Below are 461,373 nucleotides of genomic sequence, written 5' to 3'. Positions count from 1 at the left end.
AAACATCTAATGCAATTACCATTTTGCCATTTTTATGCCAGATCGTAACGTTTTTAACGGTAATTTTTTTGCTTCCTGAACCAAATTCCTGACCAGCAAAATTGTTTGTCATTATTTTTGATGCATCGGCATAAGTGGAAATGGCAGCAATATTAGCTGAAATTTGATTCGGAATTTTAGCTACAGGTTTTAAAACAATTTTGCTGGCATTGAATTTAGATTCAGGTTGTTTTCCAATAATAGTTTCCATATTGCACTTCATTCCCATGTCTAATAAAAATAAATCGTTTTTGAGCTTTGCATTGGTCGAATAAACTTCAACCGGAACAATGCGCAGCCAGCTTTCATAAGTATCATTCATTTTAAATGGAGTACAGATTTTTTCTAAAGCAGATAAAACATTAGGTTTAAAATCCATAGATTTTTCGATGGCATCGTCGATGCTTTTTTCAATTTTCGATTTGAAAATAGAAATTGCAGGATTTACCAAATAGGTAATAGGCATGTTTTTTCCAAAAACTGTCATGGTTGGGCTTTCACTCCAATCGAGAGATTTAAACTCTGTTTTTGTGTTTAGTTTCCAATTGGTTAAAGCCACTTCACTAGATAAAGTAATTACCCCATTTAAATTGAACTCGCGTGTGTCATAAAGTTCTACCCCTAGTTTTTTGGTGCCAATGCGATATTTGATTGTGGCTTTTAAGGGTAAAATAGTTTTTATTTTTTTATCTGGATTTGCTGCATCATTTTGAATTTTTATTGGAGCCTGTTTCCAGATTTTCATTTCAATATCATCATCTTCAATATTATTGTCTTCGAAAATTAATCCGTTTAAAAGAGTATTCGTCTGATTTTCGATATCATGAAGTTTTACGGTTATTGGTAAATTAATAAATGATGGGTTTGCATCGTATACTAAAGGACTTGCGTCGTCTGGTTCTGGTTTTAATGTTTCTAATTTTTGAGATGTTGAACAGCTAACAAGTGTTGTAAGTGCTATAAATATTGATAGTATTGAAGAAAACTTCATCGTTAAGATTTTTTTAGTAATGCAAAATTAAGAAAACAATTATATTATTATGAAAAAGTGTAACATTTGATAATAAATTGAGTCTTATTGAAATAGTATCGCACAATTATTAACTTTTTATTACCATAAAATACTTAATAAAAATATTATTATTGTCTTAAAATTTAACAATATCATGATCGAAATCAAAGATTTGCACAAGTCCTATAAAATGGGAAGTTCTACGCTGCATGTGTTAAAAGGAATAAATTTTAATATAGAAGAAGGCGAGTTGGTTGCGATTATGGGATCTTCGGGATCTGGAAAATCGACGCTTCTTAATATTTTAGGAATTTTGGATGAGGCCGATTCTGGTAGTTATATTTTAGACAAAACACCAATAAAAAAACTAAACGAAACGATAGCTTCAAAATATCGAAATAAGTTTTTAGGATTTGTTTTTCAGTCATTTAATCTGATTAATTATAAAACTGCTCTTGATAACGTAGCGATGCCTTTATATTATCAGGGAATAAAAAGAAAAGAACGCTACGAAATTGCCATGAAATATTTGGAGAAAGTAGGTTTAGGATCTCACTCACACCATTTACCAAACGAACTTTCCGGGGGCAAAAACAGCGTGTAGCGATTGCAAGGGCTCTGGCATCAAATCCAAAAGTTTTGCTGGCAGATGAACCAACAGGTGCTTTGGATACTAAGACTTCTTATGAAGTAATGGAACTTATTCAGGGAATTAATGACGAGGGTAAAACCATTTTGATCGTAACTCACGAACCTGATATTGCTGCAATGTGCAAAAGAAATGTGGTCCTGAAAGATGGATTAATTATCGATGATAAAAAGGTAGAACAAGTTAGAGCTTCATCTTATGTTTAATATAGAGCGTTGGCAGGAAATATTTGAGGCAATCTCTAAAAACCGGTTAAGAACATTTCTTACCGGGATTTCTGTGGCTTCGGGTATTTTTATTTTAGTGATTTTGTTGGGAGCCGGAAAAGGACTTCAAAACGGAATTGAAAAACAATTTGAGCGAGATGCAGCCGGAATCATTGAAGTTTGGTCTGGTACAACTACAAAAGAATATAAAGGTTTAAATCCCGGAAGACAAATTCAGTTTCGCAATAGCGATTACTCACAATCAGTTCAGAAATTTGATGACAAACTCGATTTGCGAGCGTCGACTTTTAATTTTTGGGGTGCCAATTTTACCTATGGTAAAGAATCAGGAAGTTATCAATATAGAGGTGTAGATCCTGATTATGGCGGAATTGAAAATCTTACAATTGTTCAGGGACGATTTGTAAATGCCAAAGATTTGGCTAATAATGAAAAAGTCGCGACTATTGGAATGAAGGTAAAAACAGATCTGTTTAAAGACAGTGATGCAATTGGAAAAGAAATTTTAATTAATAATATCAACTTTAAAGTAATAGGAGTTTTTACAGATCCGGGTGGAGAGAGAGAAGAAACAAGAGCGTATTTGCCTAAAACGACTGTGCAGAGAACTTTTGGCGGAGGGGATAAAATAAGCAATTTGTTTTTTACTTTAAAAAAGACAAATAATTATGATGAGGCTTTGGCGCAATCTGAAAAATTTACTCAGGATTTAAAAAATTTACTTAAGAGTAAAAATGTTGTTGCTCCGGAAGATGATGGTGGAATAAATGCCTATAATTCGGTTAAAGACGCTAAACAGTTTTATGATTTAAACTTATATATCAGATTGTTTTTTTGGTGGGTTGGTATTTTTACCATAATTGCAGGTGTTGTGGGTGTAAGTAATATCATGCTTATTGTTGTAAAAGAACGAACAAAGGAAATAGGTATTCGTAAGGCCTTAGGGGCATCTCCATTTTCGATAATTTCTATGATACTTCACGAATCAATTTTTATAACCACTATTGCTGGTTTTACAGGTTTATTGGCAAGTTTGTTATTGCTGGAGTTTGTAGGGCCGATGGTGCAGAGTGAATATTTTAGAAATCCCGAAGTAGACTTTAGTGTGGCTTTAACAACACTTGTTTTACTTGTATTTGCAGGAGCACTGGCAGGATTTTTTCCTGCATACAGAGCAGCCAAAATAAAACCTATTGTAGCACTTAGAGACGAATAACTATGTTTAATAAAGATAATTGGGACGAGATTTTACAGGCTTTAACAGCAAATGTTTTCAGAACGATTTTAACTGCGTTTGGTGTCTTTTGGGGAATATTTATCCTGGTAATTTTACTGGCTGCAAGTAAGGGGCTGGAAAACGGTGTAAAAAAAGGTTTTGACGGAATTGCCACAAACACCATGTTTATGTGGAGTCAGACAACATCAAAAGCATATAAAGGATTACCAAAAACACGTCGTTTTGACTTTAGAAATAGCGATGTTCCTGCTTTAAAAGCGGCGTTGCCAGATTTGCTGTATGTTTCTCCAAGAAATCAGCTGGGAGATTTTAACGGTACTAATAATGTGGTGCGAGGAACTAAAACTTCTTCTTTTACAATTTATGGTGATTATCCGGAGCTGATCAAACAGCAGCCTATGGATATCATTAAAGGACGTTTTATAAATCAGCAGGATATTAATGATAAAAGAAAAGTTGCCATTATTGGTAAAGGAGTTATTAGTGAACTTTATGGTAAAGAAGAAGAAACAATAGGCAGTTATGTAAAAATAAATGGAATCAATTTTATGGTTGTTGGAATTTACAATTCTAAACAGCAAGGCGGAAATGCAGAACAGGAACAAAAAAATATTTTTATTCCGTTTACAACTTTTCAGCAAGCATTTAATTATGGTGATAAAGTAGGCTGGATGGCCATTACAGCAAAAGATGAAACTTCGATTACAGACCTAAAACCCAAAATTTTAGAATTAATTAAAGCACTGCATTCTGTAAATCCTGCAGATGACAGAGCTGTTGGAAATTTTGATTTATACGAGCAGTTTAATAAAGTGCAAAGTTTGTTTAATATATTAAAAATCATTGCTTATTTTGTAGGAACTTTAGTGTTGATTTCAGGAGTGATTGGTATTTCGAATATCATGCTTATTGTAGTTAAAGAACGTACCAAAGAAATTGGAATTCGCAGGGCTCTGGGAGCAACGCCAGCAGCGATTCGCGGACAAATTTTATCAGAATCAATATTCCTGACTATTATTTCCGGTATGTTTGGAATTGCTTTTGCAACCGGGCTTATAGCACTTTTAAATATGGCTTTAGATTCGATGCCACCGGGCAGTGATACCATGTTTGCGAATCCAAGTGTTGATTTAGGAGTTGTATTTGTTGCTTTATTAATATTAGTGGGATCTGGTTTATTGGCAGGATTTATTCCGGCTCAAACCGCAATTAATGTAAAGCCCGTAGATGCTTTACGAACAGAATAAAATTATCAATCAAAAATAATCGAATTAAACCAAAACAAAATGAAAAAAGGAGTAACTGTAACCATTTTAATTTTTATTGCTATAGTTTTCTTTGGCGCTCTGTATTATTTATACGCTAAGAATCAAGAGTCTCCAATTGTATTTAAAACGGAGAAAGCAGAAATTAAAACGATCGTAAAAAGTACTATTGCGACGGGTAATATTCAGCCTGATGAAGAGGTTCTAATCAAACCAAACATTTCAGGAATTATCGAGCAGGTTTATATTAAAGCAGGCGAAAAAATCAAAGCCGGAGATATGATCGCAAAAATCAGGGTTGTTGCCAATGTATCCAATGTGAGTTCTACTCAAAATCAGGTGCAGACAGCGAAAATTGCTTTAGACAATCAGGAAAAAATTTATAAAAGACAAAAAACATTATTTGATAAAGATGTTATTTCTGCCAATGATTTTGATGCCGCACAATTGGCTTACACACAGGCAAAACAAAATTATCAGGCTGCTAGACAAAGTCTGGATATTGTAAAAACAGGGACAACAACATCTTTAGGAAGTTATGCAAATACCTTGATTCGCTCAACAGTAAACGGAATGGTTTTGGCCGTTCCGGTAAAAGTGGGTAATCAGGTTATTGAAAGTAATAACTTTAACGAAGGAACAACAATTGCCAGCGTTGCAGATGTGGGAAGAATGATTTTTATTGGAAAAATTGACGAATCTGAAGTTGGAAAAATAAAAGTTCAAATGCCAATTGAAATTACAGTTGGAGCTATTGAAAACAAAAAATTTACAGCTGTTCTTACTGATATTGCGCCAAAAGGAGTAGTAGAAAATGGTGCCATTCAGTTTGAAATTAAAGCTTCTTTAGAAAATAAAGATGCTACTTTTATCAGAGCCGGCTTAAGTGCAAATGCTTCTATTATTTTAGAAAAAGCAGATAAAGTTTTAGCCATCAAAGAATCATTGGTGCAATTTGACAAAAAAACACAAAAACCTTATGTTGAAATAGAAACTGCTCCACAAAAATTTCAAAAAAGAGATTTAGTTTTAGGAGTTAGTGATGGAATTTATGTTCAGATTAAAAGCGGAATTAAAGCTTCGGATAAAATTAAAATCTGGAATCAGGGTTTGATTACTGAAGGCGAAGGAGAAAAAAATAATCTGAAAGTGTAAAGGTTCTTTTGGTTTTTAAAAAATGTTAAATTTGCGTAGTGTCTTTGCTATGCTTCATCTTAAAAATATGAAAATAAATAAATATAATAGTCTGATTGTTGCTTTGTTATTTGGGTTAGGTTTATCTGCTCAGACACAACCAAAGCAATGGACACTTGAAGAATGCGTGAGATATGCATTAGACAATAATATCACAATTAAACTATCTGAGTTAGATGTAAAAAGTGCTGATATTGATAAAAAAGGTGCTTTAGGGAGCTATCTTCCATCAGTAAGCGGGAGTGCTTCACACTCTTGGAATATTGGTTTGAACGTTAACCCGGTTACCAATATTGCTACAACTCAAACCACACAGTATTCATCATTAGGCGTAAACGCTGGTGTTGATATTTACAAAGGTTTACAAAATCAAAATGCTTATAGAAGAGCTAAACTTTCCATAATTGCATCGCAATATCAATTGTTGAAAATGCAGGAAGATATTTCGTTGAATGTTGCTAATGCGTTTTTAGAAATTCTTTTCAACAAAGAAAATTTAAAAGTAAAAAAAGAACAATTGGCGATTGATGAAAAACGATTTGCAAGATCTGAAGAAATGGTCAACGCAGGAACAATTCCGCGTGGCGATTTGTTTGATTTGAAAGCGACAGTGGCAACAGATCAACAGGCAATTATCGTTGCCGAAAATAGTTTGTTAATTTCTAAATTAAGTTTAGCTCAGCTTTTACAACTTAAAGAATTTGCAGATTTTGATGTAATTGACGACACAAATGCTAAGGATGAGAATAATATCATGGCACAAACCCCAATTGATATTTACAATAAAGCCAAAGAAATAAGAACCGAGGTGAAATTAGCACAAACGAATCTTGAGATTGCAGAAAAAAGTGTTGCAATTGCAAGAGGCGCTTATCAGCCAACACTTAGAGGTTTTTATCAATTTAGTACCAGTGCCAGTTATAGTGACAGACTTACGGGAGTTGATGCCAATAATAACCCTATTTATGTAGCTCCGGATCCTGTTTTGGATCAGTTTAGTGATAATAAAGGACATAATTTTGGTTTTCAATTGAATGTTCCAATTTTTAACGGATTTTCTGTTAGAAATAATGTTGAAAGAAGTAAAGTAACTTTAGAGAAATCTAAAATAGATTTAGAGCAAAAAAGTTTAGATTTGCAACGTAACGTTTATACTGCTTTTACAGATGCTAAAGGAGCTTTGAATGCTTATGAATCTTCTACTGTAACTTTAGAAGCCAGACAGCAGGCATATAACTATGCAAAAGAAAAGTATGATGTAGGTTTGATGAATTCATTTGATTTTACACAAGCACAGACATTGTTAACAAACGCACAGTCAGATGTTATCAGAACGAAATACGATTACATGTTCAAAATAAAAATACTTGAATTTTACTTTGGAATTCCAATTGTTCCAATTATCGCAAAATAATTTATTATGTCAAAAAAAACAGTTTATTTCTTAGTCGGAGGCGCAATAGTTGTCATTGCAATATTAGTTGGTCTTTCGAAATCAGGAGTAATAGGAAATAAAGATGAAGGCAAAGAAGTAGAAATTACAAAAGTAATTGCCTCAACTATTGTCGAAACAGTTTCGGCAACAGGTAAAATTCAACCGGAAATCGAAGTTAAAATCTCACCTGAAGTTTCGGGTGAGATTATTTTATTAAATGTAAAAGAGGGTCAAGTTGTTAAAAAAGGCGATTTATTAGTCAAAATAAACCCGGATTTATATACCTCAAGTTACAATCGTTCAGTATCTAATTTATCTGGAAGTAAAGCTGGATTAAGCCAGTCTGAAGCATCTTTTAAAGAAGCAAAAGCAAGCTACGAACGTAATAAGGTATTATATGATAAAGGTGTTATTTCAAAATCTGACTGGGATAAAGCCATAGCCTCTTTTGAAGTTGCAAAAGCCACTAAACAGAATGCTTATTTTACGGTTCAAAGTGCTTCGGCATCTGTAAATGAAGCAAAAGACAATCTTGGGCGTACAACAATTTACGCTCCTGCAGATGGAACAATTTCAGTATTAAATGTAGAGTTAGGCGAACGTGTTTTAGGAACGCAGCAAATGGCGGGAACAGAACTTTTAAGAGTTGCCAACCTAAACAATATGGAAGTTGAAGTTGATGTAAATGAAAATGACATCGTAAAAATCAAAATTGGTGATGAAGCAAATGTTGAAGTAGATGCTTATTTAAAAAAGAAATTCAGAGGTGTTGTAACCAGTATTTCTAACTCTGCAAGTACAACTTTAACATCAGATCAGGTTACTAATTTTAAAGTAAAAGTTAGAATTTTAAAAGAATCATATCAGGATTTATTAGAAGGTAAGCCAAATACATATTCTCCTTTTAGACCAGGAATGACAGCTACAGTTGATATTATTACAAAAACAAAAACGAATGTTTTGGCAGTGCCAATTAGTTCTGTTGTAGTAAAATCTGATACAACGTCAGTTAAGGATTTTAAAGTAGAAGATCCAAACGAAGATAAAAAAGCAACTCCAAAAAGCGATAAAAAATTCGAATGTGTTTTTGTAAAAGTAGGCGATAAAGCTAAAATCAAAATCATAAAAACAGGTATTCAGGATGATACCAATATCGAAGTAATGTCTGGTTTAAAACCTGGAGATGTTGTTATTACAGGTCCTTATACAACTGTTTCTAAAGAATTAAATTCTGGAGATAAAGTAAAGCTTAAAAAAGCGGATGCACCAAAAAAATAAACACGAATTTCACAAATTGACACAAATTTTAATGTTTAGCTTCGTTTGTGAAATTAATTCCACAAACGAATTAGTGACAATTCGTGAAATTCGTGTTTGAAATTAATCTATATATTTGTTGCAGAGGAAAAAGCCTTGCATACATAATAATTAACTTTTAAAATATAAATACATTGTCTTTTATTCTCAATATCGAAACAGCTACAAAAAATTGCTCAGTATCCATTGCAAAAAATGGGGAAACTATTTTATGTAAAGAAATTGCAGAAGAAGGCTATTCGCATGCCGAAAAACTGCACGTTTTTATTGAAGAAATAATTGCAGAGGCCAAAATCTCAGTTCAGGATTTAGATGCAATTGCAGTAAGTCAGGGGCCGGGATCTTATACAGGTTTACGAATTGGAGTTTCGGCAGCAAAAGGATTGTGTTTTGCTTTAAATATTCCGTTAATTGCTGTTGATACTTTGCAAACTTTAGCATCTCAGGCCAAAGTTTCTGATGGAAAAATAATCCCGATGCTTGATGCCAGAAGAATGGAGGTTTACAGCGAGATTTTTAATGCTAATTTGGAAATTGAAAGAGAAATTCAGGCAGAAGTTATTGACGAAAATTCATTTGCAGCTTTTACTGAAACCATTTATTTTGTTGGTGATTGTGCCGAGAAATGTAAATCGGTTTTAACAAAAGAGAATTTTGTGTTTTTAGAAGATATCAAATATCCTTCGGCTTCGGCTATGAGTAAAATCAGTTTTGATAAATATCAAAAAAGCGACACTGTAGATGTCGCTTATTTTGAACCTTATTATTTAAAAGATTTTATGATGGCACCTCCATCAAAAAAATAATAAAACCTTTTTATTTTTGAAGTGTAAACGGCTGGATTGCAATTCCTGCTTCATCCAAAGCTGTTTTGCAATTTTCTAAAGTTTCAGAAAAAACAGCTCCGTAATTTGCATTTGTTGCCCAAGGACGTACGGCAAACTCTACAGAACTTGTAGTCAGGTTTTTAACAAAAACTTCTGGTACGGGCATTTTTAGCACTTTTGGGTTTTTACTTAAAACATCTAATAAAATATCTTTTGCTTTTTTTATGTCAGAATCATAAGAAACAGCAAAAGTCAAATCTGCTCTTCTTTCTCCCTGCATTGAATAGTTAATAATTGTTCCGTTAGATAAAGCGCCATTTGGCACAAAAACCGTTTGGTTATTCCCCGTAAGCATTTTTGTTACAAAAATCTGAATTTCGAGAACCGTCGCAATAACACCTTGTGCTTCAATAGTGTCTCCAACTTTAAAAGGCTTAAAGAGAATAATAAGCATTCCACCGGCAAAATTAGAAAGCGAACCTTGCAATGATAAACCCACCGCAAGACCCATTGCTCCTAAAATAGCAACAAATGAAGATGTTTCAATTCCGAGTTTTGAAATAAATGTTATAAATAATAAAACGCGTAATGCCCAAAGCAATATATCAGCAAGAAATTTGGTTAATGTAGGGTCCAGATTTCTCTTAATCATTACCTTTCTAATGATTCGATTAATCAATCGTATGGCGTACAAACCAACAAATAAGATTAAAATTGCTGAAATTAATTTAGGAGAATAATCGAGTAATACGTCGATAAATCTGGTGGCATAATTGCCAATCTGGTTCGAATTGATGTCCATTTTATAAGAATAAAAAAACCTTCCCAAAAGAGAAGGTGGTATTAGATTTTGCAAATATATAGATATTTCCTTTTATAAGAAATAAATGTCGATTGTTATTCTGTTGCAGGTGGCTTATTGATAATTTCTTCTGTTGTAGTTGTTGTTTCTTCGCTTAAATCGACAATAGTTTTTGTAGTCGTAGTTTTGGCTTCACCAGTAAATTCGCTTGCTTTTTCTTTTACAGAATCAATCACATCACTAATTGAATCAGAGGCTTTTTCAACAAATTCGCTTGCAATATCTTTAGCCTGACTAACATACTCTGTAGCGCTATCAATTATTGGTTCTGAAACTTCTTTTGCTTTTGCAAAAGTTTCTTCAGCAAAAGTCTCCGCTTTATTGATTAACGGGGCGGCTTCTTCTTTTGCCTGCTCAAAAGCGTCTTCTGCTTTATTGGCTAAATCAACACTTGTTTCTTTGGCTGAGCCAAATAAATTCTTAAAAAATGAAGTTAATCCCATAGTTTTTTGGTTTTGATTAGTTTAGAATACAATATTAACCAATTTTATTACACTATGACATTAGTTTAGAAAATAATTTACTGATAATTAGGTAGATACAAATAAAAAAGCATCCCAATTGGGATGCTTTTTTCTAACTATAATAGTTATAATTATGCGTTTATAGCTTCAACTTTAATAGCTTCATCATTTAGCATGCTTTTCAACATATTTTCGATTCCGCTTTTTAGAGTAAAAGTAGAGGATGGACATCCACTGCAAGCTCCCTGCAAAATTACTTTTACTGTTTTATCATCTTCATTATAAGAATCAAATGCAATATTTCCACCATCGGCAGCAACTGCAGGTTTTACGTATTCTTCTAAAATGTTGATGATTTGTTGTGAAGTAACATCCAGTTTATCAAAATTTTCATCTTTAGTCACATCATTTTTTGTAGCAACTTCAATTAAATTTTCATCCAAAACAGTTCCTCCATTTTCGATGAATTGTTTAATGAATGTTCTTACTTCTAGTGTAATTTCCTGCCAGTCGTTGATATCGTATTTTGTTACCGAAATGTAATTTTCATCAATAAAAACTTCTTTTACATAAGGAAATTTAAATAATTCTTTTGCTAAAGGAGAAGAAGCCGTCTGATCGATATTTTTATATTCAACCGGATTTTTAGTCAACATTCTGCTTACCACAAACTTTAATGCCGATGGGTTTGGAGTTGTTTCTCCATAAACCGTAATAGGCTGTTTTTTTGTTTTGGTTTCGTCGATATTGATAATAACGCCGCCTTTTTCTACAAAAGCTTCAATTTGCTCCGCTACAGCATCTTTTACGTCATCCCATTCTACTATGCTATATCTTTCTATAGCTATAAAGTTTCCGGATATGTAAACTGTTTTTACAAACGGCAAATAAAATAATTGCTGTGCCAATGGTGATGCCTGGGCTTCATCAATATTTTTAAATTCAAAATTTTGATTTTGGGTAATAAAATCCTCAAATTCAAATTTTAAAATAGTCGGATTTTGAGTCTCTTTTATAGTGATTTTCGTCATGATTTAAATTTTTACAAATTTAGTAAAGTTATTTTCTACTAATACCTATATTTGATTTTTTAATAAAATAATTAAGACTCTTTTCAAATTAATCGTACTAAAATTCCAGAGTCTCTAATTTATTTCGATACGACTACCTTTATTATGTTTAAAATCAGAGTTTTATATTTGGTCTTTTTAACTTCTTTTTTTGTTATTCTCAAGAAGGGCTGCCTGTTTATTCTGATTATTTGTCGGATAATTATTATTTAATTCACCCTTCGATGGCTGGTGCGGCGAATTGTGCCAAGATAAGATTGACCGCGAGAAAGCAATGGTTTGGTCAGGATGAAGCACCTTCACTTCAAACGTTAAGTTTTAATGGAAGAATTGGCGAAAGATCAGGAGCCGGAATTATTGTTTTTAATGATAAAAACGGATATCATTCTCAAAAAGGGCTGAAACTTACTTACGCACATCATATTATGTTTTCGAGAGATGAAATAGATTTAAATCAGCTTTCGTTTGGTATTAGTGGGGGAGTTATTCAAAATCAATTGGATGAAACACAATTCGGAACTACTTTTGATCCTATTGTTTTTGGTGCAATTCAAAAAGATTCTTATTTTAATGTTGATGTTGGGGCTTCCTATAACTATATGGATTTTTATGCTCATGCAACCGTTCAGGGTTTGCTTGAAACCAGAAGAGAAATCTATACAGATTATGAAAGCGATAATTTAAGAAAGTTTTTATTGAGCGTAGGATATGTTTTTGGTAAACACGAAAACATTACCTGGGAACCTTCTGTTTTGTTTCAGTTATTTGATCAGACAAAAGAGAAATCTCTTGATATGAATTTAAAAGCATACAAGAATATGGACTTTGGAAGTCTTTGGGCGGCATTGTCGTACAGAAGAAGTTTTGACGGCGCGCAATACAGTTTAGGAAACGGCGTACAATCTCAAAAACTGCAATATATAACACCAATTATAGGTGTAAATTATAAAAATTTCATGTTTGCTTATACCTATTCGCAAGTTACGGGAGATGTGAAATTTGATACAGGTGCTTATCACCAGATTACTTTAGGAATCAATTTATTTTGTACAAAGGAACGTTACGATTGTAACTGTCCGGCAATTAATTAAAACTTTTTTATTATGCTAATTAAATCTGTAAACGGAAAATCTCCGGTAATACCTGAAGATTGTTATGTTGCCGAAAATGCAACTATAGTAGGCGATGTTACTTTTGGTGATTCCTGCAGCGTTTGGTTTAATGCTGTAATTCGTGGTGATGTTCACTTCATTAAAATAGGAAATAAAGTAAATATCCAAGACGGCGCCATTATTCATTGTACTTATCAAAAACATCCAACCATTATTGGAAGTAATGTTTCAATTGGTCACAATGCAATAGTTCACGGCTGTACGGTTCATGACAATGTTTTAATAGGAATGGGCGCTATTGTAATGGATAATTGCGTGATAGAAAGTAATTCTATTGTTGCTGCCGGTGCTGTTTTAACTCAAAACACGGTTGTAACTTCAGGAAGTATTTGGGCAGGAGTTCCGGCCAAAAAGGTAAAAGATATAGATCAATCCGATTTTGCAGGCGAAATTGAGCGAATTTCTAATAATTACGTTATGTATTCGGGATGGTTCAAGAATGAATAAATTCCAAAAAATAAAAATTCCAAATTCCAATCAGAAAGTTCAAACTTCAATTGGAATTTGGAATTTATTTTTATTTTGGAATTTTAAACTTTATAAGTTGATCCTTTCAAAAAAACTATTTTTATAGCTTTCACTAATCGGAATTCGTTTGTCACTTATCAAAACTTTATTTTTCTGGATAGATTTGACGTGTTTTATATTGATGATATAAGACCTGTGAATTCTTGAGAAGCCTTTGCTGGAAAGCAGATTCTCTAATTTGATTAAACTAATTAAGGTTAAAGTAAATTTATTATCTGTAGTATATATTTTTACGTAATCTTTTAAACCTTCGATGAATAAAATATCAGCAAAATTCATTTTTACATTTTCGTATTCAGCCCTGACAAACATAAAATCCTGTTCTAATTCCGGAGCTGTAGTGTTTTCTGAAATGGCCTGAACTGTGGCTGTTGGATTAAAAATTTGCTGTGCTCTTACTACTGATTTTAAAAAGCGATGAAACGGAATTGGTTTTACCAAATAATCAACTGCGCCCAGATTAAATCCTTCAACAGCATAGTCTGAATAGGCAGTTGTAAAAATAATTAATGGCTTTTTTTCAATAGTATTTAAAAATTCAATTCCCGAAAAATGGGGCATCTGTATATCCAGAAAAATCAAATCTATATTGGTTTGATTGATGAAGGAAACGGCGTCAATTGCATTGTTAAAAGTACTTACCAATTCTAGTGAATCTACTTTTCGAACAAAATCTTCTAATAATTCAACCGCTAAAGGTTCATCGTCTATAATTACACATTTCATTTGCTCGGAATTAGATTTTTAAATTTGTTTTGGCAGTCAAAAGTAGTTTCAAACCAGTGAATTAAGTTTTAAAATTATCATAAATTACCCTTCTATTATCATAAAATTATGCTTTTACAGTAATAGTTTTGCTTAATGTGTAACCATCCGTCAAATTACCTGTTAAGGTAGCTAATTCGTCAGATAAGCTGTCTGAAAAAACATTGTCTGATGTGTTTGAAGTGTCAGCCTGACCATGAGAAGCATAATTTGTACTTGAATATACTTCACTGGCAACATTTTCAGGAAATGCGATTTGCGTTACCAATAATGAAGAACCTGAAGCACTTAAAACTTCAACATGTATATGTGGAGCACGACCTTGATACCAGCCTGGAAAAATTGAAATAAACGAAACTTCTCCATTTGCGTCTGAAGTTTGTCTTCCTCTTAAAAAATGCACAGAAGTATAATCTGTTTGCTGCATGGAAGTTCCTCCGTATTCAGAATAATTTCCGTCTTTATCACAATGCCAAACATCGACTAAAACGCCTTCTAAAGGTGCACAATCTTTGCTTTGGTTTTCAATAGTTAAATTGATCAGCAATGCAACTCCAATTCGGTCTGATTTTATATTTTCTAAAACTAGCTGACTTGGTGTTTTTATAGGGAATGGTCCTTTGGTTTCAGAAGGAGATACTGTACAGCTTCCATCAGCAGAAGTATTATCGTCATTGTCGCTTTTAGAACAAGATTCTAACATTTTTGTAGCTGTTGCTAATGAAGCAATTCCTAAAATACTATTTCGAATGAATTTTTTTCTATCCATAATCCTTATTATTAACTTATTGCTGTTTGAATTTTATCTAGTTTTAAATTTAAGTGCACGCGGTAATATTGATTGTCTTGTGTAATAGTAAGTTCGTGCGCATTTGGGTAAAGCAAATCCAGTCGGTTTTGAATATTTACTAAGCCAATTCCTGAATTATCAGGATCTTTAACGTAATTTTCAATGGTGTTTTCTATCCAGAAATCCAGATTATCATCTAATATAAAAACCTTAATTTTTACATGAGCCGCTCCTTTATAATCGGTTCCGTATTTAAAAGCATTTTCTACAAATGAAATTAGTAACAAAGGCTCAATAAATTTATTTTTGGTATTTCCGTGAACATTGATAACAATGTCTTCGATATTATTAAGGCGGAGCTTTTGTAATTCGATGTAGTTTTGAATGTAATTGATTTCTTTTTCTAAAGCCACCGTTTTATTATCAGTTTCATACAGCATGTAGCGCATTAATTCTGATAATGTCACGATGGCATCAGGGACCAAATCAGATTTCTTGTGTGCCAATGAATAAATACTGTTTAAAGAATTAAATAAAAAATGCGGATTGGTTTGTTTTCGCAAATAGATTAATTCAGTATTTGTTCTGTGCGTTTCGGCAATTAATTTGTTTTGTTGATTGTTGTAAAATTCAGTTAGTGTTTTAATAATAGCACTTATCGTAATAATTAAAATATAGAAAAGTGAAGGTGCAATTTTAAAAAACCAAGGCTGTCTTCTCATCATAACTACATGTCTGCCATTTCTAACAAAATCATGCGGATCACGGGGCATCATTTTAGGAGGCAGCATATTTGCAGGTCTTACATGGTTAAATTCAGGAATAAAGTAATTGATCCTGATAACCATGAAAATAAAAATGAGAGCAAAAACAAAGGCAAAATAAAGCCAGTATTTTTTTCTAAAAGAAGGGCAGGCACCAAATAAAAATAGTTGAGATAGAACAAAATAATTCCCGTGGCCCATTGTACATAAAAATCGTTATTGATCCTGAAAGGGCTTTCATAAAACTGAATCAATGATGTCAGGATAAAGAAAGTCCATATAATACTATGGAATAAAATTTTGTTTGAGCTGGTATTTTTGATGCTGCCTATGTTCATTTAGAATTTTATTTTTAATAAAATTAAATCATTTTTCGTTACTGTTGGCGAATTGTTCTCTTTGAGTTTTTGCGCCACCAGCTTTCCTACTTTTAATGCATCTTCTTCTGTCGAAAAACTTTTTGTATCGTTTATAACAGGAATAATAGATTGTTTGATTATTGTTTTGTTTTTGTAAGCAATTGAATATCCCCAGCCCGAAGTTGTTTTGAAAGATTCCGTTTTGAGTGTTTCGTTTCTTGTGCAGGCTATAATTTGCAAAAGCAGAAAAAGAAACAATAAATTCTTCTGGATTTTACTCCAGAAGAATTGTTTTTTCATATTAATTATCATCGTCATTTTGTTCGTCTAAAGGTTTGAACTCCCATGCATCATCAAAATAAGTAGTACCTATTCTACCTAACATGTAGAAACCTCTGTTGTTAATTGCAAAACCAACTGCGTCGGTTCTTGTAGCGCCTTCCATTGGAGTTCTTTCTACCCAAAGATCTGTTGTAGGATTGTATTCCCAAACTGTTTTTACACTTTCACCACCAACAATATAACCTAAATTGTTCATTGAAAAAGCGGAAGCATTTGAACGGACAATTGCATAATCATCATTGAATGAATCATCATCGTCATCATCCTGATCGATATCTCTTTTACGAGTCCAGACATCTGTAGCAGGATCAAATTGCCAAAAATCTTCCTGATAAACACCATTGTTGATTCCGGTTGCCAGATAAGCTTTATTATCAATTATAAAAACAGTAGCATTACGTCTTTTGTTTCCGCTAAAACCATTTACAAGAGTCCATGTATTTGCCTGATCATCGTATTGATAAAAATCTTTCAAATAATTTCCATCATAACCAGTTCCAATATAAGCTTTTCCGCCTACCTGAAAACCTACCGCTGCGTAACGCGCTGTACCTGCAAAATCAGTTTTTTGAGTCCATGCATTACTTGTTGGATCGTATTGGTAAAAATCTTTCAGTTTATTTGTTCCGTCATAACCAATTCCAACATAACCTTTATCGTTAAGGGTAAAACTAGAAGCCGAACTTCTTCCTATACCAATAAAGTCTGCTTTTTGTTCCCAATAGTCACCAGTTGAATTGTAAGCCCATAAATCTTTTAAATACTCATCTCCTGTATAGCCTGTCGCTATATAAGCATAATCACCAATAACAAAACTAGTGGCACTAGATCTTGCCGGTCCATCAAATGCTGATTTTTTAATCCAGTTTCCAATTAAATCATCATCGTCATCACTATTACTGCACCCTATAAAAAAGAGGCTCGAAAATAATGCGGCGAATAATATTCCATTTTTTAAATTATTCATCATAGTGTATTAAATTTATTTATTGTTTGTATTTGATGCCAATGCCTAAAATGTAACCGTTTCCGGTATTAAAATCATAAACCTTATGATTCTCGTTGTCGATAATGTTGTATTTTTTATTAAAATCGTAACCTGCCTTAAAATTTATAAACCAATTTTTATCGACATTTCTTTCATATTCAAAAGCAGATGTCATTTGCGATGTGCTAATTTTTGTTCCATTATTAGCAATAAGCGTATGATCCAGATTATAAAAAGTACCATTAAAACTATTCGTCAGGCTAAATGCATTTCGAATATTATTAGAATACGAAATCTTCGAATCCGGAAATCCAATCATCAAGGCACTTTTATCGTTTACTTTATATTGTACGGATAAAGTGGGCAGGAATTGCGGATAACCAAATATTGCTGTTCTTGCAACACCAACATTTATATTGGTCTTCAAATTTAACTGCTGACTTATTTCAAAACTTCCTAAGAGCGTTACATCAGAAAAATCAAGAGTCTTTTGAAAATTTGCCGTTGGTATCAAAGCAAGATTCAGTTTAGTATTTGAAATTTCGTGTGAAATTTCAAATTTATTCTTCAACTGACTAAATTGATCCGGATTTTCAAATGCTTCAAAACTTCCAGCGTCATAATTCACCTTCAAATTCGAATATTCTACTGTGTTCTTTATTTTGTTTTTCGAATTGATTGCTGTACTAAATGACACACTTATACCAGTTTCATTAAAATCTATTTTATCCGTTGGCTCAGTTTTCAAATTTGCATTTGCTGAAAATTTTTCCTGAGCTTCCATATTCAAAAACGAAATCAAAAAAAGAGAACCTATTATAAGCCTTATTTTCATTACTTAATTATTGGTTCAAAAGTAGGTGCCTAATGGTTTTAAAAAAAGAAGATATATGTATGGCTCTTTTTGATAGACTAAATACCCTTTTTTATGGCTGAACCAATTATTTGTTTGACGAAACCTATCGTAGATGATTTTTTGCTATTTATAGGCTAAAATGGCAAGACTGTATATGTTATAGTGTAGTGCAGAAGAGTGCATTTTATATTTGTTCAAAAAATAAGATTATGCATAAGTATATATTGATGTTGGTTTTTGCACTTACAATAATTTCATGCGGTACCGATACAGATGCGGGTGAGTTTGTTGTTGGGTCTGATTATTTGGCGGTAAGCAATAAAGTAATTTTAATTGATACCGTAACGGTCGAAATGTCTACCATAAACTTTGATTCACTTGTAACCTCAAGTCAAAGCCGAATTTTAATTGGTAATTATGAAGATCCTCTATTCGGGAAAATAAAATCAAACAGCTATTTTCAATTAGCAGGAAGTTCTTATACTCTTGAAAGTACAGGTTCTGATACTGAAGCTGTAAATTATGTTTTCGATTCTATTTCGATGATCTTAAAATATGATAATTACTATTATGGAGATACAACAAAAGTTCAAACGTTTGATATTCATAGAATTACCCAGACAGTAAAACCAAATACAGACGATGATAGTTTTTATAATAACTCGACTTTGAGTTATGGAACCGAAAGTCTTGGAACTATCGCCTATAAACCCAGACCAACAGAAAAAGATTCGATTAACATTAAAATGGATGCTACATTTGGAAGTGAGCTTTTTCAGAAAATTAAAAAAAGAGAGATTACGGGGCTAACAAACTTAACAGAATATTTAAAAGGACTTGTTTTGGTTCCTAATATTGATAATTCTTCGAGTGTAATTGGTTTTAATGCCACTACAAGTGTCGTCAGGATGTATTATTCCAAATATCAGAGCGACGATGAAACCTCGTATTATATAGACTTTACCATTGCAGATGTTTCAAAGCAGTTCAACTCTATTTCCTCAGATAAAACTGGAACGGTAATTCAAAATTTACCCATTTCGAGCAGTAAATTATCCAGTACATTAACAAACAGGCAAGGGTATATTCAATCAGGAGCAGGAGTGGCCTGCCGGATTGATTTTCCAAATATAAAACAGCTCAAATACATTTCAGAAAAAGGTGCAATTGTCGATGCCCAATTGATTTTAAAACCGGTTAATAATTCTTATTCAGAACAATATCCTTTAGAAGATTCATTACGTGTATATGTAGCCGATAATTTAAACCGAATTAGTGCAACTTTATTAAATTCTGCAGGAAGTTCAGTGTATGGAACATTAAACCAAAAAAGTGACGAGTTCAATGAAAATGTTGGTTATACAATTCCGATAGGAGGGTTTCTTCAAAAAGAAATGTGGAAAACATCTGATTCAAAATCTTCTCTTATTTTGACATTGCCCGGAATTTCTAAATCTGTAGACAGAATTGTGTTAGGAGACCAAAAGCACGCAAACAATAAAATTCAACTAAAAGTTTATTATATCTCATATTAGATGAAAAATAAAATAATTTTTTTAAGTTGCTTCATTCTAATGTCGCTAACTGCATTTTCTCAAAGTATTTCAAGTTCTCCTTATTCATTATATGGTTTAGGAAGTTTGTATGACTCTGATTTTGGTTCGATTCCATCTATTGGTTCATCAGGAATAGCCTTGCCTTCAAATCTCTTTATTAATAATTTAAATCCTGCTTCATTAGCTTACTTGCCTCTAAATCATTTTATGTTTGATATTGGAGGAAAAGCAATTGCGACAACTTATGAAAGCGGATCAAGATCTGAAAAAAGAAATAATTTTCAGTTTTCTCATATCGCTTTTGCTTTTCCGGTTACAAAAAAATCAGGATTTAGTGTGGCTTTGCGACCATATTCAAGTGCGACGTTTAAAATCTCAAATTTAAAATTGCCTATCTCAGATAGTCAGGAATATTATTACTTAACAGCGGCGGGTTCTGGCGGATTAAATAATTTTGATTTTTCTTATGGTTATAGAATTGGAACAAAAATATCCGTTGGAGCTTCAGCCACTGTTTTGTTTGGTAATACAACAGATGACAGGAGTTATCTGATCTCAAATTCTATTACAAGTATTAGTAAAAAAACAGATTATAGTGGTTTACGCGCAACTTTAGGTACTCAATATCAAATTGATTCAACTTTTACAATTGCATCGACTTTTAAATTGCCAACAAAGGTTAAAGCTACAAAAGTGCAAAGTGTCGAAACTTTAACCAATGAGGTTGTTTCTACGGTAGAATCGGATGTTGCTTCAGATGCAGATGATTATTATATGCCTTTAGAAATAGGAGTTGGAATTAGCAAACGTTTTAAGAATAATCTAAATATGACTGCAGATTATGAAAAAGCCTTTGGAAGAATACCAATCAATCTGAGTTATACGGAGATTTTGTTAATCAGGACCGATTTGCACTTGGATTTACATATAGCGCCAAAAAAATATCAGAAGATATTGGGATCGGGTTCAATATGCTGCAGGAGCCAATTTTGACACCGGTTACCTTGAAGTTGATGGAAAAAGAGTTAATAACGCATCAATTTCTATCGGGCTTACATTACCAATAGAAAATACTTTTTCTGCCTTAAATATTTCCTATTCTTATGGACAAAAAGGAAAAGTTTCAGAAAATCTGATAAAAGAAAATTATCATAAAATATCCCTTAATTTGTCTTTAGACGGAATTTGGTTCGTCAAGCGAAAAATAGAATAGTGACTTAAAAATCCTTTTGTATTACTTCATATTTGTCATTCAAAATTGATTTTAAAACAGAAGGATTTGCATTTGCATAAAATACAGGTTCGCTTTCTCCTTCATCAGAAAAACCAACTTTTTCGCGCAGCACATTTTGAGTTTGTCGAGCAACCGCTTCTCCGGAATCAATAATCTGAATATGCTCCGGAAGAATTTTTTTAATCTGAGGAATCAAATACGGATAATGACTGCAGCCTAAAACCAGGTAATCAATATTTGCATCAATCATAGGTCGCAAGTAAGTTTCTAACAGATCAGTCATTTCAGGAGAATTCAAATTTCCATCTTCAATAAGCTGTACCAATCCATGACCTACTTGTTCAATTATGGTTGTGTTTTGAAACATTTCGGCTGTTTTATTAAACAATTCGCTGTTCAAAGTTCCTTGTGTAGCTAAAATTCCGATAACCTGGGTTTTTGAATTATTAGCTGCCGGTTTTATTGCCGGTTCAATCCCAATAAAAGGAATATCATAATCAGCACGAAGTTCCCTAATAGCATTTGTGGTTGCAGTATTGCAGGCAACAACAATTAGTTTACAGTTATTTTCGATTAAAAAGTCAACATTTTTTTTACTTAAAGCAACAATCTCTTCTTTGGTTCTCTGGCCATAAGGAGCATTTTTATTGTCTGCTAAATAAATGGTTTTTTCGTTGGGAAGTAGTTCGTGAATGGCGCTCCAAATGGAAGTTCCTCCAATACCGGAATCAAAAACGCCTATAGGATTGTTGTTTGTCATAGAACAAAGTTACATATTTCTATGTTTTTCTACAATTTAGATGCTAAATAAAACGGTTAAGAAAATGTAAAAAAAGTACTATATTTACAATTAACCTTAAATAACTATAACTATGAAATTTATTAAAAATTGCGAAAAATTATCAAAAGAAGAACTTAAAAGTATTAATGGTGGAAGCGCTCCTTATTGTCCGGTTGGTAAAGTTTGTTATCGTGGGGAAGATAGTAACGGGAATCTACTTTGGGATTGTGTTCCAGTAACAACTCTATGCCCGGGAATTTAAGAAAATCATAATGTACAAAAGGAGTTTTATTACTCCTTTTTTTATTTGTTGAGAAATACTTGGATATCTTGTTGTTTTGTGACATGAAATTAATTTGGTTTTCAATTTCAAAAGCATCTTATACTTTTACTGATGCAAAAGCGAAGTATCTAACCAGCGATCAGGTTTTGCCTTTAATGCCTATAAATAAAGTTAATCTGGCCTTGATTTACGAGAAAGAGAATAATTTTAAAATGGGATTGGAAGGATATTTTACAGATGAGCAATTTTTATACAATGGTATGCAAAACTCCTGCTTACCGGGAATTTAGATTTATGGTTAAAAAAATATTATGGTAAAATTTTCTTTTTCAACTTTAAAAATTTTACAGATACTAAACAAAGTAACTATAAATGAGTTGTAAATGATCCGCACAGTGCACCAACTTTTGGTGATATATGGATGCATAGATATAGAAGGTTTTACTATAAACGGAGGAGTAAAAATAAAATTATAGTGGCAAAAAAAATGGCTCAACTTTTAAGTTGAGCCATTTTAATAATAAGATTATTTCTTAGAATCCTAAATCTTTTTTAACATCAGCAGTAATGTTTGGACCATCAGCTAATAAAAGAGTAGAACCATCTAATACATATTGGAAACCTTTAGCTTTTCCAACTTTTTGGATAGAAGCTCTTACTTTTTCCATTAATGGTTTTACGATGTCAGTTTCTTTTTGTTGTAGTTCTTTTTGTGCATTGTCTCTATAGTCAACAATTCTTTTTTGCATGTCTTGAACTTCTTTAGAACGCTCACCGTTTACAGCTTCAGTTACAGTAGCAGCTTCAGCCTCATACTTTTTGATTTTTACTTGATATTCATCAACCATTTTCTTGTATTCAGTATCGTATGTACCACTTAATTTTTGTAGTTGATTTTGAGCATCAAGCATTGCAGGCATTTTCGACATAATCTCGCTAACATCAACATGAGCTACTTTAGCTTGTGCATTCATTGTGTTACTTGCTCCTAAAACTAGTATCGCAGCAATTAGTAAAGTTTTGATTTGTTTCATCATTTTTAAAAAATATTAATTAATTATCGGTCGTATTTGTTTTCTGTGTTTCGGCTTCTTTTGCTTTTTTAGCTGCCTCTCGTTCTTCTAAAATTTTCTTCTTTCTGTCTTCTAACTCTTTTTTCTCTGTTCGTAAATCTTCTGTCTTTCTTCGGCCTTGGCTGCTGCTGCGTCAGCGGCAGTATTTGTTGGTGTCGTCGTTGTAGCTGCGGGCTCGGTTGTTGTTGAAGAAGGTTTTGCTGTAGCGTCAGTTTTTGTTTCTTCTGTTTTAGCTGGTTCAGAAACCGTGCCATTTTTTTGGCTTCTCTTTCTGCTAAGATCGCTTTTCTTCTGTCTTCATATTCTTTTTTCTTAGCTTCTTGTTCCAGCCTTCTGTCTTCGATCAATTTTTCTCTTACAGCCTTTCTTTCATCTAATACCTTTTGTCTTTCTGCCATTTCAGGATTTTCGTCAATGGCATTTTCCCGGCTCTCTTTAACTTCTTGCTCTTTCAATTGTTTTTTAGTCAATTGCTCTCGCTTATCAGTTCTGTTTAGTACACGTATAACCTGATCACTAATGTCAAATCTTTTATTACTAAAAAGCATTGTTAAATCAGATGACTTGTCAAAAACAAAATCATAGTTTTTGGCTTCTGCAATATCCTGAACAGCTGTAAAAACCTGATCTTGTATAGGTTTTGCTAACGCTGCTTTATGTCGAATTAAATTTCCATCAGCACCAAATTGCTTTTGCTGATAGTCCATCATTTCATCTTCCTGAAATTTAATTTCACTTTCTCTTTCATCAATAAGCTCCTTAGTAAGTAAAGCTTTTTCGGCTTTAAGATTTTCTTTGAGTTTATTGATTTCTAGTTTCTTGGCTTCTATTTCTTGTTTCCATTTTTGAGCTTTTAACTCTAATTGGGCTTTTGCTTCCTTATAATCGGAAACATTTTCTAAAATATATTCCATGTCGATGTAGCCAATCCTAGTCGTCCTTGTCTGCGCTTGACTTGTAGAAGCTACAACCAAGGCTAAAAATATAAATAAAAATTGTTTTCTCATAACATTACTTTATTTTGAAATTTTTAGCCAAATGTAATAAAATTTGTACTAAAAACTACACTAAAATTGTTGCCCAATGATAAAGTGTGTTTCCCATCCATTTGCTTTATTTGTAACAGATCCTGGCAGAGCGTCAAATCCATAACCAAAGTCAATACCTAATAATCCAAATGCAGGCATAAATACACGTAAACCAACACCGGCAGAACGATTTAAATCAAATGGGTTATAATCTTTAAAAGTTGGATATGATGATCCTGCTTCCAAGAAGGTCAAAGCATAAATAGATGCTGATGCTTTTAACGTAATTGGATAACGTAACTCCATTGAGAATTTATTATAAATAGTTGCTCCAATTTGATCTCCGGCTGAATTCACCGGCGTTAATGAGTTATTTGGGTAACCTCTTAACTGAATAGTTTCTCTACCATCCATAGAATAGTTGGCCATTCCATCTCCTCCTAAATAAAAACGTTCGAAAGGTACAACACCTCTTGACTGATCATATGCTCCTAAGAAACCAAATTCTGTTAATGTTCTTAAAACTAATTTGCCATATACTTTAGTATACCAGTCTGCTTTAAATTTAACTTTATAGTATTCTAACCAGTTGTATTTCTTTTGGTCAACTTTTCCAACATCAGTATCAGCGCTTCCATAATCAGATCCTACACCTACAGTACCGGATGTTCCGTTTACTGTTTCAGTTTTTGTGTAATCTCCAGGGCTAATTGGCTGCCCATCTGCACCTGAAATTACTTCTGTTCCTGTATATTTCGTTTTATATTCCTTTTGATTTTGTAAATCTGAATAGTTAATTCCATTAAACAATGAATATGGTGGTGTCACTTTTGCAGAGATACTAAATTCAGAACCATAAGTTGGGAATATTGGGTTAACCCCTTTATTACTTCTTGAAATTCCGATAGTATAAGCTAAGTTTCTTGACGCTCCGTTACCAAAGGTAAATAAACCTGTATTATAATTATTTAAATCATAATGCTGATAACTGATAGATTGTGATAACACAAAATAATCATCCGGCACTGTTAGTCTTTTAGCAAGCCCAACCTGGACTGTAAAAATATTAAAACTTTTGCTCTTATCAACATCTCGGGTTATATAATTATTAAGAAATTGCGTACTATAAGAAATTGATGAGCTAAATTGTACCGGTTTTTTACCTCCAAACCATGGTTCAGAGAATGATAAACTATACGTTTGGAAATATGTACTTCCTTGTAAACGAAGAGATACTTTTTGACCATCTCCCATTGGTAAAGGTCTATAGGCTTCTTTCTTAAATATATTTCTTACAGAGAAGTTATTAAACGAAAGTCCTAAAGTACCAATGAAACCACCTCCACCGTAACCACCCTGAAGTTCAACCTGGCTGGATCCTTTTTCTACTACGTGATATTCAATATCAACTGTTCCTGCAGCTGCATCAACATTTTTGAATTTTGGATCGATAGCTTCAGGATCAAAAAATCCTAATTGTCCAATTTCACGAATAGTTCTAACTAATTGTTCTTTACTATATTTTTCTCCCGGTTTAGTTCTTAATTCGCGGTAAATAACATGATCGTTTGTTTTGTCATTTCCTACAACTGATATTTTATTAAAGTAAGCGATAGGACCTTCGGTAACTCTAATTTCAAAATCGATAGTGTCATTAACTGTTCTTACCTCTACAGCATTGATATTAGAAAACAAATAACCATTGTTTTGGTATAAGTTTGTAATATCTTCTGCATCTGGTTTTGTTTTATCAGCAATTCTTTTTTCAAGTAAAACGCCGTTATATGTTTCACCTTTTTTAATTCCTAAATAACGGTTCAACAGTTGATCTGAATATACTGTATTTCCTAAAAATTTAATATTTCCGAAGTAGTATTTATTTCCTTCCTCCATATTGATTTTTATAGCTAGCATATTCTTCTCCTTATTATAGGTAACAGAATCATAAATAATACGAGCATCACGATATCCTTTTTCCTTGTAAGTAGCAACAACCTTTTCTAAATCGGCTTTGTATTTTTCAGGAATAAATTTTGACTTTTTTAGAATACGCAGAAAGTTTTTTTGTTTAGTGTCCTTCATTGCTGCTCTTAACTGATTATCAGTAAGCTTTTCATTGCCAATGAAGTCGATTTTACTAATTTTTACTTTATCGCCTTTGTCTACGCGAACAAGCATATTGACCTGATTTCCACCGGTAGTGTCAGCAGGTGTATTTGTAATAGTAACTTTTGTATTATAATAACCTTCTTTTTTATATTTATTTTCAATGTAATTTTTGGTCGTTGTAATTAAGTTTTCGTTTACAATTTTATTTTTGGTTAAATTGTTATCCTTAATTAATCCTTCGACTTTACTTTTCTTGATACCAACAAATTTTACCTCGTTTAGTTTAGGAAGTTCAACAATATTTAAGTCAAGATAAATACTATCATTATCAATTTTATTTACGTAGAAAGCAATTTCATCAAAAAGTCCAAGTTTGCCCAGTTTTTTAATTGCACCACTGATTTCTTCACCGGGAACGGCTATTTCCTGTCCTTTTTGAAGACCTGAAAAGGTAACAACGGTTTGTTCATTGAAGCTTATTTTACCAACAACAGAAACTTTAGCAAGAATGTATTTTTTTCCCTGATCAAAAGGAACTCTTTCTTGTGCTTTTATTTGTGAAAAACTACCCAAAAGAAGTAGGGTAAGGACTATTTGTATTCTTTTTTGTAACACTAAAAAATTATTTAATTTGTTCACTGGTTTTTCCAAATCTACGTTCTCTTTTTGATAACTAATAATAGCCTCATATAAATCTTGATCTTTAAAGTCTGGCCACAAGACATTAGTAAAATATAGTTCTGCGTAGGCAATCTGCCATAGCAAAAAATTACTTATTCTATGTTCTCCACTTGTTCGTATTAATAAATCTACGTCAGGTAAATTTTGCGTGTAAAGATGCTCATTTATAATTGAATCGTCAATAGTGTCTATTGAAATTATATTATTTTTAACTTTATCACTGATGATTCTAACGGCATTTACCAATTCTTCTCGTGATCCGTAACTTAAAGCCAATGTTAGCGTTAGGCGCGTATTATTTTTTGTTTTATCAATAACGTCCTGAAGTTCTTTTTGAGCGGTTTTTGGTAATTTATCAAGATTTCCAATAGCATTAAGCCTGATATTGTTTTCTTGTAAAGTGCCAAGTTCTTTTTTAATGAATTGATTAATATTTTCATTAAAGCTTCAACTTCTAATTTTGGGCGATTCCAGTTTTCTGTTGAAAAAGCATAGAGCGTTAGATACTCAATACCAAGTTTTGCACAAGTGGTAATTGTTTTTTTTACTGATTTTGTACCATTTTCGTGACCAAAAGCTCTTAAGAACCCTTGTTGTTTTGCCCAGCGACCATTACCGTCCATGATTATGGCCAGATGTTTAGGTAAGTTTGTTTTGTCTATAGAGTCTATTAGGTTCATTTTATTATTCTGCGCAATAGCAAGGTTTTAGTCCAAAGGTATAAGTTAAAGTAACACCTGTAAAGACATACCAATCGTTATTATTTAAATTTCCAAATCGTAAAGATGATAAGGCATCGTTACCAGGATTACTTCCGTCAATATCGTCTGTAAAGGTATAACGGGCTCCAACTTCAAGGCCCAGAACAAAATTAGGAGATACATTTGACTTGATTCCTAACGTTATAGGAATAGCAATTGAACTTGAATTTTTATCTTTTCTGGTTTGACCTCCCGAAATATATAATTCATCGTACATAAAGTAACTTAATCCTGAATATATATAAGGAGTAATTTTTGGATGATAGTCATGTAGATTAAAATCAAAAAAATTAAATTCTAAACCGGCAGAAAGTTCTTTAACATTGTTTTCAAATCTGTAACCTCGATTGCTTCGCCCTGTTTCTTCAGATTCACGATCGTTTCCTGTAACAGTAGATTGTGTATATGAAAAACGGTACGAATGTCTTGGACTTTTGTTCCATTTATATAAAATACCAAAAGCTAACTTTTCAGGAGCGATATAGTTTGTTTTACCAACATCACCTACAAAGTTGCTTCCACCAAGAAAAACACCAATCTCATTAATTTGAGCGTTTAGTGTAATTAGGGGGAATAAACATAACAATAAATTAAAAATTTTCTTCATTTAATTCGGAATTGCGTGCAAATATAATAATTATCGATACGAATCAACGTCGCTTTAGTTAAATGTGCTTTTTTTTCAATTTGCAATATGATTTTGAGACATTTAATGAGGATTCGATACATGCAGAACGAGAAAAAGTGGTATTATCGTATAGTGGCGTGTGAGAAAAAGGCTTAATTCCTCTTGTCTTCTCCCCAAAGCAGCTTATTTCTTAAGGTTTTTAAGAAAGTTTCGCCAGGAATTTCAACCATTTTTATTTTAAAATCTGTTTTTTTAATCGTTAAAACAGATTCGTTTTTTACAGAAGCAATTCTGGAATCTAATGAAACTAAATATTGATCTTCTCTTCCTGATACACGTAACTTAATTTCGGTATCATCGGGAATAACAAGTGGTCTGGCGGTTAAATTATGAGGTGCGATAGGCGTAATTACTAAACTTTTTACCTCTGGCGTAAGCAATGGTCCGCCACAACTTAAAGAATATCCGGTTGAACCCGTTGGCGTCGAAATAATCAAACCATCTGCCCAATATGAATTTAAATATTCATTGTTCAAATAAGTTTCAACGGTAATCATCGAAGTTGTGTCTTTTCTACTTACTGTAACTTCATTCATGGCAAAATTTAAATCTTCTTCAATAGCATCATTTTTTGGATCGCAGGTTATGCTTAATAAGGTTCTCTCAGAAATAGTGTAGTTTTTATCAATTACAAACTGCAAAAAACTGTCAATATTTTCTTTTTGTACCGTAGCCAAAAAACCAAGTCTTCCCGCATTGATTCCCAAAATTGGAACACCGGAATTACGGACTAAAGTTGCAGCTCTTAATATAGTTCCATCGCCACCAATACTTATTAACATTTCAAAACTATTATCTAATGAAGTACTTAATGAAAAAGTTTTATATTCTTTTTTTACGAGTTCCTTTTCATGAAGCATTTTTAAAAAGTTCTCCTCTATTACCATTTCAACATTATTGGTATTGAAAAACAAAAAAATATCTTTTATAATAGGTTCGGTACTGTTTTGGTAATACTGTCCGTAAATGGCTACTTTCATTTTTTTTAATTAGATAATTTGTCAATTAGAAAATTAGATAATGAGCCAGCTAGTTAAGAAATTATCTAATTGACATATTAACTTCATTATCTAATTATATATTAAGGTATTTGTCTAAATAATCAGAACGTTCTTTTAAGCTGTTTATATAAGCGTCTTCCTGATGTTCTGAAATGATTTCATAATTATATCGTCTAAATGTCTGAATGATTTCATTCATTGGTCCCACACCAATTTTTACTGTAATCTGAACATTTTCTAAATCAGCCTCAGAAACAAAACAACCTAAAATTTTTCCATTATTGCTTTCCACTATTTGTGCTACCTGGCCCATAGAATAATCCAAAAGTCCTTTTTGAACAATAATAATACCTCCTTGTTCTTTTAAAAATGGAGTTTCCTGAAAAAACTTCATGATGTCTTCCATTTCATAATAACCTACATAGATATTATTTTCATCAATAACGGGAACAGTATTAGTGTGATTTTTTGCAAATACTTCTAAAACATCGAGCCACATCATTGATTTTCTGGCAAAAAAACGTTCTAAAGTATATTTGTAATCAATTGCTTTTTTGTCAGTGTCAAAAGTTTCAACATCGTCAGAAGCAATACTTCCAATAAAAATACCGTTTTCCAAAATTGGAAAATGAGAAAAATTCAAGTCGGCAAAAAAGTCCTGAACCGATGCTATCGTTTCCTGGCTATCAATTGCTCGAAAATCGTTTGTGATATAGTTTGTAATTTCTGTCATAAATCAATTGAAGATATTTGATGCAAAATAATCAAAAAATAGCAAAAACTGCTACGTTTTACTTTGTATTTTTGTCGTAACAAATATAGTGTTACTAGAATTAATTATCTATTTTATATGACAAAGTTAAGTGTAAATATCAATAAAATTGCAACCTTACGTAATGCAAGAGGCGGAAATGTTCCTGATTTACTAAAAGTAGCTACCGATATTCAGAATTTTGGAGGTCAGGGAATTACCATTCATCCACGTCCGGATGAGCGTCATATTCGTTATCAGGATGCGAGGGATTTAAAACCAATTGTTTATACCGAATATAATATTGAAGGAAATCCACAGCATAATTTTATTGATTTGGTTTTAGAATGCAAACCAACCCAGGTTACCTTGGTACCCGATGCGATTGGAGCTATAACATCTTCCGCAGGTTGGGATACCGTAAAAAATCAGGCTTATTTAATAGAAGTTATTCAGGAATTTCAACGTAACGGAATCAGAACTTCGATTTTTGTTGATCCTATTAATGAAATGATTGAAGGAGCAAAAAAAACAGGAACAGACAGAATTGAATTATACACCGAAGCATTTGCGCATCAATATAGTTTAGGAAATAAAAACGGAATTGAGCCTTATGTAAAAGCTGCAGAATTGGCAAACGAATTAGGTTTGGGAATCAATGCAGGTCATGATTTAAGCTTAGATAACATTCAGTTTTTTAAACAAAACATTCCCGGTTTATTAGAGGTTTCTATTGGGCATGCTTTGATTTCTGAAGCACTTTATCTTGGATTGGATAATGTCGTAAATATGTATTTAAATAAACTGAAATAAGTTTAAAATTAAAACAATTATAACCTGATGTAATTGGGTTATAATTGTTTACTTTCGCACTTTTCATATAAAAAGCTAGTGTCGAAATCAATTATTATTTTTTGTTTATTCTGTTTTTCCGGTTTATTTGCGCAATCTCAAGCCAATATAACAGGAAATGTAAAATCTTCTGAAAATGAAAATTTAATTGGTGCGGGTATTTCTTTCAATATAAATAATCAAAAATATTCTGTACTAAGTGATACACTTGGTAATTTTTCAAAAGATATTTCTTTAGGCAAAATCACAATTACAATTAATCAATTGGGTTATCTCAATAAAACCCTCAATATTGATCTTGTAAAAGATACTGTAATCTCAATTGTTTTAGAAAAAGATATTTCACTTTTAAAAGAAGTGATTATAGATAATGATAAAAAAAATGGTATTTCAACTTTATCAGGAGGTAAATTATCTTTCAACTTAAAAGAATTGTCTTCGTTACCGACCGTTTTAGGAACAACCGATATTATAAAGATTTTGCAATTAACACCCGGAGTTCAAAATTCTGGAGATGCTAATGGATATTTATACGTAAGAGGTGGCGATCCGGGACATAATGCAATATTATATAATGGAACGCCGGTTTATGGAATGTCTCATTTATTAGGTATTTTTCCTTTTTATAATGCTGATCATATTAAGGAGGTAGAATTTGATAAGTCAAGTTCGAATGCAAAATACGGAGGACGATTAAGTTCGACGACACTTTTAATTCCGAACAAAAAAATACCTACTGAATTTACGATTCAGGGAAATGTTGGTATTTTGGCCTCACAATTGAATTTTGCCATTCCTGTAACAGAAAAAACAGGAGTTTATATTTCAGGAAGAAAAACGTATATCGATGAAATTATTGCGCCATTGATAAATTCTTCATCCCAAAATAATGATGTTCAGAATATGAAATATGGATTTTCAGATGGAAATTTCACTTTTGTATCTCAGATTTCTAAAAATAATCTATTTGCTGTAGATGCTTTTGTTAGTGGTGATAAATTAAAAATTAATGACGATAATTTGTCTTTAAAAACCAGTCTGAAATGGAGTAATTTTACGGTTTCTCCTTCTGTAACCACAGCACTTTCCTCAAAAACAAGCATGTCAAATGCTGTTTATTTCAGCCAATATTCTAATGATTTGAGTATGGAACAGGCAACAATTCAGTTTGGTGTTTCTTCGTATGTGAAAGATTTTGGTTTTACAAATTCATTTCGTTTTTGGATAAAAAATATTCCTGTCGAGTCTGGATTGCAATATGTTTATCATGATTTACAGCCTCAGAAAGTGAATGTTGAAAACTTCAGCAGTTCAAACAATACCTCTCAAAATAGTATGATTACTGCCAATGAAGCAGCTGTTTTTACTACCATCAAACCAAAACTGACAGATAAATTAAACGCAGAACTGGGTTTGAGGATAAATTATTATACATCAGGATCGCAAAGTTCTTATTTGCATTTTCAGCCTCGTGTTTTACTGAATTACGTTGCAAATGAAAAGTTTTCTTTTTACGGGTCTTATAACAAACAATACCAATATTTGAGTTTGATTACTACTTCAAGTGTTGGAATTCCGACAGATTTCTGGATTGCCAGTTCTGATGGAATTAAACCGCAATCGTCAGATGAGTTTGCAATTGGTTCAAATCAAAATATTTCAAAGAATTTGGTTTCCTCTTTAGGAGGATTTTATCGCTCTATGAAAGATTTACTGGAATATCCTTATGGTATAACTCAGTTTAACGAAACCACAACTCTAAAAAATGATTTATTGGTGGGTAAGGGAAAAGCGTATGGTCTTGAATTTATGCTCCGCAAAAATAACGGAAAATTTACCGGCTGGTTAAGTTATACTTTAAGCTGGTCTGATAGAAATTTTGACGAACTCAATAATGGAAAAACGTATTTTGCCAAATATGACAGACGTCATAATCTGTCGTTAGTTGGAATGTATGATTTAAATTCAAAATGGAATTTTGGTGTTACCCAAATATTTAGTTCCGGAAATCGATTTACAATGCCAACTTCCTGGTATTTTATCAATAACAATCCGGTCAAAGAATATTCAGAATACAATAATGCACAAATGCCCAATTATATTCGTACCGATCTTTCTGCAAATTATTTCTTCTTTAAAACAAATAAAAAAGAAAGCGCCCTGAACTTTTCAATCTATAATACTTTTAATATTGATAATCCAATTTATGTTGTTTTGGATGTTAAAGTTGCTGATGATAAAAGTAGTGTTGTTGTAAAACAGGACAAAAAAGTATTATATAGAATATTGCCTTCAATAAGCTGGAGATTTAAATTTTAAAAGATGAAAAAATATTTATTATTTCTTTTTGCTTTAATAATAATGAGTTGCTCTAAAGATGATTTTAGCGAACAAAGTATCGAATCTAAAATTGTTGTAGAAGGCTGGATAGAAGAAGGAGATTATGCTCAGGTTTTGCTTTCAAGCAGTATTCCGGTTACAGATGTAATTGACTCTACAAATGTTTTGAATCATGTCATTCGATCGGCAAAAATTACAATTTCTGATGGTCAGACTTCAGAAGTTTTAAGAGTGAAAAACGATAAAAACAGAGTTCCGCCCTTTGTATACTACGGAACAACTTTGAAAGGTGAAGCAGGAAAAGAGTATTCGCTAAAAATAGAATATTTAAATCGTGTTGTCGAAGCTGTAACCACTATACCAAAAACCGTAGCGCTTAAAAGTGCCGAGTATGTAAAAAAGAATGTTACAGATACAACAGGTTATGTTTTTGTAAAATTTGATGATCCTTTAGAAGATAAAAACTATTATCAGGTTGCTACAAAAATTGATGCCGAAGAACCTATTTTTGTTCTGGCATTCTATGGAAATTTAGATGATAAAAATTTCACGTCATCAAACGTTTCTATACAGGTAAACAGAGGAATTTTACTTTTTCCAAAAACAAAGTTTACGCCATATTTTGCTGATGGAGATTTAATTTATGTGAAATTACGAACGCAAAACAAAGAAGCTTTGGATTTTTGGAACAGTTGGCAAAATGAAATCGTTAATAGTAAAAATCCAATTTATCCATCAAATACAAGTTTAAAATCGAATATAAAAGGAGGTATTGGTGTTTGGGCAGGATATGGACAAAGTACTTTAATTGTTAGAACACCGCCTAAAAAATAAATCCGGTTTGAAATTGTTTCAAACCGGATTTACGTTATAATTTTAAAGAATAATTAGTTCTCAAAAGCTTTGATGAATTCTTCAAATTTAGCTTCGAAGCTGCTAAATCCTGTTGAGAAATAAGCTCCCATTTCTACTTCTGTATTATCTCCGAATTTTAAGTAATAAACTTCGTTGTAATAATTAACAGTTACAGTCGAGTTGTCGTCAGATGCCCAATAACCTCCATTGCTTGCAGTTGCATCAGCTACCCATTTTATATTATATGTATAAGTGTCTACTTTTTCAGAGTGCTGAACAATATCAGCTATTTTAGTTCCGTCTTTTTTAGATACTAAAATTAACTTTGAGTTTTTATTGAAGCTTGCAACAGTACCTTGAGAATATTTAAGGTTGTTTGAATTTTCATCTACATAATGGTTTTTAGTGTCGTAATTAGAATATACCATTGTTTTTTCTAAAGCAATTTCGTCAGCTGCTGCTGTAGCTAAGTCCATATCAGCAATAATTAGAAAATTGTCTAAAAGTTGCACTAATCCGTTTGCTTTACCTCTATATTGTACTAATTCGTCATTTGTCATTAAAGCGTCAATACTTGCAGTACTTCCTGAGTTAAATGAAAGTAAAGTTTTACCGTTATAAGTAAGAGCACCTTTTGAAGTGTTTTCTGTAGCTTTAACACCACTCATTTCCCATGTATAACCATCACTTAGAGTCATTTTGTAAGCAAACTCATTAGGAACTTCTTTTCCGTTAGAATATTTTGCAGTTTGTGTAAATGAAGCTACAGCAGTATTGTCGATTGTTAAAGTTGCATCTGCTGAAGTTGGTAAGAAAACATAATCGTTTGTTTTTACTCCAGATTGCCAATCATAAGTATCTTCAATTTCAACTTTAATATCTGAAGAAACACTTTTGCTAGTGAATGTAGCATTATTTGTAGTTTGAGTTTCTTTAGCAGGAAAAACAAATTTTAATTCTGAAGTCGAAGCTGTTTTTACCCAAACTTTACCGGTATTATCCCAAGTGTAAATTCCGTAAACTCCAGCAACATTGATAATATCTTCTACTTCATTATCGTTTTTTCCGTTAAAAATATCAACAGGACTAACGTCTAATAATCTGTTTAAGTTTTCAATTGTTTCAATTGCACTTAATTTTTTAGTTTTGTCTAGCTGAACCAACATCTCATTAGCTTCTGCCTCTAATTTTACTTTTTGCTCTGTAGGAGTCAATTTAGAATAAGGCTGTTTGATAATGTTAGCAATTTGTTCTGCCAAAGTTTGCTCAGGTACAACAGGGTCAATTACAACAGGGTCAGTTTCCGGACTGTCATCACTAGAACATGAAATCATAAGTTGAGAAGCAACTAACGATAATAAAAGGAATTTTTTAATCATAGGAGTGGTATTTAATTAAATGATTTGAATCAAATTTTGGGTTTGATTTCTGAGCGCGAATATACACTTTCAGATTGTTCTTTGTTTACGGGAAACCGTAAAACGATACGCTTTTTTTACAATAAAATGATTTCTTCAAAATTTTTCCACTTATATTGATAAATAAGTTTTTTACATTTGTAATAAGCTTAAAAATATATAAATGTTATACTCAAAAATAGAAGGCGAAGGAAAACCTTTCATCATCATGCACGGATTTCTAGGAATGTCTGATAACTGGAAAACACTTGCCGGGCAATATGTAGAAGCCGGATTTCAGGTTCATATTTTAGATTTAAGAAACCACGGACGCAGTTTTCATTCAGATGAATGGAGTTACGAAGCTATGGTTCAGGATGTTTTCGAATATTGCCAGGCCAATCAATTAAGTAAAATAGATATTTTAGGACATTCGATGGGAGGGAAAGTAGCGATGCTTTTTGCAACAACACATTCTGAAATTGTAGATAAATTGATTGTGGCAGATATTGGTCCGAAGTTTTATAAACAACATCATCAGGATATTTTAGCAGGATTAAATGCAGTTGATTTTTCCGTAAAACCAAGTCGAAACGATGTTGAGGAAATTGTAGCACAATATGTTTCTGATTTTGGAACACGTCAGTTTTTGTTGAAAAATTTATACTGGAAAGAACCTGGACAATTGGCGTTTAGATTCAATCTCGAAGTTTTCAATAATAATCTGGATGCAATCGGAAAAGCTCTGGCAGATGATTTGGTTTTCGAAAAGCCGACATTATTTATTCGCGGAGGAAATTCAGGTTATGTTCAGGATGCCGATCTTGATCAGATTCGTACACACTTCCCTGATTTAAAAGTAGAAACAATTCCAAATGCCGGTCATTGGCTTCATGCCGAAAACCCTAAAATGTTTTTTGAATTAACAACTGCCTTTTTAAAGGAATAGTCATTTTGGCAAATATTTTATTACTTTTATTAAAATTTTAAATTAAAATAAATATGAAATTATTACTTAGACTTCTAGTTACTGCAGCCTTGGTTTTATTACTTGCTAATCTTTTGACAGGCGTACATGTAGCAAGTTTTGGTACAGCTGTAATTGTTGCAGTGGTTTTAGGATTGCTTAATCTTTTTATAAAACCAATTTTAGTTATCCTGACTTTGCCGGTAACGGTGATTACTTTAGGTTTGTTTTTACTGGTTATAAATGCGATCATTATTTTATTGTGTACCAATATAGTTGGAGGTTTTGCGGTAGATTCTTTTTGGACAGCATTAATCTTTAGTGTCATATTGTCTATTCTTCAGTCTATTACTTACAAAATTCTGGGAGACGATAAAAAATAAAAATAGAAATGACGTTTAAAACGTCTTCAAATACAATAGATTAAAAACTTGGCTGGGTTGCAAAAATTTTATAATTTTGCAACCCAATTTTATTACGTAAATTAAAGAAGAAGATGGATATTAAAAGAGTAGCAACAGACGCTGTGAATGAAACAATTGTAATGACAGTTGTTCACATGGATTACAAAGGTCAAGTAGCAAAAAGAATAAACGAAAAAATGCCTTTGGCTACCGTTAAAGGTTTTAGAAAAGGACAAGTTCCTAAAGACCTTGTTGAAAAACAATACGGAAAAGCAATTAAGCAGGAAGAAGTTAAAAAAGTAGTTGATTTGGCTTTAGAGCGTTTTGTTCAATCTGAAAGATTAAATCTTTTAGGAACTCCTCTTGCTAAAGAAAACGAAAACTTTGATTGGGATGCTGAAGAACTAACTTTCGAATACGAAATTGGTTTAGTGCCAAACTTCGAAATTGACTTAGAAGCTAAAAACAATATCGTAAAATATATCGTTACAGCTGATGATAAATTAATCGACGGACAAGTTGAGCGTATCCAAAAACAATTCGGAAAAGCAATTCCACAAGATAAAGTTGATGCTGATTCTGATTTGACAGGAACTTTCTCTAATGAAGAAAAAGGTATCGACAATACAACTACAATTTCAGTTTCTACATTCAACAAAAAAGCAGGTGACAAATTCATCGGTAAAAAAGTTGGAGATGTTGTTACTGTAAGCACAAAAGGTTTATTTGAAGATGATCACCAATTAATGGATTACTTAAAAGTATCTCATGATGATGTTCACGGTTTAGATGTTGAAGTAAACTTTACTATCGAAGCTATCAACGGAGCAGAATTGGCAGAATTAAACCAAGAGTTATTTGATAAACTTTTTGGTGAAGGAAAAGTAGCTTCTCTTGAAGATTTAAAAGCTAAAATTAAAGAAGATGCTGAAGCTCAATTTGCACAACAGGCAGATCAAAAATTATTGTTAGACGTTCAGGATTTCCTGATCGAAAACACAAAATTTGATTTACCGGCTGAATTCCTTAAAAAATGGTTACAAACTGTTGGAGAGAAAAAACTTTCTGCAGAAGAAGCTGAAGTTGAATACGCAAGATCTGAAAAAGGATTACGTTTTCAATTAATTGAAGGAAAAGCAATGGCACAAAGCAATATCCAAATTACATTTGAAGACTTGAAAGCTTTTACAACAAAAGCAATCAGACAACAAATGGCTCAATTTGGACAAACAAACCCAACTGACGAAGAAGTACAAGGAATCGTGGCTAGAGTTTTATCTAACCAGGAAGAAGTGAAAAGACTTTCTGAGCAGGTTGTAGCTGAAAAATTGTTAGAAGTGTTTAAAGAAAAAGCAAATCCAACAACTAAAGAAGTAACTTACGAAGAATTTATTGCTGCGTCTTACGGCGAATAATTTCTAAATTAAATTATATTGGAGCGTCAGGAAGTTTTTTCCTGACGCTCTTTTGTTTTAATTTATTTTTTGATTACTTTTCAGGAGCTAATCCAGCTATCCGTTACAAGTTTTTTCATGCCTGCCTTTTTTTGTAAGGTAAAAAAAGAGCTTCCGCTGGTCGCTTTTTTTACCAACAAAAAATAGTTGTCATTTCAAAAAGCTTTTCACTGCTATCTGGGCTAGAAATAAGACATATTGACATTCTTTATAAAAGGGTATGACCTTTGTGGGAAATAAAAATATAATACCAAAAATTAAGTAAAACTTAGACACATAAAATATGAACTACGGTAAAGAATTTAAAAAATTTGCTACAAAGCACCAGGGAGTAAACGCAATGTACTACGATAAAATCGTAGCGGCAATGAACCCAACAAACATGACTCCATACATTATCGAAGAGCGCCAGTTGAACGTTTCTCAATTAGACGTGTTTTCAAGATTAATGATGGACAGAATTATCTTTTTAGGAACTGGTATCGACGATCAAATCGCAAATATCGTTCAGGCGCAATTATTATTTTTAGAAAGTGCTGATGCTTCAAAAGATATTCAAATTTATCTAAATTCTCCAGGAGGAAGCGTTTACGCAGGTTTGGGAATTTATGACACCATGCAATACATCAAACCAGACGTAGCTACAATTTGTACCGGTATGGCAGCTTCAATGGGAGCCGTTTTATTATGTGCAGGAGCTGAAGGAAAACGTTCAGCTTTACCACATTCAAGAGTTATGATTCACCAGCCATCTGGAGGAGCACAAGGTGTTGCAACAGATATGGAAATCAACTTACGCGAAATGTTGAAACTAAAAGATGAATTATATCATATTATCTCTCAACATTCAGGACAAACTTTTGATAAAGTGCACAAAGACAGTGAGCGCGATTACTGGATGAAAGCTGACGAAGCAAAAGAATACGGAATGATTGATGAAGTTTTAAGAAGAAGCTAAAAATTAGTTTATTATGTTTCAAGTTTCAGGTTTCAAGTTAACAATAGCAACTTGAAACCTGAAATTTGAAACCTTTTTAAGACTTGAAACAAAAATATAAGTTAATAAGTTACTAAGTTTTAAAGGTTTTATTGAAAACTCTCAGAAACTTAGTAACTTTGCAGCTTAGTAATAAAAAAAGAATGGCTAAAGTAGTATTAGAATGTTCGTTTTGTGGAAGAAAAAAGCCAGAAACCAATTTATTGATTGCAGGTATTAATGCACACATTTGTGATAAGTGTATTGAACAGGCACACGGAATTGTAATAGAAGAATTAAAATCAAGCGGAAGCGCTAAACTGGTTGGGGACTTAATTTTAAAGAAACCAAAAGAGATCAGAGCTTTCTTAGATCAATATGTTATTGGACAGGATCAGACTAAAAAAGTAATGTCAGTTGCGGTTTACAATCACTACAAACGTTTAATGCAACAGCAATTAGACGACGAAGTAGAGATTGAAAAAAGTAACATCATTATGGTTGGTCAAACCGGAACAGGAAAAACATTGGTAGCAAAAACTATCGCAAAAATGTTAGACGTTCCTTTGGCAATCGTAGATGCGACAGTGCTTACAGAAGCAGGTTATGTGGGTGAAGATGTTGAAAGTATTTTGACACGTTTACTTCAAGCTGCTGATTATGATGTAACCAAAGCAGAAAGAGGAATCGTATTTATTGATGAAATTGATAAAATCGCCCGCAAAAGCGATAATCCATCTATAACACGTGACGTTTCTGGAGAAGGAGTTCAACAGGCATTATTGAAATTATTAGAAGGAACAGTTGTAAACGTGCCGCCAAAAGGAGGACGTAAACATCCGGACCAGAAATTTGTTGAAGTAAATACCCAAAACATCCTGTTTATTGCAGGTGGAGCTTTTGATGGAGTAGAACGTATTATTTCGAAACGTTTAAACCGCCAGGCAGTTGGATATTCAACATCGAAAAATGTAGACAATATCGACAAAGACAATTTGTTGCAATATATAATTCCAAAAGACATTAAAGATTTTGGTTTGATTCCTGAAATTATTGGTCGTTTACCAGTTTTAACACACATGGATCCTTTAGACAGAGAAACATTGCGTGCCATTCTGACTCAGCCAAAAAATGCGTTAATCAAACAATATCAAAAATTGTTTATGATGGACGAAGTAGAATTCAGTATTTCTGATGAAGCTTTAGATTTTATTGTAGATAAAGCTTTAGAATACAAATTAGGTGCTCGTGGATTGCGTTCGTTATGCGAGGCAATTCTAACAGATGCTATGTACGAATTACCAAGTTCAGACGATAAAGTTTTGACAATTGATAAAGATTACGCAGAACATACTTTAAGTAAAAATTTATTGAAGAGAATGGAAATTGCTTCGTAAATTCTAAATACAGCTTTGTCAAGTTTTAAACTTAGACAAAGATTAACACAAAACCTGTTCATTTATGTGAGCAGGTTTTTTTTTGAAAATTATAAAAACAAACACGAATTTCACTAATTGTCACTGATTCGTTTGTGAAATTAATTTCACAAAGTTAATTAACGATTGAAATTTGTGCAAATTCGTGAAATTCGTGTTTAAAATTTTCTGCTTCTGAAAAAATTACTGAACCCTAAACTTCTCTCGATATTCAATTGGTTTCATGCCCACCATTTTAAAAAACACTTTTCTAAAAGCTTTTGGATCATTATAGCCCGTTTTTTCGATTATCTCAGAAATTGAAAGTTGCGTTTGTTCCAAATATTTCTTAGAACTTTCTACACGTATATTTTGCAAATATTCAATTGGCGGAATTCCGGTTACTTGTTTAAATCGGCGTGTCATGTTTCTGGCACTTGTGGGAATATCTTTTGTTATTTCTTCCAACTTTTCAATAGAATGATATTGGCTTTCTATTTTTTGCTGCAGCATGGCAACTAAAGAATCGTTGTGTAAATGATTGGGTCTGAAAGTGCTAAAATAGCTTTGTTTGTATCGGTTTAAATCAATAGAAAAGATCTTTGCGATTTGAACAGCAATTTCATTTCCGCAATATTTCTGAACCAAAAGAATCAATAGATGGAAAGATGAAGTCGAACCTCCGCTTGTGTATAAACTTCCATCAGCCGTTAAGGTTTCTTCAGATTTTAATTTAACCAACGGAAAAGCTTTCGTAAAAGCACTGCAGGCGTCGACATGTGTTGTTGCCAGTTTTTCGTTAAGTAAACCCGAAGCCGCAAACAAAAAAGCACCCGTACAAAAACTGGCTAATTCGGCTCCGGCCTGATGCTGTTTTTGCAGCCACGGAATAAAATTTTTATTTTTTGCGATCATCTCACTCATATCATCCGTAGTAAAAGCCGGAATTAAAATGAGGTCTAAAAGTTTATCAGAATCTTCGATTGAATTTACTTCATAACCAAATAAAAGTTTTTCTTTGATTTGTTCCGCTGATTGAAAAACCATAATTTCAAAAGGCTTTTCCGGACCATTACTTAATTTATTAGCAGTTTCAAAAACTTCTAAAATAGCTGCTATACTTAATAATTTATAGTAGTGAGGTACAATTAAAGCTGTTTTCTTAGTCATGGTATTTCATTTATGGTTATTACAAAAATAGAAAAATTGTCTTAAATGCCCCTAAAGATGACTTTTTTTGTAATGCAAGCCTTGTTATTTAACTTTAAATTTGTTTTGATAATTTGTAATTTTATATATCATGGCAACAAAAATTTTCATAAATCTTCCAGTAAAAGATTTAAATCGATCCATTTCATTTTTTACTGAGTTGGGTTTTTCATTCAATCCAAAGTTTACTAATGAAAAAGGAACTTGTTTAATTATTGGCGAAAATATAAATGCAATGCTTTTAGTTGAAGAGTTTTATGCAACATTTACCAATAAAGAAATTTGCAATGCAGAGACAACAAGCGAAGTTCTTATTGCTGTATCTTTTGAAACTCGTGAAAAAGTAGATGAAATAATGGAAAAAGCTATTCAATCAGGAGGAACAGAATATGTGGAAACGAAGGATTATGGGTGGATGTACCAGCGCACTTTCCTGGATATAGACGGGCATCATTGGGAAATTTTCTATATGGATGAAAGTAAAATACCGAGCGAAGTATAAATTAAAGCCTGTAATATGATACAAGTTCAAAATACAATAAATGCCCCAATAGAAAAAGTTTGAGATCTGTGGACATTGCCAGAACATATTATGAATTGGAATAATGCTTCTGCAGACTGGCATACACCTTATGCAGAAAATGATTTGAAAGCAGGCGGAAAATTCAAATTTACAATGGCTCTTAAAGATGGAAGCGATGGTTTTGATTTTGAAGGCATATATACTAAAATCGAAAAATTTTCATGGATAGAATATCAGCTTTTGGATAACAGAACGGCAATGTTCGTTTTGAAAATAGTGGTGATCATGTAAAACTTACCGAAACATTTGAGCCAACAACAAAAGATTCAGCAGATATGGAAGAACAATTTTGTACTGCAATTATTCAAAATTTTAAAAAGTACGTTGAAAATTTTAAAGAGTAAACCAATTAATAAATTATAAAATAATAAATAATGATAACAGTAAAAAGTACAATAAATGCATCAATAGACAAAGTTTGGGAATTCTGGACATTACCTGAACACATTACAAAATGGAGTTTTGCCTCACCTGATTGGCATACACCTTATGCAGAAAATGATTTGAGAGAAGGCGGAAAATTCAAATCGACGATGGCCGCAAAAGACGGCAGTATGAGTTTTGATTTTGAAGGCGAATATACTTTGGTAGAAAAAAATAAAGCCATTGAATATGTTATGGGTGATGGAAGAAAAGTTGAAATTAGTTTTGCAGCAACTTCAAACGGAGTAGAAGTAACGGAAAGCTTTGATCCCGAAACACAAAACCCCGAAGAAATGCAACGCGGCGGCTGGCAGGCAATTTTGGACAACTTTAAAAGTTACGCAGAAGTTGCCACAAAGTCGCAAAGTCACTAAGAAAACGAATAAAAAAATTTGTGTCTTAGTGCCTTCGTGGCAAAAACGTTTAACACAAAAACAAAAAAGATGACGAAACAAATTTGGCTGAATTTGCCGGTAAAAGAGGTGGTAAAATCGAAAGCTTTTTTCTCAAAAATAGGTTTCTCTTTTAATGAAAAACACGACACGCCAAGTTCAACCTGTATGATTGTTGGCGAAGGGAAATTTGCAGTAATGCTTTTTGAAGAATCTTTGTTTGCCAGTTTTTCTCAAAATAAGTTGACAGATACAAAATCAAGTTCGGAAATATTGATTTCGATTGATGCTGAAAGCAAAGAAGAAGTTGATCAGTTCACAGAAAAAGTAAAAGAAGCCGGCGGAACCGTTTTTAGTAAACCTGCAGAAAGCCAAGGCTGGATGTATGGCAGCGCTTTTGCAGATTTAGATGGTCATCGCTGGAATATCTTGTATATGGATTTTAGTAAAATGCCTAAATAAATTAGATATGGAAACATTAGAATTTAAAATCAGAATTAAAGCTCCGGTAGAAACCGTTTGGGCTGTTTTATGGAATGAAGAAACCTATAAAAAATGGACAGGAGCTTTTTGCGAAGGCTCGTATGCAGTAAGTGATTGGAACGAAGGTGATAAAATTCATTTTATGTCTCCAAACGGAGAAGGAATGAATAGTATTATCGAAAAGAAAATTCCAAATGAATATATGGCTTTCAAACATATAGGAGAAATAAAAGACTTTAAAGAACTGCCTATTGATGAAGAGACGAAAAAATGGACCGGCGCAATGGAAACATATCGTTTAACGCAAGATGACGAGTTTACAGATTTGACAGCTCAAGTTGACGTAGTAGAGAAATATATCGATTATTTTAAAGAAGCGTTTCCGAAAGGATTAGAAACAGTAAAAGAACTTTCTGAAAAATAGAGACAAGAAAATAGAAGAAAGAAATAGATTACAATAACAAACAAACAAACAAACAAAATAAAAATAAAAATATCATGGCAACATCAGTAAACCCTTATTTAATATTTAATGGAAATTGTGAAGAAGCATTTCTATTTTACAAATCAGTTTTTGGAGGTGAATTTCCGTATATCGGAAAATTTAAAGATATGCCGGCTGCCGAAGACGGAGGCTGTGCAGAATTTTCAGAAAAAGATGCTAACAGAATAATGCACGTGTCTTTGCCAATTGGAAACACCATTTTAATGGGAAGCGACAGTAACGAACAATCGGGAGATGTAACATTTGGCGGAAACTTTTCAGTTTCAATCAATGTAGAAAGCAAAGAAGAAGCAGACAGAATCTTCAACGGACTTTCAGCAGGCGGAAACGTTTTTATGGCTATGGACAATACTTTCTGGGGTTCTTATTTCGGAATGTTCACAGATAAATTTGGCGTAGGCTGGATGGTCAATTTCGATGTAAACGAACCAAATAAATAATTAGTTTATCCGCCACGAGTTCACTAAATTTTATTCAAATAAAATTCTAAAAATGATTCGTGAATTCGTGGCGGAAAAAACATTACAATTAACTTTTGTTAAATGTTAAATTACTTAAAACTTACATGTTGATTTGTGTTTTTTCTCTACAAAAAAACAAAGAATATACTTTTTTATCATAAATAGATTGCCGATTTTTGTCGCTTCGAAAATCAATAAGCATAAAATGGCAACAGAAGACAAAGAAATTATTTTACTTAAAGTTTCAGGGCATGACAAACCGGGTGTAACAGCCGGATTAACATCGGTATTAGCTGCTTACGATGCTATTATCCTTGATATAGGCCAGGCGGATATTCACGATACATTGTCTTTAGGGATTTTGTTCGAAATAGAAGCGGGCTCAAGTTCTGGTCCAGTGCTTAAGGATTTGCTTTTTAAAGCTTACGAATTAGAAGTTAAAGTAAAATTCATTCCTATTTCTATAGATGATTACGAAACCTGGGTTAAATCTCAATCCAGACAACGCTATATTATAAATGTTTTGGGCGAAAAACTAACTGCTGCTCAGCTTGCTGCTGTAACCAAAATATTATCAGATCAAAATTTAAATATTGATTCCATTATAAGATTGACCGGAAGAACTTCTGTTGTCGAAAAAGAAGAATATCCACGTTCCTGCATACAATTATCTGTAACCGGAGAAATAGTAAACAAGATTGAAATGACAGCCAATTTTATGGCAATTTCAAGAACTTTAAATGTCGATATTTCTTTTCAGGAAGACAATATTTACAGAAGAAACCGCCGTTTGGTTTGTTTCGATATGGATTCGACTTTAATCCAGGCCGAAGTTATAGACGAATTAGCAGAACTTAACGGAGTAGGCGCACAAGTAAAAGCCATCACAGAATCTGCCATGAATGGAGAAATCGATTTTAACGAAAGCTTCAAACAGCGAATGGCTTTGTTAGAAGGTTTAAGTGAAGAAGTTTTACAAAAAGTAGCCGAAAATCTGCCTATAACAAAAGGAGCACATCGTTTAATGAAGGCCTTAAAATATTACGGTTACAAAACCGCAATTTTATCCGGAGGATTCACTTATTTTGGAGAATACCTGCAAAAAGAATTAGGTATAGATTACGTTCACGCCAACCAATTAGAAATAAAAGACGGGAAATTAACCGGTAAATATATAGGTGATATTGTAGATGGTTTAAAGAAAGCCGAATACCTTACAGCTATTGCAGCCAAAGAAGGAATTCACATCAATCAAACCATAGCAGTTGGTGACGGAGCTAACGATTTACCAATGATCAATTTAGCTGGTCTGGGAATCGCTTTTCACGCCAAACCAAAAGTAAAAGAAAGTGCTTCAAATTCAATTTCAAGTTTAGGTCTTGATGGTGTTTTGTACCTTTTAGGATATCACGACCGTTATATCGATATGATGTAGTTTTTTTGTCATTTCGAGGAACGAGAAATCACATCCAGATAGCGACGTACTCTATGTTTTTACTTTATGTGATTTCTCGTTCCTCGAAATGGCAAAATAGTACTTAAAATATAAAACCTTAGTTCAAATCAGAATTAAGGTTTTTTTATGGGCATGTCCCTCCGGGTCGGGCTATCCGTTTCAATCTTTTTGTCCGCCGCGGCGGACAAAAAGGATTTCCACTTCTATCCCTCATGCAATTTAGTGGAATTAGCGTTTTTTAATTGCATTTTAGCAACAAATCAATTCGTGAAAATTCGTGAAATTAGTGTTTAAGCACACACATCTCCTTCAATTGCTCCAAATAATCTCTCTCATTCGAAAGTCTCGGGATTTTATGTTGTCCGCCAAGTTTATCTCTTTCTTTCAGCCAATCGTAGAATAAGTTTTCACGGGCTACATTAATCACCAAAGGATTCAGCGTCATATTATTGTAGCGTTTAGCTTCGTAATCAGAGTTTAAAGTCTGTAAAGTTTCATCAAGAACTTTCTGGAAAAGCCCAACATCAGCCGGTTTTTTCTTGAATTCGATCATCCATTCGTGTGCGCCTTTTTCTTTGTCCTGCATAAAAATAGGAGCAACCGTATAATCTATAACTTCAGTTTGGGTAATCTGACAAGCTTTGGCAATGGCCTGATCTGTATTTTCGACCATTAATTCTTCGCCAAAAACATTAATATGATGTTTTGTTCTTCCTGTAACTCTAATTCTGTACGGATTTAATGAAGTAAAACGAACTGTATCGCCAATTAAATAACGCCATAAACCTGAATTGGTCGTAATAACCAGCGCGTAATTTTTATTCAGTTCTACATCGGCCAAACAAATAACTTTTTGGTTTGAAGTCCCAAAAGTATCCATCGGAATAAATTCGTAGAAAATGCCGTAATCCAGCATCAGCAATAAATCACTGGAATTATTTAGATCCTGAATCGCAAAAAAGCCTTCAGAAGCATTGTATATTTCGTAATATTTAAAATCTTTGCTAGGCAAGATTTTTTTGTATTGTTCTTTGTATGGAGAAAAACTCACGCCGCCATGAAAATAAACCTCAAGATTTGGCCAGATTTCCAATAGACTTTCCTTACCGGTATTCTCTAAAACTTTATTCATTAAAACCAACATCCAGGACGGAACTCCGGCAAAACTGGTTACATTTTCTACTTTAGTTTCATTTATAATAGCAGCGATTTTAGATTCCCATTCGCTCATCAACGAAGTTTTATTACTTGGCGTACTGCTAAATTCAGCCCAAATGGGCATGTTTTCAATCAATATAGCCGATAAATCTCCAAAATAAGTATTGTTGTTTTCGTAAATCTGAGAACTTCCGCCTAAGCGAAGACTTTTTCCCAAAAACAATTCAGAATCTTCATTATTATTCAAATAAAGACAAAGCAAATCTTTACTTCCTTTATAATGACAATCTTCGAGAGCTTCGTTACTAACCGGAATAAATTTGCTTTTAGCATTGGTTGTTCCGCTCGATTTTGCAAACCATTTGATAGGAGTTTCCCAAAAAACGCCTTGTTCGCCCTGACGTGTGCGTTCAATCAAAGGTTGTAATTCTTCATAGCTCGCAATCGGAACTCTTTCCGCAAAAGTCTGATAAGAGTTGATTGAAGCAAAATCATACTGTTTTCCTACAACAGTATTTTCAGATGCCATTAATAAATTGTGCAACAGTTCTTCCTGAACTTCATTAGGGTATTTCAGAAAGAGTTCTATTTGGTGAATTCTTTGTTTCAGAACCCAGGAGGCGAACGAGTTGATAATTGATAAGGGCATGAGAAATTTTAGATTTTAGATTTTAGATTTCTGATTTTATACTTTTTGCAAAAAGTCAAAATATAAGATTTGAAATATCACCGGACAAACATTAACTTTGTCGTTGTATCAAAAATACTGTTTTTTTTGTAATAAAAACATTCTATTTTTTACTAAAAATGAATTTTAAAAATTAAAATTCTGCGCTAGAGAAGCAATCTAAAATCTAAAATCAACAATCTAAAATATAATGACATATCAAGGCGTACTTACAAAAATGCAAACAGAAATCGGAAATCCAATTCAGTATTATTTGGTTTTTGAAGATAGCTTTCTCAGTATGAATCAATTATTAGATAAAGAAATTGAAATTAATTTTGCAGGTTTTCAATGTTTGAATTGCTGTAAAAAGAAAAAGATATTTAGACAAGGTTTTTGTTATGATTGTTTTTACTCAAGCCCTGCTGTAGGAGATTGGATTATGAGGCCAGAATTGAGTACGGCGCATTTAGGAATTGCAGATCGTGATTTAGAATACGAACAAAAAGTACAATTGCAGCCTCATGTTGTGTATTTGGCTGTGGCAAGCGAAATAAAAGTGGGTGTAACACGAAAAACACAAGTCCCAACCAGATGGATTGATCAGGGAGCCAGCCAGGCAATTGCCGTAGTTGAGGTTCCTAACAGATATTTGGCCGGAATTACCGAAGTCGCTTTAAAAAGTCATTATACAGATAAAACCAATTGGAGAAAAATGCTTCAAAATCCAACTGCGGTTTTTGACTTGATTGCCGAAAAAGTAAAAATTGAAGAATTGATTCCCGCTGAAGCACGAGAATATTTTTACGCTCAAAAGAATGATTTATTCGAATTAAATTATCCCGTTTTAAATTATCCTGCAAAAGTCGCAAGCTTAAATTTAGACAAAACACCTTCTTTTCAAGGAAAACTTATTGGGATAAAAGGGCAATATTTAATTTTTGAAGACGGTACTGTTTTTAACGTTCGTGGTTCCGAAGGATACGTCGTGACAATCGACGTGTAGGTCGATGGTTTTTAGCTATTCGTCTGATTCATCTGTCTTTACATAAAAGTTTTGTAATTTTAAATTATATTTTAATAAGATACCATGTGTGAAAAATGATACATTTGGTTACAATTTTGTAATAATTGCTTATTGAAAGAAATTACTTTTAGAAAAAAAAGAAGCTAGATTTGAAGTAATTCAAGTTTACAGGTTCTTTTTAAAATTAAAGTAATTTTTATAATTTTTAAATTATTTAATAAATGGGTGTTTTAAACAAAATTAATGTTTTCAGAAGAGGTTTAATGCGTAATCTGACAAAGAACATTGGAAAACCAAAAAGCGAATCAGGAATAATTTTAGTGGATAAAACTGAAATTAAAAGAGTCTTAATTTGCAGACCAAATGCAAGATTAGGAAATCTTTTATTGATCTCACCACTCGTAAAAGAAGTTGCTGAAACATTTCCAAATTGTAAAATTGATTTATTTGTTAAAGGACCACTTGCGCCTATTATTTTTGAAAATTACGATGTTGTTTACAAAACAATTCATTTACCCAAAAAACCTTTTAAAAATTTATTAGAATATATAAAAGTTTGGATTTCGATAACAAAACAGCCTTACGATATGGCAATAAATGTCGATCAAAATTCTTCATCAGGCCGTTTGGCTGTACATTTTTCTAAAGCAAAATATAAATTCTACGGAGATTTAGAAAATGACCGTCAACAAACTAAATCTGATTACGAGCATATTGCAAAATACCCTGTTTATAATTTTAGACACTATTTAACAAAATTAGGATTAAAAGAAAGCAATAAAATAGTAGAGCCTATAGATCTTAAATTAACTCCTTTTGAGTTGTCAGAAGGTAAAAAGATATTAAGCACATTAAATAGCAATAATTCTAAAAAAACGATTTGCATATTTACATTTGCGACAGGAACAAAATGTTTGTCTGAAGATTGGTGGGAGAATTTTTATGCTTCACTAAAAAATCAATATACAGATTACAATATTATTGAAATATTACCTATAGAAAATGTATCTCAAATAGCTTTTAAAGCACCAACTTTTTATAGTAAGGATATTAGAGAAATTGGTTCGCTAATAGCCAATACAGAAATTTTTATAGGAGCCGATAGCGGAATGATGCATTTGGCAAGTTCAGTTCAAACACCAACTGTAGGGTTATTTTCAGTTTCAAACCTTAAAAAATATGAGCCTTACGATAATTGCAGCATTGGAGTTGAGGTTGAAAATTGTTCGAAAAATGATTATTTTAAAATAGTAAACGGTATCCTGAATAACGGAAGATTAAAAACATATTCAAGAGCTGTTTAAATTCTAAAATATAACATAAAAAAAGGCCAATCGTAATGATTGGCCTTCTTATTTTAAGTCCTTTTTTAAGTCCTTATTTTTTCTTTTTAAATAAACCATTTAGTAAGTCACTGGCTTTTTTAGTAGCTTCCTGAGTATTTTTTTCTTTCTCAGTTGCTGCGGCTTGCGTAGTGTCTTTTGCTTTTGTATTTTTATTAATCAAATCAGAAAGTGCTGATGCTCCTTTTTGAGTTAATTTCTCTTTTTGCTGATTAGCAACCTGAGAAGCTAAACTGCTAACAGCGCTTTTCATATCTGTTGATACTTTTGGATTTGAGAAATTACCTGTAACCAATGCATTGATCGGAATGTTATCCAGTTTTGCAGCATCTGCTGGAGATAATTTAGCCAGGAATGCATTTGCTTCAGTTCCTAAATATTTAGCCGGAACATCTAATTTTAAGTTGTAACTCATCGTTTGGTCAAAACCGTGTGTTCCTCCAACTGTCACTTTAATATCCTGATATTTAATGTCAAATGGTTTTACGTTAACTTTTCCATCATCAAAAGTCAAAGCCATTTTTACATCATTTAGGTTTAATTTACTCATATCAAGAAACTTAATATTTGATGTCAATGAGTTTAAAACTGTTGAATTTTTAGCATTTACCGTAGTTGAAAGCAATTGACCTATTAAATCTCCCGAAAGCGATTTTAAATCTGGCGTCAATTCATTTGCATCAAGATTTCCGTTTAATTTGATAGTCGAATTCAATTTTCCATTGATGATTCCTGCCAAAGGAGCAATTTTTTTCATCATGTCTAATTGTGTAAAAGTCTGCGCAATATCAACCTGATTGAAACCTAAATTCATATCAAATGTTGGTACTTTTGCTTTTGTCGAAACAGCTCCGGTTAAACCAATTGTTCCGCCAAAAATTGAGGTTTTAAAGTTCTCTAAAAGCGCTTTTTCGTCTTTGATAATCAACTTTCCTGAAACATCTTTTAATTTTAAATTGTCATACAAAACAGTATTTGCTTTTGCATTCAAAGTACAGTTTAAAAACGCAGGAATCTTCATTGCTTCAGCAGGTTTTGCCGATGTAGCTTTTGTTTCGGTTTCTGTTCCGCCTGTAGTGGCAGGTTTAGCAGGTTCTCCGGAAGTCATAAAATCATCAACAGCTAATTGATTTGAGCTCATGTTGAAATTTCCTTTTAGCTCTTGTTTTTTAAACATAAAACCATAGAAATTTTCTAAAACTCCATTAATGCTAATATCACTTTTTCCTGTAGTAGCATCAAATTTTTTCAGATTGATTGTACTCGTATTGAATTCAACCAAAGCCGTACTGATATTCATAGATTTATTGTTTTCATCAGTATATTTAAATCCTGACAAACTCATAGTTCCGGCATTTTTGATGTTTTGATACTGACTTTTTTCTACAGAAGCCATATCAAATTCTGTTGTAACATCGGCTTTTAAAATACCAGCCAAAGGTTTGTCTAATTTTACAGGATAGGCTTTTGAAAGGTTTGCCAGGTTGATTGTTCCTTTTAATGCCGCTTTTACCAACGGATTAACAGTTATGTTTCTCACATTTGCTTTAGCGCTAAAAACATCCTGATCAATTTTAAACGAAAGTTTATCAAGATTAACGTAAGTATCATTTAAAATACCCGTTTCGTTGATGATTTTAGTATCAATTACAATATTCTGAACTGATTTTGGCAGATTCGGATATTGAAAAGAAGAATTGTTAGAAGCAATGGCAATATTGAATTTTGGTACAGTTGTATCTGTTAATTCTCCTTTTGCAAAACCAACAACAGTAAAGTCTCCGGTTGTTTTAACACCTTCTAAGCTTGAAGAATAAGCCGAAGGAATTAAGCCCAGGAAGTTAGTAAACGACGAAGTTGGCGTTTTAAATTTCAAGTCATAAATCTGACCTTTTTCTACCATTTGGATAAATCCGTCAAATTCTAAAGGTAATTGATTAATTAAAGCTTTGTTTTCTTTAAATGTGTATTTGTTTTTTTCCAGATCGATCCCTAAAACAGCATCTAAAGTCAGTTTTACATTTTTCATGTAATTCATCTTATCCATATCCAAAGAAACATTGGCTGTAGATTTTGTTGTTAAATCAAGCTTAGAATTGGTAAAGTCTCCCGTTCCTTCGTGATTTAAACTGTCAATTACCATTTTTATTTTAGAACCCTGATCAATATATCTAAAAGTAAAATTCTCGATTTTGTAGTTCTGGATCTTTAAAGAAAGCGGTTTGCTTGCTTCGTCTGTTTTTGTTTCGTCTTTTTTATCTTTTAAAGCGATATCGAAGTTTCCAACACCATCTTTATTAAAAATGATATTGATTAAACCATTTGTAGAACTGATTCCCTCAATGCTCATAGGTTCATCTTTTCCTTTAAAAAGTTCTTTAATACTCATCTTTAAGTTCAATTCTCCTAACGAAACTAAAGTATCGCCTTCAAAAGGAGCTTTGTTGATGATGACCAATTTCTCGATTCCAACAGTAGCATTTGGGAAGTTTTTAAACAAACTTAAATCAGCGTCAGCAAAACTCACTTTTGCATCTACACTTTCATTAATTGCATCTGTAATTTTTGCTTTGATCTGATCTTTAAAAAGATAAGGAATAGCAAATAGTGCGGCAATGATGACCACAAAAACAATCGCGGTGATTTTTAAAATTTTCTTTAACATAATTAATTATAGATTTGAGGTTTTAGGGTTCTTAATTTATACATATTATTCTTGCAAAAATAAACTTTTAATGTAAAATATATTTCAAATTTATCATAAAAAACAATAGCCTGCCGTAATCGAATTTCGATTATGGGCAAGCTATCAAAAAAATAAATTATTCTTAAATATTTTTAAAACTTTATGATATGTATTCTGATTTATCTGATCCTGTAATTTTTTGCTAAAATAATCGGTACAGCCCGCAAAAGCTGTTAAGTAGAAATTAACTTTGAGTTAATTAAAACAGAATTTAGTGTTATGTATGCTAAGAAATTGTTTTGATAAAAAGAAAAAATCCGTTTGAAGTTATTCAAACGGATTTTTGTATGCAGATCGTTGATTTATTTTTGAATAAAAGAAACAATTTTATTCACCATTTCTTCTGAAATTGGCAAGGTTTCGTTGCTGTAGCTTGCAAAATTTTCCTGTTGATCGCCTTCGATAATTTTCATGATATGATTCATTTTGTCAATTATCAAAAGTTCTGAATTTTTGCTGGCCTGCGATAAATTTTCGGCATCTTTTACTGTTACTTGTAAATCCTTATTTCCCTGCAGAATTAAAATAGGAACATTTAATTTTTTAATTTCTACCGAAGGATCGTATTTAAACCACGAAATTATATAAGGCTGAATGCTTGGTCTGAAAAGTGAATTTAGCATTGGATCAACCTTTTTTACTTTATTTCCGTTTTTCAGACTATCAATAATTGGAAAGGTCATTTCTTCAATTTGCTTATTTGATTTAGATGCAATTTGTGTTTTGATAAGTTTGTCTGCAGATTCTCCAGAGCCTGCAATAGAAATGAATTTATCAGCTTTTGTACCCGCAATCATTCCAATTAACGAGCCTTCGCTATGCCCAATGACAGTTAATTTTGAGAAACGTTTGTCTTGTTTTAATAAATTAATCCAGCTTTTTGCATCTTCGGTATAATGTTCAAATACCAAACTTGACTCAGGACCGGCAGCTGCTTTGCTTTCGCCAATTCCGCGTTTATCAAATCGCAATGATGCAATTCCGTTTTTTGCCAGCGCTTCTGCCAGCATTTTTAAGGAATTGTTTTTCATCATCGGATTATTTCCGTTTCTGTCCGTTGGTCCCGAACCTGAAATAATTAAGGCGACAGGATATTTTTTAGTTAAATCCGGCGTGGTTAAAGTTCCGTAAATCTCATCTTTATTGATTTTTAAAACAAGATTGCTTTCCTTAAATTTTATTTCACTTTTGCTTTGGGCATTTATGAAATTTACAAAAACAACAAATAAAACGGCGACTATTTTTTTCATTGTTGAATTATTTAATATTTAATCCAAAAGGCATCATTGCCTGAACCCCTTTTTGTTTTTGAAGTCTTTTTACCTGTTCGATCAGCATATAGTTTTCGGCACCAATTTCTTCTTTTATAAAAGCTTCTTTAGATTTTGCAAAAGGCAAACCAGATAATACATCGTTGAATGTTTTTTCGTATTCAGGATAGTTTTGTGTGCTGTATGATTTTGTTTTGGAAATTCTTGCAGCTTCGGCAACAGCATCATCCAAACCACCGATTTTATCTACTAAACCAATTTTTATTGCCTGAGATCCAGACCATACTCTTCCTTGTGCAATAGAATCTACCTGAGCAAAAGTCATTTTTCGGCCTTGCGCCACATGAGTTACAAAAGTGTTATAAATTTTTTCTACTCCTTCTAATGTAAAAGCTTTAAACTTTTCATCAACAGGAACAAATGGACTGTAATTTGCTGAGTTTTCGTGTGTTTTTACTTGCTCAGTATTAATTCCGAGTTTATTGGCTAGCGGACTAAAGTTTGGCAGAATTCCGAAAACTCCAATAGAACCGGTAATAGTGTTTTTTTCTGCAAAAATTTTATTGGCATTACAAGCAATGTAATAACCACCGGAAGCCGCATAATTACCCATAGAAACAACAACGGGTTTTACTTTTTTGGTAATTTCAATTTCTCTCCAAATCAAATCAGAGGTCAAAGCGCTTCCGCCCGGACTGTCAATTCGAAGCACGATTGCTTTTACATCTTCATCTTTGCGCGCTTCCTGCAAAGAACGACGCATTGCGCCTTCGCCAATTACGGTTACATCGCCTTCACCACTTTCGATTTCTCCCTGAGCATAAATAATGGCAATTTGATCACTTGATGTGTTGGTTAAAGCAGTTGTGATATTATTTTGTGTATAATCTAAAATCGAAATTTTATTATAATCGTCGTCTCCCGTTACTTTCAATTGTTTTTTAATGGCATTATGATAAACATCTTCATAAGCTACAATATCTACTAGATTTTCTCTTTTTGCCATTTCAGGTGTTCTGGCCAATAAACCGTTTGCAATTTCATTTAATTTGGCAACGGGAATATTTCTACTTTTCGAAATATCTTCAGATACATTTGTCCAGATAGAATTTAAAAGCGCAGTTATTTGTTCTCTGTTGGCGTCACTCATTTTGTTTTCTAAAAACGGTTCAACAGCACTTTTGTATTTCCCGTGACGAATTACTTCCATATGAATGCCCGATTTGTCCTGAAAATCCTTAAAAAACATCACTTCAGATGAAAGACCTTTAAAATCAAGATCGCCTGCAGGATTTAGATAAATAGTATTGGCAACAGAATTTAAATAATACTCTTTTTGAGAAAATGAATTGGCATAAGCCCAAACAAATTTTCCTGATTTTTTAAAGCTTTCCAATGCATTTCGTAAATCTTTATATTGAGCCAATCCTAACGAAGATTCGTCATTTAAAATAGAAATTCCTTTAATGTGGTCGTCTGTTTTTGCAGCCTCAATAGCATTGATTACATCGCTTAAACCAACTTCCTTTTTATCAGAGAAAACCGTTACCCAGGGATCTTTATATTTTCCGGCATAGTCATTATTGATTTTTTTCAAATCTAATTCTATAACGGAATCAGCTTTGACCGAAACAGTGTCTTCTCCTCCAAAAATGGCACCAATAAGAATTACCCCAAAAAAGAATAACATGATAAAAACAAAAATACCAATTACAGTGGCAATTACATTTCCTAGAAATTTCATAAAATATATTTTTTAATATGTAGCAAAAAAGAGTAAGAAGTTACAAATTTTAATGCAAAATTCACAATTAAATTCAGAACTCGTTTCACAAATATATTGTTAATTCTAAAATAGATTTAGTTAATTTGCATTAATTATGAAATCACAGCATCAGGTCGTTTTATCTATAGGCAGTAATCAGGGAAACCGGTTGGCAAACATCGAAAGTTGTATTGCGTTAATACATCAGGAAGTGGGAACCGTAATCGAGGTTTCAAAACTATATGAAACACCCGCCTGGGGATTTGAAAGTGATGCTTTTTACAATTGTGCCTTGCTTTTACACAGTAACTTATCGGCACAAAAAATATTAAATCAGGTTTTAAAAGTCGAAAAACAATTAGGCAGAATCCGTTTAAATCAAGAAGGATATCAGTCAAGAATTATTGATATTGATTTGATTGTTTTTGATAATGAAATTATCGAATCTGAAAAACTTACCATTCCGCATCCTTTAATGCAAAACCGAAATTTTGTATTACTGCCCATGCGCGATTTAAAATTAGACTGGAAACATCCCGTTTTTCATAAAACCATAAATGAATTAATTGCCAGTACTCCAGACGACAGCTCTTGTACTGTGGTTCAGGATTTGAAAAGCCCTTTGCGGGAAATTCCCTTAGAGAACTATAATTATATCGCTTTTGAAGGAAATATCGGAGCGGGGAAAACAACTTTGGTACACAAAATTGCTGAAGATTTTAATGCTAAAACCGTTTTAGAACGTTTTGCAGATAATCCGTTTTTGCCTAAATTTTATAAAGATCAAAACAGGTACGCTTTTCCGCTCGAAATGTCTTTTTTAGCCGACAGATATCAGCAATTATCAGATGATTTGGCACAATTTGATTTATTCAAAGATTTTATTGTAGCCGATTATCATATTTTTAAATCATTGATTTTTGCTAAGATTACCTTGCAGGAAGATGAATATCGTTTATACCGAAATTTATTCGACATTATCTATAAGGAAATGCCAAAACCGGATTTATATATTTATTTGTACCAAAACACCGGACGTTTATTGGAAAACATCAAAAAACGCGGACGTGCTTACGAACAAAATATAGAAGGAGATTATCTGGATAAAATCAATAACGGATATCTGGAATACATCAAATCTCAAACGGATTTGAATGTTTTAATTATTGATGTCTCTAATCGTGATTTTGTAAAAAACCACGAAGATTACCTTTTTATTTTAAACGAAATTCAGAAGAAATTGAATTAATATGGTAATGTGTCAATTTGGGAATTATCTAATTATCTAATTAGATAATTAGATAATTAGATAATGAAGGTCTTATGCATAAATTATCTAATTTAATTTTTGAAACAAATCCCAAACAACAATTCCGGCACTTACAGAAATATTTAAGGAATGTTTGGTGCCTAACTGCGGAATTTCAATACAGCCATCACAAATAGCAACTGCTTCCTGAGAAACCCCATAAACTTCATTACCAAAAACTAGAGCATATTTTTGATTTTTTTCGACTTTAAAATCCTGAAGAAAAATAGCGCTTTCAACTTGTTCGATAGCAAGAGTCATAACGTTTTCTTTTTTTAGATTTTCAATTACTTCCAAAACATTTTCATGATGTTCCCAGGCAACGGTTTCGGTTGCGCCAAGAGCGGTTTTATGAATTTCTTTATTTGGAGGAGTTGCTGTAATACCGCACAAAATTATTTTTTCGATCAAAAAAGCATCGGCGGTTCTAAATACAGAACCAATATTGTGTAAGCTGCGAATATCATCCAAAACTAAAATTAAAGGGGTTTTGTCTGATTTTTTAAAATCTTCGATAGATTTACGGTCTAGCTCACTATTTTCAAGTTTTCTCATTGTGTTGAATTCTGGTCATAAAAAAAGCTTCCAAAGATAAGGAAGCTTTTTCGATTTATTTTATTTGTTTTTCAGATTAGCTTTTTACTGGATCTGGTAAAACAGTACCTTTAATAGTAAGCACTTTTGTTGGTTGTCCTTCTGCATTAGAAGTAACAGTTACAGTTTTTGTAAAAGCACCAACTCTGTCAGTAGCATATTTTACACCAATAATACCTTTAGCACCCGGAGCAATTGGCTCTTTTGGTGTAGTTGGTACAGTACAACCACAAGATCCTTGTGTATTTGTAATGATTAATGGTTTAGTTCCGTTGTTTACGAAAACAAACTCACGTTTTCCATCAGCATTGTGAGCGATAGTTCCGTAATCAATAGTTTCAGTTTCAAAAGCCATTCCGGCTCCTTCAATTTTAGCAACTTTTGCAGCTTTAGCTTTCTTAGTACTTTGAGCGTTAGAAGCAGTAATTCCAACTACAGCCAACATAGCGAATAAAATTATTTTTTTCATCTTTTAAGAGTCTTTTTAATTATGACAAATCTATATAAAATTCTTATATCTGAACTTAAAATATTCTTAAAATATTTTAATTTTTATAGCACTTCGATATTCCTTCAAAATATTATAAATTCGCTGTCTTAATTTTCATTTAAAAAAACAATAATTTGGCAACTAAAGAGAAAGTGGTGAAAGAAACACCTTTGATGAAACAGTACAACGAAATCAAGAGAAAATATCCTGATGCATGTCTGCTTTTCAGAGTAGGAGATTTTTATGAAACCTTTGGAGAAGACGCCATCAGAGCTTCTAAAATTCTTGGAATTACATTGACCAAAAGAGGGGCGGGATCTGAAACTGAAACAGCTTTGGCCGGTTTTCCGCATCATTCTATAAATACCTACTTGCCAAAATTGGTAAAAGCCGGGCTTCGTGTTGCAATCTGCGATCAGCTTGAAGATCCTAAAATGACGAAAACTATTGTGAAACGTGGTGTTACAGAACTTGTAACTCCCGGAGTTTCCTTAAATGATGAAGTTTTACAGTCTAAATCAAATAACTTTTTAGCATCTGTTTATTTTGCTAATAAAAGTATCGGAATTTCTTTTCTGGATGTTTCGACCGGAGAGTTTTTAACTGCTCAGGGAAATGCCGAATATATAGATAAATTATTGCAGAATTTTAACCCAAGTGAGGTTTTGGTTCCAAAGAATAATAAAGGTAACTTTAAAGATGCTTTTGGAGAGGATTTCCATAGTTTTTATCTGGAAGACTGGATCTATAAAGAAGATTATGCTTTAGAAACCCTTACAAAACATTTTCAAACCGTTTCTTTAAAAGGTTTTGGAATTGAAGAATTAACAGAAGGAATTATTGCTTCAGGAGCAATTTTATATTATTTGTCTGAAACACAGCATAATCGTGTGCAGCACATTACGGCAATCCAACGTATTGCAGAAGATGCTTATGTTTGGATGGACCGTTTTACAATTAGAAATTTAGAATTATACCATAGTTACAATCCAAATGCAGTAACGCTTTTAGATGTAATTGACAGAACACTTTCGCCAATGGGAGGGCGCTTGTTAAAACGCTGGCTGGCTCTTCCGTTAAAAGACAGTAATAAAATAAAAGGGCGTCATGATGTGGTTTCGTATCTGAAATCAAACAATGAAGTTTTACATAATATTCAATACCAAATCAAGCAAATTTCAGATTTAGAACGTTTGATTTCTAAAATTGCTGCGGGAAAAGTTTCTCCGCGTGAAATTGTTTATTTAAAAGAATCTCTGGATGCTATTATTCCAATAAAAACATTGGCACTTCAAAGTCCGCAAGAAGCAGTGAAAGTTATTGGAGATAGTTTACATGCCTGTGATTTATTAAGAGAAAAAATAAAAACAACCTTAAATCAGGATGCGCCGGTTGCGATTGCAAAGGGAAATGCAATTGCAAAAGGAATTAGCGAAGAACTGGATGATTTACGCGCCATTTCAACTTCTGGAAAAGAATATCTGGAAGGAATTGAAAAAGAGAATCAGAAAGAACCGGAATCTCCTCTTTAAAAATATCATTCAATAATGTTTTTGGTTATTATATAGAAGTTCGAAATACGCATAAAGATAAAGTTCCGGAAGAATGGATTCGTAAACAAACTTTGGTAAATGCAGAAAGATACATAACCGAAGAATTAAAAGAATACGAAACCAAGATTTTAGGTGCTGAAGAAAAAATCTATAAGATAGAATCTGATCTTTTCGAACAATTAGTGGTCTGGATTGCGACGTATATCAAACCGGTTCAAATGAATGCCAATTTAGTAGCACAATTAGACTGTTTATGTTCGTTTACACAATTGGCTGTCGAAAACCAATATGTGTGTCCGGAAATTGATGAAACTTTCGAACTTGAAATTAAAAACGGAAGACACCCTGTTATCGAAAAACAATTGCCTGTTGGAACTCCTTACATCGCTAATGATGTTTATTTAGACAGAGAAACACAGCAGATTATTATGATCACAGGTCCCAATATGTCTGGTAAATCGGCTATTTTGAGACAAACGGCACTAATTGTATTGTTGGCTCAAATGGGAAGTTTTGTTCCTGCGGATAGTGTAAGAATGGGAATTGTAGATAAAATATTTACCAGAGTAGGAGCGTCGGATAATATTTCGATGGGAGAATCTACTTTTATGGTCGAGATGAATGAAACAGCTTCGATTTTGAATAATATCTCAGACCGTAGTTTGGTTTTATTAGATGAAATTGGAAGAGGAACCAGTACCTATGACGGAATTTCGATTGCCTGGGCTATTGCCGAATTTCTGCACGAACATCCATCAAAAGCAAAAACTTTATTTGCAACGCATTATCATGAATTAAACGAAATGACAGAATCGTTGCCAAGAATCCAGAATTATAATGTTGCGGTAAAAGAGTTAAAAGATACGGTGCTGTTTATTCGTAAATTAGTAAAAGGCGGAAGTGCGCATAGTTTTGGAATTCACGTTGCAAAGATGGCCGGAATGCCTCAACTTGTAATTTTGAAAGCTCAGAAACTATTAAAAAAATTAGAAAAAAATCATTCCAGCGATGCTTTAAACGGAATTAAATCAGCAAATGATGAAATGCAAATGAGTTTCTTTAATTTGGATGATCCTTTATTGGAAGAGATAAAACAAGAGATCATGAGTCTTGATATAAATGCGATCACACCTGTTGAAGCATTAATGAAGCTTAATGAAATTAAAAGAATGCTGGTTGGGAAATAATTCAGATTTAAAGTTTAGGTTATCAGAAAGTTATAAAATAAGTGTAATTTTTTTTCAAAAAACGCTTGTGTAATTGAATAAATGTCCTAAATTTGCACTCGCAATACGAAACAAGTTGAGTATTGTAGTTCTTATAAAAATTTGAAACGCGAAAATAGCTCAGTTGGTAGAGCGCGACCTTGCCAAGGTCGAGGTCGCGGGTTCGAGCCCCGTTTTTCGCTCAAAATCATATAATGCTCGGATGGTGAAATTGGTAGACACGCTGGACTTAAAATCCAGTGAACAGCAATGTTCGTGCGGGTTCAAGTCCCGCTCTGAGTACTAAAGCCTCTTCTTTTTGAAGAGGCTTTTTTTATTGTGTAAAGTCAAAGTTTAAAATGATAAATTTACGCAGTAAGCTTATCAGGATTCTGGAGTTATTAGTCTAAGATCTAAATCATCAATCTAAATCAGTAAAATCTAAAATTTCTAAATGGGTGCATTCGTAATTAGTAGAAGATTTAACGATGAATATAAATTTGTATTTACTTCCCGAAAAGGGAAAGTAATATTTACAAGTTTGAGTTATGAGTTGAAATTTGAATGTGAAGAAGATATTGAAAAATTTAAACTAAATGTAGATCAGGCTAGATTTTTAAAATTTAAAGGTTCTGGAGGAAAGTATTTTTTTAAATTAATGTTAGGTGAGATTCATTTTGCAACAAGCCGAAAATACACTACAGAATTGCTTTTGCAGAAAGGAATAAAAGAAATTGTTACTTATTCTTCAAAATCGGAAATTTTAGATTTCTCGTCGAATGAGTCGATTTTTGAAGATGAGGAAGTTGTCGAGGAAGAGGAAGTGGAATAATGAGTAAAATTTCAATATTTTAAAAATTCCAAATTCTAATTGCTAGTATTTGGTTTGCAAATAAGTGTAATAATATAAAAATCCCAAATTTCATAAACAGAGTGTTTTGGAATTTGGGATTTTTGATATTGGGATTTTACGCTAAAAATTTAGCATAAAAAAACCATCACAATGGATGGTTTTAAAATCTTTAGAACTTAGGTTCTAATTATTTTTTTACTTCTTCAGCAGCTTTAGTAGCTTCAGTAGCAGCAGAGTCAACTTTTGCAGCAGCAGAATCAACAGTTGCAGCAGCAGAATCAACTACAGCAGCAGCAGAATCAACAGCAACAGCAGTAGAGTCAACAGACTCAGTTGCAGCAGCATCAGCTTTTTTACAAGAAACAACAGTTAAAACAGCAACAACAGCTAAACTTAAAAATACTTTTTTCATCTTACTTTATTATAAAAGGTTAATTATTAATTCGTGGCAAAGATATAAATTTTTTAATATGTAAAATATTTTTTTATTTTTTTAAAATATTTTCATTGCTCACGATTATCTTATTTATCAAAGATAGTGCCAAATTAGTAAAAAATTATTATATTATTGTATTTTTTGTATAAATTATTTTTCATTAAATATTCAATAATAGAATTGGCTATTTTGATTCACTTCATTGCAGTTTATTTTGCTTTTGACTAATTATTCTGCAAGCTCTAAAAGCCAAAAAGAACGCTTTTAAGCCTTCTTTTTCATGACAATGATACGAAACCAGCTTTAACTGTGTTAAAAAGCTTAAGAAACGATTTTCATAATGCTGTTTGTTGCTCCTGTGTTATCCTGGATATAAGACTTGCAAATTTGCCCTTTTTCTTTTAGAAAATTTTCATCATTAATCAATTGATCAAAACTGTTTTTTAATTCATCGCTATTCGATATTACAGTGCATCCTTTAAGTTTAACCAGTTCAACAGCTTCGGCAAAATTGGAGAAATTTGGTCCAATTATAATCGGAATTCCAAACGTTGCTGGTTCCAGAATATTGTGAATGCCCGGATTTCCGAAACCTCCGCCCACATAAGCGATTGTTCCGTAGCTATAGATTTTAGTTAACAAGCCAATTGTATCGATTATAAAAACGGAATAATTTGATAAATCAAAATTGTTTTTCTCTGAAAATAAAACACTTGATTTTGTTATCTGCGATTTAAGATTTGAAATTTGTTCTGTCTTAATATTGTGCGGGGCAATAATAAATTTCACATCATCCGAAGCCTGATTTATATATTCAGCTATCAGAGCTTCGTCCTTTGGCCACGAACTTCCAATAACAATTGAGGTTTGGTTGTTTTTGAATTTTTCGATATAATCAAGCGAATTGTCTCTTTCTAAAATAGCATTTACACGATCAAAACGAGTATCGCCCGAAACAATTACATTGTTAAATCCAATGGCTTCAATTTTTTGTTTCGAACTTTCATTCTGAACAAAAAAATAAGTAAAGGCTTTTAATGCTTTTCTGTAAAAACCGCCATACCATTTAAAAAACATTTGGCTGTCTCTAAAAATTCCCGAAATCAAATAGGTTGGGGTTTTGCTTGTTTCTAATTCTTTTAAATAGTTTAGCCAAAATTCATATTTGATAAAAAAAGCTTTTTCAGGATGTACTAGTTTTAAAAAACGTTTTGCATTTTTTTTGGTATCCAATGGCAGGTATATGGTAACATCTGCAACTGTGTTATTTTTACGCACTTCGTATCCGGAAGGGGAAAAAAGTAACAACAATTTTGTGCGAAGGATATTTTTCTTTTATTTTTTCGATTACAGGTAAGCCTTGTTCATATTCGCCAAGTGAGGCCGAATGGAACCAGATAGTTTTGTCTGTGGCTTTTATTTTTTCTTCTAAAATGGAAAAAACGTTTTTCCTTCCGTCAATAAAAAGTTTGATTTTAGGACTAAAAAGCGCCACAATTTTAAGAAAAAACCGGCAATGGAAATAACTAAATTGTATAGAAAAAGCATAGATATAATTTTGGCGCTAAATTACGCTTCTTTCGATTATTTTCATTGTTCAAAGGTATTAAATAACTATTTTTGTGCTTCGTTTAGAGATTTGGTTTCAAAATCAAATCTTAAGTTTTAAATAAATAAAAAGATAAATGAAAAAAATTCAAATGGTTGACTTAAAGAGTCAATATGAAAAAATAAAAGCCACTGTTGATGCTTCAATTCAAGAAGTTTTAGATACAAATACTTATATAAACGGGCCATTGGTTCATCAATTTCAAAAAATCTTGAAGACTATCTAGGGGCAAAACACGTAATACCATGTGCAAATGGTACAGATGCTTTGCAAATTGCGATGATGGGGTTGGATTTAAAACCTGGTGATGAGGTAATTACTGCCGATTTTACTTTTGCAGCTACTGTTGAGGTTATCGCTTTATTGCAGTTAACTCCGGTTTTGGTTGATGTTGATATCACAAATATGAATATTGATATCGACGCCATTAAAAAAGCAATTACTCCAAAAACAAAAGCAATTGTTCCGGTACATTTATTTGGCCGCGCTGCAAATATGGATGCTATTATGGAAATCGCTGCAGAACATAATTTATATGTAATAGAAGATAATGCACAAGCTATTGGAGCTGATTATGTTTCTAAATCTGGTGAAAAAACTAAGGTTGGTGTAATTGGTCATGTTGCTGCAACATCATTTTTTCCTTCAAAAAACTTAGGGTGTTATGGAGATGGTGGAGCAATTTTTACAAATGATGATAAATTAGCGCATGTTATTCGAGGAATCGTAAATCACGGAATGTATGAGCGTTATCATCATGATGTTGTAGGGGTTAATTCTCGTTTAGATAGTATTCAGGCAGGAGTTTTAAATGCAAAATTACCTTTGTTAGATGAATATAATAAAGCGCGCCGTCGTGCAGCTACAAAATATAATGCAGCTTTTGCAGGTCACAAAAACATTATCACGCCTGAGTTTGATGCAAACGAAAATGATCACGTTTTTCATCAATATGTATTGAGAATTATCGATGCAGATCGTAATGCCTTAATGCAGCATTTATTAGACAAAGGAATTCCGTGTGCAATTTATTACCCAATTCCGCTACATTCTCAAAAAGCTTATGTTGATGTTCGTTATAAAGAAGAGCAATTTCCAGTTACCAATCAATTAGTAAAAGAAGTGATTGCTTTGCCGATGCATACAGAATTAGATGATGAGCAGATTAAATTTATTACCGATAGCGTAATTGAATTTTTGAAATAAGAAAGAATATAGAGTAAAGAGAATAGGAAAAGAACATAAAAGACAATAGAAAAAGAGAATAGAAAAACTTATATAATCTATCTTCTTAATTCTATTTTCTGTAATCTAAAAAAATGAAAATATTAGTAACCGGAGGATTAGGATTTATAGGTTCGCATACCGTAGTTGAATTACAAAATGAAGGCTTTGAAGTTGTGATAATTGATGATCTTTCTAATGCTTCAGAAGATGTTATACAAGGAATCGTAAATATTACGGGGAAAAAACCTCTGTTTGAAAAAATAGATTTAAGAGAAAAAGCCGCAGTAAAGGATTTCTTTAAAAAATATAATGACGTTGCGGGCGTAATTCATTTTGCAGCTTCAAAAGCAGTTGGTGAAAGTGTTGAAAATCCGTTATTATACTACGAGAACAATATTAGTAGTTTAGTTTATTTGTTGCAGGAATTAAAAGAAAAACCTGAGGCAAGTTTTATTTTTAGTTCGTCTTGTACGGTTTACGGTCAAGCCGAAAAAATGCCAATTACAGAAGATGCGCCTGTTCAGGCAGCAATGTCTCCTTATGGAAATACCAAACAAATCGGAGAAGAAATCATCAATGATACTGCAAAAGTTACCAATATAAGTGCTATTTTGTTACGTTATTTCAACCCGGTTGGAGCGCACCCAAGTACAGAAATTGGAGAATTACCTTTAGGGGTTCCTCAAAATCTGGTTCCGTTTATTACGCAAACCGGAATGGGATTGCGTCAGGAATTATCTGTTTTTGGTAATGATTACCCAACGCCAGACGGAACAGCAGTTCGCGATTACATACACGTTGTAGATTTAGCAAAGGCACACGTAATTGCATTACAGCGTTTGTTAAATAAAAAGAATGTACAAAAAGTAGAAACTTTTAATTTGGGAACCGGAAAAGGAAGTTCAGTTCTTGAAGTCATTCATAGTTTTGAAAAAGTAAGCGATAAAAAACTGCCATACATAATTAAGCCACGTCGCGAGGGTGATATTACCGAAGCCTATGCAAATACAGATAAAGCAAACAATGTTTTAGGATGGAAAGCTCAACTAACATTAGATGAGGCAATGTCAAGTGCTTGGGAATGGGAACAAAAAGTAAGGAATAAATAATTTCTTAAATTAAAATTATAAAATCCCAAATTATACAATTATAATTTGGGATTTTTTTATTCAAAGGCATCTTAAATATTATGAGACAAAGTTTAAATTACAAATTACTATTTGCCTTAACTGCCGTAGGGATTATTTGGGGAACTACTTTTTTAGGAATTCGCGTTGCTGTAGAAACAATTCCGCCATGGTTTGTAACATCAATTCGTCAGGGATTAGCCGGTTTGATCGTTATGATCATTTTGCTGTTTAAAAAAGAATTGACATGGATTGGCTGGAAAAATTTAAAACATCAGTTGGTTCCGTCGGTATTAATGATTGTTATTGCGAATGGTTTTACCACAATCGCAGAACAAACTCTCCCTAGCGGACTGGCATCTGTAATGAGTGCTTTGTCGCCAGTGCTTATTTTTATTGGAGGCATCTTGTTTGGATTGCAAAAAGCAAGCTTGAGAGGATTTATAGGGGTTATAATCGGATTTTCAGGCGTTGTTTTTATTTTCAAAGACGGACTCGGATCGTTCTTGGATGATAATTATAAACACGGACTCATGTTTATAAGTTTGGCAATTTTGGCATGGGCAGCAGGCACAATTTGTATTAAAATGCAAGCTCATAAACCGAATAATATTGCGTTAAATTTATTTTATCAGTTTTCGATGGCTTCGTGTATTCAGCTTGTTTTGGCTTTTATTTTTTCACCAAATCCTGATTTAAGCTCATGGAGTTCAAGAAGTGTTTTTGCTGCTTTGTATTTGTCTGTATTTGGGTCAGTTATTGCTTTTTTCTGTTATAATTATGCTCTAAAACATGTAACGGCTGTACAGGTTTCTATTTTATCTTACGTGAATACAATTATTGCAGTTTTTTTAGGCTGGTTAATTTTAAATGAAAGAATTACAGTAGATTTTATTATAGCAACGATACTTATTATTTTGGGAGTTTTTATTATTAATTATAAAAAGAAAGAGAAGAGTGTTTAAAGCATAAAATCTAAATCGTTGAAGTGTATTCTTCTAAATAAGTAAAAGCAAAATCCTCATAACATTTCGTTATGAGGATTTTTTATAGGTATAGTTTTTAACTTAAAACTATTAAATTAAGCATTCGCCGTAACCGCTTCTTTATCAATTTTATTGATCAAACCTGCTAATACTTTTCCTGGACCAACTTCAGTAAACAAAGTAGCGCCGTCAGCGATCATTTGTTGTACAGATTGTGTCCATTTTACGGGAGCAGTCAATTGTATAATTAAATTCTTTTTTATTTCGCTGGCATCAGAAACTGCATTTGCCGTTACGTTTTGGTAAACCGGACAAATAGGAGTAGAGAAAGTAGTTGCTTCAATTGCAGCTGCCAGTTCTTCTCTTGCAGGTTCCATCATTGGTGAGTGAAATGCTCCTCCAACAGGTAAAATTAAGGCGCGTTTTGCTCCGGCAGCTTTCATGGCTTCACAAGCTTTTTCAACAGCAGAAGTTTCTCCTGAAATTACCAATTGTCCTGGGCAGTTGTAGTTTGCAGCAACCACAATTCCGTCGATAGAAGCACAAACTTCTTCAACAATATTATCAGCAAGACCTAAAACCGCAGCCATTGTAGATGGTGTAATTTCGCAAGCTTTTTGCATTGCCAAAGCACGTTGAGAAACTAATTTCAAACCATCTTCAAAAGATAAAGTTCCGTTGGCAACCAATGCTGAAAATTCTCCTAAAGAATGTCCTGCAACCATTTCAGGCTTAAAATCTTCGCCTAAAGTTTTGGCTAAAATAACAGAGTGTAAAAATACGGCCGGCTGTGTAACTTTAGTTTCTTTTAGTTCTTCGGCAGTACCTTCGAACATAATATCTGTAATTCTAAAACCTAAGATTTCATTAGCTTTTTCGAATAATTCTTTGGCTAAAGCCGATGATTCATATAAGTCTTTGCCCATTCCTGTAAACTGTGCGCCCTGACCTGGAAATACGTATGCTTTCATTTGTCTAATTTAATTTTTATTTTTTTTTAGAATTGAAAATTAGTTTCAATTGAAAGGCAAAAGTAGTATTTTTTTAGCTCGTATAATCCTTAAACATATAAATCCATGCTAATCTTGAAAATCGAAGATTGAAAGAAGTGAGTAAAGTAATTACAACAGCAATGATGGGAATGATTCTTAAATCAAATGTTTGATCAAAGAAAAACTGTGCAATACAATAAGTAGCAATGCCTTGCGCAACAGTTAATCCGTAATTTACATACATTGCGCCAAAAAAATAGCCAGGCTCTTTTTGGAATTTATAATTGCAGTGACTGCAGTATTCGTTCATTTTTGGAAGACCAAAAGTCAAAAAAATACTTTTATCTTTAAATACTTTTCCTTTATGACAAACAGGACATTCGTTACTTAAAATATGAGTTAATGCATGTGACATGATCTTGATGTTTTTTATTTATACAAAGGTAATTCAGAGTAGGATAAAAGTCTTTTTTATATCTTCGCTACTTATAGCACAATAAAGACATTTTGTTCTGGAAATTCCAAATTTTAAATTCCAAAATCTAAAATCTACAATCTAATCGCGTATGAAAAAGTATCCAATTTATAGTGTTCAGAATTTTAGTTGTAATGATGTTCATCGCGATTTTTACGTCAATACTTTTACAGAACATTTAAAAAGTCACAGTTTTGTCGAAGAACCACATCGTCACGATTCCTATTTGATGGTTTTTTTTACAAATGGTTCAGGATTGCACGAAGTCGATTTTGATCAGTTCGAAATAAAAAGAGGAAGTTTATTCGTTCTTCAGCCCGGTCAAATGCACCATTGGAGTTTATCCGAAGATATTCAAGGCTTTGTGGTTATTTTTTCGCAGGAACTTTATAATTTATATTTCGGTCAAAAAAAGATAAACGATTATAATTTTTATCATTCCATTCACAATCGGCCGGAAATGGTTTTTGAAGAAACAGAAATACCTAAAATACAGCTTTATTTTGATTTATTAATTCAGGAAAACAATCAAGAAAACAATCAAGAAAACAATCAGGAAAACAAATTCCAATTAGATAAATTGCTGAATTTATTAGATTGCATTCATATTGAAATTTCCAGAAAATATAGTGAAACTTATTCACATCAGGCACATTCATATAATATTAAAATTAATATGTTTGAAAGGCTTTTGGAACAATATTTCAGACAAGAAAAGCTGCCTTCTTTTTATGCAGAAAAATTAAATATCACCCTAAAACATTTAAACAGAATCTGTAATGAAATCCTTCAGAAAACAGCAACCGAAGTAATTACAGATCGCGTTATTCTCGAAATCAAACGAATGTTAATCGATAAACAATTGTCTATAAACGAAATTGCATTTGCTGTTGGCTACGAAGATTACTCGTATTTCTCGAGATTTTTCAAAAAACAAACAGGAATGTCTCCAACTGAATTTAGAAATACAGTGCGATAATTTTTTTCCGCCACGAATTCACGAATTTTTATAGCGCAAAGTTTGGAAAAATATAATTTGTGAATTCGTGGCGATTTTTCCTTTATTTCAAAAAGAAAAAACCCTGCACTTTCTAAAAAGTACAGGGTTTTTAACCAACCAAATTAAAACCTATTTATTACAAGATTAAGCTTGTTTTACAAATTGTAATTCAATGTTTAAACGAACTTCTTCTCCAACCAAAACCCCCCAGTTTCTAGAGCAGAGTTCCAGTTTAAACCCCAATCTTTACGATTAATTTTTCCTTCAATGCTTAAACCAACTTTAGTATTTCCCCAAGGATCAGTCATGATTCCGCTAAAATCTACAGGAAAAGTTACTGATTTAGAAACACCTTTAATGTTTAGGTCTCCAGTAATTTCATAATCTCCATCATCAATTTTTTTGAATGAAGAAGCTTTGAAAGTTAATTTTGGATTGTTTTCAGCATCAAAGAAATCAGCACTTCTTAAGTGACCGTCTCTGTCTGCATTTGCAGTATCGATAGACGCAATATCGCCTGAAAATTCGATTGCTGCGTTTTCAAAATCATTTCCTTCTGTAGTGATTGAAGCATCGTAAGTTCCAAATTTTCCTGAAACATTTGTAAACATCATGTGTTTAACTTTAAAACCAATTTCTGAGTGAGTTGGGTCAATTGACCATTTTGTAGTTGCCATAATTTTTATTTTTTTAAATATTAATTTCATTTTGATAGGACAAAGTTACTTCGGGTGTCTTCATTAAGCACTTAACCTAGATTAAGAAATAAATAACGAAGTGTTTTTGAATCCAATTTGTTTTGTTTATTGTTTGAAAGAAGTCCTGAATTAATAGTTCATCGGAATATCCATTAATAAAAATTCAGCATCAGTGTTTGCTTTTATATTCAAAACATCAGTTCCTGAAATACCAATGGCATCACGAGTGTTTAATTCCTGACCGTTAATAGTTACATTTCCTTTTAAGATGAAAGCGTAAACTCCGTTTCCTTCTTTTTTGATTGTGTATTCAGTAGATACACCTGAGTCAAAATTACCCATATTAAACCAGGCATCCTGGTGAATCCATACTCCTTCATCATCTGCATTTGGAGATAAAATCTGAGATAATTTATTGTGTCTGTCAGCAACATCCAAAGTTATTTGTTGGTAACGTGGTGTTACATTTCTTTTATTTGGGAACAACCAGATTTGCAACAATTTAGTTTGCTGATCTTCATTTGGGTTAAACTCACTGTGCTGCACACCAGTTCCCGCACTCATAACCTGAATATCGCCGTTTTTGATGATTTCAGTATTTCCCATACTGTCTTTGTGTGCTAAATCACCTTCAAGCGGTATTGTAATAATTTCCATATTATCGTGAGGATGCGTACCAAAACCCATTCCGCCCGCAATTGTATCATCGTTCAAAACACGAAGTGCACCAAACTGAATTCTATCTGGATTGTACCAGCTTGCGAAACTAAAACTGTGATAAGCGTTTAACCATCCGTGATTTGCATTTCCTCTTGTTTCTGCTTTATGTAATACTATATTTTCCATGATGTGTATGTTTTGTATTTTTATAGTACAAAGATACTATCAAGGTCAATGAAGAGCACTTAATGTAGATTAAGAAAGTTTTTTGAAGGTTCTGAGTTTCTAAGGCACTAAGATTCTAAGGTTTTTTATCTTGATCGAAAATATGATAGAAACAAGAGAAGTCCCAGAGGGACAGAATATTTATAGGAATTATTGAAACGAATCACCAAAGCTCCAGCGGGGCGATATATTTTATTTAGCACTAATATTTCGCTCCGCTGGAGCTTTGGTGTTGGATTGTATATTTAGCTATAAATATGATGCTCCGAAGGAGCTTTAGCGATGTTGCGTAAAAATCTAAAATCTAAAATCTAAATCTAAAATCTAAAATCTACAATCTAAAATCTAAAATCATAATTAGCTATACTGAGAAATAAACTGCTGAACAACCAAATCCGTATTTTCATGACGCTTTTTCTTTTCCAATGCAATTGGCGGCGCGGCGCGTTCAAGACAGTTTTTTACATCGCAGGTTTCGCAGGTAACACCAACAATTCGTTTTACAAGCGGTTTTCCTTCGATGAATTTGAATTTCTTTTTCATTGTCGGATTTATCAAAATTCCAACAGAAATACTGCGAATATTGTCTTTTATAAAAGGATCTTTTGTGGCCGATGAAAAAACCAGATATTCATTTCCGCTATGTACATAGCTTGAAATCTGTGCATCAAAAAAATGAGGTTTATTTTGTCTGATTGCTTCGTCTATGGTTTTTACCGAAACCCATCTTCTGCAATAATGTTCGTTGGTTTCGTTCGCGTGCGGTTCTTGCTGATTCGTTATGTGTAATTCTTTTTTGATTTGATAAAAATCAGAACCAATTTTATGCGACATTCTTAAAAAGAATAAGTTCTTCAGATGAAAATCTTTCGGCAATAAATTGGTTAATCTTTGATAAAAAGACTCTGGAGAAACTTCAAAACTTTCAATTAAAGCAACGAATTCTTCCGGATTTGGTTTTTCGTTTAAAAGAAAATCATTGATTGTATTAACTACCAATTGTCTAGGTAATAATAAAGCTCCGGCAAAATAAGAAGCATAAAAATTATGCAAAACCTGATCAAAATTATCAAATTTAATCCAGCTGAAAGTCAGTAGTCTATCTGATATTTTTAGGTAATTATAGGCTATTTCTTTGGCTAAAATAAAGGCTTTCTGTGGATGATCAATTTCTGTTGAAAGCAATAACGTTTTGCTTTTTGGAACATAAATAGAACGTAAATCCTCTAAAGCTTCCTGATCTGTAAAAGCAATTTCTTCTATAGTATATTCGTATTCTTCTTTAAGAATCGCTTCTAATTCTTCGATAGTAATTTTCGAATCTAAATTAATTTGAAAGGATTTCGAAAAAGCAATTACCTTTTCCTCTAAATCTTCAAAATAATTGCTGTGCGCTTCCTGATATGAACGTAACGCAGCCAGGAAAAAACTTTCTCTGCTTAAATTATAATGCTGTGCAATTTCGATAATTGTACTTATAAACGCATTGACTTTGGCCGGAGCATTGGCGATAATATCAATTAAATCAGCTTCCTGGATTCCAAAAAGCTCAAGCGGAATCTCTTTTAAAATTCCGGATTTTAAGATCTCGCCAATAGGAGCGAGGTTGTTATCGAGTTTTAAGGATATCATTTGATCGTATGAAACGTCAAGATGTTTACAAAGCAGTAAGATTTTATCTGTTTTTGGATATTTTTTCCCTTTTCAATTTCGTTTAAATACGATTTTGAAAGATTTGTCAATTTGGCTAAGCCAAAAAGGGAAAGATTTTTTTGAGTTCGAACCTGTTTCAGTTTGAGCCCAAATATCAGCTTTATATAGTCTTTTTCGATATCCATGATTCAAATATAGCTATTTAAAAAACAATCGCCAAAATATTATTTTTAATATTTAGAGAACGTTCGCTTGTTTTGTAAAAAACTTTTTTATAATATTGTGGTGTAGAAATTATTAGATATCAGATTGTTATAATTAAAATGTTTTTACAAGAGATACAAATTGAGTAACAATTTTGATTTTACTAATAAAAATAAAATCCACAGCTATGAAAAACCAATTAGAAATTACCGAGACGGCAATGGAATTTTTAGCCGAAAAAAGTTTTCTTATCCAACAATTTGGACAGAAGAAGCAATTGTTTTTATAACAGAATTGCATCGAAAATTTGAAGCGCAACGCAAATTGTTGTTATTACAACGTGACCAAAAACAGGTCGCTTTAAATCTGGGTATTATGCCTTCTTTTCCTTCAGATACCAAAACCGTCAGAGAAAGTAATTGGGTGGCTGGAGAAATTCCGAAGGATTTGTTGGACAGAAGAGTAGAAATTACCGGTCCGGTTGATCGTAAAATGATTATCAACGCGCTCAATTCGGGAGCAAAGACTTTTATGGCTGATTTTGAAGATAGTACTTCGCCAACCTGGCAAAATTTGATGGAAGGTCAAATGAATTTAATTGATGCTGTCAATAAAACGATTTCTTATACAGATTCGGTTAAAAATAAATCTTATCAGTTAAATGAAAAAATCGCAACGCTGATCGTTCGTCCAAGAGGATTGCATTTGCCTGAAAAACATCTTTTAATTGATGGAAAAGAAGTTTCGGGTTCTTTGGTAGATTTTGGGCTTTATGTTTTTCATAATCATAAAAAATTATTGGAGAACAATTCCGGACCGTATTTCTATATTCCAAAATTGGAGCATTATCTGGAAGCACGCTGGTGGAATAACGTAATTGATTTTACCGAAAATTATTTAAGACTGAAAAGAGGAACTATAAAAGTGACGGTTTTAATTGAAACGATAACAGCCAGTTTTCAATTAGATGAAATTATCTACGAATTGAAAGAACATATTGTTGGCTTGAATTGCGGTCGTTGGGATTATATTTTCTCTTACATAAAGAAATTCGGTAAGAACCCAAAATTCATTGTTCCGGATCGTGATCAGGTAAACATGACTTCGCCTTTTATGAATGCGTATTCAAATCTGGTAATCCAGAGATGTCACAAACGTGGAATTCACGCAATTGGCGGAATGGCAGCTCAAATTCCGATTAAAAATGATGAAGAAGCGAATGCCATCGCTTTCGCAAAAGTAAAAACAGATAAAGAACGCGAGGTAAAAAATGGTCACGACGGAACCTGGGTGGCGCATCCGGATTTAGTTTCTTTAGCAAAATCAGTTTTTGATGCCGGAATGCCAACTCCGAATCAAATTCATATTAAAAGAGAATATCGAAAAATTACGGAAGAAGATTTGCTGGAACCGCCAATCGGGATAATTACAGAAAACGGCGTTCGAAAAAATATCAATGTAGGTATTTTGTATTTGGCTTCATGGCTAAATGGTCAAGGTGCAGCGGCGTTGCATAACTTGATGGAAGATGCTGCAACGGCAGAAATTTCGAGATCGCAATTGTGGCAATGGCTTCAAAACAAAGTGACTTTAGATAATGGCAAAATTTTGAATCTGGCTTATTATCACGAATTGGCTTTAGATGAATATCAGAAAATTAAATCGGAATTAGGAGAAGAAAATTACGAAAAACGTCAATTTCCTTTAGCCGAAAAAGTTTTAGAAAGATTAGTTGTAAATACTGATTTTGTTGACTTTTTGACGATTCCGTGTTACAAATACCTTTAGATAATTAAAAATTTGGAATTAAAAATTAAAAATCTGCACTATCTGCTAAATCTGCGTGAAAAAAATATTTTTAATTTTTAATTCCAAATTTTTAATTTGAATGAAATGCTTTACTAACCAACTTAACTATATTATTTATGAAAACAACAGAAGACAGAATTCAGGAATTGATTAACGATTGGATCACGAACCCGAGATGGAAGGGAGTTGAGCGCCCGTACACGGCTACAGAAGTAGTGACGCTTCAGGGTTCTTATCAAATTGAGCATTCTATTGCCAAAATGGGAGCGCAAAAATTATGGAAAAAGTTAAAAAGTCAGGATTATGTAGCTGGGTTGGGCGCTTTAACAGGAAATCAGGCGATTCAGGAAGTCGATGCTGGTTTAGAAGCGATTTATTTAAGCGGCTGGCAAGTGGCTGCTGATGCGAATTTGGCGGGAGAAATGTACCCGGATCAATCGCTTTATCCGGTAAATAGTGTACCAATTGTAGTTAAAAAAATAAACAATGCCTTATTGCGCGCTGATCAGATTCAGGTTGTAAATGAGGTGAAAGATAAAAAAGACTATCTGGTTCCGATTGTGGCCGACGCCGAAGCTGGTTTTGGAGGAAATCTAAATGCTTTCGAATTAATGAAATCAATGATTGAAGCCGGAGCTTCGGGAGTTCATTTTGAAGATCAATTAAGTTCTGCTAAAAAATGCGGTCATTTAGGCGGAAAAGTTTTGGTACCAACACAAGAAGCCATTAATAAACTGATTGCGGCACGTTTAGCGTCAGATGTTATGGGAGTTTCTACGCTTATTGTAGCGCGAACAGACGCTGATGCGGCTAATTTATTAACCAGCGATGCCGACCCAAGAGATGCTAAATTTATTACGGGTGAAAAAACAAACGAAGGTTTCTTTTATGTAAAAAACGGAATAGATCAGGGAATTGCAAGAGGCTTAAGCTACGCTCCTTACGCTGATTTGATTTGGATGGAAACGAGTAATCCGGATTTGGTTTATGCGAAGAAATTTGCTGATGCAATGCGAAAAGAATTTCCAGATAAAATGTTGGCATATAATTGTTCGCCTTCATTTAATTGGGCTGCAAAATTATCTGTTGCAGAAATGGAAACTTTTAGAGAAGACTTGGCGGCAATGGGATATAAATTCCAGTTCATTACTTTGGCGGGATTCCATGCTTTGAATACAAGTATGTTTGAATTGTCTAAAGCCTACAAAGAACGCGGCATGGCAGGATATTCTGAATTGCAGGAAAGAGAATTTGCTTTGCAGAAAAACGGGTTCAGAGCTGTAAAACACCAGGCTTTTGTGGGAACTTCTTATTTTGATGCGGTTCAAAACACCGTAACAATTGGAAAATCAACAACAACAGCAATGAAACATTCTACAGAGGTTGAGCAATTTTAATTTTTTTCCGCCACGAATTCACGAATTTTTATTCTTAAAGATTGTAAAAAAATAATTCGTGAATTCGTGGCGGAAAATCTTATTTCTTCAAAAGCCTGGCTTTCATTTTACTGAAAAATTCGGGCGTTACACCAATGAAAGAAGCAATTTGTTTTTGCGGAACTTTGTGAACCAAAGATCCGTATTTGGTAGTAAATTTTTCAAATCTTTCTTCTGCTGGTAAACTTAAGTTGTCCATTAACCTTTGCTGATTGGCAACTAATGAGTTTTCAATTAAAATCCTGAAAAAGCGTTCGAGTTGTGGAATCTCCAGGTACAATTGTTCCTGATTTTCCTTGGATAAAGAAACAACTTCAGCTTCTTCTAAAACTTCAATAAAAAGCTGTCCCGGTTTTTGCGAAAAAAAGCTGTACATATCGCTCATCCACCAGCCTTCGCAGGCAAATGATAAAACATGTTCAACAATATTGTCATTAATATTGAAACTTCTTAAAATCCCGGAATTTACAAAATACGAATGTTTGCAGATTTCACCGGCATTCAATAAGATAGTTTTGGGTTTGTAAGTGTTTGTTTCTAATTTGGATAAAAAAAGCGCTTGTTCCTCTGCTGTTAGCAAAACATGCTTGGCAATGTTTTCAAGAATTAACTCCATTATTTTTCTTTTATCAAAGTGAATGAAGTTGCTTTAAAACGGTTTTTTTCGATTGTTCCCGTTACAGAAGCTTTTCTAATAGCATTACAAAATCCGTCTTCAGCATGTGCGTCGCCGTGATCGTGAATTGTTGTTCCGTCAACGAAATATGTTTTTCCGTCAATTCGAACAGCTAAATCACAGCTTTTGCCTTTCATTCCAAATTGGCATTCACCACAAGAGGCTTCAACAATTTGAGGTTTATCAATTACTTTTTTAGTCTGTGCCTGAATTGAAATTCCGATAAACAGGAAAATCATAAATAGTATTTTTTTCATTTTTTAAGAATTTACAGTGATTAATGTTGCTGTTTTTTTGGCTCTTTCTATGATTTCTTCGATTGGGGTTGCTAATGAATCGTTGCTTAAAACAACTCCCATTCTTCGGTATGGTCTTGAAGTTGGTTTACCAAAAATCCTGAAATCAGTTTTTGGCAATGCCGCTACTTTCTCAATTCCGGTAAACGTTGGATTTGCAGAATCTTCTGAAGCCAAAATTACAGCGCTTGCTCCGGCTTTTTCTAATGTAATCTCGAAAATAGGCAAACTTAAAATCGCACGTAAATGCAATTCAAATTCGTTGAAGTTTTGAGTTCCCGCCAAAGTTACCATTCCCGTATCGTGTGGGCGAGGGGAAAGTTCTGAGAAATAAACGCCTTCATTGGTCAGGAAAAATTCAACGCCAAAAAGCCCTGCTCCACCAAGTGCTTCGGTAATTTTTTCAGCCATATCCTGCGCTTCGTACAAGTCTTTTTCTGAAACTAAAGCAGGCTGCCAGCTTTCCTGATAATCGCCGCGTTCTTGTCTGTGACCAATTGGAGCGCAAAATAAGGTTGGGTTATTATTTTGAGTAATAGTTAAAAGGGTAATTTCCGAATGAAAATCAACAAAAGCTTCTACAATAACTTCAATAACATCTCCACGTGAACCTGCAACGGCATATTGCCATGCTTTTTTGATATCACTTTCGGTTTTTATAGTCGATTGCCCTTTTCCTGAAGAGGACATTAGGGGTTTTACCACACACGGGATTCCAACTTCCTGAACGGCTTTTTGCAATTCTTCTGCCGAAGTTGCGTATTGATATTTGGCTGTTTTTAGGCCTAATTCTTTTGCTGCCAAATCACGAATGGCTTTACGATTCATGGTAAAGTTGGCCGCTTTCGCTGAAGGAACAACAGTAATACCTTGTTTTTCGTAATCGTAAAAACGTTCTGTGCGAATGGCTTCTATCTCTGGAACTATAAAATCTGGTTTGTGTTTGGCTACAATTCGGTCAAGAGCTTCGCCGTCTAGCATGTTGATGACTTCGAAACCGTGTGCAACCTGCATTGCAGGAGCATTTTCGTAACTATCAACTGCAATTATGGTTTGACCGATTCGTTGTGCGGCAATGACAAATTCTTTGCCTAACTCACCTGAACCGAGGAGTAGTATTTTCATAGGGGGAAAGTTTGTATTTTGGAATAGTAAAAGTAGGGAAAAATGTTTTTAACCGCAAAGTTCGCAAAGGATTACGCAGAGAACGCGAAGTTTTTGTTTTTAAGATAAAAAAGTTCGCAAAGGATTTCTCACGCACATTTTGCAGATCTGGCGGATTTAGTTTTTTGAAAATAAGTAGTTTGAATTGCCTCCAGCTTTAGCTGGAGGAATAATGTTGAATAGTCAGGGCTTTAGCCAAATACTCGGTTTTGGTTAAAGCCAACCTGGAGCTTCATTTTTTTTGAAATGAATTTTCTTTTTTTACGATTTGCGTGAGGGATAGAAGTGGAAAGCCCACAGCCTGACGAAGGAAGTGCGAGGACTTGCAGCGGATAGCCCGACCCGGAGGGACACGCCCAAAATAAAAAACCGATACTTAATTAAGTATCGGTTTGTATTTTAATGAAAATGATCTTCTTCGATTTCAAATTCGGCGTCTTTTTCCCAGATTTCCATTTCACAAGGTTTGCAGTTGAATTTTAGTTTGTATTCAAGCTCGCCTTGTTTTAAAACTAATGGTTCTTTTACTTTAACACCCATGATGTCTTTTTGGTGTATTGGGCATTTTTTTAATTCGTATTTAATGCAATATTTAGTTGTCATAACACGAGATTTTCCCGGATCCCATTGTAATTCGAATGCTTTTTCGATTTCGGTTACGCCGTGACGTTCGTAGAATTTACGAGCCGTTTTGTTTGAAACGTTGTACATGAAATCTAGTTTGGTTTCAGGATATGGATGTGACGTTTTTACCAATTGGTGTTCTTCGCGTTTGTAATTTTTCAAACGAATTTCGGTTAACTGATCGTAAACGGTTCTTCTCATTTCGTTGATTTTAGAAATAGGAAGGAACCAGTTTTGAGAAAACATTACATTAATTTCATTAGCTGTATAAGGTGTAAAACCTGTTTTTGCCAATTGTGTTTTGATGTTTTCTTCTATTGATTCGCCCGTTTTAGTCTGCTCTTTTGAATGATCTAAATTTACGGTGCTTACGTTTCCATCTTCATCGGTTGCGATTAATTCAAAACCGGTTTCATTTTCTGTAAGCAATAAAGTCGTGCTGATTTTTCGAACCGCACTGTCTTCTCTTTCTACAATTTTGATGAAAGCAGCGTCGTTATTTCGGTAAATAAAAGTTCCGTCTTTAATTTCTTTTAAAACGTTTGGATATATTTTCCCGTTTTCGGCTTTGTTTACATAAATTCCGTCAGCTTCATTATTTTCATTGATGAAACAAAGTCCATCACCGTTGTTTAAAAATTCACCATTTTCGATTTCGTAGGCGTTACCAACGGTTCGGATTAATTTACCAATATATTGTCCTTTTGATTTTGGGCTTTCCCAAGATCCGATACTATGATTTCTATCGTTTACAAAATAGTCAGTATAACCGCGGTTGAAAGTTCTGCTTAGAGAAGAATCGAAAGTATAGGTACAAGTTCCAGATGAAGCTTTCATGTATTTATCGCTTCCTTCGCCTTCTAAGAAACTGTCTAATTTTTGACGTAAAAACGACACGTTGTTTTTTACATAAACAACATCTTTTAATCTTCCTTCAATTTTAAAAGAAACAATTCCGGCTTCAATTAAATTTGGAATCTGATCTGAAATATCTAAATCTTTAATAGAAAGTAAGTGACTGTTTTTGATTAAGGTTTCTCCGTTTCCGTCGATTAAGTTATAAGGCAAACGGCAGTTTTGAGCGCAAGAACCACGATTGGCGCTGCGTTCTCCGTTGGCCACACTCATATAACAGTTTCCACTGAAGGAAACACATAATGCTCCGGTTACGAAAAACTCTAGTTCAACATCTGCCTCGTCGTATATTGTTTTAATTTGATGCAGATTTAATTCGCGGGCCAAAACCACACGTTTGATTCCCGCATCTTTAAGGAATTTAATCTTATCAGCGTCACGATTGTTGGCTTGTGTACTGGCGTGAAGTACGATAGGAGGGAGCTCCATTTCCATAATCGCCATATCCTGAATAATCAGTGCATCAACACCAATTTCGTATAATTCCCAAATCATTTGGCGACACGTTTCTAGTTCGTTGTCGTACAAAATGGTGTTCATAACGACAAAAACCTGTGCATTAAATAAATGTGCATATTGTACTAAAGCTGCAACATCTTCGATAGAATTGTTGGCATTTGATCGGGCGCCAAATTGTGGGGCTCCAATATAGACTGCATCTGCGCCACTATTGATGGCGGCCATTCCACCAATTAAATCTTTAGCAGGAGCTAATATTTCAATTTTCTTCTTCATTTTTAGAACTTTAGGCTTTTGTGGTATTCACGCAAAAAAGTTTGCAAAGTTCTTATAAATATTTCGAGTTTACTAATACTGAAGTGACTTTTTTGAAATAGTTAACTAATATAGAATGATGATGGTTATGGTTTTTGTTTATTTGATTGGCTCATAGATAAGCTGTACAACTCCAGACTTGAAAATATTTGTTTCAAGCAGCTTTAGTTCTATTCGTTCTTTTAAGTCTTCAAACAATGGTTTGCCATTTCCTAAAACTGTTGGATGAACTGATATTCTGTAAATGTCAATAAGATTTTGTTGAATAAATGTTTTAATAAGACTTGCTCCGCCGTATAACCAAATATCTTTTCCGGACTGTTTTTTAATTTCATTTACCTTTTGTGAAATATCAGAATTTATGAAAATAGCATTATCATCTTTTTTATTTTGACTGGAAAAAACATATTTCTTTTTTGAATGTACTCCATTCCAAAGTGCTTTTTCGGCTGGGCTTGCATTTTCATCAGGTTGAAAATTGCCCCAGGCTTCATAACTCACACGACCGTAAAAAATAGTGTCTATGCCAGATAAGAAACCATCAAAATCCATATCGTCATCCATGATGCACCAATCAATTTCTCCGTTTGGTCCTTCAATAAAACCGTCTAATGTTACTGCTAAATCTAGAATTACTTTTTTCATTTGAGTATTTTTTTGATATAAAAATATGCTATTTCTGTTTTTTATAAAACAAAAAACCTTCTCAATTTTACAAAACTGAGAAGGTTTTCTTTTCGAACAAATATGTTTAAATATTAATTCGATTTCATTTTAATTCTATCCAATGTAGATTGAATACTGTTTAATTGTTTCGAAATGATTGCAATTTGGCTTCCGTCAAGTTCATTTTTTTCTAAAGCCATTTTGTATTTTTCAACAGCAGCTTCTTCTCCTGTTACGCAGGCATTTACAATCGCTTCTGTATCTCCGCTTGTAAAGGATGATTTAATGTCGATCCAGGCGCGGTGTAAAGCTCCTAATGGTCCACCTCCGGAAGTATCTGTTGATTTTCCTAGTTTGTTGATTTCGTCTTGTAATTCAACAATAAATAAGGCTCTTTCACGGGCATAATCCAAAAATTCGGCTTTGATTGCGTGATTTTCTACATGTTCTGCAGCGTTTGTATAACCCAGTTTTCCATCTTCCAAAATAGAAATTAATCCGTTTAATGTACTTACTGCTTCTGTCGTTGTTTCATCTGTATGTGTCATGACTTTAATTTTTAAATTAATGTATAATACAAAGTTGGGATTTTATAATGCCTTAATTCTTATAGAATTACAATGTGTGTTTATAAGATTGTGGAATGGGGATTTTGAAAGGAAAATTTATTTCTCACGCAGATTTAGCAGATTAGACAGATTTAATTTGATTTTTTAAAACAAAAAATTGGTTGTTACTGTTTGCGTGAGGGATAGCAGCGGAAAGCCCACAGCCTGACGAAGGAAGTGCGAGGACTTGTAGCGAATAGCCCGATTCGCCGCGGCGAAACACGCCCAAAATATTTAAGTGCTATTTGTTTTTGTAACCAAGCTGATCATGATGTCGTCAAAAGTAGATCAATCATTAATTAATAGTAAATATGAAATCAATTTTTAAAGTGTACATGGTGTTTTTTCTAATATTCTATTCGGCTGCTTTTAGTCAAAATTTAGAATCTAAAATAGATAAGCTGATAAATGAAAAATTTAAACCTGATGGCCCGGGAGCAGTTTTTTTAGTTGCTAAGAAAGGAAAAGTAATTTATAGGAAAGCATTTGGAATGGCGAATTTGGAAATGAATATTAAAATGCAGTCTGAGTTTGTTTTTGAAATTGGATCTATGACCAAACAATTCACGGCTGTTTCAATCCTAATGCTGGTAGAACAAGGCAAGATTAAGCTAGATGATGATATCACGAAATTTATTCCTGATTATCCAACAAACGGAAATGTTATTACGATACATCATTTATTGACACACACTTCTGGAATTAAAGATTTTACGAGTATGAAAGCTATAAAAGATATTGCCAGAGAGGATTTGTCTCCAAAAGAATTGGTTGATTTTTTTAAAAATGACCCCATTGATTTTAAACCCGGAGAACAGTTTAAGTATTGTAATTCAGGATATGTTGTTTTAGGATATATTCTTGAAATTGTGTCTGGTCAAACTTATGAAGATTTTATACGGAATCATATTTTCGAAAAAATCGGAATGAACAACAGTTACTATGCAAGTCATGATAAAATAATAAAAAACAGGGTTTCTGGTTATCGTAACAGGGACGGACTTGTGAATGCAAATTATATTAGTTTTTCAATACCATATGCTTCTGGTTCAATTATGTCTACTGTAGATGATATGCTAAAGTGGCAAAATGCAATTGATTCTAATAAATTAATTAGCTCAAAAATTGCCGACAAAGCGTTTACGAATTATACTTTAAAGGATGGAAGTAAAATTGATTATGGATATGGCTGGCATATAAAAGATTTAAACGGGAAATTGGTGCGTGAGCACGGAGGCAGTATTTTCGGTTTTAAATCAATGGGAGTTTATGAACCTAGTGAACAGGTTTATGTAATAGGATTGAGCAATTGCGATTGTAATTCGCCAACTGCGCTTACGAGAGATATTGCTGCTTTAGTATTGCAATAACGGTAATAAAAAAGGGTGCTGTGAAGCACCCTTTTTGTATAATTAATATAAGATTACACAGCCAAAGCTTCTTTTATTCTGCGTAATGCTTCTTTTAATATATCGTTGCTTGTTGCGTAAGAGAAACGGATACAATTTGGATTTCCAAAAGCGTCTCCAGTTACGGTTGCTACGTTTGCTTCGCCTAAAAGATACATTGATAAATCGTTTGCATCTTTAATTTCTGTTCCTTTTAATGTTTTTCCGAAGAAAGAAGAAACGTCTGGGAAAACATAAAATGCTCCTTCAGGAACGTTGATTTTTATTCCCGGAATTTCTTTTAATAAACCAACAACCAAATCTCTGCGTTCGTGAAAAGCCTTAACCATGTGGTTTAATACACTAGGATCTGCATCAACAGCAGTAATTGTAGCACGTTGCGCCACAGAGTTTGCTCCTGAAGTTACTTGTCCCTGAATTTTTGTACACGCTTTTGCAATGAATTCCGGCGCACCGATGTAACCAATTCTGTATCCTGTCATAGCAAATGCTTTTGCCACTCCGTTTACAGTAATTGTTCTTTCAAACATTCCTGGAATTGAACCGATACTGCAGAAAGTTCCTGAGAAATTAATGTGCTCATAAATTTCATCGGCAACCACATATATATTTGGGTGTTTTTCTAAAACTTTTGCAAGAGCTGTTAACTCTTCTCTGCTGTACACAGATCCAGATGGGTTACAAGGAGAACTGAACCACATCATTTTTGTTTTTGGTGTAATGGCAGCTTCTAATTGTGCTGGTGTAATTTTAAAATCAGTATCTACAGACGTTGGAACCTCAACAGGAACTCCGCCAGACAATTTTACAATTTCGAAATAAGAAACCCAGTAAGGTGCTGGTAAAATAACCTCGTCACCATCATTTAACATTACTTGTGCAATATTATATAAAGATTGTTTTGCTCCTGTCGAAACTACAATTTGAGTTGGTTTATAATCTAAATTATTGTCTCTTTTGAATTTTCTGCAAATAGCTTCTCTCAATTCTAAATAACCTTCTACCGGAGAATAGGTGCTGTAATTTTCGTCAACTGCTTTTTTAACAGCTTCTTTAATAAAATCTGGTGTATTAAAGTCTGGCTCACCTAAACTTAAACTGATAATGTCTTTTCCCTGCGATTTTAATTCACGTGCTAAAGCAGCCATTGCTAAGGTTTGTGATGTCGCTAAGTTGTTAATTCTGTCTGAAAGAATATGATTCATTATAAAAATTTTGAATGTCCTTAATTTCAACTTAATTAAGGAAGGTTAATTATTAATAGATTTTTGATTTTTATGCTAGTTCCGGTTTCATTCCAAGATCTTTTAAGTGCTTGTAATGTGCTATAACAGCTCCTCTCATAGTTCTGAATTCATGATAAGGCAAGTTGCATTCTTTTGCAGTTTGTTTTACAATTTCAGCAATTTTTCCGTAGTGAATGTGACTAATATTTGGAAAAATATGATGCTCTATCTGATGATTTAAACCACCGGTAAACCAGTTGATTATTTTGTTTTTTGGAGCAAAATTAGCCGTTGTATATAATTGGTGAATGGCCCATGTATTTTCCATTTCGCCGTTTTCATTTGGAACCGGATTTGAAGTTTCCTCAATTACGTGTGCTAATTGAAAAACGACACTTAAAATTAATCCCGCAACATAATGCATTACGAAAAAGCCAATAACAACTTTCCACCATGTTACACCTAAAACCATTGGTAAAACCATCCAGATTAAAACATAAATTATTTTAGTGATCACTAAAACGGTCCATAATTTAGCCGGACTTTGTGGTGTTCCGTATGATAATTTTCTCTTCAGATAGTTTTTCATTTGTTTAAAATCAGTCGTTAAAGCCCAATTAAAAGTCAAAAGTCCGTATAAGAAAAAAGAATAATAATGTTGAAATTTATGAAATTTGTGCCATTCAGCATTTTTTGTAAAACGAATAATTCTTCCGGCATCAAGATCTTCATCATGACCGTGAATATTAGTATACGTATGATGAAGTACATTGTGTTGTACTTGCCAGTTGTGTACATTTCCGGCCAAAACATAAATGCTTCCGCCCATAATTTTATTGATCCAGGATTTAGAAGAGTAAGACCCATGGTTTCCATCGTGCATTACGTTCATACCTATTCCAGCCATTCCAACTCCCATAAGAATGTTTAATAACAATTGTGCCCAAAAAGGCATGTCAAGAGTTAATATCAAAAAGTATGGCGTTAAAAAAACGGCAAACAGAATAATGGCTTTTAAGTGCAGCTTCCAGTTTCCGGTTTTCTGAATGTTGTTCTCTTTGAAGTAATTGTTTACTCGTGAGTTAAGTGTTCTGAAGAACTTCAGATTGTCTTGCTTAGCAAATGTAGGCGCAGTGTTATTCATAATTAATTTAAATAGTTTTCAAAGGTAATTATTATAAATTTTCAATTTGCAAAATTGAGTTAAATATTTCAATCGTAAAGTAGTACTTTTGTTAAAAAATTAGAGCAATGGATGAGATATTGAAATATTTTCCTGATTTGACCGACATTCAAATCGAACAATTTCAAAAATTAGACTTTTTATACCACGATTGGAATGAAAAAATCAATGTTATTTCGCGAAAAGACATTGATGCCTTATATACAAAACACATTTTGCACTCTCTTGGAATTGCAAAAATAATGAAGTTTGAACCTGGAGCAACTGTTCTTGATGTTGGAACCGGAGGAGGATTTCCCGGGATTCCGTTAGCGATTCTTTTTCCTGAAACCCGTTTTTATTTAATCGATGTTATAGCCAAGAAAATAAAAGTCGTTCAGGGCGTTGTTGATGCTTTAGAATTGAAAAATGTAAAAGCGGAACAAAAGCGTGCCGAATTGGTAAAAGGAGATTTTGATTTTATTGTAAGTCGTGCCGTTACCAATATGCCGGATTTTGTTTCGTGGATTAAGGATAAAATCAAAAAGCAACACAAGCATACATTGAAAAATGGAATTTTATATCTTAAAGGTGGAGATTTGGCAGAAGAATTAAAAGATTTTCCAAAAGCAACATTATATGATTTGGCAGATATTTTTGAAGATGAGTTTTTTGAGACTAAAAAAGTCGTGCATTTACCATTGAAGTTTCAACCTTAAAAATTTGTTTCAAAAGTTTCAGGTTTCAAGTTTGAAAACCTTCAAATAATAAAAAAACCGAATCTAAATTTTAGATTCGGTTTTTTTATTTGAAATTATTTAAACTAATAAGCCATTTCTTGTATTTGTAAAAATGAATTTCTTTTTTGATCTAAATGATCTATAAACTCATTAAGAGATTGTGTTGCTGCTTCAGGAGAATATTTGAATTTAGGATCGAAGAAAAACTCTCTGCAAATTACAGGTTCATTTGATGAATCATAAATTGCTTCGTCTGTTTCGTCAAGATTCTCATCACTATATTGGCAAGGAAACAAACGGGCTAATTCTATTATTCTACTACTAAACCATTTATCAAATACTTTCTTTTTTGGAGAAATATGACGTGCAAGTAAAACTAAACCAACAAGTTCGTTTTGAAGATAGTATGATCCTTTTCTATATCTTACATCTACCATTTTCACATTCATAAGAGCAACCCAAATTGGTCCGTTCACAGAATTTGTTGCAGGAATGTTTAAATCTGTATCAAAATCAAGAGGACTTGAATATTCAGGATTAGCAATTGAAGCCCAAAGTGCTTCGATACGTCTGTCGATATCATTTGCTGCTTTTGTATATCCTGTAAAGCGCCAATTTACCCATTCTAAAAGAGCTGCTGTTAAACCTATAGCAGCTTTATGGTTAATTTGGGTTAATGCAATTTCTAGTTCTTCATTTCCTTCCAAAGGATCTAAAATCGCATCTATTTTCTTTTTTGTCCATTTAAAATTAATTGGGTGACCAATACATTTTGATTTTACAATGATTTCAGGAACATTTTTTAAATTTTTCATAAGCTTTTTAATTTAGAATTAGTGTCATGTTTTATATCAGTAAAACTGTTTCTTCTATTTGTTTCTTTGTGATTTAAAACTTTGACAAAATTATATGTTAGCTTATTTTTAACCTGATACTATAAGTTTTTTGAATGATAAATTAGGATTTTTTAGAAGGTAAGTGACTGATTTCTAACAACATAAGAAAAGTACTACAAATTTTACAATTATTTAAAAATGAGTTGTTTAAAAAAGAAACCCACAATTATCAAAAGACAACTGTGGGTTATATAAATTAGATGATCTAATGTATTATCCTAAAAATGGGTATCTGTAATCTTCAGGAGTTACAAAAGTTTCTTTAATAGTTCTAGGAGAAGCCCAACGTAATAAGTTCAATGCAGAACCAGCTTTATCGTTAGTTCCGGAAGCTCTTGCTCCACCAAAAGGCTGCATTCCTACAACTGCTCCGGTTGGCTTATCATTAATGTAGAAGTTACCTGCAGCATTTTGCAATTTCGTAGTTGCTACTTCAATAGCATAACGATCCTGGCTAAATACAGCTCCTGTTAAAGCATATTCAGAAGTAGTATCAACTAATTCCAGAGTTTCTTCCCATTTTGCATCTTCGTAAACATATATAGTAATAACTGGTCCGAATAATTCGGTTTCCATTGTAGTATATTTTGGATTTGTAGTTACAATAACGGTTGGCTCAATAAAGTATCCTACAGATTTATCGTAGTTTCCACCGATGATGATTTCAGCGTCAGCATCTTTTTTAGCCTGATCGATGTAACTAGCTAATTTATCAAAAGAACCTTCGTGAATAACTGCTGTAATAAAGTTTCCAAAATCTTCCGGAGAACCCATTTTCATAGATTTTGCATCAGCAATTAATTGTTCCTTTACAGCTGGCCATAAACTTTGCGGAATATAAGCTCTTGAAGCTGCAGAACATTTTTGACCCTGAAATTCAAATGCTCCACGAGTAATTCCAGTTGCAACTTGTTTTACGTTAGCACTTGGGTGCGCAATGATAAAATCCTTCCCACCAGTTTCACCAACGATTCTTGGGTAAGTTTTATAGTTGTTAATATTTGCACCAATTTTTGCCCAGATATCTTTAAATACATGAGTAGATCCTGTAAAGTGAACTCCGGCGAAATCACGGCTTGCCAAAACAGTATCGGTAATCATTAAAGCATCTCCAAAAACAACGTTGATAACGCCATCAGGAACACCAGCTTCTTTGAAAACATCAATAATAACTTTTGCCGAAAATACCTGGCTGTCACTTGGTTTCCAGATTACAACGTTACCCATCATAGCAGCACTTGCAGGAAGATTTGCAGCAATAGCAGTAAAGTTAAAAGGAGTAATTGCGTAAACAAAACCTTCAAGAGGTCTGTATTCTAAACGGTTCCAAACTGTAGAATCAGATTTTGGCTGATCGTTGTAAATCTGCGTCATGAATTCTACGTTGTAACGTAAAAAGTCGATCAATTCGCAAGAAGCATCAATTTCTGCCTGGTGAATATTTTTAGATTGTCCAATCATAGTAGCAGCATTAATACGAGCTCTGTATGGACCTGCAATAAGTTCCGCAGCTTTTAAGAAAATAGCAGCACGTTGTTCCCATGCCATATTTGCCCATGCTTTTCTTGATTCAAGCGCATTTGCAATTGCTTTTTCGATATGTTGTTTTTCAGCTAAATGATAGGTTCCTACGATATGTTTGTGATCGTGAGGCGCTGAAATGGTTTTTGTATTTCCGGTTTTGATTTCTTCACTACCAATGTATAATGGAACATCGATTTTAGAGTTCCACATTGAAGTGTATGCTGCCTGAACAGCTGCTTTTTCTGGTGAGTTCGGTGCGTAACCTTTTACTGGTTCGTTTACCGCTTTTGGTACATGAAAGAATCCTTTTAACATGGGTTGTAAGTATTTAAAATTACGAATTATTTAAATTTTCACAAAAGTACAAAGGATATTTTGATTATATCATAACACAATATTAAAAGTTGTAATTAAATAAACAAATCGGGCTAAATTGTAAAGAGCATCAGCTGTTTAATAATTAAATTTGATACAAATACGCAAAATATTTTTTCAAATATTTAAAATAGTAACGAAATGAAAATTCCCCTTTTAGCTTTTAATGATAATGGAATTTATTGCCAGCAGGCCGATGTTTATCTCGACCCATGGCGACCGGTGAAAAACGCCATTATTACACACGGACATTCTGATCATGCGCGCTGGGGGCATGAAAATTATATTACACATCACACTAATATTCCTATAATTCGCCATCGCTTGGGCGAAATAAATGTTACAGGAAAAGACTGGAACGAAACCTTTGTAATCAATAATGTAAAATTTTCTTTTCATCCCGCCGGACATATTATTGGAAGCGCTCAAATTCGTGTAGAACATAAAGGCGAAGTCTGGGTTTTTACCGGAGATTATAAAACGGAAGATGACGGAATCTCTGTTCCGTATGAAGTGGTTAAATGCCATACTTTTATCACCGAATGCACTTTTGGATTACCCGCTTTTAACTGGACACCGCAAGCCGAAGTGATTACAGAAATCAATAATTGGTGGGCAGAAAATAAAGCAGAAGGAAAAACTTCGATTTTGTTCGGATATTCTTTAGGAAAAGCACAACGACTTTTAAAATACTTAGATACAGATCTCGGAACAATATATACGCACGGCGCCATTGAAAATATGACCAATGTGGTACGCCCTTTAATTGATCTTCCACCAACAAAACTGGTGACTTATGAAACTAAGAAAGAAGATTTATTAGGAAACATTGTCCTTGCACCGCCAAGTGCGCATGGAAGTACGTGGATCAGGAAAATGACGCCATTCGTTACAGGTTCTGCAAGTGGCTGGATGGCTTTTCGCGGAGCCAGACGTCGACGCGCGATTGATAAAGGTTTTGTTCTTAGTGATCACTGCGATTGGTATTCTCTTTTGGATAGCATAAAAGCAACAGGCGCAGAAAAAGTAATCTGTACGCACGGTTATACCGATATTTTTTCTAAATACTTAAGAGAAATAGGATACGACGCCAGAACCGAGAAAACCCAATACGAAGGTGAAACGGCAGAAATGGAAAAGGAAGTTGAAACTCTGAAAGAAATCCAGGAATGAAAAATTTCGCCCAACTCATAAAAGTCCTTGACAGTTCGAACAAAACGAATGTAAAAGTTGATGCGCTGACCATGTATTTTAAAAATGCATCGCCGGAAGATAAAGTGTGGACGATTGCGATTCTTTCACACCGTCGTCCGCCGAGACCTGTCAATACCACTTTATTGCGAAATTGGGCAAATGAACTGGCCAATATCCCGTTATGGCTTTTTGAAGAAAGTTACCATATTGTGGGAGATTTGGCCGAAACGATTGCTTTGATTATTCCCACTACAAAAGAACATTCTGATAAAAGTTTAACTGAATATCTTCAGGAAATCATCGCTTTAAAAAAGAAAACAGATCCGAAGAAAAAAGAATATTTACAGCAAAACTGGCTTGCGCTAAATTATTACGAACGGTTTGTTTTTACCAAATTAATTACCGGAAGTTTTAGAATCGGCGTAAGCCAAAAATTGATGACAAGGGCACTTTCTAAAGCAGAAGATGTTGATGAAGATGCTTTGGCGTATAAATTAATGGGAAACTGGGATCCGAATACAATTACTTTTCAGGAATTGATTTTGGATGAACAAAACAGCGATTATTTGTCAAAACCCTATCCGTTTTATCTTGCATATCCAATTGAAGGCGAAGTGGAAAATTTAGGAAATCCCGAAGATTGGTCGATAGAACATAAATGGGACGGAATCAGGTCTCAAACCATCATCCGCGAAGGCGAAATTTATGTTTGGTCAAGAGGCGAGGAGCTGGTAACGGATAAATATCCGGAATTCAAAAATTTCGTTGAAATAATCCCGAACGGAACCGTAATTGATGCCGAAATTTTAGCTTTTCCAGAACGCGAAATTGGAACTTTTAATGATTTGCAAACCAGAATTGGGCGTAAAGCCATATCAGCAAGTTTACTCGAAAAAGTTCCCGTAATTTTGAAAGCCTATGATATTTTAGAATGGGAAGGTAAGGATATTCGCCATTTGCCTTATGCAGAACGCAGATTATTATTAGAACAATTATATAATTCAATTAAAGATAAAACCGCTTCTTTTCAATTATCAGAAAGAGTTTTGCTCCATTCCTGGGATGATGTAACGGCCGAAAGAATGCGTGCCCGCGAAATGAAAAGTGAAGGTTTGATGATAAAACGCAACGATTCAACTTATCAGGTTGGAAGAAAAAAGGCGATTGGTGGAAATGGAAAATTGAGCCTTTGGTAATCGATGCTGTTTTAACGTACGCAATGCGAGGTCACGGGCGACGTTCGAATCTTTTTACAGATTATACTTTTGCGCTCTGGCAAACCAATGATAAAGGCGAAAAAGAACTGGTAACATTTGCAAAAGCCTATTCCGGTTTAACCGATGCTGAATTTAGAAGAGTAGATGATTTTATAAAGAAAAATACCTTAGAACGTTTTGGTCCGGTTCGAAGCGTTACGCCACAATTGGTTTTTGAAATTGGTTTTGAAGGAATTGCACTTTCAAAAAGACATAAAAGCGGTGTTGCAACACGTTTCCCACGAATTTTGAGATGGCGACACGATAAAAAAATTGACGAAGCAAATTCGATTGAAGATCTAAAAAGTATGATTTCGTAAAAGATTCAAAGGGAAACTCTGTCCCTCTGAGCCTTTGCAACTTTGAACCTTTATAAAAAAAATGAATAGAGAAGAATTATATGCTATTGCAGAAAATTGGTTTCAGAATCAGGGTTGGAAATCATTTCCGTTTCAAACCCAAACCTGGACCGCATTTTTGCAGGGAAAAAACGGTTTGCTGAACGCACCAACCGGAAGCGGAAAAACCTATGCTTTATGGTTTCCGATAGTTCTCGATTACATGAAGAAAAACCCGGATTATAAAACTAAACACAAACCCGGATTAAAAGCCATTTGGATTACGCCTTTGCGAGCACTTTCTGTTGAAATAAAACAAGCGGCAGAACGAATTGTTGAAGATTTAGAGTTGCCATTAACAGTCGGAATCCGCTCTGGAGATACTTCTCAAAGCGAAAGAGCGAAGCAAAGCAAGAAAATGCCGGATTTGCTGATAACAACGCCTGAAAGTTTACAATTGCTTCTTGCATCAAAAGAATTTGCGAAAATTTTTGCCAATTGCTCAGCCATTGTGGTTGACGAATGGCATGAATTATTAGGCACGAAACGCGGTGTTCAAATGGAATTGGCTTTATCCAGATTAAAAATAGTGGCACCCAAAATGCGTATTTGGGGAATTTCAGCTACAATAGGAAATCTTGAATTGGCACAACAGGTTTTATTAGGTTTAAATTCTGAAGCCTATCAAAATTCAGTTTTGATAAAGGCTAATATCAACAAAAAAATAAAAGTACTTTCGATTCTGCCTGAAAAAATGGACAGTTACCCGTGGCGCGGTCATATGGGTTTGCACTTAATTGATGAGGTGGCGAAAATCATCAGAAGAAGTAAAACGACCTTAATTTTTACCAATGTACGTTCTGCATGTGAAATGTGGTTTCAGGCGATATTAGAAAAATATCCTGAATTTGCCGGAGATATGGCAATGCACCACGGAAGCATAAGTAGAGAAACAAGATTGTGGGTTGAAAATGCGATTCGAAATGAAGACTTAAAAGTAGTTGTTTGTACTTCAAGTTTAGATTTAGGAGTAGATTTTGCGCCTGTTGAAACCATTATTCAGGTTGGCGGGCCAAAAGGAGTCGCGCGTTTTCTGCAGCGAGCCGGACGAAGTGGACATCAGCCCGGAAAAGAAAGTGTGATTTATTTTCTTGCCACGCACGCTATAGAATTAATTGAAGCATCGGCATTAAAAAAAGCAGCTGCGAGAACAATTGTCGAAGACCGAATTCCGTACTTGAACAGCTGGGATGTTTTGGTGCAATACCTTAATACATTAGCAGTTTCGGATGGATTTTATCCCGATGAAATTTTTGAAGAAGTCAAAAACACCTTTTGTTATCAAAACATGACAAAAGAAAACTGGAACTGGATTCTGAATTTTATTACCAACGGAAGTCAGAGTTTACAAGCGTATGACGAATTCAAAAAAGTTGAAATCGAAGAAGACGGACGCTTTAAAATCCACAGCCGAATGATTGCTATGCATCACAGAATGCAGATTGGAACTATTGTAGGCGATGCGTCGTTAAATGTTAAGTTTTTAAGCGGAGGCTATATAGGTTCTATTGAGGAATGGTTTGCCTCAAAACTACAGCCTGGAGATGTCTTTACGTTTGCGGGTAAAAGACTTGAATTATTTCGGGTAAAAAATATGCAGGTTTTAGTGCGAAAAGCAGATCCTAAAAAAGCTTCAAGAGTAGTAAGCTGGATGGGTGGCCGTATGGCTTTATCGGTACAAATGAGTGAATTATTGCGGGAAGAATTATATGCCGCAAATACTGATAAGTTAACGCCTGAATTAATTGCATTGCAGCCTCTCTTTGCAAGACAAAGAAAAGAAAGCATCGTTCCTAATACCAATCAATTTTTAATAGAAACGTTTAAAACCCGTGAAGGATTTCATGCTGTTTTTTATCCTTTTGAAGGCCGATTTGTACACGAAGCCTTGGCCAGTATTATTTCGTATCGAATTAGTCTACTCTCTCCAATTACTTTTTCGTTAGCTTATAATGATTATGGATTTGAATTACTTTCTGATCAGGAAATTGATATGGAAAGTGTTTTTGATAATAATTTATTTTCAACAGAATACGTACATCACGATTTGCAAAAAAGTTTGAATTCGACTGAAATGGCGCGACGAAAATTTAGGGATATTTCTGTAATTGCCGGTTTGGTATTTACCGGAATGCCTGGAAAACCAGTTAAAACCAAACATTTACAAAGCGGTTCGCAATTGCTTTTTGAAGTTTTCCGAGATTATGAACCCGACAATTTATTGCTTCAGCAAGCGTATATTGAAACATTCGAACATCAATTGGAAGAAGGACGTTTGATTCAGGCTTTAGAACGAATAAACAGGCAAACGATTGTCTGGAAGCAATGTAAAAAGCCAACACCTTTTAGTTTTCCAATTATTACAGATCGACTTCGGGAAAAATTATCAAGTGAAACATTGGCAGAAAGAATTAAAAAAATGACAGCCAGTTACATGAAATAATTTTGGACTGATTTTTGGATAAAACCTCTTGAATCACACTTTTTGGGCTGATTCTAAAAATCTAATTTAACACAGAAACATAGATTCTATTTAACTAAGAAATATTATTTAAGAAAACTCGTTTTTCACATAGCTATGCGTTTATATGAAAAGTGAAACGTCTTTTTTGAACATTCCAAAAGCTTTGTTTCTATAGGCTAAAAATAATTGCGACAACGTACATGAACATAATAATAAACAATCAGGATTTCATTCTGCATCAATCTGGTGCTGTTTTTTGGGAAAAAGAAAAAATACTTTTAATCTCAGATGTGCATTTAGGAAAAGTGGCGCATTTTAGAAAACACGGAATCGGAATTCCAAACAATGCCATTTTTGAAAATTTTACCCGATTAAAAACGGTTTTAGAATTATTTAATCCAAAAACAATCGTTTTCTTGGGCGATTTGTTTCATAGTAAAATCAATAATGAATGGGATCTTTTTGTGCAATGGACTAAAGAACATTCGCAGAAAATAATTTTGGTGGAAGGAAATCACGATATTATTTCTAAACAAAACTATTCAGATCTAAATATTGAAATTTTTAATGAATTAGAAATAGGCAATTTTCTATTAACCCATCATCCCACAGAAAAAGAAAACTTCTTTAATTTTTGCGGACACATTCATCCCGGAATACAATTACGAGGATTGGGACGCCAATTTTTAAGTTTATCTTGCTTTTTTCACAAACCAAATCAGTTGATTTTTCCGGCTTTTGGAGAATTTACAGGAAACTCATACCTAATTCCAACAGAAAAAGACAAAGTTTATGCGATTACAAAAGAGGGAATAATAGAAGTTGCAATAAATTAATTCAGTGCAAAAGGAGCGCACATTCTAAAAGTAGGAACAATTACTTTGAATGTTTTTGTTGTAGTAAAATTGATCATATTAAAATGACCTTTCATGGCTCCGTATGGAGATGAAAGCAAACAACCAGAGCTGTAAGTGTGATTTTCACCAGGTTTTAAAACAGGTTTTTTGCCGATAACGCCTTCACCGTCAACAACTTCTAGATCGTTAAGAGAGTCGAAAATTTCCCAGTGACGAGAAGTTAACTGAACCGAATCTTTACTATGATTTTCGATTGTAATTACATAACTAAAGGCAAAATGAATCTTGTAGTTCTTGAAGTAAGTACCTTCAAAACTAGTTAAAACAGATATTTTTATGCCTCTTGTAATCTGAGAAACCATACTAACGTCGTATATATGTGAGTGTTATAGTGGCAAACTTACGAAAAAAATTCGTTTACCCGAAATCCTTTAACAATGTTTTAATTGGTGATATTGATAGAGTTAGCATTCCCCTTTCCGATAACTCTTTCATATCGATCAGAACTTTGCTTATAATATACCAATATTGTGTATTCATTTTCGGTTTGATAGAAGTTGCCATCAATAGCATTTTCGTAATCAACAATGCCTTTTTTATCGGCGATTTTATATTGAAAATTGGTAAAACCCTGTTTGATCATAATTGCTTTTTCAAAAACACCCTTATCCTGGTTGTAATCCATTTTATTTTCTGCCGATAAGCTGTAATTATTAAACATTCCGGTAACATAAATGTCCTTATTATTTGATCTGAATGTTGGTGCCGAAAGGGTAAAATAAACCCAGGCATAATCGGCTTCAATTTCGTTGTTAGAACCGTTTAGATTCTTAACAACAAAATTACCGTTTACATCTTCATAATTGGTATAAATTTGATTGGCTCTTGCGGCATTGGTATACAAATAAGAGTTATAAATATCATTATTAGATCCTACTTTCCCCACATTATTATTAGCGGCCCGAATGTCTTTATTCTCAAAATATAAAAATTCATTTCCACCCCAAAACAAAGTTTCCTGTCCATATTTATAAACCAACTGATTGCCAATTGTATATTGAGGAGGAATGTTTTTAATTGCTGTGTTAAAATCCCCATTTTGCAGCAAAACCACTCTCACATTTTGCAAAGGCGTTTGAAAAGCAATATCATTAGAAAGTATCGTAAATTCAAGATTTTGCATATAGTTTATATTGCTGAGGTTTCGGCTTCTTTTACCTGGGCTGCAACAGTCGAATGCTCTTCGTATAAAATAAATTTTCTTGAGAAAACAACTTCCTTATCTTCATTCAGAATTTTTAAGATATAATTCCCTGAAAGTCGTAATTGCGTTGTAAACTGATTGGGAAAAGCAAGCCGGTAATGTGAATAAACCTGAAGCGTGTTAAAAGAATTTACATAATCTGTAATCCTTTGGTTATCAAAACCACGAATAAAATCTGTTTTAGGAATATCGGTTGGTTTCCAGTTGTAATCGCAATGCGTAATATCAAAATAATAATTGGCTTCGTTGCCAAATAAATCATCAAATTGCAATTCAAACGTGGAGCCTAATTCAAATATTGGCACAACATTATTTCCGTTTTGAACAAACGAAACTGTTTTTATATTATAAGGAGGAATTACTTCTGTTTGTACTTCCTGCGCTGTCGCGAAAGTAAAAATGAAAAACAAAAGAAAGTTCTGAAACAAAAATTTTGACATCTTATTGCGTTGTAAGATTGTAAATATAACAATTTATATAACGAAAAATAGTACGTTTTATTGGTTTTAAAAACAATTTATTAAGAACCCAAAATGTAATCCAGATTAACTTCGATTTCATCGTTAACAAAACTTTCTTCTAAAAGCGAATCAGATAACAGCTTTTTGTTTTCCTGTAATTTGATTATTTTTTCTTCTACCGTATTTTTTGAAATGAAGCGAATAACATTCACCTTATTTAATTGCCCAATTCGGTGTGCTCGTCCAACTCCTTGTTTTTCAGCAAAAGGGTTCCACCACGGATCCAGAAATAAAACATAAGAAGCTTTGGTGATATTCAAACCTACACCGCCTGCTTTAAGCGAAATAAAAAATAACAACGGCTCTTCTTTTTCCTGAAACAGCTTTACCTGCTGTTCTCTTTTACTTGCCGGAGTTTCACCTGTAATTTCACAGAATGTTATTTTATTTTCTTTACACCAGGTCGTGTAAAAACTCAAATTAGTAACAAACGAACTAAAAATGATCGTTTTTTGTTTCTCTTTTACTAAAGTTTCCAGATAATTAGTAACCGCAATATATTTTCCCGAATCAATTTCAGATTCCTGATCGACCATTTTTGGATGATTACTCAACTGTCTTAACTTCATCAACGTATTGATAATGCTAATTTTGTCAGGACTTGATCCGTCTGTTTTTAATAAAAAATTACGAGCTTTAGATTTTTCCTGCTCATATAATTTTTCCTGTTCAGGATCCATGTCACAGTAGTAAATCTGCTCTGTTAATTCTGGTAAATCTTTTAAAACCTGCTCTTTGGCTCGTCGCAAAATATAAGGCTGAATCAGATTTTTTAATTCAGACAAACTATTTTCGTCTTGCTTTTTCTCAATCGGAATTTTAAAATTTTCAGCAAAAAAATTATAAGTACCCAAAATTTCAGGGTTTATAAACTCCATTTGCGACCATAAATCGTCAAGCGAATTTTCGATTGGAGTACCACTCAATGCAATTTTATTATAAGTCTTTATTTTATTAATCGCTTTAAAAATTTTAGAATTCTTGTTTTTAATGTATTGACTTTCGTCTAAAATTAAATAGCGAAAATTATATTTTTCTAAAATTGAAATATCGCGATGCACAATGCTGTAACTCGTAAAAATTAAATCACAAGAATCTAATCTGCTTGCTAATAATTTCCTGTCATTACCCACATATTGCATTTTTGAAAAGTGCGGTGTAAATTTTGCTGCTTCATTATACCAGTTAAAAACCAATGAAGAAGGTAAAACAATCAGGGTTTTTAGTGGTTCTCTTTGTATAGTGGTTTCATTTTGAAATAAATCAAAATTCGTGGTTTTTGTTGTAAAACCTAATTGTTCCTGTACGGCCACGAGAACGGCCAAGGTCTGTAAAGTTTTACCAAGTCCCATATCATCAGCCAGACAAGCACCCAAATTGGAGTTAAAATGACCCAAAAGCCATTTTACACCATCAATTTGATAAGGTCTTAAAGTAGCTTTTAGCAAATCAGAAGCAACATATTCAGCTTCGTAAATGGTTTCTTCATCATTTTTGATTTCCGGTATCGCATCCAAAGCGGTAAAATTGCTTTTACGCAAAAGAAGACTTCCATCTTCTGTTTTCGCCAGTTTTGCCAGCGAACTATATTTACTGAACCATTCTAAGGGAATCAAAAAATAGTTTCCATCAGGCAATAAAAAGAGTCTTTCTTTACTTTTTATATTAGGAATTATTTCACTGAAGTTAATCGTATAACTTCCAACTGTAATGATTATTTTAATGTCAAACCAATCTCCGGTTGTTTCTTTTGAAGCTGAAACGGTATGGTTTCCTGTAATGATTTCTTTGCTTTCGAGTTTTAAATTCTGGATTGTAAATCCCAGATTTTCAAGTTCTTCCTTGCGATCAATAACAAATTGAATATTGGTGTAAGGATCGCTAATTTCTGTTTCAGAATTCAATCCCAATAATTCATTTTTGATTTTTGTTAAACCAATTTCAACTAATTTATTTGTATATAAAATCTCATCAGCACTTCGTTTAAACTGAATTATTTTAGGTTCATTTATAATGCTGAAATCAACAAACGAATGTGTTTTCTTCGTTTTGCCTGAATCAAATGAATAGCCATTATAATCGAAAAATAAATTGAGATAATAACAGTTTTTGAAGAAATCGTAAACAGGCTGAATCGTGCATGAAATAATGGTATCACGAAGTTCAATTTCAAAACCGGTTGCCTGAATATCAATTTTTTTAGCAATTTCTGGAATGAAATTTTTAAAGTAATTATCAACTAATTTTGAAGGTATTTCGATTGATTTTTTAGTTAAAAAAGGCGAAAGTTTTTTAGAATTGAGATCTTTTAACTGCCCTAATTTCTTATCTATAATTAACCAGCCCGGCTCGTCTAAAAGAACATCTACGCTACTATTCATGGGTAAAAAGGTAGTTTCATTTTCTTTTAAAGATAAACTATAAGTAATGCCGGCGTCGTGTTTGTCAAATTGAATTTGAGGTTCGAAAGATCGGGGTTCAATATTGACTCTTGAACGGAAAAAATCCTTTTCAGCGCTCATATTGATTGACAGCGGAAATTGCTCTTTTACAATTAAAGTATAAAAGCAGTCCAGATTTAATTGCAAATGCTGGCGAATCGCAAATTCAATTTTAGAGTCTTTCTGTAAATCTGCAATTGTTTTTGCTGATTTGATTTTTGCGCTGAACTTTTTGAAAATAAACTCAGGTTTTAATGATTCGCAAGCTGTCAGTATTTTTTTTGAATTAGAATCTAAATCATCAAATATAATTCCGAAGCTTTTAAGAATTCCCGAAGTTGCTTTTTTGTCTAAATATTTAATGTCATTCGTATCTTCAACGACATAAGACGTTGGAAGATAAGTGTTCAGGTTTTTGTCAAAACTGACGTCAAAACAAAATTGAAATGATTTTGAAGGTTTCAAAATTAGGGTTGGGTTGTATTAGGGTTTGAGCTAAAATTTAAAAAGTTTTCAAATATTGCTATTTTGAAAACTTTTTAAATGAACTATAAATCAATTATGTGGTGAAAAATCTATTGTTTAATTTCCTGTTTGAAACAAAGAGGAATAATTTCTCCTTTTGCCAAACAATATTTTTCTACCAATTCTGGTGCAATTTTATTCGTATAATCTTCTTCGATTACGATAAAACCGATACTTCTTAATTTGTCGAAATAATCGCGGCCGTAAATACGAACGTGATCGTATTGTCCAAATATTTTAGCGCGTTCTTTTTGATCGGTAATGGTATCATCAGCAAAGGTTTTTTCTCTCGATAAATCCTGAGGAATCTGTAAAACAGCCATTCCGCCTGGTTTTAATACGCGAAATAATTCCTGCATTGCTTTTGTATCATCCGGAATATGTTCTAAAACGTGATTGCACAAAATCACATCGTATTCGTTGTCTTTAAAAGGTAAATTACAGATATCTGCTTTTACATCTGCCAAAGGCGAAAATAAATCCGTTGTCGTATAGTCAAGATTTTTTTGCTTGCGGAATAATTTATAAAAAGCTTGTTCCGGAGCAAAATGCAATACTTTTTTGGAGCAGTAAAAAAATCAGTCTGATCGTTTAAATACAGCCAAAGCAAACGGTGTCTTTCTAAAGAAAGTGTACTTGGCGAAAGTACATTGTTACGTTGTTTTCCGTATCCGTAAGGTAAAAACGATTTAAAACTTTTCCCGTCAATAGGATCGGTAAATTTGTCTCCTTTTAATGATAAAGCCAAAATCGGACGCGCGACATAACTCAAACGAATTAATAATGGGCGTGGGATTGTATTAAGTATTAGTTTAAAAAGTTTTTTCATTGGGGGTTGTTTCGCAGAGTTTCACAAAGTTAGCACGAAGTTTCACAAAGTGTTTTTATTCTCTAATAATTATTTGAATCTATGGAATAACTTATAATACTAAAGGCACTTGTCTAAATTCGTCTTCTTCATTACTCTCAATTCCTAACGCTTTATAGATGTATTGAAAAGTCGATAATAATTCTGGTTTACCATCAATTAAGGCAACGTCGTGTTCGAAATGCGCACTTGGTTTTCCATCAGCCGTTAATATAGTCCAGCCGTCTTTAAGTTGTTTGATGTTTCTTGTTCCCATATTAATCATTGGCTCAATAGCAACGACCATTCCTTCAACAAAAAGTTTTCCGCGACCGCGTTTTCCGTAGTTTGGCATTTCCGGTTCTTCGTGCATTTTCTGTCCAACGCCGTGTCCAACTAATTCGCGAACAACACCGTAACCGTGAGCTTCAGTATATTTTTGAATAGCATTTCCAACATCTTCTACGCGATTTCCTGCTTTAAATTCACGAATCCCAACATATAGAGATTCCTTAGTGATTTTCAAAAGTTTTTTAACTTCCGGAGCAACTTCTCCAATTTCAAAACTGTAAGCGTGATCACCGTGATAACCGTTTTTGAAAGCGCCACAATCTACAGATATAACATCACCATTTTTCAAAGGTGTATTGTTCGGAATTCCGTGTACAACCTGTGCATTCGGACTCATGCAAAGCGAATTCGGAAAATCATACAATCCCAGAAAACTAGGAACCGCACCATGATCACGAATAAATTCTTCGGCTAACTTGTCAAGATATAATGTGGTGACTCCTTCTTTAATTTCAGAAGCAATCATTCCTAATGTTTTAGATACGATCAAAGCACTTTCGCGCATTAATTCAATTTCCTCTCTACTTTTTTGGATAATCATATTTTTCAGATTTTCAGTTCGCAAAAGTACAATTTTAATATAAATTTTTGGCTAAAATTTTTTGCCTCGAATTGGTTTTTTCGCCACGAATTCACGAATTTCCACGAATAACAGTTTAGTAGAATTTTTAAAACCAATATAATTAGTGCTAATTAGTGATCCCGATAGCTATCGGGAGTGGCAAATTTTCAATTTTAATCTCTTGTTCTTTTCAACTTAATATTTGACAGAAAAACCGTAAATTAGTAGTAAAAACGTTTAAATCATGAAAACTCCGATAGTCCAGGAAAATATATCCAAAGAAAAAGCTTTACGAAAAATGAAAGGAAACGCTTTGGCACTTTTAGGTTTTGCGGTGCTTTTATTTATAATTGCTATTTATTTTAAAATTCCGATGCTGCAGGCGTTTAGCGAAGCAGCAATGGTGGGTGGAATTGCAGATTGGTTTGCAGTTGTGGCTTTATTTCGTCATCCGATGGGAATCCCGATTTGGCATACGGCGATTATTCCAACAAAGAAAAATGAAATCGGCGAAAATCTGGGCAGTTTTGTTTCCGAAGAATTCCTGAATCGTGAAAAACTGGAAATTAAAATAGAAGAATTCAATTTTGCGACAAAAGCTTCAGATTGGCTTTCACAGGGAGAAAATGCCAATAAAATTGCCAATTTGGTTGTCGTTAATATTATTCCGGGTGTTTTAAAAACTATAAAAGATGAAGATGTAAAACGATTAATTCAGGTTCAGTTTAAGGAAAAATTGGAAGGAATTAATTTTGGAGATTGGGTCGCTTTGGCTTTGGAACCTTTGCAGAAAGGAAACGTAAAAGACCAATTGCTAACCAATTTGATGGAAGTTATGAGCACCGAATTGGCCAATAATAAAGATTTGATTCGGAAAAAAGTAAAAGAATCAACACCATTTTTGAGTTTTGGCTTAGCCGATAAAAGCATTTCAGAAGGAATTTTTAATGGTTTGGCCGAATTTTTAGATGAAGCCAAAAATCCCGACAGCGCCGTGAGAATTAAAATAGACGAATATGTTTATAATTTTCTGGATCAGGTAAAAAATTCAGAAGAAATGCGAGTAAAAATCAATAACCTAATTCTTGGTTTTGCCGGCAAAAAAGAAGTTCAGGATTATGTAAACGGGATCTGGGATGAGATAAAATTGTCTATTACTAATGATTTGGAAAAAGGGGATCAATCTTCCATCAAAAATAGTATCTCAAATTTAATTCAGGGTTTCGGAACCGGAATAAAAGATGATCCAATAATGATCGACAAAATCAATAATTTTATCAAAATTGATTTATTATCAGTGCTTTTAAATAATAAAAAAGTGATAGGCGATTTAATTTCCTCTACTGTAAAAAGCTGGGACGGAAAGGAAGTTTCTGAAAAATTAGAACTGGAAATCGGTAAAGATCTTCAATACATCAGAATCAACGGAACGCTGGTTGGCGGAATGATCGGACTTGTGATTTATGGTGTAGAACAGATTTATCACTTTTTTATAGTGTGATGCTTTTTAAACCATATAAGTTATATAAGTAAATATAAATCAGCGTGATTTGTTTTTTTTGGAAAAATAAAACCATATAAGTATAGTAAGTTTTTTAAATGAACTTATATAACTTATATGGTTTAAAAATTTAACCTAAGATGTTTTCTACAACAACGAATGACAAGTCATTGCTGCTGGTTGCTGAACGCCCATTAACTCTAAAATAGTAGGAGCGATGTCACCTAAAACACCATCGTTTATGTTCTTTAATTGTTTGTCAACCAAAATAATCGGCACCGGGTTTGTTGTGTGTGCAGTATTTGGACTTCCGTCAGGATTAATCATAGTTTCGCAATTTCCGTGATCTGCAATTACAATTGTAGTATAATCGTTTGCAAGTGCTGCTTCGATAACACCTTTTACGCAGGCATCTACAGCTTCACAAGCTAAAATTGCAGCGCTCATGATTCCGGTGTGGCCTACCATATCACCGTTTGCAAAATTTAAACAAACAAAATCAACTTCGCCTTTGTTTAATTCTGGAACAAGCGCGTCTTTCAATTCAAAAGCACTCATTTCTGGCTGTAAATCGTAAGTTGCTACTTTTGGAGAGTTTCTTAAAATTCTGCTTTCTCCTTCAAACGGAGTTTCTCTTCCGCCGGAAAAGAAGAAAGTTACGTGTGGATATTTCTCGGTTTCGGCAATACGAATTTGCTTTTTACCGGCTTTTTCTAAAACCTCACCAAGAGTTTCAGTAATATTATCTTTATTGTAAACTACTTTTACATTTTGGTATGTTTCGTCGTAGTTGGTAAGCGTAACATAGTACAAGTTTATTTTGTGCATGTTTTGCTCGTGAAAATCTTGTTGAGAAAGCGCTTCTGTAAGCTCACGACCTCTGTCTGTTCTAAAATTGAAGAAAATGACAACATCGCCTTCGATAATCGTAGCCAATGGATTTTCTTTCTCATCAACCATAACGATTGGTTCGATAAACTCATCGGTAACGTGATTTGCATAACTGTCAAGAACGCTGGCAACTGCATTTTGAGAATGAGTTCCTTTTGCATTTACCAATAAATCGTAAGCAAGTTTAACTCTTTCCCAGCGTTTGTCACGATCCATTGCATAATAGCGACCAATGATTGAAGCAATTTTTACAGGAGTTTCTTTAATATATTCTTCTAAATCATGAATGTATTTAGCTCCCGATTTTGGGTCAACATCACGGCCATCTGTAAAAGCATGGATAAAAACATTATCTAAACCATATTCCTGAGAAGCGTCAATTAATCCGCGTAAATGTGAAGTATGAGAGTGAACACCTCCATCAGAAACTAATCCTAAAAAGTGAACTTTTTTATTGTTTTCTTTGGCATATTTAAAAGCATCAACCAATACTTGCTCTTTTGCAAGCGTTTTGTGTGCTACTGCCAGATTTATTTTGGCTAAATCCTGATATACGATTCTTCCGGCACCAAGATTCATGTGACCTACTTCACTATTTCCCATTTGACCTTCTGGTAAACCTACGTTTAAGCCATCAGTTCTAAGTTGTGCACTTGGGTAATTTCGGTAAAGACTGTTTATAAAAGGAACGTTTGCATTGTCTATTGCAGATACTTTAGGGTCAGGAGATTTTCCCCAACCGTCTAAAATCATAAGTATTACTTTTTTGTTCATCATTTTTAGTTTTTTACAAAGATAAACCATTTATAAAATGAGCAAGAAAGCAATGTCATAATTTATGTTTAATAAAATGAATTGTTGTGAAAAATATTAAATTAATTATATAAGTCTTTATTTTTTAAAATTAATTCAGACTACGCTCGCTTTCTAATTTTATTTTTGACCGCATTATAGTCAATAAAGTATTTTACGCTTACAGAAAAAACATGTTTTAATGCCGTATTAGTTAATAAGTCGGCGACATTCGATTTGAATTCTTTGTCAATTGTACGTTCAAAATTTGCAGCGCTGTTTCGGTATAAAACCGAAACCTGACTACCAGGAGCAAACCACCAGGAATAGGAAAGATCAGCATTCCAGGAATAAAAACTCGAATTTTTGTTTTCAATATATTGCGGATGTGGAGATAAAGTCCCGTCTTGTTCCAGTTCAAGAATATCTTTGTTTTCGGCATACGACCAATATTGGCGAACGGCTAAATTAAGCGTCATCGCACTGTTTATTGCATATTTTCCACTTAAAGTGTTAGCGTAGGTAATTACATTTCGATTTGCAAAAACAATAGTTTCGGGTGTACTTTCATTATCATCTTCATCAACACTGTCGATATACCCTTTGTTGTTGTCTTTTCTTAAATAGCTAAAAGTGTATGTCAACAATAGTTTATTATTAAAACGATATCTTGGGCCAATGTCAACCCCATAATTCAGTCGTCCTGATTCATTAAAAAATAATAAAGTGGGATTTAAATCTAAAGCAAATTTATAATTGTAATTGGTCGAAATGCTGCCCCACCATTCTATCCTTTGCGGAAGCGCTACATATCTATTGTCTGCCCTTGGCTCATAATAATCGTATGATTCTAATGGATAAAAAGTAATTCCTGTTCCGTAATAATTATTTTTTACTGTTGTAAGGTTCACATTTGCATTGATGCTGTTATCTTGTACTTTTCCAGATTCTTTATTAAATTCTGAATACAAATTCAGGTTAATCTTGAAACTATTAAAAAGCTTTGTCGGGTTTAGAATTCTGTAATTTGCATTTCCGTAAAAGTTGTAATAATTAGTATAGAAATTAATTCCCAAATCATTCGGATCGAAATCTTTAGAAACAAAATCAGAACCAAAACTGTAACGATAATTTCCGCTTGTTTCGGCAAAGCCAATAGTTGAATAAACACCTTTTTTATCTTCTTCGGCATTAATTAAACTGTATTTTACATTTCCCGATAAATTATAAGTATTCGCCTTTGTATTTAAATCCCACGCCAGACCGGTTACGTTGGCGTCTCTGTAATGTGTATTTCTGGAAACATTTGTATTGATTAAGGTTACTGATGAATTTTTGCGAAAGCGCTGATCTAAAACCAAAACATTATAATTTGTCAAAGGTTCCACAACTTCACGTCTGGTTGCGCCGGAAATTGTATCTTGTATGACAGCAAATGTTTTTTCGGTAACTGCGTTTAAAATCCCGATTCCCAAACCATTTTTAGTTCTTCCCGAAACTTTTAGCGCATTAATAAGATTTACGTTCTGAACATTTTCGATGATTTTTTCATCATCATTTAAATCCGGATCAATTGACGGTGCTCCTCCAATTCTTCTCGAATAAAACATATTTCCTTTGTTGAACAAATCAGTTCCTTCGGTAAAAAAGGCCCTGTTTTCGTTAAATTGCTGCTCAAACGGACCCAAATTCAAAATCTGATCATCGTATTTTGTTTGTCCAAAATCGGGAATTAAAATGGCATCGAGTGTAAAAGCATCGTTTATACCATATTTAATATCCATTCCGCCTTTCATTGTTCCGTAGGTTTTTTGTCCCTCTCCGGCATTTAAATAATAAGAAGCGTAAGGCATAAAAAACAATCGGGTAGGAGGTTTGATGTTTTCAATTCCTTCCAGGTTACCGTTTTGCTGTGTAAAAGTGCCAATTTTGGTATCAATTAAATTCCACGTATATTTTTTACGTTCTCTTTTTATTTCCCTGAAAAAATTAATTCCCCACGTTTGTTTATTTTCTGCAGAAAAACGCAAAGCTGCATACGGAATTTTAATTTCAACAATCCAGCCTTTATCGCTTAATCTGGCTTTGCTAATCCAGACCGCATCCCAGGTAAAATCTTCACCATTTGCATCTGTCATAATACAATCGCCTTGTACGTCAGAAGCAGAAACAAAAAATTCAAAATTTTGCTGACCGTCGTTAAAACCATTGATGAAAACACCAAAAATATCTGCAGTTCCAAAATTATCACGTTGAGAGATTTCTTTTAAAATCTTATCTGGCTCGTCATCATATAGCATTGCACCAATATAAAGGGCGTCATTATTATATAAAACTTTGATTTCAGATCTTTTAGTATTAGGAATAGGTTTACCATTATCGGGTTCAAACATAACAAAATCTGTAGCTAAAGGAGTATTTTCCCATGCGGCTTCATCTAATTTTCCATCAACCACAATAGATTGAGAAATTGGCTGTGCCTGTAAAGTTTTCTTTTGGCTAAAAACAAAGGATGTTGATAGTAAAAAACTTAAAAAAATATTTCTTTCATTTTTGAATAAAATAACGAATAATGATTGCCCTTATAGTAGACAGTCGTTTATGTTAAATGTTACACTTTAATATTCAATAATTATATCTTTTTAATTAAAGTAGGTTTACGGCTACATATTTAAACTTAAAAATAATCAGTAAAAGTGGGTTTTTTCCGTCGATATGCTAAAATTTTCTTTTCTATCTGTTAAATTTTAAACAAAACAGGCCTGATTTACAGTGATTTATTTTGTGCGCTATATTTTTTTATACTTTTGCTGAACCCAAATTTATTATTAACCTAAAGAATTTCAATGATTTACAAAATTTATCCCTTGTTGGTGTTTTTGCTATTGTCTTTTGGAAAAGACACAAAAAACACTCCAGAATTAAAAGAAGTAACTGCCAGAAGCATTGCAAAAGTTGAAAAACTGTCTGTAGATGCTAAAATTGAAAATGTTTATAATACATTAAATTCTAACCATTTTGAGTTACCAGAACTTAAAACTTTTTCTGAAGCATTAAAAGGCTTTTACTTATTGAAAGAAAAAGGAATTATCAAAAAAGATATTTTAACGCTGATTGATTTTAGTTTGTCATCAAACATCAAACGCCTTTGGGTAATTGATTTAGATTCAAATAAAATCTTATTTCATTCTTTAGTTGCACACGGAAGAAATACAGGAGAAGAATTTGCTTCGGCATTTTCAAACTCAAACTCATCTTTTAAAAGCAGTTTAGGGTTTTATGCAACTGGTGAAATTTACCAGGGAAAACATGGTGCTTCATTAAAATTAGACGGATTAGAAAAAGGTGTAAACGATAATGCCCGTGAAAGAGCGGTTGTTATGCACGGAGCCGATTATGTTTCTGAATCTTTTATCAGAAATAACAAAAGATTAGGCAGAAGCCAGGGTTGTCCGGCGATTCCATTTGAATTAACAAATGAAATCATCCAAACAATAAAAGATAAATCGTGTTTGTATATCTACCATCCTTCAAGAAGTTTTACAATGGAAGAAAAACTAATTTCTTAGTTTACTATACAAATCCGAATCAAGATTATAAATATCAGCTCTGAAAATGAGCTGATTTTTTTTGCTCCATGCTGTCCAATACCATTGGTATAAAGCGTATTTTTTTGTGATTCTGATGTTTATTGTCTTCTTGGTTTCAATAATAGAATCGATTTTTTCTTTTGGCCAGTTTGTCGCAATTGTATCATTCAAAATATGTTCTGCCAATTCTAATGGATTTTCAATACGCACACATCCTGAACTTAAAGAACGATTGTTTCTTCCAAAATAATTACGATGATTGGTATCATGTAAATAAACGCTATGGTGATTTGGAAATAAAATTTTCATTAATCCCAAAGAGTTGTTATAGCCTGGACTTTGTACATAACGGTAACTATTAGGTTGGTCCTCATTCCATGCTTTAGGATCAACTTCGCGCCCGGCAGAATCAAATATGGTGATTCTTTTTTTGGCTAAATAGTTCCTGTTCTTTTTCATTTCAGGAATAATATCTTCTTTCAGAATAGTGGGAGGAACTGTCCATGTAGGGTTAAAAACAACCGTTTTTAGCTTTGATGTAATAATAGGTGTTTTTCTTTTACTTGTTCCCACAACAACATTTCGAACCAAAGTGGTGTCTTGATTTTCAATAACATTCAAACTGTAATTAGGAATATTAATAATGAAATAATTTTCTGCAAAATCATTATTATACCATCTCCATCTTTCGAGATTGGCAATTATTTGTTGTTTTCTTCCTTCTTTAGTAAAGTTTAAAGCGCTCAGGGTTCCTGCTCCAATAACGCCATCGGCGGCTAAACCGTGCCTTTCCTGAAATCTTTTTACAGCTTCAAATGTTTTTTTATCGTATTTATTAGTCAGACTGTCTTTTCCGGTCAGATCTTTCCAGAATAAAAGTTTCTTTTTAATATCTATTAAAGCATTGTTAGTGTCATTCAATGTTATTTTATCCGCAGATCTTATAGTGTCTGTAACTTCTTCTTCCGGATAAGTATTGATGATTTCAAGTGCTTTTAAAAGCTCTTTATAAGTTTGATGTTTTGGTTGGATATTATCTACAATGCTGTCTAATTTGTTTTTATTGAAAGCTTTAATAAGAGTATTATTTGGATCAAACGTTTTTTCTTCCAAATCCCAATCTGTATATAGTTTTTTAGGATCGAGTTTTCCTTTATATAAATGAGTTAAGTATAATTCAAAATTATAAGTCAGTAGTATATCATAAGTAGCCAATTCTTTATCATTTAAAGAACTGATTCTTTTCTCATATTTTTCGAGTGTTGTGGCTTTGTAATCTTCGGGATTTAAACCTAATTCTTCTGCTTTTTTTAATTGGGATAAAACGTAAGTTCTTTTTTTAAGGTTTCCCCAAACGCTTTTATTTTCTGAAGCGATGTAAAATTGTTTCAGTGTTTCACTTTTAAAAACATTTATTAATGCAGTATCGACAACTACTTTTCTTTCATCAGTAAGTATAATTGCCGGCGGGGAGTCTTTTTTACACGAATAACTTTTGGTTCATCTTTTTTGCAGCTAATAAAAAAACATATTACAATCAGAAAGTAGAGTTTATTCATTTTATAATTTTTTAAACATTAAATAGTGTTCGCCGACATCTTTTATATCAAAAGGCTCGCCAATTATTTGATAATTCATTTTTTTGTAAAACCCAACTGCTGCTGTTCTGGCATTAAACCAAATTAAATCAACGTTTTGAGTCTTGCAATAATCTTCGCAATGTTTTACGAGAGCTTCACCAAATCCTTTTTTTGATGATTTTCCAAAATAGCCATGCCTCGAATCTGAGCTTGATTTTTGTTGGCAAATATAGTGTTGGTTTGGGAGAATAATGAAATAATACCTATTAAGTCGTCGTTTTCGAATAACCCAAAATGATGTGTAGTATTTAAATCGTCTCCTTCAAAGATGCAGCTTTCGATAGGTTTTCCTTTTCTGAGTACTGGTTGACGAACGATATAAGTGTCTTTTGATGGAATTTCTTTGATAATAGTCATAATGTGTAAAAAATAATAAAAGTATAACTTTTTAGTTTTAAATAGGTTATAAGGAATCGTTGTTTTTTAATTAATTTTTTTGCAAAAAAGCTTGTTTTGAACTGAACTTATTTTTTATATTTGCACCAGTAATGCGAAAGTAGCTCAGTTGGTAGAGCTCCAGCCTTCCAAGCTGGTTGTCGCGAGTTCGAGCCTCGTCTTTCGCTCTAAAAAACCGAAATTTCACTATTTCGGTTTTTTTATCAAAATTGAATAATTTTTGATTTTTATTTTTTAAAATGATTTAATTGTTTATATTTGCACCCTGTTAATGCGAAAGTAGCTCAGTTGGTAGAGCTCCAGCCTTCCAAGCTGGTTGTCGCGAGTTCGAGCCTCGTCTTTCGCTCTTCAAAAAGCCTTAAACTATATAGTTTAAGGCTTTTTTGTTTTTTACTATATAAAGTTTAAAATTTATTTTATCAATTTTACGAATGGAGTATTTTCAAAGGATGTACTTGTGAATACTAAGTTTCCATTAAACCAAACATCTTTCGTGAAAATTGAACTTTTGTTTTTAATAAAAGTTGATTCAATGGTATCTGTATCCTTTTCATTCCATTGAATATAGGTAATTGTCTTGTCAGATTTTTCAAGACTATTCAAGAATATTGTAATTCGATACTCGTTTTCATCTTTGTGAATTACGAAGTTTTGAGGATGCGTTAAAAAACCGTTGTAAAATTCTTTTTTAACACCGTCAATCAAATAAAATAATTTTATTTCAGATTCCTTAATGTGGTTTGGAGTTTCGGGATCTAATAAGTCTTTTCCTTGTGCATTATGAATTGTAAAATCAACAGCATCAGCCATTATAGAGTAACTGTTGTTTTCATCATTACTATCACAAGAATAGAAAATTGTAATTGCTAATATTGTTAGTAGTTTTTTCATAATCATGGGATTATATTATAAGTCATTTTTAATGCTTCATTGAAGCTTCCTGCTGTTGTAGTAAAATTATCATAGGCGTAGTAACCATTGTTTTTTCCTTCTTTCCATCGCCAATTCATATTAAAATAGAATGCACTAGCTCCTGTACAATCGTCAAAATAATATTGTAAAGCACTATATCCGTCACAAACCCACATATGCCCTGCAAGAGTATTTTTGTCAAACCCTTCTAGTATTACTGGTCTGCCAGCATTTAATTCTGCTTTTACAATTTGAGGATCATAGTTTGCTTTTTGAGCAGAAGTGTAATTGAATTTAGTTTTCAAAACTACACTCATGTCTTTGGAAGTGGTTACGCCAGTACCATAACAATTAGATGAAGGTTCTCCGGGAAATACACTATTAATAGCATTATGAATATTTAATATAAAATTGGCTGTTACTGGTGTTGCATTGTTCATAGGCATTGCAACCCAATCATAATTAGCCGGATATTGATAGAACCTCATTACCTGTGCCATAGCAATAGGTACACAGCCAGCGAAGATATGTTGAGTATTGCTATTGCAAGACATATAGCCTAATGCATCATTAAAACCATCAAACTGCCACCACTGCGTTTTTAAAAATGGTCCTTTAGTTTGAGACACGACGCGTTCAGTACATCCTGGGTTTGGTTCGTCTTTTTTACCTGTTAAGCTTTGATTTTCAAACGTGTCCATATTAACCATGATATTTTTAACTTCTTTCCACGCTACTTTTTCTCGTTTTGTTTGCTTTATACTTGATTTTTGAATCGTATAAATTTGTTTTTTTGCGTTCTGTACCCAAGATTTTAGGCCTAATGGATAAGATTGATCTTTTCCATCATCAAGTGTGAATTTACTATCTTCAGAAAAACTTATTATTGGCTGTATCCTATTATCAGCAGATAATATAATATATCCGCCTCCAATATAATTTACAACATAAAATACAGTATTTCCATCCTCAGTTTTAACTTCATCTATCGATTCGATTTTCTTTTTTGAAGTTATCAATGAAGTATTTTTGCCTACTTGAGAATTATTGTCTTTAGGTGTAAATTTAATAACCTCTGCAATTTCTTTAGCCTGTGATAGTCCTACAAAATTTTCTTGAGACAACTTATTTGAAGGTGTTAATTCATTGTCTTTTGAACAGGAAAAAAGAATTAGTAATCCAAAAAATAAAAGTAATTTGTTAATTTTTGATTTTTTCATATTATCTGTTTTTATTAGTTAAATATCAAATTTGAGACATGTAAATAACTACAACAGTCATAATAAGGTTTAAAAATGTCATTAAAGGATTAATTGGTATTCAGGCTTACATCCTAAATTGTAACATTGTTATTAAATGGGTTAATTTTGGTTTAAAATCTATCACAATGAATTATAGACTTTTCGTGTTTTGAAAATCAAAAAACTACAAGAATGTGGTTTTACAGAAACATTTGACAATACCGACGACATTATTAAATCTTGTTGGGAATTAAGTAATGATTATTATTTGTTTAATGGTGTATAGTTCTTTACATATTTACTTATGCGGTTAAATCTTGCAACTGATCCGCTCAACTTAAAAATGGACAGTTTATTATTTTAAATTGCTCAAATCGCTTTCTGTTTCTAGTTCCTGAGGAGTTTGGTTTTGCAGAAACAAACGCGCTTTTAAATTTCCTTTTAAAGTAATTTTGTCTCCATTTACTTCAAGCCAGCTTCCTTCTCTTAATCCTAAAACGGGAATTGAATTAAAGGCGTGAAATTCTTTGATTCTGGTTTCACGCGTTTCGCCCATATGTTTCGATTGTAAATCGGCATCTAAGTAATGCGGGTTTAAGTTGAAGGGAATTAATCCTAAAGTCTGGAAACTTGGAGGATAAATAATTGGCATATCGTTCGTAGTTTGCATCGATAATCCGCAAATGTTACTTCCGGCGCTTGTTCCTAAATATGGAGTTCCGTTTTTTACAGTTTCAGAGAGAATCTGCATCACATTATGATAGTATAATTTTGTTACGAGTAAAAAAGTATTTCCGCCTCCGGTAAATATTCCTTCCGCGTTTTTTATGGCGTCTTCTGCGTTTTCAAATTCATGAATTCCTTTTACAGCTATGTTAATTTTCGAAAATGCCTGAGCCGCTTTTGCGGTATATTCGTCATGTGAAATTCCGCCCGGGCGCGCATATGGAATAAATAAAATGCTTTTGCAATTTTTAAAATGAATTTGCAAAGTAGGTAATAAATACTCTAAATAACTGCCTTCGTGCAAAGTAGAAGTACTGGCAATAATAATATTTTTCATAAAATTTAATCTCAGATTGTGCTGTTAAAGATATTAAAAACTCCTTTTTAGGCTTAAAATTCAAAGTTTAATTAACATATTTTTACCAAGCCGTTAATACTAAATTTGGAGTACATTAAGATATTTTTACACTTTTAAGAATAATTTTAATTTTTTCATTTTGATCAACAAAGTTTTATGTGTTTTATGTGTTGTTTTGAGTCAGACTGCATGGACTCAAAATGAAGAGCGCATTATAATAAGCGGAAAAATTGTTTCTAATACAAATGATTTGGAAGGTGTTTATGTAGTGAATGCGCAAACAGAAGTCATGACAACTACAAATGCTGAAGGAGCTTTTTCGATTTTGGCGAAAGCAGGAGATGAACTTGTTTTTTCCTCTATTCAATTTAAAGAAAAGAGAGTTTTAGTTACTCCTGAAAATTTTTCGGAACTTAATTTTATAGTAAAACTTAATATTGTAATGCATCAATTGCAGGAAGTTATTATAAGAAGATATGATAATATAAATGCAGTTGCATTAGGAATTATACCTGCAGGACAAAAAACATATACAGAGGCCGAAAGAAAATTACATACTGCGACAGCATTAAATGCTACAGCAAGTACAAGTTCACTTGCCGGAGGTTCAATTTCTGCAGATCCTTTGATTAATTTTTTATCAGGACGTACAGCGATGCTAAAGAAAGAAGTTGCGGTTGAGAAAAAAGAATTTTTCATGAAACTTTTAGAGAAGATGTTTAGTCTGGATCATTTTGTAAACCGACTAAAAATTCCAAATGAATATGTAAAAGGATTTGAATATTACGCTGTTGAAAACGATAAGTTTACGGCCATTTTAAATTCCAAAAATAAAACTTCGACAGAATTTCTTTTAGGAGAATTAGCTGTAAAATATAAAGAAATACTTGCTGTTGAAAACAAATAAAACCTTACTTATATTTTTTCTCTGGATAACTCAAATTTCGTTTGGACAAACTACAGGTGCCAAAGAAATTCTTGGACAAATATTCGAACAATCAACTTCTGTTGAAGGAGTTAATATTATCAATAATGAAACGCAGGTTACAGCGGTTTCTGATGCAAGCGGAATGTTTTCGATTGTTGCTAAAGAAGGCGATGTGCTGGTTTTTTCATCAGTTAATTTGGAGCCTTTTAAACGAAGAATTACAATTGAAGATTTAAAATCTAATCTGCTTCAGATAAAAATGGTTGCTAAAGAAATTGAATTGAAAGAAGTCGTTGTAAACGAAAATGCAAATATTAATGCCGAAAATCTGGGCATTATTCCGGCAGGACAAAAAAAATATACGCCTGCAGAAAGAAAAGTGTACACAGCAACATCAACTCCGGGTGATGCTTTGTTAAATGCAATTTCGGGGAGAACTTCAATGTTGAAAAAAGAAGTGCAAGTCGAGAAAAAAGAAGCGCTTTTTAGAAAAATAGAATACCTTTTTGATGAAAAATATTATACAGAAAGATTGAAAATTTCAGTAGAAGATATCAAAGGATTTCAATTATATTGCATAGAAGATTCTGAATTTGCCGTATCTTTGAATAGTAAAAACAAAACAATGAGTATGTTTTTAATAACTGAATTAGCCGGAAAATATCTAAAAATTCTCGAAAATGAAAAATAGCCTAAGAATACTCGTTGTGTGCTTATTTTGTCAAATTGCGCTTGGACAAAACTCAAGGAAACCATTACATGGACAAGTTACCAATAAGTCACTTACCATAGAAAGTGGCTATGTAATGAATATAAATGCCAATGTTAGAACTTTTATTGGTTTAAACGGATTGTTTGATATTATGGCAAGGCCTAAAGACACTTTGCTCTTTACCGGAATTGCATTTCAATCTAAAAAAGTGGTGTTGACAGAGAAAGATTGTGCAGAAGTACTTTTTACAGTGCCTCTGGATTTGGTAAATATAGAACTGAAAGAAGTTTTGGTTCATAAAGAATTAAAAGTTAAATCTTTACAAGGCGGGTCGCAAGGAATTGTAGATATGCAGTTTGAAGATGATAAATTGTCAAGTCCTGAAAATAAGGCAATGTACTCTGATCAGACTATTAAATACGGAACTGATTTTGTTAGAATATTTAAAGACGTAAAAAAGCTGTTTCGTAAAGATGAAGATGTAAAAGAAGAAGTGATAAGTGATATCGCATTTGTTGAATATTCTAAAGGTAATTTTACTCCCGACTTTTTTACCAAAACACTGGGGTTAAAAGAAGATGAAATTGACTTGTTTTTAATGTATTGTTCTAATGATGCAGAATCTAAGAAATATTTAAAACCGGAAGAAAAGTTTGAATTAATGGACTTTATGATTAATAAAAATAAAGAGTTCAAAAAAGTGGAGATGAAACAGAAATGAAAAAAAGTTAGTTTATTTCTTAATTGGAATCTTGTTTATATCGTTATCATCTTTTGCGTTTCATAAGTTTTACATGGGCGTTTATCAGGTCAATTATGTAGCTGAAAAAAATGATTCAAATTACATCGCGTATTTTTATTGATGATTTGAATAATGGTATGGAAAAAAATACCATAAAAAAACATTTGTAGGAACAGAGAAAGAAACACAGGAGGATTTAGATCTTTTGAAAAAATATCTTTCAGAAAATTTCACAATAAAAATAAACGGACAGTCAAAAGCAATTACTTTTTTGTCTAAAGAAGTCGAAGCCGGCGATGTTTTGGTTTGTTACTCCAGAATAAAAGATATTGACAAGTTTAAAACAATTGAGATTTCGAATACAATTTTAGTTGATTGGAATGCTGAACAGCAGAATATTACACATATTTCAGCTTTTGGTGCTAAAAAGAGTGTTCTCTTTACGGAATCTTCAAGGAAAGAAGTGTTAAAGTACTAATGGATAAGTAAAATTACCATTATAATTATTATTTTCACACCCTGACAAAACTACCTATTACATTTTTATGAAAAAACTTTCATTATTATTAATTTTTCCTGCTTTATTAATGGCTCAGGAAAAATCAACTTCGGTCGTTGCTCCAAAACAACAAGGAAAATACGATACGAATAAGTTCAGCCAGATGTATGACTTATTAGCAACGCCTAATATGTTTCGTACGGCTTCCGGAGCGCCGGGTCCTGCGTACTACCAACAACAGGCAGATTATAAAATTGATATCGAATTAGATGATAAAAAATCAAAAATAACGGGATCTGAGGTTATTACGTATTCAAACAATTCTCCGGATAGTTTAGAATATTTATGGATTCAGTTAGATCAAAATCAGGCAAAAGCAAATACACAGTCGACTTTGGCTGAAAGCGAAAAAATCAATCAGGTTTTGCCGCTTGATGGTTTTTCAAGCAAATATTTGAAAAAAGATTTAGAGCGTGGTTTTAATATCGAACAGGTAAAAGATGCTAAAGGAAATCCAATGTCATATACGATCAACGAAACCATGATGCGTATTAATCTGGCAACTCCTTTAAAACCAGGTGAAAAAATTTCATTAGCGATAAAATGGTGGTACAACATCAATAATTATAGAAAAGAAGGCGGACGTTCTGGTTATGAATTGTTTGAAAAAGATGGAAACAAATTGTATGTAATTGCACAGTTTTATCCAAGGATGGCCGTTTATAACGACGTTGAAGGATGGCAAAACATGCAGTTTTGGGGAAGCGGGGAGTTTGCTCTTCCTTTCGGAAATTTTGATGTAAACATTACAGTTCCTGCTGATCACGTTATTGACGCAACAGGAGAATTGACAAACAGAGCTGAAGTTTTTACTGCAGAACAGGTAAAACGTTACGAACAAGCTCAAAAATCATTTGATAAACCTGTTGTAATTGTAACACAAGCGGAGGCTGAAGCGGCTGAAAAAGGTTTCTCTGAAAAGAAAAAACCTGGAAATTTAGCGCTAAAAACGTACGTGATTTTGGTATTGCTTCGTCAAGAAAGTTTATTTACGATGCAATGGCTGTACAATTAGGCGGTAAAGTAGTTATGGCAGAGTCTGTTTATCCTAAAGAAGCAAATCCGCTTTGGGGAGAAACTTCAACAATGACAGTGGCGCATACTTTAAAAAGCTATTCCTCTCATACTTTTGATTATCCTTATCCAAAAGCGGTTTCAGTTTCTGCAGAAGATCAGGGTATGGAATATCCAATGATTTGCTGGAATTTTGGTCGTCCTGACGAAAACGGAGTAACAAGCAAAGAAGTTAAAAACGGAATGATTGGTGTTGTAATTCACGAAGTTGGACACACTTTCTTCCCAATGATTGTAAATTCAGATGAGCGTCAATGGACGTGGATGGATGAAGGTTTGAATTCATTTTTAGAATATTTGGCTGAACAGGAATTAGATCCAAATTTCCCTTCAAGACGCGGACCTGCAAAAAATATTGTTCCTTATATGAGTGGGGACCAAAAGTTTTTAGAGCCAATTATGTCTAACTCAGAAACTATTCACCAATTTGGAAATAACGCATACGGAAAACCAGCTACAGGTCTTAATATTTTAAGAGAAGTAGTTATGGGTAAAGAATTGTTTGATTATGCTTTTAAAACATACGCAAACAGATGGAAATTCAAGCATCCAACTCCGGAAGACTTCTTTAGAACTATGGAAGATGCTTCTGCAGTAGATTTAGATTGGTTTTTTAGAGGATGGTTTTATTCTACTGATTTTGTAGATATCGGAATTAAAGAAGTGAAACAATATTATGTTTCTGATACTCCAACAGCTGATCTTAAAGATGTAAAAGTTAGAAAAGGGCGTTTTGGATTTGAGAAAGGACCGTTTGTATATTTAGTAGCCAGTGATAACGCTGAGGTAAATGCTTCGAAGAAAAAAGCATTGAAAGTAGATGATGTAAAATTATTATCTGATTACGTTGACCAATCTTTTACAGCAGAAGAAAAAGCAAGTTTAAAATCTCCTAAATATTTCTACGAAGTTGAGTTTAACAAACCAGGCGGAATGATTATGCCAATTCTTGTGGAGATTACTTATGAAGACGGTTCGAAACAAAACTTCCAGTATCCGGCTCAAATCTGGAGAAAAAGCAATGATACTGCCAAAAAAGTCTACGCTACAGAAAAAGCAATAAAAAGCATTCAGATAGATCCAAAATTGTTGACTGCAGATATTGATGTAACCAACAACTCCTGGCCAAAAGTAGAAGAAAAATCAAAATTTGATTAAGCATACAATTAAAAAGACTCTGAAAAGAGTCTTTTTTTTAAGGAAATTTTAAAGTTCACGAGCTACAAAATTTAATATCTTTGTGACACACAAAAATAAAAGTTATGTTTGGTATAGGAGGAGGAGAATTAGTTTTCATACTATTTATAGTTCTAATGCTTTTGGTTCTGATAAAGTGCCCGAAATTGCCCGTACTATGGGGAAAGCAATGGCGCAGTTAAAAAACGCAACCAATGATATTAAAAGCGAAATTCATAAAGGAGCAGAAGCCAATGGTTTTGATTCTCAAACTTTGACGAATATCACCGGTAATATCAATGCGCAGATTAACGAGGCAAAAACTAATTTATTGGGCGATACTACAAGTGTATCTACTAATTTATTGGGTGATACTGCTACAGAAATCGACAAAGTAAAAGAAGACATAGAAACAATCTCAGGACCAGTTAAACGCCAAAAATAATGCTTGAAAAAATAAAAGAATTTGATATCAATTTATTGGTATATCTTAATGGTTTAGGTTCTGAAAAATTTGACGGCTTCTGGCTTATTATTACCAATCAATTGTATTGGACACCATTCTTTTTATTTCTTTTTTTCTGATCTACAAAAAAATAGGAGTAAAGCAAACTCTATATATATTGCTTTTTATAGCGGTTTTGATCGCTTTTACAGACCAGACTACAAATCTTTTTAAACATACTTTTGCGCGCTTGCGTCCATGTAACAATCCTGATCTTAAAGGTGTTATTCGTGCCGTTCAGGTTCGTAATTCATATAGTTTTTTCTCGGGACATGCTGCTAATACAATGGCGGTTGCAACCTTTTTGTTCTGGATTTTAAAACGCCATTTCAAGTATTTCGGATTATTGTTTTTATGGCCTTTAATCTTCGCTTATAGCCGAATCTATTTAGGATTGCATTATCCGGGAGACATTCTTACGGGGTATTTCTTTGGAGCAGTTTTTGGATCGTTGCTTTATTTGGTTTATAAACGACTAAAACCGCAATATTTTCCGGGATAATTTTTAGGAGCTATTTCCAGCTGTCATTCCAATCTTTTGTGCCGAACCCCGGCACAAAAGGATTTTCCCTTCCATCTGGGCTAGGACAATCGTTTTCAAAAGAAATTTAGTTATTCAGAATCATCTTCTCACTCCATTCTAATCCATTTGGAAGTTCTTGTTTACTAAACTCAATATGAATTACCCTTCTTCTTTCGTTATTCGTTGTTTTGTTTGAAGCGTGAAATAATAAAGGTTTCATAATCATGATTCCGCCTCTGTCAACTTCACAAATTGTTTCATTTTCAATTTCTAGATTTTCAACTCTAAAAATTCCTTTTGAATGTGAGTTATTAATAACTTTTAAGGCTCCATTATCTTTTGTAGTTTTGTCAAGATGAATTCTGATTGTAAAATTATTTTCAAGTATTTCTTCTGGAGGCTGAACTGCAAACTGATTTTGTTTTGTTGTCCAATTTTCAAAGTTTTCTATGTCGATTTTTTTGTCCACAGAAATAGTTAAATCCTGATGATAAGCTACAAACCAATTCGATTTTTCTGGTTTGTCAAAGTAAATAGATTTGGTAATAAAATAACCAGCTCCAAAATTAGATTGAATAATTTCTTTTAAATTTTGATTAAAAATAAAATCTAAAGTTTCCGGAATTTCTTTATGAAACTGCCTTATTGCAAATAAATCTTGAGATTTTCTGAAGGTGGTATTCTTCGTTTCATTTTCTGTGACATCTTCTATTAATGAAATTAGTTTTTCGATTTCATTTTCAGTATAAACATCATTTATAATTATGAAACCTTCTGTATTTATTTCGATTAAAGAATTCATTTTGAAATTATTTTTATAATTAACAATAGAAAAAACTCAGGATCTTAGTATCTCAGAAACTTAGCAACTTTTCTAAAGTACTCTGCTCACCGTTAATCCATCGCGAATTGGAAGTAAAACGGTCTCCACTCTTGGATCGTTTTTTAAAAGTAAATTGTATTCTAAAAGTACTTTTGTACTTACATCATTTGGGTGAACAGGTTCGAGGATTTTTCCGCTCCATAAAACATTATCAGATAAAATAATGCCACCTTTATTCATTTTCGGAACAATCATTTCCCAATAATTCAGGTAGTTTTCCTTATCGGCATCAATAAAAACCAAATCAAATTTTACGTCAAGCGTTGGAATAATATCCACGGCTTCACCTAAATGCTGAAAAATTTGATTTCCCCAAGACGAAGCATCAAAATATTTACGCTGAAAATCAACTAATTCTTCTTTAATATCAATTGTGTGTAATTGCCCGTTTTCCTGCATTCCTTCGCACAAACACAAAGCCGCATAACCGGTATAAGTACCAATTTCAAGAATATTGACCGGACGAATCAATTTGGACAGCATGCTTAAAACGCGACCCTGAAAATGTCCGCTTAACATTCTTGGCAAAAGTATTTTCTGGTAGGTTTCTTTATTTAGTTTTGCTAACAATTCCGGTTCGTTTTCAGAATGTTGTTCAATATAATCTTCTAGTTCTTGTGATATAAAATGCATTTTGTTGTAGTTCTTATTTGAAAACAAAAATACAAAAAATATCGGGTAACTTTTTTCCATAAAAAAACCATTCGCCTTAACGAATGGTTTTAATTTTGATTTCAAAGGAAATTATTTTTTCAATGCTTCATTAACGTCTTTAGCTGTTTTTACTGTTCCGTCTTTAGCGGCTTTTGCAGCAGCTTCTGCTTTATCTGCGGCTTTTTGAGAAGCTTCTTTTACGTCTGCTGCTGTTTTTTTAGCGGCATCTTTTACTTCCTCAACAGTTTTATTAGTAGCCTCTTTTGCTTCACTGGCAGCATTTTCAACTTTAACTACAGCAGTATCTTTTACTTCTTCAATATCTGTTGTTAAAGAATCAACTTTGTTTCCAAGAGTAAGATTGTCTTCCTTAGGTTTTAATTCTTTATCTCCGCAAGATTGTACGGTAAATGCCAATAGAGCAATAACAGCTAAGCTTAAAATTTGTTTTTTCATGATTAATTCATTTTTAAAAGTTGATAAAATATAAAGGTTATAAAGCTGAAAAAATAAAAATACAAATTTTAAAATTAAGCGCTCTTCGTAAGATTATTTTTCTGTTGAGAGCAAGACAATTCCCGTGCCAATTTTTTTGTTTTTTTAAACAAGATTTAAATTTCCTTTGAAATCGGGTTTGAATAATAGTAGGTAAGTAAAAAAGTAGAATTCAATCTTTAATTAACAGTTATAATTTCTTGCATTATGGTGTTTTGTACAAGCTGAAATTAATCACAATTTCGTCTCGTATTTAATAAATACAACGGTTTCATTTTTAATTAAAATTGACCCATAAAAAAAGAGCTATTTGATTTATTGTCAAATAGCTCTTTTTGAGTTTTTGATGTTTTAAATTATAGCAATCAATTTTGTGTTAAAGATCCTTTCATGCTTAGTTCGCTAAAAGTAAGATTGAAAATTAAAGTTAGGTCCTTTCCGGCTCTAACCACACCAAGTGCTGCTGTTGGGGCTGACATACCAAAATCTGCAAAAGTAACTTGGTTAGAACCTCTCAAAATAAAGTTTCCATTCATAGACGTTACGTTTACAACGGTTTTGAACTCTTTACTAGTTCCTGCCACTGTAAAAGTTCCTGTTAAATTCCAGGTTGTTTCGTTTACTTTAGTGGCAGATTTTAAAATATATTTAATGTTTTTGTATGTTTTTGTATCCAGTGTTTCGTAAGCCACATCATCCATGCTTGTCTTAGTGCTTTTTATACTCTCTGCTAATAATGTAATAGTTAAGTTGTTTATGTCAACCAATTTAGAATCTATAACTGTTAAATTGGCAATTCCATTTCCTTCTGAAGATTTCATTGACCAATCGTGTATGTTTGAAGTTCCGGCAACCTCAAAAGTTGATCTTGCTATAGTATAGTTTCTTTGTGCGTTTACCTGTAATGACATTGTTGTAAAAATCACTGTCAATAAAATTGATTTAATTACTTTCATTTTAATATGGTATTAGTTTGTTTTTGGAATAAGGAAAACTTCAATGGAATTTTTAAAGATTAAAAATTTCTGTTATTTCTTAGACCAAAATTATTAGGAATACATAAAACAGAGAATGATAAAAATCATAGTTAGAAATTTATTAAATAACTATAATTTGTAAAATAGAAAATAGTGTAGTTCCCCAAATAAAAACAAGTATTTGCAGGTAATAAGCGACAGTACATCGTCAGATTTTTTTAAGAAAAAAACAGTAACTTTGCACCATGCAATTGGAGAAAAAAGACATACGAGCCTTATCAAAAGATCAATTACGAGATTTTTTTGTCGCAAATAATGACAAAGCTTTTCGTGGAAATCAAGTCTACGAATGGTTGTGGAGCAAAGGAGCACATAGTTTTGAGGATATGACGAATGTTGCGAAAACAACACGTTCTATGCTCGAAGATAATTTTGTAATTAACCATATTAAGGTTGATACAATGCAGCGCAGCAGTGACGGAACTGTAAAAAATGCTGTTCGTCTGCACGATGGTTTAGTGGTAGAATCTGTTTTGATTCCCACTGATACCAGAACAACAGCTTGCGTTTCAAGTCAGGTTGGTTGTAGTTTAGATTGTAATTTTTGCGCAACGGCAAGATTAAAGCGTATGCGAAACCTGGAGCCGGGCGAAATTTACGACCAGATTATGGCAATCGATAAAGAAAGCCGTTTGTATCACAATCATCCGCTTTCGAATATTGTTTTTATGGGAATGGGAGAGCCTTTAATGAACTATAATAATGTCATTAAAGCAATCGATATGATCACGTCGCCGGAAGGTCTGGGAATGTCGCCAAAGCGTATTATGCTTTCGACATCAGGAATTCCGAAAATGATTAAAAAGATGGCCGATGATGATGTGAAGTTCAAATTGGCAGTTTCCCTGCATTCGGCAATTGATGAAATCCGTGCGAAGATTATGCCTTTCAGCAAAAATTTTCCTTTAAAAGATTTGCGAGAAGCACTTGAATATTGGTACAGAAAAACAAAAAGCAAAATTTCATACGAATACGTGGTTTGGAAAGGAATTAACGACGATAAAGCTTCGATTGATGCTTTGGTTAAATTCTGTAAATATGTGCCTTGTAAGGTTAATTTAATTGAATACAACCCAATTGACGACGGAGAGTTTCAACAAGCTTCGGAAGAATCTATTATGGCCTACATAAAAGCTTTGGAAAATATTGGAATAGTAGTAAAAGTTCGTCGCAGCCGCGGAAAAGATATTGATGCCGCTTGTGGGCAATTGGCAAACAAAGAAGCAGAATTATAATGATCTGGGAAAAAAGATAATATTCCGTAAACGGATAATTTTAAATAAAAAGCATTAAAGACAAGATTGATCCTGTTTTTAATGCTTTTTTTGGGCAAAAAAGGCTTATTTTTTCAAATCTATTTCTTCGGTTACTCCATCTTTAGTAACTGTTACCAAAGTGTTGCAATCTCCATTTCCATAATCAATAACAGCATTAGCTCCGTTCTTAGTTAACGATAAAACACCTTTTACGGCAAATGGTTTTTTACACGCAGCATTAAATTCCAATGGAGTTGTAATTTCTGCCGAATAAGTATCGCCATTTGGGAAAGTTGTGGTTCCGCTTCCTGTTACAACAGATTTATTATCATCCCAATTAAACCAGGTATCATAACCGGAAATAGTTTCTTTTGTCAAAGTTCCTTTTCGTGTATATACGCCTCCATCATCAAAAGTAACAGTCATGTCAATTGTTGCTGTTAAAACCGGATGCACTTCTGCAAGCAAATCGGTAGCTTTTTTAGTTCGAACAATGCTCTTGCTTCCCTGAATTTTTTTGCCATTGTGGTAAAAACCTTCAAAAGTATAACTAATCGTTTGTGTCGATGCAGAAAAGTCATTAGAGAACGAAACAATCATTTTTCCTTTTACCGAATTTCCATTGTCTAACGTACAGCCTTCAACACCAAAATCAACCGTTCTTGTCCAGGTATTATTGGTTAAAACAGTAGTAATTGTGGCGCAGCTTGGTAAAAAGTTTTTGATTATTCCGCTAGGTTTATTAGTGCTGTTTTGCTGAGCATCAAATTGATCTTCAGCAATATTAGTTACATCCTCTATCGATGCATCAATTTTAGAATTGGTAACAATTTCGTCATTTGAAATTTTAGCATTCGTTCCGTCGTTTCCACTTTCATCAGAATTACAACTAATAAAAAATGATAAAGTGATACAAGTTCCAATTAATAAAGATTTTGTTTTCATAATAAATAGTTTAGGTTTTACTTTTAATTAATGAATTCAAATTGGGAATTGGAATTAGATGTTTTTTTGGTTAATTTTTTAATTAGTACATAAATTGTTCATATACTAACATAAAATAGTCAACGTTTTTTTATTTAAAATAGTATATTTGGAGTCGAAATGAACATTACTTCTCAAATAAAACAGCCCATTTTTAACGAAATGGAACTTTTCGAAAAAAAGTTCCATGAATCGATGACCTCAAAGGTTGCGTTGCTGAATAGAATTACGTATTATATTGTAAATCGAAAAGGAAAACAAATGCGTCCGATGTTTGTTTTTCTGACATCAAAAATGGTTTCCGGGGGTATTGTAAATGAAAGAACGTATCGAGGAGCTTCTGTTATTGAGCTTATTCATACCGCAACTTTAGTGCACGATGATGTGGTTGATGACAGTAATCGCCGCCGCGGATTCTTTTCTATCAATGCACTTTGGAAAAATAAAATTGCTGTTTTGGTTGGTGATTATTTATTGTCGAAAGGATTATTGCTTTCGATAGATAATGGCGATTTCGATTTACTCCGAATTATTTCTGTCGCCGTTCGCGAAATGAGCGAAGGAGAATTGCTTCAGATAGAAAAAGCCAGAAGACTCGATATTACAGAAGAGGTTTATTACGAAATTATCCGAAAAAAACTGCTACACTTATTGCGGCTTGTTGCGCTCTTGGCGCAAAATCGGTAATTGAAGATGATATTCAGGTCGAGAACATGCGCAAATTCGGTGAACTTATCGGAATGGCGTTTCAAATCAAAGATGACTTATTCGATTACAGCGAAGAAGCCATAGGTAAACCAACCGGAATCGATATTAAGGAGCAAAAAATGACTTTGCCTTTAATTCATGTTTTAAATACTTGTACTCCGCAAGAAAAAAGTGGCTGATAAACTCCATCAAAAACCACAACAAAGACAAAAAACGCGTAAAAGAAGTTATTGCTTTTGTAAAAAACAATAATGGTTTGGCTTACGCCGAAAATAAAATGATCGAATTCCAGCAGGAAGCACTTTCACTATTAGAGAATTACCCCGATTCTGAGTTTAAAGATGCCCTTATTCTGATGGTGAATTACGTTATTGAGAGAAAGAAGTAATTAGATAATTTGTCAATTAGAAAATTAGATAATTGTTTTACTTTGTTGTAAATCAGTTGTTTTTGTTTTTTATTTTGGAATTTGGAATTTATTTTTTGATTTTTTTTTATTTCCCATGCAACCATTTCAAAACCAAACTCGTCTATGCTAATAGAAGTCTGTTAGTAAAACAAAACCGGAGCGCTTATTAATGAAAATTATTCATTTACATCAGGAAGAAACTGAAATTATAAAGTTGGCTGTCGAGAATAATCGACAAGCTCAACAGCAAATTTACGGGCGGTTTTCTCCAAAAATGTTAAGTGTTTGTCGGCAATATATAAAAGACATTCAACTGGCAGAAGATGTAATGATAACTGCTTTCATGAAAGTGTTTACCAATCTGAACAAATTTGAACACAAAGGAAGTTTTGAAGGCTGGATTCGCCGAATTATGGTTAATGAATGCATATCGTATTTAAGAGTTCAGAAAAAGGTAAAATTTACCGAAGACGAAATTTATGTCGAAGAAAGTTTCAACGCCATTGACAGCCAGTTTTCGATAGAACAAATTCAGTTTTTAATTGATGCTTTGCCAGACGGTTACAAAATGGTTTTCAATTTATATGCGATTGAAGGTTACAAACACAATGAAATTGCCAAGATGTTAGGTATAAATGAAGGAACATCAAAATCGCAATTATCGCACGCCAGAAAAATGCTGCAGACACAAATTAATACATTAAAAAAACAAGATAATGGAACCGAATAATTTTGAAAAGGATTTCCGTGAAAAACTAAACCAACGTACAATTGAACCAAGCAACAAAGCCTGGGATCGATTAGACGCTATGTTGAGTATTGCAGAAGAAAAACAGCCTAAAAAGAACTATAAATGGTTGTATATCGCGGCAAGTATTGTTGGTTTTTTATTAGTTGGAACTTTCTTTTTCAATCAGAAGAAAGATTCTGTTGAGACTCCAAAGAATAATGTTGTTATAGAAGAAGTTACAAAAAAAGACTCGGCAGTAAAACCCAATATAAATAGGATAGAATCTGGTAAAATAGAAATTGCAACTTCTGAAAAAGCAACAAATAAAAAAGAGACAAATAGTAATCCGGACGTTTCTATACAAAAACCATATCAACTTATAAAAAATGAAAAAAATCAAATAGTGGAGTCTTCAATCATCATCAAAAACAATCAGGAAAAACAATCAATCAATAATCAAACTTTAGTGGTCGAAACTTCTAAAAATGAAAATGTCGATCAATTGCTAAACACAGCCGAAAAAACTGTGGTGGCAGAACATTCGGCTAAACCAAAATCGAAAATAAAAATCAACGCCAGTGATTTACTTAATCAGGTCGATGGAGAATTAGAAACTTCATTTAGAGAAAAAGTGATTACAAAAGTCAATAAAAACTATCAAACTGTAAAAGTGGCATTGGCGAATAGAAATCAGGAGGAGTAAAGAAGAAAGAGTAAAGAAAAAAGAAAAAAGAATAAAGAGTAAAGAAAATAGAATATAGATTTTTAGTTCCGGAGGAACGATCCATATTTTAGCGTCGTCCCGATAGCTATCGGGATTAACCCGATGGAGATGGAATAAAAGTATTTACAATTCACAATTAATCATCATCAATCAACAATCAAATTAAAAAATCAATCATGAAAAATTTTACCGTTTACCTCGTAATTTTAGTTTTCTTATTTGTCAGCAAAGTGTTGGGACAGGAAACTTTTGAATCAAGAGCAAAGCAAATTGCCGATAAAATAGAAAAGATAACAAAAGAAGAAAAAGCTGCTTTAAAAGAAGAAGTTGAAGCTGTAAATGTTCAGTTATCTGAAGGGAAAATAACTCAGGAACAAGCCGATAAACGCAAAAAAGAACTGGCTGAAGCCCGAGCCGTAATAATCGAAGAAAAAATTACTTTGGCTCAAAATGAACTTAATGATCTGGTACAGCAAAAAGTAGATGGAAAAATCCAAGAGCAGGATTCAACAAAAAAACATATGCTGGTTATTCACTGGAATGATCGAAATTGGGAAGAAAGAAAAAAATCAAAAGATTCTATTCATGGCGAAAAAAGAACCACTTCGCAATTTGTATTTGCAATGGGATTAAATAATATGATGGTCGATGGCAAACTTCAGGATTCAAATTATAGTTTTATAGGTTCGCATTTTTATGAATGGGGTTTTACTTATAATTCAAGATTAATGAAAAACAATAATTTATTGCATGCAAAATACGGACTGTCATTAATGTATAATAATATTCGTCCAACAGACAATCGCAGTTTTGTAGTAAATCAAGATCAGACAAATTTGGAGGTCAATGCGATAAATCTCAATGAATCCCGATTTAGAAATGTGTATTTAGTATTGCCTGTACATTTAGAATTTGATTTTACAAAACCCACAGTAAGTAACGGAAAAACGTATTTTAAAACACATAAAAGTTTCCGTTTCGGAATTGGAGGTTATGCCGGAATTAACGTAAAATCGAAACAAATCCTAAAATTTGAAGAAGAAGATTTAAAATATAAAACAACCATAAAAGGCGATTACAATGTAAATAATTTTATTTACGGATTGAGTTCTTACATTGGTTACAAATCGTTGAGTTTGTATGCAAAATATGATTTAAATCCTTTGTTTCAGGATAATGTGGTTGACGAAAAAAATATTTCATTAGGATTGCGTTTCGATTTAAATTAAAAATTGAGTTGAGTTTAGTTAGTAAAAAAGCACTTTGAAAGAAGTGCTTTTTTTATGAAAAAATGATAAAATTTCAAGATTGATTTGTGTACTTTTACAGGCTCTAAATTCTAAAAATATTTTACGTTTTGATCTCACAAAATACAATTGATACTGTTTTTGAAACTGCTCGTGTAGAGGAGGTTATTGGTGATTTCGTAAATTTAAAACGCGCCGGAAGTAATTTTAAAGGTCTGAGTCCTTTCTCAGATGAGCGCTCTCCGTCGTTTATGGTATCGCCTGCAAAAGGAATCTGGAAAGATTTTAGTACCGGAAAAGGAGGAAACTCTGTTAAATTTTTAATGGAACACTCACAATTTACCTATCCGGAAGCTATTCGATACCTAGCTAGAAAATACAATATTGAAATTGAAGAAACCGAACAGACAGATGCTGAAAAAGCCATTACGGATGTTCGCGAAAGTATGTACTTGGTTTCAGAATTTGCAAAAGAATATTTTCATAATACACTTTTACATTCAGAAGAAGGAAAAGCAATTGGACTTTCCTATTTTAAGGAAAGAGGTTTTACCAACGAAACCATCAAGAAATTTAGTTTAGGATATTCACCGGAAACCTGGGATGCATTGACTAAGGAAGCTTTGGGTAAAGGATACAAACTTGAATTTCTGGAAAGCACGGGTTTGACAATTGCCAGAGAAGATCGCCCTTTTGACCGTTTTAAGGGTCGTGTAATGTTTCCTATAGAAAGTATGTCCGGACGAGTTTTAGGATTTGGAGGACGTATTTTAACCAATGATAAAAAAGCAGCCAAATATTTAAACTCTCCAGAAAGTGATATTTACCATAAAAGTAGAGTGCTTTACGGAATTTTTCAGGCCAAACAATCTATCGCAAAACTCAACAATTGCTATTTGGTTGAAGGTTATACCGATGTAATCCAGTTTCATCAGGCCGGAATCGAGAATGTTGTGGCTTCTTCAGGGACAGCTTTAACGCCAGATCAAATTCGTTTGGTCAATCGTTTAACGAAAAACATTACTGTGCTTTTTGATGGAGATGCTGCAGGTTTGCGCGCGTCTATTCGAGGAATCGATTTGATTCTGGAAGAAGGAATGAACGTAAGAGTTTGTACTTTTCCTGATGGGGAAGATCCGGATAGTTTTGCACGAAAAAATTCTCACGATGATTTAGTAGCCTATTTAGAAGCAAACAGCAAAGATTTTATACAGTTTAAAGCTTCAATTTTAATGAACGAAGCCAAAAACGATCCAATCAAAAAAGCAGATTTGATTCGGGATATGGTAACGAGTATTTCGAAAATACCAGACCGTATTCAGCGAGAAGTATATCTTCAGGAATGTGCCCGAATTATGGATATTTCGGAGCAGGTTTTAGTAAGTACACTGGCACAGTTGATTCAAAAAGATATTGCAGAAGCCAATAAAAAGCAAAAGCAGGAACAAAAACCTTTTGAAGTAGTTAGAAACCAAAATCCCAAAAATGTGGGATATTCAGGAGGAGATCCGGACGATCCAAGAACAGGTCCGCCGGACGATTATCCGGGAGAACCGGGATATCCACAGCAGGCAGAAAAAGTAGATATTCTATATGGTTTTGAACGTAAAATAATCGAAATATTATTGCTTTACGGAAGTGTTCTAGAAGATTTTGAAGATGTTTATTTAAAAGCCGATGAAGAAGGCGTTATTAAGGAAGTAAGCGAAAAAAGAAAATATAAAGTTTACGAAAAAGTATATTTAAGCCTTCAGGAAGATGAGGTGGAACTCTCCAATTCTTTATTCCAAAGTATTTTTAACGGTTTGATTGATTTTTACAACCAAAACGAAAGTTTTAGTTTAGATAAATATTTAATGCATTTACCACCGGAATTTGCTCAGGAAGTGACCAATATATTAATGGAAGATGAAAAAGTGGCTATTCACAATTGGGAAGGACAAAACATTTTTCCAAAACATAAAAATGTAACAATAGAACAAAATGTTTCAGACACCATTTTCTCGATGCGCTGGTATTTGGTTTCAAAAATTATACAGGAATTAAAACAATCTTTATTGTCAGATCCGCAAGAAGATAATTCAGAACTTTTATCTATGGTAGTTGATTATTCTAAACTGCTGAATAATTTTTCAAGAAAATTAGGCAGGGTTGTAGTTCCTTATCACTAAAAACTTAAAAAGCTCTGTACTTAATAGTACAGAGCTTTTGTTTACGGTTTCTGGATTATTCAACTGATATTTGGAAGATATCAGCAAGAGTAATTTTACACCATTAAATAATTTCTAATGTCTTAGCTTTATTTACTAAGTCAACTAAATTAGTCACGTTTAATTTAGTTAATAATCTCAATTTGTAAGTACTGATCGTTTTTTCGTTCAGGTTTAAAATTTTAGAGATTTCATTATTCTTTTTACCATCGCTTAAGTAACGCAAAACCTCAATTTCGCGGTTCGAAAGTTTTCTGTACAAGCGTTCGCTTTTGCTTTGTTTAGCAATAAGCGCCATGTTTTTACGTACAGTTTCGTTGATAATAATTTTCCCTTCGTGTACTTTAATAATAGAAAGACCTAAAGTTTCAAGTTTTTCTGTTTTGTGCACGTAACCGGAAACTCCCGCTTTAATCGCGTTTGGAGCATACATTTGTTCAGCGAGATCACTGAAGATTACAATTTTTGTTTTCGGGAAATTTTTTAGGATAGATTTCACTTCGAAGATGCTCGAAAGACCTTCTAATTCTAAATCCAGAATTAGAATATCGATCTCCTTCGTCTGAAGAATATCTCTAACCATTGAAAAATTGCCTACGTTAGCAACAATTGAAATTTGATCGTGGTCTTTGAAATAAGATTTCACGCCAAAGTGAGTCACAGGATGATTGTCTGCAAGACATACTTTAATCATAATTTTACCTTTTTAGAATTATTATCATGTTTTTTGGAGCTGTAAAATTAATAAATAAATTCTGTAATTAATCGCAGACAAATGTTAAAAAGTTTTATTTTAACGTTTTTGGTATTAAACAGACAGGTATGGCATCCATTTTATGCTTGTTGCTGGTGTTTAAACGTTTATAAATTTCAAAGACAGATTTTTCTCTCCCAGTGAAGTCAGCTGGCGTCTTTCCTGACTCTGCGGCTTCCATTGCCCATTCAAGTTCGTCGTAACTTGCTCCCAATTGATCCTCATCGGTTCTGTTATCGCCAAATAAACCGTCTGTAGGCGCTGCTGTTAAAATTGAGCTTGGAATTGTTAAAAATTCTCCAAGAGCATAAACATCCGATTTCATTAAGTCGGCAATTGGACTTAAATCGACTCCACCGTCTCCATATTTAGTATAAAAACCAACACCAAAGTCTTCTACCTTATTCCCTGTTCCTGCAACTAATAAGCCATGAATTCCGGCTAAATAATATAATGACGTCATACGGATACGTGCACGTGTGTTGGCTAGTGATAAATTAACTTTTGTTGAATCTTCTGTAGAAGGTACAGAAGCCTTAAAAGCTTCAAAAGTTGATGTTAAGTCAGTTTTTACATCCGAAACGTTAGGAAAACGCTTTTTTAATTGGTCAATATGTTCTCTTCCTCTCGAAACCTGACTTTCTGCCTGATGAATAGGCATTTCAACACATAGAACTTTTAAACCCGTCTGGGCACATAGAGTAGAAGTTACAGCAGAGTCAACTCCACCGGAAATTCCGATTACAAAACCATTTACTTTTGCATTGCTAGCGTAATTTTTTAACCACTCAACAATATGCGTATTTACTTTTTCTGCTTGAATTGTACTTTTTTTAGTCATAATAGGTCAAGTTTAAGATACTGGAATGTATATTTGCACAAATATTTTTAAGTGCATGTTGTGCTTAAATTCATGCAACACAAATCTAATTAAAATAAAATGAAATTATATCGCTTTGTAGTGGTTCTGTGCTTGTTTTTTTTGTCTTGTGATCAAAAAAGTAAAGTAGAAAAAGCTGTTGAGGAAATCCCGGTTGATGTAAAAGTAGAACGTTTCGATAAAGTATTTTTTGAAACAAAACCTCAGGATTTAGCCAAAGTAAAAAAACAATATCCTTTCTTTTTTCCTCCCGGGAATGATGATAATGTGTGGCTGAATAAAATGCAGGATCCAATCTGGAGAGAAGTTTATACAGAAGTTGAAAAAAAATATTCCAATTTTGAACCTGTTCGTGAAGAATTAAATGCGCTTTTCCAACACGTAAAATATTATTTTCCTGAAACTAAAACACCAAAAGTAATTACGGTAATAGGAGAGATGGATTATAATGCAAAAGCAATTTACGCAGATAGTCTGGTTATTGTAGCCTTAGAATTGTATTTGGGGAAAAACCATAAATTTTATGAATTTCCAAATTACCTGAAAGAGAATTTTGAGGAAAGACAAATTATGCCTGATGTAGTTTCTAGTTTTTCTTTTAGAAAAATTCCGGCTTCTGCGGATAGAACTTTGCTTTCTCAAATGATTTTTGAAGGAAAACAATTGTATGCCAAAGATTTACTTTTACCAGACTATACAGATGCAGAAAAAATGGGTTATACGCCAGAACAAATAAAATGGTGTGAAGAAAATGAAGAATACATGTGGCGTCATTTTATTGAAAACGAAATGCTATATAGTGAAGATCCTAAATTAAATACCCGATTTATTGCTCCTGCACCATTTTCTAAATTTTATCTTGAAATAGATAACGATTCTCCCGGAAGAGTTGGTGCCTGGATTGGCTGGCAAATAGTACGTTCGTTCATGAAAAATAATAATGTAACGCTGCCGGAATTATTAAAAACAAATGCTAAAGAAATTTTCGAAAAGTCCAAATATAAACCTAAGAAATAATGTCAGATACAATAAACTCAGAAATTAAATTCAATATAGAATTAGACGAAAACCGTGTTCCTGAAAAATTAACATGGAGCGCGCAAGACGGTGGCGTACAAGCTGAAGAAGCAAAAGCAATAATGTTGTCTATTTGGGATAGCAAAGCCAAAGAAACAATGCGTATTGATTTGTGGACAAAAGATATGCCGGTTGATGAAATGAAAATTTTCTTTCACCAAACATTAGTGGCAATGTCAGATACGTTTAAACGTGCCACAGACGACGAAAAGATGGCAGATACAATGAAAGATTTCTGTGATTATTTTGCAGAGAAACTGGAACTTACTAAATAAATCCCAATATTTTAAATTCCAAATTCCAAACCATGCGAGAGACCTTTGTCAAAGTTTAAAACTTTGACAAAGGTTTTTTTACACAAAGTTTGACAAAGTAACCTAAGGAATTGAAATTCCAATAAAAAAATCCCAAATTTACAATTGGAATTTGGGATTTTTTTATTGAATATTATTTCCTTTTTATTGGAATTTGGAATTTCTAAATTTGGAATTTTAAAATTGACTATTGTTCTTAAAAACTTCCTGATTTACTTCGTCGATATAAGATAAAAGTTCTTCTTTTCCAGTGGATTCTGTAGATGAGGTTACAAAATATCGAGGCATTTCTTCCCAGTTATTAGCAAACATTTGTTTTTTGTAAGCTGCAACATGCGAATCTATTTTTACTTTACTGATTTTGTCTGCTTTAGTAAAAATAATGCAAAACGGAATTTCGCTTTCGCCCATATATGACATAAATTCAATGTCAATATTTTGAGCTTCGTGGCGAATATCAATCAAAACAAAAGCGCATACAAGCTGTTCTCTCGTTTCAAAATAATCGGTAATAAATTGTTGAAAAACAGATTTTGTTTTCTTAGATACTTTAGCATAACCGTAACCCGGTAAATCGACTAAAAACCAATTGTTATTGATTTTAAAGTGATTTATAAGTTGTGTTTTTCCAGGTCTTCCGGATGTTTTTGCTAAATTTTTATGATTGGTAATCATGTTAATCAACGATGATTTACCAACATTTGATCTTCCGATAAAAGCATATTCCGGCAAAAAATCCTGTGGACATTTTGCAACTTCAGAATTACTGATAATAAATTCGGCGGTTGTAATTTTCATGTGTTTTGTTTTTAAAACCTCCTTAAAATCGAAAGTTAAGTGCTATAAATTCTTTTTAACGAGCCATTCTTCAAGAATTGCATTAAATTCCTGAGGATGTTCCATCATAGCAGCGTGTCCACATTTGTCTATCCAGTATAAAGATGAATTAGGTAATAATTTATCAAATTCTTCGGCCACATTTGGTGGAGTTACGGCATCATTTTTACCCCAAATAATACAGGTTTCCACTGTCATTTTTGGTAAATCTTTGGCCATATTGTGGCGAATAGCACTCTTTGCAATCGTTAAGGTTTTGATTAATTTAATGCGGTCATTTACGGTTGCATAAACTTCATCTATCAATTCCGGAGTAGCAATTTTTGGATCATAAAAAACATCTTCAGCTTTCTTTCTGATGTATTCATAATCACCTCTTTTTGGATAACTGTCTCCCATTGCGCTTTCGTAAAGACCAGAACTTCCGGTAATTACAAGACCTGCGACTTTTTCGGGATATAATTTTGTATGGTAAAGAGCAATATGTCCTCCAAGTGAATTACCTAATAAAATTACTTTATCAAAACCTTTAAAAGTGATAAAGTCTTTTACATATTTCGCAAAACTTTTTACGTTCGTTTTTAGAATACTTTGGGTATATATTGGCAAATCAGGGATAACAACTTTGTATCCTTTTGTTGGGAAATATTCTGCTACAGCATCAAAGTTACTTAGACCTCCCATTAAGCCGTGTAAAATTACGATAGGAGTTCCTTCTCCAGCTTCATAATAGCTGTATTTGCCTTCTTTTTTGTAGTTTTTGTCCATTTAATCTAATGCCAATTTCAATTTGGACAAATATAGGGTTTAATAAATAAAAATAAATTTTTGGTGACATTTTTTAACTAGATAATTTCAGTAGGATTTATAAGTGGTTAAAAATCAGGTTTTATTGTTTAAAAATGAATAATTGCCAAATGTTAAAAAATTAATATTATGGCTAATTTTTAAGAGAAAGTCTATGTATTTTTTGCAATTGTTAAACAGAATTATCAATTCAATAATTATAATCTATCGTATTGATTATCTATTAATTAAGTGAGTTGTGGTAAAAGCGGTTAAACTTATTAACAAAGTGGTAGATTGTGGTAAAATGTGGTATTTTTTTTTATATTTTTGCTGTATAACATGTTAATGAATTTTTCTTGAACACAATTGTAGGAACATACGAGTGTAAAGTCGATGCTAAAGGAAGGCTAATGATGCCTGCACCTTTAAAAAAGCAATTGGCTTCATCTCTTCAGGACGGTTTCGTTTTGAAGCGCTCTGTTTTTCAACCGTGTTTAGAATTATATCCAATGGACGAGTGGAATTTGATGATGCAAAAAATCAACAAGCTTAATCGTTTTGTAAAAAAACAATGATTTTATTCGAAGATTTACTGCAGGAGTTAAAGTGGTAGAAATTGATGCATTAGGAAGATTATTGGTCCCAAAGGATTTGGTTGCTTTTTCAAGTATTTCAAAAGATGTGGTTTTTTCATCTGCGGTTAATATTGTGGAGATTTGGGATAAGGATTTATATGAAAAATCAATAAGCGGCGAAGATATGGATTTTGCAGATTTAGCCGAAGAAGTAATGGGAAATATTAATGACGACGACAATGGAATATCATAATCCGGTTTTACTTCATCCTACAGTTGATGGTTTAGATATTAAGCCAGACGGAATATATGTAGATGTAACATTTGGTGGCGGAGGTCATTCAAAAGAAATTTTGAAACGATTGGGACCAAACGGAAAATTGTTTGCTTTTGATCAGGATGAAGATGCGCTTGCAAATGCATTACCGGATGAAAGGTTTACCTTAATTAATGAGAACTTTAGATTTATAAAAAGATTTTTACGTTTTCACGGAGTAAAAAGTGTAGATGGAATTTTGGCAGATTTAGGAGTTTCATCCCATCAGTTTGATGTTCCGGAGCGAGGTTTCTCAACCAGATTTGATGCCGATCTGGATATGCGGATGAATCAGAAAAGTGATTTAAATGCTTATCGGGTGGTTAACGAATATGAAGAACAGGATTTACGTCGTGTTTTTTTTGATTATGGGGAGTTGAAAAATGCACCCGTTTTGGCAAGAACAATTGTAGAAGCCAGAGAGCATAGACCAATTAAAACAACAGATGAATTAAAAGAAGTTCTGGCAAAATATTTACCGGAACGAGTTAAAAATAAAATATTAGCGCAGATTTATCAGGCGATTAGAATTGAGGTAAATCAGGAAATGGATGTTTTAAAAGAATTTATCGAGCAATCGTTAGAAATTTTAAAACCGGGCGGAAGATTTTCAGTAATCTCTTATCATTCTTTAGAAGACAGATTGGTAAAAAGATTTATTAAAAACGGAATGTTTGAAGGAGAGCCTGAGCGTGATTTTTTTGGGAACTTCTCAGTTCCTTTTAAAACCATTGGAAAATTGATTGTTCCGGATGATGCTGAAATTAAAATTAATAACAGAGCAAGAAGCGCAAAATTAAGAATTGCTGAAAAGATATAATTAAGGTATAAAAATGAAAGGCGGAGTATTTAGCATATTAAAAGCAAGATTTCTATTAAACGATGACGCAGTAAAAAACTGGCGGTTTATTGTTTTTCTCATTTTGCTTGCCATAATAATGATTGCCAATACGCAACGATACGAGCAAAAGGTTTTTGAAATTGCAAAACTGAATAATGAAGTAAAAGAATTACGATCAGAATTTGTAGACAGAAGATCAGAATTAATGAAGTTAAAAATGGAGTCGACGATATCGGATAAAATGCAGGAAAAGCAAATTTTTCCATCAACGGTTCCTCCTGTAAAAATAGAAGTTAAAAAAGAAGAAGAAAAAATTTCTTTAAAAGAATATGGCAGTAGACGATAAACATATATCCTACAGAATTTACCTCGTAGCAGTTTTCATCTTTTTGATGGCAATTGCTATTGTTGTTAAATTAACTAATATTCAATGGGTTGAAGGAGATTACTATAGAAAACTGGCAAAACAGCGTACCATTAAGAATTTTGTAATTCCGGCCAATAAAGGAAATATCTATTCTGCAGACGGAAGTTTGCTGGCAACATCAATTCCTAATTATGAAATTAGATTTGATGCAAAAGCGCCAAAAACAGAAACTTTTGAAAAGCATGTAAAAGCGTTATCAGATTCATTAGCAACGGTTTTGGATAGACCGGGAGGTTATTATGAAAAAGAATTAAGAAAAGCCAGAGAAAACAAAAATCGCTACTATTTAATAGGACGCAATTTGAGTTATACAGAATATGTAAAAATAAAAGGATTTCCATTGTTCAATTTAGGTCCGTTTAAAGGCGGAATTATTATTGAGCAGGAGACTGTTAGAAAACACCCAATAGGAAAAATTGCAGAAAGAACCATTGGTTACGATCGAATTGATCCTGCAACAGGAGTAGAAGTAGGAAAAGGAATTGAATGGGCTTTTAAAAGTTACTTGAACGGAAAAGACGGTAAAATTTTAAAACAAAAAATTGCAAAAGGGCAGTGGAAACCAATTCGTGATTTAAACGAAGTTGATCCTATCGATGGTTACGATGTAATCTCGACAATTGATGTTTTTATTCAGGATATCGCGCACCACGCTTTGTTGAAACAATTGGAAGATTACGAAGCCGATCACGGTTGTGTAGTGGTTATGGAAACAGAAACCGGTCACGTAAAAGCAATTTCGAATTTAGGAAGAGCAGAAGACGGATCGTATTATGAAACCACAAATTACGCTGTTGCAGAATCTCATGAGCCTGGTTCGACTTTTAAATTGGTCGATTTAATGGCGATTTTAGAAGATAAAGTAGCAGATACAAGTACGGTTTACGATAGTCATGGCGGACAAGTAAAATATTATGGACGTCCTGTTAATGATTCGCACCATGGAGGTTATGGAAAAGTTTCATTAGCACGTGGTTTCGAACTTTCGTCAAATACCGTAATGGTTCAGGCAGTTTATGAAAACTATAAAAGTAATCCATCCAAGTTTGTGAATCACATTAAGAGTTATGGATTAGATAAACCATTAGGATTGCATTTTAAAGGAGAAGGAAGGCCTTATATACCAAAACCAGGAGATAAACATTGGTCGGGAATTTCACTTCCGTGGATGGCTTTTGGATATGAAGTTTCAGTTACACCAATGCAAACACTTGCATTTTACAATTCAGTTGCCAATAATGGTGTAATGGTAAGGCCGCAATTTGTGTCAGAAATTAAAGAGTGGAATAAGACCATTAAAAAGTTTGATGTTGAAGTAATGAACCCAAGAGTTTGTTCACAGGAAACTATTAAAAAACTGAAAGCAGTATTAGAGAATGTTGTTAAAAAAGGAACAGGATCAAAATTGTATTCGAAAGATTTTTCGATGGCAGGAAAAACAGGAACAGCTCAGATGAATTATGGAGGGAAAGAAGGGAAATCAGCGTTGTATTACGCTTCTTCTTTCGTAGGATATTTTCCGGCAGATCATCCTAAATATTCTTGTATTGTAGTGGTTCACAAACCAAATACATCTAAGAATAATTATTATGGTGCCGATGTTGCAGGTCCGGTTTTTAAAAGAATTGCCCAAAAGATATTTACAGATGCGCCATCAACCAATAAAATTAAAAAACTGGATTCAAGAGTTCCAAAACAGGATTCTAGTTATGATAAATATTATGTAGTTGAAGCCAATAAAAAATCAAATCGAATTCCGGATTTAAAAGGAATGCCCGGAATGGATGCTATTGCTTTACTTGAAAACTTAGGCTTGAAAGTAAAAGTAAACGGAGTAGGAAAAGTAAAAAAACAGTCGTTACAAGCTGGACAAAATATTAGTAAAAACACAACTATAGTATTAGAATTATCGTGAAAATACTGAAAGACATATTATATAAAGTAGCTATTGAGTCTGTAACTGGTTCGACAGAAATCGCAGTAAACAAAATTGATTTCGATTCAAGAAAAATTGAAGACAATGATGTTTTTATAGCCATTCGCGGATCACTTTCTGATGGTCACGATTATATCGAAAAAGCAATTCAATTAGGTGCAATTGCTATTATTTGCGATACTTTACCAGACAATCCTGCAAAAGGAATCACGTATATAAAAGTAAAAGATACCAATACGGCATTGGCTTTTATGGCGGCTAATTATTTTGGAAATCCTTCTGAAAAGTTAAAATTAGTTGGCGTAACCGGTACAAACGGAAAAACAACAATTGCGTCATTATTGTTTCAGTTGTTTCAAAAAGCAGGTTTTAAAGTAGGTTTATTATCAACCGTAAAAATCATGGTTGATGAAACAGAATATAATGCAACACATACAACTCCGGATTCTATCACCATTAATCATTATTTAAATGAGATGATTGAAGCTGGTGTAACGCATTGTTTTATGGAGGTGAGTTCACATGGAATTCACCAAAAACGTACAGAAGCTTTGCATTTTGTTGGAGGGATTTTTACGAATCTTTCGCACGATCATTTAGATTATCATCCAACTTTTGCAGAATACAGAGATGTAAAAAAAACATTTTTTGATTCATTGCCAAAAACGGCTTTCGCTTTATCCAATATAGATGATAAAAACGGACCCGTAATGCTTCAAAATACGGTTGCAAGAAAAAGAACTTACGCTCTAAAAACTTATGCTGATTTTAAAGCTCAAATTTTAGAAAGCCAATTGTCAGGTTTATTATTGAAAGTAAATGATAACGAAGTTTGGGTAAAACTTATCGGAACTTTTAATGCTTATAATGTCCTGGCTATTTACGGAACTGCGGTGGAATTAGGAATGGACAGTTTAGAAGCTTTGCGTTTATTATCTGATTTAGAAAGCGTTTCAGGACGTTTTCAGTATATCATTTCAGAAGGAAATATTACAGCAATTGTAGATTATGCGCATACGCCGGATGCATTAGACAATGTTTTAAAAACGATTGCCGACATCCGAACTAAAAACGAACAATTGATTACGGTTGTAGGCTGCGGCGGAAACAGGGATAAAACTAAAAGACCAATTATGGCTAAAATTGCTACAGATTTAAGCGATAAAGCCATTTTAACATCTGATAATCCAAGAAATGAAGATCCTGAAGTGATTTTGGATGAAATGGAAAAAGGTGTTGAACCACAGAATTATAAAAAAATGCTGAGAATTACAGATAGAAAGCAAGCTATTAAAACGGCTTGTCAATTGGCTCAGCGTAATGATATTATATTAATTGCCGGAAAAGGACACGAGACTTATCAGGAAATAAATGGAGTTCGTCATCATTTTGATGATATGGAAACAGTAAAAGAAATATTAGATCAGCTAAATAAATAATAATCAGTTTTTAAATCCGAAAATACCACAGATAGATTGGAATTTGGAGTTTCAAAATTGGAGTTTAAAACAAAGAAATATGCTATACTATTTATTTGAATATTTGAGAAAAACATTAGACATGCCGGGAGCGGGAGTTTTTCAGTACATTACTTTTAGATCAGCGTTGGCATTTATGCTTTCGTTGCTTCTATCAACAATTTACGGAAAACGGGTTATCAATTTTTTGCGTAAGCAGCAAGTTGGTGAAACAGTTCGTGAGCTTGGTCTGGCTGGTCAAAATGAAAAAGCTGGAACACCAACAATGGGGGGCTTGATTATCATTTTTGCTACTATTTTACCAGTTTTATTGTTTGCTCGTTTGCAAAATATTTACATCGTATTGCTTATTGTAACTACACTTTGGATGGGAACAATTGGTTTTGTGGATGATTATATCAAAATATTCAAAAAAGATAAACAAGGGCTTAAAGGAATTTTTAAAGTTATTGGGCAAGTTGGGTTAGGACTTATTGTAGGTACGGTTTTGTATTTCAATCCTGCTGTTACCGTAAGAACCGATACTGGAAGAACCGATTTGTTGAGAGCAAATACGACTACAACTATGGTTGTACCAGCTCCTGTTGAAGAAAAATCAACTGCAACAACAATTCCATTCGTAAAAAATAATGAATTTGATTATGCAGAAGTTTTATCGTTTTTAGGAGATGGATATGAAAAATGGGCATGGTTGATTTTTATTCCCGTAGTGATTTTTATCATCACAGCAGTTTCTAACGGGGCCAATTTAACAGATGGAATTGATGGACTCGCCGCAGGAACCTCGGCAATATCGGTCCTCGCACTCGGAATATTTACGTTTGTTTCAGGAAATATAATTTTTTCGAATTACCTCAATATAATGTATATACCCAATTCAGGAGAAATGACGGTTTTTATATCTGCCTTTGTGGGAGCTTTGATTGGATTTCTCTGGTATAATTCCTATCCCGCCTCTGTTTTTATGGGGGATACCGGAAGTTTAACCATTGGTGGAATCATTGCAGTTTTGGCAATTGCGGTTCGTAAAGAAATTTTGATTGTATTGTTTTGCGGAATTTTCCTTGCGGAAAGTGCTTCAGTAATTATTCAGGTGGCATATTTTAAATATACGAAAAAACGTTTTGGCGAAGGCCGAAGAATTTTTCTGATGTCGCCATTACATCATCATTATCAAAAAAAGGGCTATCATGAAAGTAAAATCGTAACCCGATTCTGGATTGTTGCCATCATGTTAGCCATATTATCAATTGTTACCCTAAAATTAAGATAGATGAGACTGGTAGTTTTAGGCGGAGGAGAAAGTGGCGTTGGAACGGCTATTCTCGGAAAGAAAAAAGGATACGATGTTTTTGTATCTGATTTTGGAAAGATAAAAGAAAGCTATAAAGAAGTTCTTATAATTAATGGGATTGCCTGGGAAGAAGAGCAACACACAGAAGACCTGATTTTGAATGCCGATGTCGTCATGAAAAGTCCGGGAATTCCAGAGAAATCTCCCATTGTAAAAAAACTTGTCGCAGCGGGGATTAAAGTGATTTCGGAAATTGAATTTGCTAAACCGTTTACAGAAGCTCTTACAATTGGAATTACAGGAAGTAACGGTAAAACTACCACAACAATGTTAACGCATCACTTATTGAAATCTGCAGGTTTGAATGTAGGGTTGGGAGGAAACATCGGAAAAAGTTTTGCCTGGCAGGTAGCCGAAAATAAATATGATGCATACGTTCTTGAATTAAGTAGTTTTCAGCTTGACGGAATAATAGAATACAGACCTGATATTGCAATAATTACAAATATAAGCCCGGATCATTTAGACCGATATGAATATAAGTATCAAAATTATATCGATTCGAAGTTTCGAATAACAATGAACCAGACTGAAAGCGATTATTTGATTTACGATGCAGATGATGAAGCAAGTACAGAATGGTTAAAAAACAACAAAACAAAAGCAAAATTAATTCCTTTTTCACTAACAAAAAGTTTTGACGAAGGAGCTTCTATAAATAACAACAAAATGGAAATAAAGATCAACCAAGAAGAGTTTACAATGGAAACAGAATACATTGCGTTAGAAGGAAAACATAATATGAAAAATGCAATGGCAGCAAGCTCTGTAGCAAAATTGATGCAAATTAGAAATGCAACAATTCGCGAAAGTTTATCAAATTTTCAAGGTGTTGAACACCGTTTAGAAAAAGTATTAAAAATTCAGAATGTACAATACATCAACGATTCAAAAGCGACAAATGTAAACGCTACTTTCTTTGCTTTAGATAGTATGAATGTGCCAACTGTTTGGATTGTGGGTGGTGTTGATAAAGGAAACGATTACAACGAATTGATGTCATTAGTTCGCGAAAAAGTAAAAGCAATTATTTGTTTAGGAGTTGATAATCATAAAATTATTAATGCTTTTGGAGCTGTTGTTGATATTATGGTTGAAGTAAACAACATGAACGATGCAGTAAAAACAGCACAAAGATTAACAGAAAAAGGTGATGCTGTTTTATTGTCTCCGGCTTGCGCAAGTTTCGATTTATTCGAAAACTATGAAGATCGTGGAAAGCAATTCAAACAAGCAGTTCACAATTTATAATTTTAGATTTTAGAGTTTAGATTTTAGATTGTTTCTAAACTTTGAACTAAAAAAGATAAAATAAGTTCTTAAAAGTATGACGACGGATGAAATGAAGTTGAGAACAAAAAAGTTCTCTTTGATGATAATAGATTTAGCAGAAAAATTGCCAACAACATATATTGTAAAAGTAGTTGCAAATCAAATAGTGAGGAGTGGAACATCAGTTGGTGCAAATTATAGAGCAGTTTGCAGAGCAAGAAGTGATCGTGAATTTATATCTAAAATGAATATAGTTTTAGAAGAAGCAGATGAAACTTTGTTTTGGTTAGAAGTAATAAAAGAAAAGTTGTGGATAAGTAAAACTGAATTAGAAACAATTTGGAAAGAAGGAAATGAACTAACGGCCATTTTCGTGAGCAGTTTAAAAACAGTAAACAAACGAATGAATAGTAAAAATCAATAAATCGAAGATTTTAAAAATAATCTAAAATCTAAAATCAGAAATCTAAAATATGAAAGAGCTAGTAAATAAATTAAAAGGAGATAGAGTAATATGGTCATTCGTGGCTTTATTGGCGCTGTTTTCGTTTATGCCTGTTTTTAGTGCGAGTAGTAATTTGGCTTATATCGGTCACGGAACAGGAAATACATTAGGCTATTTGGTAAAACACTTGGCGCACATTTGTATTGGGTTCATGATTATTTATTGGGTACATAAAGTTCCGTATCATTATTTCAGGGCGATTTCAAAAATTGCTTTGCCTGTAGTATGGATTTTATTGCTTTATACATTGCTGAAAGGAACCGTAATCGCAGGTGCAAATGCAAGTCGTTGGATTCAGGTTCCGTTTATAGGGATTACGTTTCAGACTTCAACTTTGGCCTCTATAGTTTTATTCATATATGTAGCAAGATATTTATCAAAAACCAAAGAGGAAAATGAGCCGTTTCAAACCTCATTTGTACAGCTTTGGATTCCGGTTTTTATTACGTTAGTACTTATTCTACCGGCTAACTTTTCGACAACAGCATTGATTTTTTCAATGGTTATGATGTTGACTTTTATTGGTAAATATCCACTAAAATACATCGGTTTTATTATCGGTTCAGGAATCGCAATGCTGGCTTTCTTTTTATTAGTTGCCAAAGCATTTCCGGAATCAAGATTCTTTAGCAGGGTAGCAACCTGGGAAAGTCGTATTACGAATTTCACTACAGATAAGCCTGATGAAGATGATTATCAAATTGAAAAAGCAAAAATCGCCATTGCATCAGGGAGATTAGGAGGTTTAGGACCAGGGAAAAGTGTTCAGAAAAACTTTTTGCCACAATCTTCTTCCGATTTTATTTATGCTATTGTTGTTGAAGAATATGGACTTGTGGGTGGTGTTTCGATCTTGCTTTTGTATTTGTTGCTTTTGTTCCGATTTGTAATTGCTTCGCATAAAGCCAACACATTATTTGGAAAATTAGTCGTAGTTGGGCTCGGTTTTCCGATGATATTTCAGGCTATGATTAATATGGCTGTTGCAGTAGAATTATTGCCTGTAACAGGGCAAACACTTCCGCTGATAAGTAGTGGAGGTAGTTCGATCTGGATGACGTGTTTCGCTCTCGGAATTATCATTAGTGTGACTAAAAAAGATGAAGAAATCGTAGAAGAGCAACAAGAAAAGGAAAGAAGAAAAGAAGCGCTTCAAAGATTGATTGATAAAGAATTGGCAGAAGAAGACTTGCCGATTGATGAGAGAGAAGAAATTAGAGGAGAAATCTACGAAGGAGAACCAATGTATTCCATCGAAGATAATTCAAGAAATCCGATGAATGCAGTTTTAAATAAGTAAAAAGAAAAAGAGAATAGCTTTTAGAGCTTATAACTTTTAAAGATATGACAAAGTATAAATTCATATTAAGTGGTGGCGGAACTGGCGGACATATTTATCCGGCAATCGCTATTGCAAATGAGTTAAAATTACAATTTCCTGATGCAGAATTTCTTTTTGTGGGTGCCAAAGATAAAATGGAAATGCAAAAAGTGCCTCAGGCTGGTTATGAAATAAAAGGTCTTTGGATTGCCGGTTTGCAAAGAAAACTGACGTTACAAAATATGATGTTTCCATTGAAATTGGCAACAAGTTTGTTAGAGTCAAGAAGAATCATCAGACAATTTAAACCTAATGTAGTAATAGGAACTGGAGGTTTTGCCAGCGGACCATTATTGCAAGCGGCAGGGGGGCAGGAATTCCGACAGTAATTCAGGAGCAAAATTCATTTCCGGGAATTACAAATAAATTGCTAAGCAAAAAAGCCAATGCTATTTGCGTCGCATACGAAAATTTAGAGCGATTTTTTCCAAAAGAAAAAATTGTATTGACGGGAAATCCGGTTCGTCAGGATTTAATCGATATTGACAGCAAAAGAGACGAAGCAATTGCTTTTTATGGTTTAGATCCAAACAAAAAGACATTATTGGTTTTAGGTGGAAGCTTAGGAGCCAGAAGAGTTAATCAGTTAATAGAAAAACAACTGCAAAGTATACTTTCACAAGATGTTCAGATTATCTGGCAATGCGGAAAATTATATTTTGAAGATTATAAAAAATACAATCAACAAAACGTAAGAGTAGTTGATTTTATTGAAAGAATGGATTTTGTTTACGCTTCAGCAGATGTGATTATTTCACGTGCAGGAGCATCGTCAGTTTCGGAATTATGCATTGTGGGGAAACCAGTAATTTTTATTCCATCACCAAACGTTGCAGAAGATCATCAAACCAAAAATGCGCAGGCAATTGTAGATGCGAAAGGAGCAGTTTTATTAAAAGAATCAGAATTGGAAAGTCAGTTTAGTATTGTTTTTGAGGCTTTATTAAAAGATAAAGGAAAACAAATCCAATTAAGTGAAAATATTAAAAAACTGGCCAGACCGAATGCTGTAAAAGTTATAGTAGAGGAAATTAAAAAGTTGTTATAATATAACTTTTTAAGATAATTATAGAACAGAATAAAAAAATTAGAACGCTATTTTTAGGCGTTTTGAGTTATTAAAATAAGAAAATTACAAAGGCTTAACTACTAGTTTTTTATACAATAAAGCAACCTGTAAATAGCTCAAAATTAGAAATTAAAATGAATTTAAATCAAATACAAAACGTTTATTTTATTGGTATTGGAGGCATCGGAATGAGTGCGCTGGCCCGTTATTTCAAATATATTGGAAAACAGGTTTCAGGCTACGACAAAACGCCATCAATGCTAACAAGTGAATTAATTGAAAGTGGTATTGATATTCATTTTGAAGATAATATCAGTTTGATTCCAAGTGATTATTTTGTAGAGAATACTTTGGTAATTTTTACGCCTGCCGTGCCTAAAACACATTCTGAATGGAATTATTTCATAGAAAGAAATTACGAAATTAAAAAGCGTGCAGAAGTTTTGGGACTTATAACCAAAGATACTTTCAGTTTTGCCGTTGCAGGAACGCATGGAAAAACAACAACGTCAAGTATTCTGGGTCACATTTTATACGAAAGCGGTGCAGATGTAACAGCTTTTGTGGGCGGAATTGTAGAGAATTACAACTCTAATTTAATTGGAAGCGGAAAAACCGTAACAGTTGTAGAAGCAGATGAATTTGACCGTTCGTTTTTGCATTTACACCCAAATATTGCCTGTATAACATCAATGGATGCAGATCATTTGGATATTTATGGAACAAGTGATGCAATTGAAGCTTCGTTTGTAGAATTTGCTAATAAAGTTGAAAATAAAAACAATTTGTTTATAACCAAAGAATTGCCTCTTGAAGGCGTGCAATGTGCTATAAATGAAGATGCTGTATATAAGGCGTTCAATGTTAGAATAGAAGACGGAAGTTATGTTTTTGATGTGCAGACGCCATCAGAAATCATGAAAGATTTACGTTTTGGATTGCCAGGAAAACACAATTTAATGAATGCTTTGATGGCTATTGCAATGGCAAAAACCTTCGGGACTGCTACAGATTCGATTGCAAAAGCATTGGCTTCTTTTAACGGAATAAGAAGACGTTTTTCATATCAGATTAAATCTGACAAATTAGTTTATATAGATGATTATGCACATCATCCAACAGAAATAAATGCTGTACATCAAGCAGTTAGGGAATTGTATCCAAATCGTAAAGTTTTGGCCATTTTTCAGCCGCATTTGTTTAGCAGAACAAGAGATTTTGCCGATGGATTTGCCGAAAGTTTATCTCTATTTGACGAAGTGTTCTTGATGGATATTTATCCGGCACGCGAATTACCGATGGAAGGGATTACATCTGATTGGCTGTTAGGGAAAATGACAAATTCGAACAAAAAAATTGTTGCAAAAAGTGATTTATTAGCGCAAATCAAAGCCAGTGATGCGCCAATAATTGTGACAATAGGAGCTGGTGATATTGGAGAGATGGTTCCGTCAATTAAAAAAATGCTAAATGAAAATATTTAATTGGACAAATATTCGATTAGTACTCATTTTTGGGCTTGTACTTTTTTTATATTCGTTTGCCCAGCATCGAAATGGAGATAGAAAATTGAAGAAATGCATGGTTGTTTTTGTAGGAGAAAACACGCTGTTCATAAAGCCTGAAGCGGTTAATAAATTGTTAATAGAAAATAAAAAAGACGCTTCCACTATCCGAAAAGATGAAGTAGATTTGAATAAGATAGAAAAAACCCTTGATACGCAAGACATGATTGAAAAGTCGGATGTTTTTGTAAGTATTGATGGAGTTCTAAAAGCGATAGTAAAACAGAAGACACCAATAGCGAGAGTTTATGATGGTGATAACTCTTTTTATATTGACTATGAGGGGAATAAAATGCCTTTATCAGACAATTTTACGGCGCGGGTTCCTCTCGTTTCAGGGGCAATAAATAAAAAAATAACGAAGATTTAGCTACCTTATTTCGCACAATTTATGACGATGCGTTTTTGAAAAAAAACATCATTGCAATTCAAATTATGCCTAATGGTAGCCTAAAAATGTTTAATAGAAATTACAATTACTTCATCGATTTTGGCAGAACGATGAATGTTGACAAGAAATTTAATAACTATAAAGCCTTTTTTCAAAAAGCAGTTTTAGATAGTTCGTTATATAAATACAATAAGATTGACCTGAGATTTACGGAACAAGTAGTTTGCACAAAATAATAGAAAATGGAAAAAGATAATATTGCAGTAGGTCTAGATATTGGAACAACCAAAATAGTTGCCATGATAGGCAAGAAGAACGAGTATGGTAAATTGGAAATTTTGGGTATTGGTAAATCCAAAAGTTTGGGTGTTGCGAGAGGTGTTGTAAACAACATTACGCAAACTATTCAATCGATTCAACAAGCTATTTTAGAAGCAGAAAATAATTCAGGATATAAAATTAAGGATGTTGTTGTAGGTATTGCCGGACAGCACATTAGAAGTATACAGCATACAGATTACATCAGCCGTAGTAATCCGGAAGAAGTAATTGGTGAAAATGATATTCAGCTTTTAATTGATCAGGTTAATAAACTTGCAATGTTACCGGGAGAAGAAATTATTCACGTTTTGCCGCAGGAATTTAAAATCGACGGACAATCTGAAATTAAAGAACCAATCGGAATGTATGGCGGAAGATTAGAGTCTAGTTTTCACGTGGTGGTTGGACAAGCGTCTTCTATTAGAAATGTTGGAAGATGTATTCAGAGTTCAGGGATTGAATTATCCGGATTAACATTAGAACCATTGGCTTCTGCAGATGCAGTTTTAAGTCAGGAAGAAAAAGAAGCTGGTGTAGCCCTTATCGATATCGGTGGCGGAACAACAGATTTGGCTATTTTTAAAGATGGTATTATTCGTCATACTGCTGTAATTCCTTTCGGTGGAAATGTAATTACGGAAGATATTAAAGAAGGCTGTTCGATTATCGAAAAACAAGCAGAGCTTTTAAAAATAAAATTCGGATCAGCATGGCCGGGAGAAAATAAAGACAACGAAATTGTCTCTATTCCAGGTTTAAGAGGCAGAGAACCAAAAGAAATTTCGCTAAAAAACTTGTCTAAAATTATCCATGCGCGTGTGGTGGAAATCGTAGAACAGGTTTTTGCAGAAATTAAAGCTTACGGACACGAAGATCCTCGTAAAAAACTAATTGCAGGAATTGTGCTTACAGGTGGTGGAGCTCAATTAAAACATATCAAACAATTGGTTGAATACATTACAGGAATGGACACTAGAATTGGATATCCAAATGAGCATTTAGCAGGAAATTCAAGCGAAGAAATTTCAAGTCCATTATTTGCAACTGCTGTTGGTTTAGTAATGAACAGTATCGAAAATAGCACACAAAGTGCTGTTAGAATGGAACTTGTAAATGAGCAGCCAAAAGTAGTATACAGAAACGTTCCGCCTCAGGCACAACAACCTGTTCAGCCGCGATACGAAGTTGAAGAAAACTACGTTGAAAGAGTAGAAGCTTTTGAACCGCCAAGAGAAGTTAGAAGTAACGTGGCTACAAAAGACGAATCTACAGAAACAAAAATAAGAAGATCATTTTTTGATCGTTATGTCGATAAAATCAAAGATTTTTTAGACAACGCAGAATAATAAAGTAAAACGAAAAGGATTACTTTTTGCCCCAAGTCAAGAAGTAAAAAATGTATTTAATAAGAATTTCAAAACCAAAAAGATGATGAGCAACTCAGAATTTGGAAGTATTTCATTTGATTTACCGAAAAACCAATCAAATGTAATCAAAGTAATAGGTGTTGGCGGAGGCGGAAGTAACGCAATCAACCACATGTTCAAGCAAGGTATTAAAGGGGTAGATTTTATCGTTTGTAATACAGACTCACAAGCACTTCAAAATAGCGCTGTACCAAATAAAATTCAGTTAGGTATGAACTTAACAGAGGGTCTTGGAGCAGGAGCAAACCCTGATGTAGGACAGCAATCTGCTATTGAAAGTATCGCTGATATCGAAAAAATGTTAGACCGTGGTACTAAGATGGTATTTATTACGGCTGGTATGGGTGGTGGTACCGGTACTGGTGCTGCTCCGGTAATTGCACAATTGGCAAAAGAAAGAGAAATTTTGACCGTTGGTATCGTAACAATCCCATTTCAGTTTGAAGGAAAGGTACGTCAGGAACAAGCGCTTTTAGGAATCGAAAAATTACGTAAACAAGTTGATTCTTTAATTGTAATCAACAATAATAAATTAAGAGAAGTATATGGAAATCTTGGTTTTAAAGCAGGATTCTCTAAAGCGGATGAAGTTTTGGCAACAGCCTCAAGAGGTATTGCTGAAGTAATTACACATCACTATACTCAAAATATCGATTTACGTGACGCAAGAACTGTTTTAGCAAACAGCGGAACTGCGATCATGGGATCTTCTGTTGCCGAAGGTGAAAACAGAGCAAAAGATGCTATTATTTCAGCATTGGATTCTCCGTTATTAAACGACAACAAAATTACAGGAGCCAAAAACGTATTGTTGCTTATCGTTTCTGGATCTGATGAAATTACGCTTGACGAAATTGGAGAAATCAACGATCATATTCAGGCAGAAGCAGGTTACAATGCAAATATTATCATGGGAGTTGGTGAAGACGAAACTCTTGGTGAGGCTATTGCCGTAACTATTATTGCTACTGGTTTTGATGTTGAACAACAAAATGAAATTGTAAATACAGAACCTAAGAAAATCATTCATACGTTGGAAGATGAACAAAGAAGTGTTCATAATTTAACGAATAAAGCACTTACATCTTTCGATTTAAGTAGTAGTACACCAACTGCAAAATCAGAAGAAAAAATTGTTTTTGATTTGATGGAAGATACGGTTGTTGCTCCCGTGATTCAGACTCCTCCGGTTGCTGTTGCTCCAGTAATCAATCAGGAAGAATTAGTAGTAATGTCAGAGTTTATTAAAAACCTTGATGTAACTTTTGAAATCGTTTCGCCAATTACAGATATCGATTTTACTATTTCTACTCCGCAAGCGCAAACTTTTCAGGAAGTAAAACCTGTTCAAAGAGTATTTGAAAAAGAAGAACAAACAACGTTCTCTTTTGATTTACCTCTTTTTAGAGCAGAGCCGGAAGTAAAGAAAGAACCGGTTGTTGAAGACACTAGAATTTTGTTTGAATTAACAAACGAAACACGTAATATTAAAGTAAACGACCCAGTTTCGTTTGTTCCGGTAACTGAAGTTGCAGAAAACGGAATCATCAAATATTCTCTTGAGGAATATATGGAGGTTGAAAATGATTTGATCACATCTAAACCAGTTGAAAAAGTGGTTGAAGATATAGTTCCTGAGGAATTGAATATCACATTGAAACCAAAGGTTGATTTTGCACAGGAAGCTGCTTTTACAACAACAGATCATGCGTCTCCGATGGAATTAACAATCGAAGAAACATTACGTTTAAGAGCAGAAGAAAGAAGAAAGAAACTAAAAGAATTTAATTATAAATTCCATAACAATGTTTCTAGAATTGATGAACTAGAAAAAGAGCCTGCTTACAAAAGATTAGGTATCGATCTTTCAAATAATCAATCTAATACAACTAATTCGAGAATCTCTGTTGGTACAGATAGTAATAACGATTTACAATTACGTTCAAACAATTCATTTTTGCACGATAACGTAGATTAATATTACATTCATAATAATAGGATAACCCGAAAATTGGATTTAATTTTCGGGTTATTTTTTTATCTTCGCACAGAATTAAAAAATTTGACTTCTATGCTTAACCTTTAAAGTTAATTTTGTTGTCAGTTCGAGTGGAGGTTGATAGCAACTTTCAGAAAAATTAATCAATTTATAAGCTTTGCTTATTCAAAATAAAAACAAAAATGAGTTTACAAACATTAATCATGGACGAGATTAAAACCGCCATGAGAGCAAAAGATACAGTAGCTTTAGAAGCTTTAAGAGCTATTAAATCAGAAATGTTATTAGCTGCAACTGCTTCTGGCTCTAAAGAAGAATTGACAGAAGACGAAGAAGTAAAATTACTTCAAAGACTAGTTAAAACACGTAAAGAAAGCGCAAGGATTTTTACAGAACAAAACCGCCCTGATTTGGCTGAGCCAGAATTAGCTCAGGTTGCGGTAATTGAGAAATTTCTACCAGCTCAATTAAGTGAAGAAGAAGTAGAAGCTATAATTGCGAAAATTATTGCTGAAACAGGAGCTTCCGGAATTGCTTCAATGGGTAAAGTAATGGGATTGGCATCTGCTCAATTGGGTGGAACTGCTGAAGGAAAAACCATTTCTGCAATTGTGAAGAAACTTTTGGTTTAAATTCCAATAAAAAAAATCCAAATTCCAAAATTGGAAAACCCAAAATAGAAATTCCAAATTTAAATTGGAATTTGGAATTTAAAAATTGAATTTTAAACATATTGACCGCGTAGTTCAACTGGATAGAATATCAGATTTCGGCTCTGAGGGTTGGGGGTTCGAACCCCTCCGCGGTCACTTGACGGGACAAAGAAGATTTTTTCTTCTTTGTCCCGTTATTCTTTGGGGCTAATTCCTCATTAATTAAGTAAACTATCTGAACAACCTCATTAACTCTTGCGGTTCGAAACTGCTTTTCTTCGATTGTGAATTTTTCAGGATATATTGAACCGATAATATTCCTAAAATGAGTTAAATCCGCTTCGCTACAGCATTCATTAAGCTTCATCAGATTTTTAATTCCTGTTTTTAATAAATCCGAAATACTAATGTTCTCTCCAGCTAAATCTGCTAATTTAATTTCAAGACGATGAATTTTATTGTCATAATCCGTTTTCATCTCAGTGTAATCTTTCACTTCAATCTTTCTTGAAGCGAGCAAATCTCTGATATAAGAAATCTTCTGCTCAAATTCTTTCAGCTGAGAAATGACTCTGTTTTTTTCTGCAATTGATTCTTTGTTGAAATCATTAAAATATTCTTTAACAGCTGTTATGTAAATCTTTTCTGTTTCAGGTTTTGGAATATACTTTTGTAATTGTTCATAGAAAATGCGGTTGACCTCACACGATCTGATTCTGTAATTACAACCCTTATAGCAATGATAATATGAATAATGGCTGTTTCTTCCTTTAGATATGCTTGCAGTTAAAATTTTGTCGCATATAGGGCATTTAAATAAGCCACGAAGCGGAAACGGTTCGGAGGTTACAGACTTAGACCTAAAATTCTTTCTTCGTCCGTCTAAAACATCCTGAACAAGATAAAACAGCGCTTCAGAGATTAACGGCTCATGTGAACCCATTACGAATTTTGCTTCCTCATCTTTGTATTTAGGAATTAAAATTTTTCCGCAGTAGACAGGATTACGGATCTGTCTCCAAAAATTATTTTTGCTTGTTTTTAATCCTTTTCTTTTTGCCTGAAGAAAAATCTGTTCTGTATTAAAAATATCTTTTGCAATTTCTTCAAAACACCATTTTAAGATAGATGCTTCAGGCTGGTCAAGCGTTATATATTTCTTACCGCCTTCTGTAATTTTGTTTATATAACCAGATGGAGCCAGCCCCATATAGCGCCCTTCTTTTCTGGCTCTTCTCATACCGTGAAAAGTATTTAACGCCCGTCTGTCATTTTCTACTTCAGGGGCTGCCAGATAAAAAGCAAGCATCATTTTGTTTTCTGGAATAGACAAATCCAAAGGCTGTTCTATTGCTTGTGGTTCGACGCCAAGTCTTCTAAGGATATTAATCATTTGGTACGCATCGCCAGCATTTCTGCTGAACCTGTCCCATTTGGTGAACAGGATCAAATCAGTTTTGTTTTTGTACTTTTTAATTGTTGTCAGATAAAGTTTCCATTTGGGTCTATTAAATGTTTTAGCAGAATGATCTTCATAAATAACATCCCTTATAGCAATAGAATTAATCTCACAGTACTTTCTTAGCATTTCCTCTTGGTTTCTTTGCGAGTAACCTTTTTCCGCCTGTTCGTCTGTACTCACTCTCACATATAAATCCGCTGTCTTTTTCATCCCTCTTCTTCTTTAAATAATTCAAAACTGTTACTTTGGCAAGCAGTCGTAAAAAATCTAATACTTTTCCTGCCTGTTCAAGCGTTACATCTACATTTTCATCTTTCAGCATTTTCATGGCTTGCTCTGCCGTCATTTTTCCTCTTTCATTCTCATCTTCATTTCTCATTTCACAATTCCTCTTCATTAAAAAAAGACCGAGTCTCGGTCTTTTTTGTTCCACAATCACTGTACGCTCTAAAGTTAAAAAACTTTTTTCATTTTATCCTGATCAAAATATGGTGGGGATAATACAAATATAAAACCTAATTCACTGATAATCATAAGTAAAATTTACTTATCATTGCTCAATTAATTTTCGGATATTACAAAGATAATGAGCTTATCAGTCAATATCATGGACATAATGTGTACATGAAAGCTGTCTATAATTTAAGATTCTGCTTTAGTTTCATCATTCTGATTATTATATAAATCACTTATTTCATTTATAAGCTCAAATTCATCAATCGGAAATAGCTGAAGTGCAATCCCGAGTATAAGTCCCACATCAATATGTTGATTTGCAATCGTTGGAGGAACTTCCACGCTGTCATAATGCACTGCTGTAATACATAATTTCATCAGGTTTTTTATAATAGAAGCTAGTTCATAATAATCATATACCCTGATCTCTGCAATATACATCCCTCTTTTATCCTCGGCGGATCTTAGAGTGTTAAGCAGTCTTTCGCTTAACATTCCAATTTTTTTCAGTTTTACAATTTCATCTGTTTCCATGATTATTGAATATTTCTTTAGCTTTTTCTATCTTCTCCAGAAAAACTGTGTCAACTTCCTTTTTCATCCATTGCAGTTTCTCATTTACATAATCCGCACTCTCATGATCAAAAGCCTCAGCCTGTTTTCCCCATTGCACAGCATTACGGGCTGAATCCATCTTCACTAAGGCATCCTTTTCTTTTTCAATATTTACATCAAATACTTTTCCGAATAAGCTTTTAAATGCACCGACATGTTCCTGTTGGTCAGCTATGCTTTCATGAGGAATCCATTCCCCAGTTAAAAGCCATGAAACATTTATGAACAGATACCTGAACTGCTGATGAAGAACATAAAATGCCATTAATAGATTATCGTTCTTATGATGATATTTGAAATCTCTGCCGACTGTAACTGCTTCCGATCTCCACATTCGATATCTTTTCTTTGTCTGCTTTATAAGACGCTTTAATTTTATGCTTTTTATATCCATAACGGGTTTCTGCCCATCATTTTTATATATAAGATCCGCTTCACTACAGTTGAAAATAAAAAATAGATTTCCTCTTTTCAATTCATCTTTTATGCAGTCCCTGTTGAAAAAACAGAATACAAAATGAGTATGATTCTGGATTACTTTCCATAAATGGTCATTTACATCGTCATAATAATGCTCGCTTTCTCTGCTTATAACCAAAGACATAATCCCGATTTTTGATTCTAAATCTGACTCAGAAAAATAAATACAGTCAGCTTCGACAAATTCCAAAAGAAGTTTTGCCATTTTCTTTACAGCCCTATATCTGGGATGTTCTTTATGGGTTAGAATATTACAGTACATAACTTCTGCTTTTACTATTCAACAGCACACAGGCTTTCTTGTCCCAGTAATTCCGCCTCTGCAATCTCAGTAGCTTTTGCATAAAAAACATCACATCTTTTCTCTAGAAGTTCTATATCCACTAAACAGGATTTTTTTACATTGCTCCAGCGTAGCGAAGCTGGATTTACTTTTAACAGGTCAAACATCGCTTTATCCTCAGTAGTAGTTCGCGGGAAAATATCAGAAGTTAAAGGAGTAAATATTTCACATATTTCAAATAAATATGGTAGTGAAAAATGATCGGGATAATATCCTAAAAAAACACTGATAAGTCCCAAGCATATTTGCTCTACAGCAATATGATACATAGATTCCTGAACAAATCCAGTAGTAGTGTAATCAAGCTGGCTTACGCTTGCCAAATAGGTCTCAGCGATTATATTTCTATTTTTCCAATAAGACTTTATACTTTTGATTTTAAATTCTGGAGACCCCTCAAAGGAGATATTTAAAGGCAAATTTTCACGTTCATACGCCTTATAGCCTCTTGTCACAACCTGATGATAAAAATACAGTTGGTTGTGTGTGAGAGAATGCTTGAATTTTGTTTTATAAAATAATAATGTTGCCGTATAACGGCCTTCAGTTTTGTGTTTTATTATATCACTGATATCTGCAACAGCATTTATAATATATTCATCCGTTAAAACCAGCAGATAATAATGAGTATGCGTTTTTTCTCCAGAAACAGATTCTTGAAAAGGGTTTTCAACTGCGTCAAAGTGCGTTTTTTCTCCAAAGCAGTATATACTGCCTGTACTTATGCAGTCAGTAATAATACCGCTCACTGTCTGCAATCCTAAGTTGTCAATTGTTTTCATAATTTTACTTATTTTAGTTAATACTTGTGTGAAAAATTGTATTTTTGCTTAACACACAGGCAAGTAAGCAATTACTGGTACCGTACCGTATCAAATTTTACCGTACCGTACATGGGATTTTTTGTATCATACATGAATCTCACATTTTTATTCTTAATTATTATCTTTGAGCTATGAGTACATTAACAAAACAAAACCACATGGGGCGTAAAATCAGCCGCATCCGTGAACTGAAAGACATGAAGCAGGAAGCACTTGCGCAGGCTATGGGAACAAACCAGCAGACTGTTTCGATATTAGAAAATAGTGAAGAAATAGATGATGAAAAATTAAAAGAAGTGGCAAAAGCCCTAGGAATAAGCGTGGAAGCAATTAAAAATTTTTCTGATGAAGGCGTAATTAATTACTTCAACAGCTTTAATAATTTTAACGATAATTCGTCATTAAATAGCCAATGCACTTTTAACCCACTGGATAAATTAATGGAATCTGTAGACGAGAATAAAAAACTTTACGAAAGATTATTGAAATCTGAACAAGACAAAATTGAATATTTGGAAAAATTACTAAAAGCTAAATAAGCTTTTATAAAAGATATATTAATTCAAAAAAAAGAGACTGTAGAGTCTCTTTTTTTTTGAATATCTGACAAAAACTACAGCATAGACTGATAAAGTTTATATTGTTCACAAAAGTGTTTAGCATTTTGAAAATTGCTTATATAATATAATTCATTGATCCCTGACTTGGTTTTTATATGAATAGATCCATACAAAACTATTGGGATCTTATAATTATTAACAAACCTTTTATCAGGCGAGCCGTCTCTGTTTACTCTATACCAAGTTTCACCAACAATTTCAGTATCCGTCTGTATATTTTTACTTTCCTCTAAAAATCGAGCTTCTGAATAGTGTAATTGGAGATCAGAATAATCAAGAACAGCAATATCATCTTTGGTTTTAAAATATATTATGAAACTTGGATAAAAATAAAAATCCCCACCGTTATAATTTTCAAAATAGAAACTTTTTTCATCTGTTTTAATTGCGGGAATTGATTCTATTGAAAATGCTACCTCATTTCGATGCATTGAAGTCTGTGCTGCAGCTTTCGTATCTGTATTAGCTTCTGAATAAGTCATATCCCAGATTTTATCCGAATTTTTTAATGAAGTAAATGCACTTACAAGATCGGAATATTTATCTTTAAATTCGACCGTTTCAAATTCATATCTAATATTTAAATACGATTCAGTTTGAGCCCACTTTAAGGCCTCAAGAGCAATTCGGCTCTCTTCTAATTCTTCTGTAAGTCTCAGTAATTTCTTTTTATATAAAAATCTAAAAATTGAGTTTTTTGTTTTTAGATATTGCCCATTAAGCGTCTTATGTTTTTCTGAAAGTTTTGCTACTTCATCTGTAATTATTTCTCTTTGGTAGTAAAGATTTATAATTTTTTCCCTGACACTGTTAAGATTTTTAGAATTTAACCTTTCAGTATTAAAATGGCTTTCAATTTTGCCATATTCTACTTTATCAAAAAGCTGTTTTAAAATATCATTTCCCAGTTCTCGTCCCTTATTCTTTGCTTCCTGAAATTTTGATTCATCTAAGCTACTAACTCTGTCTGTTTCGGTGCGTTTACCAACTGTGAAAACAATCTGATGTGAAATAAGAGACTGATATAAAAAGTCATTTTGTAAGGCTGTGTCCATAATCTATAGGTTTTAAAGCCAAATTTATTTAATATCAATTCATATTATTTACGGAAAACCATAATTCATAAAAATAAAGAGTTATTCATCTTAAAAAATCTAAAATGGCTTTATGCTCTTTTATTCGACATGTAAAATCTACATATGCCTGAAAAACCTTTTTGTTGATTATTTTAGTGTCCAAAGGATTATTCTATACAACGCAAAGACAAATGAAACTTCCGAAAAGAAAAAAAGCAAAGCAAAATATTGGACACAGCCAGAGAAGTGCGCATAACATTTTTTCTTCGTTCCTCAAAAAATGCCCTTCGGGACTTATAGCACTTCACCTGTCTGCTTGTCCAATTGAAGACTGCTTTCTTTTTTCCCTTTTTCTTTTAAAAAATTTTCAATCGAGACACACCTACTTCTAAACATATGTATTACAGTAAATTAAAAATTTTACTATATATTTATCACTAATAAAAACAAACGATTTCTAATTCAATAATTCATTACTCATGAATCGTCTCAAATTTCATCTTGTAATTCTTTTATGCCTCTTATTCTTCACAACCATATTTTTTTATACCGCTCTGAAAAAAACAAAACCTTGGAAAAGGAACTTTCGCGTATTGATAAAGAAATTTATCTAAAAGAGGTTTATTACAAAAAGAAAGTAAAAGAGTTTGAAGAGCTTGAAAAGAAACATAAAAAACAGACTGACAAACTAAAATCAGAATTGTCAGTTAATTGATATTTTATAATTCTAAAACTTTCTAATCTAAAATATCCTATTTTAAGTGTTATATAGAAGAAAACTTTTTTTTAAGATAACACAGTCTACAGCTATCATGACCATATTTTACGCATGATACATATAATTTTTTTCACTAAATTAGAAACCTGCTTTTAAAAATCTCCAAAAGATTGCCACGTTCCTGCAATCAGCAAGATGTACGGTTGTCTGACAACCGCCTATCTTGCCACCCATTGCCTCGGAACTCGGCGGTGGAGAAACTTAAAAGAAAAGAGTTTGAACAATGAAAAGGAAAAATGATGGAAAGAGAAAATTCAAACAGATCACGCAGAATAACCCTGCGCCTGACAGAGAAAGAGTATGCAAAAATTGAAAGCCTGTTCAAGGCTAGCACGTGCAGAAAATTGAGCGACTACGTTCGAAAAAGTTTATTCAGCAGACCTATTACAACCACTTACCGTAACCAGTCATTAGATGATTTAATGGAAGAAACCATTGTGCTATCTTCAGAACTTCGTGCAATTGGAAACAACATTAACCAGATTGCCAGAAAAATAAATACACTGAAAATGATTCCTGAGTTTAAGACACAGCTGTTTTTATTTGATCTGGAAAGAAAAGCACTTTCCAATAAATTAGAAGCTATCAGCAGTCACACCCAGAAAATATCGGAACAATGGTTGCAGTGATTAAAACCAGCCGTTCGACAAAAAGCATTCTGAACTATAACGAAAATAAAGTTAAGGAAGGAGTGGCTGAGTGCATCAGTGCCGTGAACTATCCTCTAGAATTAGAGAAATTAAGCTTTACCCAGAAGTTAAACCGTTTTTTAAAACTGTCTTCTTTAAATGAAAATACAAAGCGGAACAGTGTTCACATATCACTGAATTTTGATCCTTCGGAAAGTCATTCTAAAGAAAAGCTGATTGAAATTGCAGATGCTTATATGGAGAAGATAGGTTTTGGAAAACAGCCATATTTAGTGTATCAACATCATGATGCGGGACATCCGCATCTGCATGTGGTCACAAACAATATTCAGAGAGACGGGAAAAGAATCGATCTGCATCTGATAGGCGTTAAGAAATCAGAACCTGCACGAAAAGAAATTGAAGAGCTTTTCGGGCTGGTAAAAGCAGAAGGAAGAAAACAGAAAGCCGATTTCTCTTTAAAACCTATAAATGTAGGCAGAGTCCAGTACGGAAAAGCAGAATCCAAAAAGGCGATCAATGCAGTTCTAAATAAGGTTTTATTTGACTATAAATATTCTAGCCTGCCTGAACTCAATGCTGTTTTAAACCTCTATAATGTTCATGCTGACAGAGGAAACGAAGAATCTAGAGTTTTTAAAAATAATGGACTGCTTTACAAGATACTTGACCAGAATTCAAAACCTATAGGCTTGCCGATAAAAGCCAGTGAATTCTACAGCAGGCCAACCTTAAAATTTTTGGAAGGAAAATTTAAGACTAATGAAGCAGAGAAAGAATCTTATAAAAAATATCTAAAAAATGCTATAAAATTGGCTTTCTTTCGTGAAAACATATTTTCTCACGAAAAATTATCCAAGATATTAGAAAGAGAAAGCATTCATATGATACTAAGAAAAAGCAATGAAGGGCAGCTATACGGAATAACTTACGTTGACCATAAAACCAGATCCGTTTTTAACGGTAGTAGTCTGGGGAAAGAATTCAGTGCAAAAGGAATTCTGAAAAGCTGTGCCATGAACATTCTTGCTCATGAAAGGAAATATCAAAAGTCCATTTCAAAAAATTCAGATAACCTGCAAGATCTCGAGACAAAAGAGTATGTGAAAGAAAATCTTGCAGATATACTTTTTCGCGGTGAAAAAATAAATGACTATGTTTCTAAAGAGTTTAAGAAAAAGAGAAAATTGAGAAAAACAATTTAAAAATTTAAATGTTTATTTGCAGCACTACATATGACTATTCACACACTTCAGCTACGTATTTACACCTGTTTTTTGATTAAATTCTAAATATAGAATTAGCATCGCCAAAAATCATATATATTAGCTGATAGTATGCTTGCTTCTTAGATAAAAGTAGCTACTATGTTAATAATTATAATTTTTACTATGGATTATTTATTTGAAAATTTAGGAGATGAAAGGTTTCAAGAGTTTTGTAATTCTTTAATTACAAAGGAATTCCCTGATTCACAATCGTATCCTGTTGGGCAACCTGACGGTGGACGAGATTCCATTGCTTATTTTATGCATTCAGTTAAAAAAGAGTTTATCGTGTTCCAAGTTAAATTTGTAAGAAATCCATATGCAATACCTGATGTCCATAAGTGGTTTACTAATATAATCAAAGAAGAGGCTCCTAAAATTGAAAAATTAATTCCTCACGGAGCAAAAAAGTTTTATTTATTGACCAATGTAAAAGGTACAGCACATTTAAATAACGGTTCCAAAGATCTTGTTAATGAGATCTTAGAAAGAGAAATATCAATTCCATCATTGTGCTGGTGGAGAGATGATATTTCTCGTATTGCAGAAAAGGATCCAATATTTAAATGGTCATTCCCAGAAATATTAAACGGACAAGATATTCTTAATTCAATATTATTTAATAACATTAATGAAAATAAAGAGAGAAGAGAATCTATTATTAAATCTTATTTAAGTGATCAGTATTTAATAGATGATGAAGTTAAGTTTAGACAAATAGATCTTCATAATAAGTTACTTGATTTATTTACAGATTTACCTATCAGAATTAAAAAGTTTAATGAAAGAGACAAAAAATTAATAAATGCTTTACACGACTTTGATAGAAATAATAAACGGAATTTAGCTCCTGAAGAAATCAATTCTTTTCAAGAAATGGAGACCATGAAAGCGGCTAGTTTTTTATTATATCCTAAAGTTCAAAACGACATAGAAAGGATATTAATAGAAGGCGGACCTGGGCAAGGCAAGTCTACAATTTCCCAATATATTTGTCAAGTACATAGAGTACGATTACTTAATAAGGATTCAGATCTGGAACTTTTACCAACACATATACAGCATATACCTGTAAGGTTCCCTTTTAAAATCGATCTTCGTCATGTTGCAATGTGGGTAGAAAATAAAAACCCATACCAAGGTATGTTAAGTGACGAAAATTTTAAACAAATTTGGAAAAACTCATTAGAATCTTTTTTGATAGGTCATATTTCTTATCATTCTCAGTCTGATACATTTAATACTGATGATCTGTTTTCAATATTAAAAAATAGTTCTGTCTTGTTTGTATTTGATGGTTTTGACGAAATCGCGGATATGAAAATAAGAAAGGACGTTATTGAATTTATAAATAAAGGAGTTAATAGAATTAAGGAAAATTCAAAGTCTATTCAGATAGTCATAACATCAAGACCTGCAGCATTCTCTGATACAATTGGTTTTTCAGAGGATGAATATCCTCATTTTCAACTGACAGATATTACAACAAGTGCAACTAAAGAATATGTGGATAAATGGATTAAGGCAAGTAAACTAAATGATCGTGAATCAAACGAAATAAAAAAATTAGTTAGTGAAAAACTTCAATTACCTCATTTGAAAGAGCTAGCAAAAAGTCCAATGCAATTAGCCATTTTTATTAGTTTGTTACGAACCAGAGGAGAGTCACTTCCTAATAAAAGAACTGCTATGTATGATAGTTATATAGAACTATTCTTTAATAGAGAGTCAGAAAAAAGTTCAACAATTAGGGATAATAGAGATTTAATAATTGATATACATCAGTATTTGGCATGGGTTTTACATTCTGAAGCAGAGTTATTAGGAAATAGTGGAAGTATCACAGTTGAAGAATTACAAAAAACATTAAATACTTACCTAGCAAAAGAAGGTCATAAAACAGAAATTGCAAACCACCTATTTGATGTAATGCAAGAAAGAGTTTGTGCAATTGTGTCCAGAGTTCAAGGGACATATGAATTCGAGGTTCAACCATTGAGAGAATATTTTTGCGCCAAATTTTTGTACAACACCTCTCCTTATTCTCCTGCTGGAATGGAAAAAGCAGGTACTAAGCCTGAAAGATTTAATACTATTGCAAGAAATTTTTATTGGCATAATGTGGTGAGATTTTTTGCAGGATGTTTTGACAAAGGAGAGCTACCAATGCTTATTCAAGAATTGAATGAATTACAAAAAGATGAGTTACTGAAATATACAAATTATCCAAGCTTAATAACATCGCAGATATTATCTGATTACGTGTTTACGCAGTACCCGAACTTACTTAAAGATGTTGCCAAAATAATATCTAGCAGTATAAATATTGGCAGCATTATTAATCAAGATAAATATTCAAGTAGTGAACTAATTTTATTACCTATAGAATGTGGAAGAACAGAAGTTTTTAATGAATGTTTCCAACAATTAAAAAAATTTCCTAAACAAGATTATGCAAACGATTTAATTGAAATTATTCTCAACAATCCACTAAATACTGAACTTGCTTGGACTGATGAAGTTAAGAATTATACTGGAGCGGATTTAGCAAAATGGCTAGATTATGGTTTACTATTGCAAATAGTCCATAAATTAGATCACAAACTTTTGGCTTCGATCGTAAAATCAGATTCAATTGAATTGCAAAAAATCAAATTACAAACAATTATAAATGGGAATCGAGTAGATGTTGTAGACAAGAATAAAAATTTAAAAATTATTTTATTAGAAGGAATATTAAATAATGAAATATTTTGGTACCCAAAAAAGAAATTAGATCATAGTATGCAATTTTTAAGTGCAGTTTTACATCCTGTAATTAATTTACGAATTCTAGATAATAATTACTCTGATAGTTCTTATTTTAACCATATTTCACAAATCTTTAGACCTTATAACGATAATCCTAGTTCAGAATTTCTAGTTAAAGATGAGATTGATAAAAAAATTAATTTTTTTATCAACGAAATAAATGATTTAATGCAAACTTCAACTAGAACTTGGAGGTCTTCTATTTCAAATTGGGAGGTACTGGTAGAGAACATTATAGCAAGTTTTGGCGAAAATTGGTCAATTAAAACAATAGCAATTATTGCTGCCGGTATTAAATCTAAAGATGAGAAGTTTGAAGAATTTGATGATTTGAGTGATGCAAAAAGTCATTATGCAAGAGGACTAGGTGTGCAAGATTAAAATCCGGAAATATTTCATATTGGGAAAAGCAGTTAGAAGAAAATAAAGAGTTAACTTTTAAATTACTTACTTTTTTTACTTGGTGTACTCCGAAAACAATAATAAGTCTTTATCCAAAAGTTTCAGAAGTAATGCAAAAACTTAATGATAATGAAGTATCTATAATTATAAAAACTTTAAAAAAGACGCAAAGCCTCTCTACCTTTACTAATGCACAAACTAAAGATTTAATTAATTTTTTTGAGCCTCTGGATGATGACAATTTGATAAAATACATAGTGAGTTTGCGATTTGCGGCAAGTAGAGAGTATGAATTTGTGTATAAAAACATTAATACAATTTCCGAAAATTTAAAAGAAGAAATCAGTGAAATCAAATTTACTTATTTAGTTGACTCATTTATAAGAAATCCAAATAATGAACTAAAACTATCAGAGATCAAAAATCACTACTATAATATTAAGAAATACAGGTTTAATCATTATATATTTCATACCTATCATCATAATCAGCGATATGATTATAAAGAGATACCTATTGAACTAGCTCATAAAATTATGCTAGAACCCAAATCATATCCAAGAATTGTGGCAACAATTGCAGAAAAGTCATGTAGGCACTATGCTAATAAAAATACAATCGCAGTGGGAGAAATAGCATCATCAAAAAAATGGTTTGAATAAATTCTAGAAATATGTTTTTACAAAACACCAAATCTGAAGTGCTAACCAATACTTTTTATATTTGAAAAGTTTAAAATAACGGAAAAATCATTGATCCAAAACAACCAACAGTGCTTCGTTAGTAAATGTTGAAGAAGTATTTTGGAATTGTTTAGGTGGTCATTAAAAATGCATTAATCAAGTATAAAAGCACGTTAAAAATCTTTATATTCTTTAAAAAAAAACTAAAATAATCTACCTTTGCTATATATTTGAATATGAGAAACAAACCTTCACATATAACTCTAAACAAAATGAGGAGCTATTCCTCAATCTTTTCAAGTACATACTTTTCCAAACTTCTTAGTCATGATGATTATTCCTTTATTCATGACAACATTATTTCGTATGACTACAATAAAATTGGTACCGATATTTATACCTACTATGATTATATCCAATATGTTTACAAACAATTATGTAAATCTTATAAAAATGAATATATTTATAAAAATATTTTCATAAGTGATTATCTGATCAAAACTTATGGTATACAAGATACTATTGTAATTAATGAATATAAAGTTGGAAGTTCAATTGCTGATTTAGTTTTATTTAACGGAACTAGTAAAGCTTTTGAAATAAAAACAGAATTAGATACTGACAAAAGATTACTAGGTCAATTAAATGATTACAACAAAATATTTAAAGAATGTTATGTAGTGATTCATGAGTCCCTCGCAGAAAAATACATGAAAGATAACGACAATGTTGGAGTAATAGCATTGCAACAAAATTCAAGAACTTTCAAAATGTCTCAGCTTAGACCTGCGATTGTAAATGATGAAATAGATTGTAAAGCTTTAATGAATTGCATAAGAACCGAGGAATATAAAGCGATAATTGCCGATTATTATGGATACTTACCAGCAATGAACAGTTTTAATATGTTTGACATATGCAGTGATATCATGATGGATATTCCTCAGCATGATCTCAATAATCTTTTTATTAAACAGATGAAAAAGAGAAAATCCAACACAAAAAATCTAAATATAATTTTTAAAGAATTAAGACAAGTTGGATTAGCAATGAATATTAATGATAAAACTTACCAAAAACTAACCCAGAAATTAAACAAACCAATCCAGTTTTAATATGTATTATCCATATCTACGAGGAAGACAATTTGAGCTAAAAGCGATTCAAGAATATGCGGAGAATCGAGGAATGAAAAACAATGTTATTCCTGTTATTGAGCCTGTCAAAAAAGTTTTTACAAATTTGAAAACTGCCATCGCAAAATTGTCAACTAGCGGTGTTCGATTTTCTTTGGTACTTAATCCGTCCGTTGGAGAGATTGATGACCCAAATGAAATAATTAAAAACCTCGAAAATAATTTAATTGGAATTGATTGGATTCCGGCTTTAATTGTTAAAAGTAACTATGCCGAAATAATAGCTTTAGTTGAGAAATTTAACTATCCTAATTTAATGTTGATTTGCTCAGAAGGGACAGACGCTACTAATGAAACTTTTAAAGCTTTAATTAATTTAGAAAATATTCGTTACATACTTGCAGAAGATAACAGAACTCTCAAAAGAGCTATTAATGGATTGGGAAAAATTCTTATTAGAATTGATGATCATTTTAAAGTTCAAAAACGAAATAGTGACTTCTTAGAGATGGCGGAAGAGAAATTTAGTGAAGAGCATCTTTATTACACTGAAGATGGTTTTCAAGGATTTAGTGACTTTACAAGTATAGCAAGTGTCTTCTCTGAAAGTGGAGGAGTTCCATATGCAGTAGCCATTCACCTGACTTATCAAAAATCTAGTGGCGAAATCTGGATAAGACATTTTGCATCTTCAATAGGATCAAAATCTTTCGCTAATATTCAGGGAAAGTTCGCTGAAGCTGCTAAGAAGGCTGTATTATTCTTAGATGAAAACAACTTACATACTGAAGCATCGGAGGAATTAAGATTCTACTATAATAATTCTAAATATCCTGGTTTAGGTATGGTAAAAAAATCTCCATTAAGCATCATTTAGAATTAGTCAATAATCTTTTGTAATTATGAAGGTATGCCCAAAGTGCTTTAATGATTTTGAGTTAGCTACATTTATAGAAAATTCAGCGAAAGAAAGAGGAACATGCAATTGGTGCAAAAGCAATGAAGCCCCTTTATTAGAATTTAGTGAAATTGAGGAATTTTTTATTGATTTTTTAGATCTTTTCTGGCAAGATGATAATGGAATACCACTTCAAGAACTGATAAAAAAAGATTGGAATTTATTTTCAGATACAAGTAATAATAATGGATTATTATCTGAAATTTTAAAACATCTAAACTCTACATGCACATCCGATTTGACGGTCAATTATATAGATGAAATTATCGAGTGTATATCTTATTGGGATGATTTGAGAGAAAATCTAAAGTGGTCACAAAGATTTCTTACAAATACCGCAACCATGATTGAACTAGGCTGGGATGGTTTTTTAACAAGCAGACCAACTTGACGAATGATGATGTTTTATATAGAGCAAGAATACATAATAGTGATGGAGTGAAAGCATTTGATGCTTTCAATATGGGATGCCCTCATAAAACAAAAGCTAGTAGCGGGAGAGCGAATCCCTTAGGCATACCATATTTGTACTTAAGCAAATCTCCTGAAACAACTCTGTATGAAACAAGAGCTTTATATCTTGACGAAGTTAGTATCGGAAAATTTAGAATCAAAGAAGGTGAAACTGTTGTATTAGTTGATTTTACAGAACAGAATAGCGCTTTCGCTAACTCTTCAAACTTATTACAATATGCGAAAAGTATTTTATTGAAGAAGAAAATAAGCGCTGATTTATCAAAACCTATTAGACGGTATGATTCAGAGTTAGAATATATTCCTACACAATTTATATGTGAATTTATTCGCTATATTACAAATGCCGATGGAATAATATTTGAAAGTTCATTGCATGTTGGCGGAATTAATATTGTAATATTTGAGCAGGAAAAAGCAGAATGTTTTCATGTAGAAAAGCACCAAGTTACTACTGTAAAAATTAAATCTACAATTATATAAAATTGTATTTAGATTTGAAATTCAGCTAAAAAAAAATAAGCAGAAATTATACTACTACAAACTAACATTAAAAAAGATGCCAAATAAAAAAATGCATCCTAAATGTTATTTATCTCTTTCGGGTGGTGCTAAATTAGTAGTTTTTCTTACATAGAAAAACTACTAATCTTCTACTAAATTTAGCACAACTCTTAGCTTAACATTAATAATAATTGATCATCTGTGATGTGAGGAAAATTAGTTTTAATATGCATTTGAAACTCTAAGAGCGACCCATTGTATTTTTTAACAAAATCAACCAACTCTCCTTTCGGCTTTCTGAAATGTTTATTAATGTTTTTAATAATAGCTCTCCTAGTGCCATTTTTAAATCTATTTATAAAACCTTTTTGGCTATTAACCTTTAATGTTCCTGCAAGAATTTCTTTGGATAAATAATTACTAGATATGAACCAATTAAACGCACTAGTGTAGGCTCTTTCTCCTCCTATTAAAAACTTGGGAACCAATATAATTTTTTTCCTGCAAATGAGGGAAGATTAGCATCTCTAAACATCCAGCAATTCTTACTAGAATCAAAATATTCAATTTGAACTTTTGAGGTTGGAATATTATGCAATAGACATTGCTTGTAAGTGAAATCTGCAAAAATATCTCTACAAACATTTGCTAAAGTATCAGACATATTATCAGCCCCAATTCCTTTCACTAATAATAAAACATTATGCGCTTCATTTGTTATAGATAATCCCTCTCTTGCAAAAAGATTGCTACTTAATGAATCGAAAATCACTTCAGCCTTTGTTTGTCCAATACCCTTTCCTTTATTAGTTTTGGAATATCCAAATCCGTACTCATTTGCTTCCTGTAAATGTGACAGAAAAGCAAGTCCATTTATTCTATCATTAGGAACAACATAAGTTCTATTCAAGTTCTCTAAAAATGATTTACTCCTCAAGTATATCTTCTTAGCTATTTTATTATGTAAATTATTAGCAATATTATATGGATCAATAAAGAGCTCCAAATCACTCCCTAATAAAATATTTACATGTTCTGCTGATTTTGTGACATTAAAATGTCCATTAAAATTTTTCTTATTTTTTTTCATCTTACTTAATTTTTCAATATTTTATAACTCCACTCCTTATAAAAACTGGAGTGGAATTATTGGTTATGCTAAACAGTATTATTTTTTACCTTTACTGTCACTTCTGTTACTTCTAATATGTTCTCTAACTTCTATTTTTTTCCATCCACAACTTTCGTATGTGCAGGAATTCTATTGAATTTTTTTCCATCTGAATCTTTAGCCATAATTTTTACACCTCCTTTCTAATATTTTTTTAGTTATTAATATTTTTATTATAAGTTTGTTATGCCCCTACAATATCATATTAATTGCATTTTTTAAAACTCCCCCAAAAAGGGTAAATTTTTTTTTACAGTAAATAGATAAATATGGAAGACCTTGGTGATTTTTATGAATTTAACTCAATAAAACTAGAAGAAGTTTCTGATCTAGAATGGAAACTTGCTCTTATTAAATGTGAAGAACATATTGATAATAGAATAAAAATGAAAACGCTTTATGGAGCACATACAGCTAACAATCTAGGTATTGATGCTAAGGAATATTATATGAATTTTGCTGAAGATGCATTATTTTTTGGTCACTGGCAATGGAAAGATAACTTTGATTTGTCTGAGCAATTAATAAGAATAATTGATAGTAGAATTACTACTGTAGTTAAGTCATATAAAAATCGTAAACTTAAAAATGAGAAAAAAATAGAAGAAGGATTAGTTCCCGAAACCATTGAAATTGAATTTAGAGATATTGAAGTAGACTTCTACAGTTTATGTTCCGATGATGAATTTGATATATCTAAAGCAGAGGAATACGAACTAAAAATTAAGGAGATTGAAAGTATCATTAAATCTCATAAAGATCCAAATATCGATTTTTTATGGGAGTGTATTAAAGAAGGAAAGAAGAGAAATGAAATATCTGAATTATTGGAGATAACACCAAAACAATTAGATAAGATCAGAGAAAAACTTCTATCAATTACAAAATTAATTATTTAAATTTAGTAGAATATGGATGCAAAAAATGCAATAGAAATTTTAAATAATTATTATGGTTTAATGATTGAATTAAATTATCATAAGCCAGCTGAAGATTATTTAGATGAATTAGAAAATACAAGCGAATTTGTAAATAAACATTTAAAACAAATTAAATTAAAACGCTCGAAAGCAAAAGCATTATTTACCAAACAAAAATATATAGCACTTCAAAATGAATTTAAGAAACTTAAAGAATATGGAGTTGAAGAACTAAAAAAGTTATTAGGAGTAAAAGAACGTCAAGATTTAGTGCCTCTATTTAGAAAATTTGAAGAACTTTCTAAAAATGAAGAAGCTGAAATCACTGACGATAACGACTTCCTCGATTTCATTGCCATTCTTAAAGAAAAAATGGATAATGAGACTAAATAAATCGGAGAGACAAGCGGTTGACCTATTAAACTCGCTTGGTTGGGTAAAACCAGGAGATTTATCTTTAGAAGAGATTGTATGGTCAGCGGGTGCATTTCTTAAATATTCCGACATGAGTAAATGCGAAGGGAGAATTCTTATGAATAAGAACAATGCAATTATTTCAATATCTTCAAAAATTAAATATCAGCCTAAAATTAATTTCACAATTGCTCATGAAATTGGTCATTTAATAATGCATCGTAATATATCTTATTTGTTTTCTGATACAAAGCAAACCTTACAGCAATGGCTAGCAAGAGGAACTCATGAGATGGAAGCGAACGATTTTGCATCTGAATTGTTAATGCCGAGTCAACTATTTAAGGAAAAAATTAGAGGAAAAAAACTAGACTTAAATTTAATAAAAGATACCGCTAATTATTTCGGAACTTCTCAAACTGCAACTTTTCTTAAGTATAAAAATCTTGGAGATTATGCCATTTCAATTATATATTTAGAAAACTCTAGAGTGGTATGGCACCAAGAATCGGATGATTTTCCATTAAAATATATCCCTAAAGGTTTTAAGGCGCCTGAACAATCGAATTGTGGAGATTTTTTCAAAGGGCTTACTATTGAAGATGAACCAACTTCTATTGAAGCTTTAGAATGGTTTCCAGAAGATTTTAATATTGATGATTATTTACAATTGGAACTTTATGAACAATGCTATAAAGTTAGTGATACTTCGATTTTATGTTGTCTTTGGGTAAAATAGAAAAATAATCTCCTGCTACTAAATCACAAAAATTTAACAGTAGGGAAGTAATAATTAAAATATCTAAAATTATTAATTAATTGGATGATTTTAAAATGCATTAGAAATGTTGTTCAAAATCTTCAGATCTTCCAATAAATGGTTCGAATTCTGTACCGTCAAGGTCACAGTAAACAGGCAAAATACATTACTTATGTATTTTGCCTGTTTTTTTTGAGCATTGTCTCCATGTTTTTATGACAACTAAATATAATTCGATTTTTATTGTTGTTTGTCTTACTTCCTCTAAAATCCTTTTGATACTATTCAATTAAATTCTATAAACCAATTATTGAGGTGTTAAGTAGACTTTTTTTCTGCCTATGAATTTGCTCATTCCTGCCTATTAATATATGGTTTTATTGATTTTTTTGAACAATTGTCCTTAATGTAAGAAATGTCCTTATTTACAAGCTTAAAAACTTTTGGAGGCAATAATAAGTCAAAATGGCTTTAATCTTTGAAAAATCAAATTCTGTTAGTTTCTAAATCCGGCAGATTTATTTATTAAATGTCTAAAACTACTGTAAAATAAGGCTATTGCAACTTGTTCTTGCTTTTTTTAGTAGACGGTTAGATTAATTTTTTTATGCGGATTTAATATTAAATGATTAAAGAAATGGATGGATTTTTTTAGAAGAATTTATATTGGACTTTAATTTTTTTGAAAAGTAAATAAATAAATGGATAAAAATGAACAAAAATGGCTTAAAAAAAGAAAAAAGATGAAGTAGAAAATTAGCAAAAATGACTTAATAATTTAAAAACAAAAATGGATAGAAATAAAATAAAAATGAACAAAAATTTACTTATTGTATTAGCCTTTCTTTTATTCAATATAATGGGGTATGGGCAAAAAACTTGGACAGGAGCCACGAGCACTGCATGGGACGTAGATACAAACTGGAGCCCTGCTGGAAAGCCAACAGCCAGCGACAATGTAATAATATCGAATGCTGCCAATCAGCCGATAATTTCAGCCGCAGGAGCTTCTTGTGCAATTCTTGAGTTGTCAAATTCAACACCTGGCAGTGTTGTTATTCTGACGGTAAAATCGGGATCTTTTTTTCCTGCATCAATAATTATGAATAGTACCGGTGGAGATACCAGCGATTGTAGTTTAAATATCAATGCTGGAAGAGTAACTGTAACAGGAAATGTTACAATGAATGGTACCGCTCTTCAAAATGATGTAACTTTTTCTGGAGAAGGAAATTTATTAATTGGGGGAGTAATGACTGGTGGTATATTAAATTCCAATGCAAAAGGGACTGTAGCTTATAATGGTACAGGAACGCGTGCTGTAGGTGCTTATACTTATAATAATCTAACACTTTCTGGTAGTGGTATCAGAACAATTAATCCTTCAGGAGTAATTGTAAATGGTACTCTTGCTATGGCAGGTTCAGCTACAGCTTCTGCTGCCCCAACTTATGGTGCTAATGCTGCTTTACAGTACAACAGTACCTCATCTCTGACAGTTGGACCGGAATGGATTAGCCCATTTGTCTCAACTGGAGGTGTTGAAATTTCTGCTCCTAACGGTTTAAGTGTAGTTACTATAAGTAATAGCGTAGAAAAAAGATTTAATGAAGGTGTGCCACTTATTATAGATGAAGATGCTTCATTACTAATTAGTAATACTGATCTTTATTTGGGGGGCGATTTTATGAATAATAGAGGTTCATTAAATTCGGATGGATTTGTTTATTTAACAGGTACTGCTAACCAAAGTATTGATGGTTTTACAGCTCTAAGAGGAGTTTCTATGGATAAACCTGCTGGTATAGCAACTTTTACAGGAAATATTACTACAGGAAAATTATTAATGAATGGTGGAGGTACACTTAAGCTTGGAACTGGCCTAACCCATACCTGTACTGATTGGCAAAGAGGTATTGGAAATATGTATGGTGGTTCAAGTCTTTTAAAAATTTCTGGAAATGTACTTGGTACTAGTAGTAGTTTTTATGCAGAAACTGGGACAGTAGAGTTTAATGGAGGAAATCAAAGTTTAGGAGCAGTATATATAGGCTATAATAATCTTGTATTATCAGGAACAGGAATTAAATCTTTTTGGAATATAGTTACAGTAAATGAAACTTTATCTATAGCGACTGGTGTAGTTGCTGATCTTAGAGCTAATTTAGTGCATACTGCCAAATATATAAAATTGGGAGGTACTCCTGGATCTGGTGGATCATGGGGGAACTCAGTTTCAAACGCAGTGAATAAAAACGATGTTTATTTTGCTTCTAATAATGGTATTGTAAATGTTGGACCAACAATCGTAATAAGTACTAATAGTTTAGCGGCATTAACTACAACTTATGGTACGCCATCAGGCTCAAATAGTTTTGTCCTGTCTGGTCTTGCTATGAATGAAGCAATTTTAGTTACTGCTCCTACAGGATTTGAAGTGAGTACAGATGGGGTTACTTTTAGCAATACAATTTCTATTGGAGCAGCAGGTAATATTGCGGCCAAAACAGTTTATGTTCGATTAAAAGGAACAATTGATGCAAAAGATTATTCTGGAAATGTAGTTCTAACAAGTAATGGTACAACCACCGTAAATTTACCAATAGCAATAAGTACTGTAAATAAAGCACCTCTAACTATCACAGCAGTTAATAAGGATAGACAATATGGTGTTGCAAATCCAGTTTTAACAGCAACTTATGCCGGGTTTGTAAATGGAGACGCTGAAGCTAGTTTAACAACATTACCTACAATTGCAACTACAGCGGTTATAGGAAGTGCAGTTGGAAATTATCCAATCACAGTTAGTGGAGCAGTTTCATCAAACTACACTATTACTTATGGAGCTAATGCTGTATTAGCCATTACTCCTGCAGCTTTAACTATTACTGCACTTAATAGCAGTAAAGTTTACGGATCAGATAATCCGGTATTAACAGCAACTTATGTTGGGTTTGTAAATGGAGATACTCAAGCGAGTTTAACAACATTACCTACAATTACAACTACAGCAGTTAAAGGAAGTGCGGTTGGAAATTATCCAATCACAGCTAGTGGAGCAGTTTCATCAAACTACACCATTACTTATGGAGCAAATGCATCATTGGCTATTACTCCTGCAACATTAACTATTACAGCAGATAATAATAGTAAAGTTTACGGATCAGATAATCCTGTATTAACAGCAACTTATGCTGGGTTTGTAAATGGAGACACTCAGGCAAGTTTAACTACAGTACCTACAATTGCAACTACAGCAGTTAAAGGAAGTACAGTTGGAAATTATCCAATCACAGCTAGTGGAGCAGTTTCATCAAACTATACTATTACTTATGGAGCAAATGGATCATTGGCTATTACTCCTGCAGCATTAACAATTACAACAAATAATAATAATAAAGTTTACGGATCAGATAATCCTGTGTTAACACCAACTTATGCTGGGTTTGTAAATGGAGATACTCAGGCAAGTTTAACTACATTACCTACAATTGCAACTGCAGCAGTTAAAGGAAGTGCAGTTGGAAATTATCCAATCACAGCTAGTGGAGCAGTTTCATCAAACTATATTATTACTTATGTGGCAAATGGATCATTGACTATTACTCCTGCTGCATTAACTATTACAGCAAATAATAATAATAAAACTTACGGATTAGATAATCCAGTTTTAACAGCAAGTTATGCTGGATTTGTAAATGGAGATAATGAGGCAAGTTTAACAGCATTGCCTGCAATTACAACTACAGCAGTTAAAACAAGTGCAGTAGGTACTTATCCAATCGCTGCTAGTGGAGCGGTTTCATCAAACTATACTATTAGCTACGTTCCTGGAACTTTAACCGTTATCCCTTCTAGCAATGCAGGTTTGGGAGATTTAACTATCAGTGAAGGTACATTAAGTCCAGCTTTTGCAGAAGGAACTAAAGATTATACAGCAACAGTACCTAATGATATTAAAAATATTACAGTTACACCAACTACTGCAGATGCGACGGCAACTGTAACAGTAAATGGAGTAGAGGTGCCAAGTGGAGCTGCTTCTGGAAATATTCCTTTAGAAGTAGGTAAAAATGAAATCACCACGATAATAACAGCTCAGGATGGAACTATTAACACTTATACAATAATTGTTACAAGAGAGCCTTCTAGTGATGCAGGTTTAGGAGATTTAACTATCAGTGAAGGTACATTAAGTCCAGCTTTTGCAGAAGGAACTAAAGATTATACAGCTACAGTACCTAATGATGTTACAGGTATTACAGTTACACCAACTATTGCAGATGCTACAGCAACAGTAACAGTAAATGGAGTAGAAGTACCAAGCGGAAAAGCTTCTGGAGAAATTGCTTTGCAAGTAGGTGAAAATACGATTACTACAGTAGTAACTGCAGAGGATGGGACTATTAATACTTATGTAATAGTTGTTACAAGAGAAGAAGCAGCTTCTAAGCCATCTGATAATGCAGGTTTATCTGACATTGTTGTAAGTGAAGGTACTTTAAGTCCAGAATTTAATACAGATACGAAAAATTACACAGTAGATGTACCAAATGAGACTAATTCAATTATAATCACTCCTACACCAATCGATCCAAATGCAACTGTTGAGATAATAGTTGATGGAAAAACAGTTACTGATAATACGGCTCCAATTGATCTAAAAACAGGAGAAAATGTAGTTACAATAGTTGTTACAGCTCCAGATGGTACACAAGAAACATATACAGTTATTGTAAACAGAGAAGATGCAGTACCAGTTATCCCTTCAAATATTATTACTCCAAACGGAGATGGTAAAAACGATGTTTGGGTAGTTCCAGGTCTGAATGTATATCCTAACAATTCAGTTAAAGTTTTTGACAGAGCAGCAAGATTAGTGTATTCTAAAAATAACTATAACAGTGATTGGGATGGTACTTATAAAGGATCTCCACTTACTGAGGATACTTATTACTATCTAATTGATCTAGGGAATGGTTCACCTAAACTTAAAGGGTTCATTTCAATTATTAGAGACTAATAATTAAGAAGGAAAGAAATAAAACAATGAAAATTAAAAAAATGAGAGCAATCTATATAAAGGTAATGATGTTCCTGATTCTATTAGGAGCAAATACCGCAAATGCGCAGTTAACAGAATACGAGTCCATGTATTTTCAAAATCAATACTTAAATAACCCTGCTATGGCAGGGTTAGAAGAAGGTATGAAATTTAACATAGGCTACCAAAGACAATGGGATGAAGTTCCCGGGAATCCAATATTAATGAATGCCACTTTCGAATATAATGGAGGCAACAGAACAGGGTTAGGATTAAATGTAAGTAGTGACAGAGCCGGTTTAATCAATAGAACAAGAATAATGGGAACATATGCCTATCATTTACCAATAGGAGTTGATCAAAAATTAAATTTCGGATTATCTGCAGGTGCAAAATTTGCTTCTATTGATTACAATAAAATTATAGGAGATAAAGATGATGTTGCATTACAGAACTATAATAAAGGTGCAGCTTTTGATGGAGATCTGGGTATCGCATATACTAGTAGACTATTGACAATCCAGGCTGCATTGCCAAATCTTAATGCTTTAATGTATGATAATAATGATGGTGTGAAAAAATATGTAGATCGTTCTATTTTTTATTCAGCAGTGAGTTATAAAATATTACTGTCAAATGAAGATGAAAACTTAAATGTTGAACCATTGATCGCTTATAGAGGGGTTAAAGGACACAAAGATATTTTAGATGCCGGGGCAAGATTTAACTTTCCGGATTATAAGATGAATGTATCAGCATTTTACCATACTAATAAAACTGTTTCTACAGCTTTTGGTATTTCACTTAACGATTTGGGTGTTTTTCTGGCTTATTCTAAATATTTTGGAAGTCTTGGTGCTTATGCAAACAATACTTTTGAAGTTGGACTTAACTATAAATTGTAATATAAGAGTTGATACAGACTAAGATAGATTTCTTATTGAGTAAAGAATCTCATTCTAATCAGTTTTAAAAAAAGCCAGTGATTTATAGACTGCACCCAAAAGTTTAGACAAATTTATAATTAAGTTTGATAATAATGAGCTCGATATTTTATCGGGCTCATTTTATTTAAATTTGATTTAATTCTTTCATTATTGTAATAGATTATATATCTATTAATTTCTTTTTTTAATTGTTCTATTGATTTGAATTTTTGAGTATAAAACATTTCAGATTTTAATATTCCAAAGAAGTTTTCAATAATTGCATTATCCAAACAGTTTCCTTTTCTTGACATACTTTGTTTGATTCCTTTTTGTTCTAATAAATGTTGGTAATGTTTCATTTGGTATTGCCAGCCTTGGTCAGAATGAAGTATTAAATTTGTATTGTTTGGTATTTTTCTAAAGGCTTTTCTCAGCATCATAACCACTTGATTGAACACTGGTCTCTCCGTAACTTCATAGCTGATTATTTCTTGATTAAACAAGTCAATTATTGGTGATAAATATAATTTGTTTCCCCCTACGTTGAACTCTGTTATATCGGTTGCCCATTTTTGATTTGGGGCTTGTGCCCTAAAATTTCGTTCCAGTATATTTGGAGCTATTTTACCATTTTCACCTTTGTAAGATTTATATTTTTTTACTCTAATAACACTTTTCAGCCCTAATAGATTCATTAATCTGAGAACTGTTTTATGATTGATAAGCACCCCTCTGTTTTGCAGTTCATCGGTTATCCTTCTATAGCCATAGCGTCCTTTATGCTTTTGATAAATGGCTTTAATCAGTTCTTTAGTTTCTTTATATTTATCAGGTGATTTACTTTGTTTTTGATGATAATAAAAACTGCTGCGCGCCATATTTGCTAGGTCCAGAAGTAATTCCAAACCAAATTTATGCCTTAATTCGTTTATGGCTTTGGATTTTTCCTGGCTTGAATTAAGGCTTGAAGCTTTTTTAGCAATTCATTCTCACAGCGAAGTCTTTCGTTTTCTTTCAGCAGTTCTTGCTCTCTTGTAAGGAGTTTGTCTGATTTACGTTTTTTGCCTTTATTATCACTCATCGATATGGGTCTGCCTCTTTGTTTTGGTTGTAATGCTGCTAGCCCAAAGTTAGCAAAATCTTTTTTCCATTTTAAAATTATGGACATATTGGGAATATTAAATCTTATGCCAGCCTGCATCAAGGAAAGAGATTCTTTTTGTATGCTATTGAGTACTTTTAGTTTAAATTCGGCTGAATAGCTTTGATTCATTCGTGGCAATAAACCAATTTTACCATATGCCTTATAAAAACTGACCCACTTACGAATATTCCATCTTGCAGTCTGTTTTAATTTTGAAACATACCCATCTGAATAATGCTTCTTTAAAACCAATTCTACACATTCTAACTTAAATGCATAGTCATACTTTACTTTTCTTTCCATAAAAAATGCCCCAAATAGTGTCTAACTTTTTGGGACATGTTCATTATTTTCACTGGCTTTTTCATTTTAGCATGATAATATTCTAAATGGTCATCAATTTATTTTGTATTCTCTAAAAAAGCATGAATATAATTTGCTACAAGATCTACATGTTGATGTTGTGGTGCATGTCCTGTCTGTGGAAGAACGATTAATTGCGCCGTTGGCATTTGTCTTGTTAAGGGATACCAATTTTCGACAGCAAAACTAATGTCATGATCTCCGGAAATAATTAAAATTGGAGTTTTAGTAGTTTTAAGTTTTCCTTTAAAATTATCTTTATCTTCTGTTAAACCAGCGCTGCCTTTAAAATAAAGTTGAAAAATATCCATAGTAGAAGGAATTTTAGAAACATCAATTCTTTTTGCAATTCTGTCGTGTGATGCTTTGGCTTCTGCTTTGCTTTCTTCAGAAGAAGGTTCGAAAAACAATACAATTTCATCATCAAAATCATTAACCGGTTTTAAAGCTGAATCCAGAAATGCCTGCTCCAGTGGAACAACTCTTTCACCCGGAGGCCCAGTTCCTAATAATACGGTTTGTGAAATAAGATCTGAAAATTGCAATGTTGCAACCTGAGTTACTAATCCACCATAAGACCAGCCTATTATAATTATTTTTTTTATTTTCAGAAAATCGGCCAGATCTTTTACATCTTTTGCAACATCTTTTAAGTCAGTTGGTAAAGTTCCTGTTGAGTAGCCAATACCAGTGTAATCAAAAGTAATTACCTTGTAGTTTTCGGCAAGTTTGTCTAAAAATAGGGGATCCCAGGTATCTAGTGTTCCTCTAAAGCGATTTACTAAAATAATGGGAGTTCCTTTTCCTATAGTACGGTAAGCGATTTTTCTGCCTGCAACATCAGCAAATTCTGTTTTAGAATTCAAAGCAGTTATTTTTTGTGCATTCATAATAGATAAATTTGTTATAAGCATCAAAAAAACAAATGGAATTGTAAATGTTTTCATTGTTTTTGAATTTTGGTTAATGATAAATTCAGATAAACAATTTTAATGCCCTAGGTGAAAAATATTTATGAACCAATAGTTTTGGGATATTGAATGAATTTTACATTCGTATGTTTTGTTTTATATCGCTATAACCAATATGTTTTAGCGATATTTCGAAAATTAGATTTCTATTGTACTGCCTATTTTTGGTAAGTATAATTGGAGATTTGCGTTTTTAAAACTTTCTTCAGCTTTTTGGTGATCCATGATAATGAAACCAAAAGTGTCATAATGAACGCCTAATATTTTATTGACTCCAACTAATTTTGATGCCTCAATAGCTTCTTCAATTCCCATTGTAAGGCCATCTCCAATTGGGAAAACAGCAAAGTCAAGTTTGGTAAATTTCGGAATCAGTTGCATATCCAGAGTTAAGGCTGTATCACCGCTATAATAAAAATTTCCATCAACGGTAGTTAACACAAAACCACAGGCAATTCCTCCATAACTTCCATCCATAAAACTACTTGGATGCTGTGCAATAACACATTTTACGGATCCAAAGTCAAAATCAAACTTTCCACCCGGATTAATTGGATGCGCGTTTTCGATTCCGTTTTTTAAGAGCCAGTTATAGATTTCAAAATTGCCAAGAACCTTTGCTCCCGTATTTTTTGCGATGCGTTCTACATCTAAAATATGATCGTAATGGGCATGTGAAATAAAAATATAGTCAGCTTTGATTTCGTCAATATTAATATCTTTTGCTAATTCGTTGCCGGTAATAAAAGGGTCGAATAGAATATTTTTTCCATTGGCATAAACTGAAAAACAAGAATGTCCGTAATAAGTTATCTTCATAATAAATAGATTTTATAAATTGATAATTATCTAAAGTAGTTAACTTTTTATCCAAAAAATGTACCACCCAAAACGGACTTTGAAGGAAACTATTTATTCCTCAAAAACTTTTTCAGTATTGACAGGATTATTTTCCTGATATAATTTTTTACCAATCATGCCTTTGTCGCCAAGAGCGCGACCTTTTATCAGCCAGGCAATCCCGAAAGCAAAAAGAGCAAGTGCCTCTAAAACTAATGTTGAATAAGTGAAAAATTTCAAACTTTCGGAAACAGGTACCATAATTATAAAAACAAGTATGGAATATCCGCAAAACCTATAAATATTATTTTCGTTAAGAATACTTTTTGGATCTCTGGTTTCATTTTTCTGACCAATTGTAAAAACATTAATAGACAATAAAGCCATGATTAAAAACAACAAAGCCGCAAAGCCATAATGAAACCAGCCAAGCCATTTTTCCGGATATGGAATTATTGTGTAAATTTTAATTGCAAAATCGTCAGGATTCATTGGTATTAATGCTACACCAATCGCCATGATTCCCGCAATATTAGTCAATAAATTGTCATTTTTCCAGATTGAAGCATTGCTTGTGCCTTTGTAGCAAATTAAAAATAAACCTACAGCACACAAGGTTCCCGTGAAGACTTCTCTTAGATTAGTGAAATAATAATGGCTTATTGAAGGTTGAAGTTGTGTTTTGAAAAAGAAATAAAAGACAAACCTACCAAAAGTATAGGCATGCTAATTCCTAAATAACCAATTGCCCGCCTGATTCTTCTATAAGTGAAAATATCGTCACGTTCAATTTCTATTTCCTTAGGATCTATTTTCATTTTATTATGAGTTGATTAAAGGAAACATAAAGTTGAGCTCTTAGTTTGAGGGAGAATACAATAAATCTGATTGTGGTAATTCTATTTTACCCTCAAATTTTTTCGATTGCGAATAGATGGTAATTCCTAAAAGTCTCCATTCTAAAGTTCCATAAACAGAATAAACGTATTGATTTTCTCCATTAGATTTATTTAAAATAATACTAATTGGGTGCCAGTTTGTACCACTTATAAATCCTTCTCTGGAAGATTGTGCATTAAGCAGTTCCTTAGCTGTATAATTTACAGAAAGACTCATTTTTGAAGTTAGATTATCATCAATAACTATTCTTTCATTTCGACCATTATAGCTATTAGCGACTTTAGCGGTTTTATTATTTAAATCAAATTGTTTGAATTCAGAATTGTTGTCTTTTGGTTTAGAAGTAAAAGATAATAAACCCAAAGCAAAAATAACACAAGCAAAAAGACCCAATTTTTCACGAATAAATTTCAATGCCTGAAAACATATAACAATAAATGCGATAAAGATTGCTATATTTAAGATACCCCAAATTAATTGTGTCATAATAGCTGTTTGTTACTTCTATAAATATATTAATCAGATTATTAATAATTTACAGAGTTGGTTATTTGAAAATGGTAATTTTTTACAAAACGAAAATACAAATTAAACCTGAAAAAACTAAATATTTAGAAGATTTATCTCATAATATCAGTATCAACCGGAATATAACCAAGATGCCTGCTTAGAGATAAAATTTGACCCTTATGATGGTATTCATGTGTAATAACATGACTAAAAAATTTTAAAGGTGATGCTAAATTTTTATTGCCTTGTATTTCGTAGACTATCTCTCGATCAGAAAGATCCATTTCCAGAATAAATTCTTCCATGAAAAGATCTACAGAATCAAAAAGTAAAATAACATACTGTATTGTTAAGTTATCTTCATATTCAGCATATTTTAGGTTCTTTTTCAATGCCAGATTCGCAATCCAATATTCGTATGTGTTGGCGATATGAACGAGTAAGTTTCTCATGCTTCCGCCACGGCCAAATGATGTATTTTGATTAATGAAATCTTCTGGACTAATAGTTTTACAATATTCAAAAAGTACATTTCTTGAACCTTTTACATATTGATATTGTTCTTTGACGTATGTAGAATATTGTTCTGACAAAATAGAAGCTTTTAATTTTACTTAATTTAAAAACGTTATTATCGCTTGGTCGTTATTGGCAGCTTCTGCATATATTTGTTGCAAAAGTTTAAAGTTTTCATCTAAATAATCAAAAGAATCCTCATCCCATATTGGATATATATCTAACTCGTTCATTGTTTTGGAGTTATATTTATTTTTTAAATCTTCAGTTGTAATTTTTGAAATTTGCTCGCTTAGGTCTTTAACCTGATCAGAAGTTAAATAATGTCCGGGACCATAACCTAAATCCTGTTCTTCATCAATAAGTTGACCACTAAATAAAACCTGTACTAGTGGATGATCTGCATTTTGAATGTTTTGTCCTGTTAGTAAAAAGATAATACCATCCCAAGCTTTGTCAACATCGTTTAAATTTTGATCTTCGGTTGCATTTTCATCGTAAATTCTTTCCTCTAAAAGCGAACTATCTTGTAAATAAGTTTCAAGTTCAGTAGTAGTTACGCGAAGTAAATTAGCGATCATTCCCATATCGTATTATATTTTATTATTTAGTTTGTTTTTTTAATTTTTCATGGATTGTTCTGTTAATGAATTATCAAACTCAGGAGCAATCTTTATAGGGAAATCACTAAATTCAATTGCATTTAAATCGTTATTCAAACTTTCTAAAGTTTCAATCATAAACGTATCTAAATCGGTAGGAATTTCCATTTTATTTTTCTGAAATTGATTAATAAGGATAGTAAGATATTCTGTCATTGTTTTTTGTCCGTTTGCATCTAAAAACATTTCTTGTGACCAAAAATCAAGAGTAACCATTTTAATTTTTCCATAAGAATCATTATCCGCAAGAAAAATCTGTTTATCATTTAACCAGTCCCATTTCTTACTTCTTGAAAAATATAAATCTTTTTTTGAATAGTTTTTAATGATGCTGAAATTGGGGATTTCATTTTGTTTTCTGAAAAAATTGAACATAAAGATGTCTTATTTCTTAGAAAATAAATTCTCTACAACCCAGGCCGGACCAATCATTAGGAACTGAAGGTCTTTTAAAAACGAAGGCTTTTTACCTTCAATGTTATGTCCGTAAAACTGCCCAATCCACGCGATTACAAACACGCCAATAGAAAACAGCCATAAAGGTAAAAGCTGACCGATGTAATAATTCACAATCAGACAAAGAGTAGAGAAAATAGCGATTTTAATAGCCATTGCAACTGATAATCGGATATAAAAAACAAGAACAACAAGTAATACAACAACTGCCCAATTTTCGATAATGGGAGCATTCAGTTTAAGAGTATTGGCAATAAAAGTACTCGGAATACTCATTAATAGTCCTACAATCGAAAAGTAAATTGCCGGAACGCAAACATAGTGTATTGCTTTGTTTTTTGGGTTTTGATGACTTACGGCATATTCGTCAAACCATTGGTCTAATGTTCTCATTTTTTTTGGTTTAGATAGTAAACAAATCTATTAAAATTTTTCTGACTTTGAATAAAATCAAAAAATATAGACTTTAAACGCAGAATTTTTTAACCGCAAAGTCCACAAAGTTTTACGCAAAGTTCACAAAATGATAAACACATAGCTTTGCGTCCCGAGGCTTCGGGATGCATTTTTAACTAAAGCTCAATTTTTAAAAATTCTTTGCGCACTTTGCGGTAAAAAAACTTGCCGAAGCTTTAAAAAATATTAAGATTATCTGTTACCAATATTAGTTTTTTAAATCGGCTTCTGTCAAAATCTATTCTGCTGGCCTGAACGGCAATAGGAAAATAAATCCCCACATTCGAAGTCATTTTTAATTTGCTTTGGTTGCTTATCGTAAAATCCAGTTTACCCTCTGCAACTGCATTTAAGCTGGCAATTAAATCCGCATCTAATGTAAAATCAGTCTCAATATCGACCACCAGATTTTTAGCAAAAACAGTTCCCGTAATGAGGAGAAGATAATTGCGATTGGCATTTTTTAAAAGAGAAGGATTTGGATGCAGAAAATCGGCAGAAAACAAATATTCTTCGAGATTGCCCAGCGCATATTCTTTCGTAACAGAGTTTTCGTAACTGATGGTTACGGTTTTTCCGGATTTTATTTTGGCAGAAATTTCAAAAGTACCAAGTCCTAATGTTTTTAGAATTTCTTCCAAAAGTGTGATTCCTATATTAAAACCATAATCATCTTTTTTAGTATAATCAACGCTCAACGCCGGATTTTCGATTTCTATTAATTCAATATCGCTTTTAAAAGCGTGACTGATATTTGCATAATAAAGTTGTGCTTCATCAAAAGGTTTTTTCAACCATAATTGTAGTGGTTTATGACTTCTTAAAGGTCCTTCGATTAAGTCATAACCCTGATCGCCTAAAAATTTGGTAAGTTTCATGGTATTGTTTTTTTTAAGTTATACAAATAGTTTTGGGGTATTAGTATTATTATTATTATTATTATTATTTTAGTGTATTATACTTACAAATTTATTAAATATTTATTGGTTTATTTTAAGCTTTATGGCATTTGGTATAATTTATAACAATTTATTTAACACATAGAAATATAGGTTTTATGTAAAAAAAACAATTTTACAAAACAGAACACATTTCTTTCGTATAGTGCTGCTGTATGTATTTTTAATAAGGTAAAATACCTTTCCTGAGATTTTAAATCTATGTTTCTATGTGTTTAAATTAATTTTCCTAAGAGTTCGCTTTTTTATTTCAAATTGTGAATATCTATTTTGAAAATTAAGATTTTTTATTTCCTTTAAAATCTATCTTTGGCATCCTTAAAAAAATGAGAAATGAGCGCAACTTGGTACGAATGCAAAGTAAAATATAGAAAAACAGATGACATCGGAACACAAAAGGTTACTACAGAACCTTATTTGGTAGATGCGATATCTTATACAGAAGCCGAAAGCAGAATTAATGAAGAAATGAAGGCTTATGTAAGTGAAGAATTTAAAATCACCAATATTAAAGTGGCAAATTATGCCGAGATTCATCCTTTTGAAAATGCTGATCGCTGGTTTAAATCGAAGGTTACTTTAATGGCTTATGATGAAGAAAGTGGTAAAGAACGCAAAACAAATATGTATTTGTTAGTTCAGGCCAATGATGTAAAAGAAGCCTATGACAATACGATTACGGCAATGAAAAACACAATGGGAGATTATACAATTCCGGCAATTTCAGAATCACCAATTATGGATGTTTTTCCATATTTTAGTGGTGAAGAGGGAGACTTAGAACAATTGGAAAGATTTAATGCCCTAAAAGCTTCTAAACCAGAAATTGTAGCTGTAGGTGATACAGGCGAAAATATAGAAGATCTTGTAGAAGCAGATAGCGAATAATCTACTTTAGTATTATATAAAAAGAGAGCTTTAAGTTCTCTTTTTTGTTTTTATAAGATATTGATAATAAGATTTAGTAGTTATATCTTTTATGCGGTAAATCTTTGTCAAAGTTTAAAACTTTGACAAAGATGTCCAACGTTCTATGTTTTATGTTGACAAAATAAAAAAATCCGTTTAAATCCGCGTTTTTGCAAAGCAAATCCGTGTCATCTGCGTTCCACAACAAAGATTAGAAATAAGAATAAACAAAAGTCTACAAAATCTTATTTCTGATTATAATCAAAAACATTATCCCACAATTCATCAATTTGAATCAAAGCTTTCTCTAAAGGAAGAGCTTCCCATTTTCCATTTGTTTCTACACCAAGACCGATGTTTTTTAGTTTCAGTAAGGCATCGGTTACATCAAAATCAATTTCTGTTTTTAATTTTGTTTTAAACCAGAATTCAATTTGATTATCTAATTCTTGGGCCGTTAACGGATTTTCGCTTTTATGTAAAAAAGCATATGCCAAAATAGTTTCTTTAAGCACTTCTTCTTCAGAAGAATTTAGTAAAGAATAAAAAGCACCACTATTATTTCCAAGATTTTTAAAATACAAACTATCCGAAAGCATTTTAGAATATCTGATTTTCTTGTTTATAAAGTTGTTGTATTGGCGAAAGCAATAAGCGGCTAAAATTCCCAATGCAATCAAACCTTGGTTTAATGATGTTTTGCTGTTTAGTAAATCGATTGTTTCTCCGGTTTCATAAGCGGTATACATATTAATCAGCGCCGGAATTACCTGGGCGCTTAATAACGAAATTCCACCAAAAATTCCCGGGACCCAAAGGAGCATTTTATCTTTCAGAGACATTCGTGGAATCGCATTTGGGAAAATGGTTTCCAAATCATTTTTAGGAACACGTTTAAAGATTTTTAAACCAATAGATCCGGGATCAATAGGCATTCTCCCTAGTTTGACTTTGTTTTCTTTTAGATAATCGGCTTCGTTATAATTGAGGTAAATCATAACACGATCGTAATATTCGATCTCAATTTCTTTCTTCCAGAAAATATATTTTTTGACTTTTTCTTTTGCTTTGTGACTACCGCGAACATACAATTCATAGTCTTTAAAAGCATTGAAATCTATCGAAAGATTCAGACCAATTAAATCAGAATCTTTAAAAGCTTCGTCTAAAGTTTCATGATCAATTTTGGTATAATTGCCACGTTCTAAAACCTGACGAAGTGTTTCTTTGAAAATTCCAAAATCACTTTTGCCAATAAAACTTTCACGTTCTTTCAAACTCAAATCTGGATCAAATAAAGCGTAGTTCTGCTTTAAATTTCGGTTCAGGTTAAAAGATTCATAATGATAATAATGTTCGATAATATCGAATAACTTTTTAAAATCATCAATCTTTTTTTTGTCTTCGGCGAAAGTGGCTATTTGTTGCTCGAGTAAGAATTCCTTGTTAAAGGGAATATAATGTTCTCGTGTCATGTTTGTAGGTTCTTAGGGACTAAGGCCCAAAGATACAAAGGTTTTTTTTAAAGTTCCTAAGGTTCTGAGATTCTAAGATCCTAAGGTTTTTTCCCAGCTTGTTAAGTTGGAATCCGGAATTTTAAAAATTTGAAACTTAAGACTTAATTATTCTAAAACGTCCCGGATATTTAAGCCACAGGCTTTTTTTGTTGCCATAATAATCCATAAAATCTTCGCAAACAAATACGGCGTGTGCTGTAGACCAGGCCACAACTCCGCAAAACTCGCTTCCTGATTGACGTTTTAATTTTTGAATTTGTTTGCCTTTTTCAAAACCCAGGTATTTATAAATAGTAGGAGTATAGACTTCACCATCTTCCAGATCTTCCAAAGCTTTTTCAAAAGTTTCCTTCTTATCCGTAATCTGCCTGTATTTTGCCATTACTGCATAAGTTAAAATGGCATATTCTGTGATTTTTTCGCTCTCTGGATTATCTTTGATATAGACAAAATCTGCAGAAAATTTGGCTTTATCCAGTTCCTCTTTTTTTAAATTAAAAGAAGCATTATTTTTTAATGTTATTTTATATACACTATCACTTACCGTGTCAGTTACAAAAAGGTTGTCCAGTCCATAAACATTCAAAGAAGCTTTAATAAAAGCAATTGATGAGCAGTTTGTTCGTTCTCCTTGTTTAAAGCTTTCAAATATTTGATCCGAGCTTAGTTGTGCATAAGAATTGGAACAAATAAACATGAAAAATAAAAATGTCGAAGTAATAAATTTCATTGTCTTAAATTTTATAATTGTTTCCGGTAATTTTTTAATATGATGTAGTTTTGCAAATCTATAAAAATCAACCAATAATTGGCGTCTTTATCTTTTACTTTTTTGCATTTTATAAAGATTTTTCGAAGTTATCCTTTTGAATGATTAATGAACATTCTTTTGAGGATGATATTTTGAGGAATTTATTTAAAAGTTGTAAAGAAATATAAATTCTCTATTTAACTGATTAACAAAATGGCGAAAACTAAAAATGAGATTTCCAATCTTGTTAAAGATTTGAAATCCCACTTTATAGCTCCAAAAAAATAATACTATTTATAGTTTCCCTTTTGAGAAATTATAATTTAATGACAAAAATTATTCAATGGCAATTTTACCACTAAAAACAGTTTTGGCACCACGTATTTATACCTGTTTTTGCGTTTTTTGAAGATAAAAACCTAGATGATTGACAAAGAAATAAGAAACTAATTTGGTTCAGAATTCTTTAAGTGGATTATTTTGCGAATGTATTGCAGTAAATTTTCTTTTTCTACCGAAAAGACAGCATTTTCATCTTCAGTACTTAGATATAAATCGGCAATACTTTCGGCATCCATATTTTTGAGTAGATATTGATGTTCAATATATTGTATGAGATTGTCTATAAAAAGCTCTTGCAGTTTTCCTTTTTCTATAGTCTCGGGATCCCCATTTTTTATTTTTTCTATTTCAGATTCCGGTAAATCGATCGTGAGATAAGTCGTGTCTACGGCTACTTTTGATAGTAATTCTTCAGTAACTTTTCCAGATGCATCGCAATAGGCACAGGGACCGGGAGCCCATTTTAATTGTTTATTTAAGCGTCGTATATCTTCCGGACCAACGAATCCTTTTCCCAGACATCTTGGGCATTCTAAATCTGAATTTTTAAACAGGAAATTAAAAAAGGTCATTATTCTAAAATTTGGGGGTTAGAGTTTAATAGCAGTGCGAAGATAATTATTTATGTAAGAAATTTATTTTAATGTTAATTGTTTTTTTGAACAGAAGGGTTTGTAGGGCACTTTTTAGGGTAAAAAAGAAGCAAAAGAAACAAGGTTTTAAAAAAGTAAAGAAATTCATATTATGGTGATTACGTAAGGATTTTACGAAAAACATGGAAAATTTTTGATGATTATTACGGTAAATTTGAGTAACATTTATTTGTTAATAAAATGTTTCAATTAAATTTAAATCAAAGCTGAAATGAAAAATATACAAACTACCAAAATCCAAAATTTTTTTAGAATATTCTTGGGAATCTTCATGATAACGGCCGCTATTGGTCACTTTACTTTTCAACGAACCGATTTTCAGGCACAGGTCCCAAATTGGGTTCCGATGGATAAAGATCTGGTTGTAATACTTTCCGGAATTGTAGAATTGGCAATCGGTTTGGCTATTATTTTCCTAACCCGCTATAAAATACAAATAGGAATTGGGCTTGCCATATTTTACGTGCTGGTTTTTCCGGGGAATATTGCACAATACTTAAACGAAACAGACGCTTTGGGCATGAACACAGATCAAGCCCGTTTGATTCGATTGTTTTTTCAGCCTATTCTGATTTTGTGGGCTTTGTGGTCTACCGGTGCGATTGATTATTTTAAGAAGCTAAGTAACAAAGGTTCTATGTAACTAAGTTTTTAGGTTCAGGGCAAAGGTCTAAAGTTTGGAATTTGGAATTTTTTAATTTAGATTTTTCTAATTGGGATTTTATTTTTTTATAATCACAATAAAAATACTAATCTGGCATAAGCCATTTCTATTAGCCTACCTTACCAAAAAAAGATGGCAATAGAGGAGAAGGTTAAGCAGGTTGAAGCATTATTTGATCGTCTTGAAATTGAAATAACCGCTTTTAAATCAGAGACTCATTTGTATTGCAACGCGGGTTGTGGCAAATGTTGTTCAACTCCTAATATAGATGCTTCGCCTTTAGAATTTTTACCCTGGGCATTTCATTTATTTCTGAATGGAAAAGCCGAAGAAACATTAGCTGAATTAAAAAATAATAAGGCAAAAAATTGTCATTTATATCGTTCAATTTCCATATTAGAATATCAAAAAGGAAGTTGTAGCAATTATCGTTATCGCGGTTTGGTCTGTCGTCTTTTTGGTTATGCGGCAAATACCGATAAATTCGGAAAATTGCGAATGGCTACTTGTAAAATAATAAAAGAACAACAAACTGAAAATTTCACCAAAGCAGAAGAACTTATAAATAAGAAAATATATGTTCCTATTTTCTCTGATTATTACATGCGATTGGCACAAATTGATCTTAGAATGGGAGTTATTTTAATTCCCATAAACGAAGCCTTAAAAATGGCGATTGAAGAAGTGTTGTCGTATTATGCTTATCGACCTTTTCCGGATGGATTGGGGAATATTGCTTAGAAGTGAAATTTAGGAAAATGGTATGATCAAAATTTAGATTTCAGTCAATATTACTCTTCGAGGAAAAAATAAAAAAGCTCAACTTTAGCAGTTGAGCTTTTACGTATTAACACACAAATATAAATTCTATAAAAAACATAAAATAAAAGATGTTTAGTTTTTATGCAATTTATAAAGGATTGAGCTCAGGATTAACGTTAGTAATTGTGGTTTCTGTAACTACGGGAGGAACTATTGTGGCTAAATTATTGTTTTCAGTGATTAATTTTTTATCTTGAATTCCTTTGCCAAGAATGTATCCCGAAATTCCCGAAAGCATAGCAGCAAGTTCACTTCCCTTGAGAATGTCCAAAATTCCAAAAAGTATTATTGCTATAATTAAAACAAAAAGTGTAATGAACTGGAGACCGTAACCACTTAACAAATCTTTTGATAAGGAAAGATCTGATTTTAGATAAATGATTGAAAAGAAACAAAGCAATATAAAACCTATTAAATAAACAAAATTCTTGCTCACCATAGTTTTAAATTCTTGTTTTCTGTTTTCTGGATCTAGGGCTGTATCAATTTCATTTTGACAATCTCTTATGTCTTGTTTTATATTATTAATACTTTCTTCGAGAGATTGATTTTCCTTTATTTTTTGCTCGTTTTGATTACTGGTATATTCAAAAATTTTGATTTGTCGGACTATTTCCTCTACAGTTTCTTTGGGAGGTGGACTCACTCTATTGTAGATATAGTTTCTCATATCAATAATATCATTAGGTTTTTTACCAATAATCAGATTATTTAATTCTTTTATTTTTTTAAGATTAGTATTTTGTTCGTTAATATCAATTTTATTTGCATCGATAATCAAATTTAAGCGTTTCAATAATTCTTCTTTTTCATATAAAAAGAAGCGTAATTTTTTAAAGTTTGATTTATCTTCACTTTTGAATTTTGTATCGAATTCCCTAGGAATTGAAGTTGTTTTTGCTATATCAATATCATTAGTCATTTCTTTAATAATTTGCGTTTCTTGCGAAAAACCAGTTAATGGGAAAATTGTAAACAAAATAAGGATAAAGTGCTTTCTATATAGAATTTTTTTCATAGTTTCTGGTGATTTTGTTTAATTATTGATTTTTTAAATAAACTCCTTACAGGTTTTGATTTGGTTGTTATTTAGATTCCCACTCTTTACTATCTTTTTTATTAAGCCCCCATCGAATTCCTAAAAGAGTGACTAAATCTTTAGATGAATCTGAAGTGAAATTTTTACCAAAACCTCCTGTTAAGTAATAATTTGAATTGATCTTGTATTGTATTACTCCTACTGAGCGATAATCTTTTCCGTTACCATTTCTTTTTATATACTCATAACCGATTGAAAGGGCATCTATATCAATTTGTAATTTACAGCCATAATCAAAATATTCGAATTGATCTGAATAGTTTAAAGTTAAATTGTTATAAACAGAATCATCTTTTATATATCTAATGAAACCATAAAGATTAAGATAATTATTACTTACTTTAGGGGACCAAGTAATTGTACTCCAAATACCTATTCTGTCTTGTTGATTATTATTATGTGTGTTGTCATAATATAAAGTACTATACGCTGCAGCTAAATCTAGTGTTAAGAGCGGCTTTTTCAATATTTCGGCAAATTCATCTGCCTTTTCCGTGATCAAAGATTCCAGTACTTTACCATATTGGTCGTGATATTCGGCAGAATGGGTAAATTTATTTAAACCTGGAAAATCTCTTGCCATTATTAGATCAGCTTCAGCATTCATTTTTGCGGTCGTATTTCTAAGAGCCCCATAAGCGTTTATCATTTCTTCTTTATTTCGACGAAAAATTGTTAAAACATTGACATTAAATCCTGCGGCTAAAGTAGTGGTACTGTCAGTTTGTTTTACTACCCCAGAAACGTTGGGTCGAAAAAGTTTGTTGATTGTAACTTCTTTAAAATCATTAACATCTTTTCCAAGTCCATAATATTCTAAACCATTAAGTTTTCCTTTGTTTAAACTAAAATCAAAAGAAATATTTGATAAATTTTCTGTATTGATATTGAAATCTTTACAATCTGGATTTGAAGTAATTATTGCTGCAGTATTGTCAAGAAGTGATAAGCCTGTGGAGTTAAGAATTTGCACTTCTTTTAAATCCAATGAATTTGTTGTGTTTTGGGAAAAGCAAAAATTCACAAGTGCTAAAAATAAAAAAGTAATTAGTTTTTTCATATTAAATCAATTAGTGATACAAAATAAATAAGTTCTTTGCTTTTAATATCGAGTGGTCCTAAATCATAAGTTGTAAATTCTTGACTTTGAGCATTACAATTTTCTATTTTATACTTAAAAATTAATTTTTTTGCATTCTTAATAATATCTTCTTTAGCTAAAGTATTTATTGATTTGTAACTAATGTAAGTTTCAAAATATAATAGACCTTTATTGTGTGTAAACATAGGTGTTAAAGGAATTGAAGCATCTGTTAAATGCATTGGCGTGATAAATAACGGCTTTTGAGGATTTATTCCATTTTGTAGATCTAGAAAGACTCTTGTGTACAATGGAATGAATCCCATATTGTTTGATAATTCAAAACTGATTTTAATTTCGTCACAATTTTGTGTGTTGTAATCTTTGCTCATAATTTCTAAAATTTTTAATTTACCTACTCTAATTTGTCTCTTTTCGGTTTACGAGTTTTTTTATTTTTGATCAAATGTTTCTGGATGATTTTCTTTAACATATCTACAACAATATTACCAATTGTTTAACAAACACCACTAAGTATTTATACGGTATTTTATTACAAATAACAAAATAAAAAAGCCCAACCATTTAAAGTTGAGCTTTTTGTAAATTTATGGTTAACGAATCTTTACCTAAAGAAACTATCTAATAAAATCTGATATTTTCTGCCTACAGGAATGATCTCATTATTAGACATTGTTAAAGATTTGAAAGTGACAGAAGTAATTTTGGCAACATTTACAATAAACGAACGATGCACCTGCACAAAGTTATTGCTGTCAATTTCTGAGGAAATACTTGAGAGTGAACCGTAAACAATTAAAGGTAAATTGAGTTTGGCGCTATAGAGTTTCATATAGTTGCCAAGACTTTCGATGTAAATAATATCCGTTAAAGGAATATTCATCATTTGCCCGTTTACGCGAATCGAAAGTACTTTTTCGCAGGAGTTGTCTTCTTTTTTTATGCTGTTTCCAGAGGAATAAATTTTGGCTTTTTCGATTGCTTTAGAGAATTTGTCGAACGAAATAGGTTTTAATAAATAATCTATTGCATCGTTTTGGTATGCCGAAAGAGCAAAATCAGAATAAGCCGTTGTAACAATTGTTAAAGGTCTTTTGGGTTGTAATTCCATTAATTCGACACCCGAAATTACAGGCATATTAATATCCAGAAAAATAATATCGTAAGTGTTTTCGTTGAGTAATTTTATGGCTTCCATTCCATTAAAAGCGCTTCCGGAATGTTCCAGATCATCAAATTTTGAGATATGAGATGCAAGTGCCTTGTGTGCCGGCGATTCATCATCTATGATAAGACAGCGGTAGGTAAGTGCCATATGTTTAATTTTACGATAAAGGTATTCTTTTCTTTCCTGCAGTTCAATTCATGTTTTAAACCGTAAACTTCAAGGCGTCTTTTTAGGTTTTCAATTCCAATTCCGGTGCCCGAAATTCGCGACCCGGATTCCAGATAACTGTTTTTTATAATAAAAGACAAACCGTTGCATCTTACCTTTAAATCAATATTAATAAAAGGTTCAGCAGTTTCTGCCGAAAACTTAACGGCATTTTCAACCAAAGGCAAAAAGAACAATGGTGGAATATCAATACTGTCAAAATTGCCTTCAAATTTTTGGGTTATCGCCAGTCTTTCATTTCTAAACGTATAATATTCCATATACTTTTTAATAAAAGCAATTTCTTCATCCAACAAAACATAATCTTTTTTGGTAGCTTCAATCTGATAACGAAGCATGTCTGAGAGATTCAAAATTCTGTCCGGAACTTTATCAGGTTCTGCCAGCGATTCTCCATATAGATTATTCATTGCATTGAGCAAAAAATGTGGATTAAGCTGCTGTTTTAAAAACGAAAGTTCAGACTTGAAATTCATGATATCCTTGTCTGTATCCATGATTTTTTTGGTAATCACAACATGAATAAAATAAAAAAACATTCCGTTGATAATAAGCGATAATATTTGAAGTGTCTTGAAATTTCCTAAACCCATAAGAGGGAAAAACCAATTCATAAAAAAGTAAAAACAAGTCCAGTAAATGGCAAAAAGTGTAAAGAAGATTTTAGCCTTTTTTTGAATAAAAAAGGTTTGATGATAAAAAGATTGAAAATAGTAATCCATACGATACAAGGAAAATAGCCAACGGTTATTTTACTGATCATATACGACCAACTGTGACCGTCAAGTCTTATTTCGTCATATACACACGCTAAAATCACCAAAAATATAAAGGTGTGTACGATGAGATTTCGAAGAAAAAAGTTCTGGTAAATTTTAAGCATTGTCATAACGGCAAAATTAGGCTAATATTATAGTTTATACCTATTTGCGTTGTAAAAATTATACGAACGCCATTGGTATAAATGTTACGCCGTTTGTATAAATATGCTATTATTAAAGAAGCTTGTCATTTACATTTGCTCAGGATTTCGATCTTCAAAAACAATCTTAATTAATACCACTTTATATGAAAAAAAGAATCATCTCTGTTCTATTCGTATGTACGTCATTGCACACTATGGCTCAGGAAAAAAATCAGCCCATGCAAACGGTGGTAAAAGTGATTACAGATAAATTTCCGACAACGAGAATTTTAGATGTACAATACGAACAATTAGGACCAACAAATTATGATTCGGAATTGTTTGGAAATCGTTTTGAAAGAGGCAGAATCGATAGTCATAACCGATTGAAAGTAGCTTTCAATATGCCATTTTATGTGTCAGAATCTAAAAGGCTTATTTTAACCGGATCGCTGCGTTACAAATATGAAACATACGGTTTTGGAGATATTTACAACTACACTTCAAACACAAACTATACAAGAGAAAAAGAGGATTTTCATTTTATGGCAGCGGCAATGAGTGCAACTTATATGTCGACCCTATTTAAAAAACCGATTATTTATAATGGAACCGCCACAGTTGATGGAAATGAAGATGGTGTACAGCGTGTAAAAGGATTTGTAACCGCAAGTCTGGTTTTGAAACGAACCGCAAACACCACAATTACAGCAGGTGTTTTGGCGATGATAGATCCTTCGGCAATTATTCCGATCACGCCGTTACTTACTTATAATCACAAGTTTACCGATTCGAAATGGGATATTGATTTTATTTTGCCGCAAAGATTATTGTTTAGAAGGGAATTGTTAGAAAACGGAAGAATTTCCTTAGGTACTGAATTAAACTCTGAAAGTTTTTACTTAAATTTGAATACCTCAAATTTGAAGGGGATTTATGAGTTGAATCAGTTGGAGTTAAAATCCGGAATTACTTATGAATACTGCATTACACCAAAGGTAATCACTTTCGTAAAAGCCGGAGTTAATAACGTATTAAGTACGCGAATTACCGAAAAGGGTGAGCGCACAAACAAATACGTTTATGACCACAGCGAAGACACTCAGGGATATTTTAGATTCGGAATATCATACAATCCTTTTTAATCGAAATTCATGATTTATTAATTTAAAAATAAATAATTATGACAGTTGAGGTTTTTAAAACAAATGTTCAGAAAGAGGCAGATAAAAATTATGTTATTGCCGTGATCCAAAGTCAGTTTCCAAATTATAAAATCAATTTTGATTTAGAAGACTGCGATAAGATATTAAGGGTTGAAGGGGTTGAACTTGAGCCTAAAAACATTATAGACTACGTAAATTGTCTTGGATATGTTTGTGTAGCTTTAGAATAAAAAAATAGATTTGACTAGAAAAAGGGTAAAAACACCCGTTTTTTTCTATTAGATTATCAATAATTTTGGCGAAATAATTTCTTATAAAAACTTTATATTTATCCATCATGATAAGTTTCATTCTTTCGCTTTTGGTATTTTTACTCAATCAGCTTTATTAAAAGCTTCATTATTTAATGGATTATTTTCCGGATCTTTTTCATTAGAAAGCTTTCTTGACATTGTGCGCATTATTTTTTTAAATTTGCGATCTATGAAAAAAGCCTTCTCTCTCTTCGACTTTTCACAAAAGGTCAATTACAAAAACGAAATTTTAGCCGGTTTTACTGTCGCAATGACCATGATTCCCGAATCATTATCGTTTGCAATTTTGGCCGGATTTCCTCCTTTGGTTGGTTTGTACGCTGCTTTTATTGCAGGTTTGGTCACAGCAATTTTTGGTGGAAGACCCGGAATGATTTCTGGTGGAGCGGGAGCAACCGTGATTGTTTTGATTGCGTTGATGAAATCACACGGTATAGAATATGTTTTTGCAGCCGTCGCACTTGGTGGCGTGGTGCAAATTTGTATCGGACTTTTTAAACTCGGAAAATTTATAAGATTGGTTCCGCAGCCAGTAATGTTTGGTTTCGTAAACGGACTCGCAGTTGTCATTTTCATGTCGCAATTAGAACAGTTTAAAACTATCGTAAACGGACAAGTTTCCTGGTTGCAGGGAACGCCGCTTTATATTATGCTCGGTTTGGTTGCCTTGACAATTGGTATTGTGCTACTTTTTCCTAAAATTACAAAAGCAGTTCCGGCTTCTTTAGTTGCTATTATGGTGGTTTTTGCCATTGTATTGATTTTTAATATCGAAACCAAAACGGTAGAGGATATTGCTTCTGTTCAGGGCGGTTTTCCTCCATTTCATATTCCGAATATTCCAATTTCTTTTGAGACTTTAAAAGTGATATTTCCCTATTCAATAATTGTTGCTGCTGTTGGTTTAACCGAAGGCTTGCTTACGCTGAATCTCGTTGATGAAATTACCGGAACGCGTGGAAACAGCAACAGAGAATGTATCGCTCAGGGCGGATCAAATATTTTGAACGGTTTCTTTTTCGGAATGGGTGGATGTCCGATGATTGCACAAACTCTTGTAAATCTCGGCGCTGGTTCAAGAGCCCGACTTTCGGGAATAATTGCGGCTTTGACTATTTTAATTATCATACTTTTTGGCGCGCCCGTAATTGGAAAATTGCCAATGGCAGCTTTAGTTGGCGTGATGATGATGGTGGCGATTACAACCTTTGAATGGGCAAGTTTCAAGGTTATCAATAAAATGCCTAAACACGATATTTTTGTTGGAATTCTGGTTGCTGTAATTACTATTTTATTGCACAATCTGGCTTTGGCAGTTTTAATTGGAGTTATTATTTCAGCGTTGGTTTTTGCCTGGGAAAGTGCCAAAAGAATTCGTGCCAGACATTATATTGATGAAGCAGGAGTGAAACATTATGAAATTTACGGACCATTATTTTTTGGATCAATAACTGCTTTTATGGAAAAGTTTGATATACAAAATGATCCTTCGCACGTTATAATAGATTTTAAAGAAAGCCGAATCGCTGATATGTCGGCAATTGAAGCAGTAAATAATTTGACCAAAAAATACAGCCAGTTAAACAAAGTAATCGAACTGAAATATTTAAGCGAAGACTGCAGAATACTACTTAAAAATGCCGACGCTGTGATTAATGTAAATGTTATTGAAGATCCTAAATATAAAGTGGTTTCGAGATAATGCGGCAATGTGCCAATTTGATAATTAGATAATTCTTAGATTGTGTATAATTTATTATCTAATTTTTGAATTCACTATTGGTAACGAACTAACCCGACAGGTTTTTAAAAACCTGTCGGGTTTGTTCGTTATAAGCATTAGATAATTAATTTAAACATCTGCAGAAAAATTATCTAATTATCAAATTGGCACATTTTCTAATTTAAATAATTTGATTTTCGTAACTTTGTAAAATGAAGCTAACAGAAACCTTAGAAGATTTTTACACCATCAAAGTAAATGGAATGCCCGAAAATCTTAGAAAAGAGATCGGACATTTTAATGTTTTTAAATTGGATGATTTTGTTGGTAGTACTTGTAAACCATTTCCTTACACCCGAAAAGACTTTTATAAAATAAGCTTAATCATTGGAAAAAACAAAGTACATTATGCTGATAAGATTTCTGTAATAGAAGATCAGGCCTTGTTTTTTGCAAATCCACAAATCCCTTATAATTGGGAACAGGTTGACGAAAATCAAACTGGTTTTTTCTGCATTTTTACAGAAGCTTTTTTTAATCAGTTTGGGAATTTAAAAGAATATCCGTTATTTCAACCCGGCGGAAATCCAATTGTTCCTATTTCAATGGAATTGGCGGAATCTTTGAAAACGGTTTATTTAAAAATGTTTGACGAAATCAATTCTGATTATACTTTTAAATATGATGTTCTCCGAAATCTTGTTTTCGAAATTATTCATCTGGCTTTGAAAACACAAACTGTAACTACTTCATTATACAGTAAATCGAATGCGACAATTCGGGTTTCGTCTTTGTTTTTAGAATTATTAGAAAGACAATTTCCTATAGAATCGATATCGCAGCAAATTAATTTCCGTTCACCTTCAGAATTTGCCAGCCAGTTAAATGTGCATGTAAATCATTTGAATAAAGCATTGAAAGAAACCACCGGAAAAACAACTTCACAAATCATTTCTGAAAGAATTGTTCAGGAAGCGATGATTTTATTGAAACAAACTAATTGGAATATTAATGAAATCGCCTGGTGTTTAGGCTTCGAAGAATTGTCTCATTTCATCAATTTCTTTAAGAAAAATGTTCAGCTTTCGCCAAAAACATATCGCGTAACCGAAATTGTTTGATTTTCGTAACTTATCGTTTGATTGCTTTAAGTTTTTAAAAGCACTTCGCTGATACCTTTGTACCATAATTAAATGTAAAAATTGAAATCATGGAAAATAACAAAGTTTGGTTTATCACAGGTGCTTCAAAAGGACTTGGATTAGAATTAGCAAAAAAATTATTGGCTGAAGGAAAAAAAGTAGCCGCAACATCAAGAAGTGAACAAGCCCTACTTAAAGAATTAGGAGATCCGTCTGCCAATTTTCTGCCTTTAGAAATGGATTTGACAAATGAGCAAAGCGTTAAAAACGCGATTGAAGTAACCGTAAGCCATTTTAAAACAATTGATGTTTTGGTAAACAATGCAGGTTATGGTTTATTAGGATCATTAGAGGAACTAACCGATGCAGAATCGAGAAAAAACTACGAAGTAAATGTTTTCGGCTTATTGAATGTCATTAGAAATACAATGCCGTATATGCGCGCCAATAAATCGGGTCATATTTTTAATATCGCTTCGATTGGAGGTTACAACGGAGGTTTTCCGGGTTGGGGAATTTACTGTTCTACAAAATTTGCAGTTGCGGGTTTAACAGAATCTTTAGCGGCAGAAGTAAAAGAATTTGGAGTAAATGTAACATTGGTTTATCCGGGTTATTTTAGAACCGATTTCTTAAAAGATAGTTCTTTATTATTGCCTCAGAGTCCAATTTCAGACTATAAAGCGGTGAGAGAATCTGAAAATGCACATAAAGACAGTATCAATGAAAATCAACCGGGAGATCCTGAAAAATTTGCAAATGCTTTAATTAAAATGAGCGAGGAAAAAAATCCTGCATTGCATTTATTTGTAGGACAAGATTCTTACGATATGGCAAATGTAAAAATTGCCGAAGTTCAAAAAGAATTGGAGCAATGGAAAGCCGTTTCTGTTTCGACAGGTTTTTAATTAGCTAATTAGAAAATGTGTCAATTAGAAAATTTTATAGATTACGCTAATCATTATCTAATTTTCTAATTGACACATTTTCTAATTTAATCAACAAGCATATTTTTTACTTCGCTAAATTTCCCGTCAACATCTTCAATTTTCAAACCTAAAATATGCGCAATTAAAGGGTAAACAGAAACATTTTGAAAAGTAGCAACTTGTTTATTTACTTTAAAAGCCGGACCTTTTGCATAAAAAATGGCATGCATATCTTTCTCGTTATTATCATAACCATGCGTTCCGCCTTTTATATGCGTACTTTCTTTACTGACTAAACTATATCCTTTTTTAGCTTCGATAACAAAGTCATGCACGCGCGGATTGGTTCCGTAATGCAATCGTTTTGGAACTTCGCTTGATTTCCAGAATTTAATATTGGGTACTTTTTTTAAAGCTTTGGCAATAGAATCCTGAAATCCCGGTTTTGATTCCAAACTCATAATAGGATTAATTACATCTTTATAACCCAGCCATTCCGGCTTTAAGTAATCCAGAACAGCTACTTTTTTATTATTGCTAATGTCCGTCATTCCGTGATCTGAAACGATGATTAAATTGATTTGTTTTCCGATGGATAATTGATCAAGTCTTGAAGATAATTGCCCCATAATTGAATCCATTTTGTGAACCATTTTTTCATTCTCCGGAGAAAGCGGGCCAAAATTATGTCCCGTATGATCGGGTTCGTCAAAGTATAAAGTTACAAGATGAGGTCGTTGTTTTTCAGGAAGTTCTAACCATTTTATAACGGTGTCGATTCTGGTTTCATACGGAATTTTGCTGTCGTAATTTTTATAATAACTTGGTCTTCGTTTATCCAAATCAGAACCCGGCCAGAAAAAGAAGCCGTTTTTACACCTTGTTGTTCAGCTACATTCCAAATAGGATTTCCTCCATAAAATCTCGAATCATTTTTTGCATTTGATGATAATGAAAACGATTGGTTTAGAGTAGCATCATAAAAGACATTATTAATAATTCCGTGATGATCCGGATAAAGTCCAGTCACGATCGAATAATGATTTGGAAAAGTTTTGCTTGGATAAGAAGGTTTCATGGATTTTGCATGAACGCCTTCTTTTGCAATTTTATTCATGTTTTGAAGATGAAAATGTTTAGCATAATCCCAGCGAAATCCATCCATAGAAACCAAAACGACATAAGTTTCTTTGTTGGTTTGTGAATGTAAAAGCGTTGTAAAAATTAAGAGTGTAAAAGATAATAGGTGAGTAGTGAATTTTCTCATTTTGCAATTTTAATAGACTGTAAAGATACTGATAACCGATTTTTAAAAGAAAAAGAGAATGTTAAACTAAGTGAAAGTTTGCCACGAATTACAGGAATTTCCGCTAAATTTTTATGCGGAATTATAAGAAAATTAATTCGTGAAAATTCGTGTAATTTGTGGCGAAAAAAATCTTTTTAATCGTGCAATCTGTGGCAAAAAAAACGCCAGACATAAATCTGGCGTTTTAAATTTTAAGAAGTTAAGAACGATTACATCATTCCTGGCATACCGCCACCCATTGGCATTCCGCCTCCGTTTTCTTCTTTAATATCAATTAATGCGCATTCTGTAGTAAGGATCATTCCGGCAACAGAAGCAGCATTTTCTAATGCAACACGAGTTACTTTTTTAGGATCGATAATTCCAGCTTTAAGCATATCTACGTATTCATCAGTTTTGGCATTGTATCCAAAATCACCAGAACCTTCAGCAACTTTTGCTACAACTACAGAACCTTCAAGACCTGCATTTTCAACAATAGTTCTTAATGGAGATTCTACAGCGCGAGATACAATCTGAATTCCTGTAGCTTCGTCAGCGTTGTCAGCTTTAAGGTCAGCTAAAGCAGCTTTAGCTCTTAATAAAGCAACACCACCACCAGCAACAATTCCTTCTTCTACAGCAGCACGAGTTGCATGTAAAGCATCGTCAACTCTGTCTTTTTTCTCTTTCATTTCAACTTCAGAAGCAGCACCAACGTAAAGAACAGCAACACCACCAGCTAATTTAGCTAAACGTTCCTGTAATTTTTCTTTATCATAATCAGATGTAGTAGTTTCCATCTGACCTTTAATTTGGTTTACTCTGTTTTTGATGATATCCGCTTCACCAGCACCACTTACAATAGTAGTATTGTCTTTATCTATAGAAACTCTTTTTGCAGTTCCTAACATTTCGATAGTTGTATTTTCAAGTGTATAACCTCTTTCTTCAGAAATTACAGTTCCACCTGTTAAGATTGCGATATCTTCTAACATTGCTTTTCTTCTGTCTCCAAAACCTGGAGCTTTTACAGCAGCAATTTTAAGAGCACCTCTTAATTTGTTTACTACTAATGTAGAAAGAGCTTCTCCGTCAACATCTTCAGCAATAATTAATAATGGTTTTCCCGATTGAGCAACTGGCTCTAAAACAGGTAGTAATTCTTTTAAAGAAGATACTTTTTTGTCGTATAATAAGATGTATGGAGAGTCTAATTCAACTTCCATTTTCTCTGGGTTTGTTACGAAGTAAGGAGAAAGATATCCTCTGTCAAACTGCATACCTTCAACAACATCCACGAAAGTATCAGTTCCTTTAGCTTCTTCAACAGTAATTACGCCTTCTTTTCCAACTTTTGCGAAAGCAGTAGCGATTAATTCACCAATTACTTCGTCATTGTTTGCAGAGATAGAAGCAATTTGTTTGATTTTATCAGAATCGCTTCCAACAACTTTAGCTTGTTTTGCAAGGTCAGCAACGATAGCTTCAACAGCTTTATCGATACCACGTTTCAAATCCATTGGATTTGCACCTGCAGCAACGTTTTTCAAACCTTCTTTTACAATAGCCTGAGCCAAAACTGTTGCAGTTGTAGTTCCGTCACCTGCTAAATCATTAGTTTTAGAAGCTACTTCTTTAACCATTTGCGCCCCCATGTTTTCTAATGGGTCTTTTAATTCGATTTCTTTTGCAACCGAAACACCATCTTTAGTAACTGTTGGTCCACCAAATGATTTTCCGATGATTACGTTACGACCTTTTGGTCCAAGTGTTACTTTTACAGCATTTGCTAATGCATCAACACCACGTTTTAATCCGTCACGTGCTTCAATATCAAATTTTATATCTTTTGCCATTTTTTAATTTGCTTTAGGCAGTAGGCTTTAGGCTTTAAGCCTTCTACTGCTGAATTAATATTTGTTTTAATTTGTAAATTTTGCTTTTTATACTGTTGATTTTTTCTATGTGATTCTGTGCAATTTCATTATTAAGATATTGCAAATCTTTAGCTAAAATCAAAAGATATTCTGTTTCATTGGCAGAACCTAAGGCTATGTTGAGAAATTGATTAAATTCTTTGTCGCTATTTCTTCCACATCCTTCACTAATATTGGTTGGAATTGATGAAGAAGCTCTTCTAATCTGACTTGTCAAACCATATAATTCTTCTTTAGGAAAAGTAGAAGTCATTTTATAGATTTCTAATGTAAAAGAATGACTTAACTGCCAAATATCATATTTTTTAAAATCCCTCATTTTTTGTTAGCTTTAAGCTTTAGCCAATATGCTTTAAGCTTTTCAAGAAAGCCTATAGCTTACAGCTTATAGCATAAAGCGATTTAGATTATTGCTAAGATATCATCCTCACGCATAATCAAATAATCAGTTCCTTCAAGTTTTAATTCTGTTCCTGCATATTTACCATAAAGAACAGTATCGCCAACTTTTACGGTCATAGTGTGATCTTTAGAACCATTTCCTACAGCAACTACAGTTCCCTTTTGTGGTTTTTCTTTGGCAGTGTCCGGAATAAAAATCCCTGAGGCAGTTTTGGTTTCAGCTGCAACAGGCTCAATAAGTACGCGATCTGAAAGCGGTTTAATGTTTAAGGCCATGATTTTATATTATTATAAGTTATACGTTTTTTAATGTTCAATAAACTTTCAGAAATTATGCCATGCTCTAAAAACTGACATTATTTCCTAAAAAAATGCCAGCTTTGACAGGCTGGCATTTAATATTATTTCAAAATGATTATTTTGCTGCAGGTGCTGCCGGAGCAGGTGTTTGCTGTACCGGAGCTGCTGGTGTATTTGTTGCAGGAGCTTCTGTTTTTTCAATAAGTTTAGAATCAGTATCGCTTAATGATCCTGTAAAGCTTAAACTTGAAAGCAAGATTAGAGCAATCAAAATTGTAGCTAATGTCCAAGTACTTTTATCTAAAAAGTCAGTTGTTTTTTGTACTCCACCTAACATTTGAGTTCCACTAATTGTAGACGACAATCCGCCTCCTTTAGGGTTTTGAACCATAATTACTACGATCAATAGAAAACAAACTATTGTGATTAAAACTAAAAAAATTGAAAATGTGCTCATTGCTTACTTATTATTGTTATTTTGTTGTAAAATCTTTATATCCGAAATACGGTCTGCAAAGAAACTAATTTTTTCTGGATATTTCAAAATTAATATTTCATATGCTTGTATTGCCTTTGTATATTTTTTTTGTTCCAAATAAACACGGGCTAAAGTTTCGGTCATCAAATACGAATTGTCCTCTTGATTAATGTTAAATTGAATTGGAGGCAGCGTTATTGGATCTGATTTGATTGGCGAAATTTTAGGATTTGTTTCAATAAATTTATCAATCAGTTCTGCCTTTTTCTTTTTTTCGTCTTCAACTATTTCTGTTTCCGGAACTGTTTGTTTAATTGGTTCAGGAGTTCTCTCTACTTTTTGTGTATTTTCTTCAACTGTTTTTATATCTTCCTGAACAATTTCATTTGTTCTGTCAATAGGTTCCGGTCTTGCTAATTGCAGCCATTCCTGAAAAGAATGTTTCTCTTTTATCGAAAAATCTAAAGGCTTTCCTATTTCGAGATTTTCCTCGGCAATTTTTACAGTTTCTTCAAATTGTGTCTTTAGGATATTTTTTTCAATTATCGATTCTTCGATGCTATCTGTTATAATTTCCTTAGACTCTTCTATAAATATAGGTTCCTCAAGAATAAAATTAATTACTTCTTTAGGACTTTCTTCAAAAGTCGTTGGTTGATCCGGAATAGTAGGAATAACTTCGTTTGGTTTTTCTTCTGTAATTTTTACCTCTTCAAAAACAACGCTGGCAATTTCTTTATGCTGTTCTGTAATTTTTGGTGTATCGACAATAATAGCTGCAGCTTCTTTTTCTGCAGGTTTTGACTCTTCAAATATAACCGTTGTGGCTTCTTTGATTGAGTTATAGATTGATTCTTCTATAGGATCAATTCGTATTTCAGTGTGTTTTTTCGGTTCTTCAAAAACAACTGGTGCGATTTCTTCAATAGTAGAAACTGGTTTCTCAATAACAGGATCAAAGTTTTCTTTAATATCTTCTACTTCTTCATCATCTACTACTTCTTCAAAAAAAGTGTGTTTGGTTTCTTTAACTGGAATCACGATAGTTTCTTCCTTAATACTATCAATTGATTCGTCATGAGTTTTTAAGTCTTCAAAAACAGCAGGTTCTGTTTCTTCAACCGCAATTAAGACATCTTCTTTAATGATAATATCTTCTGTTTTTACGATTTCTTCATTAACAACCGATTTCTTCTCTTCAATCGTTATTGCATTAGCATCTTCAATACTATCTTCAGGTTTCTCTTCTGTCTTTATTGGTTCTTCAAAAACATTCGAAGTAGCTTGTTTTATAGATGTTAATATAGATTGCTCAATAGGATCAATTCTAACTTCGATACTTCTTTTAATTTCATCAGGCGAAACTACTTCGCTATCAAGAACATTAATATTTAAAAGATCACGAAGTTTTTTATCATAAAAATCATTTTGAATAGAAGTAAAAGTTTCCGAAGTAATGAAATCAAATAAAATAGAGCGATCTGCAGTATGTGCCGCAGTAACTTTTAATGCATAATTATACTTAAAACTATTTTGGTTAAAAAGCCCTTTTAATCGTAGCGCTCTCGCACTTTGAAAATACGGAAATTCAATCAAAACATTGCCTAATGCCTCCGTTTGCTTTTCTGTAATGGCATCGGGTTTGTTTATTAGGTATGTATAATCAGTTACATTCATTGTTTTTTTGTTTAATCGTTTGTTTTGTTTAACTGTTTAATCGTTTGTAAAACCGATTCAACGATTAACCGATTTAACAAATCAACTTTTTTACCATTTTGCTAATGACTCATTGAAAATATCCTGAGTAATCCTATCATAAATTTCTTTAATGGCAGCATTTAAAGAAGAGCCAACAAGTTGTGTTGTTCCCGGATAATCTTTGTAGAACTCAAATGTTTTTTCAAAATCATCTGTTTCTTTCTTTTTGTTTGTAAATCGAACATTTATACGAATTGTCAAACGGTTTTGTGCCGCTTGCTGGTCTGCTGTTGCAGTCATTGGTGTTGTTCTGTAATCTACGATCTCTCCTTCATAAGTTAAATCACCACCACTGCTTACTAAGTTTAAATTAGTTTGATTCTGAATTAAGTCTTGTAATGCCAATGTAAAATCTCTGTCGATTCCAGGTTCTATCAAATCAGCATTATTCTGAAAGAAATTTACCTGAAAAGTTTCAGCATCAATTTTTCCAGTTCCGGTAAAATTATAAACTCCACAGCCGCTAAAAGTCGTAGCAACTAATAGAATTAAAAGATATTTTAAGTTTTTCATTTTTTATTTTAAGAATTCATTTGCGAGTTCGCTCACGCTTCGGGTCAAAGATATAATTTTCGTTTAAAACATTTTGTGTCTTAGCGTCTTTGTGGCAAAACTATAAATCAAATTGTTTAATTTTTCTATATAAAGTTCTTTCAGAAATACCTAATTCATCTGCAGCAGCTTTACGTTTTCCTTTGTTTTTTTCTAATGATTTTTTGATCATTTCGATTTCTTTTTGTTCTAAACGTAAAATCTCTTCTTCTTCAATCGTTTCGGCAAACAAATAATTATCATCCTGAATCTGATAATTGTCTTCGCGCGTTGCAGGCGTCATAACAGCAGTTCTTGGTTCTTCTTCAAAATCTATTTCACTGTCATTTTCCTGCGAACCGTATATTTTCTGAATCAAATTCGGATTAATATCCTGAACTTTCGATGATCCATTTTTCATCAATTCTAAAGTGAGTTTTTTCAAATCGTTCAAATCACTTTTCATATCAAAAAGCACTTTGTACAAAATATCTCTTTCGGTACTAAAATCGCTTTCTTTCTTTTTATCATTAATTACAGATGGCAAATTACTTCCTTCAGTTGGCAAATACGATTGTAAAGTAGCCAATGTAATATCGCGATTGGTTTCTAAAACAGAAATCTGCTCGGCAACATTTCGTAATTGACGAATGTTTCCGTTCCATCTGAATTTTTGCAAAAGCTGAACCGCATCATCATCTAACTTTAACGGAGGCATTTTATATTTATGCGCAAAATCGGCAACAAATTTTCTAAACAATAAATGAATATCTTCGTTTCTTTCACGCAAAGGCGGCAAAGTGATTTCTACAGTAGTTAAACGATAGTATAAATCCTCACGAAATTTTCCTTTTTCAATTGCATTAAATAAATTCACATTCGTTGCTGCAACAATTCTCACATTGGTTTTTTGAACCTGAGAAGAACCTACTTTTATAAATTCTCCATTTTCAAGTACACGAAGCAAACGAACCTGAGTGGTTAAAGGCAATTCACCAACTTCATCCAGAAAAATAGTTCCGCCATCTGCCACTTCAAAATAACCTTCACGCGTGCTTGTGGCTCCGGTAAAAGCACCTTTTTCGTGTCCAAAAAGTTCACTGTCAATTGTTCCTTCTGGAATAGCTCCGCAGTTTACAGCAATATATTTACCATGCTTTCTGTGTGAAAGCGAATGAATTATTCTAGGAATATTTTCTTTACCAACACCACTTTCCCCAGTTACCATTACCGAAATATCAGTAGGAGCAACCTGAATGGCTTTTTCAATGGCGCGATTTAATTTCGGGTCATTCCCAATAATCTCAAATCGTTGTTTTATTGCTTGAACTGTTTCCATTTATGTTTTTTTCTTTTGCCACAGATTAAATGATTAACTCAGATTCTCTAAATTATAAAATATATCTTTTATGCTGAAGAGATTTTGTTTGAAAGTTAATAAGTAATCCCAATTCTGAACCTGACAATTTTATATAGTTTAAAATCTGAGCGATATGTTCACTCGAAAATTCTTTTATTGCTTTTACCTCTAAAACAATATCTTCATTAATAATGAAGTCAGCATAAAACTTATGAGGCAAGATTTTACCTTTGTATTCAATTGAATATTCCTTTTCTCTTTCAAATGGAATATTATTTTCCTTAAATTCTATTTCTAAAGCATCTTTGTATACTATTTCTAATAATCCTGGTCCAAGATTATTATGAACTTCCATACATATTCCAATAATCTTATAAGTCTCTTTTTCTCTATAATATTGCATAATCTAATTAATTTTTACCATTACATTAAAAATAAGAAAAATAATACAAAAAATCATTTTAATCATTTAATCTGTGGCAAAAAAATTAATTCATCTCAGAATAACCTACCGCTTCACCTTTTAATGTCCCGCTAGTACAACTTGTGATTTTTACGTTTACGAAATCTCCAATTTTGTAATTCTCTTTCGGGAAAACAACTGTAATGCTTTGAGAGTTTCTTCCTGAGAATTCTTCTTTTGATTTTTTAGAAACTTTTTCTACAAGAACTTCAACAATTTGTCCAACGAATTCTTCGCTTCTAAACCAGGCATGTTTTTGTTGTAAATCGACAATTTCCTGCAATCTTCTGGCTTTAGTTTCTTCAGGAACATCATCTTCCATTTTTCTTCCGGCCAAAGTTCCCGGACGTTCAGAGTATGAATACATATAACCAAAATTATATTTCACATATTCCATTAAACTCATGGTATCCTGATGATCTTGTTCCGTTTCTGTTGGAAAACCGGCAATCATATCTTGTGAAATCGAAGCATTTGGAATAATTGCTCTGATTTTATCAATCAAAGTCATGTATTCTTCACGAGTGTGCAAACGATTCATTTCTTTTAAAATTCTATTGCTTCCAGATTGAACAGGCAAGTGTATGTGTTTACAAATATTTGGATATTTAGCGATCACATGCAAAATACTTTCATGCATATCCTGCGGATTAGAAGTCGAAAATCTGATTCTCATTTTTGGGAAACCTACTGCAACCATTTCAAGTAACTGATCAAAATCTACTGCCGTTGCTTTTTGCATTTCAGAGGCGTTTACAAAATCTTTTTTCAAACCGCCGCCGTACCAAAGATAACTGTCAACGTTTTGACCTAAAAGTGTAATTTCCTTAAAGCCTTTATCCCATAAATCCTGAATTTCTTTCATGATACTTTGTGGCTCACGGCTACGCTCACGTCCGCGTGTAAAAGGTACAACGCAAAACGTACACATATTGTCGCAACCACGGGTAATCGAAACCAAAGCTGTAATTCCATTACTCATCAAACGAACCGGTGAAATATCTCCGTATGTTTCCTCTTTCGATAAAATGACATTGATAGCGTCACGGCCTTCTTCAACTTCTGCCAATAAATTGGGTAAATCTTTGTAAGCATCAGGACCAACAACAAGGTCGACTATTTTTTCTTCCTCTAGAAACTGACTTTTCAAACGTTCGGCCATACAGCCTAGAACGCCTACTTTCATTTTCGGGTTAATACGTTTTACTGCATTATATTTTTCCAGACGTTTACGAATAGTCTGTTCTGCCTTATCTCGAATTGAGCAGGTATTTACCAGAACCAAGTCTGCTTCTTCAAGAGTTTGAGTAGTATTATATCCGTTAATCGATAAAATGGAAGCTACGACCTCACTGTCCGAAAAATTCATCGCACAACCGTAACTTTCTATAAAAAGTTTTTTTGTATTCTCAGGCTTATTCTCCAAAACAAGACTTTCGCCCTGTTTACTTTCTTCAATAATCTTTTCCATTGTATAAATTCAAAGTGCAAAGATAACGCAAAAGGTATAATTGTGACAAGATGGCAGGAAAAAGATTTTAGAATTCTGTCCCGAAGCCTCGGGATAGATTTTAGATAGGTTTATAGCGCCTATAGAAGCCTTTTCTTTAATAAACTTAGTTTCAGATTAAAGGATTAAAAAAGATTCTCAAAGCTTAGCTAACTTTCTTTGAAAATTTTCAGCTCAAATTAAACTTAGCAAACTTTGTGTAAAACCTTTTCGACCTCTGCGGTAAAATTTTAGTGTTTCCAAAAGCATGTAGTATATAAATAATCTAAAAGCTATAAGTCTGAAGCTACAATTTAAAATTCCTTCTAAGAAGTTTACTGTTAAAAAAAGAGCATATCTGAATCGTACTTTCTTTAAAAGTTATACCTATATATATAATGCATTACTTTACAGATAAATCTGCAATTTTTAGAAACATAATATCAAAATACCTCAAAAATGCATTATCAAGGTTGATATTTAAAAAAAACTTCTACTTTTGTTGCAGAAAAATAGATCAATGGCAAAGAATTTAGTAATAGTGGAATCACCTGCAAAGGCGAAAACGATAGAGAAATTTCTAGGAAGTGATTTTCAGGTCGAGTCTAGTTATGGACACATAGCCGACTTACCATCAAAGGAAATAGGGGTAGATGTTGAAAATGGATTTAAACCTAAATACGAAGTTTCTCCTGATAAAAAAGCCTTAGTAAGTAAATTAAAGACACTATCTAAAAATGCCGAAATGGTTTGGCTAGCAAGCGATGAGGACCGCGAAGGAGAAGCTATTTCATGGCACTTGGCGGAAGAATTAAAACTAGATGTAAAAAAACCAAACGAATTGTTTTTCATGAGATTACCAAATCTGCGATTCTTAAAGCAATCGAGAATCCACGAGAAATTGATTATAATTTAGTAAATGCACAACAGGCACGTCGTGTTTTGGATCGTTTAGTAGGTTATGAATTATCTCCGGTTTTATGGAGAAAAATTAAAGGAGGACTTTCTGCCGGACGTGTACAGTCAGTTTCTGTTCGTTTGATTGTAGAAAGAGAACGCGAAATCCAGAATTTCAACGCAGTTGCCAGTTATTCTGTTGTTGCAGAATTCGTAAATGAGGCAGGGAAAGCTTTCAAAGCCAAATTACCAAAAAATTTCAATACTAAAAAAGAAGCCGAAGATTTCTTAAAACAAAACATCGGATCACAATATAAGGTAGCAGATTTAGAAACTAAACCTACCAAAAAATCTCCAACAGCACCATTTACAACTTCTACATTGCAACAAGAAGCTGCAAGAAAATTGTATTTGCCGGTAGGAATCACCATGCAGCTTGCACAGCGTTTGTACGAAGCCGGACTTATTACTTATATGAGAACGGATAGTGTGAACCTTTCTAAAGATGCAATGGATGCTGCCGAAGCTGAAATTATAAAATCATACGGAAAAGAGTTTTCAAAACCTCGAACTTTTGCCAATAAAAGCAAAGGAGCACAAGAAGCGCACGAAGCAATTCGTCCGACGGATATGTCGCGTCATACCGTAAATATTGATCGTGATCAGGCACGTTTGTATGATTTGATCTGGAAAAGAACGTTGGCGTCTCAAATGAGTGATGCACAATTAGAAAGAACAAATGTAAAAATTGAAGCTAATAATCACGATGAACTTTTTACGGCTTCTGGAGAAGTTTTGCTTTTTGAAGGTTTCCTGAAAGTTTATCTTGAAGGGCATGATGATGATGAGGAAGAACAAGAAGGAATGCTGCCTGCATTAAAAGTAAACGAAAAGTTAGTAAACAATTATATTACGGCTACAGAAAGATATTCAAGGCCACCGGCTCGTTATACAGAGGCATCTTTGGTGAAAAAATTGGAAGAATTAGGAATTGGTCGTCCGTCTACGTACGCACCAACTATTTCGACTATCATCAACAGAAATTATGTTGAAAAAGGAACTCTTGAGGGTCAGGAACGTAATTATACGCAACTTACTTTGCAAACTGGTAAAGTGGGAGAGAAGTTGCTGAAAGAAAATACAGGTTCTGATAAAGGAAAATTAGTTCCAACAGATATCGGAACAATTGTTACTGATTTCTTGGTTAAAAATTTCGGAAACATCCTTGATTATAATTTTACAGCAAAAGTAGAACAGGATTTTGACGAAATTGCCGAAGGAAATATTGACTGGGCAACCATGATGCAGGAATTCTACAATAAATTCCACCCAAATGTAAAAGAAGTTGAAGCTAACGCAGAACGTGAAAGTGGAGAAAGAATTTTGGGTAAAGATGCTGACGGAAGACAAGTATCTGTACGTTTAGGAAAATTTGGACCAATGGCTCAAATTGGAGAAGCAGACGATGAAGATAAAAAGTTTGCAAGCTTAATGTCTGATCAGAATATTGGAAACATTACGCTTGAAGAAGCTTTAAATTTATTCTTGCTTCCTAAAAGTTTAGGTGAATATAAAGGAGAAGAAGTAGAGGTGAGTAATGGCCGTTATGGACCTTACGTGCGTCATGGAAGTGTTTTTATTTCCCTGCCAAGAGGAGAAGATCCACTTGGAGTTTCTAAAGAAAGAGCTCAGGAATTAATTGACGAAAAAGCACTTGCTGATGCGCCAATTGCAGTATATAAAGGAGAAGCTGTTCAAAAAGGTGTGGGACGTTTTGGTCCTTTTATTAAGTGGAACGGTCTTTTTGTAAACGTAAGCAAAAAATACAATTTTGATAATTTATCGCAACAAGATGTTGAAGAATTAATTGAAGATAAATTACAGAAAAATATAGATAAAGTTCTTCACAATTGGGAAGATGAAGGAATTTTGGTTGAAAAAGCACGTTGGGGTCGTTCGGTGATTACAAAAGGTAAGATCAAAATTGAATTAAGCAAAGATGTTGATGCTACACAATTGACATTAGCTCAGGTTCAGGAAATGATTGCAGCTAAAACTCCGGCAAAGAAAACACCAGCAAAAAAAGCAACAACCGCAAAAAAAGCACCGGCTAAAAAAGCAGCTGCAAAAAAGAAATAAAAAATGGAATTTGATTTTCTAGAACCAGTTAACGAAGGAATTTTAAAATTCATTAGTTCGTTGTCTTCTCAAGAATTGGGTAGCAAAATTGTTTTGCACACACAGGATCAGTTTCCGGATATTAGCAAAATTACTATTGCTATTGTTGGAGTTTTAGAAGATCGTAGAAATATTGATATCGTTAATGAAGTAAACCTGACGGCTGTTCGTAAAAAGCTTTATGGCATGTTTCCGGGTAATTGGGATGCTTCTATTGCTGACTTGGGAGATATTCTTGCAGGCGATTCAGTTGAGGATACTTATTTTGCACTTAAGAAGGTAACTTCGGCATTAATTAAGAATAAAGTGATTCCTATAGTCCTGGGAGGTTCACAGGATTTAACCTATGCTTTGTATCGTGCTTATGATGATTTAGAGCAAATGGTTAATATGGTTGCTGTGGATAACAGATTTGATTTTGGCAAGGAAAATGAGACGGTTTCTGCCAATTCATATCTTACAAAAATCATAATTGATGAGCCAAATAACCTTTTTAATTATTGTAATATCGGTTATCAAACCTATTACAATTCTCAGGAAGAAATTGATTTGATAGAAAAATTGTTCTTTGATGCATACCGATTAGGTGAAATTTCGAATAATATAGCTCTGGCAGAACCTGTTTTTAGAGATGCTGATTTAGTTAGTATCGATTTGAATTCAGTAAAATCATCTGCTTCGGGTAATAATATTAATTTTGAACCTAATGGTTTTAACGGTAAAGAGATCTGTGCTTTAGCAAGATACGCGGGAATTAGCGATAAAGTTTCGTTATTTGGAATCTTTAATCACAATAATACCGTATATGAGTCTGCAATGATTGCGCAAATTATTTGGTATTTTATAGAAGGGTATCATTATCGTTCTAAAGAGTATCCTTTTGGAAGCAGAACGAACTATTTGAAATATATAGTTCCAATGGAAGATGAAGAATTAATTTTTTATAAAAGTGACAAAACTGATCGTTGGTGGATCGAAATTCCATTTGAATCAAATGGTCACAATAAATTGAAAAGAAATACGTTATTACCCTGTTCTTACGACGAATATTTGTGCGCTTGCAACCAAGAATTGCCGGAAAGATGGTGGAAGGCGCAGAGAAAAAACGCTTTGTAGAGCAAAAATTTAACGAAAATCAGAAAAATAGAATTTTTGTGAAAAATTGTTAAATAAATTTAGTAAGTTAATATTTATAAAATATAAAATTTAACGTTTTACGTCGGTTTTTTGCGTTAGTTTATCGACAAAATATTTTTTTTATTTTATTTAACATTATTTTTGAACGGTGAAATAAATTTCGTGAGTAGTGTTGTTTTTTTAATAAATAATAAATACGTTTACGGACTTATAATAATGAATAGATAATCCCAAATTTATATGAAGAAGTTTATTGCATTTACAGCAATTTTAACACTAGTAATCGGCTGTGGTAAGTCAGGTGACAAAGGAGAGTTAGTTGGTGTTACAGGAGGGAAATGGCATCCCGAAAAGCCATATGGAATGACTTTGGTTCCAGGCGGATCTTTTATCATGGGTAAATCAGATGCTGATTTAGCTAATGTTGAGGATGCTCCAACTAAAACTGTAACAGTTCGTTCGTTTTACATGGATGAAACTGAAATCACTAACAGTGAGTATCGTCAATTTGTAGAATGGGTAAAAGATTCTACAATGAGAGTGCGTTTGGCTATTTTAGCTGATGAAACTGGTCAAAAAGCATCATCAGATGGTAAAGGTAAAAAAGCTGGAAGTATTGCTGATTATGCATTTAACGATTCTGAGCCAGATAAAATGACGGCTTACGATAAGTATATGTATGATAACTACTATAGCGTTGGAACAAAAGATGATCCTTATGCTGGTAGAAAATTAAACAAAAAAGTTAAGTTAATTAAAGATACAAAAGGTTATCCGGATGAGTATTATACTGAGGTAATGGACTCTATGTATTTGCCAATTGAAGAATCATATAATGGTTTAAGAACAGTTGATGTAAATAAATTGAAATTCCGTTATTCTTGGATGGATATCCAGGCTGCAGCAAAAGCTAAAGTTGGAAAAAGAAAAGACTTTGTAAAAACAGAACAAGTGAGAATTTATCCTGATACTACAGTGTGGATTAAGGATTTTGCTTACTCATATAATGAGCCAATGCATAATGATTATTTCTGGCACAAAGCTTACGGAGATTACCCTGTTGTTGGAGTTACATGGAAACAAGCAAAAGCATTTTGTGCTTGGAGAACTTTAAATAAAAACAGCTACATTAAATCTAAGAAAAAAGGACGTGACTTAGTAAACTCTTTCAGATTGCCAACTGAGGCAGAATGGGAGTATGCTGCAAGAGGAGGTCTGGAATCTGCTACTTATCCTTGGGGAGGTCCTTATACTAAAAGTGACAGAGGTTGTTTCTTAGCAAACTTTAAACCAAGCAGAGGAGATTATGCTGCTGATGAAGCTTTGTATACAGTTGAGGCTAAATCATATGAAGTAAATGGTTACGGATTATACAACATGGCAGGAAACGTTTCAGAATGGACGGATTCAGCTTATAATCCAAATGCTTACGAATATGTTTCTACAATGAACCCTAACGTAATTGATGGAAACAACCAAAGAAAAGTGGTTCGTGGAGGATCTTGGAAAGACGTTGCTTACTTCCTACAAGTAAGTACTCGTGATCACGAATACGCAGATTCTGCTAGAAGTTATATTGGTTTCAGAACTGTACAAGATTACATGGGAACTCAAGTAACGGGCGGAAAAAAGAAAAAGTAAATTATAATTAAATCAATAACCAAATCGAATCTATTTTAAATTAAAACCTAAAAAAAATTATCATTATGGCATTATTAAGTAAAAAAGCAATGAATTTCGCTTATGGTATGGGAGCGGCAGTAGTAATCGTTGGAGCATTATTCAAAATTACTCACTTTGAAATTGGACCATTAACAGGTACTGTAATGCTTTCTGTGGGATTATTAACTGAAGCGTTAATCTTTGCCCTTTCTGCTTTCGAACCAGTTGAAGATGAATTAGACTGGACACTTGTTTACCCGGAATTAGCTAACGGACAAGCTAGACAAAAAGCTGACAAAGTAGAAACTCCTTCTGATGCTCAAGGATTATTGTCTCAAAAATTAGACGTAATGTTAAAAGAAGCTAAAATTGACGGTGAGTTAATGTCAAGTTTAGGAAACAGTATCAAAAATTTCGAATCAGCTGCTAAAGGAATTGCTCCTACTGTAGATTCAATCGCTTCTACTAAAAAATATAGCGAAGAGTTATCTATGGCTGCTGCTCAAATGGAATCATTAAACAGCTTATACAAAGTTCAATTAGAAAGTGCTTCAAGAAATGCTGAAGCTAATAAAGAAATTGCTGACAATGCATCTAAATTAAAAGAACAAATGCAATCTATGACTGCAAACATTGCTTCTTTAAACAGTGTTTACGGTGGTATGCTTTCTGCAATGAGTAACAAAGGATAATTAGTTTTTGACTATTATATTAAAATTATTAATAAGAACTAATTAGAAAAAAATGGCAGGAGGAAAATTAACCCCTAGACAGAAGATGATTAACCTGATGTATCTGGTTTTCATCGCAATGTTGGCAATGAACGTATCGAAAGAAGTAATTTCTGCTTTTGGTTTGATGAATGAAAAATTTGAAGATGCAAACACTTCTTCAGTTGCAACAAACACTTCATTATTGACATCTTTAGATCAAAAAGCTGCTGAAGCAAAAGGAGAATTCGCTATTGCTGCAGTAACTGCTCACAAAGTAGAAGCTATCTCAAAAGGATTTTATGATTATATAGCAACTTTAAAGGCTCAATCTATCAAAGGTTTTGAAGTAGAAAAAGAAACTGGAAAATTGCCATATGAGGCAATGGATAGAGGAGATAATATCGACGACTGGTTCACAGGAGACGGTTACACTAAAAAAGGTAACGATATTATTGCTGCAATTCAAAAATACAAAGCAGACATGAAAGCTGCTTTAGGAACAGATAAAAAATATGCTCCAATTATTGCAGAGATTGAGAAAAAATTCGATGTTTCTGATGTAAAAAATAAAGAAGGTGTAAAACAAAAATACTTAGATTACCACTTTAAAGGTTTCCCTGCAATTGCTTCGGCTGCAAAACTTTCAACTTGGCAAAATGACGTTAAAAAAGCTGAAACTGATGTTTACAACAGTGCTCTAGGAAAAGCTGCGGTTGCTGCTGCTTCTTACAGTAATTATCAGGCGATCGTTGTTTTAGATAAAAATGCTTATTTCCAAGGAGAAAAAGTAACTGGTAAAGTAGTTTTAGGTCGTTATGACGAAAATACAAAACCAACTTCATTCCAAGGTCCTGGACAAATTGTTAACGGACAAGCTGTTATTTCATTAACTGCAGGTGGTGTTGGAGAGCAAGATATTAATGGACAATTTACATTCTTAGAGGATGGTAAAAACATTCCACTTAAATTTGCTGGAAAATATGTTGTAGTGCCAAGACCTAACTCAGCTACTATTTCTGCTGATAAAATGAATGTTGTTTATAGAGGAGTTGTTAATCCAATTTCTGTATCTTTTGCTGGTGTTGATGCTAACAAAATTGTTGCAAGCGCGCCAGGATTAGCTTCTGCTGGTAAACCAGGTAAATATAATATGAGCCCGGGTCAAGGAACAGAAGCTACAATTTCTGTTACAGGAACATTACCAAACGGAGATAAAGTTACAGATAAGAAAACATTTAGAATTAAAGGTATTCCTGGACCAACAGGTACAATTAGAGGTGAAATGGGTGTTGTTAAAGGGCCTAAATCTAACTTAGAAATTGCTACAATTGGTGCTAAATTACTTGATTTTGATTTCGAAGTTGGTTTAGATGTTGTTGGATTTAACTTAAAAGTTACTGGACAACCTACAGTTGTTGTTTCTGGTAACAGATTAAATGCACAATGCAAGCAAATTCTTTCAAGAGCTGGAAAAGGAGATCAGGTTACTATTTCTGAAATTAAAACTAAACTTGTTGGAGCTGGTAGTTATTTATTACCAAGAACTGCTCCGGTAATTTACGAAATACAATAATAAAGTAGGTAAAACTACGTTCAATATCTTATAATGATACCACGATGAAAGTAAGAAATTTTTTAATAGCTATTGTTTCTATTGCAGGAGGATTTGCTGCTAACGCGCAATCTAATTTGCTTAATGCAAAAACACCTGCACAAATAGGACTTAAGACTCCTGCACAGCTTATCTCAGATAATGACAAACCGTTAGCTTACGGTTATGTAGATGACAGAGATGTATTGATGGGAAAAACTACTTGGGAAATCATTGATTTGAATGAGAAAATTAATTTTCCATTATACTTTCCGGTAGATACTGCTAACATTGGTGCTGACAGACGTTCATTATATGACGTTTTGACTAAAGCTATGAAAAATGGCAAGATAACTGAAGTGTACTCTGATAGTTATTTCAATACTAAAAAATCTTTGAAAGATATTGAAGGTTCATTATCTCGTATTGATACAACAGATGCTGGTAGAGAGTTAATCAATCAATATCCTGATGACTACAAAACACGTGTTGTGAAGAAAAAAGTAGTTACTGGTACTGGTAAAAAGAAAGTGGTTACTTATGTTGATGAAACAGTTGGGCCAACAAGAACAGTTCCTGCTGAGTATGTCTTAAGACAGGATCTTACTTCTGCAGATGTTACACAATACAAAATTAAAGGATACTGGTATTTTGACAAACGTCAGAGTGAATTGAAGTATCGTTTATTAGGTATTTGCCCTGTAACTCCGGACGTTTATACTATGAACAGTGACGAAAAGGACTATATTGAGTTGTTCTGGATTTTCTATCCTAATTCAAGAGAAGCTTTGCATGAAGCAAAAGCTTTTAACGATAGCAATTCAGCATTACCAATTTCTTTCGATCAAATTTTAAATTCAAGACGTTTTAATGCTGTTGTCTACAAAGAAGAAAACTTGTACGGAGATCGCGAGATCAAAGAATACATGAAGGATAATGCACAAAATCAATTGTTAGAATCTGAGAGAGTGAAAGAGAAAATCCGTAACTTCGAGCAAGATATGTGGAACTACTAAGTTCTAAATCAAAATTTTATAAAAAACTCTTACTATATTTGTAGTAAGAGTTTTTTTTTGCCCCATCTTAATTAAAATTATTGATACCTGAAATTGGTTGGATTTTTTAATCCTTAATTCCCTTTTGGAGAAATTGTTAAATTTTATTGTTTTTTTATTTATGTAGGAAAAATAACAATAAAATATGTAATTTTACGTTTGAAATGTTTTAACGATATGATGATGGATATAAAGAAAATTTTAGTTGCTATTATATGGGTCTTTGGAAGTTTTGTTTCTAATGCACAGTCGAATTTGCTTAACGCAAAAACAGCTGATCAAATTGGGCAAAAAAGCCCTGCTCAGCTTATTTCAGACAATGACAAACCATTGTCATATGGTTATGTTGACGACAGGGATGTTTTAATGGGAAAGACAGTTTGGGAAATTATTGATTTAAACGAAAAAATCAACTTTCCATTATATTTTCCCGTAGATTCTGCTAATATTGGTCCAGACAGACGTTCCTTGTATGATGTTTTGACCAAAGCCATGAGAAATGGAAAAATAACAGAAGTGTATTCTGATAGTTATTTTAATACCAAAAAAACTTTAAAAGATATTCAAGGCTCATTATCTCGTGTTGACACAACAGATGCGGGTAGAGAACTGATTAATCAATATCCTGATGATTATAGGACACGGGTAGTAAAGAAAAAAGTAGTAACAGGAACTGGTAAAAAGAAAGTCGTAACGTATGTTGATCAAACTATAGGGCCAACAAGAACGGTTCCTGCTGAATATATCTTAAGACAAGATCTTACAGCAGCAGATGTTACGCAATATAAAATTAAAGGATATTGGTATTTTGACAAACGTCAAAGTGAGTTAAAATATCGTTTATTAGGTATTTGCCCTGTAACTCCGGACGTTTATACCATGAATAGTGACGAAAAGGATTATATTGAATTATTTTGGGTTTTCTTCCCAGATGCACGGGTTGCATTGCATGAAGCAAAAGCTTTTAATGATGCTAATTCGGCTGTACCAATTTCTTTTGATCAGATATTGAATTCAAGGCGATTTAATGCAGTTATCTATAAAGAAGAAAATATGTATGGAGATCGTGAGATCAAACAATATATAAGAGATGATGCTCAAAGTCAATTGTTTGAATCTGAAAGAGTAAAAGAGAAAATCCGTAATTTTGAGCAAGATATGTGGAACTACTAGGTCTCTATATGCATTATAACAAAAACTCTTAGTACTTTTGTATTAAGAGTTTTTTTCTTTTACCTATTACAATATGTTTGATTATTTAATTGTCGGATCTGGATTAGCCGGAATTTCATTTGCTGAAATAGCCCTTAAAAACAATAAATCTATTTTAGTAATGGATAATAATAAATCGCAAGCTTCTTCAAGAGTTGCTGGTGGTTTGTATAATCCGGTTATTTTAAAACGTTTCAGTGAAGTTTGGAATGCAGAAGAACAATTGACTTTAATGGACGAATTTTACAATGATATTGAAAGAAAGCTACAAACGAAATTTAATTTCAGGCTTCCTATTTTAAGGAAGTTTTTTCGATTGAAGAGCAAAATAACTGGTTTGCTGCTTCGGATAAAAAAATCTGGCACCTTTTTTATCTACAAAAATAATTTCTAAAAAATATAGTGGTATTGACTCTCCATACGATTATGGAGAAGTATTGCATACAGGATATGTAGATACGGCATTATTATTAGATACCTATAAGAAATACTTACAAGAAAATAATCTATTAGTTGAGGAATCTTTTGACTCTCTCTACGTTGAATTTTTTGATTACGGAATTCAATACAAAAATATAAAAGCCCGCAATATTATTTTTGCAGAAGGCTTTGGATTACATAAAAACGCTTTTTTAATTACTTGCCTTTGGATGGAACAAAAGGTGAACTACTTGTTATAAAAGCACCCGATTTGGACCTTAATGTTATTGTAAATACCAGTGTATTTATATTGCCAATGGGTAATGACTTGTTTAAAGTAGGAGCAACTTATAATTGGCAGGACAAAACCGATTTACCAACTGAAGAAGGAAAACAGGAACTTATTGATCGTATTAAAGAAATTCTGATGTGTGATTTTGAAATCATACAGCATTTTGGTGGAGTTCGACCAACGGTTAAAGACAGAAGACCTTTGATTGGAACACATCATGAACGTAAATCGCTGCATATTCTTAACGGATTAGGAACGCGCGGCGTAATGCTTGGACCTGCTATGGCAAAAGCTTTATTTGATAATATTGAAAATGATATTCCTTTAAGTCCTGAAATCGATATTAAAAGATTTCATAAAAAATATTTGAAAACGCTTATTTATGACCGGCCTTAGGATCGTACGAAACAAACATATTAATGTATAAGTTTCTTGAAAGCCTTAAAACAAATGGAAATAGAACAACTAATGAGATGACTATAGCCAAAAATGATTGTTCTATAGTAACTCCAAAAAACACAAATGAAACAATAAAAGCCGCAATTCCCACAGCAACATTCAATCCGTAACTTACATACATTGCACCGTAAAAAAACGATGGTTCAATCTGATATTTTAATCCACAATTACTACAATGATCGTTCATTTTTAGAACTTTAGTCAAATGAAGCGGATTTTTGTCTAAATACATACTTTCTTTTTGACATTTTGGACAACTTCCTGTTAAAATACTATTTAGTTTGGATCCTTTTTTTAACATTTGCAAAAAATTAATATTCCCCATTGATTTGGGAATGTAAATTTACAAAATCAATTAGTTATAAAATAACAATACATGCTTAATATACATAATTTATCGGTTTCTTTCGGAGGTACTTATTTGTTTGAAGAAGTAACTTTTCGGTTAGGTGCCGGTGATCGGGTAGGACTTGTTGGAAAAAATGGTGCAGGAAAATCTACCATGCTTAAAATGTTAGCAGGAGATTTTGCTCCTGACTCTGGAGTTATTTCTCAGGAGAAAGATATCAGGATGGGGTTTTTACGTCAGGATATCGATTTTGAACAAGGAAGAACCGTTCTCGAAGAAGCTTACGAAGCTTTTACAGAGATAAAAATTGTTGAAAAGAAACTGGAACAAATTAATCATCAACTGGTTACCAGAACCGATTATGAAAGTGAAGAATACAGCCAGATCATCGAAGATTTATCAGACTACACACACCGTTTTGAGCTTTTAGGAGGTTATAACTATGTAGGAGATACAGAAAAAATTCTTTTAGGATTAGGTTTCAAAAGAGAAGTTTTTAACAACCAAACTGAAACATTTTCAGGAGGTTGGAGAATGCGTATCGAATTAGCAAAATTATTATTGCAATCAAATGATGTATTGCTTCTGGATGAGCCAACCAATCACTTAGATATCGAAAGTATCATTTGGTTAGAAGGTTTCCTTCGCAATTATCCTGGCGTTGTGGTTATTGTATCACACGATAAAATGTTTTTGGATAATGTTACGAATCGTACGATCGAAATTTCATTAGGAAAAGCATACGATTTTAACAAGCCTTATTCTCAATATTTAGAATTGCGTCATGAAATTCGTGAGAAACAATTAGCTACTCAAAAAAATCAGGCTAAGAAAATTGAAGAAACAGAAAAATTAATCGAGAAATTCCGTGCAAAAGCCTCAAAAGCTTCAATGGCGCAATCATTGATAAAAAAATTAGATAAAGTAGAAAGAATTGAAGTTGATGAAGACGATAATTCTGTAATGAATATATCTTTTCCGGTTTCAAAAGAACCTGGAAGAGTGGTTGTTGAAGCTGAACATGTAACTAAAGCTTACGGCGATAAAGTTATTTTAAAAGATATCGATTTATTGGTAGAACGAGGAAGCAAAATTGCTTTTGTTGGTCAAAATGGACAAGGAAAGTCAACCTTCATTAAAGCTATTGTAAATGAGTTTGAATATCAGGGAAACATCAAATTAGGCCACAATGTTCAATTAGGTTATTTTGCTCAAAATCAGGCAGAATATCTTGATGGCGAAATTACATTGCTACAAACAATGGAAGATGCAGCAATGGACACCAACAGATCTAAAGTGCGTGATATGTTAGGTTCGTTTTTATTCCGTGGCGATGATGTCGAGAAAAAAGTAAAAGTACTTTCAGGAGGCGAGCGTAACCGTTTGGCGCTTTGTAAGTTATTATTGCAGCCAATCAATGTTTTGCTGATGGATGAGCCTACGAACCACTTAGATATCAAATCTAAAAACGTTTTAAAAGCTGCCTTGCAAAAATTTGGAGGAACTTTATTATTGGTTTCTCACGATAGAGATTTTCTGCAAGGAATGTCGAACATTGTTTATGAATTTAAAGATCAAAAGATAAAAGAATATTTAGGTGATATCAACTATTTCTTAGAACAGCGCAATCTTGAAAACATGCGCGAAGTCGAGAAAAAAGACGTTGCTAAAGCGGCAGCTCCAAAAGAAACCAATAAAGCTTCATACGAAGACCAGAAAAAAGGAAAAGCACTTCAAAACAAATTAAGCAAAGTAGAAAGTCAAATCAAACAATTAGAAAAAGACATTCAGCACGACGATAAATTGCTGGCTTCTAATTACGACAAACATATCGAAGACGCTTCGTTTTTTACAGCATACAATAAAAAGAAAAAAGACCTTGACCAATTACTTTTAGACTGGGAAGTGGTTCAGGAAGAGATTGATAATTTTAATGCTTAATTAATTTTCAGTCTCAGTTTCAGTTTTCAGTTTTTTGAAATGAGATTTCATTATATAAACCTTTATTGAAGTTTTGAACTTTGATAAAGGTTTTTTTATGATTTTCAGGAGCTAATCCAGCTTTCCGTTACATCCCGATAGCTATCGGGACGCTAAAAAAACTATTTTTCTAAGCCATAAAACGAGCTTCCGCTGGTCGCTGTTTTCCGGCAAGAAAAATTAGTTTTTTTAGCTCTGGGCTTTTCACTTCAATCTGGGCTAATTGAGTCACAGTTTTCAGTTGCAGTTTTCAGGTTTTAAGTTTGATGTTGAATTTGCATGTCACAATAAGAACTTGAAACCTGAAACCTGAAACCTGAAACCTGAAACAAATTAAACTCACTTAATAATCCCAATACATTTTGAGTGCATAATTGCTTCGCTGCTATCTTTAAAATAACAAACTGAAACTTCTAGATTTTCTAAATTTTTCAAAATAGTCTTCGTAGCTTCTTTTTTACGTTTGCCGGTTTGTCTAATATAAACCGCTTTTACCGTTACGGGAAATATTTTGCAAATGCGCTCATATAAAATCGGATCATGTTGCGAATCGTCTCCCAATAAAACATATTTAAGATTGGGGTAAAACTCTAAAACATGTTTTATTTTATCAAATTTATGATCGTGGTTTCCTCTTCCACTCATAAAAAAATCTGTAACGCCGCGTTTAATATCTTTCAATAAAATAACAGCTCTTGGTAATTGATGTATTTTGGTGAATCTTGTAATAAATTGATACAAATTCCATTCACTGCTCGAAATATAAAAAAAGGCATTTTGCTCGTCTTTATTATTTCTTCCGGCTGAGCTTAAGGCTTGATAATGTGGGACAACATCTTTAAATACTTTTCTATCATTTACATTTTTAAACAAAAGAATATATATTTTTTTGAATATATTTTGTGTGTGTGAAATTAAAAAAGTATCATCAATATCAGATATAATCCCTAAGTTTCCATCGTGAGGATGAATAAAACTTCCTTTTGCTGTTATAATTTCTGATTTATACTTTATAAGCACTTCATATTCCATCCATCCAAAGTCAATTTTTTTTTCTATCGGAATACAAAATTTAAAATAACCATCGTCTAATGTTTTTGAATGTATTTCCTGATTGTCGAATTTTAAATAAACATCATGATTTTTAATGGTTTTTATTCTGAACTGATTGATTATTGATTTGGCATTTTTCAGGTTTTTTTTCTGAAAATCGTACTCATAAGTCCTTTTAAAAACGTGCCCCATTACAATTAATTCTTGTTCATTAGCATAACCGCGATATAATTGTAGGATTGGTTTCATTAATTGTGTATTTTTATGTAGACTGTAAATTAATTATTTTAATCGGTTTAAAAAATAAAATTTTGAAAAAGAATATCATATTTGTTGTAAACCCAATTTCGGGAGATCTGGATAAAACAGATTTAATAGAAGCCGTACAAGAGTTTGCAACTACAAATTATTTTGATCTTGAAGTTTATGAAACTACAGGCAAAAGCGATTTAAGACAAATACAATCACTTTATGATCAATATAAGCCAGAACGAATTATTGTTGCCGGAGGTGACGGGACCATAAAAATGGTTGCCGAAGCGATGGAAGATCACGATATTATCATTGGAATTTTGCCTGCAGGATCTGCAAATGGCCTGTCTGTTGATTTAAGTTTGCCGACAACGATCGAGGAAAACCTAAAAATTGCCTTTCTCAATCATTATATCGAAATGGATATGATTTGTATTAACGGCAAAAAAAGTATCCATTTAAGCGATATTGGAATCAATGCTGACTTGGTAAAAAATTATGAACAAAGTAATCTACGCGGAATTTGGGGTTATGCGTTGCAAGCCTACACAACTTTAGTTGAATCTGCCGCACCTTTTGTAGCAACGATTACCACGAATAAGGAAACAGTGGAACATACAGCCAGAATTATTGTAATTGCCAATTCGCAGAAATACGGAACAGGCGTTACGATCAATCCAAATGGCGCTATGAACGATGGCAGATTTGAATTGGTGATTTTAAAAAGTCTGGATGTATTATTGCTCGGAAAAATTATTACCGGAAATATGCCTCTGGATTCAGATGATGTGGTAATTATCTCGACAGATAAAGCGACTATAAAAACGGATTATCCGGTTAATTTTCAAATTGATGGAGAATATTGCGGTGCTCAAACCGATTTAGAAATTCATATTTTACACAAACAAATGAAAATTGCGGTTCCTTAACTAATTTCTTTATAGGGATTTCGCTCTTTCCAATCGGTTTTTGGTTCTAAATAATCGAATAATTTACCAATGTTTTTATTAATTAACGCATTAGTATGTGTAATTAAGCCGTACATTTTTAATGGTTTTGCACCAACAGAACTTTTTATTTCAAGCGCTGTTCGTGCAAAAACTATTTCGGTAAAACCCTGATTGATAGAATAGGCAATCATGTCGTAAAGCATATTAAGATACAGCATTTTTTCGCGTTGAATACTTTCGTCGTAGCCCAGGAAATAAGTGTCCATTACAGTTCCGTTTTTGATTAAAGTATTAAAACCGATTAGTTTTCCGTCTAAAAAATAACCGTAAAAAAGAAAATTCTCTTTCATGATTTCCTTAAAAGTGCTGAAATGATTTTTAGCCAGAAAGAAAGTATTGAAAGGTGCATTTTTGGCGACATGGGAGTAAAGATCATAAATCACATTTTCATGTTTGATAATCTCTTCCAAAGGCATTTTCCTTTTTTCGATGCCGTCCATTTTTTACGGGCGCGCTTATATTGATCCCGATATTTTTTAGACAAAGCATCAATATAATCTTGTTCTGATTTCCAGTTTTTATTGATTTCAAAAATCATATTAGGCTGAGTTGAAAATGTAAAATTATTTTTAAATTCAGCTTTTAATGGTTCTATTTCACTTTCGGTAAAATCTTTTATGCTGGTAATATGCACTTTTTTGCCAATTGACTTAAGTTCTTTTTTAAGTTCGTTAATGGCTTTATGGAGTGTTTTAATAATTTTAGACTGATTTACATTTTCGACAAATGAAAATGCATTTTGGCCAGTCAGCATATTGTTGCCAATAAATAAAACATGTGATGCAAATTTTTTGAAGGCAAAATTGCGTACAGATGTTTTTAAACATTGGTCACGTTCGCCAAAAGATTCCAGTTTTTCTGTAAACAGAAATTGGGTTAAAGCAATTCCAACTAATTTTTCGCTTTTAAAAATTCCGATAAAATGGCAAATCATATTTACCGGAGAAGATTTTTCGAGCACTTCGAGGTATTCCCGAGTTAAGAAAATGTTTTTAGTTGCAAGCGAATTCCATTCTAAGGGTAGTAATGATGCGCTTTTATATATTTGAAAAGAATAAGTTGTATTCAAGAGTAATTGCTAATTTGTTCAAAATTAGATAATATTTATAATAACAGGACTTGTTTAAGTTATTATTAAGAAAAACCCGTTTAAGATTTACTTTAAACGGGTTTTGATTTTTATATTTTTAAGCAAATGCACAAATAATACCCCCCATTAAAGTTAGTGTAACAAGCCAGTATCCGGCATGAATAAAAATGTATTTCCATGATTTTCTTTCAAACAATCCATTAATTCCAATTACTGGAAAAGCAAAAAACAGACCGGATATAAACCCATGAAGTGCTCCATGTTTAAAAGTACGATAAGCCATTCCGTAATCTGTCATAAATGCTTGAAATGATGGTTTTGCGCTATCTATCATTGGTGGTCCGCCAACCATTCCAATAGCTCCAGACTGGTGAATTGTTAATGACATAAGTGTCATTGTAATCATAACAGAGAAAACATAGGTTAACCCAAAAATTTTGAGCATGTTTCCTGTTCGAAGTTCTTCTTGTGTCAAATTATTTTCTTTCATCCAGATCGTTCCAAAAACTTTTGGATTGTACCAAATAAAACCAACTACAAGCGTTACAATTGCAGCTAATAATAATGCGATAAAGTTAATTTCCATAATATGAGGTTTTTATAATTAGTTGGTCAAATTTAATTAAAATTTAATTTATTTCTGAATATTTAAAAAAGTAGTAAAAATACGATTAAATGTTTACTTATTAACAGTTTATCTACACAATATGTTTTTTATCTGTAAAAAGTATATTTTTACACGCAGAAACAAACCCCAAATTTTGTTATGAAAAGCTTAGCCCCAATTTTTCTAGCTTTTATATTTTCATTGAATATTTATGCAGATACTGTTTCAGAAAAAGAGAAAAATGCCTTAATTAAATTTTATAATGCGACAAATGGGAAGCATTGGAAAATAAAATGGGATTTATCCACTTCTGTTTTAGATTGGTATGGTGTTCAGGTTGAAAATGGAAAAGTAATTGCACTGAATTTATCTGATAATAATTTGCAGGGAGAACTTCCTTCTGAATTTTTTAATTTGGTATTTTTAAAAGGCATCGATTTGCATCAAAATAATCTTAAAGGGTCATTGTCAAATGCAATCGAAAACCTGAAAGAACTTGAAATTTTGAATATTTCTGATAATAAATTAACCGGATCTTTACCGAAATCTATTTGCGAATTAAAAAAACTTAAAGATTTAGAACTTTTTAAAAATAAAATTTCAGGAGAATTACCATTGGAAATCGGACAGTTAGCACAATTGGAAATTCTTGCTTTGTTTAATAATGAAATTAAAGGCGATTTACCTGGTTCATTATATAAAATTTCTACTTTAAAAGTATTACTTTTGAATAATAATAAACTTACAGGAATTTTGAATCCTGAAATTATAAATTTTCATGCTTTGCAGAATTTAAGTTTATTTGATAATAATTTGGAAGGTGAAATTCCTGTTGGACTTGAAAAATTACATAATTTAACTGAATTGAATTTGTCTAATAATAAATTTAAAGGAACTGTTTCTAAGAACTTAGCCGTATTAGATGTTTTAAATATGACTATGCTTGACGAAAACGGAAATCCTGTTTTACTAGAAATTAATACTGAAAAAGAAACTACAATTGTTACCCAAAATTAATCGTGCTTATGAATGAATTTTACTCTCGTTAACAAGTTGATTAAATATATTTAGTTAATTGTTGAAACCGTAACTCTCGTTACGGTTTTTTTTGCCGTATTTTTTGATATTTGATTATTAGAGTAACAGTGATATTTAAATAATCTTATTTATTGTAAAACTTTGGACTTTTGTAAAAGAAACTATTCAGAATATTGCATTACATAATGAAGAGGAAACACCTTTATTTGCTATTAATATCGAACGTAAAGCAATTGCCGATATTTGGAATTAAATTATTATTAAGTCTTAAATAAAAAATTCTTGAAATGGAATTTATAGTAACTTTGCCGTAAATTGATATTTAAGAATCAGTTTGTGAAACAACTTATTTTTTTCATAACTTTATATTGAATACGATCTGAAGTGAAGAAAAACTAATTTTAAAACTCTAAATACTAAAATTATGGTAATACAGTATCAAGGTGAACAATACGGAAAATCGACCACATTTACGATAAGAATTATTGGAAACAATCTTTCTAAAAGTAGTTCAAATTACCAAATTGATTTGTTGGTAGGTGACAAACAATTGCCAACTTTTACAACATCAATTCACCAAAGTTTGTCAAATTGTTTAAAAGAAATCTATTTATTCAGAAAACATAACGGAATTACATTTAATGCTTCTTCAGAAAAAATTGCATCACTTTTAGTGCCATATGATCAGGTTTTATATAATTATAATAAATATGCCTTGTTTATGGCTTAGGCTTTAGAATTAATAAAATAAATAAAGACTGTTCAATTTCTGGGCAGTCTTTTTTTATCTGAAATTCACCGTTAAACGCATTGCATAATTTCATTCAATTTTTGATATAATAAAATAATATAGGTATTTTCTTGGTTTTAATGATTAATATTTAAATTAATGTTCTATTTACCCTAATTTATTGTTTTTTTTAGTAAACAGCTGTTTGCTAGTTAATATAAAACATTATTTTTGCCTTTTTTAACATGGAAATAATTACACATTAATGTCAAAAAGCAAGCTTCTTTTTTTATTCATATTATTTGTATCCTTATCGTATTCTCAGACCAAAAAAGCTACTGTAATGGTCAATGCCAGAGCTCAAAAAGATAAAATTTTGATTCGTTGGGCAATAAACTCTCCAAGTGAATGGCAAAAAGCAAATAAAAAAGGATTTGTAATTACAAGGACAACTATATTGAGGGATGGTGTTGTTTTGCCAAAACCCGAAAAAATACTACTTACTCCAAAACCATTAGTGCCTGAGCCTTTAGATTCCTGGCTTGATTTAGTACAAAAAGATAATAATATAGCTATTATAGCTCAATCTATTTATGGGGAAAGTTTTGAAGTAAGTGCAGCTAAAGAAGGAGATTTGTCCAAAATAGTAAATATGGCCGATGAACTGGATCAGCGATATACTTTTGCTTTATATGCAGCCGATATGAGCTTTGAAGGTGCATTAAAGGCAGGTTGGGGATTTGTAGATACCAATGTAAAGAAAAATGAAGTTTATGCTTATCAGGTAAGTGTTTTTGAAAGTCCAAAAGTCAAGGAGTCATCTTATATGATAGGTCTGAAAGATTATACTGCTTTACCTGCCCCTACTGATTTTATTGCAATTCCTGACGACAAAAAAGTAATGCTTTCGTGGGATTATGAAACTTTTAAAAGAATTTACACTTCTTTTATGGTAGAGAAATCTTCAGACGGAGTCAATTTTAGCCCCATCGCTACTACGCCTTTAGTAAACCTGAACGATAAAGATGAACATCCTTCAAAATCGATGTATTATATTGATACGCTTAGCGTAAACGACAAAATATATCAATATAGGTTATATGGTATAACTTCATTTGGAGAAAAAGGAGAATTGACAAAACCTATTACTGCAAAAGGGGTGGCTGCTATAGTTACTCCGGCAAGGCTTGTAGATTATAATATTGTTAACTCAAACGAGGTTAATTTAGAATGGGATTACCCTAAAGATTCTGAAGGTTTTATTCAGGGTTATGAAATCAATTTAGCCAATAATGACAAAGGTCCGTATAAAGTAGTTTCTAAAATAATTCCTCCTTCGGAGAGAAAACTCAATTTTAAGGAGAATTTATATCCGTCCAATTATTTTACCATTTCTGTTGTTGGTAAAAACAACCAGCGTTTGACTTCTCAAAGTATGTTGGTTCAGCCCGTAGATTCTATACCTCCTGCAAAACCAATAGGATTAGAAGGTGTAATAGATAGCCTTGGAGTGGTGAGACTGAAATGGAAAGCCAATCTGGAAAAAGATTTAAGAGGTTATCGAATTTTAAAAGCCAATAATCCAGATGAAGAATTTGTAGATATTTATCACAAATCGTATGTGGGTAATGATTACAAAGACAGCGTAAGTCTTAAAATGACGAACAGCAAAGTCTATTATAGGATTGCTGCAGAAGACATGCGATTTAATATTTCAGATCCATCTGATGTTTTGGTGTTGGATAAACCCGATAAAATTCCCCCAGCGGCTCCGATTTTTAAGGATTATGATAATAAAGATGGCAAAGTACATTTAAAATGGATACGCAGTTATAGTGAAGATGTAGTAGGATATAGTCTTAGAAGGAGAGAGAAAGGACAGGAAAAATGGTTGGAGATTAAACAGATAAATGATACCATTCAGGAATTTACAGATGACAGGGTAGAAAATAGAAAAACATACCAGTACGCTATTCTGGCAAAAGATAAAAGTAATCTTTGGTCGTCATTAGATCATTCTGTAATAACTGTAAATGTATTAAACTTTACTCCTGTTAAGGTAATTACATTTTTGCAGGGATTACCAGATAGAGAAAATAAAAAGATAGTATTAAGCTGGGATTATGCAAAAAATAAAGGCAAAGTCCTGGGATTAAGTATTTACAAAAATGTAAAAGGAACTCCGCCAACTTTATGGAAGGAATTAAACGCAAACGTTTTTACTTTAGAAGATAAAAATTTAAAAATTAATCAGGAATACGAATATCATTTGATTCCTAATCTGGAAAGCGATAGCCCTGCAAAGGCTGAAATCTTAACAGTTATATATTAAGCCTATGAAGAAGTTTTACTTATTGATGTTTTTATTGGTTTCGGGGTTTAGTTTTGCTCAGGTAAATTACACTATAAAAATCACTAATCTTACCTATAGAATAAATAATGGGGTTAAAAACAGGACCAGTTCAAATATTAGAATAACAGTTCGTTATCAAAACGGAACTAGTGCTAATGCATATGCAAGAGATATTAATAATAATGGTGATAATGAAAACAACCTCAATTTACAGGCTTTAACAAGCCTATCTAAACCTGTATCGATAGAGTGTTATGCTTTTGTCAATTTTAGATCTGGTACTGATGCTAATAGTACTAAATCTGTGAATGTAAATACATATTGTCCAAGTGGTTATTTTGATCAAAGTTATTCTCCCAGAATGACGCATATTACTTTTAATTACTCTATTGAAGCTAAAATAAATGTAACGCAGCCCACAGATAATATTTTACCAACACACTCAAAAAAAACAATAGTAGCTTCTTCAGGTTATGATGCGGCCTATTATAAGTGGCAATATACTTTATTACCTAATCCGACAGCAAATCAATGGATAGATTTAACACAATATAATAACGCTCCAAGTATTAATGTAGATGCAATTGATATTTTGGGTGCAAACGGAGCAGCTGCTAATATTGGAAAAAACATTTATTTTAGAATAAAACCCTGTACTACAACACCGGGTTTAAGCGGTATAGCGATTTATTCTATTCGGTTATCTGCACCACAAGTTCTTACATCGGCAGCGGTTCCGCCAACTTGTAGTGATAGTGAAGACGGATCAATAAAACTTGGATTTAGCAGGACTTTACTAAATGGAGAACAATTAAGATATACATTATTAGATGTTGGATCAGGTACTCCAAGTGATTATAATGGGGATTTATTAATTGATGCGAGCAAAAACTTTAATATTACAGGTTTACGTGCAGGTACTTATATATTGCAGCTGATTGGTTTTAAAAACGGATTGAATACTTCTGTAGATGCGGATTTATATGATTTGAAAACTTTTACAATAACATCACCTCCTATATTAGACTTTGCATTAGACGCTACAGATATTCAATGTAACGGAGGGAAAGACGGGACAATAATCATTACACCAACCGGAGGAACCCGCACCTCACCGGGTAATGATTACTATTCATTAGATAATGGAGTAAATTGGATTTCTTTTCCAAATAATAAGCCGTACACAATTACAGGTTTGCCACTTGGCACCTACAAGATAAAAGTAAAAGATATGAATGGCTGTATTGCTAAAATTCAAAAAGTAGTAAACGGCAAAATTGAACTTGGAGATGATAAAGTACTTGAAAAAACCATATCACAGCCAGTATCACCTTTATCGTTAAGTTATACTTTGAAAAAGGATCCGACTTTTAAAGGTGCAGCTAACGGAAAAATTGTGGCTGCCATAAGCGGCGGTACAATAAAAGATGATAAAACATACAACTTTGAGTGGAGGAATATCGCTGGAGATCTTTTGCCAGCCACGGACCAGTACAATTCGGCAGATAAAACGTATAATATTACATTAGACAATGTTCCGGACGGAGAATATAAACTAACTGTAAAAGACAAAAATTACAATACTGCAATAAATAAAGCAGGCTGTTCTGTTATCGAATCATCACAGACATTAACTGAGCCGGGTAAAATTGTAATAACAATAACAGAAACCCATCCAATTTCGTGTAACAGTGAGAATTCCGATTCAGAAGCGGAAAAATTTTCAGACGGAATTTTTACGGCAACAGTTGTTGGAGGAATCAAATTTACAGGATCAGCAAATAATGGTTTGCCATACAAATATACCTGGTCCAAATACAATAATGTAACCAATTTGTGGGAGGAATTAACAGGGGAGAAAACGGCATCTATAGAAGGTATTTCGCAAGGAAACTATTCATTAAATGTTGAAGATGCCAATGGAATAGTACAAGGTGATTACAGCACTACGGATTTAATAACGGCAATTCCAACAACAAAAAGTATTATAGAGCCTACAAAACTTGAATTGTCTTTTAATTCAGGAAATGTTTCCTGTTTTGAGGGCAACAATGGCTGGGCTGAAGCGATTGTAACCGGCGGAACGGGTTCTTATAAATTTACCTGGTATAATACTGGTGGAGGAATTATTGATAAAAATAAAGTATCTCAATTAACAAAAGGTGAATATTTTGTTGAGGTTACAGATGGTAATGATTGCTTTATAAAAGGCAGTGTTGTAATTGGCGAACCAACCTCTCAGGTAGCAATTGAGTACTATGAAATTTTTACCCCTACATTCTTTGGAGCAACAAACGGAAGAATTGTAGCCAAAATAACAGGCGGAACACCAAATGATAATGAACCACTGTATAATTATGAGTGGAAAAATGCAGCAGGAGCACTACAAACCACAACTGCAGCCGTAGAAAATGGAATCTATACCATTACTTTAAACGGAGTTCCTGCGGATGATTATTTTTTAACTGTAAAAGATAAAAATTATAATGAAGGAACGAATCAAATTGTTAATTGTTCAGTAATAGAATCGAAAGTAACGCTTAATGAGCCTGATCCTTTAAAAGTTGTTTTTGAAATTATTCGTGATATTTCTTGTAATACAAGTAACGAATTTGGTAATAATACAGATACTGCACCACAAGATGGGCAGCGTGATGAGTCACAGGATGGTATTTTAATGGCCCATGTAACTGGTGGAACTCCATTGGCAACTTCTGTAAATAATGGTCTTCCGTATTATTTTTACTGGAAAAAACAAGAAATTGATGGTTCATGGACAGCTTTGCCTAATATTAAGGGAGAAACGGCAACGAATCTTTCCCATGGAAATTATGCATTAAACATAAAAGACAGAAACGGGATCATGCTTGGAACTTATGTCAATAACCAGCTTACGCAGGAAATTGATGTAACCCAACTTATGCAGGAACCTCCAAAATTATCGGTAACTATTACACATGGAGATGTTTATTGTAATGGAGGAAATGACGGCTGGGCAACGGCAAATCCTGTAGGAGGAACACCTCCGTATGATTATAAATGGTCTAACGGAGTAGAAGATAAAGAAAATGTCGTTTTGAAGAAAGGTGATTATTGGGTGTTTATTACAGATGCAAAAGGATGTACAACTCAGGCAGATGTAAAAATTACAGAGCCATTGAGTCCTCTTTCTATCAAATATACTGAAATTCTTAACCCTAGTTTTTATAAGGCTACTAATGGAAAGATTGTTGTAGAAATTACCGGAGGCACTATTTTCTTAGACAATACCTATTGGTTTGAGTGGAAAAACAGTAAAGGAATATTACAAACTGCCACTACAACCAGTTTTAATAATGGTATTTACACGATCTCATTAAACGGTCTTGGCGAGGAAACCTATAGTTTAACGGTTCGTGATCGTAATTATGATGCTGCAACAAATAAAATAAGTTGTACGGTGGCAAACTCGGTTATAAGTTTAGATGATCCGGATCCGCTTGAAGTTACTTTTGAAATAGTTCGTACTATTTCCTGTAATGTGAGTAATGAATTTGGAAACGAGACTGATTTTAATCCACAGGATGGTCAAAGAGATGAGTCACAAGACGGAATTTTAACAGCTCACGTTAAAGGTGGAATTCAGTTGAAACCAAATCAAAATAACGGATTACTTTATTACTATACCTGGAAAAAACAGCAGAAAGACGGTTCGTGGATACTTTGGAATGATCATGACGAAACAGTAGAAAATATTTCAGATGGAACTTATGCTCTTAATATTGAAGATGCTAATGGAATAAAATTGGGTACTTATGTAAATAATGTTTTAGTAAAAGAAATAGATGTTACACAGTTTATGCCGGAACCTGCAAAACTGAATCTGACTTTTACAAAATTGAATGCAAGCTGTAATAATGGAGATGACGGATGGGCAGAAGTACATGTAACAGGCGGAACCGCTCCCTACACATATGAGTGGACAAACGGAGATACAACAGCAAAAATAGAGAACATTACAACCAATAATTATTTTGTAATGATAACCGATGCAAAAGGCTGTACTATTCAGGGAAGTATTTTTGTGGGTGATCCCAAAGGAATACTTACCACTGAAACAGTTAAAAACCCTACTTGTTATACCGGCAATAATGGATCAATCCAGCTGAATGTTACAGGAGGAAATTTACCTTACAGCTATTTATGGAGCACAGGAGAAACCACAAAAGACCTTAATAATCTTGCAGCAGGAAATTATGAAGTAGCCATTACATGTCCGGACTGTTGCGTGTATAAAAAGAGATTTGTTCTAAAAGATCCAAATCAAATTGTTGTTGATTTAGGAAAAGACAGAACGCTTTGTAATGATCAGGTTTTAGATTTAGACGCTACAATTGCAGATACAAATGCAAAATACAACTGGACTTCTACAAATGGGTTTACATCAAATGATGCAAAAGTAACGCTGTCAAAAGTAGGAACCTATACTGTAAAAGTAACTACAGCTTTAGGTTGCATTAGCGAGGATGAAATTGTAATAAAAACAAGTCAGGCAATTATTAGTTCAGAGTTTTTATTGAGTTCACAAGCCTATTTAGATGAGGAAGTAATCTTAGTGAATACCAGTAATCCTTTTGGAGAAAGCACCAAATGGGTAATTCCTGACGGAGTAAAAATTGTAGAGCAAAAGGAAAAATACATAACCCTTAAGTTTGATGCAACAGGCGTCTATGCCATTGGTTTAGAGCAAACGCAAGGAGAATGTTACGCAACATTCAGTAAAAATATTACCGTTGAAAAACGAAGTGGTTTGCCAGATACAGGTACTACATCGCAATTTATTGTAGATTTTATTGTAACTCCAAATCCAAGTAATGGTAATTTCAAAGCGCTTGTAACTTTAGAAAATATTAGTGCTGTAAATTTAAGGTTATTTGCTACGACGGGACAAAATACGATGATTCAAAAAAATGATTCAGGAAAGAAAAAATATGAAATAGATTTTGAGACGTCATTAGAATCCGGAATGTATATTCTGGTATTAGAAACGGGACAACAAACATTGGTTAAAAAAATTATCATCTATTAAAAAAATGAAAAACCTTTTCAATAACATACATTTATTTGTTCTCTTTCTGTTTTTTAGCGTAACCGGATATGCACAGTTATATCCCGTGCAGTTAACACCTGTTTTTAATAGTCCGTATAGCGTCAAAATTTCAGATTATGCTACTAGTATGGATACTAAAATGCAGTTGCTGATAAATCCTACCGATATTTCTATATCGCAAAGGCAGGTACGTTTAAAATTATACATACAAGGCAATGGGCTTAATGTACAGAGTAGTGATTTTATACAAGGACAGCGACCAATTTTTATAAATGGAGGTGAATTACAAACGCTGACCAATACCGATATTGCTGCACTTTTTAGATTAGAAAATCTACAGGGAATTTCTCCGGCTCAATATGCTAATCCGTTGCCGGATGGAATGTACAATTTTTGTTTTGAGATGTACGATTTTGTAACCAACCAAAAGATCTCACAGAAAAGTTGTGCCAGTTTATACCTGATCTTAAATGATCCGCCATTATTAAATACACCACAAAAAAACGAGCAAATTGCGTCGACAGAATTTCCGAATATTTTATTTACCTGGACACCACGTCAGATAAATGCAACCAATATATCGTATAAGTTCGAGTTAAAGCAGCTTATCGATCCAACGTTAGATCCTCAAATTGGGTTTCAAATGTCTCCCATTTTATACGAGGAAACACTTTTCGGAACCGCTTTGTTGTATAATTTAAGCATGCCAATTCTTACTCCAGGCCTGCGATATGCATGGCGAGTGAGAGCTATATCGACTACCGGACTTTCAGAAAATGCCGTTTTTAAAAATGATGGCTATAGCGAGATATATTCCTTTAAATATACTGCTTCCTGTGCAGCTCCAACATTTTTATTAAGTGAATCTCAGAGTTCTAAAAGTGTAAAAATCACTTGGGAAGGAATACCGGAGCATACCCGTTATCAGGTACAATACAAAAAACAGGATGTTCGCAACGCACAATGGTTTTCATCAAACAGTCTAAATAAACAAACATTAATCACCAATTTAGAACCAGGTGTTACGTATCAGTTTAGAGTAGGCTCAAGTTGTGATCCTATAAGCGAAGGCGTTCAGTCATTTACGTATTCAGGAATAAACACTTTTACAACACCTACTGAAACTAGCGGAGTTCCGGCATATAATTGTGGTATTGTTCCTCAAATTAATATTCAGAATCAAAAACCGCTTACGAATTTAATTCAGAGCGAAACTTTTAAAGCGGGAGATTTTCCGGTTACAATTTTAGAGCTTCAGGGAGAAAACAGTCCATATTCTGGTAAAGGATATATTATTGTGCCTTATTTGGCCGATACTAAAATTGCAGTTGAGTTTAAGGATATTGTCATTAATACAGATTATCAATTAATCAGTGGTGTTGTTGAGACAAGTTATAATGCTGATTGGAAAAATATTGCCGATGTAGAAGATTTTACTGGTGAGGGTCAGGGCGGTCAAATAGAAGAAACTGTTCCGTTTGAAGTAAAAGATATCGTTATCAATCCTAATGGAGATATTCTTGTAAATGGTACAAATGGAGAACAGGTAACTATTCCCGGAGGAAAAGATACTATAATTACAGATTCTAAAGGGAATACCTATAATGTAGACAAAGATGGAAACGGAAGTAATGAACCTATAGCTGCAGCTGCAGGAGGAAAACCAACTCCGGAAAATACAGATGGAGTTGATAAAAGCGGTCAGGCGACAGCATTTACCGCCAAAGGAATTTCTATTGCATTTTCTGGCAATGGCAGTAAATATGCTTTTGATGTAATGCCTGATAATGCATCTGCGGCTTTACAAAAGTTATACAAAAAAGTTGGTGACGTAGCGCTTCCTTACAAAGCAGTTTTAAATGGCGATTCAGATACGTTGCTAGGTACTGTAACCGTTACAGATACCAATGTAAAATTGGACAGTATTGTTTTTAAAACTCAAAATGGTGCTAAAATCGACTTTAAAAGAAATGATAAAGTTTTTGTAATAACGGTAAAAGGAACCCTGAGTTATGCTGAACAACAAATATTAGCTACCATAAAAGAGGGGGAAAAATGGAAAGTTATCGGCGCTTTTATGCTTGTAGATATTTCTCCAAAAAATGTTAATGTTGCATTAGTTCCTACAGATGAAGTTTCAGAAAAGAAACTGGATCAAGTTATTGCCAATACTCAGGCAATTTATAATAAAGTAGGGATTAAAATAAACTTTACAAAAGAGAAAGTATTAAACATAAACAGTGTAGTTTCAGGAAATACGATTCAGACAGAGAAAAACACACTTACATCAACCTATAGTGCAGATCAACAAAGCATAAACAGTTTGTACCAAAGCACAGAATCAAGTTATGTGCTTTTTGTAACAGATAAAACTTCAAGTACTGGGCAACAAGGATACATGCGTTTGAATGGACAGTTTGGTTATGTATTTAAAACTGGATTAGATAAAACTCCCGCACACGAATTAGGTCATGGTATTTTTAAGTTAGAACATCCATTTGAGATTTACAAAACGTCTGAATCAAGTACAGATTTGTTAATGGATTATAGCTCAGGAACAGTTTTAAATCATCAGGATTGGAAACAAATTAATGACCCTGTGTTTAAGTTGTATGCGTTTCAGAGTCAGGCTAGTGGGGAGTTTGCTAATTACGTAATAACCCCTGATTACAAAATTGCAAGTTTACCTTCGCCTAATAGCTTGATATATGATGCTTGTAATTTTGATAACACAAAAAAAGGATTAATATATGGGTTTAGTGAAAATGGAAAAGTTTATTGTTGGAAAAATGATGCTTATTATGAGAGGAATACCACTATAAAATATTCGGGTGAGTTAAAATATATCAGTAATCCAAAAGATAATGATAAAATCACTTTATTCTTCGATATAGAAAGACCTTGTCCATCAAAAGAATTAACAATTACTTACTCGCAAATAAAAAACAAACTTAATAGTACTGATTTAAACAAGTTTATAGAAGAAAATTCTAGCAATGCGAAAAATGTTCCATGTGGTAATGATAAAGACGCATTTACATCTAGTTTTTTTGATATTGCAAGTATGGACGTACCTCCAGGAGTCAAAGTTGATAGAATTGAAGGAGGAAAATTTTCTTTGGAACAAATTCAGAAAACAATATCGCAGGTAAATAAATTAATTTTAAAAAATAATTCTGGTTACGGTTATAATACTGAAATGACCAATGGGGATCTGGGAAATATATCAGTAGATGAAAACATTCCTGCAGGAGGAGATAAATTAAACAGATTAGACCATAGTCTTGTTTATTTATCTGAATTTTCAAAACAGAAGAATAATCCAGTAAATATTTATGTTGTTTATACAAAAGTTAATTATTTAATTAGTGGTAATTGGAACGAATTTACTAAACAAGTTTACGAAGCAAGTAATTTAAAAGATAAAAATGCAGTATTAATTACTGTTCCTTACTTTAATCTTGAAAAGGGCATTGGTATCATAGATTTTTCTGTAGATCACTTTATGCCGGGATTGTATGCAAAAGGAGTTGATGTAAAAACAGACGCTATTGCTAAAATTAAAGCTAATAATACAGCTAAAGTTAAAGGAGGAAATGGAGCAGCTGCAGCAGGTACATATGAATCTATTGTTAGTACACAAGTAGAAGAATTTATTGGTCAAGTGTATAAGCATACTTATAAGCCATCAATTATTTATTTAGGACTAAGATATGCAGATGGAACTATAGCGGTAGATAAGATTGAAAATAAGGAATATAAATCAGGATATAATTTTGTAAAAACAGTATTGCTTAAACAAAATACATATTTTGATCAGATTGCTAATTTACCTATTCCTCAGCTTGTTTATAGTATTACTCCTGGAAGTGGAGCCATAAATCCTTTTTATGAAGAAGAAATTCTAAAGTATGAAATGGATAAAGCCGGACTTTTGGATAAAGCAAATTCTAGTGATAATTTAGAAGATTGGATTGATTTTGAAAACTCAATAGACTTTAAAGAAAAACAGCTGGACGAGCTTACAGCAAATAAATATATTACTGGATATGCTTTTAAAGGTGGATTTTCACAATGGACAAAAGATCTTTCTATAGTCTTTGGTGGCACAAGTGAAACTCCTCCAATTTATGAATTTAGCAATGTGTACAACAAAGATAAATGGAGTACACTTGATCCTATAGTATATGGTACTATTGATGTTGCTTCTATTGCTGCTTCTTTTGTAGGGGCTGATGCAATTCCAGAAGCAATAGGACTCATGTATGCAGTGGGTAGAAAAGATGCACTTAGTACAGCTCTTTATACTTCTGCTATTGTATTGCCTGTTATTGCGTCTGGAGAGTTAAGAGCAGGACAAAAATTTGCAAGTAAACTTACTAAAGATTCGAAAATATTCTTTAGAGGATTTATTTATACTTTAAACGCTGAAGGAAAACTCTCCAAAGTATCGACATCCTATACGAGAGGTAGATTACTTGAATTCTTTAAATTATCGGATAAATCAGTTACAACTGCGGAGCTGGATGCGTTTGCAGCTGCTTTTAAGGAAGGTAAAATTGCTAATGCTGATATAAAAGGAATTTTAAACGAAACGGATGATATTGCTAGGACTATTAAATTCAAAGAAATTAATACATTACCAACAAAGTTAGTTGAAGGAAAAAATATTTTTAGAGGTTTTGCTATAGATTACTCTAAAGCTAAAACTACTTTTAAGCAATATAGAGAAGGAAAAATATATGAATTAAGAAAGAAATATTCAGGAAGTGAATTAATAGAAGAAATTCAAAAATTTGATAAAAGAAATTTAGCTTATTTTGATGGAAAGATTAGTAATTTAAAATTAGACCCTTTAGAAATAAAAATTAGTGGAAATAAATATGAAGGTGAAACTATTTTTGATGCATATAAAGTAGATGGAAGTGGAAATATTGGGACTGAAGGTGCCTGGAGTAGAGAATTTGACACAGAGTATGTTGGATTAAGTGAAATCGCTAATAAGTTGGGTGGCAAAAAAGGAAAAGTTTTTCCAAAAATTAAAGGTGAAATGACTATAGCATCTGAATTACCTTATTGCGTTTCTTGCCAAGGCGTTATTCAAGATTTTGCAGATATGTTTCCAAATATAAAGATTTACTTAGTTGATGGTATTAAAACAATAAAATGATGAGTTATATAGATAAGAGTACAATTCCTTTTTGCCATGTACAAGAAAAAAATTTGATTGGGGAGAACCTTATACAACATACAATCCAATTTTTAAAATAAGCCCAATAAGTGAAGAATTTTCACTAGAAGATTCTATCATAATACTTGGAGAAAACAATTTTAAAAATCAGTTACTATTATTACATAACGCAATAAATAATTATGAAGAGTTTGATAGGATAGAGAATTATTATGGAGAAACGTTTAATAGAGAAAAAATCTTGAAATTGATTGATTTTTATATAAAAAAGAATGAAGATTATCTTGCTCCATGGGAAAAGTATAATAATGGCGTAATGGAATTTGATTATATAGATATAATGGAAAGTGAGACAAAAAAGAAAATAAATTATTGTAAATATTAATATAAAAAAATCCCTCAGCTCTCGCGAGCATCTTGCTCGTGATAGAAAGGATTTAGTTCATGCTAAATAAAAAATAATATATGTTCATTGAAATTTAGTCTTTAAAGTTTTTCAGCAAATGCTAAATTCCATTCATAATAATCCAATCGAAACAGTTTTTGTTACCAATCTGGCAAATTGAAAAACATAGTTTAGCAAGAAATTGAGGAGACAATGATCAGACTAGTTAGAGTAATAAATTGATTAGACTGTGTGCACGAGCAAGACGCTCGCGTCAGCAGGTGAAGCCGTTAAGGAATTGCACGTTGAAAATGGTCAAGGGAGATTTATAATCAAAAATACAGAGTGGTAATGAAAAGATTTGATATCAAAGTAGATAAGTCGTCAGATTATTGGTGTGATTTTGAAGGAGAACTATGTGTTTATTATAACTATACATGGAATGAAGAATCTTTTTTAAATGATCGAATAAATTTTATTAAAAAATATATAGAGCTTACTGAAAAATATAAAATAGCAGTTCCTATTAATAGTTTTGATGTATTAGATTTAGAAACTACTTCTTTATATCGTTTATATAAAAAGGATAGTAATTATTATTTTCCATCTTATTTATTTCTTAATTCAAATGATAAAGTTGCTCAAAAGATAGTTTCTATCGATCCATTAATTACGTTGGAAAACAGTAAGACAAAATTTTCTTCACATGGTTCTATTCCAATAAGAATTGAATTAATAATGCGAGAGTATGAGACAGAATTAATATGTTACATAGATAATGATATATTCAATTTATGGATTGATAATAAAAAAACAAAAAGAGATCCCAATATAGGAGGTAAGGGTTTTTGGGTTGATAATTCTGAATTGGCCTATTTAAATACCCCAAGGCTAAATAGTTTTTTAAGAGATTTAAAAAAACTATGTTTTGATTATGGGGCAAATAAATTTGAATTTGAAAATTTAGGTTTGAATGACTTTTCAGAAGATGGTGTTTTATTTGATAGAGAGGTTATTTATTATGAAGATACAGTAGGATTATTAATGCCTCATCAAAAAATTGTTAAATAGCAAATTAAGTATTTTACTGTGAGTTTTGAAAAAGAATTGAATTTTCTAGAGAAAAATGAAAATCAAGATAAATTAATTAATAATAAAATTAGAAGTACTGTTTCCGAAATTAATGATTTAAAAGAGAGTTATCCAAATTTACCTAATGATTTTTTTGATTATTTATTAGAAGTAGGTTCTGGGAATATAATGGAATCACAGTTTAAGGTAATGAATGTCTTATTTGATTTTAATGATTTAGGATTGGAAGGCATCTATTATTTACCTGATAATATTAAGTTGTTTGGTGATAATTATTCAGGTGATTTTGCTGGGTTTGATATATTAAGTAATAAAGATGAAGTTATTGAGTTTTGGCACGATTCAAATGAGCTTCACTATACAGGAAAAACATTTAGAAAGTATATCAGAGAGAAAATATTGATGGAGGAGATTTAGGTGATATATGAGAGGGTTCACGAGCAAGATGCTCGTGTCAGCAGGGGACTTACGAAATTTTGGAAAACACGAAAGTATTAAAGACCAAAATGAATACAGGATTTTTACAGTATATAACGGATAAATTACAGCATAATATCAAAATGATTTCAGAAGATGTAGCACACTAAAAAAAGTATGGATAGTTTAATTTTAGAGAAAATAGATAATGTAATTCAAGGGGTAAAAGATAAATACGATTCACAAGGTATTACAGCTGCAGATATGTTTATTATTATGTCATTTGAAATTATAAGATGTGAAATTGCTTTAAAAAAAGTAAGTTCAAATTCAGTTTCTGCTATCATAGAAATTGCTTCTACAACATCTCACTTTTATTATTTTAGAGATTTTAATGCATTATATAAGGATATACAAGATGTTTATATTGAAATATGTAAAATCGATAATAGATTTAATAATGCTGATTTTAGTGGAGATGTTAATTTTGAATTAGAAAGTTGGACAAAACATGTATCTGATGCTTCAAGTAATTTATTGAAAGGGCTTCCAATGTCATATTTCACAAAATAAAGTATTAAAGAATGGGCTCACAATATTTAGTATTCAATAAAGATAATAGACTAGTGTCTTCATTAGATTCAAGACAGCTATTTAGTAAATATTCTAATCTTGAAATAAATTCTAATCTAAAAAAAGATATAAAATTAAGAATTAATTCAAAAAAAGATTTACGAAGTCGAGAGACTTCGCACAGCAGGGTTATGAAAAAAGAGCTGTGAATGTAGTAGAATATACAGTAAAGTATTTAGGAGAACACGGAATTCCTCCTTCACGGATAAAAGTTACAAGAACTGACAGAGTAATTGTTAAACAATTTTCTTCAGCTAGTGGAGCTGTATCCTTGCCGAGTTCTTTAACAACTATTGAAGCATTTGTTATAACAATAAATTAATAAATTATGTTAAGTTACATTTTACAAATATTTTTTTACTTTCTATTGTCTACATTTCATATAGAAGCAAATCTTACCTGTTGTTTAATTATTTCATAGGCTTAATCTTGCTTTTGTATTTTGTAGATTTAAATTTCCGTGGGGAGTCTAGGTCATTAATGTTTGAAACCGTAATGCTTGTATATATTGTACCATCATATACGGTTCTATTCGTTTCTTCTTTATCTATATATTTTGACGAAACAAACTCTAAAGAATATCATTTTTTTATACCAATATTTTTTTATTGTGCTATGATTATTTTAGAGTTATTTTATTTTAAGATGAAAGAAGCATTCAGTTTTATTTATCTTCCAATTTTTGTAGCTTTTTTTCCGCTATATAGTTTGAAATATTATCGAAAATATATAAAAGGAGAAAATAGTTAATGTTTGAGAATGTAGACGATTAGAGCTTGATGGTAATCCCCGCTTGCGCGTGCATCTTTCTCGTCAAGACAAAGTAAGACATAAATTATAAAAAGCGTTCATTAAAATAAAATAAATACAATTTTGTAATAGATTGGAGAGGAAATGAAGTGGGAGACTTCGAACAGAAAGGATTATTAATACCTCGTCAAAAAATTGTTAAATAACATTTTAGTTAATAGCGTTTAGAGCAAAATATTCTTGAGCGCAGCGAGAAAATAATACGTCTGCAATAAAAGTAGTATTTGTCTTATGAAATTTATTAACTTAGCGCCCTTAATATTAACTATTTAAGATGTGAATAAGACAAATAAAAAATAATAATCGATATTTAAAAATCATTAATAGCGGAAAGCAAAATAAAGCTTTCAAAAACAAAAGATAAATAAAAGAATAAACACCATGAAAAAAAACATTTTGACCCTACTAATTGTGCTAATAAGCACTTGCAGTTTTGCGCAAAAAATAAAAATCGATAAAGGAGAAATAAAACTCGATGAAAAAACAATTGGTTACATAGAAGGTAAAAAACCAACTTTTAAAATTTACAATTTAGATAAAAGTTATTACGTGACAGCTGAGTTAAAGAGTGTTCCTAACGATACTTCGATGGACCTTCCATGGATTGAACTTAAAGATGAGGCTACAGGAAAGTCAAATGAATTAGAATTTAAGAATAAGAGCAGAAAATTCAGTGCCTTTAATTATGACAGAAGTGTTATTTATGAACTGTTTGACAGAAATTATATTACTGCAGAAGGTTTAAATAAAGAAACAATTGAAAGTTTTATTAACGGACCATCAGCAGGTATAGCCGCAAAAAAAATGGGAGTTCAGGGGGATATTGACAAAGCAAACAGCGTGGCAGATACCTATCAGTTGGCAATTGATGATACAGGTGTTATTTATAGTATAAAAGCACAAAATCAGGATCCAAACGATAGAAAAATCGGGTATATCAAAATGACTTCGCCTTCTACAAACGGAGAGTTAAAATACGAAGTTACTGACTTAGATGGTTATCTGATAGCGACATGGTTTGCAAAAGCCGGAATGGTTTCAGGTTATGATAAATTTTTAAATCAGGAGCTGATTACATTCGATAAAAAAGTTCTAAAAGCTACTTTTGATAATAGAGGTAATCCGATAGGATATAAAATGAGTAAAGATATTACGGCGATGAATATTGCAAGGGTTTTGGTAGGTAATGGTTATACTTTAGGAAGTAAAAAAATAATTAAGTAAACAGAAATATAAAAATAATGAAAAAGAGAATTTTACTAGTGTCGGTGTTGCAATTTTTTTTACGTTGAATAGCTGTAGTTCAGATTCAGGAGATAATTCAACTCCAACTCCGGAACCACCGGTTGTAGTAATAAAAACAGCAAAAATAACATCATATTCTAAAAGCTCAGGTGAAACAGGAGAAACAGTTAGCATTTATGGCGAAAATTTTTCAGATAAAGCAAGCGATATCAAAATAACTTTTGATGGTGTTGTAGCAACAATAGTTTCTGCGACTGCTACCGAAATTAAATTTGTATTGCCTCAAACAGAGAAAGTTCTCCCAAAATTAGAGATCGCAATAGAAAATAAAACCTTAACGAATGAAGTAAAAAATGATTACGAAGGTAATATTGGTATTCTTCCTGCTCATTCTCTTACAGCTTGGGTAATACAAGAAAACAGCCTAAAAAATGATGGAGCAACAGCTAATATTCAGATGGAAAGTGATAAAAGCCTATACTTTTCAGGTACAAAAACTTCAGACGGAGGTATTACATGGAAACAATGGGCAGAAGGAGGAGTGTTTCATGCAACTATAAATAATGAAGGATGGAGCAGCGGAATCGGAAATCCTAAGATGACAAAAATAACAGCGGGTGGTGCTGTAGTTACAAAAGCATTTGCGAATATAGAAAACGTCAATGATGTTTATTACTCAATATATGTAGATGCCAACATGAAAGACGGAACAGCTGTGACACAAAACGGAAAGGTCTACACAACATCTAACGGACTTGATTTTACGAAAAGTTATGAACTTAGCGGTACTACTGCAAATCTTTTTCAATCAACGAAAATAGATAACAATCATATTTGGGTAATTGGTTATAAACCTATTACAGCGGGGGGTAATAAACCTTTTATTTTATTTAAAAATAATACAACTGATGGATGGAAAGAGTACCCATTTGTTAATGAAGAAGTGGGGTATATTGCCAGAGAAATTTGTTTTGTTGATAACGAAAACGGTTTTCTTTTAATTAATCATTACAATCAATCTTTATTAGACGTGAAGTTATTTAAAACCAACAATGGAGGTGATTCTTGGACTGAGGTTTACAACAGCGAATTGTTCACTAAGTTCACTTTTAAAGACGCTAATACGGGTTGGGCGATTTTAGAAAATAAAATCTACAAAACTACAAATGGTGGTGCTGTCTGGACTTTAGATTATACACACAGCCAGAAAATTGGTGCTATTGCATACAAAAACAATGTTGTCTGGGCCTTTTCTGAAGATAAAATAATCAAACGTTATTTATAATTTTTAGCAGTAGAAATTTTATATAGTATAAAAAACATTACAGCCTTAAAAGCTGTAATGTTTTAAAATAAATTGAATGAAAAAAACTTTACTCTTACTCTTATTTATTGTTATTACTTCTTGTTATCAGGAAACCGCTATAGTCATAGAGGGTGATTTTACGACTTCGTATGCCAACGAAGATGAATCAATACCTGTCATTATTAAAATTGATAATAAAATTACCGGGGCAGATACTTACGAATGGACATTTGAAGGTGGTGATCCCGCTATTTCGTCTGCAAAAAATCCGGGTGAAGTATTATATAAAAAGCAAGGAACCTATACCATTAAATTAATAGCTACAAATGTAGACGGAGAACGTAAAGAATTTAGTAAAAGTGTAGTAATAAAAGAGGGAATTAATATTGAGTTTACCCATGAAATTATAAAAAGCAATTACTCTCCGGTTGAGGTAGTTTTGAAAAATTCTACTATTGGTGAAGGGGTAACCTTTAAATGGGATTTTCAGGATGGAGTTCCTGCTACTTTTACAGGGAAAACACCTCCCAATGTGGTATTTACAACTCCTGGAGATCATCTTATAACACTTACTGTTTCAAATGGTTTTGAATCAGAAAAACAAACTCAAACCATAACTGTTGCTCCTTATTTAGTGAGCCTGTTTTCGTATGAGCCAAATTTTGAAGACGATGATAATGAGGCTCCCGTAACCATTAATTTTGCTAATAAATCGATTAGTGCCACTAGTTATAAATGGAGTTTTGAAGGCGGAAATCCATCGATATCAACAGAAGAAAATCCTAAAGTTGTTTTTACAAGTGCTGGTAGTCATGAAGTTACTTTAGAGGCCTTTAATGACAAAACAAGCCAAATTTTTAAAGCGACTATTACGGTTTTACCAGATACTAATTTGCGCACATTAACTAATATTAAATTAGGAATAAATTCGGCACATAACAACAATAATATTGGAGCTATGTTCTCGACAGTAACGAGGCAGGTTTACAAAGCAAATGAAATAAACGACCAGAATAGCGGTCTTATAGATATCGTTTTTCAGGGATTAAACAGCAATTTTACTTATAATAGATTTATATCGCCGGATCAGGCCAGTAATTACGGGTTTTTGCCGTTACAAAATGCACAAAGCACCATTTTTATAAATTCTCAAAACTTGTGTAACTGTGGCTTAAATTTCACAGAATCGCAGTTTGACGCTATGGTAAATGACAGTCCGATAAAATCTTTAAACATAAGTTACAGCGCTGCAGGAGAACAGCAATTTGGATTGGTCTACCCAAGAATCATTTTATTTAAAACACAAGACGGAAGAAAAGGAGCCATAAAAATTAAAGATATGGTTAAGAACGGAGCAAGTTCTTATATTCTATGTGACATCAAAGTACAAAAACAATAACCAATAAATGAAGAGAGAGAATAAGAAGATCTTGTTTTGGTTATGTATTGTTTTTGCCTGTTGTTTTTGCAGGAAGGGATATGCTCAAGATGTAGACTTAGAGAATTTTTATAAGCCAAATTTTAAAGTTACGGGTAATGTAAATGCGAATATGATGTATTATACATCTAATGCTGATACGCAAAATTCACGTGAACCTTTTACTTATTTGTTATCAGGAAATTTAAACATTAGTGCTTTTAATTTTAGCGTTCCGTTATTTTATAGTATTACCAATCAGGGAAATAACTTAGGTTATACAGCCCCATTTGATTTTAACAGATTAAGTATTATGCCAAAATATAAGTGGGTAAAAGCTTATATAGGCAATGTAAGTATGACTTTTTCGCCTTATACCTTAAGTGGTTTTCCGTTTAAAGGAGTTGGTTTAGAACTTACTCCGCAAAGCCCCTTTAAAATAACTTTAATGGGAGGACAATTATTAAAAGCAGTTTCAGAAGAAGAAGCTTTAGGCGGAATTCCGGTATACCAACGTTTTGGTTACGGAGCAAAAATAGGTTTTGAAAAAGAAAGATATAAACTTGGCTGGATTGGTTTTTACGCCAAAGACGATGTTAATTCACTAACAATGATTACTGACAAAGGAGTAACACCAAAAGAAAATTTTGTAAACAGTTTGACTTTTAGTACATCTGTAATCAAAAATTTAAATTTAAATGTTGAATATGCTTTGTCTGTTTTAACCGATGATACCAGAAGTAATACCCTTTCGGGTGGAAATTTTAGGGATAAGTTATTTTCCAGTAAAGAAAGCACAAATTTTATGAACGCATTAAATGTAAATTTTGATTATAATATTCAAAAAAGCATTGTAGGATTAACTTATGAGCGTATAGATCCTAATTACAATACATTAGGAGCATTATATTTTAATAATGATTTAGAAAATATTGCGCTGCGTTTTTCGCGTCCCTTTTATCAGGATAAAATTACGGTATCGACCAGTTTAGGATTTCAAAGAGACGATTTAGCGAAAGAAAAAAAGCAGGATACCAAGCGTGTTGTTGGTTCCATTAACATGAATTATAGAGTAACAGATCAAATTAATATTACGGGTAGTTATTCTAATTTTTCAACTTACACAAATAAAAAGCTGGATCAGTTTGAGCTCATAAACAACCCAAATGTAGTAGTATCCGATACTTTAGATTATAGACAATTGTCGCAAAATGCAAATGTAAATATGTCTTATGCTTTTGGAAGCAAAAGAAATCAAAATTTAAATTTCAATTATAGTATTGCTGGTCAGGCAAATGAGCAGGGTGGAGTAATACGCAGAGGTCAGGCAAGTACCGTTCAAAATTATAATTTGGCGCATTCGATAAATTTTATCGAAATGAAAGTTGGCTTAAACAGCTCACTTAATTACACTAATAATCAAGTGGGTATAAACAATAGTTCCTCAACCGGAGCTTCAGTTGGAGCTTCTAAGAAGTTATTTAAAGACAAACTAAATACAAATTTGGGATTTCTGTATAATAACTCTCAGGGAGATATGAATTCGAGTTCTGTTTTTGGAATTAAGTTCAATAATAGCTATACGCTGCTAGAGCAACATAATTTTAGTCTGAATATTATTTCGATGTTTAGAAGCAGCACAAATACTCAAAAATTTAATGATTTGACTGCTACATTCAATTACGCATACTCGATTGATAAAATAAAATTACCCGCAAAAAAAGAATCTAAAAAAGAAAAGGAAATTGTTTTAAATCCTGTTTTAAAAATAAATTATAAAGAAAAGACATATCAGGGAACCAGAGATGAAATCATAAAACAATTACAGGATCTTCAACTTGCTTTGCGACCAATTCCAAAGGAAGATTCAGATGAATTGCAGCATTTGCTGACCCTTACAACTTTGACGCCTGATGATGAAAGCTTTAAAGAAAAAGCTTTAAATTATTTAAAAGCATATGATTTAAATAATGACATCTTAGACAAGTACAACAATTATATTCTTGAAACTGTAAAAAGTTTACAAGAAGAAATGAAGCGAAAAGATGAAAGTTTTGAAAATGATTATGTTATGGCACTTGGAAGAGTAAATAAACATAAACTACACGGTGTAAATGAAGAAGATATAACAGACAAAACGAGTTATAAATCGTATTTGAAATTAGTTGAGCGAAAAAATAAAAAATTACAGCCTTTATTAGTCCATAGATGGATGATTAATGAAATTTCAATATTGGCAAATACACCTGCAGCTGAAATTCACCAAAATGAAAATCTTTCAAACTTTAATAAACAAGAACTTAATCAATTCTTTAAAATGATGAAAGAGAAAAAAACAGATACAGAAGTAATTGAAGAATTAAAAATCAAATTAATTCCTTTTTATCATGATTTAGCCCTTAAAAATGTCAAAGATGATGAAGTTGAATTTAAATATTTAAAGATTAATTAAAAGGATATTGCTCTTTTTTATAAGAAGGGTTTTAGAATCGTTTCAATAGAAGTCAGGCTTAAAATATAGAGAAGTTATTATGCTTCATTTACAAAAAAAACATGATTATTTGCTTATGAAAAAATTTTACAAAATACATCTATCGGTATTATTTATTTTACTTTCAGTTGTCTTTTCTTACGGGCAGGATCTTGCAGCCCCAAAAGAAGCAGGTGCAGCTTCGAGCGCTATTGAAAAGATAGAAGCTTCTGATCGCTGGGTAGATAAATTTTCGAATCAGGATTTGGTAGAATTGCCAATCGGAATTCGAAATACAGTAAACAATGTTCAGTATTCCATCGGGATTACCAAAGCTGTTTTTTCGCCGGAATATACTACTTTGACCGTTTTCTGTAGAGTTGATATTCCGCAAAAAGACAAAAATGGGCAGCCAATGCAATTGTTTTTTGGTGCTGATAATGTAAAATTATCGCATCAGGGAGGTATTATGGGCGAAGCTAAATTGGTATTACTGGGCAATGTAGATATTCCGTTTAGCGATAATAAATGGCAAGTGTCTCTATATGGCGGTTTTGAAATAGCAACCGGAGATGTTAAGGATTTAACGTATGTAACGATTGACTGCGACGGTTTTAAAGAAATGAAAATTTCCGGAGCAGTAGAGTTTTCAAGAAATCTTATATTACCAATTGATCCCGTAACTAAAACTGTAGACGAAGCAAAAACTACAGTTCCAAAAACCTATTATAACGGAAAAACTGTTCAAATACCAAATAGGGTTAGAGGAGAGTTTAGCTTTATGGCAAGTAGCTGGAACGATATTTTGGTGAATGTAAGCTTGCAGCCTTTTACATTAAAAGACAAACGAAACGGAAAAGATTTTGAAGGTAATTTTCAGTTTTTAGTCAGTAATGCAGTTTTAGATTTAAGTGATTTAAAAAACGATCCGACCGTAATATTTCCTGAATATTATGCAAAAAATGCACTTTTAGTGCCAAGCCAGGAAGCCTGGAAAGGTGTGTTCATCCAGACTTTTGATGTTGGTTTGCCAAAAGAATTTCAAACTACCGATACTGCATCAAGTAAAGAAAGGCTTCATGTAGGTGCACAAAATCTTATCATAGATAAATATGGAGTGTCGGGAACTTTTTATGCAGATAATGTTTTTCCACTCGATCGAGGCATCACAAGCCAGGAAAAATCGTGGGCTTATTCTCTGGACCATATTGATGTAACAATCGCCGCCAATACTTTTGTAAAAGCCAATTTGAGCGGTCAGATTCTTTTGCCAATAAGTAAAGCAACGCCGGAAAAGAAAGAAACCACAGCCGCTGCCCCAACTACTACAACACCGGCTACTGGAACGGCAAATCCAACAACAACTCCGGCGAAACCAGCCCAAACAAATAGAGCAGGTTTGGCTTATAATGGTTTTATTTCCATGGAAGAACAGCAATTAATTGTTGTTACAAAAGATTCTATAGCTTTTGATATCTGGAAAGCAAAAGCCCTGTTATTACCTAATAGTTCTGTAGAATTAAAATTGGTTAACGGAAAATTTTTGCCAAAAGCCAATTTAAACGGAACAGTTACTTTCGGAACTAATAAAGGAGCATCTGATGAAAAGGATGTTGAAGGGAAAAAAACAGTTGATTTTAAAGGGATTTCTTTTGAGAATTTACAATTGCAAACCGTTTCACCTATTATTTCAGTTCGAAATATGGGCTATAAAGGGACAGTTGCTTTTGGTAATTTCCCTGTTTCAATTGGAAATATAAACGTCGCCATTAATGGAGACAATTCCCGAATCGATTTTGATTTAGGAATTAATCTGATGGAAAGTATTGGAGCCGGTGCCACAGCCAGAATTGGTATAAAAGGTAAAATGTACGATGACGGATACAGACAGCGAAGCCGATACGATGGTTTGGATTTATCTGCCATTAATATTAATTGTGAATTTAGCGGATTAACCATTAAAGGAGGTCTTATCCTGATGGAAAAGGATCCTGTTTACGGAGATGGATTCAATGCTGATTTAGAGGTAGATGTAGCAAAAATCGTGAACGTAAAGGCAAAGGCTATTTTCGGGCGGACTACTTTTAGATACTGGTATTTTGATGCCGCAGTGAAATTCCCTCCTACGCCAGGTGTTCCGTTTATGATTACCGGTTTTGGAGGTGGAGCTTATTATAAAATGCATCGAAATTCAGATGTAGCTATTGGTGATTTTTCTCCATCAGGATTAAGTTATACTCCAGATGAAAAAATAAGTCTTGGGATTAAAGCTTTAATTTACTTTCATGTAGGCTCAGAAACTATTTGTGACGGTGAAGCCGGATTTGAAATGGCTTTTAACTCAAAAGGGGGAGTAAACAGATTGGCTATTTTTGGTAAAGCAAATGTTATGGCCAAAATACCGGGGTTAAAAAATATTACGGATTTAATGACCAAAGTGTCTTCCAATGTTACATCAAAGAAAAGTTTCCTAGGAGTTACAGATAGTGATCTTAAGGGGTCTTTTGCCAGTAAATATATTCCGGAAGCTAAAGAAGCTATTCCCGGAGATTTATCAGCTGCAGTAGGAATCAAAATGGCAGCAGCTATTGAATTTGATTTTGAAAATAATTCCATGCATGCTACAACAGATGTATATATTAATACGCCAGGTAATTTTCTTTCAGGAATAGGACCGGGAGGACGAGCCGTTTGGGGAGTTTTCCATAAAGATCCAAAAGACTGGTACATGTACATGGGAACACCAGATGACAGATGTGGTATTAAAATAGGGGTAGCCGGAATGTTCTTAAAAACAACAAGTTACTTTATGGCAGGAACAGTTCTTCCGGGAAGTCCGCCGCCGCCTGCGATTGTTGCGCAAATTTTAGGTGTTGATGCTCAGGAATTAGATTATATGCGTGATGAAAATGCTTTGGCAAATGGAGGTGGTTTAGCCTTTGGTGCAAGCTTAGATTTTGACACCGGAGATTTAAGTTTCTTGCTTTTTTATGCCCGTTTTCAGGCAGGAATGGGATTCGATATTATGCTTAAAGATTATCAGGAAGCAAGATGTTCTAATACAGGAGATCAGGTAGGTATAAACGGATGGTATGCTAACGGACAATCTTATGCATATCTGCAGGGTGAATTAGGGATTAGAGTTAAATTATCATTTTTAAAATTCAAAGTTCCAATTATCTCAGGAGGAGCTGCAGTTTTATTGCAGGCAAAATTACCAAATCCGGTTTGGATGCGAGGTTATGTGGCCGGAAACATGAATATTCTTGGAGGATTAATAAAAGGAAAATTCCGTTTTAAATTTGAACTTGGAGAAGAATGTCAATTTGAAAATGCATCTCCGTTAGGAGGTCTTAAATTGATAACAGATGTAACTCCAAAACAAAGTTCAACTGATGTAGATGTTTTTGCTGTACCACAAGCTGCTTTTTCAATGAAAGTAAACGAAGCTTTTGTAATTCCTGAAGATGCAGGAGATGTGACCTATAAAGTAATACTAGAAAAATTCAAAGTTTTTGATGGTACAACCGAAATTCCAGGTGTTTTTGAATGGGGATCAATGAAAGATAAAGTTAGTTTTGTATCATCAGACATTTTGCCACCAAATAAAGAACTTAAAGTTCAGGTTGAAGTTAGTTTTCAAAAGATGATAAATGGTGTTTTTCAACCCATAAAAGTCGATGGAAAGGTAGCTACAGAATATGAAGAAAGACTCTTTAAGACAGGTGGTGCACCTAATCATATTCCGCTTACAAACGTTAAGTATTCTTATCCTGTTGTAGATCAAAAATATTTTCTGGAGGAAGAATATCCAAAAGGTTATATTCAACTTAAGCGTGGTCAGGATTACTTGTTTGAAGATGGCAGTTGGGAAACTAGTATCAAAGTAGATGAAGACGGAACCTCTAATTCAAAGGCAACAGCTTTTAATTATAATACCGGCTCAAATGAAATTTATTATGATTTGCCAAATATTAACCAGGACAAAAAATACAACTTTTCTATAGTAAGTAATTTGAAACAAGCTGCACAAAAAAATACTACAGCAGAAACAAAAACAAATACAATTAGCGAAGATGGAAATGATATACAGATAAAAGAAAATCAAGCTGATGCATTATCAAAAGCAGAAGGTAGTATTGATCGTTTAACGTATTCATTTAATACAAGTAAATACAAAACATTCAATTCTAAAATGAATGCGATAAATACGCAAAATTATAATTTTGGAGTTTTGTACTCAGATGTTATTTATCTGACTAACACTATTTCAAGTCAGGAAGCATTTGATTTGACAGAGTTGCAAGGAGCGACTTATAGTGATAATAAAGCTTTAATAATTGCGCAGTCTAAATTAAATGATGAGTATTATAATGCTGATATATTCCCGTACTTATATAAAGATTATCCGCTAAATGGTAATTTTTCTATCAACAATAGAGATACAGAAGAGTTGGGCGTTATTCCTGCAAAAGCAATTGCGCTTAATGCATATTACATGTCCAGCATAGAGAATAATGTGAACCAGGCATGGACAAAAGGGAATTTTCCATTTAAATATAATATGCCATTGCTTTACAAACAGGATTGGGTTGATTTAAACAACCAAATTATTAACGCTTATGTTAATGGAGATGCAAGTGCCGATTCAATTGCCAAACGTTTTATGGGTGCTAGTTTTCTCTTTATGCGCTATGGAAACTATGAAATAGTAATGAAGTACAATCTTCCGGGAGATAAACAGTCGAACGAGTTTGTCTATAAATATAAAAACAATAATAATTTTAGATAATCTTTAATGATGAAATTTTAAGATATGTCAAAACATTTTGATAAACATTATTTGATAATATTCTCAATCTATGATTTATAATTAAAAACAACCTTCGGGTTGTTTTTTTATGATGTATTATCTGGAATGTGATAGCAATTGATTGTTAGCGGTTTGCGGAGTTGTGCTTTGAGTGTCTAAATACTTCATGACAAAGTTAATAATGAAAAAATGCTTATATTTTTTAAGTGAATTTTGCCTGGCGGTTATTCTCTAAAAAGAATTTTAAAAAGATGGTCTTATCGTTTAGGTATTTCTATCTATACTCAATGCGTCTATTGGAAATTGTTTTTCGATAGATTTTATCATTAATGTACAAGATTTGCTTTTCGTCAACTGCCCTAATTGAACATTACTCTAAGGTAAAAATAGAATTAATGTTAAATACTGTAAGGTAAATTCAGGCCTAGACAATTTTGAATTTTATGAATTCTTTAAATTTAATAAATCTAAAACCTTTGGTGAAACTTTCAAATCGGATCGAAATTTTAAAACGCCCTTTATGAAATGTTTTTCTAATTCTTTTTTGTTGCGTATTACAAATGGAGTATTGAATATAATTGCTTTATAAATTAATGTGCTCGTTGAGTTATCGAAATAATATACACAAATATCATAACCTACATCTTCACCCTCAGATAAAACTACATCATAATTTTTTAGATCAGGATTTGTATATAAAGACTCAAAAGTTAGTGATTCAATAATTATTTCATCTTTATAATGATGCAAACCACTTTGATCAACTACTACTTTGGTAATTTTGTTTTTTCTGACAATAATTATATCCTTTAATACGAAGTATGACAAAAAAGATAAAAGAATTACGCATAGTACTATAGAAGAAATTTTAAATTCAACAGATAGTTTTCCAGATTCAATGATAATTATTTCGGAATTAATTATTCCTAAAATTGTACTCACAAAAATAAATGCTCCTAAAGCCTTTGCTATAAAAGTTATTTTCTTTGATTTTAATGATTCTATCTTTGAAAATTCATTATTCTGAAAGTCCATTTTTTCTTGGAAGTTAGCAATTAAAACATTACAGTCACTGGAGCAAATTTAAGAAAGATAAATTTATTCTTCAGATTTTTGGTGCTGTTACATAGGTTTGAAGAAATCATTTTCCCTGCTCCCCACAGTATTCCTTATGAAAAGCTGTGCATTGTAGATTTCGACTCTTTAGGACTTATATGCCAACCGTTATTAATTTTGTCTCCTGCAAAAATACTTGCACAAACGGTTTGAACTTTCGACCCTGTTAATGCAATATCAAAATTATACCCCCTCTTGTAAATATTTTTGGCAGAGAATCGTCATAGCTTTCAAAAATCTCATTTTGGTTATCTGTGTCTATACCAATTACCTCTGTTTCAAGAGATGATATTTATCTTGAATTACTTTGGTCGATAACCTCGCCAGTTGGCGCTTATATGGTCATCCTTGTTAGATTATTAATATTTATCCATATTGCTTTTGATTCAAGAACGTCAACGTTCTTTTTATTTCCTTTTGGTTTTGGATATTTGGTTTTTACTTCCCTTGCTTTTAAAAAGCGTTATTAAATGAGCTTTAGTTCGTAATGATCCTTTATTTTTTTCGTCTTGAAATATTTCTGATTGTAGTGTGTAGGCGATTTCTTTGCTATTTGCGGACTTGACGGATAAACCACTTTCAGTTAAATCTTTCTTTAAGATGTTGTATTTAATTTCCAACTCTTCGGCGTAGTTCAAGTGAATACTTTTTATTATTCCTATAATATCGCTATCACTCCTGTTATATTGATTTTCGATATATAAATAATCTCCTAACTGAACTGCTAACATATCGCATTTTTCCTTGAAGATCTTATCTTTTTGAAATCTAGCCTCTTCCTTATTTTTAATTAGATTAAGTATCACAGCGGATCTTATATTAGAATATTTGTCAGGAATATCTTTTGTTATCTTTTCTTTAAGGATTGAAGCATTAATCTGGATATTATCAATTACATTTGTATGATAACCGATAGAAAATGGTATGTCATTTTCTATAATGAATCTCCTGATCGCCGATTTATCGCCTCCTCCAGCATTACACACCTCTTCATCTGTCACAATGTCTTCTTTACTTGGTAATTCTTTGACAGCCGCATCAATTAAATAATTATGATAATAACAATCAAACTCAAACTCTCTTTTAGTAGCCTTCAAGTATTCCTTTTTAAAAGAATTCTCATTTTGTTCTGAATATTTAGACTTTCTTAGAAAGTCTAATATATAATTGAAAAATGGTTCTGTCTCTAAGGATGCTATTTCTATTTCACATATTGCAGGTATTACATTCTTTATAAAGCCATCAAAGATATTTTGAGCAAACTGGTAATGGTAGATAAACAATTTTATTACCTCTGCGTTCATATAATAATCTCTTTGAGACTTATAGATGAAAGAAACAAATTTGTTGCCTGTTTCATTTTGCGAATTATAAAAATAATTGTTTGCGCTTCTTTTATCTTCATCAGAAAGAGTTCCATAATCAAACAAATCAATATCTATATAAAATCGGCAAGCTCGATTAGAAAACGCTTCAGCCAGTTCATAGTAAACCGATATTTTTTCAATCTTATCTTTCAACTGCATTATACCGGTGCAATGTCTGTTAAGATAAGAGATAAATTCTGGGTCGATGTAATCAGTGTGCAACATGTCTTTACGTTTTAAATTTCATAAGGTCTTATATAGAATACAGGACTATCCCAGTCCTCATCATCATCAAAAGATATAGATTCCCATTCGTTACTGTCAAATTCTAATTCACAATATTCTTGATAACAAGTTTCAGCATCGAAGATCTGTATCATCGTAATAACAGCAAGAGGATAAAGGACTGAATCTTCTAGCTCATAAGCTAATTTTATAGCATCACCAGCACTGTCGTAACACTCCATATAGACCTGAAACTTTCGCCAAGACTCCTGTTTCATTTTGTCAAGATGCTCTGTTCTTCCAATAATTCCCTTTACTTCCTGATATGTTTTATTCCAATAATTTTCCCATTCACTAAGTGTTTTCGGTAGAAAAATATGCTTTTCAATACCGGCATCTACATAAATTTTACTCCATATGTCTTCATTTGTCATGGTGTATATCTCATCATAAGATTTGCCATCTATTATGGATCTTAGAAAAGCTGTTTTCCCTTCATAAGTATCCATTTGGTAAACTCTGTCATTGGTGTGGAAATGTATTTGTTCACCAACTGTTTTTGCTTTATAATCGTCTTTTTTGAGATTGCTATGTTTTTCAAACGCTTGAAGAAAATTATCGTATTTTGGCAATCCATTTTTTTTATTTTCAAGATCAAACATTTTTCTTGCAATGCCTTTTATTCCAGATCCATCAAGAAATGTAGTAGCTTCATTTTTTAGTATTGTTAAAACGCTTTCCTTGCCCTCTGACTTTAGTTCATGATATCTGTTAGCAAGGTATTTCTTGAAATCTAGTAGCGTATAATAGTAGATATCAATATCTTTTTCTTCTTCTTTTTGGCGTTCCATTTTTTAGGGTCAATGGTATGCTCTAGGCTAAATGTTGTCCTTTCTGTCCCATCACTAATACGGCAATAAAGGTTTTTTTCCTGCCTTCGTTTAAGTAATATGATATTTTCATAAATATTATTTGTAAGCTTTTTTGTATTTCAAAGTAAATGTAGTTTAAAAATGTATTACATTATGTTTTTTTGAAAACATATTTTTTGTGGTTATAAAAAGGATATCGGTAAAGAGTGCCATAACTATATTGAAAAAAAATTGAAGTAAATACTGATGAAGCAATCTCATTGCAAAGACTTACAAAAATGGTAAATAACCTTTGACCTTAAGTAAACTTCGAACATAGCAAAGCCGGAATTATATATGAAATACTAGGTTTTTCAGGGTTCAAACTTTCCGTTATGATGTTATTTGTGGATAAATTATAAACATTTTTTCTAAACAAATGTTATTTAATAAAATTTATTATATAACTGATGGGTTGTTAGATCTTTTGCTTTGTTTTTATGTTTAAAAAAAGCAATTATTTGTTAATAAAAAAGGATTCAAAAAAACTAAGGATATGAATTTAAGATTACTTTTGAATCAATATCATTCCAAAGTCAAACAAAAACTTAAATTTAAATCCCAATAAATGCTTATGAAAATCACTACTCTCTTTTTACTAAATCGATTTTGTAAATTTCAACTCATCTTTGGTATGCATTATAACAAATAACAAATTCTTTGTTTGCTTAATATTGAATTTTATTCTGTTACAAATCTTTAACTAACTAGAGGGAGTATATCTTAACTTGACAATATTTTTTTTGCCTTAATTCTAAATCACAGTATTTTTTTTAACAGATTGCATTAAAAAAATATTACCCATTTTATTTTATTATTAAACTTCTAATTTAGTGCGTTATGTACTGAAAACAAAATCAATACAATTTATATAAACTCCCTTATCTTATAAATATAAACCCTGCTAATGAAAAAGTATATATTCTTTCAATTTTTGTTCTTATTAATTTTTGATTTATCCATAGCGCAAACTACAGGATTATCAAATATTGTTCCTCCCTCTCCTAATGCATCGTCATTAGCACAGTATGCAGATGTACCTGTTAGTCATTATACAGGTGTGCCTAATATTTCAGTTCCCTTAATGGAAGTTAAATCAGGAAAAATAACACTACCTCTTTCAGTTAGTTATCATGCTTCTGGTATCAAAGTAGCCGAAGAAGCAAGCTGGGTTGGCTTAGGCTGGACACTGAATGCCGGAGGTATGATTACCAGACAAACCAGAGGGCTTGATGACTTTAAACAACAAGGTGGCTATATCAGAACACAATTGCCTCCCGCAACGGCTCAAAATCTGCCTGATTGGTCAGATCCTACAAAGCCATTACCTAACACTGGTAATTTTGATTATTATGATCAACATTATTACAGCAGTATAGAAAGTGAATTTTTAGATCCGGAACCGGATATTTTCTATTATAATTTCCTTAATTATTCCGGGAAACTGGTGTTTGAAAAACAAGCGGGTGAGATTGTTAGAGCTATATCTATTGATCAAAACAATTTAATTTTTTTATACGATATAAGTTCAAAAATATGGACTGTGACCGATGGAAATGGTTGGAAATATTATTTAGGATCTGCTGCCCTAAATGCTGTGGAAACAACAACAAATTATAATTTGTCGAGTTCGGATCCTATAACTCCGAATGACGATAGAATTTCCAAGTATGACCCGCCTATTTTTGACAGTGCTTGGTATTTAACAAAAATCGTTACGCCTGAAGGCAATGCAATCAATTTTTTTATGAGAATTCAGGAAAAACAATTAGTCAAATAAGCCGTTATGAACAAATGTCTGATTTTCTAAATTCTAAAGATATTTTAGGAAGCCAATTAAGTTATCGCTACATAGATATTAATTCAAGAACAAAATTATATTCTGCCAGTCAGCAGGTGATAAATCCTGTATATCTTAAAAAAATTGAATTTACGAATGGATTTGTAGAGTTTATTACAGAAGACCGAACAGATATAAGGAAATATACTTCTAGTGACCCTAAACCCAAAAGACTAAAGACTGCAAAAATGTTCAATGTTGATGGAAAGCTAATTAAACAAGTAGATTTTAATTATAGCTATTTTTCAAGCTTACAATCCAGTAATGGTACACCGATTGTTGATAATGAAGAACGAAAATCAAGATTAAGATTAGATTCTCTGCAGGAATCCACTTTAGACACAAATAATCAAATTCTAAAAGTACCACCCTATATTTTTTCGTACAATACAACATTGCTGCCAGAAAAGACATCTTATTCACTTGATTATTGGGGGTATAATAATGGGAGCAATAATAATTCTATAGTAAATTATGAATTTAGAAGTTTCTCAATGCAGGACCAAATGATTATTAGTAAGCCAATATCTGGTAGTTTAATAGAAACACTTGTGCCATTTTATGAAGGTACAACAGATAGTAATATTTATTTAACAGGAGCCAATCGTAATGTAGACAGTACTTCATTACAGGCGGCTGTTTTGCAAAAGATCCGATATCCTGCCGGAGCAATAGTTAATTTTGAATATGAACCAAACCAGTATTCTAGTGAGTTGGAAACACTTTATGAAGATGAGCCAATATTTAAATCAGCAAAGATATTAGGTAGTGACATTATAAAAACCAGTGAAATGCCATTTACTTTAGACAAAGTTACAATGGTACACCTGTCTTTCAATGTATATAATCTTATGGCAAATGGAATTACTGATAAAATGACAGCGACTTTGGAAGATCAAAATGGAAAAAAACTTATATCTATAGCACCATGGATTGAATTTGATGCTAATAAGGGAACTTTTAATTCTTACTTAACTGTTTTTTTGCCCGCAGGAAATTATAAACTAAGAGTAAATAATACATCGGGTTTACCTGTAAATATAGAAGCCGCTGCACGATATGTTAAAAAAATCCGACAACAAAAAAAATTGGTGCTGGTCTTCGAATTAAGTCGATAACAACAAACGATCAGGGAATATCTGTTAAGAAAAAAATATACACTTATGAAAATAACAATATTTCCACAGGTATTTTGATAAGCCCTTATCAGTTTTTTTATAATAACGCGATTCTTACCAATGGGTATGTTGCTAAATATACTCCTGTCCTTGTTTTTCAACAGATTAATACTTATTTGGTTCGATGCTCAGACAGTGCCATTCCTTTTGGAAATTCAGCACAAGGAAGTGTTATCGGTTATAACGAGGTAACTGTCTCTGATGTAGATTCTAACAACAACAATTTAGGAGCATCTAAATATTTTTATAAAAACGAAAAGGAGCTGTCGTTAGAAGCTTTTATACCAGGAATGCCTAATTTGATTAATCTAACTAACGGACAATTATTAAAAGAGCAATATTTTAATAGTAACAATGTAAAGGTAAAAGAAGCCTCAACAGAATATATTCGTGAAAATACCCAGAAAAATATAAAAGGAGTAAGACTATATAAACTCAGCGAAACTGTAAATGGAAGTACCGATATTCGTTTTTATGATTTTTTTCAGAGTGGTGGCATCCAAAAACAGTTACAGAAACACTTTACGATGTAAATGGAAATAATCCTATTAGTACAATAACTAATTATGACTACGAAAACCCTTTACACAAAAATTTAACTAAAACTACGATGATCAATAGTCGGGGGAAACGATAGTCTCTAAAAATAAATATCCCCAAGATTTACTGTCTGGTATAGATGAAACGACTGTAGCTACAATTTCAAGCATGACCGAAGCTAATGTAATTGATCATGTAATACAATCAGAAACTACTATTAATGGAAGTTTAGTACAAGGAACTATCAATAACTTTAAAGTTAAGTCTTACCTTGATGACAATAATGTTTCTAAAAATATGTATTTACCAAAGAACATTAAAAGCATCAAAGGCGGATCAACAAATGGTTATGAGAAAAAGGTAGATTTTATAGATTACGGGAAATATGGAAATCTTGTTGAATATAAACAAGCCGATGGTACTACAACGGTATATCTATGGGGTTATAAAGAAGAATACCCAGTAGCAAAAGTAGAAAATGCTACTGTAGCTGCCGTTGAAGCTACTTTAACTGGAACAGAACTATCTAATATCAAAAACGGGACATACAATCAAGCTACAATGATTACCGTCTTAAGTAAAATTAGAACAACATTAACAAGTGCTATGGTTACTACCTATACTTATGATCCCTTAGTAGGTGTTACCAGCATTACCGATCCCATAGGATATACCACATATTATGAATACGATGAATTTAATCGCTTAAAATTCGTTAAGGACAAGGATGGTAAATTTTTAAAGAAGAATGAGTATCATTATAAAGCTCAGCAATAGTTATCAAAAACATTTAACTTTCGATCTTAAGATGATCTTAAAATCTATTATAAGTAGTAATGTCAAAATACTGATTTATAATCATGTATTAACAAAAAATAAAAGCATGAAAAAAATTAAAAATATATTTTTAGTAGTTGTATTTAGCTTTGTTTTGGGTCTCCAATATAGTCATGCACAGCAATACTCTATTAGTGGGCCAACATCCGTAAACCAAGGAGAAACAGCTTTATATCAAATAAACGGTTCTCCTTCAAATACTATGTGGCAACTTATGGCAAATAGAGGAACTATTATAAGCAGCAATAACTGGAGTGCTACTATTACCTGGACAACCCCAGGAGTAGAATACATGAATGTAAGTTATAAAAATCAGTTTGGGACTACTTCATCTATTTCATATTCTGTTACCGTAAACACTGTAAATCCGAGTGTTCCATCCACCCCAATAATTACAAATAGAGGCTGCGGGCAGTCTACCTTAAGTAGAAACGGAACTCCTCCAACTGGTGTTACTTGGTATTGGCAAGGAAAAGATGAAAATGGCACAAGTACTTCTAAAGGTTCTGGCAGTACATTTATCGCTAATGAAGGTAGTGGCGTTTATTACATTAGAGCAAAAAACAATAGTGCGTGGAGTACAAGCTCAGCTGGAGTTTTTGTAGATTTAAATACGACAATTGGAGTTGCGTCAGGATCAGATTCTGCACGTTGCGGAAACGGAACAGTTACCCTAACAGCAACGCCAGGTACAAACGGTAACGCCATCCGTTGGTATAGTGAATCCAGCGGCGGGACATTGCTTTATACTGGCACCAGTTATACAAGCCCCAGTCTTAGCAGTACGGCCACGTATTATGCAGAGAGCTACAATAGTTCCACGGAATGTACTGCCACGTCTCGTAAGGCCATAAATGCCGTGGTCAATCTGATCCCATCAGTAGCCACGGGAAGTGATGTAACGAGGTGCGGGAGTGGAACGGTTATCCTAACAGCAACACCTGGAACAAACGGCAACACCATCCGTTGGTACAGTGAGTCCAGCGGCGGGACATTGCTTTATACCGGCACCAGTTATACAAGCCCCAGTCTTAGCAGTACGGCCACATATTATGCAGAGAGCTACAACAGTTCCACGGAGTGTAATGCCACGTCCCGTAAGGCCATAAGTGCGGTGGTCAACCTGATCCCGTCAGTAGCCACGGGAAGCGATGTAGCGAGGTGCGATAGCGGAACGGTTATCCTAACGGCAACACCTGGAACAAACGGAGACACCATCTACTGGTACGGTGACTCCAGCGGTGGTACACTGCTCTATACAGGCTCCAGTTACACGACCCCAAGTTTGAGCGGCACAACATCGTATTATGCGGAAAGTTATAATAGCAGCACGGGATGTACGGCCACAACGAGAAAAAAGATACAAGCAGTGATCAATACCCCACCCACCTGGTATGCAGATACAGATACAGATGGCTACGGTAATGCGGGCAGTAGTATAAATTCATGTACACAACCATTAAATTATGTTTCTAACAGCAGTGATTATGATGACAGTACAAAAAACATTACCAACATGCAGCCCCAGTATTTCTATGAAGATGCCGATGGTGATGGTTTTGGAGATCCAAACAGTAAGGTTTATTACAGTGTGATACCATCAGGTTATGTTACAAACAACACAGATGCCTGCCTAGATGAAGCGGGTACTCATAATGGGTGCATTTATACACCGGCTACGTTTAGCGATGAGAACTATATCTATACCCGGGTCTTCCAACAGGCTATAGACAGCGAAACAAAAATAAACCACGATTCAGACATCATAGAGAGTATCACCTATTTTGATGGTCTGGGCAGGCCTATGCAAAGTATAGGTATAAAAGCATCCCCAGATAAAAAAGACATAATAACACATGTAGAATATGATGACTTTGGCAGGCAGGATAAGGATTGGCTGCCTTATTATGAATCCACAGGAAGCGTAGGTAGTTACCGAGGGGACAAAAGTTTGGCAACCCAGCAATATTACCAAAGCGCGTATGCCGATGATATGAACACCAATTATTTAAATCCATTTTCAGAAAAAGGTTTTGAGGCCTCTCCACTAAACAGGGTATTATCGCAAGCCGCACCAGGCTATGATTGGCGATCGGGGAGTGGTCATGAAATAAAACTGGACTATCAAAGTAATGTAGTAAATGAGGTAAAGAATTTTGGAGTGAGTTTATCTTTTTCCAATAATACTTATACGCCAACACTGACAGGGGGAGTAGCTTTTTATGCAGCCAATGAGCTTTATAAAACCATAACCTATGATGAAAATACTGCAGCTATCCCAACTGAATTAAACGGTTCGACCGTAGAATTCAAGAATAAGCAAGGACAAGTTGTTTTAAAAAGAACTTATGGTATAGTAGGTACAGGAATAAGCAATGAGAAATATGATACTTATTATGTCTATGATGATTATGGTAATCTAACTTATGTATTGCCACCTAAAATGGAGGCAACTACAGAAGCAGACATAGTTATAATAAAGAATCAGTTAAATGATTTAGGGTATCAATATAAGTATGACCAGAGAAACCGATTGGTAGAAAAGAAATTACCTGGCAAACAATGGGAATTTATAGTATATGATAAACTAGACAGGGAAGTGGCAACAGGACCGGCAGCTTCTCCATTTAGTAATCTGACATCAGTAGGATGGTTAATTACTAAATATGATGCTTTTAGTCGTCCTGTGATTACTGCATGGATGCCTGCAACAACAGTTACAAGTGCAACTAGGATTGATATTCAGTCAGAAAGAGATATTCAAACAGCTAATTTTAATGAAACTAAAATAGATGGTACTACAGATACTACTATAAATGGAGTAGCATTCCGATATACAAATGTTGCATGGCCTACTAATTTGGCATCTACTACTTATCATGTTTTAACAGTGAATTATTATGATGATTACAACTTTCCTAATATGCCAACTATAGTAGCTAGTATAGAGGGAGAGCCTGTATATTATAATAATACAGTAAAACCACAAGGATTAAAAACAGCTACTTGGACACGAGTGTTACAAACTAGTACAACTTACGCAAATGAATTGAATTATTGGTTCTATGATGAAAAAGCAAGACCTATTCGTTCCTATACTATAAATCACTTAGGAGGATATACTTATACTGATAGTAAACTGGATTTCACAGGAAAACCAGAGTACATCATTACATATCATAAAAGACTTTCCGGAAGTACGGAATTAAAAACAAAAGAGGCTTTTACTTACTCAGCGCAAGGGAGATTACTTACCCAAACTCATCAAATAGAAGCAGGAACAGTTGAACTAATTGCGAGCAATACTTATGATGAATTAGGACAATTGATATCTAAAAAAGTTGGTAATACTATCGGTACTCCAACACAAAATGTTAATTATACCTATAACATTAGAGGATGGTTAAAGGGAATCAATGATATTAATTCGCTTAGCCATGGTGATGACCCAAAAGATTTATTTGCTTTTAATATCAATTACAATTCAATTCCTTCCGGAATTTCTGATGTAAAAGCTTTATATAATGGAAATATTGCTGAAACGCAATGGAAGACAAACTTCGATGAAGGAAATTTAAGAACCTATGGTTATAAATACGATAACCTGAATCGACTTAAAGCAGCGATATACAAAAAACAAGGTATTGTTTCTAATGCGTATAATGAGAGCTTGACTTATGATAAAAATGGCAATATAATGTCTCTATTGCGTAACGGAAATGATGAAAGTACAGTTACACAAATTGATAATTTGACTTATAGTTATGGCCCATCAAACCAGTTTAACCAACTTACAAAAGTAGTTGATAATGCACCTGTAGTTTCTAAGGCAAATGGTTTTGTTGATAGTGTTGCAAACTTAGTAGATGATTATTCTTATGATGCTAATGGTAATATGTTGAAGGACTTGAATAAAGGAATAGGAACTAGTACAACTAGTGGTATTACTTATAATCATTTAAATTTACCTACCAAAATTACATTTGGTACAGCAGGAAATATTGAATATATTTACAATGCTGCGGGACAAAAATTACAGAAAATTGTAACGGAAGGATCCAATGTGACTACAACCGATTATTTAGGTGGTTATCAGTATGAAAGCGGGTCATTGAAATTCTTCCCTACTGCTGAAGGTTATGTAGAACCTTCGGGAAGTTCTTATAAATATGTGTACCAATACAAAGATCATCTGGGCAACATCCGTTTGAGTTATGATAAGACCCTTGCCATTAAGGAAGAGAGTAATTACTATCCTTTTGGTCTCAAGCATGAAGGGTATAATACTGTGAAAATAGGCGTCGAAAATAAGTATAAGTACAACGGCAAGGAGCTCCAAGACGAGCTGGGACTTAACATGTACGACTATGGCGCACGACTTTATGATCCTGCAAGAGCAGGATGGATAACGATTGATCCTTTAGCTGAAAAAATGAGAAGATGGTCACCTTATAACTATACTTTTGATAATCCGATAAGGTTTACAGATCCTGATGGAATGGGGCCAGATGATTTTATAGTTTTGTCAATGACAGGAAAAGAACTTAGAAGAATAGCTGCGCCTGGGGCAGACACTTATGTTAAAGTGAATGAAAAGGCTTTTAATGATGCAAGTGCAAAAATTTCAAATGATAATACTGATCTAAACACTATTAGTTCTGTTAATTCGTTAAGAAGTCACGAAAGGAAATATGATGATGCAGATTTAGTTTCAGAACAAACTGGAAATAGTATTAGCGTTACTGGTTCTATGAGGGAAGGAAACAGTAAAATTGGGGACGTGACCGTAACAACTCAAGTTGAATTTGATAATGGAAGTGTAACGGCACTTGATTCATTTTCTGCTGTAGCGGGTGGTTTTGGAAATGGAGCACCAGAAAATGGCAGTTATACAGTGAGTAATTTCCGAGACAGAAGCCCTGGCAATGGAGATTATAATAGAGGAATGAATAGCGATGGTGTTGGATTTAGTTTTAATCTAAATCCTCAATTTAGCACTAATAGAAGTGATTTAAGAATTCACCCAGACGGAAATAATGAAGGAACTTTAGGTTGTATCGGATTAAGTGGTAATGATACTCAACTAAGTGCCTTTAGTACAGCTGTACAAGGTTTTTTACAAAATAGTAAATCAATTCCAGCAACAATAAATATTACTAATAATCCTAATAATAATGGAAGAAGTGGAACCAAAATACCAAATGTTAATGAATAATAAAATGATAATAACAACTCTATTAGCACTTTTAACTTTCGGATGTAAGGATAAAAGCGATTTTCGCACGGAATTGACTATACATCCTAAAGCCAATGTTGACACAATACTAGTTTCTAAACCAGATTCAATTAACTCAGCGAATAAAAAAATAAAGTTTGAAGAAGAATTGAAAGAAGTTAGCCCTGATTCAACGATAAATAGACTTTTGTATTTAGAAAATAGCGAATCTTTAAGACGATTTTATTCAAAAGAGAAAGGGATTTCTACAATTGAGAAATTAAGAGAAAGTCCTATCGCTATTTTTAGTAATAGTGATAAATCACAATATTTATTGGCTTATCATTATGAAGGGAATCCAAAAGATCAATTTAGTTGCTTTGAAATAGGCTATTTTGCAAATGATAAAAAATTGATTCAAAATTCTAATTATAATATTGATGATAAGGTTTTTGAAACAGAATCAAAATTAGGTTTAGGAATTTCTTTAGAAAAATTAATTGAAATAAAAGGTGACGGCTATATAACTAAAAAAGAAAAAGATCAATTAATTATAACTTATAGAATCGATAATTTTGATAAATCGACATTTTTAAAACGATATAATATGCCAGGATATTTCATGGAATTTACATTGAAAGATAATATTGTAACAAAAATATTATTTGGATTTGATTATCCTTAAATTTGGTAATGTATCAGATGGATTTGCTAACAGAAAGTGGAGACAAAGTTAAGGGTGCATTTTTGCACCCTTAACTATTTTAAATCCCTTTAAAAAGTCTCTTTTTCTTTTTTTGTTTAAATTGTTTCGAAACATAGTCATTTATCGGTAGTGTTTCAAAGTTAGTGATATGAGATTTTGAAATTCTAACCTTTTGAAATTGAACAAATTTTAGAAATAAATAATTTAAAGATGAGCAGTAATGCTCATCTTTTTTGTTTTAATATTGCCTTAAATGAGCTAAAATGAGTAAAAATGCGACATAGCGTTCCAAAGTTAGTGATGGTAATGAATTGTCCAAAATGTAAAGAGCAAAAGGTTATTAAAAATGGGAGAACAAAAAATAATATACAGCAATACTATTGTAAAATGTGCTCTCACCGTTTTATAGAATATTATACAAATCAAGCTTACAAATTAGATATTAATGAAAAGATTGTTCAATTAACCAAAGAGGGATTAGGAATAAGAAGCACAGCAAGAATACTGGAAATATCAGCCACAACATTATTGAAAAGAATTGTCTGTATTGCGAGAAATATAACCAGACCAATTGTCAGCAGAGACAAAACTTACGAAGTAGATGAACTGTGTACTTATATCAGGCACAAGAAAAATTATATCTGGCTGGTTTATGCTCTGGAAAAGAATTCTAAAAGTGTGGTTAGTTTTAATGTAGGCAAACCAACTAATAAAACTCTGAATCGCGTTTTGGAAACTCTGAAATTGGCAGAAGCAAAAAAGATATTTACGGACAGACTTAAAAACTACAGATATCTGATTGACGAGAAGCTGCATTCTGTCAAACGTTTCGGAACTAATCATATTGAAAGGAAGAATCTGACGCTAAGAACTCATCTGAAAAGACTCAACAGACGTACAATCTGCTTCAGTAAAAGTTTAGTGATTTTTACAGCTGTTTTAAAGATTTATTTTTGGATTTGAGCAATAAAACAGTAAGTTTATCCTTCAAAATCATGTTCTTAAAATTATTATATTTAACAGGTAAAAACTTGTAAAAAAAGTCGCAAACCCTTATAAGTATAAGTTCCAAGGACAAGAGCGTCAGGATGAGTTAGGACTGAACTGGGGCAGCTTTAAGTACAGAAACTATGACCCAGAAATTGGTAGATTCATGAGTCTTGACCCTTTAAGAGAGGACTACAGTTATCAATCTCCATATGCTTTTTGTGAAAATACTCCAATTGCTTTTAGAGAATTAGAAGGATTAGAAAAAGTATTAGCAATATTTTATCATGGAGGACCAACAGGCGGAGGTAAACCTACGACGGTTGGACAAGCTGGATATACAGCTCAGTATTTCAAGAACACACAATCTGCAACAACTTCAACTGGTGGGGAATTTGTAGGTAGAATTATTGCTCCTGGTGCTACTTCTGCTTCGGGAGTTCAAGAAGGATTAGATTTCTTTAATGCTAATTATCAACAAGGAGACCAAGTAATTTTGTATGGTTATAGTTATGGTGTAGACGTTGCAGTTGACTTGGCAGAAACACCAAATGCGGCAAGTGTACCTATTGACTTATTGGTTACGGTAGACGGGTCTGATGGACCATTACAAAATGTAACTGTTAACACTACAATTCCTGAAAACGTGAAAACGAATTTGAATGTATATCAGACTAGTAATTCAGGAGCTTCTAGTGCTTCAAGAGTTACAGGTTCTACAACTGGTGAAACAAGTAATAGTACTAGCGGTAGTAATGGTAGTGGTAGTAGTAATAAAAGTAAGAGTGGAAGTTTTAATTCGCCAGGTTCAAGTGGCGGTCCAAACAAAGCCTCTAATGCTAAAAAAACAAATGTCGTTAATAAGGATGTTTCTGGAGCAGGTGTAAACCATGGAAATGTTCAACAGAAAGCAAGTAATATTATTAATCCAGTTATCAATTCAACAGTTAAAAAAAGATAAGATGAAATACTTAGGGATATTTATTAGCATTTTCTTATTTACATCTTGTTACAATGATGTGAAAAATGTTCAAATTCAAGGAACAATTTTAGATAGTATAACTAAAAAGCCAATTGAAAATGTTGAAGTTTCAATTGTTTGCTGGAGCTATGGTAAGACTCCTGATGGTAGTTATACGAGTCAAGATTCCATAAAAATTAGTACAGATAAAAAAGGTATCTATAAAACTAATTTTCAAAATGGAGCTTTCATTGAAGTGAAATCAAACAAAGATGGCTATAAGACTAGTTTTAAATCAGAAGATGTTACTGAAAATAAAGTTGTCATCAATTTAAATCTAATACCGAATAATTAAATTTTAAATCTAGTATTAACAAAGCCATTCAATACTGAGTGGCTTTTGGATTTTATAGAGTTGCTATATTTTTAGCGAAAAAGTCTTTGATTATCAATATTCCCACCCTTTTTTCTAAAACACAATCGGTATCGCTATTTACAGAATTATTATCCTTAAAGTTGAAGAAACAGGAATAAAACGTTTTTTTGAAGATAATAGTAAACATGGTAAAGATAAGAAAGGTAGAGCAGGAAAAGCTCCAGAAACTCCTCAAGAAGTTCTTGATGATTCATTTGAATTACCTGGGAATATGACGCGCAGAGTTGGTGTTGATTATAAGACTGGTGAGTTTAACATTTTTGATGAGCATTCTGAAGGGAAATTTCATGGACATGTTAGAACGTGGAATGAATTATCTCAAGGCATGAAAAATATATTGTTAAAACAAAAAGTGGTTACTAAAAAAGGAAAAATAATTAATCAAGAATAAATGGAGTATAAAAATTATTCATATACAGATAAAAGTTCCATAGAATTATCGCTTCAGACAAACGATAATGAGCAAATAATTTCAGCAATTATTGGAGCAATAAATGGAATAGATGATTGGAAATGGTTGCAAAAATTATGTTTAGATTATATCAATCATTCTGATTATTGGGTTTCTAAGACGGCTATTTCTAGCTTAGGAGATGTTGCTAGAATACATCATAAATTAGAAAAAGAAAAAGTTGTTAACCATTTAAAAAAAATAGTTAATGAAAAGTTATTAGGTTCTGTTAATTCTGCAATAGAAGATATTGATTTGTTTATCAAATAAAAGTACAAATTGCTTTCGCTCACAGAGAGTTCTATTGGAAAAAAAACTGCGCGAACATCTCCTGACTTAGAACCTGTAGTGTATCAATCGTGTGGTTTTTATTCTTTGAAACTAAAAGATGTTGATAGTTAGTATTTTACTAAATAAATTTCACTTTAAAGGGATGAGTAAAATACTCATCCCTTTTATTTTTAAGGTTTAAACACTTTAAATGAATAAAATTGAAGCTTAGTGTATCAAAAGTGTGTTTAGATAGAATGGTCTGTAGATATTAAGAGTAAATCAGGATTCAAAACTTGGTATTTCCTAAGGGATTGTCAATTAGGGTGGAAAACAGGCAATATCTAACTAAAAAGTAAACTCTGTTTTTAGTTTAGTTTCAATATTTTCAAAAATTTGATGTAGTTGATGATAAACAAAAAAAGCTTCAGAGAAATCTGAAGCTTTTGTCTTAGTGGCGGGAACAGGACTCGAACCTGTGTCCGCGGCGGATATGAGTCCGACGAGCTATAAGTTTTCAATGATTTTTTTAATGAACTCTCTTCCAACACCTGTTTTTAAATATTTTTCTCTTTAGAATTAAAAAACTCAACGTGAATTACTTCCCAAGGTCCAAATTTTAAAGTATAACCTTTTGTTTCAAGAACATTATGAGATTTAAATCTTTCAATTAAATTAGAAGTGTAACCTGTATAATTTTTATTGAATTTTCAGAAAAGAGAATATAAACAACAAATTCTTCCATAATACAAAGTGCTATAAACGAAAAAAACACCATCTTTTTCAAGTGGTGTTTTTTATTTAGTAGCGGGAACAGGACTCGAACCTGTGTCCGCCGCGGCGGATATGAGTCCGACGAGCTATAAGTTTTCAATGATTTTTTTAATGAATTCTCTTCCAACACCTGTTTTTAAATATTTTTCTCTTTTTATTGCTTCAGATTTAGAATTAAAAAACTCAACGTGAATTACTTCCCAAGGTCTAAATTTTAGAGTATAACCTTTTGTTTCAAGAACATTATGAGATTTAAATCTTTCAATTAAATTAGAAGTGTAACCTGTATAGTTTTTATTGAATTTTTCAGAAAAGAGAATATAAACAACAAATTCTTCCATAATACAAAGTGCTATAAACGAAAAAAACACCATCTTTTTCAAGTGGTGTTTTTTATTTAGTAGCGGGAACAGGACTCGAACCTGTGACCTTCGGGTTATGAGCCCGACGAGCTGCCTACTGCTCTATCCCGCGATGTTTCGGGTGCAAAGATAAGCAGTATATACGGTTATCCAAAGAAAAATTGAAAATATTTTTTTTAGCACTATTAAATTTAATAACTTGTTAACAAACAGGTGTTTGTGTGTTTTTAAAAGTGATTTAAGAGACAGGATCAATTTTGTAATTTAGTAATTCTTGGTATGGATTGCCTTTTAAACCTAATAAAAAACCAAAAGCCGGTTCGGTTTTGTAACCTTTTTGTTTGAGTTTAATAATTTCTAATCTGAAATTTTCACCTTTTGACTGCAGAATCTTATGTTCTATAATCATATGTTTATACCCGTTTTGATTTTTGGTGGGAATATTTTGTCCAAAGATTTCAATTTCAAAACGCTCTATTTTAAAATTTGCGATGACTGTTTCTTCATTGTCAATTGTTGTTTCTCTAATTGTGAATTCATTTTTATTTCCAAAAAGAGACTCCAATTTTTCAATAAAATCTGTTTTGTTTTTCCAGTAACAAATAATGTCGAGATCGCTGTTCTCGATATCAATATTTATCGGAATGGTTCCAACTAAAATGGGGTCAAATTCGGCAATGTTTGCTAAGACTTTGTATTCTGAGAGTATTTTATAAGCCAGAACCTGTTTTTGATTTCCATTTTTTAAATATTCTATCTTAGTAAAGTCTGTCATTATTTACTATATTTTTTTCTTCTTTAATTTCTTGTTCTATTCTTTTATTAATGTTGACTTTAGCATTGGTGAAGATAAAAATTGTGGTTTTGTATTCACGGGCGTTTGGATTAGTAATTTCGCCTGTAATTTTTGAATTTTCAAAATAAGGACTTGTTTCTTTCAATTCGGTATTGTTTTCCTCAAATTCCTTAATTCGGATTAGGTTTTTATATTGTACATCAAGATCAAACCAGTTTACATAATCGGCGTTGAAAGAAACAGCTTTAATTCTCTTTTTTGTGTAATAATTAATCGCGCCAGCCTGACCATAATTGTCACAAAGTACCAGGGTTTTCCCGGGATTTGGAAGTTTGGCATAAATAGAATCTGTTTTGCGGGCAAGTTCTTTCCAGCCTAACATATCGGCAAAATCTTGTGGCAATTTATGATCTTTTCCATCTTCCCAGCGAAGCATTCCCAGTTTTTTATATTTCTCGGGATGTCCAACTATATATTCCGGACTTTTATTTGGAAAAGCCAAATTGTACATCGGAATAAACAACAGTAACGGAATAAGGATAAATACGGGCTGTAAATAACGTTTCCAGCCTGTTTTTAGAATTTCGGAAAGAAAAACAGATCCAAAGGCAATATAAATTGGATATAAACCAATTGCATAATAAGCTTTTGCCTTAAAGTATAAAAAGACCGCCAGTGTGAAAATAATTGACGCAAAGAAAAATTTATATTTTTTAAAAGGTTTGAAGAATAACAAAGAATATAATGATGAAAAAATCACTAATAATGCACCAATAAAAAATAATAATTGTTCTTTAAGAAATCCTAAACGATCGACATTTACCAATTGTGTTTCGGCCAATTCTTTCATGTGATGCACAATAGGGAACTGATTGTTGTACTGCCATAAGAGATTCGGCAGAATTAATATTAATCCCAAAATCAAGGCTAAATAAAGCTTTCTCTCCGTCAATATTTTTCTTTGTTCAGAAAGTAATAACGCCGGAAAAAGACCAATAAGCAGAAAAAGAATGTTGTATTTATTTAAAAAACCAAAAGCAAAAACGACAGCACCAATATAAAACCATTTTTTTCCTCGGTTGTGACATATTGAATAACAACATAATAAAAAGCTGTCCAACACAAAACATCTAGTGAATTGGGCTGATAAAGCATATTAATTCGCAATAATGATGAAAACAAAATACAAGTTGCACCTAAAAGTAAAGCATATAAATTTCCTTTAAGAACTTCAATAGTTTTCCAGACTACTATGAGCGTTAAAACTCCAAAAAGGGTAGGGAAGAATTTGACCCAAAAAACAGAATTTCCAAGCAAAAAAATAACATACGAAAACCAGGAAGTTACTGGTGGAACCGACAAATAACCCCAGGCTAAATGATGTGCCTGATCGAGGTGAAGGTATTCGTCACGCTGCAAATCATATTCAGGGCTTAGTAATATATATTGTAAAGCAAATTTTAAAATTATAAATCCGATTAAAATTATGGTTTTTTTGGTCATTGAGTGTTTGGTTTTTATGACTAAAGTTTTTGGTTTTAATTTCTTTAGCTAATATATAATTTATTTTAAACCGAAACTAAAACCAGAATTTTACACGAATAAATCAAACAAATTAGATGCTTTGTAATTGTACTAAATGTAAGTTCTACATCATTTTTCCTTCTTTCGCATATTCTTTTTTAATTCCCTGAAGCAAGTGATCAAGGTTGATACTTTCGTTCTCATCTTCTAATGTTCTCAAACAGGCATATTGAATGATATTGACAATATTAGCACCGGTAATGTCATATTTTTTTGAAATCTCACTAAGATTTACATCTTCAGCAATTCTAATTCCTTTTGGTAAATTATTTTGCCAAAGTTTTAAGCGTTCGCTATAAGAAGGTACTTCAAACTCAATAATAGATTGAAATCTTCGGGTGAAAGCGGTATCAATATTTGTTTTAAAATTAGAAGCCAAAATTACCAATCCGGGATGATTTTCAATACGCTGCAGCAAATACGAAACTTCCTGGTTAGCGTATTTATCGTGTGCATCCCTAACATTTGTTCTTTTTCCGAAAACGGCGTCGGCTTCATCAAAAAAGAGAATCCATTCTTTATCAGTAGCTTTATCAAAAAGAGAAGAAAGATTTTTTTCGGTTTCACCAATGTATTTTGAAATCACCGTAGATAAATCAATTCGGTATACATCTCTTTTTGTGTATTTTCCAAGTAGGGAAACCGTAAGTGTTTTTCCGGTTCCCGGCGCACCGTGAAACATGACTCTGAAACCTGGTTTTATCTTGGCTTTCATATCCCATTCGTGAAGTAAAATTTCGTTGAATTTTAGCCAGGTTTCTATTTCCTTAATTTGGTTTAAAGTGGAGGAATTAAGTACCAGATCTTCCCATTCTAATTGGGTTTCGATTAATTGAGCAGGAAAAATGCTGCTAAGCTGAGGTTTTAAAATTTTTCCGGTTATGAATTTTTCTATGTATTCGTCTTCTAAAATAAGCAAGCCACTTAGTTTAGGTTCACCATATGGAACAGTTTCTATTTTGATAATTCTTTTTTGATACAAAAAGGATTGATTGTGTAAGTAATTGTAGAAGGAAATGCGATCATCTAAATCATTTCCTGCAATTAAAAATTGTGCCGTTTCACCTGTTGGTAAAATTCCACGATGGTTTTTCGTTTTAATTCCACCAAATTCTGGTAATTCGCCGCCGTTAGGTAAATACTCGGCAATAATCGAACTTAAAAAATCGGGTTTAATATGCGGAACAAGTGCCAAAACCAGTAAAAGAATATCCGTTTCAGTAAGGTTATTTTCGATAATAAATTCGCTGATAAATCCATCAGAATTCTGTTGTTTTAAAACGGGTTTTTCCATAGGACTTTCTGCCTGAAAAAGTTGGTCAAGCTGAAATACGAATTGGTTTTTTAGGTATGTGAATACATTTTCCATTTTTAAACTACTAATGATTCGATTGAGAAAAAATCAATTTTTGATTGTTTGTAATTTCTGATTCTGTTCATTACAGCATTTCCGTTATGCGAACCGTCACTATTGGTATTACCTTCAATTGTTTCAATTAAATCGCCGTTAACAGCAGTTACAATTCCGGTATGAAACCAGTCGTTTGTTGTTTTTTGAATCAGAAATATATCTGCAGGTTTTATCAAAGCCGGATTGGTTCTTGCCGTTTGAAAACGAGTTACTATTTTTTTCTGAATTCCGGTTACACCAACAGTATCACAGCTATAAGTTAAAGGCATCAGGGTTTTGAAATTTTTTCCCTGAACAGAAGCCGCCTGGTCAATTATCGCCTGAACAAATCCCATGCACCAAAACCATTCAGATCCTTCATGACCGTCCATATAACTTCGCACCCACGGACCCGTATTGCTTTGGTTGTTGATGACAAGTTCGAAAGGGTGATTTTTAAGATGGTTTTTGGCTATATTCAGTACTAATTCTCTCAAATTATTACCTGATACTGAATTTTCAAAAGCATTTTTAAGAGGAGATACAAGTTTGTCAAAAACTTTTTGATCTACAATTCCGTTTTGCGATAGGTTGTTAACTCTTTGAAAATTAAGGACTGCTTTTTCTGTCGCCGGACCAAAATCACCATCAATTCCGGTTGCGGTTCCTGATTCTGGATTTTGTATAGCAAATAAATTTAGCCAGGACTGAATTTTTTCAACGTCTTTCTTGTTGTTATTCACTCCTTTTTTTGTTGTGTTGCTTTTATAAGCAGCTCTTTTTGGTAGGATATTTTTTGCATGACTTAAGGTTTTTAGTTAATAAATATTATTTATGGTTTTTTAAGATGAGTGATTCCTTTTCAATATTTATGAAATAGTTTTAAGCGATTTTATTACTCGTACATCTTAGAATTTTTAATGAATTTATCCAATTCTGGACGGTCGATAAAGCTGTAGTCAAATTTATCCTTATTGATAATTTCTCTAACTATTTTATTATTATATGGTTTTAGTTTGAATATAGCATTGAGTATTGAAGCGTTGAAAGCCAAATCATTTTTTTTGTATTTTTTCAAAATTTCAGAAATGATTTCTTCAACCTGATTTTTATATTCCTGATCTTTCAATGCTATTTCTACCAATCCATTTATAATGATAACCTTGTCTTCCCAAGTTTGTTCATTCTTAAGAAAAACTTCCAATTGTTTTATTGCTTCACCACCAATTTGTTTAATCACATTTGGTAATTCAATACGATACCAAAATGCTTCCTGATTTTTTTCTATTAATGAATTTAAAAGAGTTTCAATTGATTCTTTTGAATGTAATTGTCCCAAAGCCCTCCATGCATGCATAGGAGCAAATTGCTCCATAGAAGCTCCAGTTGTAATGACACTTAGATCTGATGAGGCAATGATTTGTATAAGTGTTTTGGCATCGGTTTTTTTAGATCCAGCTCTTTGATATAATCAGGCCAGATTTTATCAAAGGACGTTATGCCAAATTCACTTAGTTTATTTAATAATATATCTGATTTTTTCATAATTACTGAATTTTTAGGTTGCATTAGGATTAACATAATAATTATTTCCAACCCGTGTTATTTTTTTACTAGTTGTTAAAATTTGAAGTTTTTCCCTTGTTTTATTTACACTTTTGCTAATATCAGCAGCGAGGGTTGTATAATTTGTGTAACCTGTTTTTTTGTATGTTACACCGTCTTCAACGGTTGTTATTGCGCTTGTATTACCTTTAAGACGCTCGATAATTAATTCACCAATATCGGTAATTCTTCCAATATCCGGAAAAGTAGGGGCTTGTGCATTTGCATTTCCGATAGAGGTTTTTGAGCCATCATCATTTATTTTGTTAATTGGTCCTGTTATTGATTTGGCAACATAAAATCCTATTGCTTTTTTTACTTGATCAATTGTAGGATCAGTAATACCAGGCAGGGCATCTGCAGCACTTTTATCGTTTTCATGGTATTGGACAGTCATGTCATATTCAAGTTTACTTGTTTTATTATCGCTCGCAATTTTTTCTGGTACTTTCATTTGTTCATTCAAAGTTTTTAAGCCAAAAACAATATTAGAAGCATTCCATTTTCCAAATAAATGATGAGCTACAATATGTACACCCAAAGCAGTTGATTGAGGATGTTTTACACCTGTTTGTGCCACCCATTGATCAATCAGATTCTGACCGACAATTACCGATCTGCTTCCGGTAGCAACACCTGGGCCAGCGACTGGTTTTTTACTCGTTAATGGATTTGCAATTACTCTCGAAGGTCTTCCGTCGCCATCAGCAGTTGCGGTTATAACTGTAGGATCTGTCTTTTTTCTAGGAGTCTTCTTAACTCCGCCAGCTTTCTGTATGTAAGTATAATCCCAGGTTTCTCCTCCATCAGCAACTGATGAAATCTCAATTACAGACGAATGGTCATTGTTTACTTTGTTTTTTATTGCCTGAGCTTCATCTACCGTAACTTCTCCCTCATCATTTTCTTTTTCTGTTTCACTATCAATTTCAGCTAAAGCTCCCGCAATTGGACCACTTGCAGCAGCTTCAGGTTCACCTCTTCCCATAATTCTGTCTAACATCGCCATTCCCGTATCAACAGCTTTATTCACCAGCCAAGTCAATGCCTCATCAACCATTTGCTGTACAGAAATAATCATTTCGCCAATTCTTGCTCCAATTCCTGTTAAGCCAACCTGATTGGCTAAGAAACCGATTACGACCGGCATAGCTTGTCCCATAGTTCTTTCCAGATAATTGGCTGCTGTTGTTACATTGCCTTTGGCTAAATCTGCGACACCGTTGACAAAAGAGTTAACGACTTCGAGCATTTCACGCAGGTATTTTATAAAACTTTGTATGGCGTTGAAGAAAGCTATTGCCCCGTTTATAATTGCCATGATTCCGGTTGGGTCTAACATGCTTAAAAGCTTGGCTGTTATGCGGTTTACGATGCGTTCCATCACGAAGTTTTTTACAGCATCGAGAACGGTATTCCATAAATTACTGAGCTGTTCCTGAATTTTATCCCAAATAGCAGCCATTCCTCTTTCTTGTACATCTTTAATGAATGTCCAAATGCCTTCTAGCGTATTAATCATGCTTCTAATTCTGGCAACTCTTGCAGGTCCTATGCGTGGATGTGCCGCAAGTTTTTCCCAGATTTTTTCCATTGAGATATTCAATACTTCCATTACCCAGGTAATAACACCTTTTAAAGTAAAATCAGTAAGTACAGGAATATTGGCATCTTTTAACTCGCTCATCAGCCAGCCCGTTACACCATTGATTAAATGGGTAACAATATTGTCGAAGAACTGAATGAATCCTTGTTTCAGGGCTTTAAAGATATTTTTTAAGAAACCAATTGGATCTTTTTTAATATCATCAATTGCTTCTAAAGCTCTGGTAATGATGTTTCCTATAAGATCAAATGGGAAATTCATGATTTGAAGAATCGCCATAATCACAATCCTGATGATTTCTGCCACAAAAGCAATCAGTCTGCCGATTGGTTCTCCGAATTTGTCGATAATTCTAATGAAAGCATCAAGAGGATTAATAAGATCGTTGATGGTAAACGAATTCCAAAGATCTGTAAAGAGTTGAATAATTGAAGTTGGCGTCATGTTTAGAGTAGCAACAGCCGCTTCAATTTCGCCGGCAATTCTGGCTATTGCACCAGATTCAACCATTTGGGCATATTGTTCTTCGCCGCCTTCCATCAAACTCATAAAACCTCTAATGAGATTTGGAACTGATCTTTCGACAGTTTCATTGGTAAATGGATCACGCCCTATAATTACTTTTATCAAAGAATAACCTCTTACGGTTGCTGCTTGTGAAGACAGCCATCCTAACAATGAGTCTTTAACAAGTTCTAATACTTTGAGCGCCACGCCAGAGGCAAAATCCCAAACACGTTGCAGGAATCCGCCCGCCTGAGCTGCAAGTGCTGTAAGATTATCAGCAATATTCATTAGGTTAGAAGGCTGAATAGCATCCCATGCCGAAGTTATAAGTCCGCGAAGCTCGCCTAATAACGAATTGAAAGTTCCAACCTGAGTGTCAAGCCAGTCGGCAGTTTTTTGCAGCGTGCCTTTCTCGCGCATTTGCTCAAGCTCGGTTTGCTTGTCTATTAAGATTAGAAAATCTTCTAATATTTCTACTGTTGTTGCATTGACTGCTTCATCGCGTAATGGATCGTATTTGATTATTTTTTTGATTAATGACCAGGCTTTGTTTTCTGCCAGTAGAGGTTCTGCAACACCAATCAAGGCTTCTTTTATCCAGATAATTACCTGATCGACAAGCGAAGTTGCGAAAGTAGTTACCCGATGTACTAATTCATTAAATTTAGCTCTGGCAACATCTATGAAAGTTGTAACTGAAGATTCGTCCCAAGCATCTTTAACGAGTTTGAGTAACGCGTCCATACTGAGGCCCAATTCACTCAAACGATTGTTGACCCAATCAAAAACACGATCAATAATGCCATATTCCTGCAATTTATCAAATATGGCTGTCCCAAAGGGAATCAATCCCATAAATCCTTCAATAAGATTGATGGCATTTCTATCGACATTTACATCATTCAAGGGATCATAACCTGCTACAACTGTAAGCAGTGTATAACCCGGAATATGTCTGACGTTGTCTTTTATAAAACCGGGAATCGCAAAGGACAATAGCGAACCCTGAATCATTTCGGGAGCAGGGGATATTTCTTGTGGTTTTTTGCGAATAGTAGCTCCCTGCTGAACGGTATGTGTTAATTCGTGAGCCAGTAAATGCTTGCCTTCCTGCGAATTGGGATTGTATTTTCCTTCGTTAAAATAAATATTGTTTCCGGTTGCAAATGCTTGTGCGCCCAATTGCTGATTCATTTGCACAGCAGTGGAGTCATTGTGAATGCGTACATTACTGAAATCGGCTCCGATACCGGATTCCATTTCGGTTTTTATTTTTCCCGAAAGGGGAGAGCCTCCGCCTTTACTACTGTTTAAAGTGCTTTCAATATTAGGACTGTCAGACGAACCCGATGCTGCGGCCGGACTCATCTGAAGTTCATTATCTTCTTCTTTTGCCTGAATTTCCTCGTCTCCTTTGGTTTGAATTTCCTCGTCGGTTTTCTTTTGTTGAACAAGGGGTTTTGGGTTTGGAGTTTTTTCGGCAGTTTTAGTAACTTCAGTTTTGTTTTGGACTGTTTCTTCTTTCTCTGTTTTTAACTGAACAACAGGAGTGATATTTTCTGCTAATGATTTTTTCTGAACAGCATTTTCGTCCTTTTTCGGTTCATTTGATTTTTTTGAACTGCAGGCGATGGACTAAAGAAAGATTCGGAAGTACTGTTTTGTTTTTTTGATACTACCTGGTCAGCAACATTATCAGCTTCAACTTCATATTTATCATTTGATTTTCCAATGTTGAGTTTTGCCTGAACACCAAAAAAATCGTCGCCCTGTCTTGAGTTAAAAGCAGATGCGCTGGAAGGATTTGATTTTGATTTTTGGCTAAATGCTGACATAGAAAAGCTTTTATGGTCTGGTTATGATGTTGTTATAGAAATGTTTCCGGTTAAACTGCAATGTGTTGGATCTCCGTTATAGCCTCCCAAATAAATTTCGACATAATAGGTGCCGCTGCTTAAATCTGAAACCGAGGTACTTCCTCCTGATAATGAAATCGTTTCAGAATGCACATTACTATCAAACCAATAATCTGCACTTCGGTATATTTTAACTTCTATTGCATTGGCTATATCACTACATCTGGGCGGACCAACCCAACCCAAATTAGAACTCACTTGTATAGAACCACCACTGCCAACACTAAAGTTGTTTGATACACGTTTGTGTGTTGTCCATTGGTTTATATTCCATGGTATTGTGGCTAATTGCACAACATTGCTTTGTTTTTGAACATTTTTACTTCGATTTCCTTGCTGAACAGTATGTGTTAATTCATGCGCCAGTAAATGTTTTCCTTCTTTAGAATCAGGATTGTATTTTCCTTCGTTAAAATAAACATCATTTCCGTTGGTAAAAGCCTGTGCGCCCAGTTCCTGACTCATTTGAACGGCATTTGAATCGGTATGGATTTTTACGTTACTGAAATCGCTGCCAAAACCTGATTCCATTTCTCTTTTTGTTTTTTGGTCTAAAAGATTTCCGCTTCCTTTTGAACTTTCCAATTTTCCTTCCAATTCATTGTTCTGAATGTCACTTTCTGCATTTTCTGTTTTTTTCTGAACTGGTTTTTCCTCTTCTTTTTGATCTTTTTTCTGAACTTTATCTTCTTTTTCGCAATTGTCGCATTTCGCCTGAACGGGTTTTTCTTCGTCCTTTCCTTTCTTCTGAACAGGTTTTTCGTCTTCTTTTTTATCCGATTTTTTTGAACGGGTTTTTCCTCGTCCTTCCCTTTTTTCTGAACTGGTTTTTCGTCCTCTTTTTTATCCGATTTTTTTGAACGGGTTCTTTTTCTTCCTTCATATCTTTTGCCTGAACAGAAGAAATAGTTTCTGAAATGGGTTTTTGCTGAATTTCTTCTTTCGATTGCAAAAGTCCGCCGCCAGAAGAACGATTGTTTGTTACCTGATCTGCAACTCTATCGGCTTCTACTTCAAATTGATCACCTGCCGTTCCTGTTTTTAATTTTTTCTGAATTTTTGGTTCAAAAAAAGGAGAAGGCGAGTGCTTGTCCTGTTTTCTGTTTTCTAAAGATCTCATAGCTTCATTTTTTATAATTTAAAACAGATAATTATTTCTTTACTCGTAATTGGCTTATTTTAAGCAACCATAATTTTAGGATTTACATCTTCTTTTTGCAGTATTTGATGTTTTTCTAATTCAATTTTTATTTGGTCATACCAATACGGAAAAATTTTAAACAGTCGGTATTCAATTTCGTCTGTAATGTTTTTTTTGTACTTTTTAAGACCAAAGAGATGGCTATAGCCCAATTCATTGGCACATCTGCCATGTTCGGTGATATTTTGTCCTTTAAGCAATAAGGTTGGCGTGATGTTGTAATAATTTAAAATCGCTGCCAGATTGTATTGTTCGATAACAATGCAGGGTTCAAATCCTTGTTGTTTTAAGGGAGCAAATTCTTCGCGATGTGCCACATAAATTTGTTCCAGATCGTAATAAGCATTTACAAAATTGTCACGAAGTTTGAGATCATTAAAACCCAATATGCCACAACCGTAAGCGTGTCCTAAATTAGAATGCCAATAGGATAGCTGTTTGGTATATTGAGAAAAAAATCAATTTGTCTTTTATAATGCATTTCGTAGCCGCATTCTTTTCTTTCCAGTATTACAGTCTCGAAATTAAAGTTGATTTTGTTTTTTATAAACACATCTGTGTCGAGATGAACAAAGGGTTTTGTCTGTTTTTCGATAGCATGAATTTTCGATTTCATCCAGAGTTCTTTATTTTTTTCATTGCTTACTTTTGCCACTTTACATGGCAGCATATACAAGAATTTATACACAGTTTCGTCAGTATAAAGTTCAATGTCTTTGTACCAGAGATGACTGTATAAAATGCTTAAAGCCGTCATATAGATGGTTTCCTTCAATTTATTACCCACTTGCCAGCGGTTATTTAGTAAAGGAAAAGTATCCAGACTGTAGATAATTCTTGGTTCTTCTTTCATAAATGTTTTATTTTCGGTGCTCATCTTCATTTATTTATTACCAGTCAACAAAAATTATTTTGTTTTTCCAGGCCAGTTTTACAATTCCTAAATTCCAGGTAATTTTATCCAGCAAAATATCCTGTGTTTTTCTTTCGACAATAACTTTCGGATGATCTTCAGACAACATTATTTTTCCAGGCCTTTGTAAATATTCGTTTTGTAATAAGGCAACAGAAGAATTTTTCATGATTGACCAATTTTCCAGAACGGCCTGTAGCATTTCATTACTATGATTTTTTAATTCTTCTGATAGTCTAATATTTCTGTTTATGGTTTGGTTTGCCGGAATGTTGCACAAGAATTTTTCGAACAGCATTTCGTGTTCATAATCCTGTTCTTTGGCCGTGGCGATATAATGTAAAAGATGCGCCGCAACTTCGGGATCATTTATGGTATTATCTTTATGGAGTAATTTGCAATTCTCAAAAAGCTGTTTTAGAAAAGGGTGAATGAGAATTAATCCGGCATTGTTTACGTAATAATCAGTAGCGGTTTCAGCAAGGATTTCCTCATTTAATAACAAATCAGAATTCAAAATTTCTTCTGTTTTAATATCTTTATTATTATTGAAAATTTCTTTATTAGTATCGAAAATCAAATTTATTTCTTCAGCTTTTTTATCATCCGAAACAGAAGATTTGTTGGGTTTTGTAAAATTTGATTCTGATAAGTTATTGTCTTTGTTTTGAAGTGTTTCTGAAGTTTTGTGTTCGAGAATATTCGCTATAAGCAAAACTTCATTTTCCAGATTAATTAGTATTTCTAAAACGGATTGATTTACTATTTGCTTCTTTATAATTTCTAAAACAAATGTTGAAGGGTACTTTTTAATAACATCAAATGAAGTAAACAGCTCAACTAATTTTTTCTGTATTAGACTTTCATTTTCCTTTAATAATTGCGAAATAAGTAGATCCCAAACTAGATTTCTCTGATGTAATCCTTGTTTTGATTTTAAAATAACGGTATTTATAGTGTCTTTTATTTTGTTACTATTTCCAGAAGTTGTTTGTTCAGAAGCACTTAATTCGATAAGAAATGTTTTCGCAAGAATGCTATAAATCTGATTATCTGATAATTGTTTGATGAATCTGATTCTGCTTTGTCGATTTTCTAATGCCTTTTTTAGTTTTAAACCAAAAGTTTTTTCGCTGATCATTTCTTCAAATTGATTCTCTGTGCTGAGGTTGAGAATGTCTTTTGAAAGAGCACACCACGAAGTCGTTCCGGTTTCTAAAAAACTGAAAAATTCATTGATATTTTTTTCTTTGACAGGAACCAGGTTGTAATTTTTTGTATCAGGAAAGCCCTTATCTATTTGTTGTTCTATTTGTTTTTGAAACTGATTTATGATTTCGATTTTTAGAGTATTAAAATCAAAATCAGCAGGCATTGAAAAATCGATGTTTAATTTTTCTATCTGAATACTCTGCAATGGCATTTTATCATGAAGCGTATCAAAATAAGCTTCTAAAAGAGGAAAAACTTCCTCTTTTAAAAACGCGTTTAGATTGTCTTTGAGATAATACGCCTTTTGTTTAGAAGAGGTATTGACTTCAAGAAACAGCTTATTGATAATATGTTGATTCGCAGTCTGCATTTAGCTTAGATAGTTTATTTGTTTGTTGATTTCGTCTACTATAAAAGTGACATCATTAAATACAACTTTCATATCTGACAGGAATATTTTTAATGTTCCCTTAGGGTCTGTATTGTATTTGACTTTTTTAAGACTTACCAGCAACGCGTTAATACGATCCAAAACAGATTTAATCTGATCAGTAAATTCTTTGATGTTTTTTGTTTGCTGGCATTTTAGGATAAAATAAAACAGCTCGATATGACTTTCGGTAAGGGAACTCAGAGCTATTTTTTCACTATTTATTGTAGTATCTGTAGCAACTAATACTTTGTTGTAAAGACTGTCTGTAAACATTTCGACTAATAAATGGTTGAATTCACCATTTATGTAAGCAGTTGTTTTTTCGGCTACATTTTGAATTTGCTTTTCAACTTCGGTTTTGATAAAAATAGTGTCTTTACCAAATTTTTCTAATTCAGGCAGACTGTCTATTTCTTTAAACATCAGTTTTGTTTTTTTGATAAAGGTGTTGACACTTTTTGTACAGTTATCTATAGGAATTCTTTCTATAAGAGGTATATCTCTTGGACCATCGGTATCTTCACCGCAATATTTACTGTAGGCATAAAGTGTTACCTGAATGGATGCACTTTCATATTTTGAAATCGAGCTTATTAAGGGTTCGGTTGATTCGGTTTCAAATACTACTCCTGCTATTTCCCATACATATTTTACTGCGTCTTCAGAATTGTTGATTAAGGTCAGGTTATCATTTTCAATAGTATAATCAAATTTTGCTATTGGCAGATTTAGCATCTTAATGACAATATCCGAAGGTTTGCCATTTACGTAAACCACGACCTTGTTTACTTCTGGAGGAACATCATAACCAATAAAAACATATTGTTTTGTATCTTCATCGAAAGAAACGCCGTCGCCGCTTAATATTACTTTTTTACCTTTAGATTCGATGGTGAAAACATACGGAGTATCGTCATTTCTGCAGACATTATTAACGTCAATACTAACTTTGATATCTGCAATTTCAAAAGTTACCGAATGGTTTACTGTGTAGCTGCAGTTGCCATTATCTCCAACCACTTTTACAGGAAAACTATAACTGTCTTCTACTGGCGATTCATAGGTATAGGTATGCTGGATTTTTGTTTCAGTAGTGATAATGATACCGCTTTGATCACCAAAATCCCAAACGTATTGTATTTTGTCCTGATTATCGCTCGTAATAATAAAATCAACAGTAACTTCATTGCTTTCTTCTGATGGCGTGATTACGGTTGTAAAATCAAATTTTGGTTTTCTAAAAATGGTTACTTCACATTTTGTTTCGATGTTATTGACCGTAAAAGTTATGGGCTGGCCTATAAGTTCTTCGCTCACGAGTTTTGGATCAAAAACAAATTCGCCGTATTCATTTTTTGTAACTCCTCCATTCAAATATTCGCTAATATCTGCTTTGACATAACCTCCGGTTGGCGTTACATGAAATGGATAATAGGAAGTTTTTTCATCAAAACAAAGTTTGTCTACAGGTAAAGAGAGCGATATTACATTATCGTCGCAGCACAAATAAGGCAAAGTAAAATCGGCAATGATGGGATTATATACAATCGCTTCTTCCTTACTGCCTTCGCTTTCAAAATCGCCTGCTAAGGAATTCCCTTCTGAATAATAATACGGATACGATCTGTATTCGTCTTCGATATAAATCATGATAAAAGTGCCTCCCGGTGCTACACCTGCTTTGTGTTCATAGCCATGATTTTTGTTGAGATAATACGAAGTAAAATTCTCTATAACTTCTTTTGCTTCATAATCAGTTACGCCAAGTACGACAACATTAAACCCTAAACCGTGCTGACGTCTTATTTCCTGAATCATTTTTAAGGCTTCCTTGTAATTTTTTCCGTGATGCCCTTCAATTCTGTAAAAATCATGGTCTGAAATAAATTCCAGCGGTTGTTTTATATTTAAATAGTGGTCGTGGTAACTTCTGTTGCTGTATTGTTTTGCTATTGCTGTTTTTTCGTAATCCCAAAGTTCAATAAGGTGATTTCCAACATTATTATAAAACGGAATCGCTTTTTTACTTAAACTACCCAACTCAAAACTAGGCGTAATTTTGATGTCATTAAAATTGACGTTGTAATTGGCCAGTAGTTGTACAGCGCGTTTTATAAGGCTGTATAATTGCTGTAAATGGGTGTTTTTTCCGTAGCAAATTTTAATTTCCTTACCTTCCGGATCGATAATAAATTCATAAACTTCCTCTTCTTTTACGGGCTCATTAAACAAGTCAAATGGCAAACAATCATTGGCAGTACTAAGGTTTTGACCAGTAAGCAAAGGCGATTTGTAAAAACCGTGTCGGTATTCAAAATACGGTTTGGTTTTTACGATTTCTCCCAACATTAAATGTTTGGGAAAAGATTTTAAATCCGGACAGCAAAATTCACCGTCCATATGAGCTAATAAGTTTTTTATCTCGTTATAAGTATCAATTAAATCGTTGAGAAGATCGTATTTGTATTGAAAATCAGGAGGGATATTATTCTCATCAAAATCAAATAATTCTGCCAGATTTTTTTGAATTGAATTTAAAATTTCCGGCATTTGTAAACTCTTCAGCAGGATTTCAAAACCTTCGTTCAGTTTTTTTATCACATTGTTTTTGAATATACCGTTGGTGAATGTTTTTTTGATTTCGGTATAATTGATAAAATTTTCGGGATGTAAAACGATACGGTTTGAAATTACCGATGGCAGTTTATAATACAGGTTAGCAAAATTGACTGCGTTGAAAATTATATCATGGCTGTTAATTTGATCTGCAACAGCTTTACTAACCAATAACGCTTTGTGATTGCCAATAATTTCTAATCCCTGATTATCGCAGGAAAGACTTACGCACAGATCGGCCTCTTTCTCATAAGTTTCTATATATAATAAAGTTACGGCATCAGTAAGGTCTAATCCTGTATTTTCTTTAAGAAATTCTATGAGGAAAGTATTGGCACTGTCAAGCGCCTGTTGTTCGTAAGTTAAGAGTTCGAAAATTTCAAGCTGATCGCTGCCATTGTAGAAATAAGGTTTGTAAGCTGCTTTTTTGTTGTCGTGTACTTTGTAATGCGTGTATTGTTTGCTTTCAAAATCAATGACTTTTTCGCCGTTAGGAATAGTATTGTATAAATGAATAAGATCACCATCAGTAGTTATTCCGCTACCTTGTGTTATGGAGATGTTTTTTGCCGATTCATTATAAGAAACCTGAAACCCGCAAATGATGCCCACACCACTAAAACCAATTCTGGAAATACGGTCCTGATCATCAAAATAATCTACAATCTCGTTAAGATGTCCTTCTGTAAGTACCTGATTTTTTGTAAATTTTCGGTACAAAGTTGTTATGGTTGAAAGTTTTGCTAACATTTTGAATGGTATTTATAGTGATCCTAAATTTGTTTTTCCCAGTATTATTTTTTGGAATTGATTTTCGTTTTCGTCGCTGCAATCAAATAATCTTCCCGTAGGATATATATTGCTAAGGTGGGAGAGAGCTTTAATAAATGATATTAATTCTGTTTCCGGTTGTTCCTGGTTCAGTGCTGTTTTGGCAAACAAATATGCTTTATAAGAGTTTTCAAATTGCACAAGTTCATTTTCGAGCGGGTCATCGATTTCATTTTTCCTGTGCCCGATCCAGCAAATTTTTGCTAATACGTGCGATGGCAATTCTTCTTTAATGACCTTTTCCATATAATTTCTAAAATCAGTATTGGCAAAACGCAGCGTATACCCGGGCAGGACAATGCTAATGCGATAGGAGTAGGGATCCAGCGGTTCGCAGCTTTTGCATTCATCGGTACAAATCGGTAAAAATGTTTCCGGATTTACGGTAATCAGATTTACATCGGGACGAAGCATCATGTGTTCGACAATAAACATTCCTTCTTCTGTAAAAACTTCTTTCATGAAATAAATCAAATCCAGAATAGATTGTTTTAGTTCCTGTAAAGTATCATAATACGTATATCGTTTTGCAATAATTCGGTCAGGGTTGTCTTCGTCTGTAATTAACGGATTAATGATGTCATAAGAATATTTGCCCGAATCTGCCTGATGAATCTGAATGTTGCCAATAACCTCAGGATCTGAAATTCCTTTTTTAAAAGCTTCTTCAACATCATGTTCTCTGGTTTGAATAATTTGCAAAACCGCAAAATATAGTTCTCTGTTGGCCGCCGAAGTATCATAATATTCTGTAGTTCCGGAGAGTACAATATTGTCTTCTGTATCTCTGATTCTCCATCGGTAAACAAGCTGATTGTCTGAATCAATAAAATGATATAAGTCAACAAAAGAATCAGACAGGTTTCTTCTATTATAATCTTTGATTCCTAAAAGTCTGGATATTCTCTTTTTTACTCCCGAAACATTATCGGTATCCCATAAATTACTATTTGGCTGTTTGTAGTAGTTAAAAGAGTTGCCTCGATTTTTACTTACGATTTTATAATCTTTCAGAAAATCTTCTTTGTTTTTCAGTACCACTTCGTCTGTAGCATTGCCATAAATACTTTTGTTGATGAAAACATATTCAGAAAAACTTTCGGCAAAACGACCTAAAAGATGATCCAGAATATCATTTCTTCTCTCTATATTATTGTCCAGTTTTTCAAAAAGAATTTCTGTAAGATGTTCATCGTTTTTTTCTGGGTAATTGGAAACCAGTTCACTAAGCCCGTCGATATCTTTTATAGCCTGAGTAAAAAATGTTTTGGTAAGATTACCGCTTACCGAAAGCATTTCATTCACCTGTCCTAAATGTTTAAAATAGCTTCCTAAAATCTGATCAAAAAATAAAAGATAACCTTTAAGTTGTTTTGCCTGAGATTTTCGGGCTGCTGTGGCTCTTGTTGGCAAACCATCTTCTCCAATACCATAAGTATCCGGAAAATCATTTTGTATCGTTGTATAACTTTCTATGTCCAGATAGCTTCCGTCGGGTAATTTCAGTTCTTTATTTTGACTCGAAAAAGCAGTGGCCGCATCTTTTGCAGCATCAATTTCGTCAAGATAAATTGCTACTTGTTCCTTATCGATATTTAACGGCAGTAAACCTTTATTATAATTGAATACACTTTTATAACAAATTATCGGTTTCTGATATTCTTTAAGACAAATTAGCCATTGATTTAAATTTGCATCGCCATCTCCGCAATCTCCCATAGCGATATCTTTGATGGAGATAACACCCGGCACATTCATGATTAATTTTATAATATCAGACAATCGTACTTCACTGGTTAGTTCGGCTTCGATTAACTCTTTGGTGTCTATAAAACCATTTTCAAGAATTGGACCGTCAAAAATTTCTAAGGAAGTATATCCCTTATCCATCATTTGTTTAACAGAATAAAACTTGACTGTTGTCGATAAATAGCCATCAAGTGCATGCAGTACAAGTGCGTGAACCATTTCTTCATCGGCCTGAGTATCTACCTCAATACTGGCGCATATTTTTATCGGAAATTCATCTACTTTTATAACGTTGATCAGATCTTCGCACAGGTTTCTGTTGGCATGGTATTTTTCTCTGATTTTGTTTTTAACTTTGTTAATTTCCAAAGGATTTGTGCTTTCAAAATCTACATAAAGATCATATAAACCTTTAAGATTAAACTCCTTTTTAAAATCTCTCGGAACTTCGTTAAAATCTTTAGAATCATAGGATAATTTATCTTCTTTACAATTTACATAAACCGTTTTTTTATGTTTTGCCGGCCAGCAATTTTTAACGCCGTCGATATCGATAAACAATTTTCTGTAATCGAGTGCTGTTACGGGACTTGTAGGCAACACTTCTGACGCTTTAAAAAACTGTGAAGCTATTCCCTTGCTCTTTTGATCAGAAGCCAATATGTTTTCGATAGGAAGATTCATTCGCATACCAAGATCTGTTATGGCATAGCATAACATTTCTAACATCGTGATACCCGGATCATGCGAGTTAAAATCGGTCCATAATTTGCCTCCAAGCTGCTCGATATATTCAATACCTTTTTTCTTAGGTAAAAGAAATCCAGGTCGTCTTCGGTGGCAACTTTTTTAGGAATAGTGCTATGTGGGTTTAATACTGACATTTTTCTGGTAGTTGAATAATTGGATCTTTACAAGTTTTTATATCTGTAGAAATAATGTGATTTTTTACCGATACAAGAATGCGTTTTGGGTCTGACGGAGAGACTATTGGCAGAAATTCCAATTTGGCCTGATAAGCAGCATCATTTGGATTTTCGGGTTCTGGATTGTTTTCAAGTTTTGCCATTTCTAATTCGGCTAAATAGTCTACATAGTATAATTTTTCGATGTAGTCAATTACGGTGCTTCGGTGTAATTCAATTCCAAAAAGAATATCCTGAGAGGTATCAAATGCCCACGGAGACAAGAATTTTGCTATATCTTCATTCAATTGTTTTATATAAAAATTCTCATCATATTCAGCATAAAACTTGACACTTAATTTAACCACCACTTGTTCGTATTCCGGATTAATAACCGCCGTATCAACATGCATACTGTTTAAATTGCTGATGTAATTTTGAATTTTATTTAAGGTTGCTGTGCTAACTCTTGGCTCATAAATATCAAATACATTTTTGTTGATAATATCCGGAACCACAATAAGGGTTACATCGCCGGGAGAAAGAAATGAATTGGTTGTATTATTGGTATGATTCAGACATTTTACTCTAAATACTTCCGGAAATTCCTGAAGAATGAGATGTTCATAATCCCAAAGTGTTATAGCTCTGTTTTTATGGCGAAGGCGTTCGCTTACACGTTTGTAATACGTATTATCAGATTCTATAGGTGTTCCTCCAAAAGAATTAAAAGGCTGCGAAACACTTTTGACTTGTGTAATTCTGTTAATCAATTTAGAAATCGTTTCGGCCGGCAATCCTTTTTCTAAATGCGATAAATCATTTTCATTGTTAAAAAATTCGGCGGTAACGACTTGTGTTTTTACATCGATAACTTTGCAGACAGCATCATAAGCTTTATGCATTTTGGCTTTGATCCAGATGAGGTTGTCCGGCAATAAAGTATTGGTTTTTGTTGCCTGTTTCGGGATAGTAAATTTTACAATACCCGATTTTAAGAAATTATCTATAGAATTGGCCAAAAGTTCGTTTTCAATATTTTTCCACTGATTATCGCAAAGTACAAACCAGTGTACTTTTTCTTTTCCTGTAAAAGATTTAGCCTGCGGATTTTCGCTTCCTTCTAATATCTGAAACAATAAGGAAATTTGCTGTGTAACTTCTGCTTCGTCAAGACCAATATAAAATTCGCCTCCGTTGCAATAATCAGGAACCAGGTGGCTTGCAATGGTACTATTTACATCAAGAACCGCTTTTTGTTGCGCTAGTTTTTTTAGATACAAATGCTCTTCACTTTGTCCAAAAGGAGCTTCGTGAAATAATCTTATACGATCTGTCTGGTATTCTTCTTCGGTTTGATGGGTAAAATCTGTATTTTCTTCTGCCGTATAATTTAAGCTGATGGTTTCGATAAATGGCGTATAAGCTTCGTTTGGAATCGTTGGTTTTGCATCTTTGCTCAATATCGCAAGCGTATATATTTTTGGGTATAAAGAATGCAGAAAGGATTGGTTTAATGTCAATCGTATCGGACCGCTTTTGTCAATATCATAATTATCTTCTTTTACAGAAAAATCAGTTTTATATCCCTTCGTAGCATCATTTGCTGTAAACAATACAACTTCTTCATCTTTGCTTACCCAGTTTTCTTTATTTAATACAGCTGCTGTCGCTGTAAAATATTCATCTTTACCTACAATGGGATCTGCCTTCTCGTTTCCGTCCAGAAAGTTGGTTTTATAAGCAGCGTAATGTGTTACGAAAGAGTTTGGTGTATTTTTCCAATTGATGGTAACATCAATATTTTTCCATTTTTTCGAAAAGATTTCAGGATAATTTATTAGAAATGAAGAACCTTTTGTAGGCTGCGTTGTAAAAGGATAGAAGGGTTTAGCGGCGTTAAGCAAACCTGTGTCGCTTTCCAGCAATAAAGAGGTAACATCTGTTACATCTACTTTTACATTAATGTTACTAACGGTTTTTGTGACTAAATTTCTAAATAAAGAATGTCCTTCTGTATTTTCAGTATGAATTAAAAATCGAATAACAGGATGCGTACCGGAAAAATGTTCGCCCAATATTTTTTGGTTGTAATTGACAATTGCCGGAGTATCTTTCGAAACCTGAAAAACAAGTCTTAATTGATCTTCTGAAATACTCGAAGCTTCGCCATCCAATTTAAATTCACCCAGCCATTTTTTTCGCCACTGCAAAAAACACTGATATTATTTACAAGATCCTCTGTGGTAAAGGATTCTTGTTTAAAGTCAAGAGCCTTGTTAAAAGTGATTGTAATATCAATATTTCTTTCTCCTTCCTGTAATGCTAACAGGGGAGAAGCAATTGCAAAACCAAGTTTAGCCGCCTGTAGTTCAGTATAATTTTCCTCGGCAGAAGTATATCCAAAAGGAAACCAGTATTTTGATTCTTCTTTAAGGCTTTCTCCTTTTCCGTCAAGCGAATTTGCCACTTCGCTGGCTTTTATTTTGCCTCGGTCAATATCATTATAGACACTTTTAAGCTGTGTAATCTGAGCTTTATTGGCAATTAATTCTTCGGTAGTTTTGTAAATAAGTTTGTTTCCTGTAGCATCTTTTCCGGCATCTAATTTGGTTAGCGGAGCAATTCTTTCTTCGATACTTTTTTTAGCCAATTCAAAAATAACATGCACTTTATCTGCTTTTGCAGGAAGTTTTTCGATTTGCAAAATGTCTTTATAGAAGAAATCAAGGTGTTTTTTTGTAATTAAATTAAAACGTGTTTTAGATAATTCCAACAGCTTTAAGAAACACACAAAAAGAGTCATATGTGGTGTTAATGTGCCTTCAAACTCAATGTTGCGAAGTGTTTTTGAAATATTTTGTTTTACATTATTATAAACCTTGTCATTTCTGTTAGAAATATTTTTAGGAATACCAAAATGATCAAAGATTTCCTGCCAGTTACCAGCTGGATTTTGGCTGTCATTTGTTTCAAAAAATTAACCTGTTTGGCGAAGTTATAGGTAAAAACTAACCAATCTTCCATATCAAAGTCATGAAGCTGCAAATTGTTGGGATCCAGAATAGTATTCAGGCGATCGCCTTGGTCTGTGCCATTTCGTTTGAATAATATATCGTTTGTATGGTCGCTGTTGTTACACATAATACTATTAAATATTAACCTTCGCTGAGGTGTAATTATTTTTAATCTTTTATTTACTGCTAATCCTGCAAGGTTTTCAAAACCTTGTAGGTATTCCTTTTTGTTTTAAAATTTTTTCACGCAGATTTTGCAGATCGAGCAGATTTCTCTCTTATAGTTTGTTTTTGAATTGTCACCCTGAGCGTCCCGAGACTTCGGGAGAAGGGCGTTCCAGTTGGCACATGGGCTTCGACTTTGATCGTTTAAACCCTGTAATCTGTGGCTAAATCTTTTCACACAAAATTTTTAATTTTTAATTCTCAATTTTTAATTCAAATATTCGTTCCTTCTTCTTTATAGAAAGGATATACCATATTGGTTCTGGAATTGGTCGCTCTTACTTTATAATCTAAAACCACTAGTAATTCACCATTTAAGTCATCTCCCTGACTGATGTCGATTTTCTCAACATCAATTCGTGGTTCGTGATATAGAATAGCGGTTTTTATTAATTCAGATACAAAGGTTTTTAGTGTTCTGTTTAGCGGATTAAAAAGAAGTTCATCCATATTACATCCATATTTTGGAAGCATAATACGTTCTCCAATTTTGGTCGATAATAAAATTTCCAGACTGCTTTTAATATCCTCTTCATCAGAAATCATGACAACAGATTTTGTTGTTTTTTTAAATTCTGGAGGAAAACTCCATCCGGTACCTAAAAAAGCTTGCTCACTTTCCATAACTATCCTATTAAAACTGTTGCTAATCCGGCTACTATTGTTCCGCCGTGTGCGGTTGAATCACCCATTCTGGCAGCTGGTTTTCCGCCAATTAAAACTGTTGATGACCCCATTACGATGCTATCCGGCGGACCACTGCAAGTAGCCATGTCGCCAACACAGGCTGCGGGAACTCCGCCAATTAAAACGGTCGGTACGCCGGCAGGTAAAATTGGTCCGCCCACATGTGGAACCGTTGCAGTTACCATTGGGCAAACATGCATATCTGAAACTCTTGCTGCTGGTGCTCCCATAATTTTAATTTATTTGAACAATACTTCCTTTTAAGACGGCAGTTGCGCCAGACGATAATTCTGCGCCCGCGCTTCCTTCTGCCTTCAATTGTGCGGTGGCACTTATCGAAACATTCGTTCCTTCAATTTTAACATCTCCGGTTGCTTTTATTTCGATGTTTCCGGCACTTTCCATTTTTATTCCGTTGCTGTCGATGGTGATTACGTTCGAATTTTCATCTTCAATAACAATAACACCTTTGTCTTCGTCAAGCGTAATTTTTTTCCTGCCGGAGTTTCAATTCCAATTGATTTTTTCTCATCATCAAACAAAACTTTCATTTCGCTTCGGGTAACAATTCCTTTTTGATGATTATCATCAGAAGCCGTTATCGGGGCAGGTTTTCCGCTGCTGTGAAGCATTCCTAAAACGATGGCATTATTTGGATCTTCATTAATAAAACCAATGATAACTTCATCTTCAATTTCAGGTCTAAAGAAAATGCCTCTGTTTTCTCCCGCATCTGGAGAAGCTACGCGACACCAAATTCCCTGTTCTTCATTATTGATGATTGGAATCTTCACCAAAATTCGGTCTTCGCCATTCGGATCACTTTCGAGCTGTGTTACAATTCCGGTGTGAAGCCCTTTTATAGCGGGGATAATTCCGGAACCGGTTGGCGTATGAATGTCAAATGTTTCAGAGAACCATTCCGGATTCAATCCGAATTGCGCATCAATAGTCCAGTTTCCTTCTGATATTTCATGAAAAACTCCTGTGATGTAGGCTTTTCCGTTAAATCGATCACCAACGCCTTCAAGCGTAATAATGGTGTTGGGTTTTACTGCCGGAATTCCCTGAAATTTGACTCTTCCGCGAATTTTTGATAATTGCTGAAAAAGTAATTTTGCATCTGCCCAATCCTGAAGTTCAGCTTCGGTGATTGCTCCGCCGTGACGTAACTCGAGGTTTTCCAGTTCGATGGTTTCGGCTAAATCTGATGCCGTTAAGTTTCCATTTAAGGAAATACCCGGATCTTTTGCTTCAATTTCAACCAATTCCTGATTGCTGTAATCCCAACTATACGAAGACACTTTTGCAAATTGATTTCTGGCGTCTATTTCAGCATCAAAATCTAATAAGCTGGCTCCAAAAGTTACTGTTTCCACAGATGATGATTTTACGTTTGGTTTGCTAATGATAATTTTACCATTTTCGACAAAACAAAGTTTGCCGTTTGCCTGCGCCCGTGAAACCATAAAATCCCAGTCTGATGTATTGTACTGAACAAGTTCTTTGTGGCTGAAATTGGTCGCTTCTACATCTTTTTGTAATCCGTAAGTGCCAATAATTTCCTCAAATGCTTCGCTGTCTTTTACATCATAAAAATATTTGCTTTTTCTTCCAATAGTAAGTTTTACCGCTTCATCTTTGCATTCGATAATCAATAACGAAGTCCCGCTTTTTATTTTAATAGAATGCTTGATGACAATGCCTTTGTAAATTGTTTCTTCGTCATTGTGATAACCGGCCGTTATTTCAATTTTTTTCCCCGGAATCAGTAAATCTTCATTACTTAATTTAAAATCTCTTTCAGAAGCTTCTCCATCTGTCAGAACGATTTGAGCCATAGGGATCCGGTTGACCTCATTTTGTACCACAATACTTTTTACCTGATAGGTTTTAGATAATTCTGTTCCTTCAATTAAAATTTTATGCGTTACTAAATCGGCATTTTTACTGGTTTGTATGACTCCGCTATTGTTCATCAGGATTGTTTTTGTAAGGGTGGGAAAAATAGTTTTTGCCCTGTTTTTAATTTTCTGAAATTGACAATGTTATTTACTCTGGCAACTTCCAGATAATACTTAGAATCACCGTAGATAGTAAAGGACATAAGAGGCAATGTATCACCATCTTTTACAGTTCTGAAATGTGTCAAATCCGGCGATTTATTGTTTTCCTTTGCAGCCCTTAACTGATCTTCGACAAAACCCTGAAATTTTGCTTTTGCAATCGCTCTTATTGGCGTTCCATTTGGTTTAAAGAGTTTAAATTCAATATTCATTTCGGTCAAAGCGCCTTTAAAAAGCAATGTTCCCCACGAAATAATCAGGTAATTGGGCTTGTGTTCGTCGCCATTGTAATCAAGGATGACTTTTTTGAATTTATCAATGTCATCCATAATTCCATTTGGAACACTTTCGAAGCCGTTAATTACTCCGGTTCGGTCAAAAACAAAATCGAGTTCCAGATTTTCGGGTAATTTTTTATTGAACTTTGGAGAAACCGTACTTGTGCCTGCAGCCTGATTTTCATCGGTTTCAATCTTATAATGATAGGTGTACTTTTCCGGATTCATTAAAGTAGAAAATTCACCATCGGCAACTTTTGTGTTAAATTCCGGATCACTATAAGCAACAACTTTAAGTTTTTCTAATTCTCCAGCCATGGCTATCTTTCTTTTTTACGTTCAATAATTTTCATTACCTGTTCTACACATTCCGCTACCGGATCTTCGCCTTTGTTTTTTGGAGCGCTGGGAGGAGAACTCGGTTTTGATCCTTCACTCACATTTATCTTGATGTGAAGCTCTTTTATTTCTATCGGCATGACTAACTTTTAAGTAAAGTGAAATAATTGTAAGTGAGTTCAAAGCTTTCTACAACGAGTTTACTTTCCTGAGCATTAAAATCCTCAACAGCCCATTTTACAGGATAAGCATGAACCACATTCCATGAAATCAAAGGCTGATGCTGTTCATTGAGCAATTTGATTGTCAGGTTAACAGGTTTAAATGAGAAGTTTTCGATAGCATCCCGGCACCAGTCGATTACTGCAGAATCTATGAGCATTCCTCTTTTTAAACTCAGGTTTGGATATTTTGTCTTTACCGGAAGTTTATGCTTGAATCTGTTTTCACCACCTTCGGCTATCTCTTCAGTTTCAATATCAACAGATAAACCGGAAACCGATTGAAACTGATGGTCTTTTGCCTGTGAGCCAAGACCTTCAAATTCAACTAAAAAGTGAAAACCAACAGGTGGATAATAGTTAGCCATGATTAATCATTTTGAATCGATAAACCTTCATGAACCAATTCCATTGATTCTATCGCCACTTCGTTTCCATCGGCTTTTAAATCAGTCGACTGAACTTTGGTTGGCCATGCATTTTTTACTTTCCAGGTAATTACCGGTTCGTGTTCTTCGTTCAGTAATTTGATGGTAATGTCCCTTCTTTCGATAGTGTTTAATTTTACCGTATTCCACCAGTTGTAATATTCATTATCACTTTTAAAAGTTCCTCTTTTCAAGGTGATATTAGAGAATTTTTGCATGCCCGGCATCTTGATTTTACTGTACTCCGGACTTGCGCCCTGACGGTATTCGATAACTTCAGTTTCTACATCTAATCCGGAGACTTCTGTAAAGCCTATTTTTGTTCCTCCCCAGTCAACTGAGAAATGAAACTTTGGTAATGGATAACTCATGATCTATATTTTTTTAATGTTGATATTTAATTAAGATTCCTGCATTTTGTGAGAGAAACGAAGGATGATGAACTCTGCCGGACGAACTACTGCCATTCCGATTTCAACAATCATTCTGCCTTCCAAAATATCCAAGGCCGACATGGTTTGTCCTATTCCGATTCTAACATAAAAAGCCTGTTCAGGTTTTGCTCCGGCCAAAGCTCCGGCTCTCCATTGAAGAATTAAGAAATTCTCAATCATCGCTCTGACTCTTATCCAGGTATTGGCATCATTAGGCTCAAATACAAATTGTTCGGTTGCTTTTTTGATAGATTCTTCTGCCATGTTAAAGAAGCGTCGTACCGGTACATAACGCCATTCGTTGTCATTACCTGCCAGGGTTCTTGATCCCCAAATCAAGGTTCCTTTGCCCGTAAAACTTCTGATGGCGTTGATGGATTTACCGGCCACAGTATCAACATTTAAATTATCCTGAATTGTATTTGTTATTTTAACGGTTGGTTTTATAACATAGTTCAGGCTTACATTCGCAGGAGCTTTCCATACGCCTCTGTCACGATCAACTCTGGCATAAACCCCTGCAACAGCAGAACTTGGAGGAAGTGTTATGGGCAGATTGTAAATTTCGGTAAGTATTTTATTGAACGTTGCGTTGTCAATATCTTCTAAAGTGCTTAATTTTCTTCCGTTTAATGCTCCATTATTTACATCTTTTCCGTTAACAGATTTAATGTGGTTTAAAAGTGTAAGCAGCGTTCCTTTAACACCGGAAAAATTATTTGTAAGTCCTGTAATTCCCGTTTGAAGGTTCAATTGATCATAGATTAGCAGTTTTTTTAATTCTTTATCAAAACTTACATCATCGGTTGATATAATTTTAAGCATTTTAGCTGCTGTGTTCTCGTCCTGTATTTTTTTCTTTAATGTTTTTAAATTTTTATATACAGAATCAATTTTATTTGTGGCAGTAAAATTCAAATTAAAGGCTGTCAAGGCACTTGAAATATTACCTGCAATAACCATATCTTCATCAGATATTGTACTGATTGCAGCATTTGCTTCGTCGTTTAGCGAGTTTCTCAAAAGTGTTAAACTTTCTAAAGTAGCAAGTACTTTATCCAGGTTTTTTAAAAAAGCTGTTTTTTTGGCTGCGTCGGTAACAAAAGTCACTCCTAAATTAAAACCCGTTGCATTGTTACTATACATTTGTAAAAACATGTCACTGACCTCACCGGCAATATCTCCTGCAACAGAATCGTCAACCAATTTGGCTACGGTTGCGTCAATTCCTGTAGGGCCTTCTATAAGCTCCAATCCTGCAGCAATTTGATCATATGCTTTTGCTGTATAGGAGTAATGTTTTACTGTAATTTTACTGGCATCAAAAGCATAGTCCAGTATGGTTTCTAGGTGAGGATAATAAACTGCACCGTACTTAATAGTATCTTTTTCTGAACTAATTATATTTCTTAAAGCATCTATGTTAGGATCTGTTGGACTTGATTCGTCGTAACTTAGAGTGTCAATTAAGGTAAATCTGTCCTGAAGATTATGGCACTGTGCAAGCGCATTGTTGTATAATCCGTAAAAACTATCTGGAAGTATTCCGTCTACTCTTGTTGCGTCAGGAAATAAAATTAGTGTTGGTTCGTCTACTTTTTCTAATTCTGCCAATCCATCATTGAGTGCATCGCTATTGGTGATTACTGTAACCGGTGAGTCTGTTTCATCTAAATCATCTCCATAACGACCAACTGAAATAATGTAACAAGGACCGCCGCCATTTGCAAAAAATAACTGCATTGAATAGTACATTAAAAAAGGCTGTTTTGAAGTTGGCTGATCTACAATAATAGATCTCGTGTCGCCACTATTACCGGAAACATCATTAATTGTAACACTAATTGTTGTTTCTGGTTTTGCAAAGCCAAAAAAACGTTCATATTCTAAAAGAGATGTGATTCTGGTTGGCTGTAATTTTAAATCTCCATTAATCTTGTTCGTAGCTTTTTCAGTATAGCCAATAAAAGCGGGAATCGCTGTTTCAACCTGAGCTACAGAGGGAGGGAACTTTACGATTTCCTCAATATATACACCAGGTGTTTTGTAAGTTGTTGCCATAATTGATTGTTTTAATTATTAAATAAATATTTCCGAATAATAATCGCCATTGCTTTTTGTTATTGATTTTACAGAAGGATTTGGATACTGGCTATTTACCGGCTCTTTGGGCGTAAAATCGTTGAGAGGGTCAATTTCAACAAAACCCGAATAGGTTAGGGGTTTTACAGTATCGGTTTTGATCTCGGTTTTTGTTTTTTTGTTGATGTATTTCCAGAACGTTTTTCTATTATCAAAATGAATTTTAAAATGAGGGCTTAGTATTTTACCCGAATTAGTCACAATATTTCCCGGATTAGTATCGCCTTTCATTGTCAAAGAGATGATTCCGAAAACATCTTGTCTTTCTGGTGAATGGAGTTCGGATAAAAAATGCGCCGTTGTTTCTGCGGATACTAAAAAAGCATTTGAAATCAGGATGTTTTCATTGTTTTTGGGAATGTATTTAAATGTTACGGGTTCCGTTGTAGGTTTCACGTTACTGAATAAAAACATTTGGTTTAGGAAAAAATCCAAATCGGTATAATTCTCAAACTGATAATCGTTGATGGAGATTTTAAAGTCCAGTTTCAAATCTGCAGGAATACTTATAAACGGATCAGTTTCATCAGCTTCCTTGACTTTAGTGTATACCCGAAAACCCGTTTTGGTTGGCTTAAATGCCATTTTATAATTTTTTAATCTCGTTTTGGTTTCTACAGTTGGAACTATAGTTGCAAAGGAGCCGCTGTCGAATTTTTGCAGCATTTTTTCCTTATCCGCTAAAGACATTCCTGTATAAGTGTCTTCACCGCTATTCAGAAAATAATTGTGAAAAAGCGTTACTTCAAATAATAGTTCATATGAAAAATCAAAACTCATGATTGCTCTTTTGTTTTTGTTAAACCTTTAAATTTGCTGATAAGCTGTCCTTCGGCTTGTGCAATATTGCGTTCAATTTGTATCATGCTTACTTTGTATAAAGCAGAGGGAAGCTGCTTGCCTCCTAATGTTCCCCAGATATAGTTCAGTTCCTCAAAAGTGGGCGTGTAGAGTTCAACTGAAAATCTGAAATCATCAATATTTGCCATTGCAATATTATTTCTGTTATAAATAGTGTTGGCTTGTGTAAAGAGTCTTTTCCCTTGAAAAAATGCAATGATTTTTGAAATATCGTTAAGCGAGTTGATGTATATATTTCTATTGGCGCTAAAAAGTAAATACAGGTTTAAATTGATGACGCTATTTTTGTAAATTGTTTTAGCATTTTCAACAGAATGATTGGGAAAGTTTTTTAGAGTAGCTTCCTCATCCAAATTAATTAAGGTAAGGGCTACTTTGTCTTCTAAATTTCCGGATACGGTTTCGTTTTGAGATTCTAAAAAAGCAATATTTTCAGCCACAACTGTTTTTTCTAACCCAATTTCGTCGAGATAGTTGTTTACTTGTTCTGCAATTATTTGAATAACTTCAAAAACCATTTTGTGATAAAGTTTTAATTTTAAAAATCAGTACTTATATAGCTATGATAATTTGCTAAAAATCTCATTATCAATATGTAGGTAGAAAAATAAAAATAGGGGCTTTTGACTTTGCTTTAAAACTGAAATAGAAATAAGGCTGGTAGGTTTGTCTAAAGTAGAACAATGGAAGTGTATCAAAAAAGGGGAAAAGGACCCTTTTTTTAGGGTTAAATGGTTTATTAATATATTGATTTACAGATACTTACTCCTTGTAAAAAAAATTATTTTATCTTTTTCAAAAAAGCAAACGTCATAATTTATTGAAATCGATAAAATTTTAGTGAAAAAAATCTAAAACATTCAAGTTTTAGATTTAAGCGGGAACAAAAAATGGAGAATTTGGAATAGCCGGAAGTTCGATTTTTTCAGGTGAAATTTATTCGGGCTTTGTACAACGCAAATAACCTATGAGAGACCTTTTCTGCACAATATTAATACTAAGTAGGTGTTTGTGAGTTTGTTGCAGTTTGTAAAATAGTTTTTAAACATTCCATTTACTTTAACGTAACTCTATTTGCTGCAATTAAAATATGATTTTTAGATAACAAAAAAGCCTTAGAATTTTAAATTTCTAAGGCTTTTTTAATTGCAAAACTATGATTTAAAAATTAGTATTTACTTTTTTAGAGCGATCTGCAATGTATGAGATTAGCCAAATTGTTTGTCCTTCTTTTACAAAGAATATTTTCTTTTTTCTAAATCCGGAATGCTTTCCAGGCAAGATAATAAAATGTTATTTGCAGAAATTAAGTATTTCTGGTCATAGGTGGTTAAAACTCTGGCAGCTTCTTTGTTAGTTTTAGCAAGTGTAGTAAACTTGGTGAAGTTATTCTTTAAGATTGCATCGTAATTAATAACATCTTCCTTACTTAAGGCAACGTAATGCTCTTTAACGTTTTCATTATAATATAGAGTTGCAAACGCCCAAACTGCCCCGCCTGATAAATACATTTTATCCTTTTTTGATAAAAGAGGATTTTTGTCAAACATTTCTTTTACCTTTTTAAGTAATACCGAGTTAAAATCAAAAGATTTTTCCTGGTATACCGACATATCATTAACCTGGTTTTGGTTTACAACCGTTTTTTGTACTGCATCGGTAAGTGTCATTGTGCCGAAATTAAGCTCTAAAGGAATAAACTCTAATTTGTCATCTTTAAGCTCATCGATATATCCTCCTTTGGTAGTTTGCGCTCCAATGTCAAGCAGAAAAGCGTTAGCATAATCAACCGGCGGGATAGCACCTTTAACTAGCGTTTTAGCTTCTTCGTTAACATTAAGGATCTCAACATCTTTGTTAATTTGAGAAGTTATTTTATTTCTTAAAACGTCAATATTGCGGGCAGATGTAAAAAGAGGAGCAGCCACAAGAAAGATGTTTTCTTCAGGCATTTTATATTCTGCTCTTATTTTTTTTAATTGATCAACAACTATTGTACTTGTTCTGTCAATATCGTCCTGAGTAAGTTCACCGGTTTTATCAATATGTTCGGCAAAATTAATTCTCTCAGTCCAGAAATAGAGGATCTTATAATCCGCTTTTTTGATATTGTTTACATCCAGAACTGAAACTTTTATAGCTCTGCGACCGATTTCAATTCCTGCATAAAGACTTTTTTGCGAAAATGCATTAATGGAAAAAAGTAAATTTAAAAGAATAAGAATAAGAACCTGGGGTCTGTTTTTTTAAGCATTTGATTTAATTATGGTTAAAATATATTTATTTGAATAAAGTTTTTAAAGTAATTATGCGAAAGTCATAATTTTAAATTAAAAATAACGGGTTTTAATATAAGATCACAAATTTATAAAAACATTTACTAAGATAAATGCAGTTATTGCAAAATATGGAATTTAATTAGCAGGATAGTGTTTTGAGGACAATTGTGTACGATTTTTATTATTTCCAGGATGTTGAGAAAGAATATTCGTCAAATTGATTTAATAGTGAAACTGATTAAAACGAAAAAAGCTCCAGATTTCTCTGAAGCTTTCTCTTTGTAGCCCGTAGCGGAATCGAACCGCTCTTACATGGATGAAAACCATGCGTCCTAACCGATAGACGAACGGGCCTGTTTTTCTATGCGGGTGCAAAAATGCAATTAATTTTAGAATTGACAAAAATATTTTTTAGAAAATTGTTTTTAGTTATTCCCAAAATATCACATTTGTAAATAATCAATCGTAAATAAAATTAGCTATTTGAGATGTATTTATTTGATTAATAATTTTTTGGATTACATAGAAAAGTGTTTTTTTCTTCTTTTATTAAAATGATAATTTTTGATAAAATTGAAAATTATTTTTAAAGTTGTTTAGTTTGAAGGAATATTCTTTTGATTTTTTACTGTTACCATAAGAAAATATTAAAAATTAAAGAGGAATAACGATAGAAGTATAAAGGCAATAAAGTTTCCAGCCTAGTGATTCATACAAAGGTTTTCCTTCTTCTGTGGCAATTAAAAAGTTTTTGGAAATGCCTTTTGATAATGCAATTTTTTCAAGTTCTTTCATTAAAAAAGTTGCAAGCCCTTTTCTTTTATGATTATCATCAGTCGAAATTCTATCATATACCGCCAATTCATCAACAAGGATAAGGCGACCTATAGATGCTACTTCACCTTTTTGAGTAACTATTCTAATAGTATAAGTTAAATTATGATTAGTTATTTCTAATTTGTAATCGTTATGTAAATATATATCAGGAATAGTCATCGGATGAAAACAAGACATCATATAGCCTTGAGGTTGAACTATCCATTTCTTATAGACATGACGTTTTACTTCGCTTGGGGGAGCACAAACTTTTAAAAAGATCCAAGATTCATCTATATCTTTTGAAAGCTGAATAAAATCGTCATTAAGTTCAGTAAAAACATAGCGTGTTTTCTGTTTTTCAAAACCCACATCAACCTTTAAGCCGGATTTAAATTTAACAGGTAATGGTAATTCTCTAGATACGCTCCAGGCTTTAAGCCAGTTTTCAATGATATCTGAAGAAATATGATTTTCCATAGTTAAATATATTATAAACAAATATAAAAAAAGCAGGATAAAGAAATCCGAATTATTTGTAAGATACTAACCATGAAAAAAGTTTAAATTTCACTTTTCTTTTTCGTGTATATTGAAAAGTTAAGTGTTATGTTTGTTCACAATTCAGCGAAAAAATAAACTTAAAATTAGAAAGATATAGTGATAGATAAATTAGAGATTAAAGTTCATGAAAAACTATATGGACTTGATCATTTACGAGCTTGTGCTATTATTTTAGTTTTCTTTTTTCATTATTATATTATAAGTGACGGAGAGCCCGAATGGCTTCCTGATTTAGCTTCATTTGGCTGGACAGGAGTTGATTTGTTTTTTGTGTTAAGTGGATTTTTAATTTCTTCTCAATTATTTCTACAAATTAAAAATGGGCAATTAATTTCATTTAAAGTTTTTTTCATCAAACGATTTTTTAGAATTGTTCCGGCCTATTTAGCAACTGTTGGTATTTATTTTTGCTTCCCTTATTTTAGAGAAAAAGAAGCACTGCCTTCAATTTGGAGGTTTCTTACTTTTACTCAAAATTTTGATCTTAATTTAAAAGACTACGGAACATTTTCGCATTGCTGGTCGCTCTGTGTAGAAGAACATTTTTATCTTTTTTTACCCATTATTTTAATATTTCTACAGACTTCAAAACTGTTCTCTAAATCATATTGGCTATTAATAGGCTTGTTTTTATTTGGTTTTGCGATTAGATTTTATAGTTTTAATTACTTGTATTTGCCGAAAATTGGTGAAGAAAATAGTTGGATGTACTGGTATAAATTTATTTACTATCCGACTTACAATCGCTTAGACGGACTTTTGGTTGGTGTTTCAATTGCAGGAATTTATCAATTTTTGCCAAATTTATGGACCAGACTTTCAAAATATGGTAATCAGTTTCTTGTATTAAGTTTATGTATTTTGACAGGTGCTTATTTTTTATGTGAAGACTTACAGACTTTCAAAGTATCTGTTTTTGGATTTCCATTAATTGCAATTGGTTTTGGTTTTATGGTTGTAGGTTCGGTTAGTCCTACAAGCTTTTTATATAAAATGAATTCAAAAATTACAACGCTTATAGCTAATCTTTCTTTTTCAATTTATTTGACACATAAAGGAATAATTACGACAACCCACAAACTATTAAAAGATTTTGAAATAGAGAATAATATAATGCTTCTAATTTGTTTGATAACTTGTGTTTTAGGAGCATATATTCTTCACTTGACAATAGAAAAACCATTTATGAAAATAAGGAACAAAACCATAAAGGAAATATAAATGTTGTTTAGAAAACAGTCAACCAATTGTTTTTTTGGCATTTCACAAGATTAATAACTAGTTATGATTGTAAAAAAATCCTTATTCATTTTTTGAATAAGGATTTTTAATTTAATTATTTAAATATTTTTCCAAGTATTCTTATTGTCAAAACGATGATATTACTAAGTTTTAGAAAAAGAAATAACCAACAGATACTTGAAATACCCCATTTTTATTTTTAAAAGAAGAATTATCTACATTATTAATATCAGTTAATCCCAGATTGTATCTTACGCCAAAATTAAGTCCGTTTTCAAGTTTGTAGCCCAAACCAAAATTAACACCAAAATCAACAGTATTAAATGAATCTTTTACATCTGTCTTCTCATTTTTAGCAGCAAGTAAAAAGCCTATTTGCGGTCCGGCTTCAACACTTAATCCTTTTGTAACATAATATTTTCCCATTAAAGGAACGTTCAGATAACTTAAGGCAACTGTATTATCATTGAAGCCGTATCCCTGACCAGAATACATTAATTCAGGTTGAAAAGAAAATTTATCTGAAATGGGAATTTCAGATACAACACCAAAATTAAATGATGTTACAACATCAATACCTTTGGTATTATCTCCGCTAATAGTTGCAAAGTTTAAACCTCCCTTAACACCAAATTTAATTTCCTGGGCATTAACATTTGTAAATCCTAAAACTGTAACGACAGCTAGTAATAAAATTTTTTTCATAAAAAGTGTTTTTGAATTATTTGATGCAAAATTCACTTAAGAAAAATTAGGCGAGGTTTCAAAAGCTTAAAAGTGTATAAAATGGTACTTATTTGCTGGTATTTTTATATTCATTTGGTGTCTGGCCAGTAACTTTTTTAAAAGCTTTGTAAAAAGTCGTTTTTGAAGTAAAACCAGATTCTAATCCCATCGTCAACAAATTATATTTTTCATATTCAGAATTTGACATCATTTCCTTAACAGCTTCAACCCGATATTGATTGATGTAATTGGCAAAATTGTCCCCTGTTATTGTGTTTATAATTTGTGAAACGTATCCGGCGCTTATACCTAGTTTTTCAGCAACTTTTTCTCTGTTTAATGTACTGTCTGTATAAATGTGCTGCTCTTTGCAGAGAAATTCCAGTTTTTGAAAATAAAGATTATCTGCCGTGATAGATTCCCTATATTCTTCTGGTGTACTATTTTCTACAATTTCCAGATCACTATACGAAATAGCGAAATCATGATTTAGAAAATTGTAAACTGCATCTTTGTTCTTAGCCAGTTTGTATTTATAAATGCCTATATAAGCTGTCCAGTGAATTATAAATGTTGCAGATAAAGCCAGGGCGCTCATAGTAGAAGAAATGTCATATTGAAGAAATAAGCCGGCCAGAGCGGTAATAAGAAAAGCGAATACCAATGAAGAAATAATTGTTAATAAAGTAATTATCCATTTTTTTCCTGTGAATCTTTTAAATGTCTTATCATAAAATAAGAATAAATCGGTAGGAATGGCATGAATGTAACGGCTAAAGCAAGATGGATCAGACCAAGTATATTGATTACATCAATACCTGCCTCAGGAATAGTGTAAATTCCTGCAACATGATCAAGATCTTGTGTAATATTAAGGACGGCGGAATAGGCAAATGGAATAAGACATAAATAATTTTTTTGTTTACTTTTTACAGTATCATCAATCCGGTTTATAATAAACAGGAATAGGAAAGCAGGAATTAGAAATACCCATTCGATGTGGTCAATAAAGCGTAGAAAAGGATAGGGAGTAAATGCATCTTCGATCTCAAAAACATGATTCAGTAAAATAATTGAAAATGTAAATAGTAAGTATGCCAGATATTTATTTGAATTACTATTGAATAAAGAAGACTTTAAAATAATTAAGCCTAAGACTATTCCCTGAAAAACCGCAATATTTAAAAGTGTTGTATATATCAATTTTTTAATATAAAAGTTGTTTTTAAGATCTGTTTTTGGATATCGTGGTAATTAGTCATTTTTTTAAACATAACTTATTTCAAACGAAATTGGTAAGACGAATTTATAGTAATACGGATGATTTTTCTTAACGGATTAAGAAATGATTAACTAAAACAGCTCGTGCCCGAAGAAGCTCTTTCTTTCAACCCAATAAAAATTGATTTTTATATTTGCAGTTTGTATTTTTGCCCTTATGAATGATAATTTTATAAATGAATATTTTGGGATAGGGATACAAAATGGTAAAACGCCTGAAAATTTAGGTGTTTTATGGCGCTCTGCTCAAAATTTAGGTGCAACTTTTATTTTCACCATTGGTAATCGATATGCCAAGCAAGCCTCTGATACTCATGATGCGGTAAAAGCAATTCCTTATTTTCATTATGATACTTTTGAAGCTTTTTTTGAAAACTTACCAAAAGGGGCACGATTGGTTGGTGTAGAATTAGATGAAAAAGCTTCTGATTTAGAAACTTTTGAGCATCCAAGACGTTGTGTTTATTTATTGGGAGCAGAAGATCATGGCCTATCCAAAAAAGTTATGGACAAATGCCACCATTTAGTAAAATTTAAATCGGTAAAAAGCCTGAATGTGGCTGTGGCAGGAACTATTATTATGTACGACAGAAATTTGCCTAAACCGAGGTCGTAATAAAGCTGATAAAAGTTTCCCGACTTTTTACGTTTTTCGTTTAAAACAACAAAAGCTCCAGATAACCGAAGCTTTTACTTAGTCACGGAACAGTCCTGAAGGTTTTCGTGATTTCGCAGCATTAATAATGAACACTTTGGAACAGGGAATCAATTCATTATTTATTCAAGGCCATTTGCTTTTCACCCCAGATTCTCATTTGATTGATAAAAGGAATTAATTCTATTCCATTTTCAATAAGAGTATATTCAACACGAGGCGGAACTTCAGCATAAACCTTTCTTGAAATTAGTTCATCATTTTCTAACTCTTTGAGAGTTTGAGTAAGCATTTTTGGGGTTATGCCTTCAACAATTCTTTTTAATTCTCCGTATCTCATCAAACCATCTTTTAGATACCATAAAATTCTTGCTTTGTATTTTCCGCCTATTCTTTGAAAAGCATAATCAACCGGACAATATGCTTTTTTTAAATTTTTTTTCATTAATATTTTTTTTAAATTACTGATAATCAATATTAGTATGTTTTTTGTGTCTTAAGCACTAAAATGTATGTACTTGCAACAAAGATATTAAATTACTTTATTTGCTAAAGTCTTAAAGAAATGAATATGAATAATTTAGCCCGACAAAATTCAGAAAACATACATGTATTGGAAATACGGAATTATTTATTAAAGCCAGATTTAACCAATAAGTTCAGCGATTATTTTCACACGAAATTTGTTGCTCCAATGAATGAACTCGGTGGATACACTTTAGGAGAATTCAAAATTAATAGCGTAAATGATAGATTTGTCTGGTTCCGTGGTTTTGCGGATATGAAAACCAGGTTGAAATTTTTGAATGATTTTTATTGTAATAGTGCAACTTGGAAAGAATATGGCAAAGGTGCAAATGAGATGATGATTAACTCTGATAATGTTTATTTATTAAGACCATTAAAAAAAGAAGTTAATAGTATATTGTTAACAGATAAAATATTTACAGTTGTAGATTTTTATATTTGTAATGGCACACTTGAAAAGGTTATTAACCTATTTGATACTACATATATTCCATTTCTTAAAAATTTAAAAATAGAAGATATAATACTTTGGGTGAGCGAATTGACTGAAAATGATTTTCCAAGGCTACCTGTTTTTCAAGATAAAAATCTTTTAGTAAGTATTGTACATTACCAAGATGAAAATGAGTTTTATACCAAGCAAAAGGAAATTGAGAATATGCCTACTGATTTAAAAAAATCGATGCAAGAGTTAGTAACGATTCAGAATAAATTAGTGCTTTTAAATTTGAGGTAATGTTTCAGGGGTTAGTAATGAAATTAGCGGTCCAAATCTTAAATTTCAAAATAGAATAATAATTTGTAATTATTATTCTATTTATACTTATTCAAATCCAGATTAAGAATAGTACCTATTCTGCTAAACTCTTCGTTAATCTTTGCATTCAGGATTAGTTGTTCGTTTTTTATTGGATGATTAAAAATTAATTGATGGGCATGAAGCATCATTCCTTTGAGGTCATAATTCTCCAGCCATAATTTATTTTGTTTGTTACAACCATGTGGACGACTTCCTAAAATGGGATGAAAAATATGTTTGAAATGTTTTCGTAATTGATGCATACGTCCGGTTTCAGGAATTGCTTCTACCAAACAATATCGTGATGTTGGTTTATTATTAAATTCTAACTCAACTTCGGCATTTTGCAAACGATGAAAGTATGTTATTGCATTTTGTGTGATGTTATTATCATTGGTTAAATCATAATCAATCGTTAGTTCTTCGGGTGACCAGCCACGTAAAATGGCTAAATATTTTTTTCGACTTCGCGTGTGGCAAAACGATCATTCATAATTTTTAAAACTTCTTTATCCAACGCAAATAACAATACGCCAGATGTTTTGCGATCCAACCGATGAATAGGATAAACGTGTTGACCTATTTGATTTCTCAATTCCTGAATAGCATAAACTTTTGCATCGCGTGCATAAAATGATTTGTGAACCAACAACCCACTTGGTTTATTAATGGCTATAATATATTCGTCCTGGTAAAGAATTTCTAACATTTGGCAAAAGTAGAAGAGATTTCGACTAAAACCACTTTTATGACTTATTTGTTTTTATACCTTTCTTCGTAGTCCCGGAACGTTATGCTGGATTACCGCTTATAATTCTGACTTTTATAAGTAGTATTTCTAATAAAAACTTTAGAATTAAAAACTGAATTCGTATATTGTTCTGCCGTTTTTCAGTTCATTTTAATAGAAATAAGTCCAGATTATGAAAAAATCATTAATGCTCTTCGTAGCATTCTTAGCTTTTACAGCGTGCTCAAAACATGAAGGTAAAAAATATTGCGATCACTGGAATAGATTCCACATTGCGGCCTGGTAATGATTTTTTTAAATATGTAAATGGCAAATGGTACGATTCTGTATCAATACCTGCATCCCAAGCCGGAGTTGGTGCCTATATGTTTATGAATTTTCCACAACGAATTCGCCTGCAAGGAATATTGGACAGTATTTCGCAAAGTAAAAATCCGGCAGGAAGTATAGCACAAAAGGTAGGAGACTTTTATGCATCAGGTATGGATACTGTAACGATTGACAAACGCGGTTATGCACCTATCAAACCCCTGCTTGCCAAAATTGAAGCAATTAGCGATTTGCCTTCTTTAATGAAATTTGTAGTTACTGAAGAAAAAGTGGGCAATTCTTCTATAATAGGTTTTGGAGTGGGACCAGATGAAAAAAACAGCAGTATGAACATTGCCCAAAGCTATCAAACGGGAATTGGTTTGCCTGACAGGGACTATTATTTCAAATCAGATTCATCAACTGTTGCCATACAGGAAGCGTACAAAAAATATCTTGCTACATTATTTCAGCAAACCGGCAGCAATGCCAAAGAGTCTGAAAAGAATGCTGATTTGGTTTACGATATTGACAAACAACTAGCCGTTTCGCATAAAACAAAAGTTGAACTTCGGGATGTGCAGGCAAATTATAATAAAATGGCTGTGACAGATCTTGTAAAAAGACATGCCAACATAGACTGGAACACTTTTTTAAATAATTTAGGTGCTCAAACCGATTCTATTAATGTAGGTCAACCTGCCTATTACGATGCCTTAAATAAACTTTTAAAAACCATCCCTATTGATAATTGGAAGATTTACCTGAAAGCAAATTCCTTAGAAAGATATGCAGATGATTTAAGTAAACCTTTTGTAGATGCCTCATTTGAATATACCAAAGTGCTTTCTGGTCAGGCTGTTCAAAAATCACGTGGTGAAAAAATGGCTAGTGTCCTTGATACTTACTTAGGCGAAGCGTTGGGTGAATTGTATGTAAAGAAATATTTTTCAGAAGATGCTAAAAAACGTATGTTAACTCTAGTGAATAATTTGCAAAAAGCTTATGCCATAAGAATTGATAAATTGAAATGGATGAGTCAGGGCACGAAACAAAAAGCTAAAGAAAAATTGGCAGCCATGACCAAGAAAATAGGATATCCGGATAAATGGAGAGACTATAGCAAGGTACATATAGCCAGGAATACCTATTTTGAGAATATGGTTTCGGCCGCTACAACTGCATATCAATTTCAATTGGCAAAATTGGGAAAACCAGTCGATAAATCAGAATGGTATACTACAGTTCCAACAGTTACGGCATATAATAATCCTACTGCAAATGAAATTGTTTTTCCAGCAGGTATTTTACAAGCCCCATATTTTGATAATAATGCAGATGATGCCCTTAACTATGGAGGTATCGGAATGGTTATAGGTCACGAAATAACACATACTTTTGATGATCAGGGTGCTCAATATGACAAGGATGGCAACTTAAAAAACTGGTGGACAAAAGAGGATTATGCACAGTTTAAGTCAAGAATACAACAAGTTATCGATTTGTACAGTACATATACCGTTTTAGGCGATCTACACATTAATGGCGCAATGACAGTTGGCGAAAATACAGCAGATATTGCAGGAATAGCAGTTGCCTATGATGCTTTTAAAATGACCGAACAAGGAAAAGGGAACACAAAAATTGATGGTTTTACTCCAGACCAACGTTTCTTTATTTCTATAGCCAAAATATGGCGCGTAAAAATGAAAGATGAGTTCCTGCGTTTATGGATTAACAATAATCCGCATTCTCCACCAAATTGGCGTGTAAATGGTCCTTTAATGAATACTACACCTTTTTACGACGCATTTAATGTACAAGCTGGAGATAAAATGTTTTTGCCTAAGAAAGATAGGATAACAATTTGGTAGTATCCCACTCACGAACGCTTCAATTTATAAAATATAGAAAAATTCTTGCGCGAGCATAGACAAAAATCCCAAGTGTCTTTAAATGATTGGGGTATTAACTGAATTTTTAAAACCTTATATTATGTTAAAAAAAATTTTAAAATTAAACGGAGCTCAAGAATTAACTAAAAATGAGCTAAAAGCGGTAAATGGTGGAATAACAGAAATTTGCGTTAAAGGGATTGCAAGTGGACTGGCCATTTTAAAAACTGGACCATGTCCTCCAGAGTATCCTCTAGTTGGTGGAGGATGTTGTTTCGCAGATTAATAATGAATTTGCAAAAAAATATTTATTGTAAGACATGGAAAATTTAAGAGGTTAAGCTACCCCATACAAAGGCAGTAAAATTTTCAAACAAAAAACTTAAACTAATGCTCTTACTTTGTTGATTGTATAATAATGATATGCTATCTTCAACAATAAATTTATATTTTTTAAAAAGAGAGGAACTTGCTTCCTCTCTTTTTTATAATAAAATCTCAAATTATTACCCTACTGGCACGAGCCTCCGCTCGTGAATGAGAGATAACAAAAAAGCTCCAGATTTCTCTGAAGCTTTATTTTGATATTTTTTATAAATGATTTATTCCGAAATTATTTATTGATTAATTTTTCAAGCCTTGCCATCATTTCATCTTTTTCTTTTAACATACGCTCAAATAAAGCAATCTTTTCTTCGTGCAATTGGATAACCTTCTCAATTGGATTGTAATTATTAATTACAAACCCAATTGCACTGTCATTGTTAGTAAATGTATTTGCAATAACGTTTACCGCTTGCTCTTCATCAAAGTTTTGAAAAGCTTCAACAGGAATTTTCAAAGAATTTGAGATTTGATTAAGGATATCATCTTCAATTATATCTTTTTGCTCCAGCATAGAAATTTTCTTTTGATTCCAGTCATTTCCCAGATCAAAAGCCAATGCTTCTTGTTTGATGCCAAGCATTTCTCTAAAACGTTTTACGTTTCTTCCCTGATGTATTTTCTGTTCCATAATGATGATCAATTTTTCTACAGGCTCAAAGATAAAGCCATTTGGCTTAAAAATTTTGAATTTCAAAGATAAAAAAATATATATTTGAGAATAAATAATGTGTGAAATTTATCACACATATCTACCAAATTTGGGGACTTTGTATGGTTTTGTTACACATATAATAAGTTGGTGGCAATTTTGCGAGACAACTCACCTACATTAATTAACAAGAAATAAATGAAATTAACAATTACAATCGGACTTCTTTTAATTGGTCATCTTACATTTGGACAAGACAGAATTCAAAAAATTGACAGTTTACTTAATTCTCTTTATTCAAAAGAGAAAATCAATGGAAATTTTCTAATTGCAGAAAAAGGGAAAGTTATTTATAGCCATAGTTTTGGACTTGCAAACGAAACAACAAAAGATAAATTAAACGAAAATTCGATTTTTGAATTGGCATCTTGTTCAAAGCAGTTCACAGCTATGGGGATAATGATACTTAAAGAAAAAGGGAAGTTGAATTTGGACGATAACATCAAAAAATATTTACCCGAACTTTCATTTTATAAAGGTATAACTATAAGAAGCTTATTAAATCATACTGGAGGTCTACCAGATTATATGCAGCTTATGGATAGTTTATTTGACAAATCTAAAATTGCCACTAACAAAGACATAATTAATATATTTAGTAAGCATAAACCAAAAATAGTATTTGAGCCAAATACTAAATGGGAATATAGCAACACGGGCTATGCACTATTGGCATCAATAATTGAGAAAGCATCGGGTTTGACATACGCTGACTATCTAAAAACAGCTATTTTCCAACCGTTGAAAATGAAAAACACCTTTGTTTACACTCGTAGATTATCGCCAAAGAAAATTGACAATTATGCTTTTGGTTATGTTTACTCAGATAGTTTGAAAAAATATGTTTTACCAGACGAATTGAAAGAAACTAAAATGGTTATTTGGCTTGATGGTATTGTTGGAGACGGAACAGTTAATTCAACTGTAAACGATTTATTGATTTGGGATAGAGCATTATATACCAATAAATTACTCACAAAAGAGGGAATGAAAGCAGTTTTTGAATTAGCAACTTTGAAAGACGGAGCTAAAAGGAATTATGGTTTTGGTTGGGGAATTGAAGACAATGCTGATTTTGGAAGAATTGTAAATCATAGTGGGGGTTGGCCAGGTTATGTAGCTTTTATCGAAAGACATATTACAAATGATAAAACAATAATAATACTTCAAAATCACAACAACGTTACAATTCCTTCTAAAGCAATTAGAAGTATTTTATATAATAAACCATTGCCTGTGCAAAAAACCAGAAAAGAAATTAGTATTACAACTGAGGAACTTCAAAAGTTTGTTGGGACTTATGCAGTTGAAAAAGATTTTGAAATCAAAATTTCATTAGATAAAGACCAACTATTTTCACAATTGACAGGACAAAATGTGTTCCCGATATTTGTAGAAAGTGAAATGTTATTTTTCTACAAAGTAGTAGATGCACAAATTCAGTTTGAAAAGAACGAAAAAGGAGAAATTTCAAATTTGTTTTTATTACAGAATGGAAAAAAGATAGAAGCAAAACGGATGAAATAAAAACTGGCACCAACACACGCTACAAACAATTTAGGCATTTGGCTAAATGGAAAAATTGATTTGTATTTGGAAGATTTGGCAAATCCGAATAATGGGATTAATTTAGTGCCAAATTCGTTGTAGTACCAGAACATTATGTGTCATTTTACAACAACAAGGAGAATCCAACAGCTTATATTAAGATGATAAAAAATTGGTTTAAAAACTTTTTTAAGACAAATAAAGTTGATTCTAACATCATAAAGCAAGCCATTTTTGATTACCGAATTCAAGGAAAAGAATTGATGTTTGCACTTGGAAAAAAATTTGAGCTTGATATAAATAATTTGGAAGAATATGAAAAATTAATATCAAGAAATAATGAAAATATTCCACGAAAAGGAAAGCTATCTGAACGTTGGAATTATTGTTTTCATGGTGGCGAATGTGGTTTTTACAACAAAAAGCACAAACAACAAGTTGAAGTTGTTTTAAGTAATCCACCAGAATTTGGTCATATTGATGCTTGGTTTCTTTTGTCTTTTATGCAATCAACCGAAAGATATAAAAATGAAGTAGGAAATATAAAATGGCAAAAGTTAAGGACAATGATTAACGAACTATCTAAAAGTGGGCAAATTTAAGATATTTAATAAAAAACGCCTGCTCTTCGAAGAGTTCTATGAAAGGCTGTGCGAATGTCTCCTGACTTCGCACCCGTAAAGAGAATCGACAAAGAGAAGTCTACAAAACTAGTAACAATCAATATAGAATATTGGAACGGGTACGAAGTCGGGAGACTTCGCACAGCTGACTATTTTACCTGAGCAGAACTGAAAAACATATCTTAACATGAATAAAGTATTTTTAATATTTATTTTGTCACTAACTCTAAATTCTTGTAAACAGAAAGTAGAATTGGAAAAGTATGACAAAAATGGAAACCTCATAGTTTATAGTCAAGAAGTCTATACAAATATGTGGATAAAGAATAAAAAATTAAAAGTTACTGTTATAGATACATTTTGCATAAATCAAAAAGCAAAAGCAAAAAAAGATATCAAAAACAGAAAGTTAATTTATTTTGGTTTTCATCCAAGAGAGTTTAAAAAAATGACCGAAATATTAAAAAAATTTGGAATTAAAACAAAAGAACATTTAGGAACTTGCATAAGAATGGGTGGATTTGAACCTTATTGTTATCAAGAAGAAATGTATAAAGAAATAAACAGAAAATACGGCGAAAATTTTATTGATTCAATTTTTAAAGTCGCTCAAAAAGAGTTCATCATAGAAAATCCTAATATTGAATACATGGAAAATGGAATAGATTTAAGGAAAAAAATACTTGAAGAAAAAAACAGCCACTAACAACCGTTTGGCGAGATTGGGGTTTTTAGGTTTAATGGAAAGTTGGTTTTGTATTTGGAAAATCTGTGTTTGACCGAAAAATCCCGCATCTTTATTCCCCAACCCCTGCTCTTCGAAGAGTTCTTATGAAAGGCTGTGCGAATGTCTCCTGACTTCGCACCCGTAAAGAGTTCTTATGAAAGGCTGTGCGAATGTCTCCTGACTTCGCACCCGTAAAGAGAATCGACAAAGAGAAGTCTGTAAAACTAGTAACAATCAATATAGAATATTGGAACGGGTACGAAGTCGGGAGACTTCGCACAGCGGAAGCAATCAAATATCTAACCAGTTTGTGAATGATTGTTATAAAATTATTTCCTGATTTGTTTGTTAATTTTAACTCTCTTTGAGAAGGTATTCTTTTTCTAATTTTTAGATCATCATTTCCTTATATTTACCACTTTCAAGATAATCCATTACTTTTAGAAAATTCTCATAGTGTGGAACTAAATAGGAATTATCATTTTCTCCCTGCTGAATGGCATTATAAATTCTGGATTTATACATTTTGGTAAATTCATCATATTTCTTGTTATTATTACATAATTTCATTATTATAATAGCTTTAAAAATACAGTTTTTGAAAAAATAGTCATTCCAATCCATCCAGCCATATTTTTCCAATATTTTATCGTTTATATCCTGTATTGTAAGAAAATCATTGAAAAAAGGAATATGATACTGTTGGATATAAACATTCATATTGTTTACAGCTTCCAAAATATTCCCATCCAGAAGCTGACCATTCTGGTACACAATTTCATGAGTTAAGTCATCAGGAGAGTTAATATTTGGGATCATTTTATTGGTTAGTGTTTGCTGGCAGTAGAAAATAAAATTCCATGAATCACTGAAAATTTCAGACACATGAGGATCTGGCAGAATAGTATTTAGAATTTTTTCCACCGATTTAAAACTTATATATGATCTCATACCACCTTCTTTCGACATTGTAATAGGGTCATATAATCGATAATCATAACCAAAGCCATAAGTTAAAACGTCATATTTATCTTTTGTTTCTCTATAAAAAGTACCTGTATTACATTCCATCATATAATCTAAATGCTGAAAGCCTAATTTTTTAAGATTAATATGCTCTACGATTAAATCATCGATCTTTTTAAGTTTTTCCATTTTTATATCCTATCAAATAATAATTAGATTTTAAACCCGATCGCTCGGATATGCGCAAAGATAGCGCGGAAATTCTTTCCGTGCCCGCAAAGAAAATCGATAAAGGATAAAACAAAAACTCGCATGACAGCGAGTTTTTTTGTGTCACCGCTCTCGCACGAATCCTTTCGTGTGACACAAAGTGAATCAACAAACAATTGAAATAATAATAAACAAAAAAAGCTCCAGATTTCTCTGAAGCTTTTATCTTAGTAGCGGGAACAGGACTCGAACCTGTGACCTTCGGGTTATGAGCCCGACGAGCTGCCTACTGCTCTATCCCGCGATGTTTCGGGTGCAAAGATACGCCGTTTTTTGAGAATTCCAACGAAAACTTTAAAAAATGTTTTATTTTCTGTATTGAGTTGATATGACTACCTTTGCAAAATAAATAATTCACAAATGTCACATAAAGCAGGTTTTGTAAACATCATCGGGAATCCAAACGTTGGAAAATCAACGTTGATGAACGCCTTTGTTGGAGAAAGATTATCGATCATTACATCAAAAGCACAAACAACTCGTCACCGTATTCTTGGAATCGTAAATGGCGAAGATTTTCAACTTATATTATCGGATACTCCCGGAATCATCAAACCGGCCTATGAAATGCAGGAGTCGATGATGAATTTTGTAAAGTCGGCTTTTGAAGATGCTGATATTTTGGTTTACATGGTCGAAATAGGGGAGCAGGACTTAAAAGATGAAGCTTTCTTTAATAAAATCATTCACGCTAAAATTCCGGTTTTGTTGTTGCTGAATAAAATCGACAACTCAAATCAGGAACAATTAGAGGAACAAGTGGCTTTTTGGACAGCAAAAGTGCCAAATGCTGAAATTTTTCCAATCTCGGCTTTACAGAATTTTAATGTACCGGAAGTTTTTGGAAGAATCATCGAATTGTTACCAGAATCTCCAGCGTACTATCCAAAAGATCAGTTAACAGACAAACCGGAACGTTTTTTCGTAAACGAAACGATTCGTGAAAAAATCTTGTTGAATTATAGCAAAGAGATTCCGTATGCGGTTGAAATCGTTACGGAAGAGTTTTTTGAAGATGAAAAAATTATCAGAATCCGTTCCATCATTATGGTAGAACGCGAAACGCAAAAAGGAATCATTATCGGACATAAAGGTGCGGCTCTTAAAAAAGTAGGAACCGATGCTCGTGCTGATTTAGAGAAATTCTTCGGAAAACAAATTCACATTGAACTTGTGGTTAAAGTAAATAAAAACTGGAGAAGCAACGCAAATATGTTGAAGCGTTTCGGGTATAACCAGTAATTTTTGTTGAATCGGTTAATCGTTGATTTGTTTAATCGAAAAACGTAAAATTTCTTGATGCCTTGAAGCCTTAGCCCTGATAGAAGTGGAAATCCTTTTGTGAAGCTTTAGCGGAACAAAAGATTGAAACGGATAGCAGGAAATAGCTCCTGAAAATACTCCTTATATAACAGGAAAAATAATAAAAAACTTAGGTACTTAGAAACTTAGCCTCTCAGCAACTTTTTTTAACTACCTTTGCAAAAAATTAAAATACAGCATTTTGGATTTACAATTTAATATGATTTTGTCAAAAGCAGAATCTAAAATCTGAAATCTAAAATCTAAAATTCAAAAAAATGAATAACATTGTTGCGATAGTAGGAAGACCTAATGTAGGGAAATCGACCCTTTTTAATAGGCTGATACAAAGAAGAGAAGCTATTGTAGATTCTGTATCTGGGGTTACCCGTGATAGAAACTATGGTAAAAGCGAGTGGAACGGAAAAGAGTTTTCTGTAATTGATACCGGCGGATATGTTCGTGGATCTGATGACGTATTTGAAGGTGAAATTCGCAAACAAGTAGAGCTTGCTATCGACGAAGCTGATGTTATTATTTTTGTGGTTGATGTAGAAGAAGGAATTACGCCAATGGATGATGTTGTTGCGCGCTTATTGCGTAAAGTAACAAAACCGGTTTTATTGGCTGTAAATAAGGTAGATAATGCGATGCGTGAAAAAGACGCATTGGAGTTTTATAACTTAGGTTTAGGAGATTACTTCACATTTGCGAGTATTTCAGGAAGTGGAACCGGAGATTTATTAGATGCTTTAATCGAGTCTTTCCCGGTAAAACCAGAGCCAGTTCAGGAAGAAGTGGTTTTGCCTCGTTTTGCTGTTGTAGGTCGCCCAAATGCTGGAAAATCTAGTTTTATCAATGCTTTAATTGGTAAAGAACGTTTCATGGTTACCGATATTGCGGGAACAACTCGTGACGCAATTGATACAAAATTTGACCGTTTTGGTTTTGAATTTAATTTGGTTGATACCGCGGGAATCCGTCGTAAGGCTAAGGTTAAGGAAGATTTAGAATTTTACTCTGTAATGCGTTCGGTTCGTGCGATTGAGCATGCAGATATTTGTATATTGGTTATCGATGCAACCCGCGGATTTGAAGGTCAGGATCAAAGTATTTTTTGGCTGGCAGAGAAAAACCGTAAAGGTGTTGTGATCTTAGTAAACAAATGGGATTTGGTGGAGAAAGATACCATGTCGACTCGTGATTACGAAGAGAAAATTAAAAAAGAACTAATGCCTTTTACAGATGTGCCAATTTTGTTCGTTTCGGCTTTAACGAAACAACGTTTATTGAAAGCATTGGAAGCTACAGTTCAGGTTTTTGAAAACAGAAAACAAAGAATTCCTACTTCAAAATTCAACGAATTTATGTTGAAAGTAATTGAAGCTTATCCGCCGCCAGCGACAAAAGGTAAATATGTAAAAATTAAATATTGCATGCAGTTGCCAACATTAACGCCTCAGTTTGTGTTTTTTGCTAATATGCCACAATATGTAAAAGAACCTTACAAACGTTATCTGGAAAATAAAATTAGAGAAAATTGGGATTTTTCGGGAGTGCCAATCGATATTTATATCAGAGAGAAATAAAATAAAAAGTCCCCAAATTTGGGGACTTTTTTATGAGTATTATTTTTTAATGGCACACTATTTGAATAAATGTGAAAACTACAATTAAACCTTTTTGTTTTTTTGTAGTCTAACTAAAACTAACCAATTTTTTATGACCAAAATTTATTCTTTTTTAGCACTTTTTTTCCTTTTTGTTTTTACTGCAAATGCTCAAAACGACATTACCGTTAGAGGGACTGTTCTTGATGTTAATACGCAATTGCCACTGGAAATGTCAACTGTTTACTTTACTACCGTAAAAGATTCTACTGTTATTGAATATGCTACAACAGACAAGAACGGAAACTTTGTAATGAACATTAAAAAATATGATAAGCCTGTATTTTTAAAGGTAAATTATATGGGATACCAAACTTATTATGAAGAGTACAAAGGACTCACAGAAAGTAAGGATTTTGGTAAAGTATATTTAATCGAAAATGTAAATGCCCTAAATGAGGTTATTATAAAATCAGAAGCAGCACCTATAACCATCAAAAAAGATACACTGGAATTTAATGCTTCTTCTTATAAAGTCCGCCCGGATTCTAATGTTGAAACCTTATTGAAACAATTGCCCGGATTTGATGTTGACAACGACGGAAAAATTACCGTAAATGGACGAGAGGTCAATCAGGTTTTAGTAAATGGGAAAACGTTTTTTGATAAAGACGGAGCCATAGCAATCAAAAATTTGCCTGCCGATATCATCAAGAAAATTCAGGTTTCTGATTTTAAAACAAAAAAAGAAGAGCTTTCTAAACAGGAATCGACTTCAGATTTTTCGAGTATTAATATTACGATTGACGAAAAGAAAAACAAAGGTTACTTTGGAAAAGTAATGGGTGGTTACGGATCTGATGACCGATATGAGGCAAACGTTAATTTGAATTTCTTTAATAATAAACAGAAAATTAGTTTGTTAGCTTCATCCAATAACATCAATTCCACTGGGTTTTCTATGGATGATGTTTTTGATAATATGGCTGGCGGACGAAATAGCAATAGCAAAAGCGGAGGTTCCGGTTCTGGTGGAAAAGGAATTACACAATCTAATTTAGTAGGCTTAAATTATTCTGATGACTGGACAAAGGATTTGCTTGCCATGGGAAGTTACAATTTTTCTAATACAGTTAATAAAAATGATAGTAAATCAAATCAGCTTAGTTTTTTGCCAACCGGAAACATTATTACAACGGCCGATTCTAAATCGAGAAATGAAAGTACAGGAAACAACGTTAATTTTGAGTTGGAATATAAAATTGATCCAAAAACGCGAATTGTAATTGCGCCTAGACTGAATCAATCAAGAACAAACAGCAATTCAAGTTCTTCGAGTTTTTCTGAAGATGAAAATGGAAACGCTTTAAATGAAAGTAATGCAAATTCGTATTCCGAAAATAACAATTTTAATTTTGGGAATACCATCAATTTTAATAGAGCTTTTGAAAGAAAGTCAAGAAATTTAAGTTTTGTTTTGTCTAATAATAACACAAGTACTGATGGAAATACAAGAAATCTTTCGGAAACGATTTTTTATCAGGACAATCAGCCAAATGACGAAAGAAATCAAAATACAAAAAAGAGAAGCAGCAGCGATTCTTATTCAGCAGATCTAGAATATACAGAGCCTATAACTGACTCGTTAAGAGTTAGATTTGGATCTGATTTTGATTGGAAAAGTTCTGCAAATGACGAAAGAACATTTAATTTTGATCCTGCTACACAAGAATATACAGATTTAAATCTGGCTTTGAGTAACTATACGAGTTCAATACAAAATTCGGTTACGCCAAAAGTTGGAGTTACGCTGCAAAAGAACAAGTTTACCCTGAATCTTGACAGCCGAACTTCGATTATAAATTTTGACAATCATTCTGTATATCTAAATAATGCCACAGATTTAAATAAAAAGTATGCATTGCCTTTTGCTACTGCGTTGCTGAGGTACAAATTTAGTCGTTCTAAAAATTTATCTTTCAAATACGATTATTCAAATGCACTGCCATCTGCAACACAGTTAATGCCGGTTATAAATCTTAATAATCCTTTGAATACAATTGTTGGAAATCCGGATTTGAAACCAATTGAAAAAAACAGTGTAAGCTTTAATTTTAAAAATTATGATTTCCGCTCGCGTTCCGGTTACAGTTTATATGTAAAAGGAGATTATTATGATAATGATATTGTATCGACTTCTCTATATGACGAAAGTGGAAAGAGAACAACGACTTATGTAAATATTTCGGGAGTTTACAACGCGTCGATTGGCGCAAACTGGAATCAATCTGTAAAAAGCGGTGCACATACTTTAAGATACGGATTAGGATTAAACGCTGGTTATACTTTTGATAAAGGATTTACAAATGCCGTTTTATACAACGCAAAATCGACATCAATTACACCAAAAGTATATTTGTCATACGATTACGGAGAAATATTAACCATTGCACCATCTTATAATTTATCATACAATCAGTCAAAATATGAGAATTATTCAAGAGATGCGACTTCAAATGTGGTTCACAGAATCAATTTGCAAACAACGACTTATTGGCCGGAGAATTTAATTTTTGGAAATGATTTTGGATATACTTACAACTCCAATATTTCTGATGATTTCAAGAAAGATTTTTATTTGTGGAATACGAGTTTGTCTTATGGATTTTTGGATAAAAAACTATACGCAAAAGTAAAAGTATACGACGTTTTAAATCAGAATCTAAGCGCCACAAGAACAATTTCTGCAACATCTATTCGTGATGAAGAAAACACCGTTTTAAAACGTTACGTAATGTTTTCTCTGGCTTATAAAATTGGAAATTTTAAAGGAGCAGAGAAGGGTGGAAAAAGAAGAGAAAGAGATTAGTTTTTTATTTAGGTTCATAGGTGCAAAGTGGCAAAGGAACAAAGATTAAAAAAATCCGAAATCAATTTTGATTTCGGATTTTTTTTAATCTAAAATCTACCCCGAAGCCTCGGGACTAAAATCTAAAATCTAAAATCTAAAATCTCCGATCAATTCTGTGATAAACCGTAAAACGAATAATATCCCGATCATAAAAATCGACACCACTGGCACGTCGTTGTAGGCTTTTTAGATACCCTAATTCTAAACCAATATTTGGATTGAAATGATAACGTAATGCAGCGTAAATTCTGTTTTGATCGAAAGTGTTTCTTTTATTGTCTTTTCCGAAATTGAATAAAACTTCATCAGAAAGAGTGCCTTTTAAACTTCGTTTTTCTTTTTTCCAAAGATCAAAAGTCGATTGTAACCGGTATCTGAACCTAAAAGCAAAAGAAAAATCATCAAGTAATTCTGTTTTAGTTGCTTTCTGTATAAAACGTTCTTCTAGTTGAAAACGATTGTGAAAAGTAATTTTTGCAATATCATTAATTAAAGTAATATCCTGCTGAACTCGATATTCGGGAACGGAATAATTAGGATCAACGTGCGGATCCTGAGTATTGACATTAAAATAAGCAAATCCTCCGCCTAAATCTACAATTTTTGTGGCGCGATATCTTCCCTGAATTCTTATAACAAAAAGATTTTCATGAAAAGGATTTATAAAACTACGATTATCAAATTCAGAATGTAAGGCCCACTTTTCGGTTAAAGGCAAAATATTATAATACCGAATCCAGGTCAGTGTTTGCTGATCAAAATTTCTTTTGGTTTGAGCAAAGCCAATTTGAGTCAAAAAAGTAAAAAAGAAAAATATCCTCAGAATTTTCATTTATATAAATCCAAGCTGCGAATATATACAAATGAGAATTGATTTATGAGGTAATATATTGACTTTTAAATTGGTTTTCTTTTCAATTTTGTGATTTTGTAAAAATTAGAATATAAAAAAAGCGAGATAAATTTTAAAATCTATCTCGCTTCAACTATCTAAATTAACTCAATTTTATAGTGAATATTTTAAAGTAACGCCATAAGTTCTCTGATCTCCCAATACAGCTGCGTATTGTCCTGTATTTCCACCTGCTGGTAATAATTGTTCGTAATAATCTTTGTTTAAAAGGTTACGACCCCAGAAGTGAACAGATAATCCCTGCGATGCACGGAAACCTAAACGAGCATTAAAAATAGCATATCCCGGAACAACTAAATATTTTGAAGCAGAAGGGCTTGATGAGAATTCAGAACGGGCATAAGAATCTACTCCTAAGAACACTTTTCCTGTATTCCCAAAGAATTTTGCATTATCAGAAAGTTCGCCACCTAAAGATCCTGCCCATCTTGAAGCACCTGGTAAAGCTGATCCGGATACATCTTTAAAGGAAATCGGAGCTCCGGTTTCTTCTAATGGAAGTGGCGCGTTTGTAAATTTAACATATTTAGCATCTGTGTAAGTTGCTGCTCCATTTATCGTTAAATGCGGGCTTACAACAAAACTAGCGTCAAGTTCAACACCTTGTACACGTACTTTATCGGCATTGGCAAGATATCCACGATTTACTCCCAACTCAGCTGCCTGAACATTAGTTTGGAAATCTTTAATTTCTGTGTGAAAAAATGTTAAGTTGAAAATTGAATTTCTAAAAGGAGAAGTTTTTACACCCACCTCATAATGATTTACTTTTTCCGGTTTAATAACAGCAAGTTCCAATAATGGCGCACCAGCAGAATTTGTTGGAAGTCCGGCTACATTTACTCCAACAGGTTTGTAACTTTTTGCATAAGTTGCATAAGCATTAATTTTATCAGATGCTTTAAAAGACACAGTTATGTTTCCTGAAAAATCTGTATTGTCTGTGCTTGAATCAAATGCCTGATCAGAATACACTTGTTTTTTTAATGCAAGTAAAGCAGGATCTGTCGTTTGTAACCCTCCGTAGGTTGTACGGGCATAATGAGCATCTTTTTTATCAAAATTATATCTCAAACCTGGTAAAATATGCAAACGGTCTGTAATAGCCCAGTCAATCTGACCAAATACTGCAGCACTTGATGCTCTGATATTTGCATCTGTTTTTATTCCGTATCCTTCAAAAAGCCCTGGCGTTTTCCATAAGGCACTTGTTGAACTTTGTGCAAAGCGCCATTGTGCATTTCCAGATTCTTCAGTACCATCTGTTTGAGAGGTCTGATCGATAAAAAATACACCTGCAACACCACTTATTCTTGATGTTAACTGACCAGCATAACGTACTTCTTGTGTAATTTGAGTTTGTCTTGTAGGGTTTTGAGATTTTGCCAATACTTGTAATCCTGTAAAATCCCTGTCGTTTGACGGATCCCAATTCCAGAATCTCCATGCGGTTGTTGAAGTAAGAGTTCCTCCTCCAATTTTCGTATCAATATTAAGAGATATTCCTCCCATGTCCTGATTAGAACGCCATGGAGTATCTTGGTCAATTTTGCGGTCAAATGCATTTCTGCTTGGCAATTGGTAATTTAAATCGGCAATAATAGCATCAAACTGACGATAAGCGGCTCTTTGTGTTGGTGCAACACCCGCAACCACCTGAGCATATCCGTCAGGACGCTGTGTTGTAATATCAGCAGCCAATATAATGTTTGTATTTACAGTTGGAGTCCAAAGCAATTGTCCTCTAATTCCCTGATTGTTTAATGTATTAGTAGCTCTTCCTGTAGCAACATTATCAATTAAACCGTCACGTTGTGTTCCTGAAAAAGATAAACGTCCTGCTACTTTTTTACCTAAAGCTCCTGTTACAGATGCTTTAGCCTGAAGGAAAGAATAGTTTCCATAACTCACTTCAAAATCAGCCCCGGAAGTAAAACTTGGTTTACGAGTTGTAATGTTAAATGCTCCCGAAGTAGTGTTTTTTCCAAACAAAGAACCTTGTGGTCCGCGCAAAACTTCGATTTGCTCAACATCGATAAAATCAAGCGTTGTTGCAGCGGGACGTGCGTAATAGACACCGTCTACGTAAAAACCAACACCAGGATCGATTCCATCATTTGTAAGTCCGAAAGGAGAACCAAGACTACGAATGTTAATACCAGTATTTCTTGGGTTTGAAGAATATAATTGAACAGAAGGAACCAATTCTTTAATACGATTTACGTTAAAAGCTCCTGTTTGTTCTGCTTGTTTTCCTGTAATTACAGAAACCGCAATTGGTACATCCTGAACTTTTTCGATACGGCGTCTGGAAGAAACAACAACTTCAATAAGCTCATTTTCTTCGCGAATAACTAATTGTAAAGGCGCTGTTGGTAATGCTGTAATTTCTATTTCTGTAGTTTTATAGCCTACGTACTGAACTAAAAGTGTAATAGGAAGTTTTCCTTTAGAATCTATACTAAACTTTCCGTTTTGATCTGTAGTAGTGCTTGAGGTTGTTCCTTTTATAACAACATTCGCAGCTTCTAATGGAATGTTTTCGTTTGTGTTAACGACACCTTCGATATTTTGTGCATAAGATGTTGTGAAGGCTAAAAGTAAAAAAATGCTAGTAAGTGATATTTTATATATAGTTTTCATTTTTATATTAAGTATATGTGATTAGTAGAGTTTAAAATAAATTTTTTTAACAACACATACACATCATACACGAAATACTTTCCACAATTGTGAATGAACTATTTTGGTTTCTTTGCAAAAGATTTTCAGTTACAGCTGATCGATTGTAATTTACTTTCATTGGTTAAAATTTTGTAATTGGTTACTATTTTTTTTGCAAATATATGTAAATTCTATAGATTTACTAGGAATTAGAAAATATTTTTTTATTTCTTTACTAATGAAGCTATTGTGATCCCTTCCATGGCTTTCAAAGTTTTGTCTCTAATGAGCACTAAACCATGATGTAAGCTGCATTCTGACTCAGTTTTGCAGTCAGAACAAGGTTCGTAAAAGTTTAAAGAAGCGCAAGGCAAAAGTGCAATTGCACCGTCAAATAAACGGTGAATTTCTGCCAGAGTAATTTCATTTTTTGATTTTATCAGATAATATCCACCGAATTTTCCCTGCTTACTGCTCACAAAACGTCCGCGTTTTAGATCCAATAAAATTTGCTCTAAAAACTTTTTAGGAATGTTAGCTCCCTCAGCAATTTCCACAGTTCTGGAAATGTGATTTTCGTCTTGTTCTGCTAAATAAAGTAAGGCCTTAAGGGCGTATTTTGCTTTATGTGATAACATCCTTTTTAATTATGAATTGTAAATATTAATTATGAATTTTTAAACCTGAAACTTGAAACAAAAAAACTTGAAACAAAAAACAGTTTACCAGCTTCCGCTAGAACCTCCACCAGAGAATCCGCCGCCGCCAAAACCTCCGCCGAAGCCACCGCCTCCGCCGCCAAAACCACCTCCGGATGATCCTCCGCCGAAACCGCCAAATCCGCCGCTGCTTCTGCCAAGACTGCTTAAAAGAATTACATCCATTAAACTAGGACCTCCGCCGTTATTATTGCCTGAATTTCCTCCGCCACCTTTATTTCGGAACATCAAAATTAATACAATTACGACAATAACAATAAAAGGAAGTATCGGGAAATTATTTCCTTTGGAGGCTTGTTTTCTTTCGCCTTTAAATTTTCCTTTAAAAACATCTATTATAGCATCAGTTCCCTTGTCAAGACCGTTGTAAAAACTTCCTGCTTTAAATTCGGGAATAATAATATTTCTGATGATTGTTCCTCCAATTCCGGCTGTCAAACGATCTTCAACACCATATCCCGGATTAATAGCAATTTTTTTCTCGTTTTTGGCCAATAAAATAATAACACCATTATCGTCTTGTTTTGTTCCGCCAATTCCCCAGGTTTGTCCCCATTTTGTGGCGAGCTGACTTACATCTTCACCTTTTAAACTTTCGATTGTAATAACGACAATTTGAGTTGTGGTAGAATCTGAATAACGAACCAGTTTTTCTTCAAGCTGTGTTTTTTCTGATGCACTTAAAATAGTTGCATAATCGTAAACTGAAGTCTGAAAACTTGGTTTTTCGGGAATAGTAAATTGAGCAAAAATACTATTGCAGACAAAAAATGCGATAAATAAAAAAGTAAACTGAAAAATTCCGTTGGAATTTAAAATTGTATTGTTGGAATTTTTCATCATTTAACCTTTTGAAATTTCGTTTGATAATTCGTTTGTGTCACCTTCAGACCACGGGAAGTTCTTTTAATTGTTCGCCGGCGTTCAAAATACCGTCGACAATTCCTTGTTTAAAATTTCCTGCTTTAAATTGTTCCACCATTTTATCTTTGGTACAATCCCAAAAATCTGCTGCAACAACATCGTTAATGCCTTTGTCTCCACAAATAGCAAAGCTTTTATCTTCGATGGCAAAATAAAATAAAACACCGTTTTGAAGTTGGGTTTCATTCATTTTTAATTCATGAAAAACTTCTAAAGCCCTGTCAAAAGGAACTTTAGAAGTTGTTTTTTCTATATGTACTCTAATTTCGCCAGAAGTATTTTTTTCGGCCACGCGAATAGCTTCAACAATTTCTTGTTCTTCTTCTTTGGATAAAAAATCTTCTACTTTTGACATTGAAATTATTTTAGAGTTTAGATTTCAGATATTAGATTTCAGGCTAAACCTGAATCATTAACCAAAAATATTTTTTTAGAATTTTACTTCAACTGGTTTTTCAGCACCTGCAACAGCTTCAAAGTATGGTTTTTCTTTGTAACTTAAAAACCAACTGTTTGGAATTGCAAGAACATAACCATTGTAATCTTGTACAGCTTCGTTAAAACGAGTTCTGGCTGTTAAAATTTGATTTTCTGTACTTGCCAATTCGTCTTGTAATTTCAGGAAGTTTTCGTTTGCTTTTAAAGTCGGATATTGTTCAACAGAAACTAACAATCTTGACAAAGATGAAGATACGCCACTTTGAGCCTGATTGTATTGAGCCAATTGTTCAGGAGTGACATTACTTGGATCGATTGTCACTGAAGTAGCTTTTGCACGAGCCTCAATTACAGCTGTCAATGTTGATTTTTCGAAATCTGCAGCACCTTTAACTGTGTTAACTAAGTTTCCGATAAGGTCATTTCTTCTTTGGTAAGTAGTACTCACATTTCCCCATTCCTTATTAACTGCTTGATTTTTTTGCAAACCAGTATTTTTAATTCCGATTGACCAAAAAGCAATTATAGCAATTAAGGCTATTATAATTCCTACGGGGATTAACCATTTTTTCATGTTTGTTCTGATTTAAGTTTATTTCTAGTTTTTGATATTATTATAATTCGTTTTTAATTTCTGTTAATTGTGTTTTTATGGTCTCTAATTTACGTATTATTTCGAATTTATCTAATGTTTTCTTTTGTCCTTCCTTCAAATGCGTTTTGGCACCTTCAAGCGTAAAACCACGTTCTTTAACTAAATGATAGATCAATTGCAGGTTGGTAACATCTTCCGGCGTAAACATTCTGTTGCCTTTGGCATTTTTTTTAGGTTTCAAAATGTCAAATTCGCTGTCCCAAAAACGTATCAAAGACGCATTGACATTAAAAGCCTTGGCAACTTCGCCAATGCTATAATATCTTTTATCTTTAGAAAGTTCAATGTGCATGATTCTTAATTTTTCTTATTTATTCCAAAATTACTACTTTTTATAGTATTAATCTAATGACTGGTTTTCCTGATTTGCCATATGCGAAATTGCAACGTATTCAACAGCCGAGATATTTCCGTAATAAAAATTAAGCGGATTCACGACTTTTCCATCTTTATGTACTTCATAATGACAATGCGGTCCTTCAGATCTTCCTGTACTTCCAACAAATCCAACAATATCACCTCTTTTAACATGTTGTCCGGCTCTGCAATTGTATTTACTTAAATGTGCGTACAAACTTTCATATCCAAAACCATGCCTGATCACAACATGATTTCCAAATCCCGAAGCTGCGTCATCTGCCCTTGCTACAACACCATCACCGGTTGCATAGACAGGAGTGCCTGTAGGGGCTGTAAAGTCCATTCCGTTGTGCATTTTTCTCACTTTCGTGAAAGGGTCAATTCTATATCCAAAACCTGACGCGACACGTCTTAAATTTTCATTTCGAACTGGCTGAATGGCAGGAATTGCCAGCAACAGATTTCCTTTTACGCTCGCCAGTTTCAAAATTTCGTCTAATGATTTTGACTGAATAGCCAATTGTTTTGAAAGTTTATCAATTCGTTTTGTTGTATTTAACACCAATTGCGAATTGTTGTAGCCTTCTAAATCCTTATATCTGTTAATATCTCTAAAACCTGCTTTTCTAATAGAATCCGGAATTTCAGCTTTATTAAAATAAACTCTGTAAATATTGTTATCTCTGTCTTCAAGCGCCTCGGTGACAGCATCAATTTCATCCATTTTTTTATTCAAAATAGCATATTGCAATTTTAAATTTTCAATTTCCCTTGCCTGTAAACGATCTTTTGGAGTTTCGAAGTAAGGAGTGTTTATTAAAAGCACAAAAATGAAAAATCCAAAGAGCGCCGCAGCCAGCAAAAACAGTAATGCGTAACCGATTTTGATTCTTTTTCTGGTTTTTATTTTCGTATAAGCCAGATTTTCTGAGTCGTAATAATATTTTACTTTCGCCATATTTTAAAATACCCTATTTTTGCAGCTTGTAAAATAGTTTGTCGAACAAATTTAATAAATGTTTCAGTTGTTGACAGCTTTTTTCAAGAATAAAATCAATTAGATAATTGACACAATTAGATAATTAGATAATGTATGAATTAGCTTATTTATTGTTTAAGGCAGTAAGTTTTTTAGTTAAAATTATCAGATTATCAAATTGAAATATTAAGTAGTTTTCTAATTGACACATTATCAAATTGTCACATTAATAAAATATGAAATCACAAGACGTACGTAAACAATTTCTAGACTTTTTTAAGAGCAACGGACATTTAATTGTTCCTTCTGCTCCAATCGTTCTTAAGGACGATCCAACTCTTATGTTCAATAACTCGGGAATGGCCCAGTTTAAAGAATATTTTTTAGGAAACGGAACGCCAAAAAGTAAAAGAATAGCCGATACGCAAAAATGTCTTCGTGTTTCAGGAAAACATAATGACCTTGAAGATGTTGGTTTTGATACTTATCACCACACAATGTTTGAGATGTTGGGGAACTGGTCTTTTGGTGATTATTTCAAAAAAGAAGCAATCAACTGGGCATGGCAATTATTGACAGAAGTTTATAAAATTCCAAAAGAAAATCTTTATGTTTCTGTTTTTGAAGGGAGTAAAGAAGATAATGTTCCATTTGATCAGGAAGCTTGGGATATCTGGAAAACATTAATCGACGAAGACCGAATTATTCTTGGAAATAAAAAAGATAATTTCTGGGAAATGGGAGATCAGGGACCATGCGGACCTTGTTCTGAAATTCACGTTGATTTACGTCCGGAAGCTGAAAAAGCATTGGTTACTGGAAAAAGTCTGGTAAATAACGATCATCCGCAAGTAGTTGAAATCTGGAATAATGTATTCATGGAATTCAACCGTAAAGCGGATGGTTCTCTTGAAAAACTTCCTGCACAACACGTAGATACCGGAATGGGATTTGAGCGTTTGTGTATGGCGTTGCAAGGAAAAACATCAAATTATGATACCGATGTTTTTACTCCGCTTATCGAGAAAGTAGAACAAATTACAGGTTTAAAATATACATCTGATGAAGTAAAAAACATCAGTGAAGAACAAAACAAAACCAATATTGCGATTCGTGTTGTGGTAGATCACGTTCGTGCGGTTGCTTTTGCAATTGCCGACGGACAATTACCATCTAACACGGGAGCAGGTTATGTAATTCGTAGAATTTTACGTCGTGCTATTCGTTACGGATTTACATTCTTAGACACAAAAGAACCTTTTATCAATAAATTGGTAGAAGTTTTGGCAAACCAAATGGGAGAATTTTTCCCTGAAATTAAATCGCAGCAACAATTGGTTACGAATGTAATTCGCGAAGAAGAAGCTTCTTTTTTAAGAACTTTGGATAAAGGTTTAGATTTACTTGAAGATGTTATTACAACTACAACTACGACGACAAAATCGCCAGAAATTTCCGGAGCAAAAGCATTTGAATTGTATGATACTTTCGGTTTCCCAAAAGATTTAACGGCTTTGATTCTGAAAGAAAAAGGAATGTCTTTTAATGAAACAGAATTTGATGCTTCGATGCAGGAACAAAAAAATCGTTCACGCGCAGCATCTGAAGTTTCAACGGAAGACTGGACGGTTTTGATTCCAGGAAATGTTGAAACTTTCGTAGGTTATGATCAAGTAGAAAATGACGTAAAAATCACCAGAATTCGTAAAGTTGATTCTAAGAAAGACGGAATTCTATACCAAATCGTTTTAGACAATACACCTTTTTACCCGGAAGGTGGAGGACAGGTTGGTGATAAAGGAACTTTGATTTCTGCAAACGAAACGATCGAAATCATCGATACTAAAAAAGAAAACAATTTGATTTTGCATTTTGCAAAACAGTTACCTGAAAATATTGAAGCTGGTTTTGTGGCAAAAGTAAATAATGATTTAAGAGGTTCAACTTCTAAAAATCACTCTGCTACGCATTTAATGCATTTGGCTTTAAGAAACCTTCTTGGAACTCACGTAGAGCAAAAAGGTTCATTGGTAAATCCGAACTATTTGCGTTTTGACTTTTCGCATTTTTCTAAAGTTTCAGATGATGAATTACGTCAGGTTGAAGCAAGTGTAAATGCGCAAATTGAAGCTCAATTGCAATTGGTAGAACACAGAAATATTCCGATTAAAGAAGCATTAGATAAAGGTGCAATGGCTTTATTTGGAGAAAAATACGGAGATAATGTCCGTATGATCGAGTTTGGTGAAAGTAAAGAACTTTGTGGTGGAATTCACGTAAAAAACACGGCAGAAATCTGGCATTTCAAAATCATTTCTGAAGGTGCTGTAGCGGCTGGAATTCGTCGTATTGAAGCAATTACAGGCGATGCAGTAAAAGACTTCTATCAAAATCAGGAGAATACTTTAGCTGAAATAAAAGAAACATTAAAAAATCCACAGGATATTTTAAAATCAGTAGCTTCTTTACAGGATGATAATGCAAAACTGAAAAAGCAAATCGAGCAATTGCTAAAAGAAAAAGTAGGTGCTTTAAAAACTGAATTAGAGAAAGATTTTCAAGAAGTAAACGGCGTAAATTTTCTTGTAAAACAAGTAGATTTAAGCATGGCATCAACTAAAGATCTGGCTTCTGCTTTAGGAAGTTCCAAAGCGGATTCTTTTGTGTTTTTAGCTTCAATTGAAGATGGTTTACCAAACATTCATTGTTATATTGCTAAAGAATTGGTTGCAAGTAAAAGCTTAAACGCAAATGCTGTTATTAAAGAATTAGGAAAATACATTGACGGAAACGGAGGAGGACAGCCTTTCTTCGCATCCGGAAAAGGTAAAAATGCAAATGGAGTTGCTGAGGCTTTGGCTCACGCAATTGATTTTGTGAAGTAATTTTTTAATCTCGCAAAGAGGTAGAGCCGCAAAGTTTTTTAAGCTTTGCGGCTTTTTTTGTAGCGTGATTAAAGTAGCTTTTTTAATCGCGCAAAGATGCAGAGTCGCAAAGTTTTTATAAGCTTGTCTTTTTTTAAGTAGTTTTTTTGAATCTCATAAAAGCGCAAAGAAAATTAAAACTAAACTTTTGCGCCTTTGCGCGATTTTTATTTAAACTTAAAATATAGAAAAAGAAAAGTCGCAAAGCTTAAAAAACTTTGCGACTCTGCATCTTTGCGAGATTATTTTTTGCAGCTAATAAAACTTATTTGCGTTCCCCAATTTGCTGACGCCACATAGCGTAATACAAACCTTTCTCAACGATTAAATCATCATGCTTGCCTTGCTCGATAATTTTTCCTTGTTCTAAAACAAATATTCTATCAGCATGCATTACAGTCGACAATCTGTGCGCAATTAAAACGGTGATTCTGTTTTTATCTGATATGTTTCTGATTGTAGCATTGATTTCTTCTTCGGTAATAGAATCCAAAGCCGACGTAGCCTCATCAAAAATCAACAAATTCGGATTTCTTAAAATAGCTCTTGCGATTGATAAACGTTGTTTTTCTCCACCAGAAACTTTGATTCCGCCTTCACCAATTGTGGTATTTAAGCCATCTTCGGCACGGTTTAATAATTTTTCGCAACTTGCTCTTTTCAGAGCGTCGTAAACTTCTTCATCAGTTGCATTGGGTTTTACAAACAATAAATTTTCACGAATTGTTCCGGAAAATAATTGTGCATCCTGAGTTACAAATCCTAATTGTTTTCTTAGGTCTAATAAATCAATATCAGTCGAATCAATTTCATTATAAAGCACTTGTCCTTCTGCAGGTGTGTATAAACCGACTAATAATTTTACCAAAGTTGTTTTCCCGGAACCAGACGGACCAACAAAAGCCACGGTTTGTCCTTGTTTAATTTCAAAATTGATATTTTCAACAGCTTTGAATTTTGCTGTTTTATGCTGAAAACTTACATTAGAAAAAAGTAACGATTGAATTGCTCCAACATGTTTTGGATTTTTCGGGCGGAATTCTTTTGGAGCACTTAGTAAAATTTTGAAATTTTCCATTGAAACTTTCGTTTCATTCAATGCAATGATAAAATTCCCTAATTCCTGTAAAGGTCCAAAAATGAAAAAAGTAAAAAACACCATTGTCAACAAATCGCCTACAATAATTTTTCCTCCAAATAAGAAATAATATAAAGTAAAAACTACACAAGTTCTTAAAAAGTGAACTGTTGTTCCCTGAATAAAACTCAAACTTCGGATAAAACGGATTTTTTGTAATTCAAGCTGAAGGATTTTAAACGTATTTAGATTCAAACGTTTTTCTTCCTGATATGTTAAGCCAAGACTTTTTACAAGTTCGATATTTCGTAAACTTTCGGTTGTAGAACCCGCCAAAGCGTTCGTTTGATTAACGATTTTTTTAGATACAATTTTAATTTTTTTACCTAAATACGAACTTACTAAAGCAATAATTGGAGCCGTTACCAAAAAGATAAGCGAAATACGATAATCAATTCGGGCAACATAAAGAATTACAAATATAAATCCGATAACGGTTTGAAAGATCAAAGAAATAGAAAGCGTAATTAATTTTTCAGAATCAATACGTACTTTGGTCAATTTGCTTAAAGTTTCACCACTTCGCTGATCTTCGAATTCTGCATAAGGTAAATCAAGTGATTTTTTAATTCCGTCAGTATACATTTGCGCGCCTGTTCGCTGAATAACAACATTGGTAAAATAATCCTGAAAGTTTTTGGTAATTCTGGAAATCATTGCAGCACCAAGCGAAAGTCCTAACCAAAAAGACAGGGATTTAATGAATCCAATTTCGTTTCCTTTGTATTTATGCAGTCCAACACCGCAATCTTGCATTAATTTACCGGTAATAATAGAATCTGATAAGCTGAAACAGATGTTAATAGCAGCCATAATCAAAGCAAAAAATAGTAGCATTTTATGTTTGATTATATAAGAATATAATAATTTCATAGATGAATTTAGATTTATGGAAGATGCAAAAGTAGTGAATAGTTTTGCTTAATAGATCGGAATTTTTGTTATTAAAAATGTAATTATTTATTATCGTTTAAATTCTATTTTATATTCACTAAATAAAAAAAGTCCAACAGAATTTTAAACCTGTTTGACTTTTTATTAGAAGAATTGAAGTTTATATTTTTCCAGTTTTAGAGGACCATCTTACAATACCATTATGAATTAATTGAAGATTGCCATCATCTTGTAAATAAAGTTTTGCTCCGGAAAATTCAGATGTATTGCTTGTCCAAACTGTACTTTCAATAAGGGAAAAACCAAGTCCCATTCCTTTAATTACAATATTACCATTAGTTTGTAAATAACAAGATGCATTTCTGTAAAAAGGATTTCCGGCACTCCAAATTATTAGACTATTTATGTTATCAGATATAAATAAATATCCAGCATTGAATTCTAACGAATATTGATTATTAGGAGATTTTGGTTGCGTCCAGGAAATTTTATCAATTCTTTCTCCGGATTCTACTATTGAGTTTATTGGAAACGGATACCATTTATTTATTGATACCATATCAATTCGGGATAATTTTGTTTGCTCAGGTATACCAACTCCATCAGTTGTTAGAGAAGGATCTATATAGTAATGCATTATAGATAAAGGATCATATGTAGTATAATTTGTTTGTTCAGGACTTTTTATTACAAACCGATCTACTTCTTCTTTAGACCATTCACTATAATACTGATATACCTTTGATAAATTCCAATTAATCTGAGCTATTGGACTTGCATTTTCATGGATAAGCCCCAATGCATGTCCAAATTCATGTAATATTGTTCTTCTTGAGGATACTTCATCACCAGTTAAAGTACCCAAACGCATTGTTTGTCTGTCTAAATCGCCATAAGTAGATCTCATTCCTAATTCTGACCAGGCACCGGGAGTACCCATTTGGAAACCAATTCTAATATCTGCATATTCATCATTAGATACATATTCGAATTTAAGATTTGCGTAAAAAGTCCATTGCGCTGCGATTCTTTTTACTTTTCCCTGAGAAGCGCTATCACCATCCAAAAATTTAATTTTAATAGTTTGGCCCGGTTTCCATAATGGCCATTGTAAAATTGCCGCATCAGGCTTTGAAATGAAATCATCTTTTGAATTTATTAGATCGAAAGTGCACATATCTACTTCATTTTGTTGAGCGCAGGATGAAAGTCCTAATGCTAAAAAGGCGATTATAATTTTTAATCTTTCCATGGTTTGCGGTTAATCAAAGTTAACACGCAATTTAATCATCAAAAGATTATTTCAGATACGTAATTTTCAGATATGTCTTAAAGTGTTATAGTTATACCGTATTGTGTCGATTATTATTTAATAAAACATGTCATTTTACATGGTATTAATCTTCAAACCAAACTACTATGAAAACCAAAATGCTTTATTTTTTAATAGCTTCTATAGCACTACTCTTTGCTTCTTGTACAAATGATGATGATAGTGATAATAATAGTTTGATTCTACCAAAAACAATGACATATAGACATCAAGACAACACAATTTATCAAACTGCAACTTTTACTTATGATGGTAATAAAATTGTAAGTATTTCTAGTGAAAAAAGTTTGATTGAATTTATTTATGATGGTAATCAAATCGTAAAAGAAATTCAATACAGCAGATATGAAGGAAAGGAAACCAAATATTATGAAATACTATATACTTACTTAAATGATAAATTAGAAACAGGCGTGTTAACATTTGGTAGTCAATATCAATATGATGGTAAAAAATATATGTATTCTTATAATGAAGATGGCACAGTTAAAAAAGAAACATATGATACTGATATAAAAACAGGAAAACAGTCAGAAAATTATAGTACAGGTATACTAACGTTTGAAAATGGAAATTTAATAAAATCTGTTTCTAATTGGGAAGACAGACCTTATATTACTACTTGTCGTTATGAGTATGATGTAAAAAATAATGCTTTTAAGAATATTTTAGGTCTTAATTTATTGCTAGATCTGGCAGATTTTAGTTCTGAATTCAACTTTTTTTCACTAAATAATATTAATACATTTAATGTTGTTACAAATCTGATACCAGGAACCGATCCAAAACTGGCCACGATTGCTTTTGAACCATTTGGTCATACTATGAATTATGAATATAACAAAAAAGGTTATCCAACTAAAAGAACAACGTATGATTATAAAGGGGATATAAAAGAAACGATCGAATACACTTACTAATCAAAAAAGTTCTATATAAGCCAAATACTTTTTGTATTTGGTTTTTTTATTGGTGAAAATTGGTGAAATTCGTGTTTAAATAAAAAGCCATGCAATTCAGAACCCAAATCCCGCTTTCTAAAACCAATAATCCAATCGATTATAATTCGAAAGTACTTTCTTTTGGTTCCTGCTTTGCAGAAAATATGGCCAATAAATTTGATTATTTTAAGTTTCAAAATGAAACAAATCCATTTGGAATTATTTTTAATCCGGTTTCGATTGAGAAAATAATTGACAGGACAGTTCAGGAAAAATGGTTTACAGAAAAAGATGTTTTCTTTCACAATGAGCGCTGGCATAGTTTTGAGGTACATTCTGATTTAAGCAATTCAGACCGACAAGAATTATTGGAAACTCTAAACAAGGCGATTTCAGAAACTCATAAACAATTAAAAGAAGCAACGCACATCATTATTACTTACGGAACGTCCTGGATTTATAGAAATCAGGAAAGTGAACAAATCGTTGCAAATTGTCATAAAGTTCCTCAAAAGCAGTTTTCAAAAGAATTATTAACTGTCGATGCAATCGAAAAAAGTATTCAAAACACCATCAATTTAATCCAGACATTAAACCCGGATATAAACTTCATTTTTACCATTTCACCCGTTCGCCATATAAAAGATGGTTTCGCAGAGAATCAATTGAGTAAATCGCATTTGTTTGCAGCACTTCATCAGGTTCTAAAAACTCATAACTCAAAACTCATAACTGCTAACTATTTTCCTTCGTATGAAATCGTGATGGACGAACTTCGCGATTATCGTTTTTATGGAGAAGATATGCTGCATCCCAATGCCGTTGCAATTGATTATATCTGGCATAAATTCAGTGAAAACTACATCGCCGAAAACGCTATTTCGATCATGAATGAAATAGAAGAAATTCAAAAAAGTCTGCGTCACAGAAGCTTTAATCCGGAATCAGAACAACATCAGAAATTCTTAGCCAAACTTCAGCAAAGAATAAATTTTCTTGGAGAGAAATTACCACACATTAGATTTTAATCGCAAACAATTAGCGAGAGAAAAAGGAAAACACTTTGCGTCTTTGAGACTTTGTAGCAAATCTTAAAGTAAGAAATTAACTATTTGTACGTATAATTTTAGAATAATTGTGCATAATTATGTAAATTGTTAAGAATTAAAAATTACAATTTTGTAAACTGTAGAAATACAGTTTTTATAAATAATGCAACCTTAATCTTAATTGTGTTTTACTGACGTATGAATAAGAAACCCATTCATTTTCTTAAAAAACACTACGTGTACTACTTTGGTGCGTGGGTTCTATAGTTGCACTTTTACTTCTTCTTACTATTTTAATCCAAATCCCGTCAATTCAGAATTACGCTAAAGATAAAGCCATAACATATCTGCATAATAAAATAAAAACCAAAGTTTCGTTAGATCGAATTTTAATTAAATTTCCTAAAGATGTAGTTCTGGAAGGGTTTTATTTTGAAGATCAAAAAAAGAAAGTTCTGCTTGCCGGAAAACGTTTAGAAGTTGATGTCGATTTATTTAAACTGATAAGCAGTGAATTAGAAATCAATTCTGTTTCATTAGAAAACACAACCGCTAATATTTCAAGAGATAAAAATGGCGTTTTTAATTTCGATTATATTATAAAAGCATTCGAATCGAAAGAACCAAAAGTAGAAGATCCAGATAGTAAACCTTTCAAAATTTCAGTCGTAAAAGTAAATCTGGATAATATCAATTTTAATTTTAAAGATGATTACGCCAAAAATGATGTAAAAGTAAAACTGACACATTTTGATACTAAATTCAACAAATTCGAATTGGATGAAATGAATTTTGATATCCCGAATATTAATTTAAACGGATTAAAATTGGTTTTAGATCAGGATGCCGTGGAGAAAATTGCTGAAGTTTCAGTTGAAACAGTTGATACAATTTCGAAAAGAAAAGATTTTAAATTAAAATTGGATAAAATCAGTTTGTCAAAAATTGATGTTTCTTATGATAATAAAGATTCAAAATTAGATTCCGGAATTAAGCTGGGAAATTTAGATTTAACGGTTAACGAAATTGATTTAAATAACCAGCTTTTAGATTTTGATTCTTTCGAATTAAAAAACTTAAACGGGAATCTTCGATTAGGCGTAAAAGACAAACAAATAAAAGCACCAAGTTTAGATTCAACTTCCATAAAACAAACCGGATGGAAGGTGAAACTGAATGATGTTGACATACAAAATATAGTTTTCAAATTTGATGATATGCAATCAAAGCCAACTCAAAAAGGAATTGATTACAGCCATTTAGATTTGAGTAAATTTAATCTGAAAGGAGAAAAACTTTATTATGGAAATGGTATAATTTCAGGAAATATAAAATCGCTTGCCGCAAATGAAAAAAGAGGATTAGAAATTCAGTCTTTAAAAACCAATTTCTTTTACGGACCAAAAAATGCGTCTTTAGAAAATTTATATGTAAGAACGCCTCAAACGCTTTTGCAGAATAAAATTAAAGTGAAATACGCTTCGCTTGACGCCTTAAAAAAAGATTTAGGAAACCTGACTTTAGATGCCAATTTAAACCAATCAAAAATTGGATTTAAAGACATTTTGCTTTTTGCACCAGATTTACAGAAGACAAATCCGTTTAAAAGCAATCCAAACGCTATTTTATATCTCAATACACGATTGAGCGGAAAAATAAAAGATCTTGATATTCCGCAATTTGAAATGAGCGGAATCGGTACTACAAGAGTTTCCCTTTCGGGGAAAATAAAAGGATTGCCAGATGCTCAAAAAGCCTATTATGATCTGAATATTAAAAAGTTATCAAGTACGTCAAAAGACGTATATTCGTTTATACCGGCAGGAACAATTCCGAAAAATATTCAATTGCCATCTCAATTTAATTTGCAGGGAAAATTTAAAGGTTCGGTTCAGAATTTCAAAACAAATCTGGCTTTAAACAGCAGTTTCGGAAATGCAAAAGTCGATGCATTATTCGATCAAAGAGTTAAAAAACAAGAGAAATACGATGCAACTGTTTATTTGCTTGATTTTGATTTAGGGAGATTAATCAAAAATGATTCGATTGGAAAAATTACGCTTAAAGCGAAAGTAAAAGGCAAAGGTTTAGACCCAAAAACGGCTCAGGCAGAATTGGATGGTTTGGTTCAGAAAGCGGTATTTAATAAATATACATACAGGGATTTAGCTTTAAAAGGAAATATTAAAAACGGGTCTTTTAACATAAAATCAGGAATGAACGACCCAAATTTGAACTTTAATTTGGCAGCGAGCGGAAATACCAAAGATAAATACCCATCTATTCAGTTAAAATTAAACCTGGATATTGCCGATCTTGAAAAACTAAATCTTCATGCCGGACCAATGAAGTTGCGCGGAAATATTGACGCCGATATTGCCAATAGTAATCCGGATTTTTTAAACGGAAAAGTATTTCTGTCAAACGTTCAGATTTTGCAGGATGCAGAACCAATTGTATTGGATTCGATACGCGTAATTGCTTTTTCAGACGAAAGTCGAAATAATATCAAAATTTCGTCTCAGTTTTTAAAAGCAGAAGTAGATGGAAAATACAAACTGACAACTTTAGCAGCAGCTGTAAAAAAATCACTTTCAAAATATCTTGATTTGCAAAATCCGAAAGTAAACGGAGAATCTGATGAACAACGATTGGCTTTTACATTAACTGTAGATAATGATCCGTTGATTTTTAAATTAATTCCGAAATTAACGGGTTTAGAGCCAATTAAAATTACAGGAAAGTACAACAACGTAACCGATTCATTAGAAATAAAAGGAACGATTCCGCGAATTGTATACAACAACAATACAATTGCCGACGGGAAAATAAATATCGAAGCCAAAGAAAATGCTTTAGAATACCAAATTTCTGTAGCAACAATAGAAAGCGGTTCGATGAAAATTCCGTTTACCAGTTTATCAGGAAAAGTCGAAAATAATATATTAACCTATGCGCTTGAAGTAAAAGATGCAAAAGACAAACAACAGTATTTTATTGCCGGAAATTTGAATCGGGATGATAGTAAAAATATCTTTAAAATTGATGCCGAAAACTTTGTTCTTAATTATGATAAATGGAATATCGATCCTGAAAATGCAGTTGAATTTGGAGGAAAACGTCTTTATATCAATAAATTTTATTTGGATAACGCCGGAAATGAATTAAAAATACAATCGCAGGGAACTCAGGATAATGCGCCCTTGCAGGTAGATTTTGTAAACTTCAAAATCGAAACCGTTTTAAATATGGTAAAAAAAGACGAGTTGTTGATGCAGGGATTGATAAACGGTAATGCCGTTGTTGAAAATGTGATGACAACCCCAACTTTTACTTCGGACATTAAAATTACTGATTTTGCCTTTAAAGCAGAACCTGTGGGCGATATTGAAATAAAAGTTGACAATAAAACCAATAATATTCTGGCTGCAAATGTCAATTTAACCGGACAGGATAATGATCTGAAATTGACAGGAAATTATACAATAGAAGGCGGGGATTTAGATTTTAATGTGGATATCAATAAGCTGAATATCAAAAGTATTCAGGGATTCACAATGGGAAATATCACCGAAGGAAAAGGCTATTTATCAGGAAATTTTAAAATTACAGGTAATGCTTCTACTCCTAAAATTGGTGGAGAATTAAACTTTAACGATACGGCTTTTAGAGTAACTCAGCTAAATTCATATTTTAAAACAGATCAGGAAAAGATCACTTTTTCAAATGATGTGATTTCGTTTGATAAGTTTACGCTTATAGATGAAAACGACAACGAATTATCATTAGACGGAACAATTCAATCCCCTGATTTTAGAAAATACAATTTTGGTTTAACAGTTGTTGCCAATGATTTTAGAGCGATTCACTCAAAAGCTGCAGACAATGATTTGTTTTACGGCGATTTATTTTTAGATACCAAATTAAATGTAAAAGGAACGCTTGAAAGTCCTGTTATTAACGGAAATATAAAGATCAATAAAGAAACAAAATTCTCTGTGGTTTTACCGCAATCAGATCCTTCAATTGCTGATAGAGAAGGAATTGTAGAATTTGTTGACGAAGATAATTTGTATCTGAAACAAACCGCAGCAATGCAGGAAAAACTCAATCAGTCTGAGTTAAAAGGTATGGATGTAAGTGTTGAAATAACGATCGATAAAGAAGCAGAACTTACTTTGGTGATCGATAAAGGAAATGGAGATTATTTAAATCTTAAAGGTGAAGCACAACTTACAGGCGGTATTGATCCATCTGGAAAAACAACGTTAACAGGGAAATATGAATTTACAGACGGAGCGTATGAAATGAATTTCAATATGATTCGTAGAAAATTTAATATTCAAAAAGGAAGTTCGATAACCTGGAACGGCGAACCAACGATGGCGACTTTAAATATTACGGCGATCTATAAAGTAGAAACTGCTCCAATTGATTTGCTTGGAAACCAATTAGGATCAGTTAGTTCAACAGTTAAAAACACCTACAAACAGAAAATTCCGTTTGAGACACATTTGAAAATGAAAGGGGAATTATTGAAACCCGAAATTAGTTTTGATATTATTCTGCCAGACGGAAATTATGATGTTTCATCTGACATTGTTTCGGCTTCTCAGGCAAAACTGGAACAGCTCAGACAAGAACCGGCAGAACTAAACAAACAGGTTTTTGCACTTTTATTACTGAACCGTTTTATTGGCGAAAATCCATTTGCAAGTGAAAGTGGCGGAACAAGTGCTGAATCTTTGGCGAGACAAAGTGTGAGCAAAATTCTTTCGCAGCAATTAAATGATCTTGCAGGAGAATTAATTAAAGGTGTTCAATTAGAATTCGACCTTGAATCTACAGATGATTACACCACCGGAACAAGAGAAAACAGAACTGATTTGAATGTTGGAGTTTCTAAAAAGCTTTTGGATGACCGATTAAAAGTGACCGTAGGAAGTAGTTTTGGAGTCGAAGGCCAGGAACGCGCCAATGAAGAAAGTACCAATATTGCGGGAGATGTCGCATTAGATTATCAGCTTACAAAAGACGGACGATATATGGTTCGTGCGTATCGAAAAAATGAATATCAGGTTGCGGTAGAAGGGCAGGTTATAGAAACCGGAGTTGCTTTTATTATCACAATGAGTTACAATAAATTTCGCGAACTTTTTCATCGTTCTGCAGAAGAAAAGGAAATGATTAAAGAAGAGAAACTTCGTAAAGAAAAAAGAAACAGAAGGAAAAAGAAGAAAAGGAAAAAGAACAGAATCAGGAGAATGACCAAATTGAAGGAAATGAGCAAAAAACATAGTCATATTAAATATATAAAATATTTGATGATGCTGGTATCCTTGTTTTTTGTTTTTGGATGCAGCAACACAAAATATTTGCCGGATGGCGATTTATTATACACAGGAGCTTCTGTTGAGGTAAAGGATTCTGTGATTAAAAAGAAACAAAGAAAAGAACTTGAAAAAGAGTTAGAAGATTTATTACGCCCTAAACCCAACAAACAATTTTTAGGATTAAGACCTAAATTATGGATTTATAATATTGCCGGAGAACCTAAAAAAGACAAAGGAATACGATATTGGCTGCGAAATAAAGTGGGAGAAGAACCGGTACTTTTCAGCAAGGTCGATTTAGATTATAATGCGTCAGTGTTAAGAAACTATACCGAAAACCGCGGCTATTTTAAAACACGTGTAAGTGCAGATTCTACAGCCAAAAATAAAAGAGCGACAGCAGAATATACTGTTATACCCAAAAAACAATACATCATTAAAAGTGTGACTTTTCCGGATGACTCTTTAAAAATGTCAAAAATAATTGGAAGATCAAGTCGAAGAAGTTTATTAAAAGTAGGCAGACCGTATGATTTAGACGTCATTAAATCTGAACGCGAACGTATCGATGCCAGACTGAAAGAAAAAGGATATTATTACTTTAATCCCGATTATATTTTGGCTCAGGTTGATAGCAGTAAAGGCGATCACGAGGTAAAAATTAAATTGGTAATAAAAGCCGATGCACCGCCAAAAGCACTAACAGCATATAAAATTGGTAAAATTGTCGTGTATCCCAATTTTTCGATTTCAAAAGACAGTATAAAATACACTCAAAAAGACATTACCCAGTATAATGATTTTACAATAATTGATACGGCAAATACTTTTAATCCGAGGGTTTTTGACAGAACTATTTATTTTAAAAAAGGGGATCTTTATAACCGAAAAGACCATAATTTAACCTTAAACCGATTTGTAAATCTGGGGACGTTTAATTTTGTAAAAAATGAATTCAGGCAATCAGATAGTTTACCAAACACATTGGATTCGTATTATTATTTAACGCTTTTACCGAAAAAGTTTATTCGTGTTGAGGTTTTAGGAAAAACAAATTCAGCCAGTTATACCGGAACAGAAGTCAATGTAAACTGGAATAACAGGAACTTATTTCGAGGTGCGGAATTGCTTACGGTTTCTGTTTTTGGAGGTGCCGATTTTCAGCTTTCCGGAGCCAATAACGGAAAAAACATCTATAAACTCGGTACAGAAACCAGTTTAACATGGCCAAGATTTATTGTGCCTTTTAAGAAAATTGCTGGTTCAAGTGAATTTGTGCCAAGGACAAAAGCCACACTTCGATATGAATTTCAAAACAGAACACAGCTTTATGCGCTGAATTCTTTTAATGCTTCTTTTGGATATTTATGGAAAGAAAACATCAGGAAAGAACATCAATTGAATGTTTTGGATGTAACATATGTAAGTCCGAATAATGTTACTGAAGAATATCAACAGGATATCCTTGATGATCCTGCGCTTGGAAAAGTGATCGAAAAACAATTAATTTTTGGGCCAACATATCAATATACGTATACCAATACGATGCAGAAGCGTAAAAAAAATACGTTCTATTTTAACGGAGAAATAGATTTGGCAGGAAACGTAACAGGTTTGGTAACCGGAGCAAATGTTAAGGAAGGCAATCAGAAGAATATATTTGATGTTCCGTTTAGTCAGTATGTAAAAATTCGTGCTGATTTTAGACATTATTTAAAATTAAGTAAAGAAAGCGAATTAGCGAGCAGAATTATTGTTGGTGCCGGAATTCCGTATGGAAATTCACTTTCATTGCCAACATCAAAACAGTTTGTAGTGGGAGGAACAAACAGTATTCGTGCCTTTAGAGCCAGATCACTTGGGCCGGGTAGTTATTTCAACGTGCCAACTGTAAATGATTATCTGCCGGATCAATCTGGAGATTTAAAATTAGAATTTAGTACCGAATATCGTGCGAAACTTTTTAGTATCGTGCGAGGCGCATTGTTCGTTGATGCCGGAAATATTTGGTTGATGAACGAAGACCCAAATAAACTCGGCGCTAAATTTTCGAAAGATTTTATGAAAGAAATTGCCGTTGGTGCCGGAGCCGGATTACGTTTTGATTTGTCGTTCCTAATTTTAAGAACCGATTTGGCATTTCCGTTAAGAAAACCCTATTTGCCTGAAAACGAAAGATGGGTAATAAAAGATATTGATTTTGGAAGCGGTCCGTGGAGAAAAGAAAACCTGATTTTGAATATTGCTATTGGTTATCCTTTTTAGTTTTTTTATCTACATTTTTTTCGCCACGAATTGCACGAATTGGCACGAATTATTTTAAAACCATTCTTTAAGCGTAAATTATAATTAGCGAAAATTAGTGCAATTCGTGGCAAACTTTAATTCACATTTTGTAAATTGGTCTAATAAATTAATAGAATGCAAAATTTAATAAAAAGGATTATAGTTTTAGGTTCGGTCGTGCTTTTGGTTGTTTTGGCTTTCAAATATTGTCAGTTCAAAAAAGACGACGATTCTACAATCGATTATAATACCAATCTTATTCAGCAGCAAATTCTTAATGTTGGAAAGTTAGTTGTCACCGAAGGACATTTCTCAGAAGTGATCACCTATAAAAATCAACAGAAATATTTAATGGATATGGTTTCTTTTGAGAAGAAAGCATTAGTTGTTGTAAATGCAAATGTTACCGTTGCCTACGATTTGCATAAAATGAAATACGATATCGACGAAAAAAACAAAACCATTACGATTTTAAATATTCCCAAAGAAGAAATTACCATCAATCCCGATATTCAGTTTTATGATGTCGAACAAAGCAAACTAAATCCTTTTACGGGAGATGATTACAACAAAATCAATAAATCGGTAAAAGCGAATCTGGCTAAAAAAATCGATAAATCTTCACTTAAAAGTAATGCCCAAAATAGGTTAATCAGCGAATTATCTAAGATATTGATTTTAACAAATTCTATGGGTTGGAAACTACAATACAACGGAAAAACAATAGAATCTGACAAAGATTTTAACGAAGATTTGAAATTGTAATTTGATTTGCCACGAAGGCACTAAGGCGCAAAGTTTTTTGTTAAGATAATTGTTCATTAATATACTGTTTGTCATTTCGACGGAGGAGAAATCACACACGAAACTCGACAAAGATTGACAATATTTTTTGCGGAATTACTAGTGCGATTTCTCCTCCGTCGAAATGACAAAAGCTTGTATTTTATTGCTTTCTTTGAGAAATCAATCTGCGTTCATCGATTTAAATCAGTAAAATCCGTGGGCAAAATTTCCGCAATAACAAAAAAACTTTGCGCCTTAGTGCCTTTGTGGCAAAGAACTATCAAAAATCAAATCCAATCCACCCGCAATTAAATGCGCGACTTCAGGACGTTTTTCTTTTAGTTGATCCAAATAAACCAAGACTTCCTGCAAAAGTTGTTTTTCTTCAGAATCTTTTAAAAGTTCAGTAATTTCGACAGAAAGCAACCAATCGTTTTGATGATTGTGTTTCAGTTTTTCAAAAACAGATTTCAGTTCAGATTTAGAATCTTTGTTTTCTCTAATCATACGAACTGTTTGATATAAAACTTCTAAATCATCACGCTCGTCTGTATGTTTTGCTTTTATAGTGGTAGTTTTCGGAACATTATTAATAAGGTCAAAACTATTTACATCGGCTGGACCGGAAAAAGCAGAAACTACTTTTTTACCAATTGCCATATCATAATTTCCCCATTCTGGCTGAAACAAAATAGTTTCGCCATGCGTTACTGTACAATTTCTAAAACTGATTAAGATAATTTCTCCGTGTAAATTTCTGGAACCGGTTATGATTTCGCCTTCAACAATAATATTACCTTCAAATTCTAGTTTTACAGTTTCATTCTCGACAATACTATACGCTTGCAAATCCTTCGGACTCATGTCTTCAATCGCTAAATTGAAGCCTTTTAGTTTTCCAATCGGACTTCCAAATCCTTCTGGATGTGTTAAAGTTCCGTGACCAACTAATTCTTTTTCACGATACGATAAAGCGGTTTTTCCAGTAGTTTGAATGTAAACGGGTTTTCCTTCTTCTTCAATTACATTCGTAAAAACGCCTGAAATTTGCAAACCTGTACTCAATTCAATTGTTCCTAAAGCATTCGATTGAACCAGCTTTTTTATTCCCGAAAGTCCTCCGGTTCTTAAAGCCATTTTATTTGCAAATTCCTCTAAAATCAAACTCAAATAAGAAAAATTTGGCGTTACATAAAGTTGAGGTTGCAACTGTGTAATATCAAAATTCTGATTTGCTGCCGAAATATTATAAGGGATTTTCTTCACATTATCCGTCATACACCAGGCACTTTCACCAATTGACGAAAGTAATCCCGCGCCGTATATTTTTGGGTTTTCGACAGTTCCAATTAAACCATATTCAACAGTCCACCAATGTAAGTTTCTAATTTGAGCCATTTCAGACAATTCACCCATATTATTTTGTAAATCGGCAACCGCTTTTTCGGCAGCATCGATTTTTTCCTGAGGCGTATCTTCAGCTTCTTTCAAAATCGAAAGTAAACGAATTGCTTCATACATTTGATAATCTTTGTGAGATGAAATTGCTTTACAGCCAATTTCACCAAAACGGCGCAAATATTCTGCATATTCCGGATTCGCAATAATAGGAGCGTGGCCGGCACCTTCGTGAATGATATCCGGAGCAGGCGTATATTCAATATGTTCAAGCTGACGAATATCTGAAGCAATAACCAAAACATTATAAGCCTGAAACTCCATAAATGCATTTGGCGGAATAAATCCGTCAACCGCAACGGCAGCCCAGCCAATTTCAGTCAGGATTCGGTTCATGCCGTACATACTCGGAATAGAATTAATTTCGATTCCGGTTTTTTTCAAACCATCTAAATAAGAATGGTGTGCAACTTTCGATAAATAATCTACATTTTTGCGCATTACATATCGCCAAACCGCCTGATTAATTGGCGTGTAATCACTATAATCTTGAGGTTTAATAAATTGCTTTAAATGTTTTGGCAATCTTTCTAATAACGGATTTGTTTCTATAGATGCATTCATTTTCGAAAACGTTGTAGATTAAGAATGTAAAATTACGAATTTAGCTCGCTAATTTTTGCTGTTCATCACAATATTTTTATTCGAAAGCAACTTTTATTGCATTTTTATTGATTTTGAAGACAAATGATTTTAACAGTCATTATTTTCATAATTCACTTTCTCCAGTGTTTTTTCATATTTTTCGATTTCCTTTTTTGTCATCGAAGCTTCTTTTACATCAATTTTCAATTGTTTTTTTGTGTCGGGACTAATCCATAAACCAGTAAAAGTGTTTCCGGTTTTCTTTAAAATCATTACACCGCTAAAACCATGTTCTACGAAAACGAATTGATTTTCGATTTTTACATTTTGTGTAATGTTTAACTGAATCCAGCTTCCTGATTTGTCATAACGATACATGGCGGTATACATTAGATCTGCCGTGCATGGGTTTTCTTCTGTTTTAATATAAAATGTTACGGGAATTTTTGCGTCGACAGTGCCTTTGTACAAATTAAAGATAGGGGCTGTTTGTGCATTTAGATGATTTAAAAAGGAAAAGCAGATTATAAAAAACAGAATTGTCTTTTTCATGATTAAGAATTGGATTTGTTTTGATTTGGTTTTTAATAGCAATTTTGCTGATCAAATTTATTTAATAAAAACGGTAATCCAAATCTAATTGGTTATTTACTTTTTTAACTCATTTTCGGCATTTCTGAAATACTCGATTTTGTGATTGAACATATAAGCCATATTTGCTGCTCTCATTTTGGCTTCTTCTGTAATTGGTCCTGAAAATTGAGAATCAATTGTAGTATTAAAAAGTTGAATCCAGCGGTCAAAATGTGTTTTGTCTACCGGTAATTGCTTATGTGGCGGGAAAGGAGTTCCTGAATAAGCGCGGACATCAAATAAAATTGTTTGCCAAAAACCATACATTTTTTGCAAATGCACAGGCCAGCGATCTTGTAATTTATCATTAAAAATTGGCCCCAAAAGTTCATCCTTTCTAATGTTATCATAAAAAGAATCGACCATTAATTTTATGTCTTCTATGTTTGAAATATCTTTAAGAGTTGTCATGTTTTCTATTATAAAATGAATTGCAAAAATACGATATCTGCTGATTTATAATTTCTGATATTTATCATTTACATAATTATTTATTTTGTCAAACAGAAGATAAAATAATGATTGACAGATAAGGTAATATAGAGTTTTACGTTGATTTTATCATTTTATGATTATTTGAATTCTAAAAGTAAGGTTTTTATGTTTTTTAATTAAATTAAAGTATTTAAAATCAATAATTTGTGAAAAATATAGATAAGTTTTTGTAAGGTTTAAATTTCAAAATGATGTGTATTTGTAATGTAGGAAAAATATCATTTTAATTAAAAATATCATAATATTGATGTGAATTAATAAAATTAATCTTAAAAAATAAGAAAAATTTAATTATCTAAAACCTCAAAACTATGAACAAAATTACCCAAAAACCACAAAACCGAATGAAGTTTATGCTAATGTTTTGCATTATTATGACTTCACTAATTAGTAAGACAAATGCACAGACCGTTACGCCGTGGATAACCTCAGGCGATCAAACGAAATTATTACAGCAACAAAGTACCGTAAACTTTGGAACCAATTCAGGCTCAAATCCTTCAACGGTTACTGTAAATCCATCAACAACCTATCAAACTATGGACGGGTTTGGTTACACACTTACGGAAGGAAGCTGCGAAGTGATTAGCGGAATGGCGGCCACTCAGCAAAATCAATTATTAAATGATTTGTATAATCCCACTACCGGATTAAACGCAAGTGTAGTTCGTATTAGTATAGGAGCTTCAGATTTAAGCAGTTCTTCTTATAGTTATAACGAAACTTCTGGCGATGTTAATATGAATAATTTTAGTCTTAACGGACCGGATTTAACCTATTTAATTCCCATTATAAAAAAGATAAAATTAATTAATCCGAACATTAAAATATTAGCAACTCCGTGGTCAGCTCCTCGTTGGATGAAAACAAATAATTCCTGGGTTGGCGGAAGTTTACAAACACAATATTATGCAGCGTATGCCAGATATTTCGTAAAATACTTTGATGCAATGCAGGCGCAGGGAATTTCAATTTGGGGAATCACACCTCAAAACGAACCTGAAAATCCAAATAACGAACCAAGTATGCTGATGAATTCTACTGAACAAAAGAATTTTATCAATAATCAACTTGGTCCGCAAATGGCAGCGGCTGGTTACGGAAACATAAAAATTATTGCTTTTGATCATAATTGCGATAATACAGCTTATCCTATTGATGTTTTAAATAACAGTGGTTATGTTGATGGCGCGGCATTTCACTTGTATTTAGGAAATATTTCAGCAATGTCAACAGTACGAAATGCAACCAATAAAAACGTATATTTTACAGAACAATACACAGGATCGGGAGGAAGTTTTAGCGGAGATTTTGGCTGGCACATGCAAAATGTAGTGATTGGCAGTACAAACAATTGGTCAAAAACAGTTCTGGAATGGAATGCAGCAAATAACTCAGCATTGGGACCAAGAACCCCGGGCGGATGTTCAACTTGTTTGGGTGCAATTACAATAAACAATAGTACAAGTTATACTAAAAATGTAGCGTTTTATATTATTGGTCAAATTTCAAAATTTGTAAAACCGGGCGCTTTACGAATTAATTCTTCAAGTACAAACGGAAGTATTTTTTCAGTTGGATTTAAAAATCCTGATGGTTCGATTTCTCTTGTTGTATATAATTCAAGCGGATCAGCAAATACAATAAAAGTGGTTTCGGGATCATCGGCGTTTAATTATTCTGTGCCTGCAACATCTGCTGTAACATTCAATTGGGGATCAGGTAATCCTCCGGTTGAAAGTTTTCCGGGATATTACAATATTATTTCAAGAAATAGTAACAAAGGTTTGGATGTTGCAGATAATGCTACAACAAGCGGAAGCCGTATTCAGCAATATGATATTACAAATGGCGGAGGAAATAATCAGCGTTGGAAATTTGTTTCTGACGGAAGTGGAAACTATTACATCATTGTAAAATCGACAGGAATGTATCTGGCGGTTGAAAACAACGGAACGGCAGATGGATTAAAAGTACAGCAAAAAACATTTTCTGCTTCTAACGAATTCAAATGGACAGTTACAAGTCTTGGCGGAGGTTATTATAAAATCATTAATTTAAATAGTGGAAAATCTCTTGATGTCGAAAATGTTTCTACTGCAAACGGGGCCAATATTCAGGTTTGGAGTTATACTGGCGGATTAAATCAGCAATGGCAATTTGTGCAGGTTGAATCAACAGCTAAAAAAGCTGCTGCAGAAGAACTTAATTCTCAGTCAGATCTTTCAATTTATATCAATTCAACCAATGATTATTTAAAAATAAACACACCAAATTCTGGTTCTGGCGGTGTTGAGATTTACTCGGTTACCGGTCAAAATCTTTTAAAAAGAACTCTTGATTTTGTAAATGGAAATGATGCTGAAATTGAAATTTCAAAATTACCAAAAGGACTTTACATTGTAAAAGTTACGGATAGTAAAGGTTCTTATTCTAAAAAAGTTGTAAAACAATAATTTAATTTTTGGATTCAATTAGTAATTTTATATTGAGTTTAAAGGCTGTCTGATAGTAATTTCAGGCAGCCTTTTGTTTTTTAGCCAATTAATTGTGTAAACAAATCCTGATTGTCATTCAAATATTGAAACTCAAATCCGTTTTTGGTCATATTTAATTTAATATTCATAATGTCTTTTTTCTTTTTCAATTCTAAACCAACCACTACAGAACCTACTTCGCGATTGTTTTTTTTATGAAATTGAAAATAAGTAATGTCATCATCAGGGCCTAAAATATTGTTTACGAATTCTTTCAATGCACCCGGACGCTGCGGAAACTGAATCATAAAATAGTGCATTAAACCTTCGTAAAGTAAAGAACGTTCTTTTATTTCAGCAGTTCTCTCAATATCATTATTACTTCCGCTAACAACACAAACTACTTTTTTACCTTTTATTTTATCTTTATAAAAATCCAAGGCAGCAATTGTTAAAGCTCCTGCTGGTTCAACAACCATTGCTTCTTCATTATACAAACGCAAAATTGTCGTGCAGACTTTTCCTTCGGGAACCAAAATAATATCGTCTAAATTATTTCTGCAGATATCAAAAGTCATGTCGCCAACTTGTTTTACGGCAGCACCATCAACAAATTTATCAATTGTGGTTAAAGCTGTGTTTTTATTTTGATCGATAGAAGTTTTCATCGAAGGTGCACCTTTTGGTTCAACCCCAATAATTTTTGTATTCGGACTTAAATGTTTAAAAACTTCAGATAATCCAGACGCAAGTCCGCCACCGCCAATGGGCACAAAAACATAATCAATATGTTCTTTATAGCTATCTAAGATTTCTAACCCAACAGTTCCTTGACCTGCAATAACTTTTAAATCATCAAAAGGATGAATGAAAGTTTTATGATTTTTAATAGCATCTGCCGTTGCCGAAGCGTAAGCATCATCAAAAGTATCTCCTGTAAGTACAATTTCAACAAAAGATTTTCCGAATAATTGTACTTGTTTTACTTTTGTTTCGGAGTAGTTTTTGGCATGTAAATTTTGCCTTTTATCTGCAGTAAATTACAGGAATAAGCAACGCCCTGTGCATGATTTCCGGCGCTGGCACAAACAATTCCGGTTGCTTTTTCTGAATCTTTCAACGAAGAAATTTTGTTATAAGCACCCCGAATTTTATACGAACGAACAATTTGCAAATCTTCTCTTTTTAATAAAATAGTTGATTTAAATTCATCTGAAAGATTTAAATTTTGTGTGAGCGGAGTAGCGGCAACTACATTTTCGAGCTGTTTTTTTGCGTTGATTACTTCGTTAAATAAAGTCATGTTGTCTTGTTTTTTTATTTTGCCACAGATTAAATGATTTAAAAGATTAATCTGTGAGAATCAGTGAAATCTGTGGCAAAAAATCATTAAATAAAAAAACCTCCCGATTGGGAGGTTTCATAAATTGTATTTGTTTACTTTTTTATATAACACCTCGCCATCATTGCTGAATTGCAATAATGCTGATAATAGCGATAATAATGTTACTAAAGTTTGTCATTTTTTTGTTGTCTGAATAACAAATGTATTAATTATTTTTTGAAATACTCAATCTCTGTTTTTAGTTTTTACAAAAACTGATGAACTGTGACTGAAAAACTTACTTCTTAACAGGTGGATATTGAGCCAAAACCTTGCTTACAATTTCTTGTATTCTGGCATCTTTTTTATCAATGTTTTTAGTTAAGGTTCCAATTCCTTCACCTTGCCAGATCATTTCTTTCTTTTTGGCATCGATTAAATCGATGTATAAAGTTCCTTCTGTAGAGGTAGAAACTGTAGTTTGGTTTCCTCCATACATCATATATGGATTCCAGCCCCAGCCCCAGCCGTAACCCCAGCCCGCGCTAAACTGGTTTACATTTACTTGCTCTCTTGATTTAGTAAAAATGTTTACTAATAAATCAGGATTTTCGCTTTTGGTAAAACCTTTTGCCTGCATTTCAGTATCTATTGCGTGAAGAATTCGTCTTTTATCCAAATCAGAAATTTCAACCTTGTCAATTCCCGGCTTAAAAAAAGCATACGTTTTATAAGGCGCAAAATCTACGTTTTTGTCGTAATCAGAATAAACACTAACAGTGCTGCAGGAGGCTAATATTAAAAGCAAAAAAACGGGTACTAATTTGAATGTTTTCATATAATTAAATTTTAATGTTCTCATTTTCTTTGTCAGGCTGAGCGTCCCGAAATTTCGGGAGAAGCCCTTTTGAACTTCTTAGCCTTCGACTCCGCTCAGGATGACATTATAATTAAAATAAACTTTCGTCGACTATATTAGGCAAAGTTACTTTTAATAAAGGCTGAACTTCCATAGCTCTTTTTATGGCAAAAATAGCTTCGTCATTTCTTGCCCAGCTTCGTCTTGAAATTCCGTTGTTAACATCCCAGAAAAGCATTGATGCTAAACGTCTTGAAGCCTCTTTAGAACCATCAAGAACCATACCAAATCCGCCGTTTATAACCTCTCCCCAGCCAACTCCGCCGCCGTTATGAATTGATACCCAGGTTGCGCCTCTAAAGCTGTCGCCAATCACGTTTTGAATCGCCATATCTGCCGTAAAACGAGAACCGTCATAAATATTAGAAGTCTCTCTGTAAGGAGAATCCGTTCCTGAAACGTCGTGATGATCGCGGCCTAAAACAACAGTTCCAATTTCGCCTTTTGCAATCGCCTGATTAAAAGCTTCGGCAATTTTAATTCTACCCTCGGCATCGGCATACAGAATTCTGGCTTGGGAACCCACAACCAATTTATTTTCCTGTGCGCCTTTGATCCATTTAATATTATCCTGCATTTGCTGCTGAATTTCATTTGGAGAAGTTTTCGCTAATTCTTCTAAAACCTGACTTGCAATAGTATCGGTTTTTTGTAAATCTTCCGGTTTTCCAGATGTACAGACCCATCTAAAAGGTCCAAAGCCATAATCAAAACACATTGGTCCCATAATATCCTGCACATAACTTGGATATTTAAAATCGATATTATTTTCAGCCATTACATCAGCACCGGCGCGTGAAGCTTCTAATAAAAAAGCATTTCCATAATCGAAAAAGTATGTTCCTTTTGCAGTATGTTTATTTATTGCTTTCGCTTGACGACGTAACGATTCCTGAACTTTTTCTTTGAATAAACCAGGATTATTGGCCATCATTTCGTTGGCTTCTTCGAAAGAAATTCCAACAGGATAATAACCGCCAGCCCAAGGATTATGCAATGAAGTCTGATCAGATCCCAAATCTATTTTGATGTTTTCTTTGTCGAAACATTCCCAAACATCAACTACATTTCCTAAATAAGCAATCGAAACCACTTCTTTATTGGCTTTCGCCGAATTTACTCTTTTGACTAATTCTTCTGTCGAAGTTACAATTTCGTTAATCCAGCCTTGTTCGTGACGAATTTTGGTAATCTTCGGATTTACTTCGGCGCAGACCGTAATACAACCTGCAATATTTCCGGCTTTTGGCTGCGCGCCAGACATTCCGCCAAGTCCAGAAGTCACAAAAAGATTTCCTTCAGGATTTAATTTTATTTTTCTGAAACCATTCAAAACCGTAATCGTCGTTCCATGTACAATTCCCTGTGGGCCAATATACATATAACTTCCTGCGGTCATTTGTCCGTATTGAGAAACGCCAAGCGCATTCATTTTTTCCCAATCGTCCGGTTTTGAGTAATTCGGGATAACCATTCCGTTGGTAACCACAACTCTTGGCGCTTCAGCATGTGAAGGAAATAATCCCATCGGATGCCCTGAATACATCGTTAAAGTCTGCTCATCTGTCATTTCAGACAAATACTGCATGGTTAATAAATATTGCGCCCAGTTCTGAAAAACAGCTCCGTTTCCGCCATACGTAATCAATTCATGCGGATGCTGCGCCACGGCATAATCCAGATTATTTTGAATCATGTGCATAATCGCTTTTGCCTGCAATGATTTTCCAGGATATTCGTCGATTGGCCGCGCGTACATTCTGTAATCAGGACGAAGACGATACATATAAATACGTCCGTATTTTTCTAATTCTTCTGAAAATTCCTGAATTAACTCAGCGTGATGTTTGGCTTCGAAATAACGTAATGCATTTTTTAGAGCCAGTTTTTTTCTTCTGCCGAAAGAATTTCTTTTCGTTTTGGCGCGTGATTAATTGCTAAATCGTATTCTCTTTTTGGAGGTAATATCGTTGGAATTCCCTGTTGTATTTCTTCTTTGAAAGTCATTTTTTTAAAGGTGCTAAGTTGCTAAGATTCTAAGTTACTAAGATATTTTAGTTAGATTAACAACAGATTAATTTGTTTTTTTATTATGTCGCTCCGCTGGACTAAAGTTTTAGATTGTTGATTTTAGATTTTAGCAAAACGTAAGATTCAACATCTGAAATTATTGTATGTTTAATTATGACGCCCCGCTGGGGCTAAAATTCTGAATGCTAATTGTATTTCTATAAATATTTCACTCCTCTGGAGTTAGCCTTGGAAAGGCGTTATATTTATAGAAAATAATATGCGTTAATTAATAAAGCTCCATTGGAGCGAAATATCTATCAATATTCAACCTGAAAATAATTATCTAATCATCAAATTGACACATTTTCTAATTATAAACTAGGGATAACGAATATCCGACCTATGATAGGATTTGTAGATCCTAATCCTAAATTTTCTTGAGCGAATATCCATATGTAATTTTAGATTTTAGATTGATGATTTTAGATTTTCTAATTAAAAATAAACTTCTTCATTAACACAAAATGGCATTTTTTTATTTTCAAAAAGTGCTATTATATTTTGTGCGGCGCAAACTGCCATTGCATTTCTGGCTTCGTATGTTGCGGAACCAATATGTGGCAAAATACAACAATTTGGCAATGATAATAAAGGATTGTCTTTTTTCATGGGTTCCGGATTAGTAACGTCAAGTCCCGCGCCCCAGATTATATTATTGGTCAGGGCATGAAACAAATCGTCTTCATTATGGAATTTTCCTCTTGCTGTGTTGATGAAAATAGAACTAGGTTTCATTTTTGCAAAAGTACTTTTATTAAAAAGTTCGTTATTTTCTTCTGTATAATTAGAATGAACGCTCAAAACATCACTTTTTGCAAGTAAAGTTTCAAAATCTACCAACTCCGCATTAAGCTCATTTTCGGCATTTTCGTTATGAGAACGATTGTGGTAAATAATATTCATTCCGAAAGCGGCTTTGCATTTTTGGGCCATTTCAAAACCAATTCTTCCCAAACCGAATATCCCGAGTGTTTTGCCGTAGAGTTCTTGTCCTAAATTTGCCAAAGGATTAAAACTTCCCCATTCTCCGTTTATAATTTTTTTATGATTGTAAAATGACTTTCGGGCAACGCTTTGCATCAATAAAAAAGCAATATCCGAAGTTGCTCTGCTTAAAACATCAGGCGTGTTTCCAACAGGAATTTTTCGACTATTTGCTGATGAAATATTCACAGCATCAAATCCAACAGAAAACAAAGCGATACCTTTTAAATTAGGGCATTGCTGAAAAAAATCTTCATCAAAATTATTGGTTCCAACATTAAGAAGCGCATCATTTTCCTGACAGATTTTGATGAATTCATCTCTTGATAATACATTCTCAGTTGGATTTATGGTAAGATTGATGCCTTTTTCCCGAAGTAATACAATGCCGGCCTCTGGTATATTTTTATTTATAAAAACGTTCATTTTTGTTTAGATTTTTAGATAGTTAGACTTCTTAGATTTTTTTGAAGTTGAAAATCATATCTATCTTTAATGAGGTTAGTTTAATTTAAAATTCTCTTTTAATAATTATCAAATTGGCACATTATCTAATTCGTTTTCCTGATTTGTCCTGTATTTTTATCAAACCCGTAAGGACAATGACGGCAGCCGCTTTTACAGCAATAACCACGTTTTAAATGGTGTTTTTCTGTAAAGCATTTATAACCTTCGGGCGTATAGTAAAAATCTTCACCTTCGATTAATTTATTTTCATTACTTTGCTCTTTCATAAATCTGCTTTCGGTTGTATTTTTATTTCTTTAAAAATCAAAAATAAATAATTGATTATGATTTTAATGAAATCTCATAATTTTATATCCACAAATTTATAAACTTTACAGCTAATGTTTCTGATTGTTGCTAAATATTTAATTCCGAAAGGATATCGCGGAATGGCTGTGTTTCCGTTTGTATTGATGAAATATGATTTGGATAAAGTAAATAAGATTTTTGTGAACCATGAAAAAATCCATTTGAAACAACAAAAAGAAATGCTGATTCTACCTTTTTTTATATGGTATTTCCTGGAATATTTATTCCGCTTAATTCAGTATAAAAACAAGGATTTGGCTTATCGAAATATTAGTTTTGAAAGAGAAGCTTACGCAAAAGAAACCGATTTAAACTATTTGAAAAACCGATCTTTTTTTCAGTTTCTAAAATACATCAAATTAAAATAAATCCATTTTGAACCAGAATATCAATATCAATTTTCCTAATGATATTTCTTTGACAATAAAGCGCGAAGACTTAAATCATCCGTTTATTTCAGGGAATAAATTAAGAAAATTAAAATACAATTTACTTCAGGCGAAAGCCGAAAACAAAACCACTTTACTAACTTTTGGCGGTGCTTTTTCGAATCATATCGCTGCGGTTGCTTATGCGGGAAAAGAGCGGGGTATTAAAACTATTGGAATTATTCGGGGTGATGAACTTTTTGATAAAATTGAAGAAAACCCGACCCTAAAATTTGCTCAGGAAAACGGAATGGAATTTGAGTTTGTTTCGAGAGAAAATTATCGAAACAAAAGTGAAATTTCCTTTATAGAAAAATTAAAAAAGAAGTTTGGTGATTTTTATTTAGTTCCTGAAGGCGGCACAAATGAACTTGCCGTAAAAGGTTGTGAAGAGATTTTGACAGATGAAGATGCGGTTTTTAATTACGTTTGCTGTGCGGTTGGAACGGGCGGAACTATTTCGGGACTAATAAATAGTGCATTGCCAAATCAGAAAATTTTAGGGTTTCCGGCGTTAAAAGGTGACTTTTTAATCGATGAAATTCGTATTTTTGCACAAAAAGATAACTGGGAATTAATTTCTGACTATCATTTTGGAGGTTATGGCAAGATAAATTTAGAATTAATTGAATTTATTAATGCTTTTTTTGACGAAAATAAAGTGCCCTTAGATCCAATTTATACAGGAAAGATGTTTTTTGGCGTTATAGATTTAATCTCTAAAAAATATTTTCCTCCGCATTCAAAAATTTTACTCATTCACACAGGCGGATTGCAGGGAATTGAAGGAATGAATTTAAAATTGAAGCAGAAGAAATTACCAATACTCAAAACGAATGTTTAAAAAAATTATAATACTCTTTATAATAGCAGCTTTGGCAAGTTGTTCTTCGAGTAAACCGGCGATTGCAACAACTAAAAAAGCAACGTCAGTGCAGAAACCGAGGGTGGCGACTACTAAAAAAACGACCGATTCAAGACCAACTGTAAAAAAATATCCAACTACAAATAATACAACTGAGGTTATTCAGTCTACTTCAAAAACAGTTGTAACCAGCAATGTAATTACCGATTATGTTTTGCAATACAAAGATATTGCAATGGGAAATATGCAGAAATATGGCATTCCGGCAAGTATTATCCTGGCGCAGGGAATTTTAGAATCGGGAGCCGGGAAAGGCGATTTAGCAATGGAAGCGAATAATCATTTCGGAATAAAATGCCATAAAGACTGGTTGGGAGAAAGTGTTCGGCATGATGATGATTCCTCTCAGGAATGTTTCAGGAAATATACAGAAGCTTCAGAATCTTATAAAGACCACGCCTTATTTTTGGTTGGAAAAAACAGATATGCAACTTTATTTACTTACGAAAAAGACGATTATAAAGCCTGGGCCAAAGGTTTAAGAGCTGCGGGATATGCGACAGATCCTAATTATCCGGATAAATTAATAAGTTATATTGAGCGTTATAATCTACATCAATACGATTGTCAGGTGACGGGAAAAAATTACAAACCTTTTGATAAATCAGTTGCGAGTTCAACTTCAACTAAAACGAGTTCAGGATCAACCAAAAATTCTAATTCAAATTCAGACGATCCCAATTTATACGAAGTGCAACAAGGAGATACATTATATTCGATTTCAAAAAAATTCAATTTATTGGTTGATGATTTGAAGAGAAAAAATAATCTTTCAGACAACGCACTTTCAATTGGACAGAAGTTGAAAGTGAAATAAATTATATAAAATCAAAAAATACAAATAGATATTGGATTAGTCTGCTTCAAAAATCTAAGAAGTCTAACGATCTAAAATCTAAAAATCTAAAATAAAAATGATCTATAAAAGAAGTAGTCAGCTTTTTGCTGAAGCAGAAAAAGTAATTCCGGGAGGAGTAAATTCGCCAGTTCGTGCTTTTAAAGCGGTTGGAGGAACTCCTATTTTTGTAAAAAGTGCCAAAGGGGCTTATTTGTATGATGAAGACGGAAATAAATTAATAGATTATATCAACTCTTGGGGACCAATGGTTTTGGGTCATGCGTATCAGCCCGTTGTTGATGCCGTAATCGAAAAAGCAAAACTGGGAACCTCATTTGGGATGCCAACAGAATTAGAAACTCAAATCGCTGCTTTGGCTGTTTCTATGGTTCCGAATATTGATAAAATAAGATTTGTAAATTCAGGTACAGAAGCTTGTATGAGCGCGATTCGTTTGGCTCGCGGATTTACAAAAAGAGATAAAATCATCAAATTTGCAGGCTGTTATCACGGACATTCTGATTCATTTTTGATTCAGGCTGGGAGTGGAGCCGTAACTTTTGGATCACCAAATAGTCCGGGTGTTACAGAAGGAACTGCAAAGGATACTTTGTTGGCAAAATACAATGATTTAGAGAATGTAAAAACTTTAATCGAAGCCAATAAAAACGAAATCGCAGCAATTATAATTGAGCCGGTTGCCGGAAATATGGGATGTATTCCACCTCAAAAAGGTTTCTTGCAAGGCTTAAGAGATTTGTGTACCGCAAACGGAATTTTATTAATTTTTGATGAGGTAATGACAGGTTTCCGTTTGGCTCGTGGCGGAGTTCAGGAATTGTATAATATCAATGCTGATATCGTTACTTTCGGAAAAGTGATTGGTGGAGGTTTGCCTGTTGGCGCTTTTGCTGCCCGCGAAGAAATCATGAATTATCTTGCACCGCTTGGACCAGTTTATCAGGCAGGAACATTGTCTGGAAATCCGTTGGCAATGGCCGCAGGATTGGCAATGTTGCAATCATTAAATAATGACCCTGAGGTTTTTACCCGTTTAGAAGAAAAAACAGCTTATCTGGAAGCAGGAATTGATAAAGTTTTAAAAGCAAATAATATTGTTTTTACCATCAATAGAGTAGGTTCTATGATTTCGGTACATTTTGATGCAAATCCGGTTGTCGATTTTCAAACCGCTGCAAAAGGAGACAATGAAACGTTTAAGAAATTCTTCCACGGATTATTAAACGAAGGTGTTTATATCGCGCCATCTGCATACGAAACCTGGTTTATAACAGATGCATTAACGTATGAAGATTTAGACTTTACAATAAATGCAATTGATAAAGTTTCAAAGACGTTTTAATTCAAAGACATTTTAATAAATCAAAAAAGAGGCTTTAACAGCCTCTTTTTTTGATCTCACTTACATTTTATCTTTTCTGTGATCTTTCATTTTGTCTTTGTGTTCTTTTTTAATTGCTTCCCATTTTTTGTATTGGTCGGCTGTTAAAATAGATTTCATTTTTGCATCAGTTGCTTTATGATCTTCTTCCATTTGTTTTTTCATGGCTTTTCTTTCAGCATCAGTTGGTTTTGCATCAGAATCTTTTCGGCTCTTTTTCAGCATTTCCATTTTAGTGCTTCTTTCAGATAAAAGTTGACCAACTTGTTTTTGCTGATCTGCATTTAGGTTTAAATCTGTTGTCAATTTTTGCAAATGTGCCTGATCGCGTTCTTGTGGAGATTTCATATCTCTATGACCTTTATGATCTCCTTTTCCTTTATGATCCTTATGCTCTTTTTTCAAAGCTGTCCATTTTGTATATTGATCAGCATTTAAAATAGATTTCATTTTAGCATCGTTAGCTGCTTTTTCAGTTTCCATTTGTTTTTTAAAAGCTTCTCTTTCTGCATCAGTAGGTTTTGTTTTACTGTCTTTTCTGGCAGCTTTAAACTTTTCTGCTTTGGCACTTCTTTCAGCCAGTAATTGTTTTACCTGATCTTGTTGTTTTTTATCCAGACTCAATTCAGAAGTCAGTTATTTGTAAATGTTTCTCGTTACGTTGTTCCGGAGTTAAATTTTCTCTTTGATCACGTGTTGATTTCTGATTGATGTCTTGTGCAAAACTTACTACTCCAACGAATAATAAAGCCGCAATAAATAATTTTTTCATAATTCGTTTTTTTAGATTATAGCATTTAGACTTCAAAGAGTTTGCTAAGTTTAATGCGATTGTCAGATTTATCTTTTATTTAACAAAAACTATTAATGAAAATATAAAGTTGATAAAGAAATAAAAAAGAGGCTTAATTGCCTCTTTTTATAAACTATAATTAGTTGTTTTCTTTTTTATATTCTCTCATTTTTTCTCTGGCTTTTTCTTTGTTTTTTTCTTGCAAAGCATGCCATTTTGTATACTGATCTGCAGTTAAAATAGATTTCATTTTAGCGTCGTTTGCTTCTTTTTCAGCTAGCATTTCTTTTTTAAAAGCTTCTTTTTCTTCAGCAGTTGGTTTTACATCACTATCTTTTTTTGCCTGACGGGCTTCTTTAAATTTTTCGGCTTTAGCACTTCTTTCAGCCAGTAATTGTTTTACCTGAGATTGTTGATTTGCATCTAAACTTAATTCAGAAGTTAATTTTTGCAATTGTTTTTCATTGCGTTGTTCAGGAGTTAATCTTTCTCTTTTTTGATCAGCATCTTGTGCAAAACTTGCTACTCCAACGAATAACAAAGCTGCAATAAATAATTTTTTCATGATTTGTTTTTTTGAGGTTATAGTAATTAGACTTTATTCAATTGAATAGGTTTAATCTAATAATCAGAATTGTAGTTTTTAACAAAACGAAAAATGGATTAGCAATATTGTATTTTTATTTTTAATGGTTTTTTAAATCCGTTGAATCATGATGTTTTACAAGAATAGGTTTTTAAATTTGTTAATGCATTGACAATTTCAAAATAGAATTACCAGAATAAAATATGGAAGAATTATTTAATAAGAAAAATAAAAACCGTGTTCTTAAAGCCGTAAATGGCGAGATGTCTTATCAAAAATTAACTGCCGCCGAATTGCATCAATTTGTAAAGCATTGGAATTATGATGACGGAATTGAACCTTTTGAGTGGATTATCAAACAAAAACATCTTGATAAAGGAACAGCACTTTGTTTGTATTGGATGCTGCAGCCGGATTATTTCTGTAAATTCAAAAACGAAGAGGAAATAAAAGAAGATACCAATTATGAGACTTATCAAATAGTAAAAGAAATTGAAGAAAGATATACTTCGGGATTTTATGAAGATAAAAATTTTTCTTTTGATCCTAAGCAGGAGTTTTTGGATGAAAATTCTAATACTAGATGCATTCCCGAAGAAATGCAGGTAAAATCACCAGGAACTGTTTTTGGACGCCAAGATATTGAGTTTGCTTTTTTAAGAAAGCCCAGTGAAAAGGAATTAAAAACAATTAATACCAAGATCGCCGATGCTATAAAGGTAATTCAGATCTCAAATCCTGATTTTATTTATGATCACGCAGATGATGCCATTAACGCTATAATTGAAAGTGTTGAATATTGGAAAACGAAAGAATTGGGAAAGATAAAAATTAAAAACCTGTCTTATTTATGGATGGATTGTGTGCATAAAAAACATAATTGGGATTGGATTATTTGGGATTGGGAAACGGGAAATAATATTGGTGTTACAAATGCTACAAAAGAATTAACCTCTTTGGAAAATACTATCATAAATCATACGATAGATGGATTTCAGCAATCTTCGATAATTTCAGATTTATATAAAGATTTGGCAGGAGTAAATAATTTTTATGATTTAAAAAAAGATCCTTACAGCGGAATTGGTTTGCTTTTTAGTACAGACCATTTGAAATTTAGAGAATAAAAACTCATAGTATTAAGAAAAATTACAGTCGAAGGTAATGTCTATTTATACAAATTAATAAATGGATTTGAGATCAGAAAATTACTTCAAAATTAATTGCTTACCTTAGTAAGACCAGAAGTTAAAACCCAAAAACAAATCTTATGAATAACAAAATCGCATTCTTTTCAACCCAGCCTTACGATAAAGCGTTCTTTAATAAGTATAATACTGATTTTGGGTTTGAATTGGATTTTTATGAAACCCAGCTTAATCCCCAAACTGTTGTTTTAATTGAAAAAGCTGAAATTGTCTGCGTGTTTGTAAATGACATTGTAAATGAGGCAGTCATTAAGCAGCTGGCAGAAAAAAATGTGAAAATTATCGCCTTGCGTTGTGCCGGTTTTAACAATGTCGATTTAGAAGCGGCCAAAAAATACAATTTAAAAGTGTGTCGCGTTCCTGCATATTCACCTCAGGCAGTTGCAGAACATGCTATGGCTATGATTTTAACCTTAAACCGAAAAACGCACAAAGCCTATAACAGAGTTCGTGAACAAAACTTTTCCCTAAACGGCTTATTAGGTTTTGATCTATTCGGAAAAACAATTGGAATTATCGGAACGGGAAATATAGGAAAAGCTTTTGCTAAAATTTCTTCAGGTTTTGGATGCAAAGTTTTGGCTTATGATATTGTAACGAACGCCGAAATGGAAAAAGACGGAGTAAAATTTGTTTCTCTCGAAGAAATCTTCAAAACGAGTGATATTATTTCTTTGCATTGTCCGTTAAATGAGCAGACTAAACATATAATCAATAAAAAGTCTATTGATGAGATGAAAGACAGTGTAATGATTATCAATACCAGCCGCGGCGGATTAATTGAAACCGCTTGTGTGATTGAAGGTTTAAAAGAAGGGAAAATTGGCTATTTGGGAATCGATGTTTACGAACAGGAAGAAAAACTATTCTTTAGGGATCTTTCTGCAGATATTATTCAGGACGATGCGATTCAGCGTTTGATGAGTTTTCCGAATGTTTTGGTAACAGCGCACCAGGCCTTTTTTACCAACGAAGCTTTAACGCAGATTGCTTTGGTTACTTTTAATAATATAAAATCGTTGTTGGCTGAAAATGATATTGAAAATAAGGCAGCATTGCTGGTTTGAAAAAACTAAATTGAAATAGAAAACGTAAAGTTAAAAACTTTAAAATCTAAAATGATGAAAAAACAAATTCTAATAATAATCACAATTCTAACTCTATATTCCTGCCAGAATAAGGATAAAAAGGATTCAAACATCATTAAAACAATTGTTCAGGATACTTTATCCAAAACAGTTGCCGGAACGGCAGATTTAAGCGAGGCTCCTCCAAGAGATGATAAAGCGGTCAAATTAATTAGAAAACAGCTTTTGGTTTTACTAAAAAAGATTTACCGGCAATGACAAAAGAAGATCGCTTTTTTTATTACGAAGCATTTGATTTAAACAATGATAAGAAAAATGAATATTTTGTTGGTTTCTCCAATCCGTATTTTTGCGGAAGTGGAGGTTGTTCAGGCTATATTTTGAATAATAACGGAAGTGTAATTAATTCGTTTACCGTAACTGATTTTCCAATTTTAGTAACGGCTTCTACATCGGATAGTTTTTATGACCTTATATTCGAAAGCAGAGGAACATTTCATCAAATGAAAATGAAAAACGGAAAATATCCTTCAAATCCTTCTGTTCAGAAAGTTTGGAAAGAAGATGTTTCTAAAGAAACTACAAAGGTTTTGGATATTCAGGGGAAGAAATTAGAGAAGTATTCGTTTTAGAAATTGAAGTTTTATTCTAAAATGATTTCTTATTTTTAGCTCCAGCGGAGCACCATATTTATAGTTGAAATAATGTTTTACAAATAAAGCTCCAACGGAGCGATATCGGTTTTTATATTCATTACTGAGATTTCACCCGATGGGGTTCTGTTGGATTATATATTTACATTTCTATAAATATATTGTCCCGCTGGGACTTGCGGTGTTGAAAATTAGTAATTAGAATTGTACACATTAAATATAAAACCCGACAGGTTTTTAAAACCTGTCGGGTTATTGATGAAACTTTTTATTTTAAAATTAATTCTAACTTTTTAGGATTTTGACGATTATCCCAAAATGCCATTACAATTAATTCATTTGGAGTTGTTTTATAGAAAATATTATAATTCCCTAATGTTTGATGTTCTAATATCAGAAAAACTTGTTTTAATATAAACTTCAGGATTATTAGCTAAAAATTTAACTCTTTGTGCAATCTCAATCACTAATTTTTTTGAATAAGTAGTAGATTTATTTCTTTTATTCCAGTAAATCAATATTTTTCTTCTTTGTAAAACTGCAGTTTTGGTCCAGATTATTTTGATAGCCATTCTAGATCTTCTTTGTCTAAATCTTCCTGAGAAATCGTTCTGCCATATTTTATATCTTCTTCGCTTTCTTTTAGCATATCTATTTCATATTGTTCTAATTGATGAACTTTAGAAGTATCTGCATTTTTTAAGAGATTTCTAATCTTTTCAAGTAAACTTAAATCTTCAATATTTTTAAGTTTATCGAATATCTCTAATTTTATCTCTAAAGCTCCCATAATAGTATGTTTTAATGAATTAAAGTTATGTAAATTAAATGAAAAACCCGGTAAGTTTTAAATCTACCGGGCTATATTTATAATAAGATAAGATTTTAAAATTTACTCCACCAACTCAACAAATTTAAACTCACCTTCAACAGCAACTTTAGTCAAACCGTGTTTAGATAAGTTTTTCATAGACGCATCCCATTTTTTACCGCTTAAATTAGCAGTAATTTTTAATTGCTGAAGATCCATTTTATTTTCATTTCCTTTCAATAAATCTACGATAAATTTCTCTTCATCAGAAAGTTCAATCTGAGCTTGTTTTTTCTCCGGACGCATTTGCGGAAACAATAAAACTTCCTGAATCGATGCATTGTTAGTTAAATACATAATCAAACGATCCATACCAATTCCCATTCCAGAAGTTGGCGGCATTCCGTATTCTAATGCTCTTAAGAAATCCTCATCGATAATTCCGTTTGCTTCATCATCACCTTTTTCAGAAAGACGCATTTGATCTTCAAAACGCTCACGCTGATCAATTGGGTCATTTAATTCAGAATATGCATTTGCAATTTCTTTACCGCAAACCATCAATTCGAAACGCTCCGTAAGCTCAGGATTATCGCGGTGTTCTTTACATAAAGGTGACATTTCTTTAGGGTAATCAGTAATAAAAGTTGGCTGAATATAATTTCCTTCGCATTTAGCTCCAAAAATTTCATCAATCAATTTTCCTTTACCCATTGTTTTATCCACGTCAATTCCCATTCCTCTGGCAGCTTCAAACAATTCGTCTTCATTTTTTCCTGAAATATCAAAACCAGTAAAATGTTTAATAGAATCTGTCATTGTAACGCGTGCATAAGGCGCTTTAAAGTTAATTTGGTGTTCACCAAAAGTAACTTCGCTAGTTCCGTTTACGGCAATCGCACAATGCTCAAGTAAACCTTCTGCAAATTCCATCATCCAGTTGTAGTCTTTGTAGGCTACATATATTTCCATAGCGGTAAATTCAGGATTATGCGTTCTGTCCATTCCTTCATTTCTAAAGTTTTTAGAGAACTCATAAACACCTTCAAAACCACCAACAATTAATCTTTTTAAATACAATTCGTTTGCAATACGCATGTAAAGCGGAATATCAAGCGAATTATGATGTGTAATAAACGGACGCGCAGCAGCTCCACCAGCAATTGGCTGTAAAACCGGAGTTTCAACCTCAAGATAACCGGCATCGTTAAAATAACCACGCATTGCGCTAAATAACTTAGTACGTTTGATAAAGTTTTCTTTAACTTGCGGATTCACTGTTAAATCTACATAACGCATTCTGTAACGCAATTCAGGATCGTTAAATGCATCATGTACGTTTCCTTCTTCATCAACTTTTGGTAAAGGAAGCGGACGTAAAGTTTTACTTAAAAAAGTAAATCCGTCAACACGAACACATTGCGCACCTACTTTTGTAGTAAACAATTCACCTTCAATACCAATAAAGTCACCTAAATCGGTTAGTTTTTTAAATATCGTGTTGTATAAAGTTTTATCATCACCTTCACACAAAACATCGCGATTTACGTACAATTGTATACGTCCTTCGCTATCCTGCAATTCAGCAAAACAAGCTTTTCCCTGATCTCTCACGCTCATCAAACGACCCGCAACGATAACCTTCTTACCTTCTTCAAACGATTCCTTTATCTGCTTCGAAGTATGATTTACAGGAAAAAGATTAGCCGGATAAGGATTGATTCCTAAGTTGCGCAAGTTTTGAAGTTTTTCTCTTCTGATGATTTCTTGTTCTGATAATGCCATTTTGTGCTCTTTTTTTAAGTGTGCAAAGATAAAGAAAAGAAAGTAGATTTCAGAATGCAGTTTTTAGATTTTTTGCAGCAGAAATTTATCGTATTTCAATCATCTTCAGTCCCGCTATTCACTTGTATCTTTTTTGCAGAAAAAGCAAAAAAGGATACCGCTTCTATCGGGGCTAGATTAGAGGTTTTGGTTTTCAGGAGACTTTTTAGTTGGGGTGTTTTTTTATTTATGGAAAAAGGAAAAAAATATTCTTATGAAAACGATTGCCCTAGCCCCGATAGAAGTGGAAATCCTTTTGTGGCGGTCCCGAGGCTTCGGGAGCCACAAAAGATTGAAACGGATAGCGGGATTAGCTCCTGAAAAAAAATATTTTTAGCATAGAAAACGGGGTGAAACCTTAGTATCTTAGCATCTCAGAACCTCAGAACCTTCCAAAAAATGAAATTCATAAAAGCCTTTGTAACTCTATTTCTGGTAACAAGTTGCCAGGTCACAGAAACCATCACAATTAATCCGGACGGGAGTGGAAATATTGAAGTAGTACAGCTTCGTGATGAAAATAGTTATATGCAATTAGCAGGCGAAAGTTATTCTCATGAAGAAGCTTTTAAAGATACAACCTATGTTTTTAAAGAATATATTGAAAAATACAAAGAGAATTTTTTAAAATATACGCCCGACGAGCAAAAGCTATTTCAAAAATATTCGAATGTAAAAGTGCATATTAAAGAAAGCTCTTTCGAAAAAGAATTTAAAAATGTTTTTTCGTTTGATTTTGGTAAAGTTTCGGAAATTCCGGATTTGTATAAAACAGAAAATTATGCAGGTGATATAAAGTATAATTATGCCTTAACTGCCGAAAGTCATTATTATAAGGTAGAGTATGCTTTTGAAGGAAAAGTTTTTAAGCGCCTGGTTTCTATTACAGATCCGGTCGAACTTCAAAAAACAAAAGATGAATTTAAGAAAACGGGTTCTAAATATACTTCTTTAAAACAGACGCAAACCTATACGCTTCGTTACCATTTTCCGAAAGAAATAAAATCCGTTTCAAATGAAAAAGCCATTATTAGTCCGGATAAAAAAACTTTTACTGTCGAATTTCCACTTTTAGATTGTTTGCAAAATCCGGAAATGACAAATTTGGAAGTGGTTTTAGAATAAATTCAAATAATTATCAAAAGAAAGTATCTTCGCTGCTCACTAATCTAAATCTGAAATATGAAAAAACATTTACTTTATTTCCTTGTTGCATTATGTATCTCAAGTTGTACGATTAAAGAAAAAATGATAATAAATGAAGATGGTTCAGGATCTTTTTCATACGGTTTTGACATGGCAGCAATGTATAAAATGGGAATGAAAAGTACTGATACCTTAAATAATAAAAAGGTTATTGATACTTCTTTTAATTTTAAAGAACTTTTTGACAAAGCAAAAGATAGTATTGCAAAACTTCCGGCTGCTGATAAAGAAATGCTTAAAGTACTTGAGAATTTTAAAATTAATTTAAAAGTAAACGAAGAACAAAAGCAAATGGAATATAATATGACATTTGATTTTAAAAATTTAGACAGCATTCAAAAAATGGCATCTGCAACACAAGCTATGGAAAAGCTTGCGCTTTCTGATAAAAAACGACTTGGAGCATTGAGTGCAGCGCCAAAATCGGAGAGTAATAATGCAGCATCGTTTATTTATGATGGAAAATCTTTTGTCAAAACGATTGTTTCTTCAGAGGATAATAAAAAGACAGCTAAGCCTAAAAAGAAAAACAAAAGAAAGAAGATGATCCTTTTTTGAAAAAAATGGATGATATGCTTAAAGAATGTAAATATTCTATGGAATATCATTTCCCGAAAAAAATAAAAACAGTTTCTTTAAAAAATGCAGTAATTGCAGCAGATAGGAAAAGTTTTATTTATGATGTTCCTTTAGAAAATATGCAAGACAATAGTAATATGGAAATAGGATTTAAGGTAATATTTGAAGATTAAAAAGCAAAATTGCAAAACAATATTCTTTAAAATAGTCTTCGTATATTTGATAAAAAAATTAACCACGATGAAATTATATAAATTACTTAGTTTTTCTTTTTTATTAGCAACCTTAGCAAGTTGCACTTTCACCGAAAATATTTATGTAAGCGATAACGGAACCGGAAAATTTGCTCTTGATATGGATGGTTCTGCCTTAATGGAAATGGCAGGAGATCAGCTTGGGAGCCAAATGGGTGCCGATGCCAAAAAAATATCGATTCTACTTTTACCTTCAAACAATTATTGGCAGATAAAAAAGACAGCATCGCAAAATTATCTCCGGAGGTTCAAAACGAAATTAAAAAACTGGAAGATCTTACGGTTAACCTGAAAATGAATGGTGAGAAAAAAGAATTTCTGATGGCATTTTCAAAAGATTTTAAAAACGTAAACGAATTGCAGGATGTTTTACAAGCCATGAGTACACTTCAAAAATTAGAAGGCGGTTCAAGTGCTTCAAATCCTTTTGCAGGTGGTTTGGGAAAAAATAATAGCAAATTAAGTTATACTTACGACGGAAAGAAATTTACGCGTAAAGCAATAATCGACAAACAAAAATCAGCCGAAAAGGCTAAAGATAGTGCTGCAGACATGTCAAATATGGTTTTTGCATCTTCTAATTATATTTTAAAATATCATTTTCCTAAGCGAATTAAAAAGGTATCGAACCCAAGCGCTTTGTTTAGCGACGATAGAAAATCAATTACATTACAATACTCTTTCACGGATTATATGGAGAATCCTGACAAACTTAACTTTGATGTTGAGTTTGAAAAATAATTAAAATGAACAAAAAAATTCAACTTCAAGATTTAGGAAGTAAAGATTATAAATCGACCTGGGAATATCAGGAAGAACTTTTTAAAGATATAGTCGACTTAAAAATTAAAAATAGAAGAGAGGAACTAGAATTAGAAACTCCAAATTATTTATTGTTTGTCGAACATCCGCATGTTTATACTTTGGGTAAAAGCGGAGACCTTGAAAACTTGTTGTTAAACGAAAAACAACTTGAAGCAAAAGGAGCAACTTTTTATAAAATCAATCGTGGTGGCGATATTACCTATCACGGACCGGGACAAATTGTAGGTTATCCTATTTTAGACTTAGAAAATTTCTTTACAGATATTCATAAATATTTACGTTTTCTTGAAGAAGCTATCATTCTGACTTTAGAAGAATATGGTTTAAAATGTGGCAGAAGCGAAGGTGAAACGGGCGTTTGGTTAGACGTTGGAACTCCATTTGCACGTAAAATATGTGCGCTCGGTGTACGCGCTTCACGCTGGGTTACAATGCACGGATTTGCTTTAAACGTAAATGTTGATTTAGGTTATTTTGATAATATAATTCCATGTGGAATTCGCGGAAAAGGCGTTACTTCATTACAAGTTGAACTTGGCGTAGAAAAAGTTGACGAAGATGAAGTAAAATTGAAAATTGTAAAACACCTGACTGAATTGTTTGAGGCTGAATTTGTTAAATAGTTTCAAAAAAATAAAATATGAAAAGTGCTGAAGAAAATAACAATTATAGAATTGACGTTCCTTTAGCATTTTCAACTGTTTTTTCTCATTTTTACTTCGCAGAAAATAAAACAGCTTTTCCAATAACAAAAACATTATTGCCAAGTTTTCAGACGATTCTGGTTTTCAACTTCGGTACAAAATCTTTTTAAAATCAAAACAAAATACCGTTTTACAAGTGGAAAAATGCATTGTTTTAGGACCAATAAAACAGGCATTTGATTATACTTTAGAACCAGATTCTGAGATTTTAGTGGCAAATTTTAAAGAAGATGCTTTTTACAGATTTTTCGGAAATGCACTTTTAACGCATTCTTTACCCATTCATCCGGATGCTTTAATTGCTCAAAATTGTTTTGATGTTTTATGGGAAGAATTAAAAATAATTCCGGACACAAAAGATCGCGTTGATTATATTTTAGAATTCTGTAAACCTTATTTAGGAGAACAAAATGCAATAACAGCACTTTTGGCTGATTTTAAAGAAGAATCTTTAAATCCGATAAAAGCAATTGCTTCACAGATAAATCAAACGGAAAGAAATATTCAATTACATCAAAAGAAATTTTTTGGCTATACAATTAAGGAAATCAGTCGCTACGAACGTTTTTTGAAAGCGGTTGATCTCATTCAGAATACTTCAGTTAATGACGAAAAAACAGATTGGTTTTTGATTGTAGAACAATGTGGTTATTACGATCAAAGTCAGTTGATTCATGATTTTAAATATTATATGAATATTTCGCCAACAAAATTCTTAAAGTTTCAAAGCGATATCTGCAGCGCAAAAGGGACTTAAGCCGCTTTTCGTTTTCTTACAATTGTACCCAAACATTGCGTTTTACATTTGTCATGTAATCTTTAAAAATAGAAAACATGAAAAATTTAATTGTTTATGCACATCCAAATCCGGCTAGTTTAAATCATTTCTTAAAACAAACTATTGTCGAGAGCCTTGAAGAATCAGGACAAGAAATTATTGTTCGCGATTTAAATGAATTCAATTTTAATCCGGTGCTTTCTTTAGACGATATGAACGGCCAAAGAATAGGACAGGTTGCTGATGATGTAAAAATCGAACAGGATTTTATAACCTGGGCTGACCGCATTATTTTTGTTTATCCAATCTGGTGGACAGGAATGCCGGCTGTAATGAAAGGTTACATTGACCGCGTTTTTAGTTACGGATTTGCGTATCGATACGATCAGGGAATTCAAAAAGGATTATTAGAAGGTAAGAAAACAATCATAATCAATTCGCACGGAAAATCAAACGCAGAATATTCTGAAAGTGGCTTGGATAAAGCTTTGGCTTTAACATCTGATACTGGAATTTTTAATTATTGCGGATTTGAAATTCAGCAGCATTTTTATTTTGATCAAGCAGATCGTGCTTCTTCAGAAAACATTTCAGAATGGGAAAATCAAATTATATCTTTTTTGAACGAAAATAAATAAGCTAGTTAGAATTCTAATTCCAACTGATCCGGCAAAAGTCTGAAACTCATTCGGTGGTATTTTGTAGTTCCGTATTTTCTAATAGCGTCCCGGTGTTCTCTGGTAGGATATCCTTTATTTTGTTTCCAGTTGTACATCGGGAATTCTTCATGAATTAAATCCATGTATTCATCACGATAGGTTTTGGCTAAAATAGAAGCGGCTGCAATACTTACAAATTTTGCGTCTCCTTTTATAATACTTTGGTTTGGAATAGATTTTAATAAATCTATTTCATCTTTCGAAAATTGTTTTCCAAAAGTATTCTTTAAACCCAATTTTGCATTAAGCGATCTGTTTCCATCCACAATAATATATTCCGGACGCTGGTTTAATTTTAAAATGCATTCCTGCATTCCTTTCATTGATGCATTTAGAATATTGATTTCATCAATTTCTTCTGCATGAAGATGTGTTACAGAATAGCAAACGGCATGTTTCTCGATAATAGGTTTTAAGTGAAACCTTATTTTTTCAGACAATTGTTTACTGTCATTTAAAAATTCATGCTCAAAATCTGCCGGTAAAATTATGGCAGCAGCAGTTACCGGACCAGCCAGACAACCACGGCCAGCTTCATCTGTACCAGTTTCTAAAATAAATCCGGAGAAATTTTTTGCAAGCATTTATTTAAATTTTCAAAACACAATATTATAAAATTTTTGCCGAAAATTTTCGTTCTTTAACTTATTGAAAAAGCAGTGGTATAAATTGAAGTGTTTTTTTATTTATACGTTTTTATCTTTTACCTTTGCCTGACAAATTTTGCCAAAATAATTATATATAAAGCTATCAAATGAGAATATTCTTTTTTCTATATCTATTAGTCGTACCCGCCTTATTGTTTTCTCAAGAAAAAAATGCGTCTAAAAGCAATTTAGATATGAATACCAAATACACCAGTATTACTGATACGCTGAAAAAGAAACAAGCAAAAATTGCTAAAATCGAACAGTATCAAATTTATACTTTAGAACACGATACTACTTATGCTGATACTTCCTTAACACTAAAAAGTGCTTATAAACAAAATTATCTTCGCAAGGACAATTTTGGGCTTTTGGAATTTCCTAATATTGGACAACCTTATAATACTTTACAATACAGTTTAACTGATTTTTCGCCATATCCTGAAATCGGTTTTAAAGCAAAACACTTTAGTTATCTTGAAGTTAGTGATATTAGATATTATTCGGTTGCGACACCTTTTACAGAGTTGTTTTTTAATACTACAATTAATAAAGGTCAGAACGTAGATTCGTTTATCACGCTGAATACTTCTGAAAATCTAAATTTTTCTATTGCCTACAGAGGTTTACGTTCTGAGGGAAATTATATTAATCAATTGGTAAGTACCGGAAATTTTCGTTTTACAACAAGTTATTTTACTACAGATAAAAGATATATCCTAAATGCTCATGTTACCTTTCAGGATATCTCAAATGAAGAAAATGGCGGTATAACAACACCGGAAGATTTTGAAAGCGGAGATGCTGATTTTAAGAACCGTCAAAGATTACAGGTTTATTTAACCGATGCAAAATCATTTTTAAAAGGAAAACGATTGTTTTTTGACCACGCTTTTAGAGTAAATCCAACAGCAGGAAATAATAATTTATATGTAACGCATCAATTTAATTACGAAAATAAATTTTTCGAATATAATCAGCCAACAGTTTTTTCTACTGTTGATGGTGCAGAGGTAGCAAGATTTGGAGACGCTTATGTTGCAAGCGCAATTAATGATCAGACGCGTTTTGAAAAACTGTATAACAAAGCGGGACTTGCTTACGAAAATTCACTTCTGGGGAAATTCAATTTTTTCATAGATGATTACAGATCTAATTATGAGTATAATAGAATTATAATAAATGCTGATGGTTCCAGAATCCCTGATAATTTATTTCTTCAGTTTAATAATGTTGGTGGACAATATGAATATCAAAAAAATAAGTGGAATGGTCGATTTTTGTATTCAAGATCAATTACAAATGAATCACTTTCTGATTTAGATGCCAAATTAAGATATAATTTAAACGATAAAATTCAGTTTGATTTTAGATATCGAAACATCAATAAATTGCCAAATAATAACTATAATTTATACCAAAGCAGTTTTATACAATATAACTGGTCGCATGATTTCAAAAATGAAAAAATTAATTCGCTTAGTGCCAGTATTTATACGCCTTGGTTAAATGCGGAAGCTCAATATACTGTCTTAAAAGATCATTTATATTTTGAAGATGTATCTACAGATGCTCAGATAGCTGCGCAAACCCAAATTGTAAACCCGGCTCAATACGGAAATGCAATTAATTATCTTTATGTTAAAGCAAACAAAGAATTTAAATTCGGAGCTTTTGGATTTGATAATACATTTTTATATCAAAAAGTTGATCAGTCTGATTTGATTTTAAATGTGCCTGATTTTGTAACCAGAAATACACTTTATTATTCAAGCTACTTTTTCAAAAAAGCATTGTTTATGCAAACAGGATTAACTTTTAATTATTTTACCAGTTATTACGGGAATGATTATAATCCTGTTGTTGGAGAATTTTTTGTTCAGACAGATAAAAAAATTGGAGGTTATGCCAACTTTGATTACTACATAAATTTCAGAATCAGACAAACAAGATTTTACTTTAAGGCAGAACATTTTAACGCTGCTTTTTCTGGATACAATTATTATTCAGCGCCTAATAATCCATATCGTGATTTCACTATCCGATTTGGTTTAGTTTGGAATTTCTTCCAATAAATTATACTCTTTACTTTACTTAAACCAAATAATTTAAATTCACGAAAAATGGACTTTTCAAATAATATTTTAGAAACAATTGGTAATACACCATTAGTAAAACTCAACAAAATTGTTGCTGAAATTGATGCGTTAGTACTAGCAAAAGTCGAAACTTTTAATCCGGGGAATTCTGTAAAAGACAGAATGGCCGTAAAAATGATTGAAGATGCTGAAGCTGATGGTCGTTTAAAACCTGGGGGAACTATTATTGAAGGAACTTCTGGAAATACCGGAATGGGATTGGCACTTGTCGCTATTATAAAAGGATATAAATTGATTTGTGTAATATCAGACAAACAATCTAAAGAGAAAATGGATATTTTGCGTGCTGTTGGCGCCAAAGTAGTAGTTTGTCCAACAGATGTTGAACCTACAGATCCTCGTTCTTATTATTCAGTTTCAAAACGATTGGCTGAAGAAACACCAAATTCATGGTATGTAAATCAATACGATAATATGTCGAATTCATTGGCACATTATGAACAAACCGGACCGGAAATCTGGAAGCAAACCGATGGAAAAATTACTCATTTTGTTGTGGGAGTTGGAACTGGAGGAACAATCTCTGGTGTTGGAAAGTATTTGAAAGAGAAAAATCCAAATATCAAAATTTGGGGAATTGATACTTATGGTTCTGTATTTAAAAAATATCATGAGACCGGAATTTTTGATGAAAACGAAATTTACTCTTATATTACGGAAGGAATTGGAGAAGATATTTTACCAAAAAATGTTGACTTTTCGTTAATTGACGGATTTACAAAAGTAACGGATAAAGATGCTGCCGTATATACCAGAAAAATTGCTCTTGAAGAAGCTATTTTTGTTGGAAATTCTGCCGGAGCTTGTATAAAAGGATTATTACAGCTTAAAGAACATTTTAAACCAGATGATGTTGTTGTGGTTCTTTTTCACGATTCGGGAAGCCGTTATGTTGGTAAAATGTTCAATGATGACTGGATGCGTGAGCGTGGTTTCTTGGAAGAAAACGTGACAAAAGCCGAAGATGTTATCAAAGATCATATTGATAAAGAATTAATTGTTGTACGCACAGAAGAATTGGTTTCACACGCTATCGAGCGTATGCGTAAATATAAAATTTCGCAGATTCCGGTAGTAGATATTAACGGATTTGTTGGTTCTGTCGACGAAACAGATTTATTTAGAAGTTATGTTGCCGATAAAAATGTTGCCGAAAAACCGATTAAAGAAGTAATGGGAAAACCTTTTCCAATTGTAAAATTAGGAACAACAATCGAAGAAGTTTCAAAATTATTTACGAAAGAAAATGATGCTGTTTTGGTTGATTTAGGAAATGGAAAACATCACATTATTACAAAATATGATATTATAGGGTCTATAAAATAAGATTCGTTTTAATAACTTTATCTGTCCATAAATCTAGTTTAATAAATTAGATTTATGGATTTTTTATCTCATTTTATAATGAATTTTACTGCTATAGATTTTGAAACTGCCACAGGTTATCATCCTTGTTCTGTTGGAATTGTTACTGTTGAAAACGGAATAATTGTAGATGAGTTTGTGACTTTGATTAAGCCGCCAAATAATGAGTATAATCCGTTTACGATTCGCGTTCACGGCATATATCCGCGTGATACAATAAATGCTAAATCATTTCGCCAGGTTTTCCCTGAAATCGAAAAGCGATTGAAAAATAGAGTAGTGGTAGCACATAACGAAAGTTTTGACCGCAATGTTTTGATGAAAACAATGGCACTTTGTGGTTTGCAATATGAAAATTTAAATATTGCTGCGAAATGGGAATGTACAGTTAAGATATATAAAGCAAAAGGGCTTAAACCTACTAAATTAAGTGATTGCTGTCGCGAAATGAATATTCAGTTAAACCATCATGAAGCACTTTCTGATGCTCGGGCCTGTGCCAAATTATATATGTTGCGATAAACAATATATTTTGTAAGATTAATATTATTTTATTTAATTTTGAGCTTTTATAAATTTAATATAAAAGCCAATAAATGAAAGAAGATTTTCTTCATTATCTCTGGAAATTCAAGAAGTTTGAAACCTTGAATTTAATAACAACTCAGAAAGAACAAATTACTATAATTAAAACCGGGGATTATTTAGAGCTTTCAGGCCCCGATTTTTTTAATGCCCAAATTATAATTGGAAAACAAAAATGGGCAGGAAATGTTGAGATCCATTTAAAATCATCTGATTGGTATGTTCACGGCCACGAAAAAGATGCTGCTTATGAAAATGTTATTTTACATGTAGTTTGGGAACATGATACCGAAATTTTTGGAAAAAATAATAGAGAAATTCCTGTTTTGGTTTTAAAAGATTATGTCTCTTCAGAAACTGTAAATAATTATCAATCATTAATGAGCCCAAAATCGTGGATATCCTGCGAAAAACAAATTGCTCAAATAGATGATTTTGTTTTTAAGAATTGGCAGGAGCGATTGTTTTTTGAGCGATTAGAACGCAAATCAAAATTTATTTATGATTTACTCGAAGAAACAAATCAGGATTGGGAAGCAGTTTTGTTTTGCCTCTTGGCGAAGAATTTTGGACTCAATACAAATGGAAATGCATTTTTGCAAATAGCCAAAAAAATTCCGTTTTCAATTATTCGAAAAGAAAGCTTCGAAGTCGAAAATCTAGAGGCTTTACTTTTAGGAACTTCAGGTTTATTAGATGCTGAGAAAGAAGATGTGTATTTTAAGGATTTGAAAATTAGATATTTTTATCTTCTGTATAAATATCAATTAGATAAGGCTTATACAGATCCCGTGGAGTTTTTTAAACATCGTCCTGATAATTTTCCCACGATCAGGCTTTCACAGTTAGCAAGTTTGTATAACAAACATCAAAATTTATTTTCTAAGATTATTGCTTTAAAATCAGTCAAAAGCATATATGAGTTGTTAAACGTTTCAGCGAGTTTATATTGGCAAAATCATTATCAGTTTGATAAAGAAAGCCCGAAGAAATCAAAACCGTTGTCAAAGTCATTTATTGATTTACTAATTATTAATACCATTATTCCTATTCAGTTTGCATATTCGAACATTATGGGAGAATCGTTTTCTGAAGATTTAATAGCATTATTAAATGAAGTTTCTCCGGAAAAGAACTCAATCGTCGAAAAGTTTGAATCTTTTGGCATTTCTTCTAAAAATGCGTTTGACACACAAACATTGATTCAGCTTAAAAATGAATACTGTAATCAAAAAGCTTGTTTGAGATGCGCGGTAGGGATGGAGCTATTAAGAAATAATTAGAGAATTAGAAAATGTGGCAATGAGATAATTTTGTATTTTTGCATATACTTCTAAGCGAAGTTACACTATTCATTCCGAGCGTAGCCGAGGAATAAATCTAAAATCTAAAATTTAAACATGTCAGCAATTTTAAGACTTAAATTTTTCTTTGAAAAATATGGATTCCATGTTTCATCGCGATTAGCAGATAAACTCGGAATGCGTGTTACGAGCGTACGATTATTTTTTATTTACATTTCGTTTGTAACAGCAGGATTAGGTTTTGGTATTTATCTGACTTTAGCCTTTTGGATTCGTTTAAAAGATTTAATTCGCGCTAAACGAACTTCTGTTTTTGACTTGTAATTTTAAAAATTGGATATAAAAAAAGCCCCTTATTTTAATAAATAAGGGGCTTTTCAATTTTGTGTTTTTTTATTCTATTTCTTCTGGTCTGTTTAGTTTTGCTCGTTTTTTACTGTAAGCAAAATAAACAATAATACCTATAGCTAACCATCCTAGTGAAAGTAATTGAGCATCTAAACTCAAATTAATCATTAAGTACGTATTGATTGAAATACCACAAATTGCGATTATTGGAAGAGCTGGAACTTTAAATGTTCTTGTTAATTGAGGTTGTTTTACTCTTAGAATCCAAACAGCAATACAAACCATTGTAAAAGCAAATAAGGTACCAAAACTTGTCATATCTGCTAATCTGTTAATTGGTGTAAAAGCTGCAACTACAGCAATAATACCACCTAAGATAATTAAATTAGTTTTTGGTGTTCCTGAAATTGGATTTACTTTAGAGAATACAGCAGGAATTAAACCATCTTTAGACATACCAAGGAAAATTCTTGATTGTCCCATAATCATTACCATTAATACAGAAATCAATCCAATAGTTGCAGCAACTGTAATAATAAAACCAGCCCATGGTTGCCCCGCAATATCAAATGCGTAAGCTACTGGTGCTTTTATAGCTTCCGGATATTTTCCTAGTGGATTAAAGTCTTGATAATTCATCATTCCTGTTAAAACTAAAGAAACAAGAATATATAATGTAGTACAAATTAATAACGAAGCAATAATTGCAAACGGTACATCTTTTTTAGGATTAATAGCTTCACCGGCTTGTGTTGAAACGGCATCAAAACCTACATAAGCAAAGAAAATTGCAGCAGCTCCAGAAACAATTCCCGCTATTCCATATGCATTGTGAGTAGTTTCTTTTTCGATGATTTTAGTAGCCTCAGGAATAAATGGATGCCAGTTAGCGGTATTAATAAAGAAAAGACCGGCAATGATTACAAATATAACAGCAGAAACTTTAAGAATAACAATCATATTGTTTGCTTTTGCTGCGCTTTTTGTACCTTTAATAAGTAACGAAATAACTAAAATCACGATTAAAAAAGCAGGTAGATTCATTGAAAAGCCTTCACCAGTATAACTTGCCGGGTCTGTTGTGAGCCAGTCAGGAAGTTTAATGTGAAACATTTTAAGTAATTTGTTGAAATATCCAGACCATGAAACAGCTACGGTCATTGATCCCATCGCATACTCAAGGATTAGCCCCCAACCAATAATCCAGGCAAAAATTTCTCCAATTGTACCATAAGCATACGCATAAGCTGAACCCTCAACTGGTAAAATTGATGCAAACTCAGAATAACAAAGAGCTGCAAAAACGCAGGCAACACCTGCAATAATGAAAGAAAGTGCTAAAGCAGGACCAGCATGATAATATGCACCGGTACCAGTTAGAACAAAAATTCCTCCACCAATAATAGCTCCAACTCCAATGGCTGTAAGGCTCCATTTTCCCAGAACTCTTTTTAAATCACTTTTTTTCATATCCGCTTCAAAAGCCGATATCGGTTTAACTCTCCAAATTGACATATTATAATAGTGGTTTATTGTTATTAAGCTCCAAATGTATCGTTTTTTATAAAAAATAAAAACAATTATATAAGTTTAAGTTATAAAATGTTTAAAATTAATACAGGATCATCCGAAATTCAGTTCGAACAACTCTATTTTGTCAACTTACTTTGATAAAAAATACATTATGCATTTTTTTATAAATTATAAAAATTTAGTATTTTTCTTATAATTTAACTCTTTTTGACTTAATTTTGACTTTTAAAAAATTGAAAAGTTATCAAATGATTAATTTTAAAGCTCTGCAGCATCATTTTAAGTTTACAAATCAACAACGTTTAGGGATTTTTTTGCTCTTAGCTATTATTGTAGTATTACAAATGATTTGCTTTTTTGTTAATTTTTCTATTCCGGAGAAATCTTTTTCTCCCGAAGAAGAACAATGGCTTTCTTTACAATCAGAAATAGATTCACTAAAAGTGGAAAAATATAATGTAGTGGCTAAAGTTTATACTTTTAATCCAAATTTCATTTCAGATTATAAAGGGTATAAACTCGGAATGTCAGTTCAGGAAATAGATCGATTACTGGTCTTTCGGAAAGAAAATAAATATGTGAATTCAGCCAAAGAATTTCAGGAAATAACTAAAATTTCAGATTCATTGTTAAATGTTATTTCACCACTCTTTAAATTTCCGGATTGGATTCAGAATAAAAAATCATTTAAAACAGATAGAGTAGAATATGTTCACAAAGAATATCCTAAAAAGGAAAAGATAATTTTATCGGATATTAATGAAGCAAGTCAGGAAGATTTAATGAAAATATTTGGCATTGGAGAAGCTTTGTCACTTCGGATATTAAAGCAAAAGAAATTTTAGGAGGTTTTATTTCCATGGAACAGATGAAAGATGTTTGGGGACTTTCACCAGAAGTTCTTTTCGAATTAAATACACATTTTAAAATTGTAACGGTCCCAAATTTTAAGAAAATTGCAGTAAATGATGCTTCTTTGAAAGAGTTGGCGCAGTTTCCGTATTTCAGATATGCATTGGCAAAACAGATAATCACATATCGCAGTATGAATGGAAATTTTAAAAATATTGAGGATTTAGCAAAAATTAAAGATTTTCCTGTTGAAAAAGCAAAAATAATTAGTTTATATTTGGAGTTCTAAAAATAACATCGAAATGAATTTTGAATATAATGAAACGCAATCAATGATTGCTCAGTCTATAAAAGAGTTTGCAGAAAAAAACATTAGACCTAATATAATGGAATGGGATGAAGCGCAAATTTTTCCTGTCGATTTATTTAAAAAATTAGGTGAAATGGGTTTTATGGGTGTTTTGGTGCCTGAAGAATATGGAGGGTCCGGATTAGGTTATCATGAATATATTACTGTAGTTGAGGAAATTTCTAAAGTAGATCCTTCAATCGGACTTTCTGTTGCGGCCCATAATTCATTATGTACCAATCATATTTTGACTTTCGGAGATGAAGAACAAAAGAAAAAATGGCTGCCTAAATTGGCAACTGCAGAATATATTGGTGCTTGGGGCTTAACAGAACATAATACAGGGTCTGATGCCGGAGGAATGAATACAACTGCGGTTAAAGATGGTGATTCGTGGATTGTAAATGGTGCAAAAAACTTTATAACACATGCAATTTCGGGAGATATTGCCGTTGTAATTGTTCGTACAGGAGAAAAAGGGGATTCTAAAGGAATGACTGCTTTTGTTTTTGAAAAAGGAATGCCCGGATTTACTTCAGGTAAAAAAGAAAATAAATTAGGAATGCGAGCCAGTGAAACTGCCGAATTAGTTTTTGACAACTGTCGTGTGCCGGATGCAAATAGATTAGGTGAGGTTGGACAAGGATTTGTTCAGGCCATGAAAATATTAGATGGCGGTCGTATTTCTATCGGCGCTTTGTCACTTGGAATTTCAAAGGGAGCGTACGAAGCAGCTTTGAAGTATTCAAAAGAAAGACATCAGTTTGGACAGCCTATTAGCAGTTTTCAGGGGATTTCATTTAAATTAGCCGATATGGCAACTGAAATCGAAGCTTCAGAATTGTTATTGCATAAAGCTGCTTTTTTAAAACAAAAACATAAGCCGGTTACAACGCTTGGAGCAATGGCAAAAATGTATGCTTCTGAAGCCTGTGTGAAAATTGCAAATGAAGCAGTTCAGATTCACGGCGGATATGGATATACAAAAGATTTTCCGGTAGAGAAATTTTACAGAGATTCTAAATTGTGCACTATAGGCGAAGGAACTACTGAAATTCAGAAACTTGTAATTTCAAGGAATTTGCTAAAAGAATAAAGAATAAAGAATAAAGAATAAAGAATAAAGAATAAAGAATAAAGAATAAAGAATAAAGAATAAAGAATAAAGAATAAAGAATAAAGAATATTCTTAATTTGCTCTTTTTAGTGATCGGTTTTCAGAGAAGTCGATTCTCTTTTTCTATGTTCTATTTTCTTTTAAAATAATTTACAATTTATAACTCATAATTAATAATTAATAATTACTTTTGCAACCTTAACGAGAGGAGGTGTCTATATTATGTTAATTATACCAATTAAAGACGGAGAAAATATCGATAGAGCATTAAAGCGCTATAAAAGAAAATTTGATAAAACAGGAACTGTTCGTCAACTAAGAGCACGTACTGCTTTTATTAAGCCTTCTGTTATCAAAAGAGCTCAAATTCAAAAAGCTGCTTACATTCAAAACATGAGAGATGGTTTAGAAAGTTAGTATTACGCTTTTCAAAAATAATTACCGTTAGTTATCAAATTTTGATACTAACGGTTTTTTTATGCTTAATTTTGAGGTAAATAAGATTTGAAGATATTATATATAGGTGTAATATTGGGTTTTTGTGTAAAGTAAAAGAGTGTATTCTTATGAAATCAAATAAAGAAGCGTTTCGTGATTATCTTCAATTCGAAAAAAATATTCTCCCCATACTGTTAATGCTTATTTAAATGATGTGATGTTTTTTGAAGAATTCAATAAAACTCATTTTGAGCAGGATAATATTGATCAGGTAAATTACAGTCAAATCAGGAGTTGGATTGTTTCTTTGGTTGATCAGGATATTTCAAATGTTTCTGTCAATAGAAAAATGGCTTCATTAAAGTCTTTTTATAAATTTCTTTTAAAGACAAGGCAGATAGAAATAAATCCCATGCTAAAACATAAAGCATTAAAGACTCCTAAAATTGTTCAGATTCCTTTTTCAGAAAAAGAACTTACAGATTTAATTCACGAAGTAGGTAATCCGGTAGGATTTGAAGAAATAAGGGATAAGCTTATTGTTGAGATGTTTTATACAACCGGAATGAGGAGGGCAGAGCTAATAAATTTGATGCTGCGCAATGTAGATTTGTCTTCCAGTGTTATTAAGGTTTTAGGGAAAAGAAATAAAGAACGCATTATTCCACTTTTACCTGTTATTGTTGATCAGCTTAAATTGTATTTAAACGAGCGGGCTTTAGTTGAGAACATCGTTGATGGTGAATATTTTTTTATTTCAAAAAAAGGGTTAAAATTGAGCGAATCTTTTGTGTATCGATTAATAAATTCTTACTTTAGTAAAGTCTCTGAGAAGGTGAAAAAAGCCCGCATGTGCTTCGGCATACTTTTGCAACTCATCTTTTAAATAATGGAGCAGATTTAAATTCAGTTAAAGAATTATTAGGACATTCGAGTTTAGCGTCTACGCAAGTTTATACTCATAATAGTTTAGCGGAGCTTAAGAAAGTGTATACTAATGCGCATCCGAGAAATAAATAGTAATTCTTAAATGTTTAACCCTAAAATTAGTATTATGAAGGTAGATGTTCATGCCGTTAACTTTACTGTTGACAGAAAGTTGGTTGATTTTATTCAGGAGAGAATGGATAAATTAGAAAAATATTACGATCGAGTTGTCTCGGCTGACGTTTTTTTAAAAGTGGAAAGAACAAGTGATAAGGAGAATAAGGCGGTAGAGATTAAGATTAATGTTCCTGGAGACGAATTTTTGGTTAAAAAACAATGCAAAACATTCGAAGAAGCAGTAGAGCTTTCGGCGGAATCTTTAGAACGTTTGCTGGTAAAAAGGAAAGAAAAAATAAGAGCACACATATAATTGAAAATTTTTTTCAAAAAATGTTTTGATACAAAGATAAAATAGCTACATTTGCAGTCCGTTAGAAATAGCGGACTTTTTTATTGATATTGCCAGCGTAGCTCAGTTGGCTAGAGCAGCTGATTTGTAATCAGCAGGTCGTGGGTTCGAGTCCCTCCGCCGGCTCTAAATATTTCAAATGCGATTTGAAATTGTTCATGCAATTATTGATAAAAAAAGGGGAGATACTCAAGCGGCCAACGAGGGCAGACTGTAAATCTGCTGTGTGAACTTCGCAGGTTCGAATCCTGCTCTCCCCACAAAAAAAGTTTAGAATTCAGATTGTTGGTTTTAGATTGTTAAAGTCTAAATTCTTAAATCTACAGTCTAAAATCAGAACTCTGCCGGTGTAGCTCAGGGGTAGAGTGCTTCCTTGGTAAGGAAGAGGTCTCGGGTTCAATTCCCGACATTGGCTCAAGTAAGTAGGAAATTGAAATTAATATATAACTAAGATTAAAAATTAAGTAAAATGGCAAAGGAGAATTTTAATCGTTCCAAACCGCACTTAAACATAGGTACAATTGGACACGTGGATCACGGAAAAACTACATTAACTGCAGCAATTACAAAAGTATTGTCTGATGCTGGTTACTGTCAAGCAAAATCGTTTGATCAAATCGATAACGCTCCAGAGGAGAAAGAAAGAGGTATTACTATTAATACATCACACGTAGAGTATGAAACAGCTAACCGTCACTACGCTCACGTTGACTGTCCAGGTCACGCGGATTACGTAAAGAACATGGTTACTGGTGCTGCTCAAATGGACGGAGCTATCTTAGTAGTTGCTGCTACAGATGGTCCAATGCCACAAACTCGTGAGCACATCCTTTTAGGTCGTCAGGTTGGTATTCCAAGAATCGTTGTTTTCATGAACAAAGTGGATATGGTTGATGATGCTGAATTGTTAGAGCTTGTTGAAATGGAAATTAGAGATTTATTATCTTTCTACGAATATGATGGAGATAATGGTCCTGTAGTTCAAGGTTCTGCTTTAGGAGGATTGAATAATGATCCTGCTTGGGTACCAAAAATCATTGAATTAATGGCAGCTGTTGATGCTTGGATCGAAGAGCCAGTGCGTGACGTAGCTAAACCATTCTTGATGCCGGTTGAAGATGTATTTACAATTACTGGTCGTGGAACTGTTGCTACAGGTCGTATCGAAACAGGTATTGCTAATACAGGAGATCCAGTTGAAATCATTGGTATGGGAGCTGATAAATTAACTTCTACTATTACAGGAGTTGAGATGTTCCGTAAAATCCTTGATAGAGGTGAAGCTGGAGATAACGTAGGTTTATTGTTAAGAGGTATTGATAAAGAATCTATCAAAAGAGGAATGGTTATCATTAAGCCAGGATCAGTAAAACCACACGCTACTTTCAAAGCTGAGGTTTATATCTTGAAAAAAGAAGAAGGTGGACGTCATACTCCATTCCATAATAACTACCGTCCACAGTTCTACGTACGTACAACTGACGTAACAGGAGTTATTACTTTACCAGAAGGAGTAGAGATGGTAATGCCGGGAGATAACTTAACTATCAATGTTTCTTTATTAAGCCCAATCGCAATGAGCGTAGGTTTACGTTTCGCTATCCGTGAAGGTGGTAGAACAGTAGGAGCTGGTCAGGTTACTGAAATCGTAGGATAATCCTATAAATAATTATAAAAAGCCAGTTGTTTTCTTAACTGAAATCACTGGCTTTTAATTACGGGCGTAGTTCAAGGGTAGAATAGCGGTCTCCAAAACCGTTGATGGGGGTTCGAATCCCTCCGCCCGTGCAATATAAAATATATCAAATGACAAAAGTTACTAATTATTTATCAGAGGCTTTCGAAGAGTTAAAGTCAAATGTTACTTGGCCTGCTTGGGCTGAGGTTCAAAAATTGACAATTGTTGTGGCTGTATTTTCAGTTCTATTCGCTTTGGCAACATGGGGAGTAGATGAATTTTTTGCAAAAGCTTTGGCTGGATTTTTTAACTGGTTAAAAGGATAATTTTTTTGTGATGGCAGATAATAATGTAAAAAAATGGTATGTGGTTAGAGCTGTAAGCGGACAGGAAAACAAAGTCAAAGCTTACATCGAAACCGAGATTGCCAGATTAGGTATGGGTGATTATGTTTCCCAAGTTTTAGTGCCTACAGAAAAAGTAGTTACTGTAAAAGAGGGAAAGAAAATGTCTAAGGATAAAGTTTATTTTCCTGGATATGTTATGATCGAAGCCAATTTAGTTGGTGAGATACCTCATATTATCAAGTCTATTACTAGTGTTATTGGATTTTTAGGTGAGATCAAAGGAGGAGAACCTGTTCCTTTGAGACTTTCTGAAGTAAATAGAATGTTAGGTAAAGTTGATGAGTTGGCTGTTAATACAGATACTCGTGCTATTCCTTTCAACTTAGGAGAAACTGTTAAAGTGATCGACGGTCCATTTAACGGATTTAACGGAACAGTTGAAAAAATCAATGAAGAAAAGCGTAAACTTGAAGTTATGGTTAAGATTTTCGGAAGAAAAACACCATTAGAATTAAGTTTTATGCAAGTTGAAAAAGTATAATTTTTTGTTACATATATAATAACCATTGTAATCGCTTCCATTGATTGCAGTGTTAAATTTTTTAAAAATGGCTAAAGAAATTAGTAAGGTAGTTAAACTACAAGTTAAGGGAGGTGCTGCGAATCCGTCGCCACCGGTTGGACCTGCTTTAGGAGCTGCTGGGGTAAACATCATGGAGTTTTGTAAGCAATTTAATGCTAGAACTCAGGATAAACCTGGCAAAATATGCCCAGTGCAAATCACTGTGTATAAAGACAAATCATTCGATTTTGTTGTTAAGACTCCTCCAGCAGCGGTTCAGTTAATGGAAGCTGCAAAGCTAAAATCTGGTTCTGGTGAGCCTAATCGTAAAAAAGTAGCTAGTGTTACTTGGGAACAAATTAGAGCAATTGCTGATGACAAAATGCCTGACTTAAATGCATTCACTATTGAGGCTGCAATGAGTATGGTTGCTGGAACAGCTAGATCTATGGGTATAACTGTATCAGGAGAAGCTCCTTTTTAATTAAGAAAAAGACATGGCAAAATTAACAAAAAAGCAAAAAGAGGCTGCTTCAAAGATTGAAAAGAACAAACTATATTCTCTTAAAGATGCTGCGGCATTATTAAAAGTAGTTGCTTCTGCAAAATTTGATGAGTCTGTTGATATCGCAGTTCGTTTGGGTGTAGATCCAAGAAAAGCGAATCAAATGGTTAGAGGTGTAGTTACATTACCTCACGGAACAGGTAAAGACGTTAAAGTATTAGCATTGGTTACTCCAGATAAAGAAGCGGAAGCTAAAGAAGCTGGGGCAGATTATGTTGGTCTTGATGATTATTTACAAAAAATTAAAGATGGTTGGACAGATGTTGATGTTATCATCACTATGCCAGCTGTTATGGGTAAATTAGGTCCATTAGGTCGTATTTTAGGACCTAGAGGTTTAATGCCAAACCCTAAAACAGGTACTGTAACTATGGATGTTGCAAAAGCTGTTGCAGAGGTTAAAGCTGGTAAAATTGACTTTAAAGTTGATAAAACTGGTATCGTTCATGCAGGAATTGGTAAAGTTTCTTTTGGAGCTGAGCAAATTATTGACAACGCACACGAAATTATTCAAACATTAATAAAACTTAAGCCAACTGCTGCTAAAGGTACCTACATTAAAGGTATTCACCTTACAAGCACTATGAGTCCTGCAATTGCATTGGATCCAAAAGCAGTATAATTGGTAGTTAAAAATTTTTAGTATGACTAGAGAAGAAAAATCAATCGCGATTGAAAATTTAACTGCGCAGTTAGCTGGTACAAATATCATTTATGTATCTGATATTTCTGGATTAAACGCAGAGACAACTTCAAACTTACGTAGAGCTTGCTTTAAAGCTGGTATCAAATTAGAAGTTGTAAAGAACACTTTGCTTGCAAAAGCAATGGAAGCTTCTGCTAATGATTATGGTGATTTACCTTCAGTATTGACTGGTAACAGTGCTATATTTATTTCTGATGTAGCTAACGCTCCTGGAAAAATTATTAAAGATTTCCGTAAGAAATCTGATAAACCAGTTTTAAAAGGTGCTTTCATTAATAATGAAATTTATATTGGAGATAATCAATTAGATGCATTAGCAACTATTAAATCTAAAGAAGAACTTCTTGGAGAACTTATTGGATTATTGCAATCACCAGCACAAAGAATTATTTCTGCTTTACAAAATAAATTCGCTGGTAGCGAAGAAGAAACTGAAGCATAATAATTTCCTTGCAAGGATTTATTTCCTTGCTGCTTAATTAGCGCACAATAAATAAATTATATTTTACAAATCATTTTAAACGATAGAAAAAATGGCAGATTTGAAACAATTCGCAGAACAATTAGTTAACCTAACAGTTAAAGAAGTTAACGAATTAGCAACAATATTAAAAGACGAGTATGGTATCGAGCCTGCTGCTGCAGCTGTAGTAGTTGCTGCTGGTGGTGGAGAAGGTGCTGCTGAAGAAGCACAAACTGAATTTACAGTTGTATTAAAAGAAGCTGGTGCTTCTAAATTAGCAGTTGTAAAATTAGTTAAAGAACTTACAGGTTTAGGTCTTAAAGAAGCTAAAGATGTAGTTGACGGTGCTCCAAGTAACGTTAAAGAAGGTGTTTCTAAAGAAGAGGCTGAAGGTCTTAAAAAATCATTAGAAGAAGCTGGAGCTGTAGTTGAACTTAAATAAGTTTACTCGGTTTTAAGAACTAGGTTTAGGTCTTGAGTCAACGCTCAATGGCCTAAACCATTTTTCGTATAATAAAATAGATCAAGTTTTATTATCAAATAGTTTAAAATACGAAAAAGTTTTTGATCAATACGAAGAAAAAAATTGAACTGAATTCTTACTAGTTTATTTTTAAAGATGTATTGATTATAATAAGAAAGTATAGATTAAACAGTGTGTGTTTACACAAAAAATTACTTTTTTTAATCAAAATTTTGTCCATTGATGATAACAAATCAGACTGAAAGATTGAATTTTGCCTCTACAAAAAATATCCCTGACTATCCGGATTTCCTAGATGTTCAGGTTAAATCTTTTAAAGATTTCTTTCAATTAGAAACTAAATCTGACGAAAGAGGCAACGAAGGGTTATACAACACCTTCATGGAAAACTTTCCAATCACAGATACAAGAAACAACTTTGTATTGGAATTCCTAGATTATTTTGTTGATCCGCCACGTTATACAATTCAAGAATGTATAGAGAGAGGTCTTACGTATAGTGTGCCTTTAAAAGCAAGGTTGAAACTATACTGTACTGATCCAGAACACGAAGATTTTGAAACAATTGTACAAGATGTTTATCTTGGAACAATACCTTATATGACTCCAAGTGGTACCTTTGTTATTAATGGTGCCGAGCGTGTAGTAGTGTCACAATTACACCGTTCTCCTGGGGTTTTCTTTGGACAGTCATTCCATGCAAATGGAACAAAACTATATTCTGCCAGAGTAATTCCTTTTAAAGGATCTTGGATAGAATTTTCTACAGATATCAACAGCGTAATGTATGCTTATATCGATAGAAAGAAAAAATTACCGGTAACAACTTTATTCCGTGCAATTGGGTTTGAAAGAGACAAGGATATCCTTGAAATTTTCGACCTTGCTGAAGAAATTAAAGTTTCTAAAACTGGTATTAAGAAATATATTGGAAGAAGACTTGCTGCGCGTGTATTGAACACTTGGCATGAGGATTTCGTTGATGAAGATACCGGTGAGGTAGTTTCTATCGAACGTAACGAAATCATCCTTGATAGAGATACTATTATCGACAAAGATAATGTTGAAGAAATCATCGATTCTAACGTTAAATCTATTTTGTTACACAAAGAGGATAATAATCAGGCAGATTATGCTATTATCCACAATACGTTACAGAAAGATCCAACAAACTCTGAAAAAGAAGCTGTAGAGCATATTTACCGTCAGTTGCGTAACGCTGAACCGCCTGATGAGGAAACTGCTCGTGGTATTATAGATAAATTGTTCTTCTCTGATCAACGTTATAACTTAGGTGAAGTTGGTCGTTACAGAATGAACAAAAAACTTGGTTTAGATATCCCAATGGAAAAGCAAGTGCTTACCAAAGAAGATATCATTACCATTGTAAAATATTTGATCGAATTGATCAACTCTAAAGCAGAGATTGATGATATTGATCACTTATCAAACCGTCGTGTTAGAACAGTTGGAGAACAATTGTCTCAACAATTCGGTGTTGGTTTAGCACGTATGGCTAGAACTATCCGTGAGAGAATGAACGTTAGAGATAACGAGGTGTTTACACCAATTGATTTGATTAATGCTAAAACATTATCATCAGTTATCAACTCTTTCTTTGGTACTAACCAGTTATCTCAATTTATGGATCAAACGAATCCATTAGCTGAGATTACACACAAAAGAAGACTTTCTGCCCTTGGACCTGGTGGACTTTCGAGAGAGAGAGCTGGATTTGAGGTTCGTGACGTTCACTATACACACTATGGTCGTTTATGTCCGATTGAAACTCCTGAGGGGCCAAACATTGGTTTGATTTCATCTCTTGGTGTTTATGCAAAAGTTAATGGAATGGGATTCATCGAAACTCCATACCGTAAAGTAACTAATGGTGTAGTTGATTTAGAAAGTACTCCAATTTACTTAAGTGCTGAAGAAGAAGAAGGTAAAATGATTGCTCAGGCAAACATTGAAATGGATGAAAATGGTAAAATTACAGCTAGCAATGTTATTGCTCGTGAGGAAGGTGACTTCCCGGTTGTTGAACCATCTGTAGTTCATTATACAGACGTTGCTCCTAACCAGATTGCTTCGATTTCTGCTTCATTAATTCCTTTCCTGGAACATGATGATGCGAACCGTGCGTTGATGGGATCAAACATGATGCGTCAGGCAGTTCCTTTGATCCGTCCTGAAGCACCAATTGTAGGTACAGGTTTAGAGCGTCAGGTAGCTTCAGATTCAAGAGTATTAATCAATGCTGAAGGGCATGGAACTGTTGAATATGTTGATGCTAATATCATTACTATTAAATACGATCGTACAGAAGACGAGAGAATGGTTAGTTTTGATGCTGATGAGAAAACATACAACCTAATTAAATTTAGAAAAACCAATCAAGGTACAAGTATCAACTTGAAACCAATCGTAAGAAAAGGTGACAGAGTTATTCCTGGACAAGTATTATCAGAAGGATATGCTACTCAAAATGGTGAATTAGCTTTAGGTAGAAACTTAAAAGTTGCGTTCATGCCATGGAAAGGGTATAACTTTGAGGATGCGATTGTAATTTCTGAAAAAGTAGTTCGTGATGATATTTTTACTTCTATCCACGTTGATGATTATTCATTAGAGGTTAGAGATACTAAGTTAGGAAATGAAGAGTTAACAAACGATATTCCTAATGTTTCTGAAGAAGCTACTAAAGATTTAGATGAAAACGGTATGATCAGAATTGGAGCAGAGGTTAAACCTGGCGACATTTTGATTGGAAAAATTACACCAAAAGGAGAATCAGATCCTACTCCGGAAGAGAAATTGCTTCGTGCAATCTTCGGGGATAAGGCAGGTGATGTAAAAGATGCTTCATTAAAAGCTTCTCCATCTTTACACGGTGTAGTTCTTGACAAAAAATTATTTGCAAGAGCCGTAAAAGATAAACGTAAACGTACTCAGGATAAAGATGCTTTAGGCGCTTTAGAAATGGAATTTGAAACTAAATTTGTTGAATTGAAAGACAGATTGGTTGAGAAATTATTCTTGATCGTTAACGGAAAAACATCTCAAGGTGTAATGAATGATTTGGGTGAAGAAGTTTTACCAAAAGGTAAAAAATATACTCAAAAAATGCTTTACGCAGTAGAAGATTTTGCTCACTTAAGCAAAGGTCAATGGGTTGCTGATGATGCTACTAATAAAATGGTTAATGATTTGATTCATAACTATAAAATTAAGCTGAACGACTTACAAGGATCTTTAAGAAGAGAAAAATTCACTATTACAGTTGGAGATGAATTACCATCTGGAATCTTGAAATTAGCGAAAATTTATATCGCTAAAAAACGTAAACTGAAAGTAGGGGATAAAATGGCAGGACGTCACGGTAACAAAGGTATTGTTGCAAGAATCGTTCGTCATGAAGATATGCCTTTCCTTGAAGATGGAACACCAGTAGATATCGTATTGAATCCACTTGGGGTACCTTCACGTATGAACATTGGTCAGATTTATGAAACTGTTCTTGGATGGGCTGGACAAAATTTAGGTAGAAAATTTGCTACTCCAATTTTTGATGGTGCTTCTTTAGATCAAATTAATGAATTAACTGATGAAGCTGGAGTACCACGTTTCGGACATACACATCTTTATGATGGTGGTACTGGAGAGCGTTTCCATCAAGCAGCGACTGTGGGTGTAATTTACATGCTTAAATTAGGACACATGGTTGATGATAAGATGCACGCACGTTCTATCGGTCCATACTCGTTGATTACTCAACAACCACTTGGAGGTAAAGCTCAATTTGGAGGTCAGCGTTTTGGAGAGATGGAGGTTTGGGCACTTGAGGCTTATGGAGCATCTAGTACACTACGTGAGATCTTAACAGTTAAATCGGATGACGTTATTGGTAGAGCGAAAACTTACGAAGCTATCGTTAAGGGTGAGTCTATGCCAGAGCCAGGATTACCTGAATCATTCAATGTATTAATGCATGAATTGAAAGGTCTTGGACTTGACATTCGTTTAGAAGAATAATAAGTATTAGGAAGTTTTCAGTCCCGATTTTTGTCGGGGCTGATTACTCATTTATAGAAGTTTTTAGGATTTATACCCGTAACCCGTTCCGATTTTTTATATAAGCCCTAAGAGTTTTATAATTAGCACTTCAAAATAATTAGGTTTGAAGTTTAGAGAAGTAACCCGAGGTAGTGTTGAAGTCGAAAGTTTAAAAGTCCAAAGTCTAAAGTCATTCCTGATTTAAAAGATTTACGACATTTGACTTTAGACTTAACCAAAAATCAATTTTTTAATTGCAAATAAATCAATAGTAAAAACTATGATGAATAATAGAAATAATAATAAAGATAAAAATCCAGTTAAAAGATTTAATAAAATCTCAATTGGATTGGCTTCACCAGAATCTATCTTGAAAGAATCAAGAGGAGAGGTGTTGAAACCAGAAACTATCAACTACAGAACTCACAAACCAGAACGTGACGGACTTTTCTGCGAAAGAATCTTCGGACCTGTTAAGGATTTTGAATGTGCTTGTGGTAAATATAAAAGAATTCGTTACAAAGGTATCATCTGTGACCGTTGTGGTGTTGAAGTTACAGAGAAAAAAGTACGTCGTGACAGAGTAGGACACATCAACCTTGTTGTGCCAATTGCTCACATTTGGTATTTCCGTTCTCTTCCAAATAAAATTGGTTATATCCTAGGTCTTCCATCTAAGAAATTAGATATGATCATTTACTACGAAAGATACGTAGTAATCCAGGCTGGTATTGCTAAAAATGCAGATGGAGAATCATTACAAAGATTAGATTTCTTAACTGAAGAAGAATATTTGAATATTTTAGATACTCTTCCACAAGAAAATCAATATTTAGATGATATGGATCCTAATAAATTTGTTGCCAAAATGGGAGCAGAATGTATTATGGATTTATTGGCTCGTATTGACTTAGATGCTTTATCTTATGAATTAAGACATAGCGCTAACAACGAGACATCTAAACAACGTAAAACTGAAGCTTTAAAAAGATTGCAAGTTGTTGAGTCTTTCCGTGAGTCTAACTTAAACCGCGAAAATCGTCCTGAGTGGATGATTATGAAAGTGGTTCCTGTTATTCCACCAGAATTGCGTCCGCTTGTGCCACTTGATGGAGGTCGTTTTGCAACTTCAGATTTAAATGACTTATACCGTCGTGTAATTATCCGTAATAACCGTTTGAAAAGATTAATGGAGATTAAAGCTCCTGAAGTTATCTTAAGAAACGAAAAACGTATGTTGCAGGAATCTGTAGATTCATTATTTGATAACACTCGTAAAGCTTCTGCTGTTAAAACAGAATCTAACAGACCATTAAAATCATTATCTGATTCCTTAAAAGGTAAGCAAGGACGTTTCCGTCAAAACTTACTTGGAAAACGTGTGGATTATTCTGCTCGTTCGGTAATTGTTGTTGGTCCTGAATTAAAATTATTCGAATGTGGATTGCCAAAAGATATGGCATCTGAATTATACAAACCTTTCGTTATCCGTAAATTGATTGAAAGAGGTATTGTTAAAACAGTAAAATCTGCTAAGAAAATTATAGACAAAAAAGAGCCTGTAGTTTGGGATATCCTTGAAAATGTAATTAAAGGTCACCCAGTATTACTTAACCGTGCTCCTACGTTACACAGACTTGGTATTCAAGCTTTCCAGCCAAAATTAATTGAAGGAAAAGCGATCCAATTGCACCCATTAGTATGTACGGCTTTCAACGCCGATTTTGATGGGGATCAGATGGCAGTTCACTTGCCATTAGGACCAGAGGCTATTTTAGAAGCACAATTATTAATGTTGGCTTCTCACAATATCTTGAACCCTGCAAATGGTGCTCCAATTACTGTACCTTCTCAGGATATGGTCTTGGGTCTATATTATATGACCAAAGAACGTATCTCGACACCAGAACATGTAATTTTAGGTCAAGACTTAACTTTCTATTCTGCTGAAGAAGTAAACATTGCATTAAACGAAGGAAGATTAGAATTGAATGCTCGTGTAAGAATCAGAGCGAAAGATTTTAATGACGCTGGAGAATTAGTGTACAAAATTATTCAAACAACTGCAGGGCGTGTATTATTTAATGAAGTAGTACCTGAAGCAGCTGGATATATCAATGATGTATTGACTAAGAAAAACCTTAGAGATATTATCGGACACATTTTAAGTGTGACTGATGTACCTACAACGGCAGCTTTCTTGGACAACATGAAAGATATGGGTTATAAATTCGCATTTAGAGGAGGTTTATCATTCTCTCTTGGTGATATTAGAATCCCAGAACAAAAAACAAAATTAATTGCAGACGCCAGAGAGCAAGTTGAAGGTATTTCTGTGAATTATAACATGGGTCTTATTACCAATAACGAACGTTACAACCAAGTTATTGACGTATGGACTTCAGCAAATGCTCAGTTAACAGAATTAGCAATGAAAAATATTAGAGAAGACCAACAAGGTTTCAACTCTGTATATATGATGCTTGACTCTGGAGCGAGGGGTTCTAAGGAACAGATTCGTCAGTTAACTGGTATGCGTGGTTTGATGGCTAAGCCTAAAAAATCTACTGCTGGTGGTGGAGAAATTATTGAAAACCCGATTCTTTCTAACTTTAAGGAAGGTCTTTCGATCCTTGAGTATTTCATTTCTACTCACGGTGCTCGTAAAGGACTTGCGGATACGGCCCTTAAAACTGCCGATGCCGGATACTTAACAAGAAGGCTTCATGACGTTTCGCAAGATGTTATTGTTAACATCGAAGATTGTGGAACTTTAAGAGGTGTTGAAGTTTCTGCTTTGAAGAAAAATGAGGAAATCGTTGAATCATTAGGAGAAAGAATTTTAGGACGTGTTGCATTGCAAGATGTTATAAATCCACTTACTAATGAAGTAATGGTTCAATCAGGTCAACAAATTACTGAGGCAATCATGAGAACTATCGAAGCTTCTCCGATTGAAAGAGTAGAGGTTAGATCTCCATTAACTTGTGAGGCTTTAAAAGGTATTTGTGCTAAATGTTACGGTAGAAACTTAGCTACTGGTAAAATGACACAAAGAGGTGAAGCTGTTGGAGTTATTGCTGCTCAGTCTATTGGTGAGCCAGGTACACAGTTAACACTTCGTACGTTCCACGTTGGAGGGGTTGCCGGAGGTATTTCTGAAGAATCTAGTATTGTTACAAGATTCAACGGTAGACTTGAGATTGAAGATTTAAAAACTGTTAAAGGTGAAGATAGTGAAGGTAATGCGGTTGATATCGTAGTATCACGTTCAACTGAATTAAAATTAGTTGACGAGAAAACTGGAATCGTCTTAAATACACATAACATTCCTTACGGTTCTAGTATCTTTGTTAAAGATGGAGAAACTGTTACTAAAGGATCTGTGATCTGTAAATGGGATCCATATAATGGTGTAATTGTTTCTGAATTTACTGGTAAGATTGCTTACGAAGATTTAGAGCAAGGACAGTCGTTCATGGTTGAAATCGATGAGCAAACAGGATTCCAGGAAAAAGTAATTTCTGAAGCAAGAAATAAAAAATTAATTCCAACTTTATTGGTTTACGGTAAAGAAGGTGAATTGATTCGTTCGTATAACTTACCAGTAGGAGCCCACCTTATGGTTGAGAACGGTGAGAAAATTAAAGCAGGTAAAGTATTAGTAAAAATTCCACGTCGTTCTTCTAAAGCAGGCGATATTACGGGAGGTTTACCAAGAATTACTGAGTTGCTTGAAGCTCGTAACCCTTCAAACCCAGCGGTTGTATCTGAAATTGACGGTGTTGTTTCTTTTGGAAAAATCAAAAGAGGTAACCGTGAGATTGTTATCGAATCTAAATTTGGTGAGATTAAAAAGTATTTAGTTAAACTGTCTAGCCAAATCTTAGTTCAGGAAAATGACTTTGTAAGAGCAGGAGTACCATTATCTGACGGTGCAATTACACCAGATGATATTTTAAGAATTCAAGGACCGGCTGCTGTTCAACAGTATTTGGTAAATGAAATTCAAGAGGTATACCGTTTACAAGGGGTAAAAATTAATGATAAGCACTTTGAGGTAGTTATCCGTCAAATGATGCGTAAAGTTAGAGTTCAGGATCCGGGAGATACATTGTTCTTAGAAGATCAATTAATTCACACTAAAGATTTCATCGTTCAAAACGATAAATTATATGGTATGAAAGTTGTTGAAGATGCTGGAGATTCAGCTGTATTGAAACCAGGACAAATTATTTCTCCTCGTGATTTACGTGATGAAAATTCATTATTGAAACGTACTGATAAAAATCTTGTTGTAGCAAGAGACGTAATTACCGCAACTGCAACGCCAGTTTTACAAGGTATTACAAGAGCTTCGCTTCAAACTAAATCATTCATCTCTGCTGCTTCTTTCCAAGAAACAACAAAAGTACTTAATGAAGCTGCTGTAGCTGGTAAAGTAGATGATTTAGAAGGATTAAAAGAAAATGTAATTGTTGGACACAGAATTCCTGCGGGAACTGGTATGAGAGAATATGATAATACTATCGTAGGATCTAAAGACGATTACAATGAAATGATGGCCAATAAAGAAGAATATATTTATTAATTAGGAAACTATGAGTAATCCGAAACAACAACAAGAGCAAATTAATATCGAGTTAGATGAAACTATCGCAGAAGGAATTTATTCTAATCTTGCGATTATAAATCACTCATCATCAGAGTTTGTTTTAGATTTTGTGAGCATTATGCCGGGTATTCCTAAAGCCAAGGTAAAGTCAAGAATTGTCCTGACACCACAACATGCTAAAAGATTATTAAAAGCAATTGGTGAAAACATTCATCGTTTTGAAGTAGCTCACGGCGAGATCAAAGACACTGAACAAGCACCAATACCACTTAATTTTGGTCCTGCGGGACAAGCATAATATAAAAAGCCCCAGAAATGGGGCTTTTTTTGTTGAAAACATAAAAATATGTAGTTTGTCCGATTTTATTTCACTTTAATCGAGTATATTTCTTTATGCAATTTTAATGTAATAAATTAGACATTCTGTAATTAGGATAAAAGTAATTTTAGAATATAATGACTTAGTAAGGTTGATTTAATTCAGATTAAAAAAAGCGCTAATATTTAAATTAGCGCTTTTTTTGTTATTTTTTTGAAATGAAAATTAATCAAACTCTGAAGTAAAGAATAATTTTACAGTTGGATATTTATTTTGAGTCATTTGAATTGTAAAATCAGAATCGGCTAAAAATACTAATTGACCGTATTTATCATGTGCTAAGAATTTTTGTTTGATACGTTTAAATTCTTTAAACTCATCATTTTTAGCATCATCAGGTTTTACCCAACATGCTTTATGAACAGGGAAGTTTTCATAAGTACATTTTGCACCGTATTCATGCTCTAAACGATATTGAATTACCTCGTATTGAAGCGCTCCAACCGTACCAATGACTTTACGATTGTTCATCTCTAAAGTAAACAACTGCGCAACACCTTCATCCATTAACTGATCAACACCTTTGTCCAATTGCTTGGCTTTCATAGGATCAGCATTATTAATATATCTAAAGTGCTCAGGAGAGAAACTTGGAATTCCTTTAAAGCTCATTATTTCGCCTTCGGTTAAAGTATCTCCAATTTTAAAGTTTCCAGTATCATGTAAACCTACAATGTCACCTGGATATGAAATGTCTACAATTTCTTTTTTCTCAGCAAAGAAAGCATTCGGACTCGAAAATTTTAAATTTTTCTTTTGGCGAACGTGATAATAAGGCTTGTTTCTTTCGAAAGTTCCCGAAACAATTTTAATGAAAGCTAAACGGTCTCTGTGTTTTGGATCCATATTAGCATGGATTTTAAATACAAAACCTGTCATTTTTTCTTCTTTTGGATCAACCAAACGAGTTTCAGAATCTTTTGCTCTTGGAGAAGGAGCGATTGTTACGAAACAATCTAGCAATTCACGAACTCCAAAGTTATTTAATGCCGATCCAAAAAATACTGGCTGAATTTTTCCGTCTAAATAATCCTGACGCTCAAATTTCGGATAAACTTCATCGATTAATTCTAATTCTTCACGAAGTTTGTCAGCTGCTTTTTGACCAACAATTTTATCTAATTCAGGGTTGTTTTGAACATCAGAGAAAGCGATCGTTTCTTCGATATTTTTACGGCTGTCACCACTAAAAAGATTGATATTTTCTTCCCATAAATTATAAATTCCCTGAAAATCATAACCCATTCCGATAGGGAAACTTAAAGGTGTAACTTTTAATCCCAATTTTTGTTCCACTTCGTCCATTAGGTCAAAAGCATCTTTTCCTTCACGGTCTAATTTATTGATGAAAACAATCATCGGAATGTTACGCATTCTACAAACGGCAACTAATTTCTCCGTTTGTTCCTCGACTCCTTTTGCAACGTCAATTACAACAATAACACTATCAACAGCCGTTAAAGTTCTAAAAGTATCTTCGGCAAAATCCTTGTGTCCCGGAGTATCAAGAATGTTGATTTTTTTGTCTTTATAATTAAAAGCAAGTACAGATGTTGAAACCGAAATACCTCTTTGGCGTTCGATTTCCATAAAGTCACTAGTTGCTCCTTTTTTAATTTTATTATTTTTTACAGCACCAGCTTCCTGAATTGCCCCTCCAAACAACAATAATTTCTCAGTTAAAGTTGTTTTACCGGCATCGGGATGCGATATAATTCCAAATGTTCTTCTGCGTTGTATTTCTTTTAAAAAGCTCATATTTTGTATAAATAGGTTGCAAAAGTACTATTAATTACCGCTTAATAAAAATATTCACTTCTTAATTTGGGAAGTCTTTCTTTTAAAGAAAAAAATAAGGCTGTTATTATAACAGCCTTACATTAGTCATTTTAAATTACTGATTAATTGACCAAACTGAATATCCTTTTGGAGGACATTGTATTTTTACCCATTTGTCTGCTTGCGTGGTTGGATACCAGGTTGAGTTTCCGGTAAAATCTTTAATTTGAGTATTTGCCCAATTAGTTTCAACCCATCTTTCTTGCCAGGAAGATGAATTATTGATATAAACCACTAATCCCGGATTTCCGTTGTATCCATTTCTTCTGGCAACATATTCATCATTATCAGAATATAAAATTGAAGTTGTACCAGTTGCTTTGTTGTTATGAATCCAGATCAGATTGTTTAATTTGCTCTTATCCAGCCATTCCTCATAATCTCTATAGAAAATTGTTGGATATCCTTCATGCGTTAAAATATAAGAATACGCCAATAATTTATTTGAAATTTCATCCGTATCATGATTGGTTACAAAAGTTACCGCTTTATATGGATTTCTTTTCCACATCATATCGTCATTTAAAAGAGCCAGATTATTTCCGTCAAAAGCATCATTCATTTTGTAGTAACAAGCAAAATCAAATACAGAACTATTAGCATTATTCGCCCAATCATTTAATATGTTTACATTAGAATCCCATAATTCACCTACAGAAAATCCGCCTACATTTGCATTCCAGTCCCTAACAACCCAAGAACCAAAACCTTTAACGTAGTCAAATCTCCAGCCATCAAATTTCATTGTGTTTTTGTAATATTTACCAACTCCATCAGCTCTCAGCCACAACCAGTCTTTCACATTAGGAGCTGCGTGGCATAAGTCCGGAAATCCGCCAAAGCTTCCTTCATCATTATTGCCAAAACTATTTTTATGAAAATCATTATAAGTACGTTTAAATTTTCCAGAAGCAACTCCGGTAAAATTTGTCCAGGTATTTGTTCCCGTAAAAGGATTCGCTTCTGATTGGCCACCGCTATTGTGATTAATTACGATATCAGCATATACTTTCATGTTTTCAGTATGTGCCTTTGTAATCAGGCTTACCAATTCGGTTTTAGAACCAAATCGGGTTTCGATAGTTCCATTTTGATTATAATCTCCAAAATCAAAATAATCCGTTGGATCATATCCCATAGAAAATGCTCCGTTTTGCGCTTTTGAGGCAGGAGGAAGCCATACAGATCCAATTCCGGCATTAGACCAGTCTGTTAATTTAGTCGTAACAGTATTCCACCAGTTTCCGCCCGCTGGAACATCCCAATAAAAAGCCTGCATCATAACGCCTCCACCAGGATTATCAACATATTTGCCTGTTAGAGATGATTTGGTTTCGCCGGTACTAAAAGGTTTTCCGTCATGATGTGTTACATTGATGATTTTGAATTCTTTACTCGCTGCACTTGCGCCATTTTCAGATATTTCATTGTCAGAACAAGCACCAAACAATGCAGTAATTGCAAGAAAGCAATAAAATTTCACAAAAGGTTTTTTCATAATAATGATTTGGTTAAGGTTAGATTAATAAAGTTGTAATTGTATCGGATATTAATGATAAAAGTGAATTATTCTCAATTTTATCACATATAAAATATTAATTACTCATCTAAAGTATGTAAATTTTGTTATGTTGTAAATTATAGGAAAATTTTTATATCACGAAAACGTTGTAGTGTTGAAAACTTTTAATTTTAGGAGTAAAAAATTTAAACAATTCCGTCATAAATAAAACCACAATTATATCGATATGAGCTTTATTATTTGGAGATTGTATTTTGAAGTATTTCTGCTGATAAACAACTTCTTATTAATTGAATTTACGAGCTATCCCATAATTTTTTGTTAATAGTATTGCTGATAGTTGTATTATGTAATTGAATTGTTATTTTTGTTCGTTATAAGTTAGAAGAACTAGAAGTTAATTATTTAATGTTTCAGAATAAATTTTTGAAAGAGAAATAAATGAATTGGTAGTTTAAATAAAGTCTAAAAGCATTCAAATTAAATTTAAAATAATGTTATTAAAAAAATTCAGCTAAAAACAATTGATTACAAATTTGGGTTAACAATATGTTTTTTACTTTTTTCAACTCATTTATTTCAGCACAGGAAATTATTCCGGATGTTGTTGTAGCAGAAAAACCAGTTGAAGCTCCTTCTGGGCAGAGGCAAAAAATTGACGGTATTATTGCAACTGTTGGAGATTATATTGTTTTAGATTCTGATATTGATAAAGGATATTTAGAAATTACCAGTCAGGGAGGTTCTACAAAAGATATTACAAGATGCCAAATGCTTGGTAAACTTTTAGAGGATAAATTATATGCGCATCAGGCTATTCAGGATAGTATTATTGTAAGCGATGCTGAAGTAAGAGGAATGATGGAAGAGCGTCTAAACTATATGATGCAGCAAGTTGGAGACATAAACAAGGTTGTAGCTTATTATAAGAAAAACTCTGTAGAAGAATTCAAAACTTACTTTGCTGATATCTTAAAAGAGCAAAAGCTAGCTTCTGAAATGCAGAAAAAAATTATTGATGCAGTTGAGATTACACCGGAAGAAGTTCGTAATTTCTTTAAAAAAATACCAAAAGATGAATTGCCAACTTTTGGAGCAGAAATGGAAGTAGCACAAATTGTTGTAGAACCAAAAGTTTCAAAAGAAGACGAGCAAAAGGTTATTGACCGATTAAATGGTATTAGAAAAGATGTATTAGACGGATCTAGTTTTGCTACCAAAGCAGTTTTATATTCACAAGACCCGGGATCATCTTCTAGTGGAGGTTTCTATAAAATGACAAGAAAAACTCCTTTCGTAAAAGAGTTTAAAGATGTTGCTTTTAGTTTGGCAGAAGGAGAAATTTCGGAACCATTTAAAACTAATTTTGGATATCATATTATTATGGTAGATAAAATAAAAGGACAGGAAGTGGAATTACGTCATATTTTAATAGCTCCAACTGTTTCTGAAGATGCTTTGAAAGAAGCTAAAGAAAGAATCATAAACATTAGAAAAAAGATTGAAAGTAAAGAAATTTCTTTTGCTGATGCAGCCAGAACAGAATCTGATGAAAAAGAAACAAGAGCAAATGGTGGTACCTTAGTAAATCCTAATACACAAGACACACGTTTTGAATTGACTAAAATGGATCCGACATTATACAGTCAGGTTTCAAATTTAAAGGATGCTGAAATTTCTCAGCCACTTTTAAACACAGATGAAAAAGGTAAAAAAACATATAAGTTAATTACTGTTACCAACAGAATTGAAGAGCATACGGCGGATTATGCTAAAGATTATACTAAAATTAAAGAATTAGCATTAAAAGAAAAACAAATCAATGCCATTGCTAAATGGTTTGACGAAAAAATAAAAGATACCTATATCAAAATTATTGGAGAGTACAGAGATTGTACTTTTACAAACAATTGGTTGAAAAAATAATTTTTATTAAATAAATAAAAAGAGTTAGTTTTATGATTTCATAGCGCTAACTCTTTTTAATTTTAAATATATTCATAAATGTCTGACGTAACAGCAATTCATAATTTAGTTCAAAAACGTAACGAATTAAAAACCGAAATAGCAAAAATAATTGTAGGGCAGGACGCCGTTGTAGATCAAATTTTACTTTGTATATTTTCGGGCGGACATGCTCTTTTGATAGGTGTGCCGGGATTAGCAAAAACATTATTAATAAATACTTTGTCTCAGGCATTAGGTTTAGATTTTAAAAGAATTCAATTTACGCCGGATTTAATGCCGTCAGATATTTTAGGAAGTGAAATTTTAGATGAAAATAGAAGGTTTAAATTTATAAAAGGACCTGTTTTTTCTAATATTATCCTGGCTGATGAGATTAATAGAACACCGCCAAAAACACAAGCAGCTTTACTTGAAGCGATGCAGGAACGTTCTGTTACAATCGCTGGTGAAAATCATAAATTAGATTTACCTTATTTTGTATTAGCAACTCAAAACCCAATTGAGCAAGAAGGAACTTACCCGTTGCCGGAAGCCCAGTTAGACCGTTTTATGTTTGCTATAAAATTAGAATATCCTAGTTTTGAAGAAGAAGTGCAAGTCGTAAAGCGTACAACTTCTGATGCTAAAACAACTATAAATCCATTATTTACAGCACAGGAAATTATCGATTTTCAACATTTAATCCGCAGAATTCCGGTAGCAGATAATGTTATTGAATATGCGGTGTCTTTAGTAAGTAAAACACGTCCGGATAATAAGCTGACAAATGATTTTGTTAGAAATTATTTAGATTGGGGAGCTGGACCAAGAGCGTCTCAAAATTTAATTTTGGCAGCAAAAGCACATGCCGCTTTTAATGGTAAATTTTCACCTGATATTGAAGATGTAAAAGCAGTTGCAATTGGTATTTTACGCCACAGAATTATTAAAAATTATAAAGCTGATGCTGAAGGAATAACGGAAGAAATTATTATTCAGAAATTATTATAAAACTAACAGAGTTTGCGAAAAGCCTAACATTAAATTGTTAGGCTTTTTTTGTTTGATTTGAAATTCATATCGTAAAATAATCTTTAATAAAACTTCGATAAAATTTTATTTCAATATCATTGAAAAAGTGAATTTGACGTCAACTATAACGATGTAAATTCTAATTTAGAAAGATTCTTTACTTAAAACAGGCTCAAAATAGGGTTTGTTTATAACAACAAATTTCGACTTTGTTAAAGAAAAGATTTTAAAATATCAATAATTCATTTTTTTATTTCAAAATTGATATTTTCGCAATAACAAGCGATCAAAATCGTTTTTTAACAATAATAATTTTTGAAAAGGCGACTTCTATTATATTTTTTTAATTCTCGGCTTTAATAGCTAAATTTGCGAACAAAAAAATAAAAATACCTAGAAATACCTCTACTATGAACATTTATAAGGATTACATCCAGGAAATTGAAGAAAGAAAAGGTCAAGGGCTTCACCCGAAACCAATTGATGGTGCTGAATTATTAAGCGAAATCATTGAACAAATTAAAGATTTGAATAATGAATACAGAGAAGATTCTCTTAAGTTCTTTATTTATAATGTTGTACCGGGAACGACGAGCGCAGCTGGTCTGAAGGCTAAATTTCTAAAAGAAATCATTCTTGGTCAATCCATAGTAAAAGAAATAACACCTGCTTTTGCTTTTGAGTTATTATCACACATGAAAGGTGGGCCTTCAATCGAGGTATTACTTGATTTAGCACTTGGTAATGATGCTGCTATTGCAAAAGAAGCAGCAAATGTTCTTAAAACACAAGTTTACCTTTATGAGGCAGATACAGACCGTTTAAAAGAAGCATTTAAAAATGAAAATCCAATTGCCAGAGAAATTCTGGAAAGCTACGCAAAGGCAGAGTTTTTTACTTCATTACCAGAAGTAGTTGAAGAAATTAAAGTAGTTACATATATTGCTGGTGAAGGAGATATTTCTACAGATTTATTATCTCCGGGTAATCAGGCTCACTCTCGTTCTGACCGTGAACTTCACGGTAAATGTATGATTACTCCTCAGGCACAAGACGAAATCAAGATGCTGCAAGCTCAGTATCCTGATGCAAGTGTGATGTTAATTGCAGAGAAAGGTACAATGGGTGTAGGTTCGTCAAGAATGTCAGGTGTAAATAACGTGGCACTTTGGACAGGTAAACAAGCAAGTCCATACGTTCCATTTATTAATATTGCTCCAATTGTTGCAGGAACAAATGGTATTTCTCCAATTTTCCTAACAACGGTTGATGTTACTGGTGGAATTGGTTTAGACCTTAAAAACTGGGTAAAAAAGCTTGACGCAAATGGTGATATTATTCGTAATGAGAATAATGAGCCTATTTTAGAAGAAGCTTATTCTGTTGCTACAGGAACTGTATTAACAATAAATACAAAAACTAAGAAGCTTTATAATGGCGATAAAGAGTTAATTGATATTTCAAAGGCATTCACGCCTCAGAAAATGGAATTCATTAAAGCTGGAGGGTCATATGCAATTGTATTTGGTAAAAAACTTCAAACATTAGCAGCGAAAGTTCTTGATATTGAAGCACCACTTGTATTTGCTCCATCAAAAGAGATTTCTATTGAAGGGCAAGGTCTTACAGCTGTGGAAAAAATCTTTAACAGAAATGCTGTTGGTATCACTCCGGGTAAAGTATTACACGCGGGTTCAGATGTTCGTGTAGAAGTTAATATCGTAGGTTCACAAGATACGACTGGTCTTATGACTGCTCAGGAATTAGAATCTATGGCTGCTACAGTAATTTCGCCAATCGTTGATGGTGCTTACCAATCAGGTTGTCACACAGCTTCAGTATGGGATAAAAAAGCTCAGGCAAATATTCCAAAATTGATGAAATTTATGAATGATTTCGGTTTAATCACAGCACGTGACCCTAAAGCCATTTATCATTCAATGACAGATGTAATTCACAAAGTTTTAAACGATATTACAATAGATGAATGGGCTATCATTATTGGTGGTGACTCTCATACAAGAATGTCAAAAGGTGTTGCTTTTGGTGCTGACTCAGGAACAGTTGCTCTTGCACTTGCAACAGGAGAGGCTTCAATGCCAATTCCAGAATCTGTAAAAGTTACTTTTATTGGAGAAATGAAAGGTTATATGGACTTCCGTGATGTAGTTCATTCAACACAATCTCAAATGCTTAAGAAATTTGGTGGTGAAAATGTATTCCAAGGAAGAATTATTGAAGTTCATCTTGGTACTCTTACTGCTGACCAAGCATTTACCTTTACGGATTGGACTGCAGAAATGAAAGCAAAAGCTTCTATCTGTATTTCTGAAGATGATACTTTGATTGATTCACTGGAGATTGCAAAAGGAAGAATCCAGATCATGATCGACAAAGGGATGGATAATCACAAACAAGTTCTTCAAGGATTGATTAATAAAGCAGATAAGAGAATTTCTGAAATTAAATCAGCTGAGAAACCAGCCTTAACTCCAGATGCAAATGCTAAGTATTATGCTGAAGTAGTTGTAGATCTTGATCAAATTGTAGAACCAATGATTGCCGATCCGGACGTTAACAATGTTGATGTTTCAAAAAGATATACGCACGATACTATCAGACCTCTTTCTTTTTATGGAGGAGTGAAAAAAGTAGACCTTGGATTTATCGGTTCTTGTATGGTTCACAAAGGAGATATGAAAATCCTTGCCCAAATGCTTAAAAATATAGAAGATTTACATGGTAAAGTTGAGTTTAAAGCACCGCTTGTAGTAGCTCCACCAACTTATAACATTGTAGATGAGCTTAAAGCTGAAGGTGATTGGGAAGTTTTACAGAAATACTCTGGTTTCGAATTCGACGATAATGCGCCTAAAGGAGCTGCACGTACAGAATACGAAAACATGTTGTACTTAGAACGTCCAGGATGTAACCTTTGTATGGGTAACCAGGAAAAAGCTGCAAAAGGAGATACTGTAATGGCAACTTCGACACGTTTATTCCAAGGAAGAGTTGTAGAAGATACTGAAGGTAAAAAAGGAGAATCATTGCTTTCTTCAACGCCAGTAGTAGTTTTGTCTACAATTCTTGGCAGAACTCCTACAATGGATGAATATACAGCTGCAGTAGAAGGTATTAGTTTGACTAAGTTTGCGCCTTCTAGCAAGCAACTAGTGATGTAATATATAGCATTAGTTATAATCATTATATATAAAAAGCCCGAGTGATAAACTCGGGCTTTTTCTTTTCTGGCTCCTCTATTTTTTGTACCTTGTCGTGTTCAAAATAAAATAAAACAAAACAATTATAACTTATGGCTTTTGATATTGAAATGATAAAAAAAGTGTATGAGAACATGCCCGGTCGTGTTGATAAAGCACGCGAGATTGTTGGTCGTCCACTTACTTTAACGGAGAAAATTTTGTACAATCACCTTTGGGATGGAAATCCAACGAAGGCGTTTGGAAGAGGTGTTGATTATGTTGATTTTGCACCGGACCGTGTTGCATGTCAGGATGCAACTGCTCAAATGGCATTATTACAATTTATGCACGCCGGAAAGAAAACAGTTGCTGTTCCTACAACAGTTCACTGCGATCACTTGATTCAGGCAAAAGTAGATGCTGCAACCGATTTGGCCAGAGCAAAAACACAAAGTAACGAAGTTTTCGATTTCTTATCGTCAGTTTCTAATAAATACGGAATTGGTTTTTGGAAGCCAGGAGCCGGAATTATTCACCAGGTAGTGCTTGAAAATTATGCTTTTCCGGGCGGAATGATGATTGGTACCGATTCTCATACTGTAAATGCAGGTGGTCTAGGAATGGTAGCTATTGGTGTTGGTGGTGCTGATGCCGTAGACGTTATGTCTGGTATGGCTTGGGAATTAAAATTCCCTAAATTAATTGGAGTAAAACTAACTGGTAAATTATCAGGATGGACTGCTCCCAAAGATGTTATCCTTAAAGTTGCCGGTATACTTACTGTAAAAGGTGGTACAGGTGCTATAGTTGAATATTTTGGTGAAGGTGCAACTTCTATGTCATGTACAGGAAAAGGTACGATTTGTAATATGGGTGCTGAAATTGGAGCTACAACTTCAACTTTTGGTTATGATGATTCTATGAGTCGTTACCTGCGTTCTACAGGCAGAGCTGATGTTGCTGATGCGGCAGATAAAGTAGCTCCTTACTTAACAGGAGATCCGGAAGTTTATGCTAACCCGGAACAATATTTTGATCAGTTAATCGAAATCAATTTATCAGAATTAGAGCCACATTTAAATGGTCCTTTTACACCGGATTTGGCAACTCCAATTTCTAAAATGAAAGAAGAAGCAATCAAAAATAACTGGCCATTACAAATTCAGGTTGGTTTAATTGGTTCTTGTACAAACTCTTCTTACGAAGATATTGCTCGTGCCGCTTCTTTGGCAAAACAAGTAAGTGATAAAAACTTAAAAACCAAATCTCAATTTACAATTACTCCAGGTTCTGAAGTAGTTCGTTATACAATTGAAAGAGATGGATTTATCGATACTTTCGAAAAAATTGGGGCTACCGTTTTTGCTAACGCCTGCGGACCATGTATTGGTATGTGGGACAGAGATGGAGCAGAGAAAGAAGAAAGAAATACTATTGTTCACTCTTTTAACCGTAACTTCTCAAAGCGTGCAGATGGTAATCCAAATACTTTAGCTTTCGTGGGTTCTCCTGAATTGGTAACTGCAATGGCTATTGCCGGTGATTTAGGCTTCAATCCATTAACAGATACTTTGATCAATGAAGATGGAGAAGAAGTAAGACTTGAAGCGCCAACAGGAGACGAATTGCCTCCAAGAGGTTTTGATGCCGAAGATCCTGGATTTCAGGCTCCGGCTGAAGATGGTTCAAGTGTTCAGGTTGTGGTAGATCCTGCATCAGAACGTTTGCAATTATTAGCTCCTTTTGATGCTTGGGATGGTAAAAATATTACAGGTGCTAAATTGTTGATCAAAGCATTTGGAAAATGTACTACAGATCACATTTCTATGGCTGGACCATGGTTGCGTTTCCGCGGACATTTGGATAATATTTCTAACAATATGTTGATTGGTGCTGTAAATGCATTCAATCAAAAAACAAACTCAGTTAGAAATCAGTTAACAGGAGAGTATGATGCAGTTCCTGCTGTAGCTCGTGCATACAAAGCTGCCGGAGTTCCATCAATCGTTGTGGGAGATCACAATTATGGTGAAGGTTCTTCTCGTGAGCATGCTGCTATGGAGCCACGTTTCTTAGGTGTTAAAGCAGTATTGGTAAAATCGTTTGCACGTATTCATGAAACAAACCTTAAAAAACAAGGGCTTTTAGGATTAACTTTTGCTAATGAAGCAGATTACGATAAAATTCAGGAAAATGATACAATTAACTTTATTGATTTAACTGAGTTCGCTCCTGGAAAACCATTAACGTTAGAGTTTCTTCATACAGATGGTTCTAAAGATATTATCCTAGCAAACCATACTTACAATGCAGGTCAGATTGGCTGGTTCGTTGCGGGGTCAGCATTAAATTTAATTGCTGCCGGAAAAGCTTAATCTATATGATTTAATTATGCTAAAAACGCTCTGTGAAAACAGGGCGTTTTTATTTCAGGTAAGCTGCAGTATGATATTTAATAAAAAATAATTATATTTGCAGGATAAAACTTATATATTTTGATTTAATAATGAATTTTATATGTTTTGTTTAATGTAGTGATTTTGAGTTTATTACTTTTAAATCGATTGAATTTTGTTAATTTGAACTTAATAAGTTGTTAAAAAAGACGTTTTTTTTGCATAAAAATGTTAAATTCGCCTTATTAGTAAAAGAATCGTTCTTTTTTTGAGTTTATAAAATGAACTACAAAATTTAAAAAAAATTCCCCCAAGAAATGAATTTTAAGTTAGTCGTCATAATGTTGTTTTTAAGTTTAAGTGTTTTTTCGCAGGAAAAATATATTAAGCACACTATTTCTAAGGGTGACAATATCACTACAATTGCAAAAAAGTACGGAGTAAAACCTAAAGCTATTATAGATGCAAATCCTAATGCTCCTAAAATTTTAAAGCTAAACTCGGTTTTGCTAATTCCCAATACAAATCAAACTACTGTAGCAACAACAAATGAAGTTGCTGTAAATAATAATACTCCTGGAACACACGAGGTTTTGGCTAAAGAAACGCTGTGGGGAATATCCAAAAAATACAATATTTCAGTCGAAGATTTAAAAAAATCCAATCCGCTTCTGGAAACAGAAGGTTTAAAAATTGGGCAGCAAATTATTATTCCATCCAATTCAATTGCAGTATCAGAAAAACCAATTGATGATCTTAAAATTGTAACAGATGTTGAAGTGGTTGTAGAAGTTCAGCCAAAAGAAACTAAATACGCAATTGCAAAAAGATATGGACTAACAGTAGCTGAATTAGAAAGGCAAAATCCATTTATTAAAGGGAAATTACCGGTTGGTTATGTTTTGAAAATTAGAACTTCAAAAGAAAAAGCAGATGCTGCTGCAGCTTTGGTTTCTCCACAAGAAATAAAAGAGACAATAACACCATCGTCTGAAACACAAATTGCAGAAAACACACCTCCGGCAATTCAAACTGATTCAACGAGTACAATTATAAAAGTAAGTAATCATTCTGAATTAGTCGATCAATTAATAGTAAACGCAACAGAAAATATCGGGACAAGATATCGATCGGGCGGTACTACAAAAGCAGGTTTTGATTGTTCAGGTTTAATGATTTCGACTTTTAGTAATTTTGATATTAAATTGCCCCGAAGTTCAATAGAGCAATCCCGCATTGGAATGAAAGTTACTACTGATGAAGCCCAAAAAGGCGATTTGATTTTCTTTAAAACAAATGGAAGAAGACAAATTAATCATGTTGGAATGGTAGTAGAAGTTGTTGATGGTGAAATTAAATTTGTTCACTCTTCAACTCATGGCGGTGTAATGATTTCGTCAACAAAAGAACCTTATTACCAACGAGCTTTTTCACAAGTAAACAGAGTTTTGCAATAAAAGAGAAATTAATTAAAATGTAATTTCTTTTTGAAATCCTCGATTGGAAAAGGTTTATTTAAAAATTCAGTTACATAGTTATTCTCTTTGATTTTTTTTATTTCGTCAGAATCCAGAGTTGACGAAAGTACATAAATCTGATTTTCTTTTTTAAATTCGTCACTTAACTTATCGTATTCTTCCAAAAAATCAAAACCGTTCATTATTGGCATCTGTATATCCAATAGAATAATTAAAGTTTGGTTTAAGCCCTGATGGTTGTATAGCCACTCCAAACCTTCTCTGCCATTGTTAGTGATGTTTATGTCACTATCAAGAGATTTTTTATAAGCTGTTTGATGACGAGCTGATCTATCAGGTTGTCTTCAATTAATAAAAATACAGGTTTAAGATCCATGGTGGTTAGGGATTGTTATAATAAATTTACTTCCGATATTGTTTTCAGACAAGACGTAAATATTTCCTCTAATATTTTCAACGGCTTCTTTTACAATGTATAACCCCAGTCCTGATCCTTTGTTTTTGTTTGTTCCAAAATACATTTCAAAAATGTGGTCTTTAAATTCATCTTTAATTCCAATTCCGTTGTCAGATATTTCAATTTTATTACAACCATCAGCAATGTAGGTTTTAATAGCAATAAACATTTGCTGTTTGGTATTGTCGGCATATTTAATGGCATTTGAAAGTAGGTTGAAGATAATAATTTTTAAGCGTAAACTATCACTCTGAATTTCATCTACCAATAATTCTTTTGTAATGGATATTTGGCTGGCATTTTCAAAATGCATTAATTGTGAGATTGCTTCATCAAATATTTCCTGTAAGCTAACAGGCTCCAAGATGATTTGTTTTCGCTTATTTTTAGAATAATCGATAATATCACTAATAAATTGGTCTTGCCTGGCCAGACTCGTATGCATTAAAGTCAAATATTCCCTAATTTGATTAAGGTTGTTTTCTTCTTGGGTAATTTTGATTAATCCTTGTAAAGAGGTTATAGGAGATCTCAAATCATGTGATGCACTGTAAACAAAATGATCGAGTTCGTGATTAACCAATATTAAATTTTCATTTTTAACTTCTATTTCTTTTTTAGAAACTATGAGGCGTTTTACCATTATCGAATAATAAAGACAAACACTGCAAATGATAATCAGAATGAAGAAAACATTAGTAAAAATCAGTAAATCTTTTATTTTCCGTGTTCCTTCGCCTAATGTATTCGAAAAATTGCGTTCATTAATAGTGAGTTTATCACTTATTATGCTAATTTGCTGGAGGAATTTTTGTTGGTCGGCAGCGGTTAATATGTTATGTTTTATTTTGGCATTAATTTGTTCTCCTATAATGAATAATTTGAAGATTAATTTGTCGCCCTGTTCCCATTCGTTAATGGCTTTGGCTAAAAATGAAACCTTTTTAAAATTCACAAATAACCAAACAAGATCATCTAAATCTTCCTGATGATTTCTGCCAATTAGTAATGCTTTGCGGGCAATTGCATTATCTCCGGCTTTTAGTAATGCAACTCTGGCGGTTCCATCACCTTGCGGAACTTTTAGTTCTTCAAGATATAATTTCCATTGATTTTTGTCTTTAGTGTATAAATAGGTTATTAAATGTCGGGAAGCATCTTTTTGTCCTTTTGAATAATGTGATTCACCATTTACATAAGCTCTGGTTGCAGACAATGTTTTGATGGTGAAAAAGTTAATACAAATTAATAAAGCACAACAAACAAAAACTATTAAAATAAGTATGAAAACATTTGCAAAACGCAACTTCTTAAAAAATTGGGATTTAGACATAGTTTTCGAGTTTGTTGGTTGATAATCTGATTCTGATTTTTGGTTGTCTTTTGTGGAAAAAAGATATTTCTTGACAATAATCTTTGGAGCGAGATTATTGTAATTTTTAAACAAATGTTAATAAAAATTTTAAAATTTAACATCATTATATCGCTTAACTCAAAATTAGTAAAAAAATATTACGGTTTTACAAACGGTTTGTTTTTTCTGGTTAATTTTATTTTTTAAACGGATTAATTTTTAATGTATTGATTTTTAGTGTTTTGTATCTGTTTTAGAGGCTGTTGTTTAAAATTTGAAATAAATTCATTCTTACTCTGGTAGAAAAAGAAGTGCCAAATAAAAAAAGTTTTTGTTTAACTAATAGAGTGAAAAATAGATGCTTTTATTTATTCAATTTGATGCCAAAAATGGGCACAACCATTTTTACATTCTGTATTTCTTCTTTCTGTATCAGTAATTTTAAAGACCCAAAGCAAAGCGGTTATTGTTTTTTTATTTTCAATTTTGGGAAGTGTAAGCAATTTGTTAAATGCAATTCTTGTAGAATAATTTTTTAGAATTACAATTGGAGTATAAGTTGGTTTTAAAGGGATTGTATTTATCACCTCTTGATAACCTTCTGAATTGTAGTCGGTTTTATTCGGAATAGTATTAAATATGTAGTTTTTTAATGTTGTAAAAAGTCCTTCAAAATTATATTCTTCATCTTCCAATAAAAGTTTTAACCCAGTCTTAAAGTCAATTTTATCCTGAGCGATTTTGTTTATTATTTCTTCTTTAGAAGTCATTGAATGAAAAATGATGTTTAGCTTTTTAAAGGTTCAGTTTTTTTAATACGGCAAAGGATAATAAGCAAAATAGTAATAATTAGAAAAGGAGCAAAATACTTGATAGCAATTATAAAATCCTCCTGATTTTCACTAACTGTATGAGAAATGGTAAGCAAAGACCAAATGACAACAGAAATTATACTCAAAGTTCTTGCTTTGTTTACCTTTGACTTAAATAAAGAAAACAATGCTGTTAAATTTAGAATGGCACATATTTCTAAAAAGAATCTACAAATTAGAGCTGTTATTCCTTGATAACAAGAGCCTCCTTCAATTTCAAATTTTGCAGGCACAAAAGTGTAAGTGTAAAATGTTACGCCAATTAGAAGTATTGAAAATAAATATATCTGTTGTTTCTTCATTGAATTATTTTTCTTTGTCCAGGAATATTGTTGACTACTTCTTCTGTTTTAATTAGAACTTTTTAAAGATATAATCATCTATTAGAAAAGGAAGAATCATAGTTCCAAATAATAATGAAAAAGTGTAGAGATAATCAATTTTGTGTTTTGGAAATTTTCCAATTTCCGGTTCTCTTTTAAATATTTTGAAGTACAGTGTTCTGGTTATTTTTTGAATAATTAAAAAGATAAAAAGCATTTGCGAACCGAAATAACTTAGATTTCTCATTTCATTATTAGAGTTGTCTTCAATTAGAATTCCTGCAATGATTAATAAAAATGCAATTGAAATCCAGATTAGAAATATTTTTTTTTGATTTAATTTTTCGATTTGAAATCCCACAATAACTATTGGAATTATAAAAATTATATAAAGCAGAATGTCAATATTCATTTTTGGTGTTTGTTCTAATTATTAATTCTCTTTTTTATTTTTCAAATGTAAACAATTGAATAATTATAATTTTGGCAAAGAACCGTAAACATAATTATTATCTAAAAACTTCTAATGAAAGGAGATTTGCGTGAGGGATAGAGGCGGTATCCTTTTGTGAAGTGAAACGGAACAAAAGATATAGCCGAAAGCCCGACCCGGAGGGACACGCCCAAAATATTTTTGCAGCATCTAAAATCTATAAACTAAAATCTAGAATTTCAGAAAAAAGTATATCTTTAACCAACCCAAAAAACAAAATAATGCAAGAAGAAAACCAGGAAAATTTTAAAAGAGAACTCGGATTACTAGACGGAACCATGCTTGTTGTGGGTTCTATGATTGGTTCAGGAATATTTATAGTAAGTGCCGATATCGCAAGACAAGTAGGATCTGCGGGATGGTTAACGCTGACTTGGCTTATTTCCGGATTAATTACGATTATTGCTGCTGTAAGTTATGGCGAGTTGAGTGCCATGTTTCCAAAAGCAGGCGGACAATACGTTTATCTAAAAGAAGCTTACAACAAATTGATTGCTTTTTTATACGGATGGAGCTTTTTTGCGGTTATTCAAACCGGAACTATTGCTGCTGTTGGTGTGGCTTTTTCGAAATTTGCAGCTTATCTTTATGAACCATTAAGTGATGAAAATATACTTTTTGAATTAGGCTCTTTTAAATTGAATGCCGCACAAATTGTTTCGATTTTGACAATTGTTTTATTGACTTATATTAATAGTCGCGGTGTTAAAAACGGAAAAATTCTTCAAACCGTTCTTACGATTATCAAAATTTTATCATTAGTAGGTTTAATCGTTTTTGGACTAACGCTTGCAGCAAAAGCTTCAATATGGGATGCCAATTGGGCAGATGCCTGGACAACACGCTCATACAATGCTGAAAGCGGATCTTGGCTACCAATTAGTGGAACGGCTTTGATTACCGGAATTTCTGCTGCAATGGTAGGATCCTTATTTTCAAGTGATGCCTGGAACGGAGTAACTTTTATTGCAGGAGAAATTAAGAATCCGAAACGCAACGTTGGTTTTAGTTTATTTCTTGGAACTTTTATCGTAACAATTATTTATGTTTTAACAAATTTGATGTATCTGGCTGTAATTCCGCTAGACGAAATAGCAACAGCAAAATCGGATAGGGTAGCAGTAGTGGCCTCTCAATATATTTTTGGAAATATTGGAACGTTGATTATCGCAATTATGATTATGATTTCGACTTTTGCCTGCAATAATGGATTAATCATGGCGGGCGCACGAGTATATTATACGATGGCAAACGACGGTTTATTCTTTAAAAAAGCGGCAGTTCTTAATAAAGCAAGCGTTCCTGAATGGGCATTATGGGCGCAATGTATCTGGGCTTCGGCTTTGTGTTTAACAGGGAAATATGGAGATTTATTAGATTTTGTAATCATCATTGTTTTGATTTTTTACATCTTAACAATTTACGGAATCTTTATTTTACGTAAAAAAATGCCAGATGCAGAAAGACCATATAAAGCCTTTGGATACCCATTTTTACCTATGTTGTATATCGTGATTGCAACTGCAATTTGTATATCGTTATTAATTACAAAATTTTCAACTTGTGGCTGGGGAATTCTAATTATGTTAATCGGAATTCCGGTTTATTATTTAACAAAACCGAAAGAGAGTTAAAAAAAGATGCTAAGGTTCTAAGTTGCTAAGATTCTAAGGATTTTTTCTAGCGAGAAAATTTAAGACTTTAGATAGAATAAAAAGCGCCTTGTTTTTCAAGGCGCTTTGTTTTTTACAAATATGTCTTTCTAAATCTGTATATTCAGATTCTGGTGGTGCAATTATTTTAAATATTTGGTAAGTTCGGCAGCAGCCTGAAGAAATAAAGTTTTCGTTTGCGGAATCTCGGCTAAACCATTCAATAAACCAAAATCATGAATTACATCATTGTAACGAATTGTTGTTACAACCACTCCAGCATCGCTCAGTTTACGTCCGTAAGCTTCGCCTTCATCTCTTAAAATATCATTTTCGGCAACCTGAATCAAAGTTGGTGGCAAACCTTTTAACTGCGCTAAACTAGCTTGTAAAGGCGAAGCGTAAATTTCTTTTCTTTTTGATGGATCAACATATTGGTCCCACATCCATTGCATCAAAGTGCTGGTTAGAAAGCGCTGTTTTCCATACAATTTATAAGACTCCGTTTCAAAATTTGCATCGGTTACGGGCCAGAATAAAATTTGAACTTTAAACAATGGCGTTCCTTTTTCTTTTGCCATTAAAGCACTTGCAGTGGCTAAATTTCCGCCGGCGCTATTACCTACAATTCCCAATTTGCTTCCGTCAACATTTATTTCATCTCCATGTGCAGCGATCCATTTTGCTGCTGCATAAACTTCATTTACAGGTTGTGGATATTTAACTTCTGGCGAAAGTGAATAGTTTACAAAAACACCAACATAACCGGTAAGTACACTTAAATCGCGAACCATACGCTTGTGTGTGGGATAATCACCCAAAACCCAGCCTCCGCCATGAATGAACATGAAAACGGGTAGTTTTCCTTTTGCTCCTTTTGGGCGAACAATGTTGAGCTTTATTTTATATCCATCGGCAGTAATTTCTTTTTCAGATTCATCGATTCCTGATAAATCAACTTTAAATGCATTTTGTGCACCAACAAGTACATTTCGGGCATCGGCAACCGGAAGCGATTCTAAGGGTGCTCCTCCCGAATTTAGTGGTTTCAAAAATTCTTTTACCGCAGGTGTCAAATGCGGATCTGTTGCGTAATCAACTTGTGCATAGCTTTTCATAGTAGTATTTGCTAAAATAATAAACAGGGTTAATACTATTTTTTGGTAGTCAAAATTCTTCATTATAAAGTGGTTTTAAGATTAATTTTTTATAAGAAACCAATATATATGCCACAGCGAAGAAGTGCTGAAAGAGTAGTGATTATGCTTGTTTTTAGCTTATTTGAAGTACTATATTTCGCTAATTTATTTTAGTTTAGTGAAATTTCGTTAGGAGAAATTGTGAAACAGTAAAATGTAAAAAAGAGAGATTATGAAGTTGTTTTTCCTGGTGAATTTGTGTAAAAGGTTGCTTTTTTTGCGGTAAAATTACTATTCTGAAAAATCGTTAGTAATTTTTTCTTCTGTTGGTCTCAAAAAGATAAGATATATTATAACAAGTATTCCAAATATTAAAAAATCAGGTTTCATAATTAATATTATAAAGGCAGTACCTTCAAGAATTGCCCAGCGAATGATCGAAGCCGTTTGATAAACTGGTAATTTATTTTCAAGTTTCAAATTTCGATCTACTTGCTTTAATTGTGATTTAAATAGAAAATTAGCCATGATAATGGCTAAAAAAGGTATAATAGCAAATACAATCGACGAAGAATCGATAGTGGGAATTGTTTTTAATTTTTCAACTGAAATTTCTCCTATTACAAAATAAGCAACTATTAATCCTGCACAAAGTGCAAAATGTATTATCTGGAGAGTTTTGATTTTTTCGGTCATTTTGGTTGATTTAAGAGATTGATTTAGTAACTACTAATATAGAATTAATTATGGTGCGAAATAATCAATTATTAAAAAGGGAAAAAATAACAATGAAATCTTAGAATCTGGCGTGAAATAAAAATCTCGCAAACTCATCAGAATCGCAAAGAAAATAAACTTTGCGCCTTAGCGAATTTGCGAGCAGAAAACCATTCGTATTAAACCTTTGTTTAAACTTTTCGGTTAAAAAACAGTAGATTCAATAGAAGGTTTTATAGTTGAATTAATAATGGTCAAAGTAAGTGGATCTTCTTCTCCGGAAAAGAACGCATCCAGTATTTCCTTAAATATTGGATTTGTATTTTCTGCCAAAGAAAAAAGAGTCATTGACGAACGAAGTTTTCGAGCGTCCAGATCTCCAAAAATACCATCTGCTGATTTTCTTTTAAAAGTCAATAGCAACTCTGATATTTCTATAAGGTGTTTTCCTAAAATAGGATGTTCTAAAAATGCAGAAGCCTCTTTTAGATCATTAATGGCATAATAATTTGCAGTATCGCTGGTGCCCAATCCTTTTAATTGAGGAAAAATGAACCACATCCAGTGTGTCTCTTTTTTTCCTTTTTTGATTTCAGAAAAAGCAGTAAGATAAAGTTTATTTTGTGCATCTAAAAAACGCATTAAATCATTGTTTGAGTAAGCCATTTTGGTATTATATATATGAAAAAAAGGGTGCGAAAGTACTAAAAAAAATACGGTATGCCTAATAAAAGGTTCATACTGTGAGCGTTTTAACTTTTAGAGGAGGAATTTTTGTACACTATTTCTAGTGTGAAAATGTTGTACGTTATCTTCTTTACGATAAATTCTTCTAAAAGTCAAATTGATTCTGGGTAACACATTTCGAGCTGTTTTGGGAACCTCGTGTTGCCAAAAACTGTTGGTTGTTCCTGCCATAAGCAGAAAAGAACCATGATGTAAAGGAATCTCGACCTGCGGAATATCTTTTCTAAATTTATGACGCAGTCTGAACATTCTCGTCTCTCCAAAAGTCACCGAAGCAATAATCGGATTTTGTCCTGTATTGTGTTCTTTATCACTATGCCACCCCACGCCATCTTTGCCGTTTCGGTATAAATTGAGTAATACGGCATTAAAATCAAGCTGTGTTTCTTTTTCCACCCGGCTTCTTATTGTCAGCAATTCATAAGTCCAGTCAAGCCCATTCGGACTTGATCCGTGATTGTCTTTGTCTTCATACCAGGCAATCATTCTTGGTGCAGTATAAGTTTTATCATAGATTTCCATTTCATATTCTCTCCATTTGGTTTGATGAAGCAGTTTTTCATAAAAACGATCAGATTCTTCTTTAGTGAAGAAATTATCAATCAAAATTAGTTCTGTGTCAGGCAGATTATATACAATTTTACCACGATTTCCAGTAGTAAATAATTCGGTATCGTTAAATAGTGTCATAAGTCAATGTTTAAGTTTATAGCTCTATCTTAAAATTTATTTTAAGAAGTGCTTGCTGAAAAAAACTTTCCGTGGATATTTCTCGGCATAAGCATAAATTAAATGTGTTATATATTGATTGCTCTTATAAGGGGTTATATAATCTTTTATATCTGATGGTTCAGTAATTGTAATATCAGATGCTATGTAGCCCATTCCGTAAAAATGTCCATTTTCAACCCAAATAAAACTGCGCTCATCTGCCGATCTGCCTTTGTCTATAATAGCAAAAGTGGGTCTGTTGCTTAATAAAAATTCAATGGCATTTTCAACCTGATCGTTATGAATCGTCATATCAGGCAATATTTTAATGTCTTGGTTCGGAAAAAATTCGGCTTCTTCCTGTTTAGAATATTTGCAAAATCGTTGATCGATTTCAAACTGTTCGGCCAGATTTCGCAATACATTTATTGCGTCATACAAGCTATTAAATTCATGAATGCAAACCTGAAATTTGCTTAGTTTTCCAACTGCCAGATATTTGTATCCGCTGCGGGCTTCATATTGGTAAAGTCCATATTTTGCCTCAAAACGTTTTAATGCTCTGTTGTATGTTGGCCAAAGTGTTTTAATTTCTGTGCATTCTAAGAGCAACGCCATTAGTTCGTTGCCACAAACTTCAAAAGAAATACTGTAGATATCGCGTAAGAAGTTTTGCCTTTGCGGATTAATTTTATGTCCACTAAAATGAGAAGCTACCCGTTTTTTTAAATTAATTGCTTTTCCAACATAAATAACCTTTTTCATCTGATTATAAAAATAATAAACACCGGGTTTTTCAGGCAATTGATTAAAATCGTCAGGCGGAAGATTAGGAGGCAAACGTTGATCTTGTGCTGTTTTCTTGATCATTTTCTCGATTTCGCCTTCATAATCCCATTCCAGTAATCGGGAAAATAATATTGCTGTCGCATCAGCATCACCGCCGGCACGATGTCGGTTTTCTAAATTTATATCTAATGAATTGCAAAGATTTCCTAAACTGTAAGACGAGAATCCAGGTCTTATTTTTCTTGCCGCGCGAACGGTGCACAATTTTCTCGCCGTCCACTTAAACCCCGCTTGTTCAAGTTGATGGCGCACGAAAGAATAATCAAAGTTGACATTATGTGCAACGAAAACGCGATCTGTAAGCATTTCCAGTACTTTCTCTGCAATATCATCAAATATAGGAGCGTTAGCTACCATTTCGTTATTAATACCCGTTAATGCAAAAATCGAAATCGGAATTTCCTTTTCCGGATTAACCAGTGTTTCAAAGCGATCAATTACATTTTTTCCGTCATGAATAATAATGGCAATTTCTGTAATGCGACTGCCACTGGCGTTTCCACCGGTGGTTTCGATATCTACTATGGCATATTCCAGCTTTTTCATCTTTATTATATAACGTGAAATCGATTATTTTCTATTATCTTATTAAATTAAAATCTGTGTTAGGTTATTCTTTTATTATTAGAATTTTAAACTTTAACTGTAATCACATCCTTGAGAGAAGTAGAAAAATTGGGAGATAATCTGTTCTGCTTCATTTTCCATTGCCGCCCTAAAGACTGCACACCGAATTTGATTTTATTATTACCATAATTTTGGTTCATTTCATCGATAACCTTCATTAAAGGTCGATGTTTGGGATTTGAAGTTTCGAATAAATTAAGCTGCGTTTCACTATTTGGTGTTAAGCCCATTACAATTACACCTGCTTTTTTATAACGATAGCCTTTTTTAAAAATAGCTTTAAATCCTTTTTGGGCAGCTTCATTCAGCTCTATTGTCGAATTGGTTGGAAAATCAGTTGTGATGGTAATACTTCGTGAATAATGTGAAGGCTCGTTCTTTAAAAAACTAGTTTGAATAAAAACAGTTACCATATTGCAATGACAATCCTGACGCCTTAATTTCTCGGCACAAGAAGCTGTAAACGTGCTGATTCTTTCTGATATTTCTTCATAAGTAGTATATTTTTTTCAAAAGATCTCGTAGTGGCAATCATTTTTCGGTCTGTGGCATCTTCTAATTCCAAAGTTGGTTTCCCTTCTAATTCATGTTTCAATCGGAGTCCTACTACAGACATTTCTTTTCTTACCCAGGCATCCGGAAATTGGGTAAATTCATAAGCTGTGTTGATTTTTTTTAATTTAAGTCGTTTGGCGTGTTTTCTTCCAATGCCCCAGACATCTTCAATTTTAGTCCACTTTAATGCTTTAATCCTTTTTTCTTCAGAGTCAATACAATAAACACCCTGCGTACGATCTGCAAATTTTCGGGCAATTTTATTCGCCATTTTTGCCAAAGCTTTCGTAGGCGCAAAACCTATACTAACAGGAATGCCTGTTCCTTGTGTCACTTCTTTCCGCATTTTTAAACCCAGCGTATTCAGATCAAATAAATCGTAACCTGAAAATTTAAGAAAAGCTTCATCAATACTGTAAATTTCGATTTCGGGCGTATATGTTTGAAGCAAATTCATTACCCGATTGCTCATATCGCCGTACAGCGGATAATTAGAAGAATAAACAAAAATGTTTTTTTCCTTAAAAACAGATTCATACTTAAAAGCAGGAATAGCCATTGGTATGCCCAAAGCCCTGGCTTCGTCAGAACGCGAAATAACACAGCCATCATTGTTAGAGAGAATAACGATAGGTTTTCCTCTTAAACTTGGATCAAATACTCTTTGACAAGAAGCATAAAAATTGTTACAATCAACTAAAGCAAACATTTCTAAACGTGTTTTTTATTTCTTATTCTGTTACCCTGAGCGGAGTCGAAGGGCCTCATTGTGTAAAAGGTCTTCGACTCCGCTCAGACTGACAATAACTCAAAAAGATTTAATACTATGAATCACAATTCCCCAAATTACAAAGTTGTTTTCCGGAGTTACTTTTATAGGCTGATAATCTTCATTTTCGGCAATAAGCCAGATGATGTCTTTTTCTATTCTGATACGTTTTACAGTAAATTCACCATCAATTTGGCAAACAGCAATTTTATTATTTTGAGGCTCCAGACTTTTATCAATAATCAATAAATCACCGTCACTGATACCGGCATTTTTCATAGAATGGCCTTTTACCCTGGCAAAATAAGTAGTGTATTTATGTTTAATGAATTCTTTGTTGAGATCAATCGATAATTCGATAAAATCATCAGCAGGCGAAGGAAAACCGGCGCTAATACCAACGTCAAAAAATGGCAAATTTACTTCTGAACTTACATCCGGAATGTAGAACTCTATTGATTTCGTGGTATTTATATTCATCAATTTCATAATCACTTCAAAAATTTATTTTTTGCACATCACAAAATTAGTACAGATGATAACATTTTTTTGTATATTTGCTGTTCCAAATTATAACAAATTAATTATGTCCTTATTTTCAGATAATATCAGAGCATTGAGGGTTAAGCATAAAATATCGCAGGAGAAATTAGCTGAAAACCTTAGAATTACCCGTGGTAGATACGTTAAATACGAAGACGGAACTTCAGAAGCACCGTATGATATCTTAAAGCAGATTGCTTTATATTTTCATATGAGTATCGATTTATTATTGTCTGTCGATATACGTAAAATCAATATAGAAAACTTGATAAAATTAGAAGGCAACCGACTTATTTTACCCATACAAGTGGATAGTTTTGGGGAGAATTACATTGAAATTGTATCTCAAAAAGCAAAAGCCGGATATCTTAACGGATATGCTGATCCGGAATATATTGAGAGTCTGCAACAAGTTTCGCTTCCATTTTTAGGACCGGGAAAACACCGCGGATTTCCTGTAGAAGGCGATTCGATGCCACCACACGAAGACGGTTCTATCATCATTGGGCGTTATGTAGAAAGGCTGGGAGAGGTGATGGATGGCAAAACCTATATCCTGATTACCAAAAACGAAGGAATGGTCTACAAACGTCTCAACAAGAATAAAAAGAATAGTTTGGTTCTGGAATCAGACAATCGTTTTTATCCGAATTATGAAGTAAAAGCCTCAGATATTTTAGAAATCTGGGAATACGAATGCAACATCGGACGCAGTGATAAACGACACGAACAAACAGAATCGCAAAGTATGAAAGATTTGCTTTTGGAGGTAAAAAGAGAGGTTATGGAGATTAAAAATAATACTTCGAATGCATAATTTTTTTCGCCACGAATTCACGAATTATTTTAAATCAAAATTCGTGAATTTGTGGCGAAAAAAAATCTAAACTTTCAACGAAAACCAAAACGTACTTCCCAAACCTAAATTACTTTCTACGCCAATTATCCCATTTTGGGCTTCAATAAATTCTTTGCTAATCGCTAAACCCAATCCTGTTCCTGATTTCTGGCTTCCCGGAATCTGGAAATATTTATCGAAAACTTTGTCTTTGTATCGCGCGTCAATTCCTTTTCCGGTATCAATAACCTGAAATACAATCTGATCGTTTTCATTTTTTAATTTGATAAGAATCGTACTTTTTTCAGATGAATATGTAATCGCGTTCGATAAATAATTAATCAAAACCCAGCCTGTTTTTTCGCTGTCGGCCTTTACATCCTGTAAGTTTTCATCGGCATCAATAATAAGTTTGATTTGTTTTTGTTCTGCCTGAACTTTTACCGCTTCAACAGCATAATTTACAATCGCATACGGATTGCTTTTTTCGATATTCAACTGAATATTTCCGGTTTCCAATTGTGATAAATTGAGTAATTCCCCTGTAATTTTCAATAACCTTTGGCTATCATCTTTAATACTTTCAACCAATTGTTTCTGGTCGTCGTTCATATCGCCGGTTTTAGTATTTTGGAGCAATTGCAAACTCAGTTTTATAGACGCAATTGGCGTTTTTAATTCGTGAGAAACTGTGGCAATAAAATTGGTTTTGGCAAAATCTAATTCTTTAAATAAGGTAATATTTCGCAGAATAATAACATCTCCAATATTGATTTCTTTTTCCTCACCCGTTGGTGTTATCGTGATATTGATTGTCTCTTTATCGAAATAACTTTCTTTTCCATTAGCAAAAATTTTCAAAGGTTTCTTTTTCTGCGAATCAGAATCTAATTCTTTTAAAATTAAGGAACGCATTAAATCATTCGATAAAGCGAGGGCAGAAGCCGATTTCCCCATGACATCTTCCAGTTTTAGACCAATGATTTTCAACGCTTCATTATTGGCAAACAAAATAATTCCTTCATTATCCAAACCAATAATTGGATCGTGCATATTATTAATAAGCGTTTCCAGTCGTTTTTTCTCAAAGAATAATTTGTACAAATTACTATTGTTATATTCCTGAAGTTTCTGCGCCATGGTATTAAACGATTTTGCCAAATCTCCATATTCATTGTGATTGGTAAAATGAACACGTTCTGAATAATTTTTATTGGCAATTTCTTTAATACTCAGCGTTAATTCCCTAATAGGATTGGCGATATTATGAGGCAAATTAATCAGCAAATTAAAGGCGATTAAAAAGCACAAAGTTCCCACAATAGCAATCCATAAATTGGCAGTTTCGGCGGTATGTTTGGCGATATCGCTTTTCTGTTTTATGGCATTCATATTGAGTTTCATGATCTCAAAAATATCCTGTCTGATTTGCATTTTTAAACTTTCATCAGAACTGTTTTTTTCTAAAAGAGCAAAGTTTTTCTGTAGATTATCCGTTCCTTTTTTCTCTCCGGCTTCGGTAACATTTTTCGTTTGGTTTAAGAGATTTTCTTTAAAAGTAACAATCGCATTTTCTTTATTTGCGTTAATTTCGTCTAATGCCAAAAGCATATTTCTGGAATATTCCAGCGTATTATAATTTGCTTTCAAAATATTTTCAGTATCTTTTTTTATAGAAAAAATATAAAAAGCACTTACCAATGTGAGTATAATTATTAATAAAAATAATAACCCAACTCCCAGATTCAATTTAGTTTTAATTCTCATGATGTTTGTTTAAAAACATTTATTTTTTTGAACCATATAAGTAATATAAGAAAATATAAGAAGATGCATAATTAAGTAAAGAAGACAAAACTTTGCGTCTCTGCGACTTTTCGAGCAAAAAAAATCAGCGAACTTTGCGGTTAATTTTCACACACTCTAATTTAAATGAACTTATATTACTTATATGGTTTAGAAATTTTTTAAGATAAAATAACCAGGTCAACATTTGATAATGAAAGCCGATTTAACAAACGCCTGAAAATTGTTGTAGACAAAATTACTTTAAATAAATTCAAATGTGGTTTTCCGATGCAGACAGTTGTAATTTGTTTTTCTTCTACCGCAATTACAATTGCATCGGCAATATTTTTGTGTTCCAATTTAATGACTTCTGCACCTAATTGTACCGCGAGTTTAAAATTATTAATCAAATGGCGTTGTTTGTCTAATGCGATTTTGGTGCTGCTTTCTTTAGGTGTTTCAACATACAAAACATACCACGAACCGTTGTAATAACTTGCCAAACGTGCCGCTTTTCTAATAACAATTTTTGCTGTTTTATCGTTACTGCTAATGCATGCCAACAATTTTTCGTGTTTTAAAGCGTGCAGTTGAGGTACTTCGTTTTCGACTTTTCTAACGACCTGACTTGCAACTTCTTTCAAAGCCAATTCACGCAATTGCAGAATTTGTTCCGATTTAAAAAAGTTCGTTAAAGCCGTCTGAATTTTATCAGCCGTATAAATTTTTCCTTCCTTCAAACGCGCAATCAAATCTTCAGAAGTCAAATCGATATTCACCACTTCATCTGCCAATCGCAAAACATTATCCGGAATCCGCTCCTGAACGTCAATTCCTGTAATACGTTTTACATCCTCATTCAAACTCTCAATATGCTGAATATTCACAGCCGAAATCACATTAATTCCCGCTTCCAGAATTTCCAAAACATCCTGCCAGCGTTTTTCATTTTTGCTTCCTTCAATATTTGTATGCGCCAGTTCATCCACAATTACCACTTCAGGTCTCAGGTTTATAATGGCTTGCACATCAAGTTCTTCAAGCTCTTTCCCTTTATAGAAAATGGTTCGCCGCGGAATCACGGGCAAACCAGATAAAAGTTCATGCGTTTCTTTTCGCATATGCGTTTCGATGTAACCAATTTTCACATCAATTCCGTTTTTCAACAGCGAATGCGCTTCCTGCAGCATACGGTACGTTTTACCCACACCGGCGCTCATACCAATGTAGACTTTAAACTTTCCTTTTCTTGATTTCTGAATTAAATCAAGAAAGTGTTGTGCGTTATTTTCTTTTTCTTCTTTCATGTTTTTGCCACGAAGGCGCTAAGTCACAAAGTTTTTTATTTTACCATTAAGATATTAAGTTAATAAAGGCAAAGCTTAAATACAAAGCTTAACTTTCTTAATATCTTAATGGTAAAAAATAATTTTAATGTTTAGAAACTAATCGCCAACGAAGTCGTTACAAACGTATTTGTATCCGTTGGAACGTTATTTTTTGTGAAGATTTCATCTTTGCTTGAAAGATTTCTGGCTTCGATTCTAAACATTACATTATCAGTAACTAAGTAATCAAAGTTAGCTGAAAATCCGTAAGTTTTAAAACCGTTTGGTGCTTCCGTCCCGATAGCTATCGGGATAATAACACCTTTTTCATCACTATAATATTCACCTCGCGCTGCTAACTGAATTTTATCCGTTGGTTTATATTGCAAAATCAAAACGGGTGAAAACCAAGTATCATATTTGTCACTATTCTTAGCCGATTGTTGCGAACCAACATCAACACCAGCCGTAATATTTGTTTTATCTGTTACCTTAAATTGCCCGTAAAAATTGTTGAAATAACGCCATTTTTTGTCAATATCAGGTTGTTCATTTCCAACATACGTACTCCAATTCAAAACCACTTTATCTGTTGGTTTATAAGTAATTTGCGTTCCAAAAGCAGGCGTTTGATTCCCGTCAATTTTCTGAATTCGCTGCCAGCCATTCAAATACATTCCGGCCAAATACCACGCGCCAGATTCTGATGTGTAGCCAATTTTCATTCCTGCTTCATAATACGGAGAGTTTTCAGCCAAAATACTTCGGGTTAAAGTCTGGCAATCTTTTCCAATGGCACTTTCAAAACCAATGTGAGAAGGCATAATTCCCGCATCAATCCATAAATTATGACTTTGCGAAATCTTCACTCCAACATTAGCTTCATAAATATTTTTCAATAAATCCTGCTCTGCAGACATATTATATTGGGCATAAGTTCCTGCCATTAAAGCAAAGTTCCCGCGAATATTATCTTTCGAGTAATTCACTTTTGCCAAACCTAAATTCAGGTTCACTTCATTGCTTCGGTTATAACTGTAAAAAAATTCCGGACGCGTATGATCTTCCGGTTTCGCGAAATCATAACTGTAATAAACGTCAACATATCCTGAAAACGTAAACGGACTTTTTGAGTCTTCTTGTGCTTGTAAATTGCTAAAACCGAATGCGATTAAAGCTGTAAGTATTATTTTTTTCATTTTTATTGGGGTAAAAGAGTGTTTGTTTTTCCTGTAAGGTTTTTAAAACCGTGTAGGTATTTATTAGTAGGTTTTTAAGGAGCTATTTCCCGCTATCCGTTTCAATCTTTTGTGCGGAACCCCCGCACAAAAGGATTTCCACTACTATCGGGGCTAGGGCTTTTGGGGTAAAAAGATGTTTTATTCTCCTGCAAGGTTTTTAAAACCTTGTAGGTATTTATTTTATAACGCTTTGTCAAATCCGACAGGTTTTTAAAACCTGTCGGGTTTAAAAACGTATTACTTCAATCCGTCCAAAGCAACATTCAATTCCAAAACATTAACCGTTGGAGTTCCCATAACTTTTGGAGTATTAATATTCGCTTCAACCAAAGCTTTTACTTTTTCTTCAGATAATTTTCGTTCTTTAGCAACACGTTTCACCTGAATCAAAGCGCCTTCCGGAGAAATATTCGGATCCAATCCGCTTCCCGAAGCCGTAACCATATCTGACGGAATCTCTGATTTTTTCAAATAAGGATGAACGATTAAAAACGTATCGATTCTTTTTTGCACCAAAGCCAGATAATCGGCATTGCTTGGTCCTTTGTTGCTTCCCGCACTTCCGGCAGCATTATAATCCACAGCCGAAGGTCTTCCCCAGAAATAATTCGACTTATCGAATTTCTGACCAATTTTTTGGTAACCAACCACTTTTCCGTTAACCGAAATAGTTTCTCCTTTTCCGTGATTCGGAGCAAATTGTGCAATTCCGTAAATTGCAAGAGGATAAATAACTGCAAATAGAATTACAGTAATCAAGGTGAATTTTAATAGTGAGAATATATTTTTCATTTTTTTTATTTTTGAGGTTCTAAGGAACTAAGGTTCTGAGGGACTAAGAAAAAACTTAGCACCTTAGTTCCTCAGAACCTTAGCAACTTTTTTTACATAAACAGAGCTACTAGTAAATCAATTAATTTAATTCCGATAAAAGGGACAATCAATCCGCCTAAACCATAAATCAACAGGTTTCTTTTAAGGATTGCACTTGCACCAATTGGTTTGTAGTCAACACCTCTCAACGCAAGCGGAATCAAGATCGGAATGATAATCGCATTGAAAATTACCGCTGATAAAATCGCACTTTCCGGACTATGCAAATGCATAATATTTAAACCTTGCAAAGTTGGAATAGCGGTGATAAATAGTGCCGGAACAATAGCAAAATATTTCGCAACATCATTTGCAATAGAGAAAGTAGTAAGCGTTCCGCGAGTCATTAAAAGCTGTTTTCCAATTTCAATAATTTCAATCAATTTTGTTGGATCATTGTCAAGATCGACCATGTTTCCGGCTTCTTTTGCAGCCTGGGTTCCGCTGTTCATGGCAACACCCACATTGGCTTGCGCAAGGGCAGGAGCATCGTTGGTTCCGTCACCCATCATGGCAACAAGTTTACCAAGGTTTTGCTCGTTTTTGATGTAGTTCATTTTATCCTCAGGTTTTGCTTCGGCAATAAAATCATCAACACCGGCAGCTTCTGCAATAAACTTAGCCGTAAGCGGGTTATCTCCCGTAACCATAACTGTTTTTACACCCATTTTTCTCAATCGGTCAAAACGTTCTTTCATTCCGGTTTTAATAATATCCTGCAATTCGATAACACCCTGAACCTGATTGTTTTTAATGACAACCAACGGCGTTCCTCCGTTTGTAGAAATATCAATTACTTTTTGAGAGGTATCTTCGGGAAATGCATTTCCGGCTTGTTTTGCAATATTTTTTGCGGCATCCTGAGCCCCTTTTCTAATGTTGGTTCCGTCTTTTAAAATAACTCCGGAAGTTCTGGTTTCTGCGGTAAATTTTATTAAAGTAGCACCTTCAATTGATAATTTATTGGCAGTTTCGGCTCCTGCCAGTTCCACGATACTTTTCCCTTCCGGAGTGTCATCTGCTAGTGAGCTTAACACGGCAGATTTTATAAAATCTTCTTCAGTAACTCCATTTGCAGGATAAAAATTGGTTGCTTTTCTGTTTCCAATAGTGATTGTTCCGGTTTTATCCAAAAGTAATACATCAATATCTCCGGCAGTTTCAACCGCTTTTCCTGATTTTGTAATTACGTTGGCACGCAACGCTCTGTCCATTCCCGCAATACCAATTGCAGAAAGTAAACCACCAATTGTAGTTGGAATCAAACAAACGAATAAGGCAATAAAAGCAGCGATTGTAATTGGCGCATTAGCATAATCTGCAAATGGTTTTAACGTAACACAAACAATCACGAAGATTAAGGTAAATGCTGCCAATAAAATAGTCAGGGCAATTTCGTTTGGTGTTTTCTGGCGGCTTGCACCTTCAACCAAAGCAATCATTTTATCCAGAAAGCTTTCGCCTGGTTCTGATGTTACTATTACTTTAATTTTATCAGACAACACTTTTGTTCCTCCGGTAACGGAAGATTTATCGCCACCAGCTTCCCGAATAACAGGAGCACTTTCTCCGGTAATGGCACTTTCGTCAATGGTTGCCAAACCTTCGATAATTTCACCGTCAGTTGCGATTAAATCACCAGCTTCACAAACGAAAATATCTCCTTTTTTCAATTCAGATGAACTGATGTTTTTGATTTCCCCGTTAGGTAAAATTTGTCTTGCCGGAGTTTCTTCACGTGTTTTTCTTAAACTATCCGCTTGTGCTTTTCCTCTGGCTTCGGCAATTGCTTCGGCAAAATTGGCAAACAAAAGGGTTGCTAATAAAATTAAAAACACAATTAAATTGTAAGTGAAACTGCCTTGATCTGTCGCTCCCATTAAAATAGAAATACATACAGCAAACATAATAGCAGTTCCTATTTCTACGGTAAACATTACCGGATTTTTGATCATCAATTTTGGATTAAGCTTCACAAAAGACTGCGCTAAGGCTTCTTTTACCTGTTTGCTTTCAAACAATGATGCGGATTTATTAGTTGTCATTTTCTTGTAAAAAGTTAAATGTTATTTGTTAAATGTTATGCACTAAAAACACATAGATTATAGAACATAGCCAGCGGTTTCAACCGCTGGGACGCAACGTATGTCAGAATCTTTGTTCCCGCAATTCGTTTCCCGTGGTTGAAACCACGGGCTATGTTTGAAATATTTTGCGTTTATGTTTTATGTGTTTAAAAATATTTGCTGCATTCTTATTTTAGTGTAAAATATTCTGCCAATGGACCTAAAGCCAAAGCCGGGAAGAATGATAAAGCAGCTATAATCGCGATTACGGCAAAAACCATAACTCCAAAAATGGTAGTATCAGTTTTTAATGTTCCCGCACTTTCAGGAATGTATTTTTTATTAGCCAATAATCCTGCAATTGCCAATGGACCTATTATCGGAATGAAACGGCTTAATAGTAAAACGATTCCCGTAGTGATATTCCAAAACGGATTATTATCTCCCAAACCTTCAAAACCAGAACCATTGTTAGCAGCACTCGAAGTATATTCATATAACATTTCTGAAAATCCGTGATTTCCCGGATTGTTTAACCAGCCTGTAGCGTTTCCGCTAAACCAATAACCCATTGCGGTGTCATGTGCAGCAAAATAAGAAGCTAGAGCTGTTCCCGCTAAAATCAATAAAGGATGAAGAATCGCGATAAAAGCAGCAATTTTAACTTCACGGGCTTCGATTTTCTTTCCTAAAAATTCAGGAGTTCGACCAACCATTAAACCGGAAATAAATACAGCCAAAATGATAAAAATGTAGAAGTTTAAATAGCCAACGCCACAGCCTCCGTAAAAGGCATTAACCATCATGGCTAACAACTGCATAGCTCCTGAAAGCGGCATCGAACTATCGTGCATACTATTTACAGAGCCCGTAGAAATTACCGTTGTGGCAATACTCCAGAAGCCTGAAATAGCCGGACCAAAACGAACTTCTTTTCCTTCCATTGCTCCGGTTGTTTGGGCGATTCCCATTTTTTCGATAGCCGGATTTCCATTAAGTTCAGTCATAACTGTTGGAATTACCAATAGTAAGAAACCAACCGTCATTACACCAAAAATGATATAGGATAATTTTCTTTTGTTAAGAAAAATCCAAGCGCAAAAATCATTGCAAATGGAATAATTAATTGTGCCCAAAGTTCAATTGCATTCGTTAAATAAGTTGGGTTTTCTAAAGGATGTGCTGAATTGGCTCCAAAAAAACCTCCTCCATTTGTACCTATATGTTTAATAGCAATAAACGCTGCTGCAGGTCCTCGGGAAACTTCAACATTGTCCCCTTGTAAAGTGGTAATTGCATCTTTTCCTTCAAAAGTCATAGGAGTTCCGCTAAATAATAGAACAACTGCTACAATCGCAGAAAGCGGTAATAAAATGCGAGTACAGCTTTTGATGAAATAATTGTAAAAATTACCCAATTTGTCGGTTGTTTTTTCTCGCATTGCAGTGAAAACCATTGCTGCAGCGGCCATTCCTACACCTGCAGAAACAAATTGCAGAAACATTAAAACCATTTGTGACAAATATGAAAGTCCGGTTTCGCCTGAATAATGCTGTAAATTACAGTTTACAACGAACGAAATAGCAGTGTTAAATGCTAAATCCGGCGTCATAGATGGATTATTATCAGGATTTAAAAATAACGATCCCTGAAAAAGTAAAACAAAAAAGCAAAGAAAGAACCAAACCATATTTACACTTAAAAGTGCTTTTAAATGTTGTTTCCAGTTCATTTCTTCTGTGGAATTAATTCCACTAATTTTAAAAATAAATTTTTCAATTGGATTGAAAATCGGGTCAAGAAAAGTTTTATCTCCCAAATAAACTTTAGCAATATATTTTCCCACGGGAATCGCTAAAACTATCGAAATGATAAAAATACTAATGACGCCAAATAATTCTGTGTTCATATTTTGTTTGTTAGAAATTAAATAAATTTTAGACTTTTATAAAAACATAATAAGTGTTACAAAGGCTAATGTCCAGGCCGCAAATACATATAGTAGCAGCTTTTTTGGGGATTGTGACTTTTTCATTTTTTAGAATTTTTCTGGTTTGATTAGTACATAAACCAAATAACCAAAAACGGCGATGGAAACAATAAATAGTGCTGTCATGATTTAGATTTTTTCGAAGAATTCAACAGATTTGAAACAAATGGCAAACAGTAAAACTGCCAATGCGAGTAAAAGAAAAGTGATCATAAGATTATTTTAGAGTTCAGATTTTAGATTTTAGATTGTCATTCGATTAAACGATTTAACAATTAACCGATTAAACTTTTTTATACGCCCGAAGTATTAACCTGCTTGATATATTCCGCTTTAAGCGTTTGAGGAAAAAGATGAGAAATATTGCAGTGACGCATTTCCATAAAAGAGGAGACGGAGAAAATGTAGACATTTGAAATCGCATTTTTGGTTTCAAAACTTCCTGTAATAAATAACCGTTCAGCAAGTGCCAGGCATTTTTTGGCTCTCACAATGTTTCCGGAAATAATAGATTTTTTAGTAATCTCGGCAAAGCGTTCGGCTTGTTTGTAGATTGGGGTGACTTGATTTTTCATTTTGAATGAATTTTTTTGTTCTTCCTCCTTATGCCAAAATATGTTCCGAAAAAGTAAAGTTGTAGATAAAGTGTTGTAAATAAAAGGAATGTGGTTTTGTGCCAAAAAACAGGCATAAAAAAAGCCTATCAAAATGATAAGCTTTTATTGAAATGATAGGGATTTAATTTTAAAATTTGAGTTCCAGAGGAACGCCATATTTATAGAAATACATAGATTTGTTGTTAGAACCCCATCGGGGTGACATATTTAGCAACCCAGATATATCATCGCTCCGCTGGAGCTTTGTGTAAAACAGATTAAATTGTCTATAAATATTTTGCTCCGCTGGAGCTTTTAAATGGAATTTGGAATTTATCCGGATAACTATCGAGATTGGAATTTTATTTTTTTTATTGAATACTATATTCTTCCAGTTTTCTATATAAAGTTGCAATGCCAATTTCTAGTAATCTTGCCGTTTCTGCTTTATTACCTTTTGTATAATTTAAAACTTTCTGAATGTGCAATTTTTCAACGCTTTGCATCGAAAAAGCCGACATTGATTTTGTAGGTTTTTCAGGTTGATGCTGCATTTCATAAGGTAAAACATCTGAAGTTAGAGTGTCTCCATTATTCAGAATAACAGATCTTTCAATCACATTTTTAAGTTCCCGAATATTTCCCGGCCAGGAATAATTTTCTAATTTTTGAAGAAAATCATCTGAAATGTTTAATGTTTTTTTATTCGTTTTTTCAGAAAATTGTTTGACGAAATAATTCGTTATCGCAGCAATATCTTTAATTCTTTCGCGTAATGGCGGCAGTTTTATTTCGAAAATATTCAAACGAAAATACAAGTCAGAACGAAAACGGTGTTCATCACTTTCTGTTTTTAAATCCCGGTTTGTTGCGGCAATTAATCTGAAATTAGATTTTTTTGGAGTTGTATCACCAATCGGTATGTATTCGCTGGTTTCCAGAACACGTAATAATTTGGCCTGCAATTCAATTGGCATTTCTCCAATTTCGTCGAGAAATAAAGTTCCACCATTGGCTTCTTCAATAAAACCCTTTTTATCTTTTAAAGCTCCTGTAAAAGCTCCTTGTTTGTGTCCAAAAAGTTCGCTTTCAAGAATTTCTTTGCTAAAAGTACTACAGTTTAAGGCCACAAAAGATTTTCCGACACGATTACTATTTTCATGAATTGCTTGTGCAAAAACTTCTTTTCCCGTTCCGGTTTCGCCTGTTAGTAAAACAGTCGAATCGGTTTTGGCGACTTTTTTTGCCAAATCAATAACCTGTTCAATTCCTTTTGATTTTCCTATAATAGTATTAAACGAATATTTATCACCTATGCGTTTTTCAAGCTGTTTTACTTTTTTTGTAATTGTACTTTTTCTACAGCTTTATAAAGAAGCGGAATAATTTTGTCATTGTCATCACCTTTTACGATATAATCAAAAGCGCCATTTTTCATGGCCTGAACACCATCAGGAATATTTCCAAAAGCGGTAAGTAAAATAACTTCGACCAAAGGAAAACTTCCTTTTATGTTTTGCAGAAAATCAACGCCGTTTCCATCCGGTAATTTCACATCACACAAAACGACATCAATATCTGTTTGTTCGAGCTTTTTAAAACCTGATTTTAAATCCTTGGCTTCAAAAACTTCAAATCCTTCCGATTTTATAATGCGTGCCAATAGACTTCTAAGTTTTTCTTCGTCGTCTATAATTAAAATTTTGTGTATCATTTGATGAAAAGGCTAAAATCGAAATTCATTTTAACGCTACAAATTTAGGTTTTAAATTACTTTTCTTTTTTGATTCATTGGAAATTCTTGTGAAAATTCAATTTTCAAAATAGTTCCGTTATTGTTTTCCATCGAAAATTTGGCTTCTAAATCGTCACTTAAACCTTTTATCAAACTCATTCCAAACGAGTTTAGTTTTTTGGCACTAAAATCAGTATCAATTCCAATTCCGTTATCCGAAATTGTTAGTAAATAATGATTCTCAGTTGTTGCTTCAAGCGTCACATAAATCATCCCGTTTCGTTCATCAGGAAACGCATATTTAATAGAATTGGTAATGGCTTCATTCAAAATAAGTCCAAGCGGAACGGCTTGTGCTACATCTAATTCCAGCTGATCTATTTTTAATTCAAATCTGATTCTTTGCCCAAGCGAAAAAGATTCTTTAAGATATTCGACAAGTTCTCTAATATAATTTGACATATTAATCCTCGAAATATTCTCAGAATTATATAATTTTTGATGAATTAATGACATCGAATGAATTCTGTGCTGACTATTTTTTATTGCAGACAAAGCCATATCATTATCCAAATATGCCGATTGTGAATTTAAAAGACTGATAACCGTTTGAAGATTGTTTTTTACACGATGATGAATTTCTTTCAAAAGCCATTCTTTTTCATCCAATAAATGTCTAAGATTTATATTTTTCTGATTGATTTCTTTTTCCTTAAGTTCTAGTTTGGTATGATTTCGTTGTTTTAATCGGTATCTGTTGTACAATAATCCAATTGTAATAAGTAATAAAATCAAGCTCCAGATCGAGACACTATTTAAAAGTTTAGATTTTTGCAGTTCGCTTTTTTGCAGTTTATCCTGATCGTTTAAAAAATTGATTTTTTGCTCTTTATTAGCCGTTTCATATTGAATTTTAAGTTCATCTATCTGTTTGTTTTTATCAACTCCATGAACAGAATCATTTATTTTTTTATAATTTTTAAAATGTGCTAAAGCATCTTTGTAGTTACCATCAATAGAATCTGTTTTATACAATAAAAGCTGAAGAGCTTCTGAATTGTAGTTTTGATTATAAGTCTTGGAAAGAGCAAAAACTTTGTCCTTATAATGCCTGGCGCTGTCGGGTTTATTGATTCTGATATAAAACAAAGCCATTATTGTATATTGATGAATAACTTCTCTAAAAGTTTCCGGCGCATTTAGCTGTTTTGCATAATAGTCGGTTTCTTTAAAAAATTTTTCGGCTTTAGCAAAATCTTTCAGCACTTCATAACAATTAGCTTTTATGTAAGCAACAGACATTTTATCAAAAGTACTTTTAGGAGGAAATTCTGCGGTCATAGAATTGATGTAATCAACAGCTTCTTTAGTTTTTCCTTTTAATGATAAAGCAGCTACAGCACTAAAAAAACTTTTATACCAAGTACCGGTATTAATTGTCTGCCGACCGATTTCGATACTTTTTTTGTATAAGTCCAACGCTTCCTGATGATGACCGTAATGATTATAAACATCGCCCAGACGCATATAAAAGACGTCCCCAAAAGTATAATCCTTTTCAGCTTCCATTCTTTTTACACTTTTTAAGGCATAATATAAAGCAGTTTGTATATTGTGCTGAAACAATTCAATATAAACAATTGTGGTTTCTGCAAATTGTTGATGAGCAAAGTTAATTTTTCGCAGATCGGCCAAATTTTGGTAGAGTCTCTTTTTAGCTTCGTTGATTTTTCCACCCCAAAAATAAATGGTTGTAATTTTCATGTAATTTTCGATCCTTTTTTCTTCTAATCCTAAAGAAGCATAAAGCGAAACAGTTTCTTGCAGAATTTTTTCTTTTTCAGGATCTAAATTGGATAAAAGAGTTCCATAAGCATCCAGAGCATCAGCAAGACCTGGTTTATCATTTTGTTTTCGGCATTCAGTAATAACCTGAAGAAAACATTTTTTCCCTTCAGCCTGATTATTAGCCTGAAGATAATATTTACCTAATAAGAGTAAACTTTGATGTTGCCATTTTTTTATTTTAAGTTTATTACTCAAATCAAATGCTTCTTTTGTATACAAGAATGCATTTTGTAAATCGTCGGGTTTTGTACCAGGTTTAAAAAGATAAAAATTTCCTAGTTGAAGTAATAATTTAATTCGGTCTTCATTTTTTGATTTTAGAAGTAATTTTTTAACTGCATTAACTTTTCTCTTTTCAATTAAATCATTTCCAATCAGGTAAGAGCCATCATTAAATCCTTCATCATAAGCTAACGAAACAGGTAATTTATAAGCTTTACAAGCCAAAACAACAGCGCTGTCTGCATCTATTGCACCTTGATTTGAATTATACAAATACATTGAGCTGGCCTGAATGAGCAATCTTTTTTCTTTAAATCATATTTAGCGACTGAAGGTGAATTTTGTGCCAAAGATGGAAGAATAATGAAGAATAAAAAACTGAGAGAATAGAATTGCTTCATAATTTGGTGAGAATTAGTTTTTTTGGAAGTTTTCGGAAACAAATATAAAATAAAAGACATGTGGTCTTGTGAAAAAATATGAAGAAAATTCACATTAAAGTTGTTTTTGATGATTTATATTTGGTAAAAATGTTATTTTACTTGCAATAATTAACTAATTTTATACCAATAAATTACAGGTTTATAACACTAAAAATGCCACAATTATGAAAACGGTTTCTGAGTTTCCCAATAATTCATCTCAACCTACTTTAAAAAAGCGAATTTTAATTGTTGAAGATCAATTTATTGAGGCTCATGATTTGCAGTTAATTCTCGAAAAAGCAAATTACGAAGTAATCGGAATTTCGCGTTCTGTTGATCAGGCTTTGGAACAAATTCAAACGGAAAAACCGGATTTGGTTTTTGTGGATATTATGTTGAAAGGAAGCAGAAACGGAATTGAACTGGCTCAAATTTTAAAGGAAAACCATATTGGTTTCATTTATATATCTGCCAATTCAAGCAAAAGTATTTTAGATCAGGCCAAAATTACCCAGCCTTATGGTTTTATCGTAAAACCATTTCGTGAGCAGGACGTTTTAACAACACTGGAAATTGCTTTTTACCGTCAGGAATATAGTTTAGAATCGCAATTAATGCAGCAGTTTCAACTGCAGAATAATATTGCAGAAATTATAAAATTAAATCTTAAATGGGAAGATGCTTTGTTGGCATTTGCAAAAGTGGTGCAGACTTTTATCTCTTTTGATTATTTAGAAGTTGGTTTTTTAAATACAACGCATTATGCAAATCTTGGTGTCATGCGCAAAAATATAGATGATTACCAGATTATTAATCCCGAAAAGTTTTCAAAAATTGCCGATATTTCTATAAAAGAATTAGACGAGACTTATAAAAAATCAAAAATAGATTTAAATCCTGTTGTTTATAGCGAAGAATCTTTAATCAATAATTTTCAGGTTGCGCCTATAAAAGGTCTAATATCACATAATTTCGGAATTAAATCTTATTTAGTTTTTCCTCTTTCAATTGTAGCAATTCAAAAATTTCATTTTACTTTTTACAGTCGAAATTTTAATGTTTATTCTCCCGAAAATATAGCAGTTTTGAGTAATCTTGAAAATACATTTGTTCAGTTTATTACTAAAATGTATCCCAAAACAAATTCAGACTCAGACCAAAAAGAAGCAATTATTAAAGAAATAAAACCAATTAATAAATCAGTTGGTTTTGAAGGGATTATTGGAAATAGTTCTCAAATGATTACCGTTTTTGATTACATTCGAAAAGTAGCACCATCTGATACTTCAGTTTTAGTTTTAGGAGAAAGCGGAACGGGAAAAGAGAAGATCGCGCAAAGTATCCATACATTGTCTCCAAGAAAAAATAAGCCTTTGGTGATTATAAATTGTGGTGCGATTCCAGAAAATCTGGCAGAATCGTTGCTTTTTGGTCATGAAAAAGGCGCTTTTACCGGAGCGATGGATAAACGAATTGGTAAATTTGAACTGGCCGATGGCGGAACAATTTTTCTGGATGAAATAGGAGAGATGCCAATGGAACTTCAGGTAAAATTATTGCGCGTTTTGCAGGAAAGAGAAATTGAAAGAATTGGAGGAGCATCGCCTATAAAAATAGATGTTCGAATAATTGCTGCAACCAATAAAAATTTGGAAGAAGAAGTAGCTGCCGGAAGATTTAGAATGGATTTGTATTATCGCCTGCACGTTTTTCCGATTATAGTTCCGTCGCTTAAAAAACGAAAAGAAGATATTCCGGAATTAGCGAATCATTTTATAAAAGTATACAGTGAAAAAATGGGACGAAAATCTCCGGTACTTTCAGATTTTGCATTACAGCAAATTACAAATTACAATTGGCCGGGAAACATTCGTGAATTAGAACATGTAATACAAAGAGCTATTTTACTAACAGACGGAAATACAATTAAAGACATTGAGCTTTCGACATCTTCAAAAATGCACGCAGACCAGGCAAGCGAATCATTTTCGATCAAAACCATTTTAGAAAATGAGCGAGATTATATTTTATATATTCTGAAAAAATGTAATGGAAAAATATCCGGAATTGGCGGAGCTGCTGAAATCCTGGATATTCATCCATCGACATTAAATTCAAAAATCAAGAAATTAGAAATTAAAAGAGAAATGAATTAGAATAAAAACAGACACAGATTTGCAAATTTTTACTAATTAGTTGGTGAAATAAGATCTAATCTGTGGCAGAAAACTTTAGTTAATTTCCTTTTCGTTATCCTTAATAAAGGTGTCTATATTTTTTAAATACGGATCAACAACAATAAGTTGAGGTTTGATTTTGAGTTTAATTTTCCCTTTAACTACATTATTTTTTATTAAAAAAGGATAAGAAAACAATTTACCATTTTCATCGTAAACACCAATATCTATTATAGAATCATTTTTAATCAGTTTTCGTTTTCCGGTTGCATTCTCAGAATATTTTTTAGAATTTACTTTAAAAGAAATTTCATAAAAATTATTCTTTTTATTGCTTTCAACCGAAACAATATTAGACGAATATGTAATAATTTGTTTAAACATTTCATCTAATTTGCAATATAATTTTTGATCAGTTACCGAATAAATTTCTTTTAATAAATCTTCAGAATCAGGAATTTGATTTGGATATTTATAATGATTTAGAAAATTTTTTAAGGCAAGATTTAATTTTCTTTCTCCAATTAACATTTGCAATTGATGCATTACAAGCATTCCTTTATCATAAGGTAAATGCGGAGTGTCATAATTCGTTTTATAAAGAGGCGTTTCAGGATCATAACTTCGGCTGCTTAAATACAAATCCAGATGAATTTTTAAAGTTTCAAGAGTTTTCTCTAGGCCATGTTCTTTTTCATAAAGCATCAGTTCAGTATATTGCGCTAATGTTTCTGTCAAAATCCAGCTTCCTTCTTTTTGTTCAGGACTAATTTGTGCATTTCCCCACCATTCGTGCGACAACTCATGTGCAGTTAATTGATTGATAACATCTTCCTTATCTTTACGAGAAAGGTCGCTGTAAAAACCAAAATTCTCTTTCATAAAAATTGTCGATGGATAAGAAGTGGCAGCAAAACCATCGGCGAAAGCAGAAACTTCGGCATAACGGATTGTTTTATAAGGATACTTTCCAAAGTTGGTTTGACAATAATCTAAAGTATTTTTTACATCTTGTATTAATTTCGAAACATTTTTAAAATGTCTTTTGTCATAATATACTTCAATTGTAACTCCTTTATAATTTGTTTTTTGAATTTGATATTTGGCAGAAGAAAAAGCAAACCGAAACGGAATCTTCCCATTTGATTTATAATGAAAATAATTGCGATTGTTTTTTGTCCATTTTCCAATTAAATTACCAACACCAATTGCCGTTTGATTTTGAGAAGTTGAAACCACAGCATCATAATCAATAAAATTGTATGGACTGACTGTTTTGTCTTCGAGTTTTTTTAGCGGAGTTTGAGATTTCAAATACCTTTTTAAACGTTCCTTTTTACTGCTGATTTCATTCGCATCCTGATAACCAAAAGTTGGGTAATAACGACTTATTCGCATAAAAGAACCATTTTCTATAACCGAATTAAAAGAAGTATGACCTTTAAACGGCGACCAGCCTGATTTAAATGAAAATGAAATTTCCATTTTTTGATGAGGTTTAAGCGGTTTTGCTAAACGATACCAATAATGATTGAATTGAGAAACGTCGTTTAATTTTTCAGCATTCGGAATTTTGATTGAAGTTAGTTTTGAATTTCGATCTATATATAGGAGTAAACTATCAATTGCTTTTTCAGAATTATTAATCAATTGATATTTCCCAGACACTTCATAACGATTTTCTGCAGGAAACAAAGCAACATCACTTTTAACGGAAGTTATTGTTGGTTGAGGTAAATCAATATATTTTTTAAATTGTAACTCATATTGTTCGCTCCAATTGTTGTGATCTTCTTCAGTTAAATACGGATATTCAATATTGGTTTTATAAAACAGAAAACTTCCAAAACCAATAAAAAGAAGAATTCCCAATGCCAAAGTTGTTTTCTGAAGTGAATTCAGCGAATGTCTTCGAAATGATTTTAGAATTGAAGTATTTCTTTTCCATAAAATACCAGTTAAGATTAGTAAAATTAAAGCCAATCCAAAATTGTACAACATCGAAACATGAAACGAAACAGGATATTTTCCAAAACAATTCAAATCAAAATACTCTCTTTCAAAAGGATTTCCAAACCTTAATAATGGATGCGAAATTCCTAACTGTTCCCCAATTCCGGTACTTATCAAAATCGTAATAATAACCGCTGCCGAAAGGCCTAAATATTTATTAGGTATAACAGTTTGAATAAAAACGATTAAAATCGAAATCAATAAAATCGGCAAGCCCAAATAATAAAATAGAGAAAAGTAGAGCCCAAATTCTATAGGAGCATTTGCATGAACAATTTGAAAACCACAACCAATTAAAATACTTAAAGCGATTATTAGTAAAGGAATTGTAAAAAGTGAAATAATTTTTGCTGCTAAAACGACCGTTTTTTGATGAGGTGTTGTGTTTTCCAACATTTCAAATTGAGATGTTTCACTTCGGTTTATCAATTCATTGCTATAAAAAAGCAAAATGATAATTAGAATAAAAGGCAAACGATCCATAATTGTACTAATCATCAAAGCCGTATTCGTAATATTTTGTGCCAATCTGATTCCGCCATCAATTTCATCTGAAATTTCAATTAAAAGCAATCCTGAAAATAAAATAACTATCAATAGAAACGGAATTCCTTTTAAAATTAAGGAAACATCCATTTTAATGTAGCTTTTTAAAACTAGAAAATTATGTTTGAAAGTTCTAAATTCGATATTTTTTGGTGCTTCTGTAGAAAATGAAAGAGATTCAATTTTTAAAACCTTAAATGATTTTACCTTTTTAGTTTTCGTTTTTCGGAAAGGAAATAATTTATAAGAAAGAAATAATAGAAGAAAGGAAACATTTATCCATAGCATTCTATTCAATAAAAAATTACCGGATAATTCCAGAAGATTAGTGTTTTTTTGAATTGAAGTCCAATATCTAGTTTGTTCTAAAAATGCTGCCAACCCAAACGGATCTATTTTTGCCGCAAAAGACATCGCCGCTGCAGACGAAGGAGAAGCATTCGCAAAAATAGGGGAGTTGGAGAAAAGCGAACCTGCGATATATAAAATGTAAATAAGAAAACCGCCAACATAAATAAAGAGTTTACTTCTGGTTAACCAAGCTAAAGTCGTTAAAATAGATAGACACAATACGATATTAGGAATCACCAAAACCAAATACGGCCATAAATAATTGATGATATAAAAAGCACCAATTTCATCCTGAGAAAGCCAGGGCATCAAATGACCAATCATCATCCCGATAATAAACATACCAAAAGAAATAACGGCTATGCCAAAAGCGACAATAAATTTACTTCCTAGATAATTGAACTTAGAAATAGGAGTGGTGAAGATAATGGAGTCGAATTTGGTTTCATATTCCTTTAAAAAATTCTGTGCAACCTGAAGTGTTATCGAGAATATCGTCGTTAAAGAAATCAAACCAATGGCATAAGTAAGTACATAAGGGCTATTTTTGTAAGCGCCGGAAAACGAAAAATTCGCAAAAGCACTCATAAAAAATCCCAGGATTAAGTAAACTAAAAATGTGGCATAAAAACTCCAGTTTCTGGTATTGTTATGCCATTCAAATTGTATTAATTTTAAAAGCATAACGTTATTTTTTAAGTTGATTTGATAAAACACTAAAATAAACATCACTTAAATCAGGCGAAATTAAGTTGAAACCAGAATCTGGCTGCTGATCCGAAAAAACATGAATATTCAATTTACCCGAATTCAAATGCGAGGATATAATATTGAAATGAGTTTGATATTCCTTTAATTCAGATTTATGAATGGCTTTCATCCAGATTTTATCCTTCAATAAATCGATTTTTTCATTTGGATTTCCTTCCAAAATCAATTTTCCGTTTGAAATAATTGCCATTTTGGTACACAAATCCCGAACATCTTCAACAATATGAGTAGACAAAAGCACAATAATGCTTTCGCCAATTTCGCTTAAAAGATTATTGAATCGATTTCTTTCTTCAGGATCAAGTCCCGCAGTTGGTTCATCGACAATAATAATCTTCGGATTTCCCAATAAAGCCTGCGCAATACCAAATCGCTGACGCATTCCGCCAGAAAAAGAGTGAACCGCTTTGTCTTTGTGTTGCAATAAATTGGTTTGCTGTAATAAAGTCAGAATCTGATGATTTCTTTCCTGTTTATTCACGATTCCTTTCAAAATCGCTAAATGATCTAATAAGCGATAAGCCGAAATTTTAGGATAAACTCCAAATTCCTGAGGCAAATAACCCAGATTTTCTCTGATAAACATTGGGTTTTCCAGAATATTGATTCCGTTAAAGGTAATACTTCCCGAAGATGGTTCCTGTAAAGCCGCAATGGTTCGCATTAAAGTCGATTTTCCAGCTCCGTTTGGCCCCAACAAGCCAAACATTCCGTTAGTAATTTCCAGTGACACGTCGTTTATAGCCTGTGTGCCGTTCTCATACGTTTTGTTGAGATTTTTGATTGATAAACTGTTCATTTTGTGATTGATTTAATGATTGATTGAAATAATTATTTTGAAAAAAATAGGCAATAGAATCCCTGTCGACATCAAGAGTCGATTTTTTTAGTTAAGATTTAAAAAGATTTATTCGCTTACGTATTCTAAAATATCGCCCGGCTGGCAATCTAATATTTTACAAATAGCTTCCAGAGTATCAAATCTGATTCCTTTGGCTTTTCCGGTTTTAAGTATCGATAAATTAGCAGGCGTGATTCCTAGTTTTTCAGCCAACTCTTTACTTTGCATTTTGCGTTTAGCAAGCATTACATCAACATTTATAATTATTGGCATGATTATATAAATAAGTCTTGTTCGTTCTGAAGGTTTAAACCCTGTTTAAAAATAGCAGCTAAAAAATAAGCAAAAACACCCAGCATTCCATGCAATACAATAAAAAGCGAAACTTCATTGTCTAACGGAACAAAAAAGAAAGCTATAAAAATTACAATTCCGGGTACCAATAAATTTGATAAATAAAAGCGTCTTAAATGCAAAATCCCGTTTGCAGTAAATAATTTTGGCTGATAAAATAACTTAAAAACATTACTGCTCAGTAAAAAGAAAATTCCATACAAACTTAACGGTGCCAAAAAATCAAAAAGAATGTAAGGCAGATTATAATCGCCAAGCATTACAGGATGAGTAGTAAAAGGATAGCAAACCTGAAAATACTTTCCGTTATCCTTAAAGGTCAGAAACACTCCTGTTACCAATGTAAAAACAGAGTATATGGCTAATGTGAAATAAACAATAGCTAAAAATCGGGTAAAATAGAATAATATTCTGGAAACAATATGAGTTGTCTTCATGTGCTAAAAGTTGAATTGATATTGCAAATGTATAATTAATTATCGTAAAACAATAATTAATCATTTAAAATTAATCATTTATGATCCGATAAGAATATTATAATTCTATTAACATTAGAAAACAAAAGGCATCCGTATAAATGACTTAATTTTGCATACTAGCATTTTTTATATGAAAAACCCAATTTCAGTCTCACTATTAGAGCTTGCCATCATCACTCAGGATAGCAATGCTTCAGAAACATTTCAAAAAACAAAAAACATAGCGCAATTAGCAGATAAATTAGGTTACAAGCGTTTTTGGCTGGCCGAACATCACAATATGGCACACGTTGCAAGTACGGCAACAGTTGTTTTAATAGGATATATTGCTGGACAAACTCAAAATATCCGTGTAGGCTCGGGCGGAATCATGTTGCCAAATCATTCTCCTTTAGTAGTAGCCGAACAATTTGGAACCTTAGAAACGCTTTATCCAAACCGAATTGATTTAGGATTAGGAAGAGCACCCGGAACAGACCAGCCAACCGCCGAAGCCATTAGAAAAGACTTTTTTGAACAGGCACAGCGCTTTCCTCAAAACGTAAGCAAACTTCAGGATTATTTTTCAGTCGAAAATGCTACAGCAAAAGTGCGCGCTTTTCCGGCCGAAGGCACAAATATTCCAATCTGGATTTTAGGTTCAAGTATGGAAAGTGCAGCTCTTGCCGCGGCTTATGGATTACCATATGCTTTTGCGGGGCATTTTGCACCACGTCAAATGATTCAGGCATTCGAGTTTTATCGTGAAAATTTCCAGGCTTCCGCCACTTTGGATAAGCCAAAAACAATGGCATGCGTCAATATTATTGCAGCCGATACAAATGAAGAAGCTGAATTTCTATCAACAAGTTTGTATCAGATGTTTCTAAATCTCATTCGTGGCGACCGCAAAGGGTTACAGCCACCTGTACCATCTTTAGATGATATCATGGGCGAAGAAGAACGTTTTCATGTCAATCAAATGACGGCATGTACTTTTACGGGAAATAAGGAACAACTGGCAATAGATCTTAAAAAGTTTATCGACTATTCAAGAATTGATGAACTAATGGTGACCAGCCCAATTTTTGATCATCAGAAAAAACTAAAAAGCATCCAAATCACTAAAGAAGTAATTGATGCTTTAAATTAATTATCCATACCTATATATAAGGTGTATTTTTACATATTATATATAAAGAGTAGATTTACTCTTTCCCAACCCCGACATGTTTTTTAAACTTGTCGGGGTTATTTTGCTACCTATATATAAGGAGAAACTTCTTTAATTATATATGTATAGTTTATCCTGCTGAACAGAAGCTGAAGGATCACCCAATTGGAATTTGGAGTTTAAAAGAATTGGAATTTAGTTTTTAGAAGGAGCTATTTCCCGCTATGCACTACAATCTTTTGTGCCGAACCCCGGCACAAAAGGATTTCCGTTACTATCGGGGCTAGGGCAGTAGTTTTCAAGAAAACATTTGGATAAAGAGAGGAAAATTCAGGAACAAAGAAGAAAACTTAGCGCCTTTGCGACTTTGCGCGAAACAAAAACCATCCCAAAACGCACTCTTGTGCCTTTTCCATCCCAATAAAAAGGAAGAAAACAAAAACCTTCGGGCCTTAGTGCCTTTGCGGCAAACCCATCCAAACCCACACAAAGCGCTACAAATCCACAAAACCCCAATCCGATCAAAAAAAACTTTGAATTGTAAAAAACGCAAAACCAGTGCTTTATAAAAAAGATTGAAATTATATAAAAAAAAGGCTTGTAAATGTAAATAAAGGTGCTACTTTTGCACCCGCAACAGCGACAGACGTTCTAAGAAATACTGACAAGCATACGGATTTTGGAAAGAAAATTTTTTTCAAAAAAAGATTCAAAAAAGCTTGTGAGATTTAAAAACAGAAGTTACATTTGCACCCCGCAAAACACGGAAAGTTCATTGACAGATTGGCAGGTAAGATGAGGAAAAAGGAAATTAAAATTTCTTAAAAAAAACTTCAAAAAACATTTGCCAGTTAGAAATAAGTTTTCTACTTTTGCACCCGCTTTGAAACACAAGCGAAACAAAATTGAAACACGTTCGTAGACATATTGAATTGACAGCCGTTTTGAGAGAGATTTCAAAACAAAAGAATAAGAGTAATGGAATCGAGAGATTTGAAAAGAACCGATAGAGAATCGTCGCATAATAATTAGTCTTGATTTAATTAAGACAAACAATATACGATGAAGAGTTTGATCCTGGCTCAGGATGAACGCTAGCGGCAGGCTTAACACATGCAAGTCGAGGGGTATGGTTCTTCGGAACCAGAGACCGGCGCACGGGTGCGTAACGCGTATGCAATCTACCTTTTACAGAGGGATAGCCCAGAGAAATTTGGATTAATACCTCATAGTATAGCAGCTTCGCATGAAGCCACTATTAAAGTCACAACGGTAAAAGATGAGCATGCGTCCCATTAGCTAGTTGGTAAGGTAACGGCTTACCAAGGCTACGATGGGTAGGGGTCCTGAGAGGGAGATCCCCCACACTGGTACTGAGACACGGACCAGACTCCTACGGGAGGCAGCAGTGAGGAATATTGGACAATGGGCGCAAGCCTGATCCAGCCATGCCGCGTGCAGGATGACGGTCCTATGGATTGTAAACTGCTTTTATACGAGAAGAAACACTCCTTCGTGAAGGAGCTTGACGGTATCGTAAGAATAAGGATCGGCTAACTCCGTGCCAGCAGCCGCGGTAATACGGAGGATCCAAGCGTTATCCGGAATCATTGGGTTTAAAGGGTCCGTAGGCGGTTTGGTAAGTCAGTGGTGAAAGCCCATCGCTCAACGGTGGAACGGCCATTGATACTGCCAGACTTGAATTATTAGGAAGTAACTAGAATATGTAGTGTAGCGGTGAAATGCTTAGAGATTACATGGAATACCAATTGCGAAGGCAGGTTACTACTAATTGATTGACGCTGATGGACGAAAGCGTGGGTAGCGAACAGGATTAGATACCCTGGTAGTCCACGCCGTAAACGATGGATACTAGCTGTTGGGAGCAATCTCAGTGGCTAAGCGAAAGTGATAAGTATCCCACCTGGGGAGTACGTTCGCAAGAATGAAACTCAAAGGAATTGACGGGGGCCCGCACAAGCGGTGGAGCATGTGGTTTAATTCGATGATACGCGAGGAACCTTACCAAGGCTTAAATGTAGATTGACCGGTTTGGAAACAGATCTTTCGCAAGACAATTTACAAGGTGCTGCATGGTTGTCGTCAGCTCGTGCCGTGAGGTGTCAGGTTAAGTCCTATAACGAGCGCAACCCCTGTTGTTAGTTGCCAGCGAGTCATGTCGGGAACTCTAACAAGACTGCCAGTGCAAACTGTGAGGAAGGTGGGGATGACGTCAAATCATCACGGCCCTTACGCCTTGGGCTACACACGTGCTACAATGGCCGGTACAGAGAGCAGCCACTGGGCGACCAGGAGCGAATCTATAAAACCGGTCACAGTTCGGATCGGAGTCTGCAACTCGACTCCGTGAAGCTGGAATCGCTAGTAATCGGATATCAGCCATGATCCGGTGAATACGTTCCCGGGCCTTGTACACACCGCCCGTCAAGCCATGGAAGCTGGGGGTGCCTGAAGTCGGTGACCGCAAGGAGCTGCCTAGGGTAAAACTGGTAACTAGGGCTAAGTCGTAACAAGGTAGCCGTACCGGAAGGTGCGGCTGGAACACCTCCTTTCTAGAGCCCCAATTGTTAGCAGTAATGCACGATGGGGAAAAAAGATGATAATTTAGAAGGTTCTGAATCACGAAGTTCAATTACTCTTGCTGTTAGTTCAAATAATAAATTTTAAGTAAAACAGAGTCTCGTAGCTCAGCTGGTTAGAGTACTACACTGATAATGTAGGGGTCGGCAGTTCGAGTCTGCCCGGGACTACTTTTTTAAGAATTTCAATTGGTAATTTAATTAAAAATTGAGAATTAAAAATTAAAAAAGACTGAAATACTTAGAAAAAAGGAAATTTTAGAAGTTGAAAGATTAAGAATCAAAAAGTTCATAATTTTTAATTCACGATTTTTAATTTTTAATTAAAATGGGGGATTAGCTCAGCTGGCTAGAGCGCCTGCCTTGCACGCAGGAGGTCAACGGTTCGACTCCGTTATTCTCCACTGATTGTCTATAAAGATAGGCAATAAAAGTTCATTGACATATTGAGATAAGAAAATAATAAAAAGTAGAAAGCGTTTTTTGTTATAGTAGCAATACAAATAACAAAAGACAAAAAAAACGGTCTTAATTAATTTTAAGATTGGTACAATAAGCAAAATAAGGGCGTATGGGGGATGCCTTGGCTCTCAGAGGCGATGAAAGGCGTGATAAGCTGCGAAAAGCTGCGGGGACGGGCACACACCGATTGATCCGCAGATACCTGAATGGGGCAACCCACTATGTTGAAGACATAGTACACCGATAGGTGGGCAAACCCGCTGAACTGAAACATCTAAGTAGGCGGAGGAGAAGAAAACAAAAGTGATTCCGTAAGTAGTGGCGAGCGAACGCGGATTAGCCCAAACCAGTGCTGTTACGGCAGTGCTGGGGTTGTAGGACCACGACATTTTATGCACAAGGAACCGGAAGTTGCTGGAAAGTGACGCCATAGAGGGTGATAGCCCCGTATGGGTAACAAGTGTAATAGATAGTGGTATCCTGAGTAGGGCGGGGCACGTGAAACCCTGTCTGAATTTGGCGGGACCATCCGCTAAGGCTAAATACTCCTGAGAGACCGATAGTGAACCAGTACCGTGAGGGAAAGGTGAAAAGAACCGTGAATAACGGAGTGAAATAGATCCTGAAACCATACGCTTACAAGCGGTCGGAGCCCTTTCGTGGGGTGACGGCGTGCCTTTTGCATAATGAGCCTACGAGTTAACGTTGCTGGCAAGGTTAAGTGGTTAAGCCACGGATCCGTAGCGAAAGCGAGTCTGAATAGGGCGCTTTAGTCAGTAGTGTTAGACGCGAAACCGTGTGATCTACCCATGGGCAGGATGAAGCGCTGGTAACACAGTGTGGAGGTCCGAACCGGTTGACGTTGAAAAGTCTTCGGATGACCTGTGGGTAGGGGTGAAAGGCCAATCAAACTCGGAAATAGCTCGTACTCCCCGAAATGCATTTAGGTGCAGCGCTGAATTAAGTTATATAGAGGTAGAGCTACTGATTGGATGCGGGGGCTTCACCGCCTACCAATTCCTGACAAACTCCGAATGCTATATAATGTTTCTCAGCAGTGAGGGCTTGGGTGCTAAGGTCCAAGTCCGAGAGGGAAAGAACCCAGACCATCAGCTAAGGTCCCCAAATATACACTAAGTTGAAAGAACGAGGTTTGTCTGCCCAGACAGCTAGGATGTTGGCTTGGAAGCAGCCATTCATTTAAAGAGTGCGTAACAGCTCACTAGTCGAGCGGACGAGCATGGATAATAATCGGGCATAAGTGTATTACCGAAGCTATGGATTTAGAGTTTACTCTAAGTGGTAGGGGAGCATTCCAGCAGGGTTGAAGGTGTATCGTAAGGTATGCTGGACTGGCTGGAAAAGAAAATGTAGGCATAAGTAACGATAATGCGGGCGAGAAACCCGCACACCGAAAAACTAAGGTTTCCACAGCTATGCTAATCAGCTGTGGGTTAGTCTGGTCCTAAGGCGAACCCGAAAGGGACAGTCGATGGCCAACGGGTT

The 461,373-nt window shown here is 33.2% G+C and carries 369 protein-coding genes, 14 tRNA genes, 2 rRNA genes and 35 pseudogenes (2 of these 420 cut by a window edge); 213 read left to right on the top strand and 207 right to left on the bottom strand.

What is annotated here, in order from left to right:
* Nucleotides 1-1,030 (bottom strand): annotated as a pseudogene (locus ACZZZT_RS24485) (DUF4403 family protein) (it extends 376 nt beyond the left edge of the window).
* Nucleotides 1,031-1,205: 175 nt separating this feature from the next.
* Here ACZZZT_RS24485 and ACZZZT_RS24480 point away from each other — a divergent pair.
* The 7 genes and pseudogenes from ACZZZT_RS24480 (at nucleotide 1,206) to tsaB (ending at nucleotide 9,181) form a co-directional block, all read left to right on the top strand.
* Nucleotides 1,206-1,906 (top strand): annotated as a pseudogene (locus tag ACZZZT_RS24480) (ABC transporter ATP-binding protein).
* Nucleotides 1,899-3,143: an ABC transporter permease gene (locus ACZZZT_RS24475; RefSeq protein ID WP_042565659.1), complete on the top strand. Its 1,245-nt coding sequence runs from the start codon at nucleotides 1,899-1,901 to the stop codon at nucleotides 3,141-3,143. The pseudogene ACZZZT_RS24480 and the gene ACZZZT_RS24475 overlap by 8 nt, the downstream one beginning before the upstream one ends.
* Nucleotides 3,144-3,145: 2 nt before the next feature.
* The gene (locus tag ACZZZT_RS24470) at nucleotides 3,146-4,411 is read left to right on the top strand and encodes an ABC transporter permease (RefSeq protein WP_073396832.1); all 1,266 of its coding nucleotides are present in this window, start codon (nucleotides 3,146-3,148) and stop codon (nucleotides 4,409-4,411) included.
* A 39-nt stretch (nucleotides 4,412-4,450) separates the two neighbouring features.
* Complete coding sequence (locus ACZZZT_RS24465; protein ID WP_463462256.1) at nucleotides 4,451-5,584, top strand: efflux RND transporter periplasmic adaptor subunit; 1,134 nt, start codon at nucleotides 4,451-4,453, stop codon at nucleotides 5,582-5,584.
* A 67-nt stretch (nucleotides 5,585-5,651) separates the two neighbouring features.
* Entirely contained in the window at nucleotides 5,652-7,037 is a 1,386-nt protein-coding gene (locus ACZZZT_RS24460; RefSeq protein ID WP_042565662.1) for a TolC family protein, read from the top strand.
* A gap of 6 nt (nucleotides 7,038-7,043) precedes the next feature.
* Nucleotides 7,044-8,336: an efflux RND transporter periplasmic adaptor subunit gene (locus tag ACZZZT_RS24455; RefSeq protein WP_463462255.1), complete on the top strand. Its 1,293-nt coding sequence runs from the start codon at nucleotides 7,044-7,046 to the stop codon at nucleotides 8,334-8,336.
* A gap of 173 nt (nucleotides 8,337-8,509) precedes the next feature.
* Nucleotides 8,510-9,181 carry a tRNA (adenosine(37)-N6)-threonylcarbamoyltransferase complex dimerization subunit type 1 TsaB gene (gene tsaB / locus ACZZZT_RS24450; RefSeq protein ID WP_463462254.1) on the top strand — a complete coding sequence of 224 codons (672 nt, stop codon included), beginning with the start codon at nucleotides 8,510-8,512 and terminating at the stop codon, nucleotides 9,179-9,181.
* A gap of 10 nt (nucleotides 9,182-9,191) precedes the next feature.
* On the opposite strand, the gene ACZZZT_RS24445 is transcribed toward tsaB, so the two are convergent.
* From ACZZZT_RS24445 to ACZZZT_RS24435, 3 genes are all read right to left on the bottom strand, one after another.
* Complete coding sequence (locus ACZZZT_RS24445) at nucleotides 9,192-10,004, bottom strand: mechanosensitive ion channel family protein (protein ID WP_463462253.1); 813 nt, start codon at nucleotides 10,002-10,004, stop codon at nucleotides 9,192-9,194.
* Nucleotides 10,005-10,099: 95 nt separating this feature from the next.
* Complete coding sequence (locus ACZZZT_RS24440; RefSeq protein ID WP_302094626.1) at nucleotides 10,100-10,507, bottom strand: YtxH domain-containing protein; 408 nt, start codon at nucleotides 10,505-10,507, stop codon at nucleotides 10,100-10,102.
* A gap of 152 nt (nucleotides 10,508-10,659) precedes the next feature.
* Nucleotides 10,660-11,559 (bottom strand): NifU family protein, encoded by a 900-nt coding sequence (locus ACZZZT_RS24435; protein ID WP_302094627.1) that lies wholly within the window; start codon nucleotides 11,557-11,559, stop codon nucleotides 10,660-10,662.
* Between the two features lie 164 nt (nucleotides 11,560-11,723).
* Here ACZZZT_RS24435 and ACZZZT_RS24430 point away from each other — a divergent pair, with 164 nt between their 5' ends.
* On the top strand, nucleotides 11,724-12,689 hold the full coding sequence (locus ACZZZT_RS24430) for a PorP/SprF family type IX secretion system membrane protein (protein ID WP_463462499.1): 966 nt from the start codon (nucleotides 11,724-11,726) through the stop codon (nucleotides 12,687-12,689).
* Nucleotides 12,690-12,701: 12 nt separating this feature from the next.
* Nucleotides 12,702-13,217: a gamma carbonic anhydrase family protein gene (locus ACZZZT_RS24425; protein ID WP_463462252.1), complete on the top strand. Its 516-nt coding sequence runs from the start codon at nucleotides 12,702-12,704 to the stop codon at nucleotides 13,215-13,217.
* 90 nt (nucleotides 13,218-13,307) lie between these two features.
* Here ACZZZT_RS24425 and ACZZZT_RS24420 read toward each other — a convergent pair whose 3' ends face one another.
* The 6 genes from ACZZZT_RS24420 to ACZZZT_RS24395 form a co-directional block, all read right to left on the bottom strand.
* The gene (locus ACZZZT_RS24420) at nucleotides 13,308-14,024 is read right to left on the bottom strand and encodes a LytR/AlgR family response regulator transcription factor (protein WP_042565669.1); all 717 of its coding nucleotides are present in this window, start codon (nucleotides 14,022-14,024) and stop codon (nucleotides 13,308-13,310) included.
* A gap of 106 nt (nucleotides 14,025-14,130) precedes the next feature.
* Nucleotides 14,131-14,832, bottom strand: a complete 702-nt coding sequence (locus ACZZZT_RS24415) for a dioxygenase family protein (protein ID WP_463462251.1) — start codon at nucleotides 14,830-14,832, stop codon at nucleotides 14,131-14,133.
* Nucleotides 14,833-14,843: 11 nt separating this feature from the next.
* A complete protein-coding gene (locus ACZZZT_RS24410; RefSeq protein ID WP_463462250.1) occupies nucleotides 14,844-15,701 on the bottom strand; it encodes a sensor histidine kinase in 858 nt (285 codons plus the stop codon).
* Nucleotides 15,702-15,955: 254 nt separating this feature from the next.
* Entirely contained in the window at nucleotides 15,956-16,276 is a 321-nt protein-coding gene (locus tag ACZZZT_RS24405; protein ID WP_463462249.1) for a DUF4907 domain-containing protein, read from the bottom strand.
* 1 nt (nucleotide 16,277) lies between these two features.
* Nucleotides 16,278-17,285, bottom strand: a complete 1,008-nt coding sequence (locus tag ACZZZT_RS24400; protein ID WP_463462498.1) for a Kelch repeat-containing protein — start codon at nucleotides 17,283-17,285, stop codon at nucleotides 16,278-16,280.
* 19 nt (nucleotides 17,286-17,304) lie between these two features.
* A complete protein-coding gene (locus ACZZZT_RS24395) occupies nucleotides 17,305-18,141 on the bottom strand; it encodes a DUF6268 family outer membrane beta-barrel protein (protein ID WP_463462248.1) in 837 nt (278 codons plus the stop codon).
* A 230-nt stretch (nucleotides 18,142-18,371) separates the two neighbouring features.
* Here ACZZZT_RS24395 and ACZZZT_RS24390 point away from each other — a divergent pair, with 230 nt between their 5' ends.
* Together ACZZZT_RS24390 and ACZZZT_RS24385 are read left to right on the top strand one after the other, a co-directional pair.
* A complete protein-coding gene (locus tag ACZZZT_RS24390) occupies nucleotides 18,372-19,697 on the top strand; it encodes a DUF4270 family protein (RefSeq protein ID WP_463462247.1) in 1,326 nt (441 codons plus the stop codon).
* A 39-nt stretch (nucleotides 19,698-19,736) separates the two neighbouring features.
* Entirely contained in the window at nucleotides 19,737-20,711 is a 975-nt protein-coding gene (locus ACZZZT_RS24385) for a hypothetical protein (protein ID WP_463462246.1), read from the top strand.
* A gap of 224 nt (nucleotides 20,712-20,935) precedes the next feature.
* On the opposite strand, the gene murI is transcribed toward ACZZZT_RS24385, so the two are convergent.
* The gene (murI, locus tag ACZZZT_RS24380) at nucleotides 20,936-21,712 is read right to left on the bottom strand and encodes a glutamate racemase (RefSeq protein WP_042565676.1); all 777 of its coding nucleotides are present in this window, start codon (nucleotides 21,710-21,712) and stop codon (nucleotides 20,936-20,938) included.
* A 112-nt stretch (nucleotides 21,713-21,824) separates the two neighbouring features.
* Here murI and ACZZZT_RS24375 point away from each other — a divergent pair, with 112 nt between their 5' ends.
* Both ACZZZT_RS24375 and ACZZZT_RS24370 read left to right on the top strand, forming a co-directional pair.
* Entirely contained in the window at nucleotides 21,825-21,995 is a 171-nt protein-coding gene (locus tag ACZZZT_RS24375) for a bacteriocin-like protein (protein WP_117614823.1), read from the top strand.
* Nucleotides 21,996-22,078: 83 nt separating this feature from the next.
* Nucleotides 22,079-22,306: a hypothetical protein gene (locus ACZZZT_RS24370; RefSeq protein ID WP_463462245.1), complete on the top strand. Its 228-nt coding sequence runs from the start codon at nucleotides 22,079-22,081 to the stop codon at nucleotides 22,304-22,306.
* A 243-nt stretch (nucleotides 22,307-22,549) separates the two neighbouring features.
* Here ACZZZT_RS24370 and ACZZZT_RS24365 read toward each other — a convergent pair whose 3' ends face one another.
* The 7 genes and pseudogenes from ACZZZT_RS24365 to ACZZZT_RS24335 form a co-directional block, all read right to left on the bottom strand.
* Nucleotides 22,550-23,053: an OmpH/Skp family outer membrane protein gene (locus ACZZZT_RS24365; RefSeq protein WP_207384896.1), complete on the bottom strand. Its 504-nt coding sequence runs from the start codon at nucleotides 23,051-23,053 to the stop codon at nucleotides 22,550-22,552.
* 16 nt (nucleotides 23,054-23,069) lie between these two features.
* Nucleotides 23,070-24,096, bottom strand: a pseudogene (locus ACZZZT_RS24360) (OmpH/Skp family outer membrane protein).
* A gap of 60 nt (nucleotides 24,097-24,156) precedes the next feature.
* Complete coding sequence (locus ACZZZT_RS24355; RefSeq protein ID WP_463462244.1) at nucleotides 24,157-26,841, bottom strand: BamA/OMP85 family outer membrane protein; 2,685 nt, start codon at nucleotides 26,839-26,841, stop codon at nucleotides 24,157-24,159.
* A gap of 7 nt (nucleotides 26,842-26,848) precedes the next feature.
* Nucleotides 26,849-27,587: pseudogene (locus ACZZZT_RS24350) on the bottom strand (isoprenyl transferase).
* Nucleotides 27,588-27,591: 4 nt separating this feature from the next.
* Nucleotides 27,592-28,275 carry a type IX secretion system protein PorG gene (gene porG / locus ACZZZT_RS24345; RefSeq protein ID WP_073396873.1) on the bottom strand — a complete coding sequence of 228 codons (684 nt, stop codon included), beginning with the start codon at nucleotides 28,273-28,275 and terminating at the stop codon, nucleotides 27,592-27,594.
* Nucleotides 28,276-28,448: 173 nt separating this feature from the next.
* On the bottom strand, nucleotides 28,449-29,336 hold the full coding sequence (locus tag ACZZZT_RS24340; RefSeq protein ID WP_042565681.1) for an NAD kinase: 888 nt from the start codon (nucleotides 29,334-29,336) through the stop codon (nucleotides 28,449-28,451).
* Between the two features lie 94 nt (nucleotides 29,337-29,430).
* The gene (locus tag ACZZZT_RS24335; protein ID WP_042565682.1) at nucleotides 29,431-30,090 is read right to left on the bottom strand and encodes a CBS domain-containing protein; all 660 of its coding nucleotides are present in this window, start codon (nucleotides 30,088-30,090) and stop codon (nucleotides 29,431-29,433) included.
* Nucleotides 30,091-30,207: 117 nt separating this feature from the next.
* Between ACZZZT_RS24335 and ACZZZT_RS24330 the strand changes: the two genes are divergently transcribed.
* The 3 genes from ACZZZT_RS24330 (at nucleotide 30,208) to ACZZZT_RS24320 (ending at nucleotide 34,134) form a co-directional block, all read left to right on the top strand.
* Entirely contained in the window at nucleotides 30,208-30,921 is a 714-nt protein-coding gene (locus tag ACZZZT_RS24330; RefSeq protein ID WP_463462243.1) for a pyridoxine 5'-phosphate synthase, read from the top strand.
* 78 nt (nucleotides 30,922-30,999) lie between these two features.
* A complete protein-coding gene (locus tag ACZZZT_RS24325) occupies nucleotides 31,000-33,279 on the top strand; it encodes a TonB-dependent receptor plug domain-containing protein (RefSeq protein WP_463462242.1) in 2,280 nt (759 codons plus the stop codon).
* Nucleotides 33,280-33,282: 3 nt separating this feature from the next.
* Nucleotides 33,283-34,134 carry a DUF4249 domain-containing protein gene (locus ACZZZT_RS24320; RefSeq protein WP_463462241.1) on the top strand — a complete coding sequence of 284 codons (852 nt, stop codon included), beginning with the start codon at nucleotides 33,283-33,285 and terminating at the stop codon, nucleotides 34,132-34,134.
* Between the two features lie 53 nt (nucleotides 34,135-34,187).
* Here the strand turns inward: ACZZZT_RS24320 and ACZZZT_RS24315 are convergent, their stop codons facing one another.
* Nucleotides 34,188-35,534: a hypothetical protein gene (locus ACZZZT_RS24315; RefSeq protein WP_463462240.1), complete on the bottom strand. Its 1,347-nt coding sequence runs from the start codon at nucleotides 35,532-35,534 to the stop codon at nucleotides 34,188-34,190.
* Between the two features lie 202 nt (nucleotides 35,535-35,736).
* On the opposite strand from ACZZZT_RS24315, the gene ACZZZT_RS24310 reads away from it, so the two are divergent.
* The 5 genes from ACZZZT_RS24310 (at nucleotide 35,737) to clpX (ending at nucleotide 40,750) form a co-directional block, all read left to right on the top strand.
* Nucleotides 35,737-36,501, top strand: coding sequence for an alpha/beta fold hydrolase (locus ACZZZT_RS24310; protein WP_463462239.1), 765 nt, complete (start codon nucleotides 35,737-35,739; stop codon nucleotides 36,499-36,501).
* Between the two features lie 53 nt (nucleotides 36,502-36,554).
* Entirely contained in the window at nucleotides 36,555-36,902 is a 348-nt protein-coding gene (locus tag ACZZZT_RS24305; RefSeq protein WP_042565688.1) for a phage holin family protein, read from the top strand.
* A 113-nt stretch (nucleotides 36,903-37,015) separates the two neighbouring features.
* Nucleotides 37,016-38,338: a trigger factor gene (locus tag ACZZZT_RS24300; protein WP_463462238.1), complete on the top strand. Its 1,323-nt coding sequence runs from the start codon at nucleotides 37,016-37,018 to the stop codon at nucleotides 38,336-38,338.
* 322 nt (nucleotides 38,339-38,660) lie between these two features.
* Complete coding sequence (clpP, locus tag ACZZZT_RS24295) at nucleotides 38,661-39,335, top strand: ATP-dependent Clp endopeptidase proteolytic subunit ClpP (protein ID WP_073396892.1); 675 nt, start codon at nucleotides 38,661-38,663, stop codon at nucleotides 39,333-39,335.
* A 182-nt stretch (nucleotides 39,336-39,517) separates the two neighbouring features.
* A complete protein-coding gene (clpX, locus tag ACZZZT_RS24290) occupies nucleotides 39,518-40,750 on the top strand; it encodes an ATP-dependent Clp protease ATP-binding subunit ClpX (protein WP_073396894.1) in 1,233 nt (410 codons plus the stop codon).
* 222 nt (nucleotides 40,751-40,972) lie between these two features.
* On the opposite strand, the gene ACZZZT_RS24285 is transcribed toward clpX, so the two are convergent.
* Nucleotides 40,973-41,938, bottom strand: coding sequence for a GlxA family transcriptional regulator (locus ACZZZT_RS24285; protein ID WP_463462237.1), 966 nt, complete (start codon nucleotides 41,936-41,938; stop codon nucleotides 40,973-40,975).
* Nucleotides 41,939-42,068: 130 nt separating this feature from the next.
* Here ACZZZT_RS24285 and ACZZZT_RS24280 point away from each other — a divergent pair, with 130 nt between their 5' ends.
* The 7 genes from ACZZZT_RS24280 to serB all read left to right on the top strand — a co-directional run bounded on the left by ACZZZT_RS24280 (nucleotide 42,069) and on the right by serB (nucleotide 46,259).
* On the top strand, nucleotides 42,069-42,479 hold the full coding sequence (locus ACZZZT_RS24280) for a VOC family protein (protein WP_463462236.1): 411 nt from the start codon (nucleotides 42,069-42,071) through the stop codon (nucleotides 42,477-42,479).
* A gap of 90 nt (nucleotides 42,480-42,569) precedes the next feature.
* Complete coding sequence (locus tag ACZZZT_RS24275; protein WP_463462235.1) at nucleotides 42,570-42,791, top strand: SRPBCC domain-containing protein; 222 nt, start codon at nucleotides 42,570-42,572, stop codon at nucleotides 42,789-42,791.
* A gap of 143 nt (nucleotides 42,792-42,934) precedes the next feature.
* Entirely contained in the window at nucleotides 42,935-43,357 is a 423-nt protein-coding gene (locus ACZZZT_RS24270; protein WP_463462234.1) for an SRPBCC family protein, read from the top strand.
* Nucleotides 43,358-43,426: 69 nt separating this feature from the next.
* Nucleotides 43,427-43,837 (top strand): VOC family protein, encoded by a 411-nt coding sequence (locus ACZZZT_RS24265; protein ID WP_463462233.1) that lies wholly within the window; start codon nucleotides 43,427-43,429, stop codon nucleotides 43,835-43,837.
* A gap of 7 nt (nucleotides 43,838-43,844) precedes the next feature.
* Complete coding sequence (locus ACZZZT_RS24260) at nucleotides 43,845-44,282, top strand: SRPBCC domain-containing protein (protein ID WP_115843480.1); 438 nt, start codon at nucleotides 43,845-43,847, stop codon at nucleotides 44,280-44,282.
* 74 nt (nucleotides 44,283-44,356) lie between these two features.
* The gene (locus ACZZZT_RS24255) at nucleotides 44,357-44,803 is read left to right on the top strand and encodes a VOC family protein (protein WP_463462232.1); all 447 of its coding nucleotides are present in this window, start codon (nucleotides 44,357-44,359) and stop codon (nucleotides 44,801-44,803) included.
* A 226-nt stretch (nucleotides 44,804-45,029) separates the two neighbouring features.
* Nucleotides 45,030-46,259, top strand: a complete 1,230-nt coding sequence (gene serB / locus ACZZZT_RS24250) for a phosphoserine phosphatase SerB (RefSeq protein ID WP_042565697.1) — start codon at nucleotides 45,030-45,032, stop codon at nucleotides 46,257-46,259.
* A gap of 304 nt (nucleotides 46,260-46,563) precedes the next feature.
* On the opposite strand, the gene ACZZZT_RS24245 is transcribed toward serB, so the two are convergent.
* Nucleotides 46,564-48,087: a GH3 auxin-responsive promoter family protein gene (locus ACZZZT_RS24245; protein ID WP_463462231.1), complete on the bottom strand. Its 1,524-nt coding sequence runs from the start codon at nucleotides 48,085-48,087 to the stop codon at nucleotides 46,564-46,566.
* A 229-nt stretch (nucleotides 48,088-48,316) separates the two neighbouring features.
* On the opposite strand from ACZZZT_RS24245, the gene ACZZZT_RS24240 reads away from it, so the two are divergent.
* Nucleotides 48,317-49,111, top strand: coding sequence for a DUF2797 domain-containing protein (locus tag ACZZZT_RS24240; RefSeq protein ID WP_302094658.1), 795 nt, complete (start codon nucleotides 48,317-48,319; stop codon nucleotides 49,109-49,111).
* A 242-nt stretch (nucleotides 49,112-49,353) separates the two neighbouring features.
* Nucleotides 49,354-50,436 (top strand): glycosyltransferase family 9 protein, encoded by a 1,083-nt coding sequence (locus ACZZZT_RS24235; RefSeq protein ID WP_463462230.1) that lies wholly within the window; start codon nucleotides 49,354-49,356, stop codon nucleotides 50,434-50,436.
* Nucleotides 50,437-50,509: 73 nt separating this feature from the next.
* Here the strand turns inward: ACZZZT_RS24235 and ACZZZT_RS24230 are convergent, their stop codons facing one another.
* From ACZZZT_RS24230 to sppA, 3 genes are all read right to left on the bottom strand, one after another.
* The gene (locus tag ACZZZT_RS24230; RefSeq protein WP_463462229.1) at nucleotides 50,510-53,140 is read right to left on the bottom strand and encodes an AsmA family protein; all 2,631 of its coding nucleotides are present in this window, start codon (nucleotides 53,138-53,140) and stop codon (nucleotides 50,510-50,512) included.
* A gap of 383 nt (nucleotides 53,141-53,523) precedes the next feature.
* Nucleotides 53,524-54,471, bottom strand: a complete 948-nt coding sequence (locus ACZZZT_RS24225; protein WP_463462228.1) for an alpha/beta hydrolase family protein — start codon at nucleotides 54,469-54,471, stop codon at nucleotides 53,524-53,526.
* 7 nt (nucleotides 54,472-54,478) lie between these two features.
* Nucleotides 54,479-56,236 carry a signal peptide peptidase SppA gene (sppA, locus tag ACZZZT_RS24220; protein WP_463462227.1) on the bottom strand — a complete coding sequence of 586 codons (1,758 nt, stop codon included), beginning with the start codon at nucleotides 56,234-56,236 and terminating at the stop codon, nucleotides 54,479-54,481.
* Between the two features lie 136 nt (nucleotides 56,237-56,372).
* Between sppA and folK the strand changes: the two genes are divergently transcribed.
* A complete protein-coding gene (gene folK / locus ACZZZT_RS24215) occupies nucleotides 56,373-57,506 on the top strand; it encodes a 2-amino-4-hydroxy-6-hydroxymethyldihydropteridine diphosphokinase (protein ID WP_463462226.1) in 1,134 nt (377 codons plus the stop codon).
* 87 nt (nucleotides 57,507-57,593) lie between these two features.
* Here folK and ACZZZT_RS24210 read toward each other — a convergent pair whose 3' ends face one another.
* Entirely contained in the window at nucleotides 57,594-58,121 is a 528-nt protein-coding gene (locus ACZZZT_RS24210; protein WP_463462225.1) for an RNA methyltransferase, read from the bottom strand.
* A gap of 76 nt (nucleotides 58,122-58,197) precedes the next feature.
* Complete coding sequence (locus tag ACZZZT_RS24205; RefSeq protein WP_042565706.1) at nucleotides 58,198-58,629, bottom strand: DUF1573 domain-containing protein; 432 nt, start codon at nucleotides 58,627-58,629, stop codon at nucleotides 58,198-58,200.
* 155 nt (nucleotides 58,630-58,784) lie between these two features.
* Between ACZZZT_RS24205 and mutS the strand changes: the two are divergent.
* The 4 genes and pseudogenes from mutS (at nucleotide 58,785) to ACZZZT_RS24185 (ending at nucleotide 62,240) form a co-directional block, all read left to right on the top strand.
* A pseudogene (gene mutS, locus ACZZZT_RS24200) lies at nucleotides 58,785-61,390 on the top strand (DNA mismatch repair protein MutS).
* A 148-nt stretch (nucleotides 61,391-61,538) separates the two neighbouring features.
* A tRNA-Gly gene (locus ACZZZT_RS24195) sits at nucleotides 61,539-61,611 on the top strand.
* Nucleotides 61,612-61,625: 14 nt separating this feature from the next.
* Nucleotides 61,626-61,711 (top strand) — tRNA-Leu (locus ACZZZT_RS24190).
* 151 nt (nucleotides 61,712-61,862) lie between these two features.
* Nucleotides 61,863-62,240 (top strand): DUF1508 domain-containing protein, encoded by a 378-nt coding sequence (locus tag ACZZZT_RS24185; protein ID WP_463462224.1) that lies wholly within the window; start codon nucleotides 61,863-61,865, stop codon nucleotides 62,238-62,240.
* A gap of 208 nt (nucleotides 62,241-62,448) precedes the next feature.
* Here ACZZZT_RS24185 and ACZZZT_RS24180 read toward each other — a convergent pair whose 3' ends face one another.
* Together ACZZZT_RS24180 and ACZZZT_RS24175 are read right to left on the bottom strand one after the other, a co-directional pair.
* Nucleotides 62,449-62,673, bottom strand: a complete 225-nt coding sequence (locus ACZZZT_RS24180; RefSeq protein ID WP_042565709.1) for a PG1828 family lipoprotein — start codon at nucleotides 62,671-62,673, stop codon at nucleotides 62,449-62,451.
* Between the two features lie 345 nt (nucleotides 62,674-63,018).
* Nucleotides 63,019-64,245 (bottom strand): annotated as a pseudogene (locus ACZZZT_RS24175) (3-deoxy-D-manno-octulosonic acid transferase).
* Nucleotides 64,246-64,382: 137 nt separating this feature from the next.
* Here ACZZZT_RS24175 and ACZZZT_RS24170 point away from each other — a divergent pair.
* From ACZZZT_RS24170 to ACZZZT_RS24160, 3 genes and pseudogenes are all read left to right on the top strand, one after another.
* A pseudogene (locus tag ACZZZT_RS24170) lies at nucleotides 64,383-65,512 on the top strand (DegT/DnrJ/EryC1/StrS family aminotransferase).
* 113 nt (nucleotides 65,513-65,625) lie between these two features.
* Nucleotides 65,626-66,642: a UDP-glucose 4-epimerase GalE gene (gene galE / locus ACZZZT_RS24165; protein ID WP_463462223.1), complete on the top strand. Its 1,017-nt coding sequence runs from the start codon at nucleotides 65,626-65,628 to the stop codon at nucleotides 66,640-66,642.
* A gap of 80 nt (nucleotides 66,643-66,722) precedes the next feature.
* On the top strand, nucleotides 66,723-67,625 hold the full coding sequence (locus ACZZZT_RS24160) for a DMT family transporter (protein ID WP_463462222.1): 903 nt from the start codon (nucleotides 66,723-66,725) through the stop codon (nucleotides 67,623-67,625).
* Between the two features lie 116 nt (nucleotides 67,626-67,741).
* Here the strand turns inward: ACZZZT_RS24160 and fabD are convergent, their stop codons facing one another.
* Together fabD and ACZZZT_RS24150 are read right to left on the bottom strand one after the other, a co-directional pair.
* Nucleotides 67,742-68,617, bottom strand: a complete 876-nt coding sequence (gene fabD, locus ACZZZT_RS24155) for an ACP S-malonyltransferase (RefSeq protein WP_302094671.1) — start codon at nucleotides 68,615-68,617, stop codon at nucleotides 67,742-67,744.
* 73 nt (nucleotides 68,618-68,690) lie between these two features.
* Nucleotides 68,691-69,053, bottom strand: a complete 363-nt coding sequence (locus tag ACZZZT_RS24150; protein WP_042565714.1) for a DUF983 domain-containing protein — start codon at nucleotides 69,051-69,053, stop codon at nucleotides 68,691-68,693.
* 151 nt (nucleotides 69,054-69,204) lie between these two features.
* Here ACZZZT_RS24150 and ACZZZT_RS24145 point away from each other — a divergent pair, with 151 nt between their 5' ends.
* Nucleotides 69,205-70,092, top strand: a complete 888-nt coding sequence (locus ACZZZT_RS24145) for an AraC family transcriptional regulator (RefSeq protein WP_463462221.1) — start codon at nucleotides 69,205-69,207, stop codon at nucleotides 70,090-70,092.
* Between the two features lie 165 nt (nucleotides 70,093-70,257).
* Here the strand turns inward: ACZZZT_RS24145 and ACZZZT_RS24140 are convergent.
* The 3 genes and pseudogenes from ACZZZT_RS24140 to ACZZZT_RS24130 form a co-directional block, all read right to left on the bottom strand.
* Nucleotides 70,258-70,790 (bottom strand): annotated as a pseudogene (locus ACZZZT_RS24140) (YceI family protein).
* 150 nt (nucleotides 70,791-70,940) lie between these two features.
* Nucleotides 70,941-71,657 carry a pirin family protein gene (locus tag ACZZZT_RS24135; RefSeq protein ID WP_073396961.1) on the bottom strand — a complete coding sequence of 239 codons (717 nt, stop codon included), beginning with the start codon at nucleotides 71,655-71,657 and terminating at the stop codon, nucleotides 70,941-70,943.
* 396 nt (nucleotides 71,658-72,053) lie between these two features.
* A pseudogene (locus ACZZZT_RS24130) lies at nucleotides 72,054-73,534 on the bottom strand (helix-turn-helix domain-containing protein).
* A gap of 160 nt (nucleotides 73,535-73,694) precedes the next feature.
* Between ACZZZT_RS24130 and aceB the strand changes: the two are divergent.
* Together aceB and aceA are read left to right on the top strand one after the other, a co-directional pair.
* Complete coding sequence (gene aceB, locus ACZZZT_RS24125; RefSeq protein ID WP_463462220.1) at nucleotides 73,695-75,341, top strand: malate synthase A; 1,647 nt, start codon at nucleotides 73,695-73,697, stop codon at nucleotides 75,339-75,341.
* A 137-nt stretch (nucleotides 75,342-75,478) separates the two neighbouring features.
* A complete protein-coding gene (aceA, locus tag ACZZZT_RS24120) occupies nucleotides 75,479-76,759 on the top strand; it encodes an isocitrate lyase (RefSeq protein WP_073396970.1) in 1,281 nt (426 codons plus the stop codon).
* Between the two features lie 79 nt (nucleotides 76,760-76,838).
* Here the strand turns inward: aceA and ACZZZT_RS24115 are convergent, their stop codons facing one another.
* The 6 genes from ACZZZT_RS24115 to ACZZZT_RS24090 all read right to left on the bottom strand — a co-directional run bounded on the left by ACZZZT_RS24115 (nucleotide 76,839) and on the right by ACZZZT_RS24090 (nucleotide 82,461).
* Nucleotides 76,839-77,414, bottom strand: a complete 576-nt coding sequence (locus tag ACZZZT_RS24115) for a Crp/Fnr family transcriptional regulator (RefSeq protein WP_463462219.1) — start codon at nucleotides 77,412-77,414, stop codon at nucleotides 76,839-76,841.
* Nucleotides 77,414-77,731, bottom strand: coding sequence for a DUF6370 family protein (locus ACZZZT_RS24110; protein WP_463462218.1), 318 nt, complete (start codon nucleotides 77,729-77,731; stop codon nucleotides 77,414-77,416). Before ACZZZT_RS24110 ends, ACZZZT_RS24115 begins: the two co-directional genes overlap by 1 nt.
* Before the next feature lie 3 nt (nucleotides 77,732-77,734).
* Nucleotides 77,735-78,895 carry a formate-dependent phosphoribosylglycinamide formyltransferase gene (gene purT, locus ACZZZT_RS24105; RefSeq protein WP_463462217.1) on the bottom strand — a complete coding sequence of 387 codons (1,161 nt, stop codon included), beginning with the start codon at nucleotides 78,893-78,895 and terminating at the stop codon, nucleotides 77,735-77,737.
* 438 nt (nucleotides 78,896-79,333) lie between these two features.
* Nucleotides 79,334-81,208 (bottom strand): peptidase U32 family protein, encoded by a 1,875-nt coding sequence (locus tag ACZZZT_RS24100; protein ID WP_463462216.1) that lies wholly within the window; start codon nucleotides 81,206-81,208, stop codon nucleotides 79,334-79,336.
* Nucleotides 81,209-81,346: 138 nt separating this feature from the next.
* Nucleotides 81,347-81,892: a dihydrofolate reductase family protein gene (locus tag ACZZZT_RS24095; RefSeq protein WP_463462215.1), complete on the bottom strand. Its 546-nt coding sequence runs from the start codon at nucleotides 81,890-81,892 to the stop codon at nucleotides 81,347-81,349.
* 113 nt (nucleotides 81,893-82,005) lie between these two features.
* On the bottom strand, nucleotides 82,006-82,461 hold the full coding sequence (locus ACZZZT_RS24090) for a ferritin-like domain-containing protein (protein WP_042565636.1): 456 nt from the start codon (nucleotides 82,459-82,461) through the stop codon (nucleotides 82,006-82,008).
* Nucleotides 82,462-82,832: 371 nt separating this feature from the next.
* Between ACZZZT_RS24090 and ACZZZT_RS24085 the strand changes: the two genes are divergently transcribed.
* Nucleotides 82,833-83,891, top strand: coding sequence for a serine hydrolase domain-containing protein (locus tag ACZZZT_RS24085; RefSeq protein WP_463462214.1), 1,059 nt, complete (start codon nucleotides 82,833-82,835; stop codon nucleotides 83,889-83,891).
* Nucleotides 83,892-83,944: 53 nt separating this feature from the next.
* Here ACZZZT_RS24085 and ACZZZT_RS24080 read toward each other — a convergent pair whose 3' ends face one another.
* Both ACZZZT_RS24080 and ACZZZT_RS24075 read right to left on the bottom strand, forming a co-directional pair.
* Nucleotides 83,945-85,135, bottom strand: coding sequence for a pyridoxal phosphate-dependent aminotransferase (locus ACZZZT_RS24080; protein ID WP_463462213.1), 1,191 nt, complete (start codon nucleotides 85,133-85,135; stop codon nucleotides 83,945-83,947).
* A 70-nt stretch (nucleotides 85,136-85,205) separates the two neighbouring features.
* Entirely contained in the window at nucleotides 85,206-86,300 is a 1,095-nt protein-coding gene (locus tag ACZZZT_RS24075) for a fatty acid desaturase family protein (protein WP_042563748.1), read from the bottom strand.
* A 107-nt stretch (nucleotides 86,301-86,407) separates the two neighbouring features.
* Here ACZZZT_RS24075 and rsmG point away from each other — a divergent pair, with 107 nt between their 5' ends.
* Nucleotides 86,408-87,037, top strand: a complete 630-nt coding sequence (rsmG, locus tag ACZZZT_RS24070) for a 16S rRNA (guanine(527)-N(7))-methyltransferase RsmG (RefSeq protein WP_463462212.1) — start codon at nucleotides 86,408-86,410, stop codon at nucleotides 87,035-87,037.
* A 104-nt stretch (nucleotides 87,038-87,141) separates the two neighbouring features.
* Here rsmG and ACZZZT_RS24065 read toward each other — a convergent pair whose 3' ends face one another.
* Nucleotides 87,142-87,873 (bottom strand): hypothetical protein, encoded by a 732-nt coding sequence (locus ACZZZT_RS24065; RefSeq protein ID WP_463462211.1) that lies wholly within the window; start codon nucleotides 87,871-87,873, stop codon nucleotides 87,142-87,144.
* 294 nt (nucleotides 87,874-88,167) lie between these two features.
* Complete coding sequence (gene pruA / locus ACZZZT_RS24060) at nucleotides 88,168-89,793, bottom strand: L-glutamate gamma-semialdehyde dehydrogenase (protein WP_042563751.1); 1,626 nt, start codon at nucleotides 89,791-89,793, stop codon at nucleotides 88,168-88,170.
* A gap of 201 nt (nucleotides 89,794-89,994) precedes the next feature.
* Between pruA and ACZZZT_RS24055 the strand changes: the two genes are divergently transcribed.
* From ACZZZT_RS24055 to pdeM, 4 genes and pseudogenes are all read left to right on the top strand, one after another.
* Nucleotides 89,995-91,026, top strand: coding sequence for a ligase-associated DNA damage response exonuclease (locus ACZZZT_RS24055; RefSeq protein ID WP_463462210.1), 1,032 nt, complete (start codon nucleotides 89,995-89,997; stop codon nucleotides 91,024-91,026).
* Nucleotides 91,023-92,623, top strand: a pseudogene (locus ACZZZT_RS24050) (ATP-dependent DNA ligase). Before ACZZZT_RS24055 ends, ACZZZT_RS24050 begins: the two are co-directional and overlap by 4 nt.
* 61 nt (nucleotides 92,624-92,684) lie before the next feature.
* Nucleotides 92,685-95,144: a ligase-associated DNA damage response DEXH box helicase gene (locus tag ACZZZT_RS24045; RefSeq protein WP_463462209.1), complete on the top strand. Its 2,460-nt coding sequence runs from the start codon at nucleotides 92,685-92,687 to the stop codon at nucleotides 95,142-95,144.
* Nucleotides 95,145-95,365: 221 nt separating this feature from the next.
* Nucleotides 95,366-96,001, top strand: coding sequence for a ligase-associated DNA damage response endonuclease PdeM (gene pdeM / locus ACZZZT_RS24040; protein ID WP_042563755.1), 636 nt, complete (start codon nucleotides 95,366-95,368; stop codon nucleotides 95,999-96,001).
* On the opposite strand, the gene apaG is transcribed toward pdeM, so the two are convergent.
* The 5 genes and pseudogenes from apaG to map form a co-directional block, all read right to left on the bottom strand.
* Nucleotides 95,998-96,384 carry a Co2+/Mg2+ efflux protein ApaG gene (gene apaG / locus ACZZZT_RS24035; RefSeq protein ID WP_042563756.1) on the bottom strand — a complete coding sequence of 129 codons (387 nt, stop codon included), beginning with the start codon at nucleotides 96,382-96,384 and terminating at the stop codon, nucleotides 95,998-96,000. The two genes, pdeM and apaG, sit on opposite strands and share 4 nt — an antisense overlap.
* Before the next feature lie 80 nt (nucleotides 96,385-96,464).
* Nucleotides 96,465-97,726 (bottom strand): annotated as a pseudogene (locus ACZZZT_RS24030) (type IX secretion system plug protein).
* Between the two features lie 80 nt (nucleotides 97,727-97,806).
* The gene (locus ACZZZT_RS24025; RefSeq protein WP_463462208.1) at nucleotides 97,807-100,713 is read right to left on the bottom strand and encodes a DEAD/DEAH box helicase; all 2,907 of its coding nucleotides are present in this window, start codon (nucleotides 100,711-100,713) and stop codon (nucleotides 97,807-97,809) included.
* 110 nt (nucleotides 100,714-100,823) lie between these two features.
* Nucleotides 100,824-101,602, bottom strand: a pseudogene (locus tag ACZZZT_RS24020) (methyltransferase domain-containing protein).
* A gap of 91 nt (nucleotides 101,603-101,693) precedes the next feature.
* Nucleotides 101,694-102,512 (bottom strand): type I methionyl aminopeptidase, encoded by an 819-nt coding sequence (gene map, locus ACZZZT_RS24015; RefSeq protein ID WP_115843391.1) that lies wholly within the window; start codon nucleotides 102,510-102,512, stop codon nucleotides 101,694-101,696.
* Between the two features lie 265 nt (nucleotides 102,513-102,777).
* Between map and ACZZZT_RS24010 the strand changes: the two genes are divergently transcribed.
* Nucleotides 102,778-104,034, top strand: a complete 1,257-nt coding sequence (locus ACZZZT_RS24010; RefSeq protein ID WP_463462207.1) for a DUF445 domain-containing protein — start codon at nucleotides 102,778-102,780, stop codon at nucleotides 104,032-104,034.
* 147 nt (nucleotides 104,035-104,181) lie between these two features.
* On the opposite strand, the gene gpmI is transcribed toward ACZZZT_RS24010, so the two are convergent.
* Nucleotides 104,182-105,699 carry a 2,3-bisphosphoglycerate-independent phosphoglycerate mutase gene (gpmI, locus tag ACZZZT_RS24005; RefSeq protein ID WP_302097443.1) on the bottom strand — a complete coding sequence of 506 codons (1,518 nt, stop codon included), beginning with the start codon at nucleotides 105,697-105,699 and terminating at the stop codon, nucleotides 104,182-104,184.
* A gap of 140 nt (nucleotides 105,700-105,839) precedes the next feature.
* A complete protein-coding gene (locus ACZZZT_RS24000; RefSeq protein WP_463462497.1) occupies nucleotides 105,840-108,257 on the bottom strand; it encodes a DUF5916 domain-containing protein in 2,418 nt (805 codons plus the stop codon).
* 306 nt (nucleotides 108,258-108,563) lie between these two features.
* Here ACZZZT_RS24000 and ACZZZT_RS23995 point away from each other — a divergent pair, with 306 nt between their 5' ends.
* Nucleotides 108,564-109,286: a murein L,D-transpeptidase catalytic domain family protein gene (locus ACZZZT_RS23995; RefSeq protein ID WP_042563763.1), complete on the top strand. Its 723-nt coding sequence runs from the start codon at nucleotides 108,564-108,566 to the stop codon at nucleotides 109,284-109,286.
* Here the strand turns inward: ACZZZT_RS23995 and ACZZZT_RS23990 are convergent.
* From ACZZZT_RS23990 to ACZZZT_RS23980, 3 genes are all read right to left on the bottom strand, one after another.
* Complete coding sequence (locus ACZZZT_RS23990) at nucleotides 109,275-110,684, bottom strand: L,D-transpeptidase family protein (protein ID WP_463462496.1); 1,410 nt, start codon at nucleotides 110,682-110,684, stop codon at nucleotides 109,275-109,277. The two genes, ACZZZT_RS23995 and ACZZZT_RS23990, sit on opposite strands and share 12 nt — an antisense overlap.
* A gap of 183 nt (nucleotides 110,685-110,867) precedes the next feature.
* On the bottom strand, nucleotides 110,868-111,116 hold the full coding sequence (locus ACZZZT_RS23985) for a GNAT family N-acetyltransferase (protein WP_463462495.1): 249 nt from the start codon (nucleotides 111,114-111,116) through the stop codon (nucleotides 110,868-110,870).
* Nucleotides 111,032-111,304 carry a GNAT family N-acetyltransferase gene (locus tag ACZZZT_RS23980; protein WP_463462206.1) on the bottom strand — a complete coding sequence of 91 codons (273 nt, stop codon included), beginning with the start codon at nucleotides 111,302-111,304 and terminating at the stop codon, nucleotides 111,032-111,034. Before ACZZZT_RS23980 ends, ACZZZT_RS23985 begins: the two co-directional genes overlap by 85 nt.
* Before the next feature lie 133 nt (nucleotides 111,305-111,437).
* Here ACZZZT_RS23980 and ACZZZT_RS23975 point away from each other — a divergent pair.
* Both ACZZZT_RS23975 and ACZZZT_RS23970 read left to right on the top strand, forming a co-directional pair.
* Nucleotides 111,438-111,510, top strand: a tRNA-Gly gene (locus ACZZZT_RS23975).
* A 106-nt stretch (nucleotides 111,511-111,616) separates the two neighbouring features.
* Nucleotides 111,617-111,689, top strand: a tRNA-Gly gene (locus ACZZZT_RS23970).
* A gap of 65 nt (nucleotides 111,690-111,754) precedes the next feature.
* Here the strand turns inward: ACZZZT_RS23970 and ACZZZT_RS23965 are convergent.
* From ACZZZT_RS23965 to pepE, 3 genes are all read right to left on the bottom strand, one after another.
* Nucleotides 111,755-112,234 carry a hypothetical protein gene (locus ACZZZT_RS23965; RefSeq protein ID WP_463462205.1) on the bottom strand — a complete coding sequence of 160 codons (480 nt, stop codon included), beginning with the start codon at nucleotides 112,232-112,234 and terminating at the stop codon, nucleotides 111,755-111,757.
* A gap of 2 nt (nucleotides 112,235-112,236) precedes the next feature.
* Nucleotides 112,237-113,475: a C10 family peptidase gene (locus ACZZZT_RS23960; protein WP_463462204.1), complete on the bottom strand. Its 1,239-nt coding sequence runs from the start codon at nucleotides 113,473-113,475 to the stop codon at nucleotides 112,237-112,239.
* Nucleotides 113,476-113,851: 376 nt separating this feature from the next.
* On the bottom strand, nucleotides 113,852-114,559 hold the full coding sequence (gene pepE / locus ACZZZT_RS23955) for a dipeptidase PepE (protein ID WP_463462203.1): 708 nt from the start codon (nucleotides 114,557-114,559) through the stop codon (nucleotides 113,852-113,854).
* 160 nt (nucleotides 114,560-114,719) lie between these two features.
* Between pepE and ACZZZT_RS23950 the strand changes: the two genes are divergently transcribed.
* The 7 genes and pseudogenes from ACZZZT_RS23950 (at nucleotide 114,720) to ACZZZT_RS23920 (ending at nucleotide 120,778) form a co-directional block, all read left to right on the top strand.
* Nucleotides 114,720-115,487 (top strand): carboxypeptidase-like regulatory domain-containing protein, encoded by a 768-nt coding sequence (locus tag ACZZZT_RS23950; protein ID WP_463462202.1) that lies wholly within the window; start codon nucleotides 114,720-114,722, stop codon nucleotides 115,485-115,487.
* A complete protein-coding gene (locus tag ACZZZT_RS23945) occupies nucleotides 115,474-116,199 on the top strand; it encodes a carboxypeptidase-like regulatory domain-containing protein (RefSeq protein ID WP_463462201.1) in 726 nt (241 codons plus the stop codon). The genes ACZZZT_RS23950 and ACZZZT_RS23945 overlap by 14 nt, the downstream gene beginning before the upstream one ends.
* The gene (locus ACZZZT_RS23940; protein ID WP_042563769.1) at nucleotides 116,189-116,941 is read left to right on the top strand and encodes a hypothetical protein; all 753 of its coding nucleotides are present in this window, start codon (nucleotides 116,189-116,191) and stop codon (nucleotides 116,939-116,941) included. The genes ACZZZT_RS23945 and ACZZZT_RS23940 overlap by 11 nt, the downstream gene beginning before the upstream one ends.
* A gap of 175 nt (nucleotides 116,942-117,116) precedes the next feature.
* A pseudogene (locus ACZZZT_RS23935) lies at nucleotides 117,117-117,440 on the top strand (DUF6702 family protein); the annotation flags it as partial.
* A gap of 67 nt (nucleotides 117,441-117,507) precedes the next feature.
* Nucleotides 117,508-119,753, top strand: a pseudogene (locus ACZZZT_RS23930) (M1 family metallopeptidase).
* A 104-nt stretch (nucleotides 119,754-119,857) separates the two neighbouring features.
* Nucleotides 119,858-120,216: pseudogene (locus ACZZZT_RS23925) on the top strand (twin-arginine translocase TatA/TatE family subunit).
* Nucleotides 120,216-120,778, top strand: a pseudogene (locus ACZZZT_RS23920) (phosphatase PAP2 family protein). Before ACZZZT_RS23925 ends, ACZZZT_RS23920 begins: the two co-directional pseudogenes overlap by 1 nt.
* 106 nt (nucleotides 120,779-120,884) lie before the next feature.
* Here ACZZZT_RS23920 and ACZZZT_RS23915 read toward each other — a convergent pair.
* From ACZZZT_RS23915 to ACZZZT_RS23900, 4 genes are all read right to left on the bottom strand, one after another.
* Entirely contained in the window at nucleotides 120,885-121,601 is a 717-nt protein-coding gene (locus tag ACZZZT_RS23915) for a phytanoyl-CoA dioxygenase family protein (protein ID WP_463462200.1), read from the bottom strand.
* Nucleotides 121,602-121,673: 72 nt separating this feature from the next.
* The gene (locus ACZZZT_RS23910) at nucleotides 121,674-122,315 is read right to left on the bottom strand and encodes an O-methyltransferase (protein WP_463462199.1); all 642 of its coding nucleotides are present in this window, start codon (nucleotides 122,313-122,315) and stop codon (nucleotides 121,674-121,676) included.
* A 111-nt stretch (nucleotides 122,316-122,426) separates the two neighbouring features.
* Nucleotides 122,427-122,792 (bottom strand): hypothetical protein, encoded by a 366-nt coding sequence (locus ACZZZT_RS23905; RefSeq protein ID WP_463462198.1) that lies wholly within the window; start codon nucleotides 122,790-122,792, stop codon nucleotides 122,427-122,429.
* A gap of 404 nt (nucleotides 122,793-123,196) precedes the next feature.
* Nucleotides 123,197-123,787, bottom strand: coding sequence for a YceI family protein (locus tag ACZZZT_RS23900; protein WP_463462197.1), 591 nt, complete (start codon nucleotides 123,785-123,787; stop codon nucleotides 123,197-123,199).
* A 266-nt stretch (nucleotides 123,788-124,053) separates the two neighbouring features.
* Here ACZZZT_RS23900 and rlmN point away from each other — a divergent pair, with 266 nt between their 5' ends.
* Complete coding sequence (gene rlmN / locus ACZZZT_RS23895) at nucleotides 124,054-125,103, top strand: dual-specificity RNA methyltransferase RlmN (RefSeq protein ID WP_463462196.1); 1,050 nt, start codon at nucleotides 124,054-124,056, stop codon at nucleotides 125,101-125,103.
* 105 nt (nucleotides 125,104-125,208) lie between these two features.
* Here the strand turns inward: rlmN and ACZZZT_RS23890 are convergent, their stop codons facing one another.
* Nucleotides 125,209-126,069, bottom strand: coding sequence for a hypothetical protein (locus ACZZZT_RS23890; protein ID WP_463462195.1), 861 nt, complete (start codon nucleotides 126,067-126,069; stop codon nucleotides 125,209-125,211).
* A gap of 159 nt (nucleotides 126,070-126,228) precedes the next feature.
* Between ACZZZT_RS23890 and ACZZZT_RS23885 the strand changes: the two are divergent.
* From ACZZZT_RS23885 to dnaG, 6 genes and pseudogenes are all read left to right on the top strand, one after another.
* Nucleotides 126,229-126,995: pseudogene (locus ACZZZT_RS23885) on the top strand (polyprenyl synthetase family protein).
* Complete coding sequence (locus tag ACZZZT_RS23880) at nucleotides 126,968-127,204, top strand: hypothetical protein (RefSeq protein WP_463462194.1); 237 nt, start codon at nucleotides 126,968-126,970, stop codon at nucleotides 127,202-127,204. Before ACZZZT_RS23885 ends, ACZZZT_RS23880 begins: the two are co-directional and overlap by 28 nt.
* A 190-nt stretch (nucleotides 127,205-127,394) precedes the next feature.
* Complete coding sequence (locus tag ACZZZT_RS23875; RefSeq protein WP_463462193.1) at nucleotides 127,395-127,955, top strand: RNA polymerase sigma factor; 561 nt, start codon at nucleotides 127,395-127,397, stop codon at nucleotides 127,953-127,955.
* On the top strand, nucleotides 127,942-128,658 hold the full coding sequence (locus ACZZZT_RS23870; RefSeq protein WP_463462192.1) for a hypothetical protein: 717 nt from the start codon (nucleotides 127,942-127,944) through the stop codon (nucleotides 128,656-128,658). Before ACZZZT_RS23875 ends, ACZZZT_RS23870 begins: the two co-directional genes overlap by 14 nt.
* A 197-nt stretch (nucleotides 128,659-128,855) precedes the next feature.
* A complete protein-coding gene (locus ACZZZT_RS23865) occupies nucleotides 128,856-129,908 on the top strand; it encodes a hypothetical protein (RefSeq protein ID WP_463462191.1) in 1,053 nt (350 codons plus the stop codon).
* A gap of 128 nt (nucleotides 129,909-130,036) precedes the next feature.
* Nucleotides 130,037-132,097 (top strand): DNA primase, encoded by a 2,061-nt coding sequence (gene dnaG, locus ACZZZT_RS23860; protein WP_463462190.1) that lies wholly within the window; start codon nucleotides 130,037-130,039, stop codon nucleotides 132,095-132,097.
* A gap of 103 nt (nucleotides 132,098-132,200) precedes the next feature.
* Here the strand turns inward: dnaG and ACZZZT_RS23855 are convergent, their stop codons facing one another.
* Nucleotides 132,201-132,830 carry a response regulator transcription factor gene (locus ACZZZT_RS23855; protein ID WP_026730588.1) on the bottom strand — a complete coding sequence of 210 codons (630 nt, stop codon included), beginning with the start codon at nucleotides 132,828-132,830 and terminating at the stop codon, nucleotides 132,201-132,203.
* Between the two features lie 94 nt (nucleotides 132,831-132,924).
* Nucleotides 132,925-133,731: an NAD(+) synthase gene (gene nadE, locus ACZZZT_RS23850; RefSeq protein ID WP_463462189.1), complete on the bottom strand. Its 807-nt coding sequence runs from the start codon at nucleotides 133,729-133,731 to the stop codon at nucleotides 132,925-132,927.
* 99 nt (nucleotides 133,732-133,830) lie between these two features.
* On the opposite strand from nadE, the gene gldB reads away from it, so the two are divergent.
* Nucleotides 133,831-134,787 (top strand): gliding motility lipoprotein GldB, encoded by a 957-nt coding sequence (gene gldB, locus ACZZZT_RS23845; protein ID WP_463462188.1) that lies wholly within the window; start codon nucleotides 133,831-133,833, stop codon nucleotides 134,785-134,787.
* Complete coding sequence (gldC, locus tag ACZZZT_RS23840) at nucleotides 134,787-135,122, top strand: gliding motility protein GldC (protein WP_042563788.1); 336 nt, start codon at nucleotides 134,787-134,789, stop codon at nucleotides 135,120-135,122. The genes gldB and gldC overlap by 1 nt, the downstream gene beginning before the upstream one ends.
* Nucleotides 135,123-135,338: 216 nt before the next feature.
* Here gldC and yihA read toward each other — a convergent pair whose 3' ends face one another.
* Together yihA and ACZZZT_RS23830 are read right to left on the bottom strand one after the other, a co-directional pair.
* A complete protein-coding gene (yihA, locus tag ACZZZT_RS23835; protein ID WP_042563789.1) occupies nucleotides 135,339-135,959 on the bottom strand; it encodes a ribosome biogenesis GTP-binding protein YihA/YsxC in 621 nt (206 codons plus the stop codon).
* 42 nt (nucleotides 135,960-136,001) lie between these two features.
* Nucleotides 136,002-136,766: an alpha/beta fold hydrolase gene (locus ACZZZT_RS23830; RefSeq protein WP_042563790.1), complete on the bottom strand. Its 765-nt coding sequence runs from the start codon at nucleotides 136,764-136,766 to the stop codon at nucleotides 136,002-136,004.
* 377 nt (nucleotides 136,767-137,143) lie between these two features.
* Here ACZZZT_RS23830 and ACZZZT_RS23825 point away from each other — a divergent pair.
* The 16 genes and pseudogenes from ACZZZT_RS23825 (at nucleotide 137,144) to ACZZZT_RS23750 (ending at nucleotide 154,453) form a co-directional block, all read left to right on the top strand.
* A pseudogene (locus tag ACZZZT_RS23825) lies at nucleotides 137,144-137,615 on the top strand (division/cell wall cluster transcriptional repressor MraZ).
* Nucleotides 137,590-138,498: a 16S rRNA (cytosine(1402)-N(4))-methyltransferase RsmH gene (gene rsmH / locus ACZZZT_RS23820; RefSeq protein WP_207384882.1), complete on the top strand. Its 909-nt coding sequence runs from the start codon at nucleotides 137,590-137,592 to the stop codon at nucleotides 138,496-138,498. The pseudogene ACZZZT_RS23825 and the gene rsmH overlap by 26 nt, the downstream one beginning before the upstream one ends.
* A 13-nt stretch (nucleotides 138,499-138,511) precedes the next feature.
* Nucleotides 138,512-138,858, top strand: a pseudogene (locus ACZZZT_RS23815) (FtsL-like putative cell division protein).
* Nucleotides 138,849-140,861 (top strand): penicillin-binding protein, encoded by a 2,013-nt coding sequence (locus tag ACZZZT_RS23810; protein ID WP_463462187.1) that lies wholly within the window; start codon nucleotides 138,849-138,851, stop codon nucleotides 140,859-140,861. Before ACZZZT_RS23815 ends, ACZZZT_RS23810 begins: the two are co-directional and overlap by 10 nt.
* Entirely contained in the window at nucleotides 140,858-142,321 is a 1,464-nt protein-coding gene (locus tag ACZZZT_RS23805) for a UDP-N-acetylmuramoyl-L-alanyl-D-glutamate--2,6-diaminopimelate ligase (RefSeq protein ID WP_463462186.1), read from the top strand. The genes ACZZZT_RS23810 and ACZZZT_RS23805 overlap by 4 nt, the downstream gene beginning before the upstream one ends.
* A gap of 79 nt (nucleotides 142,322-142,400) precedes the next feature.
* On the top strand, nucleotides 142,401-143,633 hold the full coding sequence (mraY, locus tag ACZZZT_RS23800; RefSeq protein WP_463462185.1) for a phospho-N-acetylmuramoyl-pentapeptide-transferase: 1,233 nt from the start codon (nucleotides 142,401-142,403) through the stop codon (nucleotides 143,631-143,633).
* Nucleotides 143,634-144,965: a UDP-N-acetylmuramoyl-L-alanine--D-glutamate ligase gene (gene murD / locus ACZZZT_RS23795; protein ID WP_463462184.1), complete on the top strand. Its 1,332-nt coding sequence runs from the start codon at nucleotides 143,634-143,636 to the stop codon at nucleotides 144,963-144,965.
* 76 nt (nucleotides 144,966-145,041) lie between these two features.
* Entirely contained in the window at nucleotides 145,042-145,410 is a 369-nt protein-coding gene (locus tag ACZZZT_RS23790; protein WP_463462183.1) for a four helix bundle protein, read from the top strand.
* Nucleotides 145,411-145,459: 49 nt separating this feature from the next.
* Complete coding sequence (locus ACZZZT_RS23785) at nucleotides 145,460-146,791, top strand: FtsW/RodA/SpoVE family cell cycle protein (protein WP_302094722.1); 1,332 nt, start codon at nucleotides 145,460-145,462, stop codon at nucleotides 146,789-146,791.
* A gap of 44 nt (nucleotides 146,792-146,835) precedes the next feature.
* Nucleotides 146,836-147,920 (top strand): annotated as a pseudogene (gene murG / locus ACZZZT_RS23780) (undecaprenyldiphospho-muramoylpentapeptide beta-N-acetylglucosaminyltransferase).
* 155 nt (nucleotides 147,921-148,075) lie between these two features.
* A complete protein-coding gene (murC, locus tag ACZZZT_RS23775) occupies nucleotides 148,076-149,425 on the top strand; it encodes a UDP-N-acetylmuramate--L-alanine ligase (RefSeq protein WP_463462182.1) in 1,350 nt (449 codons plus the stop codon).
* Nucleotides 149,412-150,133 (top strand): annotated as a pseudogene (locus ACZZZT_RS23770) (cell division protein FtsQ/DivIB). Before murC ends, ACZZZT_RS23770 begins: the two are co-directional and overlap by 14 nt.
* 6 nt (nucleotides 150,134-150,139) lie before the next feature.
* Nucleotides 150,140-151,564, top strand: coding sequence for a cell division protein FtsA (ftsA, locus tag ACZZZT_RS23765; RefSeq protein ID WP_073397085.1), 1,425 nt, complete (start codon nucleotides 150,140-150,142; stop codon nucleotides 151,562-151,564).
* Between the two features lie 82 nt (nucleotides 151,565-151,646).
* Nucleotides 151,647-153,623, top strand: a complete 1,977-nt coding sequence (ftsZ, locus tag ACZZZT_RS23760) for a cell division protein FtsZ (protein ID WP_463462181.1) — start codon at nucleotides 151,647-151,649, stop codon at nucleotides 153,621-153,623.
* 203 nt (nucleotides 153,624-153,826) lie between these two features.
* Entirely contained in the window at nucleotides 153,827-154,276 is a 450-nt protein-coding gene (locus ACZZZT_RS23755) for a GatB/YqeY domain-containing protein (RefSeq protein WP_463462180.1), read from the top strand.
* 103 nt (nucleotides 154,277-154,379) lie between these two features.
* A tRNA-Arg gene (locus tag ACZZZT_RS23750) sits at nucleotides 154,380-154,453 on the top strand.
* On the opposite strand, the gene ACZZZT_RS23745 is transcribed toward ACZZZT_RS23750, so the two are convergent.
* The 5 genes from ACZZZT_RS23745 to ACZZZT_RS23725 form a co-directional block, all read right to left on the bottom strand.
* Nucleotides 154,407-155,969, bottom strand: a complete 1,563-nt coding sequence (locus ACZZZT_RS23745) for a recombinase family protein (protein ID WP_463462494.1) — start codon at nucleotides 155,967-155,969, stop codon at nucleotides 154,407-154,409. The genes ACZZZT_RS23750 and ACZZZT_RS23745 overlap by 47 nt on opposite strands.
* Nucleotides 155,866-156,138 carry a hypothetical protein gene (locus tag ACZZZT_RS23740; RefSeq protein WP_463462179.1) on the bottom strand — a complete coding sequence of 91 codons (273 nt, stop codon included), beginning with the start codon at nucleotides 156,136-156,138 and terminating at the stop codon, nucleotides 155,866-155,868. Before ACZZZT_RS23740 ends, ACZZZT_RS23745 begins: the two co-directional genes overlap by 104 nt.
* 263 nt (nucleotides 156,139-156,401) lie before the next feature.
* A complete protein-coding gene (locus ACZZZT_RS23735) occupies nucleotides 156,402-156,749 on the bottom strand; it encodes a hypothetical protein (protein WP_463462178.1) in 348 nt (115 codons plus the stop codon).
* The gene (locus tag ACZZZT_RS23730; protein ID WP_463462177.1) at nucleotides 156,736-157,572 is read right to left on the bottom strand and encodes a hypothetical protein; all 837 of its coding nucleotides are present in this window, start codon (nucleotides 157,570-157,572) and stop codon (nucleotides 156,736-156,738) included. Before ACZZZT_RS23730 ends, ACZZZT_RS23735 begins: the two co-directional genes overlap by 14 nt.
* 14 nt (nucleotides 157,573-157,586) lie before the next feature.
* Nucleotides 157,587-158,435, bottom strand: a complete 849-nt coding sequence (locus ACZZZT_RS23725) for a hypothetical protein (RefSeq protein ID WP_463462176.1) — start codon at nucleotides 158,433-158,435, stop codon at nucleotides 157,587-157,589.
* 173 nt (nucleotides 158,436-158,608) lie between these two features.
* On the opposite strand from ACZZZT_RS23725, the gene ACZZZT_RS23720 reads away from it, so the two are divergent.
* Complete coding sequence (locus ACZZZT_RS23720) at nucleotides 158,609-159,016, top strand: helix-turn-helix domain-containing protein (RefSeq protein ID WP_111422510.1); 408 nt, start codon at nucleotides 158,609-158,611, stop codon at nucleotides 159,014-159,016.
* A gap of 74 nt (nucleotides 159,017-159,090) precedes the next feature.
* Here ACZZZT_RS23720 and ACZZZT_RS23715 read toward each other — a convergent pair whose 3' ends face one another.
* Nucleotides 159,091-160,152, bottom strand: coding sequence for a hypothetical protein (locus ACZZZT_RS23715; protein ID WP_463462175.1), 1,062 nt, complete (start codon nucleotides 160,150-160,152; stop codon nucleotides 159,091-159,093).
* A 592-nt stretch (nucleotides 160,153-160,744) separates the two neighbouring features.
* On the opposite strand from ACZZZT_RS23715, the gene ACZZZT_RS23710 reads away from it, so the two are divergent.
* From ACZZZT_RS23710 to ACZZZT_RS23670, 9 genes are all read left to right on the top strand, one after another.
* Nucleotides 160,745-160,888 (top strand): hypothetical protein, encoded by a 144-nt coding sequence (locus ACZZZT_RS23710; protein ID WP_463462174.1) that lies wholly within the window; start codon nucleotides 160,745-160,747, stop codon nucleotides 160,886-160,888.
* A gap of 299 nt (nucleotides 160,889-161,187) precedes the next feature.
* Nucleotides 161,188-161,580: a plasmid mobilization protein gene (locus tag ACZZZT_RS23705; protein ID WP_463462173.1), complete on the top strand. Its 393-nt coding sequence runs from the start codon at nucleotides 161,188-161,190 to the stop codon at nucleotides 161,578-161,580.
* Nucleotides 161,568-162,806, top strand: a complete 1,239-nt coding sequence (locus tag ACZZZT_RS23700) for a relaxase/mobilization nuclease domain-containing protein (protein WP_463462172.1) — start codon at nucleotides 161,568-161,570, stop codon at nucleotides 162,804-162,806. The genes ACZZZT_RS23705 and ACZZZT_RS23700 overlap by 13 nt, the downstream gene beginning before the upstream one ends.
* Nucleotides 162,807-162,968: 162 nt before the next feature.
* The gene (locus tag ACZZZT_RS23695) at nucleotides 162,969-166,061 is read left to right on the top strand and encodes an NACHT domain-containing protein (RefSeq protein ID WP_463462171.1); all 3,093 of its coding nucleotides are present in this window, start codon (nucleotides 162,969-162,971) and stop codon (nucleotides 166,059-166,061) included.
* Nucleotides 166,062-166,192: 131 nt separating this feature from the next.
* A complete protein-coding gene (locus ACZZZT_RS23690; protein ID WP_463462170.1) occupies nucleotides 166,193-166,744 on the top strand; it encodes a hypothetical protein in 552 nt (183 codons plus the stop codon).
* A gap of 293 nt (nucleotides 166,745-167,037) precedes the next feature.
* Nucleotides 167,038-167,880 (top strand): sce7726 family protein, encoded by an 843-nt coding sequence (locus ACZZZT_RS23685; RefSeq protein WP_463462169.1) that lies wholly within the window; start codon nucleotides 167,038-167,040, stop codon nucleotides 167,878-167,880.
* Nucleotide 167,881: 1 nt separating this feature from the next.
* Nucleotides 167,882-168,778: a sce7725 family protein gene (locus ACZZZT_RS23680; RefSeq protein ID WP_463462168.1), complete on the top strand. Its 897-nt coding sequence runs from the start codon at nucleotides 167,882-167,884 to the stop codon at nucleotides 168,776-168,778.
* Nucleotides 168,779-168,803: 25 nt separating this feature from the next.
* Nucleotides 168,804-169,250, top strand: coding sequence for a hypothetical protein (locus ACZZZT_RS23675; RefSeq protein WP_463462167.1), 447 nt, complete (start codon nucleotides 168,804-168,806; stop codon nucleotides 169,248-169,250).
* The gene (locus ACZZZT_RS23670) at nucleotides 169,247-169,816 is read left to right on the top strand and encodes an RES family NAD+ phosphorylase (RefSeq protein ID WP_463462166.1); all 570 of its coding nucleotides are present in this window, start codon (nucleotides 169,247-169,249) and stop codon (nucleotides 169,814-169,816) included. The genes ACZZZT_RS23675 and ACZZZT_RS23670 overlap by 4 nt, the downstream gene beginning before the upstream one ends.
* Before the next feature lie 490 nt (nucleotides 169,817-170,306).
* Here the strand turns inward: ACZZZT_RS23670 and ACZZZT_RS23665 are convergent, their stop codons facing one another.
* A complete protein-coding gene (locus ACZZZT_RS23665) occupies nucleotides 170,307-170,927 on the bottom strand; it encodes a hypothetical protein (protein ID WP_463462165.1) in 621 nt (206 codons plus the stop codon).
* Nucleotides 170,928-171,277: 350 nt separating this feature from the next.
* On the opposite strand from ACZZZT_RS23665, the gene ACZZZT_RS23660 reads away from it, so the two are divergent.
* From ACZZZT_RS23660 to ACZZZT_RS23640, 5 genes are all read left to right on the top strand, one after another.
* Complete coding sequence (locus tag ACZZZT_RS23660) at nucleotides 171,278-171,907, top strand: hypothetical protein (RefSeq protein ID WP_463462164.1); 630 nt, start codon at nucleotides 171,278-171,280, stop codon at nucleotides 171,905-171,907.
* A gap of 12 nt (nucleotides 171,908-171,919) precedes the next feature.
* Nucleotides 171,920-172,321 carry a hypothetical protein gene (locus ACZZZT_RS23655; RefSeq protein WP_463462163.1) on the top strand — a complete coding sequence of 134 codons (402 nt, stop codon included), beginning with the start codon at nucleotides 171,920-171,922 and terminating at the stop codon, nucleotides 172,319-172,321.
* Entirely contained in the window at nucleotides 172,308-173,081 is a 774-nt protein-coding gene (locus ACZZZT_RS23650; protein ID WP_463462162.1) for an ImmA/IrrE family metallo-endopeptidase, read from the top strand. Before ACZZZT_RS23655 ends, ACZZZT_RS23650 begins: the two co-directional genes overlap by 14 nt.
* Nucleotides 173,082-173,913: 832 nt before the next feature.
* Complete coding sequence (locus tag ACZZZT_RS23645; RefSeq protein WP_463462161.1) at nucleotides 173,914-178,125, top strand: MBG domain-containing protein; 4,212 nt, start codon at nucleotides 173,914-173,916, stop codon at nucleotides 178,123-178,125.
* 41 nt (nucleotides 178,126-178,166) lie between these two features.
* Nucleotides 178,167-179,051 carry a PorP/SprF family type IX secretion system membrane protein gene (locus tag ACZZZT_RS23640; protein WP_165587181.1) on the top strand — a complete coding sequence of 295 codons (885 nt, stop codon included), beginning with the start codon at nucleotides 178,167-178,169 and terminating at the stop codon, nucleotides 179,049-179,051.
* A gap of 119 nt (nucleotides 179,052-179,170) precedes the next feature.
* Here the strand turns inward: ACZZZT_RS23640 and ACZZZT_RS23635 are convergent, their stop codons facing one another.
* The 12 genes from ACZZZT_RS23635 to ACZZZT_RS23580 form a co-directional block, all read right to left on the bottom strand.
* Entirely contained in the window at nucleotides 179,171-180,007 is an 837-nt protein-coding gene (locus ACZZZT_RS23635; protein WP_463462493.1) for an IS3 family transposase, read from the bottom strand.
* Nucleotides 180,004-180,522, bottom strand: a complete 519-nt coding sequence (locus ACZZZT_RS23630) for a transposase (RefSeq protein WP_463459475.1) — start codon at nucleotides 180,520-180,522, stop codon at nucleotides 180,004-180,006. Before ACZZZT_RS23630 ends, ACZZZT_RS23635 begins: the two co-directional genes overlap by 4 nt.
* A 98-nt stretch (nucleotides 180,523-180,620) precedes the next feature.
* Complete coding sequence (locus ACZZZT_RS23625; protein WP_463462160.1) at nucleotides 180,621-181,529, bottom strand: alpha/beta fold hydrolase; 909 nt, start codon at nucleotides 181,527-181,529, stop codon at nucleotides 180,621-180,623.
* 162 nt (nucleotides 181,530-181,691) lie between these two features.
* Nucleotides 181,692-182,372 carry a metal-dependent hydrolase gene (locus ACZZZT_RS23620; protein WP_463462159.1) on the bottom strand — a complete coding sequence of 227 codons (681 nt, stop codon included), beginning with the start codon at nucleotides 182,370-182,372 and terminating at the stop codon, nucleotides 181,692-181,694.
* A 93-nt stretch (nucleotides 182,373-182,465) separates the two neighbouring features.
* The gene (locus ACZZZT_RS23615; RefSeq protein WP_463462158.1) at nucleotides 182,466-182,933 is read right to left on the bottom strand and encodes a hypothetical protein; all 468 of its coding nucleotides are present in this window, start codon (nucleotides 182,931-182,933) and stop codon (nucleotides 182,466-182,468) included.
* Nucleotides 182,934-183,052: 119 nt separating this feature from the next.
* Nucleotides 183,053-183,211 (bottom strand): hypothetical protein, encoded by a 159-nt coding sequence (locus ACZZZT_RS23610; protein WP_463462157.1) that lies wholly within the window; start codon nucleotides 183,209-183,211, stop codon nucleotides 183,053-183,055.
* A gap of 40 nt (nucleotides 183,212-183,251) precedes the next feature.
* The gene (locus tag ACZZZT_RS23605) at nucleotides 183,252-183,779 is read right to left on the bottom strand and encodes a hypothetical protein (RefSeq protein WP_463462156.1); all 528 of its coding nucleotides are present in this window, start codon (nucleotides 183,777-183,779) and stop codon (nucleotides 183,252-183,254) included.
* A gap of 134 nt (nucleotides 183,780-183,913) precedes the next feature.
* Entirely contained in the window at nucleotides 183,914-184,396 is a 483-nt protein-coding gene (locus ACZZZT_RS23600) for a DinB family protein (protein ID WP_463462155.1), read from the bottom strand.
* Between the two features lie 21 nt (nucleotides 184,397-184,417).
* On the bottom strand, nucleotides 184,418-184,906 hold the full coding sequence (locus ACZZZT_RS23595; RefSeq protein WP_463462154.1) for a YfbM family protein: 489 nt from the start codon (nucleotides 184,904-184,906) through the stop codon (nucleotides 184,418-184,420).
* 33 nt (nucleotides 184,907-184,939) lie between these two features.
* Entirely contained in the window at nucleotides 184,940-185,356 is a 417-nt protein-coding gene (locus ACZZZT_RS23590) for a hypothetical protein (protein ID WP_073397101.1), read from the bottom strand.
* Nucleotides 185,357-185,365: 9 nt separating this feature from the next.
* Nucleotides 185,366-185,830: an Mpo1 family 2-hydroxy fatty acid dioxygenase gene (locus ACZZZT_RS23585; RefSeq protein WP_463462153.1), complete on the bottom strand. Its 465-nt coding sequence runs from the start codon at nucleotides 185,828-185,830 to the stop codon at nucleotides 185,366-185,368.
* Nucleotides 185,831-186,069: 239 nt separating this feature from the next.
* Nucleotides 186,070-186,771 carry a gasdermin gene (locus tag ACZZZT_RS23580; RefSeq protein WP_463462152.1) on the bottom strand — a complete coding sequence of 234 codons (702 nt, stop codon included), beginning with the start codon at nucleotides 186,769-186,771 and terminating at the stop codon, nucleotides 186,070-186,072.
* A gap of 414 nt (nucleotides 186,772-187,185) precedes the next feature.
* Between ACZZZT_RS23580 and ACZZZT_RS23575 the strand changes: the two genes are divergently transcribed.
* A complete protein-coding gene (locus ACZZZT_RS23575; RefSeq protein ID WP_463462151.1) occupies nucleotides 187,186-187,740 on the top strand; it encodes a DUF4494 domain-containing protein in 555 nt (184 codons plus the stop codon).
* Between the two features lie 266 nt (nucleotides 187,741-188,006).
* On the opposite strand, the gene ACZZZT_RS23570 is transcribed toward ACZZZT_RS23575, so the two are convergent.
* The 3 genes from ACZZZT_RS23570 to ACZZZT_RS23560 all read right to left on the bottom strand — a co-directional run bounded on the left by ACZZZT_RS23570 (nucleotide 188,007) and on the right by ACZZZT_RS23560 (nucleotide 190,943).
* Nucleotides 188,007-189,236, bottom strand: coding sequence for a TMEM143 family protein (locus ACZZZT_RS23570; RefSeq protein ID WP_463462150.1), 1,230 nt, complete (start codon nucleotides 189,234-189,236; stop codon nucleotides 188,007-188,009).
* A gap of 136 nt (nucleotides 189,237-189,372) precedes the next feature.
* Entirely contained in the window at nucleotides 189,373-190,008 is a 636-nt protein-coding gene (locus tag ACZZZT_RS23565) for a hypothetical protein (RefSeq protein ID WP_463462149.1), read from the bottom strand.
* A 467-nt stretch (nucleotides 190,009-190,475) separates the two neighbouring features.
* Nucleotides 190,476-190,943 carry a hypothetical protein gene (locus tag ACZZZT_RS23560; RefSeq protein ID WP_073397112.1) on the bottom strand — a complete coding sequence of 156 codons (468 nt, stop codon included), beginning with the start codon at nucleotides 190,941-190,943 and terminating at the stop codon, nucleotides 190,476-190,478.
* A gap of 292 nt (nucleotides 190,944-191,235) precedes the next feature.
* On the opposite strand from ACZZZT_RS23560, the gene ACZZZT_RS23555 reads away from it, so the two are divergent.
* Complete coding sequence (locus tag ACZZZT_RS23555; RefSeq protein ID WP_463462148.1) at nucleotides 191,236-191,667, top strand: DoxX family protein; 432 nt, start codon at nucleotides 191,236-191,238, stop codon at nucleotides 191,665-191,667.
* A gap of 153 nt (nucleotides 191,668-191,820) precedes the next feature.
* The gene (locus tag ACZZZT_RS23550; protein WP_463462147.1) at nucleotides 191,821-192,429 is read left to right on the top strand and encodes a YkgJ family cysteine cluster protein; all 609 of its coding nucleotides are present in this window, start codon (nucleotides 191,821-191,823) and stop codon (nucleotides 192,427-192,429) included.
* Nucleotides 192,430-192,598: 169 nt separating this feature from the next.
* Here ACZZZT_RS23550 and ACZZZT_RS23545 read toward each other — a convergent pair whose 3' ends face one another.
* From ACZZZT_RS23545 to ACZZZT_RS23525, 5 genes are all read right to left on the bottom strand, one after another.
* The gene (locus tag ACZZZT_RS23545; RefSeq protein ID WP_463462146.1) at nucleotides 192,599-193,528 is read right to left on the bottom strand and encodes a hypothetical protein; all 930 of its coding nucleotides are present in this window, start codon (nucleotides 193,526-193,528) and stop codon (nucleotides 192,599-192,601) included.
* Nucleotides 193,529-193,595: 67 nt separating this feature from the next.
* On the bottom strand, nucleotides 193,596-194,669 hold the full coding sequence (locus ACZZZT_RS23540; RefSeq protein WP_463462145.1) for a hypothetical protein: 1,074 nt from the start codon (nucleotides 194,667-194,669) through the stop codon (nucleotides 193,596-193,598).
* The gene (locus ACZZZT_RS23535; protein ID WP_463462144.1) at nucleotides 194,666-195,082 is read right to left on the bottom strand and encodes a hypothetical protein; all 417 of its coding nucleotides are present in this window, start codon (nucleotides 195,080-195,082) and stop codon (nucleotides 194,666-194,668) included. The genes ACZZZT_RS23540 and ACZZZT_RS23535 overlap by 4 nt, the downstream gene beginning before the upstream one ends.
* Nucleotides 195,083-195,315: 233 nt before the next feature.
* Complete coding sequence (locus ACZZZT_RS23530) at nucleotides 195,316-196,026, bottom strand: LytR/AlgR family response regulator transcription factor (RefSeq protein ID WP_463462143.1); 711 nt, start codon at nucleotides 196,024-196,026, stop codon at nucleotides 195,316-195,318.
* Nucleotides 195,996-196,721 carry a sensor histidine kinase gene (locus ACZZZT_RS23525; RefSeq protein WP_463462142.1) on the bottom strand — a complete coding sequence of 242 codons (726 nt, stop codon included), beginning with the start codon at nucleotides 196,719-196,721 and terminating at the stop codon, nucleotides 195,996-195,998. The genes ACZZZT_RS23530 and ACZZZT_RS23525 overlap by 31 nt, the downstream gene beginning before the upstream one ends.
* 454 nt (nucleotides 196,722-197,175) lie before the next feature.
* Here ACZZZT_RS23525 and ACZZZT_RS23520 point away from each other — a divergent pair, with 454 nt between their 5' ends.
* The 5 genes from ACZZZT_RS23520 to ACZZZT_RS23500 all read left to right on the top strand — a co-directional run bounded on the left by ACZZZT_RS23520 (nucleotide 197,176) and on the right by ACZZZT_RS23500 (nucleotide 202,264).
* On the top strand, nucleotides 197,176-198,156 hold the full coding sequence (locus tag ACZZZT_RS23520) for a DUF6268 family outer membrane beta-barrel protein (RefSeq protein ID WP_463462141.1): 981 nt from the start codon (nucleotides 197,176-197,178) through the stop codon (nucleotides 198,154-198,156).
* 38 nt (nucleotides 198,157-198,194) lie between these two features.
* Nucleotides 198,195-198,407, top strand: a complete 213-nt coding sequence (locus ACZZZT_RS23515; protein WP_042563861.1) for a hypothetical protein — start codon at nucleotides 198,195-198,197, stop codon at nucleotides 198,405-198,407.
* 253 nt (nucleotides 198,408-198,660) lie between these two features.
* On the top strand, nucleotides 198,661-200,193 hold the full coding sequence (locus ACZZZT_RS23510) for a SulP family inorganic anion transporter (RefSeq protein ID WP_463462140.1): 1,533 nt from the start codon (nucleotides 198,661-198,663) through the stop codon (nucleotides 200,191-200,193).
* A gap of 233 nt (nucleotides 200,194-200,426) precedes the next feature.
* Nucleotides 200,427-201,335, top strand: a complete 909-nt coding sequence (locus tag ACZZZT_RS23505; RefSeq protein WP_463462139.1) for a helix-turn-helix domain-containing protein — start codon at nucleotides 200,427-200,429, stop codon at nucleotides 201,333-201,335.
* Between the two features lie 89 nt (nucleotides 201,336-201,424).
* On the top strand, nucleotides 201,425-202,264 hold the full coding sequence (locus ACZZZT_RS23500) for an SDR family NAD(P)-dependent oxidoreductase (RefSeq protein ID WP_463462138.1): 840 nt from the start codon (nucleotides 201,425-201,427) through the stop codon (nucleotides 202,262-202,264).
* Between the two features lie 86 nt (nucleotides 202,265-202,350).
* Here ACZZZT_RS23500 and ACZZZT_RS23495 read toward each other — a convergent pair.
* From ACZZZT_RS23495 to miaB, 10 genes and pseudogenes are all read right to left on the bottom strand, one after another.
* Nucleotides 202,351-203,450: pseudogene (locus tag ACZZZT_RS23495) on the bottom strand (alkaline phosphatase family protein).
* 353 nt (nucleotides 203,451-203,803) lie between these two features.
* Nucleotides 203,804-205,432: a chaperonin GroEL gene (gene groL / locus ACZZZT_RS23490; protein WP_073397125.1), complete on the bottom strand. Its 1,629-nt coding sequence runs from the start codon at nucleotides 205,430-205,432 to the stop codon at nucleotides 203,804-203,806.
* Nucleotides 205,433-205,475: 43 nt separating this feature from the next.
* Entirely contained in the window at nucleotides 205,476-205,832 is a 357-nt protein-coding gene (locus tag ACZZZT_RS23485; RefSeq protein ID WP_073397126.1) for a four helix bundle protein, read from the bottom strand.
* Nucleotides 205,833-205,915: 83 nt separating this feature from the next.
* Nucleotides 205,916-206,191: a co-chaperone GroES gene (locus tag ACZZZT_RS23480; RefSeq protein ID WP_012023920.1), complete on the bottom strand. Its 276-nt coding sequence runs from the start codon at nucleotides 206,189-206,191 to the stop codon at nucleotides 205,916-205,918.
* Nucleotides 206,192-206,330: 139 nt separating this feature from the next.
* Complete coding sequence (gene secG / locus ACZZZT_RS23475) at nucleotides 206,331-206,672, bottom strand: preprotein translocase subunit SecG (protein WP_042563867.1); 342 nt, start codon at nucleotides 206,670-206,672, stop codon at nucleotides 206,331-206,333.
* A gap of 3 nt (nucleotides 206,673-206,675) precedes the next feature.
* On the bottom strand, nucleotides 206,676-207,761 hold the full coding sequence (locus ACZZZT_RS23470; RefSeq protein WP_463462492.1) for a tetratricopeptide repeat protein: 1,086 nt from the start codon (nucleotides 207,759-207,761) through the stop codon (nucleotides 206,676-206,678).
* A 699-nt stretch (nucleotides 207,762-208,460) separates the two neighbouring features.
* Nucleotides 208,461-208,964, bottom strand: a complete 504-nt coding sequence (locus tag ACZZZT_RS23465) for an LptE family protein (RefSeq protein ID WP_042563869.1) — start codon at nucleotides 208,962-208,964, stop codon at nucleotides 208,461-208,463.
* Between the two features lie 100 nt (nucleotides 208,965-209,064).
* Nucleotides 209,065-210,321, bottom strand: a complete 1,257-nt coding sequence (locus ACZZZT_RS23460; protein ID WP_073397354.1) for a sigma-54 interaction domain-containing protein — start codon at nucleotides 210,319-210,321, stop codon at nucleotides 209,065-209,067.
* 52 nt (nucleotides 210,322-210,373) lie between these two features.
* Nucleotides 210,374-210,745, bottom strand: coding sequence for a GxxExxY protein (locus ACZZZT_RS23455; protein WP_463462137.1), 372 nt, complete (start codon nucleotides 210,743-210,745; stop codon nucleotides 210,374-210,376).
* A gap of 85 nt (nucleotides 210,746-210,830) precedes the next feature.
* Entirely contained in the window at nucleotides 210,831-212,276 is a 1,446-nt protein-coding gene (gene miaB, locus ACZZZT_RS23450; protein ID WP_463462136.1) for a tRNA (N6-isopentenyl adenosine(37)-C2)-methylthiotransferase MiaB, read from the bottom strand.
* Between the two features lie 538 nt (nucleotides 212,277-212,814).
* Between miaB and topA the strand changes: the two are divergent.
* The 8 genes and pseudogenes from topA (at nucleotide 212,815) to ACZZZT_RS23410 (ending at nucleotide 223,847) form a co-directional block, all read left to right on the top strand.
* A pseudogene (topA, locus tag ACZZZT_RS23445) lies at nucleotides 212,815-215,330 on the top strand (type I DNA topoisomerase).
* A 3-nt stretch (nucleotides 215,331-215,333) separates the two neighbouring features.
* Nucleotides 215,334-216,485 carry a formimidoylglutamase gene (locus ACZZZT_RS23440; protein ID WP_463462135.1) on the top strand — a complete coding sequence of 384 codons (1,152 nt, stop codon included), beginning with the start codon at nucleotides 215,334-215,336 and terminating at the stop codon, nucleotides 216,483-216,485.
* A gap of 261 nt (nucleotides 216,486-216,746) precedes the next feature.
* Nucleotides 216,747-218,147, top strand: a complete 1,401-nt coding sequence (gene porK / locus ACZZZT_RS23435; RefSeq protein WP_463462134.1) for a T9SS ring complex lipoprotein PorK/GldK — start codon at nucleotides 216,747-216,749, stop codon at nucleotides 218,145-218,147.
* A 65-nt stretch (nucleotides 218,148-218,212) separates the two neighbouring features.
* The gene (porL, locus tag ACZZZT_RS23430) at nucleotides 218,213-218,860 is read left to right on the top strand and encodes a type IX secretion system motor protein PorL/GldL (protein WP_463462133.1); all 648 of its coding nucleotides are present in this window, start codon (nucleotides 218,213-218,215) and stop codon (nucleotides 218,858-218,860) included.
* A 52-nt stretch (nucleotides 218,861-218,912) separates the two neighbouring features.
* On the top strand, nucleotides 218,913-220,454 hold the full coding sequence (gene porM / locus ACZZZT_RS23425) for a type IX secretion system motor protein PorM/GldM (RefSeq protein ID WP_042563877.1): 1,542 nt from the start codon (nucleotides 218,913-218,915) through the stop codon (nucleotides 220,452-220,454).
* A gap of 44 nt (nucleotides 220,455-220,498) precedes the next feature.
* Complete coding sequence (porN, locus tag ACZZZT_RS23420) at nucleotides 220,499-221,488, top strand: type IX secretion system ring subunit PorN/GldN (protein ID WP_042563878.1); 990 nt, start codon at nucleotides 220,499-220,501, stop codon at nucleotides 221,486-221,488.
* Between the two features lie 222 nt (nucleotides 221,489-221,710).
* The gene (gene porN / locus ACZZZT_RS23415; RefSeq protein ID WP_463462491.1) at nucleotides 221,711-222,700 is read left to right on the top strand and encodes a type IX secretion system ring subunit PorN/GldN; all 990 of its coding nucleotides are present in this window, start codon (nucleotides 221,711-221,713) and stop codon (nucleotides 222,698-222,700) included.
* Between the two features lie 73 nt (nucleotides 222,701-222,773).
* Nucleotides 222,774-223,847, top strand: a pseudogene (locus tag ACZZZT_RS23410) (NAD(P)/FAD-dependent oxidoreductase).
* Here the strand turns inward: ACZZZT_RS23410 and ACZZZT_RS23405 are convergent.
* Nucleotides 223,828-224,211: a DUF983 domain-containing protein gene (locus ACZZZT_RS23405; protein WP_463462132.1), complete on the bottom strand. Its 384-nt coding sequence runs from the start codon at nucleotides 224,209-224,211 to the stop codon at nucleotides 223,828-223,830. The pseudogene ACZZZT_RS23410 and the gene ACZZZT_RS23405 overlap by 20 nt on opposite strands.
* A gap of 75 nt (nucleotides 224,212-224,286) precedes the next feature.
* On the opposite strand from ACZZZT_RS23405, the gene ACZZZT_RS23400 reads away from it, so the two are divergent.
* A complete protein-coding gene (locus tag ACZZZT_RS23400; RefSeq protein ID WP_042563881.1) occupies nucleotides 224,287-226,200 on the top strand; it encodes an ABC-F family ATP-binding cassette domain-containing protein in 1,914 nt (637 codons plus the stop codon).
* Between the two features lie 378 nt (nucleotides 226,201-226,578).
* Here the strand turns inward: ACZZZT_RS23400 and ACZZZT_RS23395 are convergent, their stop codons facing one another.
* The gene (locus tag ACZZZT_RS23395) at nucleotides 226,579-227,541 is read right to left on the bottom strand and encodes an App1 family protein (protein WP_463462131.1); all 963 of its coding nucleotides are present in this window, start codon (nucleotides 227,539-227,541) and stop codon (nucleotides 226,579-226,581) included.
* 62 nt (nucleotides 227,542-227,603) lie between these two features.
* Between ACZZZT_RS23395 and ACZZZT_RS23390 the strand changes: the two genes are divergently transcribed.
* Nucleotides 227,604-228,473 carry a diacylglycerol/lipid kinase family protein gene (locus ACZZZT_RS23390; RefSeq protein ID WP_463462130.1) on the top strand — a complete coding sequence of 290 codons (870 nt, stop codon included), beginning with the start codon at nucleotides 227,604-227,606 and terminating at the stop codon, nucleotides 228,471-228,473.
* Here ACZZZT_RS23390 and ACZZZT_RS23385 read toward each other — a convergent pair.
* Both ACZZZT_RS23385 and ACZZZT_RS23380 read right to left on the bottom strand, forming a co-directional pair.
* Nucleotides 228,470-229,623 (bottom strand): annotated as a pseudogene (locus tag ACZZZT_RS23385) (peptidogalycan biosysnthesis protein). The gene ACZZZT_RS23390 and the pseudogene ACZZZT_RS23385 overlap by 4 nt on opposite strands.
* Before the next feature lie 118 nt (nucleotides 229,624-229,741).
* On the bottom strand, nucleotides 229,742-230,230 hold the full coding sequence (locus tag ACZZZT_RS23380) for a DUF1761 domain-containing protein (RefSeq protein WP_042563884.1): 489 nt from the start codon (nucleotides 230,228-230,230) through the stop codon (nucleotides 229,742-229,744).
* Nucleotides 230,231-230,410: 180 nt separating this feature from the next.
* Here ACZZZT_RS23380 and ACZZZT_RS23375 point away from each other — a divergent pair, with 180 nt between their 5' ends.
* From ACZZZT_RS23375 to ACZZZT_RS23310, 14 genes are all read left to right on the top strand, one after another.
* Nucleotides 230,411-231,268 carry a leucine-rich repeat domain-containing protein gene (locus ACZZZT_RS23375; RefSeq protein WP_463462129.1) on the top strand — a complete coding sequence of 286 codons (858 nt, stop codon included), beginning with the start codon at nucleotides 230,411-230,413 and terminating at the stop codon, nucleotides 231,266-231,268.
* A gap of 445 nt (nucleotides 231,269-231,713) precedes the next feature.
* Nucleotides 231,714-232,019 carry a hypothetical protein gene (locus tag ACZZZT_RS23370; protein ID WP_302094777.1) on the top strand — a complete coding sequence of 102 codons (306 nt, stop codon included), beginning with the start codon at nucleotides 231,714-231,716 and terminating at the stop codon, nucleotides 232,017-232,019.
* Between the two features lie 343 nt (nucleotides 232,020-232,362).
* Nucleotides 232,363-234,351: a fibronectin type III domain-containing protein gene (locus tag ACZZZT_RS23365; protein ID WP_463462128.1), complete on the top strand. Its 1,989-nt coding sequence runs from the start codon at nucleotides 232,363-232,365 to the stop codon at nucleotides 234,349-234,351.
* Between the two features lie 4 nt (nucleotides 234,352-234,355).
* Nucleotides 234,356-239,440, top strand: a complete 5,085-nt coding sequence (locus tag ACZZZT_RS23360; RefSeq protein ID WP_463462127.1) for a T9SS type A sorting domain-containing protein — start codon at nucleotides 234,356-234,358, stop codon at nucleotides 239,438-239,440.
* Between the two features lie 4 nt (nucleotides 239,441-239,444).
* The gene (locus tag ACZZZT_RS23355; protein ID WP_463462126.1) at nucleotides 239,445-244,631 is read left to right on the top strand and encodes a deaminase domain-containing protein; all 5,187 of its coding nucleotides are present in this window, start codon (nucleotides 239,445-239,447) and stop codon (nucleotides 244,629-244,631) included.
* Nucleotides 244,632-244,662: 31 nt separating this feature from the next.
* Nucleotides 244,663-245,037 (top strand): hypothetical protein, encoded by a 375-nt coding sequence (locus tag ACZZZT_RS23350; protein WP_463462125.1) that lies wholly within the window; start codon nucleotides 244,663-244,665, stop codon nucleotides 245,035-245,037.
* Between the two features lie 351 nt (nucleotides 245,038-245,388).
* Entirely contained in the window at nucleotides 245,389-246,108 is a 720-nt protein-coding gene (locus ACZZZT_RS23345) for a hypothetical protein (protein ID WP_463462124.1), read from the top strand.
* 18 nt (nucleotides 246,109-246,126) lie between these two features.
* Nucleotides 246,127-246,546 carry an SMI1/KNR4 family protein gene (locus ACZZZT_RS23340; protein ID WP_463462123.1) on the top strand — a complete coding sequence of 140 codons (420 nt, stop codon included), beginning with the start codon at nucleotides 246,127-246,129 and terminating at the stop codon, nucleotides 246,544-246,546.
* Between the two features lie 177 nt (nucleotides 246,547-246,723).
* Nucleotides 246,724-247,119 (top strand): hypothetical protein, encoded by a 396-nt coding sequence (locus ACZZZT_RS23335; RefSeq protein ID WP_463462122.1) that lies wholly within the window; start codon nucleotides 246,724-246,726, stop codon nucleotides 247,117-247,119.
* A gap of 1,251 nt (nucleotides 247,120-248,370) precedes the next feature.
* Nucleotides 248,371-249,213 (top strand): hypothetical protein, encoded by an 843-nt coding sequence (locus ACZZZT_RS23330; protein WP_463462121.1) that lies wholly within the window; start codon nucleotides 248,371-248,373, stop codon nucleotides 249,211-249,213.
* A gap of 64 nt (nucleotides 249,214-249,277) precedes the next feature.
* The gene (locus ACZZZT_RS23325) at nucleotides 249,278-250,519 is read left to right on the top strand and encodes an IPT/TIG domain-containing protein (protein WP_463462120.1); all 1,242 of its coding nucleotides are present in this window, start codon (nucleotides 249,278-249,280) and stop codon (nucleotides 250,517-250,519) included.
* A gap of 76 nt (nucleotides 250,520-250,595) precedes the next feature.
* A complete protein-coding gene (locus ACZZZT_RS23320; protein ID WP_463462119.1) occupies nucleotides 250,596-251,939 on the top strand; it encodes a PKD domain-containing protein in 1,344 nt (447 codons plus the stop codon).
* 7 nt (nucleotides 251,940-251,946) lie between these two features.
* On the top strand, nucleotides 251,947-254,409 hold the full coding sequence (locus ACZZZT_RS23315; protein ID WP_463462118.1) for a TonB-dependent receptor: 2,463 nt from the start codon (nucleotides 251,947-251,949) through the stop codon (nucleotides 254,407-254,409).
* Nucleotides 254,410-254,524: 115 nt separating this feature from the next.
* Nucleotides 254,525-259,219, top strand: coding sequence for a hypothetical protein (locus ACZZZT_RS23310; protein WP_463462117.1), 4,695 nt, complete (start codon nucleotides 254,525-254,527; stop codon nucleotides 259,217-259,219).
* Nucleotides 259,220-259,681: 462 nt separating this feature from the next.
* On the opposite strand, the gene ACZZZT_RS23305 is transcribed toward ACZZZT_RS23310, so the two are convergent.
* The 4 genes from ACZZZT_RS23305 to ACZZZT_RS23290 all read right to left on the bottom strand — a co-directional run bounded on the left by ACZZZT_RS23305 (nucleotide 259,682) and on the right by ACZZZT_RS23290 (nucleotide 262,900).
* Nucleotides 259,682-260,275 (bottom strand): hypothetical protein, encoded by a 594-nt coding sequence (locus tag ACZZZT_RS23305; protein WP_463462116.1) that lies wholly within the window; start codon nucleotides 260,273-260,275, stop codon nucleotides 259,682-259,684.
* Between the two features lie 488 nt (nucleotides 260,276-260,763).
* Nucleotides 260,764-261,948 carry a hypothetical protein gene (locus tag ACZZZT_RS23300; protein WP_463462115.1) on the bottom strand — a complete coding sequence of 395 codons (1,185 nt, stop codon included), beginning with the start codon at nucleotides 261,946-261,948 and terminating at the stop codon, nucleotides 260,764-260,766.
* Nucleotides 261,949-261,959: 11 nt separating this feature from the next.
* A complete protein-coding gene (locus tag ACZZZT_RS23295) occupies nucleotides 261,960-262,799 on the bottom strand; it encodes a hypothetical protein (RefSeq protein ID WP_463462114.1) in 840 nt (279 codons plus the stop codon).
* Nucleotides 262,742-262,900, bottom strand: a complete 159-nt coding sequence (locus tag ACZZZT_RS23290) for a hypothetical protein (protein WP_463462490.1) — start codon at nucleotides 262,898-262,900, stop codon at nucleotides 262,742-262,744. Before ACZZZT_RS23290 ends, ACZZZT_RS23295 begins: the two co-directional genes overlap by 58 nt.
* A gap of 866 nt (nucleotides 262,901-263,766) precedes the next feature.
* Here ACZZZT_RS23290 and ACZZZT_RS23285 point away from each other — a divergent pair.
* From ACZZZT_RS23285 to ACZZZT_RS23235, 11 genes and pseudogenes are all read left to right on the top strand, one after another.
* Nucleotides 263,767-264,639, top strand: a complete 873-nt coding sequence (locus tag ACZZZT_RS23285) for a hypothetical protein (RefSeq protein ID WP_463462113.1) — start codon at nucleotides 263,767-263,769, stop codon at nucleotides 264,637-264,639.
* A gap of 14 nt (nucleotides 264,640-264,653) precedes the next feature.
* Nucleotides 264,654-265,817, top strand: a complete 1,164-nt coding sequence (locus ACZZZT_RS23280; protein ID WP_463462112.1) for a hypothetical protein — start codon at nucleotides 264,654-264,656, stop codon at nucleotides 265,815-265,817.
* Nucleotides 265,818-265,891: 74 nt separating this feature from the next.
* On the top strand, nucleotides 265,892-266,410 hold the full coding sequence (locus ACZZZT_RS23275) for a hypothetical protein (protein ID WP_463462111.1): 519 nt from the start codon (nucleotides 265,892-265,894) through the stop codon (nucleotides 266,408-266,410).
* A 175-nt stretch (nucleotides 266,411-266,585) separates the two neighbouring features.
* Nucleotides 266,586-267,194, top strand: a complete 609-nt coding sequence (locus ACZZZT_RS23270) for an RHS repeat domain-containing protein (RefSeq protein WP_463462110.1) — start codon at nucleotides 266,586-266,588, stop codon at nucleotides 267,192-267,194.
* 106 nt (nucleotides 267,195-267,300) lie between these two features.
* Entirely contained in the window at nucleotides 267,301-272,469 is a 5,169-nt protein-coding gene (locus ACZZZT_RS23265) for an Ig-like domain-containing protein (protein WP_463462109.1), read from the top strand.
* Entirely contained in the window at nucleotides 272,429-273,154 is a 726-nt protein-coding gene (locus ACZZZT_RS23260) for a hypothetical protein (RefSeq protein ID WP_463462108.1), read from the top strand. The genes ACZZZT_RS23265 and ACZZZT_RS23260 overlap by 41 nt, the downstream gene beginning before the upstream one ends.
* 321 nt (nucleotides 273,155-273,475) lie before the next feature.
* Nucleotides 273,476-274,138 carry an IS1 family transposase gene (locus ACZZZT_RS23255; protein WP_463462489.1) on the top strand — a complete coding sequence of 221 codons (663 nt, stop codon included), beginning with the start codon at nucleotides 273,476-273,478 and terminating at the stop codon, nucleotides 274,136-274,138.
* A 97-nt stretch (nucleotides 274,139-274,235) separates the two neighbouring features.
* Nucleotides 274,236-275,123 (top strand): annotated as a pseudogene (locus ACZZZT_RS23250) (RHS repeat-associated core domain-containing protein); the annotation flags it as partial.
* Between the two features lies 1 nt (nucleotide 275,124).
* Nucleotides 275,125-275,478: a hypothetical protein gene (locus ACZZZT_RS23245; protein ID WP_463462107.1), complete on the top strand. Its 354-nt coding sequence runs from the start codon at nucleotides 275,125-275,127 to the stop codon at nucleotides 275,476-275,478.
* 292 nt (nucleotides 275,479-275,770) lie between these two features.
* Nucleotides 275,771-275,950, top strand: a complete 180-nt coding sequence (locus tag ACZZZT_RS23240) for a hypothetical protein (RefSeq protein WP_463462106.1) — start codon at nucleotides 275,771-275,773, stop codon at nucleotides 275,948-275,950.
* The gene (locus ACZZZT_RS23235; protein ID WP_463462105.1) at nucleotides 275,951-276,280 is read left to right on the top strand and encodes a hypothetical protein; all 330 of its coding nucleotides are present in this window, start codon (nucleotides 275,951-275,953) and stop codon (nucleotides 276,278-276,280) included.
* A 557-nt stretch (nucleotides 276,281-276,837) separates the two neighbouring features.
* Here the strand turns inward: ACZZZT_RS23235 and ACZZZT_RS23230 are convergent.
* The 34 genes and pseudogenes from ACZZZT_RS23230 to ACZZZT_RS23065 all read right to left on the bottom strand — a co-directional run bounded on the left by ACZZZT_RS23230 (nucleotide 276,838) and on the right by ACZZZT_RS23065 (nucleotide 310,953).
* Nucleotides 276,838-276,951 (bottom strand): hypothetical protein, encoded by a 114-nt coding sequence (locus ACZZZT_RS23230; RefSeq protein WP_463462488.1) that lies wholly within the window; start codon nucleotides 276,949-276,951, stop codon nucleotides 276,838-276,840.
* Nucleotides 276,952-277,140: 189 nt separating this feature from the next.
* Nucleotides 277,141-277,395, bottom strand: a complete 255-nt coding sequence (locus ACZZZT_RS23225; protein ID WP_463462104.1) for a GIY-YIG nuclease family protein — start codon at nucleotides 277,393-277,395, stop codon at nucleotides 277,141-277,143.
* A gap of 60 nt (nucleotides 277,396-277,455) precedes the next feature.
* A tRNA-Met gene (locus ACZZZT_RS23220) sits at nucleotides 277,456-277,528 on the bottom strand.
* A 126-nt stretch (nucleotides 277,529-277,654) separates the two neighbouring features.
* Nucleotides 277,655-278,191 (bottom strand): DUF4269 domain-containing protein, encoded by a 537-nt coding sequence (locus tag ACZZZT_RS23215; RefSeq protein ID WP_463462103.1) that lies wholly within the window; start codon nucleotides 278,189-278,191, stop codon nucleotides 277,655-277,657.
* The gene (locus ACZZZT_RS23210) at nucleotides 278,175-279,131 is read right to left on the bottom strand and encodes a hypothetical protein (RefSeq protein ID WP_463462503.1); all 957 of its coding nucleotides are present in this window, start codon (nucleotides 279,129-279,131) and stop codon (nucleotides 278,175-278,177) included. Before ACZZZT_RS23210 ends, ACZZZT_RS23215 begins: the two co-directional genes overlap by 17 nt.
* A 24-nt stretch (nucleotides 279,132-279,155) precedes the next feature.
* A pseudogene (locus ACZZZT_RS23205) lies at nucleotides 279,156-279,715 on the bottom strand (glycosyltransferase family 39 protein); the annotation flags it as partial.
* Nucleotides 279,716-279,860: 145 nt separating this feature from the next.
* Nucleotides 279,861-281,165 (bottom strand): ATP-binding protein, encoded by a 1,305-nt coding sequence (locus tag ACZZZT_RS23200; protein WP_463462102.1) that lies wholly within the window; start codon nucleotides 281,163-281,165, stop codon nucleotides 279,861-279,863.
* Between the two features lie 2 nt (nucleotides 281,166-281,167).
* Nucleotides 281,168-281,929, bottom strand: a complete 762-nt coding sequence (locus ACZZZT_RS23195) for a peptidoglycan-binding protein (protein ID WP_463462101.1) — start codon at nucleotides 281,927-281,929, stop codon at nucleotides 281,168-281,170.
* A gap of 152 nt (nucleotides 281,930-282,081) precedes the next feature.
* On the bottom strand, nucleotides 282,082-282,561 hold the full coding sequence (locus ACZZZT_RS23190; protein WP_463462100.1) for a hypothetical protein: 480 nt from the start codon (nucleotides 282,559-282,561) through the stop codon (nucleotides 282,082-282,084).
* A 183-nt stretch (nucleotides 282,562-282,744) separates the two neighbouring features.
* The gene (locus tag ACZZZT_RS23185; protein WP_463462099.1) at nucleotides 282,745-286,272 is read right to left on the bottom strand and encodes an eCIS core domain-containing protein; all 3,528 of its coding nucleotides are present in this window, start codon (nucleotides 286,270-286,272) and stop codon (nucleotides 282,745-282,747) included.
* Between the two features lie 194 nt (nucleotides 286,273-286,466).
* Complete coding sequence (locus tag ACZZZT_RS23180) at nucleotides 286,467-286,739, bottom strand: hypothetical protein (RefSeq protein ID WP_463462098.1); 273 nt, start codon at nucleotides 286,737-286,739, stop codon at nucleotides 286,467-286,469.
* Between the two features lie 21 nt (nucleotides 286,740-286,760).
* The gene (locus tag ACZZZT_RS23175) at nucleotides 286,761-287,417 is read right to left on the bottom strand and encodes an eCIS core domain-containing protein (protein ID WP_463462097.1); all 657 of its coding nucleotides are present in this window, start codon (nucleotides 287,415-287,417) and stop codon (nucleotides 286,761-286,763) included.
* A gap of 175 nt (nucleotides 287,418-287,592) precedes the next feature.
* Nucleotides 287,593-287,940, bottom strand: a complete 348-nt coding sequence (locus ACZZZT_RS23170; protein ID WP_463462096.1) for a hypothetical protein — start codon at nucleotides 287,938-287,940, stop codon at nucleotides 287,593-287,595.
* A 59-nt stretch (nucleotides 287,941-287,999) separates the two neighbouring features.
* On the bottom strand, nucleotides 288,000-288,407 hold the full coding sequence (locus ACZZZT_RS23165; RefSeq protein WP_463462095.1) for a hypothetical protein: 408 nt from the start codon (nucleotides 288,405-288,407) through the stop codon (nucleotides 288,000-288,002).
* A 23-nt stretch (nucleotides 288,408-288,430) separates the two neighbouring features.
* The gene (locus tag ACZZZT_RS23160; protein ID WP_463462094.1) at nucleotides 288,431-288,898 is read right to left on the bottom strand and encodes a DUF6734 family protein; all 468 of its coding nucleotides are present in this window, start codon (nucleotides 288,896-288,898) and stop codon (nucleotides 288,431-288,433) included.
* Between the two features lie 13 nt (nucleotides 288,899-288,911).
* The gene (locus ACZZZT_RS23155; RefSeq protein WP_463462093.1) at nucleotides 288,912-290,516 is read right to left on the bottom strand and encodes a contractile injection system tape measure protein; all 1,605 of its coding nucleotides are present in this window, start codon (nucleotides 290,514-290,516) and stop codon (nucleotides 288,912-288,914) included.
* On the bottom strand, nucleotides 290,517-293,945 hold the full coding sequence (locus ACZZZT_RS23150; RefSeq protein ID WP_463462092.1) for a PKD domain-containing protein: 3,429 nt from the start codon (nucleotides 293,943-293,945) through the stop codon (nucleotides 290,517-290,519).
* Between the two features lie 12 nt (nucleotides 293,946-293,957).
* Nucleotides 293,958-296,504, bottom strand: a complete 2,547-nt coding sequence (locus tag ACZZZT_RS23145) for a hypothetical protein (RefSeq protein ID WP_463462091.1) — start codon at nucleotides 296,502-296,504, stop codon at nucleotides 293,958-293,960.
* Nucleotides 296,505-296,646: 142 nt separating this feature from the next.
* Complete coding sequence (locus ACZZZT_RS23140; protein WP_463462090.1) at nucleotides 296,647-298,893, bottom strand: baseplate J/gp47 family protein; 2,247 nt, start codon at nucleotides 298,891-298,893, stop codon at nucleotides 296,647-296,649.
* Complete coding sequence (locus ACZZZT_RS23135) at nucleotides 298,818-299,456, bottom strand: hypothetical protein (RefSeq protein WP_463462089.1); 639 nt, start codon at nucleotides 299,454-299,456, stop codon at nucleotides 298,818-298,820. Before ACZZZT_RS23135 ends, ACZZZT_RS23140 begins: the two co-directional genes overlap by 76 nt.
* A 679-nt stretch (nucleotides 299,457-300,135) precedes the next feature.
* A complete protein-coding gene (locus tag ACZZZT_RS23130; RefSeq protein WP_302094810.1) occupies nucleotides 300,136-300,546 on the bottom strand; it encodes a GPW/gp25 family protein in 411 nt (136 codons plus the stop codon).
* A gap of 2 nt (nucleotides 300,547-300,548) precedes the next feature.
* On the bottom strand, nucleotides 300,549-300,839 hold the full coding sequence (locus tag ACZZZT_RS23125) for a PAAR domain-containing protein (protein ID WP_073397195.1): 291 nt from the start codon (nucleotides 300,837-300,839) through the stop codon (nucleotides 300,549-300,551).
* Between the two features lie 4 nt (nucleotides 300,840-300,843).
* The gene (locus ACZZZT_RS23120; RefSeq protein ID WP_463462088.1) at nucleotides 300,844-301,014 is read right to left on the bottom strand and encodes a hypothetical protein; all 171 of its coding nucleotides are present in this window, start codon (nucleotides 301,012-301,014) and stop codon (nucleotides 300,844-300,846) included.
* A gap of 26 nt (nucleotides 301,015-301,040) precedes the next feature.
* Nucleotides 301,041-302,588: a type VI secretion system tip protein VgrG gene (vgrG, locus tag ACZZZT_RS23115; protein ID WP_463462087.1), complete on the bottom strand. Its 1,548-nt coding sequence runs from the start codon at nucleotides 302,586-302,588 to the stop codon at nucleotides 301,041-301,043.
* Entirely contained in the window at nucleotides 302,588-303,271 is a 684-nt protein-coding gene (locus ACZZZT_RS23110) for a CIS tube protein (protein WP_463462086.1), read from the bottom strand. Before ACZZZT_RS23110 ends, vgrG begins: the two co-directional genes overlap by 1 nt.
* A gap of 2 nt (nucleotides 303,272-303,273) precedes the next feature.
* The gene (locus ACZZZT_RS23105; RefSeq protein ID WP_463462085.1) at nucleotides 303,274-303,432 is read right to left on the bottom strand and encodes a DUF5908 family protein; all 159 of its coding nucleotides are present in this window, start codon (nucleotides 303,430-303,432) and stop codon (nucleotides 303,274-303,276) included.
* A 2-nt stretch (nucleotides 303,433-303,434) separates the two neighbouring features.
* Entirely contained in the window at nucleotides 303,435-303,881 is a 447-nt protein-coding gene (locus tag ACZZZT_RS23100) for a phage tail protein (RefSeq protein ID WP_042563916.1), read from the bottom strand.
* Nucleotides 303,882-303,883: 2 nt separating this feature from the next.
* A complete protein-coding gene (locus tag ACZZZT_RS23095; protein WP_042563917.1) occupies nucleotides 303,884-304,312 on the bottom strand; it encodes a phage tail protein in 429 nt (142 codons plus the stop codon).
* A gap of 30 nt (nucleotides 304,313-304,342) precedes the next feature.
* The gene (locus tag ACZZZT_RS23090; protein WP_463462084.1) at nucleotides 304,343-306,436 is read right to left on the bottom strand and encodes a phage tail sheath C-terminal domain-containing protein; all 2,094 of its coding nucleotides are present in this window, start codon (nucleotides 306,434-306,436) and stop codon (nucleotides 304,343-304,345) included.
* Nucleotides 306,437-306,454: 18 nt separating this feature from the next.
* Nucleotides 306,455-307,297, bottom strand: a complete 843-nt coding sequence (locus tag ACZZZT_RS23085; protein WP_463462083.1) for a hypothetical protein — start codon at nucleotides 307,295-307,297, stop codon at nucleotides 306,455-306,457.
* Entirely contained in the window at nucleotides 307,294-307,896 is a 603-nt protein-coding gene (locus tag ACZZZT_RS23080) for a Pvc16 family protein (protein WP_073397202.1), read from the bottom strand. The genes ACZZZT_RS23085 and ACZZZT_RS23080 overlap by 4 nt, the downstream gene beginning before the upstream one ends.
* Nucleotides 307,897-308,610: 714 nt before the next feature.
* Nucleotides 308,611-309,423, bottom strand: a complete 813-nt coding sequence (locus ACZZZT_RS23075) for a Ppx/GppA phosphatase family protein (RefSeq protein ID WP_463462487.1) — start codon at nucleotides 309,421-309,423, stop codon at nucleotides 308,611-308,613.
* Nucleotides 309,424-309,939: 516 nt separating this feature from the next.
* Nucleotides 309,940-310,011, bottom strand: a tRNA-Glu gene (locus ACZZZT_RS23070).
* A gap of 300 nt (nucleotides 310,012-310,311) precedes the next feature.
* Nucleotides 310,312-310,953 carry a GNAT family N-acetyltransferase gene (locus ACZZZT_RS23065; RefSeq protein ID WP_463462082.1) on the bottom strand — a complete coding sequence of 214 codons (642 nt, stop codon included), beginning with the start codon at nucleotides 310,951-310,953 and terminating at the stop codon, nucleotides 310,312-310,314.
* Nucleotides 310,954-311,133: 180 nt separating this feature from the next.
* Between ACZZZT_RS23065 and ACZZZT_RS23060 the strand changes: the two genes are divergently transcribed.
* Nucleotides 311,134-312,258 (top strand): acyltransferase family protein, encoded by a 1,125-nt coding sequence (locus ACZZZT_RS23060; RefSeq protein WP_463462081.1) that lies wholly within the window; start codon nucleotides 311,134-311,136, stop codon nucleotides 312,256-312,258.
* Between the two features lie 171 nt (nucleotides 312,259-312,429).
* On the opposite strand, the gene ACZZZT_RS23055 is transcribed toward ACZZZT_RS23060, so the two are convergent.
* From ACZZZT_RS23055 to ACZZZT_RS23045, 3 genes are all read right to left on the bottom strand, one after another.
* Nucleotides 312,430-312,984, bottom strand: coding sequence for a porin family protein (locus ACZZZT_RS23055; protein ID WP_042563924.1), 555 nt, complete (start codon nucleotides 312,982-312,984; stop codon nucleotides 312,430-312,432).
* Between the two features lie 88 nt (nucleotides 312,985-313,072).
* The gene (locus tag ACZZZT_RS23050; protein WP_463462080.1) at nucleotides 313,073-313,669 is read right to left on the bottom strand and encodes a helix-turn-helix domain-containing protein; all 597 of its coding nucleotides are present in this window, start codon (nucleotides 313,667-313,669) and stop codon (nucleotides 313,073-313,075) included.
* 26 nt (nucleotides 313,670-313,695) lie between these two features.
* Nucleotides 313,696-314,208, bottom strand: coding sequence for a hypothetical protein (locus ACZZZT_RS23045; RefSeq protein ID WP_463462079.1), 513 nt, complete (start codon nucleotides 314,206-314,208; stop codon nucleotides 313,696-313,698).
* A gap of 235 nt (nucleotides 314,209-314,443) precedes the next feature.
* Between ACZZZT_RS23045 and ACZZZT_RS23040 the strand changes: the two genes are divergently transcribed.
* On the top strand, nucleotides 314,444-314,902 hold the full coding sequence (locus ACZZZT_RS23040; protein WP_042563926.1) for an RNA methyltransferase: 459 nt from the start codon (nucleotides 314,444-314,446) through the stop codon (nucleotides 314,900-314,902).
* A gap of 157 nt (nucleotides 314,903-315,059) precedes the next feature.
* Here the strand turns inward: ACZZZT_RS23040 and ACZZZT_RS23035 are convergent, their stop codons facing one another.
* Complete coding sequence (locus ACZZZT_RS23035) at nucleotides 315,060-315,386, bottom strand: winged helix-turn-helix transcriptional regulator (protein WP_463462078.1); 327 nt, start codon at nucleotides 315,384-315,386, stop codon at nucleotides 315,060-315,062.
* A gap of 126 nt (nucleotides 315,387-315,512) precedes the next feature.
* Between ACZZZT_RS23035 and ACZZZT_RS23030 the strand changes: the two genes are divergently transcribed.
* A complete protein-coding gene (locus ACZZZT_RS23030; RefSeq protein ID WP_463462077.1) occupies nucleotides 315,513-316,205 on the top strand; it encodes a hypothetical protein in 693 nt (230 codons plus the stop codon).
* Between the two features lie 77 nt (nucleotides 316,206-316,282).
* Here ACZZZT_RS23030 and ACZZZT_RS23025 read toward each other — a convergent pair.
* A pseudogene (locus tag ACZZZT_RS23025) lies at nucleotides 316,283-316,977 on the bottom strand (pseudouridine synthase).
* A 272-nt stretch (nucleotides 316,978-317,249) separates the two neighbouring features.
* Here ACZZZT_RS23025 and ACZZZT_RS23020 point away from each other — a divergent pair.
* Together ACZZZT_RS23020 and ACZZZT_RS23015 are read left to right on the top strand one after the other, a co-directional pair.
* Nucleotides 317,250-319,202 (top strand): M13 family metallopeptidase, encoded by a 1,953-nt coding sequence (locus ACZZZT_RS23020; protein ID WP_463462076.1) that lies wholly within the window; start codon nucleotides 317,250-317,252, stop codon nucleotides 319,200-319,202.
* Nucleotides 319,203-319,284: 82 nt separating this feature from the next.
* Complete coding sequence (locus ACZZZT_RS23015; protein ID WP_463462075.1) at nucleotides 319,285-319,509, top strand: class IIb bacteriocin, lactobin A/cerein 7B family; 225 nt, start codon at nucleotides 319,285-319,287, stop codon at nucleotides 319,507-319,509.
* Nucleotides 319,510-319,836: 327 nt separating this feature from the next.
* Here ACZZZT_RS23015 and ACZZZT_RS23010 read toward each other — a convergent pair whose 3' ends face one another.
* Nucleotides 319,837-320,238, bottom strand: a complete 402-nt coding sequence (locus tag ACZZZT_RS23010; protein ID WP_463462074.1) for a helix-turn-helix domain-containing protein — start codon at nucleotides 320,236-320,238, stop codon at nucleotides 319,837-319,839.
* Nucleotides 320,239-320,457: 219 nt separating this feature from the next.
* Between ACZZZT_RS23010 and ACZZZT_RS23005 the strand changes: the two genes are divergently transcribed.
* From ACZZZT_RS23005 to ACZZZT_RS22995, 3 genes are all read left to right on the top strand, one after another.
* The gene (locus ACZZZT_RS23005; RefSeq protein ID WP_463462073.1) at nucleotides 320,458-321,846 is read left to right on the top strand and encodes a serine hydrolase; all 1,389 of its coding nucleotides are present in this window, start codon (nucleotides 320,458-320,460) and stop codon (nucleotides 321,844-321,846) included.
* A 182-nt stretch (nucleotides 321,847-322,028) separates the two neighbouring features.
* Nucleotides 322,029-322,469, top strand: coding sequence for a DUF6896 domain-containing protein (locus tag ACZZZT_RS23000; RefSeq protein WP_463462072.1), 441 nt, complete (start codon nucleotides 322,029-322,031; stop codon nucleotides 322,467-322,469).
* A 208-nt stretch (nucleotides 322,470-322,677) separates the two neighbouring features.
* On the top strand, nucleotides 322,678-323,196 hold the full coding sequence (locus tag ACZZZT_RS22995) for a hypothetical protein (RefSeq protein WP_463462071.1): 519 nt from the start codon (nucleotides 322,678-322,680) through the stop codon (nucleotides 323,194-323,196).
* Between the two features lie 411 nt (nucleotides 323,197-323,607).
* Here ACZZZT_RS22995 and ACZZZT_RS22990 read toward each other — a convergent pair whose 3' ends face one another.
* Both ACZZZT_RS22990 and ACZZZT_RS22985 read right to left on the bottom strand, forming a co-directional pair.
* Nucleotides 323,608-324,372 carry a hypothetical protein gene (locus tag ACZZZT_RS22990; RefSeq protein WP_463462070.1) on the bottom strand — a complete coding sequence of 255 codons (765 nt, stop codon included), beginning with the start codon at nucleotides 324,370-324,372 and terminating at the stop codon, nucleotides 323,608-323,610.
* Nucleotides 324,373-324,624: 252 nt separating this feature from the next.
* Nucleotides 324,625-324,697, bottom strand: a tRNA-Met gene (locus tag ACZZZT_RS22985).
* Between the two features lie 116 nt (nucleotides 324,698-324,813).
* Here ACZZZT_RS22985 and era point away from each other — a divergent pair.
* The 3 genes from era to ACZZZT_RS22970 all read left to right on the top strand — a co-directional run bounded on the left by era (nucleotide 324,814) and on the right by ACZZZT_RS22970 (nucleotide 330,234).
* Nucleotides 324,814-325,695, top strand: a complete 882-nt coding sequence (gene era / locus ACZZZT_RS22980; protein ID WP_056194996.1) for a GTPase Era — start codon at nucleotides 324,814-324,816, stop codon at nucleotides 325,693-325,695.
* 338 nt (nucleotides 325,696-326,033) lie between these two features.
* A complete protein-coding gene (gene der / locus ACZZZT_RS22975) occupies nucleotides 326,034-327,344 on the top strand; it encodes a ribosome biogenesis GTPase Der (protein WP_042563958.1) in 1,311 nt (436 codons plus the stop codon).
* Between the two features lie 133 nt (nucleotides 327,345-327,477).
* Nucleotides 327,478-330,234 (top strand): outer membrane beta-barrel protein, encoded by a 2,757-nt coding sequence (locus ACZZZT_RS22970; protein WP_463462069.1) that lies wholly within the window; start codon nucleotides 327,478-327,480, stop codon nucleotides 330,232-330,234.
* Nucleotides 330,235-330,370: 136 nt separating this feature from the next.
* Here ACZZZT_RS22970 and ACZZZT_RS22965 read toward each other — a convergent pair whose 3' ends face one another.
* From ACZZZT_RS22965 to ACZZZT_RS22930, 8 genes and pseudogenes are all read right to left on the bottom strand, one after another.
* Nucleotides 330,371-331,072 carry a DUF2490 domain-containing protein gene (locus ACZZZT_RS22965; protein WP_463462068.1) on the bottom strand — a complete coding sequence of 234 codons (702 nt, stop codon included), beginning with the start codon at nucleotides 331,070-331,072 and terminating at the stop codon, nucleotides 330,371-330,373.
* Nucleotides 331,073-331,282: 210 nt separating this feature from the next.
* Nucleotides 331,283-333,832, bottom strand: a complete 2,550-nt coding sequence (locus tag ACZZZT_RS22960) for a TonB-dependent receptor (protein WP_463462067.1) — start codon at nucleotides 333,830-333,832, stop codon at nucleotides 331,283-331,285.
* Nucleotides 333,833-334,077: 245 nt separating this feature from the next.
* Nucleotides 334,078-334,491 (bottom strand): RrF2 family transcriptional regulator, encoded by a 414-nt coding sequence (locus ACZZZT_RS22955; protein ID WP_042563962.1) that lies wholly within the window; start codon nucleotides 334,489-334,491, stop codon nucleotides 334,078-334,080.
* Between the two features lie 84 nt (nucleotides 334,492-334,575).
* Complete coding sequence (locus ACZZZT_RS22950) at nucleotides 334,576-335,412, bottom strand: TPM domain-containing protein (RefSeq protein ID WP_463462066.1); 837 nt, start codon at nucleotides 335,410-335,412, stop codon at nucleotides 334,576-334,578.
* Nucleotides 335,413-335,415: 3 nt separating this feature from the next.
* Nucleotides 335,416-335,851, bottom strand: a pseudogene (locus ACZZZT_RS22945) (TPM domain-containing protein).
* 75 nt (nucleotides 335,852-335,926) lie between these two features.
* Nucleotides 335,927-336,508: a LemA family protein gene (locus ACZZZT_RS22940; protein WP_042563964.1), complete on the bottom strand. Its 582-nt coding sequence runs from the start codon at nucleotides 336,506-336,508 to the stop codon at nucleotides 335,927-335,929.
* Nucleotides 336,509-336,548: 40 nt separating this feature from the next.
* Nucleotides 336,549-336,881: a MerR family transcriptional regulator gene (locus ACZZZT_RS22935; protein WP_042563965.1), complete on the bottom strand. Its 333-nt coding sequence runs from the start codon at nucleotides 336,879-336,881 to the stop codon at nucleotides 336,549-336,551.
* Nucleotides 336,882-336,929: 48 nt separating this feature from the next.
* Nucleotides 336,930-337,907, bottom strand: a complete 978-nt coding sequence (locus tag ACZZZT_RS22930; RefSeq protein WP_073397228.1) for a M23 family metallopeptidase — start codon at nucleotides 337,905-337,907, stop codon at nucleotides 336,930-336,932.
* 257 nt (nucleotides 337,908-338,164) lie between these two features.
* Here ACZZZT_RS22930 and alaS point away from each other — a divergent pair, with 257 nt between their 5' ends.
* On the top strand, nucleotides 338,165-340,813 hold the full coding sequence (alaS, locus tag ACZZZT_RS22925) for an alanine--tRNA ligase (RefSeq protein ID WP_463462065.1): 2,649 nt from the start codon (nucleotides 338,165-338,167) through the stop codon (nucleotides 340,811-340,813).
* Nucleotides 340,814-341,117: 304 nt separating this feature from the next.
* Here the strand turns inward: alaS and ACZZZT_RS22920 are convergent, their stop codons facing one another.
* Both ACZZZT_RS22920 and ACZZZT_RS22915 read right to left on the bottom strand, forming a co-directional pair.
* Entirely contained in the window at nucleotides 341,118-342,863 is a 1,746-nt protein-coding gene (locus ACZZZT_RS22920) for an ABC transporter ATP-binding protein (RefSeq protein WP_302094872.1), read from the bottom strand.
* A 181-nt stretch (nucleotides 342,864-343,044) separates the two neighbouring features.
* Nucleotides 343,045-344,136: a M12 family metallopeptidase gene (locus ACZZZT_RS22915; protein ID WP_463462064.1), complete on the bottom strand. Its 1,092-nt coding sequence runs from the start codon at nucleotides 344,134-344,136 to the stop codon at nucleotides 343,045-343,047.
* A 275-nt stretch (nucleotides 344,137-344,411) separates the two neighbouring features.
* Here ACZZZT_RS22915 and ACZZZT_RS22910 point away from each other — a divergent pair, with 275 nt between their 5' ends.
* The 5 genes and pseudogenes from ACZZZT_RS22910 to ACZZZT_RS22890 all read left to right on the top strand — a co-directional run bounded on the left by ACZZZT_RS22910 (nucleotide 344,412) and on the right by ACZZZT_RS22890 (nucleotide 354,591).
* The gene (locus tag ACZZZT_RS22910) at nucleotides 344,412-345,137 is read left to right on the top strand and encodes a hypothetical protein (RefSeq protein ID WP_463462063.1); all 726 of its coding nucleotides are present in this window, start codon (nucleotides 344,412-344,414) and stop codon (nucleotides 345,135-345,137) included.
* 89 nt (nucleotides 345,138-345,226) lie between these two features.
* Nucleotides 345,227-346,186, top strand: coding sequence for a GSCFA domain-containing protein (locus ACZZZT_RS22905; protein ID WP_463462062.1), 960 nt, complete (start codon nucleotides 345,227-345,229; stop codon nucleotides 346,184-346,186).
* A 275-nt stretch (nucleotides 346,187-346,461) separates the two neighbouring features.
* Nucleotides 346,462-351,231, top strand: a pseudogene (locus ACZZZT_RS22900) (translocation/assembly module TamB domain-containing protein); the annotation flags it as partial.
* A 258-nt stretch (nucleotides 351,232-351,489) separates the two neighbouring features.
* Nucleotides 351,490-353,805, top strand: coding sequence for a translocation and assembly module lipoprotein TamL (gene tamL, locus ACZZZT_RS22895; RefSeq protein WP_463462486.1), 2,316 nt, complete (start codon nucleotides 351,490-351,492; stop codon nucleotides 353,803-353,805).
* Nucleotides 353,806-353,961: 156 nt separating this feature from the next.
* A complete protein-coding gene (locus ACZZZT_RS22890) occupies nucleotides 353,962-354,591 on the top strand; it encodes a DUF4230 domain-containing protein (protein ID WP_042563973.1) in 630 nt (209 codons plus the stop codon).
* Nucleotides 354,592-354,867: 276 nt separating this feature from the next.
* Here the strand turns inward: ACZZZT_RS22890 and ACZZZT_RS22885 are convergent, their stop codons facing one another.
* The 3 genes from ACZZZT_RS22885 to ACZZZT_RS22875 all read right to left on the bottom strand — a co-directional run bounded on the left by ACZZZT_RS22885 (nucleotide 354,868) and on the right by ACZZZT_RS22875 (nucleotide 357,699).
* On the bottom strand, nucleotides 354,868-356,634 hold the full coding sequence (locus ACZZZT_RS22885) for an aromatic amino acid hydroxylase (protein ID WP_463462061.1): 1,767 nt from the start codon (nucleotides 356,632-356,634) through the stop codon (nucleotides 354,868-354,870).
* Between the two features lie 129 nt (nucleotides 356,635-356,763).
* Entirely contained in the window at nucleotides 356,764-357,207 is a 444-nt protein-coding gene (locus ACZZZT_RS22880; RefSeq protein ID WP_318806145.1) for a hypothetical protein, read from the bottom strand.
* Nucleotides 357,208-357,303: 96 nt separating this feature from the next.
* Nucleotides 357,304-357,699, bottom strand: coding sequence for a group III truncated hemoglobin (locus tag ACZZZT_RS22875; protein WP_042563975.1), 396 nt, complete (start codon nucleotides 357,697-357,699; stop codon nucleotides 357,304-357,306).
* 395 nt (nucleotides 357,700-358,094) lie between these two features.
* Between ACZZZT_RS22875 and ACZZZT_RS22870 the strand changes: the two genes are divergently transcribed.
* Nucleotides 358,095-360,239, top strand: a complete 2,145-nt coding sequence (locus tag ACZZZT_RS22870; RefSeq protein WP_463462060.1) for an RICIN domain-containing protein — start codon at nucleotides 358,095-358,097, stop codon at nucleotides 360,237-360,239.
* Between the two features lie 80 nt (nucleotides 360,240-360,319).
* Here the strand turns inward: ACZZZT_RS22870 and ilvA are convergent.
* From ilvA to ACZZZT_RS22845, 5 genes and pseudogenes are all read right to left on the bottom strand, one after another.
* A pseudogene (gene ilvA, locus ACZZZT_RS22865) lies at nucleotides 360,320-361,563 on the bottom strand (threonine ammonia-lyase IlvA).
* A 319-nt stretch (nucleotides 361,564-361,882) separates the two neighbouring features.
* The gene (locus ACZZZT_RS22860) at nucleotides 361,883-362,422 is read right to left on the bottom strand and encodes a DUF4136 domain-containing protein (protein ID WP_042564075.1); all 540 of its coding nucleotides are present in this window, start codon (nucleotides 362,420-362,422) and stop codon (nucleotides 361,883-361,885) included.
* A 112-nt stretch (nucleotides 362,423-362,534) separates the two neighbouring features.
* Nucleotides 362,535-364,510: pseudogene (locus ACZZZT_RS22855) on the bottom strand (urocanate hydratase).
* A gap of 501 nt (nucleotides 364,511-365,011) precedes the next feature.
* Nucleotides 365,012-365,986: a 2-hydroxyacid dehydrogenase gene (locus ACZZZT_RS22850; protein ID WP_463462059.1), complete on the bottom strand. Its 975-nt coding sequence runs from the start codon at nucleotides 365,984-365,986 to the stop codon at nucleotides 365,012-365,014.
* A 125-nt stretch (nucleotides 365,987-366,111) separates the two neighbouring features.
* Nucleotides 366,112-366,294, bottom strand: a complete 183-nt coding sequence (locus tag ACZZZT_RS22845; protein ID WP_463462058.1) for a DUF5522 domain-containing protein — start codon at nucleotides 366,292-366,294, stop codon at nucleotides 366,112-366,114.
* A gap of 114 nt (nucleotides 366,295-366,408) precedes the next feature.
* On the opposite strand from ACZZZT_RS22845, the gene ACZZZT_RS22840 reads away from it, so the two are divergent.
* The 4 genes from ACZZZT_RS22840 to hemL all read left to right on the top strand — a co-directional run bounded on the left by ACZZZT_RS22840 (nucleotide 366,409) and on the right by hemL (nucleotide 369,930).
* Nucleotides 366,409-366,744: a hypothetical protein gene (locus tag ACZZZT_RS22840; RefSeq protein ID WP_073397247.1), complete on the top strand. Its 336-nt coding sequence runs from the start codon at nucleotides 366,409-366,411 to the stop codon at nucleotides 366,742-366,744.
* Nucleotides 366,745-366,751: 7 nt separating this feature from the next.
* Nucleotides 366,752-367,648, top strand: a complete 897-nt coding sequence (locus ACZZZT_RS22835; protein WP_463462057.1) for a 1-aminocyclopropane-1-carboxylate deaminase/D-cysteine desulfhydrase — start codon at nucleotides 366,752-366,754, stop codon at nucleotides 367,646-367,648.
* On the top strand, nucleotides 367,641-368,546 hold the full coding sequence (locus ACZZZT_RS22830) for a glucosaminidase domain-containing protein (protein WP_463462056.1): 906 nt from the start codon (nucleotides 367,641-367,643) through the stop codon (nucleotides 368,544-368,546). The genes ACZZZT_RS22835 and ACZZZT_RS22830 overlap by 8 nt, the downstream gene beginning before the upstream one ends.
* A gap of 97 nt (nucleotides 368,547-368,643) precedes the next feature.
* Nucleotides 368,644-369,930, top strand: coding sequence for a glutamate-1-semialdehyde 2,1-aminomutase (hemL, locus tag ACZZZT_RS22825; RefSeq protein ID WP_463462055.1), 1,287 nt, complete (start codon nucleotides 368,644-368,646; stop codon nucleotides 369,928-369,930).
* Nucleotides 369,931-369,990: 60 nt separating this feature from the next.
* Here hemL and ACZZZT_RS22820 read toward each other — a convergent pair whose 3' ends face one another.
* The 3 genes from ACZZZT_RS22820 to ACZZZT_RS22810 all read right to left on the bottom strand — a co-directional run bounded on the left by ACZZZT_RS22820 (nucleotide 369,991) and on the right by ACZZZT_RS22810 (nucleotide 371,327).
* Nucleotides 369,991-370,593, bottom strand: coding sequence for a hypothetical protein (locus ACZZZT_RS22820; RefSeq protein ID WP_463462054.1), 603 nt, complete (start codon nucleotides 370,591-370,593; stop codon nucleotides 369,991-369,993).
* A gap of 1 nt (nucleotide 370,594) precedes the next feature.
* Nucleotides 370,595-370,741 carry a hypothetical protein gene (locus ACZZZT_RS22815; protein WP_463462053.1) on the bottom strand — a complete coding sequence of 49 codons (147 nt, stop codon included), beginning with the start codon at nucleotides 370,739-370,741 and terminating at the stop codon, nucleotides 370,595-370,597.
* 160 nt (nucleotides 370,742-370,901) lie between these two features.
* On the bottom strand, nucleotides 370,902-371,327 hold the full coding sequence (locus ACZZZT_RS22810; protein WP_073397253.1) for an SPFH domain-containing protein: 426 nt from the start codon (nucleotides 371,325-371,327) through the stop codon (nucleotides 370,902-370,904).
* A 224-nt stretch (nucleotides 371,328-371,551) separates the two neighbouring features.
* Here ACZZZT_RS22810 and ACZZZT_RS22805 point away from each other — a divergent pair, with 224 nt between their 5' ends.
* The 4 genes from ACZZZT_RS22805 to ACZZZT_RS22790 all read left to right on the top strand — a co-directional run bounded on the left by ACZZZT_RS22805 (nucleotide 371,552) and on the right by ACZZZT_RS22790 (nucleotide 374,276).
* Nucleotides 371,552-372,475 carry a DUF4274 domain-containing protein gene (locus ACZZZT_RS22805; RefSeq protein WP_463462052.1) on the top strand — a complete coding sequence of 308 codons (924 nt, stop codon included), beginning with the start codon at nucleotides 371,552-371,554 and terminating at the stop codon, nucleotides 372,473-372,475.
* Between the two features lie 143 nt (nucleotides 372,476-372,618).
* Nucleotides 372,619-373,623, top strand: a complete 1,005-nt coding sequence (locus ACZZZT_RS22800) for a 2-hydroxyacid dehydrogenase (RefSeq protein WP_463462051.1) — start codon at nucleotides 372,619-372,621, stop codon at nucleotides 373,621-373,623.
* A 54-nt stretch (nucleotides 373,624-373,677) separates the two neighbouring features.
* Nucleotides 373,678-373,902, top strand: a complete 225-nt coding sequence (locus tag ACZZZT_RS22795) for a hypothetical protein (protein WP_463462050.1) — start codon at nucleotides 373,678-373,680, stop codon at nucleotides 373,900-373,902.
* Nucleotides 373,899-374,276 (top strand): hypothetical protein, encoded by a 378-nt coding sequence (locus ACZZZT_RS22790; RefSeq protein WP_463462049.1) that lies wholly within the window; start codon nucleotides 373,899-373,901, stop codon nucleotides 374,274-374,276. The genes ACZZZT_RS22795 and ACZZZT_RS22790 overlap by 4 nt, the downstream gene beginning before the upstream one ends.
* A gap of 383 nt (nucleotides 374,277-374,659) precedes the next feature.
* Here the strand turns inward: ACZZZT_RS22790 and ACZZZT_RS22785 are convergent, their stop codons facing one another.
* The 3 genes from ACZZZT_RS22785 to lysS all read right to left on the bottom strand — a co-directional run bounded on the left by ACZZZT_RS22785 (nucleotide 374,660) and on the right by lysS (nucleotide 376,893).
* The gene (locus ACZZZT_RS22785) at nucleotides 374,660-374,869 is read right to left on the bottom strand and encodes a hypothetical protein (protein ID WP_463462048.1); all 210 of its coding nucleotides are present in this window, start codon (nucleotides 374,867-374,869) and stop codon (nucleotides 374,660-374,662) included.
* On the bottom strand, nucleotides 374,854-375,087 hold the full coding sequence (locus tag ACZZZT_RS22780) for a hypothetical protein (RefSeq protein WP_463462047.1): 234 nt from the start codon (nucleotides 375,085-375,087) through the stop codon (nucleotides 374,854-374,856). Before ACZZZT_RS22780 ends, ACZZZT_RS22785 begins: the two co-directional genes overlap by 16 nt.
* A gap of 102 nt (nucleotides 375,088-375,189) precedes the next feature.
* Nucleotides 375,190-376,893 (bottom strand): lysine--tRNA ligase, encoded by a 1,704-nt coding sequence (gene lysS, locus ACZZZT_RS22775; RefSeq protein WP_463462046.1) that lies wholly within the window; start codon nucleotides 376,891-376,893, stop codon nucleotides 375,190-375,192.
* A gap of 438 nt (nucleotides 376,894-377,331) precedes the next feature.
* Between lysS and ACZZZT_RS22770 the strand changes: the two genes are divergently transcribed.
* From ACZZZT_RS22770 to ACZZZT_RS22735, 8 genes are all read left to right on the top strand, one after another.
* Nucleotides 377,332-378,057, top strand: a complete 726-nt coding sequence (locus ACZZZT_RS22770) for a hypothetical protein (protein WP_463462045.1) — start codon at nucleotides 377,332-377,334, stop codon at nucleotides 378,055-378,057.
* Between the two features lie 57 nt (nucleotides 378,058-378,114).
* A complete protein-coding gene (locus ACZZZT_RS22765; RefSeq protein WP_463462044.1) occupies nucleotides 378,115-378,696 on the top strand; it encodes a hypothetical protein in 582 nt (193 codons plus the stop codon).
* A gap of 5 nt (nucleotides 378,697-378,701) precedes the next feature.
* The gene (locus tag ACZZZT_RS22760; protein WP_463462043.1) at nucleotides 378,702-378,890 is read left to right on the top strand and encodes a hypothetical protein; all 189 of its coding nucleotides are present in this window, start codon (nucleotides 378,702-378,704) and stop codon (nucleotides 378,888-378,890) included.
* Nucleotides 378,891-379,175: 285 nt separating this feature from the next.
* The gene (locus tag ACZZZT_RS22755; protein WP_463462042.1) at nucleotides 379,176-379,712 is read left to right on the top strand and encodes a hypothetical protein; all 537 of its coding nucleotides are present in this window, start codon (nucleotides 379,176-379,178) and stop codon (nucleotides 379,710-379,712) included.
* Nucleotides 379,713-379,717: 5 nt separating this feature from the next.
* The gene (lipB, locus tag ACZZZT_RS22750) at nucleotides 379,718-380,419 is read left to right on the top strand and encodes a lipoyl(octanoyl) transferase LipB (protein ID WP_463462041.1); all 702 of its coding nucleotides are present in this window, start codon (nucleotides 379,718-379,720) and stop codon (nucleotides 380,417-380,419) included.
* 17 nt (nucleotides 380,420-380,436) lie between these two features.
* The gene (locus ACZZZT_RS22745) at nucleotides 380,437-380,610 is read left to right on the top strand and encodes a hypothetical protein (RefSeq protein ID WP_463462040.1); all 174 of its coding nucleotides are present in this window, start codon (nucleotides 380,437-380,439) and stop codon (nucleotides 380,608-380,610) included.
* A gap of 26 nt (nucleotides 380,611-380,636) precedes the next feature.
* The gene (locus tag ACZZZT_RS22740) at nucleotides 380,637-381,257 is read left to right on the top strand and encodes a helix-turn-helix transcriptional regulator (protein ID WP_463462039.1); all 621 of its coding nucleotides are present in this window, start codon (nucleotides 380,637-380,639) and stop codon (nucleotides 381,255-381,257) included.
* A 77-nt stretch (nucleotides 381,258-381,334) separates the two neighbouring features.
* Entirely contained in the window at nucleotides 381,335-381,916 is a 582-nt protein-coding gene (locus tag ACZZZT_RS22735; RefSeq protein WP_463462038.1) for an NAD(P)H-dependent oxidoreductase, read from the top strand.
* A 5-nt stretch (nucleotides 381,917-381,921) separates the two neighbouring features.
* Here ACZZZT_RS22735 and ACZZZT_RS22730 read toward each other — a convergent pair whose 3' ends face one another.
* Nucleotides 381,922-382,581, bottom strand: a complete 660-nt coding sequence (locus ACZZZT_RS22730) for a ribonuclease HII (RefSeq protein ID WP_073397273.1) — start codon at nucleotides 382,579-382,581, stop codon at nucleotides 381,922-381,924.
* Between the two features lie 170 nt (nucleotides 382,582-382,751).
* Between ACZZZT_RS22730 and ACZZZT_RS22725 the strand changes: the two genes are divergently transcribed.
* From ACZZZT_RS22725 to ACZZZT_RS22705, 5 genes are all read left to right on the top strand, one after another.
* Nucleotides 382,752-384,719 (top strand): putative porin, encoded by a 1,968-nt coding sequence (locus ACZZZT_RS22725; protein WP_463462037.1) that lies wholly within the window; start codon nucleotides 382,752-382,754, stop codon nucleotides 384,717-384,719.
* 48 nt (nucleotides 384,720-384,767) lie between these two features.
* Nucleotides 384,768-386,129: a pyridoxal-phosphate dependent enzyme gene (locus tag ACZZZT_RS22720; RefSeq protein ID WP_463462036.1), complete on the top strand. Its 1,362-nt coding sequence runs from the start codon at nucleotides 384,768-384,770 to the stop codon at nucleotides 386,127-386,129.
* 78 nt (nucleotides 386,130-386,207) lie between these two features.
* Nucleotides 386,208-386,690 (top strand): 3'-5' exonuclease, encoded by a 483-nt coding sequence (locus ACZZZT_RS22715; RefSeq protein ID WP_463462485.1) that lies wholly within the window; start codon nucleotides 386,208-386,210, stop codon nucleotides 386,688-386,690.
* 74 nt (nucleotides 386,691-386,764) lie between these two features.
* Entirely contained in the window at nucleotides 386,765-388,036 is a 1,272-nt protein-coding gene (locus ACZZZT_RS22710) for a DUF2851 family protein (protein WP_463462035.1), read from the top strand.
* A 117-nt stretch (nucleotides 388,037-388,153) separates the two neighbouring features.
* Nucleotides 388,154-388,381, top strand: a complete 228-nt coding sequence (locus ACZZZT_RS22705) for a PspC family transcriptional regulator (RefSeq protein WP_042564002.1) — start codon at nucleotides 388,154-388,156, stop codon at nucleotides 388,379-388,381.
* 69 nt (nucleotides 388,382-388,450) lie between these two features.
* Here ACZZZT_RS22705 and ACZZZT_RS22700 read toward each other — a convergent pair whose 3' ends face one another.
* Nucleotides 388,451-389,920 (bottom strand): APC family permease, encoded by a 1,470-nt coding sequence (locus ACZZZT_RS22700; protein WP_042564003.1) that lies wholly within the window; start codon nucleotides 389,918-389,920, stop codon nucleotides 388,451-388,453.
* Nucleotides 389,921-390,186: 266 nt separating this feature from the next.
* Here ACZZZT_RS22700 and ACZZZT_RS22695 point away from each other — a divergent pair, with 266 nt between their 5' ends.
* The 20 genes and pseudogenes from ACZZZT_RS22695 (at nucleotide 390,187) to ACZZZT_RS22600 (ending at nucleotide 407,864) form a co-directional block, all read left to right on the top strand.
* A complete protein-coding gene (locus ACZZZT_RS22695; protein ID WP_463462034.1) occupies nucleotides 390,187-390,783 on the top strand; it encodes a hypothetical protein in 597 nt (198 codons plus the stop codon).
* 14 nt (nucleotides 390,784-390,797) lie between these two features.
* Entirely contained in the window at nucleotides 390,798-391,079 is a 282-nt protein-coding gene (locus ACZZZT_RS22690) for a ComEA family DNA-binding protein (RefSeq protein WP_463462033.1), read from the top strand.
* A gap of 13 nt (nucleotides 391,080-391,092) precedes the next feature.
* A complete protein-coding gene (locus ACZZZT_RS22685) occupies nucleotides 391,093-392,235 on the top strand; it encodes an acyl-CoA dehydrogenase family protein (protein ID WP_073397284.1) in 1,143 nt (380 codons plus the stop codon).
* 243 nt (nucleotides 392,236-392,478) lie between these two features.
* Nucleotides 392,479-392,673, top strand: a complete 195-nt coding sequence (rpsU, locus tag ACZZZT_RS22680; protein WP_026985791.1) for a 30S ribosomal protein S21 — start codon at nucleotides 392,479-392,481, stop codon at nucleotides 392,671-392,673.
* Between the two features lie 149 nt (nucleotides 392,674-392,822).
* Nucleotides 392,823-393,714: pseudogene (locus ACZZZT_RS22675) on the top strand (tyrosine-type recombinase/integrase).
* 34 nt (nucleotides 393,715-393,748) lie between these two features.
* Entirely contained in the window at nucleotides 393,749-394,051 is a 303-nt protein-coding gene (gene hpf / locus ACZZZT_RS22670; protein ID WP_042564006.1) for a ribosome hibernation-promoting factor, HPF/YfiA family, read from the top strand.
* A gap of 91 nt (nucleotides 394,052-394,142) precedes the next feature.
* Nucleotides 394,143-394,216, top strand: a tRNA-Thr gene (locus ACZZZT_RS22665).
* A gap of 53 nt (nucleotides 394,217-394,269) precedes the next feature.
* Nucleotides 394,270-394,350 (top strand) — tRNA-Tyr (locus ACZZZT_RS22660).
* Between the two features lie 83 nt (nucleotides 394,351-394,433).
* A tRNA-Thr gene (locus ACZZZT_RS22655) sits at nucleotides 394,434-394,505 on the top strand.
* Between the two features lie 54 nt (nucleotides 394,506-394,559).
* Entirely contained in the window at nucleotides 394,560-395,747 is a 1,188-nt protein-coding gene (gene tuf / locus ACZZZT_RS22650) for an elongation factor Tu (RefSeq protein ID WP_042564007.1), read from the top strand.
* A gap of 60 nt (nucleotides 395,748-395,807) precedes the next feature.
* Nucleotides 395,808-395,878 (top strand) — tRNA-Trp (locus ACZZZT_RS22645).
* 18 nt (nucleotides 395,879-395,896) lie between these two features.
* Nucleotides 395,897-396,094 carry a preprotein translocase subunit SecE gene (gene secE, locus ACZZZT_RS22640; protein ID WP_041517377.1) on the top strand — a complete coding sequence of 66 codons (198 nt, stop codon included), beginning with the start codon at nucleotides 395,897-395,899 and terminating at the stop codon, nucleotides 396,092-396,094.
* A 10-nt stretch (nucleotides 396,095-396,104) separates the two neighbouring features.
* Nucleotides 396,105-396,656 (top strand): transcription termination/antitermination protein NusG, encoded by a 552-nt coding sequence (gene nusG, locus ACZZZT_RS22635; protein WP_029273444.1) that lies wholly within the window; start codon nucleotides 396,105-396,107, stop codon nucleotides 396,654-396,656.
* 67 nt (nucleotides 396,657-396,723) lie between these two features.
* Nucleotides 396,724-397,161 carry a 50S ribosomal protein L11 gene (rplK, locus tag ACZZZT_RS22630; protein WP_029273445.1) on the top strand — a complete coding sequence of 146 codons (438 nt, stop codon included), beginning with the start codon at nucleotides 396,724-396,726 and terminating at the stop codon, nucleotides 397,159-397,161.
* Nucleotides 397,162-397,174: 13 nt separating this feature from the next.
* Nucleotides 397,175-397,864 (top strand): 50S ribosomal protein L1, encoded by a 690-nt coding sequence (gene rplA / locus ACZZZT_RS22625; protein ID WP_463462032.1) that lies wholly within the window; start codon nucleotides 397,175-397,177, stop codon nucleotides 397,862-397,864.
* A 22-nt stretch (nucleotides 397,865-397,886) separates the two neighbouring features.
* The gene (rplJ, locus tag ACZZZT_RS22620) at nucleotides 397,887-398,390 is read left to right on the top strand and encodes a 50S ribosomal protein L10 (RefSeq protein ID WP_318805927.1); all 504 of its coding nucleotides are present in this window, start codon (nucleotides 397,887-397,889) and stop codon (nucleotides 398,388-398,390) included.
* A 91-nt stretch (nucleotides 398,391-398,481) separates the two neighbouring features.
* The gene (gene rplL, locus ACZZZT_RS22615) at nucleotides 398,482-398,853 is read left to right on the top strand and encodes a 50S ribosomal protein L7/L12 (protein ID WP_007807437.1); all 372 of its coding nucleotides are present in this window, start codon (nucleotides 398,482-398,484) and stop codon (nucleotides 398,851-398,853) included.
* A gap of 264 nt (nucleotides 398,854-399,117) precedes the next feature.
* Nucleotides 399,118-402,930, top strand: a complete 3,813-nt coding sequence (rpoB, locus tag ACZZZT_RS22610) for a DNA-directed RNA polymerase subunit beta (RefSeq protein ID WP_042564009.1) — start codon at nucleotides 399,118-399,120, stop codon at nucleotides 402,928-402,930.
* Between the two features lie 301 nt (nucleotides 402,931-403,231).
* Nucleotides 403,232-407,542 carry a DNA-directed RNA polymerase subunit beta' gene (gene rpoC, locus ACZZZT_RS22605; RefSeq protein ID WP_073397289.1) on the top strand — a complete coding sequence of 1,437 codons (4,311 nt, stop codon included), beginning with the start codon at nucleotides 403,232-403,234 and terminating at the stop codon, nucleotides 407,540-407,542.
* A gap of 10 nt (nucleotides 407,543-407,552) precedes the next feature.
* A complete protein-coding gene (locus ACZZZT_RS22600) occupies nucleotides 407,553-407,864 on the top strand; it encodes a DUF3467 domain-containing protein (protein WP_026985797.1) in 312 nt (103 codons plus the stop codon).
* Nucleotides 407,865-408,110: 246 nt separating this feature from the next.
* On the opposite strand, the gene ACZZZT_RS22595 is transcribed toward ACZZZT_RS22600, so the two are convergent.
* Both ACZZZT_RS22595 and ACZZZT_RS22590 read right to left on the bottom strand, forming a co-directional pair.
* Nucleotides 408,111-409,703, bottom strand: a complete 1,593-nt coding sequence (locus tag ACZZZT_RS22595) for a peptide chain release factor 3 (RefSeq protein WP_042564011.1) — start codon at nucleotides 409,701-409,703, stop codon at nucleotides 408,111-408,113.
* A 136-nt stretch (nucleotides 409,704-409,839) separates the two neighbouring features.
* On the bottom strand, nucleotides 409,840-411,282 hold the full coding sequence (locus ACZZZT_RS22590; protein WP_463462031.1) for an alpha-amylase: 1,443 nt from the start codon (nucleotides 411,280-411,282) through the stop codon (nucleotides 409,840-409,842).
* Nucleotides 411,283-411,855: 573 nt separating this feature from the next.
* On the opposite strand from ACZZZT_RS22590, the gene ACZZZT_RS22585 reads away from it, so the two are divergent.
* The 5 genes from ACZZZT_RS22585 to ACZZZT_RS22565 all read left to right on the top strand — a co-directional run bounded on the left by ACZZZT_RS22585 (nucleotide 411,856) and on the right by ACZZZT_RS22565 (nucleotide 421,341).
* A complete protein-coding gene (locus ACZZZT_RS22585) occupies nucleotides 411,856-413,232 on the top strand; it encodes a peptidylprolyl isomerase (RefSeq protein ID WP_463462030.1) in 1,377 nt (458 codons plus the stop codon).
* 78 nt (nucleotides 413,233-413,310) lie between these two features.
* Nucleotides 413,311-414,264, top strand: a complete 954-nt coding sequence (locus ACZZZT_RS22580) for an AAA family ATPase (protein ID WP_073397295.1) — start codon at nucleotides 413,311-413,313, stop codon at nucleotides 414,262-414,264.
* 431 nt (nucleotides 414,265-414,695) lie between these two features.
* A complete protein-coding gene (locus ACZZZT_RS22575) occupies nucleotides 414,696-417,467 on the top strand; it encodes a bifunctional aconitate hydratase 2/2-methylisocitrate dehydratase (protein WP_042564015.1) in 2,772 nt (923 codons plus the stop codon).
* A gap of 131 nt (nucleotides 417,468-417,598) precedes the next feature.
* Nucleotides 417,599-419,863, top strand: a complete 2,265-nt coding sequence (locus ACZZZT_RS22570) for an aconitate hydratase (protein ID WP_463462029.1) — start codon at nucleotides 417,599-417,601, stop codon at nucleotides 419,861-419,863.
* A 338-nt stretch (nucleotides 419,864-420,201) separates the two neighbouring features.
* Nucleotides 420,202-421,341: a C40 family peptidase gene (locus ACZZZT_RS22565; protein ID WP_463462028.1), complete on the top strand. Its 1,140-nt coding sequence runs from the start codon at nucleotides 420,202-420,204 to the stop codon at nucleotides 421,339-421,341.
* An 8-nt stretch (nucleotides 421,342-421,349) separates the two neighbouring features.
* On the opposite strand, the gene ACZZZT_RS22560 is transcribed toward ACZZZT_RS22565, so the two are convergent.
* From ACZZZT_RS22560 to ACZZZT_RS22540, 5 genes are all read right to left on the bottom strand, one after another.
* Nucleotides 421,350-421,616, bottom strand: coding sequence for a response regulator (locus ACZZZT_RS22560; RefSeq protein WP_463462027.1), 267 nt, complete (start codon nucleotides 421,614-421,616; stop codon nucleotides 421,350-421,352).
* Between the two features lie 111 nt (nucleotides 421,617-421,727).
* Nucleotides 421,728-423,035, bottom strand: coding sequence for a sensor histidine kinase (locus ACZZZT_RS22555; protein WP_463462026.1), 1,308 nt, complete (start codon nucleotides 423,033-423,035; stop codon nucleotides 421,728-421,730).
* Nucleotides 423,036-423,541: 506 nt separating this feature from the next.
* Complete coding sequence (locus tag ACZZZT_RS22550) at nucleotides 423,542-423,943, bottom strand: DUF5958 family protein (protein ID WP_463462025.1); 402 nt, start codon at nucleotides 423,941-423,943, stop codon at nucleotides 423,542-423,544.
* Between the two features lie 17 nt (nucleotides 423,944-423,960).
* Complete coding sequence (locus ACZZZT_RS22545) at nucleotides 423,961-424,347, bottom strand: hypothetical protein (protein ID WP_463462024.1); 387 nt, start codon at nucleotides 424,345-424,347, stop codon at nucleotides 423,961-423,963.
* Nucleotides 424,348-424,399: 52 nt separating this feature from the next.
* Nucleotides 424,400-424,780, bottom strand: coding sequence for a hypothetical protein (locus ACZZZT_RS22540; RefSeq protein ID WP_463462023.1), 381 nt, complete (start codon nucleotides 424,778-424,780; stop codon nucleotides 424,400-424,402).
* Between the two features lie 302 nt (nucleotides 424,781-425,082).
* Here ACZZZT_RS22540 and ACZZZT_RS22535 point away from each other — a divergent pair, with 302 nt between their 5' ends.
* Nucleotides 425,083-426,495 carry an APC family permease gene (locus ACZZZT_RS22535; RefSeq protein ID WP_463462022.1) on the top strand — a complete coding sequence of 471 codons (1,413 nt, stop codon included), beginning with the start codon at nucleotides 425,083-425,085 and terminating at the stop codon, nucleotides 426,493-426,495.
* Between the two features lie 161 nt (nucleotides 426,496-426,656).
* On the opposite strand, the gene ACZZZT_RS22530 is transcribed toward ACZZZT_RS22535, so the two are convergent.
* The 8 genes from ACZZZT_RS22530 to ACZZZT_RS22495 all read right to left on the bottom strand — a co-directional run bounded on the left by ACZZZT_RS22530 (nucleotide 426,657) and on the right by ACZZZT_RS22495 (nucleotide 433,116).
* Nucleotides 426,657-427,694 carry an alpha/beta hydrolase gene (locus ACZZZT_RS22530; RefSeq protein ID WP_463462021.1) on the bottom strand — a complete coding sequence of 346 codons (1,038 nt, stop codon included), beginning with the start codon at nucleotides 427,692-427,694 and terminating at the stop codon, nucleotides 426,657-426,659.
* 249 nt (nucleotides 427,695-427,943) lie between these two features.
* Nucleotides 427,944-428,348: an MFS transporter gene (locus tag ACZZZT_RS22525; RefSeq protein ID WP_463462020.1), complete on the bottom strand. Its 405-nt coding sequence runs from the start codon at nucleotides 428,346-428,348 to the stop codon at nucleotides 427,944-427,946.
* Between the two features lie 225 nt (nucleotides 428,349-428,573).
* The gene (locus tag ACZZZT_RS22520; RefSeq protein ID WP_042564026.1) at nucleotides 428,574-429,035 is read right to left on the bottom strand and encodes a DUF1810 domain-containing protein; all 462 of its coding nucleotides are present in this window, start codon (nucleotides 429,033-429,035) and stop codon (nucleotides 428,574-428,576) included.
* A gap of 93 nt (nucleotides 429,036-429,128) precedes the next feature.
* Nucleotides 429,129-429,806: an alpha-ketoglutarate-dependent dioxygenase AlkB family protein gene (locus ACZZZT_RS22515; RefSeq protein ID WP_073397310.1), complete on the bottom strand. Its 678-nt coding sequence runs from the start codon at nucleotides 429,804-429,806 to the stop codon at nucleotides 429,129-429,131.
* Nucleotides 429,807-429,842: 36 nt separating this feature from the next.
* A complete protein-coding gene (locus ACZZZT_RS22510) occupies nucleotides 429,843-431,222 on the bottom strand; it encodes an exonuclease domain-containing protein (RefSeq protein ID WP_463462019.1) in 1,380 nt (459 codons plus the stop codon).
* A gap of 86 nt (nucleotides 431,223-431,308) precedes the next feature.
* The gene (locus ACZZZT_RS22505; protein WP_463462484.1) at nucleotides 431,309-431,776 is read right to left on the bottom strand and encodes a DinB/UmuC family translesion DNA polymerase; all 468 of its coding nucleotides are present in this window, start codon (nucleotides 431,774-431,776) and stop codon (nucleotides 431,309-431,311) included.
* A complete protein-coding gene (locus ACZZZT_RS22500) occupies nucleotides 431,740-432,567 on the bottom strand; it encodes a Y-family DNA polymerase (protein WP_463462018.1) in 828 nt (275 codons plus the stop codon). The genes ACZZZT_RS22505 and ACZZZT_RS22500 overlap by 37 nt, the downstream gene beginning before the upstream one ends.
* A gap of 99 nt (nucleotides 432,568-432,666) precedes the next feature.
* On the bottom strand, nucleotides 432,667-433,116 hold the full coding sequence (locus tag ACZZZT_RS22495; RefSeq protein ID WP_082036927.1) for a LexA family protein: 450 nt from the start codon (nucleotides 433,114-433,116) through the stop codon (nucleotides 432,667-432,669).
* A gap of 97 nt (nucleotides 433,117-433,213) precedes the next feature.
* Between ACZZZT_RS22495 and ACZZZT_RS22490 the strand changes: the two genes are divergently transcribed.
* Entirely contained in the window at nucleotides 433,214-433,987 is a 774-nt protein-coding gene (locus ACZZZT_RS22490) for an XRE family transcriptional regulator (protein WP_042564084.1), read from the top strand.
* A gap of 66 nt (nucleotides 433,988-434,053) precedes the next feature.
* On the opposite strand, the gene ACZZZT_RS22485 is transcribed toward ACZZZT_RS22490, so the two are convergent.
* The 10 genes and pseudogenes from ACZZZT_RS22485 to ACZZZT_RS22440 form a co-directional block, all read right to left on the bottom strand.
* Complete coding sequence (locus tag ACZZZT_RS22485; RefSeq protein ID WP_463462017.1) at nucleotides 434,054-435,775, bottom strand: HAMP domain-containing sensor histidine kinase; 1,722 nt, start codon at nucleotides 435,773-435,775, stop codon at nucleotides 434,054-434,056.
* Nucleotides 435,776-435,975: 200 nt separating this feature from the next.
* Nucleotides 435,976-437,103, bottom strand: a complete 1,128-nt coding sequence (locus ACZZZT_RS22480) for a sensor protein KdpD (protein WP_463462016.1) — start codon at nucleotides 437,101-437,103, stop codon at nucleotides 435,976-435,978.
* A 131-nt stretch (nucleotides 437,104-437,234) separates the two neighbouring features.
* The gene (locus ACZZZT_RS22475) at nucleotides 437,235-438,323 is read right to left on the bottom strand and encodes a porin (RefSeq protein WP_463462015.1); all 1,089 of its coding nucleotides are present in this window, start codon (nucleotides 438,321-438,323) and stop codon (nucleotides 437,235-437,237) included.
* A 279-nt stretch (nucleotides 438,324-438,602) separates the two neighbouring features.
* Entirely contained in the window at nucleotides 438,603-439,157 is a 555-nt protein-coding gene (locus ACZZZT_RS22470) for a K(+)-transporting ATPase subunit C (protein WP_463462014.1), read from the bottom strand.
* Nucleotides 439,158-439,249: 92 nt separating this feature from the next.
* Complete coding sequence (gene kdpB / locus ACZZZT_RS22465; RefSeq protein ID WP_463462013.1) at nucleotides 439,250-441,283, bottom strand: potassium-transporting ATPase subunit KdpB; 2,034 nt, start codon at nucleotides 441,281-441,283, stop codon at nucleotides 439,250-439,252.
* A 209-nt stretch (nucleotides 441,284-441,492) separates the two neighbouring features.
* Nucleotides 441,493-443,213, bottom strand: a pseudogene (kdpA, locus tag ACZZZT_RS22460) (potassium-transporting ATPase subunit KdpA).
* 129 nt (nucleotides 443,214-443,342) lie between these two features.
* Nucleotides 443,343-443,420, bottom strand: a complete 78-nt coding sequence (gene kdpF, locus ACZZZT_RS22455; RefSeq protein WP_073075461.1) for a K(+)-transporting ATPase subunit F — start codon at nucleotides 443,418-443,420, stop codon at nucleotides 443,343-443,345.
* Nucleotides 443,421-443,587: 167 nt separating this feature from the next.
* Nucleotides 443,588-443,869: a DUF7674 family protein gene (locus tag ACZZZT_RS22450; protein ID WP_463462012.1), complete on the bottom strand. Its 282-nt coding sequence runs from the start codon at nucleotides 443,867-443,869 to the stop codon at nucleotides 443,588-443,590.
* 392 nt (nucleotides 443,870-444,261) lie between these two features.
* Nucleotides 444,262-445,604, bottom strand: a pseudogene (locus ACZZZT_RS22445) (sigma-54-dependent transcriptional regulator).
* Between the two features lie 51 nt (nucleotides 445,605-445,655).
* Nucleotides 445,656-447,995: a histidine kinase dimerization/phosphoacceptor domain -containing protein gene (locus ACZZZT_RS22440; RefSeq protein ID WP_463462011.1), complete on the bottom strand. Its 2,340-nt coding sequence runs from the start codon at nucleotides 447,993-447,995 to the stop codon at nucleotides 445,656-445,658.
* Between the two features lie 307 nt (nucleotides 447,996-448,302).
* Between ACZZZT_RS22440 and ACZZZT_RS22435 the strand changes: the two genes are divergently transcribed.
* Entirely contained in the window at nucleotides 448,303-450,276 is a 1,974-nt protein-coding gene (locus ACZZZT_RS22435) for a sigma 54-interacting transcriptional regulator (RefSeq protein WP_463462010.1), read from the top strand.
* Nucleotides 450,277-450,351: 75 nt separating this feature from the next.
* Here ACZZZT_RS22435 and ACZZZT_RS22430 read toward each other — a convergent pair whose 3' ends face one another.
* From ACZZZT_RS22430 to ACZZZT_RS22415, 4 genes are all read right to left on the bottom strand, one after another.
* Nucleotides 450,352-453,891 (bottom strand): ABC transporter permease/M1 family aminopeptidase, encoded by a 3,540-nt coding sequence (locus ACZZZT_RS22430; RefSeq protein WP_463462009.1) that lies wholly within the window; start codon nucleotides 453,889-453,891, stop codon nucleotides 450,352-450,354.
* 4 nt (nucleotides 453,892-453,895) lie between these two features.
* Nucleotides 453,896-454,777: an ABC transporter ATP-binding protein gene (locus tag ACZZZT_RS22425; RefSeq protein WP_463462008.1), complete on the bottom strand. Its 882-nt coding sequence runs from the start codon at nucleotides 454,775-454,777 to the stop codon at nucleotides 453,896-453,898.
* 108 nt (nucleotides 454,778-454,885) lie between these two features.
* On the bottom strand, nucleotides 454,886-455,092 hold the full coding sequence (locus tag ACZZZT_RS22420) for a helix-turn-helix domain-containing protein (protein ID WP_463462007.1): 207 nt from the start codon (nucleotides 455,090-455,092) through the stop codon (nucleotides 454,886-454,888).
* Nucleotides 455,093-455,094: 2 nt separating this feature from the next.
* Nucleotides 455,095-455,610, bottom strand: coding sequence for a DUF2975 domain-containing protein (locus ACZZZT_RS22415; protein WP_463462006.1), 516 nt, complete (start codon nucleotides 455,608-455,610; stop codon nucleotides 455,095-455,097).
* Between the two features lie 172 nt (nucleotides 455,611-455,782).
* Between ACZZZT_RS22415 and ACZZZT_RS22410 the strand changes: the two genes are divergently transcribed.
* The 5 genes from ACZZZT_RS22410 to ACZZZT_RS22390 all read left to right on the top strand — a co-directional run.
* Nucleotides 455,783-456,784: an LLM class flavin-dependent oxidoreductase gene (locus ACZZZT_RS22410; protein WP_463462005.1), complete on the top strand. Its 1,002-nt coding sequence runs from the start codon at nucleotides 455,783-455,785 to the stop codon at nucleotides 456,782-456,784.
* A 1,080-nt stretch (nucleotides 456,785-457,864) separates the two neighbouring features.
* Nucleotides 457,865-459,378 (top strand): 16S ribosomal RNA (locus tag ACZZZT_RS22405).
* Nucleotides 459,379-459,502: 124 nt separating this feature from the next.
* Nucleotides 459,503-459,576: transfer RNA gene (locus ACZZZT_RS22400), tRNA-Ile, on the top strand.
* A gap of 159 nt (nucleotides 459,577-459,735) precedes the next feature.
* Nucleotides 459,736-459,809, top strand: a tRNA-Ala gene (locus tag ACZZZT_RS22395).
* Nucleotides 459,810-459,955: 146 nt separating this feature from the next.
* Nucleotides 459,956-461,373, top strand: a 23S ribosomal RNA gene (locus ACZZZT_RS22390); it runs 1,461 nt beyond the window's last position.
* The 16S and 23S rRNA genes sit together here with 2 tRNA genes alongside, the layout of an rRNA operon.

The sequence above is a fragment of the Flavobacterium sp. AC274 genome (assembly GCF_979258275.1).
The sequence above is the reverse complement of the archived record's forward strand: the minus strand, read 5'-3'. Positions and strand labels throughout refer to the sequence as shown.

Coding starts and splice junctions, on each gene's coding strand:
- ACZZZT_RS24205 (WP_042565706.1), bottom strand. CDS start 58,629: ATGAAAAAAATAATTTTATTCGCTATGTTGGCTGTAGTTGGAATTACT.
- rplJ (WP_318805927.1), top strand. CDS start 397,887: ATGACTAGAGAAGAAAAATCAATCGCGATTGAAAATTTAACTGCGCAG.
- rsmG (WP_463462212.1), top strand. CDS start 86,408: ATGGATGAGATATTGAAATATTTTCCTGATTTGACCGACATTCAAATC.
- ACZZZT_RS24110 (WP_463462218.1), bottom strand. CDS start 77,731: ATGAAAAAAATACTATTTATGATTTTCCTGTTTATCGGAATTTCAATT.
- ACZZZT_RS24235 (WP_463462230.1), top strand. CDS start 49,354: ATGGGTGTTTTAAACAAAATTAATGTTTTCAGAAGAGGTTTAATGCGT.
- ACZZZT_RS23705 (WP_463462173.1), top strand. CDS start 161,188: ATGATGGAAAGAGAAAATTCAAACAGATCACGCAGAATAACCCTGCGC.
- der (WP_042563958.1), top strand. CDS start 326,034: ATGAATAACATTGTTGCGATAGTAGGAAGACCTAATGTAGGGAAATCG.
- ACZZZT_RS22410 (WP_463462005.1), top strand. CDS start 455,783: ATGAAAAACCCAATTTCAGTCTCACTATTAGAGCTTGCCATCATCACT.
- ACZZZT_RS23915 (WP_463462200.1), bottom strand. CDS start 121,601: ATGAATTCTTTAATCGAAATAAATACAGAAGGTTTCATAATTATAAAT.
- ACZZZT_RS23535 (WP_463462144.1), bottom strand. CDS start 195,082: ATGAGCAAAGATTACAACACACAAAATTGTGACGAAATTAAAATCAGT.
- ACZZZT_RS23610 (WP_463462157.1), bottom strand. CDS start 183,211: ATGAAAATAGATCCTAAGGAAATAGAAATTGAACGTGACGATATTTTC.
- ACZZZT_RS24335 (WP_042565682.1), bottom strand. CDS start 30,090: ATGACAGAAATTACAAACTATATCACAAACGATTTTCGAGCAATTGAT.
- ACZZZT_RS23005 (WP_463462073.1), top strand. CDS start 320,458: ATGAAATTAACAATTACAATCGGACTTCTTTTAATTGGTCATCTTACA.
- ACZZZT_RS22705 (WP_042564002.1), top strand. CDS start 388,154: ATGTCAGCAATTTTAAGACTTAAATTTTTCTTTGAAAAATATGGATTC.
- ACZZZT_RS22815 (WP_463462053.1), bottom strand. CDS start 370,741: ATGAAAAAATTATTTATTGCGGCTTTATTATTCGTTGGAGTAGTAAGT.
- ACZZZT_RS23595 (WP_463462154.1), bottom strand. CDS start 184,906: ATGGGAATGATCGCTAATTTACTTCGCGTAACTACTACTGAACTTGAA.
- ACZZZT_RS23855 (WP_026730588.1), bottom strand. CDS start 132,830: ATGATTAAAGTATGTCTTGCAGACAATCATCCTGTGACTCACTTTGGC.
- nusG (WP_029273444.1), top strand. CDS start 396,105: ATGGCAGATAATAATGTAAAAAAATGGTATGTGGTTAGAGCTGTAAGC.
- mraY (WP_463462185.1), top strand. CDS start 142,401: ATGCTATACTATTTATTTGAATATTTGAGAAAAACATTAGACATGCCG.
- ACZZZT_RS22600 (WP_026985797.1), top strand. CDS start 407,553: ATGAGTAATCCGAAACAACAACAAGAGCAAATTAATATCGAGTTAGAT.
- ACZZZT_RS23875 (WP_463462193.1), top strand. CDS start 127,395: ATGAAAATTATTCATTTACATCAGGAAGAAACTGAAATTATAAAGTTG.
- ACZZZT_RS22485 (WP_463462017.1), bottom strand. CDS start 435,775: ATGAGAATTAAAACTAAATTGAATCTGGGAGTTGGGTTATTATTTTTA.
- ACZZZT_RS23355 (WP_463462126.1), top strand. CDS start 239,445: ATGAAAAACCTTTTCAATAACATACATTTATTTGTTCTCTTTCTGTTT.
- ACZZZT_RS23000 (WP_463462072.1), top strand. CDS start 322,029: ATGATAAAAAATTGGTTTAAAAACTTTTTTAAGACAAATAAAGTTGAT.
- ACZZZT_RS22590 (WP_463462031.1), bottom strand. CDS start 411,282: ATGAAAAAACCTTTTGTGAAATTTTATTGCTTTCTTGCAATTACTGCA.
- ACZZZT_RS22480 (WP_463462016.1), bottom strand. CDS start 437,103: ATGAAAGAAGAAAAAGAAAATAACGCACAACACTTTCTTGATTTAATT.
- ACZZZT_RS22810 (WP_073397253.1), bottom strand. CDS start 371,327: ATGAAAAAATTATTTATTGCAGCTTTGTTATTCGTTGGAGTAGCAAGT.
- ACZZZT_RS22435 (WP_463462010.1), top strand. CDS start 448,303: ATGAAAACGGTTTCTGAGTTTCCCAATAATTCATCTCAACCTACTTTA.
- folK (WP_463462226.1), top strand. CDS start 56,373: ATGAAATCACAGCATCAGGTCGTTTTATCTATAGGCAGTAATCAGGGA.
- ACZZZT_RS24055 (WP_463462210.1), top strand. CDS start 89,995: ATGAAAATTCCCCTTTTAGCTTTTAATGATAATGGAATTTATTGCCAG.
- ACZZZT_RS23145 (WP_463462091.1), bottom strand. CDS start 296,504: ATGTTAGAAATGTTATGCTATGCCATAACAGATCTTGGTATGCGAATG.
- miaB (WP_463462136.1), bottom strand. CDS start 212,276: ATGGAAAAGATTATTGAAGAAAGTAAACAGGGCGAAAGTCTTGTTTTG.
- ACZZZT_RS23810 (WP_463462187.1), top strand. CDS start 138,849: ATGGCAGTAGACGATAAACATATATCCTACAGAATTTACCTCGTAGCA.
- ACZZZT_RS23910 (WP_463462199.1), bottom strand. CDS start 122,315: ATGCATTTTATATCACAAGAACTAGAAGATTATATTGAACAACATTCT.
- lipB (WP_463462041.1), top strand. CDS start 379,718: ATGAACAAAAAAATTCAACTTCAAGATTTAGGAAGTAAAGATTATAAA.
- ACZZZT_RS23465 (WP_042563869.1), bottom strand. CDS start 208,964: ATGAAAAACTTAAAATATCTTTTAATTCTATTAGTTGCTACGACTTTT.
- ACZZZT_RS24240 (WP_302094658.1), top strand. CDS start 48,317: ATGACATATCAAGGCGTACTTACAAAAATGCAAACAGAAATCGGAAAT.
- ACZZZT_RS23680 (WP_463462168.1), top strand. CDS start 167,882: ATGTATTATCCATATCTACGAGGAAGACAATTTGAGCTAAAAGCGATT.
- ACZZZT_RS23530 (WP_463462143.1), bottom strand. CDS start 196,026: ATGGCACTTACCTACCGCTGTCTTATCATAGATGATGAATCGCCGGCA.
- ACZZZT_RS23660 (WP_463462164.1), top strand. CDS start 171,278: ATGGAAGACCTTGGTGATTTTTATGAATTTAACTCAATAAAACTAGAA.
- ACZZZT_RS23125 (WP_073397195.1), bottom strand. CDS start 300,839: ATGGGAGCACCAGCAGCAAGAGTTTCAGATATGCATGTTTGCCCAATG.
- ACZZZT_RS23625 (WP_463462160.1), bottom strand. CDS start 181,529: ATGAAAACATTTACAATTCCATTTGTTTTTTTGATGCTTATAACAAAT.
- gpmI (WP_302097443.1), bottom strand. CDS start 105,699: ATGAACAAAAAAGTAATACTTATGATTTTAGACGGTTGGGGAAAATCT.
- ACZZZT_RS24185 (WP_463462224.1), top strand. CDS start 61,863: ATGGGTGCATTCGTAATTAGTAGAAGATTTAACGATGAATATAAATTT.
- murC (WP_463462182.1), top strand. CDS start 148,076: ATGAATTTAAATCAAATACAAAACGTTTATTTTATTGGTATTGGAGGC.
- ACZZZT_RS23980 (WP_463462206.1), bottom strand. CDS start 111,304: ATGACTATTATCAAAGAAATTCCATCAAAAGACACTTATATCGTTCGT.
- rpoB (WP_042564009.1), top strand. CDS start 399,118: ATGATAACAAATCAGACTGAAAGATTGAATTTTGCCTCTACAAAAAAT.
- ACZZZT_RS23300 (WP_463462115.1), bottom strand. CDS start 261,948: ATGTTGCACACTGATTACATCGACCCAGAATTTATCTCTTATCTTAAC.
- ACZZZT_RS23010 (WP_463462074.1), bottom strand. CDS start 320,238: ATGGAACAGAAAATACATCAGGGAAGAAACGTAAAACGTTTTAGAGAA.
- porK (WP_463462134.1), top strand. CDS start 216,747: ATGAAGAAGTTTATTGCATTTACAGCAATTTTAACACTAGTAATCGGC.
- ACZZZT_RS22575 (WP_042564015.1), top strand. CDS start 414,696: ATGAACATTTATAAGGATTACATCCAGGAAATTGAAGAAAGAAAAGGT.
- ACZZZT_RS23565 (WP_463462149.1), bottom strand. CDS start 190,008: ATGAAATTTATTACTTCGACATTTTTATTTTTCATGTTTATTTGTTCC.
- ACZZZT_RS22415 (WP_463462006.1), bottom strand. CDS start 455,610: ATGAAGACAACTCATATTGTTTCCAGAATATTATTCTATTTTACCCGA.
- hemL (WP_463462055.1), top strand. CDS start 368,644: ATGATCTATAAAAGAAGTAGTCAGCTTTTTGCTGAAGCAGAAAAAGTA.
- ACZZZT_RS23725 (WP_463462176.1), bottom strand. CDS start 158,435: ATGAAAACAATTGACAACTTAGGATTGCAGACAGTGAGCGGTATTATT.
- ACZZZT_RS23460 (WP_073397354.1), bottom strand. CDS start 210,321: ATGGAAACAGTTCAAGCAATAAAACAACGATTTGAGATTATTGGGAAT.
- ACZZZT_RS24260 (WP_115843480.1), top strand. CDS start 43,845: ATGGAAACATTAGAATTTAAAATCAGAATTAAAGCTCCGGTAGAAACC.
- ACZZZT_RS23585 (WP_463462153.1), bottom strand. CDS start 185,830: ATGAGAACATTAGACCAATGGTTTGACGAATATGCCGTAAGTCATCAA.
- ACZZZT_RS23900 (WP_463462197.1), bottom strand. CDS start 123,787: ATGAAAGTAATTAAATCAATTTTATTGACAGTGATTTTTACAACAATG.
- ACZZZT_RS23665 (WP_463462165.1), bottom strand. CDS start 170,927: ATGAAAAAAAATAAGAAAAATTTTAATGGACATTTTAATGTCACAAAA.
- ACZZZT_RS24180 (WP_042565709.1), bottom strand. CDS start 62,673: ATGAAAAAAGTATTTTTAAGTTTAGCTGTTGTTGCTGTTTTAACTGTT.
- ACZZZT_RS22800 (WP_463462051.1), top strand. CDS start 372,619: ATGAATAACAAAATCGCATTCTTTTCAACCCAGCCTTACGATAAAGCG.
- ftsA (WP_073397085.1), top strand. CDS start 150,140: ATGGAAAAAGATAATATTGCAGTAGGTCTAGATATTGGAACAACCAAA.
- ACZZZT_RS24275 (WP_463462235.1), top strand. CDS start 42,570: ATGAATTGGAATAATGCTTCTGCAGACTGGCATACACCTTATGCAGAA.
- ACZZZT_RS22470 (WP_463462014.1), bottom strand. CDS start 439,157: ATGAAAAATATATTCTCACTATTAAAATTCACCTTGATTACTGTAATT.
- ACZZZT_RS23085 (WP_463462083.1), bottom strand. CDS start 307,297: ATGAGTTTTGATTTTTCATATGAACTATTATTTGAAGTAACGCTTTTT.
- ACZZZT_RS23155 (WP_463462093.1), bottom strand. CDS start 290,516: ATGCAGACTGCGAATCAACATATTATCAATAAGCTGTTTCTTGAAGTC.
- ACZZZT_RS23715 (WP_463462175.1), bottom strand. CDS start 160,152: ATGGACACAGCCTTACAAAATGACTTTTTATATCAGTCTCTTATTTCA.
- ACZZZT_RS24255 (WP_463462232.1), top strand. CDS start 44,357: ATGGCAACATCAGTAAACCCTTATTTAATATTTAATGGAAATTGTGAA.
- ACZZZT_RS24395 (WP_463462248.1), bottom strand. CDS start 18,141: ATGAAAATAAGGCTTATAATAGGTTCTCTTTTTTTGATTTCGTTTTTG.
- ACZZZT_RS22695 (WP_463462034.1), top strand. CDS start 390,187: ATGATTAATTTTAAAGCTCTGCAGCATCATTTTAAGTTTACAAATCAA.
- ACZZZT_RS22955 (WP_042563962.1), bottom strand. CDS start 334,491: ATGTTATCACATAAAGCAAAATACGCCCTTAAGGCCTTACTTTATTTA.
- ACZZZT_RS23890 (WP_463462195.1), bottom strand. CDS start 126,069: ATGAAAACAAAATCTTTATTAATTGGAACTTGTATCACTTTATCATTT.
- tuf (WP_042564007.1), top strand. CDS start 394,560: ATGGCAAAGGAGAATTTTAATCGTTCCAAACCGCACTTAAACATAGGT.
- ACZZZT_RS24455 (WP_463462255.1), top strand. CDS start 7,044: ATGTCAAAAAAAACAGTTTATTTCTTAGTCGGAGGCGCAATAGTTGTC.
- ACZZZT_RS24465 (WP_463462256.1), top strand. CDS start 4,451: ATGAAAAAAGGAGTAACTGTAACCATTTTAATTTTTATTGCTATAGTT.
- murI (WP_042565676.1), bottom strand. CDS start 21,712: ATGACAAACAACAATCCTATAGGCGTTTTTGATTCCGGTATTGGAGGA.
- ACZZZT_RS22805 (WP_463462052.1), top strand. CDS start 371,552: ATGGAAGAATTATTTAATAAGAAAAATAAAAACCGTGTTCTTAAAGCC.
- ACZZZT_RS24435 (WP_302094627.1), bottom strand. CDS start 11,559: ATGACGAAAATCACTATAAAAGAGACTCAAAATCCGACTATTTTAAAA.
- ACZZZT_RS23655 (WP_463462163.1), top strand. CDS start 171,920: ATGGATGCAAAAAATGCAATAGAAATTTTAAATAATTATTATGGTTTA.
- ACZZZT_RS24225 (WP_463462228.1), bottom strand. CDS start 54,471: ATGAAAAAAATAGTCGCCGTTTTATTTGTTGTTTTTGTAAATTTCATA.
- ACZZZT_RS23830 (WP_042563790.1), bottom strand. CDS start 136,766: ATGGACAAAAACTACAAAAAAGAAGGCAAATACAGCTATTATGAAGCT.
- ACZZZT_RS23090 (WP_463462084.1), bottom strand. CDS start 306,436: ATGGCAACAACTTACAAAACACCTGGTGTATATATTGAGGAAATCGTA.
- ACZZZT_RS23455 (WP_463462137.1), bottom strand. CDS start 210,745: ATGCAATATTATAGAGAAAAAGAGACTTATAAGATTATTGGAATATGT.
- ACZZZT_RS24375 (WP_117614823.1), top strand. CDS start 21,825: ATGAAATTTATTAAAAATTGCGAAAAATTATCAAAAGAAGAACTTAAA.
- ACZZZT_RS23575 (WP_463462151.1), top strand. CDS start 187,186: ATGAGCGCAACTTGGTACGAATGCAAAGTAAAATATAGAAAAACAGAT.
- ACZZZT_RS24470 (WP_073396832.1), top strand. CDS start 3,146: ATGTTTAATAAAGATAATTGGGACGAGATTTTACAGGCTTTAACAGCA.
- rpsU (WP_026985791.1), top strand. CDS start 392,479: ATGTTAATTATACCAATTAAAGACGGAGAAAATATCGATAGAGCATTA.
- ACZZZT_RS23685 (WP_463462169.1), top strand. CDS start 167,038: ATGAGGAGCTATTCCTCAATCTTTTCAAGTACATACTTTTCCAAACTT.
- ACZZZT_RS23520 (WP_463462141.1), top strand. CDS start 197,176: ATGAAAAAAAGAATCATCTCTGTTCTATTCGTATGTACGTCATTGCAC.
- ACZZZT_RS23485 (WP_073397126.1), bottom strand. CDS start 205,832: ATGAGGGATTTTAAAAAATATGATATTTGGCAGTTAAGTCATTCTTTT.
- ACZZZT_RS23065 (WP_463462082.1), bottom strand. CDS start 310,953: ATGGAAAATCATATTTCTTCAGATATCATTGAAAACTGGCTTAAAGCC.
- rsmH (WP_207384882.1), top strand. CDS start 137,590: ATGACGACGACAATGGAATATCATAATCCGGTTTTACTTCATCCTACA.
- ACZZZT_RS22745 (WP_463462040.1), top strand. CDS start 380,437: ATGAAAAGTGCTGAAGAAAATAACAATTATAGAATTGACGTTCCTTTA.
- ACZZZT_RS22845 (WP_463462058.1), bottom strand. CDS start 366,294: ATGAAAGAGCAAAGTAATGAAAATAAATTAATCGAAGGTGAAGATTTT.
- porL (WP_463462133.1), top strand. CDS start 218,213: ATGGCATTATTAAGTAAAAAAGCAATGAATTTCGCTTATGGTATGGGA.
- fabD (WP_302094671.1), bottom strand. CDS start 68,617: ATGAAAGCATACGTATTTCCAGGTCAGGGCGCACAGTTTACAGGAATG.
- ACZZZT_RS23580 (WP_463462152.1), bottom strand. CDS start 186,771: ATGAAACTTACCAAATTTTTAGGCGATCAGGGTTATGACTTAATCGAA.
- ACZZZT_RS24410 (WP_463462250.1), bottom strand. CDS start 15,701: ATGGTTATCAGGATCAATTACTTTATTCCTGAATTTAACCATGTAAGA.
- ACZZZT_RS23700 (WP_463462172.1), top strand. CDS start 161,568: ATGGTTGCAGTGATTAAAACCAGCCGTTCGACAAAAAGCATTCTGAAC.
- ACZZZT_RS23645 (WP_463462161.1), top strand. CDS start 173,914: ATGAACAAAAATTTACTTATTGTATTAGCCTTTCTTTTATTCAATATA.
- ACZZZT_RS23960 (WP_463462204.1), bottom strand. CDS start 113,475: ATGAAAAAATCAAAAATTAACAAATTACTTTTATTTTTTGGATTACTA.
- ACZZZT_RS23870 (WP_463462192.1), top strand. CDS start 127,942: ATGGAACCGAATAATTTTGAAAAGGATTTCCGTGAAAAACTAAACCAA.
- ACZZZT_RS22830 (WP_463462056.1), top strand. CDS start 367,641: ATGTTTAAAAAAATTATAATACTCTTTATAATAGCAGCTTTGGCAAGT.
- ACZZZT_RS22860 (WP_042564075.1), bottom strand. CDS start 362,422: ATGAAAACATTCAAATTAGTACCCGTTTTTTTGCTTTTAATATTAGCC.
- yihA (WP_042563789.1), bottom strand. CDS start 135,959: ATGAAAATTACAACCGCCGAATTTATTATCAGTAATTCTGAAGTTGCA.
- ACZZZT_RS22525 (WP_463462020.1), bottom strand. CDS start 428,348: ATGACCGAAAAAATCAAAACTCTCCAGATAATACATTTTGCACTTTGT.
- rpoC (WP_073397289.1), top strand. CDS start 403,232: ATGATGAATAATAGAAATAATAATAAAGATAAAAATCCAGTTAAAAGA.
- gldB (WP_463462188.1), top strand. CDS start 133,831: ATGAAATTATATCGCTTTGTAGTGGTTCTGTGCTTGTTTTTTTTGTCT.
- ACZZZT_RS22520 (WP_042564026.1), bottom strand. CDS start 429,035: ATGGCTTACTCAAACAATGATTTAATGCGTTTTTTAGATGCACAAAAT.
- ACZZZT_RS22540 (WP_463462023.1), bottom strand. CDS start 424,780: ATGAATATTGACATTCTGCTTTATATAATTTTTATAATTCCAATAGTT.
- ACZZZT_RS24285 (WP_463462237.1), bottom strand. CDS start 41,938: ATGACTAAGAAAACAGCTTTAATTGTACCTCACTACTATAAATTATTA.
- tamL (WP_463462486.1), top strand. CDS start 351,490: ATGAGCAAAAAACATAGTCATATTAAATATATAAAATATTTGATGATG.
- ACZZZT_RS23270 (WP_463462110.1), top strand. CDS start 266,586: ATGACCGAAGCTAATGTAATTGATCATGTAATACAATCAGAAACTACT.
- ACZZZT_RS23905 (WP_463462198.1), bottom strand. CDS start 122,792: ATGAAAAAACAAATTTTAAGCTTAGCTGTTATTGCTCTATTGGCATTT.
- ACZZZT_RS24390 (WP_463462247.1), top strand. CDS start 18,372: ATGCATAAGTATATATTGATGTTGGTTTTTGCACTTACAATAATTTCA.
- ACZZZT_RS24420 (WP_042565669.1), bottom strand. CDS start 14,024: ATGAAATGTGTAATTATAGACGATGAACCTTTAGCGGTTGAATTATTA.
- ACZZZT_RS23015 (WP_463462075.1), top strand. CDS start 319,285: ATGATTGGGGTATTAACTGAATTTTTAAAACCTTATATTATGTTAAAA.
- ACZZZT_RS22545 (WP_463462024.1), bottom strand. CDS start 424,347: ATGAAGAAACAACAGATATATTTATTTTCAATACTTCTAATTGGCGTA.
- ACZZZT_RS23095 (WP_042563917.1), bottom strand. CDS start 304,312: ATGAGTTATCCATTACCAAAGTTTCATTTCTCAGTTGACTGGGGAGGA.
- ACZZZT_RS23345 (WP_463462124.1), top strand. CDS start 245,389: ATGAAAAGATTTGATATCAAAGTAGATAAGTCGTCAGATTATTGGTGT.
- ACZZZT_RS24065 (WP_463462211.1), bottom strand. CDS start 87,873: ATGAAAAATTTAAAAAATGTTCCTGAAATCATTGTAAAATCAAAATGT.
- ACZZZT_RS22935 (WP_042563965.1), bottom strand. CDS start 336,881: ATGCACATTGAACTTTCTAAAGATAAAAGATATTATAGCATTGGCGAA.
- ACZZZT_RS22720 (WP_463462036.1), top strand. CDS start 384,768: ATGGACTTTTCAAATAATATTTTAGAAACAATTGGTAATACACCATTA.
- ACZZZT_RS23330 (WP_463462121.1), top strand. CDS start 248,371: ATGAAAAAAAACATTTTGACCCTACTAATTGTGCTAATAAGCACTTGC.
- ACZZZT_RS23555 (WP_463462148.1), top strand. CDS start 191,236: ATGAAAAATATACAAACTACCAAAATCCAAAATTTTTTTAGAATATTC.
- ACZZZT_RS23200 (WP_463462102.1), bottom strand. CDS start 281,165: ATGGAAAATGTATTCACATACCTAAAAAACCAATTCGTATTTCAGCTT.
- ACZZZT_RS23640 (WP_165587181.1), top strand. CDS start 178,167: ATGAGAGCAATCTATATAAAGGTAATGATGTTCCTGATTCTATTAGGA.
- clpP (WP_073396892.1), top strand. CDS start 38,661: ATGAACTACGGTAAAGAATTTAAAAAATTTGCTACAAAGCACCAGGGA.
- kdpF (WP_073075461.1), bottom strand. CDS start 443,420: ATGACAGCACTATTTATTGTTTCCATCGCCGTTTTTGGTTATTTGGTT.
- ACZZZT_RS24445 (WP_463462253.1), bottom strand. CDS start 10,004: ATGGACATCAATTCGAACCAGATTGGCAATTATGCCACCAGATTTATC.
- ACZZZT_RS24310 (WP_463462239.1), top strand. CDS start 35,737: ATGTTATACTCAAAAATAGAAGGCGAAGGAAAACCTTTCATCATCATG.
- ACZZZT_RS24475 (WP_042565659.1), top strand. CDS start 1,899: ATGTTTAATATAGAGCGTTGGCAGGAAATATTTGAGGCAATCTCTAAA.
- ACZZZT_RS23040 (WP_042563926.1), top strand. CDS start 314,444: ATGAATGATAATTTTATAAATGAATATTTTGGGATAGGGATACAAAAT.
- ACZZZT_RS22990 (WP_463462070.1), bottom strand. CDS start 324,372: ATGGAAAAACTTAAAAAGATCGATGATTTAATCGTAGAGCATATTAAT.
- groL (WP_073397125.1), bottom strand. CDS start 205,432: ATGGCAAAAGATATAAAATTTGATATTGAAGCACGTGACGGATTAAAA.
- gldC (WP_042563788.1), top strand. CDS start 134,787: ATGTCAGATACAATAAACTCAGAAATTAAATTCAATATAGAATTAGAC.
- ACZZZT_RS23320 (WP_463462119.1), top strand. CDS start 250,596: ATGAAAAAAACTTTACTCTTACTCTTATTTATTGTTATTACTTCTTGT.
- ACZZZT_RS23235 (WP_463462105.1), top strand. CDS start 275,951: ATGGAGTATAAAAATTATTCATATACAGATAAAAGTTCCATAGAATTA.
- ACZZZT_RS22905 (WP_463462062.1), top strand. CDS start 345,227: ATGCAATTCAGAACCCAAATCCCGCTTTCTAAAACCAATAATCCAATC.
- ACZZZT_RS22870 (WP_463462060.1), top strand. CDS start 358,095: ATGAACAAAATTACCCAAAAACCACAAAACCGAATGAAGTTTATGCTA.
- ACZZZT_RS22450 (WP_463462012.1), bottom strand. CDS start 443,869: ATGAAAAATCAAGTCACCCCAATCTACAAACAAGCCGAACGCTTTGCC.
- ACZZZT_RS22840 (WP_073397247.1), top strand. CDS start 366,409: ATGTTTCTGATTGTTGCTAAATATTTAATTCCGAAAGGATATCGCGGA.
- ACZZZT_RS24440 (WP_302094626.1), bottom strand. CDS start 10,507: ATGGGATTAACTTCATTTTTTAAGAATTTATTTGGCTCAGCCAAAGAA.
- ACZZZT_RS23190 (WP_463462100.1), bottom strand. CDS start 282,561: ATGGAGCAATTTGCTCCTATGCATGCATGGAGGGCTTTGGGACAATTA.
- ACZZZT_RS23265 (WP_463462109.1), top strand. CDS start 267,301: ATGAAAAAAATTAAAAATATATTTTTAGTAGTTGTATTTAGCTTTGTT.
- ACZZZT_RS24075 (WP_042563748.1), bottom strand. CDS start 86,300: ATGAATAACACTGCGCCTACATTTGCTAAGCAAGACAATCTGAAGTTC.
- ACZZZT_RS23440 (WP_463462135.1), top strand. CDS start 215,334: ATGGAATTTGATTTTCTAGAACCAGTTAACGAAGGAATTTTAAAATTC.
- ACZZZT_RS23285 (WP_463462113.1), top strand. CDS start 263,767: ATGAAAAAGTATATATTCTTTCAATTTTTGTTCTTATTAATTTTTGAT.
- ACZZZT_RS22585 (WP_463462030.1), top strand. CDS start 411,856: ATGTTTTTTACTTTTTTCAACTCATTTATTTCAGCACAGGAAATTATT.
- purT (WP_463462217.1), bottom strand. CDS start 78,895: ATGAAAATACTACTCCTCGGTTCAGGTGAGTTAGGCAAAGAATTTGTC.
- ACZZZT_RS23245 (WP_463462107.1), top strand. CDS start 275,125: ATGAAATACTTAGGGATATTTATTAGCATTTTCTTATTTACATCTTGT.
- ACZZZT_RS23695 (WP_463462171.1), top strand. CDS start 162,969: ATGTTAATAATTATAATTTTTACTATGGATTATTTATTTGAAAATTTA.
- ACZZZT_RS22535 (WP_463462022.1), top strand. CDS start 425,083: ATGCAAGAAGAAAACCAGGAAAATTTTAAAAGAGAACTCGGATTACTA.
- ACZZZT_RS23480 (WP_012023920.1), bottom strand. CDS start 206,191: ATGGCCTTAAACATTAAACCGCTTTCAGATCGCGTACTTATTGAGCCT.
- ACZZZT_RS24045 (WP_463462209.1), top strand. CDS start 92,685: ATGAATAGAGAAGAATTATATGCTATTGCAGAAAATTGGTTTCAGAAT.
- rlmN (WP_463462196.1), top strand. CDS start 124,054: ATGCAATTGGAGAAAAAAGACATACGAGCCTTATCAAAAGATCAATTA.
- ACZZZT_RS23630 (WP_463459475.1), bottom strand. CDS start 180,522: ATGGAAAGAAAAGTAAAGTATGACTATGCATTTAAGTTAGAATGTGTA.
- ACZZZT_RS22550 (WP_463462025.1), bottom strand. CDS start 423,943: ATGACTTCTAAAGAAGAAATAATAAACAAAATCGCTCAGGATAAAATT.
- ACZZZT_RS23365 (WP_463462128.1), top strand. CDS start 232,363: ATGGTCAATGCCAGAGCTCAAAAAGATAAAATTTTGATTCGTTGGGCA.
- porN (WP_042563878.1), top strand. CDS start 220,499: ATGAAAGTAAGAAATTTTTTAATAGCTATTGTTTCTATTGCAGGAGGA.
- ACZZZT_RS22915 (WP_463462064.1), bottom strand. CDS start 344,136: ATGGAAAGATTAAAAATTATAATCGCCTTTTTAGCATTAGGACTTTCA.
- ACZZZT_RS23260 (WP_463462108.1), top strand. CDS start 272,429: ATGGAAGAAGTGGAACCAAAATACCAAATGTTAATGAATAATAAAATG.
- ACZZZT_RS22770 (WP_463462045.1), top strand. CDS start 377,332: ATGAAATTCATAAAAGCCTTTGTAACTCTATTTCTGGTAACAAGTTGC.
- ACZZZT_RS22495 (WP_082036927.1), bottom strand. CDS start 433,116: ATGAAATTGATGAATATAAATACCACGAAATCAATAGAGTTCTACATT.
- ACZZZT_RS23865 (WP_463462191.1), top strand. CDS start 128,856: ATGAAAAATTTTACCGTTTACCTCGTAATTTTAGTTTTCTTATTTGTC.
- ACZZZT_RS24425 (WP_463462252.1), top strand. CDS start 12,702: ATGCTAATTAAATCTGTAAACGGAAAATCTCCGGTAATACCTGAAGAT.
- ACZZZT_RS22930 (WP_073397228.1), bottom strand. CDS start 337,907: ATGGCGAAAGTAAAATATTATTACGACTCAGAAAATCTGGCTTATACG.
- ACZZZT_RS22880 (WP_318806145.1), bottom strand. CDS start 357,207: ATGAAAAAGACAATTCTGTTTTTTATAATCTGCTTTTCCTTTTTAAAT.
- ACZZZT_RS24090 (WP_042565636.1), bottom strand. CDS start 82,461: ATGACACATACAGATGAAACAACGACAGAAGCAGTAAGTACATTAAAC.
- ACZZZT_RS22710 (WP_463462035.1), top strand. CDS start 386,765: ATGAAAGAAGATTTTCTTCATTATCTCTGGAAATTCAAGAAGTTTGAA.
- ACZZZT_RS22890 (WP_042563973.1), top strand. CDS start 353,962: ATGCAAAATTTAATAAAAAGGATTATAGTTTTAGGTTCGGTCGTGCTT.
- ACZZZT_RS23130 (WP_302094810.1), bottom strand. CDS start 300,546: ATGGAAAGTGAGCAAGCTTTTTTAGGTACCGGATGGAGTTTTCCTCCA.
- ACZZZT_RS24095 (WP_463462215.1), bottom strand. CDS start 81,892: ATGAAAAAAGTAATTCTAGATTTAGCAGTAACATTAGACGGTTTTATT.
- ACZZZT_RS22570 (WP_463462029.1), top strand. CDS start 417,599: ATGGCTTTTGATATTGAAATGATAAAAAAAGTGTATGAGAACATGCCC.
- ACZZZT_RS23035 (WP_463462078.1), bottom strand. CDS start 315,386: ATGAAAAAAAATTTAAAAAAAGCATATTGTCCGGTTGATTATGCTTTT.
- ACZZZT_RS22595 (WP_042564011.1), bottom strand. CDS start 409,703: ATGAGCTTTTTAAAAGAAATACAACGCAGAAGAACATTTGGAATTATA.
- ACZZZT_RS23940 (WP_042563769.1), top strand. CDS start 116,189: ATGAAAAATAGCCTAAGAATACTCGTTGTGTGCTTATTTTGTCAAATT.
- ACZZZT_RS23505 (WP_463462139.1), top strand. CDS start 200,427: ATGAAGCTAACAGAAACCTTAGAAGATTTTTACACCATCAAAGTAAAT.
- apaG (WP_042563756.1), bottom strand. CDS start 96,384: ATGGTTTCTCAGATTACAAGAGGCATAAAAATATCTGTTTTAACTAGT.
- rplK (WP_029273445.1), top strand. CDS start 396,724: ATGGCTAAAGAAATTAGTAAGGTAGTTAAACTACAAGTTAAGGGAGGT.
- rplA (WP_463462032.1), top strand. CDS start 397,175: ATGGCAAAATTAACAAAAAAGCAAAAAGAGGCTGCTTCAAAGATTGAA.
- ACZZZT_RS24330 (WP_463462243.1), top strand. CDS start 30,208: ATGACAAAGTTAAGTGTAAATATCAATAAAATTGCAACCTTACGTAAT.
- ACZZZT_RS22490 (WP_042564084.1), top strand. CDS start 433,214: ATGTCCTTATTTTCAGATAATATCAGAGCATTGAGGGTTAAGCATAAA.
- ACZZZT_RS22730 (WP_073397273.1), bottom strand. CDS start 382,581: ATGCTTGCAAAAAATTTCTCCGGATTTATTTTAGAAACTGGTACAGAT.
- pepE (WP_463462203.1), bottom strand. CDS start 114,559: ATGAAAAATATTATTATTGCCAGTACTTCTACTTTGCACGAAGGCAGT.
- ACZZZT_RS22530 (WP_463462021.1), bottom strand. CDS start 427,694: ATGAAGAATTTTGACTACCAAAAAATAGTATTAACCCTGTTTATTATT.
- ACZZZT_RS22785 (WP_463462048.1), bottom strand. CDS start 374,869: ATGGCTATCAAAATAATCTGGACCAAAACTGCAGTTTTACAAAGAAGA.
- ACZZZT_RS23785 (WP_302094722.1), top strand. CDS start 145,460: ATGAAAGAGCTAGTAAATAAATTAAAAGGAGATAGAGTAATATGGTCA.
- ACZZZT_RS22715 (WP_463462485.1), top strand. CDS start 386,208: ATGAATTTTACTGCTATAGATTTTGAAACTGCCACAGGTTATCATCCT.
- ACZZZT_RS23570 (WP_463462150.1), bottom strand. CDS start 189,236: ATGACACGAGAACATTATATTCCCTTTAACAAGGAATTCTTACTCGAG.
- ACZZZT_RS23150 (WP_463462092.1), bottom strand. CDS start 293,945: ATGTTAGCAAAACTTTCAACCATAACAACTTTGTACCGAAAATTTACA.
- ACZZZT_RS22795 (WP_463462050.1), top strand. CDS start 373,678: ATGAAAAAACAAATTCTAATAATAATCACAATTCTAACTCTATATTCC.
- ACZZZT_RS23120 (WP_463462088.1), bottom strand. CDS start 301,014: ATGGAAAGTGCCGGAAACATCGAAATAAAAGCAACCGGAGATGTTAAA.
- ACZZZT_RS23335 (WP_463462122.1), top strand. CDS start 246,724: ATGGATAGTTTAATTTTAGAGAAAATAGATAATGTAATTCAAGGGGTA.
- ACZZZT_RS24265 (WP_463462233.1), top strand. CDS start 43,427: ATGACGAAACAAATTTGGCTGAATTTGCCGGTAAAAGAGGTGGTAAAA.
- map (WP_115843391.1), bottom strand. CDS start 102,512: ATGATTATCCAAAAAAGTAGAGAGGAAATTGAATTAATGCGCGAAAGT.
- ACZZZT_RS23215 (WP_463462103.1), bottom strand. CDS start 278,191: ATGACAGACTTTACTAAGATAGAATATTTAAAAAATGGAAATCAAAAA.
- ACZZZT_RS22875 (WP_042563975.1), bottom strand. CDS start 357,699: ATGACAACTCTTAAAGATATTTCAAACATAGAAGACATAAAATTAATG.
- ACZZZT_RS23105 (WP_463462085.1), bottom strand. CDS start 303,432: ATGCCGATAGAAATAAAAGAGCTTCACATCAAGATAAATGTGAGTGAA.
- ACZZZT_RS23590 (WP_073397101.1), bottom strand. CDS start 185,356: ATGTTCAATTTTTTCAGAAAACAAAATGAAATCCCCAATTTCAGCATC.
- ACZZZT_RS23080 (WP_073397202.1), bottom strand. CDS start 307,896: ATGGTTTTTGAAGTTATTCAAATAATTGCAGAACAAGTAAACAACTAT.
- ftsZ (WP_463462181.1), top strand. CDS start 151,647: ATGATGAGCAACTCAGAATTTGGAAGTATTTCATTTGATTTACCGAAA.
- ACZZZT_RS23500 (WP_463462138.1), top strand. CDS start 201,425: ATGGAAAATAACAAAGTTTGGTTTATCACAGGTGCTTCAAAAGGACTT.
- ACZZZT_RS24145 (WP_463462221.1), top strand. CDS start 69,205: ATGAAAAAGTATCCAATTTATAGTGTTCAGAATTTTAGTTGTAATGAT.
- ACZZZT_RS23540 (WP_463462145.1), bottom strand. CDS start 194,669: ATGAAAAAACTAATTACTTTTTTATTTTTAGCACTTGTGAATTTTTGC.
- porG (WP_073396873.1), bottom strand. CDS start 28,275: ATGAAGAAAATTTTTAATTTATTGTTATGTTTATTCCCCCTAATTACA.
- ACZZZT_RS22780 (WP_463462047.1), bottom strand. CDS start 375,087: ATGGGAGCTTTAGAGATAAAATTAGAGATATTCGATAAACTTAAAAAT.
- ACZZZT_RS23295 (WP_463462114.1), bottom strand. CDS start 262,799: ATGGAACGCCAAAAAGAAGAAGAAAAAGATATTGATATCTACTATTAT.
- ACZZZT_RS23240 (WP_463462106.1), top strand. CDS start 275,771: ATGACGCGCAGAGTTGGTGTTGATTATAAGACTGGTGAGTTTAACATT.
- ACZZZT_RS24320 (WP_463462241.1), top strand. CDS start 33,283: ATGAAAAAATATTTATTATTTCTTTTTGCTTTAATAATAATGAGTTGC.
- era (WP_056194996.1), top strand. CDS start 324,814: ATGTCACATAAAGCAGGTTTTGTAAACATCATCGGGAATCCAAACGTT.
- ACZZZT_RS23100 (WP_042563916.1), bottom strand. CDS start 303,881: ATGGCTAACTATTATCCACCTGTTGGTTTTCACTTTTTAGTTGAATTT.
- ACZZZT_RS23965 (WP_463462205.1), bottom strand. CDS start 112,234: ATGAAAAAACTACTAACAATATTAGCAATTACAATTTTCTATTCTTGT.
- ACZZZT_RS22970 (WP_463462069.1), top strand. CDS start 327,478: ATGACCAAAATTTATTCTTTTTTAGCACTTTTTTTCCTTTTTGTTTTT.
- ACZZZT_RS22690 (WP_463462033.1), top strand. CDS start 390,798: ATGGAACAGATGAAAGATGTTTGGGGACTTTCACCAGAAGTTCTTTTC.
- ACZZZT_RS23315 (WP_463462118.1), top strand. CDS start 251,947: ATGAAGAGAGAGAATAAGAAGATCTTGTTTTGGTTATGTATTGTTTTT.
- ACZZZT_RS22430 (WP_463462009.1), bottom strand. CDS start 453,891: ATGCTTTTAAAATTAATACAATTTGAATGGCATAACAATACCAGAAAC.
- ACZZZT_RS24340 (WP_042565681.1), bottom strand. CDS start 29,336: ATGAAAGTAGCCATTTACGGACAGTATTACCAAAACAGTACCGAACCT.
- ACZZZT_RS23380 (WP_042563884.1), bottom strand. CDS start 230,230: ATGGAAATTAACTTTATCGCATTATTATTAGCTGCAATTGTAACGCTT.
- ACZZZT_RS23545 (WP_463462146.1), bottom strand. CDS start 193,528: ATGAAAAAAATTCTATATAGAAAGCACTTTATCCTTATTTTGTTTACA.
- ACZZZT_RS23515 (WP_042563861.1), top strand. CDS start 198,195: ATGACAGTTGAGGTTTTTAAAACAAATGTTCAGAAAGAGGCAGATAAA.
- ACZZZT_RS23550 (WP_463462147.1), top strand. CDS start 191,821: ATGGCAATAGAGGAGAAGGTTAAGCAGGTTGAAGCATTATTTGATCGT.
- serB (WP_042565697.1), top strand. CDS start 45,030: ATGGCAACAGAAGACAAAGAAATTATTTTACTTAAAGTTTCAGGGCAT.
- ACZZZT_RS22790 (WP_463462049.1), top strand. CDS start 373,899: ATGACAAAAGAAGATCGCTTTTTTTATTACGAAGCATTTGATTTAAAC.
- ACZZZT_RS24010 (WP_463462207.1), top strand. CDS start 102,778: ATGAAAACTCCGATAGTCCAGGAAAATATATCCAAAGAAAAAGCTTTA.
- porM (WP_042563877.1), top strand. CDS start 218,913: ATGGCAGGAGGAAAATTAACCCCTAGACAGAAGATGATTAACCTGATG.
- ACZZZT_RS22425 (WP_463462008.1), bottom strand. CDS start 454,777: ATGAACAGTTTATCAATCAAAAATCTCAACAAAACGTATGAGAACGGC.
- ACZZZT_RS23370 (WP_302094777.1), top strand. CDS start 231,714: ATGGTAATACAGTATCAAGGTGAACAATACGGAAAATCGACCACATTT.
- ACZZZT_RS24415 (WP_463462251.1), bottom strand. CDS start 14,832: ATGGATAGAAAAAAATTCATTCGAAATAGTATTTTAGGAATTGCTTCA.
- ACZZZT_RS24210 (WP_463462225.1), bottom strand. CDS start 58,121: ATGAGAAAACTTGAAAATAGTGAGCTAGACCGTAAATCTATCGAAGAT.
- ACZZZT_RS22735 (WP_463462038.1), top strand. CDS start 381,335: ATGAAAAATTTAATTGTTTATGCACATCCAAATCCGGCTAGTTTAAAT.
- ACZZZT_RS22725 (WP_463462037.1), top strand. CDS start 382,752: ATGAGAATATTCTTTTTTCTATATCTATTAGTCGTACCCGCCTTATTG.
- ACZZZT_RS24365 (WP_207384896.1), bottom strand. CDS start 23,053: ATGATGAAACAAATCAAAACTTTACTAATTGCTGCGATACTAGTTTTA.
- ACZZZT_RS23405 (WP_463462132.1), bottom strand. CDS start 224,211: ATGTTAAAAAAAGGATCCAAACTAAATAGTATTTTAACAGGAAGTTGT.
- ACZZZT_RS24300 (WP_463462238.1), top strand. CDS start 37,016: ATGGATATTAAAAGAGTAGCAACAGACGCTGTGAATGAAACAATTGTA.
- ACZZZT_RS23525 (WP_463462142.1), bottom strand. CDS start 196,721: ATGAATTGGTTTTTCCCTCTTATGGGTTTAGGAAATTTCAAGACACTT.
- secE (WP_041517377.1), top strand. CDS start 395,897: ATGACAAAAGTTACTAATTATTTATCAGAGGCTTTCGAAGAGTTAAAG.
- ACZZZT_RS24305 (WP_042565688.1), top strand. CDS start 36,555: ATGAAATTATTACTTAGACTTCTAGTTACTGCAGCCTTGGTTTTATTA.
- ACZZZT_RS24270 (WP_463462234.1), top strand. CDS start 42,935: ATGATAACAGTAAAAAGTACAATAAATGCATCAATAGACAAAGTTTGG.
- ACZZZT_RS22700 (WP_042564003.1), bottom strand. CDS start 389,920: ATGTCAATTTGGAGAGTTAAACCGATATCGGCTTTTGAAGCGGATATG.
- clpX (WP_073396894.1), top strand. CDS start 39,518: ATGGCTAAAGTAGTATTAGAATGTTCGTTTTGTGGAAGAAAAAAGCCA.
- ACZZZT_RS22910 (WP_463462063.1), top strand. CDS start 344,412: ATGACATATAGACATCAAGACAACACAATTTATCAAACTGCAACTTTT.
- alaS (WP_463462065.1), top strand. CDS start 338,165: ATGAAATCACAAGACGTACGTAAACAATTTCTAGACTTTTTTAAGAGC.
- lysS (WP_463462046.1), bottom strand. CDS start 376,893: ATGGCATTATCAGAACAAGAAATCATCAGAAGAGAAAAACTTCAAAAC.
- hpf (WP_042564006.1), top strand. CDS start 393,749: ATGAAGGTAGATGTTCATGCCGTTAACTTTACTGTTGACAGAAAGTTG.
- rplL (WP_007807437.1), top strand. CDS start 398,482: ATGGCAGATTTGAAACAATTCGCAGAACAATTAGTTAACCTAACAGTT.
- kdpB (WP_463462013.1), bottom strand. CDS start 441,283: ATGACAACTAATAAATCCGCATCATTGTTTGAAAGCAAACAGGTAAAA.
- murD (WP_463462184.1), top strand. CDS start 143,634: ATGAGACTGGTAGTTTTAGGCGGAGGAGAAAGTGGCGTTGGAACGGCT.
- ACZZZT_RS23620 (WP_463462159.1), bottom strand. CDS start 182,372: ATGAAGATAACTTATTACGGACATTCTTGTTTTTCAGTTTATGCCAAT.
- ACZZZT_RS24160 (WP_463462222.1), top strand. CDS start 66,723: ATGAGACAAAGTTTAAATTACAAATTACTATTTGCCTTAACTGCCGTA.
- ACZZZT_RS22420 (WP_463462007.1), bottom strand. CDS start 455,092: ATGCCAATAATTATAAATGTTGATGTAATGCTTGCTAAACGCAAAATG.
- ACZZZT_RS22940 (WP_042563964.1), bottom strand. CDS start 336,508: ATGAAAAAATGGTTAATCCCCGTAGGAATTATAATAGCCTTAATTGCT.
- ACZZZT_RS23745 (WP_463462494.1), bottom strand. CDS start 155,969: ATGAAAAAGACAGCGGATTTATATGTGAGAGTGAGTACAGACGAACAG.
- ACZZZT_RS23395 (WP_463462131.1), bottom strand. CDS start 227,541: ATGAAACCAATCCTACAATTATATCGCGGTTATGCTAATGAACAAGAA.
- vgrG (WP_463462087.1), bottom strand. CDS start 302,588: ATGAACAATAGCGGAGTCATACAAACCAGTAAAAATGCCGATTTAGTA.
- ACZZZT_RS22500 (WP_463462018.1), bottom strand. CDS start 432,567: ATGTTTGCTTTAGTTGATTGTAACAATTTTTATGCTTCTTGTCAAAGA.
- ACZZZT_RS22580 (WP_073397295.1), top strand. CDS start 413,311: ATGTCTGACGTAACAGCAATTCATAATTTAGTTCAAAAACGTAACGAA.
- pruA (WP_042563751.1), bottom strand. CDS start 89,793: ATGTTAAAAGGATTCTTTCATGTACCAAAAGCGGTAAACGAACCAGTA.
- sppA (WP_463462227.1), bottom strand. CDS start 56,236: ATGAAATTTCTAGGAAATGTAATTGCCACTGTAATTGGTATTTTTGTT.
- ACZZZT_RS22565 (WP_463462028.1), top strand. CDS start 420,202: ATGAATTTTAAGTTAGTCGTCATAATGTTGTTTTTAAGTTTAAGTGTT.
- ACZZZT_RS23030 (WP_463462077.1), top strand. CDS start 315,513: ATGAATAATTTAGCCCGACAAAATTCAGAAAACATACATGTATTGGAA.
- ACZZZT_RS23020 (WP_463462076.1), top strand. CDS start 317,250: ATGAAGGTAAAAAATATTGCGATCACTGGAATAGATTCCACATTGCGG.
- ACZZZT_RS23730 (WP_463462177.1), bottom strand. CDS start 157,572: ATGTACTGTAATATTCTAACCCATAAAGAACATCCCAGATATAGGGCT.
- ACZZZT_RS24280 (WP_463462236.1), top strand. CDS start 42,069: ATGGCAACAAAAATTTTCATAAATCTTCCAGTAAAAGATTTAAATCGA.
- ACZZZT_RS23690 (WP_463462170.1), top strand. CDS start 166,193: ATGCAAAAACTTAATGATAATGAAGTATCTATAATTATAAAAACTTTA.
- ACZZZT_RS23310 (WP_463462117.1), top strand. CDS start 254,525: ATGAAAAAATTTTACAAAATACATCTATCGGTATTATTTATTTTACTT.
- galE (WP_463462223.1), top strand. CDS start 65,626: ATGAAAATATTAGTAACCGGAGGATTAGGATTTATAGGTTCGCATACC.
- ACZZZT_RS22850 (WP_463462059.1), bottom strand. CDS start 365,986: ATGAACGTTTTTATAAATAAAAATATACCAGAGGCCGGCATTGTATTA.
- ACZZZT_RS24100 (WP_463462216.1), bottom strand. CDS start 81,208: ATGAAGAAGAAAATTGAAATATTAGCTCCTGCTAAAGATTTAATTGGT.
- ACZZZT_RS23255 (WP_463462489.1), top strand. CDS start 273,476: ATGGTAATGAATTGTCCAAAATGTAAAGAGCAAAAGGTTATTAAAAAT.
- ACZZZT_RS24080 (WP_463462213.1), bottom strand. CDS start 85,135: ATGAATCATATTCTTTCAGACAGAATTAACAACTTAGCGACATCACAA.
- ACZZZT_RS24135 (WP_073396961.1), bottom strand. CDS start 71,657: ATGGAAAATATAGTATTACATAAAGCAGAAACAAGAGGAAATGCAAAT.
- ACZZZT_RS24460 (WP_042565662.1), top strand. CDS start 5,652: ATGAAAATAAATAAATATAATAGTCTGATTGTTGCTTTGTTATTTGGG.
- ACZZZT_RS23740 (WP_463462179.1), bottom strand. CDS start 156,138: ATGAGAAATGAAGATGAGAATGAAAGAGGAAAAATGACGGCAGAGCAA.
- ACZZZT_RS22920 (WP_302094872.1), bottom strand. CDS start 342,863: ATGAAATTATTATATTCTTATATAATCAAACATAAAATGCTACTATTT.
- ACZZZT_RS23170 (WP_463462096.1), bottom strand. CDS start 287,940: ATGAGATCTTTAGAAAACAGAAAACAGGACAAGCACTCGCCTTCTCCT.
- ACZZZT_RS22475 (WP_463462015.1), bottom strand. CDS start 438,323: ATGAAAAAAATAATACTTACAGCTTTAATCGCATTCGGTTTTAGCAAT.
- ACZZZT_RS24400 (WP_463462498.1), bottom strand. CDS start 17,285: ATGAATAATTTAAAAAATGGAATATTATTCGCCGCATTATTTTCGAGC.
- ACZZZT_RS24230 (WP_463462229.1), bottom strand. CDS start 53,140: ATGTTAAAGAAAATTTTAAAAATCACCGCGATTGTTTTTGTGGTCATC.
- ACZZZT_RS22685 (WP_073397284.1), top strand. CDS start 391,093: ATGAATTTTGAATATAATGAAACGCAATCAATGATTGCTCAGTCTATA.
- ACZZZT_RS24385 (WP_463462246.1), top strand. CDS start 19,737: ATGTCGCTAACTGCATTTTCTCAAAGTATTTCAAGTTCTCCTTATTCA.
- ACZZZT_RS22885 (WP_463462061.1), bottom strand. CDS start 356,634: ATGAATGCATCTATAGAAACAAATCCGTTATTAGAAAGATTGCCAAAA.
- ACZZZT_RS23400 (WP_042563881.1), top strand. CDS start 224,287: ATGCTTAATATACATAATTTATCGGTTTCTTTCGGAGGTACTTATTTG.
- ACZZZT_RS23755 (WP_463462180.1), top strand. CDS start 153,827: ATGAGTTTACAAACATTAATCATGGACGAGATTAAAACCGCCATGAGA.
- secG (WP_042563867.1), bottom strand. CDS start 206,672: ATGAGCACATTTTCAATTTTTTTAGTTTTAATCACAATAGTTTGTTTT.
- ACZZZT_RS23375 (WP_463462129.1), top strand. CDS start 230,411: ATGAAAAGCTTAGCCCCAATTTTTCTAGCTTTTATATTTTCATTGAAT.
- ACZZZT_RS22510 (WP_463462019.1), bottom strand. CDS start 431,222: ATGAAAAAGCTGGAATATGCCATAGTAGATATCGAAACCACCGGTGGA.
- ACZZZT_RS23180 (WP_463462098.1), bottom strand. CDS start 286,739: ATGTCAGCATTTAGCCAAAAATCAAAATCAAATCCTTCCAGCGCATCT.
- ACZZZT_RS23605 (WP_463462156.1), bottom strand. CDS start 183,779: ATGACACAATTAATTTGGGGTATCTTAAATATAGCAATCTTTATCGCA.
- nadE (WP_463462189.1), bottom strand. CDS start 133,731: ATGACTAAAAAAAGTACAATTCAAGCAGAAAAAGTAAATACGCATATT.
- ACZZZT_RS23675 (WP_463462167.1), top strand. CDS start 168,804: ATGAAGGTATGCCCAAAGTGCTTTAATGATTTTGAGTTAGCTACATTT.
- ACZZZT_RS23510 (WP_463462140.1), top strand. CDS start 198,661: ATGAAAAAAGCCTTCTCTCTCTTCGACTTTTCACAAAAGGTCAATTAC.
- ACZZZT_RS22765 (WP_463462044.1), top strand. CDS start 378,115: ATGAAAAAACATTTACTTTATTTCCTTGTTGCATTATGTATCTCAAGT.
- porN (WP_463462491.1), top strand. CDS start 221,711: ATGGATATAAAGAAAATTTTAGTTGCTATTATATGGGTCTTTGGAAGT.
- ACZZZT_RS24115 (WP_463462219.1), bottom strand. CDS start 77,414: ATGGAGTTAATTCTTGAAAACATTGCCAAGCATGTTTTGCTAACAGCA.
- ACZZZT_RS24085 (WP_463462214.1), top strand. CDS start 82,833: ATGAAATCAATTTTTAAAGTGTACATGGTGTTTTTTCTAATATTCTAT.
- pdeM (WP_042563755.1), top strand. CDS start 95,366: ATGAACATAATAATAAACAATCAGGATTTCATTCTGCATCAATCTGGT.
- ACZZZT_RS23280 (WP_463462112.1), top strand. CDS start 264,654: ATGTCTGATTTTCTAAATTCTAAAGATATTTTAGGAAGCCAATTAAGT.
- ACZZZT_RS23790 (WP_463462183.1), top strand. CDS start 145,042: ATGACGACGGATGAAATGAAGTTGAGAACAAAAAAGTTCTCTTTGATG.
- ACZZZT_RS23720 (WP_111422510.1), top strand. CDS start 158,609: ATGAGTACATTAACAAAACAAAACCACATGGGGCGTAAAATCAGCCGC.
- aceA (WP_073396970.1), top strand. CDS start 75,479: ATGAAAACAACAGAAGACAGAATTCAGGAATTGATTAACGATTGGATC.
- ACZZZT_RS24315 (WP_463462240.1), bottom strand. CDS start 35,534: ATGATTAAAAAATTCCTTTTATTATCGTTAGTTGCTTCTCAACTTATG.
- ACZZZT_RS23110 (WP_463462086.1), bottom strand. CDS start 303,271: ATGGCTGGAGAATTAGAAAAACTTAAAGTTGTTGCTTATAGTGATCCG.
- ACZZZT_RS24370 (WP_463462245.1), top strand. CDS start 22,079: ATGAAATTAATTTGGTTTTCAATTTCAAAAGCATCTTATACTTTTACT.
- ACZZZT_RS23055 (WP_042563924.1), bottom strand. CDS start 312,984: ATGAAAAAAATTTTATTACTAGCTGTCGTTACAGTTTTAGGATTTACA.
- ACZZZT_RS23360 (WP_463462127.1), top strand. CDS start 234,356: ATGAAGAAGTTTTACTTATTGATGTTTTTATTGGTTTCGGGGTTTAGT.
- ACZZZT_RS23650 (WP_463462162.1), top strand. CDS start 172,308: ATGAGACTAAATAAATCGGAGAGACAAGCGGTTGACCTATTAAACTCG.
- ACZZZT_RS22760 (WP_463462043.1), top strand. CDS start 378,702: ATGGATGATATGCTTAAAGAATGTAAATATTCTATGGAATATCATTTC.
- ACZZZT_RS22960 (WP_463462067.1), bottom strand. CDS start 333,832: ATGAAAACTATATATAAAATATCACTTACTAGCATTTTTTTACTTTTA.
- ACZZZT_RS24245 (WP_463462231.1), bottom strand. CDS start 48,087: ATGCCCTTATCAATTATCAACTCGTTCGCCTCCTGGGTTCTGAAACAA.
- ACZZZT_RS23560 (WP_073397112.1), bottom strand. CDS start 190,943: ATGACCTTTTTTAATTTCCTGTTTAAAAATTCAGATTTAGAATGCCCA.
- ACZZZT_RS23160 (WP_463462094.1), bottom strand. CDS start 288,898: ATGAGCACCGAAAATAAAACATTTATGAAAGAAGAACCAAGAATTATC.
- ACZZZT_RS24150 (WP_042565714.1), bottom strand. CDS start 69,053: ATGTCACATGCATTAACTCATATTTTAAGTAACGAATGTCCTGTTTGT.
- ACZZZT_RS23305 (WP_463462116.1), bottom strand. CDS start 260,275: ATGGACTTTCAGAATAATGAATTTTCAAAGATAGAATCATTAAAATCA.
- ACZZZT_RS24405 (WP_463462249.1), bottom strand. CDS start 16,276: ATGAAAAAACAATTCTTCTGGAGTAAAATCCAGAAGAATTTATTGTTT.
- ACZZZT_RS23735 (WP_463462178.1), bottom strand. CDS start 156,749: ATGGAAACAGATGAAATTGTAAAACTGAAAAAAATTGGAATGTTAAGC.
- ACZZZT_RS23185 (WP_463462099.1), bottom strand. CDS start 286,272: ATGAGTCCGGCCGCAGCATCGGGTTCGTCTGACAGTCCTAATATTGAA.
- ACZZZT_RS22515 (WP_073397310.1), bottom strand. CDS start 429,806: ATGACACTATTTAACGATACCGAATTATTTACTACTGGAAATCGTGGT.
- ACZZZT_RS22995 (WP_463462071.1), top strand. CDS start 322,678: ATGAATAAAGTATTTTTAATATTTATTTTGTCACTAACTCTAAATTCT.
- ACZZZT_RS23995 (WP_042563763.1), top strand. CDS start 108,564: ATGATTTACAAAATTTATCCCTTGTTGGTGTTTTTGCTATTGTCTTTT.
- ACZZZT_RS22950 (WP_463462066.1), bottom strand. CDS start 335,412: ATGAAAAATTCCAACAATACAATTTTAAATTCCAACGGAATTTTTCAG.
- ACZZZT_RS23225 (WP_463462104.1), bottom strand. CDS start 277,395: ATGGAAGAATTTGTTGTTTATATTCTCTTTTCTGAAAAATTCAATAAA.